Below are 461373 nucleotides of genomic sequence, written 5' to 3'. Positions count from 1 at the left end.
TACTGCGTAAACTACCAATCGGATTCACACCACCTGCACGATATAAAGCATGGAATACGGAAGCAAATGATGAGAGGGTATAAGTTCCGGGCACCATAACTTCACCCATAACGTTTACTTGAATAGAACGTATTTCTCCTAATGTCAATTTAACTTGGGTAGAGGGAACATTTCCAGTTACTCCAGAATATATTCTGGCAAATTCTTGTTTCAAATAATTATTGGCTTCACTTACTGTTTTACCACTCAGATAAACCGGTCCTAAATTATTCACAAGAATACTTCCTTCCGGAGATATTGTTTGTCGGATTGTTGTTTCAGAAGCTCCCCACACATCAATAATCACCTCATCACCAGGTCCCAGACGATAATTCTCGGGAGTAGCAACATTCACATTAGGTTCGAAAGTCAAATTATCGTTAGTAAAAATATTATGACCATAAATTTGCGAAGTCGGATCCCCCGCCCCTTTCTCTTGAGACAAGGAACGATTATCCATCATTTGTAAAGAATCCCCTGCAACATCCGTTTGCCTGGCAGAATACGTTTCCGAAGTTGTACGCAACCCTTTGACTACGCCACTCATTTCACCACGTTGACGAGAACGTTTCTCATCTTGGGTATTGCTCTGCGGACTTCCAGATTTAGAATTTTCATACTTTTTCTGAATTCTTTCAACTTGTTCCCTTGTCACTCCCCGCCGCATTAATTCAGTAGTAATCTGCTTTTGATTTTTACCCATCTGCTGAGCGCTTTTTACATACTGAACAACCTTATCATCTGACATCTGCTGAGCAAAAGCTACTCCTGACAAAGTAAATACCAAAAAGAATAGTGTTATTAATCTACGCATAAAATATTCTGATTAATCTTTTGAGTTCTTGTAATAAATATAAATCGGGCACAAAGGTAATATATTATTTTATAATATACATTTATTCCACTTCTAAGTTTCAGAAAAAGCATTAAAAAGCTGTCATTTTCACGTCTTTTCCTTGGGTAGAAGAAAGTGAGAAAATTGGCACTATTTTTTTCATTAGTCCAATCAAAATAGCCTTTTTTTCGGTATAACTATGTTGCACCAAGGCCAGCACTTCTTCCCGCACATGTTCATAATCATCAACAGATGCCTTTTCACGCTTTATCTTTTCACTGATTACAGAATCCAAAAGCCCATCCCCAGGCCCTCCTACAATGTACACTTCTCCTCCATCCCCCATGACTCCCACTTCCAGGGTGAGCATACAAGCTTCAGACAAGGTCATCAAACAATGCGCATTCATCGGATACATCTCACCCAAACGTACTATGAACATATCAGTTTCCCCTTTGTCGCGTTTCAACCTGCAATAAGATGACTGCACATACATTTCCGCCACACGCTTACTATATTCCATAGCATTCTCCGGATGACGTGCATTAGTTACAGACATCATAACCATACGGGACACTCTATACTTTACCGCCAGGTCCGCAATATTCACTGTTCCCGATATATTCGTTTGAATTGCCTCTGACACAAAATCATCCATCAGTTGTACATGTTTATAAGCAGCAGAATGAAAAACAAGTTGAGGACGTGTTCCTTCAAATATAGCCTCCATACGCGTACGGTTAGCAACATCTGCAACCAATACGCGGACCTCCAGATTCTTCCAATGATCAGACAATTCCAACTGTACATCATACAATGGGGACTCTGCCTGATCTACCAGAATCAACTGATAAGGATTCAGTGTAGCCAACTGGCGGACGATTTCCCTTCCTACAGCTCCCGCTGCTCCCGTAACCATTACTCTACGCCCCTCAATATGGGCCGCAATTTTACGCATGTCAACTTGTACCGGTTCTCCACGAAGCCAATCTTCTATTTGAATGTCCTTTATCAGTCCATCATCCATACAATCGCTTAAGGGAGGAACGGTCATTACATGAATATCATGAGAGAACAGTTTATCCAGCATTCCGGAATTTTCCAAATCCGATACCTTGCTTGGAGAGATAATGATTGTATCCACTTTCTTTTTCTTTAGACGATCAAACAGCTGTTCATCGTTGGGATATACCCTGCATCCCATCGTATGTTTACCTATCATATCAAGTTCGTCCGAAATAAAGCCACGCAGGCGATAATGATTATTACGACTAACTCTCAAGGATTTTGCAACATCGACTCCAGTCCCATGGAATCCATAAATAAAAACATTCACGCAATGACGTGCATCAAAAGCAATAGCTTCATAAAGCATCTTCACAGCAATGCGCATACAAACCATCAGAGAGAAAGTAAACATATATGCCATAAACAGAATGCTGTTCGGCAAAGTTTCTTCAAGCCCCAAAACAGACCAACAGAAATTCCCCAAAAACAGTACAACATAGCTTATCGTAAGGCTCCAAAACACACGATAAATATCTACAAAAGAAGAAAAACGGATGACACCTACATAAGTACGGAAAATATGAAAGAAACAGACATTACACAATACAGCCCAAATGGTCAGCCATACATACAAAGAAATTTCATAAGATACGGACGAAAGCCTATATTGCAAAAAACATGCAGAAAGTATGGAAATCACAACGATAATTACATCTACCGACAACACCACCCATTTGGACGCTATGCGTGAAGAAAGATATTTATAATATGTTCTAAAATTCATAATCAGTATCAGACTTTTTGCTATAGGACCTACGACAAAGATGCTTCTTTTCGTTTTATTATCCAATTTTTAAGGCAATAAAGTTCAGAACATTCAAACAGAAAATTATTCTACTAAAATATTTCTAAAAAAAACAAGGATTCTTTTTGCCTTTTCAAATAAAGATGTACCTTTGCACCCCGTAAACAAAAGTTTATTGCCGCTATAGCTCAGTTGGTAGAGCAACGCATTCGTAACGCGTAGGTCGCCAGTTCAAGTCTGGCTAGCGGCTCAATATTAAAGCACTGATTATTCCAGATAATCAGTGCTTTTTCTTTTCTAAAATAAAAAACGCTCTTCTACGAGTATATTTGCATAAAACACAATGCCCTTTCAAACAGTTTAATCTATAGCCGCATGATTATCTCAAAATAGGTTTAAAACAGCACCATCTGATTACATCCACAGTCTAAAATGATAACTTGAAACATATAGATACACTATTAAAAACATAATACACCTATATTATATATAGTAATTCCCAATATTTGTGGCAACTTTTCAATAACCAAATTTTTCAATCTTAAATGAAGTATTGAGATGACGAAAAAACACAAGCTAAAATCAAAAGGTTACCATAGATTTCTATAATATACTATAAGAAAATGAAAAGAATCAAGTTATTTACAGCAGCTTTGCTGCTGGCGGCTATGTCCGCAGGAAACGATATGTGGGCGCTTTCCACTTCAGGAAAGAAAGACACGCATCCGGTAGAATCACCCAAATTCTTCAGTGGAAACGCCAACCCACTGTCGGATTTCATTTTTGTGGCCGACCCGACATCGATGGAATACAACGGAAGGCTCTATGTGTATGGAACCAATGACACCCAGCAACTGGACAGTGTGGGGAAAGATGGCAAAAACACATACCAATACATCCATTCGCTGGTTATGTTGTCTACCGATGACATGGTAAACTGGACTTATCACGGACTGATTGACGTAAAGGCCCTCTCACCATGGGGTATAGCCTCATGGGCTCCATCCATTGTATCGCGGATAGAATCGGACGGTAAAACCCACTTCTACCTCTACTACTCCAACAGCGGTGCGGGCGTAGGCGTACTAACCTCCACCTCTCCCGTAGGCCCGTGGACCGACCCGCTGGGGCGTATGCTGGTGAGCCAGTTCACCCAAGGATTAGGCCACTGCAAAGCTCCCTTCGACCCGGGTGCCGTGATAGATGACGAAGGTATAGGATGGTTATCATTCGGTGGAGGCGGAAAGGGGGAAGTCGGCACCGACTACATGCCTGGAGATGCCCGCATTGTCCGCTTGGGCAAAGACCTGATTAGTCTGGACAGCGAGATAGTAGAGATAAAAGCTCCCTATCACTTCGAAGCCAATGAGCTGAACTACTGGAACGGCACATGGATTTATACCTACAATACCGACTGGAACAAGCGCACCGAATGGCCCCACGAGGGAGTGGACAAACCCAGCATCTGCTGCATGTCGTACATGACTTCACACACGCCTCTCGACACCGACAGCTGGAAGTATGTGGACAATTATTTCAAGAATCCCGGAGACTATGGTATGGGGTTCAGCAACAATCATACCCATCTGCAAAAATACAAAGGAGACTATTACCTATTTTATCACAACATGTGCTTGCAAGAACACAAAGGCACCAATGGCGGTTTCCGCAGCCTTTGCGTCAACAAGCTGAAGGTAGACGAAAAAAACGTGAAGCTGGAAATGGGAGAAGCCACACTGAAGGGTGTGGACCAGATAAAGCCAGTGAACCCGTTCATTCATCAGCAAGCAGAAACAACAGCCGCTACGCTAGGCATACACTTTGAGCCTACAGCCACACCCGGCAACATGCTTGCAGTGGGCAGTGAACAAAAGAAATCAGTTATATCCGTACGTGGCGTATTCTTCTCCGGCTTTCCCTCTCTATTCCGTGCCACAGCAGCAGGACACGGCACTCTGGAAGTGCACCTTGACCGCCCCGATGGTGAAGTACTGGCTTCCACCTCCTTCAATTCAGACTCTTTACAGACTGTCTCTACAAAGATAAACACAGACAAAGACGGTATTCACAACCTTTATTTCGTATTTAAAGGCAAAGAACTGAAGGTAGATGAATGGATATTTGAGAGATTTTGAAAAGCATAATCTACCGTAGCCCTCAAAAATATTCATTGCAATAATTATTTATATGATAAGCACTACGCATTCGGTCAGCACTACAGATTTTAATGAAAAAAATGCTCCGACTATGTAGTTTCCAATAAAAAATGTATCTTGCGGAGATTTATTAAATACGATATAAACATGAAACCCTATTTAATCCCCTTCTTTGCAACTGTTGCACTGACCGCAACCGCTCAACAAAAAAACGAGATTACCAGCGTCCTCGAAATACTGGATGTAACCAATGGTAACCGGACCGTCGTCAAAGAATTTCCCTACCGGATTGAAGCCCCCAATTGGACGCCCGACGGGCAATGGCTGCTATACAACAGCGAAGGAAAGCTTTACCGCCTTTCCCCCACCTCGCCTGCCGAACCGGAACTGATAAACACCGGATTTGCCCAAAACTGCAACAACGACCACGTCCTCTCGGCCGACGGACAGCAGATAGCCATCAGCCACGGGACGAAAGAGGACTATAAATCGCGCATTTATACACTTCCCATCACGGGCGGCACTCCCCGTTTAATAACGCCTATGGCTCCCAGCTACCTCCACGGTTGGAGTCCCGACGGTAAAGAACTTGCCTATTGCGCCGAACGAAACGGCAACTATGATATTTATACCATCCCCGTGGAAGGAGGTGAAGAAACCCGCCTGACCACTGCCGAGGGTCTGGATGATGGACCGGAATATTCCCCCTGCGGACAATACATCTGGTTCAACTCCGTACGCACCGGACTCATGCAAGTCTGGCGCATGAAGGCAGACGGCTCCGAACAGACCCAGATGACCTTTGACGAAACCCGCAACTCCTGGTTCCCCCACATCTCTCCTGACGGAAAATCCGTTGTATTCATCACCTACTACAAAGGTGACCTGGAACCGGGAGAGCATCTGGCAAACAAGAACGTAGAACTGCGCCTAATGCCCGCAAACGGTGGAGAACCCAAAACTTTGTTAAAGATTTTCGGCGGACAAGGCACCATCAATGTCAACTCATGGGCACCGGACAGCAAACGCATAGCCTTTGTCAGCTATCGAATTAACTGATATGACTTGATGATTTTCACTCCATTTTTTACTAACTTTGCCCGACTAAAGATGCAGTAAAACAAAATGGAAAAGAAAAAGAAGAAAATCATTATCGGAACATTCGTTACACTAATTCTTATTGGAGCAGCTTGTGCAGGAACAGTATACTACTATCTGTTTGCCCCGCAATTCCATCCGCAAAAGACAGTCTATATCTATATAGACCGCGACGACACCGCCGACTCCATATATAATAAGGTGAAACAACAAGGCCATCCCCGAAGCTTCACCGGCTTCCGCTGGATGGCCCAATACAAGAAATATTCCGAAAACATACACACCGGACGCTACGCTATCCGGCCGGGAGAAAACGTATATCACGTATTCAGCCGTCTGTACCGCGGATATCAAGAACCTATGAACCTCACCGTCGGCAGCGTACGCACGCTGGACCGCCTGGCACGCAGCATAAGCAAACAGCTCATGATAGACTCCGCCGAAATAGCCGGACTGATGAACGACTCCGCATTCCAACAAAAACTGGGATACACCAAAGAGACCTTGCCCTGCCTCTTCATCCCCGAAACCTACCAAGTCTATTGGGACATGAGTGTGGAAGAGTTCTTCGAAAGAATGCAGAAAGAGCACCAAAGGTTCTGGAACCAGGAACGCCTAGGAAAAGCCACCGCCATCGGAATGACCCCGACGGAAATCTGCACCCTTGCCTCCATCGTCGAGGAAGAGACAAACAACAATCCTGAAAAACCGATGGTAGCAGGGTTATATATCAACCGCCTGCACGCCGGCATGCCCCTGCAAGCCGACCCTACCATCAAATTTGCCTTGCAGGCCTTCGGCTTGCGGAGAATTACGAATGGCCATCTGGCGATAGAATCCCCCTACAACACCTACCTCAATACCGGATTGCCTCCCGGCCCCATACGCATCCCCTCACCCAGCGGGCTGGATGCCGTGCTGAATTATACGAAACACAACTACCTCTACATGTGTGCCAAAGAGGACTTCTCGGGCACCCATAACTTTGCATCCAATTATGCCGAGCACATGAAAAATGCAAGAAGATATTGGGATGCATTAAACGAAAGAAAGATTTTCAAGTAATCTGCTGATAAAATAAAAGCAAAATCCTATATTTGCGTCAAATATTAATCCATGACTAACACTTAAATATTCAGATATGAGCAAGCAACTCTTACTTGGCGATGAAGCCATTGCACAAGCTGCATTAGATGCCGGACTTTCGGGCGTATATGCCTATCCCGGCACTCCTTCTACGGAAATCACCGAATATATTCAGATGACACCGGTTACTGCTGAAAAGAACATTCATAACCGCTGGTGCTCTAACGAAAAAACTGCGATGGAGGCTGCCCTGGGCATGTCCTTTGCAGGCAAGCGTTCACTAGTGTGCATGAAGCACGTGGGTATGAACGTGGCTGCCGACTGTTTCATCAACTCTGCCATTACCGGCGTAAAAGGTGGTCTGATAGTCATAGCTGCCGACGATCCCAGCATGCATTCCTCGCAGAACGAGCAGGACAGCCGTTTCTATGGCGACTTCTCCCTCATCCCGATGTACGAACCAAGCAACCAGCAGGAAGCATACGACATGGTATACAACGGATTCAGCTTCTCCGAACAGACCGGCGAACCCATCCTGATGCGCATGGTTACGCGCCTGGCACACTCCCGTTCCGGTGTAGAGCGCAAGGAGCAACAACCGCAGAATGAAATTTCCTTCAGCGAAGACCCACGTCAGTTCATCCTCCTGCCGGGTAATGCACGCAAACGTTACAAAGCATTGCTGCAACGCCAGGACGAATTTATCAAAGCTTCTGAAAACTCCGCTTACAACAAATATACCGACGGTCCCAACAAAAAGCTGGGTATCGTGGCATGCGGCATCGGCTACAACTACCTGATGGAAAACTATCCCGAAGGCTGCGAATATCCGGTACTGAAAATCGGACAATACCCGTTGCCCAAGAAACAGCTGATGCAGCTGGTAGAAGCATGTGACGAGATTCTGGTACTGGAAGACGGACAACCGTTCGTAGAAAAACAGCTGAAAGGCTATCTGGGCATCGGCATCAAAGTAAAAGGCCGTTTGGACGGCACTCTTTCACAAGACGGAGAGCTGAACCCGGACAGCGTGGCACATGCCGTAGGCAAAGAGAACAAGGCTGAATTCAGCGTTCCTTCTCTGGTAGAGATGCGCCCGCCCGCTTTGTGCGAGGGTTGCGGCCATCGCGACATGTACACGGTGCTGACCCAAGTATTGAAAGAAGAATATCCCACTTATAAGGTGTTCAGCGACATTGGTTGCTACACGCTGGGAGCCAACGCTCCGTTCAACGCCATTAACTCTTGCGTGGATATGGGCGCCTCCATCACCATGGCGAAGGGTGCTTCGGATGCCGATCTGCATCCTGCCGTAGCCGTTATCGGCGACTCCACCTTCACCCACTCGGGCATGACAGGACTGCTGGATTGCGTCAACGAAAACGCCGACGTCACCATCGTCATCTCCGACAACGAAACCACCGCCATGACCGGAGGACAAGACTCTGCCGGCACCGGACGTTTGGAAGCCATCTGCGCCGGCATCGGTGTAGCTCCCGAACACATCCGCGTCGTAGTTCCTTTGAAGAAGAACTACGAAGAGATGAAGCAAATCATCCGGGAAGAAATCGAATACCACGGCGTATCCGTCATCATCCCCCGCAGAGAATGTATCCAAACATTAGCACGCAAAAAAAGAAACAAGTAAAGCCATGAAAAAAGACATCATACTTTCCGGCGTAGGAGGACAAGGTATCCTCTCCATCGCCACCGTAATCGGCAAAGCAGCCCTCAAGGGCGGACTCTACATGAAGCAGGCAGAAGTACACGGCATGAGCCAGCGAGGCGGTGACGTGCAGTCCAACTTGCGCATCAGCGACCAACCCATCGCCTCGGACCTTATCCCCACAGGAAAATGCGACCTCATCATCTCCTTGGAACCGATGGAGGCGTTGCGCTACCTCCCCTTCCTCAGCCCTGAGGGTTGGCTGGTGACCAATGAAGCTCCCTTCATCAACATTCCCAACTATCCGGCAGAAGAAGACATCAAGGCCGAAATCAACAAGCTGCCGCATAAAATCATGCTGAACGTAAACGAGGTGGCAAAAGAAGTCGGCTCTCCCCGCGTAGCGAACATCGTACTGCTGGGCGCCACCATCCCCTTTCTCGGCATTGACTATGCAAAGGTGCAAGACAGCATCCGCGAAATCTTCCAACGCAAGGGAGACGCCATTGTAGAGTTGAACCTCAAAGCGTTGGCTGCCGGCAAAGAGATTGCTGAAAAACTGATGTAAACTATAATTGACTCTAAATTTCAACATACCATGAATAACAAATACTGGGAAGAAGAGATTGAAACGATGCCCCGTGAGCAGTTGCGCGAACTACAACTGCAACGGTTAAAAAAGACTGTCAGCATTGCCGCCAACTCTCCCTACTATAAAAAAGTATTCCAAGAGCATGGCATCACTGCCGGCAGCATCCGGTCTATAGAAGACATACGTAAGATACCGTTTACCACCAAGGCTGATATGCGCGCCAATTATCCTTTTGGATTAGTAGCAGGCGATATGCGTGAGGACGGAGTACGTATCCATTCTTCCAGTGGCACTACGGGCACGCCGACGGTCATCGTACACTCCCAACACGATTTGGACTCTTGGGCAAACTTAGTGGCACGCTGCCTCTATATGGTAGGCATCCGTAAGACGGATGTTTTCCAAAACAGCTCCGGCTACGGTATGTTCACCGGAGGACTGGGCTTTCAGTATGGAGCCGAACGTCTGGGTGCACTGACTGTTCCTGCCGCTGCCGGCAACAGCAAGCGCCAGATTAAGTTCATCACCGATTTCAAGACTACTGCCCTACATGCCATTCCCAGCTATGCCATCCGTCTGGCCGAAGTATTCCAGGAAGAAGGTATAGACCCTACCAGTACAAGCTTGAAAACGCTTGTTATCGGTGCCGAACCCCACACAGACGAGCAACGTAGAAAGATTGAGCGCATGCTTGGTGTCAAAGCCTACAACAGCTTCGGTATGACTGAAATGAACGGTCCCGGCGTAGCCTTCGAATGTACCGAACAAGACGGCATGCACTTCTGGGAAGATTGCTACCTGGTCGAAATCATTAATCCGGAAACCGGCGACCCCGTACCGGAAGGTGAAATCGGCGAACTGGTACTGACAACCTTAGACAGAGAAATGATGCCGCTTATCCGTTATCGCACGCGCGACCTTACCCGCATTCTGCCTGGCAAGTGCCCTTGCGGACGTACCCACATCCGTATAGACCGCATCAAAGGCCGTAGTGACGACATGTTCATCATCAAGGGAGTCAACATCTTCCCCATGCAGGTGGAAAAGGTGCTGGTACAATTCCCCGAATTGGGCAGTAATTACCTCATCACACTTGAAACGGTTAATAATCAAGATGAAATGATTGTAGAAGTTGAACTCAGCGACCTCTCTACCGATAACTATATCGAGCTGGAGAAGATTCGCAAAGCAATCACCCGTCAGTTGAAAGACGAGATTCTGGTAACCCCGAAATTGCGGTTGGTGAAGAAAGGCTCCCTACCGCAGAGCGAAGGAAAAGCCGTCAGGGTAAAAGACCTGAGGAACAACAAATAAACCGTAAAAACCTCTTTTCAAAACAGACCATCTGTTCACCCGATACAGATGGTCTGTTTTGTATAAACGTATCATCTATCTTCCCTTGATACATCATCTGTTTCAGCATCACGTATCATTTGTTTCACAATCACCCACATCCGCATAAAAAGAAAGAGGAACGGTTATCCAGACAGATTACCGTTCCTCTTTTATAGAAAGCCGCACCGATGATGTGATGAAACTCCGTATGACATGATTTGAGTGCTCCTCCTCTTTGTAATCCACCGACTCAAGAGTTACCCCGAAGGGCGTGGCCCGCCATTGAGAAGCGAAGCTTGTCTCGGTATTTCATAAAAATTGATGAGTTTCCCGATCCAATCAATGCGGCTATTTTTTCTATAACAAAGGTAATGAGTTTCTATGAAAGAAACAAGTAAAATCAGCAAATTGTTTCAAGTCCTTTTAATGTTTTAACCCCTCCCAAGACTATCAGAAAACAAAAAGTGCTGACTACCAAAAGAGTAATCAGCACCTCGTAATTTATCTGCTAACTGTTTTTATGCAGCCTTTGCTTTAGCAACGATAGCCTTGAAAGCTTCCGGATGGTTCATCGCTAAATCAGCCAACACCTTGCGGTTGATTTCGATACCGGCTTTGTGCAAAGCGCCCATCAGCTTAGAGTAAGACATACCTTCCAGACGAGCGGCAGCATTGATACGCTGAATCCACAAAGCGCGGAAGTTTCTCTTCTTGTTCTTACGGTCACGGAACGCATAAGTCAAACCTTTCTCCCAAGTATTCTTGGCAACGGTCCAAACGTTCTTTCTTGCACCAAAGTAACCTCTGGTCAATTTCAAAATTTTCTTTCTTCTTGCTTTAGAAGCAACATGATTTACTGATCTTGGCATAGTTTTACTTGTTTTTGAATGTTAGCGCCGTTACTTCACGCAGCGGACTTAAAGCTAATGCATTCGGTTAATAACTTTAATACTTTTGTACGCTTTTCAATTACTTCATTGCTAAAAGCTCTTTCACCTGGCTTACATCTGTTGTACTTACAAGTGTAGAGTAGCACAAGTTTCTTTTCTGCTTCTTAGTTTTCTTAGTCAGGATGTGACTATGAAAAGCGTGCTTTCTTTTGATTTTACCTGTTCCGGTAAGAGTAAATCTCTTTTTAGAACCGGAGTTAGTCTTCATCTTTGGCATCTTTTTTAACTTTTTAATTATTAAATTATATGGCAACGCACTATACCTATGGCGTTACTCATTCTTTATTCTCCTTCGGTTTCAGCCGACGCGGCCTTTGGCGCATCTTCTGCAGGCTTGGGAGCCACGCTCTTCTTCGATGCCGCCGCTTTCTTCGGAGAGAGCTGGATTGTCATTCTCTTTCCTTCCAGAACCGGCATCTGGTCTACCTTCGCATAATCTTCCAAGTCATTGGCAAAACGGAGCAGCAGCACTTCTCCTTGCTCTTTGAACAAGATAGAACGACCTTTAAAGAATACGTAGGCTTTCACCTTATCGCCATCTTCCAAAAAGCCTTTGGCATGCTTCAACTTGAAATTATAGTCATGGTCATCAGTCTGAGGTCCAAAACGTATTTCCTTCACGTTTACCTTCACCTGCTTTGCCTTTTGCTCTTTCTGACGCTTCTTTAACTGATAAAGAAATTTAGAATAATCAATAATACGACAAACAGGGGGTTGTGCATTTGGAGAAATCTCCACGAGATCCGCTTCATGTTCTTCAGCAAGTCTTAAAGCCTGCGCTATCGGATACACTTTTGGTTCTACTTCATCGCCCACTATGCGGACTTCTTTGGCCCGGATTTGTTCGTTAATCCGATGTTGCCCTTTTAAGCTGTCATTCTTCATTAAATAACGTTTACTTCCAGTTTGTTTCTTATTTACTATTCCCAAATTAATGTTTTATGTTAAGTAAAAGCGATCTTTAGAACATCTAATATATGCTATGCTTCTACAATTGGGCGCAAAGTTACCATTTATTTATCATATTCTGAACTTCTTCGTTCATTTTTTTGGCAAATTCTTCAAATTTCATGGTTCCCTTATCACCTTCTCCCTGCTTGCGGACAGCAACTTCCTTGTTTTCAGCCTCCTTTTCACCTACAACCAGCATGTACGGAATACGCTTCATCTCATTGTCACGAATCTTACGACCAATCTTTTCATTGCGTTCATCCACAATGGCACGGATGTCATATCGCTTCAAGTATTGTTTCACTTCATGCGCATAGTCGTTGAACTTCTCGCTGATAGGCAGAATAGCGACCTGATCAGGAGTCAGCCACAACGGGAATTTACCAGCTGTATGCTCAATAAGCACAGCCACGAAACGTTCCATGGAGCCGAACGGAGCACGGTGAACCATTACGGGACGGTGCTTCTGATTGTCGGCACCGGTATATTCCAGTTGGAAACGTTCCGGCAGGTTGTAGTCCACCTGGATGGTACCCAGCTGCCAACGGCGACCAATGGCATCCTTCACCATGAAATCCAGTTTAGGACCATAGAAAGCAGCTTCTCCATATTCTATTTTTGCCTTCAACCCCTTTTCTTCACAAGCTTCGATAATGGCACGTTCTGCTTTTTCCCAGTTCTCGTCACTACCGATATATTTTTCGCGGTTCACCTTGTCGCGCAAGGAAATCTGTGCCTCGAAGTTCTCGAAGTCCATAGATTCGAACACGATGGAGATAATGTCCATTACACGGAGGAACTCATCCTTCACCTGGTCCGGACGACAGAAGATGTGCGCATCATCCTGCGTAAAGCTACGTACACGTGTCAGCCCGTGCAGCTCACCACTCTGCTCGTAACGGCAAACCGTACCGAACTCTGCCAAACGCAAAGGCAGGTCTTTGTAAGAACGGGGTGAGTTCTTGTAAATCATACAGTGGTGAGGGCAGTTCATCGGTTTCAAGAAGTACTCTTCCCCTTCTTCCGGTGTATGTATGGGCTGAAAGGAGTCCTTACCATATTTTGCATAGTGTCCGGAAGTGATGTAAAGCAATTTGTTGCCGATGGGCGGACACATTACTTCCTGATAATCGTAACGGGCCTGGATGCGACGTAAGAAGTCCTGCAAGCGGATACGCAGTGCAGTACCTTTGGGCAGCCACATCGGGAGTCCCTTACCTACGGTGTCGGAGAACATGAACAAGTCCATCTCCTTACCGATTTTACGGTGATCGCGCTTCTTTGCCTCTTCCAGCAGAACAAGATACTCATCCAGCATCTTCTTCTTAGGGAAAGTGATGCCATAGATACGGGTCATCATCTTACGGTCTTCTTGTCCACGCCAGTAAGCACCGGCAACGGAAGTCAGTTTAATAGCCTTGATAGGAGCTGTGGTCATCAAGTGAGGGCCACGGCACAAGTCGGTAAATGCACCCTGCGTATAAGTTGTGATGTGACCGTCTTCCAATTCGGAAATCAGCTCGCATTTATAAGTTTCTCCACGGTCACCAAACATCTTCAAAGCATCTGCCTTGGCAATGTCTTGTCTGACAACCGCTTCTTTCTTAGCCACCAGTTCAGCCATTTTTTTCTCAATGGCCGGCAGGTCAGCTTCCTTGATAGTCGTTTCACCCGGGTCCACATCATAGTAGAAACCGTTTTCGATAGCAGGACCTATACCGAACTGGATGCCCGGATAGAGTTCCTGCAAAGCTTCGGCCAGCAGGTGGGCACTGGTATGCCAAAAGGCATGCTTACCCTGCTCATCCTCCCATTTATAAAGAACCACTTCAGCGTCTTGCATGATAGGACGCCCCAAATCATAAATTTCTCCGTTCACGCCACAAGCCAGCACGTCTTGTGCCAATCGCGAACTGATGCTTTCTGCAATCTGCAGTCCCGTTACTCCTTCGTTATATTCACGAACAGAGCCGTCTGGAAATGTTATCTTTATCATAGTTTATATGTATATTTCATTTTTCAGAACGCAAAAATAGCTAATTCTTTTTGATATTCTATTTTTTAGCAAAAAAATGTTATTCCCGTGTATCTGTAAACCTCTTTATGATATTATAGGCCGACACAATGCCCAACTCTCCGGCTTTACTCAAATCAGCAATACCTTGTTTGTTATTCCCCAGGAAGATGTGCGTCAACCCACGGTTAAAGTATGCTTCAGCAAAATCGGGGCTCAGCTCAATCGCCTTGTCATAATCCGCCAAGGCGGCACGGTAATCCTTCAGCAACGAAGACACATTGCCACGGTTATAATAGCCATAAACAAAATCAGGAGCCAATTGGATAACGTGGTCCAGGTCATTCTTCACAACTTCATAATCGATGGCCGTCACTTCAGGCTTCTTCATTTCCGTTGTACCCGAAGTGGCGCCTTCACTCATTGTGGCTTCGGCCTTTTTATATTCCAGTTGCTTATAACGCACCAAAGCACGCATAAAGTATGCCGGAAAGAAAGTGTCGTCCAACAAGATACTCTTTGTAAAGTCATCTATGGAACTGGCAAAATCCTGAACCAGATAGAAGTCCAGACCTCTCATGAAACGTTTCTTGGCGTTCTTCTCGTCAGCCACCACATCAGACGTATGAGCGTCTATCAAAGCAAAGTGGAAGCGTACTTGTTCCTCCGTCAGCGGAGCTTCCATATTGGTGATGCGCAGTGGCTTCGGGAACAGTTTCGAATGGTTCAGTTCCTCAATATACTTATGATAATGTACGATACGCTTCACATCGCTCAGTTTCTCATAATAAGTCAAAGCATACATCGGCTCAAGCTTGATGGTCACATTCCGGTCTTGTACACGTCCACGATAATCGCTCTTATAACGCTGGTCAACTTCCGAATCGTCCGCTATTACAATTTTCCGATAATTTTCCATATTCTTGTCGGATTTCTTACGGGTCTTCCCGCCATCTCCATTGGAGTTCCCCGAAGAATTATCCGCAACATCCTTACTGTCGCCACCTTCCTTTTTGTCACCGGAAGAAACACCGTTACGCTTGTCTATCTGCATCTTCATGATTTTGAACTCATCCTGCTCGGCTCCTTTACGGTCGCCAATCTTTTTACGGGCTTCGGCACGCTGATAATAGCCGGCCATAAAGTTAGGATATTCTGCAATCACTTTGGAATAGTCACTGATAGCTCCCCGGTAATCCCCCGTCTGCGCACGTAACAAACCACGATTGAAAGTGGCCATCATATTATCCGGTTCCATCTTCAACACAAAATCAAAATCTTCTATCGCCCGGTTGTCATCGCCTACCTGGGCACGCAGCAGACCGCGGTTGTAGTGCCCGAGAAAATTATTCGGATCAATATCCAAAGCCAAATCATAGTCACTCATGGCGCCTCTCAAATTATTCTGATGGAAACGCGCCAAGGCACGGTTGATATAGTTACCGGCATTCTTTGCACTCAGATGGATAGACTGGTCCAAATCAGCTTCAGCCTCTTTATACTTTCCCTGCTGGAGACGTACAATGGCTCTTGCCCCCCATCCGTCCGGGTCATAACGGTCCATATCAATAGCTTTGTCAAAATCACGCAAAGCTTGTATCGTATCGTTCTGTTTCAGGGAGACTTCCCCGCGCATCAGATAGGCACGCGTATATTTGGGGGCAATTGTCAGAAGCGTACCCAAATCTTCCTTAGCTGCCTCATAATCTTCTTTCTGAATATGGCAAAGAGAAAGATTATGCCAAAGCACCACATTCTCCGGATCGTATTTGATAGCGGTTTTATAATCTTCAATCGCCTCGTCAAACTTGTTCTGACGGATACGTGCCAATCCTCTGATCTGGTAAGCACCTACCACAAAAGGATTTCTTTGAATCGCAGCATCACAATCACTCTCCGCTCCCTGATAGTCATCCAAATTGATTTTTGCCAGTCCACGGAAGAAATAAGGCTCATATAAATAAGGTTTCGCGTTGATTACCTGATTAAAATATTGGATAGAAAGCACGTAATCCTCAAAATACAATGCATTCCGAGCAATGGTCATCACCCGTTCCGTATTGATTTGCGCATACAACAATGTGGGTAACAGCAAAATAGCTGTCAGTATTTTTCTTATCATCTTGTTTTATAAATGCTTGTAAACGAAACAAAAGTAACGTTTTTCGTTTACTTGTCGGGATTAGCGGAACACTTTTTATATTTTTTGAGCCTTTTATACCATATTATATGGTTGACTTATTTCTTTACGGTTTTCACCTTATAAGTGCAGTGTGCCTTGCCCTTCAACATGGCATTCAGTTTTCCTTTAATCATCTGCTTGCGCAACGGAGACAAATGGTCGATGAACATCTTTCCTTCCAGATGGTCGAACTCGTGCTGCATCACGCGTGCCAGGTAGCCTTCGATAATCTCATCGTGCGGTTCCAGATTCTCGTCCAGGTACTGCACACGTATTTTGTTGCCACGCTTCACCGACTCATGAATACCGGGAAGGCTCAAGCACCCCTCGTCCATAGAAACCTCCTCACCGGACACCTCCAAAATATGGGCATTGATATACGCCTTGCGGAAATCTTTATATTCTGGCATATCTTCGGAAAGTACATCCAAATCGATTACCACCACGCGGATGGGAAGCCCAATCTGCGGTGCTGCAAGTCCTACGCCTTCGGCATGGTCCATCGTTTCAAACATATTCTCAATAAGCTCTTTCAAATTCGGATAGTCCGGGGCAATATCCTCTGCTACCTTTCTCAATACGGGCTGACCGTACACATAAATGGGTAAAATCATTTCCTTTACTACAAATTACTAATTACAAATTATTTTCTATACATTATAAAAAGGAGAAACGTTTGTTCTCCAAATAAGTTTGCAGAATAATAGTTGCACTGATTTCATCCACCAGTGCTTTATTTTGGCGGTCTTTCTTTTTCAATCCAGCCTCAAGCATCGTCCGATGAGCCAGAACAGAAGTAAAACGCTCGTCTACATATTCAACCGGCATGTCAGGCAGTTTCTTCTTCAGCGAACGGACAAAAGGTTCGATATTCTTCATGTTTTCCGAAGCCTCATTATTCATCTGCTTAGGAAGGCCTACCAAGATACGCTCTACCGGCTCCTTAGCCACATAATCAAGAAGAAACTGCAACAATTGGTGTGTAGGCACAGTTGTCAGTCCATTCGCAATCATCTGCAATGTATCACTCACGGCTATTCCCGTACGTTTTCGACCGTAGTCTATGGCTATTATTCTACTCATAATGGGCTACAAAATTACGATTAAAATTTGAATTCCGCCGTTAATCTTACATATATAATACAGAAAAAAGGGATGTCTGATAGTATCAAACATCCCTCCGCTGATTTTTTCATTAATTATTTCAAATGAATTTTGTATGTCAGCCCTCCCGTGAAATATTTCATCCTCTGCATTTCGACCTGCACATGCAGATGCTTGAACAGCAGATAAGTGGCTCCCAAAGCAAAGTCCTTGGAGTCGTACTCCGCTATCACCCTCAACTGCGGATGGAAGGAGGGATTGTAGGTGACACCCAGTGCAAAGCCATTCAGTTTGTACTCCTTGCGGTTGTTGTAAAGGTAGGAAAGATGGACACCGATCTCCTCCTTACCCACAACGGGTATATGCTTGGAGGCGGCAATATAGAAACGGCTGTAATAGCCGTTACCTTCCGTGGTGCCTACCTGGCCGCCACCGGAGGAAGTGAACGGGTCGGACGTCCCCAGCACGACAGCCGGCATGTATTTCCAGAACTGCCCCTCCTTCAACACACGTAGACGGGCGGAAAAGTAGCGGTCCTGGTTCGTGAACCCGCTATACCCGTATGGCTTCAATCCCAACGCCTCCGCCTTGAAGAGCGTACACGTGTAGGCCACTTCCAGAAAGGGGAAGATGGTGACGTTCAGGAAATAGTTGTAGGTATGATAGTACCAGGTGGGCGGTGTGAGCTCCTTGTTCAGGAAGTTGCCGCCGACCATGAAAGTCTTGTCGCGCTGCATCTCCGCAGAGGGCGCATGCAACAGCCCGGTTGTACCATACGTCAACTGGGAAAAGGCCGAAAGGGAAAGGCTGCAAAACAGAACGATAAAGAATAGCTTAAACTTCATCATCACATATAAATTCAGTCGCTGATAAAAAATGGGTTGCTTTATAACGTGCATCGGACATAGTACCAAAAAAAGGCGTCTGAGTCCCAGACGCCTTCATTTTTAGAGTCTATTTGTCACTTGGAGTGTATTATTCCAGGATAACTACGCGGTTCAGGAAGTTCTTGCCGAACATGTTTTCAGTACCACCGAATCCTACGAGTTCAAGCTGGTCCTTGTCAACACCCTGAGCAATCAAAGCGTCGTAAACAACCTGGGCACGCTTTTCGGACAGCTTCTGGTTCCAAGAAGCGCTACCGGTAGCCTTGTCTGCATAACCTGCAACTTTGTACTTCTTGTCCGGATTAGCCTTCAGAATCTTGGCAGCCAGTTCGATGTTAACCTTGCCATAGTCGTCCAGACGGGCGCTGCCAATCTTGAAGAAGATGGCACGCGGACCGGCAACTTCAACTTCCTTGGTCACTTCCTTAACTTCAGGTTTAGCGTTGGCCAGTGCATTCTTGCAGTTAGCCAGGTCAGCCTGAGCCTGAGCCAGTTCACTTCTATATCTGTTGATTTCCGCATTGACTGCGTCTTCGTCAATCTTAGAAACCGGAATAAACTTCTTACCGCCGAAGATGTAGCTAACACCTGCGGTCAGCATACCTGTACCTTCAGCCTTGCGATGGCTGCTGATATTACCGAAAATGGACGGAGCGATGGCACCGCGAGCTTCTACGTCAATGGCCCACTTGGTGTTGATATTGAACTTCAAGCCCAAACCGGCAGAAGCGCCGATACGTGCACGCATTTCTGCTTCACCGGCAGGAGCCATAGACTGCGAAGTACCATCAGCACTAATTGTAACATCCACATTTTGAGATTTTGCTACAGAAATTTGAGGTCCCAAGAAACCGTAAACTTCGAAGAAACGGTTAGGATTAGCACCGGCAAACAATGTAGAAAGATTGATCATTGCATCAATGTTACCACCTACATAAGTCTTGTTGTGTTCCCAGTATGCATCATCCAAACACAAATGCTGAGTAATACCGTTTACCTGAGCACGTACCCCCCAAGTCGGAGTAATCAGCTTACCAACTGACACGCTGAAATGCGGAGCAATCTTATTGAAACCGTCATTGTTGATGGCGTGGATACCACCACCTACACTGACAAAAATATTATCGCTCCATTTCGGAGTGTAGTAGTTCGTTTTTTCCTGTGCATTCAGATTTGCTGCACAAGCGCCTGCCAATAGTAAGGAGGCTATCATTAATTTACTTTTCATTTTCTCTTGAGTTTAAAGATTGATAACTACAACTGAAAATCAATTAGTCAGCAATTATAATACCACCACCTGCGTTGCCATCATCACCATGACCATGTCCATGACCATGAGATTGAGGAGCATGATTATGACCCGGAATCGGCTGATCAACTTTAATATCCAAATCTGTTTTTGTATAGTTATTTACTACAGCAATACCAAGAGTGACATCGCCAGCTTTTGTTGTAGCATCAGTCTTCTTAATAATCTTATACTCAGTATTTACAACAGTATAGACAGCCTTTGCTTCTGTTTGAGAATGAGCATAAACTTTAACATTTTCTTTTACAGCAGGTTCTTCTTTATATGTATCCTTGAGAGTTGCAAAGAATTGATTAACAAGCATCTTATCTTCAAAATCCGTTGCATCATTCTTAGTAGACACTACCTTATTCCCCGTTTTTTTAGTGTAACGTATGGTAGTGGTAAGCCAATAATCACTAGGATTGGCAACAGCGTTCTTGCCATCTACAGATTCCTTTTCATCAGTAGTAGATTCTTCAACTTCGATTTTTGTTTCTGCTGTTTCCTTCTGAAGAATGATAGTCGGAGTCAAAGAAGCAAACTGACCAGCTTGCAATTCCGGAACATCAACTTTGACTTCTACACTCATATCCTTATAAGAAGCAGTAACCGTAGCTTTGGTTGCTGCCAAAGTTGGATTACCAGTAAACGTAGCTGACGGACTGATAGTGACCGTAGCAGCAGTAGTTACATCAGTTGTAACGCCATTCTCTACGGCAAGTACAATCGGACTGATAGTAGCTTGCGCATTGATAGGCTCAATATTTACATTGAACTCTTCTTTTTCACAAGAAGTGAAAGTTGTAGCTAAAGCTACTACGGCTAACGCAAATACTGCACTTATGCCGTTTAAGAATTTAATCTTTTTCATCTCAATTAATTAATTAAAAATTTAACAATTCTGACTTAATAAAATATGGGTTAAAACTATTTTCTTCCATTATATTATCACTTGCCTCTGCTTTGTATTGCTTATAATAAGTCCTTTCATTACCCGCATTATATACAACGCCCATATTGGCAGAGGTGTTTACACGCGGTATATACCCTCTTCTCTTATACTTATAAGGAGGCAATGCCACCTGAAACCGGAATCCTCCATTCGCTTTGGCATGCTCTGCTTTCATAGCATAAAAGCCTATCGAACAATAACGAAAATGACGAGCCATTTCAAATCTGACCCCCTTTTCCTTCATTAGATATTGTTCAGCTTTCAGTGTGAACTGAGTATTGAACCGCGGCCAATAAAAGCTCCCCCCCAAAGACCAAGTGGCAACCCATGTAGAAGGATCATAATGCAATTTAAATCCGTCCCAATATCCAGTTCCAGTATATCCTATTCGAGCCAGCAAAGAAAATCTCTCATCATTAAAAGGCCTAAATAAATCTACATCAAATCCATACTGATCCGCATTAAAATACCCGACAGTAGCTTTACCAAACACATTATACGGCAACCTGAAACGTTGTGAAAGAGTCAAATTTCCCGGATGAACCTTACCTTCATATTTTCCATATCCATCATTATAAACCGGTATTTTCAACTGTGCCGTTAATTTCATACCTTTCCATAACGAAACTTCTATCGCAGGACTCAAATCAAACAAGACCTGGTAAATCTGTGTAATCACCAGATTCTTGAAAGCTAATTGAGGATATACCAATACATCAATCTTGAACAAAGAACTATTTTTCAACTTTATTTTTCGTGCATTTTTCCAAGTATCACCCAATTCATAGCTTACATTCCAGTCATCACGTTCTGCTTGGAGCACCGAATCTCCCTTTATGGGATGATAATAAAGAGAAATCTGGGGTACATTATTATCCAGAACTATTATGCGGCATGACTTTTCTTCCGGTACACCTGCTAATAAATGGGCTTTCTATCTAAAACACAGACAATCCTTGGCTTCTCTCTCTTTGTTTGTCTGCTGTTGCATAGGGGATTAATGACGCCTAACGGCCATGAACAACTCTGCTAATGGTCGTCAAGCGATTGCTTTATGGCCGTAAGCAGGGTTGTTCATGACTGTTAGGCGTCACTAACCCCAAGACTTTTCGGATGAAGTACGTAGCCTACATCTATTGTGGATAGGGCGCAAATGTATTGTACAACAACTTAAAGGACATTAGACGGCATTATTCATAGCCATGAGTTAGAAATCATCCGCTTGAATGGCTCACTCTACCGGTACCTTTCATAGTCCCTGCGGAATGATGCGTCCTACCGCCCAACTCGATATCCACCGATTTCGTAGAAGAGCAAGCTCGAAAATGCAGGAAAAACGAACTGATTGATTTATGTAGCTCTTACGTAATATTATGCTAGTAAACAGGTGGTTACTGCAAAACCTCGGCGTTTCAGGCAGGTGGAAGCAAAATTTGCTTCCACCTTTTCGGCTTGCTTCCACCGCAGGGCAAATGCCGATGGATAGGGGAATGCAGAAGGTGGGTGGAAGTGTGGAAGCAAAGTGATGGAAAATAAATTTCCAGAGAAAGTTTCCGCCGCCATAGCAATAGCCACACTCTTGATAGTTTAATTGTTACTGGCTTATTATTATATTTGTTCTTTCAGTAACGCTGTGCCCTATACTGTAAATATTTGATAGTTAATAAGGTAATTATAAAAAAAGACAAGAGTGATAGAACATGAAAGCAATTTGTAGGATTGATTTTTGTTACTGCTTTGTTACTACTAATAATAAACTGTATGTTTTTATTTAAAGAATATGAAAAAGCAATTGAATTTAAAAGAGCCAATAAAGGTGAGAACAAAAAAATTGGTTAATGGATGCCAATCCATATATCTGGATATTTATATGAATGGAAGGCGGCAATACGAATTCTTAAAGTTGTATATTATCCCTGAACATAATCAAGCTGATAAAAAAAGAAATGTCGAGACGCTAAATTTGGCAAATGCGATAAAGGCTCAGAAGATTTTGGAAATATATAATCAAACTTACGGATTTAATCATAACAGATTGTCCAATATGAAGCTGACTGGCTATATGAAATTAATAGCAGAACAAAGTGTGAACAATAGAGTACGGAAAAGTGCCATACATGCCGTTGTATGCCATTTGGAAAGATATACTCCGAATGGAATATTGCTAAGAAAGGTGGACAAGACTTATTTGTTGGGTTTTATAGATTACTTGAAGAAAACAAAACAAGAACATTGTAAGAAGGAAAAGACATTGCATGTTAACACCCAATTCTATTATTTGAAAACGCTGCGCTACTGCTTGAATAGGGCCGTCTCTGAAGATTATATAACTGTTAATCCGATGAATAAGATAAAGAACGAGGACAAACCAAAACGTAATCGAACAGAAAGGGATTATCTTACTATAAAGGAATTGACCAGATTGGTTCATACTCCTTTTTATAATACCTTATTAAGGAAAGCATTTTTATTCAGCTGTTTTTGTGGGTTGAGGCATTGTGATATTATTGCATTGAGATGGGAAGATATACGCTATGATGAAAATGGCAATGCACTATTGAGTATTATTCAGAAGAAGACGAAAGAAGCCATATCGCTTCCACTCTGTTCGGAAGCCATAAAACATCTGCCAGACAGAGGAAATGCACCAGAAACGGAAAAGGTGTTTGCCGGATTGGTCTCACTGGGGAGAAGTAATGTAATTTTACACAAATGGGTTGAACAAGCTGGGATATCAAAGCATGTAACATTTCATACAGCGCGCCACACACATGCAACAATGATGCTGACACTGGGAGTAGATTTATATACGGTCTCCAAACTATTGGGACATACCAATATACAAACAACACAAATTTATGCAAAGCTTGTAGATGAAAGTAAAAAGAAAGCTATTGATTTAATTCCTAATATATCATAGGGGTTGGTTAAATGCGAAGTGCAATTTGTCATTCTCTTTAATTCTTGCAGATATTTCTTCTATTTATCCTTTTTCAGAGAAAAGTGAATTAGCAAAAACATCTGAAAAATGACTATTTGGCACAAAAAACAACATTCTGTATAGTAATTATGCACAGCTATATTAAGGATTTTAAGATAGCTAATATACTTCATATAAACATTCTGAGTATTTGTTGGGGGCTTTTGAAGAAAAAACAACATTATTTCATTTTTTCATATAAAAATCTTTGGTATTATTAAAAATGTGTCTATTTTTGCAGCATATTTTGTGTTATACGAACACAAAAAATGGTTGAAAAAGATGAGGTATAAAAACTCTAACATAAGAAAGTGCCTAAATACTAAAACAATAGCACTGTGTGCAGCGTTCTTTTTATACTGTTTGCTCCCTTTAAAAGGGATTTGCCAAACGGGGGAAAGTACTGTAGATGCTTTAGTGGAAATGGGATTTGAAAATGTTGGATGGACAGAAGATGGCAATGAACGTGTGTATGTTCTGCAGAACTCTGCATATCGTTTGCAAGGCGTAGGCATAGGCAAAGCGGTGGATGTTATTCAAAAGATGGGTTTACCGGAAGAAAAGTCATGCCGGATAATAGTTCTGGACAATAATGTACCTCAGATTTCTCTTTATTATCATCCCATAAAGGGGGATTCGGTGCTCCAAGCAGAACGTGATGACTGGAATGTAAGCTATGAATTGGGTGATACTTGGAAAAATGCACGGAAAATAAAGTTGAAAAATAGTTCTTTGTTCAAGATTGATGTATTGGTGTATCCTCAATTAGCTTTCAAGAATCTGGTGATTACACAGATTTACCAGGTCTTGTTTGATTTGAGTCCTGCGATAGAAGTTTCGTTATGGAAAGGTATGAATTTAACGGCACAGTTGAAAATACCGGTTTATAATGATGGGTATGGAAGGTTTGAAGATAAAGTTCATCCAGGACATATTACAATTTCACAGCGTTTTAGATTACCGTATAATGTGTTTGGTAAAGTGACTGTGGGATGTTTTAGTGCTGACCAATATGGAGTGGACGCCGAATTTTATCGCCCTTTTAAGGATGAACGCTTTTCCTTAATGGCTCGGATTGGGTATACAGGAATGGGATATTGGAGCGGATTTCGCTATGTATATGATCCTTCGACAGCACTTGTAACTTGGTCTTTGGGCGGTAGCTTTTATTGGCCGCAATTTAACACTCAGTTTAATCTGAAAGCAGAACAGTATTTATTGAAGGAGAAAGGTGTTAAATTTGAAATGATTCGCCATTTTCGCTATTGTTCGATTGGTTTCTATGCAATGAAAGCAGAACATGCAAAGATGAATGGAGGCTTCCGATTTCAAGTGGCATTACCTCCTTATAAATATAAAAGGAAAGGATATATACCTCGTGTGAATACCTCTGCTAATATGGGCATTGTTTATAATGCAGGTAATGAAAGGTACTATTATAGACAGTATAAAGCGGAAGTTAGTGACAATATAATGGAAGAAAATAGTTTTAACCCATATTTTATTAAGTCAGAATTGTTAAATTTTTAATTAATTAATTGAGATGAAAAAGATTAAATTCTTAAACGGCATAAGTGCAGTATTTGCGTTAGCCGTAGTAGCTTTAGCTACAACTTTAACTTCTTGTGAGAAGGAAGAGTTCAACGTTAATGTAACTCCTACTAATGCACAAGCTGTTATTAGTCCGATTGTGCTTGCTATAGAGGATGGTGTTACTACAGATGTAACTGGCCAAGCCACTATCGCACCTGCAGAGTTGACATTTACTGGTAATCCTACTCTGGCTCCTAAGAGTGTTGATGTTACAGCTTCTTATAATGGTTTGAGTGCAACTGTTACAGTTAAGGTTCCTGCTTTGCAAGCTGGGCAATTTGCTACTCTGACTCCGACTATCATTCTTCAGGAAGAAGATGCTGAGACTAAGATTGTAGCAGTACCCACTACATCTACAGATGAAAAAACAAAAGAAAAAGTATGGGATAATCCTGAACTTTATTGGTATTCTATCCCTTCATTTACTTATGTAGAAAAGAGCGGTGCCAAAGTTGTAGAAGGTTCAAAAAAGATCAACACAGACGATCTTATTGAACGTGCTGCTATTGAATCTTTCTTCAATACGCTTGAAAATACCTATACGGAACATGTTGCATCAACAAAAGATGGTGAGTATTCTGTTTATGCTAACTCAAGAACAACGGCTTCTATAACTTATACAATTGTAACGACTGAGTATAATGTTGTGAAACAAGCTGTGACTAAGGCTGATGCTGATGCTTTGGGTTCTATTAAGGTTGATGATTATACTACTTCTAAATTGAGTGTCACTGAAAATCAGGATATTCCTGGTCACGGTCATAGCCACGGTCATGGTCATGGTCATGGTGAAGGCAATGCCGGTGGTGGTGTTGGTGAACTTGATTAATAGAGGTTTTAGTTGTTATTTATCTTAAACTCAAGAGAAAATGAAAAGTAAATTAATGATAGCCTCCTTACTATTGGCAGGCGCTTGTGCAGCAAATCTGAATGCACAGGAAAAAACGAACTACTACACTCCGAAATGGAGCGATAATATTTTTGTCAGTGTAGGTGGTGGTATCCACGCCATCAACAATGACGGTTTCAATAAGATTGCTCCGCATTTCAGCGTGTCAGTTGGTAAGCTGATTACTCCGACTTGGGGGGTACGTGCTCAGGTAAACGGTATTACTCAGCATTTGTGTTTGGATGATGCATACTGGGAACACAACAAGACTTATGTAGGTGGTAACATTGATGCAATGATCAATCTTTCTACATTGTTTGCCGGTGCTAATCCTAACCGTTTCTTCGAAGTTTACGGTTTCTTGGGACCTCAAATTTCTGTAGCAAAATCTCAAAATGTGGATGTTACAATTAGTGCTGATGGTACTTCGCAGTCTATGGCTCCTGCCGGTGAAGCAGAAATGCGTGCACGTATCGGCGCTTCTGCCGGTTTGGGCTTGAAGTTCAATATCAACACCAAGTGGGCCATTGACGTAGAAGCTCGCGGTGCCATCGCTCCGTCCATTTTCGGTAATATCAGCAGCCATCGCAAGGCTGAAGGTACAGGTATGCTGACCGCAGGTGTTAGCTACATCTTCGGCGGTAAGAAGTTTATTCCGGTTTCTAAGATTGACGAAGACGCAGTCAATGCGGAAATCAACAGATATAGAAGTGAACTGGCTCAGGCTCAGGCTGACCTGGCTAACTGCAAGAATGCACTGGCCAACGCTAAACCTGAAGTTAAGGAAGTGACCAAGGAAGTTGAAGTTGCCGGTCCGCGTGCCATCTTCTTCAAGATTGGCAGCGCCCGTCTGGACGACTATGGCAAGGTTAACATCGAACTGGCTGCCAAGATTCTGAAGGCTAATCCGGACAAGAAGTACAAAGTTGCAGGTTATGCAGACAAGGCTACCGGTAGCGCTTCTTGGAACCAGAAGCTGTCCGAAAAGCGTGCCCAGGTTGTTTACGACGCTTTGATTGCTCAGGGTGTTGACAAGGACCAGCTTGAACTCGTAGGATTCGGTGGTACTGAAAACATGTTCGGCAAGAACTTCCTGAACCGCGTAGTTATCCTGGAATAATACACTCCAAGTGACAAATAGACTCTAAAAATGAAGGCGTCTGGGACTCAGACGCCTTTTTTTGGTACTATGTCCGATGCACGTTATAAAGCAACCCATTTTTTATCAGCGACTGAATTTATATGTGATGATGAAGTTTAAGCTATTCTTTATCGTTCTGTTTTGCAGCCTTTCCCTTTCGGCCTTTTCCCAGTTGACGTATGGTACAACCGGGCTGTTGCATGCGCCCTCTGCGGAGATGCAGCGCGACAAGACTTTCATGGTCGGCGGCAACTTCCTGAACAAGGAGCTCACACCGCCCACCTGGTACTATCATACCTACAACTATTTCCTGAACGTCACCATCTTCCCCTTTCTGGAAGTGGCCTACACGTGTACGCTCTTCAAGGCGGAGGCGTTGGGATTGAAGCCATACGGGTATAGCGGGTTCACGAACCAGGACCGCTACTTTTCCGCCCGTCTACGTGTGTTGAAGGAGGGGCAGTTCTGGAAATACATGCCGGCTGTCGTGCTGGGGACGTCCGACCCGTTCACTTCCTCCGGTGGCGGCCAGGTAGGCACCACGGAAGGTAACGGCTATTACAGCCGTTTCTATATTGCCGCCTCCAAGCATATACCCGTTGTGGGTAAGGAGGAGATCGGTGTCCATCTTTCCTACCTTTACAACAACCGCAAGGAGTACAAACTGAATGGCTTTGCACTGGGTGTCACCTACAATCCCTCCTTCCATCCGCAGTTGAGGGTGATAGCGGAGTACGACTCCAAGGACTTTGCTTTGGGAGCCACTTATCTGCTGTTCAAGCATCTGCATGTGCAGGTCGAAATGCAGAGGATGAAATATTTCACGGGAGGGCTGACATACAAAATTCATTTGAAATAAGAAGTAAGTCAAAGTCTCGTTGACTCCATAAAAAAAGCAGCTAAAGTATGACATCAACTTTAACTGCTTTTATTCTAATAGACCAATTTTACATTGTCAATCCATAGCGAATTGCCAGGAGAACCTATATAAGCACCACCATGACTAGAGGTGAATTGCAACAGCAAATGAGTGGGCACATCGTCCTTCGTCCCCCAGGCAACCTCCTTAATAGGCACACTCTCTCCTTTACTGTTAACTGCATAGCGTTCTTCAACCTGAAGACGCATCATGTGGGCCTTGTATGCAGGGTCACCGGTGATATCACCGTACATGATGGAATAAGTGGCATTATTATGCCAATCGGTAGTAGTATAATATCGTACGACCATCGTTCCTACACGCTTGGCATAGATATTCCCCTTCTCATCTTCCCAACGCTTTTGCAGAAACAGATTCACTTCCGGGAAGTCCTTTCCCTCAACATCTGTGATACGGCTAAAGCCCGTTGCACGGATACGCTTCTCGCGGTCGGACATCTTTACTTTATAATCAAACTGTATGGCGATAGGTTTCTTTGTAAACGGTATGCCGGAATTCAGCATTTTCTGCGGATTCTTGGTCCCCTTGATAGGTTCGTGCACCTCACCCAGAAACATGGAGCCGGCAGCCAGCACCGTGATATCCACTATTCCAAAAACCTTCACACTCTCCATACGGGTGTCCATACGGGCACAGAAACCATCCCCTCGCTTTTCCGGGAAAACAGAAGTATTGGTTTTCGTGATACCGGCTACCCGGGCCATCACATTGGATGTCGCCCACGGCGAACCTCCCATATTCTTGTATGCCTTGGTCTCGGTGACAGTAGCAGTAGGCCCGATAGCATATACATTCTTCGTGGCACCGCCAATAATACCGGATTCCTTGATTTGGCGGTCAATCCATTGATCCATATTTCCGAAAGGAATCATCTCTACCTCGTGCTGCTGTGCAGAAACTGCTCCGCAACAGAGCATGGCAGACAGCATTCCCAATATACGAACTTTCTTTTGAATCATTTCTCTCATTAATAATTGACAATCATTATAAATCGTACTTCCACTGTTCCAGCGCAAAATTCCAGTTATCCTGAACCAACTGCACTGTACGCTCATCATACTTGTATTTATTCTTCTTATATCCTTTCTTTCCGCCTACATACTTTTCAATATCGGCACGTGCCTCTGCAAAGCCCGGAATGGACAAAGCCTTGTAGATATGTTCAGTCATTCCCATTGCATCCGCTTCGAAGTCTTCAAACTTCACCTCTATCAAGTTTCCTTCAGGAATACATGTCTTGTCCGCTTCGTACTTATGATACAGTTTGGCATAAATGGACAAAATATTCTTTTCAAGCTCCTCATTACTGATATCCTGCAACTTCAACGGCTGAATGGTATTAGTAAAGAAACTACGTGTACTTTCGAAAACAGTATAAGGATTACGCATCAGATAGATAAACTTAGCATTGGGGAACATCTTGACAAGCTCTTTCACACGTCCCGTATGAGGCGGATTCTTACTAAGAAACTGAGTTCCCTTCGTATTCCAAAGAGAGATTTTTATCAATTTGACGAAAGTCTCCTCAAACACTTTCAGTTCTTTCTCTGTAATATCATCAAACAGCAGATATTTATCGGCATACTCTTGCTGATATTCGGGCAGGAACCAGAAATTATAATAGGTGTAGGGCATCATATTTGCCAAAGCAAACTCCTCTTCTTGCGGAAGGTCGACGGCAAGCTCCATATTGTCCGTGGGGCGTTTGTCCGGCATCAGCCAGCTCATGTTCTTCTTAAAGAAAGGCTGCCCCCACATCATGAGATGCGGAAATACAGTCTGGTATGTCGTGTTGTAACCGAAATGCTTGTCGCAGGAGAAAACATTATGCACAAACGTAGTCCCGCTACGCCAATGTCCCAAAATGAATACCGGATCATGCTCCAGGGGCTTATCTGCCAGGAGCTTTTCATAACGTCTGTCCTGCAGAGGAGCCAAAGTGGACAGCAGGCGGCAGACAGCTTTTGTCAGCCGATACTTGCCTTTGTAGGCAGCACCGATGTCACGACCGCCCGTTATATCCTTGAATGTTTTCCAATCTGCGCCTACCAATGTGTTTATAGGAAGCTTGTTGAATTCTAATAGTCCCATTATAGTCTATATATTAATATATTACAGTTTCTCTCCCACTCTATCAAAAAGCTGTTCATTCTTTTTCCACAACCACTGCAATGCCTTGGCGCTCCAACTCCTTCACAGCCTTTTCTATGGCTTCGTAATGTTCGGGAGCTATACCCAGCTTAGGCAAATTCAGTATAGGCAGGTCTTCGGACAAGTGCATCTCCTTATCCTCCACCCTATCGATAATCATACCTACAGCACTGGTATTGTTGGTTATCGGGTCTATCAGGATGAACGAACCGGTAGCCTTATTCTGCCGATAAGGGTCAAAGAAAAGCTCTTTGGCAGTGGTCAGCACCACGCGCGCAATCTGATTGAGCTGCATCGGCAATGTTTCCTTGCTCAACTTTCCGTTGTCAATGGAAAGATGCTCCATCGTATTGACATCCACTTTATACTTGATGCTGTCGATGCGGGTACGGCTTATATTGGTGGTCTGTTTGATGAAGAATGATTTGTTGATATCCATCGGCTCTTCATCCATCCAAACCAGCATCGTTTCAAAATTGCGGTCCATGACGGGCAGGTTATCCGGATGTACCAGCATTTCCCCTCTCGACACATCTATTTCGTCCTCCAAAGTCAAGGTGACGGACTGGGGCGGAAAGGCGTAATCCAACTCTCCATCGTATGTAACTATACTCTTGATATGCGACTTCTTACCGGAAGGCAATGCCATCACTTCATCTCCCTTACGAACAATACCCGAAGCCACCTTGCCGCAAAAACCACGGAAATCAAGATTGGGGCGCAAGACGTATTGAACCGGGAAACGAAAATCCTTCAAATTATGATCGTTGTCAATATGTACCGTCTCCAGGAAGTCAAGAAGTGAAATACCCTCATACCAAGGAGTACGTTCCGATTTCTCCACTACATTGTCCCCGTCCAAAGCTGACAGCGGAATGCAGTTTACGTCAGGAATACCCAATGGAGCTATAAACTTCCGATATTCATCGACTATCTCATTAAAACGTTCTTCGGAGAAATCCACCAGATCCATCTTATTGACAGCAAGCACCACATGCTTGATGCCAAGCAACGACACCAGGAAAGTATGCCGGCGCGTCTGCGTAATGACACCCATACGTGCATCCACCAGAATAATTGCCAGGTTAGCCGTAGAGCCTCCGGTAATCATGTTGCGTGTGTACTGCTCGTGTCCCGGAGTGTCGGCAATGATAAACTTACGGTTGTTGGTCGAGAAGTAGCGGTATGCCACGTCGATGGTGATGCCTTGTTCGCGCTCTGCCTTCAAGCCGTCCAGCAAAAGGGCGTAGTCAATGTGGTCGCCGGCATTTCCCATGCGCTTGCTGTCGCGTTCCAGTGCGTCCAGCTGATCCTCATATAGTTTCTTGCTGTCGAACAACAGACGGCCTATCAATGTGGATTTTCCGTCATCCACAGAACCGGCAGTCAGTAAGCGCAATAAGTCTTTCTGCTCATCCTTATCAAGAAAAGCCTTTATATCAAGTGTAGAATCGTTCATCCTTAATGATTTAATTTTTAATTCTTAATTTTAATTCCTTTAGAAGTATCCCTCGCGCTTCTTCTGCTCCATGCTTGCGTCTTGGTCGAAGTCAATGACACGGGTCGTCCGTTCACTCTTGGTGGTGGTCATCATTTCCTCGACAATCTTCTCGATGGCATCGGCATCGCTTTCCACAGCACCGGTCAACGGCCAGCAACCCAGCGTACGGAAACGCACCATACGCATCTTTATCTGGTCGCGGTACTGTTCAGGCAAGCGGTCGTCATCCGCCATTATCAGATTTCCGTCAATCTCCACACAAGGACGTTCCTTGGCAAAATACAACGGCACAATAGGAATATTTTCCAAACGTATATATTGCCAGATGTCCAGCTCCGTCCAATTACTTAACGGAAATACTCGGATACTCTCTCCTTTATGTACCCGGGCATTATAAATATCCCACAATTCGGGACGCTGGTTTTTGGGGTCCCATTGATGGAACTTGTCACGGAAGGAGAAAATACGCTCTTTGGCGCGTGACTTCTCCTCGTCGCGGCGAGCGCCACCGAATGCCGCATCAAACTTATACTTATCCAATGCGTGGAGCAAAGCCTGCGTTTTCATCAGGTCCGTATGCACCTTGCTGCCATGCGTAAAAGGTCCGACACCTGCATTGAAAGCTTCCATATTGCTTTCCACTATCAGGTTCCAACCATACTTCTTGGCATACTCGTCACGGAACTGTATCATCTCCTTAAACTTCCACTTGGAATCGATGTGCATCAACGGGAACGGCACTTTGCCGGGAGCAAACGCCTTTTCGGCCAAGCGCACCATAACCGAAGAATCCTTGCCGATACTATACAGCATCACCGGATTCTCAAACTCCGCTGCCACTTCACGGATAATATGAATGGACTCTGCTTCGAGTTCCTTCAAATGGCTCAATTTATATTCTTCTTTCATTATATCTTATTTCTTCTGAATTCTTGGTAAAATGAGTTCCAACAATTTATTGACCGATTCTTCCAGGCTGAGAACAGAGGTGTCCAACGTCAGAGCCGGATGAGCCGGTTCCTCAAAAGGAGCGGAAATGCCCGTAAAATTTTTAATTTCTCCCTTACGTGCCTTGGCATAAAGCCCCTTCACGTCACGGCGCTCACACTCTTCAAGCGGGGTGCTGACATAAACTTCCAGAAAATCGTCTTGTCCGATAATATCAGCTGCCATTTCACGAATATCGTTATTAGGACTGATAAAAGCCGCGATTGTTATAACCCCCGTATCAAGAAAGAGTTTGGAAACTTCGGCTATACGCCGGATATTCTCCACACGGTCGGCCTCCGTAAAGCCGAGGTTACTGTTGATGCCACTGCGGATGTTGTCACCATCCAGGATACGGCAAAGCAATCCCCTTTTATGAAGTTCGCGCTCCAAGGCAATGGCTATCGTACTTTTGCCGGAGCCGCTCAAGCCGGTAAACCAAATCATCACGCCGTGCTGCTTCAACAAGTCTTCTTTGTCCTTCCGCATCAGCATTCTGTCGAATATCGGATATATGTGGTTGTTTTCTTCCATATGTTATTATTTCTTCTTTTTTAAAATGGCCAAATTAAAGGAATCAAGAAAATGGATATCAGGAAAGTAATGATATTCAAAGGTAACCCGATGCGTACAAAATCCGTGAACTTATAGTTACCGATACCTTGTACAATCAAATTAGTCTGATACCCTATAGGAGTAGAGAAACTGGCGGAAGCCGCCATACAAATTACAACGAAGAAAGGCATCGGGCTGACTCCCATCTGTGAAGAGATGGAAAGTGCCAATGGAAAAGCGAGTGCCGCAGCCGCATTATTCGTAATCAGTTCCGTAAACAGGTTCGTTATGATAAACATAGCAGCCAGTAACACGTGGGGGCCATAATGATGGCTCATCCCTATAATGAAATGCGCCACAGCGTCTGCCACTCCGGAATTCACCATCGCCTTGCTGATAGCAAAAGCACAAGCAATCGTTATCAGAATATCCCAAGATATATATTTGGTATACTTGCGGGCCGGGAATATCTTTGTCCAGGCCATAATGATAGTAGTAATGGAAACGAAGAAAAACATATCCAGCTTGATTTCCGGGAAAGCTTCCTTGACAGCCGGAAGTTCACCGACCGTTGCCCCCACTATCATCAATATCAGCAAAGCCAAGGCAAACCAGCGCTTTCCCTTTCCGGGCACCGGCTCCGTATCCTTGCCATTGGCCAGCAACACGAACACCGAAGATTCCCCCCAGGTCTTTATAAAAGAGTCATCAGCCATCACCACCAGCGTGTCTCCTTCGCGGAGATATTCATTTTCCAGATTTCCGGCAATGCTCTGACCGCTACGCTTAATCTCCTTCACTTCGGCCCCATAATGCCGCTTGAAGTTAAAATCACCAAGTTTCTTGTTGATACCGGGAAAACGGGCGCCGAGTACAGCCTCCACCCGATGCAAATCTCCATGCTCCTCCGGCTCCTCATCCAGCTTTACCGCATCCGTACGAACATCCGGCAAAAGCCTTGAGGAGAAAGCGAACAGATAAAGGATACCCGCAATCGCGACGAAAATTCCTACTTTGCCCAACTCGAACATAGTGAAACCTTCATATCCGGCTTCCAATATCATGCCATGCACCACCAGATTGGTTGATGTGCCTATTAATGTACAGATACCACCAAGTATTGTAACGTATGAAAGAGGTATAAGAAACTTGGTAGCAGGCAATTTTACCGATTCAGCCCAACGCTTGATAATGGGAGCAAAGATAACAACCACCGGAGTATTGTTTAGAAAAGCTGAAATGAAGGCAATGGTGGGCAACATGCGGAACTGCGCTTTAAAGACTGTAGTCTTACCCTGCGGAAGCAGCTTCTTGATTATTTGCCCCAAAGCACCCGACTGCCTGATGCCTTCACTGACAAGAAACAGCATGGCAACAGTCATCATCCCCTTATTACTGAACCCTTCCAACATCTCCTTAGGAGTAAGGATGCCTGCACACAAGAACAATACTACGACAGAAAAGAGCACCATGCCCGGACGCATTTTATCCAGAACCAAGGCAATCACCATACCCAACAATGCCAATAGTACAAACAATATATCAAATGTCATACAGTCGTTATTTTATTTCAGTATGCTTGGGCTCTACGATAAACCACGGATTCAGCAAATCCTCCTTATTATATTGCAAAGGTTCTTCCTTCCCCACCTGATAAATTTCCATTCCGGCAGCACGTGCAATAGCATGCCCAGCCGCCGTATCCCATTCCATCGTAGGGGCAAAACGAGGATATACATCAGCCTTACCTTCAGCTACCAGACAAATCTTGATGGAACTTCCACTTGATATAAGCTCAACTTCCGCATGGCTGCATTTCATCTTCTCGATATAATCTTCTGTCTCGGGCGTCAGATGCGAACGGGAAGCCACAATGACAAATCGTTCGTGCATACCTGTTTCCGGCAGCCGGACAGCTTTCGCAATCAATTCATCCCAGGACATTCCATTACGCGCAGTAATACCGGATAGCTTATAAGCACCCGAATCATGCACTCCAAAATAGAGCTCCTTTTTTACCGGCACATAAATAACTCCCATTACCGGTACCGAGTGATGCACCAAAGCTATATTCACCGTAAACTCACCGTTCCTCTTGATGAACTCCTTCGTACCGTCCAAAGGGTCTACAATCCATAAGGTTTCCCAATTTCTACGCTCTGAAAAAGGCAAATGTTTACCTTCCTCGCTTAGCAGAGGGAAAGGTGTATCAGCCAAAAAACGGCAGATAGTTTCATGAGCTTTACGGTCGGCAATAGTAAGAGGAGAATTATCCGCTTTTTTTTCTACCTGAAAATCCGATGCCGGATCATCGTAAATGGAAAGAATTTTCTCGCCAGCCTGCAAAGCGGCATCAATCGCATTCAGTATATATCGTCGTTCCATATTATATTCTTCTCAAAGATAAAGCACAAAATTAAAAACTTTTTTAGGTCCAAAAGTTTCCACCTCTTGTTTTATAACTTCTTTTAAACGAAAGAGAGAATATTATAAGCACTTTTCACAATCAGGAAAATCAATCCGGAGCAGAAAAATAGAGTGAAGTATTCACGAAGGAGAAGGAAATAAAGAAACTGTGACAACATGAGTTTATCAGAGCCTTTCCTCAGTTAGTTCATTAGTTCACAGCACTGAACACTTTGTTTCAGCATAGGAAAACAAGTTGTTTCAGTATATAAAAACATTTTGTTTTTATGCAATAGGACGAGATGTTTTGTTAAGAGAAACAAAGTGTTCTCTTTAATGAAACAAACTGTTCCGTTAAAGGAAACACTTTGTTTTGCCAAACCAAACACATGACAGCGCCAGCCTTCACATTCTTTCGGCATATCATGAAAAAGGCAGTAACTTCGCAGTTACTGCCTCATCTTGAAAGGAAACATACATTCCTTTCTGTTATGAATTACCAAAAAGAATTCTATTAATTGATGCTGTACAGCAACCATGCCTTCTGGAAGTCATCATTCGAAGGATGTTTAGCTTTGAAAGAGTCACGCAGATTCTCGGCGGATGCTCTGTCATCGAATGTACCGATAACTACACGATACAGATTTCTTTCTGCATTGTAAACCACCATTGCAGTATAACCTTCATTCACCAATGTCTGCTTCACACCTTCCGCATTAGCTTTCACGCTATAAGCTCCGCAAACTACACTAAAGGTTTTCAAGCTGGTACCACCTGATACCACAGTCACCTTTTCCTGACGCATGTCGGCAGGTGCACTTTCCACTACCTTTACTTCTACCGGAGCGGTAACTACTGGAGCCACCTCTTCAACAGGGGCAGTTGTCTGCGGCTCGGCCAATTCCTGCTGTTTTGCCTTTTCATATGCTTTCTTATAAGCACTTTCACTTGATTTACAAGAAGAGAATGCCAGAGCTATACATACTCCCATTCCCAATACGGCTAATTTTTTCATCTTTTCTATTGTTTTTATTAGTAAAATCGTCTATTCTTATCTTTATCTCAAAATTTCCGAAATACAGATTTCGTACCCTCATATTCCAAACGCAATGAAGAGTAGGATAAATCTTCTACTTTAAAGATACGTTTTCCTTCCGGCCACCCGAAATAAGTATCATAGTTTTTATCGTTAACACTTTCAGGCAACAAAATAATGGAAATTTCAGCACCTTTCAAAGAATAATTTCCAAAAAACGTAGTCGCCCCCCCATCTTTCAACAAACATATGGCAGAAAAACTTCCTTTTTGAAAATTATAAAATACACTGTCCACTTTCTCTGATGTACCGTCGGCATATTGGTACTGACGCAACTGCCACTTACCCGCCAAGTCACCCCCACCATTCATGCAAGCAGTCAAGGTACAAGTCACCAATACAATCCAAAGGTATTTTAAATGCAATTTCATCATTTTTCCATGCCACTATCTAAATATGGAACAAAAGTACACCATAACATGCGATTATACCTCAGCATCCTTAGTTAAATATAATTAAACCACTCCATAAAAAGAGATTTCCCGGAAGACTTGACGTATATTTGCCAAATATAAACAGAGCATGAGGCTCACTTAATTGATTACATGACATTTGAAAATTTGAATTTGATAGAACCTATATTGAAGGCTCTTCAAGAAGAGGGGTATTCCACCCCTACCCCAATCCAGGAAAAATCGATCCCTATATTACTTCAAGGAAAAGACTTATTAGGATGTGCTCAAACCGGAACAGGCAAAACCGCCGCATTTTCCATCCCTATCTTGCAAAAGTTATATAAAACGGATAACCGCAAAAGTATCAAAGCACTCATTCTGACGCCGACCCGCGAGCTGGCCATACAGATAGGAGAATGCTTCAGTGCATATGGTAAGTATACCGGATTGAGACATGCCGTCATCTTCGGCGGTGTAGGACAAAAGCCACAGACAGATGAACTGAAACGTGGAGTACAAATACTGGTTGCAACTCCCGGACGACTGCAAGACCTGGTCAACCAAGGTTTCATTAACCTAAAAGCGCTCGAGTTCTTCGTATTGGACGAAGCAGACCGGATGCTGGACATGGGATTCATACATGATATCCGGCGCATATTAAAGTTATTGCCCGCAAAACGGCAGACACTCTTCTTTTCGGCCACAATGCCTCCGGAAATAGAGACCTTGGCAAACTCCATGCTGACGCACCCCGAGAAAGTGGAAGTCACCCCTGCATCGTCTACGGTTGACACAATCTCCCAATCAGTCTATTTCGTTGAGAAAAAAGAGAAAAAAGACTTACTCATTCATCTGCTGAAGAATCCGGCTATCGAGTCCGTACTTATCTTCACCAGAACTAAATATGGAGCAGACAAACTTGCACGTATCCTCAGCAAGTCCGGAATAAGAGCCGAAGCCATACATGGAAACAAATCGCAGAATGCCCGACAGCGAGCACTGACCGGCTTTAAGAACCATGAACTGCGCGTACTGATAGCAACCGATATTGCAGCACGAGGCATCGACGTGGACCAACTATCACACGTCATCAACTACGAGTTGCCCAACATTCCGGAAACATACGTACACCGTATCGGACGAACCGGACGTGCCGGCCACGACGGTATTGCTCTCTCTTTTTGCGAATCGGAAGAACTGCCTTACCTGAAAGATATCCAAAAATTGATAGGGAAAAGCATCCCAGTAATAAAAGAACACCCTTTTGTCACCGCCGATGGCTTAAAAGCCCAAGAAATCAAGACTGAAGAAATTAAAGCTAAAACCAAGGAAAACAAAATCTATCGCGGGAGCCGTACGAATGGAGACTTTTGGAGAAGAAAAAAGCAAACCTCGCAAAACAACACCCAAAAAGGAGTTGGAAGATAAGGACAATCATAAAAAAACTGATATTCCGAACAAAGTTTCAAAAAAAATTGTTAGTTTTGTCGTACGAACCTCAAAAAAGAAAGGAATATCATTATGAAAGGATTAAATGTTTTAGCAGCTTTCCTGGGTGGCGCCGCAGTAGGTGCAGCCCTCGGTATCTTATTTGCTCCTGAAAAAGGAGAAGACACCCGTAACAAAATCGCAGAAATTCTCCGTAAGAAAGGGATTCGTCTGAACCGAAGCGAAATGGAAGACTTGGTAGATGAAATTGCTGCGGAAATCAAAGGCGAGGTAACGGAATAAGGTAAAAAGCAGAACCACTATGTTTGCAGACGACAAAAGTATAGAAAATATGCAGCAGCTCTTCATTGAATTCAAGAAATACCTGGAGCTGCAAAAAGAATACACCAAACTGGAAGTCACCGAAAAACTGTCCAAACTGCTTTCTACGCTTTTATTGGTGCTATTGGTCGTTATACTCGGCGTAGTGGTTCTGTTTCATCTGTCGTTTACGCTGGTCTATATCTTAGCTCCGCTGGTAGGTGGGCTAATGATGAGTTTTGCACTTATCACGTGCTTCCATATCCTACTCATCGTTCTGCTTGTCCTATTCCGCAAAAAACTCATTATTGACCCGACAGTAAAACTTATCGCAGAATTATTCTTAGACAATTAATTCGAAATATTCATGGATAATACGACCAATACCACTCCCGTCACTTTAGAAAGCATCGCCCAGAAAAAAGCCATGCTGCAACAAGAAATACGACTCCAGAAAGAAATCATGACTGGGCTTACACAAGAAATTTTTGCTCCACTGGAACCAGCTACCAACAAGGCAAATGCCATGATGAGAGCATTCAACACCGGTATGGCTGTTTTTGACGGTATAGTATTGGGGGTAAAGGTAATGAAGAAATTCAGAAAAATATTTGGAAGAAAGAGATAGAATATCGGATAAAAAAAGAGGGGATGACTGTTATGGTCATCCCCTCTTTTTTTATCCGATATAGTCTGAGCACTTTTATACGTACGTCTCAAGCAACTTCACTGCTCCTTCAGGCACAATCGTCACTTCTTGGGTTGCAGCCGGCAGCAGGATTGTTTCGCCCGCCTGTACGGAAACTTCATTCTTCTCATTATCAATAATACGGCAAGAGCCCTCCACACAAATAAAGATAACAAAAGAATCCAGTTCAGAATAGTCACAAGTGATTTCTTCCGTCATGTCATAGATTGAAGTCGTGAAATACGGGCTTGCCACCATTTCTACCGGTTCATTCTGCACCTGATCGTATTCCGTACGAAAATCGTCCTGCACATCTGCAAAATTAATGGCATCAATAGCCTGGCTTGTATGCAGTTCTCTTGATTTACCGTCCTTATCCTTACGATTGTAATCAAAAATACGGTAAGTGATATCCGACGTTTGCTGTATTTCTGCTACAAAAGCTCCCGCACCGATTCCATGTACACGACCTGCAGGCACATAAAACACATCGCCCGGTTTGATGGCACAAGTCTGCAGAACATCCGCAAACGTACCATTATACACTCGTTCCTTATATTCTTTCGGAGTAATCTGCTCTGCAAAACCGGAAATCAGCTTGGCACCCTGGTCAGCAGCAATAACATACCACATTTCATTTTTACCAAAACTGTTATGACGTTTCTTAGCCAACTCGTCACCCGGGTGTACCTGAATCGACAAGTCCAACTTGGCATCAATAAACTTTATCAACAAAGGAAACTTATTTCCGAAACGTGCATAGTTAGCTTCTCCTACCAGGTCTTCCTTATACTTTCTGACCATATCCGGCAGCGTTAATCCTTTGTCAGCACCATTGGCCACTATAGACTCACTACCTTCTACTGCCGACACTTCCCAACTCTCGCCTACATTAGCAAGGGTATCATTCAAATGTTTGAATGGAATAATCTTGTCGCCTCCCCAAAGCGTCTGCTTCAGAATAGGCTCAAATTTTAGAGGATACATTCGTTGTTTTTATTAGAACTTTCTGTTAATGATGTGATTTTTTAGATTTCGGGAGCAAACATACAAAAAATATCAATTTGTATTCCATTTGTTAAACGCTAAACTTTCCTAAAATGTTCTCCACATTTCCTTCCAATTGCTTGGGGGAACAAAAGAATTTCTTTTTATTTGCAAGAAATTTAATTAATACCATGGATATGATAAACACTACTCCAACAGAAAGTAATTTGTCCGGTTTAAGCCCAAAAGACTTTCAAAAGGATATAAATAACAAAAAGACAGATTTGTTTATCCTGAAGAATGCCCAGGGAATGGAAGTTGCAGTTACTAATTACGGTTGTGCAATACTTTCCATCATGGTACCCGACAAAAATGGCAAATATGCCAATGTTGTATTAGGACACGACAGTATTGAACATGTAATCAACAGTCCGGAACCTTTTCTAAACACTACCATCGGACGCTACGGCAACCGGATAGCCAAAGGAAAGTTTACTTTATACGGCGAAGAGCACCAATTGGCAATCAACAACGGTCCCAATTCATTGCACGGTGGTCCGACTGGCTTCCATACCCGTGTATGGGATGCTGTCCAGCCAGAGCAATCAACAGTCATCTTCAACTACACATCCGCTGACGGCGAAGAGGGCTTCCCCGGAAATCTCGAAGTAGAAATGACTTATCGCCTGGAGGATGAGACCAATGCTCTGGTCATCGAATACCGGGCTACTACCGATAAAGCCACCATCGTCAATCTGACCAATCACGGATTCTTCAATCTTGCCGGTATAGCCAATCCCTCTCCTACAGTCTTAAACAATATCGTTACCATCAACGCAGATTTTTATGTACCCATCAATGAAGTATCCATTCCTACCGGAGAGATATTGAAAGTAGAAGGTACTCCAATGGATTTCCGTACTCCCCATACTCTTGGTGAACGAATTGATGAGAAGCATACACAAATTGTGAATGGCGCAGGATATGACCATTGCTATGTACTGAACAAGACTGAAAGTGGAGAGTTGAGCCTTGCAGCCACCTGCATGGAGCCCAACAGCGGACGAACCATGGAAGTATATACCACTGAAAATGGCGTCCAGCTCTACACTGGAAACTGGCTCGGAGGCTTTGAAGGTGCCCATGGAGCCACTTTCCCTGCAAGAAGTGCAGTCTGCTTTGAGGCCCAGTGTTTTCCCGATACACCCAACAAGCCCCATTTTCCGTCGGCAGTATTGCTACCGGGTGATGAGTACCAGCAAGTGACAATCTACAAGTTTGGTGTACAAGAATGAAATAACTAATCCAATTTATAAACTTATTAATTTTACAAAACCATGACACAACAAAAACAGAATGGTAAACTCATCGCAATTATCACGATGATCTTCCTTTTTGGTATGATTTCATTTGTTACCAACCTTGCTGCCCCTATGGGAATCGTACTGAAAAATCAGTTTTCAGTATCCAACGCTTTAGGAATGTTGGGTAACTTTGGTAACTTTATTGCATATGCAGTGATGGGAATACCAAGCGGCATCTTACTACAACGGGTAGGGTATAAAAAAACGGCATTGATAGCAGTAGCTGTAGGCTTTATCGGTGTAGGTATCCAATATTTATCCGGTCATTCAAGCCCTGATATGGCTTTTGCCGTATATTTGATTGGCGCTTTCATCGCCGGTTTCTCCATGTGTTTGCTTAATACAGTGGTCAACCCGATGCTGAACAAGCTCGGCGGTGAAGGTAACAAAGGAAACCAGCTTATCCAAGTGGGCGGCTCTTTCAACTCCGTAATGGCCACCATTACTCCGATGTTCGTAGGTATCCTGATTGCCGGTTCCATTGAAAAAGCTACCATCTCTCAGATATTCCCTGTAATGTACACGGCAATGGCTGTATTTGCCATCGCGTTCTTCGTTCTTCTGATTGTGCCCATACCGGAACCCAATGCTGCAACTTCAACAGAACCTATCGGTAAGTTGATGTCAGGCGCTTTAAAATTCCGCCACTTCATTTTGGGAGCTATAGCAATCTTTGTATATGTAGGTGTTGAAGTTGGTGTACCGGGCACCTTGAATTTGTTCTTAACCGACCCTATTGAAAAGGGAGGAGCCGGCATTTCTTCCACTATTTCCGGTTTTGTTGTAGGTACATATTGGTTCCTCATGCTGATTGGACGTCTGGCCGGTGCTTCATTGGGTGCAAAAATCTCCAGTAAGGCAATGCTTACCTTTACTTCCGCATTAGGTTTACTTTTGGTATTCCTTGCCATCTTCTCATCTACCGGTTCGCTTGTCAATCTGCCAGTACTCCAACAAAGCGCTACGGGAGGTCTCTCTTTCGGATTTGCAGAAGTACCTATCAATGCAATGTATCTGGTACTGGTAGGTCTGTGTACTTCCATCATGTGGGGTGGCATCTTTAATCTGGCCGTAGAAGGATTGGGTAAATATCTGGCAGCCGCTTCCGGTCTGTTCATGGTATTGGTATGCGGCGGCGGTATCTTGCCCGTTATCCAAGGTTTGGTGGCCGACATTGCAGGTTTCATGCCGAGTTACTGGGTTATCATCGCAGCCCTTGGCTATCTGTTGTTCTACGGTTTGGTAGGCTGCAAAAATGTTAATAAGGACATCAAGGTTGATTAACAAGAAAATATAGGTAATTTATTTATTCACCTTATAAAATATAAATATCATGGATATAGAATACGTAAGAAGCCGTTTCATCAAGCACTTTGACGGAACAACGGGAGCTGTTTATGCTTCTCCGGGTCGCATCAACCTTATCGGTGAGCATACAGACTATAACGGTGGTTTTGTATTCCCCGGAGCAATCGACAAAGGAATGATTGCAGAAATAAAACCCAACGGCACAAACACAGTAAAAGCTTATTCCATCGACCTGAAAGATTATGTGGAATTTGGTTTGAATGAAGAAGATGCACCCCGCGCAAGCTGGGCAAGATATATCTTTGGCGTGTGCCGGGAAATGATGAAACGCGGTGTAGATGTAAAAGGCTTCAATACTGCTTTTGCAGGCGATGTGCCCCTAGGTGCAGGAATGTCCTCTTCAGCAGCTTTGGAAAGTACCTATGCCTATGCTTTGAACGACTTGTTCGGTGACAACAAAATAGACAAATTTGAATTGGCAAAAGTGGGACAATCTACAGAACACAACTATTGTGGCGTAAACTGTGGTATTATGGACCAATTTGCTTCCGTATTCGGAAAGAAAGGAAGCCTCATCCGCCTGGATTGCCGTTCACTGGAATATCAGTATTTCCCATTCGACCCGCAAGGCTATCGTCTGGTTCTTGTAGATTCTGTAGTGAAACACGAACTTGCATCTTCAGCATACAACAAACGCCGTCAAAGCTGCGAAGCCGCTGTTGCTGCTGTCCAGAAGAAGCATCCACACGTAGAGTTCCTGCGCGACGTTACCATGGGCATGCTGGAAGAAGCCAAAGCCGACATCAGCGCAGAAGACTATATGCGTGCAGAATATGTCATCGAAGAGATTCAACGCGTACTTGACGTTTGCGATGCCCTGGAAAAAGGCGACTATGAAACTGTAGGCCAAAAGATGTATGAAACACATCAGGGCATGAGTAAGTTGTACGAAGTAAGCTGCGAAGAACTCGATTTTCTGAATGACCTTGCATTCGATTGTGGAGTTACCGGTTCACGTGTCATGGGCGGTGGATTCGGTGGATGTACAATCAATCTGGTAAAGGATGAATTGTACAGCACATTCATCGAAAAAGCAAAAGATGAATTCAAGAAGAAGTTCGGCAGAAGCCCGAAAGTATATGATGTAGTCATCAGCGACGGTGCCCGCAGATTAGAATAACAGACATCAGTATTCAAATAAAAGGCGTTTCCCAGCAATGGGAAGCGCCTTTTTCTTCCCCCCTATTCCACCGTTTTCCACTCTAAAAAAACAAGATCATCCGAGAAGTTTATTCCGGACGTGCCTATCTATACAGCCAGTTGACACAGATATGTTTTTGACACTTATGTTGCATAACATATAAAAGTGTACAGCCTACACTAAAGAAAAGTGTTATTTTTACACCAAAAGAAGATAATCATCTCATTTACATTAAATACAAAACCATGAAAAGACATGTTCTACTTGCAGGAATTGCCGCAATGATGCTAGCTGCGTGCAATCAAAAGACAGAAACAACGCTTACGCTGTCCGGTCTTGATCCAGTAAAATTCCAAACAACGGTCAATGACGCCCAAACACATCTTTATACGCTGAAGAATAAAGCGGGCATGGAAGTATGCATCACAAACTTTGGAGGACGTATTGTATCCATTATGGTGCCCGACAAAAACGGAGCTATGCAAGATGTAGTATTGGGCTTTGACAGCATTGCCGATTACATCAACATTCCAAGTGACTTTGGTGCTTCTATCGGCCGCTACGCCAACCGGATTAATCAAGGGAAAATCGTTCTTGACGGAGATACCATACAGTTAGCACAGAACAATTTCGGACATTGCCTGCACGGTGGTCCCAAAGGATGGCAGTACCAAGTATACAATGCCAATCCCATTGACAGCACAACTCTGGAGCTTACCCGCATTTCACCGGATGGAGACGAGAATTTCCCGGGCAACGTTACGGCAAAAGTACTTTTCAAGTTAACGGATGACAATGCCATTGATATAAAATACAGTGCAACAACAGACCAAAAGACGGTCATCAATATGACTAACCATTCTTACTTCAATTTATCTGGTGATCCTTCAAAGGCAGCAACAGACCACATCTTATACATCAATGCAGACAACTATACTCCGGTAGACAGTACTTTCATGACAACGGGTGACATCATCTCCGTCAAAGAAACACCAATGGACTTTACCACTCCCAAGAGTGTAGCACAAGACATCAACCGGACGGACTTTGAACAAATAAAGAACGGAAACGGATATGACCATAATTGGGTACTGAATACTAAAGGTGACCTATCCCAAGTGGCAGCTAAACTGACATCGCCTATAAGCGGCATCACTCTGGAAGTTTATACCAATGAGCCAGGCATACAAGTATATACCGGGAATTTCCTGGACGGCACCGTAAAAGGTAAAAAAGGCATTACTTACAACCAACGCGCTTCCGTATGCCTCGAGACACAACATTATCCGGATAGCCCCAACAAAGCCCAATGGCCTTCTGTCGTACTGGAACCCGGACAAATTTACAACAGTGAATGTGTCTTCAAATTTTCCGTAGAAAAATAACAGTAACCTTATAAATCATTTATTATCGTGGAAACATTAGATTGGCTAGTCATTGGAATCTTTTTCCTGGCTTTAATTGGAATTATTGTCTGGGTTGTCAAACAGAAACAGAATGACTCAGCAGACTATTTTTTAGGCGGTCGTGATGCCACATGGCTTGCTATCGGTGCATCTATCTTTGCATCCAACATCGGTTCCGAACATTTAATCGGACTAGCCGGTGCCGGTGCTTCCAGCGGTATGGCGATGGCACATTGGGAAATACAAGGTTGGATGATCCTTATCTTAGGCTGGGTATTCGTACCGTTCTATTCGCGAAGCATGGTATTCACGATGCCTGAATTCCTAGAACGCCGCTATAATCCACAATCACGTACAATATTGTCTGTAATATCTTTAATCAGCTATGTACTGACAAAAGTTGCCGTGACGGTTTATGCAGGAGGATTGGTATTCCAACAAGTATTCGGTATAAAAGAACTTTGGGGGATCGACTTCTTTTGGATTGCCGCCATCGGTCTGGTTATACTGACTGCGCTCTACACAATCTTCGGAGGAATGAAGTCGGTACTTTATACCTCCATCCTGCAGACCCCCATCTTGCTGTTAGGTTCACTGATAATCCTGGTACTCGGCTTCAAAGAATTGGGAGGCTGGGATGAGATGATGAGAATCTGCGGTGCAGCCACAGTGAACGATTATGGCAACACAATGACAGAACTTATACGCAGTAATAACGACCCTAACTTCCCTTGGTTGGGTGCACTGATTGGTTCAGCCATTATCGGATTCTGGTATTGGTGTACAGACCAGTTCATCGTGCAACGCGTACTTTCCGGAAAGAATGAAAAGGAAGCACGGCGCGGTACCATCTTCGGAGCTTACCTGAAATTATTGCCCGTATTCTTATTCCTTATCCCAGGCATGATTGCTTTCGCATTACACCAAAAATATCTCGGAACCGGGGGAGAAGGTTTTCTACCTATGCTGGCAAACGGAAATGCCAATGCAGATGCTGCTTTCCCAACTCTAGTAGCAAAATTACTTCCTGCAGGAGTCAAAGGTTTGGTTGTTTGCGGTATTCTTGCAGCATTGATGAGTTCTCTCGCATCTTTGTTCAACTCATCTGCTATGCTTTTCACCATTGACTTCTACAAACGTTTCAAGCCGAACACTTCTGAGAAAAAGCTGGTAGGAATTGGACAGATGGCAACTGTTGCGATTGTGATATTGGGTATACTCTGGATTCCCATTATGCGCAGTGTAGGCGATGTCCTTTACACCTACTTACAAGATGTACAATCTGTATTAGCACCAGGCATTGCCGCAGCCTTCCTCTTGGGGATCTGCTGGAAACGCACCTCTGCACAAGGCGGTATGTGGGGACTGATTGCCGGAATGATTATCGGTTTAACCCGTCTGGGGGCAAAAGTATATTACAGCAATGTAGGAGATGTGTCAAGCAGTACCTTCAAGTATCTGTTCTATGATATGAACTGGCTGTTTTTCTGCGGATGGATGTTCTTGTTCTGCATCGTAGTGGTTATCGCAGTCAGCATGTTTACAGCTGCCCCAAGCGCTGAAAAGATTCAAGGGCTGGTATTCGGAACTTCAACTCCCGAACAAAAAGCAGCTACACGTGCGAGTTGGAATAAATGGGATATCATTCATACCCTTATCATCCTGGGTATTACTGCTGCTTTTTATTGGTATTTCTGGTAAATCGGTATGTTGCCATGATATATATCCATGCAGCATACCCCTTAAACAAAAATTAAGATATGAGTAATTACTATAGTTCAAATCCGAAACTTTATGTAAGTATCGACTGCATTATTTTCGGTTTCAATGAAGGAGAATTGAACCTGCTGTTGCTGAAGCGTAACTTTGAACCGGCAATGGGCGAATGGTCGCTGATGGGTGGATTCGTGCAGGAAGACGAAAGCGTGGATGATGCAGCCAAACGAGTCCTGAATGAACTAACCGGACTGGAAGATGTATATATGGAACAAGTCCAAGCTTTCGGAGCCATAGATCGTGACCCAGGAGAACGCGTAGTCTCCATTGCTTACTATGCGCTCATCAACATCAACGAATACGACAAAGAATCCGTACAGCAACACAATGCTTTCTGGGTAAATATCAATGAACTGCCAGCGCTAATCTTTGATCATCCGCAAATGGTGGAGAAAGCTCGGAAGTTGATGCAACAAAAAGCGTCCACCGAACCAATCGGCTTTAATCTACTACCTAAACTGTTCACGCTGTCACAACTGCAAAGCTTATACGAAGCTATATACGGCGAGAGCATTGACAAACGAAACTTCCGAAAACGCATAGCAGAAATGGACTATATAGAAAAAACTGACAAAATAGACAAAACGGGGTCCAAACGTGGAGCTGCTTTATATCAGTTTAATGAGAAGGCATACCGCAAAGCTCCGAAATTTAAGCTCTGAAAACCTAATATTCAACAACTTGTAATTAGTAATTTAAATAATATGCTGGAAGCACTGAAAGACAAAGTATTCCATGCTAACCTTGAACTGGTGAAGCACGGATTGGTTATCTTCACATGGGGCAATGTATCGGGCATTGACCGCGAATCCGGTCTGGTAGTTATCAAGCCCAGTGGGGTGAGTTACGATGAAATGAAGGCAGAGGATATGGTGGTAGTGAATCTTGACGGCAAGGTCGTGGAAGGACGGTTAAAGCCCTCTTCAGACACGCCGACCCACCTGGTTCTCTATAAAGCATTCCCCGAAATCGGCGGTGTGGTGCACACGCACTCTACTTACGCCACAGCCTGGGCACAAGCCGGATGTGACATACCGAATATCGGGACTACACATGCCGATTACTTCCACGACGCCATACCCTGCACAGCAGACATGACGAAGGAGGAAGTGGAAGGAGCGTATGAACTGGAAACGGGAAATGTCATCGTAAAACGCTTTGAGGGGCTGAACCCGGTACATACTCCCGGAGTATTGGTAAAGAACCACGGTCCTTTCTCGTGGGGAAAAGACGCACACGAGGCGGTACATAATGCCGTAGTGATGGAACAGGTGGCAAAAATGGCAAGTATAGCCTATGCCGTGAACCCCAATCTGACCATGAATCCGCTGCTGATAGAAAAACATTTCAGCCGCAAGCACGGTCCTAACGCTTATTATGGACAGAAATAACTATCATTCTTTAAATATAAACTATAAAAATAAATCGTATGAACGCATTTGAACAATATGAAGTATGGTTCGTAACCGGAGCACAGCTCTTGTACGGAGGTGACGCAGTTATCGCAGTAGACGCACATAGTAATGAAATGGTGAAAGGTCTGAATGATTCCGGGAAACTGCCCGTAAAGGTAGTATATAAAGGTACGGTCAATTCATCCAAAGAAGTAACCGCTACCTTCAAAGCCGCCAACAACGACGATAAGTGTATCGGAGTCATCACCTGGATGCACACCTTCTCTCCTGCCAAAATGTGGATTCACGGTTTGCAGGAACTGAAGAAGCCATTACTACACTTCCATACACAGTTCAACAAGGAAATTCCCTGGGAGACGATGGACATGGATTTTATGAACCTGAACCAATCGGCTCACGGCGACCGCGAGTTCGGACACATCGTGACACGCATGCGAAAGAACCGCAAAGTGGTAGTAGGCCACTGGCAGGACGAAAAAGCCCAAAAACAGATTGCCGCATGGATGCGCGTAGCTGCCGCATGGGCTGATGCGCAGGATATGCTCATCATCCGCTTCGGCGACCAGATGAACAACGTGGCTGTGACAGACGGTGACAAGGTCAGCGCCGAACAAGTATTGGGCTATCATGTGGACTACTATCCCATCAATGATGTGATGACATACTACAATGCTGTCAGCGACGAGGACGTGAAGGCACTCGTAGCAGAATACTTCAAGCTCTACGACCACGCTCCCGAACTGGAAGACGCACGTACGGAAGCCTACACCAAAGTATGGAACTCCGCCAAGGCCGAAATCGCCATTCGCCGCGTGCTGAAAGACACGGGTGCCAAAGGCTTCACCACCAACTTCAACGATTTGGGCGACTTTGACCAAATCCCCGGACTGGCCTCACAGCGACTGATGGCGGAAGGTTACGGCTTCGGTGCCGAAGGCGACTGGAAAACTGCGGCACTATACCGTACCACTTGGGTGATGAGTCAAGGCATGCCGAAGGGGTGCTCCTTCCTCGAAGACTATACGCTGAACTTCGACGGAGAAAAGAGCGCCATCCTGCAGGCACACATGTTGGAAGTCTGTCCACTGATTGCCGAACAGAAGCCGAAACTGGAAGTGCACCGTCTGAGCATCGGTATCGACAGCGAAACAGCCCGCCTGGTATTTACCAGCAAGCAAGGTGAAGGTGTAGCCGCTACCATCGTAGACCTGGGCAATCGCTTCCGCCTCATTGTGAACAAAGTAGAATGCATCAAGAGTAAGCCTCTGCCCAAGTTGCCCGTTGCCAGCGCACTGTGGATTCCAATGCCCAACCTCGAGGTGGGCGCTGCAGCCTGGATTCTGGCCGGAGGTACACATCATACCAGCTTCTCCTACGACCTGACGGTGGAATATTGGGAAGACTTTGCCGAAATGACCGGCATCGAAATGGTGGTCATCGATGAAAATACCACCATCAGCGAGTTCAAAAAAGAACTGCGCATGAATGAAGTCTACTATATGCTGAACAAGGCACTTTGCTGATAATCATTACGGATTACTAATTACGCGTACCACAAACGTAACCAGTAGTTTGCAATCAGTAATCCGTAGTTTATAATCGTACTATAAATCCGTAATTTATCATTAATACCATGAAATTAGATGCAAAATCAACCATTGAGGCAGGTAAGGCCATCCTTGGCATAGAACTCGGTTCCACACGAATCAAGGCGGTTTTGATTGACCAGGAAAACAAACCCATCGCCCAGGGAAGCCATACTTGGGAGAATCAGTTAGTCGACGGACTGTGGACATATAGCGTCGAAGCTGTCTGGTATGGGTTGCAGGATTGCTACGCAGACCTTCGTGCTAATGTAAAGAGCCTTCACGATACAGAGATAGAAACCCTGGCAGCCATCGGTGTCAGTGCTATGATGCACGGCTATATGGCATTCAACGAAAAAGAAGAAATCCTTGTACCCTTTCGTACCTGGAGAAATACCAATACCGGCCAGGCTGCCGCAGCCCTATCCGAACTATTTGCCTACAACATCCCTCTGCGTTGGAGCATTTCCCACCTCTACCAAGCCATCCTGGATAATGAAGAACACGTTCCATCCATCAATTACCTGACCACCCTTGCAGGTTTTGTCCACTGGCAAATAACCGGTCAAAAGGTACTGGGCATAGGAGATGCCTCCGGTATGCTCCCTATCGATCCCATCACCAAAAACTATTCTTCTGAAATGGTGGATAAGTTCGACAGACTTATTGCTCCGAAAGGATACGACTGGAAGCTTCGGGATATTCTGCCGAAGGTATTGTCGGCCGGTGAAAACGCAGGCTTCCTTACTCCCGAAGGAGCCAGTCGCCTCGACGTATCGGGACATCTGAAAGCAGGAATTCCCGTCTGTCCGCCCGAAGGTGACGCTGGAACCGGCATGGTTGCCACCAACGCCGTAAAGCAGCGCACTGGAAACGTATCGGCAGGCACCTCCTCTTTCTCAATGATTGTATTGGAGAAAGAATTGTCCAAGCCCTACGAAATGATTGACATGGTAACCACCCCCGACGGAAGCCTCGTAGCTATGGTGCATTGCAACAACTGCACTTCCGACCTCAATGCCTGGATCAATATTTTCAAAGAATACCAGGAACTGATGGGTATCCCCGTAGATATGGACGAAATCTACGGAAAGCTCTATAACCACGCTCTGATAGGCAATGCAGACTGCGGAGGCCTCATCTCATACAACTACATATCAGGCGAACCTATAACGGGACTGGCAGACGGACGTCCACTGTTTGTACGTTCGGCAAACGACAAGTTCAACCTTGCCAACTTCATGCGCACCCATCTGTATGCTTCAGTGGGAGTTCTCAAAATCGGCAACGACATCCTTTTCAATGAAGAGAAAATCAGAGTAGACAGAATCACCGGTCACGGAGGACTCTTCAAAACCAAAGGAGTAGGCCAGAGAATACTGGCAGCTGCCATCAATTCACCCATTTCCGTTATGGAAACAGCCGGCGAAGGTGGTGCCTGGGGTATTGCCCTCCTCGCTTCCTACCTTGCAAACAACGGAAACGACCAATCCCTTGCCGACTTCCTGGACAAGCATGTATTCACCGGAAATGCCGGTATTGAAATCTCACCGACAGCCGAAGATGTAAGCGGATTCAACACCTACATCGAAAGCTATAAAGCTGGTTTGCCCATCGAAGAAGCAGCAGTAAGATTCAAGAACTAAGTATTTAATAACACTAAAAAACTATGAACACAAAGTTATTTATCAGTAGCATATTTCTCTCCACCTCGTTGTCACTCTTCGCACAGAAAAGTGCCACTATTACTTTACACACAGACCAGAGCGAGCAAATCATTCCCAAAGAAATCTACGGCCAATTTGCAGAGCATTTGGGAACTTGTATCTATGGTGGACTTTGGGTAGGTGAAAACTCCGATATTCCCAACATCAACGGTTATCGCACCGACGTATTCAATGCACTAAAGGAGCTCCGTGTACCCGTCCTTCGCTGGCCAGGAGGCTGCTTTGCCGATGAATACCACTGGATGGACGGTATCGGCCCTAAAGAAAACCGCCCCAAAATGGTGAACAACAACTGGGGAGGCACTATCGAAGACAACAGTTTCGGAACCCATGAGTTCCTCAATCTCTGCGAAATGCTGGGATGTGAACCCTATATCAGTGGAAACGTAGGCAGTGGTACCGTAGAAGAACTTGCCAAATGGGTGGAATACATGACCTCCGAAGGAGACTCCCCCATGGCACGCCTGCGCCGCCAGAACGGTCGCGACAAAGCCTGGAAAGTAAAATACCTCGGCGTGGGTAACGAAAGCTGGGGTTGCGGTGGAAGCATGCGTCCCGAATATTATGCCGACCTCTACCGCCGCTATTCCACCTACTGCCGCAACTATGACGGCAATAGCCTTTTCAAGATAGCCAGCGGTGCCAGCGACTACGACTATAACTGGACCAAAGTGCTGATGGACCGCGTAGGCGGCCGTATGCACGGTCTTTCCTTGCACTACTATACCGTCAGCGGATGGAACGGCAGTAAAGGCGCCGCCACCCGATTCAGTAAAGACGATTATTACTGGACACTGGGCAAATGCCGCGAAATAGAAGATGTCATCAAGAAGCATTGCACCATTATGGATAAATACGACCCTCAAAAGAACGTGGCTCTTATGCTTGACGAATGGGGAACCTGGTGGGACACTGAACCGGGTACCAATCCCGGACATCTGTACCAGCAGAATACATTGCGTGATGCTTTTGTCGCCTCCCTCAGCTTCGACATCTTCCATAAATATACCGACCGTCTGAAAATGGCAAACATTGCCCAAATCGTCAATGTATTGCAATCCATGATTCTGACCAGCGGAAAAAACATGGTACTCACCCCCACTTATTATGTATTCAAAATGTACAATGTACACCAAGATGCCACGTACATCCCTCTTGAGCTGAACTGCGACATGATGGATGTACGCGACAACCGCAGAATACCAATGGTCAGTGCTACCGCCTCCAAAGATCAAAACGGCAAGATACACATTTCCATGTCCAACGTAGATGCAGACAATGCACAGGAAGTGACCATCAATCTGTCTGGAACGAAAGCCAAGAAAGCAGTTGGTGAAATATTGACTTCCACCAATCTGACGGACTACAATTCATTTGAAAATCCCGACAATGTGAAACCCGTTCCGTTCAAAGAGGTAAAAATTAATAAAGATATTCTCAAGATTAAACTTCCGGCCAAATCAATCGTTACTATTGAATTACAGTAAAACTACCGTGCACCGCACAAAATCAGCTAAATACGTTTAGTATCATTTTAGCAGCAAAAAGGCAGTAATACTGATAAAAAAGACACTCTTCGAGTGTTGTGAATTACGCATAAAGAGTTATCTTTGCCCTTGGAAAACCTACAAGGCCCCAATAATCCATTGATAATATTCAAAATTAATTAGATTCAATATGAACGACAACAAACTTATGAACCGTGCGGCGGACAATATCCGTATCCTTGCTGCATCCATGGTTGAGAAAGCCAACTCCGGGCATCCGGGCGGTGCCATGGGTGGTGCTGACTTTGTAAATGTACTCTTCTCAGAGTTCCTGGTATATGACCCTGAAAATCCGGCTTGGGAAGGTCGTGACCGTTTCTTCCTTGACCCGGGACACATGTCACCGATGCTTTACTCTACATTGGCCCTGACCGGCAAGTTCACGCTGGACGAACTGAAAGAGTTCCGCCAATGGGGAAGCCCCACTCCGGGACATCCCGAACGTGACATCATGCGCGGCATCGAAAACACTTCCGGTCCGCTCGGCCAGGGACACACCTTTGCTGTCGGTGCAGCCATTGCAGCCAAGTTCATGAAGGCACGTTTCGAGGAAGTGATGCCACAGACCATCTACGCCTACATCTCGGACGGTGGCATCCAGGAAGAAATCTCCCAAGGCTCAGGCCGTATCGCCGGAGCATTAGGGTTGGATAATCTCATCATGTTCTATGATGCTAACGACATTCAGCTTTCTACCGAAACAAAGGATGTGACCATCGAAGATACCGGCAAGAAATACGAAGCTTGGGGCTGGAAAGTCATTAAAATCAATGGTAACGATCCCGATGCCATCCGCGGTGCACTGAACGAAGCCAAAGCTGAGAAAGAGCGTCCGACGCTGATTATCGGCCATACCGTAATGGGTAAAGGTGCCCGCAAGGCAGACGGCAGCAGCTACGAGGCCGATTGTGCCACACACGGTGCTCCTCTGGGCGGCGACGCTTATGTAAACACCATCAAGAATTTAGGTGGTGACCCGACAAATCCGTTTGTCATCTTCCCCGAAGTGGCCGAACTATATGCCAAGCGTGCAGCTGAGCTGAAGAAAATCATGACTGAAAAATATGCAGCCAAAGCCGCATGGGCAAAAGCCAATCCGGAAAAGGCTGCCAAACTGGAAATGTTCTTCTCCGGCAAGACTCCCGAAGTGAATTGGGCCGCCATCGAACAGAAAGCAGGCGTTGCCACCCGCGCAGCATCCGCCACTGTACTCGGTGCTCTCGCCACTCAAGTAGAAAATATGATTGTTGCTTCTGCCGACCTTTCCAATTCCGACAAGACAGACGGATTCCTCAAGAAAACACATGCCTTCAAGAAAGGTGACTTCAGCGGTGCATTCTTCCAGGCCGGTGTTGCCGAGCTGACTATGGCTTGCTGCTGTATCGGTATGGCACTGCACGGCGGTGTAATCCCCGCTTGCGGAACATTCTTCGTATTCTCAGACTACATGAAACCTGCCATACGTATGGCAGCCCTGATGGAAGTTCCCGTGAAGTTCATCTGGACGCACGATGCTTTCCGTGTAGGTGAAGACGGCCCTACCCACGAACCGGTAGAACAGGAAGCTCAAATCCGCCTGATGGAAAAGCTGAAAAACCACAAGGGACACAATTCCATGTTGGTGCTCCGCCCGGCAGATGCAGAAGAAACAACTGTAGCATGGAAGCTGGCAATGGAAAATACCAAAACCCCAACCGGTTTGATTTTCTCCCGCCAGAACATCGCCAACCTGCCCGAAGGCAACGATTACGAACAAGCTGCCAAAGGCGCTTATATCGTAGCCGGCTCCGATGAAAATCCGAATGTAATCCTCGTTGCTTCAGGCTCGGAAGTTGCCACATTGGTAGCCGGCGCTGAATTGCTGCGCAAGGATGCCATCAAGGTGCGTATCGTGTCCGTCCCTTCCGAAGGCCTGTTCCGTAGCCAAGCTCCGGGATATCAGGAAGGCATTATCCCGTGTGGTGCCAAGGTATTCGGCCTGACAGCCGGTCTGCCCGTCACACTGCAAGGGCTGGTAGGTCCCCGCGGTAAAGTATGGGGATTGGAATCATTCGGATTCTCGGCACCTTATAAAGTGCTGGACGAAAAGCTCGGTTTCACCGCAGAGAACGTTTACAAGCAAGTAAAAGCAATGTTATAATCATTATCCGATGTGCTGATGTGCTGATTGCCCGCGCCCCACAACTGCAGGCATCAGCACATTGGCACATCGGTATATTAACTGACCATCATGAAAACAATAGGAATCTGTTCCGACCATGCAGGCTTCGAATTGAAGGAATATGTCCGCGGCTGGTTGGAAGCCAAAGGCTGGGCTTACAAGGACTTCGGGACCTACTCAACCGAGAGTTGCGACTATCCCGACTTTGCACATCCGTTGGCACTGGCCGTTGAAGCCGGAGAGTGCTATCCGGGAATTGCCATCTGCGGAAGCGGTGAAGGTATCAGTATGACGCTGAACAAGCATCAGGGTATCCGCGCCGCTCTCTGCTGGACGGCAGAAATAGCCCATTTGGCACGCCAGCACAACGATGCCAATGTACTCGTCATGCCAGGGCGATTCATCAGTACCGAAGAAGCCGACATGATTATGAAGGAATTCTTCAGTACACCATTCGAAGGCGGACGCCACCAACGAAGAGTGGACAAGATACCGGTACACTTGTAAAGCAGTAGAACCATATTCTTTATGATATCTGCCCGAAGTTCTGACATTCTGATAGAATCGTGAGAAACTTCGGGCTTTTTATTTGCCCCTTTTTCTTATTTTTCACAATGAAGATGCTCATTATCTTCAAATAAAAACTATCTTTGTGGTTCGATAACCCGGATATTTTTTAGATATGGAACGACTGAATACCATAAAAGAGCTTATCAACCAGGGAAATGTAGAACAAGCCATTCAGCAGCTTGACGAAATACTGCAAACAGACTTTCCCGGCAAAGACGAAGCTTACTACCTGCGGGGAAATGCCTATCGGAAACAAGGCAACTGGCAACAAGCGCTGAACAACTATCAGTATGCCATCGACCTGAACCCCGAAAGCCCGGCACAGCATGCCTATCAAATGGCTATGGACATCCTGAACTTCTACAACAAGGATATGTACAATCAATAAATAAAGAACGTAAATTATGGCAAAAATCAAAGGAGCAATCGTAGTAGACACCGAACGTTGCAAAGGCTGCAACTTGTGTGTGGTAGCATGTCCGCTCAACGTAATAGCCCTCACCAAGGAGGTGAATGTGAAAGGGTATAACTATGCCCACCAGATATTGGAAGATACTTGTAACGGCTGCGCCTCGTGCGCCACAGTATGTCCGGACGGATGTATCTCAGTATATAAAATAAAAGTAGAATAAATCTGTAAATCAGTAGAATATGGCAGAAGAAGTTGTATTAATGAAAGGAAACGAAGCCATCGCCCACGCAGCCATCCGTTGCGGTGCAGACGGATACTTCGGATATCCCATTACTCCGCAATCAGAGGTATTGGAAACTCTTGCCGAACTGAAACCTTGGGAAACGACCGGCATGGTGGTTCTTCAGGCAGAAAGTGAAGTGGCAGCTATCAATATGGTGTACGGCGGTGCCGGAAGTGGTAAAATGGTCATGACCTCCTCCTCCAGCCCCGGTGTCAGCCTGAAGCAGGAAGGTATCTCTTATCTGGCAGGTGCCGAGCTGCCTTGCTTGATTGTAAACGTTATGCGCGGCGGTCCCGGTCTGGGAACCATCCAACCGAGCCAGGCCGACTATTTCCAGACAGTAAAAGGAGGCGGCCACGGTGACTATCGTCTGATTGCCCTTGCTCCGGCTTCCGTACAGGAAATGGCAGATTTCGTAGGACTGGCATTCGAACTTGCCTTCAAATACCGCAACCCGGCAATCATCCTTGCCGACGGTGTCATCGGCCAGATGATGGAAAAAGTGGTGCTCCCGGCACAAAAGCCACGCCGCACCGATGCGGAAGTCATCGAACAATGCCCATGGGCCACTACCGGCAGAACCAACGGCCGCAAGCCCAACATCATCACCTCATTGGAACTGAAACCGGAAGAAATGGAAAAGAACAACATCCGTTTCCAGGCCAAATACAAGCAGATAGAAGAGAATGAGGTTCGCTTCGAGGAAATTCATTGCGATGATGCCGACTACCTGATTGTAGCCTTCGGCTCCATGGCACGCATCGGACAGAAAGCAATGGAGCTGGCGCGCGAAGAAGGAATCAAGGTAGGTATGCTCCGCCCCATCACGTTGTGGCCGTTCCCGACCAAAGCCATTGCCGCGTACGCCGACAAGGTGAAAGGCATGCTCGTTACAGAATTGAATGCCGGACAGATGGTAGAAGATGTCCGCCTTGCCGTGAACGGTAAAGTGAAAGTGGAACATTTCGGACGTCTCGGCGGCATTGTTCCCGATCCGGATGAGATAGTAGATGCATTGAAAGAAAAACTGATTAAGAAATGAATCCTGATAAAATAAGAAACGTACTGAACATTCTCTTCATGGTACTCGCCCTAGCAGCTATCATTATATATTTTGCTGCAAAAGATGACTTCAAGCTGTTCATCTACGTCTGCGGCGCGGCGATATTCGTCAAGCTGATGGAGTTTTTCATACGGTTCACCAACAGATAAGGAGAAGTGATTATGACAAAAGAAGATATTATAAAGCCCGAGAATCTGGTTGCCAAGAAACCGACTCTGATGAACGACAATCCCATGCACTACTGCCCGGGATGCAGCCACGGCGTAGTTCATAAACTCGTAGCCGAGGTTATCGAAGAAATGGGACTGGAAGACAAAGCAATAGGTATCTCCCCCGTGGGATGTGCCGTGTTCATCTATAATTATATAGACATCGACTGGCAGGAAGCCGCCCACGGACGTGCGCCCGCACTTGCCACTGCCATCAAGCGCCTTTGGCCGGACCGCCTGGTGTTCACTTACCAAGGAGACGGCGACTTGGCTTGTATCGGTACTGCCGAAACCATCCACGCCTTGAACCGCGGTGAAAACATCACCATCATCTTCATCAACAATGCCATCTATGGTATGACCGGGGGACAAATGGCTCCCACTACCCTTGTAGGCATGAAGACTGCTACCTGCCCCTACGGACGCGACGTGCATCTGCACGGCTATCCGCTGAAGATGGCCGATATTGCTGCACAACTGGAAGGCACCGCTTATGTGACACGCCAAAGCGTACAGTCTGTTCCTGCCATCCGCAAAGCGAAAAAGGCCATCCGCAAAGCATTCGAGAACTCTATGGCAGGCAAAGGTTCCAACCTTGTGGAAATCGTCTCCACCTGTAACTCCGGCTGGAAGATGTCTCCTGCGAAATCCAATGAATGGATGGTAGAGAACATGTTCCCCTTCTATCCGCTGGGCGACCTGAAAGATAAATAATCATGCTAAAGACAGAAGAACAATGAAAGAAGAAATCATTATAGCAGGCTTCGGTGGACAAGGTGTATTGTCCATGGGAAAGATTTTGGCATATTCCGGATTGATGGAAGGCAAAGAGGTGACTTGGATGCCGGCTTACGGACCGGAACAACGTGGTGGTACAGCCAACGTAACAGTCATCGTGAGTGACGAGAAAATATCCTCACCCATCTTGAGCAAGTACGATGCTGCCATCATCCTGAACCAGCCGTCACTGGAGAAATTCGAAAGCAAGGTAAAACCCGGAGGCGTACTCATCTACGACGGTTACGGCATCATCAACCCGCCGACGCGCAAGGACATCCACGTTTACCGCATCAACGCCATGGATGCCGCCAATGAAATGAACAATGCCAAGGCGTTCAACATGATTGTATTGGGTGGATTATTGAAAATCAAGCCGATGGTTACACTGGACAGTGTACTCAGAGGATTGAAGAAGACACTGCCCGAACGCCACCATCACTTGATACCGATGAACGAAGAAGCTATCAAGAAAGGAATGGAACTTATTCAGGAAATGAAATGAAATGAAAGGCTGTGTAAAGCCACTCCCCCATAAGAGGAGAAACTTTACGCCAGAATAAGAGATAAAGGAAAGCGGATAAGCCCTTGTGATATTGATTTATTGCAAGGGCTTATTTCATTTCAAGCCCCCAAAGCATGGATTCAAGGGCAGAGAACCGGAAGCAGTATAGGGCAAAACAGAAAACAAGACATTTTAAAAGAAGCAAAAAAGGCTGAATTCAGTAAGCAAATAATTTTTTATTGTATCTTTGCGCCTAATTATGAGACGAATTGTACTGACATATATATTTCTGTCCGTTATAGGGATATGGGGGGCTATGGCGCAAAACACCTTAAACCCAATGAACAATCGCGACCGGTTCGGTAACCAGATTGACCCGAATACCCAGCCGGACAATCTGGAAGACAGTACCAATACTGAGATTCAAAGTCTTCCGCCAAAGCTTTACATGTGGAAACTAAGTGAGACACTAGGCAACCGTACCATCATACCTGCCGATACAGCCAGCCTCAACTTCCAGAGCACCAATCTGGTGGAAGGAATGTTCGGCCACTACAATTACTTGGGGAATTTAGGTTCTCCACGCCTCTCACGTCTGTTCTTCGAACGAGAGGAAAGCGAACCCACCATCTTCATGGCTCCCTTTTCGAGTTTTTTCATACGTCCCGACCAGGTGCTTTTCACTAACAGCAACGTGCCTTACACCAATCTTACCTACTACAAGGCCGGCAACAAAGTGAACGGTGAAGAACGCTTCAAGTCCTACTTCTCCGTCAACGTCAACAAACAGCTGGCATTTGGCTTTAACATCGACTATCTGTACGGGCGCGGTTATTACCAGAACCAGTCCACCTCGCACTTCAATGCAGGTCTGTTCGGTAGCTATATCGGTGAAAAATATCAGGTACAAGCAGTCTACAACAATTTCTTCCTGAAAATGAACGAAAACGGCGGTATTGCAGACGACCAATATATCACCCGTCCCGAAAACATGTCTGGAGGAAAGAAAGAGTATGAATCCACCACTATACCGGTCAAATTGGAACGGAGTTCCAACCGCAACAAGGATTTTTATATCTATCTGACACAGCGCTATCGTCTTGGTTTTACGCGGAAAGTACGGAGCACACTGGAAGGCAAACCGACGGAATCCGCACCCCAAGCTTCTTCCTCCCCGTCCTCCGAAGCCAAAATATCCGCTTCGAACAACGACATAGCATTGCCAAACGACAGCATAGCATCAAAATCGGTCGGCACACTTGCAGCCGTCAATGACAGCTTGCCGTCTGTTTCTACCGCAGACAACGACTCACTTTTCGAAGAAGAGTTCGTCCCCGTCACCAGCTTTATCCATACCCTGAAAGTAGAACGGTCGCGGCACCAATTCCGTTCGGGAAGCGAGCCCGAAGGATTCTTCCCGGAAGACTACAAACTTTACAAGAATTACAGTAACGACTCTACCACTGCATTCAGTGTAAAGAACGTGTTCGGAATAGCCTTGCTGGAGGGCTTCAACAAATATGCCAAAGCCGGACTTACGGCTTATATCTCCCACAAGTTTAGCCGGTACGACCTGATGAACACGGACACGCTTACCGACATGCGCCGCATCCGCTACACCGAGCAGGAAATCTTTCTGGGTGGCGAACTCGCCAAGCGCGAAGGCAAACTGCTACACTACAACGTAAACGGTGAAGTGGGCTTGGTAGACAAAGCCATCGGGCAGTTCCGTGTCAACGCCAATCTGGACCTGAACTTCCGTCTATGGAAAGATACGGTGAACTTCTACGCCCGCGGTTATGTGAGCAACACGCTTCCTTCCTTCTATATGCGCCATTATCACTCCAACCACTACAACTGGGACAATGACAACATGGACAAAGAATTCCGCACGCGTGTGGAAGGCGAACTGAACATTTCTCGTTGGGGAACCAATCTCCGTGCCGGTGTAGAGAATATCAAGAACTACACCTACTTCAACCAAAGCGCCCTGCCCGAACAGAACGGAGGCAACATACAAGTGCTGTCTGCCACGCTGAAACAAGACTTCCGCCTCGGTATCTTCCACCTGGACAACGAAGTGACCTGGCAGAAGACGAGCAATGAAACAGTACTTCCATTGCCCCAACTCTCGCTCTACCATAACTTCTACATACTGGCCAAACTCGCCAAGAAGGTGCTGACCGTTCAGTTGGGTGCCGATGTCCGTTACTTCACCAAGTACAACGCACCCGCCTATGCACCCGGCGTCCAGCAATTCCATCTGCAACCTACGGACGACTTGGTGGAAATAGGCGGTTACCCCATCGTAAACGTATATGCCAACCTGCACTTGAAGCGGACGCGTATCTTTGCCATGATGTATCATGTCAACGCAGGTATGGGAAGTGCCAATTCCTTCCTGGTGCCGCACTACCCCATCAATCCGCGCCTGTTCAAGATTGGTGTCTCATGGAACTTCTATGACTAACAGATGGGCGTATGACGAAAAGCAGACTGCTCAAATACGCATTTCTGGGGATTACAGCGGCTCTCATAGCCCACTATCTCATCAAGAAAGAAGAAAAGCCGAAAGGTCATCCGCGCGACTATGCTGAAATAGCTGCCGAAGGCATCATACATGCTTCGACGGAATACAACTCCATCAGCTTCTATGTGGATGATGACACCTTGTCCGGTTTCCACTACGAGCTGATAGAAGCTTTTGCACGCGACCACGGACTGCAGGCTGCCATATCACCGGAAATGAGCTTCAACAAGCGGCTAGAAGGCCTGGCCGATGGGAAATATGACGTGATTGCCTACGGCATCCTTGCCACCAGCGAGCTGAAAGACTCCTTACTGCTTACCACCCCCATCGTATTGAACAAGCAAGTGCTGGTGCAGCGCAAGCTCGAGAATGTTCCCGACTCATCACTGTTCATCAAAAGCCAACTGGACCTGGCGGGCAAGACACTGCACGTAGTGAAAGGCTCCCCTTCCATACTACGCATCCGCAACCTGGGAAATGAGATAGGCGACACCATCTACGTTGAGGAGATAGAGAAGTACGGTCCCGAACAACTGATTGCCTTGGTAGCCCACGGAGACATCGACTATGCCGTATGCGACGAAAGCATTGCCCGTACCGCAGCCGACAGTATTCCTCAAATAGACATCAATACCGCCATCAGCTTCACGCAATTCTATTCCTGGGGGGTAAACAAACAGTCCCCTATCCTGCTGGACAGCCTCAACACATGGCTGGATAGTTTCAAAAAGAGAAAGGAATACAAGAAAATCTACAAACGATACTACGGGAAACGAAACTAAGCTGCACTTTTCCATACACGCAGCATACCCCTACTTTTACAACTACTTATTAATCAACAGCTTATTACTGCAAAATCCTGCATACATTTTGCAGTGCCACTGCAAAGCCGTTGCAGTGGCGCTGCACACCGATATGCAGTACGACTGCAACAGTTATGCAGTGATACTGCAACACGTTTGCAGTCGCACTGCAAAACACATGCAGCAAGAATGCAAACAAGATGCAGTCATCAAATACCCATATCGATATTACGGCATACCCGAAGTAAAGAATTAGAGTCCTTCCACCTCCCTTAGCCACATCTCCGACGAAGCATCGCTCGGCATTCTCCAATCGCCGCGCGGGCTCAGAGAGATACTGCCCACCTTCGGACCATCCGGCAAGCAGGAGCGCTTGAACTGCTGGTTGAAGAAACGACGGCAGAAAGTCTGCAACCATTTTTTGATGGTTTCTTCATCATACATCCCCTTGAATGTGCGTGCTGCCAGGAAAAATATCTTGGAAGGACGGAAACCGCAACGCAGGAAGTAATAAAGGAAGAAGTCGTGAAGCTCATACGGACCCACCAAGTCCTCGGTAATCTGCTGGATATTACCGTTCTCATCTGCCGGAATCAGTTCCGGGCTGATGGGAGTATCCACAATGTCGAGTAAGGTAGCACGTGAAGCATCGTCCATATCATGCTCCGCCACCCATTTCACCAAGTGCTTCACCAGAGTCTTGGGGACGCTGGCATTCACACCGTACATCGACATGTGATCGCCGTTGTAAGTGGCCCATCCTAAAGCAAGTTCCGAAAGGTCGCCCGTACCGACAACCATTCCCCAGGTCTGGTTGGCAATATCCATCAGGATTTGGGTACGCTCCCGTGCCTGCGCGTTCTCGTAAACCACGTCGTGCACATGGATGTCATGGTCTATATCCTTGAAATGCTGTACGCAGGCCTCCTTGATACTGACTTCGCGGACGGTCACACCGAGGGAATTCATCAAGTCAATGGCATTCGTATGAGTGCGGTCGGTCGTCCCGAAGCCCGGCATAGTGATGCCGATGATGCCCTGGCGGGACCATCCCAACTTATCGAAAGTCTTTACGCAAACCAGCAACGCCAGCGTAGAGTCCAGTCCGCCCGAGATGCCGATAACGGCACTCTTCGCCTTGGTATGCACCAGCCGCTGCGCCAGTCCGGACACCTGAATGGAAAATATCTCTTCACAACGCTCGTCCAGCGCCGCCCCCTGTGGGACAAACGGATGCGGTTCAAAAGTACGCGTCAGATTCAAATCCTTGCTGTTGACATACTCCGTAGAGATTCGTACCGGAAGCTCCGAAGCACAATTTGCATGGCAGGCGGCAAAAGTCGTATTCACCCGGCGCTCCATGCGCAAGTGTTCCACGTCAATTTCGCTGACAACCACCTGCCCGTCGAAAGAAAAACGTTCGTTTGCCGCCAGCAGAGTCCCGTTCTCATAAATCAACCCGTTACCGGCAAACACCACATCCGTAGTGGATTCTCCGAAACCGCATGAGCTGAACACATAACCGGCAATGCAACGTGCTGACTGCTGGCTGATGAGCGAGCGCAAATAATTGTGCTTGCCAATGCCTTCATTGTCAGCCGAAAGATTGAACAAGATTTCCGCACCTTGCAGTGCCAGCGTCGAGCTAGGCGGAATGGGCGCCCACAAATCCTCGCATATCTCCACTCCGAAAGTGGTATCCGCTGTTTCGAACAGCAGGTTTCTCCCCATCGGAATAATCTGCCCGCAAAGGCGCACACTGTTTTCCGCCACATCACAAGCGGAAGTAAACCAGCGTTTCTCATAAAATTCCTTATAATTGGGAAGATAAGTCTTCGGAACAATGCCCAGCACTTTCCCCTTCTGAATGACAACCGCCGCATTCAGCAACACACCGTTCAGTGCAACGGGCATGCCCAATATCGAAATAATATCCATCTGGCGCGTATTGTTCAGAATCTGTATCAGCCCCATTTCCGCCTCTTCGAGCAGAAGTTGCTGGACAAAGAGGTCGCCACAGGTATATCCGGTAATGCATAACTCCGGAAAAGCTATGATTTGCACACCTTTCCCGTCGGCTATAATAATCTCTTTTTCAATCTCTGAGGCATTGAACTTACAGTCAGCCACCTTGACACGGGGCACAGCCGCCGCTACTTTTACATATCCGTAATTCATAAGGATGTTATATTATTTATTCGATGCAAAGATACGGCAAAATTCTGATTAAGAGAGATAAGAGAAAAACGTTTTCTCTATATCGGCACGAGAAACTGACTAAAGCCGGGTGCATCCTATCTTCGCTTTTATGACAAAAATACGGCAACCTACCTACAAGAAGAGGAACACATATAAACAATTTTAATGACCGCAACTAAAAATTTTCCGGAAATCTTTTGGAGAATTATAGGAACTTCTTACCTTTGCAAAAGAATTAAAAATGTAATAATTACAAGTTTGAATATCAAGTTGGCATGGATGTAGTAAAACGATTGCAGAATCATAACATTAAGCCTTCAGTGCAGCGCATAGCCATTATGAACTACCTGATGGAGCATCGTACGCATCCCACGGTGGATGAAATATATACGGCATTGTCTCCCTCCATACCGACACTGTCGAAGACAACGGTATACAATACCTTGAAACTACTAAGCGAGCAAGGTGCCGCACTGACTCTGACCATTGACGAGCGCAATACGTGTTATGACGCCGATACCAGTCCGCACGGTCACTTTTTGTGTAAACGTTGTGGAAAGATTTATGACTTGATGTGCAATAATAGCATCAAGAAGGTAGTCGACATGGATATGGACGGACATGATGTGCAGGAAATCCACTACTATTATAAAGGAATCTGTAAACATTGCATAGAAGAAGAACGTTTAAGAACAACAAAGAATAACTAATTCAACTAATTAAAATCTGAGAGAAAATGAAAAAATTTAGATGTACTGTATGCGGTTACGTATACGAAGGAGATGCAGCTCCCGAAAAGTGCCCATTGTGTAAAGCTCCCGCAAGCAAGTTCGTAGAAGTTGAAGAAGCAACAGCTGACGGCCCGTTGGTATTTGCCGACGAACACGTAATCGGCGTAGCCAAAGGTTGCGACGACGAAATGATTAAGGACCTTAACAACCACTTCATGGGCGAATGTACAGAAGTTGGTATGTACTTGGCAATGAGCCGCCAGGCAGACCGTGAAGGTTATCCCGAAGTTGCAGAAGCTTTCAAGCGTTACGCTTGGGAAGAAGCAGAACACGCTGCTAAATTCGCTGAATTGCTGGGCGACTGCGTATGGGACACCAAGACTAACCTCGAAAAGAGAATGAACGCTGAATCTGGCGCTTGCGAAGACAAGAAGCGTATCGCCACTCGCGCTAAGGCTTTGAACCTCGACGCTATCCATGATACCGTTCACGAAATGGCTAAGGACGAGGCTCGTCATGGTAAAGGTTTCGAAGGTCTGTACAACCGCTATTTCAAGAAATAATCCGATACTTTTATAGTAATGTGATGAAAAGGGACTGCTAATTTTAGTAAGTCCCTTTTTTTATTCTAACTTTTTTCACTTTTCAATGTCACGTTTGTAATTCCCATTCGTCTTATCTGTGTAAATGGAACTCAAAGAATTCAAAATAACCGTTCTTCCCCTCCGTGCCAAGCTACTGAACTACGCACGGAAGTTGACCGACGAACCGGAGGATGCAGAAGATGCTGTCCAGGAGGTGCTGCTCAGGCTATGGAATAAAAGGCTTGAATTGGAGCAATACCGGAACATCGAAGCATTTGCCATGACGTTGACGCACAACATCTGTATAGATATGTGGCGCTGCAAACGCAACGACAACCTATCTCTCGACATTGTGCAGGCGGCATCCCCCACCGGAACACCGGAACGGCTGTTGGAAATCAAAGATGAAATCCGCTTGATGCACGAAATCATCCACTCGTTGCCCAATCTTCAACGCACCATCATGCAGATGAAGGACATCGAAGGATACGAAACGGACGAAATCGCCGAAATCACGGGATGCGGACCGGAAGCCATCCGCAGCAATCTGTCAAGAGCCCGGAAGAAAGTGAGAGACGTTTACCTGCGAATCATACAAGAAAGAAAAGAAAGGAGAAAGGAACCATGAAGATAGATGAACTGCTGGATAAATATTTCGAAGGGGAAACTTCCTGCGAAGAAGAACGTGAACTGCGCCGTTTCTTTACAGAAGAGGAAGTGCCGGAGCACCTGCAAATGTACCGCCCCCTATTCGCTTATCTGAACCGGGAAGCAACTTCAATGGCGGAACCGACAGAGGAAAAATCCGTAACAACAGAATCGGCAAAGGAAGTACCCGCACAGCGGAAGCCTTCCCGTCTCTATCGCACATTCTATGCTGTCAGCGGCATTGCCGCCGGATTGCTCCTGCTTTTCGGGGTAGCCAAGATTATATTTCCGCTTTCCGGTGTTCCCGAAAATTATGTCGTCATCGACGGCCAGCGGTATACAGACGAGAAACTGGTGGAAGCCAAAGCACTGGAAGCCCTGCAGAATGCCAGCTTCACGGATGAAGATTTAAGCAACTTACTGTTTCAACACTAATATTACAAGGTTATGAAAACATCTACACTGATTTGCATACGTAGTCTGTGCCTCTTTTTCCTGCTGATTTGCCTGCCAGCCTTTGTACATGCACAAGAGGGACTGCAAATAGCCGACCTGTTCAACAAGTATGGCGAACAAAAGGACGTGACCAGGGTAGAGCTGAACGGAAGCATCCTGAAATCTTACCGCATGACTACCTACAAGAGCCTTGTGTTCAAGAATGTATCCCCCTATCGCCGGGAAATTCAGCAGGCCATTGTACACGACAAGCAAGACAACGCAAAGAAGGCGCAGGAGGTAATGGAAAGCGGTGTGCTGCGCAGTGCCTATTACCAACTGAAAGAGGTGGAACGCAATGGAAAGAAACTGAACCGCTACCTCATTTTCAAGATAGGAAAAGACTCCATGGGCACTTTGATTTACATAGAGGGCCTGCTCAGTGAAAAGGAAATGATGGATATGTTCTACAAATCGGAATAACACTAAAAACAATATACGATATGAAAACCAGAATTATGATTTTGGCCTGCCTGCTTGCTGTGCCGGCCGGCCGCATGGCAGCACAACAACAGACTGACCTTGAACAGAAAGCTACTGTACAGACACAAGGAGACTCCATCATCATCCTGAAAGGAAAAGGAGACATGCGCATCAAGGTGTACGAAGAGCAGCTGGAAGACGGCGAGAAAAAAGAAGTGCAAATTTATGAAGGAGTCTATCTCGAGAAGGTGGATGCAGACAAGCGTACTTTCCTCGATGCCCTGCCATTCATCCCCAAAAAGAGAAGGTACAATGCTTACGAACCGCACTGTTCCGGTCTGTATATTGGCTACAGCCGGCTGGCTAACGACTTCCTCTCCTTCGGAGCAAGTGACAAGATGGGACTCGACTTGTCCAAATCATGGGAATTCGGCTTCAACATCCTCTCCGTATATCACAACTTCAAGAAGAACCCGCATTGGGGAATCAACCTGGGAGTCAGCTGGGGATACCGTTCTTTCAATATCGACGGTAACTATGCTTTACTAAAGGAAAATGGAACCAGTATTTTCACCGCAGGGAATGAAGAGACCAGCTACAGCAAAAGCCGTCTGCGCCATTTCTTCTTCCGCGTACCCTTATTGATGGAATGGCAACAAAGAGTAGGAAGACACAAAGTGTTCTTCAATGCCGGTCCCGAATTTGAGATACGCCACGGCGTGAAGTCATTCTCACACATCAATGGAGGCAAGAAGAAAACCGTAGGAAAAGGTATGTATGCACAGCCCGTCGGCATAAATCTGCTGGCACAAGCCGGTTACGGTAATATCGGCATTTACCTGCGCTATTCCACATACGGATTATTCCAAAAAAACAAGGGACCGGAAGTGTCTCCCTATTCATTTGGCGTGGCATGGTATTTGTAACCCCTCCTCTATAACACAAGACTCCCCGAAATGTATTTGTACATTCCGGGGAGTTCTTTTATACCCTAAGGTATTGACAATGAAAGGTTATCTGCAATGAAAAATTATTCTTCTAAAAACGTATGCCTAGAGTGAGGAGCACTTGGCTACGGGTATTGGTTACTTTGGTTGCTTGTACCAAACTATTCCCATCAAATGTATCAAATGGATAGAACTTCGCATCATAAGTAGTATACTTATAAGCTAAATCAGCATAGAACATAGAACCGCGATAACCTATACCCAATGTATAGTTACTCAACGATTCACTGTTAACAAAGTCAGTATCCGTCTGAATGGAGTTTAGTGGGAGATTCTTAAAAGCGTCATCCTTGAAAATAGAAGACTGATAATTATAACCAGCGCGCAAAGCAAACTGAGGAATCACCTTATACTCGGCTCCCAAACGAATGGTACTAACACCTTTTAACATATCTGTAGTAGAATTCTCATAATCGAAAGAGTCTGCATAACCGGCATCATCTCTGAACTGAATAGAGGAATAATCCTTATATTCATATTCAGCTCCCAACGCTAAATTATTACCCACAGTATATCCTAAACTGAGATTATAAGTCCACGGAGTACGAAGTTGAAATTTGCTCACCATGTCGCCATTAAGAATATCATAAGTATCTTCATCATAATGTCCTATCTCATTGCTCGGAGTACCCACTTCATTCGTCACATTCAAATCATTCCATACATCAGACTCCAAACGTGCATTGGTTTTATAATCCAAGCTATAGAATACCGGTGTGTGTACCGAGAACCCTATACGTAATGGAGAATACTCAAACGGACGTACGATAGCTCCCAACTTCACATCAAATCCCGCTCCATTGATTTTACTCCATGTCTGCAAATTATAGCCTTCACCTCCACCATAATTTTCATCATAGAAACAATATTTGCTATAATCCAATGCATAAGCTCCAACAGTTAATCCAAAATAGATACGGTCGTTAAAGTTAAAAGCAACATTAAAGTCAAACTGATCAATTCCTCCACGTTCCTCAGAATGAAACTTAGCATCTGCTCCGGTATACATACCTACATATTCGCCCGGAGTGCGGTACATCAATTCTCCATCCACATTTTGCACTTGTACACCATCTTTCATATAAGGTACATAGTTAGAATAATTCGGGTTTGAGGCCAACAATTTATCTAAATCTCCTTGCGAAATCAAGTCTGTAATCAAATAGCCATTATATCCCATAGCAGAAAGCCAACCTATATTATTATCCCGATAAGGATTATCAGGCCAATCTTTAATACCACCTGCACCTGATGCCTGATTAGCCATATAAATAGTTTGAGAGAAATCACCAAGATTACCTTCCATCTGCATGTTATTGTAAAAAGATTTTACACGCTGGTAGTTGAATCCAAAGTTCACGTATCGCAAAGGAGTTACATTTCCTACCTTTGTGGAAAACACAAAACCTGCATTATTGAAATCTGCCCGTGTCTTATCCGAACTCATTTTATTACCCATATAGTTACTTTCAGTTCCATATGAAGAAAATCCAAAGGAAACAGCAGCATCATTACTACGATATATACCTATGCCCGCAGGATTGGTTCCCATAGTGGTAATATCTCCTCCCAATGCTCCCATAGCACCTCCCATTCCTACAAAACGAGCAGTCCCATTCAAATCTTTATTTGCAATATTAGCTGCATTATAAATAGTCTGTGCACTGACACTCACAGCTGTAAACATAGCAAGTGCCATCATCATTATATTTTTTTTCATAAATCCACTTTTTAGAATTAATCAGTAAGTTCTTTATCTCCTTCTGGAACTTCCACCACTTGAACGAGAAGATCCTCCACCAGTTGAATAACTTCCACCCGAAGAACGAGAGCCACCTCCAGAAGAAAAGCTGGAAGAGGAACGACTATTACTGCCACTATTATTATAAGAACGACTACTGCGATTATTATTGAAATTACTACGTACAGGAGCAGTACTTGAGCCACGATTATAAGTTGCCGAGCTACGGGTAGTACTTCGCGAAGATGTCCCTACCGAGGAACGACCGCCTGCTGTAGAAGTATTACGTCGCACTCCCTCTACAGTAGAACGACTACTACCATAAGAACTACTACGTGTACTACTTGGGCGAGTATAAGTAGAGCGTCTACTCGTAGCGGCATCCGAACGCGTAGCACTGGAGCGAGTAGCGCTGGAACGTGTAGCAGCAGATGACCTTGTCCCTACTACTCTGCGATTAGTGTCGGTACTTCCACGTCTAACTTGTCCCGTTGCAGCAGCCCCACTGCGACGCACTGTTTGCCCACCATTCACATAAGAAGAACGTCTAGTTGTTGTACTTCCTCCATAGGCAGAGACCCTATTTCCACGAGAACTTCCAAATGAACGTCTATTGGTATATGCATTTCCCCAATGACCACCGCCTCCATGATACCATCCAGGATAATAGTGGTGGTGGTAATGATGATGGTGTCCCCACCAACCACCGCCGTACCAGCCGCCCCAGCTGAAACTCCAACTCGGACCGTACCAGCTGTTCCATCCCCAGCCATAGTAAGGATAGCCGCCCCAACCATAAGAGTTATAGCGCCAGTCCCACCACAAACGATTGGTAAATGTCGGGAAAGCGTATGCATACAGACCATCGGTGTACACGTTCCAATCCCAGGAATTCAAACCATAGACCACATCCCAATACAGTGGGCTGCTGATGCTGATGGCATAACGGGGATTGCGGAAACGGATAATACGGGTAGCATACTCGTAATCATCCTGCGAACCCTCGAACTCACCGTTCACCCATTCGCCGTCCAGGCCGTCATCTTCTTTTTCATTGATGTAAAGGGTATCGTTCTCCATCACGAAATCATTGTCGCGGGAATCGTAACGACGGTTATATTCGTCCACATTGCGGATTTTCCCCTTACGGTCTTTTACTACAACAGTAGTGCTTCCCGGCGATGAATAAATAGTGGTCGGCGCATTCGACTTTACTACAATCTCTTCTACGGGAGCAGCTACTTTCTTCTCCCGCTTCACTTCTTCTTTTTTCTCTTCCTTATTCTTGGAAGGAGTGTAGTACAGGTCGTCATCTATACTTTGTGCCACCAGTGTCCATGGGAGGCACAAGGCAAAAAGCGATAAAAAAACAATCTTTTTCATATTAGTTTGGTTTATGGATTTTACGTTTATCTATTTCTTCACGTCACAAAGATAACGCCGGATTTTATCCCATACAGCAGATTTTCCCCAAAGATTTATAGGGAATTCCCTAAATACCCTATCATTCAATAAATCAAAGGCCCTGCCGGATAAAAAAAGAGCACGTCCGTTTTATTCTACCCCCGGTTTGCATTATCTTTGCAAAAAGATAAACAAATATACGCAGAAACAGGTTTGCTTCTAAGAATCATATTCTGTATTTAACAAACAATCATATTCCGATGAAATATTTAGAATTTACATTCCGCACCGTTCCGTGTACAGAAATAGTCAACGATGTGCTTTCCGGCGTCTTGGGTGAAGCCGGCTTTGAAAGTTTTGTCGAGCAGACCGACGGCATCACCGCTTACATACAGAAAGAACTTTATAGCGAAACCGCCCTCAAAGAGGCACTTGCCGACTTTCCCCTGCCCGACACACAAATAGAATACAGTTATGTGGAAGCCGAAGATAAAGACTGGAACGAAGAATGGGAAAAGAACTTCTTCCAGCCCATCGTCATCGGAGACCGCTGTGTCATCCACAGCACTTTCCACAATGATGTTCCCCAGGCTGAATATGACATCGTCATCAATCCGCAGATGGCATTCGGCACGGGACACCACGAGACCACCAGCCTCATCATCGGCGAACTGCTGGACAGTGACCTGCAAGGCAAATCACTGCTCGATATGGGTTGCGGAACTTCCATCCTTGCCATATTGGCACGCATGCGTGGAGCCTCTCCTTGTACAGCTATCGATATAGATGAATGGTGCGTGCGCAACTCCCTCGAAAATATAGAATTGAATGGAGTGGATAACATTGCCGTATCCCAAGGTGATGCCTCCTCTCTGGAAAGCAAAGGTCCGTTTGATATGGTTATCGCCAACATCAACCGCAATATCCTCCTGGCAGATATGAAGCACTACATAGCCCGCATGAATCCCGGTGCGGAGCTGTTGATGAGCGGTTTCTACATAGATGACATTCCCGTCATCCGCGAAGAAGCCGAACGCAACGGGCTGCACTTTGTCCACCACCGTGAGAAGAACCGATGGGCAGCGGTGAAATTCCAGAAATAATAAAGGTCTATACTAAGAAGCTAAAGGTCAATATCAGGAAGCTAAAGTTGACCTTTAGCGCTCTATACAAGGAGTTTTCAACGTAAGCTCCAAAAGTTCCTCCATTGTACCATTAAAGACGTTCAAATCCACCTCTTCTTCGATACCGGGCACAGTGCCTACATCCGTGTGCTGCCAAAAGTGCCACTTGCCCTCATAGCGCACGGAATCTACATAATAATGAGCTATCCAATAAGGATAAGCATTGAAAATGGAATCGCTGAGATAGCGTTTCTTGAATTTATAGGAAGTATAAAGAATAGGCTTTACGCCGTAATGCGCCTCTACCCTATCCAGCCAAGTCTTGACCGCCGTTTTAAGTTCCTGCGGTGACTGCTTGCCGGTAGTCTCCACATCGAGTACGGGAGGCAGGTCTCCCTTTGCCAGCTGCACGGTACGGATAAAGAAATCGGCTTGCTTGTGGGCATCGGTCTTAGGGATAAAATAATGATAGGCACCACGGATAAAACCGTATTTACGCGCCTGGCCGAAGTTCTGCGTAAACGTATCATCACCATGGTCGCCACCCTCGGTAGCTTTCAGAAAAATAAAATGGATAGGAAATTTGGCTTCTCTATTATGTGTCAGGAGTTCCCAGTCTATCTCTCCCTGATAATGGGATATGTCTATGCCATGCACCTCATAGTTGCAAGGCATACATACACCGTAACCTTTCTGGCCATAACAAGGCTTCCAGCGATAAGCATAAGGACGAATGAAAAACCAGTAAAAGCCGGTAGAAAAAACAAGAATGATACAGACCGCCAAAAGATTGCGCAACCATACGGGCATGGTACGCGGCTGCGTTTTCTTCTTGCTCCGCGGAGAGGAAGAACGACGTGCGGCAGTAGTTTTACGCCGGGTATTTGTGGAGGTCTTGGTTGCCATGAGTAAATGAAAAGAAAGGGCGGAATGAACCGCCCCTCCGTTTTATTGTCAACTTGTTGATGCGTCAACTTATTTAGCCTGCTCCAGCTGCAAAGTTTTCGTAGCCTGGTCGCAAACTTCTGTCGGACCGAAGTACTGGATAGGACCCGGATAAACATAGTCTGTTTCCATAGCCCAACGGTCGCGCTGAGCCGCGAATGCCTTGAACGGAGCACCGTCCAGCTTCACCAGAGCCTTCTGGATAACCGGCTTCATTTCACCGTGGCGACGTTCCATGTTCATCATCATAGTGATGGGCACACCGCCTGCAATCCATTCTTCGGCAGGAGCAGTCGTGTTGCGTACAGAAGACATGTAACCGGTCTTTCCGTTAGCAATCAATGCAGATGCTGCATAACCCAAAGAGTAGCAGTAGTCAGCGTCGAAGTTAGACGGAGCAGCGCAACGTCCTTCGTAACCGAAGAAGTGGTGCTGTGCAGCAAACTTGCCTACGAACTTGCCCTCTTCTTTCCACTGAGCCAGCTTAGTGCCAACCATTTCGGACAGCAACTTTTCTGTTTCAATCAGAGATACCTGTACGTTTCCGTGCGGGTCGCGGTCCAAAGACAACTGGCGAGCCACGCCTTCGGGCAAGCTTGCGTAGATGGCAGCATTCTCCGGAGAGAGTTTACGAATGATATAATCGCGTTGGTGAGATTTCTTAATTTGAGCAAACTCTTCTGCATTGGCAGCAAGGAAGTCGTTCAACTCAGCAATCAGACGCTTCATGGCCGGGATGAATTCAACCAATCCTTCGGGGATAAGAACCGTACCGAAGTTGTTACCCTGAGCTGCACGTTCGGCAACGACCTTGGCAATGTTGGTCACAATATCGTCCAAAGACATATCCTTCGCTTCAACCTCTTCAGAGATGATACACATATTGGGCTGTACCTGCAATGCACATTCCAAAGCAATATGAGAAGCAGAACGTCCCATCAACTTGATAAAGTGCCAGTATTTACGGGCAGAGTTACAGTCACGTTGGATGTTGCCGATTACTTCAGAGTAAGTCTTGCAAGCTGTATCGAAACCGAAAGAAGTTTCAATCATATCATTCTTCAAGTCACCGTCGATGGTCTTGGGACAACCGATTACCTGCACACCATAATTCTTGGCAGCATAGTATTCAGCCAGTACGCAAGCATTGGTGTTGGAGTCATCGCCACCGATGATTACCAGTGCCTTGATGCCGAGTTCCTTCAGGATTTCATAACCTTTCTCAAACTGTTCTTCCTTTTCCAGCTTTGTACGGCCCGAACCTATGATGTCAAAACCACCCGTATTGCGGTATTCATCAATGATGTCAGCAGTCAGTTCCATATAATTATGGTCAACCAAGCCGCCAGGACCCAGAATAAAGCCATACAATTTGCTGTCTTTGTTCAGCTTCTTGATACCGTCGAAAATACCGGAAATCACATTGTGGCCGCCGGGAGCCTGTCCACCGGAAAGGATAACACCCACGTTCATTGCGGGGAAGTCAACCGCCTCATCGGTAGTTTCAAACTTAATCAAAGGCATTCCGTACGTGTTGGGGAACAATTTCTTGATTTCTTCCTGGTCAGCAACAGACTGAGTAGCTGCGCCTTCTGCAGCCTTAACAGTTCCTTTCAGCGCTTTCGGAAGTTTGGGCTGATAGGCAGCCCTTGCAATTTGCAATGCACTTTTAGTCATTTCTCTTAATTATTTAAAGGTGTTAGTAAAGTTCCGTTTAAAAGCGTCGCAAATTTCGCTTTTTTTCGTAAGATATGCAAACGAGAAGCCGAAATAATGTATAAAATGACATTTATCGTTTTTTATCCTAAAATAAAAAGGAGAAGAAAGCAATTAACTGATTTATTGTGTTATCTTTGTCGCAAAGTTTGAGTTACGAGTCGTTATCGCATTGTTCTTCTTTTAATATACATCTATTATTAGGCGGTCTCTTCCATAATTATTCTCCATACTCCAATTTAATAATTACAATTAATTAAAATTTCAAATGAACATTTACATTTCAGGTTTAAATTTCAGCACAACAGACGCTGACTTAAACGATTTATTTTCAGAGTACGGAGAAGTTTCTTCTGCAAGAATCATTACAGACAGAGAAACAAGAAGATCCAGAGGTTTCGGTTTCGTAGAAATGCCGGACGATACAGCAGGCCAAAAAGCCATTGACGAATTGAACGGTGCTGAATTTGACCACAAACAAATCTCGGTAAACGTGGCACGCCCCAGAGAAGAAAGACCTTCCAATGGCGGCAATCGCGACAGAAGAGGCGGTTACAACTCTAGAAGATATTAATATTCTTAACTACTGACAGAAGCAGGAGGTGTTGTAGCAATGCCCCCTGCTTTTTTTATAACTAAAAAAATAAAAATACATGGCCAAATCCATCTCCGCAGACAAGCGTGAAAATGAGAAGAAAAGACTCGCCCGACGGGCTGAAAAACAGAAAAAGAAAGAAGAAAAAAAGCTATCCAACAAAGCGAGCAGCTTTGAAGATATGATTGCCTATGTTGACGAAAACGGCATGATAACCTCTACTCCTCCGGCAGAAAACACTCCTAAAGAAGAAATAAAGCTGGAAGAAATCGTCATATCAACTCCCAAAAAAGACAAGGAAGAACCGGTCATCCGCAGAGGACGTATCGAATTTTTCAATGAATCGAAAGGCTTCGGCTTCATCAAGGACTTATCCGGAGTCGAAAAATACTTTTTTCACATTAATAATGTGCTGACAGATATAACAGAAGGCAATATTGTGACGTTCGACCTTGAACGTGGCCTTAAAGGCATGAATGCCGTAAACGTAGCTCTTGAAGTAGAAAAGGCAAAGAAAAAGAAAGAAGACAAGGAGACTCTAAATACAGAATCCCAGATGAAATAAGCCAATTATAGAAAAAGGGCGTGTATGTACCGAAATATTTGATAGTATATACACGCCCTTACAGTTTTCTTTAATCACACGTCATTCGGTTTGCCAGCCGCCCCCCAATGCCTTATAGACATTTACCATGGCAATAAGTTCGTCGCGGATGGCATTGCTTACCCCTATTTGGGCATCAAAATAACCACGCTGGGCGTCGAGCACATCCATATAATTGATGACGCCGTTGATGTATTGCAACTGTGCCAAATCCACATATCCCTTGGCAGAGCGTTCAAGTTTGGCACGCAGTTGGTAGACCTCCTTTATCTTATTGAAATCCACAATGGCATTCTTCGCTTCCTTAAAAGCATTCAGCACAGTCTTTTCATAACTATGCACTTCGGCTTCAAAAGAAGCCTTCTGCGCTTTCAGTGCAGCACGGTTCTTTCCCCAACCGAAAAGCGGTGCCAAGACCGCCCCATTCAATAAGGAATAGGGGGATTCCAGAAAATTGGACAACACATCACTTTCCAATCCAAATTGTCCGGTCAGGGCCAGACGGGGGAACATATTGGTATAAGCAACTTTCACTTTGGCATGTTCAGCCTTCAACTGCTGCTCTGCCGCACGGACATCGGGGCGACGTTCCAACAAATCCGAAGGCAGACCTACCGGTAAGGACTCCGGCACATCCAATTCCTGCAGAAAATTGACACGCTTGATACGGGTAGGAAATTCCCCCACAAGGAAAGAGATATCATTTTCTTTCAGAGAGATACGGCGCTCCAAATCCGGAACAAGCGTAGCCGTACGGGCTAACTCCACTTGAGCCTGCTGATAAGAGGTCTCCGAGGTCAGCCCGCCTTCAAAACGAATACGGGCCAAGCGCACTCCCTCTTCGCGCGCCTTTTGTGTCTGGCGTACAATCTCCAGTTCCGTATCAAGGGCTACCAGCTCATAATACGCCTGCGCCACTTCCGCAACGATAGTCATGCGCAACGCACGCTGCGCCTCCACACTTTGCAGATATTCGGCCACAGCAGCCACCTTCTTCCATCTCAAGTTTCCCCAAAGGTCCAGTTCCCAAGAGAGCAATGCCTTGGCTTCGTAAGAATTGCCTACATCACGGCTATGACCACCGTAATTCTCCACCTCACGCTCAGCCTCCACTTTTCCGGTGAGCTGCGGCAGAAGGTTGGCAACACTGATACGTTTTTGAGCAGCCATCTCCTTGACACGGGAAGCTGCGATCAGCATGTCTTTGTTATATTCCAGAGCACGATCTATCAAACCACGCAGCGTGCTGTCCGTATAAACCGCCTGCCACTGTTCATCGGCTATGCTCATGCTATCCTGCTGCTGTGCCAGGCTATCTGGCAATGCCATCTCCGGACGCACATAGCTCTTGCCCACCTTGCATGAGGTAAGGGCAAACATACTCAGCAACAAAATAATATATATGTTCTTTCTTTTCATAAATGTTGTCTTTAAAATCAGTCTTTCTTAATCTTATGCTGCACTTTTGCTTTTGTCTTGTATACCAGGACAAAGAAGAACGGTACAAGCACAATACCGAATACAATGGCAAATATCATTCCGAAGAAAACACCCGTACCGATGGCCTGACGGCTTGCCGAGCCAGGTCCGCTTGCCAATACCATAGGAAGCATTCCCAATACAAAAGCGAGGGAAGTCATCAGAATAGGGCGGAAACGGAGTTGGGCAGCATGGATGGCAGACTGTATCAAGTCTCCTCCCTTGTCGACCTGCACCTTGGCAAACTCCACAATCAAAATGGCATTCTTTGCCGCAAGTCCCACCAGCATCACCAAGCCAATCTGAAAATAAATATCATTCTCCAATCCGCATATCACAACGCCCAGATAGGCACCCAAAGCGGCAACCGGCAGTGAAAGCAATACAGCGATAGGCACCGTCCAACTTTCATATTGCGCAGCCAAAAAGAGGAATACGAAAAGGAATACCAGCGTAAGCACAAGGCCCGTCTGTCCTCCCGCTTTCTTTTCCTGATAGGAAAGGCCACTCCACTCCAGACCAATATTGTCTGGCAAGTGGTCACGCGCAATCTGCTCCATAATCTCCATTGCCTGACCGGAACTGTAACCTTGTGCCGCAGAACCGCGGATGACGGCAGTAGTAAACATATTGAAACGCTTGATACTGCCCGGACCGGTGGTATAAGAGGCATTTCCCAAGGAAGTAAGCGGCACCATCGCTCCGTCCTTTGCCTTTACAAAGAACAAGTTGATATTATCCTTATGCTCACGATAAGGAGCCTCAGCCTGAATATACACCTTATATATACGGTTGAACATATTGAAGTCATTCACATATACAGAACCGGTATAAGCCTTCATGGTAGAGAATACATCCGCCAGGGGCACACCCAGCATTTTCACCTTATCACGGTCCACATCAAAATAAAGCTGCGGTATTTCAGACTGCAAGGATGATGAAAGCCCCGTCAGCTCCTTATGTTTCTGGGCATAATACATCAGTGTATCTGCTGCCTGCACCAGGTTGTCAAACGTTGCTTCTCCACGCGCCTCAAGCTGCATTTCGAAACCTCCCGAAGTACCCAATCCCGGAATGACCGGAGGCGTGGAAAGATAAACCCTGCATTCGGGATATTCCTTCAAATCCTTCTCCACATTCTCCATTATCTTATCGATGGAAATTCCCTTACGTTCTTCCCACGGTTTCAGGATAACCGTCAGCTCACTGCGCGCCTGGTTACTACCCACACGGGGACTGCTACCTGTCACGTTCTGCACATAGGCCACATAGGGATTCTTCTCCAAGTATTGCACAGCACGATCCGTCACCACACGGGTTCGCTCCAAAGTAGCACCTTCCGGCAACTCCAACTCTATCTTAAAATAGCCCTGGTCTTCTACCGGCAGGAAGCTGGTAGGCACCAACCGGTGGATAATGAAAATAGCAACCAGTACCAGCCCGAACGCACTCATTAAGCGGCGGGGATTCTTGATGACCCGATTAATGACAGCCACATATTTGTGATTGCCCAAGTTCAGCCATTCATTGATTTTGCGGAAAACTATGTTCTTTTTCTTTCCATTGTCGGGTTTCAATATGAGCGAGCACATGACGGGACTAAGTGTCAGGGCCACTACCGTAGAAAGCAACACAGAAACGGCGATAGTAATGGTAAACTGACGGTATAACTGTCCGGTGATTCCACTCAAGAAACTTACCGGTACAAATACGGCACAGAGCACCAATGATGTAGCAATCAAGGCACTTGCCAATCCATTCATCGCCTTTTTGGTAGCTTCATACGGGCTCAATTTCTCCGTCTCCATAAGATGCTCTACGTTCTCCACCACCACAATGGCATCATCCACCACAATACCGATAGCGAGAATCAATCCAAGCAAAGTCAGTATGTTCAGAGAGAAACCGAAAATAAGCATGAAACCGAAGGTACCAATCAGGGAAATAGGTACCGCAACAATCGGTATCACCGTCGCACGCCAACTTTGCAAGGAAAGAAATACGACCAGTACCACCAGAATCAGCGCTTCGAACAACGTCTTGTATACCTCGTGAATGGATTCGGAAATATAAGTCGTCATGTCGAAGGGAATCTCATAACTCATCCCCTCAGGGAAATTTGCACTGATTTCCTCCATAGCAGCCTTCACGCTTTTTGCAACTTCCATTGCATTGGCCCCGGGAAGCATATAAATACCGAGAACAGCAGCATTCTCACCGTTGATTCCACTCTCCGTACTATATGAAGATGCTTCCAATGAAACACGAGCCACATCGCGCAGACGAATAATGGAACCGTTGGCATTGGCACGGACCACAATATCCTCAAACTGCTTTACCGAACTTAAGCGTCCCTGGGTAGTGATAGGGATAGTAATGTCGAGCCCATTCACCGGCTGTTGTCCCAAAACACCCGCAGCAGACTCACGGTTCTGGTCCTTCAGGGCATTCTGCAAATCCTGCACCGTCAGTCCGAAGTTGGCAAGTTTGTCGGGCAACGCCCATATCTGCATGGCATAGTAGCGACTGCCAATGTTGGAAACACGTCCAACACCGGGGATACGGCGCAACAAGTCGAGTACATTGATAGTAGCAAAGTTACTCAAATAAATTTCGTCGAACTTCGGGTCACTGGAAGTCAGACAGATGGTCATCAACTGGCTGGGAGCCTGCTTTTCCACAGAAATACCGTTTTGAATCACTTCGGCCGGCAAACGGCTCTCCGCCAGTTTCACACGATTCTGTATTTCTACGGCAGCCAAATCCGGATCGGCAGACACGTCGAAAGTGACCGTAGCCGAAAATCCTCCAGAATTGGAACTGTTGGACTCCATATATAGCATACCGGGAGTACCGTTTATCTCCTGCTCGATAGGGGTTGCCACCGCCTGCGAAACAGTCAATGCACTAGCTCCCGGATAGGAAGCACTGATTTTCACTACTGGAGGCGTTATCTGTGGATATTGGTCTACCGGCAGCATGGTCAGGCCAATGATACCGACAATTACAATCACAATCGATATCACCGCCGAGAATACCGGGCGGTCTATAAAGAAACTTACTTTCATAACATCATTACTTTGAAGGGTTGTTGTCCTTTGATTTATTCTCAGTCGGAGTAGTCTGCTTCGTTTCGGAAACAACCTGCTTGTTCAGAGAATCACTCGTCTGTTCTTCCTCCTTTTTAGGAACGGCAACCTGGGCACGTACTTTCATACCCGGAGTCAGCTTGTGGAAACCTTCCGTCACAATTTGTTCTCCGGCAGCCAGACCACGTTCAACCACCCAATTGTTGCCAAATTCAGGTCCCAACTCAATGAAACGCTTTTCAACCGTAGAGTCCCGGCGCATCACAAAAATATATGCACCACCTTTCTCAATGGTAACTGCCTTTTGAGGAACGGCGACAGCACCCTCACGTACATCCAGCAACAGCTTCACCTTTGTAAACTGCCCCGGCAACAACACTCTGTCAGGATTCGGCATTTCTGCACGTACGGAGAATGTTCCCGTCTGCGGGTCCACCTGAGGTTCGGCAAAGTCCACATACCCCTTATAAGGATAAATAGTATTATCCGCCAAAGTAATCGTAATGTTCGGCTGCCAGGAACGCGTCGAGTCCTGACGCCCTATATCGATATTCCGTTCCTTGCTTTTCAGGTAATCCAATGCCGTCATACTGAAGTCTACCAGAACTGTATCGCTTTTCACAATCGTAGCCAGCAAGGACTTGCCTCCCGGTCCGACCAATGTTCCCAAATCCACATTTCTTTCACTGATATGTCCCGATAGCGGAGAACGGACCAATGTATACCCCAATTCCAATTCAGCTTGATCCAAATCGGCCTGGCTCATCGCTACCGAGGCCTCTGCAGTCTCATAAGCAGCCTGGGCATTGTCTAAATCCAGCTGGCTGGCAGCGTTCTGCGCATAAAGGGGGCGGATACGCTCCAAATCACGTTTTGCCTTCAATGCCTGCGCTTCATCCTTCTTTAACTGTGCACGGACTTTGTCAGCCTTTGCCCTATACTGGTCCTGGTTTATTACAAAAAGCACCTGGTTCTTGGTGACATATGTTCCTTCTGCAAAAAGCATATTCTCCAAATACCCTTCCACACGCGCACGTACCTCTACAAACTGCTGGGCACGAATACGTCCCACGTACTCACCATATATCTCTACATCTCCTTTTTCTGCAGATTCTACGATTACGGTAGGAGCTTCCGGTTCAACCTTCTTAGGCCAAGTCAGAATAAAATAACCAGCCAACAATACCGTCATGCAGGCAACCATCATCAGTAGCCTCTTCTTCTTCAGCTTTAATTCTTTTTTCGTAAAAAACTGTTTCATGCTTGTTTGTCTATTAAATTTAACCCTATTTCCTTCTATCAAAGCAAATTCGATGCCAATCCACCACTATCTTATCCGTTACATCTAATAAGCTATATATCAGACAGAAGATAAGATAGTAATTCTTTATTCATGGGGGCATCTTCCATTTTACCTTGTGGAATACATCCACAGTTTGTAGAATTATTCCACAAAAGTAATAAATTAAAAACACATAAAAACCCTTTTTTCCTCTACACTAACAAAGAAAAACATTATCTTTACCGAAAATAACTCAGATTATTCATTTTAAACGTAAAGATTATGGCAAGTAGAAAAGAACTAAAAAAGAATATAAACTATATTGCGGGTGAATTATTCACAGAGTGTCTTGTAAATAGCTTATATGTACCTGGAACAGACAAACAAAAAGCCGATACACTGATGGCTGAAATTCTAAAAATGCAAGATGAATTCATAAGCCGCATCAGCCATACCGAACCAGGAAATGTAAAAGGTTTCTACAAAAAACTTCGTACTGACTTCAATGCAAAAGTAGACGAGATTATTAATGCAATGGGCAAACTGAAATAAGATGAAGAAAGCCTTTTATAGCTTCATTTATTATCGTCTGCTGGGCTGGAAGACAAATGTGACGGTGCCCAACTACGACAAATGTGTAATTTGTGCGGCACCCCATACTTCCAATTGGGACTTATTTATCGGTAAATTGTTTTATGGTGCCATCGGCCGTAAAACCAGCTTCATGATGAAAAAGGAATGGTTCTTTTTTCCTCTTGGAGTGATATTCAAAGCCGTTGGCGGCATTCCGGTGAACCGGGGGCGCAAGTCTTCCTTGGTAGACCAAATGACAGAAAGGTTTGCCGCCAGTAAGCATTTCCATCTGGCCATCACTCCCGAAGGAACCCGTAAAGCCAATCCAAACTGGAAGAAAGGCTTTTATTACATAGCACTGAAAGCACAAGTACCCATTATGCTTATCGGGATTGATTATCCTTCCAAGACCATCTCCTCTACCAAAACTGTCATGCCTACCGGAGACATAGAAAAGGATATGCGCGAGATAAAACTGTACTTCAAGAACTTTAAAGGAAAAAATCCCGAAAATTTTGATTTAGGAAATATCTAATCAGGTATTAAGCATTAATGTCATGCGAATAAGCATTCTGCAAACAGACATTGTCTGGGAAAATAAACAAGAAAATCTCCGTCGTCTCCGCGAGAAGTTAGAAACTCTTCGTGGAACAACGGAGATTGTTGTTTTACCGGAAACATTCTCCACTGGCTTCAGTATGGACACCAGCAGCTTGGCCGAACCTACAACGGGAGAAACCATCACGACTCTGCGCCGATGGTCTGAAGAATACCAACTCGCTCTTACAGGCAGCTATATTGCCTGCGAAACAGCCTCGAAAGGAGGAAATCCCTCCTACTACAACCGTGCATTCTTCCTTACGCCCGAAGGCAATGCCTACTATTACGACAAACGACACCTCTTCCGGATGGGACACGAAACAGAGCATTTCACTTCCGGCTGCCAACGTCCCATTATCCAGTATCGCGGCTGGAACATACTGTTGCTTGTATGTTATGACCTCCGCTTCCCAGTTTGGAGCCGCAATAAGCACAGCGAATACGACCTTCTTATTTATGTTGCCAACTGGCCCGTTTCCCGCCGGAAAGTCTGGGACATTCTGTTGCAAGCACGTGCTTTGGAAAATATCAGTTATGTCTGCGGTGTCAACCGTATCGGCAGAGACGGCAGAGACATTCCACACAGCGGAGGCAGTGTGGTCTACTCTCCGAAGGGGGAAGTGCTTGCCACTGTACCCGACAACGAAGAGACAACTGCCACCGCCTCCCTCAGCCTTTCCTCCCTGCAGGAGTTCAGGTTAAATTTTCCCGCTTGGAAAGATGCGGACGAGTTCGTTATTTCTTCAAATAATAGTTCACAGTAGTCACTACACGTACGCTTTTTATATAAGGAGTATAAGCATCGCGGTCACTGATGGAAAACTGCCCTTGCGAGGCATTGCGGATTTTTCCCAGTTCACTGTCCGAATCCTTAGCAAATTTCTCGGCTGCGGCACGGGCATTTTTGGTAGCTTCTTCTATCATTTTGGGTTTCACTTCATTGAGACCGGTAAATTCATAAGACACGTTATATTTATAATCCCCTCCCGTGATGGCAATGCCCTGCTTCAAGAGTTCTGCTTGCCCGGACATGAGTTTACGTACCCTATCCACATTCTTGGAAGTGACAGTGATGACAGACGTGGCATTATAACGATAAGCCACGTTGCGGTCAACATAACGTTCGGCCTGCATGTCAATCACTTCGGGTGGTGCAATACTTATTTCCTCCTTCTCAATGCCGTTGTTTTCAAGGAAACCCACGATGGCAGCGTTTTTCTTCTCCATATTGGCATAAAGCAGTGCAGGATCATTACCTATGTCTTTGTAGACAAGAGGCCAGACTACTTTGTCGGCAGGTACTTCCATCTCAGCCAACCCTTTCACACTGACTACACGATCCTTATTCACAAAATTGTTGATACCGCCTTTTACCATGATTCCCAACAAAAGCAACCCCACAGCTATGATGGCTGCTTCTACTTTCCAGCTTTTCATACATTAATATTTTAGAGTTTATAAACACACACAAATATAACAAACCCAAACGACAAAAAGTGCAATGAATGGTCTATTTTTATATGATTATCCTCACTTATACCCCAAACGAACGAGACATTATACAAAATGCACCCAATCCGCTTTTTTAGAGTATTTAATGAAAATACCCCAAAGAAAGAGTACATCTTCTCCAAAAAGTACCTATTTTTGTCCTTCGAAACAATGTCAAAGCGACAACATGATTAATTTAATAATTCTAACCCCTAAATCCTATGTTGACCCAACGTAAAATCCATACTCACGGTGGCGATTGGCCATGACTTTATGGAATGTACCGAAGACACTTTCCGTACGGCTGTCAAACCCCATATGAGATATGGGACGAACAGTATTTCTTAATTAATCTTCAGCAATATGCGGATGAACATTGTTTTTCGTATATTTGTTGATTGAAAGAACAGTACAATACTTAATCATTTATTAATAATAAATTTTATGAAAACCAATCTAAGCTCTCAAATCACTCTCAACAGAGTCTCCCCCAGGTACTACAGACCTGAGAATGCATTTGAACGGTCGGTATTGACCCGACTGGAAAAAATCCCTACAGATATTTATGAGTCTGCAGAAGAAGGCGCCAACCAAATTGCCCTTGACATTGCACAGTTAATCCGTGACAAGCAAAAGGCGGGACGTTTCTGTGTCTTGGCACTGGCAGGCGGTAACTCTCCGCGCAATGTATATGCAAACTTGGTACGTATGCACCAGGAAGAGGGATTAAGTTTCCGCAACGTAGTCATATTCAACCTCTACGAATATTATCCATTAGCTCCCAATGCCATCAACAGTAACTTCAACGCATTGAAGGAAATGCTGATAGACCATGTGGACATTGACAAACAGAATGTTTTCACCCCCGACAGCACCATCGCCAAAGACACCATCTTTGAATATTGCCGTCTTTACGAGCAGCGCATTGAAAGTTTCGGTGGCTTAGATATCGCTTTGCTGGGCATTGGTCGTGTAGGTAACATCGGTTTCAACGAACCGGGTTCACGCCAGAACTCTACCACCCGTCTGATATTGCTGGACAGCGATTCCCGCAATGAAGCTTCCAAAATGTTCGGTAGCATTGAAAATACCCCCATCAGCTCCATCACCATGGGAGTAGCCACCATCCTCTCGGCAAAGAAAATATATCTACTGGCATGGGGTGAGGAGAAAGCACAAAAGGTGAAAGAATGCGTTGAAGGTCCGGTAACAGATACTATCCCTGCATCTTATCTACAGACCCACAACAATGCACATGTAGCTATCGACTTGTCTGCCGCCGCCAACTTGACACGTATCCAACGCCCCTGGCTGGTAACTTCCTGCGAATGGAACGACAAGCTCATCCGCAGCGCCATCGTCTGGCTATGCCAACTCACCGGAAAACCCATTCTGAAGCTGACCAACAAGGACTACAATGAAAACGGTTTGAGTGAACTGCTGGCATTGTTCGGCTCAGCCTATAACGTGAACATCAAGATATTCAATGACCTGCAGCATACCATCACCGGATGGCCGGGCGGCAAGCCGAACGCAGACGACACCTATCGCCCTGAACGTGCAAAGCCCTATCCCAAACGCGTGGTCGTATTCTCTCCGCATCCCGATGACGACGTTATCTCTATGGGAGGTACCATCCGTCGTCTGGTAGAACAGAAACATGACGTGCATGTGGCTTACGAAACTTCCGGTAACATTGCCGTAGGCGATGAAGAAGTTATCCGTTTCCTGCACTTCATCAACGGGTTCAACCAAATCTTCAACAACAGTGAGGACCAGGTTATCAACGACAAATATGCCGAAATCCGCAAGTATCTGAAGGAGAAGAAAGACGGTGACATGGATACACGCGACATCCTGACCATCAAGGGGCTGATTCGTCGTGGCGAAGCACGTACCGCATGTACATACAATAACATACCTTTGGATCACTGCCACTTCCTCGACCTGCCGTTCTACGAAACGGGCAAGATACAGAAGAATCCTATCAGCGAAGCAGACGTGGAAATCGTACGCAACTTGTTGCGTGAAGTGAAACCCCATCAGATTTTCGTTGCCGGTGACCTAGCCGACCCGCACGGAACACACCGTGTTTGTACGGATGCCGTATTTGCCGCCATCGACCTGGAAAAAGAAGAAGGTGCCAAATGGTTGAAGGAATGCCGCATCTGGATGTACCGCGGTGCATGGGCAGAATGGGAAATCGAAAATATCGAAATGGCTGTGCCCATCAGCCCGGAGGAACTGCGTGCCAAGCGTAACTCTATCCTGAAGCATCAGTCACAAATGGAAAGTGCACCGTTCCTGGGCAATGACGAACGTCTGTTCTGGCAACGCAGTGAAGACCGCAACCGCGGAACAGCCGCCTTGTACGACAGCCTCGGACTTGCTTCCTATGAAGCGATGGAGGCCTTCGTGGAATACATTCCGCTATAAACGGATGAAATATAAAAAAATAAAAAGAGACTGTCTCCAAATTTTCATTATGGAGACAGCCTCTTTTTTTAATATGTATCGGACAAATCCTATTTATAACTCTCTTCCAATTCTCTGTACCATTTCTGCAAAACAAAGAAAGCTTTTTTCTTCTGTCCTTTATCAGACACCAGCCCTTTGCGATTAAAATCATCTTGTATTTCGGGTACATGACGCCTCGGAGAGCGGAAATCCTTCAGTATCCACGGTGTAGTACCGGCCAGTCCCGGAATACGCTTCAACATATTCACGTGGCGGATATACAAATCTTCCTGATACTCCTCCGTAAACCGTTCTTTCCTGGAACCGTGCCGTCCATACAAAGCACCTCCTCCAAGTTCGCTGATAAAGACCGGTTTCCGGGCATCGAACACCCAGTTCACACGGTCACATTTTTCCGAATCGCCGTCATACCAACCCACATATTCATTAAAGCTGATAATGTCAAGGAGTTCTCCCAACGGGTCATTCACAGTCATAACGCCCGGACGAACTTCTTCCTTCTCCATCGCCGCACCAACCAAGCGGACATTATCCAAACTCCTGACCTTGTTTGCCAGCTTGGTAAGGAATGCCAGGCGCGGTTCACTAAGAGGCGTTTCATTGGCTATAGACCAGATGATAACGTTACATCGATTCTTGTCACGTGCAATCATATCACACAACTGCTGTTCCGCATTCTGATAGGTATCCTTATTCTCCCAATGAATAGTCCAATACACCGGAATCTCCGACCATACCAGAAATCCCATGCGCTCTGCCTCACGCACCATCTCTTCATTGTGGGGATAATGGGCCAGGCGGACAAAATTGCATCCAAGCTCCTTTGCCCAACTCAGTAAAGTACGGGCATGGTCTCTTGAATAGGCACGCCCGCTATAGTAGGGAGTCTCCTCGTGGATACTGATACCTCTGCAGAATATCTCTTCATCGTTCAACAGTATTTTAGTTCCCTCTGTACGGATAGTCCGGAAGCCGATCTCATCAGAGACTTTATCTGTTTCGGAAGACAGATTCACCACATACAGCTTAGGTTTTTCCGGAGTCCACAAGACCGGTTTGGCCTTTACCTGGAACGAAGCATAACCGTTGGAGTCCGTTACAACCTCTTTCTTCACTTTCAGTTCCGGAATATCCAGCACTATCTTTTGCTCTTTGGCAGAACCATCCAGTTGTACCCAGCCTTCAACCGTATCTTTATCATTCTTCTTCAATTGTACGTAATAATCACGTATGTAAGTCGAAGGCGTTTCAATCAAGGTAACCGGCCGGGTGATGCCACCGAAATTCCACCAGTCGGCATTGACCGTAGGCACAGCTTCGGGATGGCGTTTGTTATCGACTTTCACCACGAGGCTATTGGTACCTTCCCTCAAAAGGCCGGTAATTTCAAAATTAAAAGGAGTAAAGCCACCGATATGCCTGCCCAGACGTTTGCCGTTCAGCCATACAATGGCTTCATAATTAACAGCTCCAAAGTTGAGGAAAAGACGTTTGCCCGGTTGCAGGGAGTATTCAAAATGCTTTCGATACCACACAGTGCCTTCATAATAGTACAACTGAGGCCGTTGTGTATTCCAGTCACCGGGAACAAACAGCAGTTTATCCGTTTCAAAATCATACTCTTGAAGTTGGGTCTTATCAGAATAAGTCTTGTCTTGGGCATAACCGCCGTCATAAGGCTTCAAACGATAGTCATAATAACCGTTTTCAAAGGGATCTACAATCGTTTTCCATTGTCCGTCAAGGGACGTTATCTGGCGTGCACCGACATTCATGATTTGGAGAACCTGCTGCCCGAAGGCCAAAACCGGTACCAGAAGCAAAAGGAAGGCAATACTGCTTTTCAAAAGTGTCTTCATAAGGTTTACATATTATATATGTCTGCAAAAATAATAAAAAGAAAATAACCGCAATCGTCAACGAAGCTTTCTTTTATGTACTTTTGCACGCATCACTGTCTGATAAAAGCAGATATTGACAACTTCATTATTTCATCAATATGAAAAAACTTATCCTAACCGGCATATGGCTCTTATATGGAATCCTCCTTCCGGCACAAGAACTAGAGCAGAATGTGGAAGAACGCCTCCAGACATTCTTTAAGGAATACACCACCCATACGACCAACATCGGTACCTGCAAGCTAGACAGTTTCCGCATTGACTTCCGGAAGAAGAAATTACTTGTCTATGCAAACGAGCGCTTTGCCTACCAGCCTCTACGGCCTGAAACCGTCGATGCCATTTACCGCCATCTGGGACAAATCCTACCAGGACCAGTAAACAACTTCGACCTCACCGTCTTTGCTGATGGGAAAAACATTGAAGAGCTTATCCCCAACCTCTACCGGAAAGGGAAGAAAGACAAGGCACGTACGTTCAGTCACTTGGAATACAAAGGTATACCTTGGGTAACCCGTACTTCATGCCCCTACGAAATCACCCGAGGACTGGAAGGAAATCACATTGCCCTTTGGCAAAGCCACGGGAAATATTACATCAATGACAAGAACAAATGGGGATGGCAACGCCCGAGGCTGTTCTGCACCACGGAAGACCAGTTCACCCAGTCGTTCATCCTGCCCTACCTCCTGCCCATGCTGGAGAATGCAGGAGCCAATGTATTCACTCCCCGCGAAAGGGACACACAAAAGCGGGAAGTCATCGTAGACAATGACGGTAGCCTAAGCAGAGATGGAGGACAAGGTTCCCTCTATCTGGACGTGAAAAGCCGGAAAGCACGTTGGGAACAGACCTCCCAACCCGGATTTGCCCAACGGAAACGAATCTATCAGGACAATGAAAACCCTTTCCTCACCGGTACGGCACGCTTTGCCAAAACTGAAAAGAAGAAAGACAAGGCTTTTGCCGAATGGGTGCCCGATATTCCGGAAACGGGAGAATATGCCGTATACGTATCTTATCAGACTCTGCCGGGCAGCGTAAGCGATGCCAAATACCTTGTATTCCACAACGGAGGCGTCACAGAATTCAAGGTGAACCAGCAAATAGGAGGCGGCACATGGGTGTACCTCGGCACATTCACTTTCGACAAAGGCCGGAATGACTATGGCATGGTGGTATTGAGCAACGAAAGCAAGGAGAAAGGCGTGGTCTGTGCCGATGCCGTCCGCTTTGGAGGAGGCATGGGCAACATTGCCCGCGGAGGACAAACCAGTGGCTTGCCCAGATACCTGGAAGGCGCACGCTACTCTGCCCAATGGGCAGGCATGCCTTACTCTGTTTATGGAGGCTACGAGGGGAAGAATGATATGAACGATGACATCAACGCACGTTCCCGTACGGTGAATTATCTTGCCGGGAAATCAGTATTCAACCCGGCAGAAGAAGGCTTGGGCATCCCCTTTGAAATGAGTATGGCCCTGCACAGCGATGCCGGTTTCAGCAAGGAAAATGAGATTATAGGCACTCTAGGCATTTATACCACCAACTTCAACAACGGCAGGCTGAATGCCGGTACAGACCGCCATGCCTCCCGCGACCTCTCGGACGTCCTACTGACGCAGTTGCAGCGTGACATCCGCTCCACCTTCAACGTAGACTGGACACGTCGCAGCCTATGGAACCGCAACTATAGTGAAACGCGCCTGCCCGCCGTTCCTTCCACCATCGTAGAACTGTTGTCTCACCAGAACTTCGCAGATATGCGTCTGGGGCATGACCCCAACTTCAAGTTCACCGTCGGACGTGCACTCTATAAAGCCATTCTGCAATATATATGCAACCAGCACGGGAAAGAGTACATGGTCCAGCCGCTTCCCGTCAGCCACTTTGCCATCCGCTTCGGTAAAAAGAAAAATACTTTAGAGCTCTCCTGGCAAGGCAAGGAAGACCCGTTGGAACCGACTGCCAAACCACGCGAATACATTGTATATACACGTATCGGACGTGGAGGATTTGACAATGGCGTACGTGTCAGTTCTCCGTTCCATACCGTAAAAATAGAACCGGGCATCGTCTATTCCTTCAAAGTAACCGCCGTGAATCGGGGCGGCGAAAGCTTCCCTTCGGAAATCCTTGCTGCCTATAAAGCCAAACGGGAAAAAGGACAGATACTTATCGTCAACGGATTCGACCGTATCAGTGGGCCGGCCGTCATAGACACTCCCGAGACTGTAGGTTTCGACCTATCGCAAGATCCCGGCGTTCCCTATCTCTATGACATCTCCCTCTGCGGTACCCAGCAGAACTTCAACCGGAAGGAAGCGGGAAAACGCCTGGGAGAGAGTAGAGAGGAATACGAAGGTATGAAAATTATCGGAAATACTTTCGATTACCCCTTTATACACGGCAAGGCCATACAAGCCGCCGGTAACTACAGCTTCGTCTCATGCAGCGATGAGGCTGTGGAAAAAGGCATCCTCTCTTTAGAGGACTATCCGATAGTAGACTATATCCTCGGGCTGGAAAAAGAAGACAATTCCAGCAATCCGGCACGCAATACATACTACAAGACATTCTCCTCATCCATGCAGCGCATATTGGCTTCGTATTGCCGGTCGGGAGGCAATCTCCTAGTCAGCGGCGCCTATGTGGGCAGCGACATGGACAATTCGCAGGGTAATAGGGATTTTATCCAGAATATTCTGAAGTACCGGTATGGAAATTCCTTGAAAACAGACGGGGATAAAATCGCTGTCCAAGGGCTGGGGCGTACTTTCACCCTTCCCCGACTGCCGAATGAGCAGGACTATCCGGTCACTTCCCCTGATTGCATCCTGCCCATGTCTCCCGCTTTTCCAGTCATGACCTATGCCACCGGCAACGCATCTGCCGCCGTGGCCTATCAAGGCAGCGATTACCGCACCTTCATCATGGGATTCCCTTTTGAAAGTATCAGGGAAGAAACGTCCAGAAATGCAATTATGGCCTCGATACTTCGCTTTCTCACCACAGATTAGGCAGAGCAACACAGAGAAAAACAGCAATCCCTATAAATAATCTGTAGAAATCTGTGTAATCTGTGGTGAAAAAACTATCTTTGCTTCTATTAATCATTAAACACTAAACATTAAACATCATGTACACCATACAAGCCAACCCCAGCGGAACCCGCAGCTTAGAAGTTTCAGAAGAAAACCTTGCCACCATTGAGAAGTACGGACTCTTCCGCCATCTCATCGACAGCAACGGCATTGTAGACGAAACAGTGCTCGACAAGTTGAAACTGAACATTCGCTCCCTCATCGCCGCACAAGAGGAAGATAGCAAAGACCTACTCGACCTCTGCATCGACGTTATCTATCACAACAACATGAAGGCCTTCGGACTGCAGCAACTCATTAAGCTCTATCTGCAATGGCTTTCCCAACAAGGCACTATAGAAATAGAAGAAGAATAAATGAAAACCATCGATACCTGCGGACAACAGCATTACAGCCCTCTAATCCCTGCCATAAAAGCCATGTGCAAGGCCGGGAAAGGCGAGAAGCTGGAAATCATCATGGACAACGCCACTGCCTTCAATGACATGAAAGAGTATCTTTCCGAGCAGCAGATAGGTTTCCGTGAGATTTACGACGGAGAACGAATGACATTACAGTTTACAATGTATTAATGAAAGAATATCGCCTTACAGACTGGCTTCCCACCACCAAGAAAGAAGTGGAACTGCGTGGTTGGGACGAATTAGATGTAATACTTTTCAGCGGTGATGCCTACGTGGACCATCCGTCTTTTGGAGCCGCCGTCATAGGTCGTATCCTCGAAGCTGAAGGATTACGCGTAGCCATTGTCCCCCAACCTAACTGGCGCGACGACTTACGCGACTTCAAGAAACTGGGACGCCCCCGTCTGTTTTTCGGCATCAGTCCCGGCTGCATGGATTCGATGGTCAATAAATACACTGCCAACAAACGCTTGCGCAGTGATGACGCATATACACCGGACGCACGTCCGGATATGCGCCCCGAATATCCTTCCATTGTATATACCCGGATATTAAAGCAACTATTTCCCGATGTCCCCGTCATACTGGGTGGCATCGAGGCAAGTATGCGCCGTTTGACGCACTACGACTATTGGCAAGACCGTGTACGCCCCAGTATCCTCCTCGACAGCGGTGCCGATTCACTCATCTACGGCATGGGAGAGAAACCGGTGGTGGAACTTGCGAATAGGCTGAAATGCCAACAAATAATGGACACCAAAGGCTTCAAACAGCTCATTGCCGATATTCCGCAAATGGTCTATCTCGACAAGGAGGTAGCTGCAGAAGAAGGAGATATTACCCTCTTTTCCCACGAAGAATGTCTGAAGGATAAAAAGAAAGAAGCTGCCAACTTCCGTCATATCGAGGAGGAAAGCAACAAATATACAGCATCCCGCATGTTACAAAAGGTCGGCAAACAGACAGTGGTAGTCAATCCCCCCTATCCTCCCCTGACGGAGGCAGAGCTCGACCATTCTTTCGACTTGCCTTATACGCGCCTGCCCCACCCCAAGTACAAGGGAAAACGTATTCCGGCATACGACATGATAAAGTTCTCCGTCAACCTGCATCGCGGATGTTTCGGAGGGTGTGCCTTCTGCACCATCTCCGCGCATCAGGGCAAGTTCATCGTAAGCCGTAGCAAGGAAAGCGTTCTGAAAGAGGTGAAAGCTATCATGGAGCTGCCCGACTTTAAGGGTTACTTAAGTGACTTGGGAGGCCCGTCGGCCAATATGTACCGCATGAAGGGACGGGATGAGGCCGTCTGCAGGAAATGTAAGCGTCCGTCGTGCATCTACCCCAAGGTATGCCCCAATCTGAATACAGACCACCGTCCGCTGCTTGACATCTATCATGCCGTAGATGCCCTGCCCGGCATCAAGAAGTCGTTCATCGGCAGCGGTGTACGCTATGACCTGCTGCTGCACCAGAGCAAGGACCCGAACACTAACAAAAGTACGCAGGAATATACCCGCGAGCTCATTGCCCGCCATGTCAGCGGTCGCCTGAAGGTAGCACCGGAGCATACGTCAGACCGCGTGCTCAACATCATGCGCAAGCCTCCGTTCAGCCAGTTCGGTGAGTTCAAGAAGATATTCGACAGAATTAACCGTGAAGAAGGACTGCGCCAACAACTCATCCCTTATTTCATCAGCAGTCATCCCGGATGCAAGGAAGAGGATATGGCGGAGCTTGCCGTCATCACCAAGCGACTGGACTTCCATCTGGAGCAAGTGCAAGACTTTACCCCTACTCCCATGACCGTTGCCACCGAAGCATGGTACACGGGCTTCCATCCTTATACGCTGGAACCGGTATTCAGTGCCAAAACGCAGCGCGAGAAACTGGCTCAACGCCAATTCTTCTTCTGGTACAAACCCGAAGAGCGCAGGAACATCATAAACGAACTGCGGCGGATAGGACGGACGGATTTGATAGACAAGCTATACGGGAAACGATAAAAATACGATATTTCCAAGAAACTCACAGCAACTGCATGAAACGATTCCTCCTCTGTCTATCCCTACTCTCCATCGGAGTGACAGGGATGCTGGCACAAAGCGAATGCCTACCGCAAAATTACAGCATCATCCTTGGTGGCGGTGTTTCCTTGCCCCATGTAGAAGGAAACCGCAACGACTTCTTCAGCAAGAACGGCAACCGGGTGGGATATGACCTCATGACAGAAGGCCGCTACTACATCACGCCCCTATTTGCCATGGGACTTCAATATGACTATCTGCGCATGGCCCGCCTACCGGATAAGGCACATCTGCACTGCATACGCCCCAACATCACATACCGTCCCTTGTGGAGCAACGGTAATCAAGGACTGTTCCTATCATTCGGCATCGGGTATATGAACTATCAAGAACGGACATATAAACGCGGTGAACGGAACGGACACCTTTTCCATAAAGGATATTGTGGAATAACTTTCGCTGCAGGCTATGAGTTCCGCATCAGCTGTAAACTCTCGGGTATGATTCGCTGTGATTTCCTAACAGCAGACTGGTTTGCCAACCCCGATGCACGACTTTACAACACGGACGGCTATGATGACGGAGTAGATCATAGCTGGTTCAAAAACAACATCACTTTCTTCAATTTGGGATTCTCCTTGCAGTTCGGACGTTAGTGGCAGGAGTGGCAACAGTTACTCCTCCACCTGCATTGCCACTACCTCCTGCAACACACAGACAGCTTCTTCCACCGTCCTGACATCCTTCACCAGCATACTCCGTTTGTTGTTCTGCTCGCGCAGGTCGCAACGACGGGTATATTTCATCATGTAGGCAATGACCTTACCGAAAGCCTGGCTCTGATAGTACGGGCTGTCCGGATTGGAGACGAAGAACAGGGACATGCGCCCACCTTTCAGAAAGACTTTCTCCACGCCGAGGCGGGCAGCCAGGCGTCGCAAGGGAACGATGCGCAGCAGTTCTTCCGTTTCGGGAGGAATCGGGCCGAAGCGGTCTTCGAGGCGGGAACGGAAAGCATCCACATCCTTGTCGAGTGTCAATCCGTCCAACTCGCGATAGAGCAACATACGCTCGCTGCTGCCAGTCACGTAATCGGCAGGCAACAGAAGTTCAAGGTCGCTTTCCACCTGGCATTCGTCGACAAACTGTTCTCCACTGATGACGCCTCCGTCTGCTTTCAGTTCTTCGGCATAAAGGTCGGCAAACTCGTCGGTCTTCAGTTCATGCACAGCTTCGGAGAGAATCTTTTGATAAGTCTCGTAGCCCAAGTCAGCAATGAAACCGCTCTGTTCGGCACCGAGCATATTGCCTGCACCACGGATGTCAAGGTCTTGCATGGCAATGTGGATGCCACTGCCCAGGTCGGAGAAGTTTTCGATGGCTTGCAGACGCCGCTTTGCTTCGGGAGTAAGGGAGGACAAAGGTGGTGCCAGCAGGTAACAGAAAGCTTTTTTATTGCTCCGCCCCACACGTCCGCGCATCTGGTGCAAATCACTGAGGCCGAAGTTCTGCGCCTGGTTGATGATAATGGTATTGGCATTGGGTATGTCGATGCCACTTTCGATGATGGTAGTGGCAAGCAGCACATCGTAATCGTAATTGACGAAATCAAAGATTATCTTCTCCAGTTCGGCAGGCTCCATCTGTCCGTGTCCGATACAGACACGGCAATCGGGAATGTGCCGCTCTATCATGGTCTTCAACTCAAACAGATTGGAAATACGGTTATTCACGAAGAATACCTGCCCGTTACGGCTCATCTCGAAATTGACGGCGTCGGCAATGATTTCCTCGTTGAAGGTGTGCACTTCCGTCTGGATGGGATAGCGGTTAGGCGGCGGTGTCTGGATGACGCTCAAGTCGCGCGCACCCATCAGCGAAAACTGCAAGGTACGGGGAATGGGTGTAGCCGTCATGGTCAGCGTATCCACATTCACCTTCAATTGGCGAAGTTTCTCCTTGACGGAGACGCCGAACTTCTGCTCCTCATCAATAATCAACAAACCAAGGTCTTTGAACTTAACGTCTTTTCCCAGGATACGGTGGGTACCGATAAGAATATTCACTTCCCCTTCGGCAAGCCCTTTCACTACAGCCTTTGCCTGAGCAGCGGTGCGGGCACGACTCAGATACTCCACCCGGCAAGGCAAGCCTTTCAATCGCTCCTTGAAGGTCTGGAAATGCTGATAGGCAAGTACGGTAGTGGGCACCAGTACAGCCACTTGCTTATTGTCCGCCACAGCCTTGAAAGCGGCACGAACAGCCACCTCCGTCTTGCCGAAGCCCACGTCACCGCACACCAGGCGGTCCATCGGACGGGCACTCTCCATGTCGGCCTTCACGTCGGAAGTAGCCTTACTTTGGTCGGGGGTATCCTCATAGATGAAGGAGGCTTCCAACTCCCGTTGCAGGAAGCTGTCGGGACTGTATTGGAAACCCTTCTCCTCGCGGCGTTGCGAGTAGAGTTTTATCAAGTCGCGGGCAATATCCTTTATCTTCGTCTTGGTGCGGTCTTTCAGCTTCTCCCAGGCTCCGGTGCCGAGCTTGTTGAGGCGGGGCGCTTCACCCTCCTTTCCCTTGTACTTGGAAACCTTGTGCAGAGAGTGGATGGAGACAAACACCACATCTTCGTTCTGATAGACAATCTTCATCACCTCCTGCGTGGTGTCACCGTTGGGGATACGTACCAGTCCGGCAAAACGCCCCACACCGTGGTCGGTATGCACCACATAGTCGCCGGGGGTGAATTGGTTCAGCTCCTTCAGGCTCAAGGCCACCTTGCCGCTGCGTGCCTTGTCGCTCTTCAAGTTATACTTGTGAAAGCGGTCGAACAGCTGATGATCGGTAAAGATACAGATACGTAAAGTGTCGTCGGCAAAGCCTTCGTGCAGTGTCCGTTCTACGGCGGTAAAGGATATGTTGTCTCCACGGTCCTCAAAGATGGCACGGATGCGGTCGGTCTGTTTCAGGCTGTCGCTGCATATGTAGATGGTGTAGTGACGGGAGAGGTATTCGCGGAAACTCTCCGCCACCATGTCGAAGTTTTTATGGAAGATAGGCTGTACCGTAGTATGGAACGAGACGGTGGCATCCGGTGTTCCGGTGGGCTTGTTGCCAAACTCCATCCGGCGGAAATCGAGGGCGCGCAGGGTGAACTCGCCACCATCAATCAGCTTGCCTTCCAGCGTGATGGCTCCATTCTCCTCCGACTCACGGGCAGCGATGGCCTGTGGGGTGAGCGATTCGTCGTGCACGGTCTGGATGCGTTCGCGTAGCCAGAGGAAATCGCGCATGGCAAGCAAGCTGTCCGACGGAAGGAAATCGAGGAACGACACCATGCCGCCGCTTCCCCTTTTTTCCAGGCTATGGCTCAAGTCGGGAACTATCACGATGCTTTCTTTCCTCTCCTTCGAGAGCTGTGTTTCCACCTCGAAGGTACGGATGCTTTCCACCTCATCGCCGAAGAAGTCTATACGGAAGGGATATTCGGAAGAGAAGGAAAAGACGTCGATAATACTGCCACGAACGGCATACTGCCCCGGCTCGTAAACGTAATCCACATATTCGAAACCGTAGCTGCGCAATACGTCCGTCACAAAGTCCATATCCCCCCTCTCGCCTGCATGCAGTTTCAGTGTATTCTCCCCCAGTTCCTTACGAGAGACCACCTTTTCGGCCAGCGCATCCGGATAGGTCACCACGCAAAGCCCCTCTTCTCCTTTTTGCAGGCGACTCAGCACTTCTGTACGGAGTATTTCGTTTGCCGCATCCTTCTGCCCGTACTTGATGGCGCGGCGAAATGAAGAAGGAAAAAACAATACCTGCTCTGTCCCCAATATCTGCGTCAAATCATGATAGAAATAACCGGCTTCCTCCATATCGCCCAGAATGAAAACGAGCGGACAAGTAGCCCGCTGAACCAATACAGACGAAAACAAAGAAGCGGCAGAGGCATATAAACCTCCGCAATATAGGTGACGGACAGAGTTATCTTTCAGAAGCCTGCACACCCCCTCTACATTGGGATGGGAAGCATAAGATTGTTGCAGTTCAGTTATATTCATTGCTTTGCGCTTTTTCCCCCGGTATTGCCTCTCATAAGGTATCCTACCGAAATAAATTCGGTGCAAAAATACACAAATAATCTTTAGCTTTGACCTGTCGGCAACTATGTTCTCTGAAATAATCTTTCTGCTGTCAGCCTGCACATCCTTCACCTTTTTTCTGTATCGCCCTATTTATCGGGGAAGGCAATGAAACTTCTTTTCCTCCAATTATGAATAACACAGCCTGCACAATCCCTATTCAGGAGTTATGTTACACAAAGTTTATCCCCAGCCTGCGGACATGTATCCCAGGGGTTGGTCTGTCTATCCCAAGGCTTGGGATAGACAGACCAAGACTGAAGAGCACTTTTTCTCCCTATATCTACCCACTTTATCCTTTATACTTCGAAAGTTTTTCTTTAATAGTTTGAATGTTTTCTGTTAATGATTGAAACGGGAATAGCTAAAGATTGAGGCTAAAGTTCAAAGTCAAGCATACGGTTCTTTGATTTAACCTGCATTCCTTATAGTCAGGAGTTAGAAGGAGCTACATTAGTGGCTCAATTTTAATAAAACACCAATGAAAACTTATCATTAAAAATTGAGCGGCCCACCGCATTACAAATCCGACCATAAGGAAAGCAACACCGAAAACGGCAAAGTTTCTGCTATAGCCGAATATCCCTATTAGCAGGCTGGCTACAGACTGGAACATCGTCACCATCAACAATAAGGAAACCGTATCATTCATTTCATGATTCATATCAGATTCACCACCATTCATGCTTTCCATCCTCCTGTGTAAATATACGCACCTCCTGTCCTTTCGTCTTGTTCCTCAACAGAAGCAAGGCATTCCGAGGCACCCTGTCATAGTTCATTGTATACGAACTGTCACCATACTTCTCTCCCAGCGAAACCCAGCCCGCATCAAAATAGAACAATTCATACAGCTCCCCCTTGTTTATCCCATTATCATCATTGTAAGGAGCATATACTATCCTCTTTATTTTCCGGACGCGACCGAATGACAGTCCTACCCAACCACCAGAGGATACAGGCGCATCAAAGTAGGTCAACATATCATGGTCAAACACTTTATATTTGTCACGGCCATTGCCATACCAACTACCATCCGTACCGATTATCTCCCCCTCAACCAAGTTATCCTGCTCGTCATACAATTCCAGCTCTGCCAGAAAGACATTCGAGTCAGGAGCAGACAGGTATCTGAGTGCCGTTGCCTCCACAGGAGTATCAAATACAATCGAAACCGGAGCCAGTGTTTCCGGGAATTCATCTATCGTACATACATCGGTAAATCGCTCGGAGACATCAGCCATTATCTGAAAACGGCCTCCTACCGTCCGACTCCTTGACAATTCATAGACATGCTTCTTGTCGGGATATTTCCGCCTTAAAAAAACAGAAGTAAAGGAGTTGACATCAGGGGCCAATAACCTTGTATCACCGTTCTCCTCCACAATAAAGGGATTCGATGCCGGGTACGTCTTGCCCCGATGGTAATAAGTGGCCAGGTAAGCATTACCCTTTGCGACCTTCTTGAATTCAACTTTTCCATTCTTGATACGGCCCCAGTCTATGGGAATCCATCCCTTATTATTGAACACAGACAAATAAGCATACTCCTTCTTTTCAGGAGGCGAGAACGACAAGTTTACCGTTGCCGCCACCGGAGTGAAATAGAGCTCGGAGACATCTTTCAAATGCTTGTCCTCAAACAGTGGGGGAATCTCCTCCTGCGGCAAAAGGCTTGCCAATGTGCCCTCTTGTTCGCTATACATCCTTCTGTATACCTTTGCCAGCCCGTCACGCTTCCGCATATCCGCAAGGTGTTCACCCAAAGGTACTTTGTCGTAAAAAAGAAACGGAAGCTGATAACCTTTGCCGATCAGTGTACACCAGCTGTGGCCCAAACTCCTTTTTCCCCATTGGGGAGTGAAATCAATGGCAACAGGAATGCCAAGGCTTCTTAACGAATAGACAGTCAACGCCTGTAACTCCTTGCAGTTTCCCAAGCCAATCGTAGAATAAAGCAGTGACGATGGAGAAAGCTCCGGTACAATCGTCGTATAAAAGAAATCCCTTTCCGCATATTTGCGGAGATAATAACTGCAAATGCAGGAATCGGCCATAGCGGTCCTTGCAAACGAGTCAAGAGCGACCTTCATGCTGTTCCTATAGTCTGTCATCCACTCTTCCAGTCTTTCATGCCCTATCCTATGCGGCAGTACATATTCGCAAAAATCCGAAAAATCCAGTTCCTTCGTCCAAGGATAACGCAGCGACTCGAAGCTCATGTCAATGTGTCTTATCAACTGCCCGGCAGTAAGATGTCTCAAATCACATTTTATCACCGAACCGCTTTGAAGTATCTTTCTGTTCAAGCACCGGCTTATACTGTCAACATCCCGCATAAAATCCTCCTGCACGGGAGTCCCGTTTATATTGCTCAGAGAATCTATCACACGCACGTACTCATCCCCATACACATAATCCAAGGAATAGCAGTCCATCATATTCCTTATCAAATAAACCGCCGCCTTATATTTCTGGCGGTCAGGACTGTCCAAAGAGTAGTGCTTCAACACCTTTTCCAGCTCGGACCTGTTCTCTTCAGCAGCCACAAGAGCCCGTTCCAATTTCAAATCAGAAAAGCAGGAGGAACAGGCAAGCAAGACCGCAACAAGCCCTGAAATCACGTTGAAGCCTCCATTCCTAAAATATTTCCGCAATATAAATCCCGCCATCATTTTTAATCTATTTCATCAAGAAACTGTTTCATCCTCCCCCTCACCTTAATGGAAAATGTATTCTCCACTTTTACCCGTTGCGCCAGAATATGCAAAGCCATCTTTCGGGCATTCACAGTATCTTGTTGCAACAGATACAGATTCCACAGTTTATAGTTGGGGCGTATACGTGTAGGAATCATTTCTGCAGCAACTTTATAAGACTCCTCGGCCTGCCCATAGCTTTTCCGTTCCAGATATATATCACCGCGCATACAATATGTTTCGCAAGAAAGCGGCAGCTTTTGTAACAAATCCACCTGCTCCACATTCCTAACCTTCCTGCCAAGCACGTCAATCAACAATGTTGAACTTTCACAGAAAAACAACATTACATGGCCACACACCGCCAATAACCCCATAAGAGGAACAACAGCAATTCCACAAAAAATTCTGTTTACACCCAGAACAGACACAGTTTTGCCACGACACAATCCTGTGAACAATGCAAAGTTCATCATAAGTGGCACCACATTGACCGGATATGAAAACATGGCGAATATCAGCCAAGCAGCCAATACGGCCTTCAATGTCCTTTCATCAGAAAAGACAAACGGTGACACCGCCACCAGCAGGAACAAAACAAGCCCGCACATTCCGGTTTCCACTGCAATATGCAACAGTTCATTATAGGGATAAGTCACGTTGTCGGCTACATTCAGAAAATCGGATTGAGGATGATTTCTGAAATAATCCGCCTGATAGAACATGTATTTCTTTTCAAACGCCCCTACACCGTGTCCCAATAAGGGCTTGTCCATCACCATATCCGATGAGACCCGCCATATCAGCAACCTGGCATTGGCCGACAACGGGCGATAGGCAAACAACAGGATACAAACAAATGCAACAGCCGCCACCGACAGACACACACACCACGCACGTCCACGCCATCCGAAAAATTTCATCTTCCCCCCATAAGCCATCAGCAATCCTGCCGCAACTGCCAGCAAACCGGCGCGTGAATCAGCCCAATAAAATGCAGTTCCCATAACACCTATCGAAGCTACTTTCAAGACAGTTCTCGTACTCCAATGCCGAAAAGAGGAAGCATACAATAAAACGGCAACAACCAATCCCACAGCAAGATACCCGCCCAGCGGTCCCGGATTGTTGAAAGTGCCCGTCACATCAAACAGAGGATGGAGACTCGACAAACAACCCACTTTTTGCAAAAGGGCCACAACCGCTTGTAATGATGCAGATAATATCAACGCTGAAAAAAGCGTTTCTTTATGATTCACCGTTCGCGCCAAAATATAAACCACTGCAAACAGAAACCATCTGAATATTGAAAGCTCCGCAACATCTTCCCTTTGCAGTAGCCATCGCAGGAAGATATAGCTTATAAACAGAGCAACGGCTATGTCACAAGCTGTCAGACGGACTTCTTTTATCTTTCTGCCAGTCTTCAAAAACAATAGCAGTCGGAAGAAAAGCGTCAGCAGGCAAATAATCAAGAGTGGGAACAATGGCATATCATTTTGGAATACGCCCGTCATCACCAAGCTGCACAACGGTGCTGCAATTATTGCCCCACCCAATAAAAGTTCTTTACTAAGATAGAGCTTTTTCATTGCGTTGGAATATACAGATTTTATTTATCATTAGAACTTAGGGACACGCCGTTTTACAGGATATATTTTCACAGAATCATTCATAGACTCATTCCGGTCTATAAAATATATTTTATCATGAGACATTATATATTTATATTTAGACTCGGCATTGGTCTTACCTTCTACCAAATCCCAATCTACAAGATTGGCAGAGTTTAAAAAGTCTTTGGACTTAACCTGAAATGGATTGTCAACGTTGTCCTTCAAATTTTCATATATAAAATCATAAAAATACAATTGTTTACGAGTATCTTTAGCACGTTCAAATATACTAAATATGTGAACAGCATCTCTATCCCAATCTCTAATCTCAAAAACTTGTTTACTCACACCTTTAATATCTAATTTTGTAGAAGTGAAAATCACATAAGCACTTGATTGAGAATATACATATAATATATTATACAGTACAAATAAATGCAAGAAAATTATTTTTTTCATAATCGCTATTGTTACAAATTGTTCTTTATTAAATACTCATTAATTTTTTCTTTCTCTGATTGTGTCAAATTTTCAAATGCATCAGAACTCGTAGCTCCTCCCCCCATTTTCCATACTTATAAAAGTCCTCACTCTGACCGGGGAAAGCACTTTGTAAACGTTCTTCCATCTTGTCCACATGACTGCCTATATATTCATGGTGCCCGTCATTTATCTTCCCCAATCCATCACCTCAGATGAATTATTGATATGAATAATCAACCGTTAGATAAATTATAAGCCATTAACCAGCTTCTGTTACATTAATACTTAGGAACACGCCGTTTTACAGGATATATTTTCACAGAATCATTCGTTGACTCATTCCGGTCTATAAAATATATTTTATCATGAGACATTATATATTTATATTTAGACTCGGCATTGGTCTTACCTTCTACCAAATCCCAATCTACAAGATTGACAGAGTTTAAAAAGTCTTTGGACTTAACCTAAAATGGATTGTCAACGTTGTCCTTATGGTTTTTATATATAAAATCATAAAAATACAATTGTTTACGAGTATCTTTAGCACGTTCAAATATAGTGAATAGATGCCCTGCATCCCTATCCCAATCCTGAACATCAAAAATAAGATTATTAACACCTTTATCATCCGAGTTCGTAGAAGTGAAAATCACATAGACAGCAGATTGGGAATACGTACACAGCACAGTACATAGTGTAAATAGATGTAATAGGATAAGTTTCTTCATAAGCGTTATTTTTTAGCTAACAACATGTCTACTTGGTGGTTACAAACCAACAGACATTGACTTTATCAATGAGAGTTCGTTTATGCCCTCAGCATATTTACAAAGTACCTTATATGGCAGAAATACAATATACTAAAGATAAAAGCCGGCTAAAAGCCATATTATGAATAAGCGACCGTTAGATAAATAAATTATAAGCTATCAACCGGCTTCTACAACATTAATACTTAGGAACCCATCGTTTTACAGGATATATTTTCACAGAATCATTCGTAGACTCATTCCGGTCTATAAAATATATTTTATCATGAGACATTATATATTTAAATTTAGACTCGACATTGGTCTTACCTTCTACCAAATCCCAATCTACAAGATTGACAGAGTTTAAAAAGTCTTTGGACTTAACTTGGAATGGATTATCAACGTTGTCCTTCCGATTATCATACTCAAATCTATAAAAATACAATTTTTTACGAGTATTTTTCGCAAGTTCAAATATAGTGAAAATATGAACTACACCTCCGCCCAAATTATGAATATTAAAAACGGAATGCTCTACACCTTTGGTATCTGATTCTATAGGAGTAAAAATCACATAGACAGCAGATTGAGAATACGCACACAGTACAGTACACAGTGTAAATAAATATAACAAGATAAACTTTTTCATAAGCATTATTATAAATTATTATTTGTCAAATATTCGATAATTTTATCTCTCTCCGATTTCGTCAATTTCAGAAACGCATCAGAACTCGTAGCCCCTCCTCCCCATTTTCCATACTTATAGAAGTCCTCACTCTGACCGGGGAAAGCACTTCGTAAACGTTCTTCCATCTTTCCACATGGCTGCCCATATATTCATGGTGCCCGTCATTTATCTTCCCCCAATCCGTTGGCTCGGACGAATTGTTGATTGCTGACAACAATTCAGGCTCTTTAAGTGCAAATTCATTGCTGCTGCCAGCGGTTCTGGATTTCTCAAGCAATTCGAGATGTGTATATTCATGCGCCATCACGATCATCAGTTGCAATTCCGTAAGCGAACTGTTGAAAGTCAGAGTCAAAGGTACATTCTTATATAATATTTCAGAAATGGTTGCCTTGTCTGAAACGCCCTCAGCCAGATTGCCGTCACCGGTCTTGCCCTCTTTCATTCTCACCACTTTCTTGATATTATCTATCAAACCTGCAAATGTGACATCAAGCTTTTTCTTTATAGCCTGAGCCTTTTGAGATAAGACCGGCTGAACATCTCCTCCATCTGGATCTGGAGGGGTAGGCCGGCAACTACCGTTGCAATTAGGATCACCACAATTAGGACAACGATAATTGTCCGTACCGTCTTCAACCCATATCTGATAACAATACTCCTCCCAACGATACTCAAAATGACATTCTACATGAGTCTCTACAATACCTTCAGCCGTAGGATAACCCGTATGATAACAAATCTCATATTCCACCAAATGAGGGTCACAGCGGGTCACATAACCACGAGGACGGACCGAGCCGCGGTTGTCTCTCAGAGAATCCAGCTCTTCTCTGCTTGGCTCAGGTATAGCAGAAATTTTTCCCACAATCCGCCCATGATGATAAATATCCCCCCACATCATTTCACCTTGCAGACTGTAATGACGGATAGAGCCGGAGAAAGATGCCAGATCATCCAATCGCAACGAGGCCATGTCATTACTTTCCTCCATGACATAAGAATAATTACCGGTTAAATGGATTATGCTGTAAAGATACTCATTTTCATGTTTCTTTTCTATAAACAAGCGAATATCCGTATTGGCAAACTTCTCATCTTCGGGAATTTCCTCATCAAATTGCTTTCTTGCAAAAATCTTGCCTAAAGGCAGATTGAAAGGGACAACAACATAAGCGCCCTCTGCATCGGAAAAACTGACAGCCTCATTCCAAAGAGGCGTAATGACAATGTCATCATCCAAAGAACGCGTGACAGCACCCGCACCAAACGGAACGATGTCCAAAGCGTCCGCTTCACGTTCAAATGCCGTACGGGCTTCCGATACCGTCAGCTTCATCTCTGGAGGACGGAATCCCTCCGAGAAATCATGAGTACACGATGCTATCGCCAACCCCACAAAGAGTACAGAGAGCATCTTCTGTTTCAGTGTTTTCATAGGCATTATTGTTTCAATTAATTAATAAAAATGGCATCTAACGGTCAACCTATTTCCATTTCTTTACTCCTTTCATATTTTCCGGTGTGGCCTCTGTCAAGCTCAGGGCAAATCCACCGCTGCGCGCCAGCTTCACATTCATCTTGCTCTTGTTCGTCACAATACCTTTCCTAATCCGGTAAGCTGTAGCATTCTTTTCAAAATCAGCATCTTCGGCATCGGCATAAAGCGTAGCTACGTATTGCCTGCCCGGTTCCAGAAAGTCAAGAACAAAAGCTGAAGTACGTGCGTGCTCATCGGTAATGCCTCCCACAAACCAGTTCTCCGTACCCTTGGCTTTACGGGCCACGGTGATATAGTCTCCCGGCTCCGCTTCGAGATACTTGCTCTCATCCCAGTCTACCGCCACGTCCTTGATGAACTGGAAAGCGTCCAAATGAGATTCATAATTCTCCGGCAAATCGGCAGCCATCTGCAACGGACTGTAGAGGGTGACGTATAATGCCAGTTGCTTTGCCAGCGTGGAATGAATCTGCCCGTGATTGTCATGATTCATAAAATTCAGGTAAATGTCAAAGATGCCCGGGGTATAATCCATCGGACCACCAATCAGACGGGTGAAAGGAAGCACGGTGGTATGGAAGGGCTTATTGCCGTCGTAAGGCTCAAATTCCGTACCACGGGCCGATTCATTGCCAATCAGGTTGGGATAGGTGCGGCACAAACCGGTAGGACGTACTGCTTCGTGCGCATTCACACAAATCTTATATTCGGCAGCTTTTTGTATGGCATAGAGGTAGTGGTTGTTCATCCATTGTCCGCAGTGATGTTCTCCACGGGGGATTATATCGCCTACATAGCCACTCTTTACAGAGTTATAGCCATTATCCGCCATGAACTGATAGGCCTTGTCCAGATGGCGTTCATAATTGCGTACCGAAGCCGAAGACTCATGATGCATCATCAGCCTGACCCCTCTGCTGTGTGCATAAGCATTCAGCATCTTCACGTCAAAGTCGGGATAGGCCGTCACAAAGTCGAACACGAAGTCACGAGAGCTCCCTCCCCAACTTTCCCATCCTTCGTTCCAGCCTTCCACCAATACTTGGTCGAAACCATGTTCGGCGGCAAAGTCTATATAGCGTCTCACTCTTTCATTAGTGGCGCCATGCCGGCCGTTCGGTTTGATTTTAGTATAGTCGTTTTCTCCAAAACGCATGGCAATCAGTTCATCCGTATAGCTCCATGACTTCTGGCCGGTAATCATCTCCCACCACACGCCTACATACTTCACCGGCTTAATCCATGAGACGTCTTCATATGCACAAGGATCGTTCAGATTCAGGGTAAGCTTGGAGGCCAAAATATCACGGGCATCATCGCTCACCATGACAGTACGCCACGGGGTTTTGCAGGGAGCCTGCATATAGGCCTTATTTCCCAAAACATCCGGCGTCAACCACGATTCAAAAACGAGTTTTTTGTCATCCAGGTTGAGATGCATACAGGAATAGTCCACCAAAGCCGCTTCATGCAGATTGATGTACAGACCATCGTCCGTCCTCATCTGCAAGGAGGTCTGCACACCCGTAGGCGAGAAAACAAACTGGGAGGCATTCACCGTCACCGCCTTATCCATCAAGCCGCGGATTTCGGACAAACGGGACTCAGTATAGTCGTACTCCTGAGTGTCATAGTCACCGGGAATCCAGAAAGCGGTATGGTCCCCTGTCATAGCAAACTGGGTATGCTCCTCTTTGACCGTAAAACAGTGCAGACCTCTTTGCAAAGGGAACTCATAACGGAATCCCAAACCGTCATCATAAAGGCGGAAACGGATGACGATATGACGGTCCTGTTCCTTCTGTTCCAACCTCACAGCCAGCTCGTTGTAATGATTCCGTATTTGTGCCACTTCGCCCCACACGGGTTTCCAGGTTTCATCAAATGTTGAGGTCTTGGCCTCCACAAGTGTAAAACCATCCATCAGGCCCAGATCGTCCTGCAATTCCAACCCCAGCTTCGATGGATTCACCACGGCTTTGTTCTTATAAGACAATCGATACACAGGCTCACCGGAAGAGTTCACCACAAAATCAAGCCGGAGGTTTCCATCCGGTGAGGTAATGCCTTCAGCCATTGCAGCTTTTCCCGCCATAACCAAAAGCAGAAAAAAAATCCATTTCACAGTTACATCATGCATGTTTCTCATATTATTTCAAATCAAATATTATTATTCCAAGTTCCAAAACAACAAATAACAAAACTATCGGGCCATTATAGAAATTGTATCCACTATCCCGCCACTCATATCCCTTATCTCAATATCCAGCCTATCCCTCTTTATGACACCTTTTAAAACTGTATTGGAGGAATTGTCTATTACCGGAAAATGCACTTTGTCCGTGGGCTTGTTATTAAAATATTCATGCAAATGCCCACACAGCATCACGTCAGCTCCAGCCTCGTTCAGTATCGGAACGAACTTGTCCAAGACCTCGGCCTGCCCGTGCCAGATGTCAGTTTCAGGCAAAGGAGGCATATGGGCGATCACTATCCTGAAAGACGCATCCTGGAATTCTCTGGATTTAACGGCTTCTGCAAGCCACTCCGCCTGTTGTGTACGGTAATTGTCATAGTCGGTGATACCATGATATTCAATATCAGAGTCAGGCTTGTCCTCACCGGTATCCAAGAAAATGAAGCAAGCAGGTCCCTGCCGTATCAAAAAATACAGATGGGGTTCCTTCGGAGAGAAAAAACGATGAAAGGAAGTGGCAAATGAGCCACGTGTCTCATGGTTTCCACGGGCATAATACAACGGTTTGCAGGTAGCGAACATATCTATGGAGATGTCCATGAAGCCTTTAAACAACTCCTCCTCATCCAGTAGGTTATTGAGCATGTCACCGTTATAGATGACCATGTCTGTTTTCTTGAAGTCCGCAGCGGCCAGCAATTTAGGTATATAGTCCGTATTGCCATGAATATCATTCAGCATGACAAAAGAGGCCACGGACTTGCTACTGTCATTGGTGGTAAATTTCAATCCTCGGCGGTCATAGATACTCGGAGCCGTAGCATTGCCATATATGACCTCCTCCCCCCTGCGGGAAAGCACCTCCCTGGCATAGACACGGTAACGGTAGCTAGTACCGGGAGCAAGGCCCGTGGCACGTACCGCATGCAATTCCGAAACATTCTTCACGCCATTGACCGTATCAAAAAACTTGATACGCTCAGTACGGTAATAACTCGTACCATCATCCGGAGCAATCTCCACCCAACCTATAGAAGGCTTATCCGAAAGCCAGACTATTGTCACTTCCGTTTCCTTTAGGTTCTGGAGATAAGGGCCGTGCTTGATCTTGATCTGCTCCTGGGCAAAGCCGGAAACAGACATGAGTATACACATTACACTGAAAAGTAGTTTTACCATGACAAATTATTATTTTTTGTTTTTAGGGGAAAGTCTTACCAAGACAACACCGTGCGCAGGGACTTTGAAACTCAGATTGTCGTTGGAGGTGCCAAGATGCCTATTCCCGTCCCAAATATCATAAACATCATACTCCAATTCCCAAAACCGGATATCCGCAAAGTGGAGATGGGATTTGTCTTTCCCAAACTGATACTCGAATGTCCACGGCTGTTCGTCACGATTGAAGAAGCATACAGCGGCTTCCCCGTCAGACAACTGCTTAACCCATATCTCATGCTGTTCTATTTTCATGTAACGACGACCCTGTATGCCCAGCTTGTCCTGATTTATAGCAATCACATCCTTATTCGTCAGAATGGACAGCGTCTCCCTGTCCATAGTCCTCAGGTCATTTCCCGCCAACAGCGGTGCGGCCAGCATACACCACATGGTAAAATGTGAACGGTTCTCCTCAGCAGTCAGCACTCCGTTGCCGACTTGCAGCATGTCCGGGTCATTCCAATGCCCAGGACCAGCATAAGGCCACAAATCCGCATTCTTATCGATGATATCCACAACACTGCATCCGCCCCAATGTACTGTACCTTTAAAGGCATTGATAATATCCCCCGTAGTCCTCCACAAGTGGCCGATACCTTTGGCCCATGTCCACGGCTTGCTGCTCCCCCACTCACAGATAGAGAACACCACCGGACGACCGCTAGCCTTCAAGGCATCACGCATGGTACGGTAAGCTCCCTGAGGACTCTGCCCCTCATCAAAGCACCAGTCATACTTCAAAAAATCCACACCCCATTCCGCATAAGTGCGAGCATCCTGGAACTGATATCCACGGCTCCCCGGACGCCCGGCACAAGTCAGTGAACCAGCGCAGGAATAAATGCCGAACTTCAATCCCTTGGAATGTATATAGTCTGCCAAAGCTTTTATACCGGAAGGGAAACGCACCGAATCAACCACAATATTCCCATCCGCATCACGTCCCACCTGCCAGCAATCATCCACATTCACATAAGTATAACCCGCATCCCGCATCCCGTTTGCCACAATCAGGTCGGCCATCTCGCGTATCTGCCGTTCGTTCACATCACAACTGAAACAGTTCCAGCTGTTCCATCCCATGGGAGGGGTCAGCGCCAATGAGTCAGCTCCATCAGCATGGGCAACAAGAAAACTACACACTACAATCACAAAACACAAAATCCGTCCTTTCATAATACTCGTTTTTTATTATTATACATTTATTATTCATATATTCATAATTATACCAAGACTTATCGGTAGACACTCATGCCCCCAAACAGTGATCGCCCTTAAAAGGACTGATAAAAGTAATCAGGACCAGTGTACTCTCCTTGTATCGTCACCTCAGGAAGCTGATACACCTTCATCCCGTTGACAGTCTTATTGTTCACTTCGTACAAATATCGGCAGCCTTAGCCCTGACCATAGACCTCCATAAAAGCCGGGGGACTGATGGATAAGTGTCCTCCTTCAGCCGGATCTTATAGTGTTGTGCCTTTTTCCAGAAAGGGGTAATTATGAATCCCCTCATATCAGGGAAATCGTGGGTTATGCAGAAATTGCCCTATCTATCTTTAGCGATGGCCACTAATAACTTATGCCCATTCAGGTTGCCATAAGGAATTCCCAGACAACGCCGGATGCAGAAAAGCCCTGCTCTTTGTCGGAGAGCCCAACACTGACATCTGAAAAAGAGAGGCATGCTGACGGACAAAGACAAGGCGTTCCGTCAAAGCTTCTTCACCGCATTGAATGCAGTGAAGTGTACAATCACCTCCGGCATTTCCCTCTTGGAAATGAGACCTCAGTTCCATCGTAGAGATATGACTACGATGTACGACCTGCCCACATACGTGGGGCAACAATACCAACTTCTCTTCCAGCATGCAGACAGAAAGGGACACACATCCTATAGTATATCAAAGAATCATCCTAAGTGACAGACAAGGCAACCCGATCGGATACAGCTAGCAGCAATTTAAAGCGCTTTTCCTGGTCTGAACTGTCAGACGCAACCGTATAGTGAATTGCCATCTGTTGCAGATAATAAAAAGTAGCCAATGCCCTCATGCTCGCTTTGAAAAGTGGCCAGTATATCACCTGCCAAATTTGTTCTTCCGACACAGACTTTATTATTAGAATCCTTGGTACAGACCATATACTCTACGCTTTTCTTGGAGTATGGTTCTCCATCACGACGTAACAAAGTAGCATGAGGTACCTATTTTCCTTCTCCTTCTCATACCTCACCTTCAACATAAGCAAGGATTCCGTATCCTTATAGACAGCAAACTGTCGCGTATAAAAAAGGATTCATCTGCATTGCGCATAAGATTGGTGTAAGCACGAAGCCTATACCGCCCCTTCTGGAATATCTTCCTCCAAGAAAAAAATTACGGAATATACTCTTCTCCTCCATTATCTTCTTACGGAGCAGCACTTTATTTCTGTCACTGATCAATTCCACATACAGAAAACGGCTCCGGACATCCTGTTCCTATGCGTCCGCGCATCAACCAGATACCCCTTCATCCAAATGGTATCACCCACCAGATAAAAAGGCTTGTCCATATGAACATAAACCTTTTCTTGCCTCAATGAATCCATCCCCCCATTATCACCATAAAAAAAGGAGGAGATAGAAAAGCTAAAAGTATAATCAAAATTTTCTTCATAGTATACGAATTAATTAAAGGTTTATGACAAGCCCTACCGTAAAGACGACACATCAATCACCAGCTGGCTGTTATCCGTAATATAAGTGTTAGTGAACTTCGCCTTGTCATTCAAGCGGACCTTAAATTCAGTGGTTGCATTGCCTAATATGGTAACTGACTTATTATCCAACAGGATTTCAAAGTTCAGTGTAGATTTATTCATGACTTTCACCAGCGCCTGGTTATCATGCGTATTCTTCACCTCATATGTCAGACAGGCCTTTACCAAGGCCGTCAGATTCTTCTCAGAACCAATCAGAATATCTCCAAACTTCACAACAGAACGTCCGGCAAACAATGCCTCCTTTACCCCTTCCTCCGAACGCTCCTTGGCAAAAACAACTGTCATAGGACCGCTTTGTATATCCGTACGATACGTCTGCCTATAGACGCCATGTATATCAGTGTTTCCCATATATGTCAAACCGTAATCCTTACAGTAATTAAAAGCCTTTGGGTAGTACTCGAAGCCATTTACCAGTTCAATCCCATGAATTTTCTTCTGCCTGATAAGCTCTTCATGTACCTTATAGATAGTGCTTGTGTCATTGGGCCAGCCCGGATGATTCCACATGATAAAGGCTCCTTGGGCCAGAGCATTGTCTATTGCAGTCAAAGGGTCATCCACATCCAGCGCATTGGCATCGCTCAAGAAAAGGGCATTGATGTGCCCTATCGGTTTGGAGCGGGTGATTTCCGCTCCTTGAATAACTATAACCTTAGAACTTGCCTCAATAGTCTTGGCCCTTCTATAAGATTCGTTGTGGTCGGCTTTGATGTAACTGTTCGGACGATATTCAATATGATCCGTGATAGCTATGACATCCAACCCACGAATCGCCCCTTCCCATACGCGGTTTTCCGGTTTCAAATCCCCGTCGGAAAAAATAGTATGTACATGAAAATCACATTTCAGAGCCTTATAGCCGTCCACATCAGGTATATATATGTACTCTCCGGAATATGGCTGCTGTGCCTCCGGAACTTTCACCACATCCAGTCCCTGCAGTTGCGCAGGGACCTGGAAAGTAAAAGTCAGCAAAAAAGCGATGGATAAATATAATTTCTTCATTCTTCTCCAAATTTGACAGAATTCATTTTATTGGGGTTATTTTTACGAAAGTGACACCATGATAAGGCACTTTAGTCTGGAAACTGCCGTCCACTTCTCCCAAGTCCTTCTGCCTCCATAAATCACGGACCATCGCCTTCCCCTCAATACCTAGCAGGTTCAAATCAAAGTCGAATTCATAGTCACGCATCTGCATGGATTCAGCATCATCTTGATCCCAAAGAATAAAATAAGGATCCACATGGAAGAACCCTACCGCATAAGAACCGTCATACAATTTCTTAGACCAGATCTGTCCGTTCTTGACAAGCATCTTTCTAGCCGGAGCCACCATCGGATCCTGACTGACCGCTATCACTTCATTGTTTGTCAGAAGATTCAGTGTGAAGTCATCCATATTTGCCATATCACAACCGATCAACAAAGGGGCAGAAAGAATGCACCACAAAGAGATGTGGGAATATTGCTCATCAGCTGTCAAGTAAGAATCATGCACCTTGCTTCCCCAGCCTTGCCCCAATTTGCCAACCACCAGCATGTCCGGATCATTGTTTCTACCTGGTGCCGTGGCATCTGTACACACATCCTGGAAGGTCCCAATCGCAGTCACCACATTCCATTCGTCAGTAATATCCCGTGTAGTACGCCACTGATTACCTCCTGCTTCAGCCGCCCAATTCCAGACATTGGGAGCGCCATAACCTACACAAAATACAATATCACGTTTTACCTTATCCAAAGCATTTCGCATAACGATATAAGGTTCCTGAATGGTCTCTTCTTTCGAATCCTTTTCAATATCCAGATAACCGCAATAGTCATACTTCAAGTAATCCACTCCCCAGCGTTCCCAAGTCCTGGCATCAATTTCCTCATGCTGATAACTGCCTACATGACCACCGCATGTGGTAGCACCCGGAGAAGAATAAATACCGAATTTCAGTCCTAATCCGTGGATATAATCGGTCAGAGCCTTGAAATCCGGGAATTTGTCATTAGAAAGGATTTCACCGCCTTTGGTACGTTCCGGTGCTTCCCATCCGTCATCAATGTTTATATATTCCCAACCGTACGCGTGCAATTTCTCACTCATCATGCGGGCAGCATCCCTCACTTTTTGGTCATCCACGGAAAGTCCCCAGCAATTCCAACTGTTCCATCCCATCGAAGGGGTCAAGGCTATCTCACCGCCCACCTTGACCGTCACTTCCTTTTCGGCAGTTCCCTTGCTGTTGGTTGCCTTCAGTAAAACATTATAATCACCTTCCTTCATTGCCTTACCCGTAAAACGGCCTGTCTTCTCGTCCAGTCTGACTCCTTCCGGAAGCCCCTTTGCCTCAAAGATCATCGGACGGTCACCTGTAGCCATTATGGACCACAAGAAAGGACTGCCCGGACGTACACCAAAAACCAGCGGGTTATTGATAACCGGAACCTCAGGAGCCGGCGGAGTCAAAATATACTTTTCTTTAGCGATGGGTTTTGCCCAAGCACGAACAGGCTTCACATCACCGCGAGTTTCTATCTTAACATTCAGCCAGTCCGCATGGTCATACATGATACCATCACCACACTCCTCTACAAGAAGCAAGACTTTATCGACCCCCTTCAGACTCACATTGAATTCTTTAACGGGATCCCCTTTCTTCATGACCCCACTTTTCCAAAGTTCCTTTTGATCACCGACTATTTTAAATTGAAGCTTGCCGGCAAACCTATTGTTATCGTCGGCACCAGCAAGTCCGGAAATAGACACAGCCTCACTCTTCAAGTCATACAGTATACGACTGATAGAATGTGCCCCCAAACCGCGCTCATAAACGATACCATTGACTGTCAATGGTGTAAGCACGACCGAACGGTTTATCTCAACAGTTCCCCAATCCTGCACATAGCATGAGTCTTGGCCAAGTTCATCCAGCCACACCTCTTTGACCGGAGCAGTATTACAAGACTGCAGGGCATATCCTCCTATGGCTAAAACAGCCCACACAGCCATACATCCTTTCAAATTCATATTGTTTATCAGATTTAGTAAATAGTATTACAAAACAAATTATATCAAAATATAAATGAGGACAGCAATATATATTACCTAATTACCGTCCTCACTACAAAATACAGATCAATCCCCTTTTTTGCAAATACGAATATTATCGAAAGCAAAATTGCGGGCTATTTCAGGATCTATTTTCAGAAGCATATTAAAATTAGTGTATGAACCCGGATAATAGTCTGGATAATCCACAGATTGGAATACATTCCACGGTAATGTAATGGTCTCCCACCGATTAAAGTTCTGGACATTGAAATCTGTTGCAATCCAATCACAAGGAGCTGCCGCCCAATAATGATAAATACTGAAACTTATTTTATCCTTGATGAACTGATTGGATGTACGGAACTCACATTTCACCACATAATCCTTGCATGACTCAAGTCCCAGCATATCCTCCGTATATTCAATGCCACCCCTTTCTGCAATATACCACCACCAAGGATCTACATATACAGAATTTTCATCAATTCTCAAAAAATTTCCGCTCAAACGCTGCGGATCCTTCTCATCGGTCACAACATTGGCTACATCGCTTGGCAACAGTTCATCAAAATCCATGATCATGAATTCACGGTCATAATAACGTCCCGGACAGACCGCCTCTACATTGTGCTTCAATCCCTTGACCTTGACACGGATATTCTTGTCCACATCAACCGGCACCTTGGCTGTCAGATAATTATTAGCAGACCGTATAACAGGGGAAACCTTTCCATTGAAATCAACAACCGCATTCAGTGAATCGATTTCATACAAATTGAAAAAATCTCCATAAATCATAATAGTATCGCCCGGTTTGGTATACTCATTGAACATACGCGTCAGTTTCAAATCGGGAGCCAAAGTCTTGAAAGGAAGTTCAAAACAGCCCGTTGAATTATAAATATAGATTTTATTGGTCTTATTAGTCGCCAATTTCACAGGAATTTTCATGAACAGAATGCTATTCTCGGTATATACCTCCTGCATATCAACCTTGACATCATCAATCAAAATAGAATCAATATTATGGGTGTCCAAACCTGTTCCATGGACAGCTATAAAATCACCCAAAGCAGCTTCAACAATCACTTTATCTAAATCTGCAATGGTAGTTATACTGGCCAATTTTATAGGAATAGCCGTTTCATCGTCATCAGAACAAGAAGTCCAAGACATTCCTATAAGAAGGGCACAAACAAAGTACATCTCCTTTAAACTTATTATCTTTTTCATTGTATTCTCCATTAATAATTAAACAATTACCATCCAGGATTATTTTTCTCAATATAAGGATTACCGTTAATTTCATCGGGTGGAAGAGGCATAAGCCAGTGTTTTTCTTCACGTCTCTTCAAATTACCATTCTCATCCATTCCAATGGCGTTCATTACAGGCAGATAAATACCCCAGCGGATCAAATCTGTACGGCGATTGCCCTCCACCGCAAACTCTTTAGCACGCTCTTCGAGGATAAACGAACGGAAAGTTTCCTTATCAAACGGCTTTTTCTTATGACGTTCACTCACCAATGTACTATTATTGCGCCTATTCAACATTTCCATCTTGGAGAATGCATCTTGAGTAGGGCCGTTCAATTCATTATCAGCTTCTGCATAAAGGAGCAACACTTCAGCATAACGCAAAAACGGCCAATTATAGTCTTTACGTGTACCATCAATTGTGCCCGTTACAGCCGTAAATTTAGTGAAACGAGAGCCAAAATATGCGCCATAAGCAGGCTGGTCTGTTTTCTGATAAGGCTCGATGCCTTCATATGGTGCTTCTTCACGATTCACATAGACACTATCTCTTAACGGATAGTAATACCAAGTATAAACTCCAGTTTCTGAATTGTAAGAACCAGGATAACGGTGTAGGATTCCCCAGGTAATGCGTTCATCATCCCAATCATCAAACATTTGTAGCCAATGGTCACGGTAGGTATAATACCCTTTACCCATCGTGCCATCATCATCCCAATACCCATAATAAGATTCACTTAAATAATTTCCAGACAAATTGTCTCCATCAGGATAAGTCTGAAGACAGAACAAGAATTCTGGACCATTCTTATTGGAAAGAGCCCACAAGTCTTTCTGGCTGGCAGCCAATGTACACTCACCTTCTGTTATTACCTCACCCGCCTTTTCTTTCGCCAATCTATAATATTCTTGTGAATCAAACTCCTCATAACCAGGAAGACGAATCTTATCATGCCAAATTTCCTGAGGCATTAGAGCAGACTCTGTACCATCAGGATTAGTCACTTTGCCGGGACCACCTTTGACCATAACCCTGCCACTCTCCATTGAAGCAGAACCAATCGTCGCATACACTAAAGCCAACAGTGATTTAGCAGAGGCACGAAAAACATGCCCTTTCTGATAATTGGCATCCGTACGAGGCATAAGCAAAGTTTCGGCTTCTTTTAGATTTGCAATAATATCTTCATATACCTCCTTAACAGAGGCTCTAGGCTGGTAAGTATCATTTCCCTCATTAATAGACGTTTTAAATATTGGAATAGGACCAAAGCGACGTACCAGCTCAAATTCGGCCCACGCTTTAAGGAACCGAAGTTCACCAAGAGCATTATTCTTCTCCTTTTCAGCCACATTAGTCATCGTACTTATCAAATAGTAATGATAGTTAGCACGATGAATGGCAGTCGAATAATATTCAAAAAGGTTATTAATACTACCATTGTTATAAAAGTTACCAGTTCCGGTTTCTTTAAAAGCCCAACCAGGACCTGTCTGATAATCATTATCATAATTAACCGCAGAGTCATAACTACCCCACTCAAACAACCAAGCCAATGGCTGATAAGCACCATTCACCAGCAGTTCATATTCACCGTCAGCAGCAAGATCCTCACCTGAAATAAATGTATATACTTCTTCATCCAATGAACAAGAAGTCATCAACATGGAACCCAAGCCCAATGTCATTAAAATATTCTTGATTTTCATACTAACATCAATTATTTAAAATCCAATTTGAATACCAAAGTTGAATGTGCGAGCACTCGGATAGGAAGCCATATCCACACCTCTACGTTTAGGGTCACTACCAAAAGAGTTCACATCAGGATCCATCCAACTATAACCAGAGATAGTGAACAAATTTGAGACACTGACTGCCAGATTGATACTTTCCACAAATTTGATAGGATGGCGGAAACGATAACTTAAGCTGACATTCTTACAACGTAGATAAGAACCGTCCTCAATGTAACGGTCAGAGGCCTTCATTGCACGTGTGCTGGTTCTACTGGCTCGTGGCCATTTAGCATTTGCCCTATTCTCTGCGGTCCAACGATTATTGTAAATAAAATAAGGCATATTATCCACACTGGCCATATCAAACTTCTTAAGATTGACATTAAGAATATCATTACCTTGTGTTCCCTGCAAAAAGAAACTGAATGTCCAGTTTTTCCATTCCAATGTATTGGTTATACCATATTGGAAATCGGGATTGGTGTCACCAATTATCTGGCGATCACGGTTGTCAATCACAGGATCCTCATCAAAATTCTTATATTTGACCTCCCCTACCATGCTCTTTACCTTAGAATCCGTTTCATTCCTATAATAAGGATCCGCACGTACCTCAGCCTCATTATCATAAAATCCATCTTCAACATAACCATACAACGTACCAATAGGCTCACCATTACGTACCAAAAACATATTTTCAATCCCCCAAGCAACATCCGAGTATTGATCTGAATCCAAGCCACCTACTTTATTGCGGTTAAAAGATATGTTAGCATCAATGCTCCACAAAAAATTGCGTACTTTGACAGGAATAAAATGTCCGGAAATTTCCAGACCTTTATTCGTCACATTCCCATAATTGGCCTGTATACGACTGAACCCGGAACTCATGGGGATAAGCTTGTCAAGCAACAAATCCTTTGTTTTCTTATAATAAGCGTCGACCGTCAAGTTTACACGACTATTCAAGAAAGCAATATCTAAACCCACATCGAACTGGTTGGTCGTCTCCCACTTCAAAAGAGTTGCAGCCGGACCGCCCCAACGGTCCTCAGCCATACCGCTCTGTAAAGAACCGCCCATGCCATAATCAGAAGTTACAAAGCGAGAACGGGTAGCATATGCACTGACACCTTGCCCTCCTGTCTGACCGGCACTGACACGCAGCTTTAAATTATCAAAAAAATTCAACCTTTTCAGAAAAGCTTCATCAGAAAGACGCCACGCAATGGCACCAGAATAGAAATTATCCCAACGATGTGATTCCGACAGTTTGCTAGATCCGTCACGGCGCATTGAAAATGTAAACAAATAACGGTCCAATAAATTATAATTAGCCCTAAACAAATAGGACATCAACTGAGATTTCCCTCTACTGCTCTCAATCCGGCGATCTTTAATACCGGCTTGAATCACATTGTCTTCATTCATGTCATTAGGGAAATTGGATGCCGCCATCCATTTACTGTGCCACATATATTTTTCATAAGTCATACCAAACATGGCATTAACAGCATGGATTCCAATTTTTTTATCAAAAGTCAATAGAGACTCTGTCGTGATACTTTCATAGGCGTCATCGGATTTCGTCGCATATCCATTAGTAGGAGAGATTCCGGAACCGGTCCAACGATTATTATAGGTATTACGTTCATAGTAACTGTAACCATAACCAAATTTTTGACGATATCTCAGCCAGTCAGTAAACTTCAGTTCACCAAAACTGGAAATAAAAACATTAAGTGTCTCCTGAATGTTCTTTTCCGTGTGTACAGTCAGATAGGGATTGGCTAAACCGGTAGAAAAATCTTCTGAGAAGCCTGAGTCTTTATCCGGATCAAACACAGGACGGGTCGGGTTGAATGAAATGGCAGCAGGAATCACACCATAAGTTTCACTATTAGTACGGGCAAAACGATTATCCGCTGTTGCGAAACTGATATTAGTACCTAACTCTAAAAAATCATTGATTTTACGGTTATTGTTAGCTCTTGCCGTATAACGCCTATAGTAAGAATTCACAATTACACCTTGCTGATCTGTATACCCGCCAGAATACATGTAGCTGCCTTTCTTATCACCACCTGATACGGTAACATTGTAATCCTGGCTAATTGCAGTCTGAAAGATCTGGTCTTGCCAGTTGGTTCCATAGAACATCTTTCCTTTATAATCAAAACCATTGCGGTAATCCCAAGGGCTGGGCTTATATTCCTTACCTACTACCACCATCTCACCTGTGATGGGATCGGGTTCCTTTATTTCAGACCAATATCCCTGCAATGGATATTCCAAAGAACTGTCAGCCTCCGAATAACCGTCATACAACAGCCCGTTCGTGATTCGTTCATTACGATATAAGGCATAGTCACATGCGTCAAGCACATCTATTCTCTTAACGGGATTGGAAATACTGAGATTGGCAGAGAGTTGAACTTTAGTCTTTCCCTCAGAACCTGATTTGGTAGTAATCAAAACAACCCCATTGGCTGCACGGGAACCATAAATGGCAGTAGCCGAAGCGTCCTTCAAAACCTCAATGGAGAGAATGTCCTGCGGACTGATGGTACTCAAGGGGTTATTACTTTGCTTCATGCCAAAGTCTGTAGAACGCCCTTCTCCCATGGAATACGGCATGCCGTCAACCACATACAAAGGTTCCGTACTGGTAGTAAATGAATTCGCACCACGGATCTGGATATTGATACCCGCACCAGGAGCACCGTCTGATTGAGACACATTTACACCTGCCATTTTTCCTTGCAGACCCTGGTTTATGCTCACAGGGTTGGTTTTTAGCAAGTCCTCACTTTTCAAGGATGATACAGCACCTGTAAGGTCACGTTTTTTCACACTGCCATAACCAATGACTACTGTTTCTTCCAGCATCTGGCTGTCCTCCGACAATGTCACGTTGACCGTATTTCTGCCCTTCACTGCGACCTCCTGTGTCCTGTAACCTATATAAGAGAATATCAATGTCGCATTTTTTGAGACACTGATCACATAGCGTCCATCGGCATTCGTGATAGTACCGTTCCTCTTGTCATTCTTGACACGCACGGTAACACCGATAACCGGTTCGCCCAGTTCGTCCAGAACAACTCCTGTTACTTTAGAAGCCTGGAACACCTCTGTGGTTTCGGCCTTCAGCCCGTTCGGCACAACCATCAGGACAACCAACAGTATGCCAACAATACATTTCATTGATGTGTGTAATCTTTTCATAGATTTTCTATTGATTAAATAATTAAATGAAGTTTTTCAATGCATTCAATGTCCGATTCCCATCTGTCAAGGATACGGCTCCATATAAACTAAACTCTAACAGCCCTAAACTACTTTAAAGACGGACAAACACATTAATACGATGGTACGAACTCACGCTTGGGCGGCTTCACTCCCCTATGATCCCCACGTAATAATCCCATTGCAATATCCTCTATCTGATTACTGGATTAATAAATATCTCATCCATATATACATTTTCCAAAGCATCAAAAGCAATCTTCACATAGCGCGCCCTTTCATCCAGATTCTCGAAGAACACCCCGTCAATCCAAGCATCATGCTTGTTGTTAGGAAAATACGGAGCATCCTTTATTGAAGCCAGATTATAAGTCTGGCCATCTTGAGAAGTGTAAACATAAACCTTCAAAGGAGCACCTATCTTTTCCTGATTATAGTTCAAAGTACGTACCAGCACCTTTCGAAGCGAAGTATTCTTTTGCAAATCAATCACTACCTCATGATGACCTTTTTCAAACCTTACCCAACGGCTGTCTCCACTATCCTCTTCGGCTACCCGACCATCTGCCAGTGCCTTCATGTCAGCCTTGCCAATCATTTCGGGGGTAGCAGAATTGCCCAATGCCTCAAGCAAAGCCGCTTCAAACAATTTCCAAAAAATGTCCCCTTCTTTCCATGCCATATAATTGTTGTACAAATCATTAGACCAAACCGGATGCCCCAATTGGTAGGAGGACTTCGGATCTTCAATAATTCCACCGAACATGAACGAAATAATCCTATCAACACCGGCTGCAGAAGCCGCTGCCTGCTGTGACAGCAAACGGGGATAAGCAGCCGGAATCAAAGCAGACTGGCGGTCATTGGTTCCTTCCTCCCAAGTAAAGGTCTCGCAGTTAGCCCACATCTCAATATTCAGACGGTTGTGTATATCGCGCATCCTTTGCCAGTTCTTTTTCAAACGAGGAAGGGTAAACTTGTCACGCACACATCCCACCTCATCTTGATAGGCAATGATATCCACTTTCAACTTTGCCATCTGCTTCTCAAAATCAGGATGGTCGAATTCAGACAAGCCAATCCCGTACGGAGATATCAAGGTCTTCTTTCCGGGAGTCAAGGACTTAGCCTTCTCTGTCAGTGTATTTACTGACTGCACAGCATGCTCTGCAAAAATGGGGCAAATACAATCTTCAACCGGAAGATACCAGCCATAGAAAGCCTTATGATTTTTATAGAGAGACGCAAGTTCTTCCATAATCTGAAGCTGGCGCTCCCTTATTGCCGGATCAAGCAGGTTGTCATCCTGGTCTTTTGCCCAACCCGTACTCATGAATACCTTCATATCATGTCTGGCCGCCTCGTCAAGAATCGCGTCAACGGGGCTTTGCAATTTATCATTATATACCCACGGCATCAACTTTGACGGATAATACGCTTTCCCTTCATTGGCAACCTCCATAAACACCAAATATTCAATCCCCATATTGGCCAATTCACGCACTTTAGCAGTCCATAATTTAGGATCCGTATTATCAAAATGTTGTGGATTAGTATACTTATTCCGTACGTCCTTGTAGGCCAAATTAATCCACGTACCTGTAATAGGCTGTATCACAGAAACCGATTTGACCATTTTTTCTTTTCGAGATTCGTCAGAGCCATTATTTCCTGCCCATACAGAAATTATTGGTAATGCAGCCAACAATCCCAACAGCCCCCACATTTTCATTTGTTTTTTTTGTCTCATAGTATATTATTTAAAAATAAAAAATTTAATTACCACCAGATACAATTATCAACCCCAAGCCTGAAAGGAAAAGTACCAGCATAAACGCAAGCAGCAAATTTATTGGCTTAGATGCGCCCTTGAATTCTTTCCAGATAAAAATCCCCCATAAGGCAGCAACCATAGTGGCACCTTGTCCCAAAGCATAGGAGACAGCCGCACCAGCTTTTCCCGCAGCAATATAACTACAAGCAGTCCCCAATGCCCAGATAGCCCCTCCCAGAATTCCAACCAGATGCGTCTTCATATTTCCACTGAAATAGTCACTATACGCCATCGGTTTGCCGACAAAGGGGTTCTTCATGACTAATGTATTGAAGAAGAAGTTGCTGACAAAAATACCCACTGCAAATACAAACAATGCTGAATAAGGAGTCATCATACCCGCAGTCGGCGCTTCCAGGTTTTCTAAATCCATAGCAGCCGCTACAAAACGATAGAAAAATGCCATCAATATGCCTGCACACACGGCTATGATAATCCCCTTTTTCCTCATTGCCTGGTCTGTTCCTCCTTTAGCAACTTTACCGGAAGCCATACCATTAAAAATAATAGCAAGCACAATCAGAAATACTCCAGAAAACAACACAGTTGCATCGCCTTTAGGGACGCTAAAGTAATTTATAAATACTCCTAATACCAGAGCTAATCCAACGCCTACGGGGAAAGCGACAGACATACCGGCCAATGACATGGAAGAAGACAGCAAGATATTGGATGCATTAAAAATGACACCTCCCAGAAACGCACTCCAGAAGTTTGAAGCATCAACCTGAAGCATATCATTAACAAAAGCTCTACCGGCATCCCCCGCACTCCCCAAAGTAAATCCCCATATCAAAGAGAAAAGAAGAATACCAACAACATAATCCCAATAAAAAAGTTCATATCGCCAGGTTTTCGCTGCCAGCTTTTGGGTATTTCCCCAAGAGCCCCAGCAAAGCATTGTAACCCAACAAAGAGCTACTGCCAATCCATAATTTTCAACTATATACATTACGACTGATTATTTATAGGTTAATTGATTGGGCTGGCCGGAATAAATTACCGCCTCACCTAAATAAACTTGTGCGTCTTTACGAGGATTCAACCATTTTAAAACAACCGTGTGCGCCGCATCAGGCAACTGGTATCTATGAAACAAATCAACCCTCCTATCGTCTATAGAAGTAGATTTTGCAACGGGAAGGTTGGCTGTTTCTACCAAAGAACCATCCACATACATCGCAACACTCGCAATATACGATTCATCAGAACATTTCACATATCCTTTCAAAACAAATCCGTTACCATCAAACATGAACTCTGAAGAATCCTGCAACAAAAAGTTAACAGCCTTCTTCTCTACCGGATAATGGCCTTCAAAAGCTTTCTCATACTTTACAGCAACCGGCTGTTGCGTTTTAATAACAACCTGCTCTCCCTGAATAGAGCCTCCTTCCTGCTCTATCACCTCCAAAGCCAGTTTCAAACTTAACTCATAAAGCTTATTCAGCGAAACTTCCGTATAGGCAAATGGGGTGTCCTCTACTTCATAAAGACTTTCTTTCCATAATTCCGGAATATTACTATATCCAAGCATTGTACCCAATATGCCGGCAGCAGTAGCCGCATTGCAATCAGAATCTTGTCCGCAACGTGCCGAAACATCAATTGTCCGATAAAAATCTTTCTTGCCATAAAGCAGCCCTATGGTCACATAGGCACTATTTATCTTTGCATCAATATCAAACGGAACAAAAACACCATCGGGGCAACCCACTTCCGAAGTCCACTTCTTCTGACATTCAAACCAAGTCTGTTTCCAGTCATCAGGGTATTTCCGATACCAACCAATCACATCTTTTATACAAGCATAAAAATCACTTTGCTCGGGAATTGTATTCAATGCCTCTTCTACCACATACTCCATATCGTCTGAAACAAAAGCCATGGAATACAGAGCTCCTACATACACACCACCATACCAGCCGTCGCCATACGTAAAGATATGGCCGATTTTATCTGAAATTTCAGAAGCGGTATTAGGCATGCCCGGTGACATTAGACCTGCAAAATCGGCTTCTATCTGATAGTCAATATCATCTGCATGAGGATTATTCAACCAGTGTCCGGACATGGGGGGCATAATGCCTTGCTTAATATTATACTTCGCAACTTGGTTGGCATGCCACAAAGGAAATCCAGCATCAGCAAACGAAACGGCAAAAGAATCGGCCGGTGCCTCTAAGCCCAAACGGTCGAACACATTCACAAATACAATATCCACATATATATCATCATACAATCCCGGAAATGTATCATAATAATATTTCACCCTATCTTTGGACCATTTTATGGGAGTATAGTCTTGAATCATAGTACCATTATGCAAGAATTCAACCGGTCCTCCATAAGTACAGCCAATAGTTTTTGCCGCCCAACCACCTTTCACTTTATCAGCCAATTGTTTTTTAGTCATAGAGACTTCATCCTGCACAACTGAAGTGGAAGAACCGCAGCCTGCACATAGTACAACGAAAATCCAAATAATAAAAGTTACATTCTTCATATTTATCAATTTTATAGTTGTCATTCAGCCTTTACTTTAGCGGATTCTTTGCCAATCACATTATAAACAGCCACTTCATAAGCATTATCTATTGTTCCTTCTGCATCAACAAAAGTCCTCGGAAGTTGTCCGTCACGTATTTGCAATTTCATAATCAACTGACCATCACGATAGATACTGTATCCGTCAACCGCTTTCACCTCATCAGGTATCCAACTGACTTCGATTCCCTTAGCCACCTTTCGTACAGCGGCACTCTTCACTCTCTCAGGAATATCCATTATAGGCAAACATCCCGTCCGGCAATATTGAAGATATGCCTGATGATACGCCGGATTGACTACAAACGGGCTATTGTAATGATTGTATGCAAAACAAATCAGGTTGCCGACATAACCATTTACAATCTCCAGCTGTTTTTGAACCCTTTCCAAAGGAGCACTAGTCCAAAAGCGCTGATCGAATGTCTCTACATTTCCCCAAAACTTCAGTCCAGGTTTAGTGTTGACAGCCTTCTTCAAACTAGAGAACCATTCCCACAAATTATCCAAATTCAGTCCACCTGCACCCACACAATCCTGAGGAGCGAATATATCTCCCGGACGGAAGTCGGTTTGCGCAAAGACGTTCGTCCACATCTTGCCATATTCTTCAGCATTTCCACCCACCTTGTAATTCATAAACGGAGACAACATAAGAGGCATTCCCGGAGCAATCTCGGAAAGATGGTTCAAATTCATATTCAATGCCTCTGCTAAAATTGATTGACGTTCAGAAGTCATACAATTCAAGTTGTCCACCTCCCAAACCCAATACCAGCCATGCATGGCATCCGGATACTTTTCTTTATACAAGGCAACAAGCTCATCTGCCACCTTATTACCCACTTCCATTTGTTCCAGCAACCAGTGAGCATCATAATCCACTTTCCACCAGCGTTCATTAAAGTTTAATCCTACAAATACTTTAATGCCATTTTTTTGTGCACTTTGCAAACACTTTTCAAGCGTTCTGCTGCCTTGCTTCTTCTTCGTCAGAGCAGACGGATAATTTGTAGTTGTTTTCCCTTTTTCATTCACCAGCAATGCAGGTGCATAAATCAGGTACTTCATGCCAGCTTCTTTCAGCATATCCATTTCCTGATTCCAACGTTCGTCGTCCCAATTTGTCACCAAAAACTCTTGCACAAAGGAACCACTGAAACGAGGAATATTACTGCCCTTGTTTTTCTGCTCAAATTGATAATGAAAATAGGTCCCTTTCAAATCTCTTATATAAGTATCAAAAACAGATTCATTTTCATGCAAATTAATGACACGTACCCCCCGGCTAAGCGTTTCATTATAGGCGGAAGGATAACCTGTCTTCCGGCCATAGGCCAAAGTTATGTTGCCGTCTAAATCAACCATATAGTCATTATTATGGTCATGACCTACAAACACCCCAATAACATCCCTCTTTTCTATAAATGAGGAGTACAACCCGGTATTCACACTTGGAGCACAAACACCCTCCTGCTTCTCGCCAAACTCCCGGCATGTCCACCTTGCCGTTTCATGCTCAGGCAGAGGAATATGGAAGAAAGCCAAGGAAGGCAATATGCGCTTGTTACGAGCAGTAACCAGACTGCTACTTTTTCTATACCACTCTATCTGGTCATGCTTAATCCAATCATAATAGCCAAAAGAACGATCTTTGGTATTATTGTGAGAATCGAAGAAATAGAGTACCCATTTTTCGGATGCAGCATCAGAAGAACGGACGGTCAACATGCAGTTGCCAGAGCCAGAAAGTCCTTTTTCAGCATCATAAGTCAGGTTATAAGGCCGTGTACACAGATAGTCCAATATCTGGGCATTGTTCATATCCGTTTCTTCATCATGATTGCCAAAGGTCACGACAAAAGGAGTTTGGGTTTCCCAAAATATTTTGGTCAATTTCTCCCATCCTTTCTTAGCATTCCAAGAAACTACTACATCACCTGTAAGAACAACCAAATCCGGATCTTCTATACGAATAACTTCACGAATCAAATGACAAGTGCTGTCATTCTTCAATTTATAAGAATCACTCTCTACCCAATGCAGGTCTGTCAACTGAACAATCTTGAACTTCCCGTCACGAAACTTCAAATCAGAAGCTTGAGAAAAAGCAGAGAGGCAAATAAAACAACAAACTAAATATAATAAAGATTTTTTCATTTTTTACGATCTGTTCTAAATGGAGCCAAAGGCAATCCGTTACTATCAAATAAATCAGGCATAGCATCATTGGAAAAACAATAACGTACTCCTACCGGTTCCTTCACCTTATCGGCAATGACACTTATATCTCCATTCTTTAATATAGAAGCCTTAGCCGGATGCAAATTGCCCTCTTTATCCACGACCTCAAAATGGCGAATGGCCTTATCCCTGCAAGCAAGTTTGCCAATAGCAGTCGTTGTTACAATTACTTTACGACCATCTACTCTAAAGGATTTTAGCATAGGCGAATACGGTTGTATATCCTCTTTATGATAACTATTTTTCAAAGCCATATCAGCCAATCGTTCTCCTACTTGTCTCTTCAGACTCGGATGAATATCTGTCAGGTCGTTTACCAAATCCCCCACCACAACCATGCCGGTATTTCTTAATGTAGCAGCCACATCGGCTTGTTGTTCACGCAAATACGCAGCATTTTTATCTGCATAGCCACTCCAGGGAGCTATCTGGACAAAATAGAAAGGCAGATAATGATGGAAAGCATTACGCCAGCCCCTAATCATAGCATCAAACATTACTCCATAATCCTGATGCCTTTCATTGTTAGCTTCTCCCTGATACCATATAACCCCGGCAATAGTGTAGTTTATAATGGGATGGATCATCGCATTGTAAAGAGAAGAATTAGCAGTCGGTGCCCATCCGGCAGTCAATGCTTTAGTCTTTTCTTCCAGTTTCTCATGGCGCAACGTAAATTCGTCAATCCAAGGCTCGATGGCAGTGCCACCCCAATAAGACCCTATCAACCCGACAGGAAGATTGCCCAACCCTTCATTCAACTTTTTCCCAAAGCAAAAAGCCACTACGCTAAAGTCTTCTGCAGTTTCGGGGGAACAGATTTCCCACTTTCCCTGAATTCTCTCAACCGGATATGCGGAGGATGACTTAGCCACCTTGAAAAAACGAATCTTTTTATTGTCAAACAGTGTACTTCTATCGGTGATGTCATCCACACGCCACTTAAAGCAATACTCCATATTTGACTGACCGGAACAAAGCCAAGTCTCTCCCATCAGAATGTCTTTCACCTCTGCACAAAGTTTACCTTCCCAACCATAAAACTGAATGGTGTACGGTCCTTCAGCCTTGGGGGTGTTTACATAAGTTTCCCAATATTTATATTTATCAGAAGATACATGAACCGTGTCATTGGGAGCCCAGCTGCACACAATCTTCAAATCCCAAACACTGGGGCACCATCCCCAAAGCTTCACTTCGGCATCGCGTTGCATCACCGCATGATCACTTATTATAGATGGAAGGACAAAATCAGCAGGATCTTGTGCCGCCAATTTGGTAAATCCCAACAGAGAAACTAAAAAATATACAATTCTTTTCATATCCTATTCATTTAAAATTTTGCCTGTTATACCAATCCATATATTGATTATATAACCTTACCGTCTCTCCTCTCAAGCCGGCATGAGCCTTAGATCCGGGCTTATTCATGATCCCAAGATACTGGTAAACCAAAATTTTGTCCACGAAAGGTGAAATAGCTTCCATTTGATGGATGATCCTATTGTCAAAGTCTGCCGGAAGCAAACTGCCATGAGTGGTCTGTTCAAAGTAAAACAACTCCATGTCAGCCCATATTCTGGAACGTCCTGCCTTTTGATGCGCTCTCGACAAATTCTCGTAATAACGGGCAGAGTCTTCCAACCTGGTTGAACCGACTCCCACTCCATCCTGATAGGCCACGATTTCCACATTAAGTTGTTCAAGCTGCCTCACAAAATAATCATCACATTTTTCTTTCTTTATATTGTATGGAGCAATTATATTCACACAGTTAGCATTCAATGACTTGGCCACTTGCGCGCACTCATTGACATAAGGTATCACAAAATCGCAAAAATAGGGATCCAACCATGACTCATTAGGAAAATACCACCCATAAAAACTCTGGTGATGCCCATATTTCTTATAGATTTCTTCCATCGATTGATTCCTTTTCTTACCCAGTTCTCTATCTGTCATCATCCGATGAGCATCAAGATCTGGCCCCCAATAATCATTGCTCACGAAGAACTTCACACCAAACTCATCTGCCGCTGAAAGCACTGTTTCAATAGGATCCTCACAACCCATTTCAAACTTGGGAGCCAATTTCGTATCAAAAAAGGCTTTGCCGTGAGCAGCTACATTCATCATCACCAAATATTCCATACCGGTCTCACTGATTTCACGAATCTTTTCCCTCCATTGGGCAGCAGTAAACTGTCTTAAATCTTTGTCCCAATATACTCCTTCTTTGCCTCCCGGATGCTGAAATTCAAACCAAGAGCCGGAAATAGGCTTTATATTCGGATTGGCAGCCGCTTGCTTTAAAATATCCGCTTGAGCTACTCCCGGCAGAGCCAAACCAACTGCTCCCAAACCTAACATTGACAAAAAATGACGTCTATCCACAATATTCCTCTTTTAACAGATTAAACTAAATTATTTATATCCAACTCTTTCCGATAAGGGATAGATGATTGAGCGCCCATTCTTGTAACAGAAATAGAAGAAGCTTTTGATGCAAACAATACAGCTTGCTCCAAACTCATCCCTTCGGAAACACCCACGCAAACAGCTCCATTGAAAGTGTCTCCTGCAGCCGTAGTATCAACCGGAACCACTTTGCAAGCATCTATATAACAAGTTTTTTCTCCTTCTCTTACAAAGCTTCCTTCGCCACCTAAGGTTATTATTATATTTTTCACACCTTTCCGATACAAAACATCGGCCGCCACAGCCACGTCTTTTTTGCTGTTTATCTTGACTCCGGTCAGCATTTCAGCCTCTATCCGATTGGGAGTTATCATATATAGATGTTGGAACAAAGATTCCGGCAAAGAACAAGCAGGAGCAGGATTCAATACAACTTTCACTCCCTTTTCATAAGCCTTCTGTGCAGCATATTCTACAGTTGGAAGGGGAATTTCCAGTTGCATCAATAATACATCTCCAGTCAGCATCTCCTTCTCCATACTGTCAATGTCTCCTTGTCCAAGTGACATATTAGCTCCTGAAGCCACAACAATACAATTTTCCGCATGCTGGTCCACGCTTATCAACGCAACTCCGGATGGGGTCTCCTTATCCAAAGCAATATAGTTTGTTGCTATGCCTTCATTTTGAAAAACACGCAAGGCCTGCTGTCCCAAAATATCATCACCCAATTTCGCTACAAATAACAAGTCACCACCCAACCGCTTCACTGCAACCGCTTGATTTGCTCCTTTACCCCCCTGATTCATAAGAAACTTACCACCAAGGATAGTCTCTCCCGGTACTGGCAAATGAGAGGTATGCACTACCATATCTGTATTCGAACTGCCTACTACTATGATTTTGCTCATACAGATTCTATTTATGAATTTGCTATTTCCTCTAAAACGGTCCAACACTGATACAATCCTCTGGGAACATGGAAACATCCTTTCCATTTTCCACCTTTCAGCGGAAGCAAAACTTCACCTCTTCTATTCAGGTATCCAAACCATTCAGGATATTCGGTATCTTTAAAATGAGTCCATGTATAATCATGCACTTTATTAAACCACTCCAGACATTGCCGGTCGCCCGTCAAATGATACCCTTTCAATAGAGAAATCAGAGTCTCGATATGTACCCACCAAAGCTTCTGATCCCATTCCAATTGCTGAGGAGGACAACCTTTACGATCCATAAAATAATAAATGCCCCCGAACTCTTTATCCCATCCATAATCGAGCATAGTTAAAGTGGTATTTTTCGCCTTTTCTATCAAGTCCAAACGCCCCAAACGTTTCCCTAAATCCATGATAAACCACATGGCTTCAATTGCATGCCCGGGAGTAACCTGCCTTCCCTCGAACGAATCGGAAAGCTGTCCGTCCATTTGTATATTTTCAACAATAAGCCCCCCCAATTCCGGACGATAAAATTCTTCCATAACCTCATGAATACAGACTTCCATGGTCTTTTCCAGATAATCCGCATCCAGCAAATGTTCTATCTCCAAAGCCAAATTGCATAAAATCATCGGCAATGCAAAGTTCTTCAAGTCACGCGTACCTGTATGCAACTTATTCCAGTGCCCTTTAGGATTATCAACCTTCGACAAGATTATATCAAACGTTTTCTTGGCAATCTCCGCATACTCTTCATTGCCTGTAGCCAAGCTTAACTGTCCAAATGCCATCGTAGCAAACGTATATGAAAAAATATTATAAGGATCGACCAATGGATTTCCTTGTCTGTCCAATGAGAAATACCAGTTATAGTTACCATCGTGACCATACTTTTTCAAGAATTCTCCTCCTTGAATGGCGCAATCTAACCACTCTTGACGCTTCTCGACCTTATTATAAAGCATCGAAAACATCCACACCTCGCGTCCCTGCAACCAAATAAATTTATCCGTATCAAATACATTACCTTGACGATCCAAGCATGTAAAATATCCACCATATTCATGATCTTGAGAACATTCAAGCCAAAAAGGAAGAATATGATTCATCAGTTCATCCTTATACTGTGTTGCTAATTTTTTAAAGTCCATAATTTTTTATATTTTAGTTCATAAGGTCAATTTATTTCATACGCGTCCAATACCGTTCTATCTCTTCCAAAGATTTGCCAGTCGTTTCCGGTACAAGTTTCCATACAATGAGCATATAAGGCACACACATTGCAGCAAACAAGAAAAATGTTCCAGCGGGGGTAAGATTCTGGAGCATCCAAGGAGTCAACTGTCCAATCAAGTATGTTCCAATCCAAAGAGAAAATCCAGCTATGGACATAGCCAAACCACGTACTTTGGTAGGATACATTTCTGAAAGAAGCACAAATATCACTGCACAAATAGACACGGCACAACAAAACACATAAGACAAAAAGAAAACAAGCAGGAACAGGCTCGAAATGCCCCATGATTTTCCAGCAATAAAATAGAAGCCTATCAATACCAATGAAAGGATCATACCTGAAACGCCATAATACACCAGCTTCTTACGGCCTACTCTATCAATAATGACAAGAGCCAGCACAGTAGTCAAGGTATTGACCAGCCCCACCAACACTTGATATAACAAGGAATCACCACCCGAAAGGCCAGCCCCTTCAAATATAGAAGGACCGTAATACAAGACCGCATTCACACCCATGAACTGTCCCAGCATGGCAATGGCAACACCGATTATTACAGCCTTCAGAATACCGGGCTGCAACAACAACACCCATTCAGACCTGACCTCTGATACAATCACCGATTTGGTCTCGTTCATCTGGATCATAGCCTCCTCGCCCGAGTTGTAGATTCGTTGCAATATACGGAGGCCGCGTTCTTCCCTGCCCTTCAAGATCAACCAACGGGGACTTTCGGGAATGAAGAAAATAACGGCAAAGAACAAAAGTGCCGGCAATGTCTCCATACCCAACATGCCCCTCCACACCTCAGAAATAAAGAGCTTCTCAAACAGCCCCGTGCCAGAAGCCACATGACTTTCCGAGTACCCAAGCAATTGGAAATTCACCAGATAGGCGCCCAAAAAACCTACCGTGACAGCCAATTGATACAAAGAGACCAAACGGCCTCTGTATTGAGCCACGGAGACTTCCGATATATATAAGGGAGAGATGATAGAGACAACACCAATACCCACACCACCAATAATACGGTACAGAACCAACTCATCAAAATCCGTACAAACAGCACAACCTATAGCTGAAGTGGAAAACAGCACAGCGGAAAGAATCATCGTCAGTTTACGGCCAAACCGATCACTCAACACACCGGCCAAAAGCACACCAGCAATAGATCCTATCAATGCGCAACCGACATACCAGCCTTGCTGCAACGCATCCAAGTGAAAAAGTGCGGTCACCTGGGCAATGGTTCCTGAAATCACAGCAGTATCATAGCCGAAAAGGAAACCTCCCAAGGCTGCAACAAAGGAAAGGAACACCAGATATCCGATATTTACATTTGTCTTCATCATTGTCTATAGCTTAACTTTATATACATTACCAAAACGATCTGTCACACACACTTCTATTAAAGCCTCACGATTCTTAGGAAGAGCACGGAACATGTGTTCTGTCCTTATCGGAGAAATCCAATCATACTCTACACGTTTCTTGTCCGAGCAAATGGCCTTCGCTTCCGGGTCAAAACCTGTGAAATGCTCCATTTCACCCATATATTTCCCGTCCTCATACCATTCCACCTTCCACTCTTCATCCCAATTCCAGACATTCGCAAGAATATACTCAGGATAATCCCTTGAAGCCCCCACCGGATAAGCCCTGAACTGATGTTCGATAGGATACCCCGCACTCTTATAACGCCAAGTCAGCTTGTTTCCGTCAACTTCATATACACCATAACCGCTGGGAGTGCCATCGGTACAGATATCAGCTTTCCAAAAAGTACCACATACAGCCGCAGTATTATGCTCCATCAGACTGTCATTGAATACAACATTACCGTTGTTATGGGTATGGCCAGTAAGCAAATGCGCCTCGTATCCTTTCAAAAGATCATACAAACTTGAAGCATTGCTGGTTTCATCAGGAAGCAGAGCATTAAATTCCAACTCCTTGGTAGAACTGGAGGGGATATGCATGGAAACAAACACCAAATGGTCTTTCGGAACAAAAGCCAAATCCTTCTCAATCCATTGCAAAGTACGCTCATCAATATAACCTATATAGCGATAATTCCTATTGATATAGTAACAGTTATCAAGCACGATATAATGGGCTTTTCCACGATTAAAGGAATAATAGATAGGACCGAAACACTCTTCATAGGTCTTATACGAATGTTCGTAGGAACGGACCCCATATTCCATATCATGATTTCCAATCACACGGTACATGGGGACATCCAACACGTCCGATGTCTGTTTATATGAAGGAAAAAGCGACAAGGCATTGCCTACAATATCACCACAGTCCAACACAAACAAATCATATTCTGAATGTCTGTTTATAAACTCCCTCATATCCTTCAGGTACTCCGCATAAGCCGCAACATCCTCGCCTTTTCCCAGCTGGACATCAGCCTGAACCAAGAAAAGATGTCTATCATCATTCCTTTGATTCTTGACCAAAGAAAAATCATATATAAAGGTCCCTTCTATAATATGCTGATAGAATAAAGGAAGGCTACCGTCCCGTTGAGGCAAATAGCCTGTAGGAGTAGTGACATATACAAAACGGGCGTCACGATGGTAAGGAATGGTATACTTGCCGGAAGCATCGGTCAAGACACAATCGAAACCGTTCGTTACTACCACATTCGCGACCCCATACCCCTGACATTTCACTTGTCCGGTTATAGCAAGTGGATTCTGTGCCATCATATTCAAGTGAACAACAGAAATAAAAAATACAAATAACAGTCTTGTCATGATCTCCATATTACTTTAGATTAAAAAAATCTTTATATCTATTATACAAGTGTCCTGCCTGTAAATATGCTGATTGAGGACTCATAAAATGAGAAAACTCAAAAGTGATGGCCTTGTCATAACCGGCTCGCTTGGCAGCCTCCAACTTCATCCGTAACTTGTCAAACTTGATAGGTAAAAAGTCAATGGGCATGTCACGATCAAAGGTTTCAGCGTTTGTCCAACATTTCATGCCATACTTATCAGCCAGTTTTTTGTTCACCGTAAAGAAAGCATCCAGTTCATCGTAATCGATATGTCCGTCCTGAAAAGCACAGGCATCAACCACATCATGAATGCCATCGAAAATTTCATTCCACTCCCTTTCATGCTCCTGAACAGAAACCGCATCCTCCTTTGTCAACTTATCTGTACCCATCACGGCCTTTTTCCCGTCAATCCACGGAGAAATAAAAGTCGGCAAACCGCCGGAGACATCCTTGCATTGTTTGCCCATCGCATGAAAGGCATCAATGACACCCTTCGTCTTACGGCTTATCTCACCACTGATATACCATCCGCCGAAACTCTTGTACTTCTCACCGTACCTGCTCCACACCTCATCAATCACATACTTGTTATCCTCAACCTCCCACGAAAGGTCACCGGTATCCCAGTACTTGCCCGAATCATATAAACCAAAATAGAACTTCATGTGATATTTCCCCGCCAGACGAAGGAACATGTCCAACAAATCGACAGAAGGCATATAACACCCTTTACCCAGCAAATGCGCCGAAGGATAAGTAATGAATTTGCGATAACCCGACCGGATCATTATGACCGTGTCAATTCCAATACTCTGCATATACCGGAAATCCTGATCCCATTCCCTTTCCCCCCAATTCTGATGGGGAATATCATGGGATATCTCATCCAAGAACGTGCCGGTAATTTTAAGCGCATCGCCCATGGGGACCAGCATGGAAGAGGCAGACTCTTGAGAAAAGAAGTAATCCCCATCACTCTCCCGCCCCAACAATGAAGGGGCCATGAATGCAGACGCACCGAACAAAGCAGTCCTCTTTAAAAAATCCCTGCGTGTTTTCATTATTAATAAAATTAAGATCAACCATTATATATTAAACCTATCGAACAGATTTTTTAAGATAAAAAATCAATTATGTTTTTCATTGTTTAGATATTAATCGTTATTATTCAATTACTACGCTGCAAATATAGATATATTTATTATCTTTGCAAGAGTTAATAAAGTATTTAATTAATATATAACCTACAATTAATATACGTTAACACGCAATTACCAAATAATTTACATAATAACAAATTAAATACATAATATTTCCGAATAACAAACCCGTATATATTAATATAATAAACAAAATAGAGCAAATAACATAAAAATACATACCTATGAAACAGAATTTATTAAAAGAAATGGAAACCGGGAGCAAGAATGCACTCTTAAAAAAAAGGATCATCACACATTATATATATAATGGGAGCTCCACTATTACCGACTTGGCCAAGGAACTCGATCTGAGTGTGCCCACAACCACCAAATTCATCAATGAAATGTGTGAGGACAACTATATAAACGACTATGGGAAACTGGAGACCAGTAGCGGCCGCCATCCAAGCCTATATGGACTCAATCCGGAATCAGGATACTTCATCGGAGTGGACATTAAGAAATTTGCCATAAACATCGGACTGATCAATTTCAAGGGGGATATGGTGGAAATCAGGATGAACATACCATACAAGTTCGAAAATACACAGGAAGCTTTGGAAGAACTGTGTGCACTCATCCGAAACTTCATAAAGGGAACAGAAATCAACGACAAGAAGATAATGAACATCTGCATCAACATCTCCGGAAGGGTAAATCCGGAATCAGGATATAGTTTCAGCATGTTCAACTTTTCAGAGCGTCCTTTGGCGGATGTATTGAATGAAAAAATAGGGTACCCGGTCTGCATAGACAACGACACAAGGGCCATGACCTATGGAGAGCATATGCAAGGATGCGTCAAAGGGGAAAAAGACATCATTTTTGTCAACATAAGCTGGGGACTCGGAATCGGCATCATCATAGACGGGAAGGTATACACGGGAAAATCTGGATTTTCCGGAGAATTCGGGCACGTCAATGTTTTCGACAATGAAATACTGTGCCACTGCGGCAAAAAAGGATGCCTAGAAACGGAAGCCTCAGGATCGGCACTGCACCGCATCCTGTTGGAAAGAATCGGTAGCGGAGAAAGTTCCATACTATCAAAACGGACTGCAGAAAATCCGCCCACCTTGGATGAAATCATCACCGCAGTCAATAAAGAGGACTTGCTATGCATTGAGATAGTGGAAGAAATAGGCCAAAAACTGGGAAGGCAAATAGCTGGATTAATAAGCATATTCAATCCGGAACTAGTAATAATCGGGGGTACATTATCATCAACAGGAGACTATATAGTGCAGCCAATCAAAACGGCAATAAGGAAATACTCATTGAATCTGGTCAACAAAGACGCCACGGTGACTGTTTCCAAGCTAAAAGACAAGGCTGGAGTAGTTGGGGCCTGCATGCTGGCACGGAGCAGAATGTTCGAAATTTAAGACGGCCATTGCCAGCATAATGGGATTGACAAAGAGCATACCAAGAACACAACTATCATATGCAAAAATATTGAAAAAGCAAGTCAGTAGTTGGTTACTGATAAAAGCACAAAGTGACGAAGCGGACTAATTCATAGCCCTCTGAGAATATACTGGAATAAAACTTTTCACTTTCGAACAAATGTATTACATTTGTTCCCAGTTATAACCCCCATTACCTATAAGTATGCAAATATCAGACAGCATTGTCATCATCCCCACCTACAACGAACGGGAGAATATAGAAAATATCATCCGTGCCGTTTTTGCTCTGGAACATGGTTTTCACATCCTTGTCATTGAAGACGGTTCGCCCGACGGAACGGCAGATCTCGTCAGAACCTTACAGAAAGAGTTCCCCAAACGCCTCTTCATGGTGGAGCGCAAAGGAAAGCTGGGATTGGGAACAGCCTATATAGCCGGCTTTAAGTGGGCATTGCAACGAGACTATGAGTATGTATTCGAAATGGATGCCGACTTCAGCCACAATCCCCAAGACCTGCCCCGTCTCTACCGGGCCTGCTCCGAAGAGGGTGCCGATGTAGCCATCGGTTCACGTTATGTGAGTGGTGTGAACGTAGTGAACTGGCCCATGGGACGTGTACTGATGTCTTATTTTGCCTCCAAATATGTACGCTTCATCACGGGGCTGCCCATCCACGATACTACAGCCGGATTTGTATGTTACCGCCGCCGGGTATTGGAGACTATCAATCTGGACGGTATCCGCTTCAAAGGATACGCCTTCCAGATAGAAATGAAATTCACCGCCTACAAATGCGGCTTCAAGGTAAAGGAAGTGCCTGTCATCTTCATCAATCGCGAACTGGGCACTTCCAAAATGAACAGCAGTATTTTTGGTGAAGCCGTATTCGGAGTGATTCGGTTGAAATGGAACAGTTGGTTTCATAAATATCCTACTGTAGATAAGGAGATGAAGTGATGGGTGATAGAGTGATAGGGGTTTACTATAAATATTAGGAAGATATGAAAAGAACATTGATACATAACGCTACGATTGTCAACGAAGGACAATCCGTGAAAGGTTCCGTAGTGATAGAAGACGGGCGCATTGCAGAGGTACTGACCAACTGGAAACCTCTCTCTGCCCCTTGTGATGAAACCATAGATGCCACCGGATGCTATCTGTTGCCGGGCATCATCGATGACCATGTACATTTTCGCGATCCCGGGCTAACCCACAAAGCGGACATCCTCACCGAAAGCCGTGCGGCTGCCGCAGGTGGTGTGACCTCCATCATGGATATGCCCAATACAAATCCAGTGACCACTACACTGGATGCTTTGAACGCCAAGCTCGATTTACTGAACGAAAAGTGTATCGTAAACCATTCCTGCTACTTCGGTGCAACAAACAACAACTACAGCGAATTCGGCAAGCTGGACAAGCACCGTGTCTGCGGTATCAAGCTATTCATGGGTTCCAGTACCGGAAACATGCTGGTAGACAAGATGAACAGCCTGCTAAATATTTTCAATGGTACAGACATGCTGATTGCCGCCCACTGCGAAGACCAGGAAACCATCAAGAACAATATTGCCAAGTATAAGGAAATGTTTGCCGGAGAGAATGATATTCCCATAGGCAAGCATCCCTACATCCGCTCTTCGGCAGCATGCTATGCATCCTCTGAACTGGCAGTACGGCTGGCAAGAATTGCCGGAGCACGGTTGCATATCCTGCATGTGTCCACAGCTAAGGAACTGCAATTATTCAATGACTATTCACTTTCCGAGAAGCATATCACCGCCGAAGCATGCGTTGCCCATCTCCTCTTCACGCTCAGTGACTATCGCACGTTGGGTACACGTATCAAGTGTAATCCTGCCATTAAGAAGCAAGCCGACCGCGATGCCCTGCGTGCAGCCGTCAACTCCGGCCTGATAGACGTAATAGCCACCGACCATGCCCCCCATCTGCTCGCCGAGAAAGAAGGGGGTGCTTTGAAAGCCATGTCCGGCATGCCGATGATACAGTTTTCGCTTGTCAGCATGCTGCAACTGGTAGATGAGGGAATATTCACTCTCGAGACCATCGTTGAAAAAATGTGCCATGCTCCCGCACAAATCTACCACATCAACGAGCGCGGCTATATCCGTGAAGGTTACCGGGCAGACCTTGTGCTGGTACGCCCCGATACCCCGTGGGAAGTGACAGCCGACAAAGTTTTGAGCAAATGCGGCTGGAGCCCATTGGAAGGACATACCTTCAACTGGAAAGTGGAAAGGACTTTTGCCAACGGACATCCCGTTTATACTGACGGTATGGTGGACGACGCTTATCGTGGCGAGGAACTGAGATTTGGGGAGTGAAGGCTAGGAATTAAGGATTAGGGATTAAATGGGATGAAAAGGACAATACTGGCACCGGGGCATGAATTGCTTTCGTATCGGATTCATGAAGTAACCCCTTACATCAACTGGATTTATTTCTTCCATGCCTGGGGCTTCCAGCCTCGCTTTGCGGCTATTGCCAACATCCATGGCTGCGATTCCTGCCGTGCACTTTGGCTGACGACCTTTCCCGAGGAGGAACGTACCAAAGCTTCCGAAGCCATGCAGCTCTTCAAGGAAGCCAATAGAATGCTCGACCGACTGGACGAAACAATCTCCATCCATTGCATCTTCAGGCTTTGCCAGGCAAATGCAGATGGAGATAACCTCTTGATAGAAGGAACAACCTTCCCTCTGCTCCGACAGCAGACACCACAACCCGATGGCGGTCCATTTCTCTGTCTGAGTGATTTTGTACGTCCCCTCTCTTCGGACACACCCGACATCGTAGGGCTTTTCGCCTCTACCATCAGTGAAGAGGCCGAAGAGACTTACAAGAACGACCCTTACAAACATCTCCTTGTACAAACCTTGAACGACCGCCTCGCCGAAGCCGCCACAGAAAAGATGCACGAATATGTCCGCAAGGAGGCTTGGGGCTATGCCCCCGACGAATCCTTGTCCATTCCGGATTTGCTGGTCGAGAAGTACCAAGGCATCCGCCCCGCTGTGGGATACCCCTCCCTACCCGACCAATCCGTGAATTTCTTGCTGGACGAACTGCTCGGCATGAAACAGATAGGCATCACGCTGACTGAACATGGAGCCATGCACCCTCACTCCTCCGTCTGCGGCATGATGCTGGCACATCCCGCATCCCGATACTTTGCAGTGGGCAAGATTGGAGAGGACCAGCTGGAAGACTACGCCCGCCGCCGGGGAATGCCAATAGGGAATATGCGGAAGTTTCTGGCAGGAAATATAGAAAGCGTATCATAATGCTGATAATTCGGTACATTAAAAAAGGAGTTACACAGACGACACAGATTAAACAGATTTTCACTGATAATTTTGTTCATCATGAATTTCTCATCTGTGGTCATCTGTTTAATCTGTGTCACCTATGTGCCATAAAAAATAATCCTTTTGAACTGTGATTTATCGCCCCTTTCCGCGACTAACAGTGCAAAGCAACTCGAAAGAAGCAAAAAGATGGAAAATGCAGAACAAGAGTTTGTATCCGTGGTACGAGAGTATGAGCGCGTGATATATAAGGTGTGCTATCTGTACACCACGCCCAACGCTACCCTCAACGACTTATATCAGGAAGTGGTACTCAACTTATGGAAAGCATTTCCCAAGTTCCGGCGGGAGTGCAAGATTTCAACATGGATTTACCGCATCGCACTGAACACGTGCATCAGCTTTATCCGCAAAGAAAAGAACATCCCCGAAATCGTTACCCTCAACCAAGAAGCCGACCGGACTGAAGAAACCGACGAGACACAAGCCATGCTACGGCAACTCTACCGGATGATAAACCGGCTGGGACAATTGGAAAAATCCATCATCCTGCTCTATCTGGAAGAGAAAAGCTACGAAGAAATTGCCGAAATCACCGGGCTGACTTTGACAAACGTTGCCACCAAGCTCAGCCGCATCAAAGACAAATTGAAAAGAATGAATAAGGAGGAATAGATATATGGAACTGGATGAACTGAAGAAATCATGGAACGCACTGAATGAACAGTTGCAGAAAGAACCGATTGCTGATGAACAGCAGATTACAGAACTGATTGCCGGCTACAAGGCAAATACCCGCAAAAGTCTGGGACGCCTCGTAGTCATACAACGCTTCTCTATCGGAATAGGAACGATATGTCTGGCTACCCTTCTTCTTATATGGCTGCTACTGCCCACCTTCGGTTTCAACGAACAACTACAAGAAAAGATTGTTCCCTTTTTAGGGTTCATTGCCATCAGCATTCTCGCAGGCATGTGGTGGGACTGGAAAACATACCGTTGGAATAAGAATACACATATTGAAGAAATGAGTGTTGCCGAAGTCAGCCGCCGTATGACCACTTTCCGCCAATGGACCAAATATGAGGTGATGGGCATCTCCATCTGGATTATCCTTTTCAATATCCTCAATTATTGGGTGATGGAATATCATCTGATGTCCGTTGGCGTGCAAGCCATACTGATTACCCTCTTTGTAGTATTTGATGCGTTGATTATCTATATTCTCTACAAAAAAGTGATTTATAAACATCTGGACAATATTAAAAAGAACATTGAAGAATTGAAAGATATATGCACCGAGTAACTCTTGTTTTCATCCTTTTCCTTCTCATCCCCGACCTTTACATTTACTTGGTTTATGTAGTAAGAAAAACCAGAAAGACATTTCTACGCAGCCTCTATTGGCTTCCCACCTTATTGCTGGCGGCAGGCTATGTTTACTTCATGTTCCTTACGGGCGACAATGCGATGTCAAACCATACGCAGGCTATAGGCAGACTGGCAATTACCATCATGCTGTTTGTCTTTCCAAAAACCATATTCATGCTTTGCTCTCTGGTGGGAGTACTGGCGCACTTCATCATCCGTCGTTGTCCCCGCAGCCCGTTCACCGCTATAGGACTGGTTTTAGCTGTCGTCAGCTTCTTCAATATCCTCTACGGAACTTTTGCAGGCATCACCCGTTTCGATACGAAAGAAGTAGAATATCGTTCTGCCAATATTCCGGAAGGTTTCGACGGCTACCGCATCGTGCAGATATCGGACATACACATCGGCAGTTGGCAGGGCAATCCGGAACCCATCAAACAATTGGTCGATTCAGTCAACGGACAGAAGCCGGACCTGATTGTCTTCACCGGTGACCTCGTGAACCAGCAGAGCCATGAACTGGATGGTTTCCAAGAAATACTCTCCCAACTGTACGCACCGGACGGAGTATACTCCATCCTCGGTAACCATGACTATGGCTCATACTATCACTGGCAAAGCCCGAAAGCAGAAATCGCCAATCTGGACTATTTAATCCGGCAGCAGAAAGCAATGGGATGGAAACTGCTGAACAATGAGCATGACATCCTTTATCACAAAGGTGACAGCATAGCCCTCATCGGTGTGGAAAACGATGGCGAGCCTCCTTTCTCCCAATTTGCAGACTTACCGCAAGCCATGCAGGGTACGGAAGGGATGTTCCAAATATTGCTCAGCCATAACCCTACCCACTGGAGGCGCGAGGTACTGCCCCAATCGGATATTTCACTGATGCTTGCAGGACATACCCACGCCATGCAAGGCATCTTGTTCGGACACTCCCTTGCCGAACTTATCTATCCGGAATGGAGAGGAATGTACTACGAAGGCAAAAGGGCTTTGTACGTAAATATTGGCATCGGCTATGTGGGACTGCCGTTCCGGTTCGGGGCATGGCCGGAAATTACAGTACTAAAATTAGTAAGAGAGAAAGAGTGACGAAATAAGAAAAAGGTATATCTTTGTAGCAATAAAAAATCCGACACCTATGAAGATACTTTATATCACTTATCAGGTTTGCTTTGCGTTGCCTATTTTATTGGTACTGACTATCCTTACAGCATTGGTCACCATTATCGGTTCGCTGATAGGGGGGGCGCATACCTGGGGGTACTATCCCGGTAAAATCTGGTCACAGCTCATCTGCTATATACTGCTTATTCCGGTGGAGGTGCATGGAAGGGAGAAAATACACAAACGTACTTCTTACGTGTTTGTGCCCAATCACCAAGGCGCCTTCGACATATTCCTGATATACGGATTCCTGGGACGGAACTTCAAATGGATGATGAAGAAGAGCCTGCGCAAAATCCCGTTTGTCGGTAAGGCATGCGAAAGCGCAGGACATATCTTCGTCGACCGTTCCAGTCCCAAGAAGGTGCTTGCCACCATGCGGCAGGCAGAATCATCTTTGAAAGACGGCGTATCACTGGTAGTATTTCCCGAAGGAGCACGTACCTTCACGGGACACATGGGCTACTTCAAGAGAGGTGCTTTCCAGCTGGCGGATGAACTGCAACTGGAAGTAGTACCCGTCACGATAGACGGCTCGTTCGAGATTCTTCCACGCACCGGAAAGTGGATACACCGCCACCGGATGATACTGACCATCCATGAACCTATTCCTCCCAAAGGGAAAGGGGCAGAAAACATCAAAGCAAGTATGAACGAGGCTTATGCGGCAGTGGAGAGTGCATTGCCGGAAAAGTATAAAGGGATGGTGAAGAACGAAGACCAAGACAGATAAAAACATAATGATAAACGGGAATGCCTGAATATCTTATCAAGATATTCAGGCATTCCCGTTTATCATTATCAACTCATTCCTATTTATTTCTGTCCTCCTACAGAAGCATTTTGCTTCATGCGCTTCTGCTCTTCAATCAGCTGCATGTTCTCCTTCGCCTTTGTAAGGAAATCTTTCACCAAAGTATTCTCTTTAAAAGACAAGGGAGCAGTTCTCATGATGTCCTCAATCTGCGGAGTCATCACCGGATAGGGCAGTGTGCTGCACATCATCATGAATACACTGGGACCCAGCACGTTCTCAAAGTTATCTACAATGAACTGACGGACGTAGTCGTTCATCTCCTTCACAAGTGTTTCGCCTTCCTTTGCCAACTGTCCATGCACATCATCCAGATTGGCACCGTCCAGCACCATACGCGCCTCTTTGCGTTCCAGCTCCTCTATCTTTACCTCTAGGGAATTGCGTTTGTCTATAAACTCGTACAACTTGTCATTCAAAGAGGTTCCTTTGGCAATCAACTGGGTATTGGAGATGGAAACTACGATTTTACCATCTTCCAGCACCAAAGGCATAATACCCTCTTGATCCATATAAAGAGTCACCATCATCACGGAATCGGTCCGGCCTTTCATCTTGAAATGCCCATGGATAACCTCTGCCGAGTCAACATTCACCCATTGCCCGTTCCGAAGCGTCTTGAGAAACAACATCTTTCCGTCAAGGCTGGTTACCGAAGAACTGCCCTCTATCTTATACTTGCGGTTGCAAGAAGTAAAGAGCACAAGCAGGAGCAAAAAGGGTAAAATGCGGTTCACACTCATTCTAATCATGCAAGAAACGATTTTTGAATTACACCCAGCAAAGGTATTAATATTCCTTATAAACCGGATAGAAAGAAAGGATTTTTCATTCGGTTTACGTATTTTTGCACAATTATAAATGATAAAAATAGAGAAAATATACATGTCAACCTATGCACCTTTTGCCAAACCGCTCTATGTAATGCTGAAACCGGTAGGTGCGGTATGCAATCTGGCATGCGATTATTGCTATTATCTGGAGAAATCCAAACTATATAGAGACAACCCCAAGCATGTAATGAGTGATGAACTTCTGGAAAAGTTTATCGAGGAGTACATCAACTCACAGACCATGCCCCAGGTTCTGTTCACCTGGCATGGCGGAGAGACACTGATGCGTCCGCTGTCTTTCTACAAACGGGCCATGGAGCTGCAAAGGAAATATGCCAACGGACGCACCATCGACAACTGCATACAGACCAACGGCACGTTGCTCACCGATGAATGGTGCCGGTTTTTCAAAGAAAACAACTGGTTGGTGGGCGTCTCCATAGACGGACCGCAAGAGTTCCATGACGAATACCGGAAGAACAAGCAGGGCAAGCCCTCTTTTGTCAAGGTGATGCAGGGCATCAACCTGCTGAAAAAGCACGGTGTGGAATGGAACGGAATGGCAGTGGTCAATGACTACAACGCCGACTATCCGCTGGACTTCTATAATTTTTTCAAGGAGATAGGATGCCATTACATCCAGTTTGCCCCCATCGTGGAGCGCATTGCCCCTCATGGGGACGGACGCCATCTTGCCTCCCTGGCAGACAAAGAAAAGAGCACGCAGCTGGCAGACTTCTCCGTCACGCCGGAACAATGGGGAGACTTCCTATGCGCCTTGTTCGACGAATGGGTAAAGCAGGACGTGGGGACTTACTACATACAGCTGTTCGACTCTACCCTTGCCAACTGGATAGGCGAACAGCCGGGTGTATGTTCCATGGCAAAGACGTGCGGCCATGCAGGTGTTATGGAGTTCAACGGAGACGTATATACCTGCGACCATTTTGTTTTCCCCGAATATAAACTGGGCAACATCCATCAGAATACACTGGTGGAGATGATGTACGGCGAACGGCAACAAGCCTTCGGACTGATGAAGCAACAATCGCTCCCCACCCAATGCAGGGAGTGTGAATGGCTGTTTGCCTGCAACGGCGAATGCCCAAAGAACCGTTTTGTATGTACAGCCGACGGGGAGCCGGGACTGAATTACCTTTGTGCAGGATATCATAAGTTCTTCAGTCACGCAGCCCCATACATGGACTTTATGAAGAACGAACTGATGAACCAGCGTCCGCCTGCAAACATTATGGAAGCAATAAGAAACAATGCCATCAAGCCATAAGCCCACAAGCGATAACAATGAAATTCAAAGACATTACTTAATAATTGATTATATGAAGATTACATTTAAGAAAGGTTTGCTTGCGGCCATTGCCGCACTGACAATCTGCTCTGCGCGTGCAGACGAAGGAATGTGGTTACTGCAACTGATGAAACAGCAGAACTCCATCGACATGATGAAGAAACAAGGACTGAAGCTGGAGGCTGACGACCTCTACAATCCCAACGGCGTATCACTGAAAGATGCCGTAGGTATCTTTGGCGGCGGCTGTACCGGCGAAATCATCTCTCCGGAAGGACTGATTCTGACCAATCACCATTGCGGATACGGTGCCATACAGCAGCACAGCAGCGTGGAACACGATTATCTGACAGATGGTTTCTGGGCCATGAACCGTAGTGAAGAACTGCCCACCCCGGGATTGAAATTCCGTTTCGTGCACCGCATTGTAGACATCACCGACCTTGTCAACGCTAAAATAAAGGCAGGCGAAGTGACGGAAATCGATGCACTGACTTCCCCGTTCCTCAGCAAACTGGCAAAGGAAGAACTGGAAAAGAGCGATTTGAAGGGTAAACCGGGCATTGAAGTGCGCGCACTCCCCTTCTATGCAGGAAACAAATTCTATATGTTCTATTATAAGGTATACAGCGACGTGCGTATGGTTGCCGCTCCTCCCTCCTCGGTAGGTAAGTTTGGCGGTGAAACCGACAACTGGATGTGGCCGCGCCACACGGGCGACTTCTCCATGTTCCGCATCTATGCCGATGCCAACGGAGAGCCTGCAGAATACAGTGAAAGCAATGTACCCCTGAAAACGCCGAAGTTCTTGCCCATCTCCATCAAAGGCCTGAACGAGGGTGACTACGCCATGATTATGGGCTTTCCCGGCAGCACAGAACGTTACCTCACCCAGAGCGAAGTGAAGCAACGCATGAACGCCGTGAACCAGGCAATGATTGACATGCGCGGCGTACGCCTCGAAGTGCTGCGCAAGTATATGGATGCCAGTGACAAGACCCGCATCCAGTATGCCAGCAAGTTTGCCGGAAGCAGTAACTACTGGAAAAACTCCATTGGTATGAACAAGGCAATCATCGACAATGACGTGTTGAGCGCCAAAGCCGAAATCGAGAAAAAGTATGCCGCCTTTGCCCAAGGAAAACCCGAATACGAGGGTGTGGTAGAGAAAATTGATGCCATCATCGAGAAAAGCACCCCCACGCTGCGCCAGCTCTACTATACCAACGAAGCATTGCGCGGTGCTATCGAATTCGGCAGTACCTACCTTATTATGGATAACATAAAGAAAGCGCTCGAAGAGAAGAACGACTCATTGCTGCAAGCTTCGAAGAAGCAGTTGGAAAATGCCTACGATGGCATCCACAATAAAGACTACGACCACGAAGTGGACCGCGCCGTAGCCAAAGCCATCCTGCCCGCCCTTGCCAAGGCACTGAACGCCAACGAGCTGCCCTCCTTCTACCAAACCATCAACGGAGAGTTCAAGGGCGACTACGACGCATACGTAGACAACATTTACGACAACTCCATCCTCTCCAACCGCAAGAACCTGGATAAATTCCTGGCAAAGCCCACCGTGAAAGCCATTGAGAAAGACCCTGCTACGGCTTACTCGCGCTCCAAGAACGAAAAGCTGCAGGAACTCGGAAAGCAATACATGGAACTGGAAAGCGGAATGGAACTGCTCCACAAGGCCTACATCCGTGGCTTGGGTGAAATGAAACAGCCCGTCCCCTCCTATCCGGATGCCAACTTCACCATGCGTCTGACCTATGGTAATGTAAAATCATACAGCCCGCGCGATGCTGTACACTACGACTACTATACCACTACCGACGGTATCCTTGAAAAAGAGAATCCCGAAGACCGTGAATTCGTAGTACCCGCCAAGCTGAAAGAACTGATTCAGAAGAAAGACTTCGGACGCTACGCCATGGCAGACGGCACCATGCCGGTTTGCTTCCTCACGACGAACGACATCACCGGCGGCAACTCCGGCAGCCCCGTCATCAATGGCGAAGGACAGCTCATCGGTACTGCTTTCGACGGCAACTGGGAGTCTCTGAGCGGTGACATCAACTTCAACAATGACCTGCAGCGTTGCATTGCACTGGACATCCGCTACGTGCTCTTCATCCTCGACAAGCTGGGCAACTGCGGACATTTGATAAACGAAATGCACATCGTAGAATAAATAAAAGCCTCTGAGAGATTACCTCCCATACTGAATGGCATTCACTATACGACTGAATGCCATTCAGTCGCATACTTAACCCTATTCAGTCGTATACTGAATAGCCCCCCTCTCAGATGCTCTTCTAACGCACATCACCATGAAAAGAATCCTATTATCATTATTCATTACATCTTCTGTCCTTGCCGCACACGCCGACGAAGGTATGTGGATGCTCACCGACCTACAAAAGCAGAACGAAGTAGCCATGACGGAACTCGGCCTGCTCATCCCCGCCAACCAAATCTACAATCCCGACGGCATTGCCCTGAAGGATGCCGTGGTACATTTTGGCGGCGGCTGTACCGGCGAAGTCATCTCTGCCGAAGGCCTGGTACTGACCAACCACCACTGCGGCTATAGCGCCATACAGCAACATAGCTCGGTGGAACATGACTACCTGACCGACGGTTTCTGGGCCATGTCCCGCGAAGAGGAGCTTCCCTGCAAGGGACTCACCGTCACCTACGTCGACCGGATACTGGACGTGACAGACTACGTAAACGAACAACTGAAAACCGACGACGACCCGAACGGCACCAATTATCTGTCTCCCAAATACCTGAAAACAGTAGCCGACCGCTTCGCCAAGTCCGAAGGCATCACCCTGACACCCGGCCGCAAACTGGAACTGAAAGCCTTCTACGGTGGCAACAGATACTATCTATTCGTAAAAACCACTTATAGCGACATCCGCATGGTAGGCGCTCCCCCCTCCTCCATCGGCAAGTTCGGTGCAGACACCGACAACTGGATGTGGCCCCGCCACACGGGAGATTTCTCCATCTTCCGCATCTATGCCGACAAAGACGGGAAACCCGCCGCTTACAGCAAAGACAACGTCCCCCTGAAAGTGAAGAAACACCTCACCATCAGCCTCGACGGCTATCGCGAGGGCGACTTTACCTTCGTCATGGGCTTCCCCGGACGCAACTGGCGCTACATGATTTCCGACGAAGTAGAGGAACGCATGCAAACCACCAACTTCATGCGCCACCACGTGCGTGACGTACGCCAGAAAGCTCTGATGAAGCAGATGCTGCAAGACGATGCCGTACGCATCCACTATGCCAGCAAGTATGCATCTTCTGCCAACTACTGGAAAAATGCCATCGGTATGAACGAAGGCCTCGTCCGTCTGAAAGTATTGGACACCAAACGTGCACAGCAAGAGGCACTCCTGGCACGCGGACGCTCGCTGAACGACAATAGCTATCAGCAGGCATTCGACCAGATACGCGCCATCGTAAAGCAACGCCGTCCAGCCCTCTACCACCAGCAAGCCATTCAGGAAGCACTGGTGACGGGACTCGATTTCATGCGTATCCCCAGTACCGCAAGACTGGTGTCTGCCTTGAAGAACAAGGACAAGAAACAGATTGCAGCAGCTAAAGACAGCCTTCAGAAGGCAGCCGACCGCTACTTCGCCTCTGTCCCCTTCCCCGAAGTGGAACGTATCGTTGGCAAGGAAATGCTAAAAACCTACATGAAGTATATCCCTGCCGAACAACGCATCGGTATTTTCCAAATCATAGACAAGCGTTTCAAGGGCAACAGCGACGCTTTCATCGACGCCTGCTTCGAACATTCCATCTTCGGCAACAAGGAGAACTTTGCCAAGTTCATCCGCAAGCCCAGCCTCTACAAGATTAATACAGACTGGATGGTCTTGCTGAAATATTCCATCACGGACGGCCTGCTTCAGACCTCCATTGCCATGATGGATGCCAATAAAAACTACAATGCCGCCCACAAGGTATGGGTAAAGGGCATGATGGACATGAAACTTGCCAATGGTCAGCCCATCTATCCGGATGCCAACTCCACCTTGCGCCTGACCTACGGTCAAGTACTCCCCTACGCTCCGGCAGACGGTGTGAAATATGATTACTACACCACTCTGAAAGGAGCCATGGAGAAGGAAGACCCCGACAATTGGGAGTTTGTAGTCCCCGCCAAACTGAAACAGCTGTACCAGGCAAAGGATTTCGGACGTTATGCCATGCCGAACGGCGAAATGCCCATCTGCTTCATTGTCAACACAGACAATACCGGTGGAAACTCCGGCAGCCCCGTGTTCAATGCCAAAGGAGAACTGATAGGTACCGGCTTTGACCGCAATTACGAAGGTCTGACTGGCGACATTGCCTTCCGTCCGTCCTCCCAACGAGCAGCATGTGTAGACATCCGCTACACCTTGTTCATCATCGACAAATACGCGGGAGCTTCGCATCTCATTGAAGAGATGACGATTAAATAATGATTTAGCGAACAAATCCTCCTCCTATTTTGTTATCATTACAAATAAATAAAAACAGAAAGGAAAAAATTATGGAAAAGTTTGAAGAATTGATACAATCAGAAAAGCCCATTTTAGTTGATTTCTTTGCAACCTGGTGTGGCCCGTGCAAGGCCATGCATCCGGTACTGGAAGAACTCAAAAACGAAATAGGAGATGCTGCCCGTATCGCCAAAATAGATGTAGACCAGCACGAAGAACTTGCTGCCCGCTACCGTATACAAGCAGTACCGACATTTATCGTATTTAAGAAAGGCGAAGCCGTATGGCGCCACTCGGGTGTCATCAGCGGTAAGGATTTGAAAGCCGTTATAGAACAAAACTCTTAACAAGAAGAAATGAAGAAGATTATAACAATAGTTGTCCTTGTGTTTTCCAGCATGCTGGCCTACGCTCAAACAAGCGGAGAGGTTGTCGTCATGAACAAAGCCATGTTTATCAAGAATGTGTTCGACTATGAGAAATCCCAGGACTGGAAATACAAGGGAAGCAAGCCTGCCATCATAGACTTATATGCCGACTGGTGCGGACCTTGCCGCATGGTGGCTCCCATTATGAAGGAACTGGCCAAAGAGTATGCCGATAAAATCGTTGTCTACAAAGTCAATGTGGATAAAGAAAAAGAATTGGCAGCGTTGTTCAATGCAACAAGCATCCCCCTTTTTGTATTCATCCCTATGAATGGAGAGCCTCAGCTCTTCCGCGGAGCAGCCGATAAGGCTACCTACAAAAAGGCGATTGATGACTTTTTACTGAAAACAGAATAGTTCATAATAGAAAGAAAAACTCCTGACTACCTTTACAAAAAGGCAAGTCAGGAGTTTTTGTATCCTATTCACTCAAAACACGATAGGCATCTCTTTCCATTCTCCTCCGTGTAGTTCCATCACCGATTCATATCCAGCTTTCCTCAAGGCACGCAAAGCTTCGGGACGTCCGTTGCTTATCCGTTCCGGATAGTGTGAATCACTGTTTACCTGCACACGTACACCCAAATCATGCAGGTAGGAGAAATACCGCTCATTGGGATAGAAAGTGCCCAAGTCATGATAGGCTTTGGTATTGACCTCTACCTGATAGCCGCGACGGGCAATATCTGCGAAATACGCCCTAACCAGCTCATCATACCAAGGCTCGTCCAGCAATCCCGGGCGATAGCATGCTGCATTGTAGTGCATCTTATCGGCATGGCCCACAATATCGAAACCTCCCAGCTCGAGCATCCTCGTCAACCGGCCGTAATAGAGACGGACCACATGCTCCAAATCACCGCAAAAATGTCCGTCTACAATGGTCTTAAAGGTATCCGCAGATACATCTACATCCACCACTTCCCCTTTGTCATTGTAGAGAAGATGTACAGAACCGATACGGTAGTCCAACGGCAACTCCCTGAAACGGGCGATGGACGGATTGCTCGCTTCATTCAGATAATCAATCTCCAGACCGATATACAGTTCGATACGTCCGGCATACTTCTCCTTCAGACGGTGGAATTCAGACAGATAATCGTCCATCCTGTCCCACTCCATAGTCCATGCCGTAGAAAAAGGCAATGGAGCATGCGATGAAAAGCCATAAGATGTAAAACCTTCACTCAATGCAAAACGCACAAAGTCCTCCATGCCGGCACGTCCGTCACAAAAAAGGCTATGGCTATGATAGTTCGTCAGATTTCCCACTTTCCTAATTCTATAATTTCAATTCTTAATTTTTAATTCCGGACTTCAGTTCGATTCTATCTCGCTCAACTCCAGCCAGCGCAATGTCTTTTCGTCAATCAAGTCCGACAGTTCCGGCAAACGCTTCGACTTCTCCGTCAGTTCGTCCACAGACAAGGTGCCGCTGCACAGAGCTTCTTCAATCACTTTCTTTTCAGTTTCCAGATCGGCTATCTCCTGTTCCAATTGCTCAAACTCGCGCTTTTCCTTGAAAGACATACGACGCTTATCGTTCAGACGCACCTTCGCCGTCTTATCCTCCTGAGCCTTGGTAACTTCCTTCTCTTTCTCCTTCTCCTGATGAGCTTTCGCATCTTTCCAGTCGCGGTATTGTGTATAGTTGCCAGGGAAGTCCCGGATGTCTCCTTGTCCGTTGAACACCAACAGATGGTCTACCACTTTATCCATGAAATAGCGGTCGTGGCTCACCACCATCACACACCCTTTGAAGTTCTGCAAATACTCCTCCAGCACATTCAGTGTCACAATATCAAGGTCATTGGTCGGCTCATCCAGCACCAGAAAGTTGGGATTGCGCATCAGGACCGTACACAGATAGAGGCGGCGGCGTTCTCCCCCACTCAACTTGTAGACATAGCTGTGCTGTGTCTCGGGAGTAAATAGGAAATGTTGCAAGAATTGCGATGCCGTCAGCTTCTTGCCGTTACCCAGTTCTATGACTTCGGCAATGTCCTGCACTACATCAATCACTTTCATCTGTTCGTCAAACTGCAAGCCGTCCTGCGAGTAGTAACCGAAACGGACTGTCTCGCCAATATCCAGCGTGCCGCTGTCTGCCTGCTCCAACCCCATCAGTATCTTGATGAAGGTCGACTTGCCCGTACCATTGTTCCCAACGATACCCATTTTTTCGTAACGGGAGAAGATGTAGGAGAAATCATCCAGAATCTTCAAGTCACCAAAGGATTTGTACAGATGGTCTGCTTCGAATATCTTGCTGCCTATGTAAGAAGCCTTGACATCCAGTTTGACGTTGTCGTTGTTGAAACGCTGCTTAGCCACCTTCTCCAACTCGTAAAAGGCATCCTCCCGATAACGCGCCTTGTGTCCGCGGGCTTGCGGCATGCGGCGCATCCATTCCAACTCTGTGCGGTAGAGGTTGTTGGCACGCTCTATCTCCACAGTCTTTGCCTCGATACGCTCTTGGCGCTTCTCCAGATAATAGCTGTAATTGCCTTTATACTGATAAATCTGCCGGTTGTCTATCTCTACGATTTCGGAACATACACGGTCGAGGAAATAACGGTCATGCGTCACCATCAGCAAGCTGAGGTTGTTCCGGCGGAGATATTCCTCCAACCACTCCGTCATATCGAGGTCGAGGTGGTTGGTAGGCTCGTCCAATATCAACAAATCGGGTTCAGTGATAAGAGTATTGGCAAGTGCCACACGCTTCAACTGCCCACCGGACAGGTATTTTACGTGCTGACTGAAATCACGTATCTTGAGTTGGGATAGAATCTGCTTTGCCTTCTGTTCGTACTCCCAAGCCTTTTCATGGTCCATACGCACCAGAATTTCGTCCAAACCGGGATGCCCCTCCGTCTCCATGCAACGTTCATACTCCTTGATTAACTCGACAGTACTGTTGCCATGATGAAAGCACGCTTCGAGCACGGTCAGCTCTTCTGGGTACTGCGGGTCTTGTTCCAGATAACCCACACGCAAGTCACGACGGAAGGAAATGGTGCCACTGTCATACCCTTCCTTGCCAGAAAGGATATTGAGCAACGTTGTCTTGCCACTGCCGTTCTTGGCTATCAGTCCGACACGCTGTCCCTCGGACAAGCCCAAAGAGATATTTTCGAATAGTACCAAGTCACCGAACGACTTGGTCAGGTTTTCCACCTGAAGAATTGAATTTACTGCTGCCAATGCTTTAATAGTTGATAAATGAAAATTGAAAGTTGAAACTCACAGTACCAAGATGACCGGACCTTAGAACAAGGAGCTGTATACCTCCGGCAGATTCACTTTACCTCCTGCCTTTACTTTGCTCCAAACCAGCTTCATGGGGTCTATCCATTCACCGGTAGACGTATTCAGCAATATGGGCGCTTCCCGGTTTCCATCCACCAAGGTACGCCATTCCATACCATCCACTTCATTGGCGAAAATAACACAAAGCACAATGCCAAAAGCCAGCCACGCATCTTTCTTTTTAGGGCTGATGTTGCTTTCTTCCATCATCTGCTGCATCTTGGCAATGTCTTCCTCCGCTCCTTGAAAATTCTTCTTCAGTAACTCCTTTACAGTAGTATCCACCCACTCGTATGCTTCGTTAATCTGATAGATTTCCGAAAGCCGCACCGGAATTATCTCCGCCGGATACTTCATCCCATCCTTACGCGTTTCCAGCGAAGCGATAATCTTCTCCGCTTCTGCAACCGACTCTCCCTTCTTCACCGTAAACGAACATTCAAAGGCAACTTCATCCGCACCCGTTATCCATAAATGAGAAGTATAGTACGCACCTTCTTCCTCGAACATCTCCTTACTATATGCACATTCCATCCGGCCTATCCTGACCGGAGTGGCAGCGGAGTTTTCCCGCAACTCTTGCTTCACGGAGTCCTTGCCATATGTAGCATTCCCTTTGAAAGCCGAAATGCGAAAATTACCGGTCCACTCATTGGGATTATAGAAAAGGAAAGAACCTTCCCCATCTTCGAATTCATTCCAGTCTGCCGGGTAAGTCATGGAAAACCATGCTCCCGGAGAGATAAATTTCTTGCTTTGTTCCATATATAGACTAATCTTTGCAAAGACAGTTCATACCATCTTAGCTATTTTTCGCAAAGATAGTGTAAACCGAATGCAAAATAAAATGAACTTGTTCATTTTTTATGCTGAGGTGCAGCCTATCTTCGCTTTTAGAGCAAAAGTAACATTACCGCCGTTGATATGCAAACAAACGAAACAAAAAACAGCCGATTCTCACGAACCGGCTGTTCCAATCATCATCTATGAATGAAGACCATTAGAGCCTTCAATATCTTTATTCAATTAAACTAAAGTCAAAATGAAATCCATTAAATTTCTAATTCGGATGCAAAGATAATCAATGGAATACATACAATCCTAAGATTTTAAGAATATTAAATTAACATTCTATAAATAGATGGCTGAATAGGTTTGCCATCCCGATAATGCCAACCGTAATTGAACTTTCTTTTTATTCCTGATTTGAATCCCACCACACAGGCAATGTACAAATAAGATTATTATTATACCATCCTTCACCAAGCTCAGCAGCTCCTGGAACTTGGGCACCAATGGCTGCTAGATTAGTGGTATTATATGTCAGCTCATAAGAAGCTTGCTTCCAACGACGAGGCGACTTATCTTCCGGGCAGTAAGTAAATCCTGCTGGAGTATTCCTATAATAATACGATTTATCCCAATTCATGAATATATTCGTATCATAATCACAACGACGCATATCATTCCAATTCTCATTAGAATATGGCATTGCCAACATCTTCTGAGTCAAAATTTTACCGAGAGTAATATCTGAAGAATTTCCTAGTGCATTATTCAAGAAATTATCAATATCAGTTTGTTCAATATGAGTAAACGAGGGGCAAGACTCCAATTTTCCATCCTCTGAAGTCCACACGCCAATCTGATCATTAACAAAATCAATACTTGCTTTAACACCTTCTTTATAGGCAATAAATGCTCCCGATTTATCGCCTTGACGGAAAAGCGTCTCTGCTTTGATAAAACAAGCTTCGGAATACGATGCCATAAGGGATGGACTTGTTGGACGGGCATAAAACACTCCGCTCAGCGCAGAAGTGTCATAAGATTTATTACGACGATAAAGGATATCTACACCGCCTGCGTATCCCGTACCACCACAAGTTGTCCACACATAAATAGTATCTCCTTTACGAGTTGGGCTATCACAATACCAACTCTGGGTAGTTACATCAAATGACAAAGCATATGGACCTGATTGACTTAAAATATCAGTTTGCATATCAACCCCCATAGAACGACGCCACAAACCGTCCTCTGACCATTTTATATCAATAGGGGTTGCAGGACCTTTCATAGAACGAGTCCAAGGGATAAACTTATCAGCACGTGGATCTTCTATTCCCTTTCCATCAAAGTTAGTCAAATTATCATAATAGCATTTAGTTATATAAATATTACTATTCATACCAATACAAGAATAGAGAGCAGAATAATCTATCGGCTCATTCCAGCCCAATACATCATGAGAAGGTGTATTAGTATCCGTATGTTTTATAACAGTATTATCAGCATTACTTTGTTGAGCTTTAGCTAAACAATTCAGAATTTCCGGAGCATCATATTTGCCATCTTTATAATTTCCAGCCTCTTTCTTGACTAAATGATTCAGCCAGCGTGCTTTAAGAAGATAACACATTTTCAGCCATTTATCTGCATCACCACCATTCCAAGAATCGCCTTCTACCAAATCCACTGGTGTAACATTATTTATTGCCTCTTGTTGTCTAGAAAACAACTCAATAGCTTCATCAATATCAGTTATACAACCAAGGAATATTGTTTTACCATTATCATAAACAGGAGAAGGATTTTCTCCAAATGCATCATTATAAGGGATTTCTCCAAATAAATCAGTAAGCATCATAAAACCATAAGCACGAAAAAATTTGGCTGCACCTGCATAGTGATAAGCACCAGCCTCCATTGCCTGATTATATAAATCATTACAATTCACACCTACCTGAGTAAAAAACCACTGTTGCGCATTAGCAGCACGAGTTGAAGAATCAAGTTGCCATTTAGCCGCCCCTCCTTCGCGTGCATTGTTACGATAGAAATGACCACAATAAAAACTAGTATTCGAGGCTACAATATGGTAAATATGTTCCATATAAAATTGCATCCAAGGTAAACGCTGATGGAACTCAGCATCAGTAGATATAGGAGTATTTGGATTGGTGTTGACATCCAACCAGTCATCACATGCGGAGAGCGCGACACAAGCTGCAACTCCGAGAATTATTTTCTTGTATAGTTTCATATTATTCAATTTTCATACAGTTAAACAATATTTAGAAAGTCAGATTAACACCAAAAGCAAAACTTGCTGTCGCAGGAACTCCACAATAATCAATACCTACTGAGGATGAGCCTACTGCACCCGATCCAGCTGCTGCAACTTCCGGATCACCGTTATAATTAGTGAAAAGAAGAAGATTATTAGCCGTTGCCGTAATTGAGGCACGTTTTATAACTTTTGTTTTGGCAAGTAACGTTTTTGGCAAATTATATGAGAGTGAAATAGTACGAAGACGAAGTGCATTCACCTTTGTCATGAAGTTTGCTGTTTCATTAGGATAAATATCCTGATAATAATTAGCTATAATTGTTTTACCGCTGGTTTCTTTACCATTATAAGTATATGTTTTATTAGCTTCGAAAGTATTCGTTACAAATTCACCATTTGTATTTACACCTGAAACCTCTATTTTTTCCCGGTTGGCAGAGAACTCACTCACACCCGCAAGCGTCATAGCATATTCCGTTCCATTATAAACATGCCCACCTACACGAAAATCCCACAACATATTCAATGACACCCCTTTATAAGTAATAGTATTATTCCATCCACCAGAGAATGTAGGTTCACGATTACCTATTTCAAGATTGGCATTAGTTCCTTTAGTCGGAAGCCCATTCTTGTCTAATACAACTCGACCTTGGTCATCACGTTTCCATTCACTACCGGAAATTGCCATAAAATTACCATTAGGGAAAGAAGCCGCTTTAGCATTACCAACTTGTACATCAGTCACATAAAGAATTTCTACACCTTCAAGCAGATTTTTCACTGTACCACGATTACCACTGACATTAATAGTTGATTCCCATGTCCAATCCTTAGTTTGAATAGGTGTACCGCCAATACTTAACTCCATGCCTTTATTATAAACGTCACCTGCATTAACAGAACGGAGAATATAACCAGTTGCATTTGACAGACGAGGTGACATAATCTGATTATACGAATTATTGGTATAGTAGGCGTAATCCAACTTCAGACGATTATTAAAAAAGCGCAATTCAATACCCAATTCAGTAGATTCCGTAATCTCGGGTTTTAATGCAGCATTACCAGCAGTCCAATAATTACTTACCCCAGTAAGGCCACCAAGGAATGACTGACTGGGCCACAATGCTGTTTCCAACGAATACGGACTCGTATCTTTGCCTACACGCGCCCAGCTCGCACGTACTTTGCCGAATGATAACCAATCTATTTTAGGAAGAAATTCTGTAAACACAATACTGCCACTTACCGAAGGATAAAAATAAGAACGATTCTCAATTGGCAATGTAGAAGACCAATCGTTACGTCCTGATACTGTCAAAAACACTGTATTCTTCCAATCAGCACGGAATTCACCAAATGTACCAATAAGGCGTTTTTGAGAACGTGAACTTGAAAAATCACGGTTATCATTCGTTGCATTGTCAAATGCGTAAAAATCAGGAATTTCAAAGTTCCAAGCCATTCTATAGTTAGTCCAAGTCCGAGTATCGTCAGTAGATGTACCAAGCATCAAGTTAAAGTTAAAGTCTCCAAACTGTTTATTGAAATTCATCATTAAATTCGTAGAAAGATATTTATACCGATAAGAATTTTCGCTATACATACCTTTTTGCCATGCCAATTTATATACTCCACCAGCAGCAAGAGTCTTTGAATCATCTGTAGTGTAAGAGTCAATGCCCATACGATAACTAATCCACCACCAATCTGCAATATCAGCCTTGATACTAAAATTACCCGTGAAACGCTCAGTATTATCTTTCAACTTATTCTTATTAAGAATCCAGTATGGATTATCGCGTTCATCAACAACATCAAGACGATCTCCAAACATACGATAGCGAGTACCGTCTTCATTCAAGTAGTGTTTCATATCATCAGTAGGAGACCAACGGTATACCCCCGTCATGGTACCAGAACCACTTGAACCATATAACCCAGCAGAGGTCAATGTTTTATCAGTGTTTGCTTGAGAATATGCTACATTTGCACCGAATGTGAGCATTCTCCACTTTTGTTCACCATTAAAACGGAACGTTGCTTTCTCATAACCAGTATTAGGAATTATACCATCTTGATTATAATAAGAGCCTGAAAGATAAAAATTACTATTTTTAGAACCACCAGCCACGCTTATATTGGTATCCCATGCACCACCTTGTTGAAAAAAGTCATCTATATTATCATAGGTTGCTGCCTCATTGTCAATAGGTGCTCCCCATGAATTATAACTAAAATCATTATAAGTCGTTCCAGTATATTTTCCATCGGTGTACTGATCTTCAGCAAACCCTCTTCCATATTTCCGTTGTGTTTTAGGAAGAGAAGTAGCCCATTGCGTGATATACTTAGTGGAGAAATTCACCTCAACGGCTCCCTCCTTTCCTTTTTTGGTTGTAATAATTACAACACCTGCAGCAGCACGTGAACCGTAAAGAGCAGCAGCAGCCGGACCTTTAAGAACTGACATGTTTTCAATATCCTCAGGGTTTATATCCATTACACGATTAGAATTGGTAGAAGCTGTCGATAAACTACCATCAAAAGCAGAGTTACCAACTACTGTAGTAGAGTTATCATAGATTACACCATCAACAACAAATACTGGTTGATTGTCACGTTCAAGCGAAGTCCCACCACGAAGAATGATTTGAGAACCGGCACCGGCAGCACCACCTCCTTGCGTAATATTAACACCAGCAATTTTACCAGCCAAAGAGTTAATCGGATTCACACTTTTATTTTTCATAAGCTCTTCCGCATCTACATCATCAATGGCATATCCCAAAGATTTCCGGTCTTTCTTAATACCCATAGCTGTCACTACCACTTCATCCAATGTTTGCGAATCATCTTGCAAAGTCACTGAATACGAAGAAGCATTTGTCACTTTAAGCATAGCAGTTTTATATCCAATAAAGGATATCTCCAATGTGCTACCCGCCGGCGCTTCTACAGAGAATTTTCCGTCAACGTCCGTCACCGCACCGGTACCAGAACCTTTTACCAGCACGCTGGCACCGATGATTGGTTCGCCCGCTGCATCTAAAACTTTACCTGTGATTTTCTTGGCTTGCTGAGTACTTTGGGAACTAAGTACACTTTCAACAGCTGCGTTGGCTGCAAAAGGCATAGCTGTCCCAAACAATGCAAGCAACACTAATGATAAGCAATAATTTCTTTTCATAAGCTCTATTATTTGGATTTATTTGCAAACATATGAATTAATTTAGGAATTCTACTATCAATCAAATTAAAAATTATTAAATTAATATTAAAACGCTTGCATTTATAGTTTTGCAAAGTTTTAAGTATTTATTTGATATTTATTAATTGTATTAACTTTAAATCATATTGATGCTATATTTACAAATAATACAACTTAACAATATTAAAATAAAGAATATAGTGTACGAATTAATAATATATACTAATATTATAAGATATTTGATTTACACATTAAAGTATATGTGTAATTATTTTCACTAAAAAAAACTTGATTATGTGGAAATACCAACATGAACAAAGATTTCAAAAGCAAAAAAAGTAAAATGATTCATAAGTTCATCAAAAAATAGTGTTAGACTATTAATAGCAGCAAGTTTTACTTGTAAGTTATATTAACATTTTTCTTTTTAGCATAATGCTAATATATATAAATTGTAAATAGCGAAAGTTGCTGTTGGTCAGTATTCATTTGAAAGAGTAGCTTGAAACAATGTTTTGGAAAATAGCCATTCGACATAAGCTTTATTATGTGCAAGTTATATGTAAAAAGGTTGTGTACATATTTATCATTCTTATTTTCAACAATTTATAATTAGCAAGAAAGGTAATTTACTAGTGAGAGATAGTAATATTAAGTATAAAACTTAGTTCCCAAAGTACTCAGCAAGCCAAGAAAATCACAGGTAAAGTTTTAGATGCAGCGGGCGAACCAATCATCGGTGCCAGTGTGCTGGTAAAAGGTACCAGTACTGTGACAGACATAATCCAAAAGTTCCCCGGTGCATCAAAAACGAGCGAGCACTATTGGTGGCGTCGCATGGCCCATCGTTAGCATGAGGTAAATTTCAACGCTAAGAATCTGGAAGCTTCAAATCCCAAGGCAATGTTTGATGACATATGGCCTCTGTACCGGTATGGTGGGACATCGAAGAAGAAGAAGAACTTAAGGCACATCGAAGACTCTTAACGGTCTTCATTCATAGACGATGATTGGAACAGCCGGTTCGTGAGAATCAGCTGTTTGTATTCTACTCTACGCCTCATTTCCCTATCGGTTGTATTCTCCTCCTCACCTCTTTGGATATTTCCAGAAACATATAGTTCAGTTTACCGGAATGAATACCTTCTTTATTTTGGGTATACTTCTTATTGGCATACTCCTTGGACTTATCAAAGGTAATGCGCGACATCTGGTTCTGCGACTTTCCCACCATTGTCGAATCCAACTGTTCGTCCGGAAAGAAATCATCCAAATTCACATCACCAATCATGGTCGTTTCAAGGAAATTCATGTCTTTATGACTAGAATCTGTGTAGTATCCTACAAACATATGTCCTGGAGTGCGTACCAATATAGGTTCTATATTTATGGCACGGAGTAAAGAAGCAAAAAGGACACTCCCATCCACACAGTTGATTTGCGAGGACTCCAAAGCATCATCGAACGTGCGCACACGCTGTGAAAAAACCACGTTGCTGGAAAGGCTCGTATTGGACACCGAACTATAACGGAACTTGCGCTTTTGCAACACATTCCACAAGGCATAAACCTGCTTGTCCACCACTTCGGCACCTCCCTGATAACCCAAAAACCGGTTGACGATACGCGTATCCAGCGCTTCACGCAACAGCTTGTCAATCATAGGATTCTCCTCATTCACATAAGCTGCAAAAAAGATGCCGGTATCATGGAACTTTGTACCATTCGTGACATACCCCAACAGACATTCATTAATGCTGCGAACGGAAAAAGTACGCACCCTCTGCCCCAAATCCTTGCCGTTCATCTCTACCATAACGGCCACACTGATGGGTTCCGCTTGGTTGTTATTCTTCAGAGCCTCGTAATTCCATATGATATCAGGATAGATAATATACTCCGTACGCGGTTTTGCCAGCACAAACTCCGACACGGAACGGGAAAAGAACGGAGTCTCTGCAACCTCTACCCGCACCCGGCTATAAGCATTCCTCGAACGGACACGGACAGCGATGCAGGACTTCGGATTACCTACATACATGGAGTCTACCGGCACTATGACCTGAGCATCGGTAGTAGCCACCGAAAGGATACTGGAAGGGAATATATTACCGCCCAGTTCATCCGTAATCTCAAATCCCGAGCGGAAAGGAGCCGTATTCAGCCAGACAGAGCCGATTATCACTAAAAGTAGAGTTCCCATAATAACCGACAAATGTCTCTTAGAGAAACTCCTGATATACATAAGTTCTTTCATACAATTCAGTATTTACGAAGCAAAGATAATATTTTAATGTGACGGGGCTTTTAGATAAACGGGAATTTAATGTAACCCAAATGTAACACTTGTTTCATCATTCCGTAACAAATTAGCCTCACTTTTGTACCCAGAAAGCAGAAATGGCCTGCATCTCGGCACAACTTTTCATGTAAACATGAAAATTCTGCATTCGGTTTGCACTATTTTTGCCGATAAAAAGAAATAAAGTTTAACTTTGTGACAAGAAAATTGTTTTATTCCTGTCATACATAAACAACAAAGCAATGAACAATTACCGGATTTTAGTAGTGGACGATGAAGAAGACTTATGTGAAATTCTGAAGTTCAACCTCGAAAACGAAGGCTACGAAGTGGACACGGCGAACTCTGCCGAAGAAGCTCTGAGAATGGACATTGGCAGCTACAACCTACTACTGCTGGACGTGATGATGGGAGAAATTTCCGGCTTCAAAATGGCAAGTATGCTGAAGAAGGACAAGAAGACGGCCCAGATACCCATCATCTTCATTACCGCCAAAGATACGGAAAATGACACCGTGACTGGCTTCAACCTGGGAGCGGACGACTATATATCCAAACCCTTCTCGCTGCGCGAAGTAGCGGCACGTGTCAAAGCCGTACTGAGACGCACCCAGCAAGGAGAGACAGAGCATGCACCGGAACAGATTGTCTACAAGACGCTGGTGCTGAACGTCATCAAGAAGAAAGTCTGCATTGACGGTGAAGAGGCACCGCTCACCAAAAAAGAGTTTGAAATCTTATTGCTGCTTTTGCAGAATAAAGGACGCGTATTCTCGCGCGAGGATATACTGAACCGCATCTGGAGTGATGAAGTATATGTGCTGGACCGTACCATCGACGTAAACATCACACGCCTACGCAAGAAAATCGGAGTTTATGGCAAATGCATCGTAACACGCTTGGGATATGGATATTGTTTCGAAGCCGAATAACGACAGACACTTTCTGTCCTTCAGCCGGAAGCTTTTCCTTTCGGTCATTTCACTGTTCCTCATATTCGCCGCATGCTTCATCGCCTACCAGTATCAGCGGGAAAAGGAATATAAAGTGGAGCTACTGGACACGCAGCTGCAAGACTATAATGACAGACTACACCAGGAACTTCGTTATCTCCCCGACAGCCTATGGACTTCCATGCTGGACAGCTATATCTCCAAGCATGTAAACAAGGAACTGCGCGTCACCGTGGTAGACCTTCAAGGTAACGTATTGTTCGACAGTTCCCAGAACGGCAGCCATGAACTGGACAACCACATCAAGCGCCCCGAAGTGCAGAAGGCACTGAAAGCCGGCAAAGGCTACGACCTGCGGCGCATCTCCGAAACCACCGGCAGAACCTATTTCTATTCTGCCACCGTCTACAAAGACTGCATCATCCGCTCAGCTCTCCCCTACAACGTCAACCTGATGAACAATCTGGCTGCCGACCCACATTACATCTGGTTCACGGTCATTGTATCACTGCTGCTGATATTCATCTTTTATAAATTCACCTCCAAACTTGGCAGTGCCATCAACCACCTGCGTGAGTTTGCCAAAAGAGCCGACAAGAACGAACCCATAGACATGGACATACAAACCGCCTTCCCGCACAATGAACTTGGAGAGATTTCGCAGCACATCATACAAATATATAAGCGCCTGCGCGAAACCAAAGAGGCGCTTTACATTGAGCGCGAAAAACTCATCACCCATTTGCAGACCTCCCGCGAAGGACTGGGCGTATTCAACAGAGACAAAAAGGAGATACTGGTAAACAATCTGTTCACCCAATACGGCAATCTGATTTCAGACTCCAACCTGCAGACTACCGAAGAAATATTCTCCATCTGCGAATTCCAGAAGATAACAGATTTCATCAACAAGGCACAGAAACGCCCTTCCTATAACGAAGAACGAAGAATGTCCGTTCACATCAACAAGAACGGACGCATCTTCATCGTGGAGTGCATCATCTTCCAAGACCTCAGCTTTGAGATTTCCATCAACGACATCACCCAGGAAGAGGAGCAGATACAGCTAAAACGGCAATTGACCCAAAACATCGCCCATGAGCTGAAAACCCCCGTAAGCAGCATACAAGGCTATCTGGAAACCATCGTGAACAACGAGAACATCGCGCCCGAAAAGATGCAAATCTTCATGGAACGCTGCTACGCGCAAAGCAACCGCCTGAGCCGCCTGCTGCGCGACATATCCGTACTGACCCGCATGGACGAAGCCGCCAACATGATCGATATGGAAAAGGTGGACATCAGCATGCTGGTTTCAAACATCGTCAACGAAGTGTCCCTGGAACTGGAACAGAAGCAAATCACCGTTGTCAATTCCCTAAAATCGAAGATACAGTTGCGGGGCAACTACTCTCTACTCTACTCCATCTTCCGCAATCTCATGGACAACGCCATCGCTTATGCCGGCACCAACATACACATCAACATCAGTTGTTTCCGCGAAGACGAGAATTACTACTATTTCAGTTTTGCCGATACCGGCATCGGCGTTTCTCCCGAACATCTGAACCGTTTGTTCGAACGCTTCTACCGTGTAGACAAAGGACGCTCGCGCAAGTTGGGCGGCACCGGCTTGGGGCTCGCCATAGTGAAGAATGCAGTCCTTATTCACGGAGGCACCATCTCTGCCAAAAACAACCAAGGCGGAGGGCTGGAGTTTGTATTCACACTGGCAAAAGAGAGATAACAGCCCGTTTTACCACACCAAACAAAATGCTTTGCATACCTCTGGAGAAGGTTCTTGTGGCAAGTGTGGCTTGTATTGGTATCTTTTCACCTTACCGACATGACGGATTGCTTAAATCGCCTTAAGTCACTATCAATCAGAGAGTAATTTTGCCAACCTATTGCCATGCTTTTGGCAAACTTTTGCCATGCCTATGGCAAAGTTTTGCCAACGCGGTGACAAAGTCTTGCCAAGAGGATGGCAAAACCTTGCCAATTTGTCGGCAAAAAGAAAGAGAGCGGGGAAGAAAATTTATCACTCATAGAATTGTTTTCTCAAAAAGAATCCGTATCTTTGTCATGCATTGGTTCGCTCCCCCTCTTCTGGGAAAGCGATTAAAAGGGAATCAGGTGTAAATCCTGGACAGTCCCGCTGCTGTAAGTTTCGTGCAACGTTGCAGACAATTACTCTATGCCACTGGAATATTCTTCCGGGAAGGCGCCTGCAACAGAAACAAGTCAGAAGACCTGCCATGCATACTTTATCATTGCTTTCGAGGAAAAAGCGTTGAGTCTAATGAGCCGGACAAACCGTCCATCATTTCATTCATCAAACCTAATTCAGAGAAAGTAAAGAAGGTAATAAACTCTGCCAAGTTTATTTGATGATGTCCGGCCGAAGTGATTTCGTCCGGACATTTACATTACAAAAAGTCATATTTAAATTGATTATTACATAGATTTTACCTAAATTCGGCACATTAAACCGAAATAATCGGTTTATCCGTTAACCTATTGTCAAATTATTAAAGATACAGAGTCTATGGAATTACCATTTGCCGAAGCATGGAAAATAAAAATGGTGGAACCTATCCGTAAAAGTACCCGCCAGGAACGCGAACAATGGCTGAAAGAAGCCCACTACAACGTATTCCAACTCAAATCGGAACAAGTTTATATCGACCTCATCACCGACTCGGGCACCGGCGCCATGAGCGACCGCCAATGGGCAGGCATGATGCTGGGCGACGAAAGCTATGCCGGAGCCACCTCATTCTTCAGACTGAAGGAAGTCATCACCCGCCTCACCGGATTTGGATACATTATCCCCACCCACCAGGGACGCGCTGCCGAAAATGTACTCTTCTCCTACCTGGTGCACGAGGGCGACATTGTGCCGGGAAACTCCCATTTCGACACCACCAAAGGACATATCGAGGGACGCCGGGCACTGGCTCTGGACTGCACCATAGACGAAGCCAAACAGACACAGCTGGAAATTCCCTTCAAAGGCAATGTAGACCCTAAAAAACTGGAAAAAGCATTACAGGAACATAGCGAACGGATACCGTTCGTCATCGTCACCATAACCAACAACACCGCAGGCGGCCAGCCGGTTTCCATGCAGAACCTGCGCGAAGTCCGCGCCATTGCCGACAAGTACGGCAAGCCCGTTCTCTTTGACTCGGCACGCTTTGCGGAAAATGCCTACTTCATCAAAATGAGAGAAGAAGGTTACCGCAACAAGAGCATAAAGGAAATTACCCGCGAGATGTTTGACCTTGCCGACGGCATGACGATGAGTGCCAAAAAAGACGGTATTGTCAACATGGGCGGATTCATAGCCACCCGCCGGAAAGACTGGTATGAAGGTGCCAAAGGCTTCTGCGTGCAATTCGAAGGCTACCTCACTTACGGCGGCATGAACGGACGTGACATGAACGCCCTTGCCATCGGCCTGGATGAAAATACTGAATTTGACAATCTGGAAACCCGCATTCACCAGGTGGGCTATCTAGCCATGAAACTGGATGAGTACGGGATACCTTACCAACGTCCCGCAGGCGGCCATGCCATATTTGTGGATGCCCCCAAAGTGCTGACACACGTGCCCAAAGAAGAGTTTCCGGCACAGACACTGACCGCCGAACTCTATCTAGAAGCAGGCATACGCGGTTGTGAAATCGGCTATCTGCTGGCAGACCGCGACCCGGTGACCCGCGAAAACCGCTTCAACGGCTTGGATTTGCTCCGGCTTGCCATCCCTCGCCGCGTGTACACCGACAACCACATGGATGTGGTAGCAGCCGCTTTAAAAAATGTATATGACAAGCGGGAAAGTATTACCCGCGGAGTTCGCATCACTTGGGAAGCTCCGTTGATGAGACATTTTACGGTACAACTGGAAAGGCTGTAAGAAATTTACAGACTCAATGTCAAGACAAAATCCGGAAACAAATAATAATGAATAGTGAACCGGCGTTTCTCCACCGTACGATACTCTTCGGCGGAGAATACGCCGCTTTCATTTACAGCAAAAGGCAGAATGCGCATGTGCCCACGAAAATCAACCTCGGAAGCATTCAGGCATTTAAACATGGTCTCCTTGGCCGACCAGTGCAGCAACAGTGACCAAGTGTCGGTTCCGCGAAACACGGATGGCTGTTCATCTTCGCGCATGAATTTATGCGCCACCTTCCTTACCCGTTCACCATACTGCTCAATGTCAATGCCCACTTCCCGACCCGGCAATCCCAAAACAACAGCCACATAACCTTTCGTATGCGAAATACTGAGAGAGGCGGAAGCATCTGCCAAATAAGGTTTCCCACTGGGATGATAGGCAATCTCTTTCTCTTCTCCCGACAGCGTGTAAAGCAATACACGGACAGCCAGCCACTCCAGACGGCGGTGTGCTGCGGTGAAACGCCGCATACCTTCCCGGTATACTTCCTGATGAGGAAGCATGGCCAGCAATTCCTCCGGAGATTCCTCCGTTTTCCAAATTCCCCATCGGCAGGGAAGAGCGGTATGTTGTAAGAAGAGGGGCATGAGGCAAGGATTAAGGATTAGGGATTAGAGGAGTTGAGGCATTTACTGTAAACTTCACTTTCAGGATACGGCGGTTGTCCATCTCCAGCACCTCAAACTCATAACGGCCGTAGGTCACCTTTTCATGGAGAGCAGGAAATTCCCCCTTCAGCTCCAGCAGAAGTCCGGCAAGCGTATCGGCATCCCCTGCCACCTCATCGAACGTTTCCTCGTCTATCTTCGTTATTTTATAGAAATCGGTCAGCTGGGTCTTGGCTTCAAATACCCAAGTGTGGTCATTCAGTACGGCATATGTACGTTCTTCATCATCGTATTCGTCATGAATTTCGCCCACAATCTCCTCAATAATGTCCTCCATGGTGACAATGCCCGACGTACCGCCGAACTCATCGACCACAATGGCTATATGAATCTTGTTTGCCTGAAAATCGCGCAGCAAATCATCAATCATCTTGGTTTCGGGCACAAAATAGGCGGGCCGGATAAGCGACTGCCAGCGGAAATTATCCCCTTTGTTCAGATGGGGAAGCAAATCCTTGATATAAAGCACCCCCTTGATATTGTCACGGTTATCCGCATAGATGGGAATACGGGAGTAGACATTCTCTACAATGCACTTCACCACATCCTTGAAAGGGGTACGAATATCCAGATCCACCACATCGAGGCGGGAAGTCATAACCTCCTTGGCTGTCTCTCCACCAAAGCGGATGATACCTTCCAGAATATTGTTCTCCTCCGAAAGTTCCGCCTTATCGGTCAATTCTAGTGCATGTGAAAGTTCATCGACCGATATATTATGGTTCTTGCGGACCACATGCTTGTTCAGGAAAGAAGTGGAACGTACCAGCATAGATGCCATCGGATAGAATACGGAACGGCAAAACGTGATGCCGGGAGCAGCAAAACGGCAGAAAACCAGCGTTTTCTGAGCCGAATATATCTTAGGCATGATTTCACCGAAAAGCAACAGCAAAAACGTAAGGACTACTGTCAGAATGAGGAACTCTGCAATGGGAGAATGAAATTGGAACACATTCATAAAAAAGAAGTTACAGAGCATGATTATGGTTACATTCACGAAGTTGTTTGTAATCAGAATCGTCGCCAACAAACGTTCACTGTTATCCAGCAAATTACTGATTTTCTCATCCGAAGGATGCTTTCTCTCCGCTATTACATTTAAGTCTGACGGAGAAAGAGAAAAAAAGGCTATTTCGGAAGCTGATGCAAAGCCGGAAACGAGCAAAAGCAAACCTGCCAACACAATGGCTACAATGGCCGAAATAGAAGGAGTCTGTACGGATATACCGTTAAAAACATCTGCCAACTGGCATAAATAAGCGTCTGGGTCCAAAGATTTTGGTTTTAGTTAAACAATCAGAACGGTAGATCGTCCGTCGGGTTATCTTGTGCAGGGGCAGCCTGCGGTTGTACCGGTTGTTGCGGCTGGGCTGTCGCTCCGGCTTGCGGCGCAAACGGCGCATTGCCCGATGCCGATGCACTTTTAGGTGTCAACATTTCCATTGTATCTGCAAAAACTTCAGTCACATAGCGCTTAGCTCCTGTCTGGTCATCATACGAGCGAGTGCGAATTTTACCTTCAATGTAAAGTTTATCTCCTTTATGCACATATTTTTCGGCAGTTTCTGCCAGTCCACGCCAAAGCACAATATTATGCCACTCAGTGCGGTCGGGAACCTGGGTTCCATTCTGCAAAGTGTATCCTCTTTCTGTAGTAGCCAAAGAAAAAGTAGCTACCGCCACCCCACTGTCAAGGTATCTCACTTCCGGGTCTCTGCCCACATTTCCTAACAATATCACCTTGTTTACTGACATAAGCTTCTATTTTATTAATTTGCTGCCAAAATTAACGAGAATATCCACACCATGCAAGAATACAGACAACTTTTATATATATTTCTCCAAGAAAGCATGTATCAGCCGAGGCACCGCATAACGGTCCAAATCTTCGACCGCAACCTGCTGGTAACCTGAAAAAGAACCCGAATTATCGGGTAGAGTGACCTCATAGAAATTGGTATAAATCACTCTGTGGGACAATACATGCTTCACTCCCCGAAGTAGTGTACGGACCATCCGCACCTCTCCCTCTGCAAACAGTGCATGAAACTGCGGACATGCCAGGAACTCCTCTTCGGATAAATCTTTTTCCGTTTCGATTAGAGGCAATTCAAAGAGATTTTTCCAGATATCGTTCTCCGTCCTCTTATGTATCAAAGTATGCGCACCCATACGTACATATATATAATTAAAATAGCGGTTGGTAGTCTTTGTTCTGTGCTGCTTCACGGGCAGTTGCTGCACTTTGCCTTCCAACAAGGCTCTGCAGCTACCAGACAAAGGACAGAACAGACAGTTGGGCGACTGCGGCATACACTGCACGGCTCCGAAGTCCATAATCGCTTGGTTATAATCTGCCGGTCGGGATTTATCGAGCATCTCTCTCGCCAAAGCAGTAAAAGTTTTTTTCCCTTCGGTAGAATCAATGGGAATATCAATGCCGAAATAACGGGAAAGCACCCGATATACATTCCCGTCTACTACCGCATAAGGCATGTCATAGGCAAAAGAACAGATGGCCGCTGCCGTATAATCCCCTACCCCCTTCAAAGCACGCACCTCTGCATAGTTTTTTGGAAATGTACCCTTCATGCTTTTGGCTGCGGCATGCAGGTTGCGGGCACGAGAATAGTACCCCAGGCCCTGCCAATATTTCATCACTTCGTCCTCGGACGCAGCAGCCAGCGACGCCACATCCGGGAAGCGTTTTATGAAACGCAAAAAGTACTCATAACCCTGCGCCACTCTTGTCTGTTGTAAGATGATTTCAGAAATCCATATCAGATAAGGGTCCGTGGTATTTCGCCACGGAAGGTCGCGTTTGTTCTCCGCATACCAATCCAACAATGTTCCGCTAAAAATATTCATGCTGCAAAAATACTTCATTTTCAGCCTAACAAAGCTTAATGCCAAGACTTTTTTAGAAAATTGTCCGAAATATATTTTTTAGAGCCACGGAAAAGCTATATATTTGCAGTCCAAAAAATTAGGAAAACTATAGTAATAATATTTTTTTTAAAGAAAAATGACTAAAGCTGATATTGTAAACGAAATTACAAAGAACACCGGAATTGATAAGACAACCGTACTTACAACCGTTGAAGCATTCATGGACGCAGTAAAGGCATCTTTATCCAAAGATGAAAATGTTTACCTCCGCGGGTTTGGTAGTTTTGTAGTGAAGAAAAGAGCTCAGAAAACTGCACGCAACATCTCCAAGAACACTACAATAATCATTCCGGAACATAACATTCCGGCATTTAAGCCTGCAAAAACGTTCACCCTCTCAGTGAAGAAATAATAAACAATAGTATTAACCCATAAAAATTTTGAAGCTATGCCAAGCGGAAAGAAGAAAAAAAGACATAAAATGTCTACGCACAAGCGTAAAAAAAGACTAAGAAAGAACAGACATAAAAGCAAAAAGTAATTTTTAGTCTGAAGGACAAAATAAAGAACAAACTTGTGAAGCAAAATGTCTCGCGGGTTTGTTCTTTGTTTAAGTAGTAAATAGAATCATTTAAAAGCCAATTATTGTGACAAGCGAACTCGTTGTAGACGTACAGCCCAAAGAGGTATCCATTGCACTGCTTGAAGACAAGCAGCTGGTGGAACTTCAGAGCGAAGGAAGAAACATCTCCTTCTCGGTGGGCAACATGTATTTGGGACGCGTCAAAAAATTGATGCCCGGCCTGAATGCCTGCTTCGTGGACGTGGGTTACGAGAAAGACGCTTTTCTTCATTATCTGGACCTAGGTCCTCAATTTAACTCGTTAGAGAAGTACGTAAAGCAAACTTTAAGCGACAAGAAGAAGCTGAATCCCATTACCAAAGCAACCATACTTCCCGACCTTGAAAAGGACGGAACGGTTTCCAACACACTCAAGGTGGGACAAGAAGTAGTGGTGCAAATTGTCAAGGAACCTATCTCTACCAAAGGGCCGCGACTGACTTCCGAACTTTCCTTTGCCGGAAGATACCTCGTGCTGATTCCCTTCAATGACAAGGTTTCCGTATCACAAAAAATTAAATCGAGCGAAGAGCGCGCACGCCTCAAGCAACTGCTGATGAGTATCAAGCCGAAAAACTTCGGCGTCATCGTCCGCACCGTAGCCGAAGGAAAACGTGTTGCCGAACTCGACGGAGAGCTTAAAGTATTACTGAAACATTGGGAAGATGCCATTACAAAAGTACAGAAGGCCACCAAATTTCCGACACTGATTTACGAAGAAACCAGCCGTGCCGTAGGACTGTTGCGCGACTTGTTCAATCCTTCCTTCGAAAACATCCACGTGAACAACGAGGCTGTGTACCACGAAATCAAGGATTACGTAACCCTCATCGCCCCTGAACGGGCAGGAATCGTGAAGCTGTACAAAGGTCAACTCCCCATTTACGACAATTTTGGTATCACCAAACAAATCAAGTCGTCATTCGGCAAGACCATTTCATACAAAAGTGGTGCCTACCTGATTATTGAGCATACTGAGGCGCTTCACGTAGTAGACGTGAACAGCGGTAACCGCACCAAGAATGCCAACGGGCAGGAGGCCAACGCACTGGAAGTGAATCTGGGTGCAGCCGACGAACTGGCACGCCAGCTCAGACTAAGGGATATGGGTGGTATCATCGTGGTGGACTTCATCGACATGAATGAAGCCGAAAACCGACAGAAGCTTTACGAACGTATGTGTGCCAACATGCAGAAAGACAGAGCACGTCACAACATCCTGCCGCTCAGTAAATTCGGACTGATGCAGATTACACGCCAGCGTGTACGCCCGGCTATGGATGTAAATACGACGGAAACCTGCCCCACCTGCTTCGGTAAAGGCACCATCAAATCGTCCATCCTCTTTACGGACACCTTAGAGAGTAAGATTGACTACCTGGTCAACAAATTGAAGATAAAGAAATTCTCGTTACACATCCACCCGTACATCGCAGCCTACGTCAATCAGGGACTCGTCTCCCTGAAACGGAAGTGGCAGATGAAGTACGGATTCGGTATCAAGATTATTCCAAACCAGAAATTAGCATTCCTGGAATATGTATTCTACGACCTGCAAGGGGAAGAGATAGACATGAAGGAAGAAATCGAAATCAAATAAAAAAGACGGCGAAGGGTATTTATCTTCGCCGTCTTTTTTATCTCTTGCTTTGGGGGAGCTCTCCCCAAACATGCCTTCCGCTATAAAGCCAAACGATAGATTTCCCTGCAATCAGTCATGGTCAGCTTCACGTAGTTGCCAAGCAGTTCGCCTTTATTGCGCTGCAGACTGACGAGCATACGGTCTATATCGGGATGCTCGATGCCCAACTCCTTAAAGCTAACCGGCAAGCCCATGTAACGGAAAAAGTGTTTCAGGCGGGCGGTACCAGCCAAAGCCATCTCTTCCAAATCTTCGGACTTGGGTATATCAAAAACGCGGTGGGCAAACTGGGCTATCTTTGCCGGATTATGTTCTGCCATAAAAGCCATCCAGGCAGGGAAGATTACAGCTAAGCCGGCACCGTGGGCTACATTATAGATAGCACTGATTTCATGTTCCAGTGCATGGGATGCCCAGTCTTCCTCACGCCCTACCCCACAAGTTCCGTTATGCGCCACAGTGCCACACCACATAATGTTGGCACGCGCGGCATAGTTGTCCGGTTGCTGTTTCACCCGGTAAGCTTCTTTAATGATAGCTGTCAAGGTGCCTTCGCAAAGCCGGTCGCTGATTTCCACATCCGGTGTATTTGTGAAATAACGCTCCATGATGTGAGCCATCATGTCGGCAATACCACAAGCCGTCTGATAAGCTGGGAGAGTGTAGGTCAGTTCAGGATTCATGATGGAAAATACGGGACGCAAATGCTCGGGGGCACAGAGCCCCAGTTTTTGGAGTGTCTCTGTCTTGGTAATTACCGTATTGCCCGAACCTTCGCTTCCGGCAGCCGGGATAGTCAGCACCACGGCTACTTTCAACGCTTTCTCCACCTTGGCACGACCGATAAAGAAATCCCAAAAGTCACCATCATAGAGGGCTCCGGCAGCAATGGCCTTTGCCGTATCTATGACCGAACCACCTCCCACAGGAAGCATCATATCCACCTGCTCACGACAGCAAAGCTGAATACCTTCGTATACCTTCCCGTCAATGGGATTGGGCTGGACACCTCCCATTTCGCAATAAGCCACACCGGCTTCCTGCAAGGATTGCTTCACTCTATCCAGCAGACCACTCCGTACAACAGAACCGCCTCCATATACTATCATCACTTTTTGTGCACCATACTTACGCGCCAATGCACCGACTTGCACTTCAGTATTCTTGCCAAAGACAAACTCTGTAGGACTATAAAAAACAAAATTATTCATTGTATACCTTATTTAATGTATCGACTGTATCTTTCAAAGAAGCGTCCGAACGCTCCCCACTTCATCAGTCCTTTCTCAAAAACAAAAATACCCAGCAATGCACAAGAGATGCCCAGCATCACATCAATCAGATAATGGTGTCCCGAATAGACAGCCGTCCACCAGATACCGACCATAATCACCGCAAACAACGCTATCAACCACTTTTTGCTGCGGTCCATAACCGCGTAAGCCAAAGCCACCACCATATAGGCGGCATGGAGCGAGGGCACTGCTGCAAATACATTGGCATTCCTTCCGTAAATGGAGTTGAAGATGGAACATCCCAGCAATTCGTCAAAGCGCCCTAAGCCTGCCACATTGCCCGGAGTGTCGAGTATCGGCTCGAAACCATAATTCATGGCATACCAGGGCGGAGCAGCGGGATGGATATAATAGCCGGCAAAACCGATGAGATTAACCAGCAGGAACACCATCGCAAAACGAAGATATACCCTACGGTCACCCTTCAGATAGAGCCACAACCCGAATGCAATGGGAACCGGTACCCAACAGAGATAGAATATCCCGGCAAAGAAATCGGCAACAGGACAATGGTTCAAAGCAAAATACTCACAAGGGATAAGGACAGCACCGTCTACAGACAAGCCAAAAAGGGATTTTTCTGCCTCATAAAGTCCTTTTACATCAATGGGATTCACCTGGTAATTGGGATATACGCGCATCCAGTCATACGAAATGCCGAATATGAAAAACGGCAACAGCGCCACTGCCAACTTACGGGTTGTCTGTCCGGCAAAGAACAATACCAAAAATACACCCGCCATCAGGAAATGTTCCGGACGAAGCCCGATACAGACCGCTGTCAGAATCAGGAAAAACGCTGTGATGACAATCACCAGCACCGCCTCTCTCACAGAGGGAAACAAACTATTTTTCATTCCTTGTCTTTCAGTAGTTTATAGCAATGCGCCAAGCGAGCAAATGCCGTCAAATTCGCCAATATTGCAATCACTGCCATAGGCACAATTAGTATCAGCATCGGGTCGAACAAGGTACAATCACCAAAGATACCGCAGAACATGGCACCGAGGGCAGTCAGCACAACGCGTTCGGGGCGCTGCATGAAACCGACTTTACACTCCAGCCCCAAACCTTCGGCACGGGCACGCACGTAACTCACCATCAGCGAACCTATCAGCGCAATGAATGTAATGATGGAGCCCCACAAATAGCCTTGCAGCATCAAGTAATAGAAGATGCCGAACAATGTCACGAGCTCGCTGTAACGGTCGAGTACGGAGTCGTAGAGCGCACCGAAAGTAGAACTCATTTTACCCACGCGTGCCACACGTCCGTCCATCATGTCAAACAACCCGGCAAAGAGCACAATACCGCCTCCCCAGCCCACATAGACCAGTTCACCACTCTTGTACACCCCGGCATACACAAACAAGGCAGCCGCCACGATATTCAGCACCAGCCCCGTAGTCGTAATAAAGTTAGGCGTAATGCCAATTCTAATCATACCATGCACCACAGGGTTGATAATCTTGTATATCACCTGCTGCAACCAATCTCTATAATTCATATTCGTCTTTTTTGTTCTCTAAATAATGTTTCAGAAAGCCTTTTATATTGTGATTACGATAAACGAAAAAACGTTGCAGATGGTAGTTCCAAAAAAAAGCTACCAGCACTGCTACAATTATCTTTGACAGAATAAATACATTGTCTATATAATATCCCAACAATCCATTGACCCATGTCATGCCGGTAAGCCATTCGGTCAGTGCAAAAGTACCCCAAGTATTCAGTATAATGCTGCCTCCCCAGACAAAGAGGTACTTGACGGCAACATGCGTTTTCTTGCAGTCTTCGGCATGGAACACCCATCCGTAATTAATGGCACAGTTTACAATGCCTCCTACTACGGAACCCGTGAATGTGGCATAAAGATAAAAAACAGCAAAAGCCTTCACCAGAAGGATAGTCACCAGAAAATCGACAAAGCTTGCGAATTGCGCAGAAATCTGGGCCTTGAAGAAGATCCAGACAGAATGGCGCCACGACACACCTTTGCCATTTGATTTCAACTGATTATCCATCTTGCCACAATCAAAATTATAAATCCGTAGACTCCGGACAGAATATCGTCCATCATTACCCCGATTCCACCCGGCAGACTTTCCATACGGCGGATGCCCAAGGGCTTGAATATATCAAACAAACGGAACAAAACAAATGCTCCCAATGTATACCATACATGTCCGGCGGGCGCCGCAAGCAAGGCAATCCACACGCCGACCATTTCATCGACCACCACGCGCGAAGGGTCTTCGCCCCAAGATGCCTCCAGGCGGTTGGCAGCCCAGATACCGGCAAGCGTAAATACCAAAATCAATGCTACTGTCAGCCACAAAAGGCAGACACTTGAAACCAGATAAGACAACCCGAACCAGATAAGCGTAGCCAGCAAAGCTCCCGCAGTGCCGGGTGCAAAAGGAGAAAAGCCCGAGCCAAAGCCCGTACCGATAATAACTGGGAGGAGGGAGGGTTTCTTCATCAAAAAAGTAATGAGGTGATAAATGCGATAAAAACGGTAAAATGATAAATGCAATAAAGTAATAAAAGTGATAAAGTGGTAAAGTGCTATCACTCTATCACCTTACCACCTTATTTTTATCACCTTATCACTGTTTTTTTAGTCCAGATAACTCGGTGCTGTCTCACCCACCATATTGCGGAGAGTCTCTTTCACCATGCGCCATTGCTGGAACAAATCGTGTACCGGCTCATGCTCGAAATCGTGCATCGGGCTCTTGCAGAAGAAGGACAGCCACGTCTGAATGCCGCACATGCCTGCACGCAATGCCAAATCACTGAAAATAACCAAGTCGAGCGCGATGGGAGCAGCAAGAATGGAGTCACGGCACAAGAAGTTGACCTTGATTTCCATCGGATAGCCCATCCAGCCGAAAATATCGATGTTGTCCCATGCTTCCTTGTTATCCTTACGGGGAGGATAGTAGTTGATGCGTACCTTATGATAAACATCACCGTACAAGTCAGGATATTTCTCCGGCTCGAAGATATTGTCGATAACAGACAGCTTGCTGACCTCTTTTGTCTTGAAGTTCTCCGGTTGGTCGAGTACCTCGCCGTCACGGTTACCCAGAATATTCGTAGAGAACCAGCCACTTACACCCAACATACGGGTCTTGAACATCGGAGCAAGCACCGTCTTCATCAAAGTCTGGCCACTCTTGAAGTCCTTACCGGAAATGGGCACATTCATTTTCTTGGAGAATTCCCACATAGCCGGAGTATCCACACACAGATTAGGAGCACCCATAATAAACGGAGCGCCTTCTGCAATGGCAGCGTATGCATAGCACATACTCGGAGAGATTACTTCAGTATTGTTTTCCTTCATTGCCTGTTCCAAAGCAGCGAGAGATTCGTGCTCCTTGGACAGCGGAATATATATTTCGGTACTTGCAGCCCACAGCACAACAATACGCTCGCAGTTATTGGCTGCCTTGAAGTTACGGATATCCTCGCGCAACTGCTCTGTCATTTCCCAGCGGGTAGCTGCCTTCTTAATGTGCGTACCGTTCAAACGTTTTGCGAAATTGTGGTCGAATGCAGCAGGCATCGGCTTGATGGCTTGCAGTTCATCTTTTACCAGATTCAAGTCCTTCTCTTTCAAAACCTCAGCATACATAGCAGCTTCGTAGGCGTTGTCCGGGAAAATATCCCAACCTCCGAAAACGATATCATTCAAATCAGCCAAAGGCACTATGTCTTTGATAAGTTTTTCTTTGCCATCCTGCATGCGCATAGCAGCCATTTGTGTGATTGAGCCTATAGCTTTTGCCAAGCCCTTGCGAGCAGCTAATGTACCGGTAATCATGGTGGTTGCAACCGCACCACCTACTCCGACTACCAGCACGCCCAGGCGTCCGGTTGCCGGCTTAATGTTTTCTTTCATTGCCATTGTATTATTTAGAGTTTAAAAAATTGCTCAAATTTAGGGTATTTTACTCAATTGGGATTAGTCATTTTATCCGATTTAATGTCCTATTAGTAAGATTTAAGTTAAAATGTCATGTGCAGACTGATTCTGAGCCCGGATTTGTCTATATCCGGTAAATTTCGGTAAGTCAGACGCCATACATAATCGACACGCAACACCTTGAAAATATTTTCAATGCCTACGCCTGCCTCTACGTAGGGCGTATGCCCCATGGTGGTACTCCCGGCAGGAAAACGGAACAAATCCTGCTGAAAAGCCGGATTATTCTTATCGCTCAAATTCCCATACAAACCGCGGCAGGAAAGAACTTCACGCCATTTCAACTTTTTCAACAAAGGAATACGGTTGAAGAGCCAGCCGTTCAAGTAATAGGTCACATCCCAGGAAGCGTATTCATCATTCATGAATTCCATGGCATTCATCAATGAATAAGACTCAGGTTGTATGGTATAGGACAAGTTCGCATTGGGAATGATAAGCAGAGGAAAAGGAACCTTATTCCAGACTTTTCCGGCTTTCAGGATAACATCCGTATAACCGAATGCCGAGAACCAGAAACGCTTTTGAAAACCCGCTTCCGTATAGTGATAGGTATAGTCTCCTCCCAGTACCCCTTTGGCAGCCATGGTATGCGTAAGCGAAAAGACCGGAGCATCCAGCGAAACAGGGAAGCGGTTCCATTGGGTCTGGAAGAATTTTTCGTTGGGAGCATAGCGCAGCTTCAATTCCAGCTCACTGGTCGAAATACTTTTTACATACGTATTACGGTCATCCTGCTTGATGAAAGGAATCAGACGGGATGATTCATCTTTACGCAGGCGCGCCGTCATCTGTACGGAAAAGCCGGAATGGAACTCATTGGTATAGGTCAGCTCCGCTTTCCGCTGATAACCGATACGGTCATCCTTCTGACGTTTCAAGGCAAGAAAAACATTATCCTGACTGGTATAAAGATAGTGTTGTCCATATTGATTGACATCTGACAAGTAACGGAGCTTCAACGAATGTATAGGAAATTCATTGGCATATTCCTTCTTCTTATGAAAAGAATATTCCAGTTCAGCAAGTCCTTTTACACGATGGTCGCGAAAACCGTATGCCATATACCCCCTGCCGAACAGATGCGGATTGAGCCATGCCGTCGTCATACCGCCGGCACGCAAGCGCACTCCTTCCAGTGTATTTCCGCTGATGGTGGTATTCATCATACCGATATAGAACAAAGGTTCTTTTTCCTTCGGAGCGGGAATATACCCCGTGAACAGCACCTTCAGCACTTTCTCCGTCCAGAAATAAACGGGATAGCTGCGCAACTGGGCCATCATCTTGTCCACCGAAGTCTCTTTCTTGCTGACCTCCACCTGGCGGTTGGCATCCCAATATGCTTCCGAATAGCCGGAAGCCGATGCCTCTTCAATCATCTTTTCCGGTTTTCGGAAAGCCTGCAGAGCCTTGTCATCCGGTTCATACTGATAGTTTCTGTAATACACATCCCGCTTGGCATAAATACCGTCACTATTGTCCACCAACTTGAATTCCGTAGTGATACTCTCATTGAGCAACTGCCTCGTACCGTCCTCCGCGCGGTCAAAATTCTGTTCAATCTTCATGTAGTCCACAAAGTTCAGATTGATTTTCTGAGGAAAGTTCATGACGGCACGCCTTACAAAATAGGTGCTGTCCAGCATGACGTACAAATGTCCCGTAAAACCGAACGACTCGGAGTTGAAAGGAACAAATGTCAAGTCAACACAAGGCTTTCCGGCAACGGTAAGCGTATCCATCAGATAATATTTGTAGAAAGACGGCCCAAGGGAGGAAAGCGGGCTGACAAACTTATTGGTGAACAAGGTAATGTTGTTCTCATAAAGGTCTACATCGGTCATGGTGACACTGATAGCCTGCTCCATACCCTGCTGGGAAAGCATTTCGTCCACTCCTGCCTGCCTGCGGGCGGTGACCCACTGTTTCCGGCTATGCGGAGACTTGCGGTAATAATCTGTGGCAAGCAACTCACGGTTGGAAATGGCCAGTACCGGCCTGCCGGTAACGGCAGAGGTATCGACATAATCCGTCAGAAACTTGAACTTACGGTAAAGCCACTTCTGTTGCTTCAAGCTGTCGAAGTTATTGATGGCAAAAGTCATCTTTTCATAGCGGTCACGTTTCCAGAAGTCGCGTTCGTCGGGCGAATAGTCATCCCGATGCTCTATCATCTTGCGTACAAACTCCACTGCGGGATTATCCTTTTTCTTATACCGTTCACGCTTCGGCTTCACCACCACTTCATCCAGTGCATAAGTGGCTGGCGAAAGGACTATATTGAACTTAGACGACTTTGCGGGATGAATCAACCGGACATATTCATTATATCCCACGGCCGAAATGACCAGCGTGGCCTCCGGGCGATAGGTCTTGAAGGAAAAACGGCCGTTATTGTCCGTCATCCCTCCCTCCGTAGTTCCTTTCAGATAAACTGACGTATAAGGCAATGGCTCCTTCGTCAACGAATCGGTGACAACGCCTTGCACCATATATTGTGCCCTCAATGGAAGAGTAACCAGCTGGATAAGCAGAAATACCCTAAAAAACAACTTCATACCTTGTTTTACCTAATTTGGATGACAAAGGTACGGAAGAAAACTTTTTCTTAAAGTTCGGTTTTACGGAATAAATGTTCTAAAAAACTCCTTTTGTATAAAACACTTCCCGTTAAAAGCCGTTGTATAGCGAAACGACGCTCCAGAAAGCATCGGAACAACCAATATATAACCTAAACAACTTGATTATGGAATGGATTTTCAACCAGCTCAGGGAACGCCCCGAACTTGCCATTTTCCTCACTATATTCCTGGGATTCTGGCTGGGGAAACTGCGTATCGGTAAGTTTACGCTGGGCACAGTGACCAGTGTACTGCTTGTAGGCGTACTGGTAGGGCAACTGAATATAGCCGTACCGGGTCCGATAAAGTCGGTATTTTTTCTGCTTTTCCTTTTTGCCGTGGGCTATAAAGTGGGTCCCCAGTTCTTCCGCGGACTGAAAAAGGACGGATTGCCCCAAGTGGGCTTTGCCGTACTGATGTGTATATCCGTACTGTTAGTGACCTGGCTGCTGGCCCTGATGATGGGCTACAATGCCGGTGAAGCTGCCGGACTGCTGGCCGGTTCGCAAACCATCTCCGCCGTCATCGGAGTGGCAGAAGACACCATGGCCAATATGGGACTGGACGAGGCCCAACGACAAAGTTACGTCAACATCATTCCCGTATCCTACGCCGTCACCTACATTTTCGGTACTGCAGGCTCGGCATGGGTCCTATCATCCATCGGTCCCAAGATGCTGGGCGGGCTGGAAAAGGTGAAAGCCGCCTGCAAGGAACTGGAGGCGAAGATGGGCAGCTCTCTGGCTGACGAACCGGGATTCATGCCGGCGGCACGCCCCGTCACTTTCCGTGCCTACCGGGTCGAAAACGAATGGTTCAAGAATGGAAAGCGGGTGATTGACCTGGAAGTCTACTTCCGGCAGCACGACAAACGTCTATTTGTGGAACGCCTCCGCAAATCCGGAATTGTGGTGGAAGTCAGCATGAACCTACGGATAGAGCCGGGAGACGAAGTAGTGCTAAGCGGACGCCGTGAATATATCATAGGCGAAGAAAGCTGGATAGGGCCGGAAGTACAAGATGCCCAGCTCCTGGATTTTCCTGCGGAAAAGTTACCGGTTACAATCACACGCAAGACGGTTGCCGGCAAGACGGTTGCAGCTATCCGAAGGGAAAAGTTCATGCACGGTGTCAGTATCCGGAGCATCAAGCGCGCCGGAATATCCATTCCCGTGCTGGCACAAACGGTAGTAGATGCCGGCGACGTCATCGAAGTGGTAGGTACCAGGCAGGAAGTGGAAGCAGCAGCCAAACGTCTGGGGTATATAGACCGTCCTACCAACCAGACGGATATGATATTCGTAGGCCTGGGTATCCTTATCGGAGGTTTGTTCGGAGCACTTTCCGTCCATATCGGCGGCATCCCCATCAGCTTGAGCACAAGCGGCGGCGCATTGATTGCGGGCTTGTTCTTCGGCTGGCTCCGCAGTAAGCACCCCACCTTCGGGCGCATTCCCGAACCTTCACAATGGGTGTTGAACAATGTCGGTCTGAACATGTTCATCGCGGTAGTGGGCATTTCGGCAGGTCCCAGTTTCGTGCAGGGCTTCCACGACGTAGGTATCAGCCTGTTTCTGGTGGGAGCAGCAGCCACCACCCTGCCGCTGATTATCGGCTTGCTGCTGGCAAGGTATGTTTTCAAGTTCCATCCGGCACTGGCTTTGGGCGTCTGCGCAGGGGCACGTACCACTACGGCCGCTTTAGGTGCGGTGCAGGATGCCGTTGAGAGCGAAACGCCTGCTCTGGGATACACCGTGACCTATGCCGTGGGCAATACCTTATTAATAATATGGGGTGTAGTCATCGTTTTGCTACTATAAGACGATTTTGTGTCAATGCTTACTAATCCGAAGCATTCAAAGAATTATTGCCGGAAATGCAAGCGACTATATACCCATTCACTAATAGCTATTCGTCCGACAGCTGTCGGACGATAATTCAACAGTTGTCGGACGATGATTCAACAACTGTCGGACGAAAAGGAAACATATATCGGACGATTAATTTCAAGCAAGGAAAGAAATAGTCCGCCACATGAACAGAGATTATTCACCGAATGACTGAAAACAATAAATAACGAACCTAAACTTGAGCTTATGGATACAAAACTTTTAGAAAAGAAAATGGAATCTATCAGTCCTTTCGAACTGAAGAACCGCCTGATAGACATGGCAGACGAAAGTCTGAAGAAAACCGCCCGTACCATGCTGAACGCAGGGCGCGGCAACCCCAACTGGATTGCAACCGCTCCACGCGAGACCTTTTTCCTATTGGGAAGCTTCGGCCTGGAAGAGTGCCGTCGCATCATGGATTTGCCCGAGGGCATTGCAGGCATCCCCGAAAAAAAAGGCATTGCCTCCCGCTTCGAAGCCTTCCTGAAAAAGAACAATAACGCACCGGGTGCCAAATTGCTGGAACAAACCTACAACTACCTGCTGATGCAGCATGCCGCCGACCCCGACAGCCTTGTACACGAATGGACCGAAAGCATTGTAGGCGACCAGTATCCCGTGCCCGACCGCATCCTTCATTTTACAGAAATCCTTGTGCAAGACTACCTTTCGCAAGAGATGTGCGACAACCGTCCTCCCCGGGGTGCCTATGACCTGTTTGCCACCGAAGGTGGAACAGCCGCCATGTGCTATATCTTCGACTCCCTGCAGGAAAACTTCCTGCTGAACAAAGGGGACGGCATCGTCCTCATGGTTCCTGCCTTTACCCCCTATATTGAAATTCCACAACTCAGCCGCTACCAGTTTCGAGTGACCAAAATACATGCCAACCGCATGAATAGCGAAGGGATGCACCTCTGGCAGTACAGCGACGAAGACATAGACCGCTTGAAAAGCCCTAAAATCAAGGCCCTCTTTGTCACCAATCCCAGTAATCCGCCCAGCTACACACTCAGTCCGGATACAATGGCGCGCATCGTGAGCATCGTCAGAAATGACAACCCTAATCTGATGATTATTACAGACGACGTATACGGTACATTCAGTCCGCACTTCCGTTCGTTCATGGCAGAAATTCCCTACAATACGCTTTGCGTCTATTCATTCTCCAAATACTTCGGTGCCACCGGATGGCGCAATGCGGTCATTGCCCTGCACGAATTCAATCTGTTCGACAAGCTGATAGCCAAACTGCCGAAAGAGAAACGGGAGATTCTGCACCGCCGCTACTCCACCCTCACTCTGGAACCTGAAAAACTGAAGTTTATCGACCGTATGGTTGCCGACAGTCGCCAGGTGGCACTGAACCATACCGCCGGACTGTCATTGCCACAACAGATGCAGATGGGCCTTTTCGCCGCCTTTGCCCTGCTGGACAAGGAAAACAAATACAAGCAAAAGATGCAGGAGATTATCCGCCGCCGATTGCATGCCCTTTGGGAAAATACCGGTTTCACGCTGACGGAAGACCCGTTGCGCGTAGGTTATTATACAGAAATCGACATGCTGGTTTGGGCAAAGAAGTTCTATGGGGACGACTTTGTAGAATATCTGAAACGTACCTACAGCCCGCTGAACGTAGTTTTCCGCCTTGCCAAGGAAACCTCTCTGGTGTTGCTGAACGGCGGTGGTTTTGACGGCCCCGAATGGAGCGTGCGCGCCTCACTCGCCAATCTGGACGAGAAAGACTATGCGACCATCGGCCAAGGCATTAAAAGGATATTGGACGAATACGCAAAAGAATTCTTTAAAAGCAGAAATTGAAAGGTGAAAGGTAAAACTTTCAAATTTCAATTAAATAGTATACGGAAGCGGGTCAATCCATCGTTGTAGGTACGTAGGGAGAACGTGCAACCATGACGGCTCAAAACTTCCCGGATAAACACCAGGCCAATTCCCTGCCCGTTCGGCTTGGTGGAAAAGAAGGGACTGAAGAGTTTAGCTTCGGTCTCTTTACTTATCCCCGGACCATTGTCAACGACTTCCACAGAAGCGGGGGCAGTGGTCCTTACTATTATCTCACCTTGCTGTCCGTTTTCTCCGGCATCCCCCTCTATACTTTCGGCAGCATTCTTGATGATATTCACAAGCACCTGCTCAAAAAGAGAAGCATCCATACGCACCATTCCCACCTCCGGGTCGCATTCCAGACGTAGCCCTATATTGCGGTCATTGCACATTCCTTCCATGAAACGCTTGCACATGGACACCAACTCATTCAGTTGGACGGGCACCAGGGTAGGTTCAGGTATCTTTACCACATCTGCAAAACGGGTAATGAAACGGCTCATCGAGAAACAACGCTCCGTACAGACGCGCATCACGTCGCAGATGTCCTCCATATCATCTTCTGTAGAAAGTGCCTGCTCCACTGTATCAAGTGTGGAAGTGATGCCCGCAGTGGTATTGTTCACTTCATGAGCTATCATGCGGATTACCTTTTCATAGGCACGCTTCTCGGCACGCATCACTTCTTCCGTCATACGCTCTATCAAGAAAAAAGGATGTTTGAACCCTCTGTCAATAAAAGAAGAATGGGTGCATTTATAAATATTCGCATCATTGAGACGGACCACTGCCGTCTCGTCTTTGGGAATGGACGAAAGTTCGGCAGCCAACGGGGAGTCCATCTGGTCCAGCCGCTTTGCCATCGCCTCCTCCATACGGACACCGAGCATCTTTACCGCCATCGGATTCAATTGCGACACTTCATCGTCCATTGTCAGGATAATAACCCCCATTGGAGATGCCTGAATCAACAAATCCAAGAAGTGATTCTGCTCGCGCATGCGCAACCGTTCATTCTTGAGCTGCTCCATCATTCGGTTAAAGATATTCACAATGCGGTCTGCCTCGTACTGCCCTACCCGACTGAGACGGCTACTGAAATCCTGCTCGCGCAGCAACTCCATACCGCTGCCGATGGTATTCATCGGCTTCACTATCTTATTATAGAATACTATCAGATAGATAAGGATAAACCCGATGAGCCCCTCCAACACGTATAGGTACAAAGACGGCTTTCCACTCAGCAGATATACCAGCGTTCCACCCAGACCGAGCAGAAAAAGGACAAGTATGAAGAAAAAGAATTTTATGCGCACGGGAATTGAATATTATATTTTTCCAAACGTCTGTAAAGCGCAGCGCGGCTGATGCCTAATGACACTGCCACCTGACTGAGATTCCCTTTATGCTGTTCCAACGCCTGCAAAATAGTCTGCCGCTCTATTTCATCCAAAGTCATACCTGCAAAAGAAGTACCTTCGGCAGCTTTGGCCGGTTCGTCGTGACGCAGATATTGGGCATCGAAATCCGCGGCATCCAGCACCGGCTTGCCGCTGACCAGAATGGTACGCTCCACCAGATTCTTCAACTCACGAATGTTGCCCGGATAAGGCAGGCGGGAAAGGAAATTCAGAGCGTCGGCCGAGAAATCCGTACGCGGCAAGCCGTTCACCTCTGCCTGACGGTCGGCAAAGTGACGTGCCAGCAAAGGAATATCTTCACGGCGCTCCCGCAAGGAGGGCAGTTTTACGGTAATCAGGTTGATACGGTAAAAAAGGTCTTCACGGAAAGTACGTTCGGACACCATCTTGCGGAGGTCTGCATTAGTGGCGGACACAACGCGCACATCGACTTTGCGGGGACGGCTATCGCCCAGCACTTCGAATGTCTGGTCTTGAAGCACGCGCAGCAGTTTCACCTGGCAGGAAGGGTCAAGGTCACCAATCTCGTCGAGGAAGATAGTACCTTTATTTGCCATTTCAAAACGCCCTATACGGTCGGCGCTGGCATCGGTAAACGCCCCTTTCTTATGGCCGAACATCTCACTCTCGAACAAGCTCTGCGAGATGCCGCCGAGATTCACCTTGACAAAAGGCTGCTTCACACGTTGGCTGTTGACATGGATGGCTTCGGCAATCAGCTCCTTGCCCGTTCCGCTTTCGCCCGTAATCAGCACCGAAGCATTGGTACGGGCTATGCGGGCCACTGTGTTCAATACTTCCATCAGCCCTTTGGACTTACCTATAATATGGCTGCGATTCAATGCGGTAGTCTGTTCTTCCGGCACCTCTTTCGGGGCGGCCGTAAGCTCAAGGGCCGTCTCGATGCGCTGCAAAAGAGCAGCATTGTTCCAAGGCTTGGTTATGAAATCGAATGCGCCGGCCTGCATACCCTGCACGGCAAGCTGGATACTTCCCCATGCCGTCATCAAAATAACGGGCACATCGGGACGGAACACCTTTACCTGCTTCAATAAGGTAAGTCCCTCTTCTCCGGTAGTGGAAAGAGTGAAGTTCATATCCATCAAAATCAAGGCGGGAGCTTCGGCCCTAACTATATCCATAGCTTCGCGAGGGCCCGGAGCCGTTTTCACCTCATATCCGGCACGCTTCAGCATAAAGCTGAGGGAAGAGCGCACAGCACTATCGTCGTCTATTATCAGTATCATAAAAATTGTAGTTTGTTTCCCGCAAAAATAAGTAAAAAAGCAGAGTTATGAATGATAAGTTATAAGTTATTTACCTATAATATCGCATATACGGTACTTTTACCGGCAAATAACTCATAACTTATCACTTGCAACCCGTCGACTTATCCTCTTACCACCTCTTCAAAATCAGCTTCCAATTCCGTATCGCGTTCAAAATCCCAAAGGGTCAAGCTGCGGAGCTGATAGAAGTAATACCAATAGTAGTACAGCTCTGAAATATGCTTTTGACGGGCTTCGTCTTTAGAGTTCTGTGCATCGTTCAGGTCCAGGGTGCTGATTTTACCTATCATAAAGGTCTCTACACTGGTCTTGTAACGCTTCTCAGCAATGACATCCGCCTCTTCGGCTATGTCCAGCTGTTGCGCCTGGTTGTTGAAGTTAGCCACCAGCAAAAAGATGTCCTGATTAAAGTCCATCTGTTCCTGGCGGATTTTGGATAAAACCACTTCACGGTTGCTCTTTGCCACCCTTACCTTGCCGCGGCGTTTGCCCCAGTCAAGGATAGGAATCTTGACGCCCACCTGCACAATCTGATTATCAAGCAAGTCCCGGTAGGCTGAAGAGAATTCATGGTTTTGCCCCGTATAGCCCACACTGGCAAAGAGATCGATGCTACGCAGGTTTCCGCGTGCCGTTGCCACTTCATAATCAGCTTCGAGCTGGCGGCGGCGGATGTTCTGTGCAAAGGAGTTGCGTTCCAGTGCCTTGTTCAGCACGCGGTCATAGTCCATCTTTATATCAGGAACAGTGGCGGGCAACACCGGGTTCAGGCTTTCCTGCTCGGACACCCCGAGGAAAGAACGGAGCTGGAACATTTTTGCATTCAGGTTGCTCTCTGCCTCAGTCACGTCGGCCTTGCCCTGCAATGAATTCAGTTTAAGCTGCAGCAAATCATTCTCGGATATCTGTCCCATCTTACGTTTGGCTATGGCCACTTCATAAAGGCGGTCGGCATTCGTCTTGTTCTGCATGGCGGTAGCGAGCGATTCTTTGGCCAGCAGCAACTCAAAGAAATAAGTGATGGTTTTCATCGTCACCTCTTCCGTAGCTGAAATGAACTCGGCCTTTGCCTCGGCATAGCGTACGGGCTCTATACGGCGGTTCCACTTCAAGGTATTCACTCCGAAGACCGGTTGCGTCAACTCCAGACTCACGGGGACTGACATGAACTGCTTCGCTCCTCCGGAACCCAGCTGTTTGAGATAATCCAGCGAAGAAGTCAGTGACAGCTTACCCCCCGTAAACCAAATGTTCTGGTCTACCGAAAGCTGGCCGGACAGCCCCAGTGTATTGTTGCGGACAAAGCTATAGGAGCCGTCGGAATTCTGGTAGGTACTGTAGGACTTGTTATAGTTGGGTAGTGTACCGGTGAAATTCACTTCCGGCAACAAGTCCGCACGGAATGTACGGTATTCCCAATACGCGGTTTTCAATTCATTCAATGCCACAGCAGCATCCACAGACTGCGTACGGGCCAGTACAATGGCCTCCGACAGCGTAATATTGCGTTCATGTCCCAAAGTATCATTCTGCGCCATGGTTGCCAACGGCATCAAAAAACAAACTGCAAGTAAAATATTCTTTTTCATGTTCAATCTTTAAAATTGTCGCAAACAGAAAAGCAAAGAGTGTGCCAAGTGGCCGGGAAGGTTCCATAGAGGGGTAAGTGTTCATTTTCGGACAGTGGGGATGTCCGTTAGCGGACGATATCAGGAAAACAACCGGTCTCTATCTAAAGTCTGAAAAAATCCTTCTAAAGTTCAATTATCCATGAATTAATTGATGAAAAATTTCTTTATTAAGGAAGAATTCTCTTTCTTTGTGCTGCTTTATACCTTTATTAAAAAGGATACAATACTAACATTAATTTATATAGTTATGAAGATTTCACACATTGAGCATCTGGGCATTGCCGTTAAGAGCATTGAAGAAGCCCTTCCGTACTACGAAAACGTTTTAGGTTTGAAATGCTACAACATCGAAACCGTGGAAGATCAGAAAGTTAGAACCGCTTTCCTGAAAGTGGGCGATGTAAAGATCGAATTGTTGGAACCTACTTCTCCCGAAAGCACAATTGCCAAATTCATTGAGAAGAACAACGGCAACGGCGGCATGCATCATCTGGCATTTGCCGTTGAAGACGGAGTGGCCGGTGCGCTTGCAGAAGTCGAAGAAAAAGGTATCCGCCTTATAGACAAAGCTCCCCGCAAAGGTGCAGAAGGTCTGAACATTGCATTCCTGCATCCGAAGTCAACTCTCGGTGTCCTGACCGAGCTTTGCGAGAAACCGGAATAAGCAAGACTGTAAAATCATCAAATCATAAATTGTATAAACATTTAAAGAATATAAATTCATGAGTAATCAACTTGAAAAGATTAAAGAGCTTATAGACCGCCGCGCTGCAGCACGTCTCGGTGGTGGTGAAAAAGCGATTGCAAAGCAACACGAGAAGGGTAAATATACAGCTCGTGAGCGTATAGCCATGCTTCTCGACGAAGGCAGTTTCGAAGAAATGGACATGTTCGTAGAACATAGATGTACGAACTTCGGCATGGAAAAGAAACACTACCCCGGTGACGGTGTGGTAACCGGTTGCGGTACAATCGAGGGCCGTCTGGTTTATGTCTTCGCACAGGACTTCACAGTTTCTGCCGGTTCACTGTCCGAAACCATGTCTCTGAAAATCTGTAAGATTATGGACCAAGCCATGAAAATGGGTGCTCCGTGTATCGGTATCAACGACTCGGGCGGTGCACGTATTCAGGAAGGTATCAATGCCTTGGCTGGCTACGCTGAAATCTTCCAACGTAACATACTTGCTTCGGGTGTCATTCCGCAGATTTCCGGTATTTTCGGTCCTTGTGCCGGTGGCGCCGTTTACTCTCCTGCCTTGACAGACTTTACTTTGATGATGGAAGGTACATCCTACATGTTCCTTACCGGTCCGAAGGTAGTAAAGACTGTAACCGGAGAAGACGTAAGCCAGGAAAACCTGGGTGGCGCGAGCGTTCACTCCACCAAATCTGGTGTTACTCATTTTACTGCACAGACAGAAGAAGAAGGTTTGGCTCTTATCCGCAAACTGTTGAGCTACATTCCCCAGAACAACCTGGAAGAAGCTCCCTATGTAGACTGTACAGACCCTATCGACCGTCTGGAAGATTCCCTGAACGACATCATTCCTGATAACCCGAACAAGCCGTACGATATGTACGAGGTAATTGGCGCTATCATAGATAATGGTGAGTTCCTCGAAATCCAAAAAGATTATTCAAAGAATATCATTATCGGTTTCGCACGTTTCAACGGACAGTCCGTAGGTATCGTTGCCAACCAGCCGAAGTATCTGGCAGGTGTGCTCGACAGCAACGCATCCCGCAAGGGCGCACGCTTCGTCCGTTTCTGCGACGCCTTCAATATTCCTATCGTATCATTGGTAGACGTACCGGGATTCCTTCCGGGAACCGGCCAGGAGTACAACGGCGTCATCCTGCACGGTGCCAAACTGCTGTATGCATACGGTGAAGCTACTGTACCCAAGGTTACCATTACACTGCGTAAATCCTACGGTGGTTCGCACATCGTGATGAGCTGTAAGCAGCTGCGTGGCGACATGAATTATGCTTGGCCTACTGCTGAAATCGCTGTAATGGGTGGTGCAGGTGCTGTAGAAGTATTATATGCCCGCGAAGCCAAAGAGCAGGAAAATCCGGCTCAATTCCTGGCTGAAAAAGAGGCTGAATACACCAAGTTGTTTGCCAATCCTTATAATGCAGCTAAATATGGTTACATCGATGATGTTATCGAACCGCGTAACACACGTTTCCGCATCATCCGTGCCCTGCAACAGTTGCAAACCAAGAAATTGACTAACCCGGCTAAGAAGCATGGTAATATTCCCTTGTAATCAAGCTTTTCACACTAAAACAAGAACGATTATGAATAAAACAAAAATCGGAATATTCCTTTCATTGATGCTGGTGTTGGGCTTTTGCTCTTCTTGCAAAGAACAGAAATCGAACAACAAACTGTTACTGAATGAAGTGCTGGTCAACAACGAGAGCAACTATCAGGATGACTACGGTGTGCACAGCGCATGGATTGAAATATTCAACAGATCATACGGCAGCGCCGACCTTGCAGGTTGCTATCTGAAATTCAGCAGCCAGCCGGGTGATACTGCCAGTTATTTCATTCCCAAAGGTGACGTTCTGACACTCATAAAACCACGTCAGCATGCACTTTTCTGGGCTGATGGAGAGCCAAGACGCGGTACATTTCATACAAACTTCAAACTGGATGCCACAAATGCCAACTGGATTGGGTTGTATGATTCTGGCAAGAAATTGCTTGATCAAGTCATAGTGCCTGCCGGTACTTTAAAAGCCAACCAATCCTATGCCCGTGTCAGTGATGCAGCCGACCAATGGGAAGTAAAGGGTGGAAGCGAAGATAAATATGTCACTCCGAGTACCAACAACAAGACTATCGACAGCAATGCCAAAATGGAAAAATTCGAAGAGCATGACAGCGTAGGTATCGGTATGGCTATTTCTGCCATGAGCGTTGTATTCTGCGGGCTGATATTACTCTACATCTCCTTCAAGATTATAGGTAAAATATCAGTTAACCTCAGCAAACGCAATGCCATGAAAGCTAAAGGTATTACTGATAAACAAGAAGCAAAAGAGAAACAACTGGGGCAGGCTCCGGGAGAAGTTTTTGCTGCCATTTCAATGGCCATGCACGAATTCCAAAGCGATGTACACGATGTGGAAGACACGATACTTACCATTACCCGTGTAAAACGCAGTTACTCACCGTGGAGTTCAAAGATTTATACGTTGCGTGAGACTCCTCACAAAAAGTAAGTCACCCATAATAAAATAAAACGATGAAAGAATATAAATATAAAATTAACGGTAACGTATATAAAGTTGCCATTGGAGATATTGAAGACAACATCGCTCACGTAGAAGTGAACGGTACTCCCTACAAAGTTGAAATGGAAAAAGCACCGAAGGTAGTCGTTAAACCGGTAGCACGTCCGGCAGCCACATCCGCTCCTGCTGCTCCTGCTACTCCGGTAGTAAAACCGGCCGCTGCTTCTACCGGCAAGTCAGGTGTAAAATCTCCGCTTCCCGGTGTAATCCTCGATATCAAAGTAAATGTCGGCGATACAGTAAAGAAGGGACAAGTTATCATCATTCTGGAAGCCATGAAGATGGAAAACAATATCAATGCTGATAAAGACGGTAAGATTACAGCCATCAATGTAAACAAAGGGGACTCTGTTCTCGAAGGTACTGACCTCGTAATTATTGAATAATATGGGAGAATTTATCACATTTTTAGGAAACAACCTTGCCGACTTCTGGACTTATACAGGTTTTGCCAATGCAACGGTAGGACATGTGGTAATGCTTCTGGTAGGTTTGTTTTTCATATACTTGGCTGTAGCCAAGGAATTTGAGCCGATGCTATTAATTCCTATCGGTTTCGGTATGCTGATTGGTAATATACCTTTCAATATGGAAGCCGGATTGAAAGTCGGTATCTATGAAGAAGGTTCCGTACTTAATATTCTATACCAGGGAGTAACCTCCGGTTGGTACCCGCCACTCATATTCCTGGGTATCGGTGCCATGACGGATTTCTCCGCTTTGATATCGAACCCCAAATTAATGTTGGTTGGTGCAGCAGCCCAATTCGGTATATTCGGTGCTTATATGATTGCCCTTGCCATAGGATTTGACCCAATGCAGGCTGGTGCAATCGGTATCATTGGTGGTGCCGATGGTCCGACTGCCATCTTCCTCTCTTCCAAACTGGCTCCTAACTTAATGGGTGCCATTGCGGTATCAGCCTATTCATATATGGCATTAGTACCGGTGATACAGCCGCCTATTATGCGTTGGCTGACCAGTAAAAATGAACGTCTTATCCGTATGAAACCTCCCCGTGTGGTTTCACATACGGAAAAAGTAATGTTCCCGATTATCGGTTTGTTACTGACCACATTCCTTGTACCATCCGGTCTGCCTTTGCTGGGTATGCTGTTCTTCGGTAATTTACTGAAAGAAAGTGGAGTTACACGTCGTCTGGCAAACACAGCCAGTGGTCCGCTGATTGATACCATTACTATTCTGCTTGGTTTGACAGTAGGTGCTTCTACGCAAGCATCCGAGTTCTTAACCCTTGATTCAATCAAGATATTCGGTCTGGGCGCCTTATCATTTGTCATTGCCACAGCATCCGGTGTCATCTTCGTGAAGATTTTCAACCTCTTCCTGAAGAAAGGCAACAAGATTAATCCGTTGATCGGTAATGCCGGTGTATCTGCCGTACCCGACTCTGCACGTATCTCCCAAGTAGTAGGTCTGGAATACGATCCTACCAACTATCTGCTGATGCATGCCATGGGCCCGAACGTTGCCGGTGTAATCGGTTCCGCTGTAGCAGCAGGTATCCTGCTGGGATTCTTAATGTAATACATTTATTCATTCCGTTATCCGGATTGAATTCCGAACTATTTTAAAGCCCCTCCATCATTTTTGGAGGGGCTTTTTCGTTAATCTATCTAAAACAGATTACGATTATTTCGTAAATACATTCTTTTTAGTAACTTGCAGTCAGTTTAACCTCATATAAATGATATACTGTATGCGAAAGCTTTTTATCTCCTTATGTTTCAGTGCATGCTGTTCACTTCTGGCGGCACAGACCACAAACCCCATTCAAGAGGCGATGGCCAACTACGATTATGAAACAGCCTTGATGCTGATCGATCAAGAAACCCCGACCGTCCCCCTACTCTACCAAAAAGGGAAAGCGCTGAAAGGGCTGGGCAATAACCTTGAAGCTCTGAGCGTATTTCAGGAAGTCGTAACTCAGGATTCTCTCAATCCCCGGGCATACATTGAAGCTGCCGAATGCTGCAAATCACTAGCCAAATATAGCGAGGCGCTGGATTACTACCAGAATGCGCTCCACATAAACCCGGACAATAAATACGCACGCATCCAGTATATCAGTCTGCTGATGAACATGAAGAGATACCGTGAGTCTCTAAAGGAAAGCAACCTGCTGGCAGAAAGGGACAGTTCCGCCTATGTACTACACCTTAGAGCCGAAAGTATGGGGCAAGTCTATGACAACACAGAAATCATGCATGTGATAGATGCCTACCTGGACATACAGAAAAGGTATCCCAATGATTACCTGTCTGCTGCCAAACTCGGCAACATCTATGTAGCAGGCCATCAGTATGAAAACGCCATAAACATAACGGAGAAATACCGTTCCATAGACTCCACCAACGTCCTTGTGAACCGCATCAATGCCCAAGCCTATTGCCTGAACAAAGATTACCCCAAAGCAATAGAGAGATATGAACAACTGTTGCAGGAAAAGGACAGCTCCTTCCAAACCTGCTTCTACGCCGGAATCAGCTACTATGCCCTCGAAGACTTCTACCCTGCACACGACCTGCTGGAAAGAGCTCTCAAAGATGACAATACCAACATCAACGTTCTCTATTATCTGGGACGCGCCTGCTCCAAGACATCATGGAAAGAGGATGGAGTGACTTATCTGGAAACTGCCGTAAGCCTCGCCATGCCCAGCGACAGTGTCATGTCCCGCCTATATGTGGGGCTTGCGGACTGCTACAAGATGGCATTTCAATACACCGACCAGGCAAATACCCTTCTGACGCAATACGAAAAATACGACCGACAGAAACACAAACTGCTCTACGACGCAGCCTTTGTCTATTATTACTATCTGAAAGATGTGTCCAAAGCAGAGAGATACCTAACGGCCTACCTGAAAACCCGTCCGAAAAACAGCAAGGACAAAGTGCAGGAAGTAGATGCAGACGGAGTTCCCATCATCGGAGAAGACAACCGATACAATGCCGCCGAAAACTGGCTGAAGGACATCAGAGAAAAGCGCAAGAAAGAGGACTTCTTCAAGGGAAAGATCGATACCGCCAGTGTAACCCCCATCAAATAGCCCCAATGAAAACGTTTGCATAATATAATAAGGTACAGTAACGGAGAAAGATTAACTTTCTCCGTTATTTGTTTTAAATTAGCGCAAAAATTAACCGTAAAGTTACTATCATGAAAAAAGTATTCTTAATCTTGGGAACACTCTTACTCTCCCTCAGTACGTATGCAGCTATGAATGTGAACAAAATCGACCCTCCGTTTTGGTACACCGGCATGCAGAACCCGGAACTCCAGCTGATGGTCTATGGCGAAGGCATCGGCAACGCGGCAGTATCCGTCAATTATCCCGGCGTCTCATTGAGCAGCACCGTCAAGCTGGAAAGCAACAACTACCTCCTGGTCTATCTGAAACTGGACAAGGATGTAAAACCCGGCAAATTCAACCTCACCTTCACTGAAGGAAAAAAGAAACTCGTAAAGGAATATGAACTGAAGGCACGCAACAAGAAAGGTTGCGAACATAAAGGTTTCGACGCCTCCGACGCACTGTACCTGCTGATGCCCGACCGTTTTGCCAACGGGAACCCGGACAATGACCAGATTGCAGGCATGGCCGAATACAAGGTAGACCGTAACGATCCCAACGCCCGCCACGGCGGTGACCTTGCCGGTATTGAACAGCACCTCGACTACTTCTCCGACCTCGGCGTCACAGCCCTCTGGTTTACTCCGGTACTGGAAAACAACATGACCGGCGGTTCCTATCACGGCTATGCCACCACAGACTACTACAAGGTAGACCCGCGCTTCGGTACCAACGAAGAATACAAGCAACTGATTGAAAAAGCCCATGCACGCGACATCAAAATCGTAATGGACATGATTTTCAACCACTGCGGTGTAGAGCATGTATGGATTAAGGACATGCCCTCCAAAGACTGGTTCAACAACCCCGACCACGAAAACAACTTCGTGCAGACTTCCTTCAAACTGACCCCGCACGTAGACCCTTATACTTCCCAGTACGATGCCGACCAGATGAACGACGGCTGGTTCGTACCTTCCATGCCCGACCTCAACCAGAAGAACCCTCACGTTTACCGCTACCTGGTACAGAACAGTTTCTGGTGGATTGAATTCGCCAACATCGACGGCATCCGCATGGACACTTACCCGTATGCCGACTATGATGCCATGAGCAACTGGATGAAAGAGCTCAACGAAGAATATCCCAACTACAACACCGTGGGCGAGACCTGGGTTACCGAACCCGCCTACACCGCCTGGTGGCAGAAGGATTCCAAGCTATCAGCCCCCAAGAACAGTAACCTCAAGACCGTTATGGACTTCAGCTTCTTTGACAAGATAAACACCGCCAAGAATGAACAGACCGAAACTTGGTTCAAGGGACTGGACCGCATATACAATAACTTCGTATACGACTTCCTCTACCCCAACCCCGCTTCCGTACTGGCATTCATCGAAAACCACGACACCGACCGCTTCCTGGGCGAGGGCAACAACCTTCCGATGCTGAAGCAAGCCTCTACCCTGCTGCTTACCACCCGCCGCATTCCGCAACTCTACTACGGAACGGAAGTCATGATGAATGGCGTGAAGAGCAAGAGCGACGGCTATGTCCGCAAGGACTTCCCCGGCGGATGGACCGGTGACGCAACAAACGCACTGACCCCAGCCGGACGTACCAAGATACAGAACGAGTGCTACGACTTCTACAAGACCATCCTGAACTGGCGTAAAGGAAACGATGTGATTGCCAAAGGCAGCATGGTGCAGTTCATGGTACAGAATGGTGTTTATGCCTACGCACGCCAGTACGAAGGCAAGACGATATTCGTGATGCTGAACGGTACAGATGCAGAAACCACCGTTCCTTTGAAATTCTACAAGGAAATCCTAAAAGACAGCAAGCAGGGAAAAGATATTCTTAGCGGCAAGGCCATCACCTTCGGTGAAGAGCTGAAGATGGGCCCCAGAGAATCATTAGTGATAGAATTATAACGCGCACTCCACACAGAGAGCTCATTCTTGCAAATATCCCTTGCAGATAGCTAGCAGACACCTCGCCTGCCAGCTATCTGCAAGGGATTTTTAGTATGGAATAGGTGTCACGGGGATATGCCTTTCACCGGCCTCAAATATAGCTAATCTGTTAGTTCATAACGGTGAACACTTTGTTCCAGTATAGAGAAACAAAGTGTTCAGATATGTAGAAACAAAGTGTTCTTACGTATTGGAACGAAGTGTTTTTGCATATTGGAACGAAGTGTTCTCTTTATTGAAACAAACTGTTCAGTTAAGGGAAACAGACTGTTTTGTTAAAGGAAACAGACTGTTGTACACGTTGAAACATCCGCTTCTGAAATAACCGGCGAACTTAACCATCCCACAACACCGGCCTATATATAACAAATCAGCCCTTGCAACATCAATATTGCAAGGGCTGACACTATATTCGGATTATCTTTCGATTAGTCCAGTTGAGCCAATTTGTTCTCTGAACCAAGCACGTTGATGATTTTATGCTTGTACAGTTTTTCCATATTATCACGAGCCGGGCCCAGATACTTACGCGGGTCGAATTCTGCCGGTTTTTCAGCAAATGTCTTGCGGATAGCAGCTGTCATAGCCAGACGTGAGTCAGAGTCGATGTTGATTTTGCAAACAGCAGACTTGGCAGCCTTACGCAACTGTTCTTCGGGAATACCGATAGCAGCTTCCAATTTGCCACCATACTTGTTGATAGTATCAACTTCTTCCTGAGGAACTGAAGAAGAACCGTGAAGAACGATGGGGAATCCCGGGAGTTTCTCCATTACAGCATCCAGAACGGCAAATTCCAGAGGAGGAGGAACCAGACGACCGGTAGCAGGGTCAACGTGGCATTGTTCGGGTTTGAACTTGTATGCACCGTGAGAAGTACCGATTGAGATAGCCAGTGAATCGCAACCTGTACGGGTAGCGAAGTCAATAACTTCTTCAGGATTAGTATATGTATGGTGTTCTGCAGAAACTTCATCTTCTACACCGGCCAATACACCGAGTTCGCCTTCTACAGTTACGTCGAACTGATGAGCATAATCAACTACCTTCTTAGTCAGTGCAACGTTTTCTTCGTACGGAAGGTGTGAACCGTCAATCATTACTGAAGAGAAACCGGAGTCGATACAGCTCTTGCAAGTTTCGAATGTATCTCCATGGTCGAGGTGAAGAACAATTTCAGGATGTTTGCAACCCAATTCCTTAGCGTACTCAACAGCACCCTGAGCCATGTAACGCAACAGCGTAGCGTTGGCATACTGACGGGCACCCTTAGATACCTGAAGAATAACCGGAGACTTTGTTTCAACTGCAGCCTTGATGATAGCCTGCATCTGTTCCATATTGTTGAAGTTGAATGCCGGAATAGCATATCCACCTTTGATAGCCTTAGCAAACATCTCTCTTGTGTTTACCAGTCCTAAATCTTTGTAATTAACCATTTTGTTTAAATTTTATTGTTAGTGAATTAAAATTCTACGCAAAAGTAATCATTATCCTTTAAAGTAAAGAACTTGAGAGGAATAAAATATCCGGCTCATCCTACCAAATCCATTCTATTTTAAAGCTATTGGCTTCATTTAACAGATTATTGTAATCTCTATATTACAAACTCTTTGCATTTATCTCTGCCAGCCATACTTTTGCCATCTATACTTCTATCAACAAAAAAGCCGGAGAACATGTTTGCTCTCCGGCATCTGTTTACACATTATTATGTAATACTAATTTTTCAGATAGATGATGGTCGGCAAATGGTCACTGTAACCGTTCAGCCAAGTCCTGCCTCCATGCGTACGCAAGGGGGAACCTTTGTATTTGCCATCCTGCTGAATCAGATAATCGCGGATGAAAACTTCATTGTGATCATAGCGCAACCCTTTCTTAGCCTTCAGCAACGGTTTCGAAATGACAATCTGGTCAAACAAGTTCCACTTGCCCCGATAGAGCAATGTCCCCACTCCCTTGTCTTCCAGTGTCTCCCACCAGGGATTGTAGAATTCGCCTTTCTTCACCTGCTTCGGATATTTGCGTGCACCCAGCACCTCCATGCTTTCATCCATCGGGTCGTCATTCATATCCCCCATCACGATGAGCTTCAGCTTCTTGTCGCTACGCATCAGAGAGTCCTTCAAGGCCTTTACTTGCCTGGCTGCATGCACACGCACCGGTGACTTCGCCCCACGGGAGGGCCAGTGGTTCACTATCACGCAGACACGCTCTCCCGCCAGTTGTCCGTCCACAATCAGGAAGCCGCGCGTCAAGTGCACCGTATCCCCCTCAAAAGGAGTAGAAAGCACCAACTTCGAGTGGGTAACGCTGAACTGCTTCGGGTCGTACAGCAAGGCACAGTCTATACCCCGTCTGTCCGGTCCTTCATAATGCACGAACTCATAATTGGAAATGGCCGGCTGCTTCACGAGGTCTTCCAGCACCCGGCTGTTCTCTGCCTCTGCCACACCGATGAATGCCGGACCTTCCGGCACTAAATCACGCGAAAGGGACCCCAACACTTTGGAAAGGTTCTGCAGCTTGGACTCATACTTCTTTGCCGTCCACTGGTAACTGCCGTCAGGCAGGAACTCATAGTCATTCTTACCTGCATCATGAATCGTATCAAATAAGTTCTCAAGATTGTAGAACGCAACACTATACAGTTTCCGTTCCGCATTTTGTGCCCCCAGCGTTGCCACGCACAGCCAGAAAGAGCATAAGACAAGTAGTTTCCTCATAAATTCACAAGATTAAGTCCTGCAAAAATCAGAAATAAAATGCGATAAACCTACTAAATAAAAATAAATCTGAATTTATTTTGTAGAGTCTCCAACTTGCACTATCTTTGCGCTCTGAAAAGAAGACCATTACACTATTTATTACCAAAATAGTAACAGAATATAAATTTTTAAAAGAAAATATCAAAATGAAAAAAGGTATTCATCCTGAAAATTACCGTCCGGTAGTATTTAAAGATATGTCAAATGGTGATGTATTCTTGTCTCGTTCCACTTGCAACACGAAAGAGACTATCGAATTCGAAGGTGAAACTTATCCGCTGGTAAAGCTGGAAATCTCCAGCACCTCTCACCCGTTCTACACAGGTAAGTCTAAGCTGGTTGACACCGCCGGTCGTGTTGATAAGTTCATGAGCCGCTACGGTAACCGTAAGAAATAATCAGTTTCAAGCAAACTGAAAAAAGGGAATCTTTCACTGAAAGGTTCCCTTTTTTGTTTCCGCCTCCCGCTGAGCGATAAATAGGGAATCTCCTATCACAGAATAGGGGAAAAAACAAGAAAGGGGAAAAACACTTTCCTATTTTTGTATCATCGAAACCGAAAACATACCATAATCATGAAACGACTCGCCACCCTATTCATCCTGACAATCCTTGCCACAACGGCAGGATTTGCCAAATCCAAGCACAAGGACTTAAGCGGAAATATCGCCATCAAAGGAGAATTGACAAAAGAGTACCAGCAATCTCCCGCCGGTACCCCGGTCATTATCCGCCGGGTTGTCAAAATGAACAATCCCGGTGAAAACAGCGACAACATTTACTATGCCGTCGAAGTGAACGGCATACAAGAGACCATTCCTTCGGATGAGATGGGTATCATTGCCATATCCGCTCCGGAAACGGACCGGGAATTCTGGCAGCAAATATACCTGAAGAATCATCTTTACGAATATTTCAACGACCGCGGCTACAAGCACAAACTGCGCCAGGAAATCGACGAAGAATGCCTGGACTATCTTGATAAACTGAACGAGATAGCCTATCAGGACGACTACATAACCTCGTACGTGCAAGGAATATTCTCCAAACTGAATGCCACCACCATTGACAGCAATCGTGGAGAAAACCTGAACATACGTATCATCCAGTCGCCCGAACCAGATGCCTTCATGCTTCCCAACGGCTCCATGGTTATCAGTACGGGCCTCCTCTGCACTCTTGATTCCGAAGACGAACTGGCTGCCGTCATCGCATGTGAGCTGGGGCATTTCGTCCTCGACCACCAGGTAAACAACATTTACCGTGCCGAGCGGCGTGCCAAGCGTGCGGCTTTTTGGGCAGATGTCTTTGCCACTACCGCCAGCGCAGCCCTCGATGTGGCCTACTGGGACGATAATGAAGATGCTTATGCCGTCAGTCTGGTGGCAGATATCGGAGCCATCGCTTCCCTTTTGAGCATTCCGGCAACGGACCGGTTGGGAATGAAATACAAAACTTCCCAGGAAATCTCTTCAGACCGCCTTGCGCGCCAACTTCTGGCATTCAAGGGCTATAATCCCGACGGAATCGCATCGGCTCTCAGTAAAATTATAGGGTATTACAACCTGCACCAACGCAGCAAGGACATTCCTCGCTACGGCAGCATCGGCGACCTGCAAAAGCGTATAGAAAAGGCCGGTGAATCCCATAGCCTGAGTGCCCGCCCCTACCTACGGACCACCAGCGATGTCGTTTCTTTCAACGCAAGTATGAACTACGCCAACAAGCGCTATAAGGAAGCCGCCCGGCTGATACGCAAGAACATTGACAACAGACTAGCCACGGACAATGACTACATCATCCTGGTAAAAGCGGAAATGGCACTGTCTAATACGGAAGAAGTGAACAACCGCTGCCTCGCCATGCTTGATAAAGCCCAGGAGATGGCAGGAACAAGCCCCAATCTGGACATATATAAACAAAAAATACTATTATTGATGCGCATGAACAAACAAGCCCAAGCCGCCGATATACTGAAAGAATATATCACCTTGCTTTCGGACTACGAAGGCCAAGGCATAGAAGGAACCGAAAAGGAATGGACTAATAAAGAGATAGGTTGGGCAAACCAAATGCTGGATAGGATAAGCAGAATATAGAGAAAGGAATAACTAAGAATAAAGAATGAAGAATTTGTCATGCGGCATCATCGCGCAGCCAAATTCTTCATTCTCAACTATTTATTCAAATTACTGTTTGCGGAACGGCGGCTTCACAACCACAGCTTTCAGCTTACGTCCCCGCATGTCAATGCAGATTTCCGTACCGACTTTGCTGTACTCGGGTTTGATATACCCCATTCCGATACCAATCTTACGGGTAGGCGACATAGTTCCGGAGGTAACCACACCGATGGCAATACCGTCTGTACTATACAGCTCGTAACCATGACGGGGGATACCGCGGTCTATCATTTCAAATCCCACCAACTTACGGGTAGTGCCTTCCGCTTTCTGTTTTTCCAGCATCGGGCGATTGGTGAAGTTCTTTCCCTCCACAAACTTGGTAATCCACCCTAAACCCGCTTCAATGGGCGAGGTGGTGTCATCCAAATCATTGCCATACAAACAGAATCCCATTTCCAGACGAAGCGTATCGCGCGCACCCAGACCAACTGGCTTAATGCCGAACTCCGCGCCTGCCTCGAACACGGCATCCCAAATCTTCATGGCAGCTTCCGGATAGAAGTAAAGCTCAAAACCACCCGCGCCGGTATATCCGGTATTGGAGATAATGACATCCTTTTCTCCGGCAAACTCACCGTGGGTAAAAGTATAGTAAGGAAGGTCGGAAAGATTGATGGAAGTCAGTTTCTGCAAAGCCTGAATAGCCTTCGGTCCTTGCACAGCAAGCTGTGCCATGTGCTCGGAAGCATTTTCCAATTCTGCGCCTTCCGTGTTATGAGACACACACCAGTTCCAGTCTTTCTCAATGTTCGACGCATTCACGACAAGCAGGTATTTCTCCGGCTCATAATGATAGACCAGAAGGTCGTCTACAATGCCTCCGTTGTCATTGGGGAAGCAGGTATACTGTACTTTCCCTGGTGTGAGGGCAGCTACGTTATTGGAAGTCACTTTCTGCAGAAAGTCCAAAGCATGGGGACCTTTCACCCAGAATTCTCCCATGTGTGAGACGTCGAATACACCGACACCCTGACATACTGTAAGATGCTCGTCAATGATGCCGGAATACTCGATAGGCATATTATATCCCGCAAACTCGTGCATCTTGGCACCCAGCGAGATGTGTTTTTCGGTAAACGGAGTGGTTTTCATGGAACTATTAGAGTTATGAGTTATGAATTATTTATTTGCTGGCTACGAGCTCGGCAATCTTGACGATGACGTTCATGGCTTTCTCCATGTTCTGGATAGGCACGAACTCATAGCGGCCGTGGAAGTTCAAGCCACCGGCAAAGATATTGGGACAAGGCAGGCCCTTGAAAGAGAGCTGGGCACCGTCCGTACCTCCGCGAATGGCTTTTACACGAGGCTCTACACCTACTGCCTTCATGGCGGCAAAAGCGGTGTCGATGATATGCATCACCGGTTCAATCTGTTCACGCATATTGTAGTATTGGTCGCGAAGTTCCAGAGTAGCGGTACCCGGACCGTATTCTTCATTGATTTTTGCCACAAGACGTTCCATCTCCTTCTTGCGCTCTTCAAAGCGGGCGCGGTCGTGGTCACGGATAATGTAAGAGACTGTTGTCTGCTCCACCTCACCGGTAATGCCTATCAGATGATAGAAACCTTCGTAACCTTCGGTATGCTCCGGGGCCTCGTCAGCCGGAAGCATGGACATGAAACGGTTGGCAACGCGGATAGAGTTAATCATCTTATTCTTGGCATAGCCCGGATGCACATTCCGTCCCTTGAAACTTATCTTGGCAAAGGCCGCATTGAAGTTCTCGAATTCAAGTTCACCCACTTCTCCGCCATCCATGGTATAGGCCCATTCGCAACCGAACTGCGCTACATTGAACTTATGGGCACCCAAACCGATTTCCTCATCCGGATTAAAGCCGATACGGATTTTACCGTGCTTGATTTCGGGGTGCTCCTTCAGATATACCACCGCCGATACAATTTCGGCAATACCGGCTTTATCATCGGCACCAAGCAAGGTCTTGCCGTCGGTCACAATCAAATCTTCCCCTTGATGGTCGAGCAGTTCGGGGAACCGGGCAGGAGAAAGAACCACATTCTCTTCGGCGCAAAGAACGATGTCCTTACCGTCATAATTCTGCACGATACGCGGAGAAACGTTCTTGCCACTCATATCGGGGCTTGTATCCATGTGGGCAATAAAGCCGATGACGGGCAACGGCTTGTCTGTATTGGCAGGAAGAGTGGCGAACAGATAACCATTTTCGTCCAACGTGATTTCTTCCAGACCCAAAGTTTCCAATTCTTCTTTCAGATACCGGGCAAACACCATTTGTCCCGGAGTACTCGGAGTATCCCCAGTCTCTTCACTGGACTGAGTATCGAAGCTTACGTACTTTAAAAAACGTTCTACTAAAGTCATGATGAATAATGATTAGTGATTAATGGTTAGTGATTAATGGTCAGTGATTAGTAATTGGCGAAAAGCATTATCCGAATGGCATTAATCATTAATCACTAATCATTAATCACTATTTTGTGCTGTAAAGATAAAAAAAGGGGCGTGAACTGCCAAGCAATTCACGCCCCTTTTTTATTCCTTAAGGACAAATTGTCAATCAAAAATGGCTGCTACCATCGAAACAGTGCGTACATATCTTACATTTAGGCAATCCGATAGCCTCAACCAGAGTTTCCAACGTATTGAACTTCAAGGATGAAAGTCCGAAACGCTCACGGATAACGTCCACCATCTTTTCATATTCGGGTGAACCGGTAGTGGCATACTTATCGAGATTCTTATTCTCATCACCCTCCAGCTCCTTGATGACACGACGGGTAATCAGCTCCATGTCGCTTTTGGAAGCCGTGAATCCTACAAACGGGCAGCTATATATCAATGGAGGACAAGCAATCCGGATATGCACCTCCTTGGCACCATACTCATACAGCACCTTCACATTGTCGTGCAACTGGGTACCCCGGACAATAGAATCATCACAGAACAGCAAGCGCTTGCCCTCGAGCATGGCACGATTGGGAATCAGCTTCATCTTTGCCACCAGCGAACGCAATTCTTGCTTGCTGGGAGTAAAACTACGAGGCCAAGTCGGAGTATATTTGGAAATGGCACGATGATAAGGAACTCCTTTACCTTCGGCATACCCAAGCGCCATACCTACACCCGAATCAGGAATGCCGCAGGCACAATCCACCTCTGACTTATCTGTCTGTGCCATCTTGAAACCGGAGGCAAAACGCACTTCCTCCACATTCTTACCTTCGTAGCAGGAAGTGGGGAAACCGTAATATACCCATAGGAAGGAACAAATCTGCATTCCCTCATCAGGCTTGCGCATCTGTTCCACCCCATCGGCACGCAGGCGAACAATTTCTCCGGGTCCCAAATAACGGTCTATCTCATAACCGAGATTCGGGAAGCTGCTCGACTCGCTTGTCGCTGCATACGCCCCATCCTTTTTTCCGATAACAATCGGAGTACGTCCCCACCGGTCACGAGCAGCGATGATACCATCCTCTGTAAGAAGCAGCATGGAGCAGGAACCTTTGATATGCTTATACACATTTTCAATTCCTTCGACAAATGTCTTTCCTTGTATAATGAGGAGGGCGATAAGTTCCGTCTGATTGGTCTTGCCCGAACTAAGTTCGGCGAAGTGCATGTTCTGAGCCAACAGTTCTGCTTCCAGTTCTTGCAGATTCACGATTTTGGCTACCGTTACAAGGGCAAAGCGGCCAAGGTGGGAGTTGAGGATAAGGGGTTGAGGGTCTGTGTCGCTGATGATTCCTATTCCGGAATTTCCCTTGAACTTGTCCAATTCATCTTCAAACTTCGTGCGGAAATAGGTGCTTTCCAGATTGTGGATGGAACGGGTAAACTGCGCCGTTTCTGCATCGTATGTAGCCAACCCACCACGTTTTGTCCCTAAATGTGAATTATAATCCGTGCCGTAAAACAAATCCGCCACACAACTTGTTGCCTTGGCGACTGTTCCGAAAAAACCTCCCATAAGTTCTGTTTTATTATTGGTTTCTAAAATTAATGGATGCAAAGGTATGAAGAATTTGCGAAATTCAGGCAGATTTGAAATGAATAAAACTTGCCCCATATAGAAGTTTATATTATTGGAAACATATACTTTTGTGATTGAAACCAAACAACTGTATAATGGGAGAAACCGCAAATATTATAATAGCCGATACTATTCAAGGTCTGGGGACGGACGCATACAGTGGCTATCTTGCACATGCCCTCTGTCTGTCAGGAATCTGCCGGTTGAAGTACAATGGAGAGGAGCGCGAGTTACGTGCCGGCGATCTGATGATTGTCCGCAAAGGAAAACTGGTAGAGAAAATTCAACCTTCAGAAGATTTTCGTGTAAAGGTCATCTATATCGCATCGGGCTTTGTGGTGCTGAGTACACCGCAGAACAACTACGGCATGAAAGGGCAACTTTCCCTATTTCTCAATCCTATCATGTCCCTGACTACCGAACAGCAAGAGCTATGTCTCCGGGATTTTGAACAAGTGGAATACAGACTCCGGAATACAGACCATCATTTCCATCGCGATATGCTTATCGCCTCCACACAGATGTTGATACTCGACTTCTTCGATTTCCACTCCCATCTATATGGCGAGAACAATATCTCTGTACAAAATGCTTCCATCATGAACCGTTTCCTCAACATGCTGGAAAACGGAACTTTCCGCGAGCATCGTGAAGTGACCTATTATGCCGACTGCCTATGTGTCACTTCCAAATATCTTTCGGAAGTTTCCAAGAAAGTAAGCGGTTATACAGCAAACTACTGGATAAACCGCTATACCACACTCGACATCTCGCGTTTGCTGCGCGACAAATCACTAACGTTCGTCCGTATTTCCGATATGTTCGGTTTTTCCTCTCCTGCTTATTTTAGCCGTTACGTACAACAACATCTGGGTGTAAATCCGACAGAATACAGAAGTTAATGATTATAGTTTTGATTGTTTGCCCGTTTCAGATCTATTAGCGAAATATGCTCATTACGATAGCGGGCATTGGGGTTCTTCTCCGTTCCGTCAGGAAAAGAGCCATCTTCCTGCTTTATGAACTGAATAGCCTTCTGCGGACAATTCTGTATGCAAGCAAAACAGAACTCGCAGTCACCGGACGTCTTCACTCCTCTCGACGTCAACTCATAGTTGCCGCGCGGACAAACGTAGGTACAAATGCCACAGTCAATACAAACATCGGTCACGGTAAAGAACTTCTCACTTTTCATCAGGAAGCCCACCTCGGGGTCGAGTCCACTCCGCTGCATAAAACCTTGGTGCTGTTGCCGTTCCTCCTCCGTCACCGGTTCGTGCCAATGCTGCCGACTGTTGATATCTGCCGTTATCTTCTGCAAGTTCTCGGGGATGTGCTTGTCTATCTTGAGTTGCTCGTTCATGTCGAAGTTGGGTAGCCAGTTATCCACCATGATGATAGTGTTGATATAGTCAAACGCATTGTCGGCTTTACGGGATATACGGTCCCAAATCTCTACCGCATCGCACTTCCTTGCACCATAGGTGAGGACAGCAAACTTGTATTCTGCCTTCAGTTTTGCTTTCTGAATGAACTGCCGTACCATATAGGGAGGCATATGACCGTAGATGGGATAAACGATGCCGATTTCATCTGCCTCAAATTCATACTTCCCCCGTTTCACCATCTGAGGGATACTCAACAATTCTGCGTTCTCTCCAGCTAATTGACGGGCGATGTAAAGACTGTTACCCGTTCCGGTAAAATAAAAGATGATACGCTTACTCCTCTTTGTTTCGCAGGATGCCAACGAGAGTAGGCCGGAAGATGTGATAGCACCGCTCATCACGGCAAATCCCATACGCTTTAAAGCCTCCCGACGACTGATTTTCTTATCCGTATTCATATCTCTGATTTTTAATGATTATGCAATCTGTTATCTGAGTGCAAAAATAAAGGTTTCCCCAAAGAACGGACTTACCAAAAACTCGGGTCTTGATGCTATTTTTACGGTATAAGAATGAGCTTACCCTAACACAAAAAAAAGCCCCGCAAAGATTGGACTTCTGCGGGGCCTCACTAATGCCTAATAAAAACTCTTTCTACCCTAAATTATCTCCACTTCTTCACAGCTTTCTTGTCAGCCGGAGTTGCTTCAATCAAGCTCAATGCAAAACCACCGCTACGCGCTTCCTTCACGGACATTTTGGTCTTGCTGGTTACGATACCCTTCTTTATCTGATAAGAAGTAGGATTCTCCTTGTAATCAGCATCTTTACCGTCGGCATAGAGAGTGGCTACGTATTGCTTGCCCGGTTCAAGGAAGTCGAGCATAAAGTTGGCTGTACGTGCATTCTCGTCTGTAATACCTCCAACAAACCAGTTGCCGGTTCCTTTTGCCTTACGGGCCACGGTAATGTAATCACCCGGTTCTGCTTCAATGTACTTGCTGTCGTCCCAGTCTACTGCCACATCCTTGATGAATTGGAAAGCATCCATGTGCTTTTCGTAGTTCTCAACCAAGTCGGCAGCCATCTGCAACGGGCTGTATAAAGTTACATACAGAGCGAGTTGCTTGGCAAGTGTAGTCTGCACTTGTCCGTGGGGCAAATCGCCCATAAAGTCAAGTTTGGTATCGAAGATACCCGGTGTATAATCCATCGGACCACCAATCAAGCGGTTGAATGGAAGCAATGTGGTATGGAACGGTTTGCTGCCGCCGAATGCCTCATATTCAGTTCCTCGTGCAGATTCGTTGCCAATCAAGTTAGGATAAGTACGGCACAAACCGGTAGGGCGTACAGCTTCGTGCGCATTTACACAAATTTTGTAGTCGGCTGCCTTCTTCACGGCATAGAGGTAGTGGTTGTTCAGCCATTGTCCATAATGATGTTCACCACGGGGAATCATATTACCTACATATCCGCTCTTCACGGCATTGTAGCCATTATCCACCATAAACTGATAGGCCTTGTCCATGTGACGTTCGTAGTTGCGCACCGAACCGGATGTCTCATGATGCATCATCAACTTCACGCCTTTGCTCTTGGCATATTCATTCAGCATCTTCACGTCGAAATCGGGATAAGGAGTTACGAAGTCGAATACATAATCCTTGGATTTGCCAAACCAGTCTTCCCAGCCTTCATTCCAGCCTTCTACCAATACTTGGTCCAGACCGTGCTCGGCTGCGAAGTCGATGTACTTTTTTACATTTTCGTTAGTGGCACCGTGACGGCCATTGGGCTTCATTTTGGAGTAGTCCACTTCACCCAGTTTGATGGAGGGAAGGTCGTCTGTATATGCCCAGGTGCTCTTACCTGCAATCATTTCCCACCATACACCTACGTATTTCACGGGCTTAATCCAGGAAACGTCCTCGTAAGCACAAGGTTCGTTCAAGTTCAGCGTGATTTTAGAGGCAAGGATGTCACGAGCATCGTCGCTTACGATAACCGTACGCCACGGTGACGTGCAGGGAGCTTGCAGATAACCTTTATCGCCTACTGCATCGGGAGTAAGCCAAGATTCAAAAACAAAATTCTTATCATCCAGGTTCAAGTGCATGCAAGAGTAATCCACCAAAGCAGCTTCGTGCAAGTTGATGTACAAGCCATCAGCAGTCTTCATCTGCAAAGAAGTCTGAACACCGGTGGGCGAAAACGGGGTTTGTGAAGAGTTAGGCGTAATGGCCCCTTTCATCAACCCGCGAATTTCAGAAAGTTTGGATTCTGCGTAATCATATTCCTGCGTATCGTAGTCGCCCGGAATCCAGAAGGCTGTGTGGTCGCCAGTCATGGCAAACTGAGTACGCTCCTCCTTAATCACGAAATAGTTCAGATTCTTCTGCAAAGGGAATTCATAGCGGAAGCCCATACCATCGTCGAACAAACGGAAGCGGATAATGATGTTCCTATCCTGCGCCTTTTGGTTGAGCGTCACAGCCAGCTCATTGTAGTGGTTACGGATTTGCTTTACTTCACCCCATACCGGTTCCCAAGTCTCGTCGAAAGTGGAAGTCTTTGCATCCGCCAGCGTAAAGCCATTCATCAGACCGGGGTCGTTCTTCAGTTCGAGTCCTAATTTAGAAGGGTTAATCACCGGCTTTCCTTTATAAGAAAGTTCGTAAACAGGTTCGCCTTGCGCATTTACCGAAAAATTCAATTGAAGTTGTCCGTTGGGAGAGGTAATACTCTCTGCCATTGCTACGCCGCTCACCAACAAAACAAGCAGGAAGCAGGCTAATTTTGTACAGATTACTTTCATGTTTCTCATGCTATATTTATAAAATTATGTTCCAGATGCAAATATAAGCAGGAAAGAAATACGCTCTGACGCAATTAAATTAAAATTATGATGATTTATCGGCAAACGTTTGCATGAAAGCCTGTTTCCCTTGAACAAAAACATTAGCCGTAAGCGCTACAACCGAAATAACACCATTGAACTCCTGAATTTTCCGGGTTGCCTCCAGCCCACCCATATTTCAAGATGCAAGATATAGAACGCGAACAACAAATTTCGGTGCCATAGATACAAAAGACAGACTTTAGCATATAGCCTGGCATACAAAAAGTGATTACCTTTGCAATCAAAAATCATACCTATACATCCTATGGACAAAATACTGATAGCTATATTCCTTGGCGGCGGTACCGGCAGCGTACTGCGCTACTGCGTACAGATGATGCTCCACGAGCGCATCGTCCCCTACTCTTTCCCATGGGCTACGTTCACAGTCAATATCCTCGGAAGTTTCCTCATCGGGCTATTTTATACCTTATCCGCCCGTTTCAACCTTTCTACCGAAATACGGCTGTTGCTGACTACAGGTCTGTGCGGAGGATTCACCACCTTCTCCACTTTCAGCAATGACGGACTGATTCTGATAAAGCAAGGATTCTACGGAATGTTTGCCTTATATACCTTGTTAAGCATCACATTAGGAGTCCTTGCTGCTTTCGCCGGCGGTACCTTCGGACGCTGTATATAACTCCAAACACCCCCTATGAAACCCAGTAAACCTTTTGTCATGCCTCCCGTACGCATCATTCCTCCTACCTTAGAGGGACAAAAGCCCCCTAAGAGGTATCGACCTAAGCGACTCTCACATAAGAGGTATACGCCTTAATCTACTTGACATACGGGGAACCATCGCCAATACTTCCCAAACCATGGACCTGACTGCACTTCTCAGCATTACAATAAAGGATTAAAAACGAAAAACAATTCCCTATTTTCAATTGTTAGTAAGATAGTTTATAATTAAAATTGACTGAATATGAAAATAGAGAAGATTATCGGACGTGAAATCCTCGATTCAAGAGGTAACCCAACTGTAGAAGTAGACGTAACCTTGGAATCCGGCTTCATAGGCCGTGCATCTGTCCCGTCAGGAGCATCCACGGGAGAACACGAAGCATTGGAACTGCGTGACGGTGACAAAAAACGTTACGGAGGCAAAGGTGTCCTGAAAGCCGTGAACAATATCAATAATATCATTGCTCCCAAGCTCATCGGTATGTCCGCCCTCGACCAGATGGGTATCGACCATGCCATGCTTGCACTGGACGGAACCAAAACGAAAGCCAATCTGGGTGCCAATGCCATCCTCGGCGTATCTCTTGCCGTGGCCAAGGCTGCCGCCGCTTACCTCGACATCCCACTCTACCGATATATCGGTGGTACAAATACCTATGTGATGCCCGTACCGATGATGAACATCATCAACGGCGGTTCGCACAGTGACGCTCCCATTGCTTTCCAGGAATTCATGATACGCCCCGTAGGTGCCACTTCCTTCCGCGAAGGTCTGCGTATGGGTGCCGAAGTGTTCCATGCACTGAAGAAAGTCCTGAAAGACCGTGGCCTCAGCACAGCAGTAGGCGATGAAGGAGGTTTTGCTCCTAATCTGGAGGGTACAGAAGATGCCTTGAACTCCATCATTGCCGCCATCAAGGCTGCCGGATACGAACCGGGCAAAGATGTAATGATTGCCATGGACTGCGCTTCTTCCGAGTTCTACCATGACGGCATCTACGATTATACTAAATTCGAAGGCGAAAAAGGAAAGAAGCGTACAGCCGACGAACAGATTGACTATCTGGAAGAGTTAATCAACAAGTATCCCATCGACTCTATCGAAGACGGCATGAGCGAAAACGACTGGGACGGCTGGAAAAAACTGACCGACCGTATCGGTAACCGTTGCCAGTTGGTAGGAGACGATTTGTTCGTCACCAATGTGGACTTCCTTGCAATGGGTATCGAAAAAGGTTGCGCCAACTCCATATTGATTAAAGTAAACCAGATAGGTTCGTTGACCGAAACACTGAACGCCATCGAAATGGCACACCGCCACGGATATACTACCGTAACTTCCCATCGTTCCGGTGAAACGGAAGATTCAACTATCGCAGACATAGCCGTAGCTACCAACAGTGGACAAATCAAGACCGGTTCACTGAGCCGTTCAGACCGTATGGCAAAATACAACCAACTTCTTCGTATCGAAGAAGAGCTGGGAAGCAATGCGGTGTATGGATATAAGAAAGTGATAGGTGATGAGTGATTTGCCGGTGTCTTTCTTTACCGGAAGACAGAGCTTATAAAGAAAAAAGCATTTATTAAATGTAAGAAGGGGCGAACCGTCACAGTCCGCCCCTTCTCTTTTTAACCTTAAATCAACAATCAATCTACTACCTTAAAGAAAACTGCTTCTCCACTTTGGCTATCCGGTGCCACCCAAAGAGCAAAGTCTCCGACTTCCACCGTCTTCACCATATCTATATTCCAGAAAGCAAGTTCACTTATCGGAAGTTCAAACGATACATTTTTCTTCTCGCCCGGCTTCAATGTGATGCGAGCAAAGCGTTTCAGCTCCCTCACCGGACGGGTCACCGAAGCGAACTTGTCCTGCACGTAAAGCTGGGCTACCTCAGTACCTTCATACTTTCCGGTATTCTCAAGGTCGAAAGTCACAGTCAGCACATCTTCCTTCTTCAGATTGGCTGACGAGAGTTTCACATTATCATATTTGAACGTCGTATACGACAGACCGTAGCCAAAAGGATACAGCGGATCGAAACCAGCATCCATATAGAAAGAGGTACATCCCAACGAAGTCTGCCCCGCTTCCAACGGAATGTCATTCAGCAAAACCTCATTCCGCGTAGCCGGACGTCCGGAACTGTTATGAGCATAATAAACTGGTATTTGTCCTACCATCTTCGGGAACGTCACCGGAGTCTTGCCACTTGGCACAGCCTTGCCCCACAACAAGTCGGCCAATGCCGGTCCTCCCATAGTTCCGGGATGGAACGAATAAAGTACAGCAGACGAGAGTTCGACTTCCTTTCCTATGGTCAACGGACGCCCTGCCATTACGACAGTAACCACCGGTTTTCCTGTTTTCGCCAAAGCGGCAATCAGTTCGCTTTGCGCACCTTGCAGGTTCAAGTTGGCCAGACAATGCGCCTCTCCTGAAAGAATAGCCTCTTCGCCTACAAACGCCAAAATAACATCAGCACGTGCAGCGGCAGCAGCGGCTTTGGCAACACCTGCCATATTCTTGTCACGGCTATAAGTCAGACCGGGCTCGTATATCACCTGCACTTTGTCCCCCACCAGTTCCTTGATAGCCTTCAACGGTGTCACGGTTTTTGTCTTGTCACCATCAAATATCCAGGTACCCAATTGGTCATAAGGTGCATTTGCCATCGGACCTACCACAGCAACCGTCTTTACCGAAGATTGCAGAGGCAATGTCTCCTTTTCGTTCTTCAGCAAGATGGCCGATTCCACAGCAGCTTTCTTGGCAGCCTCCAGATGAGAAGGAGCATAAAGTTCCTCTATACGTTTCTCATCTACATAAGGGTTATCAAACAATCCTAAACGGTACTTGACGCGCAGAATATTCCGCACTGCATCATCTATAGCAGATTCCTTGACTTTTCCTTCTTTTATCAACTCCGGCAGTTCCTTGACAAACGTATAGCTGACCATCTCCATATCCACACCGGCATTCACCGCCTTCATTGCTGCCTCTTTAAAATCGGCAGCAAAGCCATGTGCCATCATTTCGGCTACCGAAGCCCAGTCTGACACTACTATTCCATCAAATCCCCATTCACCACGAAGCACATCTTTCAAAATAAAAGTGTTTCCGGTAGACGGTGCTCCATCATTGTCATTGAACGAAGTCATGAAAGTAGCTGCTCCTGCCTTGGCTACAGCTTCAAAAGGAGGAAGGTATACATCCCTCAAACGACGCTCCGGAATGAAAGTGGAATTATAATCACGCCCGCCCTCGGCAGCACCATAACCTACAAAATGTTTAGGACATGCGGCTATGGAAGTCGGACTGTTCAGCGAATCTCCCTGGAAACCTTCGACCATAGCAACACCCATCACTGAAGTCAAATAAGTATCTTCGCCACATCCTTCGGCCATACGCCCCCAACGGGGATCGCGAGCCACATCTATCATCGGTGCAAATGTCCAGCGGATACCCACGGCAGAAGCCTCCACAGCCGCTACCCGTGCACCATCCTTAGCCACCTGCGGGTTGAAAGATGCCGCTTGTCCCAAGGGAATAGGAAATATGGTCTTGAAACCATGGATCACATCACGCGCCATCAGCAAGGGGATGCCCAAGCGGGACTCCTCCATTGCCACACGCTGCAAGGCATTGACACGCACCGGATCTACTTCATTCAGGATAGACCCGACTTCACCTTTCTTTATCAATCCGCTCATATCCTCTATGTTACCATAAGAAGAAATCTGGTTCATCTGCCCAATTTTTTCTTCCAATGTCATACGGGACAACAGCGCTTCTATTTTCTGCTCGATGACTGCGTCATTTTTTGTATCCTGCACTTGAGTACAAGATATAAAAGGAAGCAGCAATAAACAAGCAGAGAGCATTTTCATTGTTTTCATCTTTAATCTATTACTTGAAATGGAACATTTGCTGTAGAGACAAAACCCGTATTATCAAGTATATATACGTACAAACGATATTCCCCGGGAACTTTAATCATAGTCTCATACACATTCTTGTCTGACACGGCCACGTCACCCATTCTTTCCGGACGTGGTTCATAAGAACCTCCAAAACCCAAGACTGTAGCCTCTTTCAGTACTTCCCACACATAAGTCAAAGAATCATTCTCCTTATCTGTGACGGAAACCTCCGCTTTAAATAAAGTACCTGCTTTGATACGGACATTATCAATGGCACTTTTACCATTGATAGTCATGCCCCGAACTATCGGAGCCGTTTCATCCAATTCCTTGCCGGTCCACACTCTTTGCATAGCCTCCACCATAGGAGTCTTTTCTCCTTTCAGAGGCAACATATCCACCGTGTCTTCTACAAACATACTGAACCAAGTAGGCGTACGTTCTTCTTTTTGTCCCCACAAGAATACAAAAGAGCCCAAGCAACGGGTATTGGCAGAAATATATTGCGTATAACGCTCTTCGTATACCTGCCGTTTTTCTTCACTGGTTTGCTCTATGGGTGCCTTCCACTCGGTTGACGCTGTTTCCCACCAACCGGTCGGTCCCCACTCGGTAATCATAAATGCACCCTTGTAGTCCGACCGGTCAACAACAGCCTGCACCTCTCCCATCGGACCATATACATTGATGCCCACATAATCGAGAGACGGAGCATACTTTGCCACAGAGTCCAATGCCGACGGATTGTAGGAAATCACTGTCGAAACCAGATGACGCTTGTCTATCGACTTAATCAGCTGTGCCAGTTCTTCCACAAAATTCCATGCGGCAGCTATATTGGCATTTCCCAACTCAATTTCATTGCCAATACCCCAAGCCAGCAAACTCGTATCATTCTTGAACGTTTCTGCCAACAAGCGGACTTCTTCGCGCATCTTGTTCTTATATTCATCATCGTAATAGCGTATGGAGTCTTTGGTCATGCCTATTCCCTGCATTACGTACATGTTGTGCTCTGAAGCCAATGCCAGGTTTTTCTTTATCTCCTCCACATTACCTCCCCAGGTTCTGAAGGCATTGGCACCACTCTGGGCGGCAATGTCTAACCGATATGTGCCGCCTACGCCTTTAATATAGGTTTCTCTTCCGTCAATGGAAAGTTTATAACCGTCTGCCGCTTTCTCTATTACAATGCCGTCTAAAGAAGAAGAAGAACAGGCAGACAACAAAACTAAACAGATAAAAATAAATATTTTTTCTTTTTTCATTATCAATTGTTCTAAAGCATAAGGTATGCTATGTTATAAATAAAAAAAGCATTTAACCTTCATTTTCAAACTTCATAAAAAAACAGTTCTACTTCTTCTGAAATACACGTACATAATCCACCTTCATCGTTACAGGAAGAGCAGACTCATCCACACCGTTCATTCCACCCCAATCACCGCCCCAAGCCAGATTCAGAATGGGATAGAAAGCATAATGGAAAGGCCATTGATTATGACCAGCTCCCAATTGTTGCTTGGTAACAGCCAACTGTACCTTGCCATCCACGTATGTAGTGATGGCATCTTCTGTCCACTCTAAAGCATAGAGATGAAATTCTCCTTCTGCCTGTTCTATAGTCATGGCATGTGTTTTCTGCGTACCTATAGTATGATTATAATCTTGCGTATGGATAGACGAAGAGACTTCGTTGGGCACGACTCCCACTTCCTCCATAATGTCTATTTCACCACACATGGGCCATGGATTAGTATTCCAGTCATTATCAACTGGCATCATCCAAAAAGCCGGCCACGTCCCCTTGCCTTCAGGCAACATGATACGTGCTTCAAAGTAACCGTATTTCCAACCAGTATTCACTTTAGCATACACACGACCAGAGTAAATTTTACCATCGGAGCCTTTGAAACAATTTATATTCAACTTACCGTCCACAAGTTCTGTCACACGCTTTCCGTCAGCGGAACCATTAACGTAATTCTGAAGTTCATTGTTTACCCACCCTGCTCCTTGAACTTCGTGTGTCCAGTCATTGCCGAGAGATATACCCTCATTAAATTCATCATGCCAAACCAACCGATACCCCTCAGGAATATTGATATCCAGATCTTCAGCCGATTCTTGAATAACTGTTACCGTTACTTTCTCTGCACCAGCCACAACCTCAACTGTACCCGTACGGGAAATCTTTGCATCATTAGCTAAAGTGGTCACAACAATCTCCTCACCGTTTTTTTCTGCGCTAATCCAACTATCATTGGATTTCACATTCCATTCGCCAGAAGCAATAACAGATAAGACAAAATTTTCTCCTACAGAATTAGAATACAACTCAGTCTGTGACACTGATAAAGGAGCCGCTTGCGTAAGAGGAATAGATACACGAGTAGCACCAGATTTAACCACCACTGTACCAGTACGAGAAGTAGTACCCGTATGAGCACTGACTATAACTGTCGCTGTGCCTTGGCTAGAAGAAGAACCTATTACATTTACTTTGACCCATGAACTGCAATCATCAGAGGCAAAAGCTGTCCACTCTTTACCGGAACAAACCACATTCACCACATATTGGCTAGCTTGTGCAACAGCCTCTATCTTTTCAGGAGAACATTTAATGGTAACATCCTCGGATTGCGGTTCCTTGTCATCGTTACTGCCACAAGCAATCAACGAAAACAAAAGAATAGATAATAGACAATAGTATTTCATATATATTTCTTTATAACATAAGTAGAGAAAAAGGGAAAGGATGAAATTCCAGCAATTGCCAAGATAACACACATCCTTCCCCCCTTTTATAATTCACTGTTTTTTAGTAGACCAATATCCTATCCAATACTAGTCTTCAATCTCTATGTTTTTGAAAAATAATATCTTTAATCACCACATCTGTAGCAGCAGGATTTCCTCCGAAGTCAAGAACTAACTTAGCTTGAGTGATGTCAACACCTTTCTGTTTGATAGCCTTTATCACTATATCTTCTCCCGCAAGAAGGTCCTTACGCTCCAATACAACATAAGCATCATCATCATCTGTCTGCGTCAATTTCACTGTTACTCCTGCAATATCATTTGTTGCATTCATTACCATCCGGAAGTCATATTCTTCAGTAGCAGTAGTAGTAAGTCCTTCCGTTGTCAGAACAACTTGATTTTGCCATTGCTCCCCTGTTGCTTCCGAGAAACTAATAGAATATTCAGTTCCTTCAATCTTCAATTCAGGATCAGCAATTTGGCTCCAACCCGGAGCATAATAATAGGTAGTTGTAAAGGTAGTACCATACCACAGGTTATCTTCACTATCCACAGCACTCCACGTAGGTTCCGGAACAGTTTCTTCCTCTGGAACAATAGTTCCATCATCATTGGTATGATCCTTCAATACAATACTTTCCACCATAATTTCCGTATTTTCGGCATTCCCACCAAAATCAAATACAAACTTCAAATTGGCTATATCAAGTCCTGCCATATCACTTTTCCAGAAGCAGACCGGTTCATTGGCAGTCAAAGCAATAGTCTCAGCAAAATAAAAGATATTGTCATCACTACTATCAACCAATTTTACCATTACATGAGGATGCTCTGTAGTAGAAGTCAGAATCGCAGAAAAATCATAATTTTTATCAGCCGAAGTAGCAATGTCCGTACCAACAAGCATCTGTGCCTGCCATGTGTCTGTTGTTGCTGAAGGCAGGGTTATCACATAACCACCTTCAACAACCGAGAAAGCAGGATCTGCTATCTGACTCCATCCCGGAGCATAGTAGAATGTAGGAGTAGCTACTGTTGCTGTTTTCCAAAGATTAAAATCAGAATCATAAACAAACCCTCCAAACCCATTCATCTTAGTTTTATCGACATGAAATGTCTTCTGGATACTCCCATCACTGATACCATTAGCATTTGCAATTTTCACCTCTATGCTATAATCACCAGCTTTCCTATAATACTTCGACATGGAAAAAGAAGTGGAATAGCTTTTTCCATCAATAATCCAGATTGGCATCACACCTCCCGCCTGTGCATCAAAAGAGAAATAGGCATAGTTGGTTTCTTGATCAACTTCTATGTGAACAGCACTCTCATAATCAGCTGCCATAGGAATTCCGTCCTGATTGGGAGCGTCAAATTTCTCAGGAGAACAAGCTGTAACCCCCAATGCAACTGCTACCGTCAGTATTGCTCCACTGATATAGCTAAATATATTTTTCATAATCTTACGCTTTTTGATGATTAGTAATTATTTTGAGTCAAAGTGCCTTGTGCAGCATCAATTTCGCTCTGCGGAATGGGTAAATACTTTTTATTTGCAGTCCAAGTATTTGTACGATAGCCATATTCATCGGGGACAAGTACAGTAGCTGCTTTATCGGTACGTATCAAGTCCCAATAGCGCTTTCCTTCACCCACAAATTCCAAATGACGTTCTTCAATGATGTTATCAATGGTAGGTTCTATTTCAGTCACCAGCCCTGCACGCTTACGCACACGATTCAGATACTCCTTAGCATCTCCTGTACCAGCACCACGAACTATCAACTCGGCCGCATTGAGTAATGTTTCTGAGAAACGGTAGATGCGGAGATTATTGTTGTAATTCAAATCTGCATCAGCAATCTGGTCTTTATTATCTCCCGTATGGGCTACATACTTTTCAAGGAAGAAACCTGTGTCTTGATAACGAGGATTATAAGAGCCTACCGCAGCGGCATTCCAGCAAGTAGCATCCCTACGAGTATCATTGTTAGAATAACGATCGTAAGTTTCCTTGCGAACTGGACCAAAGCCCCAACCATTATCATGTCCATCCGTTCCATCAGCCCAGGCACTAGGGCTGATAAGACGAGGAAGTACTGTACCACCAGCAGTCAACGGAGAACTCCATGAACGAGCTGCATTGTCATCTTTATAGTTTACTTCAAAGATTGATTCACTACTCCATTCTCCAGTCTCTTTAAAGATAGAAGTATAATCATCAACCAAAGCATAATCTCCGCTTCCGATGATATCCTGCATATATTGTAAAGCTTTTGCATAGCGTGTATTATCATTTTGATACATCACGATTTCAGCATAAAGCATATAAACCATTGCTTGTGTAACTCGGCCATAATCTGATGATTCGGCTCTCATAGGCAATACATCAAGTGCTATAACCCCTTCCAAATCTGTAATTATTCTCTCATAAACCTGATCAGCAGTCAATTGTTCTGCTAAATAGGGAGCCTCCAGATTAGCATCAAAATAAGGGATATTGCCCCAGAACTTCCATAACCAATTATAATAGAATACCCGAAGTGCTATGACTTGCGCTTCATAATAAGCACGATTCTCAGCTGTAACATTATCACCTGCCCAGCCCAGATAAGTTATCACATCATTACAACGCTTCACACCTGAGTAGGCTACTGTCCAAAGACCAGTCATCGTATTAGTCGGCAATGCTTCATAGTTCATCATCAGATGCCAATACTGGTTATCATTCTTGTCGGCTCCTCCAACCCAAAGGTCATCGGCCATAATATCACTCATCAGATTGACAGGATTATAGGAACTCATTGCCCAATCCGGCCAATGCAATGGGTCATAAGCAGCTACAACTGCTTCTTGAATATGCTCATCTGTAGTAAAATAAGTATCAACTGTCTCTTGTGTAGGTGAATCTACCTCAAGAAAGGATTCTGAGCATCCGCCTAACATAAATGTAGAAACCAGAAGTCCTGCTACGATGTATTTATATCTTTTCATATTTTCCTAATTTAAAATAGTAAGTAAAATTAAAATGCCACATTGACGCCTACCGTCCAGGTCTTGGCTTGCGGATATACACCACGGTCAATACCTAAAGAAGTACTACCGGAGGATATTTCCGGATCAAAGCCATGATATTTGGTAAAGGTCAACAGATTCTCAGCTGCAACATATACACGCAAAGAGGAAATGAACACCTTTCTTGTCAGAGCCTCAGGAAGTGTATATCCCAATTGAATATTCTTCAGTCGCAAGTAACTGCCATCATAAACATAAAGATCAGACGATTGCCAATTCACATTGTCACCTAATACAAAACGGGGATATGTATTGGAAGTGCCTTCACCAGTCCAACGTCCCAACATCCAAGTGGGAAGATTACTAGTTGTAATATCTACACGGCGGGTAGCATCGAACACGTCATTACCTATTGTTCCCTGCCACATCATACTTAAATCAAAGTTCTTCCAGGCCACATTTAAATTTAAACCATAAGTCCAATCCGGCATACCTTTACCAATATCTGTACGGTCATTATCATCAATTACACCGTTACCATCCAAATCAACGAAACGAACGTCACCCGGAACTGCATTAGGTTGAATCATATTCCCATTCTTGTCTGTATAAGCTTTTATTTCTGCTTCGTTTTGAAAAACACCCGCTGTTTTATATCCATAAAAATAAGGGAAAGGCATACCATTTTGAGCACGTGTGATAGTACCGATACCCTGGAAAGAGTCAAGATTTGCCCAACCTGAGTCATTTCCATATTCTATCAATTCATTCTTCAAGTAAGACAGGTTACCAGCAACACGGAAGTTCCAATCACGTACACGGAATTTATAAGCTGCTTCTAACTCAACACCACTATTTTCCATCTTTCCTACGTTACCAATCGGTTTAGATTCTCCCACATAAGAAGGAATATTCATCTCCATCAACATACCATTGGTAGTCTTCTTGTAATAATCAGCAGTAAACGTCAAAGCATTATTAAAGAAACCAAAGTCGATACCCAAATCAAGTTGTTCAGATTCTTCCCATTTCAAATCCGGATTAGCAAGGCCACTTGCTTTCACGCCATTCACCATATTCTCACCAGAACCAAAAAGATAATTATTGTTGGCAGACGTCAACACCGTATATTTAAAGTTACCAATCTTCTCATTACCGTTTTTACCCCAAGAAAAACGTACTTTCGTTGAAGTCAACCATTCAGGACGTTTTTCCATAAACTTTTCATTAGTCAAGTTCCAGCCTAAAGAAAAAGAAGGGAACACTGCATAGTGATTATTGGCTCCAAAACGAGAGGAACCGTCACGACGAACTGTTACCTGCAACATATAGCGTTCGTCGTAATTATAGCTGGCACGAGTAAAAAGAGAAGCCAAAGTAGCATCTGCGTTCGGACCACCATAGATGTTCATATCACCATTTTCCTGCAAACCGTTACTGGCATCAATATAAGGACGATCATAATTTATGATACCGTTACGATAACCACCCAAATAAGTACTTGAACTTTTCTTGGCAGACTGTCCCAACAATATAGAGAACGAATGACGATCAATGGTCTTATCATACATCAACACATTTTCAAGCTGCCATACAGTACCATCTTCTTTTTTAGAAGTTGCTCTACTTTCTGTAGCCTTATTATTTGCAGTCAGATAATAAAGTTTTGTATAGCCATCAGTTCCCCAAAAAGCAAGGTCCACACCATAAGAAGTCTTAAACTTTAAATTATCCCAAAGATTAAGCTCTGCCGAGAAATTAGCTACAAATTTATGGCTCCAACCCTTATCGCCCGGCAAAGAAAGACTCGCAAGAGGATTCACCATCTCGTTATAATCGGCACCTGCTAAAGTGTATAGTTTTCCATTATTGGGATCATACATGGGAGTAAACCCTTCAAAATTCTTGTAATAATCCAACTGATCTTCAGCGGCTTGTCCTTCTGCATACACTGTAAGAATAGGTGACAAAGCCAATGCACTACCCAAAGGAGAGCCAAAAGATGAGTTAGTTTCAATACCTGTACTTTTGATACGTGCATAAGACAAGTTAGAAGTAATCTTCAAGCTATTCAACCAGTTACGATTTTTTGTTTCATCAAAAATCGTATATGCCGTATTACTACGTAAAGTCAAACGTTCATAATTGGAACGTCCGTAATTACCTCCTACAATACCATCTTGTGTATAATAACCTAAAGAAAACAGATAGTTCACTTTTTCAGAAGCACCACTCACACTTACCTGGTGATTCATCACCGGTGCATCATAATTAAAGGTTTCTTTTTGCCAATTGGTACCTACTCCATAAGAGTACGGATCACTGTATTTAGGAGCCATACCTGCATTTATAGCACCTTCATTCATCATTACAGCATATTCTGATGCATTCAATACATCACGCTCTTTCCAAGGGCGTTGCCATCCGTAAGAGAAATCATAAGTAACCTTTGCTTTACCTTCTTTACCTGTTTTTGTAGTTACCAAAATAACGCCATTAGCGGCACGTGCACCATAAACAGCACCTGAAGCGGCATCCTTCAATACTTCAATAGAAGCAATGTCATTGGGATTCAGATAATCAAGCCCACCTTCGATTGGCATACCATCCACAATATAAAGCGGATCAGCTGCACCGTCACCAGTAGTCGTACCAATACCACGTATACGGATTTGTGCAGCAGCACCAGGCTGACCAGAAGCAGAAGTTACCGTCACACCGGCTGCAAGTCCTTTCAAAGCATTGTCCATACGAACAGGAGCTGTAGTAGACAAATCATCTGCAGATACTTTAGCAATAGCAGCCGTTACTACACTTTTCTTCTGAACGCCATAACCAACAACCACAACTTCGTCCAATGTCTCTGTATCTTCTTGAAGAACAATCTTCAGACTATGTTTCCCTTCTACTGCTACTTCTTGCGATTTAAAACCAATATAAGTAATAGAAAGTGTTGCGTCGGCAGGAACCGACAATGTAAAATTACCGTCCAAATCAGTAATTCCACCATTGGTAGTACCTTTAACTACCACATTTACTCCAGGCAACGGTTCATTATCCGAACCGCTTACCACTGTACCTTTTACCTGTATATTTTGGGCATATACAGAAGCCAAGGTAAAGCTTAACAGAAATAAAACTGATAATAACTTTTTCATAAGTTTTACTAAATTAAGATTAACGTTTCTCGGTTTTGTCCTCAATCGAACAGTGCAAACATAGAGTAAAAGGCAATAAAACAAACAAGAAACAATCATTCTTAAATACGTCAAATACAAAATTCAAATACGTTATCAATACGTCATTAACAAATAACTTATTAATAATCAATAGTTAATATATACTTTCAAGTATTACGTCACAACATGTTATAGAACACAAAAGGGAGGAATTTAACATTCCTCCCTTCCATGCACTTCCTTCTTTTAAAGGAAGTTAATATCTAAAGGCTACAGTTTATTGCTTAAATAATCCGTCAAACTATCCTCTCTCTCTAAAGCGAACTTCTTACGAAGACGATAACGGATTGTTTCAACTCCACGAACCGAAATGTTCAACAGAGGAGCTATTTCTTTCGTGGAAAGATTCATCTTTAGATAAGCGCACATCATGCGTTCGTTGTGGGAAAGTTCCGGATGCTTGGCATGAAGACGTTTCATAAAATTGTTATGTATCAAATCGAACTGGTCTTCAATACGCTTCAAGACCTCATCACTCTGTATATTACCGTCTATTTTATTATTAATAAGTATGAGTTGCTGTTTTCCTTCCCGAGCCCCCTCACCCTTCAGCAAGGCGGATACTTTAAGTATCTCCGACTTGATTTCAGTCAGCATTTCATTCTTACGGACAAAGTTTATCATCAGATTGGCCATTTCCTGGCTCTTATGTTGCAAATCGTATTCCAATTTTTCTTTCTCCAGCTGCATAATCTGCTTTTCCTGACGAGCTTTCTCCTCTTCGTACTCCCTTTCCATATCGTGCAACTCCTTGTCCTTCTCGACCACCGCCTGCTGTTTCTTCCGCTTCACACGGACATCATCCCAGCGATAGACATACCATAAGGCAAGCAAAGCCAAGATGATATAACAAACGTATGCAACAGCACTGCGATACCACGGTGGAAGTATACGGAAGGCGATTGTATCCGATGATGTCGTACCGTCAGGAAAGACCGCTTTAACTTCAAACGTATATTCCCCTTCCGACAAGCTGCTATACTCCTTGGTGCGTACCGTTGTGAAATCGGACCAGCCTCCCTTATTCAAACGATATTGAAAATGGATATCATCCCCTACCGAAAAAAAAGAAAGGGCATAGTCAAAACGAACGGAATTCATGGAATAAGCTATCACCGGAACCGGCTTCTCTCCTAAAAAGTTTGCGGTATATACCAATGAATCCTTGGGATAAGACAGATACATGTTCCTTATATATAAGGAGTGGCTACGATCTTGACGCTCTCTTACGGCCGGGATGCTGAATAAAGCGAAACCTCCTTCATTAGGAACCACCATCAGCGAATCTGAAAGAGGAATAATCGTTTCAAAACCGGGTACCAGTTCAATCAGCGATTGCTGGATGGGATTAATGCTTGTATTCGCCCCCCGCTTATAGGTACCCAGATTGGCAATACAGATTTCGTGAGAGCTCAAACTAATCAACTTATCGTGATACTCCAAGATACGCGAATAGGCCGCGGTGCCATTCAAAAGGTTGTTCATATCCGGACAAGGCTCCATGACATCTTTATGAGGATTATGCTTATAGATTCCCCGGGGAGTGGCAAAATACACCCGGTCTTCTATCTTCGCTATATACATATCACGTCCTACCGGAAAACCATCCTTCGCGCTATATTCCTTTATACGAACAGCTTTTGTCAAATCATTATCCAAATCCACACGGGTAACATGATCTGTATTGTACACCCAAATCACCTTATCGCTTTCCTGCTCAAAAAGACGGCAAGAATCGTTCATACCCTCAATCTTGCCAACCACCTGCCATTCTCCATTCTTTTTCCCAACCAAATAAATACCGTTATATACCCCGACATACATAAGGTCCGTACGTCCTGCCACAAGTTGGCAACACCAGGCGCCGGCAATATCCGTCACGCGTTTTACGGAAGTGCCATTGATAAGGAAAATACCACGGTCGTGCAGACAGAAGAGTTCATCACCTATACGGCAAAGGTTCCAGACCTGTCCGCTGGATTGGGGCATCGGACGGATATCCGGCAAATCACCGTTCATCTGTACCGGATAAGAGGTGTAATACAAACCCCGATTGGTACCTAAATAAAGATAGCCGCCTTCTACAGCCGCCGTATATCCCGTGCCGTAGGAATAGGGATAGGAATAGAGATTCGTAAAAGGAGAACTCAGACAGACGTAGTCAATGCCGCTATCCAGACCGGCCCAGAGGTTTCCGGTCGTATCGAAGGAGACAGAAAGCACCGTATTGTTACGCAAGCCGTTGTTCTCATTGAAATATTTTAGTTGCATGGTGCTGCAATCCACCAGTACCAATCCTTTATGAATGGTTCCCAAGGCAATCTTATCATCCTTTTTGGCCACGCAAAAGACTTCATTCTCACGCATAAACTCTTCGGCACCGGTGATAAACGGTTCCATCGTACGCCCGTCACAATAGTAAAGTCCGTTGTATGCAGTCACCACCAGAACACCTTTCTTATAAGGTATAATGCCACGAATACGTTTGGAAGCTAACGCATCGGCACCCTGAAGAGGGAAAAAAGTGTTTCCAACCAAAAGCCATACACCTCTGTCCGTACCGATGTAAAGAATACCATTGACCATATTGGAACAGTCTATCTTGGCATTCATTTCAATGGCGGTATATTTTCCGTTCAGGTACTTCACCACACACCCGTCCCCTTGGAAATACAAAATATTGTCAGTCTCATGGATGCCCCACACGTTTCCAAGAAAACGAACGGAACTCTCCAAAGTATCGGACATGCAATGATAGGCCAAAGAACCGTCCGCATCCGGTTCATAATAGCCGAACTCATTGATGCCCCCCACATAAATTCTTTTTTGGGTAGCAGAAGCCAGAACGGAACGCACATCGGAAGCATTGTTCAATGGAAATACATTCCAGACATTGCCATCAAATTGCACCATACCGTTCTTGTTGGCGAAATATACCCACTTGTCATCATAGGGTGCTATCTGCCAAGTCTGGGTCCCCTTGCCATAAACACTTTTATCAAAATTGACGATAAAGCTATTCCAGCCGGCAATTGCTTCGACCAAAGGGAGAAAAAGAAAAAGGCAGAAAAAAAAGTAGAATGACAATATGTGTTTGTTCATGTGTATAATGACTATATAGTTAGTTGCACAAAAATAATGCTTATTTTCAAGGTAGCGCACAATAGCCTATCAGTTTTTTCGTCCCCGATTATTATTTTCTTCTCGAATGGCAATCTTTTGCATTACTATACTTTAGATTCCGGTATACTAAGAAGTATTCGTCCGACAGCTGTCGGACGATAATTCAACAACTGTCGGACGATAAGGTTACACATGTCGGACGAATACTTTTTAGTAAAAGGAATATTTGTCCATCGTAATGCCGGAAAGAATCCGTACCTCCCCTCCAAAGTGTCTGTATAAGGAGCCGTGAAGAGGGATAGAATAGAGAATCTAAAAAAATAAATAAAAAAATCGCCGCAAGCTATTGCAGATTTCAAAATAATGCCTACCTTTGCAACCGCAAAACGAAAACGGGTAAGTCCTATACGGCCAGCTCCCTTCGAATCCTCCAGGGCTTGATCGCAGCAAAGGTAGTTGGTTGTAGCGGCGCGATATAGCAAGCTTACCCACCCGCCTCTTTAGCTCAGTTGGCCAGAGCACGTGATTTGTAATCTCGGGGTCGTTGGTTCGAATCCGACAAGAGGCTCAAAAGAAAAGCAGATGATACGAAAGTGTTACCTGCTTTTTTCTTTTTGCCCCGCAAAGAATCCTCTAATTTATTTAAAATCTACACATCGGCTTGCCCTTGAATCCAACTATATTTGTACCTTTGCACATTATTTCTAAGAAAGATGGCAGAAAATAGAGGTTACATGCAACGATACGCAATGCTGTTCGGTACCTATATGGGAGGTTTCTGGATATTGAAGTTCATACTCTTTCCTGTGGGGCTGTCGGTTCCTTTTTTACTTTTCCTTTTCATGGGACTCACGCTATGCGTACCTTTTATGGGATATTATTATGCACGGATGTATCGTAATCAGGTATGCGGAGGCGGCATCAGCTTCCTGCATGCATGGATATTCACCGTTTTCATGTATATGTTTGCCGCGCTGCTTGCCGCCGTGGCACACTACATCTACTTCAGGTTCATAGACCACGGATATGTGATAAACACGTGCGAAACGATGGTAGACACGCTTGCCCAAAGCAACATGCCGGGAATGGATTCGTACATCGCCACCTATCAGGAAGCTTTGGAGACAGCCCGACTACTCAGCCCTATCGACATTACGCTACAGATGATATCGTCCAATGTATTTTGGGGTTCGATACTGGCTTTCCCCACCGCCTTGTTCGTGATGAGACGCAAGAAAGACGACGCTCCGGCAGAGTGACGGAACAGCAAAAAGAATTGTTATTTCAATTGTAAAATAGAAAAATCATACATCAATGGATATTTCAGTTGTCGTACCACTATATAATGAAGAAGAATCACTCCCCGAATTGTTCGCATGGATTGAGCGGGTGATGAATGCCAACGGCTTTTCATACGAAGTGATTTTCGTTAACGACGGAAGTACCGACCGTTCGTGGCAGGTTATCGAGCAATTGCAGACACAAGCTCCGGACAAGGTACGGGGCATTAAGTTCCGCCGCAACTACGGGAAGTCGCCGGCATTGTTCTGTGGTTTCGAACAAGCACAAGGCGACGTCGTGATAACCATGGACGCCGACCTGCAGGACAGTCCCGACGAAATACCCGAACTCTACCGCATGATTACCCAGGAGGGCTACGACCTCGTATCGGGCTGGAAGCAGAAACGTTACGACCCGTTGTCGAAGACCCTCCCCACCAAATTGTTCAATGCCACCGCCCGCAAAGTATCGGGCATCAAAAACCTGCACGACTTTAATTGCGGACTGAAGGCATATCGCAAAGAGGTAGTCAAGAATATAGAGGTATACGGCGAAATGCACCGCTACATCCCCTACCTGGCCAAGAACGCCGGCTTCAAGAAAATCGGCGAGAAAGTGGTGCACCACCAGGCACGCAAATACGGAAAGACCAAGTTCGGGCTGAACCGATTTGTAAACGGGTATCTGGACTTGCTTTCCCTTTGGTTCCTTTCCCGGTTCGGCATCAAGCCCATGCATTTTTTCGGATTGCTGGGTTCATTGATGTTCATCTTCGGCTTCATAGCCGTAGTCATAGTGGGTGTCAGCAAGTTGTACTACATGCACCATGGCATGCCCTACCGTCTTGTAACGGACTCTCCCTACTTCTACCTCTCGTTGACCTCCATGATTATCGGCACACAACTATTCGTGGCAGGATTCCTCGGAGAGCTGATTTCACGTAATGCCCCGGAACGAAACAAATATCAAATAGAGAAAACCATTTAACGATGAAAAAATTAGTCAGACTTGTCATACTCGGAGCTATCCTTTGTCCGATAGTAAGCATAGCTATCTCCTGCTCGGAAGAGGCCGACTGTTCCATGACAGCACGCTCCATGGTGAATTGCATTCTTTATAGAGTAGACCCCGAAACCCAATACGTGGAGAACGACACGCTCGACTCGCTCACCGTGACAGCATACGGCACCGACTCCATCATCATCAACAACCAGAAGAAGGTACACGACATCTCCCTGCCACTGCGCTATACGGAGGATTCCACCAAGCTGATATTCAAGTACAGCCGGACCAAGAGTGACACGATGGTGATACGCCACACCAACACCCCCTATTTCCTATCAATGGATTGCGGCTATCAGATGAAGCAGGCCATCACAGACGTAACGTGCACCCGCATCTCTCTGGACTCGATATACATCAAAGACAATGAAGCAGGCATCTATGGAAAGGAAAATCTTAAGTTATTCTATTAGTCTGGCACTCTGCCTGCTGATGTTCCTCCCCCTACGGGCGCAGAACGGGAATCCTACCGCTCCCCCCCAGGGAGCACCTCCCAAGAAGGAGAAGAAGGACGCGAAAGAAGAAGTGCACTATCCGTTATACAACGGCACGTCCGTCGGCTTGGACTTGTGGGGAATCGGAAGCTCCGTATTTGGAGGAGATTTCCTGAGTTCCGAAGTGGCCGTGGACGTAAACCTCAAGAACCGCTTCTTCCCTATTGCCGAACTGGGATATGGCTCCACGGACACCTGGAGTGACAAAGGCATACACTACAAAAGCAATGCCCCCTACTTCCGCATAGGAATGGACTATAACACGCTATACAAGAAGCAGCACGGACACATGCTACTCGTAGGCTTGCGTTACGGTGTTAGTAGCTTCAAGTATGATGTAGACGCCTTGGGACTGGACGACCCGATATATGGTGGCATCGTAGGCAATCCGAATCTGGACGACGAGATATGGGGAGGCAGCCTGCCCTATAACCATAAAGGAATGAAAGGCTCCATGCAATGGGCGGAATTTTGTGTCGGTATCCGGGCGCACGTCTGGAAGGCATTGTACATGGGCTGGTCACTACGCTTCAAGTTCAAATTGTCCGCCTCGGCCGATGAATACGGTGACCCGTGGTATGTGCCCGGTTTCGGGAAATATGGCTCCAACACGATGGGAGTAACCTATACGATAACTTATAAACTACCTCTTTAAGCAACTTATGACAGAGTTAGAGATTTGGCTACTGGCCGTAGGACTTGCGATGGATTGTTTCGCCGTTTCTATAGCCAGCGGAATTATATTGAAACGCGTCCGGCTGCGCCCTATGCTGGTGATGGCCGTCAGCTTCGGCTTTTTCCAGGCTTTGATGCCTTTGCTGGGATGGATAGGTGCCAGTTTTTTCAGCCACCTGATAGAAAGTATCGACCATTGGATTGCATTCGGTATCCTTGCCTTCCTGGGCGGACGTATGATAATGGAATCCTTCAAGGACGAAGGTTGCAAGCACGAGTATGACCCTACCAGCCTGAAGGTGGTGCTCGCTCTGGCCGTGGCAACCAGCATCGATGCATTGGCGGTAGGTGTTTCGTTTGCATTCCTCGGTATCAAGCAATTCTCGGCTATTCTTTCCCCCATCGGGATTATCGGTTTTGTATCATTCGCCTTGTCGATGGTCGGCCTGATGTTCGGCATCCGTTTCGGATGTGGCATAGCCCGCAGACTGCGCGCCGAACTTTGGGGAGGGATTATCCTCATTATCATCGGTACCAAGATATTGATAGAGCATCTCTTCTTTTAATTAAAAAGTAAAAAATCAGATAGGATATGGAAAAGAAAGTACAACGGAATTTTTTATGGATTGCCCTACTGGTACTGGGCACCATCTGGATACTTGCCCGCCACAACCAAGTCACTCCTTATCAAACGGATAACGGACTGATATTCGGTACGGTATATAAAGTGACTTATCAATGTGACCAGAATCTGAAGGCGGAGATAGAAGCGGAACTCAAACGTTTCGACGGTTCCTTGTCCCCTTTCAATGATACGGCGACCATTACGCGCATCAACCGCAACGAGGACATTGTGCCCGACACATTCTTTACCAACGTCTTCCGACGTAGCATGGAAATCTCCCGGGAGACCGATGGTGCCTTCGATATCACCGTTGCCCCTCTTGCCAATGCCTGGGGATTTGGGTTCAAGAAGGGTAACTTCCCCGACTCTGCCATGATAGACAGCCTGCTGGAGATGACAGGATACGAAAAAGTAAAATTGTCCGATGAAGGGAAAGTGGTGAAAACAGACCCGCGTATAATGCTCTCGTGCAGCGCTGTGGCAAAAGGATATGCAGTAGATGTCATAGCCCAACTTCTGAAGAAGAAGGGTATCCGCAACTTTATGGTCGATATAGGCGGAGAAGTGGTTGTTCACGGGCAAAACCCTCAAAATGGACCTTGGCGCATCGGTTTGAACAAGCCGATAGACGACTCACTGGCAGTGAACCAGGAACTGCAAGCAGTGCTGCAAGTCACGGATTTAGGCATGGCTACATCGGGCAATTATCGCAACTACTACTATAAAGACGGAAAGAAATATGCGCATACCATCGACCCGCGTACCGGCTATCCGGTACAGCACAGCATCTTGTCAGCCACCGTCATCGCCAAAGATTGCATGAGTGCAGACGCCTATGCCACGGCATTCATGGTGATGGGGCTGGAAGAAGCAGAACGCGTGGCGGATGCACATCCGGATATCGACGCCTGCTTCATTTATACGGATGAAGAAGGAAAGCTTCAAACGTTCTTAACAAAAGGGATGGAGAAGTATATGAAATAATGCGCAAATGCGATTAACCCATCATTTATAAAATACAAAATATACCGCCAGTACCAGACATACAAAAGCGGCAAAATGATTCCAATGCAGCGTTTCTCCCTTGAAAAGAACTGTTGTGAACACCGTAAAGATTATCAAAGTGATTACTTCCTGAATCACTTTGAGTTGCATCAATGAGAACGGGCCTCCATTGCCCAAAAAGCCTATCCGATTGGCCGGAACCTGGCAAGAATACTCTGCCAAAGCTATTACCCAGGAAAACAGCACCACGGCATACAACGGCCAGTTGGAGATGACTTTTGTCTCTTGTAGCTTCAGATGCCCATACCAGGCAAACGTCATGAAAATATTAGATACAATCAATAGCAAAATGGTATAAAATGCTTTCATATATTTTTTAATAATTAATGGTTAATGTTTTATGATTGCAGGCAGCAATTCCTCCTGCACATTCGTCATACTCCCCCATAGACTATAACGTGCCTCAGGATTCATTTCCTCCAATTGTTTCAGAATGCCTTTCATTGTACTACGGCTGGATTGTGACTCATACGGACAATTCTTCACCTGCTTACGATACCCTCTCACTTGTGCCAACTCCATCAAATCCGCCTCATGAACCAGACACATCGGACGGATAATCGTCATATCAAACTTCTTCATCACCAATCGGGGAGGCATGGAGCTGAACGCTCCCTGATAGGTGATATTCATCAGCAAAGTTTCCAGAATATCATCCATGTGATGGCCTAACGCAATTTTATTACATCCCTGCTCCTTGGCTACGGTAAACAATGCCTTCCGCCTATTCCAAGAGCAAAGAAAACAAGGAGACTTGCGGGTATCTGTCGTGGCATCAAACTCCGTTTCAAAGAGAACAAAAGGCACTCCCCACGACTCTACATACTCCCTCAGATAGTCTACATCGCTCTGATAAGGTATATTCTTCATCACTACATGTACGGCGACAATGGAAAAACGGGGTTTATAGATACGGGCACGCCGTGCCAACAACTCCACCAGCGCCAAAGAGTCCTTGCCTCCCGAAAGCCCGATAAGAATCTTATCGCCGTCCTCTATCAGTCCATATTCCACCACACCTTTGCTAAACCGCTTGTCTATGCGGCGCAACATCTTTTCTTCTTCAGCAAATTGTGCCATTGATACGAGTTATGAGTTATAAGTTATAGCTCTTCCGGCTGCAAAAATAAGGCAAAAGAACGATTTAAAGAAGAATTAACAAAATAGAATTACGGAAACCAGCTTTATTCACGATAAATTTGTATTTTTGACCTTCTGAACAAATCAGCATGTATCAATATGAATAAAACATGTATCAATATGAATAAAAAATATATCCTTTTCTTTCTATTCAGCCTTTTAAGCATAACAATTTCTGCACAAAGCCTGGCAGAAGCCAAAGCCTTGTACGAGAAGGGAGAATACGAAGAGGCCAAGCCCGCCTTCAAAAAGTTCGTCAAGACACAACCTGGCAATGGAAATTACAACCTATGGTACGGTGTATGTTGCTTGGAAACCGGCGACCCCGCAGAAGCCTTGAAACACCTGGAAAACGCCGTCAAAAGACGTGTCCCCAGCGGGCAACTCTATTTGGCCCGGGCATACAATGATTTATATCGGTTCGAAGATGCCATCGAAACTTATGAGACCTACATTTCCGACCTGAGAAAGAGAAAACGCTCCACCGAAGAGGCCGAACAATTATTGGAAAAAAGCAAATCCAACTTGCGCATGCTGAAAGGTGTGGAAGAGGTTTGCTTCATCGACAGCTTTGTGGTAGACAAGGAAAATTTCCTGGATGCATACAAAATCAGCCCCGAATCGGGCAAGCTGTTCATGTACGACGCCTATTTCAAAGATTCCGGTAAGGAAGGCGGAACGGTATACGAAACGGAGCTGGGCAACAAGCTATATTATAGCGAAATGCAACCGGACAGCACCCTCAGTATCCTTTCGCGCAACAAGTTGCTGGACAAATGGAGCGATGGCAGCTTGTTGCCCGGAAGCATCAACGAGGCCATGAATGCAGACTATCCCTATGTACTTACGGACGGTATCACTATCTACTATGCTTCGGATGGCCCTGGCTCGATGGGAGGATATGATATTTTCGTCACCCGTTACAATACGAATACCGACTCCTATCTGATGCCGGAAAATGTGGGCATGCCGTTCAATTCGCCCTACAACGACTATATGTACGTCATCGACGAATTCAACGACTTGGGATGGTTTGCCTCCGACCGCTACCAGCCGGAAGGCAAAGTGTGCATCTATGTATTCATTCCCAACTCATCCAAGCAAGTGTACAACTACGAAGGGATGGACCCGGACAAGATGATATCATTGGCGCAACTTCACTCTATCAAGGACACATGGACGGACACCGATGCGGTAAAGGGTGCCCGAGAAAGGCTTCGGACCGCTGCCAACGCAAAGCCGCAGACCACCAAGAAGCATGATTTCCAATTCATCATTGACGACCACTCCACCTACTACCAGCTGGACGATTTCCGCTCCCCGCAGGCCAAAGCCTCGTATGGCAAATACAATCAGCTGGAGCAGAGCTACAAACAACTGCAGGAGAAACTGGAAGATATGCGTTCGGAATACTCCCGAGCCAACAAGCAGGAAAAGGACAAGATGTCCGCCGCCATCCTCGACCTGGAGCAACGTGTACGGCAATTGTCCACTGAGATGGAGCAAACTGCCATTCAAGTGCGCAACCAGGAAAAGCAAGCCACCAAATAAAGACAACTATGGATATACTCATTATCGCCTCATTGATTATAGGAGCAATAATCTTGTTCTTAGTGGAATTATTCGTAATTCCGGGCATCAGTATTGCCGGTTTTCTGGCAGGAGGTTGCATCATCTTTGCCAACTACTATGCCTTTGCCTATATGGGCACCACGGCAGGTGTCATTACGCTTATCATATCTGCCCTGGCTTGTATCGGCTCGTTGGTATGGTTCATGCGCTCCAAGACACTCGACAAAATTGCATTGAAAAAAAACATCACCTCCAAGGTAGACCGTAGTGCAGAGGAAAAAGTCAAGGTAGGCGATGTAGGCATCACCACTACCCGCCTGGCCCTCATCGGCTATGCCGAAATCAACGGAGACATCGTGGAAGTAAAGTCATCAGACGGCTTCCTAAACGAAAAGACTCCGATTATCGTAGACCGTATTGCGGACGGAGTCCTCTTAGTGGAGCGGCTCAAGCAGTGAAATTTCTGAAATCAACCTATTTATAACTAACAATTAATATTTAATCTCATGGATCCAAGCACAATGTATTTAACCGCCTTCCTCATTATAGGAGGCATTATCTTCCTGGTACTTTTCTTCCATTATGTACCGTTCTTCTTGTGGCTGTCCGCCAAAGTATCGGGAGTAAATATCTCGCTGGTACAACTTTTCCTGATGCGCATCCGTAATGTTCCTCCTTATATCATTGTGCCCGGCATGATTGAAGCTCACAAAGCAGGATTGCAAAACATCACACGTGACGAACTGGAAGCGCACTACCTTGCCGGAGGCCACGTAGAACGGGTGGTACACGCATTGGTATCTGCCTCTAAAGCCAATATCGAGTTGCCGTTCCAGATGGCAACCGCCATCGACCTTGCCGGTCGTGACGTATTCGAAGCCGTACAGATGTCCGTTAACCCCAAAGTAATCGACACCCCTCCTGTGACAGCTGTTGCCAAAGACGGTATCCAGCTGATTGCCAAAGCCCGTGTAACGGTGCGCGCCAATATCCGCCAATTGGTGGGAGGTGCCGGAGAAGACACGATTCTGGCCCGTGTAGGCGAAGGCATTGTCTCCTCCATCGGTTCGTCAGAGAACCATAAGTCTGTATTAGAGAATCCGGATTCTATCTCCAAACTGGTATTACGCAAGGGGTTGGATGCCGGAACGGCATTCGAAATTCTGTCCATTGACATTGCTGATATTGACATAGGTAAGAATATCGGTGCTGCCCTGCAGATAGACCAAGCCAATGCCGACAAGAACATTGCTCAAGCCAAGGCAGAGGAACGCCGCGCCATGGCCGTAGCCACAGAGCAGGAAATGAAGGCAAAGGCCCAGGAAGCCCGTGCCAAAGTTATCGAGGCAGAAGCGGAAGTACCCAAAGCCATGGCCGAAGCATTCCGCAACGGCAATCTGGGTATCATGGACTATTACCGGATGAAGAATATAGAAGCTGACACTTCCATGCGCGAAAACATTGCCAAACCGACGACGGGCAATACCAGCCAGCCGTTGAGCAAATAACTCGAAAAGTAACTGACAGAAACGCCGAAACCGGTGAACAAGAATCGGCTCCCGGCGTTTCTATTTATAAACAAAAGATTAAAAACTCTATCAAATGAAAAAATATTTCGCCTCTTCCGAACTGATCATCAATGAAGACGGTTCTGTATTTCATCTTCACGTAAAGCCCGAATGGCTGGCAGACAAAGTCATCTTGGTAGGCGACCCCGGACGGGTGGCACTGGTTGCCTCCCATTTCGAGAACAAGGAATGTGAAGTGGAAAGCCGCGAGTTCAAGACTATCACCGGTACTTACCGAGGGAAACGTATTACGGTGGTTTCCACCGGTATCGGATGTGACAACATCGATATCGTGATGAATGAACTGGATGCCCTGGCAAACATCGACTTCGAGACGCGCGAAGAAAAGCCCTGCCTACGTAGCCTTGAGCTGGTACGTATCGGCACCTGCGGAGGCTTGCAACCCTACACTCCGGTGGGTACATTCGTATGTTCTGAAAAATCCATTGGTTTCGACGGTCTGCTCAACTTCTATGCAGGACGCAACTCCGTGTGCGACCTGCCCATGGAACGTGCCTTCCTCAACCATATGGGATGGTCCGGCAACATGTGTGCCCCTGCCCCCTACGTCATTGATGCAAGTGCTGAACTGATAGACCGCATCGCACAAGACGACATGGTACGTGGCGTAACGATTGCCGCCGGGGGCTTCTTCGGACCTCAAGGACGCGAGTTACGCGTGCCGCTTGCCGACCCGCATCAGAATGAAAAGATTGAAAAATTTGAATACAACAGCTACCGCATCACCAACTTCGAGATGGAAAGTTCTGCCCTGGCAGGCTTGAGCCGTCTGATGGGGCACAAGGCCATGACAGTATGCATGGTCATTGCCAACCGCCTGATAAAAGAAGCGAACACGGGATACAAGAATACGATAGATACTCTTATCAAAACAGTACTCGACCGTATCTAAGTTCACCCTCTCTTTCAGCCAGTCCAGGGAGTAAGGTTTAGTAAAGACTTCATCACATCCTGCTTGACGTGCCCGTTGCTGGTCTGTATAGCAGCAATGTTCTGCTATGACCACAATGGGCACAGAGACGGATTAGGCTTTATAAGCATCTATCCATTATCGATTTGTACAAAGTTACAATAAAAGCCCATAAGTTGAATCGTCATCTCTCTTTTTTGTAAAGAAACCATTATCTTTGCTGAATAAAAATAAGCCGGATAAAATGAACCAAGATACCATTTGTGCCATAGCCACCGCCCAAGGGGGAGCCATAGGATGCATCCGTGTCTCCGGACCGGATGCCATAGAGATAACATCCCGCATATTTACCCCTGCCCGGAAGGGGAAGAAGCTGAAGGATGCCAAGCCATATACACTTACCTTCGGTCATATCCATGAAGAAGAAAACATCATAGACGAAGTACTTGTCAGCTTATTCCGTGCCCCCCACTCGTATACAGGCGAGGATAGCACAGAAATCATGTGCCACGGTTCGAGCTATATTCTTCAGAAGGTGTTGCAACTGCTCATCGGCAATGGTTGCCGCCTGGCCGCTCCCGGTGAGTACACGCAACGAGCCTTCTTGGGTGGCAAAATGGACCTAAGCCAAGCCGAAGCCGTGGCCGACCTCATCGCCTCCACCTCTGCCGCCACTCACCGCCTCGCCATGAGCCAGATGCGCGGCGGGTTCAGTAAAGAGCTGACCTCACTACGCAACCAATTGTTGCACTTCACATCACTTATAGAACTGGAACTGGACTTCAGCGACCATGAAGAACTGGAATTTGCCGACCGCTCCGAGCTATGTCTCCTGGCAGACGGCATAGAGCAGGTAATTTCCCGTCTAGTGCAATCCTTCAGTGTAGGCAATGCCATCAAGAACGGTGTGCCCGTAGCCATCATCGGCGAAACGAATGCTGGTAAATCCACCCTGCTGAATGCACTACTAAACGAGGAACGAGCCATTGTAAGCGACATACACGGGACAACCCGAGATGTGATAGAAGACACAGTCAATCTTGGCGGGATAACTTTCCGGTTTATTGATACGGCAGGCATACGCGAAACGAGCGACACCATCGAGAGCCTAGGAATTGAGCGAACCTTCCAGAAATTGGAGCAGGCGGAAATCGTGCTCTGGGTAGTTGATGCCACGAATGCCGTCTCACGGATACCACAACTAACTGCCCAGATACTTCCCCGTTGCGAAGGGAAACGGCTCATTCTCGTATTCAACAAGGCCGATCTGGTGCAGGATGCCTCAACCATCCTCACCCCCAGTTTCACCCTGGCCGCTACTAATGTGCAATGCATCTCCATCTCTGCCAAAGGGCGTACCAACCTCGACAAGCTTCAGCAAATGCTAATCTCTGCCGCTAACCTGCCCACGGTTACCCAAAACGATGTCATTGTCACGAATATACGCCACTACGAGGCTTTGACCCATGCCTTGGAAGCCATCCACCGGGTCCAACAAGGGATAGCAGAAAATCTATCCGGAGATTTTGTTTCACAAGATATCCGCGAATGTATTTTCCATCTAAGCGATATTGCGGGGGAAGTTACGAACGACATGGTACTTGGGAATATTTTTGAACATTTTTGCATCGGTAAATAAGCTACATAATACACTAACAATCGACCACTTACACCTTTTAAAATCAAAACCATCCAGGAGTATAAATAGGTATAAATCGACTAATTAACGCCAAACAACAATAATATACAATCTTATTTTGTTACTTAGAAATATTTGAGCAACAAAACAAATGTAATCGCATTGTAAAAAAGTAAACTAATTATCATATTTTGTTATATTTGTACATAAATAATTCTGAAAACCATGAACAATCTGTTATACTATCCATACATAAATCTGCCTAACACTGATTGGGCTATACGAGCTCTGCTTTACTATGACAATATTAGTTCTATAGTACCGACTCAATATTTCTATGAACCAGAACAATATGAGCCTTTTATGCGGGAGGTAATTCAAAATGAACTAATCCACCCAATTAATCCTATGGATGTTCTTGAACATCCTTGGGAAGTTTCAAAAATGTTTATGGAATATTTAACTCAGAACCGAGATATCATACAAAGACGAAGATTTTCACATAACAAATTCGGGACTAGCCATATTCATCCTGAGAAATTTTCATTGAAAAAAAATGGTAATAAATTACACGTAGATAAGTTTGATTTTGAGATTTTTCATGAGCTCACTCAAATGGGATTGGCAGAAAGGATAGATAACAATTGGTATAATGTAGAAAAGAAAACTGCCAATGAACTTATGACTTTTTTGACCTCAGTAATTGCCAATAAAATTGATTTCCAGCCAACTACAGACAAAATTGACTATAGCTTCGCTACAACATACATACGAAACCAAGATATTGAATTACGAACAAGACAATATAAGAGAGATTTGATACTCAAGAATCTGATACCATATCCTAAACAAATAGATTTGATCAATCTTAGAAAATTTAAAGATAAGTACCGTGATTTATTAAAAGCATTCAGTAACAAAGTAGAACTATTAGTTCTAAATCCAACAATTACTCCGGAATCACCATTATTCAAAATAACTCTTGAGGATATGAAAATGGCTAAAGAAGAACTATCCGCAAGGATGAATGAAAGCCATATAGGTGATATCATTTTTGGAACAATATGTGGAACTATTTCCGCAGGAATAGGATTACTAGCCAGTCCTGTTTTAGGTATCCCCGGCTTCCTAAATGCTATCCATTCAGCATGTAAAATTGAAAAACCTGAAAATATAATAGATCAAACGGGGTTAAAATATCTGGCTTTAGTTGATAAAAGATTGAGAAGGCAATGAATATCTTCAGAAACAAAATATCATCTATGCAATTTAGAGAAGTTTTGTTGCTTGTTTGTTGCTTAAAAGAGTGTATTTTATGTAATAACTATCTATCATACAACAATATGACTATTTAATTTTCAAATTTTGCATCAGCAAGTAAAGCTAATCATATATACCCAGTTATCCCCAAAGCGAAAACGATGAGAGATTTTCCTTTATAGCTAGCTTAGGATGTTCAGTTTTCCTATCTCCCATTTCAAAACAAAGGCTGTCCATTATCTAATATGTGACAGCCTTTCTATGAAAGTTTTTTTCAAGTAAATATCATACTTTTTTCATAAACTCCTTCGGTGTTTTTCCAAAATACTCCTTATACTGAAGTTTTTCAGATTTCGCATACCCACCATTTCAGCAACCACGGTCACAGAAAATTTTCCGCTTTCCAAAAGTTCCCGTGCCTTCTCCATCCTGATTCTCGAAATCAAATATTTGGGTGCTTCTCCCATCAACAACTTCCACTTATTATAAAAGGTTATCCGGCTCATGCACATCCTGGAGGCAATATCATCTACTGTCAAATCCTCTTTATCCATATTCTCCATAATGTAAAGCTTCACTTCATTCAAAAATCACCAAATCCGGATACTCTTCACATATTACCTCCAATGCTTCCTGACCGTCATCAAAGCTCCTCACTACAAAACATTCCGATAAACGTTTCTCAAGATAATCCCTGAATCCCTTGTCATTATCCGCAAGTATCACTAAAGGTCTAATCCATATTTTTTTCTTCGAGAAACCATGGAAAACCATTTCCGACTCATTCACCTGAAAAGTGTCCGGAATATTTAAGAATGTATACACCCCCCGAAACCGCACACGAACATCTTATGGGAAATCGAAACAGAGCCTCCTTTTCCAAAGTCAGTATTTTCCCGTCACACATATTCATCAACTTGTCAAAAAACACACCGCCCATGCCATACTACTTGCCATGCAGAGGTCGCAGAATAGGAAGCCGCGACGAGTACCATCTGCAACATTTCAAAAATCGCTTGTTGCCTGTGTCCTTAATCTTGATTGCCCAGTAATCCCCCTTCAACAAAACCTGCATCGAGAGGTGCGTTTCCGGCAGAGAACACTCGATGGCACTCAATACAAACCGGTCAACCGGAGATATCTTTCCCGGATCAAACCAAGCGCTTGCATAGTCAAAATCCGGAACCAAATCCAGCTTCATCTGCAACCCGGCCACATGAGACTGTAAAAAAGACACTTTCTTCCTCATAAATGCGCCGATTTCATGTTCTGCAACTACCAGGCTACTAGAATTGCCAAATAGTCGTTTCAACTCCATTAACGCTATCAAGTGCTGCTCCAACCCGCCTATATGATGAAGTGCAACAGCCAGTTCCTTCTTTATGTCTTCCGGACAGTCTCCTTCGTAACTGCCCCTAACGGTGTCTTAATCAAAGAAATGGGATTACGTATGTTTTGAAAGGTATCAATGAAATACTGATTTCCCTCTTTCAGTAAATCTCTTTCTTCACTGATACAGAGCAAATGGAACAAAAGCCAACATAATATACAGATTCCACTAGCCACTATTGGCAGAACAGACCAGGGAACCTTATGATATACGCCGATGGACAGCAGGAAAATGAATAATGACACTACTATTATTATTATCGATAAATGTTTCATACTATTATAAATTTAAGTAATAATGATTCCTACTAATATATACCCGAGTTTTCAGTCAATAGCAGGATAATCCCAAGTATGTCATCAGGAGGCGGTCTAATGGAGGAACGGCAGGTTCCTTGAATCATCAAATTCACCTTACCAACCCTCGTTTGCTAGCAGAGCCTACATTCCGTCCACCTGCATTTCATACCCAGCAACTCTCTAAACCATTCATTTTCCATACCCAACGTATTTTTAAGTACCAATACAATATTCTGCTTATCCAAGATAGCCCCAATCAATTATTTTCAAACAAAATAATAGTATAACAAACGGAAAGATTAAAAAGATGATACCACTTCACACATATTCTTATCATACTCACATATCTTGCCCATGAAACAGAAAGACATTATCTTTGCAGCATGAAACGAGACTTGAAAGAAAACGGAGGATTACCGGCACATATACTCTGGACACTTGCCATCGTAGCTGGCGTGTCCGTAGCCAACTTATATTACAACCAACCCCTGCTTAATATCATGCGGCATGAATTGAGAGTTTCTGAATTCAAAACGAACCTCATTGCCATGGTTACACAAATCGGATATGCGCTGGGATTATTGTTCATCGTTCCATTAGGAGACCTCTATAGACGCAAGAATATCATCCTGACGAATTTCTTCCTACTCATACTTTCCCTTCTAGCCATTGCCCTGGCACCGAACATCTACATCATCTGGGCAGCATCACTCATCACCGGCATCTGCTCCATGATACCCCAAATATTTGTACCGATTGCCTCGCAATTCTCACGCCCCGAAAACAAGGGACGGAATGTAGGTGTCGTCATCTCAGGATTACTGACTGGAATACTTGCATCACGTGTTGTCAGCGGATTTGTGGGTGAAGTGCTTGGCTGGCGTGAAATGTACTTCATCGCCGCCGGAATGATGTTACTATGCGCCATCGTTGTATTAAAGGTACTACCAGACATACAACCGACTTTCCAAGGCAAATATTCCGGGCTGATGAAGTCTCTTTTCTCATTAGTAAGAGAATACCCCTCTCTACGAATCTACTCGATACGTGCGGGACTGGCCTTTGGCTCATTCCTTGCCATGTGGTCCTGCCTTGCATTCAAAATGGGAGAAGCCCCGTTCCATGCATCCAGCGACGTCATCGGCATACTAGGGCTCTGCGGTATTGCCGGAGCCTTAACCGCATCTTTTGTAGGAAAATATGTAAAAAAGATAGGCATACGCAATTTCAACTTTATCGGTTGCGGAATGATTCTGCTTGCATGGGGCTCGCTCTTTTTCTGCGGAAACAACTATGCAGGTATCATTACCGGTGTCATTCTTATAGACATAGGCATGCAATGTATCCAACTCAGCAACCAGACCAGTATTTTCGACATCTGCCCATCTGCCTCCAATCGGGTAAATACGATTTTCATGACCACTTACTTTATCGGCGGCTCTTTGGGTACCTTCCTTGCAGGAAGTAGTTGGCAGACTTGGGGATGGAGTGGCGTGGTCGGCACCGGCGTTATTTTGACAATAATATCGTTGTCCATCACCCTTTACAGCAAGAAATAACAAGGATACTATCATTTTTCCAAGCAAACGCAAAGATTTGATAATTTTTATTTGTCATACAGAGGATAAGAAAGATATTAAACAGAATTGTTATACCTTTGCCGCATCAAACTATAAACGGCAGATTGATAATAGATTTGTCAACCAAGCATAGTCAAAAACAACCCAATGAATTCAGCAAAGAAAATACCCTCTCCACTCGTTTCTCTATTTCCCATCGCTTTTCTCATAGGAATGCTGTTCGCCACCATCCATACTTTCGGAAGTGACGCCTTGAGTGGAGGAAGCCAGATTTCCCTGCTTGCCACCACTGGCATGTGTGTCTTTATCGGCATGGCTTTCTACCGCATCCCTTGGAAAGATTATGAACTTGCCATCACCAACAACATTTCAGGTGTTGCCACAGCTATCATTATTCTATTGATTATCGGTGCTTTGAGCGGCACATGGATGATAAGTGGGGTGGTACCTACCCTTATATATTATGGTATGCAAATTATCCATCCGAATTTCTTCCTTGCTTCTACCTGCATTATTTGTGCATTGGTATCAGTAATGACGGGAAGTTCATGGACCACTATCGCCACCATCGGTATCGCCCTTTTGGGCATAGGTAAGGCACAAGGTTTTGAAGAGGGATGGATAGCCGGTGCCATCATTTCAGGAGCTTATTTCGGAGACAAAATTTCACCGTTATCGGATACCACAGTCCTTGCCTCATCCGTAACGGACACACCGCTATTCAGCCATATCCGCTATATGATGATTACCACCGTCCCCTCTCTCCTCATCACCCTTGTCATCTTTACAGTAATGGGACTCACACACGAAACGAACAATACACAACAGATCGCGGAATTTACGGCAGCATTGGACGCCAAATTCAACATTACTCCCTGGTTACTGGCTGTTCCCGTGATTACGGGAATACTGATTGCCCGGAGAGTGCCTTCCGTCATCACACTCTTTCTCTCCACTCTGCTGGCAGGGATATTCGCCTTCATCTTCCAACCGGGACTACTGAATGAGATAGCGGAAGGTGGGAATATGTTCAAAGGGATAATGATGACATTCTATGGCAGTACCAGTCTACAAACTGACAGTGACATGTTGACAGAACTGATTGCCACACGAGGTATGGCAGGAATGATGAATACCATCTGGCTCATCATCTGCGCCATGTGTTTTGGCGGAGCCATGACGGCAAGCGGCATGCTGGGAAGCATCACTTCCCTATTCGTCCGCTTCATGAAGAACACAGCCAGCATAGTAGCATCCACCGTATGTTCCGGATTGTTCCTGAACCTTGCCACGGCAGACCAGTACATCAGCATTATCCTCACCGGAAACATGTTCAGCAACGTTTACGCAAAGAAAGGCTACGAAAGCCGGCTACTTAGCCGTACCACAGAAGATGCCGTTACCGTCACCTCCCCGCTTATCCCATGGAACACCTGCGGCATGACGCAAGCCACCATTTTGAGTGTACCCACACTGACCTACCTTCCCTATTGCTTCTTCAACCTTATCAGTCCGGTAATGAGTATCTTTATTGCTGCTATCGGATATAAAATAATTAAAAAACCGGTGAACAATCCTGGATAGGCATTGTTCTTGCAATAAACTTATAACGAACAATTTATTTAAACCTAAACAAAAAAAAATTCGATTATGAAAAAGTTTATTGCATTAGCAGCAGTAGTATTGGTAAGCATGGCAACAACGACCATGTATGCACAAGAGAGTAGAGCTGAAAAGCGCGCAGACCGTAAAGCCCAGAGAGACGCAGAACGTGCACGCCTGAAAGCTGAAGAACAAGCACAGGATGCCATTTCATATGATGACGCAATGGCGGCCTTGAAAGCTCACCAGTTCGTAATGGAGGCAGACCAGGTGATGTTCCGCAACGGACAGACCGCATTTGTAAACTCCAACACCAACTTCGTATTGGTAAACCAAGGACGCGGCACCGTGCAGGTAGCCTTCAACACCGCATACCCGGGTCCTAACGGCATTGGCGGTGTAACAGTGGACGGAACTGTATCAGACATCCAGATGACTACCGACAAACGGGGCAACGTGAATTGCAACTTCAGCATCCAGGGTATCGGCATTTCCGCCCAGATATTCCTTACGCTGACCAATGGCGGGAACAACGCAACTGTAACCATCAGCCCGAACTTCAACTCCAACACCATGACTTTGAGCGGGAACCTGGTTCCGCTGGAACAATCCAACATATTCAAGGGACGTTCCTGGTAAAACCCTTATATAAATATATATATATTCCCACTCCGCCGCAAATCACACTAAAAAGTGTACATTTGTAGCGGAGTTTTTTATATACCAAATGTCATGAGAGAATTTATCATTGCAGACAATCAAGATATCACCAAAGCAGGCATGATGTTCCTATTGGGCAGACAGAAAGACACCTCCCTGCTGCTGGAAGCCGACAACAAGGCAGAACTGATACAGCAACTACGCCTGCATCCCACCGCCGTTGTCATTCTGGACTATACCCTTTTTGATTTTTCGGGAGCCGAAGAGCTAATGGTACTTCACGAACGCTTCAAGGAAGCCGATTGGTTACTCTTTTCCGACGAATTGAGCCTACCGTTCCTGCGCCAGGTATTGTTCAGCAGCATGGCATTCGGCGTAGTGCTGAAGGATAATTCCAAAGAAGAGATACTGACCGCACTACAATGCGCTTCACGCAAAGAACGATTCATCTGTAATCACGTCAGCAACCTGCTACTTGCGGGCAACGGTTCCTCCTCCCCCACCCATCCTGCCATCAAAGACGATTTACTGACTACTGCCGAACGGAGCATCCTGAAAGAGATAGCCCTGGGGAAAACAACCAAAGAAATAGCCGCCGAAAGAAACCTCAGCTTCCATACGGTAAACAGCCACAGAAAGAATATCTTCCGGAAACTGGGTGTAAACAATGCGCACGAGGCTACCAAATATGCCATGAAGGCAGGCATCGTGGACTTGGTGGAATATTATATATAAATCTCCCCACTCCCGATACACAACCGGGCGGCGGCATCATACACCACTCCGAACTGGCCCGGAGCAATGCCTTGCAGCTTCTCTTCCGATATTATGCAGTAGCCCCCCGCCTTCTTTTGCAGCCTGCCTTTGACGAACTCCGGCGTATGGCGTATCTTGAAAGTCACCTCCACCCCTCTCTCTGCTTCCTTCCAGGGGTTATCCGTGATGAAATGGAAATCGTGCATATGAAATTCATTGCCGTATTGCAACGCCGTATGGTATCCTCGTGATACATAAATCACATTCCCTTCAATATCCTTGCGAACAACAAACCACGGTCCTCCACTCAATCCCAATCCTTTGCGCTGGCCGATGGTATGAAACCAATAGCCCCGATGCCTGCCCAACTTCCTGCCCGTTTCCAACTCCACAATATCCCCTTCCCTTTCGCCAAGAAAACGACGTACAAAATCATTATAATCAATCTTCCCCAAAAAGCATATACCCTGACTGTCACGACGTTTGGCACTGGGCAATCCGGCACGCAGGGCTATGTCACGAACCTCATGCTTCATCAGCCCGCCCAATGGAAACATCAGTTTGGAAATTTGCAGATAATCTATTTGTGCCAGAAAGTCGGTCTGGTCTTTCACGGAATCGGCGGCGGTACCGAGCCATGTCCTTCCATCCTTCAACACCGTAGTGGCATAGTGCCCAGTTGCCGTAAAATCAAACCCCTTTCCCACACGTTGCTCAAAGCATCCGAACTTTATCAGCTTGTTGCACATCACATCCGGATTGGGAGTCAAGCCACGTTTTATTTTATCAATGGCATAAGCCACCACCCGGTCCCAATACTCCCGGTGCAGGTCCACTACTTCCAATGACAATCCATAGCGACGGGCAATGGCAGAAGCCATCTCCATATCCTCTTCCGCAGAGCAGTCCATATAATCGGCATCATCCCTCCCTATCTTGATGTAAAAAAGAGAAGGACGATAACCTTGTTCACAAAGGAGATGCACGACAACGGAACTATCCACACCTCCCGACAGTAATACGGCAATATTCATTTAATGTTATCCTTTTAAATTCTGTCAAACGCCTGAGACAAGTCCTCCAGCAAATCATCGATATGTTCTGTCCCGATGGAGAGACGGACCGTACCTGGTTTGATGCCTTGTTCCTCCAATTCCCGTGCACTTAATTGGGAGTGGGTAGTGGTGGCAGGATGAATAACCAGAGATTTCACATCAGCCACATTGGCAAGTAACGAAAATATCTGCAAACTGTCAATAAACGTCTGCGCTTCCTTCACACCGCCCCGCACCTCAAACGTAAAAATAGAACCACCTCCGTTCGGGAAATATTTCCCGTAAAGTGCATGGTCAGGATGCTCGGGCAGAGACGGGTGATTCACGGCAGCCACTTTGGGATGCTTCTGCAGAAATTCAACCACTTTCAAGGCATTCTCCACATGACGTTCCACACGAAGTGACAACGTCTCAAGCCCTTGCAACAGAATAAAAGCATTGAAAGGACTGATTGCAGCACCGGTATCACGCAACAATACGGCACGGATACGGATGGCATAGGCAGCAGGACTGGCAGCGTCGACAAAACGTACTCCATGATAACTCGGGTCCGGTTCCGTCAGTTGGGGAAACTTCCCCGAAGCCACCCAGTCGAACTTGCCGCTATCTACAATAATCCCCCCCAAGGACGTACCATGCCCTCCGATAAACTTCGTTGCCGAATGGACTACAATGTCTGCCCCATGCTCTATAGGACGAATCAGGTAAGGAGTACCGAAGGTATTATCTATAATCAGAGGAATCCGATGACGGTGTGCTATTTCAGCAACGGCATCGATGTCAATGATGTTGCAATTCGGATTGCCCAGCGTTTCAATGAATACCGCCTTGGTATTCTCCTGAATCGCTTTCTCGAAATTGTCAGGATGGTCCGGGTCTACAAAAGTAGTGGTAACCCCATAGGCAGGCAATGTGTGGGCCAGCAGATTATACGTTCCGCCGTAGATGGTCTTAGCCGCCACGATATGGTCTCCTGCACGGGTGATATTTTCAAAGGCATAAGTGATGGCTGCCGCACCCGAGGCTACGGCCAATCCGGCAACACCGCCTTCCAGAGCAGCCACACGTTTCTCAAACACATCCTGTGTGGAATTCGTCAACCGCCCGTAAATATTCCCCGGGTCCTGCAGGCCAAAGCGGGCTGCCGCATGGGCCGAATTATGGAATACATACGAAGTTGTCTGATAGATAGGTACGGCGCGGGCATCAGTGGCCGGGTCAGGTTGTTCTTGTCCAACGTGAAGTTGTAGAGTCTCAAAGTGCAATTTCTTTGTTTCCATTGTCGTTCGTATTTTAGGTAAATAAATCGTTTTTCATTCGGATGTTGCAAAGATAGAGCGATAAGCCGGGGCAGACAATGACACAGGTTAGGGAATTTTATACCACAATTGTGGTAGATAAGCAAGCTATTTTCTATCTTTAGATAAGATAAGCTGCATTTCGGCAAAACTTTTTCATGCAAGCATGAAAGTTCTGCACTCAATTTGCACTATCTTTGCCCCCATGAAAGCAAAAAATATACTGATACTCATATTGGGAACCCTGATTCTTCCCATTTATCTGACTTCCTGCGGAGTGGACCGCTGGAAAGAGTATGCCGGACAGACCCAGACAGACCGCTGGATTGACGACACCATGCGTGTGTGGTACTATTGGGTAGACGCTATCCCCCATACCAACGACCTGAACTATTTCCAAGCCCCTTTCACTTTCTTTGCCTCGCTCAAATCCGAAGAGGACAAATTCTCCACCATCGACAGTCTGGTCAGCGTCACCACTACCCGCAGCATCCCCTATACGGATTACAGCTACGGATTCCAGTTCACTACCAATCAGATAGAAGTAGAAGGAGAAGATAATGCCATTGTTGCACAGATTCTTTACGTTGCCGACGGAAGCCCGGCCTCAGAAATCGGGCTGAAACGGGGTGACTGGATTATGAAGATGGACGGGAACTTTATTACCGAACAGAATTATAAGAAACTGTATGGAAGTAGTGCCATGGAGCTGACAGTAGGTTATTACGACGTGGAGAAAAATGCCATTGTTGCTTACGACAAACCCAGGCAGATAGCATCGGCGCGTCCCGTCAACGACAACCCGGTGCACTATAAGAATGTATATACATCAGGCAGCAAGAAAATAGGTTATCTGGTCTACAACCACTTCAGTTCCGGCCCCACGGACAACAGCAATGAATATGACAACGACCTGCGCAGCGCATTCCAATATTTCGCATCACAGCAAGTCAACGAATTCATCCTTGACTTACGCTACAACAACGGCGGATTACTGAGTTGCGCAGAATTGCTGTGTACCATGCTTGCACCTTCCTCCGCCTTGGGACAAGAGTTGGGGTACCTGGAATTCAACAACCGCTTCAATCCGCAGATAGTACCGTTCACCCTGAACTCCGGACTCATCGGAAACGGAGCAAACCTAAACCTGAATACTCTCTACGTACTTACCAGCAGCCAGACTGCCTCCGCCTCCGAAATGGTGATTAACTGCCTCGACCCGTATATGGATGTTGTCATCATCGGCGGTACTACCGTAGGCAAGAATGTAGGTTCCAGGAATTTCTCCAGCCCCGAACTGATGATAACGATGAATCCCATCGTCTGCAAGATATACAATTCGGAAGGGAAATCTGATTATGAATCCGGATTCCAACCGGCCTACTCGGGATATGTAGTGAATGAGATGAGCGACATGTCACGTTTCCTGCCCTTTGGAGATACCAACGAAGCCTTATTGAGCACTGCACTCGGCGCCATCGACGGAAGCATACAACCGCCCGCACAAGAAGATACCCGTTCTTTAAGAGTGACCACTCTCGCAAACTCCATTGAACGTCGGGCAAGCCATGCCGTACGTATCAAATAAAAAGACAAATAGGATGAAACTAAACAGAAGAGTTACAATCATCACCCGATTTTCGGGAATCATGCTCAGCCTGCTGTTGCTCGGCGGACTGGCAGCTTGCAGCGATGATAACAATGGCAGTGATACGCCAGAACCGGAGCCGTCAACCTACCCCACCACTCCTTTCTCCAAAATCGAACTCAAAGAAGTGATAGAGAGCGATGCGCAACCGGTTACTGCCACCCACACCTACCTTTACAACAGTGCAGGCAGGCTGACCGGCTACACCGGCAAACAGAGCTTTACGGCAGGAGACGAACTCTTCGAGATAGAGAATACCACTACCGTCGAATACAAGGACCATCAAGCCGTGATAACCGACGAAGCAGGTACAGTATCAACCTACACGCTGAATGACAAAGGTTATGCCACCACTTGTACCAGTCAGGATATGGCAGGAAATACCCGTACTTACACCTTCTCCTACCTCATCAACACCGAAGACAAATACTATCTGGAAAACATCACAGAAAGGCTGGACAACGGAAAAGAATACTCATCCATTACAATAGACTACAACAACTTCCGGGCATTACGCATACAGCAAAAGGTAGATGCTTTTGAGCACAACAGTACGGCTACCACACCCTCAGGCGATGAAATTGCAAATATCTCCGAAATACCAAGCCTATTCATTACGGACATGTATCCGCTTTCCATGCATGCGGTTGCCATATACGGGAAGATATTGGGAGAACCTGCAAACTACCTGATTACCCAACTCATCCCGGACAGCAACGGAGAAAGTGAAGAGACCACCACCTATACTTATACGTTGGATAACCGGGGTATCGTCACTTCCTGCCATGCAGTCGTCAGGCATATAAGGAACGGCTACGAGCAGGACTACACACGCGCCGTGAACTATACCATCGAATAACAAGTTACTTACTTCTTAAAGAACTTGTCGAAGAAAAGGACGTGATAGTCTATGGAGTTGTTCCAATACGTTCCGGTATGTCCACCGGGACGGGTGATAAAGTCATGGTCTATCTTCCTTGCCAGCAGCCGGTTGTGCAGGTCCTTGTTCACTTCAAGAAAGAAATCGGCCTCACCGCAGTCGATGATTAGCGCCAAGTCTCCATTTACAATCTTATCCAACTGGTTGACCACCGTATGTGCATCCCAAGATGCCTTGTTGGCAGCAAACTCTCCCAACTGCTTGCTCATTTCCCAATTCTGGGGGAACGGCCGTATATCCACTCCTCCACTCATACTGCCCGCCGCACCGAACACATCCTTATGGCGGATAGCACTCCACAAAGCACCGTGACCGCCCATACTCAATCCACTGATGGCACGCGCCTTTCTATCGGGAATGGTAGCATAGTTCCCGTCTGTATACTTCACCAATTCCGAGGTGACAAAAGTCTCATAACGGTAGGCAGGATTCTCCGGACTGTCCCAATACCAACTGTTCTTGCCGTCCGGACATACAAATATGATTCCTTTCTCATCCGCCATCTGCGGCAATTCCGGCTTCAGCTGCATCCAGCTCCGCGCATTGCCGCCATAACCGTGCAACAGATAAACCACCGGACAAGCCTGCTTGCCGATAGCCTTATCAGGCAATACATACACAACTTTTACATCCTTATTCATGGCTACACTTCTCACCAGCACCGTGTCTACACGTGCCGCCTGCAACATCACGGCAGACAGACACCACAAAAGCCCCAAGGCAGTAATTCTTTTTTTCATCTATTTATTGTTTATTTTTTCTAACGGATGGCAATATTAACAATAAATACTGAAAAATCATTATCTTTGCCTCACAAACTATTCAAAATCCACTATGGAATTTATTATCATTCTACTTTTACTTATCCTGAACGGTATTTTTGCCATGTATGAAATCGCCTTAGTCTCCTCAAGTAAAGCACGCCTTGAAACTCTTGTCGGAAAAGGGAACAAAAGAGCCAAAGGAGTATTGAAACAACTGGAAGAACCCGAAAAGTTCCTCTCCACCATCCAAATCGGTATTACTCTTATCGGTATCGTATCCGGTGCCTATGGCGGTGCCACCATCGCTGATGACGTAGAACCGCTGTTCGCCATCATTCCGGGAGCAGCCGCCTATGCCAAGACTCTTGCCATGATTACCGTAGTAGCCATCATCACCTATCTGTCACTCATCATAGGTGAACTGGTACCCAAATCCATCGCCTTGAATAACCCAGAACGATGGGCCACCATGCTCAGCCCTTTCATGATTGTGCTGACCAAGATCTCCTATCCGTTTGTATGCCTGCTGAGCGCTTCCACCAAACTGATGAACAAACTCATCGGACTGAACAGCGGCGAGGAACGCCAAATGACACAAGACGAACTGAAGATGATCCTCCACCAAAGCTCGGAACAAGGCGTCATCGACAAAGACGAGACAGAAATGTTGCGTGACGTGTTCCGCTTCTCGGACAAAAGAGCGAATGACCTGATGACCTATCGCCGCGACATCGTTGTGCTCCACCCCACAGACACACCGGAAGAGGTGCTGCGTATCATCCATGAAGAACACTTCAGCAAATATCTTCTGGTGGAACGGGGGAAAGATGAGATTATCGGCGTGGTTTCCGTAAAGGACATCATCTTGATGATGGGCGGCGACCCCCCCTTCAACTTACGCAATATTGCCCGCCCTGCCCTATTTATTCCGGAAAGTTTGTATGCAAAGAAAGTTTTAGAGCTGTTTAAGAAGAACAAAAACAAGTTCGGAGTTGTTGTAGACGAGTATGGAAATACAGAAGGGATTATCACCCTGCACGATTTGACGGAAAGTATCTTCGGAGACATCCTCGAAGAGAATGAAACGGAAGAAGAGGAAATCGTTGTCCGTCAAGACGGTTCCATGCTGGTGGAGGCTTCCATGAATCTGGATGACTTTATGGAGGCAATGGACATTATGAACTATGATGACCTGAAAGAAGAAGACTTCACCACCTTGAGCGGTCTTGCCATGTTCTTGATAGGACGGGTGCCGAAAGCCGGAGACTTGTTCAGCTACAAAAACCTGGACTTCGAAGTAGTGGATATGGACCGCGGACGAGTGGACAAACTGCTTGTCATCAAGAAAGAAGAAGATGAATAACGAACGCTATTGCGTCTTTATAATTAATTTAAACCATTAAAGCAATGAAAAAAGTAATGATGATTGCAGCCTTTGCCGCTGCATTGGTATCCTGCCAATCAAAAGGAACCCAGAACAATGATGCTGTTGCCGTGGACGAAGGGGTAATGGCTGTTGCCGGCAATGACTCGTCTGCCGTAGCCGTATACGAGGGAATTCTTCCTGCTGCCGACGGTCCGGGCATCCAGTATGTATTGAGCGTGGACAGCGTAGGTCCTGATGGAGAAAGCGGTTATACGTTGGTAACAACTTATTTGGATGCCGAAGGCCCCGGAAAGAACAAAAGCTTTACTTCCAAAGGAAAGAAAGAAGTTATCCAGAAAGACGTCAATAACAAGAAGAAAACAGCCATTAAACTGACTCCAGACGACGGCGACACTCCGGTGTACTTCGTAGTAGTGAACGACACTACCTTGCGCCTTGTCAACGACAGCCTGCAAGAGGCGGTGAGTGACTTGAATTATGACATCATCCAGGTGAAATAGTCCATCCTTGCTTATAAGAAAGAACGGTATAGCCGGAATTACTGGATTCAGTGGTTCCGGCTACTGTTTTTTCAATGAAGAGGCATTTCAAACAAGAGAACAGAAGGCTATATCAAAAAGTTAGTGTTATCTTTGTAGCTTCATCAAAGTATATATAAACATGAAACATTCTTCCGAAAAACCTTTAGCACCTGCCAACTACTCACGCTGTTTCAACAACCAATGCCCGAAAGCCGACAACTGCCTGCATCGCTTAGCTGCCCTTCGCGATACCCCCGAGTACCCGTCCATCCGCATCATCAATCCACTGTGCATTCCAGAGGATAGCAGTCAATGCGCCTATTTCCAATCGACACAAAAGATACATGTTGCATGGGGAATCAGCCACTTGCTCGATGAAGTTCCCTACAAGAATCTCCAACCTCTGAAAAGCCAGTTGATAGCCCATTTCGGCCGCGGAAAATACTACCGCTTCTACCGGGAAGAATCTTACCTTTCCCCCGAAGACCAGAACTATATCCGCAGAACTTTCCACCAATACAACATTCCGGGAGAACCGGCTTTCGGCTCTTACAGCGAGGAATACAAATGGTAGAAAGGTAATCTTCAGCCCCCTTTTCATGTCATTTTATCACTAAAAATATAGATAACACTTTAGTTCACAACGGTGAACACTTTGTTACAACAGTAAGAAACAAAGTGTTCACATACTATGAAACAAACTGTTCGCACTCAATAAAACAAACTGTTTTCTTTAACGGAACAAACTGTTTCCTACTAATGAAACAAACTGTTCTCCATATTGAAACAAACCGTTCTCCTTAGGGAAACAGACGGATTCCCTTTTGAAGCCCTACAAGGGGAATAATTATCGCCTGCGAAAATATAGGAGGAAATACAGCGACATAGTGCGATACCTATTCTCTGCAAAACGGGTGAACGTGTTCGGGAGGATATTGCAGCAACACGGGATGAGGTAAAGGAAAGAGAGGGGGAGATGGTATATTGTGTAGTAAAAGTAGAGAGGTAGAAAAGACGGAAAGGATTACAGTTGAAATAAATTCTTTTTCTTAACTTTGTGAAATAGAAACATCGAATATGACGATGAAGAAAATAAAAATATGAAAACAGCACTATCTATAAATCAACCGTTCAAGGATTGGGTAAACCACCTAAAACAAGACATTCGTAGTGCACAGATTAAAGCGGCTGTACGCGTGAACAGCGAACTGCTTCACCTTTACTGGCAACTGGGGGCAGAAATTATAGAACGGCAGAAAGAAATGACTTGGGGAAGCGGATTTCTCGAAGAGTTGAGTCGTGAGCTGATGGCAGAATTTCCTGATATGAAAGGGTTCTCATATAGAAACATACGCAGTATAAAGCAGTGGTATCTATTTTATAATGAGCCATATACAATTTGGCAACAAGTTGTTTCCAAATTAGGTGAAGAGAAATTTTTCTCCATTCCTTGGGGGCATCATCTCTATATCATCTCCCAATGCAAGGAAGTGGATAAGGCTCTATTCTATCTGAATGAAACTGTAGAAAACGGCTGGAGTCGTGCCGTTTTGCTCAACTTTCTTGATACCAATCTCTATGAGCGGCAAGGCAAAGCGGTAAACAATTTCAGTCGTCTGCTACCAAAACCGCAAAGTGACCTAGCTCTACAGACACTCAAAGACCCCTATAACTTCGATTTCCTGACCATTACCAAAGATTTTCAAGAATTAGAGTTAGAAAAGGTTTTGACACAAAATATCACTCGTTTTCTGCTTGAATTGGGTAAAGGATTTGCATTCGTAGGACGTCAAATGCCTTTGGAAGTAGGCGATGAAACAATCTATCCCGACTTGCTTTTCTACCACTTGGAACTGCGTTGTTATTGCGTAATCGAGCTAAAAGTGCAGAAGTTCAAACCTGAATTTATAGGTCAACTCGGTACTTATATCAGTGCCGTAAACCATCTAAAATGTAAACCTGGCGATAACCCCACCATCGGCTTGCTTATCTGCAAGACAAAAAACCAAGTAATGGCGCAATATGCACTGGAATCAACAAATCAGCCTATCGGCATATCAGAGTATGAGCTGTCTAAGCTGATTCCCGAAGATATTAAAAGTCAACTGCCTTCGATTGAGGAAATAGAGGAACAAGTAAAGAGAATTCAAGGAAAAAAGAAGGAAGAGAGATGAAGGTTATCTTGTATCAATATAGTGAACTTATTCGGAGAAAAGATAAGTCTATTGGTGAAGCATGTGAATATACCACATGACTCAATAGAGTAAAAAAAAATCAAAAACAACTGAATATGTTAGACAACAATAAAATACAGTACATTGGAAAGATTGAGAACTCTAATAATGTAGTTATTATCAATGGAAATCTAACAATTGATGGGCAAATCTCTAAAGACCTCCAGACCTCTTGCCTCGAAATCCTACGGACAGACTTTGATAAATACACTACCACAGCCATAGAACAAGCTAAACAAGAAATTGAAGAGTGTATAAAAAGTATTCTTGAAAAGCTAGCAAAAGAACAACAAAAACACCTGACTGAAAGGTTCCAGTCTTTATCTATGCAAGCCTTTTTACATGATACCCTAATTGAATATATTTCCACAGAAGATAAAAGAGCAAAAGAGTTTATTATAGACGTTTTAATTGACAGACTAAATTTTCAAAACATATCAACAGAAAAAGCCATATTAAACGAAGCGATAAAACTTATACCTAACCTAAATGCATCAACATCTGCTTTGATTACCTTCATGATGCTTAGACAGCAGATGGTCAATCCTTCTATTTCATTTATGCTGGAACTGTTTTTCAAACAACTCTCCCCCATTGTTGACATAGCTTACAATATTAAGACCATTGATATCGAGTATATAATTCAAAGAAATGCTACCATGAATATTTCTGGTTTTTATCCGATAGATACTTTTGAGAATCATTTACTGAAACAATATGATTTATTCTTCAGGCAAAAAATAGACAGACGTTTTTTAGAGGACTTCAAATCAATTCATCCCGAAATTATGAATGCAGTAAACGATATGGGAAGTTGTATGTTTTGTACGTCTCACGAAGAAGACACACTTTCTTTTACAGAGGTAAACAGTGATCTTTTCTATAAAAAATTAAAAGTTAGAGAACAAGAATATCTTATTCCTTTGATTGAAGAGTTTAAAAAGGAAATGCCACCGTTTACAGCCACAGAAGTCAGAAACTATTTTTGTAATTTAAATAAGAACTGGGAGCAAGTATTCAATCTACTAAATAGTTCTACATTAACAAGATTAAGTTTAAGTATCTTAGGATTATATATTGGAACAAAAATCATAGGGAAACTCACTCATTCATCACCGTTATCCATATCTAACTTTAATAAATACATACAAATATGAGCAATCCAGTAGAATTCATACAAAATAATAAAGAGTGGTTAGTTCCCATCATTATAGCCATTTTGACAGCTCTAATTACAGAAATATGTAACTTATTTCGTAAAAGTGGGAAAAGCCACAAACAAAAAGTAGGAAAAATCAGTAAAAGCCATCATATAACTCTCATTAATGGAGAGGTGAATCACCACATTGAAAAAAATAATATGACAAAAGGAAAGAAAACATAATGCTACCCCTATAGCCTTTTCAATACTTTCTCTACCTTTGTAACATTAAACCAAATAAAGTCAAAATGACATGAAGAAACAGATTGCTATACTGACCACCTCCCTGCTCATATTGAATGGATGCGGTTACGTACCCGCCATCGGACAATACCTAAAACAGAACGGACTGGCAGTAGTCATCGGGTACGAAGTGACACACGCCGTAGTTAAACAATAAAACCGGAAACATATATGGCCGATAATTATCTTGAAAATCAGTACGAGCAATACCAGGCACGCAAAGCAGCTTGGGAGAAAGCGAAAAAATCCGGCAAGGTACAAACGCTACATAAGCCGACACTTCCCCTCAAAAAAGGCGGAAAGAAAGTTTTCGTTACCGGAGGTGCCGGGGGTATTGGCAAAGCCATTGTAGAAGCCTTCTGCAAGCTTAATTACCAAGTAGCCTTTTGTGACAAGAATGAAATGAAAGGGCAGCAAACCGCCCAAGCCACCGGAGCACAATTCTATCCCGTCGACCTAAACAGCAAAGAAGCATTGGAACTGTGCTTGCAAAATATTTTCAAGGAATGGGGGGATATTGACATCATTATAAACAATGCCGGCATTAGTGAATTCTCTCCCATCACAGAAACGAGTGTGGAGACGTTCGATAAAATATTGTCTGTGAATTTACGTCCGGTGTTCATTACTTCACATGCGTTGGCAGTACACCGCAAAAGTCAAAACAGCACGAATACCTACGGAAGAATCATTAATCTCTGTTCTACCCGCTATCTGATGAGTGAACCGGGCAGTGAAGGATATGCAGCTTCCAAAGGAGGTATCTATTCATTGACGCATGCGTTGGCTTTATCGCTTGCAGAGTGGCACATCACGGTCAACTCCATCTCTCCGGGCTGGATTCAGACACACGATTATGAACAATTACGAGCAGAAGACCATTCGCAACACCCCTCCGGACGGGTTGGCAAACCGGAAGATATTGCCCGTATGTGCGTATTCCTATGCCAAGACGAAAACGACTTCATCAATGGCGAAAACATAACCATTGACGGAGGCATGACCAAAAAGATGATTTACTGGGAATAGCCCTTTTATAAAACAATCTGCCCAACATAATAATTATAGGATATGAACATGAAAAAGTCTTTTATAGGAATCCTGGCAGCAACCATCATCCTCAGCGGATGCGGCACAAGCCAGATGGCTGCAGGCGACCCTAACGCAGTGCTTGCAGGAGCTGCCATCGGAAGCAATGTAGGCGGTGCCATCGGCGGGCTGATAGGTGACAGTAACGGAGGCTGGCGAGGAGGATACCGGGGTTCTGCCATCGGCACCATCATAGGGACCATTGCGGGAGCTGCCATTGCCAATGCAGCCACAGCCCCCCAAAAGCAGGAGGAGTACAGCTACCGGATAGAAAGGACACAGCCCTATCCCCCGCAATCCGGAAGACAGCCGCAAGCATCGGCCATCGACCACTTGAGGATACGGAATATACGTTTCATTGACAACAGCCGCGACCACGTCATCAATTCGGGCGAAAACTGTAAAGTGATTTTTGAAATCATGAATGAAGGAAACAAAACAGCCTACAATGTAGTGCCGGTGGTGGCGGAAACCACGGGCATGAAGCGCATTTACATATCACCGTCGGTCATGATAGAGCAAATAACTCCGCACAACGGTGTGAAATACACCGCCAACATCAGTGCCGGAGAACGGATAAAGACGGGTAACGTCACCATACGCATAGCCATAGCCGACGAGTATGGGGACGAATATGACTGGCAGGAGTTTTCGTTGCCCACACAACGGTAGAACAATGTCTTAACAGTAGTTTTTAAAAAGAAATGGAACAACAGCAATCTTCTTTCAAAGAAAAAGAACGCATAGAATTACGGGAACCCCGACGCTTCAAAGTCACCATCTACAATGATGACTTCACCACCATGGAGTTTGTGGTAAAGGTACTCACCACCGTCTTTTACAAATCATCGGCAGAAGCGGAAACACTGATGCTGCAGGTGCACAAGAGCAACTCCGCGGTAGTGGGCATCTACTCATACGACATCGCCCACTCCAAAGTACAGAAAGCCACCCGCATGGCACGCAATGAAGGTTTCCCCCTCCGGCTCACCGTCACCCCGGAGGAAGAAGAATAAGAAAGAAACAATATGGATATAAAAAATACGATATTCGTAAACCAAGCATTCGCTTCCGCACAAAGAAAAGCCGAGTCTTACCGGCACGAGTTCATCATGCCCGAACATCTGCTGAGCGCCATTCTGGAACAGGAACCCTTTATCAACACCCTGCAAGATACCTTCTACAATTATGTGGAGCTCAGCATCTCACTGGAAAACTATCTGACGGAAGAAGTGGAAACTATCCCCGACAATGTGGAATACGAGTTGGGACTTTCCGTCCAGCTCAGTTCACTCCTGCAACATGCCTATATGGTGACAGAGTATTCCAGCGCCGAAGAGCTGGGTGTTCCCCATCTGATACAAGGCTTGCTGCAACTGGAAGATTCCTGGGCATGCCATTTCCTAAAGGAAGCAGTCGGCGGCGACCTGTCCGAATTCCTCAGTCTGCTCATTACCCACTACGAAGAAGCGGAGCTGGCAGAAGAAGCAGGCGATACGCCATCTCCCGATGAACAAGAGAAAACAGAAGCGTGGCGTAACTACGTGACCTGCCTCAACGACCATCTGGCAGGCCACAACCCGCTTATCGGCAGGGAGATGGAGTTGGAGCGAACCATACAAGTGCTCTGCCGCAAAGAAAAGAACAACCCGTTGCATGTGGGCGAACCCGGTGTAGGCAAAACAGCCCTTGCCTATGGGCTTGCCGCCCGTATCGAAGCGGGCAACGTCCCCGAACGGCTTGCCGGCTTCCGCATTTATGAGCTGGACTTGGGCAGTCTACTGGCAGGCACACAATATCGCGGCGATTTCGAGAAGCGGCTGAAAAGTATCATGGAAGGTATCGGACGTGAAGGACACGCCATCATCTACATTGACGAGATACACAACCTGATAGGCGCTGGACGCACGGGTGAAGGCTCCATGGATGCCTCCAACATGCTGAAACCCTATCTGGAAACCGGGGCAATACGTTTCATCGGTTCCACCACCTACGACGAGTACAACCGCTACTTCGCACGCAGCAAGGGACTGGTACGCCGCTTCCAGCAGATAGACATACTGGAACCGAGCATTGAAGAAGCCATACATATCGTAGAAGGCCTGAAAGAGAAATACGAAACCTACCACGGCGTCACCTACGAGCCCGACGTCATCCCCTACGCCGTAAAGGCAAGCGCCCGCTACATCAGCGACCGTTTCCTGCCCGACAAAGCCATCGACCTGGTGGACGAAGCAGGAGCTTACCGGGAAATACATCCCACAGACTCCGGAGAACAGACCGTGGACAAGGCACTGATAACCGACATACTGGCACGTACCTGCAAGGTCAATGCCCTCGCCATGAAAGAGGACGACACCGTCGCCTTGGAAAGCCTGCACGAACGCATCAGTTCCCACATCTACGGGCAGGAAGAAGCCGTCCGTCAGGTGGTGGAAGCTGTGCAAATGTCCAAAGCCGGGCTACTGGACGAAAACAAACCGATGGCAAGCCTGCTCTTTGTAGGTCCCACCGGAGTAGGAAAGACCGAGGTTGCCAAAGTGCTCGCCGCCGAGCTGGGCATCGCCCTGCAACGTTTCGACATGAGCGAATATACCGAAAAGCATACCGTAGCCAAACTGATTGGCTCGCCTGCCGGCTATGTGGGTTACGAGGACGGCGGCCTGCTGACCGACGCCATACGCAAGACTCCAAACTGCGTGTTGCTGCTCGACGAAATAGAAAAAGCGTATCCCGACGTATTCAACATCCTGCTGCAAGTAATGGACTATGCCGTACTGACCGACAACAAAGGGCGGAAAGCCGACTGCCGACACGTGGTCCTCATCATGACCTCCAATGCCGGAGCACAATATGCCCGCCAAGCGTCCATCGGCTTCAACAGTCAGGTCACCGCCGGAGAAGCCATGCTGAAACAAGTCAAAAAAACCTTTAAGCCCGAATTCATCAACCGCCTCTCTGCCACGGTGGTCTTCCACGACATGGACCGCCCGATGGCATCACTTATCCTTGACAAGAAACTCGGAGAACTGGGCAGCAAACTGTCCTCCCGTCAGGTGGAAATGGTATTGAGCCAGGAAGCACACGAATGGCTGCTCCAACGGGGTTTTATCCCCGAATACGGCGCCCGGGAGATGGACCGCGTGATAGCCGCCCACTTGAAACCCTTGCTGATGCGCGAAATTCTGTTCGGTACATTGAAGGCAGGAGGAAAAGTCCGCGTGCAAGTGGAAAATGGAGCATTGAAACTACAACCCGCAACCGAATAACGATATGGTCTTTCAACTGACGGATAAACTTGCTTTCCCCGACCCTCACTACGGCGACCCCGACGGGTTGCTCGCTGTGGGCGGTGACCTATCCATTGACCGCCTCATCCTGGCGTACTCCAACGGCATCTTCCCCTGGTACGCATTTCGGGAAGAACTGATACAATGGTGGTGCCCGATGGACCGTTTCGTCATCTTTCCGGACGAAATCCATATCTCCCACTCCATGCGTACGCTCATCAACAAGGGAAAGTACGAAATCACCTTCAACGAGGCTTTCGAAGACGTCATACAAACCTGCGGAGAATTGCGGATGGAACAGGAAGGAGCCTGGCTCGGAAAGAAGATGATGGAAGCCTACACGCACCTTCACGAGCAAGGTCTCGCTGCCAGCGTAGAAGTATGGGAAGGAGAACAACTGGTCGGCGGACTGTACGGGGTGACCTTAGGACGTTGTTTCTTTGGAGAGAGCATGTTCTCACTCGTCCCCAGCGCCTCGAAGCTGGCCCTCATCCATCTTGCCCAATTCTTCAGGGAACATGGAGGCGTCATGATAGATTGCCAGTTCGAAACTCCTCACCTCAAGACAATGGGAGGCAGGCACATCAGTTACGACGAATATATGACATACATCGAACAAGACTACCGCTTCTAAAAATAATAACGAAAGAAAGATTTGCAGTACAAACGGCCGTTATAAGAGAAAAGTAGTATCTTTGCAACATCATGTTGCACCGTTTTACTACTCCCATAACCGACATTCCGCTTCCGGAAAGGTTCACCTATCCTTTCTGCTATACTCCACACCCGTTATGTATATTGGCAGCCAAAGAAGTACAAAGCTATCTTACCCGGCAAACTGCATGGAAGGACGAATTGCGCCAAGGCAAAATGTTCGGGGTGCTGATTGTACAGACCGAGCATGGAGAAACCGGATATTTAGCCGCATTCTCAGGCATATTGGCCGGAAAGAACCTACACTCCTTTTTTGTTCCTCCCGTATATGACTTGCTACAGCCACAAGGCTTTTTCAAGATAGAAGAAGAAAACATATCTTCCATCAACCGCAACATCCGGCAACTGGAAAATGACAAAGCATATGCTGCCTTATCAGCAGAGCTTGCCCGAACCATCCGGTCGGCAGAAGACATACTGGCAACAGCCAAAGCACAGTTGAAAGAAGCCAAAACAGCCAGAGAACAGCGCAGAAAAGAAAAAGAACTCAATGCGCAGGAAGAAGCCGAACTGATACGGGAAAGCCAGTTCCAAAAGGCGGAATATAAACGTCTGGAACGTTCATGGAAAGCAAGGATTACCACACTACAAACGCAGACAGAAGACTGGGAAAGACGGATTTCAGCATTGAAGTCTGAACGTAAAACCCGCTCTGCAGCATTGCAGCAAAAGCTATTCGAACAGTTCGGGATGCTGAACTACCGGGGAGAAGTCAAGAATCTCTGTGAGATATTCGGGCAGACCGTGCACAAGACACCTCCTGCCGGTGCGGGTGAATGCGCAGCCCCCAAACTGCTGCAACAAGCTTATCTGCACGGATGGAAACCTATTGCCATGGCCGAGTTCTGGTGGGGTGATTCCCCCAAGACAGAGATACGCCATCACGGCCACTATTATCCGGCTTGCAAAGGAAAGTGCGAACCTATACTGCAACACATGCTGCAAGGTCTACAAGTAGAGGAAAACCCCATGTTGAAAAGAATGCAGGTACCCTCCCAAAATTTGGAGATTGTTTATGAGGACCCATGGCTTTCGGTCATCAACAAACCGGCAGGAATGCTGTCTGTTCCCGGCAAGGAAGATGCAGTCTCCGTCTATAGCCTGATGCGCAGGCAATATCCCGAAGCTGACGGTCCCCTGACGGTACATCGTCTCGACATGGGCACTTCCGGTTTAATGCTCATTGCCAAGAGCAAGCGCGTACACCAGAACCTTCAAGCCCAATTCAAGAACCGCCTGGTCAGGAAACGTTATGTCGCACTGCTCGAAGGTATCGTCCCAGAGGACAAAGGTACGGTCGACCTCCCGCTTTGCCTGAATCCACTTGACCGCCCACGGCAAATGGTACACACCGAACACGGGAAGCCCGCCATCACCGATTATCAAGTTCTGGAACGTCTGGACGGAAAGCGGACCCGTATCGCTTTCTATCCGCGCACGGGAAGAACCCATCAGCTACGTATACATGCAGCACACCCGCTTGGCTTGCACTGCCCCATCATCGGTGATGAACTTTACGGGAAGAAAGCAGAACGGCTTTATCTGCATGCCGAGTATTTGGAATTTACCCATCCTATCACGGGAGAAACCCTAAAGATTACCAAAGAAGCCGAATTCTGACCGTCTGCTGATTTATAATCAGCAAAGTAATACAATAAATGATGATCCTATAAACCATAATAATCAGACTCATGAGAATACATCATATCACCATCTGGACCTTCCGACTGGAAGAGATGAAAGAGTTCTACACCTGTTACTTCAACGGGAGCAGCAATGAAAAGTACATCAACCCCCAAAAAGGATTCGAATCTTATTTCCTTCACTTCGATGAAGGAACGGATTTGGAACTGATGAGCCGTACAGACATACAGAATACCCCTATTGAGGAAAACAGACTGGGACTGACCCACTTTGCCTTTGCCTTCGACAGCCAGAAAGCTGTCCTCCGACAGACAGAACGGCTACGCACAGCGGGATATACCATCGCAGGAGAGCCCCGTACCTCCGGCGACGGATATTTTGAAAGTGTCGTCCTCGACCCGGACGGCAACCGTATAGAATGTGTATTCAGGGCATAGTCTCTCAATCAGAGGAGACAAAGCTTCTCAACAGTTTTATCTCCTCTGCCCAAAGCGATTCATCGGGCGTCTCCAAAATAATAGGTATACCGTCAAAACGCACATCTTGCATAAAGCGCCGGAAGAAATCCATACCTATCAGCCCCTTGCCGATGCTGTCGTGACGGTCTACTCTGGAGCCGAGTGCTTTCTTGGAGTCATTCAGGTGTATACCGCGCAGATAGCCGAAACCTACCGCTGTGTCAAACTCCTCAAACACCTTGTCATACTCATTCACTATATCATAGCCTGCTGTATACGTGTGGCAGGTATCAAGGCAAACTCCAACGCGAGACTTGTCATCCACCCGGTCAATGATATGTCCCAGCTGCCAGAACTCGTTTTCCACATTGCTACCCTGCCCGGCTGTGTTCTCTATGACAGCCACCACATCGTGCGTCTTGCCCAATATAAGATTAATGGATTCAGCGACCTTGTCCAGACACTCTTCCACGGAAATCTTATTCAGATGGCTGCCCGGATGAAAATTCAGTAACTTCAGCCCTAATTGTTCGCAGCGCTGCATCTCATCCAGAAAAGCGGCACGGCTTTTCTGTAACCCTTCTTCTTCGGGATGCCCTAAATTTATCAGATAACTGTCGTGAGGCAGGATATAGCGGGAATCGAAGCCAAGCTTCCCGCAATTTTCCTTAAACACCCTGATACTCTCCTCCGTCAGCGGCCTTGCCACCCACTGACGCTGGTTCTTGGTAAACAAGGCAAAAGCATTTGCCCCTATCTCACTGGCATTGACGGGAGCCGCTTCCACTCCCCCACTGGCCGATACATGTGCACCTATAAATTTCATAATCTTATTGTATTTGCTCTTTCATGAATTCCCACTGGCATTTTTTCATGTCCACACACCCATTCTTTCTGAACGTCACGCCCTCTGCCTCCAGCAAAGCCCGCTGTTCCGCCCAGCACGGTGCCAGCCTGCCCTGGCTGTTCACTACCCGATGGCAGGGCAAACACATGCCGTCGGGCACATCGTGCATAGCATGTCCCACCACGCGCGAACATTGAGGTCTTCCGACAAGATAGGCTATCTGTCCGTACGTCACCACCCGCCCCGGAGGGATTGCGGCCACTACATTATAAACCTCCTGCTGAAAAGTGTCTTTGTCCATAAAAGTCTGGTTTGGGAAGGCAAAGATATGATAAATTCAGCAGGTATGCGAACAGACGTTACAAGAAAGTGGCTGCGCCGAGCGGATTGTATGTATAGGTGACATTACGGGCACGGATGATTTCGCCCGTCGGGGTAAACAATATCTGATATTTCGTCTGGAGATTTGCCATCCCTACCTCTACCGCCACGATGGACTGCCATTTGGGAAACTGTACCCAAGTGACATTCTGCACCATCCCTCCGGAATATTCACTGGCGGCAAAAGCATTGTAAACGGCAGGGGGCACTTCGTCCATTGTCTCCCAGTCCGTCTGTTGCATTACCCATTGCGCCTGCCCGTCAAACCAGACTTTCGTATCAAAACCGTTCATCAGGAAATCTGCCACATAATAAGATTCATCATGCGACCAGGCAACATCATCTGCCGTAGGATACATTTTCTTCAGTGCAGCTTGTACATCAGCAGGTGCCCAATCGGCAGAAGCCGAGACTGATACCATCAGCATCAAAACCAGAAAAGAGAATTTCAACTTACTCATAACTTCATCAGATTATCATATTATGAGAAGAACGGCGTATGGCAGATTTTGTTCACCGGCAACTCTCAACCATTCAACAGTTAAAAAGAGATATCCATTGTAATTCAATAGAAAATGACTAACTTCACACCAGAAATTCAGAAATATGATAAGAATACATCCCATATCCGGCAACAAAAAGCAATATCTTGACCTGCTGCTGCTTGCCGACGAACAAGAGTCCATGATTGACCGTTATCTGGAACGGGGAGAGATGTTCATCCTATCCGATAATGATACAGTCAAAGCGTCTTGTGTAATCACCTGCGAGGATAAAGGAATCTACGAAATAAAGAGCATAGCTGTCTATCCGGAATACCAGCGCCAGGGATATGGAAGACAACTGATAGCATTCGTTCTTGAACATTATAAAGACCGGTGCCATACTATGCTTGTCGGCACTGGAGACAGTCCGCTAACCATCCCCTTCTATGAAAGCTGCGGATTTGCATACTCACACCGGGTACCCGATTTCTTTATCGATAATTACGACCACCCCATATTTGAAGGAGGCAAGCAACTGAAAGACATGATTTATCTGAAAAGGACGCTTCAACCAAAATAATATCCTATATTTGCATATCACTTAACTCCACACATTATGGAAGCTAAACTTTGCCAAAGCTGCGGAATGCCCTTGTCATCTGCAGAAGTACTCGGAACCAATGCCGACGGTAGCCTCAACGAGGAATATTGCACCTATTGCTACCAGCACGGCAATTTTGCACAAGACTGCACTATGGACGAAATGATAGAACACTGTGCACAGTTCACCGACGAATTCAACAAGAATTCCGGAATGAATTTCACTAAAGAGGAAGCCATTGCCGGTATGAAAGAATTCTTCCCGACCTTGAAACGCTGGCAGTCCAAACAATAAACATGCCGTCCCGTATCGAGCAGGAAAAACGGACAGTAGAACGGATGGTCCGCCTCTACTGCCGGAAAAAGGAAGGTAACAAGCAATTGTGTCCCCAATGCGAGGAACTGCTGGGGTATGCCCGCACTCGTCTTTCACGCTGTCCTTTCGGTGAGAATAAATCCACCTGCAGGCAATGCAGCATTCACTGCTACAAGCCCAAAATGAAAGAACGGATGCGTGAAGTCATGCGGTATGCCGGACCACGGATGCTGTTATATCATCCCGTAGCGGCACTCTGCCATTTGTGGCAGGAGTATGTCCATCAGTATCTCACCAAACGCTTCGGAGTCCCGCGCCAGGAACAGCACAAACAATAAACCGTATCCAGGTCGTATCCTTCCAATGAAGAGGTGCTGTCTTTAGGCACAATCTCGCCTTTGTCAGAGATATAGACCGGCAGGCGCTCACCTTGTCCATTCATCACAAAAAATGCCCCCACTTTGCATTGAGGGCATACCATCTTACGCATAATCAATTGAAATAATACAAAAATATAGCTACCCCTTCCAGTGCCTTCTTCTTTTCACCTTGTATCTCGATGGCAAACTTTATTTCCGCCTTTGCCACGCCGCGCAGATTCGACAGAGATTGTAAATGGGCAACCAGCCGGATGCTCTGTCCGGACAATACCGCCTGACCGAACTTCATCTTGTCCATACCATAATTAATCATCATCTTCAGGTTGTTCACTTCAATAATCTGATTCCACAGATATGGCAACATGGACAAGGTGAGATACCCATGTGCAATGGTGCTCTTAAAAGGACTTTCCACTTTGGCACGTTCCGTATCGACATGTATCCATTGATGGTCCAATGTCGCATCAGCAAACAGATTGATACGCTCCTGAGGAAGCTCTACATATTCCGAAACACCGATTTGCTGGCCTACCAGCTTTTCAAAATCCTCGTACGAGTTGATAATCACTTTTTCCATTACTCTCTATTTTATTGATAAATTATAAATTCACGCGCTTTATCCACATATCAGCCATTCGTTTATGCCCTGCAGGAGTGGGGTGGATACCGTCCCAAATCCAATAGGTGTCTTGAGAAGCCGGAGCAGTGCCGAGAATTTCATCGAACATCGCATTATAAGGAAGAAATACCGTCTGATAGTCTTTCGCTATCCTCTCTACGATGGCGGCACAGCGACGTACCAGACTGTCACGTTCTGCAAAATCCCCACTCTTGCGCATATTGCCGACATTGGCAACAAAAGGAGCGCCCAGCACTATCTTCAATTCCGGATTGACCTGCAAAGAACGGTCAAGCAAGGAACGGTAACATTTCTCCCATCCTTCAAAATCAAAAGGCTCTTTTTTGTCACCCTGCAGATAGTAATGTACATCGTTTGTCCCCACCAAGACGGAAAGCACATCCGGTTTCATTCCAATGACATCCTCTTCCCAGCGTTTCTCCAAATCCCTGAGAGTGTTTCCACTGATGCCACGATTAAAAAAAGCATATTCCTTTTCCGGGAAATCTCCTTGATAATGACTTGCACACAAATACATATAGCCGCTACCATAAATATGGTTCATATCCCAAAGACTTCGCTCCGCAGTCGGTTTGGGCATCCCACAGGCATTCCCCCAGTTACCGTCCGTGATAGAATCTCCGATAAACAAGACACGCGGGCCGCTTGCATGGAGTAAGAGTGATATGCAGAAAAAAACTATTACAAAGAGTCCAATACGCTTCATGGCATTTTCTTGTTAAGATGTAAAAATTGCAACAAATATACGTCTTATTCCGGCAAGTACAAAAACTCGGGTACCTTTTTCCCATTTCCCCAAAACACATATAACCCTTATTTTTATTTCCGTTCATCACATATTAATTTGGAAATAATGTATCTTTGTCAATATCTTAATTGTTGTGACAGAACAAAAACACCACTATTAAAGATTCCGGTATGAATTCTAAATTTGATTATGACTTACTGTCAGCAATGATGACCAATGCCAATATGGGATGGTGGGAAGCTGATTTAAAGACCGAAAGTTACATTTGCTCCGGATATATCTCCCGGTTGCTGGGACTGGATGAGAATGGAACCATCAGCTTTAAAGATTTCAACAAACGTATTCTGAAAGAGGAACAACGGCATACTACCACACATTCCTTCAACAATATCCGGCAGGCACAAGAGACTGTATATCTGCTCAACACAGTAGAGGGTCCAACGTGGATAAGAAGCAAGGTATGCCTACAGAGAACCGACGAAAACGATAATGTCAAAATCTACGGCATTGCCGAAACACAAGACGGTCCCGACATGTCATCGGCATCCCAAGCCTTACAAGAGCGTAACCGTCTCCTCCATAATATTTATAAATATCTTCCGGTAGGAATTGAGCTCTATAACCGAGAGGGAATATTGATAGATATGAATGACAAAGAGCAGGAAATGTTCCATCTCAAACAGAAAGAAGATCTACTTGGAATCAATATTTTCGAGAATCCGATTTTCCCGGAAGAGATGAAAAGTAAGTTAAGAAAACATGAAAATGCAGACTTCACTTTCCGGTATGACTTCTCTAAAATAGGCAATTACTACAAGACACAGAAGAAGACGGGCACCATAGACCTTGTAACCAAAGTCACAAGCCTTTACGACGATAATCACAACCTGACCAACTATCTGCTAATCAACGCAGACAAAACGGAAACGACCGTCGCTTACAACAAAATACAAGAGTTCGAGAGCCACTTTGAGCTTATAGGTGACTATGCCAAAGTGGGATATGCCAATTATGACCTTCTTAATGAGCAAGGCTATGCCCAACGCAGCTGGTACAAGAACTTGGGTGAGAAAACAGAAACACCGTTGTCCGAAATCATCGGAACCTACAATCATCTCCACCCAGACGACCGTACTATCATGCTTGACTTCCTACAGAACGTAAAGAGAGGACTGGCACACAAGCTCAGCCGGGAAGTACGTGTTCTTAAAGAAGACGGTTCTTTCATGTGGACCCACGTCAACATCATTGTAGAACGCTACATGCCTGAACAGAACATCATAGAGATTATCTGCATCAATTACGACATCACCCAATTAAAGCAGACGGAGGCAATGCTGATACAAGCCAAGGAAAAGGCCGAAGAGGCAGACCGGCTGAAATCCGCTTTCCTTGCCAATATGAGCCATGAAATCCGCACGCCGCTAAATGCGATTATCGGTTTCTCCAGCCTGCTGCACTACGTGGAAAACGAGCAGGAAAAGGAACAGTACATCTCCTTGATAAACCACAACAACCAACTGTTGCTCAAACTAATCAACGACGTTCTGGACCTTTCCAAGATAGAGGCCGGACATATAGAGCTCCATTCCGAATGGTTCAATCCGGCAGAACTCATCGAGGAAAGTATTACCGAGTACGAACGGAACGTTCCGGCAAAAGTGAAACTCTTTGCCAGGCATCCGACAGCCCCCGGCCAGATAGAGCACGACCCTATGCGCATCAAACAGATACTGAACAACTTCATATCGAATGCACTAAAAAACACCGTGCAGGGACATATCGAAGTGTACTACGAAACGGACACAGACGGCATAAGAATCAGTGTTTCCGATACTGGATGCGGTATTCCCCCCGACAAACTGGGAATGATATTCGAACGGTTCGAAAAGGTGGACTCCTTTGCCCAAGGTGCCGGATTAGGACTCTCCATCTGCAAATCCATCGTTGAGAAAATGAACGGAGTGATTACCGTAAATTCGACAATGAGAGTGGGAAGCACATTCACCGTGGAACTGCCCTGCCGGACAAGGCCATTCCTAACAACAAACAAAAAACAATGATTTATGACCACACAGAAAGAATTTACCCTGACCCCTCGCCGACGTGGCTTTCACCTGGTGACAGAGGAGATTATACGCAACCTTCCGCCGCTTCCGCCTGCCGGAATCCTGCATCTGTTCATCAAGCATACAAGCGCAGGCCTCACCATCAACGAGAATGCAGACCCTGACGTACAGACAGATATGGAAGCCATCTTCAACCGCCTCGTAAAAGAACGAGAACCTTATTACCAACATACATGCGAAGGCGATGACGATATGCCCGCCCATGCCAAGGCAACCCTCAGCGGAACCAGCCTCACCATCCCCATCACCAATGGGCGTCTGAACATGGGTATCTGGCAAGGCATCTATCTCTGCGAGTTCCGCAATCGGGGCGGAGGAAGAAGAATTGTAGCAACCGTCATCGGATAATCCCCTATCATCATGCAGAAAGCCATCATCATCGGTGCCACTTCAGGCATCGGACAAGAAGTAGCCAGGATACTTGTACAGCAAGGCTGGCATATAGGCATTGCCGGCAGAAGGAAAGAGGCATTGCATGCTCTGCAAGCCACCGCACCCGACCGGATAGTCACGGAACAACTGGACGTTACGGAAGAGACCGCGCCCCTACACCTCCATAACCTGATAGAAAAGCTGGGAGGCATGGACTTGTTTTTCCTCAGTTCCGGCGTGGGACATCAAAACCGGGACTTACAACCGGACATCGAACTGAACACGGCACGTACCAATGTAGAGGGATTTACCCGCATGGTGACTGCCGCCTTCAACTATTTCAAGACAAGAGGCTCCGGGCATATTGCCGTCATCAGCTCCATTGCAGGTACCAAAGGACTGGGCGTTGCACCGGCCTACTCTGCCACCAAACGCTTCCAGAATACCTATATCGAAGCGCTGGCACAACTTGCCCGGATGCAGCATCTTGATATACACTTCACCGACATCCGTCCGGGATTTGTTGCCACCGATTTACTGAAAAGCGGAAAATACCCGATGCTGATGAAAGCAGACCGTGTAGCACAGCACATAATCAAGGCTTTAAGAGAAAAGAGACGGGTAGTTGTCATTGACGGACGCTACCGGGTAGTGGTGTTTTTTTGGCGTATGATTCCACGATGGCTATGGGAAAGGTTGCCTATAACGAATTGATTTCGTATCTTCACGTCTCCAAACAGAAATAGGCATACAGACATGAAGAAAAACTCAAAATATATCGTGCTTACCGTTGCCATTGCACTGTGCGCTGGTTCCAGCCTCCCCTTCCTCGCAGGCAGCAGTACGCTGAATCCCGAACGCGATTCCGTGAAATCCGAAGTTCCCTACTGCATAACCTCCCCCAGCGTACCGGACAAGATCACTTTTGCCGGACAAGCTATTGACCTGCTTCGCTACGACCACCGCGAACGTATGGACCGCGAACTGATGTCCTTCACCTACATGCACTCCACCACCATGCTCATGGTGAAGCGTGCCAACCGCTACTTCCCCGTCATAGAGCCTATACTAAAAGCCAACGGCCTTCCCGATGACTTCAAGTACCTCGCTGTGATAGAAAGCAACCTGAACCCGCTTGCCAAATCGCCTGCGGGTGCCGCCGGCCTATGGCAGTTCATGCCTGCCACCGGACGCGAATTCGGACTGGAGGTGAACAGCAACATCGACGAACGATACCATATCGAGAAAGAGACCAAAGCAGCCTGCAAGTACCTAAAAGATGCCTATCAGAAATACGGGAACTGGCTGTGCGTAGCCGCTGCCTACAATGCCGGGCAAGGACGCATCTCCACACAGCTACAGAAGCAAATGGTAGACCAGGCTGTCGACTTATGGCTGGTAGAAGAAACTTCACGCTACATGTTTCGCCTGCTGGCAGCCAAAGCCGTCATCAGCAATCCGCAACAGTACGGTTTTCTGTTGAAACGGGAACATCTTTATCCGCCCATCCCCTACACGGAAGTGACCGTCACAACGGGCATTGCCAACCTGGCACAGTTCGCCAAAGGGAAAGGCATCACCTATGCCCAACTGAAAGATGCCAACCCCTGGCTGCGAGACACCTCGCTGATGAATAAAAGCGGACGTACTTATACACTGAAGATACCTACGCAGGACGGAATGCATTACGACCCCAAGAAAACAGTACCCCACGACAAGCACTGGGTTATCAACTAAAAGGATGAAGGATGAGGAATGAAGAATTACCATTCGGTACCACAGCGCGGCTAATTTCTTCATTCTTCATTCCTTATTCTTCATTAAACTTGTTTCTCCGTCAGATATTTCCAATAGCGCACGGGCATGTCCTGCTTGTGCTTCCGGGGATTGAGGCGTTCCTTGATGCAGATTGCCTTAAAATAGGTTTTCCAGAGAGATTGGAAAAGCCGTTCGTCTTTGTCCATCAGACTTTCGTCGAGCATGCCGGTGACAAGATGCCCTTCGCGGCTGTCCTCACCAAAAGTCACTTGGCGCACCTCCTTCAAGTCGTAATAGTATCCATAGGCGCGTTTGATGTCATAAATCAGCCAACGCTGGTCGGAAAAACGGTCCTTGAAATGCTCCGTCACCAGGGGAAGGGCATTCTTCTCGGGCTCGACAGCCGCAAAGAAAGTACCGTCTGCAGCTTTCTGGAAACGGACAAACTGAAGCAGGCGTATACGCTCCCAATCCACCCGCTTCCACATACGGGAGAACTCCAGCACATCAAGGTCGGCAAAATTTGTTTCAATGGAACGAGGAGCATCTATTGCCTTGCGAATATAGCGGAAAAGGAGCATGGGAGTTTCCGGCTCCTCGGCCAGCCAGCACTGGGCCAGACAAGCAAGTGCCGTAGACGACAGCTTCTTCTGCAATCCCCGCCAGACACGACCAGCCTTCTCCTCATCGGTCACCACGGTAAACAGCCCGTCGTAGAACAAAGGAAGCGGCTCTCCTTCCTGAAGCAGCGCATCGGGAAAGGTACGGCGGGAATAGGCTTCGAACACGGAAGTCAGCAATCCCTCAAACGTATGGTCATACAGAAAAATATTCATTCCTCAAAATTAAGTACCAACTGTCTCTCATCCACCTTCTTACGGTCAGGCTTGGGCAGCAGCAGACTGCGTACCCCCTGTGGGGTCAGTTCGTTGACCGTGTGCATAGGCAACTCACAGCAGGTAATGAAATACTGTGCCTTCTTCATCACCACCCCTATCTTCTTCAATTGGTAGAAACCTATCTTGGAGAAACGCCGGGAAGCCACTATCAGCCGTGCAGACTTCACGCCGATGCCCGGCACGCGGAGCAACATCTCATAATCCGCCTTGTTCACATCAATCGGAAACTGCTCGGGATGGCGCAAAGCCCAGGACAGCTTGGGGTCAACCTCCAAATCAAGGTCAGGATAGGCATCATCCACTATTTCCTCCACCTTGAACTGATAGAAGCGCATCAGCCAGTCAGCTTGGTAAAGGCGGTTTTCGCGCACCAAAGGGGGCTGTTTCAATGCCGGCAGGCGCTTATCGTAGGTATTGACGGAAATATAGCCCGAATAGTAGACACGCCGCATCGTAGGCCCCTTGTAGAGAGCTGACGAAAGATACAGAATATCCTTGTCCGTCTCGGCGGTAGCGCCTACTATCATCTGTGTGCTTTGTCCGGCAGGAGCGAAACGGGGAGCGTGGCGGTGTTTCTTGCGTTCTTCCGAACTTTCCAGCACCCCTTGCTGGATGTAGCGCATCGGCGCATATACACTCTTATGGTCTTTCTCCGGCGCAAGCAGTTTCAGATTCTCCTCTTTCGGTATTTCTACATTGACGCTGAGACGGTCGGCATAAAGCCCCGCCTCGTTCACCAGTTCGCGGCTGGCGCCGGGAATGCTTTTCAGATGGATATATCCGTTGAAACGATGGATAGTACGGAGGTCCTTGGCGACACGCACCAGACGCTCCATCGTGTAATCGGGATTGCGCACCACCCCACTGCTCAGGAAAAGCCCTTCGATGTAGTTGCGGCGATAAAACTCCATGGTGAGGTTCACAAGCTCGGTCACCGACAGCGTGGCACGCGGCAGGTCGTTGCTGCGGCGGTTGATGCAGTAGGCGCAGTCGTAGATGCAATAATTGGTAAGCATCACTTTGAGCAGGGAAATGCAACGGCCGTCCTCGGCAAAGCTGTGACAGATACCCCAACCACCCACAGTGTTCCCTAGCATACCCGCCTTGCCGGAGCGCACCGTACCACTGGAGGAACAAGAGACGTCATACTTTGCCGACTCTGCCAGTATCTTCAATTTATTGAGAACGTTTTCATCCATAATACCTGCGTCAAAAGTAGCAATAATACTTTTCAAAAACAAAAAAGACCGCCAGCAGTGGCAGTCTTTCGCAGCATCAAATATGCTTTTTTTCTTACTTCTTAGAAGCTTCCAAAGATGCTTTGCGGAATTCCTTCATAGCTTTTTCGATTTCCAAAGAAGCCTTACGAGCGCGAGTTCCTGCTGCCTTGTTACCGTTTTCCAACTGAGCATTTGCATCTTTTGAGAAGTCTGCATACAATGCAGCTACTTTTTCAACTAATTCTTTCATAATCCTTTTCAAATTACTTCGTTAATAATGTCTGGCAAAAATACATTCTTTCTTGAAATAAATGCAGAAAAACGATATTTTTTTTGAAATATTCGGTAAAATCGCCGCAAAAAGGGGCTCTTACGCGTTTTTTATCTACTTTTGCAAGCATGAAAACGCTTACTGACACCGAATATATACACGCTCTCATAGCCGAAGGAGAGCACCAACAGCAGGATTTCAAGTTCGAAATATCCGACGCCCGCAAGATAGCCAAAACCCTTTCAGCCTTTGCCAATACAGACGGTGGAAAACTGCTCATCGGAGTGAAAGATAACGGGAAAATTGCCGGTGTCCGTTCGGACGAAGAACAATATATGATAGAAGCGGCTGCCGGACTTTATTGCAGCCCCGAAGTGAGCTACACCATGCAGACCTATCTGGTGGAAGGCCGCAGTGTGCTGGTGGTACAAATCGAGGAAAGTGACCGGAAGCCGGTATATGCCAAGGACGAAACAGGAAAATACTTGGCTTATCTCCGCATCAAGGATGAAAACATCCTGGCTACTCCCGTCCATCTGCGCGTCTGGCAGCAAAGCGGAAGTCCGAAAGGAGAACTGATAGAATATACCGAACGGGAACAACTGTTGCTCAATCTGCTGGAAGAAAACGACCGCCTTTCACTGAACCGTTACTGCCGTCTGGCGCATCTTTCCCGACGCGCCGCCGAACATCTGCTGGCAAAGTTTGTTCGTTACGACATAGTGGAACCGGTGTTTGAAGGACACAAATTTCACTTCAGGCTGAAATAGGCAAGGAGATTCCGTCAGGTTTTCCAGATTTGTCCATGGTACAAATTGCAGCATGCGAGTTCATACTACGTTGTTATCATCAACTTGCAAGGTATCTATCTCAGTTAACGACAGAGGTAGCCTTGAATAACGACAGAGGATAGCACTTTTTTTATGTGAGTTTTTTACTAAATTGGGATGCACCGTATGGTTTACGTTGAGAACCCGCTTTGTACAGTTCCGGATGATAAAGGAAATGGTACGTCTGCTGGGTGACTCAGACGGGAAAGGCGATGCCAAGGAAAAGTATATCTTATTGCCATCAGCCTGCTCGGAAAATACGCTTTCAGGCTGCTTGAAGACTACCGCACAAAGAAAAGCGCCGGTATCAAAGACCCCGTTTTCACCAAGAACCGCCTGAAAGAGGTAGAAAAAGACATAGAGTGCTGGTGATAACCAACTTATTTCGTACTTTTGCAGCCGGAACCGCCGGATGACCCGCGGTCTTGTAATTTGTAATCAGTAATTCGTAATTTGATATGAGTTTATTTGCCAAACTATTCAACAAGAATACCGGAGAAGTATCTTCGAAGAATGTGGAAGACTTCGTGTCACTGACACGCGTCTACTTCCAGTCTGTAATAGCCGCCAACCTGGGCATCACCAATATCCGCTTTGTGCCGGATGTAGCCAACTTCAAGCGTCTGTTCAAAATCCCCACGCAGGGAGGCCGCCTGGGACAAGCGGAAAAGGCCGCTTCGCGCAAGATGCTGATGCAGGACTACGGCATCAGTGAAAACTTCTTCAAGGAAATTGATACTTCCGTCAAGAAGCACTGCCGTACGCAGAACGACGTACAAGGTTATCTCTTTATGTATCAAGGCTTCTCCAATGACTTGATGATGCTGATGGGAAACCTGATGCAGTGGAAATTCCGCATGCCTTCCATCTTCAAGGGAGCACTGCGCAGCATGACCGAAAAAACCGTACACGACGTCTGTACAAAAACCGTATGGAAAAAGGACGATGTACACAAAACGGCAGCGGCAGTACGCCAGTACAAAGAGCGTCTGGGATATTCGGAACAATGGATGACCGAGTACGTTTACAACGTAGTGATGCTGGCCAAAAAGGAACCGAAACAGAAAGCCAACGAAGAGAAATAAAAGAAAAAGAATTCTAAAGAACTTTAGAAACAAGAAGGCGGGAAAGAAATTTCCCGCTTTTTTTTGTTATTTTTAGCAAATGAAATCATTTTCCCCTCACGGAACACAAGGACGCACCCCGCGTCAACCATCATAAATATTAACTTCAAAAAAACAACCGCTTATGAAACAAAAGAAAATGCTTGCACTCACTCTCTCACAACTGGAACAACTTTATCGGCACGAACTCCCTGAATTGGTCAGCATCGCCGTTCAAAGCGACGATACGGAAGCCTTCAAGGCCAACCTGACGGAGTACATTGCCGGACATCCGGAAGTGGACAGCGAGGCCGGTAAGCAAATTCGACTCTTGATTGAATTTGACGGGCAGGAAGTACACGAGCTCTCCATCGGAGAACAGCTGCCCATATCAACTTTATCAATGCTGCATTCCTTCCTCACGGGACAATGGGAAGAGGAAACGGAAACGGACCTGTTCATCGACTTGTTCCAGCAGTTCAAACGCCTCCACCAACCAGCCCCCACCCTGCCCTCCGCACAGAAAATCAAAACCCTGACCGAACGCTGGCCCAGCGGACTGGATGAAGACGTGCAGCATATCCGTGCAAAGAACAAGGAACGCATCCTGCATGCACTGGTGCAGAAGATTGAGCACCGCAAGACCCCGGCTTCCCGCTTCCATTTCGAAGAGGGACTCAGCTACGAGGAGAAGTTCAACCTCGTCAGCGAATGGTGGAATGACTTCCGTTTCCATCTTGCCATGGCCGTCAAAAGCCCTACGGAGCTAAACCGTCTTCTCGGCAACTCCCTTTCTGCCGAAACCATGTACCTGCTCTCAAAAGCCCGTAAGAAGGGAATGCCTTTCTTCGCCACCCCCTATTATCTGTCACTGCTGAACTGCACCGGCAGCGGATACGACGACGAGGCCCTGCGCAGCTATATACTCTATTCACCCCAACTGGTGGAAACCTACGGACAGATACGTGCCTGGGAACGGGAGGATATCGTAGAACCAGGTAAACCCAATGCCGCCGGCTGGCTGCTGCCCGACGGGCATAACATCCACCGCCGTTATCCGGAAGTGGCCATCCTCATCCCCGACACCATGGGACGCGCCTGCGGAGGACTCTGCGCATCTTGTCAGCGTATGTACGACTTTCAAAGCAAACGGCTCAATTTTGAGTTTGACACCCTGCGTCCCAAGGAAACATGGGAAAAGAAGCTGCGTCGGCTGATGGCCTATTTTGAGGAAGACACGCAACTGCGGGACATTCTCATCACCGGCGGTGACGCACTGATGAGCCAAAACAAGACGCTGGGCAATATTCTGGATGCCGTCTACCGCATGGCAGTCCGCAAGCGGAAAGCCAATCAGGAACGGCCCGAAGGAGAAAAGTATGCAGAGCTGCAACGCGTACGCCTCGGCTCACGCCTCCCCGCCTACCTGCCCATGCGCATCAATGACGGGCTGGTGGAGATTCTAAGGGAATTCAAGGAAAAGGCGTCTACCATCGGCATCCGCCAGTTCATTATCCAGACACATTTCCAAACCCCGCTCGAAGTCACTCCGGAAGCTGCCGAAGGAATACGCAAACTGCTGGCGGCAGGCTGGCTCATTGACAACCAACTGGTATACAACGTAGCTGCATCCCGCCGGGGGCATACCACCCGCCTGCGCCAAGTGCTCAATCAGTTGGGAGTGGTTTGCTACTACACCTTCTCCGTGAAAGGTTTTGAAGAAAACAATGCCGTGTTTACTCCCAACAGCCGTTCCGTACAAGAGCAACGGGAAGAAAAGCGCTTCGGGAAGCTGACCAAGGAAGATGCCCATAATCTGTCCGTACTGCTTGGAACCGTCCATGACCCGGCAGCCTGCATCCGGCGTTTCCTGAAAACGCACCACCTGCCTTTCCTCGCCACCGACCGCAATGTACTCAATCTGCCCGCCATCGGCAAGAGCATGACCTTCAACATGGTAGGCATCACCCCCGAAGGCAAGCGCATCCTACGGTTCGACCATGACGGCACCCGGCGCCACAGCCCTATAATAGACCAGCTGGGACAAATATATATCGTAGAAAACAAGTCCATAGCCTCCTACCTCCGTCAGCTGCAAGCCATGGGAGAAGACGCCGAAGAATATGCCACCATCTGGAACTATACGGAAGGCAAGACGGAATCCCGGTTCAGCCTCTACGAATATCCTGATTTCCCCTTCCAAATCACCGACAGAATGAGCAATCAGGACATTGCAGGATAGCATATCCAAGATATATTCCGTACTTTTGCAGGCAGAACAATGAAATTGGAAAGTATGGAAATAGAACAACACCCTTTAGAACCCTTCCTTCCCGGCAACGCCCGTCTGCTGATGCTGGGAAGCTTTCCTCCGCAGAAAAAGCGGTGGTCCATGGAGTTTTACTACCCCAACTGGAACAATGACATGTGGAGGATTACCGGGTTCCTTTTCTTCAATGACAAGGATTATTTTGTAGACAAAACGAAGAAGGCTTTCTGCAAAGAACGTCTCATCAGTTTCCTGCAGGAAAAGGGTATTGCTTTGTTCGACACAGCCTCTGCCATACGGCGCCTGCAAGACAATGCCTCGGATAAGTTTCTGGAAGTGGTGCAACCCACGGACGTCCCTGCCCTGCTACACCGGATACCGCAATGCAAGGCTATCGTCACTACCGGCGAGAAGGCTACGGACACACTGTGCACGCAGTTCTCCATCGACAAGCCCAAAGTAGGCGACTTCACGGAGTTTCTTTTCGAAAACCATCCGATGCGCCTCTACCGGATGCCTTCTTCCTCGAGAGCCTACCCGCTGGCTCTGGAAAAAAAAGCAGCAGCGTATCGCATTATGTATCAGGACTTACAGATGTTGTAAGCAACTTTCTTTAGAAAATAAGTACGTCCGTTACTTGCATATTTGAAAGTTTGCATTACCTTTGCAGCCGCAAACACGGGAGTAGCTCAGTTGGTAGAGCACCGGTCTCCAAAACCGGGTGTCGGGAGTTCGAGCCTCTCCTCCCGTGCATGAACGAATAATGGCTGTAAGTATTGCTTACAGCCATTATTCGTTTTATAAATGCCTACCGGATATCTATCAGCTTATGTGTCTGCAAACTAAGCCTCCACTTAGGATGCTTCATCACGCAATCCACCGTTTCGGCCGTATTGCTGCAAGAGCAAGGCTGAAGAAAGAAATGCCCGGCGGGCAGCTGCTCATAAACAGTAATATCCTGCCCTTCATACACTACCTTCACTTCATTCATACGCGTAATTTCCAGCTTTGCCCCCTGCTTGGGAGAACAGGTCACCCAATCTATATTATCCGGCAGCGGACGGGTACCGTTTGTTTCAATGCAGACATACTTTCCCGCCTGGTGCAGACAATCCACAAATTCACGGTCAATCCAAAGGGAGGGTTCTCCACCGGTCAATATCACGGTAGCGGCAGGGTATTTACTGACTTCTGTTACGATATCTTCATCGGACATCAGTATGCCGTCCTCATGCTGCGTATCACAGAAGGAGCACTTCAGGTTGCAACCGGAAAAACGGATAAAGACAGCCGCGGTACCCGTATGGTATCCTTCTCCCTGCAAACTGTAGAATATCTCATTAATCTTCCTCATAGACGGCAATGTTTGATTCCGACTCCTGCACCTCTACCTTGAAGCAAGTGGGTATCTGGTCGCATATCCAACGGGCTATGTTCTCGGCTGTGGGATTGAAGGACAGCACTTCATTAAGATTATGGTGGTCCAGCTGTTCCTTTACCACCTGCTTGATGTGACTGAAGTCTACCACCATTCCGTCCGCATTCAGCTCTTTGGAACGGCAATAGACAGTGATAATCCAGTTGTGACCGTGCAGATTCTCACACTTGCTGCGATAAGAAAGTTTCAGGCTATGGGCAGCCGACACTTCCATGCGTTTGATGACTGTGTACATATTGTTAATACGCTAATTAATATAATAAGTTGCCGCATCTAATGTCACCTCGATGCGACGGCAAAATTACAAAAAACTTAAGATTTATCCATTTACTTCCCTAACTTATTCGTACACACAAAGAGAATTGGCAACCTTACGCTCTGCACTGCCACTCGGGGTATTGGCTATTCCTTTATCCGGCAACGCCCCACTCCACAGCGTAGAAGAACCACCGCCGTCCAGATTCAACGCATCCTCCCCGCCCAATATACGAATCATATGGGCAAGCTCGGGTATATTGATACCTTCCGCTTTTCCCTTCCGACGTCCGTCAACGACAATAAGCAGGATTTTTCCTTCTCTTGTCAGCGCCACAGCACTGCGGGGATGCTTGGTATCTACAAAATTCCGGTTAGTCCCGGACAAGTCGCACACTTGCCCGTCCTTCAGCATCAAAGGACCGGAAGCCAGCACAGTGCCTTTTTTCAAAGTACATGCCTTTTCATCCTGCTTGCTCCAGGGAATCAGTTCCAGCCTGCCTTTCTTTATGAGTACAGCTCCATTGGACACTGTTGCCAGAACCCCGGTAGAGGTAGTATCTATCACCACCCCGTCCTTACGCAGATAGCAGACGGAATTCCCGACTTTCATGTCAAAATAGGAACCATTGATGGCCGCCACCGCACCTGCATGCCGGGCGGCTACACTGGTCTCCTCTTTGGGATTGTGGACGAGCACATCGAAACGGTAGCGCTTCGGGGATATTTCAAAAATAGACACTTCCTGAGGAACTCCATACAAAGAACTGAATACTGCCTTTTTATAAAGCATCCCTTTCTGCAGGGGCTCAGTCTGCCAGTCGGCAGAAACGATGGCAAGAGAGTCGGCAGCAGTCTGCGCCATTGCTGCAAACATGCCGCAACAGAGAAACACTGCCAGGAATATTTTCTTTTTCATAAGATGAGATTGGTTTAAATTAATTCATAGCTGCAGATTTGAATCGGCATGTCGAGATTATGCAATACCTTTTCAAGCTGTATACCTTCACGGTTGTCGTACTCGTATCCGAAAGTAGCACGGATACCTTGCAGAATGAACTGCGTGGCACGGTCCAGGGCAATGGGCAAGCTGTCGCCTTGCAACAGTGCTCCGGTGATGACACTGGTAAACGTATCCCCCGTTCCGGGATAATGGGCCGGCAGGTAAGGACACGTAACCTTCCAGTAGCGGTTACCGTTCCGGTTATAGGCATACACGGACGTCTTATGCTTATCATCCCGTACGGGCACACTGGTAATAATCACCACTTCGGGACCACAATCGGAAAGCCGACGAAGGTATGACTTCAATTCCTCATCCGTATTCATCTCCTTATAAGGAATACCCAGCAGATAGAACAGCTCCGTCAAATTGGGAGTAACAACATCGGCCTTGGTGATGAGATGTTTCATTTCATCAATCATGGACTCGTGGAAGTTCGCATAAAGCCGTCCGTTATCGCCCAACACCGGGTCTACCACAACCAGACCGTCCGGGCGGCGGAAGTCATCAATAAAGTCAGAAACAATATGTATCTGCCGCGGAGAACCCAGATAGCCGGTATAAAAGGCATCAAACTGTACTTCCAGCTTCTTCCACTCGGAAATAATCTTCGGCATTTCATCCGTCAGGTCCAGAAAAGAGAACTCCGGATACTGGGTATGGCTCGACAATACGGCTGTAGGCAACGGACACACCTGGAAACCCATAGACGAAAGAATGGGAATGACCACCGTCAGAGACACCCGTCCGACTCCCGACAAGTCGTGGACGGCAACAACCTTCTTTACTTTATTCGCATACATATTATCTATATTATTATTTTTCCTACATTTGCCGCATGAAAACCGTCTGCATCATTTTGGGAACAGTTTCTTTGGCACTCGGCATCATCGGCATCTTCCTGCCGTTGCTGCCCACCACGCCTTTCCTGCTGCTCACGGCAGCACTCTACTTCAGAGGCTCACCCAGACTGTACCAATGGCTGCTGAACCACAAATGCCTCGGTCCCTATATCCGCAGCTTCCGCGAGAACAAAGCCATCCCTCTACGTGCTAAAATCATCTCTCTACTGCTGATGTGGGGAACAATGGTTTACTGCATCTTCTTCCTGATTCCACTAACAGAAATAAAGATAGTATTGTTCCTTGTCGCTGTGGGGGTGACTTGGCATATACTGTCATTCAAGACGTTGAAATGATGTGCTAAACTCCTCCTAACTTCTCGAAGAATTCTCCCAACCCCTTCCGAGCATCGGCAAGCTTGTCTTCCCAATGTTTCACGGAGTTCTGTCCGATAATATCCGTCACGTACTTCACCGAAATGAAAGGAACATTCTTGGCACGGCATACCAAAGCCTGGGCATAGGCTTCCATATCCACAACATCACCGGACACATCCGAGAGTTCTGTCAAGAAAGTATCCCCCGTATTGCATACACCACCGGCTGGCCAGTGTAAACAATAACCTTTTTGGGACAACAAATCCATTGAATCAATCTCATACTCCATACCAAGCTCCACCAGCTTCTGCATATCACGGTCCACAAAATGACGGCATACGAAAATATCTCCTACCCGATGACGGATAGTCCCTGCCGTACCTACATTGACCACCAAGTCCGGTTGCGCATGGCTTATCGCTTCAGAAAGATAAAAAGCCGATTTCACCTTTCCCACACCGGTACGGAGATAGCCTATCTGCACCTCTTCCTCCCTTATCAGTCCGGGAAATTTCAATTCAGTAAATTCGCCTTGTACGGCATAAGTGACTAAAATTCTCATATCATTCTATCTTTTTAGAGTCTGTTTAAATTTTGTCCGGCATGAGGGTGGCAAAACGGTTGATGACACACCCTCCTCCTTCTCATGAAAAAGGCAAAGATAGAAACCTTTTTCAGAAGATTTCCATCTTTGCCCCATAAATGTAAAGTCACCCACACTCACAACCTCCCTGCCAGATAAGATTTCAATGACTCTACATATTCCTCAAATGCGTCTACTCCTTGCGGAGTGATCTTACAAATCGTACAAGGCATCTTTCCTTTAAAAGTCTTTGTCACCTCCACATATCCCGCCTTGCTGAGTTTGTCTATCTGCACGCTCAGGTTTCCTGCCGTAGCTTTGGTCTGCTGGCGGATATAGACAAAGTCCGCCTCCTCGACACTAATAAGCAACGACATCACCGCAAGCCGCAGTTCGCTATGGAGCAAAGGGTTCAGTTCTTTAAACATATATCATCCTCTTCTTTTATTGTTTGTGACGCTTCGCCACACTGTTCATGTAATGTCCGGGAATCACCATCATAAAGACGAACGCCAATGCAAAAAACAGTATCTGGTCTATGCCGGGCATATAGAAACATCCCAACGAGAGCAAGGCTCCCAGCACTCCCCCTATCGTAACCACTTTCGTGTTCACAATCAGTCCCGTCAGGGCAGTTCCCATCCCCATCATCAGCAAAATGACAAACAGAATAGGAATCTTCCATACAAATATGGCGGTACACGATACCAAGAAAGCACCCAGTCCAAATACCGTCCACACATAATCCACAACACGGTCTATGTAGGTCTTCAACATTTTCCGAGCCTTCCGCTGACTCCACAACGTAGCAGGAAAGGCTATGACTGGAAGCAGGAACCATAGGAATTGCCAATTGTTATTGCCCGTTTCCTTCAATAGAAACCAAACCAGCAACGAGATAATTACCGTTACATATCCCCACAGCAAAAAAGGTGTCCCTGAATTTTCCGCCATTCTGTCCTTCGTGTTCTGTATCATCCGAGTGATGAGTTCTAAACTCTCTTTCTCATTCAATTTTCTTTCTTCCATTTTCCTGCCGCCTTATTTGTTGCTTCCTTTTAATACCCGCTTAAGTGCTATCTCCACCTGCTTCGTGTCGGCGCTCACCTCCACATCCGCTATCGCGCAATACTCAGATGGAATTCCGTCTTCCCTATCCAACTGATAATTGTTGTTTTCATCATGATAGACATAAAGCTTATATTTACCCACTGTCACATCTTTCAGTTCCAGTACCGCCTCCGTGCCCTTGGCATCTACCATACCATACTGCCCCTTGTCAGTGGCAATCATTATCTTTCCCACAGCAGAAGGTATGTTCATCACCTTCACTTTCAGAACATCTTGCGCAGACACCCCCAATGCAAATACACAAAGAAGAGCTGCCGCCATACTTCTACAAACAATCGTTTTCATAATCATTCTCCTTAAGTTATACATACCAAAATCACATTTCGGGTTCGAACTCCGATACAAAGATAGAAGGTTTATTTTATAAACCAAATTATTATATAAATTATTTTATTTATTTCTTAGCATCTCCTCCTTCCTTTACTACATACTATTCCAACCGCACCTAAAGAGTAGTGCCTAAAACAGCAAAAAGTAATTTCGGCCTTACTAAACAGTAATCGTCCAACAACCGTTCAATTATCGCCCAACATCTGTTTAATTATCGTCCGACAGTTGTTGGACGATAATTAAACAAGCGTCGGACGATTACTATTTAGTAACGGAGATACTAAGCTTTCGAAAAGCAAGAAATAAAATCCTTCTAAAAAGCAAATTGTTCCATACCTATCCACATCTCTTGAAAAGCCAGCCTCCACCACCCTTTTTCAATCCCTCAAAACCAGTACTTCATAGGCCACTTCGGTTATTTCGGCACTTCTACAGCATATTTTCCCCGAAAAGTTTTTGTAATCTCCAAGTAAATTGTATTTTTGTGTACAATTTTGGTGTAGTGATGACAGACGAAGAAAAGAAGCTATTAAGTACCTTTGAAGCCAGACTGCGGCATTTAATCTATCTGCACGATGAATTAAAACGCGAAAATGCTGAGCTAAAGCAACTTCTTGAAGCCAAAGAGGAGGAATACGGGAAGGTACAAGCTGAATACCGGGAACTGGAACTTAACTACACGAACCTAAAAACAGCTACGACAATCAGCCTTAACGGCAGCGACGTGAAAGAGACGAAACTGCGATTGTCCAAATTAGTGCGTGAAGTCGATAAATGCATCGCTTTGTTGAATGAATAAAGAGAAGAGGATGTATGAACGATAAGATAAAGATAAACCTGCAGATGGCAGGAGCCTCCTACCCTCTCACAATCAACCGTGAGGACGAGGAAATGGTAAGAGAAGCCGCCAAGCAGGTAGATATCAGGCTCAATGCGTATCGGGAGCATTATCTGAATGTGTCTCTAGAGAGAATTATAGCCATGGTGGCTTATCAGTTCGCTTTAGAAAACCTTCAGTTGAAGGACCGTAATGATACTGAACCCTATACCAGCAAAATAAAGGAACTGACAGAGGTATTGGAGACCTATTTCAAGGAACAATAAGCTGCAATCCCTCCGTCGGGTCGGTAAAAGAGAGAAATTCGCGCACTGTACAAAAGTTTGCCCTTCATCAAAGCAAGCTTTTATGCAGTGCTTTTTTATTTATATACTAAAAACAAATTAATAAAATGACAGTAGTTACAATAGTATTATCCATTGCCTGCTTCATTGTCGGAGGGTTTGCCTCGTACTTGTTCTTCAAGCACGGGCTGAAAAACAAATACGACGGTATCCTGAGAGATGCGGAAGCGGAAGCGGAAGTGATTAAGAAGAATAAGTTGCTGGAAGTAAAGGAAAAATTCCTGAACAAGAAGGCAGACTTGGAAAAAGAAGTGGCCCAACGTAACCAAAAGATACAGCAGGCAGAAAACAAGCTGAAACAACGTGAATTGGTACTGAACCAGCGCCAGGAAGAAATCCAGCGCAAGAAGATGGAAGCAGAAGCCGTGAAAGAAAATCTGGAAGCCCAACTGTCCATCGTAGACAAGAAGAAAGAAGAACTGGAGCACATGCAGCGCCAGGAAATAGAAAAGCTGGAAGCCATTTCCGGACTTTCTGCCGAAGAAGCCAAAGAGCGCATGGTGGAATCCCTGAAGGAAGAAGCCAAAACGCAAGCCCAGTCCTACATCAACGACATCATGGACGACGCCAAGCTGACGGCAAGCAAAGAGGCCAAGCGCATCGTGATACAGAGCATCCAACGTGTGGCTACGGAAACAGCCATTGAAAACTCAGTAACCGTATTCCACATCGAATCAGATGAAATCAAGGGACGTATCATCGGTCGCGAAGGCCGCAACATCCGCGCCCTGGAAGCTGCCACCGGTGTGGAAATTGTGGTAGACGATACTCCGGAAGCTATCGTATTGTCAGCTTTCGACCCGGTTCGCCGTGAGATTGCACGTCTGGCATTGCACCAGTTGGTAACAGACGGACGTATCCACCCGGCACGTATCGAAGAGGTAGTTGCCAAAGTACGCAAGCAGGTAGAAGAGGAAATCATCGAAACCGGTAAACGTACTACTATCGACCTGGGCATCCACGGCCTGCATCCGGAACTTATCCGCATTATCGGTAAGATGAAATACCGTTCTTCATACGGCCAGAACCTTTTGCAGCATGCACGCGAGACAGCCAATCTTTGCGCTGTGATGGCATCAGAACTGGGACTCAACCCGAAGAAAGCAAAACGTGCCGGACTGCTGCATGATATAGGTAAGGTGCCTGATGAGGAACCGGAATTGCCGCATGCACTCTATGGTATGAAACTGGCGGAAAAGTTCAAGGAAAAGCCAGACATCTGCAACGCCATCGGTGCCCACCACGACGAAGTGGAAATGACCAGCCTGCTGGCCCCCATCGTACAAGTATGCGATGCCATTTCAGGAGCACGCCCGGGAGCACGCCGCGAAATTGTAGAAGCATACATCAAGCGCTTGAATGACCTTGAGCAACTGGCAATGTCCTATCCGGGAGTGACAAAGACATATGCCATCCAGGCAGGCCGTGAGCTGCGTGTCATTGTCGGTGCAGACAAGATTGACGACAAGCAGACGGAGAACCTTTCCGGTGAAATCGCCAAGAAGATTCAGGACGAAATGACTTATCCGGGTCAGGTGAAGATTACCGTTATCCGTGAGACACGTGCAGTGAGCTACGCAAAGTAACATCAGAAAAGAAAATAAATGCAGAAAAGGGTGAATTCGTATTCACCCTTTTCTTATTTTTGCACCACAACCATGACTTTACAAAATGAAAGATTATCAGTTTGAAGTTTGCGCCAACTCCGTAGAGAGTTGTATTGCCGCACAAGCCGGCGGAGCAGACCGGGTGGAACTGTGCGTAGGCATCCCCGAGGGGGGGACAACCCCCTCATACGGTGATATCCTCATCGCACGGGAAGCATTGCAACAGACCAAATTGCATATCATTGTCCGTCCCCGCGGAGGAGATTTTCTTTATTCCTCCACCGAACAGCGCATCATGCTGAAAGACATAGAGAATGCCCGCCGTCTAGGCGCTGACGGAGTCGTGTTCGGTTGCTTGACGGCAGAGGGAGATGTAGACATTCCATTGATGGAGCAGCTTATGGAAGCCTCACAAGGGATGTCCGTCACCTTCCACCGTGCTTTCGATGTATGCAGAAATCCACGAAAAGCGATAGAAGATATTATCGAATTAGGATGCAACCGCATCCTAACTTCCGGACAGCAACCTACAGCAGAGCGAGGCATTCCCCTTCTGAAAGAACTCCAACAACAAGCATCAGACCGAATCATCCTATTGGCAGGCTGTGGGGTGAATGAAACCAACATAGCCCACATTGCCCGAGAAACCGGTATCCGCGAGTTTCATTTCTCCGCCAGGGAAAATATCGAAAGTTCCATGCTCTATCATAATTCCGCCGTCTCTATGGGAGGAACGGTGCATATTGATGAATACACACACACCATCACTACTGCGGAGCGGGTAAAGCGTACAATCGGAGCATTAAAAGCCTCTCCCCTAGCCCCTCCCCCGTAGAGAGGGGTCGGGAGAGAGGCCTATAAAAAAAGGATGTACTTTTCAGCACATCCTTTTTTATATCATAGGATAAATATTATTTCTTCACCGGAGAAGAGTATCTTGCATTCAGACCATCCAGAATCTCACGGGTGATGTTGTAGACACTGTCTGCATAGAGCAGGTTGTCAAAACCCGTATTGCTGATAATCATGCTGTAACCTTTTGTCTTATTGTACTCCTTCAGGAAAGCATTGATAGAATCACGCAGTTGCAGGCTGTTCTTTTCATTCTCACTCATCAGCTCAGACTGCAGCTTGTTGCTCAGGTTCTGCAAATCCTGCTCCAACTTTGCAATGCGGTTGTATTCCTGCTGTGCTCTCTCCTGAGAAAGATAAGCGTTGTTCTGATACTTTGTCTGGAATTCCTGCTTCTGCTTCTCCAGTTCGCTGGCTTTCTGGTTCAATGTCAGACGGACATTCTCGCCCTTCTTCACCATAGCCTCATTCAAGTCTATGCAATAGTTGTATTTTGCCAAAAGCGTATCTATTTCAACATAAGCAATTTTCATTTCCGATAATCCGCCGGCTTGTGCAGGAGCGTTTGTTGTCTGTTTATCAGTATTGCCGGCACATTGAGCAAATAAAACGATCAGTGCGAGAGCTGCCAGACCGTTCATGAGGTAGTTTAATCTCTTCATAATTGATAAATATTGTTTTTTAAAATTAGTTCATACTATCGTTTAAGGCTTTTTCCAGTTCATCAATGGAAAAACGGGATTTGCGTTGTGCTTCTCTGTCCTGCGACTGCACGCAACCGATACCTCTATCGCGCATTGCCTTATTGCCACTGACATGCCCGTTAGGGAATCTCCCGCCTTTCACAAAAAAGACCTTCACACCCAATAAAACAATGCAAATAGCAACTATTAACAGAGTTATCAATATTGTATCAAGCATTTCCATTAATTTTGTTACATGAAAATAGTGTTTTTACTATTTTTGTGGGTGCAAATATAGGGCTTTGGTTGGACTAACTCGCCTTTTTTACTCTAAAAAAAGAGAAAGGGGAATAAAATAGTCAATCAATTTAACCATATTTAGCAATAAGTGGTTAATTTAATGGAGAATTGATATTTGACAATTGATAATGAAGGCTGCATAAACACATGTAAGGCAGCCGCTAATTCAGATAATTATGGAAAAAAAAGACTTGAAACCGGCTGGTGTATTTCACTATTTTGAGGAAATCTGCCAAGTGCCGCGCCCTTCGAAGAAGGAAGAGAAAATCATTGCTTACTTAAAAGCATTCGGAGAAAAACATAAGTTGGAAACGAAGGTGGACGAAGCCGGAAACGTTCTGATAAAGAAACCCGCTACTCCGGGTATGGAAAACCGCAAGACTGTCGTACTTCAATCGCACATCGACATGGTATGTGAAAAGAACAACGACGTGAAGCACGACTTCCTGACCGACCCTATCGAAACCGAAATTGACGGTGAATGGCTGAAAGCCAAAGGTACAACCTTGGGAGCCGACAACGGCATCGGTGTAGCCACCGAACTGGCTATCCTTGCCGACGACAGCATCGAGCACGGTCCTATCGAATGCCTCTTCACCGTGGACGAGGAGACCGGACTGACCGGTGCCTTCGCCCTGAAAGAAGGCTTCATGAACGGAGACATTCTGTTGAACCTCGATTCCGAGGATGAAGGCGAGCTCTTCATCGGCTGTGCAGGAGGTATAGATTCCGTTGCCGAATTCACCTACCGGGAAGTGGACGTACCGACAGGGTATTTCTGCTGCAAAGTGCAGGTAAAGGGGCTGAAAGGTGGACACTCCGGCGGCGACATACACCTGGGGCGCGGCAATGCCAACAAACTGTTGAACCGCTTCCTGAGCCAGGCATCCCAGAAGTACGACATGTACCTTTGCGAAATAGACGGTGGTAACCTGCGCAACGCCATTGCCCGCGAAGCACACGCGGTAATTGCCATACCCGATGCCGACAAGCATGCCCTGCGCACAGACTTGAATGTCTTTGCCGCCGAAGTGGAGGCAGAATATGCCGTCGTTGACCCAGACCTCCAATTCGTACTCGAATCGGAAGCAGCCCGTCCCAAAGCCATTGACAAAGATACCGCCAAGCGCTTGCTGCAAACCATCTATGCCGCACCTCACGGTGTGTATGCCATGAGCCAAGACATTCCGGGGCTGGTGGAAACCTCCACCAATCTGGCCTCCGTAAAGATGAAACCCGGCCATATCATCCGCATCGAGACCAGCCAGCGCAGCTCTACCGCCTCCTCCAAACAAGACATTGCCAATATGGTGCGTACTGTATTCGAAATGGGTGGAGCAGCCGTATCGTTCGGCGACGGATATCCGGGCTGGAAGCCCAACCCGCATTCAGAAATCCTGGAAGTGGCTGTTGAGTCCTACAAACGTTTGTTCGGTGTAGATGCCAAGGTAAAAGCTATCCATGCAGGTTTGGAATGCGGACTGTTCCTTGACAAATACCCGGCACTGGACATGATTTCCTTCGGACCTACCCTGCAGGGTGTGCACTCTCCCGACGAACGGATGCTGATTCCTACCGTACAGAAGTTCTGGGACCATCTGCTGGATATACTGAAGCACATTCCGGTGAAATAAATATCCCGCGTTCCTTAAAGGGGAACGGGAATCGTTTGTATGAACGTTATCCATAAGATAGGAGTTATACTCTTCCTTCTCTGCCCGTACATCAGTCTGTACGGGCAAGAAGGAAGAGATACCCTCACGTTTCGGATAGTAAGCTACAATGTAGAAAACCTATTCGACTCCCGACATGACACACTAAAGAATGACTACGAGTTCCTGCCGGATGCCACCCGGCATTGGAATTACTCTAAATACAGAAAGAAACTGGATAATATAGCCCGCGTCATCATCGCCACCGGAGGATGGACGCCGCCCGCCCTTGTTGCCTTGTGTGAGGTGGAGAATGACAGTGTGATGCGCGACCTTACCCGCTACTCTGCCTTGCGCGAAGCAGACTACCGGTATGTGATGACACAATCTCCCGACGAACGCGGCATCGACGTAGCGCTGTTGTATCAACGTAATCTTTTCAAACTGCTTTCCTATCAGAGCCTCCCCGTAGACAAGCCCCGGAAGAATAGCCGTCCCACACGGGACATTCTTCACGTCAGCGGATTGTTGCTGAACCGGGATACGCTTGATGTACTGGTAGCTCACTTCCCATCCCGTTCGGGAGGGGCAAGAGAGTCTGAACCTTACCGGCTACTGGCTGCCCGAAAGGTGAAGCATGCCATAGACAGCCTATACACGATACGCCGACATCCGCAAATTGTCCTTTTAGGGGATTTCAACGATTATCCGGAGAATAAATCGGTAAAGGATGTGTTGGAGGCAGCAGCACCGTCAACATTGCAAGACTCTCTACGTCCACAAAAACTTTACCATCTACTAGCAGGAAAAGCCAAAACACGCAAGCACTTCGGCAGCTACAAGTATCAAGGAGAATGGGGATTACTAGACCACATCATCGTATCAGGTACGTTGCTGCAAGAACACGCACCGCTATATACAGAGAAAGCGAAGACAGACGTATTCTGCCTGCCCTTCCTACTGACAAGAGACAAGAAATACGGAGGGCAGCAACCCTTCCGCACCTACTACGGGATGAAGTATCAAGGAGGATACAGCGACCACTTGCCTGTATATGCGGAGTTCCGGTTGATATATTAGTCGGAATACTGATACAGTTTCAAGTCAAACTTCTGTACCATCACTAGCAAGTGGTCGAAGATGTCGGACTGAATGCGCTCGTACTCTTTCCATACCTTGTTGCGAGAGAAGAAATATACCTGAATGGGTACCCCATACGTCGTGGGTTCCTTCAGGCTGATAATCAAGTCCATCTCCTGGTTCACCACCGGCAAGCTACACAAATAACGTTCGATGTAGATACGATAGAGCTGTGCATTGGTTGGCACCTCTCCTTCTGCTGGCTGATAGTCGGCCATCAAGGGGACTTCCTTGCGGATATTATCCAGCATTTCCGGAGTGCAGAACTTCAGGGTAGTCATATCCAGAAAGATATTCTTGTTTACCCGTCGCCCGCCACTTTCCTGCATGCCGCGCCAGTTCTGGAAGGAGTTGTTCACCAGGGTATACGGCGGTACGGTCGAGATGGTTTCGTCCCAGTTGCGTATCTTGACCGTGTTCAGCGTAATCTCCTCTACAACTCCATTGGCAACGCCACCCGGCAGCGCTATCCAGTCCCCTATCCGCAACATGTCGTTGGCAGAGAGCTGCACGCCGGCCACAAACCCCAGAATGCTGTCCTTAAATACCAGCATCAGTACAGCCGCAGATGCGCCCAGACCGGCAAACAAGGTCATAGGAGACTTGCCTATCAGCACTGAAACCACTATGATACCTCCGATAAAAAACAGTAGCACTTGCAATACCTGCACAAAGCCTTTCAGCGGACGGTTCTTCTGCTTGTCCTTCATGTTATAAACATCGAGCATCACCAGCAACAAGCCATTGATAGTAAGCAGCACCGCCACAATGATATAGACAGCACACACCTTTTGTGAGAACTCAAGCATCTCCTTTCCACGCACAAAGGCCATGGGCAGCAGGTAGTAAATGAGGATTCCGGGCAGAATATGTATCAAATGGTGTATCACCCTGCGTTTCATCAGCAACGTATTCCATTGATGGGGAGAGCGCCGGGTATAATGCTTCATACCGCCAACGAAGATTGCCTGGCACAAATAGTCCAGCCCTATCGAAAGCCCCACCATCAGCAGTGCAATAATCGTCTCGTCAAACATATCGGCAAACTTCGGGTCTATCCCCCAACCTATCAGGACTTTATTCATCCATCCTCCTAAACTCATCATAAGCTCTCTTTTTTTGAAGTGTCTTGTTTGTATAACAATCCAAAGATAAAGATGTTTTCAGAGAACGGCAAGCATATACCCTTTTTTCATCAACGACTCAATCCTCACGCTCGGGTCGTTTTTTAGCGACCGCCGCAGATAGGACATCTGTACATTCAAGGCAAGGGAGTTGGCATACGAGGCAGTGCCCCACACAGCATCCAGCAACGTATCGCGACTGACAGTCTTATTCACATTCAGCGCAAGCAAGCGAAGGATATCGGCTTGACGGGAAGTAATCAGCACCTTACTATTTCCCGTACGAATCTCGTTCGTACTGTAATTGAATACGGAATGGCCGAAAGCATACATCTCATCCTCCGCCACGCCGGACAACTGCGAAGTGAAACGCTCGCGGATACGCGCTGTCAGCTCTTCCGGATAGAAAGGTTTGGCAAGATAATCGTTCGCCTTCAGTTGGAATCCTTGCAGGCGGTCGGCCTTATCGCTACGGTCGGAAAGGAAAAAGATCAGGACGTGTTTATCCGTCTCGCGGATGCGTTCAGCCACTTCAAAGCCATTGTAACCGGGCATATTGATATCGAGCAATACCAAATCAGGCTTTATGAGCGGAAATTGTTCCAGAGCAATTTTCCCGTTTCCGGCATAAGTCACTTCATAGCCTTCCTTCTCAAGAAAGCGCTTCAGCAGCATTGAATATTTCAAATCATCATCGGCAAAAAGTATTTTCAAGGCTTTCATATCATTGGTTATTTTAGAGTAGGGATTATGCGGGTTAGCACGGACTTATTGGGGAATATTAATTTCAATCATTGTTCCCTTGCCTGCCTGACTATTTAAAGAAATGCTCCCATGATGCGCCTCTACCAGCAACTTTACATAGCTCAACCCCAGACCAATGCCGGGCAATGAACGGTCTGGAAGATTACTGCCCCGATAGAACTTATCGAATACACGGTTCTGTTCGGAAACCGGAATGCCGATGCCATCATCAGACACCCGTATCGTCAATTGGTGATCCTGCAAAAGGCAATCTACAACAATATGCACAGACTTGCCCGAATACTTTACGGCGTTCTCTATCAAATTACTGATAATATTAGAAACATGCACCGGGTCTGCCGTTACCAGAGTCTCCGAACTGAAATGGGTTTCAATAGCAACATCCTTACCCTCAGGAACATGGTAAAGCCGGACAAGCTTTTCCAAACTCGTCTTTATATCAAATGTACGGACGGAAAGCTGCGTGTGTTCATCATCGGCACGCGTCATATCACGTAGTTTTGAAAGATAGGCCGACAAGTTATCCAGCTCGGACATGGAATCGTGAATCACTTCATCCATCGCTTTCTCATCTGTTCGCATAGACTTGTCATTGAGAAAGGCTATACACATTTTCAGAGCCTGGACGGGACGTTTCAGTTCATGTATCATAGTGTTTACAAAGCTTTTTCGCAGTTCGTCTATCCGCCGTTGCTTCAAGATGGTTTTTATCTGAAACAGCAGACAAAGCCCCAGCAGAAATATCAGGCATGTACTGCCCACTAACTGCCAACCCATACGCACAAGTACCACATGAGGTGAAACCTTCACGGAAACAAGCACAAACTGGCGCTTCAGGGGATTATAAGGATACATTACTTCTATATATGGATTGAACAATGTACCTTGCCGTTTCAGTTCCGCATTCCACTGGTAAATGGAATCTTCGGAAACCACCAGATGCGTAGTAAACGTTTGTTTGTCCAAACGTATGGCAAGCAAGGAATCAAATTGCTGCAACGCAAAAGGCACATCCAACTCCAAACGATAAAGATTAATAATAGAGTTCAAATTAGGAGCATCTTTATCGGACATATTGATTTTGAATGAATCCTTCGCAATGAGCCGCTCTTCCGGCAAAAGGGTGTCTAACGCCAATGCCCATTCCCTACGCTTTGCCTCTCTCTCTTTATCATCTGTACTGGCAGAGTCCTGCTGCTCTATTTTGAGAGTTTCTATATTCTTTTGGCCCAAGCTCTTCAAGTCCCGCCCTTTCAGAACACCCAAAATTAATTCGTCGATAGTGGTCCGCTTTTCCAAATCAATGGATTTGCTAAGCTGATAGAAGAACATATTGGTATTGCTAAGCACCTTTTTGGGTTGGGGAGTACGGATAGAGTCATACTGTTGGGCGGTCTGCAAGATGCAATCATAAATACCATTGATTTGTTCATCATTCATATACTGATACTGATTACGCAACCAGTAGACCTGTCCGCAGGTAATAAGCAGTATCGATGCGATGGAGAATATCCAAACGATCTTAATCCGTTGTTCCATAATTGTTCTTTTTTAGTCTCACTTAGAAAGACTTTCATTTAGTACCGGCAAAGGTAGAAGTTAGCTTGCAAATATAGGTACGTGCGAGGCAGATATTATGCATTGAGTAATATTTCAGTAATAACTTTCAGCCTCTTCTGAAGCAAAATCCGCATAGTTTTGCAGTACAATAATCGCTGGAAGCAATATGTAAAACCTCTAAAAATGTAAAAACTATGAGTGCAAGAATTATTTTCCTCAATCTGTGTCTCGCTATATTGTTCGCATCACAAGCGAAGGCACAAATCATCGTTTCTGATGGAACGAAAATACAGAATGATACCATCGGTGAAGCACAAATCCTTGTGCAATATGAAACGCGCTGTATCAGTAATACGGAAAAGCCGGAAAATGTTACGGAAGAAACCATGATGCTGGAAGTCGGTAAAAATCTCTCTAAGTTCTACAGTTACACCAAGTATGTTTGCGACTCTGTACTGGCAGTAGACTTCGCCAATAAAGCCTCGCAGGAAACGATTAATGAACATCTGAAACAATACGGAACAAGCAAACTGAGCGAACGAACCTTCAGAGGTTATCCTGCCGGAAAAGTAACGACCCTCGATGAAGTGGCAGGCATGACGCGCCTGCGTTGCGAAGAAACGGATGAACGTCCGCAGTGGAAGATACTGGCAGAAAACGATAGTGTCCTCTCCTACCTTTGCAGCAAAGCCGAATGTCAATTAAAAGGCCGTACATGGACAGCATGGTTTACTGCAGAAATACCCGTCAGCGAAGGTCCGTGGAAGCTTTGCGGACTGCCCGGACTGATACTGAAAGCCGAAGACAGTGAAGGGCATTATTCATTCACTGCCACAGGTGTAGAGCAATGCCACACATATCGGCCGATACTTTTCGACGGAAAGAAGCACGAACCGATGAACCGCAAAGCATACAACAAAGTGCACGAACGTTATTATGCCGATCCGGTAGGATTTATCACCGGAAGCATGCCGAACGTCACCGTCAAGGTTAGTGATGAACACGGCAATGCAACCAAGAACCCGAAAAACATTCCTTATAATCCACTGGAACGATAATATTTCTCCACACCCGTAAGCATTCGTGAAATCTATCGCATACTGAATGCATTTCAGTCGTATACTGAACCCTATTCAGTCGTATAGTGAATGCCATTCAGTCGTATACTTAAATATCCTCTTTTTACGCATTGATAATCAACAAATTACGAAATCACCATAATCGTATAAAAAATTCAACAAACTTCAATTGCCAAACAATCAATTATTGCAGTGTATGAATAAAAAAACTATCATTCTATTTTTCCTGTTTCTCTTTCGTTTCTTGTCGCCTACCTACGCACAGACGTTGAGCGGCAAGATAACAGATGCAGAAACCGATCAACCGCTGGAAGCTGTAATGATTAGTGTATTACGCGGAAACACAACGATAGACTATGCATTGACCGATGCCAAAGGACAATTTTCTTTGCCGTGGAAGCATAGCGGAATGCTGCAACTCAATATTTCTTTGTTAGGCTATAAGAGAGAAATGCGGAATATCAATGCGGCAGGAATCCTGAATCTCAGCCTACAACCGGAAGCCATCGTATTAAAAGAAGTACAAATACGTCCCGGACGTATCAATACCCGAAAAGATACGGTGAGATATGACTTGGCACAGTTTGCTTCATCTAAAGATGTGCACATAAAGGATGTATTGAAGAAACTTCCGGGCGTGGATGTAGATGAAAACGGACAGGTTAAGTATAAAGGGAAAGCCATCGACCACTACTTTGTGGAAGGAATGGACGTGACAGGCGGACGTTATAACCAAATCAACAACAACCTGAGTGCCAAAGCCGTAAAGAGTGCGGAAATCATGGAGAACTATCAGTCAGTAAAGGCCTTGAAAGGAAAAATCAATTCCGATGAGGTGGCATTGAACCTGAAACTGGATCCGAAAGCACGCGATCAATGGATAGCAAACGGTACTCTGGGAACCGGATGGAGTGACAACAACAAAATCCTGTGGGAAGGCAGACTGAATGCCCTTCAACTGGGTAAAGGAAAACAGAGTGTCTATAATTACAAGACAAATAACAATGGCAAGGACCTCAGCAACGAGCAAACCAAACTGACCGGAAATGGCCAGCAACAAGTTCCGCTTTCCGGTTTTCTCTCCCAGCCGGGCATCAGCGCACCATTAGACAAGAATCGCTTATTATTCAATGAAACCCACACCCTGAACGGCAACCGTATGTACAAATGGAATGATGACCGCAGCTTACGCCTGCAAGCCGGATATACTCATGAGCTAATCCGACAGCAACGGGGAAATACCCAAATCTATTATCAACCGACAGATACCATACAAATAGACGAAACCTACCATTATCGTCTGAGAAGTGACATCGCTAATCTGGAACTGCGTTATGAAGATAACAGCAGCCGGAATTATATATCCAACCGCTTCACCGTAGACGGAGAAATAAATCGCGGATGTTCGGAGGAACTGGGACAAACTCTGCAAACGTCACAGCTAAGTGCCGGAAACTACTTCAATCTTATCCGAAACCGGGAAAGCGGAACCTGGGAATTTCGTTCGACGACACAGTATGCTTACCAGCCTGCATCCTTACTACTCGAAGAAGGAAAAAGTAAATTCAACCAGCACAACTTCTACACAGATAACAGTGCCGCATATCTACGAAAGTATGATGGATTTACCCAACAATATAAGGCAGGAATACAAGGAGAACGGGCTACCCTGAAATATACTCCGACAAGACAGCCCAATGATTTCAATGCTTCGCATCTGTCATTGTATATTACCCCCTACTTCCAGCTGGAACGTGGAAAATGGCTGGCTACACTTTCGCTTCCTCTGAAAGCAGATCGGTATTTCTCACAACAGCGTTCGTTCCTGTTCTTCAATCCGTCCATGTATTTGCGCTATAAACTGGATTATCATTGGACGTTCTCCCTTTATGGCAGTCTGAAACGCTCGGCGGAAGACTTCTCCGACTTGTATCCGGGACTCTACCAAACTGATTACCGCACCTGGCGAGACGGCAACGGACTTTTCCCTACCAGCCTCACGCAAACCTACAATCTCTACGGAGAGTACAAAAACACTGTACAGGAATTTTTCATCACTGCCGCACTAACCTACAGCCGCAGCAACCGGAATACTCTTTTCGAACAGAGTGTTTCCGAAAATGCCATTGTCTACACTCGTCGTGAACTACCGAACCATAACGATAGCTGGAATCTCAGCAGTACTTTCTCCAAAGGTATATACGACTGGAATTTGAAAACCTCACTCACCCTACTACTCAGTCGCAGCAATGGCGAACAGCTTACCCGCCTGGCTGACAGCGAGGGTAACCGGCAAAGTCTTCTGCAGACCTATCGTTATGATTATCTGAAAGCAGAGCCTAAAATAATCTGGTCGCCCGCAGATGTTTTTGAAGCGGAATATCATGCCACATTAGGCTATGGCGGCAGTAAGATAGGAAGTGATACCCGTCTCACCCCGTTACTGGACTTCGTACAACGGCTACATCTCACATTCAGTATCGGGCAGGTAGACCTACGGCTATCCGGCGAGCATTACCGGAATGACTTAGGAGGGGACGCACATCTCAACACCGTGTTCGCAGATGCATCCCTTATCTATAAAAGAAAAAAATGGAGATTGGAAGCAAGCCTCAACAACCTGTTCAACAAAAAAGAGTATGCTTACACAACATATTCCACCACGCAAAGCTACACTTCACGACTAAATATACGTCCGAGGGAAGCAATGGTGACGATAAATCATCAGTTCTGAGCCTGCAATATCATCACCGTGGAATATATCAATATCCCAACTATCGTCAATCCGCCCACCAATATGGGAGCATAAATATGGGGGACTTTCTTCATGGTCTTATACCCGCTGACTTTCAGGAAAAGGCGATATACAATGTATGCGGCAATCAATCCAACCAATGTTCCCGCGATGAGATCGCCCGGATAATGCACTCCCAAGTAGACACGTGAATAGCAGGTCAGCAACGCCCATCCCATCATAAACACAGTGAGCCATCGTTTACGGAAAAGAAACCAGACAAAGAATGCCAGGCCAAAAGTATTGGCAGCATGACAGGAGGGGAATCCATAACGCCCTCCTCGATGTCCGTTTACGATATGCACCATGTCGGATATGGGATTTTCCAGATTGGCGGGACGAAGGCGTTCCACATACGGGCGTATCAATGTTGCCCCCGTCTGGTCGGCAATGGTAATTACGAGTGCCAGACCGACCATGCAGAACAAAGTCACTTTCCAATGGAAGTTGCGCAGCATCACATACCAAATGGCAGCATACATCGGCACCCAGACCCACTTACCGCTGTAGGCACTCATAAAGTAATCGAAAAAGGTGTTGTGCATCCCATTGATGAAAAGGAATATGTTTGTGTCTATATCTATCGCCCCTTGCAAGACATCCATAAGTGCTGTCATACTTTATACTCTTATACTTTATACTCTTATACTTTAATTATCTTCCTTTATCTTTTTGCTATATCGTCATACAATTTCTGCAGATAGGCTTTGCCCAACGGCAAGTTCTTTCCCTTTGCCGTGCCCTCATCCACTACCACAGCACCTGCCTGGCAATTGAATATCACCTGGTTGTCCGCTGTCACCATACCGAAAGCATCGGGTACGGTAAAGAACGCGAAATGAGGGGAAGCGGGATTAAGCATATCTTTACTGAAGACAAACTCTTCATGGGGCAGCGCCAATTGGGCCAGCAACGTGGCTGCAATGTCATGTTGCGAGCCATAGACGTCAATGCGCCTCGGCTCTCGGATGGCACCGCCCACCATCAACAGAGGTATCCGGTAGCGTTCTACCGACAAATTGTCGATATGTTCGGGATAAGCTCCCAAGTGGTCTGGAACAAACACAATCACCGTATTCTTCCACTGGGGGAGCTCACGGAACTGTCTTACAAAATCACCTGCACAACTATCCGTATAGGCAAAGGCGTTCAGCCGGTCATTCTCCAGACGACGGAAAGGTACTTCAAAAGGCTCGTGGCTGCTGGAGGTCTGCAAGACACGGAAATGAGGAGTTTTCTCTTCTGCAGTTCCTTCGGCAGCTTCGGTTTTCAAGTCTTCCAGCAGACGGTTGAATACGAGATGGTCGTGCGCCCCCCACTTACTTAAACGTTCCGTTACGGGAAAGTCCTGGTCGGAAACAATATCTTCAAAGCCCGATGACATCAGGTAGGAACGCATATTGGTAAAGTCGGCATCACCGCCATAATAATACTTGGTACCATAACCCGCCTTCCGCAAGCTGCCTGCAATGGCAGGAATGGACTGTGTTTTACGGGGATACTTCATAATACTCGTAGTGGGCTGGGCAGGATAGCCACTCAAGATAGCCACCAGTCCACGGTCCGTACGAAAACTGTTGGCGTAGAAGTTCGTAAAGAGCACCCCTTCCTTACTCAAGCTATCCAGATGGATGGCAATATTCGGCTCACCTCCCAAAGCTGTCATCAACCTGGAGGAAAAACTCTCAAGAATCACAAAGAGTACATCGGGACGCTGAGTATTGAATAAAGTATGCAGCGAATCGGCAGATTGCCGCACAGAATCCGTCTCTTCCGTTTGACCACCGGCAACTGCGGGTTCAAGCATGTCTTTAAAAAGCCGGTCGGCCTCCGCAGCTTCCATAAAACGGTATTGCTTGCTAAAGTCCTTCTGCTTGGCAAGAGATTCCATCAGACTGAATGCAGGGTTGATAGCTGCATGGTTCAGACGCTGCTCGGCACTGAAATAGACTTTCCCCACATTCATGGTAGATACTGTAAAGCCTCCACGGATAGGAATAAACAGCAGCCCCGTCATCAGCAACAATATACCTGACACCTTCAGGCGACGATAAGGCAGTTTCATCTGCAGCAACAGTTTCTTCTGCAACAAGATGCTGTAGAAAACAACATACAGCACGACAGCATAAACAGCCATTGCAACAATTCCCCCCAGCACCATCCAGATACTGACGCTGGCCACTGCTTCTTTAGGAGAAGAAAAGAAATAGAACAACGGTGTGGCATCCAAACGAAATCCCCAATACTCGTATAATCCTAAATCTACAGTAAAAATAATGGATAGAAGAACAGAAATGAAGAGGAAATAGCCGCACCAGATGCGATGAAGGGATTTAGAAAGTGTCCATACAGAGGTTATGAAAAGAAAACCGGGAATAGCTGTCAGATAACCAGCCAGAGATAGGTCTAAAGGTAACCCATGCCAAATGACACTGAACCAGTCCGCACACGAGGCATCCGGGTACAGCGATTCGTAAAACAGCATAAATAGTGGTTTCTGCAACACAAAAATGCAGACAAACAAGCAGTATGTCTTAATAAATCCTATGAGCCTATCTTTCATCGGTGCCTTATTGTATATCTAAATATAAGGCGCAAAAATAAATCTTTTTATTCTATTTCTCACCAATATTAGTCAATAATTACATTGAAAGATAGGCTTATAGGATATTTTAAGTTTATCCGTTCACGCGTTTGTAATCTTCAAGGAACTTCCTCAGACCGGAATCGGTCAGCGGATGATTAAGTAAACCCTTAATGGCCGAAAGCGGACAAGTAGCCACATCAGCACCCACCTCTATACACTGCATGATATGTGCCGTATGACGGATAGAGGCGGCAAGTACCTGGGTGGTATATCCATAATAACGGTACATCTCTACAATCTTCGCAACCAATGCAATGCCATCCTCACAGATATCATCGAGACGCCCCACAAACGGAGAAACATACGTTGCACCTGCCTTGGCTGCAAGCAATGCCTGACCGACAGAAAATACCAGAGTACAATTTGTACGGATACCTTTGCCCGAGAAGTATTTAACGGCCTTGATACCTTCTGCAATGCAAGGCACCTTCACTACGATATGCGGATTCAAGGCTGCCAATTCTTCACCCTCTTTAATCATGCCTTCATAGTTGGTAGCTATCACCTCGGCACTCACATCGCCTTGCACAATATTACAGATGTCCACATAGTGCTTACGCTGGTTCTCCACTCCTTTGATACCTTCTTTTGCCATAAGCGAAGGATTAGTGGTAACTCCGTCGAGTACGCCCAAGTCATAGGCCTCCCGAATCTGTTCCAAATTTGCCGTATCAATAAAAAACTTCATGATATAAATGTTTAGATGGTTGATATTACAAATATAACGATTTACACCATAAATGGTTCCCGCCAGTCCTTTATTATCTTTGCTTGACGTAATTATTATCCGGTCAGCGGTTTCGCTTCAAGAATAAACGGTTAGTAATTGTTTGCGGCAATTCATTCTCATAGTGGGTTACCATAATCATCGTTTTATCCCAACGATGGCAGAATGCCTCTATAATCTTCTTAACCCGACGGCGGTTGTATGTATCGAGTCCATGAAGCGGTTCATCCAATATCAGCAGTTCCGGGTCCTTGACAAAAGCACGTGCCAATAATGCCAGACGCTGTTCCCCGCTGGAGAGTTGCAGAAAAGGATTGTCTTTCAAGGCGGCAATACCGAAAATCTCCATCCACCACTCACATACCGACATCTGTTCGGCATGAGGACGTTTATACAATCCGATGCTGTCGTGCAGACCGGAAGCGACAATCTCTATGGCAGGCAGATTCTTCAGATAAGCACGATGCATTTCCGGACTGACATAACCGATGTGTTTCTTGATTTCCCAAATACTCTCCCCCGTTCCGCGCTTCCGTCCGAAAAGACTGATATCGCAGGCGTATGACTGCGGATTATCCGCACAAACCAAACTAAGCAAGGTAGACTTGCCGGCACCGTTCTCGCCACTCAGCGCCCACTTCTCACCACGCATCACTGTCCAATCCAGCTCCTTCAGAATGGTACGGTCATCGTAACGGATGCTAACCCCGTTCAATTTCACCACTTCGTCCGAAGTGAAATTCGCATGTTCGTAGGGCAAATCGAGAATACGCCGCTGCAATTCCTCCAACGCTCCGGCCTCTTCCTGAATACGCATCTGATTGTCCGCACAGAATGCCTGCACATACTCCTCACGTTCCATCTTTTCGCCCACCTTCATCTCCTCTACCGGCACAACGTGTGTAACAAATGAAGGTATGTCATCCAACATGGAAAGCACAAGGACAATCTGCAACTCGCCCAGCCGGGTAAGCCGCTCCAGCAAATTAAAAAGCAGTTCACGGGTAGGCGCATCCAGCCCTATGAAAGGATTGTCCATGATAAGAATTCGGGGAGCAGTCAGTAAAGCTTTAGTCAACTGAAACTTGCGCAGCTCCCCACTGCTGAGAAGAATGATTTTCTTGTCAAGCATCGGCTCTATGCTGAAAAGTTCAAATAGCTGCCGCCTCAAGGCATCGTCTTTTACCTCTCCCAGCACTTCGCGTACTAGCGGAGCATCCTCCTGGTCGTGGGCATTCCAACGCTGTTGATAGTAATAATTGGCATCGGCAGAACCGTAAGTATCACGGAAGGCAATGTATTTGATATTGTCATAGGCAGTTTTCGTGAGGGAGGGAGAGAAATCATAGGTAAGCTCACCATCACGCAAAGGATACTTTCCCATCAGCATATCCACCAGGAGGCTCTTTCCGGCTCCGTTCGGTCCTACAATGGCAATGTGTTCTCCTGCCAGAAAATCAAGGGTGACAGGCTCTGTCAAACGAACAAGCGGGTTGCGTACTACGCCCCCCGCTATGTGTATTGTATGTTGCTGCATCATCCAATCATCATTTATACATAATCAGTGCCGATTGGGCCGGAACAACAACTTCGGGGCCGTACAGTGTGCCCAAACCTTGTTCATTGATAAAGCCATCCTTGCAGACCACTGTATATTTACCTTCGGGTACGGTAAGTTTGGCAGGCTCCTTACGGGCATTCAAGACTACTATAATATCTCCCCATGCATCACCGTTGGCATTTTCTTTCAGACGGTAAACCACCACATTGCTGCCGTCAACCGGTAGAAATTCCAAATGCTTACGCACCAAATCCGCATCACCCATACGGAAAGCCGGATGCTTTTTACGAAGCTGTATCAAACCTTTATAATAAGCAAATACATCTGTATGCTCCGCCTTTCGTCTCCAATCAACCGCATTGATGGAATCGGGACTCTCAAAACTATTGTGTACTCCCTTCTTGTCACGCATCACTTCCTCACCGGCATAAATAAACGGTACACCTTGGGAAGTGAATACGGCTGTTTGCGCCAGTTTGTCAAGCTTTGCCAATTCTACGGGAGTAATACCCGGGATACTTGCTTTCAGCCTATCCACCAAGCACATATCATCATGGCAGGAAACATAGCTGATCATCTGTGTAGGTTGTTCCGCCCACGGAGCCTTACTATAATTCACAGAGTCATTATTTACTTGCGGATGCCTGATGGCTCCTACAATACCAAACTTTATGCTCTCCTCTCCTCCCGGCAATCCGGCAAGGAAAGCACCTTGATGATTGTCATTGAACGGACCGCGCAAAGCATCACGCATTTCGTCAGAGAAAGCAGCAACACCCGGCATCTTATAAGTATTGGCTTTCATTGCCAGAGAATCTTCCGCCATCTGTGGAGCCGATGCCGCCCATCCTTCACCATATATAAATATGGTCGGATCTACAGACGTTGCCGCCTTACGGATTTCGTTCATTGTCTCGATGTCATGGATACCCATCAAGTCAAAACGGAATCCGTCAATGTGATATTCATTAATCCAATGTAATACAGACTCTATCATGTATTTACGCATCATCGGACGGTTGCTGGCAGTTTCATTGCCACAAGCCGAACCGTCTGCATACGTTCCGTCCGGTCGCTGACGGTAAAAGTATCCCGGCACTGTACGTTCAAAATTACTGTCGGATGTATTGAAAGTATGGTTATACACCACATCCAGAACAACACGGATACCTGCTTTGTGCAAAGCCTGCACCATCTGCTTGAATTCCCGGATACGAACATCCGGTTTGTAGGGGTCGGTAGAATAAGAGCCGTCAGGCACATTGTAGTTCTGCGGATCATATCCCCAATTATACTTGTTCTCGTCCAGCCTTGTCTCATCAACGGAGGCATAGTCATAAGACGGAAGGAGATGTACATGTGTCACTCCCAATTCTTTCAGATGGTCAATGCCGGTTGCCAGCTTGTCGGGACTTACCGTTCCTTGTTCTGTCAATGCCAGGAACTTTCCTTTATGCTCAATACCCGACGACGGATCAATGGACATATCACGATGGTGCATTTCATAAAGAATCACATCGGCAGGAGAGGCCAATGCCGGACGTTTATCATCTGCCCATCCTTCGGGGTCCGTGGATTTCATGTCGATGATGGCGGCACGCTTTCCATTCACCCCTACAGCTTTGGCATTGATACCCGGAGTGTCCCCCAACCACTTATCATTGATTTTCACATTGAATGTGTAGAATTTACCTATCAAGTCCTTTTCAACTTTAGTTTTCCAAGTTCCTTCTTCAGAGGATTCCATTGAAATAGTTTCATAGGCATGCCCTCCGTCTCCTGCTTCGAACAACATCAGGCGAACTTCATCCGCCGTAGGTGCCCACAATGTGAATTGCGTGGCAGCAGGTGTATATTCCATCTCTGTCAGACTACCCGAACGGACAGGGTAAAGTTCGTACGAAGCATACTCCGTCTTCGCGGGAGTGCAGCTTACAACCGTCGTTGCGGCCACTCCAATGATAGCAAGTTCATTCAATTTCATGATATTATTTTTAGATTCTACATTTCAATTCTTATCACTTCTTCACCTTATCCGGATTTTTGGCAATAAAGTCTTTCCAGCCATGATAGCCTTTCTCCACCGTGGGACGCCCCATCTGCAGAAAGTGACAATAGGCAGCAGCAAGCCCGTCCGTTGCATCCATAAAAGTAGGCATATCCTCTTTAGGAAAATGCAGCATACGCTGCAACATGTCCGCCACCTGTTCCTTGGATGCCTGTCCGTTTCCGGTGATGGCCATCTTTATTTTTAAAGGAGCATATTCCGTAATGGGAATATCCCTGCTCAAAGCAGCTGCCATTGCTACGCCTTGCGCACGCCCCAACTTCAACATGGACTGTACATTCTTTCCGAAGAAAGGGGCCTCAATAGCGAGCTCGTCAGGCAAATAACTCTCTATGATACTCAGTACCCGTTCATGAATATGACGTAACTTCAGATAGTGGTCTCCAAATTTGCGGAGGTCGATAATTCCCATGGCTATCATTTCCGGCTTGACACCTGCCACACGCAATACTCCATACCCCATAATGGTGGTACCAGGGTCTATACCCAATATTATTTTCTCTTTGACCGGTTGTATCACACTATTACCTCCATCAATGTAGGAAAGCCAATCACTTTATCTTTAAAGATATTCAGTAATTCCTCGTTCAGTTTCACTCCTTGCTCTTGATGCCAACGATGCAGTTTGGCAGAGTTTTCCACCTCAAACTGAACAGAATAGCAGATGCTTCCTTCTTCAATATGACTCAAGATACGGGCTATACGTGGAGCATACAATGTTCCGTTCTTTTCTACCTCGGGAAGATAGTGTTCCTGCATCCATATCAGGAAGTTTTTGTCTTCTCCTTCCTCTACATGATAAGTGGTATTATATATCAGCATAACTTATTTTTTCAAATTCTTTCGCAAACATAGCAATTATTTCAGAATAATGCATTATATTTGCACCATCAAAAACGAAAGCAAGCCTGCAAACGTTGGCAACGGGGCGTTAGCTCATCTGGCTAGAGCGCGACACTGGCAGTGTCGAGGTGATGAGTTCGAGTCTCATACGCTCCACGAGTAAGACATACAGCAATAGTTGTGTGTCTTATTTTATGCCTATATGCCTAGAACACCCTATTATGGCACATTCTGAAACATCAAATAATGATTCTATTAAGAAAGCTGAAACAATGATTTCAAACAATGAAATCAAACAATGTTTTGTCCAAAAGATACCCCCCTACCATAACCTAGTAAAACCTAAAGAGACAAAATCAATAATGTTTTACTTCATAGTAAAAATCAAAAACGAACAAGTGCGTACATCTACAAGATGTAAGGTACCCCAATCAATGGGAGAAGAATAAAGCCAAAGTAAGTAAACTGCTTCCTAAACTAGAATCAAATAATAATATGATCCTTAATAACCAAATCAAAATATCATTGATGTAAGTTTTATCTGTGCCATAACAACAGATTTGCTACATTAGCGAATTTTTATTCTTGTCGGGACGGGTGGTCCCGACAAGAGCGCTGGCCGTTCCCCGACCGATGAATTTAAAAGCGTAAAACAATCCGCGATATATTTTGATTGTTCACAGCTTATTGAATAAGAGTTTTCTTGTTTCTATGTTTTATGAATTTAAAAATGAATTGTACTTTCTGCTTTTTTATTGGGATATACACGAATAGTTCTCAAAGGGGTGCAACCATCTATGGCTGTGAACTGGTATGCCCCGTTTCGTACTTTCATTACATCCAGCTGAGCCCTCTCTCCTAGAATTTCTTTACTGTATCGTGTACAGGCTGACTTTTTACGTCGTTTCACAACAGTCTTGACTTGATGCTTTTTTAACACATACCACACCGTCATGGCTGAGAGCTTTATTCTCTTCCTAAGCAGATAGTTGGCAATCCGTTGCGCTCCCCCATCTTCTCGTCTCACGCAGATTAAGGATAGTGGTTTCAATTTCAGGTGTTATCTTCACATTGGCAAGTCTTGATGGACGTTTAGACTTATCGGACAAATCCGACTTGCCTTGTTCTTTCTCACGATTTATCCAAGGGTATAACGTGAAACAGGAATCCCTCGCCGAAGGGCAGTCTTTGTCATAGAACCCGTTTAACCATATAGCTCAAGCCATTTTTGGCGCATCCGTATTTTCCGTATATCTTCTTTCATGCTACGAAGATACGGATTAAGATTTGCCTACGAAAAGAAAAAGTGTAGCGTATCTATTGATACTTTACAAATTAATCATGCTAAAAAGTATGCTTTTAAAAAATGAGTATGCCGATGATGGAATGTTTCATCGGCATACTTAAACCCACAATCTTTTACCAAATATGCAATTTGACAATCTCTGGCATTTTCGAATAGATTCTTTGAAGGAAAACTATCCGATTATTCCTACAGATCAGTATCTCACATCGCGCACACAGAACACACCGGCTCTGCCGTATTTTTTCCGTTCTTCCTTGTCTTCCTCCACCATGCCTCTCTCATCTGAATAGTAGCGCATCATATGCATTTCTACCCGGCGAATTTTCAGCAACTCCCCTTCCGAATCGGTCTTCCAATAGTTCAGTATGTAACCGGTAGGCGTATATTCGTGTCTACCGGGATAATAGCGGCTGTAAGAATACGCCGTACGGCAATGGAACACGGCGCAAAGCCGGTGCTTAAAGTTATGATTCCTTTTATCACTTAAATCGCATGTCAGACTGAGTGGGTTGTACCAGCCGTAAGCATCACCTACGGCATCCTCGTCTCCCGGCTTCACCATGGGCGAGAAAGGCAGGTTGTCCTCATCCTGGAAGAAGTTGAATGCCAGCTGAATCAATGTCAGTTCGCGTTCATTGGGCAAGCGCCACGCTCCGGCGGGGGTCACTCCGTCTCCTGCTTCGTGATAGTCTTGGGCTATGGTAAACTTATCTCGTTTGGCATTGTCTATCTCAATAAGTTTCAATGTCGTACCTGTCCATGTTACCTTACTGGGAGTATCTTTATCAAATCTCAGGTGACTCGGGTCAGTGCACTCAAATTCCGCAATCGTATCCATCAGCATGGGTTCTTGTGCCAGCTGGAATTTCTTGTACAGACGGTTCTGCGTATCGCGTTCGTTATGGGGCTGAAGCTCCCGGTAACTGAACGAGCGCATGGCTTCGTCCGCCAAAAAGACTTCCAGCGTACGGCTTGCTTCATCGTATTTGTAATAAGGAGACGAAACTTCCCTGTCCATCCTGCCACTCACGACTCCGCTTCCCAAGCTCCTCACACTAATCATGTGTCTCAGATACGTATGACTTATGTATCCTCCCAGTTCCGACCATATTGTGGAATAAGAACCGTGTGTACTGGCCGTATATCCCTGTACGGGATTGTCGGTTATCTCTTTCCCTTCCGCTCCTATATATATATCGAAAGACGCTTTCCACAAGGCGGCTTCTTTTGCCATGGCAGGCTCTCCCAGCCACATACCCACCAATTGCCCTATGGCAGGTACATACCAGCGCAGTTCTTCCTCGTCCAGATAGCCGTTGCCGTTCAAATCACGGTTACGTATCAGCATGATAACCGGATCGTCGGCCTGTCCGCTAATCGGTCGGGATTCCTTCAGACTTCCATCTTTCCTCAGTATAAAACCGGATAGGAAAGGTGATGTTTTAAGCCCCCATTCCATACCATGTATATTACAATTTCCAACCTGACCATCCAGCTTTTGCCAAGTATTCTTTCTGCCGTCCCAAACTTCCCTCTGGTCCGATTCTGGCTCATACAGGATGGCCGTCTGCTCTTCCACCGACTCCAAGCCGAATTTATTGAGAGTCTCATCGTTCATATCATAGAAGCAGGCAATGGAACGTTGTTTCAGCGTATAAACCGACTGCGACACCGCGCTCTTACCATCTTGGCTGAACTTGAGGTCCGTAGCAAGCGAGAAGATACGGTCCTTGCAGTTGATAAAATCTTTCAGATGCACCGATGCCGTAATACGCGGGTCGGGATGTTTCTCATAAAAGTTCTCATCCACAAAGCAGGTGTAGTACGCCGAATCCTCCTTGCTTGCATAAAACTCATCGAGCGCATCGAACACACTTTTCACCTTGTCAGGATGATAGTATTCCAGGAGATAGGGGCTTTCTTTATCCGGTTTTGTTCCATTATAGAAATAGTTATCCGGTGTCTTCTCTCTCGCAAACTCCAGCCACGCCAGATAGCCTTGTGCCACATCTTTGGTAATACCGAAACTGCTCACGGATACACATTTGCCTTCCGCACCTCCGTCGGGGGTACCTTTAGGATAATACATCACCCCCATGACCCCGAAAGGTGTGTCGGTATACAGATAGACACCATTCTCAATGTCTTTCCGCATGAATTTCATCTCCACCTGGTCAAAATGGGCATCGATATGTGCGAAAGCCTCATGCTTGAACACCACTCCTTCCGCTCCCGGAGTCTTTTCGTTCTCATCTTCCACTTCCACCACTATATCATCCACTCCGTTGATGGTTACATTATACGTATAGTGATGGTCGCGCTCCACGCTGAAGTGATTGAGGTCTTTCCCGAAATTACCCAAATGGATATAATAACGGACATCGGCAGCAACCGTCTTGTCTGCATTTTCAAACCATCCGGTCAGTTCAATATAAGTAGAAGCTTTCGGAGCAAACTCAAACTTGTAGTGCCCTTTGTGATTATCGGCATTATCAGCATGAAAATCATCGGGAGCGGTCTCTTCCGTATTTTTATTGTCGGCAGTCTTCACCACCTTATCCCGCTGCCTGTATTCGGTAATCTCCACGCCGGATCTTACCTTGCGTATGTTCTCCGGCAGGTATATAGTAAAAGTGAGAGAATCCAGTAAACCGAAATTCACCGGCTTGGCATCTTCCACCAGGATACGGTCCCGCTCTTCTTCCGTCCACGCCTGTGCGGTGGGCGACACATAATGAGGTATATGGCGAACCGTGTAATCTCGCGCCGTAAACTTCACTCCTTTACCTTCCCTGATATTCATTGTAATCTTGCTCATCAGGCGTTTCAGCACAAACGAATTGTCTTCATCGTGTTTACCGTCCGGCAACAGTATATGAGTTTTTCCCTCTTCATCCGTATAACTGATTTGTCCCTGTTCGTTCACATGACATAATCCTGTATTGTTGTTCACCATACCCGTAAGCGGCAGATAACCGTCTACGCTGTGTATATTTCCGTTCCACTTCGGGGTTGCTTTTTCAAAAAACTCCGCCTGAGTGCCCAGCGCATCCCCACCCGATACTCCCGGAAAGAAATTAAGGAACGAACTTTGCGCATTGCCCAACAGATAGATGTATACATCACCCACCGGAACATAGAACTTGATTTCACCGCATGTAGGGTCGTCATTATCGGCGATCCATCCGCCGGTAGCACCTTCCAGCGGCTTATTGGACGGATTGGAGAACAGATGATAGGCCAACAACTCATTTTCTTCCGGATTGTCGCTCTTCGCTTCATATACAAAAGCCATCACGCCCGAAAGCTGGGAGTCATAATCAATCTCTCCACCTGCCGCACGGGTTGTAATCGTGGTAGTGATGCCACGTCCCACACCGAACGGAAGCCTCACCTCCACCCGCTTGTCACGGTCTACTCCCTGCAAGTAGTTTCCTTCGATGAACTCATCGGTGCAAGATGCAAGCGACAGGAGCGCCAACAGTCCCGCCACTAGAATATGATTCACTGTTTTTTTCATCATGCTGTATATTTTTGTCTGTTATTCGTCTGCCTAATTAAATTCCACATCTCCGCCTCCGGTTTCCCACGGAACAATCATCCAATGTGCTGTCATAGCCACGTGTCCGTGCATGGAAATAACGGAAAACAGCCGCAGGTTCATGTTGGCTTCCACTTCGGGCAAAGCTACATATTGCATATCAGCCTCATGTCCTTCCGTACCGTCACTTCCCACTTTATGTTCATGCGACAGTATTTTCAGATAATATCCCCTTGAACTCTCAGCTGACGGATTCTCAGGATAACGGTCTGCAATTTCATTGGAGTTGGCAAACAGATAAATCGGTTTGGCTGGCATCCACTGAAAGTTTTTCGTGTCTGTATTCCCGGCATGTGCCAAAGCCTTAATCTCGTTGATATGGGTCTTCTCCTGCAAGTTCTTTTCATACTCCTCATATTCCGGTGTCCCTTCTTGCGGAGCGATTTCCGGTTCCTCCGGCCATCCCGCACTCAGAATTACCTTGCCGTTCTTCTGATTCTTCGAGTCGGAATTTTCACCGGCTCCCTCCAGAAAATTGAAATCTCCCGTATATTCGTACTTCTCTTTCGGAAACAGATACCCGTATTCCGGCATATTGTAGAGATACAACCCGCGCCCCATATAGAGCTGCCCCTCTCCGGCGTCTGCCACATCCGCCTTGGCAAAGTAAAGCTGTAGCTTCGCTATGCTGCGTTTCAGTTCCAGGTTTATCTCCTGATTATCGTGCGTAACTGTTCCACGATACTTACAGGTCATTGGCACAATGGCAGAGCGGTATTTTTTTCCCGTTTCATCCTTGTCTGTTGCCGTTCCGCCCGACACATATTCCGCTTCCGGCAGCCGGCTGAAAGTCAAAGACTCCAGTCTGTCCGGCACTACTTCCAAGCCTTCGACCGGATGTACTCCCCCGACAGTCTCACCGGGCAGTACAAAAATGTCTCCCTTGTTTTCGCAAAGCAGTTCTCCGGCCTCCTGCTCGTTGGCCACTGCATAAAACCAGACTTCTCCTTTCGGCAATTTCCATTTAAAAGTATGAGCCGGCACATCCTCCCCGCCATAATAATACCCCACCGGGCTGCCATTCTGGAAAGCATACACCCTGAGCGTCTTCACCTGCGAGTCGAAATCATCCGTTTCTGCCGCCCTTGTATCGATTGAAAATTTCACCGTCACCGGTTCTCCCTTTCCGGGAAACATCCCTTCCTGCCCGTCCGGTGCACAAGCCGTCATTATCCCCGCCGTTGCGGAAAACATACATATATATGAGTATTTCAGGATTTTCATATCTTCTCCTTCCTGTTTATGAGATTACCAATCTGCCGAAATATCCTTGCTGTCCCAATCGCCCACGTTCACTTTGACAGTAATGTCGGCATCGGCAGCAGGCAGCGTTATTTTATAATGGTAAGTGTTCGACTTTATCCATTCCGTTGTCAGGGCCGCATCCAGGTATACCATCGCTTCTTTTGCCTCCGACAGCGGTTTGCCGGCATAGGCATACTTAAAGGTTACCGCCACATCCTCCGTCACCGGCTGCGGCAACAGCAATACGCCATCCAGCACGGTAGCGCTGCTTCCGGCTTCTATCCGCACGCTCCCGCTGCGTACGAAAAGAGTTTTCTCTTCCGTACATTTCACCCGGTTTTGCCATGTCGAGTTTTCCGGCGTCCACAGCAAGTCACCTTTATAGTCCACACCGAAAAGTCTGATGTCCGACACTTCCGCCTGCTTCTCTCCGGTACGGACAGTTAATTTCACCTGTGCCAGTTCATGTTTGAATGCCAGAAGCACAGGCGCCATCGTTCCGCCACCCTCATAAGTCACGTCTGTCTCTGTTGCCGTCATCAAATCCACGGCATCCTTCCCCATTCCGGAAGAATCAAAACCCGTAACCCTGAGTTCGCCCTTGTCGTTGCAGGAAACTTCGGTAGCGACACCAATCTCTTTCATTTCTTCCGGATGCACCGCATAAAAGTCATAAGGCCTGCCTACAGCCCAGAAACGTTTCTCGCCATAGTTTCCCGACGGAGTAACCGAAGCGGCATCGAAAAACAGTTTCGGCCCGTCGCTTTCCCGTACCCATCCCCACAGTGTGAAATTATCCATGCCCTCCTTGTCACTTTCCACCACGGCGCGGGTGGCAACTTGTGTGCCAAAGGCAATCGGCACCTGTTGTTCCGGATTGTTTTCTCCCGTCATGCTATCGGAACAGCCGGCAGCGACCAGCATGGCCGTAACAAGAAGAAAATCCTTTTTAAAATTAAGTCGCATAGGCATTTATTTTTTATTTGAATAAGTAGTGACCGGGAGGGGAACATTCAACCCCGCCCGGTCTGTTATATTTCCGCAACCCGACGGATGGAAAAGACAGGTTTGCGGTGGTTCAGTTTATTTTCCGGGGTTTGAATCAGGAACGCTTACATCGAGGTCCTGAGGATATTCAACAAAGTTATCCACAGTTACGTCGAATGTGATAGGAACCAAAACAGGTTCAGGATCCGGATTTTCGGGATCAGGGTTAAAGCCGCCGCCCTCACCAAAGATAAGGGTATAAACATAGCGTTTGCCCTGCTTCCAGACTTGTTCGTTTTTTCCGCTTATGTCCTTAGGTTCTCCTACCAGGGAGACGCCCACCCATGCGGTTTCCTCTTGTGAGTCCTTGTCTGGCCACAATTGTACATCAGATGCCGTATCTACCAGCTTGCATTTAACAAGCACACGTGCTGTCCCCGTGATTTTGTACTCCGGATTTTCATCTGTTCCACCGGTCTTCGTAATCCAGGGATTCAATGTCTGCGGCAAAAGGAGCAGTCCCTTATAGCCATTGCCTGTTTTAACAGTCAAGTCCCACACAGATGCATCTTTGGAACCTGTAAAGCCTGGTTCCATAATCGGAGTAATCTCAGCGGCATAGCTGTTCTGCTTTGCGTTCTCTTTGTTATATGCGATATCCCATGTTCCCCATGACTTGTCAGTTTCCGTATCCTTTTCAGTTCCCTGCCATTGGGTAGTAGTGCTCAAAGTCGGCCAGGAGAATGTACCCTGTTTCTCTATTCCCTCCACTTTCACTGCGTCTACGAACACTGTCAGGTTGGAACTGGTGTTCTTGATTCTGAATACAATCTGTGACAGGGCATGGCGGAAGTTGACCGTAACCGGTTGTTTGCCCTCATGTTCGGCTTTCTTTTCAGCCAGGTTCAAGGCATAAAGCAGGTCCTCATCGCCGGGTACCTCATAGCCGGTAATTTTCTTGTCGCCATTTACTGTAATGTCAACATTACCATTCTTCGTATCCGTCGGACTATACGAATAGAAGTCCACATCTGTTTCCGGCCAGAATTTGGTATCGCCATACGACCATACGTTCCCTTGTCTCCGGACATCGTGATTCATGTATTCTGCTTCTTGGGTAAAGGCAAATACATGGAATTTGTCTATGCTGTTGGTTGTGGTGGCTTCGCTTCCCGTACGGATTGCCTTTCCTGCTATCGCACTCAAACTGATGCCTTCACCCTGGTTCATTTCTATTGTTTCATCATTGGTACATGCCGTTACCAATGCCATGGCCAATAGTGCCATTAGAATTGATTTCGTCTGCATAACATTAAAAGATATAAAAAACTACATAATGATATCGTTTTCGACTTCCACCCAATCATCAACCTCCACATCAAATCCCCCCTCGTCCGGAAGCGGTTCCGGAAAGTCCGCATTATCAATGATGATGTGCACATGCTTCCTGTCCGGTGCTTTATGTACTTGGTCAGTCACATCAAAGGTTGTATAGAATTTCTCCTTATTGGAATACCATACATAAAACATCATTTTGTGCGGACGGGCATTCTCTTCATGATGACCGAACGTATAAAACTTACCGGTCATTTTCGAACTCTCGGGGTGGAGTTCTGTTTCGAAGGGGACTGTGACACACTCCCTGTCCAGTTCCTCGTTGGCAAACAGCATGGAGGGAGCCATGCTCGACAATGACCCGCAAGCCTGCGTCATATACTCCATGTTCTTGACATTACGGACCTCATAGGTGTAGGTACATATCAGTTCGGCAGGATAAAGCTTGATGACATGCTCGCTACTTTCTATCCATTCGACCTTGTCTTTGTCTGTAAAGGGAACACATTCATAACTTAGCCCTGATTCGGTGATTTCCACATTTCGGGCGTTACTTCCCCACATCATGTCAGGGCAGATGACGACACGCTCGTCTTCCGAACCTTTGGCCGGAGGCGCATAATGGGCACCGTTACCGTAAATACTCTCAAAAACGTTACCGTTCCGCGTATATCCCTCATGGGTGTCAAATCCTTCCATTCCTCTGAACAGTAAAGACTCCGTGTCATTATTGTAACAGAGTATCCGGTACCTTCCTACTTTAATCTCTACCGGTCCTCCGTCTTTCCCTGCAAAATCGAACCGAACCGGATATCCGCCTTCTTCAGGATAGAAATACACGCACATTCCCTCAGGATTGGCCTGCGGAGCGTTCTTCCAATCAAAATCCACTCTGACCGTAGCCACATGCGGATGATGGAAACAGAGTTCCTTGTGCTCGCATGAGAAAAGAATCATGGTCAGCAGTGTGTAAACAGTCATTCGTATTCCGGTTTTCATCGTCTGCCTCCTTTCCCTTTGTTGAAGTTTCCCCTGCCAATCAGCCATACCAGCGATATTTCCGCCTTAGTAGGGCCGAACCAGTGCCGCTCCTTGGTAGCCTGCCATACGTAGCAGTTGTCTATGGGGGTATATTCATAATAGGTCCCCCCCCAATACCCGACAGCGATAGTGAAGTCAATATTCAGTCTGTATGCCACCGGCAACGAGTAGCCGTATTCCACACCTGTGGAATAGTTCATTTTGTCCCAGAGTGTTCCTCCGGGTTTTCCACCCATATAGCCTTTTCCCCCTGTTTCAAAATCATAAGTAAAAATCTGCCCGTAGAGTCCCACATGATGTCCCGTAAGAGGCTTTTCCTTGGCGGCCTTACCGAACCATTTCCGAATGGCTATGTCACCGCCATAAGTTCTCCAGTACCAGTGCCGCCGGTCTGTTTTCCACCAGGCATACATCCAGTTAGCACTCATACTCCAGTCTTTGCCAAGATAAAATTCCACACCGATATTCGGTACGAGCAATGCGTCGTACAGCATATTTGTCTTTACGGCAAGATACAGCTTACGTGGCTGCGTAGGTATGTATGGGACAAGGGGGAGAGGTTCTGTCGGTTTTGGTTCGGGTATAGGAAGCTTGAAGGGAGGCATTGGCATGGGGGCAATAGGATTCCATACTTTCTCATACCATAGATATAACCGGGAGGCGCGCAACTCCGGAAAATATTTTTTATACATATACCGATAAGGTGCCCCACCATGCAGTTGCTGTATCCGTCGCAGATGGTCACCTTTTGTAAGATTGTCATTTGCCGCATCCTCTGCCAATTCATGCAATAAATGTAGCGTTTCTTTCCGGTAGGGTAGTTCCCAGTCATCACTCACCAAACGGATTAGACCGTTCCAGTCTCTCCCGAGGAACACGTTCGTTTTCAAGGAGTCGGGTAGTTCTCCATAACGTGAAAGATAGTCAAACAGCACATTGGCTCGCTTTACAGATAAACGTCTGTTTAGGAGAATGCTGCCTTCCGGTGATGCTCCACCCACTACCTGGATACGTTTCAGTTGGTAAACAGAGTCCGCATAGCTTGTCCGCAGACTGTCTGCTATCCGGTCCAACGCTTCTCTGTTGTTTCTATGGGATGGTTCCAATACAGAATATCCTTGTCTGAAATAGATTTTTACCGAATCCTGTATCTCTTGTGCCTGGATATGGCCTACATAAAATATCAGGAATACAAGTAAGATTTTATTCGCTTTCATATTGATTCCATATTTGTGTACACATTACCAATACACCTCTAGGAGAAAAGCATCACTGTTTATTTTGTGGAGGGCATATACTTTGAAGTGCTTATGACATTTTACCAAAACACCTTCGCTTTTTACAAGCTGTTTTCTCATGACTTAGGCATATTTACTCCACCAATTCTCCATGGTAAATAGACCTCTCTTCATAAGATATGTATCTTTTTGAATGGCTTTGATATTCTTTTGTCATATTCGTTAATGATTATTATATAAATCACTTTATTCATATAGACATCAAAATGAGACTATTTGCCGTGTCTACAATAGATGCATCTAAAGAGGCAAGATAAATTCGGGTGGTTTGCTCCGAATCATGTCCCAATGCTTCACTGATAACAGATAAAGAGACATTTTTACTTTGAGCAATACTGGCCCATGCATGGCGGGCAACATAAGTAGTAAGTGGAATACCCAAACCCATCTGTTTGCCAATGTGTTTCAAATTTCTGTTGATACGGTGCGCTTCATTTTGGTATTGATGCCATTCGTCCATACCATTATTTCGAATAATCGGTAGTAGGTAGGGAATATCAGAGGTGTCGTATTTATCAATGAGTTCCTGCATGGGTTTTTCCCATTTGATAAACAATTGCTGACCGGTTTTATGTCTCCGGTAAGTAAGGATCCCATTTTGCAGGTCTTTCTTTTTCAAGAATGCCATATCCACAAAGGACATTCCACGTGTATAAAAGCTGAATAAAAAGATATCCCTGGCAAAGACCAGTGATTTTTTCGTCAAATTTAAGTCTCGTATTTCCCTAACCACATCTAAGGATACAGCACGTTTCCTTGTTTTATCAATGCCAGTATATACATGCTTAAAAGGATTTTGTTGGGCAACAAAACCTTGTTCTACCGCACGATTATAGATAGCTCTGAGATTACGCATATAATAGGAACTGGTGTTCGGACAAATGCCATTCCCTTTGAGCCAGCTTTCATAAGCTATCATCTGATTGGAGTCCAGTGCATCCAACGAGACATCACCACGGTTATTCAAGTAACGTTCAAAGCTATTCAAGGCACTCTGATAGGTACCCGCTGTACGTACCTTGCCTATTTTCCTCAATTCAACCAGCAGTTCTTTTCCGTATAAAAGGAAAGTGTAATTTCCTTCAGGAACAGTGTAAAGCTCTATGATGCGTTCCACAGTGAAAGGAGCATCTTCCTGAACCAAACGGTTGATGCATTTCTCTATTTTAACAAGGTCTTTATCAATTTGCTTTTTTAACGCAATAAGATAGTTTTTTCGATCTTCTCCACTTCCTGCCGAGACATCGATTTCACCGGAAGCAGAAATCCACTCACTTGAAAACAGTTTGTAACCGGTACGGATATGTCGTACCTTACGATGATGGATTATTTGATAATGAAGCGTTCCCTCTTTGAGGATAATGGATGAAGGGCTGAATTTTACTTTTACACTAGTCATAAACAATCAATTATTAGTTTAATACAGAATTATAAAAACAAGAAGCAATTCAAAATACTTCAAACTGTTATGTATACTTCCTGCTAAACTATTCTTGACTGATAAAAGATGCTTTATCTAAAAAAACGTCGCTTTAATGGCGTAATTATAAAGTGTATATTCGTGCAAATCAAAAGCTTTCTGTGCTCAAAGATAACGAAAAAACAAGCTTCAAAACATTTTTCCAAAAGATTCTTCATATAAAAATTGCAAGGACAAAGATCAATGGCAATTAAGAATTTGGATTGCATATTCGTGCCGGTTGAAAGAATAGACCGATAATCTGAATATCCTTCGGTGACTATCACTAGACTGTACGTTTAGTGCCAAGTTCGATATCGGGAGCAAAATCAACTGAAGGTAAAGATACCGTCTTGTCTTTTGTTGAGGAAACCAATTTACCGCTTAACAGAGAAATGACAAACTGCACTGTAACCAATATCAATAAAGATAATTTATTAAACATGACTGTCCGCTAAAACTTTTTGCTAATACAAAAATAGAACTGGTATCTCTTTTGAGATATCAGCCCTTTAGTTACGTTTGAGTTGCCACACAAAAAGGAGGGGGAGCAAAGCACATTCTGCCATTCATGCAAATGGATCCTTGATGCTGATAACTATTGCCTCGTACGCATCTATATCTATCTACATACACGTTTTTTTCAACATGCAACGCGTGTTACCCGGGTTCACTGTTCCTTTTATCCTTTCTGTATAGCTACTGCTAGGATTGTGCAGTTAGCTGATGCCTAACATGCTATTCATTTCTACTTCCTACATCGATTACTTACAATGTTTCAGTATGGATATAAACCAGGTGATGTTTCAAGGAAACATTATGACCAGACTATTTTTCCTTGCAGGCACCCTCGTAAATTCCCGGAATGCAGCAATATATACCATATATTGGGGGAGTTATTCCTCTCCTATCTTGTGTACCATTGCTCTAGAAGACCAAAATTGGATGAGCTGAATATGGGCAGTGTATTTCGTTTTACTCTCTGTAGCCTTGTAAATTGTAGGAATTAACTGAGGACTCACTACATTGACTGCACCTTTCGTTCTCTCTGCATGGCTGACAATGGGAATACAAAACCTCTATCTCTTTTTCAAATTAGGCAGAAAGCAAGCCACCAACCCCAACAAAGGCATAAAGGCACATACATTATAAACAGCCTCTATACCATACTTATCTGCCATACCTCCCAATATAGCCGAAGCGATACCGGCAATTCCAAAAGCGAAACCAAAGAACAACCCGGAAATCAAACCCAACTTATTAGGCAGCAATTCCTGTGCATACAGCAATATGGCAGGAAAAGCGGAAGAAAGCATCAGACCGACACAGAAACTCAGCACTACCGTCCATGCAAGCCCTACATGAGGCATCATCATACTGAATGGAGCCGTTCCAAGAATGGAAGCCCAGATAACATACTTACGCCCAGCTCTATCACCTACAGGGCCTCCCACCAATGTTCCGATGGCAGTGGCTACCAGGAAGACAAACAAAAAGAGCTGTGAGTCCTGAACAGTGACACCAAATTTATGGATCAGATAGAATGTATAGTAACTCGTCAGACTTGCCATATAGATATATTTGGAGAAGATAAGTATCAGCAGAATACTTATGGCAAACACCGTCATCCTTGAAGAAAGGGGACGTTCTATCTTTCCTGCCACGAGCATCGGGCTTTTCTTGATGTGGTTCAAGTAGGAACGGAACCAACGGCATATAGGAATCATCACCACGATGGCAATCAAGGCAAAAGCCGTGAAAAAAGCAATATGTCGCCTCCCATAAGGAGCTACCAGTAAAGCCACCAGCAATGGTCCAAGCGAGCCTCCCAAATTCCCACCCACTTGAAACAGAGACTGCGCCAGTCCGCGTTTTCCGCCAGAAGCCAGAAAGGCAATGCGCGACGCCTCTGGATGGAGTACAGATGAACCGATACCCACAATGAATACCGAAGCCAGCAGCCAATACAGATTAGTTGCAAAAGCCAGATTCATAATGCCGACCAAAGTAAAGCACATACCTATTGGCAATGACCAGGCAATGGGGCGCTTATCAAAGAACAATCCCATTAGAGGCTGAAACACGGACGCCGACATCTGATACACCAACGTAATCAGACCAATCTGGGCAAAACTCAAGGATAAATCCTCCTTGAACAAAGGGTATATCGCCGAAATGACCGATTGCAGCATATCGTTCAAGCAATGCGAAATACTCAATGCTATAAGAATTGGAAAAGCAATTCTACGGATAGGAGGTCTCTGATTCTGTATCATCTTATATTGTCTATTACAAAAACGGTGCAAAGGTACGTAAAAAACATATATCCAATCCACATTAAGACAAAACTCCCCGATTCCCTGCGCTGTTCAGCCGAGAATCGGGGAGTTTAATCTTTACCGGTCATCTTTATCAGTTCAGCAATCCCGGATTGGCTTCTATGGCTTCTTTCGGAATGGACAATGTATAACGGGCATCATCTTCTTCGAGTACATAACGCGTACCACCAAGCACTTTCTCCAAACGTGGACGAGTGGAACGACGAAGGTCAAACCAACGATGTCCTTCAAAAGCAAGTTCACGGGCACGCTCATCCAATATTTCCTGTACCAACGCTTCCTTATCCATAGCGTTGACAGCAATAGATTTTGCTTCGTAAGCCTCCGGTGCATAACGTTTCCGCATCAATTCCAGCAGGCGGGTACGTGCCTGAGGCAGTTGTCCTAGTTGAGCAGCAGCCTCAGCAGCCGTCAGATATATTTCACCTACACGGAAAGTACACAAATAGTTGTTACTTCCCGCCTTCTTGTTCTTCCTGAAACCTTTTTCATCCGCTTCAGCAAAATATTTATCCAGCCGAAGGTCGTTCTCAGCATAAAGGGAGAGAAAAACCGGAGTAGCCAGAGCAGCCCCATTGACTGTACTACTCAAAGGTGTCTCCAACGGAGTGATATTCTCTACGGAATTATAATTGTTAGGAAGAGTTGCAGCGTCATCATTCAAATCTACCAATACAGACTTCACGGCAAGCACTGCTTCAGCAGCATTCCAAGCTGCTTGCCACTCACCCTTGTAAAGGGATACACGCGACTGAAACGCCTCTACCGAAGCTGTATTGAAACGATATGAATATCTCTGCTCCCATTCTGCCTCCGTAACCAGTTTGCGCGCCTCATCAATATCTTCTTGGATGGAAACATAAACTTCTTTCACTGTATTGCGTTTCAGGACTTTCTCCAAATCAGTATCCAGTTTCAGCGGCACCGATTTGGTATCCAAAGCTCCCTCCTTAGTATAGGGCTGCCCATAAAGATTTACCAATAAGAAATGTACATAAGCACGGAGCATATACGCTTCTCCTACAAGCTGATTTATCTCTTCTTCAGTACCTTCTTTGATATCACTCTTGCTCTCTATAACATGATTGGCAATAAAAAGCACATTATAATACTTGGCCCATTCAAACGATGAGGTATAGGCATTGGGGGCAAGATCGTTCCAGCGCTCTATATCCATATAATAATTTTGATCATATTCATCATCCCGAACCTGCATCTCGTCGGAACGGAAACAAGCCATTCCCCGGTCACTGAATTTACTCACGTCCTTATAAGAACGGGCAAGCAACGCCCTATACTCAGCCAAAGAATTGGGAATGACACTACCGGTAGGCTGTATATCCAGATAGTTGTCGCATGCCGCAAGCAGAAGCATGCAGGCCATTATCATCAGACTTATTGTTTTCTTCATTTTCTTTCTGCTTTTGAAGTTAGAAATTCAAGTTCAAACTGAATGTAACCGACTTGGGTACGGGAGTTGCATAAGGATTGTACATCGACTCCGGATCCATGTAGTTATTATATCCCGAACCAAACACGAAGAGATTGCGTCCTTCAACAGATACCGTTGCCGAGTTCATTCCCAAACGCTTTGTCAGGAGTTCAGGGATACGGTAACCCAGACGCAGATTCTGCAAACGTACGTAGTTCAGCTTCTTCACCCAGATATCCAAATCTCTCCAGATGGTTTTAGAATCATACCAAGAGTACTCTTCCGGGTTGGAAGCACTCAGCATAAATGCCGGAAGCTCCGCATTCGGGTTTTCCGGAGTCCAGCGGTTCAGCACATCAGCATTATAGTTCTTGCCATAATCCGGATTGATGATGTCATAAGAGGGCTGCGTACGTACGTACCCACCAAACGTCAAAGAGAAATTGACATTCAACTCCCAGTTTTTATAGCTGAAGGTATTAATCAAACCTCCCGTATAAGGAGCATCGCTACTCCCGATATACGAATAGAAGGTCCTCTCTTCGGCTGCAGTTACATCGGAAGAGGCAATACCTATCCCCCACTCATCTTTCAGGCGGTAGAGTTCCTTCAAGGTCACTTTCTCTCCCTCCGGATTATAGAACATCATGTTACCTGTTTCCTTATCTACACCCGCAGTCTTCAGTGCAAAAATTGCTCCTACTGGATAGCCTTCACGCCCCGGAGTGGTCTGCTGTTCGGGAATATTTTCTTGCAGCACCTTATTACCGTTATAAGCAAAATTGAAATTTGTATACCAAGAGAAATTCTTCGTCGTTATGTTACGGGTAGACAAGCTGATTTCCACACCTTTGTTCTCCATACTTGCCCAGTTGACGTTCATAGAAGTAAAACCCGTCTCCAAAGGAAGCATGCGCAAAGCTATTAAATCGGTACCCTTACGGTAATAATAGTCCACACTCAGATTGATAGCCTGGTTCAATACAGAAAAATCAAAGCCTGCATTGACTGATTGCGTCTTTTCCCAACGCAACTTCTTATTGGGAGCGGAATTAATAACAATCATATCTTCCGACACACCGGGCAGAATACTTTCCGATCGGTAAGTACCCAGCAGGAACGGAGAGGTATTCTTATCAATATTTCCCTGCAGACCGTAGGATGCACGGAACACCAGGTTGTCCACCCACTTGGCCTGCTGCATAAACGGTTCTTGTGACAGACGCCACAATGCACTGACAGAATAAAGAGGAAGATAACGGTACTTCTTATCCACACCGAAAAGGTCGGAACCGTCAAAACGGATACTTCCTCCCACCGTGTAGCGGTTCAACAAAGAGTAAGAGGCCGTAGAGTAGAAAGATACATAAGCATTCTCCTTATACGTTGTCTGATGGAGCGGGAAAGACGTGGCGTAACTTTCGTTGGGGAAAATCACCGGTTTGGTCGTCAACGTCTTGCGGTCGAAGCCATACCCTGCCGAGAACAAGGTTTCATACCAAGTCTTGCGTAGTTCGGTACCCGCCATCACTTCCAACTCGTGAATATCATTGAAACTGTCACGATATTCTCCCATCGCCTTCCAGGTAATTTGTGAATTGGAATTCTCGTATGACTTCTGCATCCCCCCTTCGGGTAGAAAATGCTTCGTTTCCCCATCCTGAGAGTATTCGCTCAACTTGTAATAATAACGCATGGCATAACTTTCCCAGTCTGCTATCTCTTTTCTGGAAGTCTTTTCCAACTGATAACCGAACTGGGAAGTCAGCTTCCATTTGTCATTAAAACGAAGTTCCGCATCAAATATGGACGAAAAAGAATTCACTACGCTTTCATTGGACGTGTTCCGACGTTCCTCAAAGATATTAAACCCTAAATCCTTATCGGTATTATTCTGAATATCATAATCGTAATTATAGTTTCCATTTTCATCGTAAAGCTCGAAATACGGATTAGCCTTGCGCGAATAGAACACGGGATTGGACATGCCATATGCATCTGTCAGATAATTGGTATTTTTACGACGATTGGCAAACATGGAGGCACCCACCTTTAATATATTGTTTACTTTGTAAGACGTCTTTCCTACCAGGTTAAAACGGTCCATACTCACACCGTCCACATTTCCATCTTCTTTGTAATAGCCGAAAGAGGTATAATAAGTAACTCTTTCCGTACCGCCGGAAAGACTCAGATTATATTCCTGGCTGAAAGCATCACGGAAAAGAACATCTCCCCAGTCTGTATTTATATTCTTCAAACGGTTGATAGCAGCTTGCGTCTCACTGCTCAGAGCATCCCATCCTCCATTCTGAAAGGCAGACAACTCATTGTAATTGGAAAGAATATTATATACACCTCCTTTATGATTGTCCGGAGAATAGTTGTTACGGATCATATCCATTTCCAATCCTACTTTCTCCGCTGAGTTCAGCAAGTTCAACCGGTCAAGGCTCAATGTAGGAGTATAGGTAAATCGGGATGAGAAACTGATAACCGGTTTACCGACCTTCCCTTTCTTTGTCGTAATCACAATGACGCCATTGGCTGCACGCGCACCATAGATGGCTGTGGCTGCCGCATCCTTCAGAATGGTGATATTCTCAATATCCGCCGGATTCAAGCCCGCAATGGAAGATTGTTTCATGTTGGTGATGTCATTCAGTTCATCCGGTTCAGGAACATCCGTCCCCTCCAAAGGAATGCCGTCCAGCACCCATAAAGGGTCTTGTGTACCATTCAACGAAGCGGTACCGCGAATGCGTATCTTTGCCGGAGCACCCGGAGCACCTGAAGTCGGGCTGACAGAAAGTCCGGCAATTTGTCCGGCAAGTGCCTGATCAATACTTTTTACTGCACCAATAGTCTCATCCGATATATCCAATTTGGACACCGCTGCCGTCAGCTTGCGACGCTCCACCGTCTGATAACCCGTCACAACAACGGCATCGAGCATTTGGGAAGATACATGAAGTGTTATTTCATAAAATTCCTTCCCCGGAACAAGCTTTACTTCCAATACGTCATACCCCACGTAGCTACAAAAGAAACGGGTTATCCCGGCAGGTATAGCTATAGAGAACTGACCATCCACATCAGTAATAACCCCCATTGTAGTCTGAGCACTTCCCGCCTTTTTCAAGTCTTCCGGAGTCACATAGATGGAAGCACCGATAAGCGGTAGGTTATCCTCTGAAGATATTACTACGCCCTGGACTTTTTTCTCTGCAGCAAAAGCAGATGACAAAACTCCCACAAGGCATAGCAAAACGATTAATACACGTTTTTCCATGCGTTACATATAAAATTAAATTAATACTCAAATTAGGGATTAAGGATTAGCGGTTAGTTACTAACGACTTATCCCTAACCCTTAATCGCTAATCCCTAATTCTTCATTCCTAATGCTGTATTGATACGCAAAATCAAATCCTTATAATGATATCTAGTGGCTATATCCGATGTACCCAAACGGCTCTGAAGCAGTTCCTTGATGCGGAGCAACTCACCACGCTTCACTGAAATGACATCAGATACGCGGTTTATCTGCGAACCGTAGAAGTTCAGTTCGCGGTGGGCCCCCATACGGTCGGCATCCAAAGTCTTACCAACATGCTCGTCACAACTGCAAAGGGCAGTCTGGTGGTCCAGCAAGAAGTGGTTGTCCATCAGTTTTTTGTTTATTTTCACTCCTTCGCTTTCGGCAGCTGCCGTAATCAGCGCATCTACGAAATTCTTCTGCAAGGCACGTGTCATGACGTCCGGCAAAGCACCGCGTTCCGTAGTGGCAAAGATGTTGCGATGCAGGCCATCCATCAGCTCTACCACCGTGAAAGCCTTTTTGCCGTTCACCGATTCGTTCTCCAACATACGCATCAGGCGGTTGTTGCCCAGCAAATCCCAAAGGATATAGGATTGGGCATTCTTCAACACCTGTGTCGGTGCATTCTCCACTACGCCCAGCGGAGTGTTGCGCAGCAAGTAGGTGTACTCTCCCACTTCCGTGTCGAACAGCCATTTGGGATAGGTCAGCACTTCGTCCAGCAGGAACTTCAAGGCTGCTTGCTGCTTTTCTTTTTCTACGAAGGTATAGGTTTTCTGTCCGTCGCCCACAACGGTGTTTTCTATATAGATACCACCGATGTTTGCCAATACATGATAGAGGTAATTGTTCCATTGGTTGATAACCGCATAGTATAGGCGGGAAGCTTCTTCATAAGTCTGTCCTTTCTCGCCAGTGGTAGTCCATTGGATGATTTGAGGAACAATACGCTTCAAGTTCTCAATACCCAGCAGAGATGAGCGGACAGCATCATCGCCCAAATCTTCATTCTGTGCACGCGGGTCTACGGCATCACGCACATCCTGCGCCTCACTATATTTATATAAACGGTCTGCATGACGGCTCAGGAAGTCGGCAAGCAAATCCTTCTCCGCCTCTGGGGTTTCTTTACCATACCAACGATAGCCGTATTCTATGGCAAACATATCATACGGACCGATATGGGGAGAAAGCGCCGTAACACCGTCACCCGGCTGTGCCACATAGTTGAAACGTGCATAGTCCATGATAGAGGAAGAAGTGGTATTCATACAATCCGTAAATGTTTTGGAACGCAGGGAATCTGTCGGAAAAGTCCAGGAAGCAATCATATTGTGACGCAAACCCAACGAGTGCCCCACCTCATGGCATGCCACAAAACGCATGGCATCACCCATCAGTTCATCCGGCAGCTTTACTCCTCTTGCTTCAGGACGTACGACACCGGTTTGCACTGTAATCCATTCCTGGAGCATACCCAGCACATTATGCCACCACATGATGTCCGCTTCCAATATCTCGCCAGAACGTGGGTCAAGGATAGAAGGTCCCATGGCATTGGCTTTGGTGGAGGCCGCATAGGTCAGCACAGAGTAGTTCACGTCATCCTTATCCACATTCATACTGTCCGTTAACTCCCTTGCGACGATGGCATTCTTGAATCCGGCACGTTCAAAAGCAGCCTGCCAATCCTCAATTCCCTGCTTGATATATTTCCGCCAACGACGGGGAGTGGAGTTCTCGATATAGAACACGATTGGTTTGACCGGTTCCACCAATTCACCACGAAGATAACGCTCCCGGTCTTCCGGTTTCGGTTCCAGACGCCAGCGGGTGATGAAGGGTTTCTTGTCTACACGCTGCTGACCGTCACTGTAATTCAATAACGGATTGGTAAAGTAACCTACACGCGGACTATCCAGACGTCCCATCATCGGTTTCTCCGGCAACAGCAACAGAGAGGAACTGACTTCGACCGTAACAAACACAGTCGTTGTTCCCTCAGTCACCTTAGTTGTCAACTCGGAAGTAGCTACCACATTGTTCTCAAAAGCTTTGATAGATAAAATGCGGGAGAGATTTTTGATGGCCGAAGTTCCCAGGTTGATATTTGTAAAGACATTATTGATGCTCGTCTCCGTACCATCATAAATATCGTTGACCTTGACCACTATCATGGTAGAGTCATTATTGAATGCTTCTATCTTGAAACCGGCTATCAGCGGAGAAATATAATTATCCAGTACGGACTGCCGTATGGCATCCTCATCCGGCGCCAATGGAAGAGGACGGCTCTGACGTACCAACAGCTTGTTGGCAGCCTTGTCCAATTCAAAACGCACCATCTGATTTTCGTAATTCGTACCACGGTTCACACCCGCCTCATTCAGTTCGGAAGGAACACGCTGTAATTTATTTACTACCAGCATATCACGTCCCAGCAGCCTTGCCGGCACTTCAAAGTAATAATCGCTCTTCTTCTGGTAAACATTGAACATTCCCTTGCAGGCAATAGCACCTGAACCCGTCAATTTCTCGTAGTCGCTCTTGGATTGAACGCTGTCCTTGGCTTCACTCTTCTTTTTCTTACGGAACCATCCCATAGCTTCGGAAGAAGCAAAATCAGATGTACCGGCATGCAACAATACGGCAGGCTCACACATGAGTACTCCCGCAACTGCCACGACTGGCAGGATTGTCTTCAATTTCATCAATTCAAACTCTAACTTTAATGCAACAATTACTCCGTTAACTCTCTCTCTTTGACGTATGTTAATAAATACCAACCGCCAGTTTGTTCTACCTCCATAGAACGGTAAACGGGGCGCAAAGATACAAAAAGTATATTTTAAAAGTCACTAAACAACGCTCATTTATGTTTTTTCCATAAACAATATGAAGACTTTTATATATTATTATTTTTTCTCCAATCCTTTATCATTGCTTCTTCACATGAAATTTTGTACCACTGACACCAAATAATCTTCCCCAATTGGCGGCAAAACAATGATAATATTGTATCTTTGCACCGTTTTTAACTTAGAAAATAAATAAGATAACAACGATATGATAGCTAAAATCAATCAGCTTCTGCAGGAAGTAGAGGCACTGAAAGCCGCTAACCCCGAGGAATTAGAGGCACTCCGCATCAAATACCTCAGCAAAAAAGGAGCCATCAATGACTTGATGGCAGATTTCCGCAATGTAGCCGCCGAACAGAAAAAAGAAGTGGGTATGCGCTTGAACGAACTGAAAAACAAAGCACAAGAAAAGATTGCCGCCTTGAAGGAACAGTTCGAAAGCCAGGATACTGGTTGTGACGATATTGACTTGACTCGTTCAGCCTACCCGATAGAATTAGGAACCCGCCATCCGCTTTCCATCGTGAGAAACGAAATCATCGATATATTTGCCCGTATGGGATTCAATATCGCCGATGGACCGGAAATGGAAGACGACTGGCACGTATTCTCCTCCATGAATTTTGCCGAAGACCATCCGGCACGCGACATGCAGGATACATTCTTCATCGAAAATGATACAGAAAACGTATCGCACAGCATCATTCTTCGCACACACACATCCAGCGTGCAAAGCCGTGTTATGGAGACCACGCAGCCTCCTATCCGCGTACTTTGTCCGGGACGTGTATACCGTAATGAGGCCATCAGCTACCGTGCACACGCATTCTTCCACCAGGTAGAAGCCTTATACGTAGATCGCAATGTGTCTTTCACTGACTTGAAACAGGCCTTATTGCTCTTTGCTCAAGAGATGTTCGGCAGTGACACCAAGATTCGTCTACGTCCTTCCTACTTCCCTTTCACCGAACCGAGTGCCGAAATGGACATCAGCTGTAATATCTGCGGCGGTAAGGGCTGTCCTTTCTGCAAGCATACGGGTTGGGTAGAAATTCTGGGATGCGGTATGGTAGATCCGAATGTATTGGAGCTGAACGGAATAGACAGCAAAGTGTATAGCGGATATGCCCTGGGTATGGGTATAGAACGCATCACCAACTTGAAATACCAGGTGAAAGACCTTCGTATGTTCTCTGAAAATGACACACGCTTTCTGAAAGAATTCGAGAGCGCTTACTAAATATAGTGAATAACGGCTAGTGATTAGTGATTAATAAGTTGCGCATTTTCAGCATATCATTAATCACTCATCACTAACCACTCATCGCTAACCACTATTTTTCGCTATGGCAAAAGACAAACTTGTAACTTCCGGCTATTGCCTTATCCTGGCTGCCAATTTCCTTTTGTATTTTGCCTTTTATCTGATACTACCGGTTCTTCCATTCTACCTGACTGAGGTATTCCATACCGGAAATGCAGCAGTGGGTGTCATCTTGTCATGCTACACCATTGCCTCGCTCTGCATACGCCCGTTCTCGGGATACCTGCTCGACACGCTAGCCCGCAAGCCTCTTTATCTGGTGGCATACTTCATCTTTATCACCATTTTCGCAGGTTACATGTTAGCGGGAGTCCTATCTTTATTCATCATGTTGCGGGTTGTCCACGGCCTTGCATTTGGAATGGTGACCGTAGCGGGAAATACAATTGTGATTGACATTACCCCTTCGTCCCGTCGCGGCGAAGCCGTAGGATATTATGGACTGATGAACAATACAGCCATGAGCTTCGGCCCGATGATTGGTCTTTTCATGCATGACATATATTCCTTTGAAACGATTTTTGCCTGCTCGCTCATATCAGGAACTATCGGTTTTGTTGCCGCATGCCTCGTCAAGACCCCACCCAAACAACCTGTCAAACGAGAACCTATCTCATTGGACCGCTTTGTGCTGCTGAAAGGTATCCCGGCAGGAATCGCACTGCTACTGCTCTCCATACCATATGGCATGACAAGCACTTATGTAGCCATGTATGCCAAAGAAATAGGAATTACCTTGAATTCCGGATTGTTTTTTACTTTTATGGCCGTCGGCATGGCAGTGTCCCGTATGTTCTCCGGCAAACAAGTGGATAAAGGACGTATCACCCAAGTCATAACTTTAGGACTATATCTGGTATGTAGCTGTTTCTTCATATTATCCGCTTGCGGACTACTGATGAAGACCGTCCCGGAACTGACAAACATATTGTTTTTTATGGTTGCCCTCCTATTGGGAGTAGGCTTCGGGACGATGTTCCCCGCCTTCAATACGCTGTTCGTAAACCTGGCCCCCAACAACCAGCGCGGAACAGCCACCTCTACCTACCTGACTTCATGGGATGTAGGCATTGGTATAGGTCTGACAGCAGGAGGTTATATCGCACAGATTACCTCATTCGATATGGCATATTTTTTCGGAGCCTGCCTCACGGTTATCTCCATCTTCTATTTCAATCTGAAAGTATCTCCTCACTATCATAAAAACAAATTAAGATGAGAAAGAAAGAGCGTTATGAAAAAATCCTTGCTTGGTTTAGGGAGAACGTTCCCGTAGCCGAAACAGAGTTGCATTATGACAATCCGTTCGAGCTGTTGATAGCAGTTATTCTCTCTGCACAATGTACGGACAAACGCGTCAATATGATTACCCCCGCCCTTTACCGGGACTTCCCTACTCCCGAAGCACTCGCCGCTGCTACTCCCGACGTGGTATACGAATATATCCGCAGCGTCTCCTATCCCAACAACAAAGCCAAACATCTTGTAGGCATGGCACAGATGTTGGTGAAAGAATTCAACAGTGAGGTACCCGATACCCTTGAAGAACTGGTAAAACTGCCCGGCGTAGGCCGCAAAACAGCCAATGTCATCCAATCCGTTGTTTTCAATAAAGCGGCTATGGCGGTAGACACACACGTGTTCCGCGTCAGCCATCGCCTGGGCCTGGTATCAGATAAATGTACAACTCCGTTCAGTGTCGAAAAAGAATTGGTAAAACATATACCGGAAGCAGATATCCCCATAGCTCACCACTGGCTTATCCTGCACGGTCGCTATGTATGCCAGGCACGTACTCCACAATGTGATACCTGCGGTTTGCAATTAATGTGCAAATATTACTGCCAGAAATATAAAGTTAGCAAAGAGAACGGCAAAGACAAAGAATAAACAACGGTTTCATAGCAAAAAAAAGAAATAAATGCTAACTTTGCGCTCACTAAAAAGAATTTAATAACACTTTTAAATAAAATAGAGTATTATGACAATTGATCAATTTAACTTTGCCGGAAAAAAGGCATTCGTTCGTGTGGACTTCAACGTACCCTTGGACGAAAACTTCAACATTACAGATGATACCCGTATGCGTGCCGCTCTTCCTACACTGAAGAAGATTTTGGCCGATGGCGGCAGTGTAATTATCGGTTCTCACCTCGGTCGTCCGAAAGGCCCGGCTGACAAGTTCTCTTTGAAGCACATTCTGAAGCATCTCGAAGAGTTGTTGGGTGTTGAGGTGCAATTTGCTAACGACTGCATGGGCGAAGAAGCTGCCGTAAAGGCTGCCGCTCTGCAACCGGGTGAAGTGTTGTTGCTCGAGAACCTCCGTTTCTACGCTGAAGAGGAAGGCAAACCCCGCGGTTTGGCTGAAGATGCTACAGACGAAGAAAAGAAGGCTGCCAAAGCTGCTGTTAAGGAAAGCCAGAAAGAATTCACCAAGAAATTGGCTTCTTATGCAGATTGCTATGTAAACGACGCTTTCGGTACCGCTCACCGTGCACACGCTTCTACTGCATTGATCGCTAAATATTTCGACAAGGACAACAAGATGTTCGGTTACCTGATGGAAAAAGAAGTAAAGGCTGTTGATAAAGTTTTGAACGATATCCAACGTCCGTTTACCGCCATCATGGGTGGTTCCAAGGTTTCTTCTAAGATTGAGATCATTGAAAACCTGCTGAACAAGGTAGACAACCTGATTATTGCCGGCGGTATGACTTATACTTTCACTAAAGCTATGGGCGGCAAAATCGGTATTTCTATCTGCGAAGATGACAAACTGGATTTGGCTCTTGACCTGATGAAGAAAGCAAAAGAAAAAGGCGTAAACCTTGTTTTAGCTGTTGATGCCAAGATTGCAGATTCTTTCTCCAACGATGCCAACACCAAGTTCTGCCCGGTTGACGAAATTCCTGACGGTTGGGAAGGTCTTGATATCGGTCCTGAGACTGAAAAGATCTTTGCAGATGTCATCAAGAACTCCAAGACTATCCTTTGGAACGGTCCGACGGGTGTATTCGAATTCGAGAACTTCACTCACGGTTCACGTGCTGTAGGCGAAGCTATCGTAGAAGCTACCAAGAACGGTGCTTTCTCACTCGTAGGTGGCGGTGACTCTGTAGCTTGTGTCAACAAGTTCGGCTTGGCAAGCGGCGTGTCTTACGTATCTACCGGTGGTGGTGCATTGCTTGAGGCAATCGAAGGAAAGATTCTTCCGGGTATCGCTGCTATCAACGAATAAAAACAAGTAAAATAACATCCAAAGGCAGCTCTTTGAAAAAAGGGTTGCCTTTTTTATACTATCCTTATCCCTAATAATGAGACGAATTCTACTATCCTGCATCCTTTTATCAGCCACATGCATCCTGAAAGCACAAAATGCTTGTCTGAATGATGTAGTCAACACTTTAAAAGACCGCATTTCCCTCTCCGGCTATGCCCAAGTGGGATATACATACGATGATGCGGGCGAAGGTACCAGCAATACTTTTGATATAAAGAGAGTTATCTTTATGGCACGCGGTAAAATCACCGATAAATGGTCGGCTTACTTCATGTACAGCTTTGCCAATACCGGGAAAATCTTGGAAGCCTACACGGAATACCGTTTTCTCCCTCAACTCACAGCACGTATCGGACAGTTCAAAACCATGTATACCATTGAGAACCCAATGTCTCCCTGCTTTGTCGAATTAATAAACTGTTATTCTCAAGCTGTCAATTACCTGGCCGGTATCAATGGCAGTGATCCCTTGTATGGCTCTGCAAGCGGTCGTGATATGGGATTACTAATTTATGGAGACTTGTTTAACTCTTTGATGACTTATAACCTTGCCATCATGAACGGACAAGGCATCAACCTAAAAGACAAAAACAATCAAAAAGACATTGTAGGCAGCCTTATGGTACATCCATTGAAATGGTTGTCCGTCGGCGGTTCTTTTGTTAAAGGAAAAGGATGCGCCGTAGCCGTTTCTTCCATTAATCCGGATATAGCCATAGGAGAGAATTACGCCCGAAACCGCTGGTCGGCAGGTGCTACCATCAAAACAAAATCCGTAGATGTACGTACAGAATACTTGGCTGGAAAAGACGGACACGTTAAAAGTGATGGTTACTATGCAACCGTATCTGCCCATGTGCTTCCCAAATTTGACGTAATAGCCTCTTATGACTATTTCAACAAAAATAAAACTATTTCCGATAAACAGACCAATTATGTAGCAGGTGTACAGTATTGGTTCTATCCCAAATGCCGTCTGCAAGCCCAATACACATACTGTAACCGCCATAAAGGAGAGAATTCAAACCTGCTTCAAGCCCAGTTGCAAGTTCGTTTCTAAAAATGAAAAATGAGAAATTCCGAACTTTTTGGCATTCTTTTTGTAGTTTTGTAGAATACATACCTCAAAAGATACTGATTTATGAACGAACAAGCCATACAAGAGCAATATCAGCATATTGTCGCTCTACTCAAGCAGCAACGGCTGAAGGAAGCGCAATCCCAACTGGAAGCCTTTCTTTGGAACAGCGGTGACTGGCCACTCCGTAACCGTTTGGAACAAGCACAAACATCCTATCAGTATATGCTGCAATACATGCGCCAAGGAATCGACGATCCTGAACGTCAGAAACTATATCGTCAAATTCTGACCGAAACTTGGGAAGTCGCTGACCAGGCACGTCTGTCTCTCCTTGACGGAGTTTCCACGCACTATTACCATTCCCTGCGCAATAACCGGGAACGCCTCCCCAAAGAATACAATATTGCCGCACTACAGAAGGTATTGGAATCTTTCCCTGATGACTTGGCCGTTTGTCAGCTGATGCCGGACAACCAAGGTCTGGACGCCCTACTTCAACGGCACGAACAAACCGCCCAGGTCCTTTTTCTTTCCACATGGAGCAACAGCGACTGGTCTACAGAAGACGAACAGCAAGCTAAAGGATTACTGGAATCAGAAATGCTTCCCGTCAATGATTTGTGCCTGTTCACCAGTGCCGTCATGCTCAGTCTGATGGAGTGCTTTGATACCCGTAAATTCTCATGGTTGCTGGACGCCGTAACGCATGCAAATACGCAAGTAAACCAACGGGCTTTGGTAGGTATCGCTTTCGCACTTCTTTTTCATCCCACCCGTCTGTCGCTTTATCCCGAATTGACAGCCCGCCTTTCCCTGCTCAATGAAGACAGCAGTTTCGGCAAGCAACTGAACCGTATTTATATCGAGCTGCTCCGTAGCCAGGAAACGGAAAAGATAGACAAGAAGATGCGTGAAGAAATCATTCCGGAAATGATGAGGAATGTGAACATCATGCGCAACATGAAATTCGGTTTTGAAGAGAACCCTGAGGAAAACGATCTTAATCCAGATTGGGAGAAAGCTTTTGAAAGTTCCGGACTGGGAGACAAGATACGAGAGATGAACGAATTACAGCTGGAAGGCGCTGACGTCTATATGAGTACGTTTGCACAACTCAAGACTTATCCGTTCTTTAAGGAACCGTACAACTGGTTCTATCCGTTCGACATGCATCACTCCAGCATCATCAAGGAATTCGGATTCAAGCCTACCGGAGACAATGCCATCCTCTCCCTTATCCTCCAATCCGGTTTCTTCTGCAATAGTGACAAATATTCCCTTTGCTTTACAATGGCACATATACCACAGTCACAGCGTACGATGATGCTCAGCCAGATGACTTCTCAGGATCTGGATGCACTCATGGACGAAAGCAAATCCTCCGCTTTGCGGCAGTATGCCGAACGACCGGATGTCATCAGCAACCAGTATGTCCACGACTTATACCGTTTCTTCAAATTAAGCCAGCGCAGACACGAGTTCCGTGACATCTTCAAGGAAGAGATTGCCCTGCACCGTATCCCGGCACTCAAAGAGATTCTGTGCAAACCCGAGCTGCTGATTACCATCGCCGACTTCCACTTCCGCAAAGAACACCCGGCAGAAGCATTGGAGCTTTATAAGGAATTGATAGCCTTGAACCATGCAAATGCAGACATTTTCCAAAAGGCTGGCTATTGCCTGCAAAAGGAAAAGAGGTATAAGGAAGCGATAGACGCCTACCTGAAAGCCGATGTACTAAAGCCCGACCATGTCTGGACAATCCGCCATCTCGCTACGTGCTACCGGCAGATAAGGGACTTTGCCTCTGCACTGGAATACTATAAGAAAGTGGAGGCAATCCAGCCGGAAAGCCATAATGTCCTTTTCTACGCCGGAAGCTGCCTTGCCGAACTGGAAAGATATGAAGAGGCTCTGCAATATTTCTTCAAGCTTGATTTCATCGAAAGCAATTGTATCAAAGCATGGCGTGCTATAGGCTGGTGTTCGTTTGTCAACGGCAAGTATGAGCAAGCAATGAAGTATTACGAAAAGATACTCACCTCCAAACCACTCGCGGCAGACTATCTCAATGCCGGACATGTTGCTTGGAGAACGGGCAAAATAGAAAAAGCTGCAGAACTTTACAGTAAAGCAGCTTTGGAATATGGCGGGCAGGAGATTTTTAGAGAAATGTTCGGTAAAGACAAAGAAACACTTGTCAGACAAGGAATCAGTGAAAAAGATATCCCTCTAATGATGGATCTGGTTTAGATCTCCAACAACTCCCTGTACAGTCTCTGTACGGGGAGCCCCATTATATTATAGTAACTCCCGGATATGTTTTCCACCCCAATGAATCCAATCCACTCTTGTACACCATAAGCTCCGGCTTTATCCATGGGTTGGTATTTGTCCACATAATAGGCAATTTCCTCTTCGCTAAGTTTAGCAAAACGCACTTCTGTTGCCGCTGCAAAACTGCGTTGCCACTCAGTAGTAGTGATGCACACACCGGTAAACACTTCATGGGTACGTCCGGACATGTCGCGCAACATCTGCATGGCTTCTTCCCTATTCTTGGGCTTTCCGAGAACTTGTCCATCCAGCCAGACAATGGTATCTGCCGTAATCATCAATTCGTCCGGATGCATCATATCACGGTAGGCATCCGCCTTTTCCCTGGATATGTAGAGAGGAATATCCGCTCCCCGCAATGTCTCGGGATAAGATTCATCCACATCGGGCAAAGTTCTTACTTCATATTCCACTCCCAAACCAGCCAGCAATTCTTTCCTTCGCGGAGAATTGGAGGCGAGAATCACCTTATATTTTTTCAGATTATCTAACATCATGTCATTTACGATTTGACGATTTACAATTTAACGATTGAAACAACTACCAACCGAAAGCTTTTTCATCTGCCATCCAAAGCCCTTGCACTTTCAATACCTGTTCCACAATGTCGCGACCACAGCCATAACCGCCTTCTGCATACGAAATATAGCGAGCCACAGCCTTTACCTCAGGCACAGCATCCTTAGGACAACACGGCAAACCACACTCACGCATCACCTCCAAGTCGGGAATATCATCACCTACATACAATATTTCCTCGTCCTTCAAGCCATGACGGTCACGGAAGTCATGGTAATCATGGATTTTAACAGAAGAACCCATATAGATATTTCCATCCTCAAAACCTAAAGAAGTAAAACGCTTGCGGACCGCTTCTGTACGTCCACCCGTAATTATACCCAGCAACACCCCTTGCTTAGCAGCTAAATGCAGGGAATAACCATCCTTTATGTTGACCGTACGCAGAGGTTCACCCTCTGAACTCATAGGGATAACATTGGCACTCAGCACACCGTCCACATCAAAAACAAGGGCTTTTATCTTTTTCAAATCATAGTTTATGGTACTCATTGCACTTTTTTCTTGTTCATTATAATATACCTATATACAGCAAAACATTCGTTCAAAAGAGGCAAGCATCGGCGTCCGGTTATCTTATTGCCAACCGATGTATATTCTCGCTAATCTCCCGATATAGTTCCAGCATTTGCGGCTCATCGGCAAGCATCCGCAGATGCTCGTCAATGACATTCTCATCATAGCGCACAGCCGGTCCTGTCTGTGCGGCAAGCGGTTCCAGCTCATGCACCTTACGGGCCGTCTCGTCTATCAAGGGGAGCATTGCCTCGAACGGCAACCCGTACTTTTTCAGCAGTTCAGCAGCCAACACATACATGTGATTGGTAAAATTGCACGTAAACACAGCCGCCAGATGCAAACTTTTGCGCTGCTCAGAACTTGCTTCATACACTTTTTCCGATAGGGCTGAGGCAATATCCTTCAGAAGCCGCACATCCTCTTCCGAGTTGCCTTCCACAAAAAACGGTATCTGTCCAAAATCCACTTCACGCTGCTTACTGAAAGTCTGCATCGGATAAAGCACTCCATGACGCGCAACATGCCCCTGCCAAATATTCATAGGAATACTGCCGGCTGTATGCACCCATAAAGCATTCTCCTTTCCAGAAACAATCTGGGGTAATAATTCCACAAAAGCCGCGTCCTTCAGCGAAACGATATAAAGCTGCGCCTCCTTCGTAACCGCCTGCAGATCCGTGGTATATACCGCCTCCACCGTCTGTGCCAATTCCTGCGCTGATTCTTTTGTACGACTGTAGACCTGCACAATACGAAACCCTTTCCAATAAAGAGCCTTTGCCAGATTAGTAGCCAGATTTCCGGCACCGATAAAGGCAATAGACGTATCTTCTATACTTCTTCCCGCCATACACTTATCTTGTTGCCAACCAATACAGAATAGCCCCTAATACCAGCAATGCCAGTGGCAACAGATAAGCCGACATCGTACCGAGCAAAGCCGTTATCAATCCGAAGTTCAATATCAGCCATAAGCCTATCAATACCAATCCCACCGACTTGTCATGCTTGAACAGCAAAAAAATCACTGCGGTATACAGCAGAAAATTATCCTTATTCATCACCCACGGCAAGCCGATTGCAGAGAAATGCACCAATTTGTCTACCAAATAAAGAATACCGAATACAATCAGTGTGATGGCAGTGGCCTTATACGTATCACGGTTATTGTTTGCTTTTGCTGCACTCACTGTTACTTTCCTCCGTATTTATTGATATGTATCTTTTCCCACTGCAGATTGTCTTCATTGAAAGGCTTACGCTCCATCCCCTTATGACCGATAGCAATAACACTGAGCACCTGCAGCTGCAAAGGAATATCCAGCACCTCGTGCACATACTCGCCTGAAGGCATACCGGAAGCCGTAAAACGTTCTCGCACCTGCACCCAGCAGCTTCCCAGTCCCATATCTTCGGCCTGAAGTTGCAGGTAAATGGAGGCAATGGAGGCATCCTCTATCCACACATCGCTTGCCAACGGGTCGGCAACAACCACTACTGCCAATGCCGCATCGGCAATAAACTGCGATGCCTGCTCCTTGCAATAGGACAATTCCTTCAATTTATCCTTCTCGTCTACCACTATAAACTGCCATGCATTGCTACGCTTCGACGTGGGTGCCATCAAAGCAGCTTTCATCAAAGTAACGACTTGTTCTTGTGTCAATTCTTCTTCTGTAAACTTCCGCATGCTGCGGCGGGCTTTTATCAATTCACTGAAACTTTCCATAACATATTCGTGTTTAGCGAAGGCAAATTTAGATAAAATATCCGGGAATGGCGAATAAAAGCCCTTACAATCTTCTCCCCGCTTCCTTTTGTATCAGACAAGCAGATAGGCGGTATCCGGAGCAACCGAAAATTCCTCTAAATAGATTATCCAGTCGGTCACATCCTCTACCGTAAACCACGCTTCATCACCCTCGTGCATGTGGCTGACGTCGTAAGGTTCTTGTATAAGCTGTCCCTTGAAGCGTTCTCCATCAAACTCCAACAGCTTAAACCAAATATGTTCGCGGTCGTCAGCCTGCTCGGCACTGTCTGTCTTCAAGCCAATTTTAAGCAAGATAGAGCTTTCGTCCTTCTTTGCCATGTATTTCACAAGACCGAAACGCTCGCGAGCCAACGCACTCATGCGATTGGTCTCACGGGTACTAATAAAGAATAGTGGATTCTCACCCCACATGCTATCGTATTCGGACACCTTCCGCAGTCTGCCCTTTTTCTCGTCGTCCTCACTCGTATAGATGAACACGGGTGCCGTGCGGCCGTTGTGTCCTTCCTCACGGTCGTCCGCACTGCCAAGAGCGAGGCTTCGGTACTCATCCAGCGCCTTTGTCCACGAAACGTAGGTGGCCACTATCGGCAAACGGTCATTCAACATTCCGATATATACGCCAGCACCTGGTTCGGGAGTCCTATCGTCTTTATCGAGCAGATGACTGGCAAGGGTGGAAATCAAGTAATAATGGTTGTTGTAATTCTCCTTGTCTGATTTCAGAATCTCAAGTTCATACAAACCGCAACGGTTCAATCCGTGCGTATGCAACCACACCTCGCCTCCTTCATCAGTCACAGCATGTACCGTAAACAAAACACTCGTTCCGGGAACTACCGCCGAGTCGGCAGCTAGAGTGGCCCACCGAGCACAAACCAGTTTCTCGGCACTTTCGTCCACAATGGCAAGCAGGTCGGGCACCATAGCTACAGCAATCTTCAGTTGCAGATGGTAGGACTTCTGCCCGTCAACGCCGAACTTCATGAACACCGTAAGTGCCCTATCGGCTCTGCCAATAGCATATAGTTCTTCGTCAGTGAAATAATAATCCCGACGATTAAACATATCAGGCATTGAAAAATCACCTTCATAGAAGCCTATTTCATACACTTCGCCATCATATCCTACTTCCATATATCCCGGTTCGTCTTCATCAGGCAAACGTTTTTTCAACAATTCCACTCCAGAGATAGCAGCCACGCGCTCAAAAAGCCGTACCGACAAATCCATTCCACCCTCCTTAGGCACTGCCATCATATAAGAGGACTCTTCCCAGTAGCACAGCGGCTGTTCTTCGAGAACCGTTTTCTTTTTCTTAAAAATCATATCCATTCTTTTTATGTAAGACTTCAGCTATAGTGACAAATTTAATAAAAAAGCCTACCCATGCCAACCGAAATTTCAGTTTTTTTGTTAAGTTTGCAAGCAATGCCCCTCAAACTCACTACATATTACCGTGGGAGCAAGGTTCCTGACCTACCGGGGACCAACACCTTCCATTCCACGGAGTTGTTCCGAATCTACGAGGAAACTCCGGGGTATACCCCCATACTCATTGTGGCATCTGAAGATGACAAGCCCGTTGCGAAACTGCTTGCCGCCATACGTAAAAGTATCCGCATGTTTCCCCCCGGCATCATCAAAAGATGTGAGGTGTACGGTATGGGAGAATATTTCGACAACGAGGCAGACAAAGAGGCTATCTTCAGTGACATGTTGCAAAGGCTTACCAATGAAGCATTGCGCGATTCTTTTCTCATCGAGTTCCGCAACCTGGAAAATGCCATGTTCGGATACAAATCTTTCCGGGCCAACCAATACATCGCCATCAATTGGCTACGGGTGCGCAACTCACTGCACAGCGTCGAAAAGGTGGAAGAGCGTTTCAGCCCGTCACGTATCCGGCAAATAAAGAAAGGCCTCAAAAACGGTGCCCAAGTGCGGGAAGCACGTACCAAAGAGGAGATTCTCTGTTTTGCCCAGATGTTGCGCCACGTATATTCTTCCAAGATACGGCGCCACTTCCCCAGCATCAAGTTCTTTCAGCATCTCGAAAACCAATTGACAAAAGGGCAACAAAGCAAAATCTTCATCGTCACTTATAAAGAGAAGATTATCGGTGGCAGTGCATGCATTTATTCAGATGATAGCGCCTACCTGTGGTTCTCCGGTGGCATGCGCAAGACTTATGCCCTGCAATATCCGGGTATTCTTGCTGTATGGAAAGCACTGGATGATGCCAAACAACGCGGATACCGCCACTTAGAGTTCATGGATGTGGGACTTCCCTTCCGTAAACATGGCTACCGTGAGTTCGTTCTCCGCTTTGGAGGAAAACAAAGCAGCACCCGACGCTGGTTCCGTTTCCGTTGGAACTGGCTGAATCGGGTGCTGATAAAGATGTATGAATAAAAACGGCTTTATTGGGATATTTTAAATACGACAGTGCTATATGCGCCCATTTTTACCATAATGTCATCACCGTCCTTCTTCTGCTGAATATCCCCATTTACTCCGACGGCTTTCTCTATCTTATCCGTCAGTGTAATTTCAGTGGCAGAGACACCAAAGTTATGTATTACCAACATTTTCTCTGTATCCTTCGTCATATACCAAGCAGCAATAGTCTTACCGGCAGTGGTATTATTTTCATTGTAAATGCCATGTTTTGACATCTTTCCTTCAGCCAATGAAGGATAAGTATTACGTAGTTTGGCAAACCGAATATAAACATTCAACAGAGAACTTTCATCATTCTGCTGTTCCACCACAGACTTTATGCTGGAAGCTACCCCCTTGTCTATCTTATCCGTATAGGCAGTCACCGTATTATCTCCCCACAACATCGGACCGCGCACATACTCGTCACCATTGTCCTTCATTCCATAGAGTCCCAGTTCTTCACCATAATAGATATAAGGTTCGCCCGGACCGGTCAGTAAGACAGCTGCCGCCAATTTCTCCTTATCAATGGATTTACCCAGTTTGGAAGCAGTACGATCTTCATCATGGTTCGAAAGTTTGGTAGCTTCTATGTAATCTGTCCGGTTAGCAGCATAAAGCTGTTGATAGCTCATGATATCTTTTACAAAGTAACAACCCGTACTGTTATTAATGGCCCACTCCAAACGATACCAAAAGTCAAACTCAAACAGTGCGGGAAGCCCTTGATAATAAGGGGCTACTTCACTAGCACCCGAAAGAACTTCACCCACGATGTAAAGGTCTTCCGTCTTACCCTTCTGTTTATAATAAGCATTCAGTTCATCATAGAAAGTTCTCAAGAAAGTCGGATTTTCTGAACCTCCAGCATTATGATAGATATGTTTCACTGCATCAAGACGGAATCCATCTACTCCACGGTCTATCCATCCCTTAGCTGCTGCGACCACAGCCTTGAATGCCGGAGAACTTTTCAAATCAGACAATTTACCGTAATTAAGGTCGGCAAAGGAGGCTGTATAGAAATGAGAGTGATAATACCATAGGTTCATAGACTCAAACATAATATCTTCTGCATCCTCACCTTGCTTTAAAGCAAAAGGTTCGCCATATTTCAGACGAGTACTGGTAGAGGCAGCACCATATTTATGGTTGCCCCAATCTGTATTGCTGGTACGAATCAAGAATCCCCAAGGTGAAGAGAAGTCCACTGTCAATTCATAAATACCATTTCCCTTATCATAAAATTTCTTACAAACAGCAGGGTCACCATAATAAAGATACTTGGCACCAGTAGTTGTCTGGTCTGTATTATCCGTATCCGCCTTTTCTGCAACGCTCACCGTCACCGTAGGTTTTGAAGCATTCGACCAATCGAGTACAAATTTATAACATCCGCTTACGACATCTGTTGAAGCTGTCGTAGAATACCATTCTCCCGAATTATATCCGTTTCCCCCTTCACTGGAAATCATATCAATTTTTCCCGCCTTGATGTCAGCTTCCGGGTCTTGAGAGAATATGTAGTAATTGCGATATTCACTGTCAGTAGAAGATTTTGCAGCCAAAAACCACGGATGCTCCACACTCGTATGGTTCAAGACATAATCCAGATAAATTTTAATGCCCCGATTATGAGCCTCGGCAACCAATCGGTCAAAATCACTTTCCGTGCCGAACTTCTGATTCACCCTCGTATAATCTGTCACATCATAGCCATGATACGAAGGAGATGGATGAATAGGAGAAAGCCAAATAGCCTTCACACCCAAAGCATCTATATAATCCAGTTTAGAAATTAAGCCATTAATATCGCCATAACCGTCACCATCGCCATCGGAAAAGGAGTAGACCAGTAACTGATAAGAGATGTCCGCACGTTTCTCCCCATCCCAATCTGTAGGAGTTGCAGTTATCACAGTCCATTCTGACGGCGTTGGCTCCGGCTCCGGTTCCGGCGTTGGTGTAGTACCATTATCATCACTGCAAGCTACCAAGCAGAATGATAACACACAAAATAAAAAAAAAGAAAGAAGCTTTATTGTCTTCATATCATTAGATTTTCAAATTATTATGATTCAAAGATAAGGAAGATAAAATAGCTGATAGACAGACTATAATGAAAAAGTGGAGTTAAAGGACGAAAACGTTTGCATAGTTCCCAAACACATCTATTGAACATCTGTATACCGTCTTCTGATATCCACGAAATCTTTTATCATCTCCCAATATTGTTCCCTGGTTTGGGGACGAGGATGCCAATCCGGATCCGGATTATTGCTGACAGCCTCATTCCAATTAGTATCATCCATAAACTTATAGTCTATACTACAAGAGGACAATCCACTAATCGGCTTAAGGAATATATATCCGTCAAATAAGTCTGCCAACGTAAAATCATTATATCCCATTGAGTAATAGCTATCATCATCCAACTTACCTAAAGGTGTACCTTTTAAATCAAACCCTATAGGTTTATTGTCCATCCTCCCCATTATGGCCTCCAATCTACCTAAAGCAGGAGAAAGTAATGCCGGCTGACGGTTTAAACGGTTCGGGAAAGGTTGATGCAAAGCTATTGCAACTACTTTCGATCCATATTTAGAGTACAACAAATTTCCAAGAAAATTCTGTTCGTAACGTACATAACCCGGAGACGTATAATCATAGTAGGGAAAATGATAAAAAGTAAAAGCATGGGGAGTTCCGGTCAATACTAATATCTTCTGTCCTGACGCCAGAACTTCCCGTTCCAGCAATCCACACCGAAAGTCTTCTGTATTTCCCAATGGAAATACCTCATGCATATTTTCCGGAGTTCTAACTCCGGAGAATTTCTGCCAGTTATAATGATAACTGATATTCAATATCCGGAATTTCCTTGCATCTTTGGGCAGTGAACGGTTCCATTTCCATGCAGCCCTATAAATTTCCATATATTCAGTAATCGCCCATCGGGTATTATAATTGAACATCAGTTCGCGAGCCACTTGCTCATCATACTTCGGAGCATTGATTAGAGAATCCAACCGTCGCTGATCTTCGTATGCCCCAAACTCCATACCCAGTACAATATTATTCTCGTATAACTTAGGTATCAAATTACAAACAAAGTCCAGATTTTCTTTCACCCCATGGTCTTCTGCTAATAACACAATATCTGCCTTCCGGAATTTGGCTACCAGATAGTCATCAGGCGACATCGCCTCATCATGCAAATAGGCGAGGGCAACCTCCTGAATTTTATCCTGCGCACTCAATGGCAACAAAAGAAACAACAGGCAAAACAAAATACAATTAAAAACTTTACGAATCATACTTATAAATCAAAAACAATACATTCCTTTCATCATCATCTCTCAGTTCCTATCAAAAATTTCACCGGATATTCCAAACGCTTCATCCAATCCGTTTCTATATGCGCAGCTCCCGGAAAGACCTTGGATATCCACATAGGCTTGGTCCATCCTTTTTCTTTCATCAGCTTATCCAATTTGTCTTGATAAGGAGGATAAAAAGCATCCAATGTCGCGTCTCCCCTATCCATATAAATCAGTCTGCTATTAGCTTTCGGCAAATGATCGGCAAGATAACTTTCAAAAGCAGAAAACCACAAATCAGTCTGCTCCTTAGTAGGCTGTGTACTACTGATAATCATGGTGAGATGGGTAGACAAGCAAGCTGCTCCACCAAAAATCTCAGGATATTCACATATTGCATACAGAGAAATCAACCCACCCATACTGGAACCCATTACAAACGTATGCTCTACTCCCTTATTAGTTGAATACTCCTTATCAATAAAGGGTTTGACTTCCTCTACTAAAAAACGGAGATAATTGTCCGCATTAAAGTGAATGTTTTCAGGTATGTTTCCATTAGGCAGATATTTCAAAGCTTTTTGTGGGAAATAATCTTCATACCTGCTTTGAGCGATATTAGCAATACCAACCACAATACATGGCCTTATCTTTTTCTCTTCCAACAGTTCTCCCAAAACCTCATCCACTCCCCATTCTACTTTATTCCAAGTGGAAGCAGCATCAAAAAGCATTTGTCCGTCATGCATATAAATGACATCGTATCTGTTTTCTGGAGAATAATCTGAAGGAAGCCAAACAAAAACATCACGAGGAGCTACAATGGCCGATTTGAACAGAGGATACTCCACGAGTTTTCCAGATGAAACAGTTTGTTGTGCAACACTCCATTGACACAATAAAAAACTGAATAAAACAAATAAAGTTCTTATTTTCATGACCTACGATATATAATCTATTTTTTTATATCTCTATATAAGTAACCAATATAATCACGATAGAATTTTTCAACATCTTTCCAAAAATAAAATGGAGCTATTTCACTCTTTATTGGAATGGTTGTTTCTTTTTCATTCAACATAAACTTGACAATTATTTTATCCGTACCTCTTTTTCGATAAAAAATAATTTGTACATTAGCAGCCATAGGAACAATTTTATAATCACTCCATACTCTATAGAAGTTTTCAGAATTGGTTTCTTCTCCATAACACCCTTCCAAATGAAGAAGACCGGTCAATGGCATAACATTTCCATCATGTCCAAATCTCAATGTAGCAGCCATTTCATCATTTTGTATGGCTTCATTTGCAGAATCCAATATATTTTCAAGTAAAGGAATAAAAGTTCTTTGTACAATCTCCTTTCCCCAAGGACAAGTTCCATTACAAACATAATGCTTATAATTATTTACCTGCCAGATATCAAACAACTCTTCTTTTTCAAAAATATCATAAAAGGACAAGTCTAATTCCGTATTCTGAATATCTGATGCAATCCAATATAATCCCATCATCAACTGCTCCTGATTGACATGCTGTTGCACATAATTTTGGTTTGAAAACAAAAGTCTCATCAATCTTTCCGGATGAATATGCTCTCTACAAAACTCATGATAATCTTTCCTCCAATCAGACTCATCCGAAGTAAACTCACGAGCATTCTCATTCCAATAATTCAAATAGCGCATATAGCGTTCACCTGAACCATAAGTAAATTGTAACTCAGGATTCAACCCCTTAAGGGTCTCACAAAAAGTAGCCATACTCAATGCGCAACGAATTACAACAGTGGAGCAAGCACTTATTTTCCGTTTACCTTTAAATACATCCGGAAAATTATAAAACATACGTTCAGAAATACTACGATGCTGTCGATATCCCAAAGGAGTAAGCTGCCCTCCCAACCCCTCTGCATCTCTCCAAACCACTTCAAGCCTACTACGAACACTCTTCCCTTTATCTGTCAGAAAACCTACAGCATCTGCTTTATCCAATATTTCCATTACTGTTTGGTATTCAGAATCAGAAATAAGATAGCGAGATCCATGCCGCCCATAATGAGAAATATAAAAAGGGGTATATCCTTCAGGAGGAAGAGTATATTGTTCACTTATTTCAGGATAGGCATAATATACACTGGCGCTTTTATTGGGATCAGCACTTATTTCTTCAAAGGCTGTCTGGGCTTTACTTGTTACAACCGACAATATCAATCCACAGACAAGGACAAATCTCATTTTCATGCAAATTCATTTTAATAAAATACACCCATAAACACAGAATCGGCTGTCTAATCACTCCATTACGACGTTCATCTTGCTCTATCTTGAATAATAACATATTCGACAAAATGACATTCCTAATTGTAGTGTTCAGACAGCCGATTCAATTCATATCTCTCAGTATAAATTCTTTATTTTACAACCGTAATTGTATTAGGATTAGTTGACATATCTACTGTTATAGTATAGTTACCATCTTCAGCCACCTTCATGTTATTTCCATCTTGATTGACTGGTATTTTAGTACCAGGAGTAAGGGCCACCTCACAACCACGGTTCATATCCCAGGCAGCATTAAAACGAATTTTAAACTCATCGGTAGTTGTAAGAGTCACATCCGACAACGTCCATACATTCTTTTCTGCATCATATACAAAGACTGCATCATCTTTCCAATCATTGAAAGAACCAATCAAGCCAACCTTATCAATGCGCTGCATTTCAAAAGTACCGGTAGTCATATCCACTTGGATATAATAATAGCCCGCCGGAGTATTAATATTACCAGAGCCACCATATACTCCCTTCCCATAACCAGCCTCATTCAATTCGATCGTACCAGCAAAGTCTTGTCCCCAATCTGTAACCGGAGAGAACTTCCACTCATTGCTTGTCATATTGACGCCACCTTCAAATTTACCTTCACCATTACCCCCTAAATATAACGTAAAGGGTACATTCCAGTTTTGAGCTCCAGGAAGATACAGTTTTTCCGGGAATGAGGTACTTAATATTTTCGCTGTATAAGGATGGCTATTCACGTCAAGTACAACCTTATATTCACCGGTTTCCTTTTCAAATACCATATTATCGCCGCCATCACGGAAGTCACCATTCTTATCAATGGCAAATCCCCAATTGTCATTCGCACGGAACTTATATTCTCCATCTTGAGTCAATGTTGTAACAACAGAATAAGTATTTGCGGTTGCATCATATTCCATCGGCAGTTCAGCATTCCATCCATTAGGTGTGGCAGCACCTATCATTCCCATAGAATTAATTTTAACAATCTGAAGAGTACCAAATTTGATATCCGCACTGATACGATATAAACCAGCAGGGATTGTTATAACTCCACTACCAATAGTACCTGATGTTACAACATTTCCCTTATCATCAGTAGTAGTCTCAACATCATCACTACCATATTCTGTTTGTGTATCTTGGTCAATAAACTTAAACGAGACACCACTTTCCAAATTAACAAAACAGTCAAACAGTCCCTTAGTTACTGTACTATGAGGGAGCTTCTTATCTGTTCCACTTATTAACAGATATGCTGGATAAGTAGCCTTATAAGTAGTAATACTAATGCTCAAGGGAGCTGAAGGAATACCTTCCGGATAAGTTTCGGAATAAGCTTTTACTATAAATTCCACATCAGCGGCTTGTGCTTCAGGCGCACCTGAAGCTACCACCAATTCATTCCATTCATCCACCGTTTTAGAACAAGCTGTTTCGGTTAACCCTGTTGCAACTTCAGTCAATTCACCGCCATTATAGGTGATATAAACATTATAAGTGATTGCCTCGCCATACTCTAAACGCGCAGCTTCCCACGTCAGTAACTGCAATTCTTCCGCAGGAGCTGTGATGTCAAGAATTACATCAGCCGCATTTGCTGTAAGCACCGCAGAAACAGCATCACCATACGAGTAAACAGTCATCAATTGTGCTGCTGATTTATATCCACCATTCTCATCTGTAGCCTCTACATAGAAAGACAAATCAAAAGATGCATTTTCCGGAATGCCTTGAACACCTCCTAACAATGTCTTGAATTCATTCTTTGTCAAGGTCAAAGACAATCCTTTAGTAGAAGAACCTACTTGTACTGGAGTTGCATCACCATACTGCGCATAAAGTGTGTAGCTGGTTTCGCCTTTCATAAAACGAGCAGCCGACCATGCCCATGTAATAGATTCTGACATTGTGTTCTTGGTCATCAGAATAGTACCATTATTCACAAGTTCAGGAGCTGCCGGTTCCTTGGAAAAAGTATCCTCAATATCTTCCTGACATCCCGTAGCAGCTATCATAATGATAGCTGCCATGAACATATATTTTAAATATTTTATCATATCTCTTTATTTTTGAAGATTAAAACTTTATTATTGCTTCACAAGTTCCAGTACATAAGGAGTACGGTTACCGTGGAACACAACTATATAAGTACCAGTTTCCGGTACACTGATATTATCTTTTCCTGCTTCTAGTTCATATCCACCGGCAACAGCAGTACTCATTGTGCCAGTTGCCCCCCAATTTGTGGTCCAAGCACCATCAACACGCACTTTTATGGATTTACCAGCTTCCAATGCAATAGGCTCAGTCTTCCAACTGCTACTTAAATAGTCATAAGTAAAGATTGCATCAGGATTACCCTCACCCCAATTATTGAAATCACCTGTCAGACCTAATTTATTGCCAATAGCTTTCTTATCAATCGTCATCACAGTCTTATTTACAGTTATCTCAAAAATATTACCTTCAGAAAGTGGTAACGACAAGTTAGCATCAGCCTGTTCCGGACAATTCCAAGAAGGTTTCAAATCATTATATCCCCAATTGTCTCCACTCCAAGCCTGCTGCGCTACAACCTTAAAGAAAGAGCGTGTGGCATCATCTCCTGCCGCAGTCTTCGAGAAGTCTGCCATACAGACATAAGTATTGGAACCACCAGTTGTTTCCCAGAAAATCGGAGCGTTGTTAATATCCCAACTTCCACTAAACTCACCACATAAATAGAGGGAAGTCAATGGTGCAGAATAAGTCGTTACACTAAAATTATTGGAAACAGCAGAAGCAATAGGCTCATAATTATCTGTTCCGTACATTTTAGCTGTTACATAAGCAGACACAGTGGCTGTTTCATTAGCAGCAACCCCCAAACTATTTATAACAACTCCATTTAAGTCTCCCTTAGATATTGCATAGGAAGTTGTAGAAGAAGTTCCCAATAAAGCAGAGTTCTCACCGGAAGTCAAGTATACAGAATAAAGAATCTGGACCGGAAGCCCGAAATCCGCTGCTGTCCAAGTAAAAATCACATTCTCATTCGCTGAATTATCAGCATTTACAATTACATCACTGCACTGCCCGATCACAGGAGCAACAAAGCTCTCAGGAGTACTGATTTGAGGTGTATCCACATCCGTTTCACACGAAGTGAATAGAGCTGTCGCAACTGCTGCAAACAGCATTATATTTTTAAATAGTCTCATATTGCTAAAGTTTTATCATTACAGTTTCTTATTGATGTATTAATAACCAGGATTCTGAACCAAATTAGGATTCTCGGTCAAATCGGTACTCAAAATCGGATAAATTGTACGATATGATGGTAAAGCAGTTCTTCCGTCAGGTACACCACCCTTATAAGGCCAAGGGAATGACATGGAAGTAAAATACCCATAACGGATCAAGTCTGTACGACGATGTCCTTCCAACATCAGTTCGCGAGCGCGCTCTTTCAAGATAAAATCCAAATCAATGGACGAAGGCATAGAAACTCCCGCACGATCACGTAAAGCCTTAACATATCCCAATGCTTTAGAATCTGTTGTTATTCCGCCATCCAGACGAGCTTGTGCCTCTGCATAAATCAGATACATTTCAGCCAGACGAATCATCGGGAAATCAATGGAAGAGAACTTCTCATAGCTATCACTTGAGTAAATGTTTCCTTGAGAGTCACGACTTGAAAATTTCCAGCATCTCCATCCTGTTTCTGCTTTTGACTTATCAAATGCCTCTACACAACCTACGTTAGAGAAGAATGCACGTTTATCACTGGCAGCTCTATCATATCCTATACCAGAACCACCCCACTCAACGCCAGATAATTCAAAATATTCAACAAATTCATTCGGGACATGATACCCGTTCCATCTTTCACGAGCGATATGGCTTCCTTCCGGATATCCCAGTTCTTTTGCAATAGCTTCACTATTGGCATCATCCAAACTACCGGAAACCAAATGTGTTGTCCCCCCCCAACTCTGAGTTCTATCACGATCGTAACCAATTGCAAAAATCATCTCTTTTTGAGCATTAGCGTTTTCACTGTTATCCTGCATAAAGAGTTCTTCATAATTATTACATAGTTGGTATCCCATACCAATAGTAGCCTCAGCCGCCGAACGAGCATCTGCCCAACGAGCTGTGCCTGTATATACTTCAGCATTTAGATACATACGCGCCAACAAAGCCTGGGCTGTACCTTTCGTTACACGTGGATAACCAACAGTACCAACAGCCGGCATATCACTACCGGAAACCAAATCCAATAATTCACTTTCAATCCATTGGAACAAGGCTGTGCGTCCTATCTGCGAAGGCAGTTCTCCACCAATATTTTCTTCAAGGGCAAAAGGAGGATTACCATACAAGTCCATCAGCATATAATAGGCATACGCACGCAAAAAACGCGCTTCTGCACGAAGACCGGCAACTCCTTCTACAGAAGAACCTTTACTTTGAAGCAAGAATTCATTGGCACGGGTCACAGTCACCATGCAGCGTGTATACACCGCTATCGTAGCAGCATTAGGAGTAGAAGTCCATGAGTTATTCTGTGTATCAGTAATATAACTATCCCCCCATGTACACTTCAGAACATCACAAGACATCTCATTTAATACAACATACTGGCGTATCAATTCGCTCTGACCGGCATCTTCTACCGCTATGTCAGAACTACCCGGATCATTCTGGCTAACCAAAGAGTAAGAACCATAGATATATGCTAATCCTTTTTCAAAATCCTCCAATGTTTGATAAGCCTGCCCAGCAGTCTTATCCGTTTCATTTAACGGCAATGTATCCAAATCTCCGATACAAGCATTCAACGTCAACATAGACGCTACAATTGCCAAGCTATATATAATCTTTTTCATAATCATGTACATTCTCTAGTTTAGAAATTAATATTCAGACGCACGGTGTAGAGACGAGGACGTGGAATCAAATTGTTATCTACACCATCTGCTGCTGTAAGCTCAGGATCAAGCCCACTATATTTAGTGATGGTAAATACATTTTGTACAGAAGCTCCTACACGGATTTTTCCATTCCAATGAGCAAACTTATCAAAAGTATAACCTACATTAATATCATCCAGACGGAAGAAAGAAGCATTCTCCAGGAACATATCTGAAACTTGCTGGTACTCAGTCAAGGCTTCAGTCCATCCAGTCTTCAAGCAATAAGTAGACAAGTTATTGATATATCCTTTACTATGGTCGTCCGAGTATGAAGTCGAATTATTCTTAGCAACCTTATTCAGCGCATACCCCCCTAAAGATCCGTGAGCATTAAAACCAAAGTCCCATTTTTTATAAGTGAACTGAGAACCGATACCGAAGAAGAATTTCGGCAAAATACTCTTACCAGTCACATAACGGTCATCTTCTGTAATCTGTCCATCACCGTTACGGTCCACTAACGTATTTTCAATGGCTTTTCCATTTTCATCATAAGCCTGCTGGAACAGATAATAAGTATAAGGAGTATACCCCACACGATACAGAGAAGTATAACCACCAATACTACTCATACCTGCACCAACCTGAACCCCCAGATAGTCATCATCGCCTGTATTCGTCAGTTTTGTAATCTCTGTCTTCTGCCAAGTTCCGTTCACATTAATAGTCCAGCGCATATCCTTCTTTTCAATAGGAATGAAGTTCAAGTTAAACTCTAATCCCATATTCTTCATATCACCAACATTGGAAATAACTTTATTAGAGAAGTTAGAGCCCATCGGAGTATTGATATCATTCAGCAAATCATATGTTTTACGCAAATAAGCATCAATATTACCATTAATACGGCCACCAAAAATTCCAAAGTCTAAACCAACATTATAAGTTTCAGTAGTCTCCCACTTAATATTGGGATTATATGCATTTGGTGCCAATGTGTAAATGTATCCATTGCCCCAAGGTATTTGAGTAGTCAGAGCGGAAGATTCGGTATATTTTGCTTGATAAGCATAGCAACGGTCCATACCTATATCTTGCTGCCCAGTTTTACCCCACCCCAAACGAAGTTTCATACTTGAGAAGAAATTATTGTCTTTTAGGAAACCTTCTTCTGCCACATTCCATGCAAAAGCCGCAGAAGGGAAAAGTCCCCAACGATTATCTTTGGAAAAGCGTGAAGACGCATCATCGCGCAATGAGAAAGTGAACAAATATTTGGAATTAATAGAATAATTAATACGCCCAAAGAAGGAAAGCAAGTAATACTCCCGTCTATCAGTCGGCTTTTGCAGATAAACTTTAGAACGGTCATTATTATAATACTCAGTTTGATTATACTTCACATAATTATGCTGCCAAGAATAACCTGCCATTACATCCAAGTGGTGAATACCAAACTCCTTATTATAATTACCGTAAAATTCCAAAAGTGTATTGGAGTTCTGATTGGCATACTCTTTATAATAGTCGGCTGCACCAGCTCTTTTGGAAAGAATTGAGCCTAATTCATTGTAAGTGGTACCAGTTGTACGTGAAAAGTCATATCCCAGATTCAAGTTCAAACGAAGATCCTCAAAACCATGAATTTTATAATCCAACTGCATATTTCCCATAGAACGCCATGTATCATTCACATTGTAAGGATCATATATCTGCGACAAAGGATTAATACTTGCCATTGTATTAGCAGAACCATCAGATGCATACCAATTGAAATAGCTGCCATCTTCCATTTTAGGAGCAACAGTCGGGGTAAAACTAATAGCGTCACCAATAGCTCCTGAATTAGGATAATTGGCACGATTATATATGCCTTTTGCATTAAGATTTACAGACAAATGATCCTGGAAGAACTTCGGAGTCAAGCTTATGGACATGTTGGCACGTTGGTTATCACCAACTTTCAATGTGGCTTCATCATAAGTATATCCCAAGCTTACACGGTATGGAAGTTTCTCCTTCACACTACCATAAAGGCTGACATTCTGATCGGTAGAAAAAGCTGTACGATAAATCAAGTCCTGCCAATCTGTATTAGCGGTTCCCATCATGGATTGTATATTAGCCAAACGGTCAGTGCCTGCATAAACTTCATTTACATAATTACGGTACTGGTCTCCAGTCATCACATCCAATGTAGAAGTGTTTTGTTTCAAACTATAACTCGAATTATAGCTGATCTTCATTTTATCGCCACTACCTTTTTTAGTAGTAATAATAATTACACCATTGGAAGCACGTGAACCATAAATTGCCGTAGCTGATGCATCTTTCAAGACGGTGTAAGATTCAATATCATTGGGATTTACCGATGCCAATGGATTCGCCATACCTGCACCACCTTCCGGAGTAATAGGAACACCATCAATAACAATCAGCGGGTCATTGCTAGCATACAAAGAAGCTGCACCACGAATGCGGATTGTAGCACCTCCCGTAGGGTCACCAGACGCGGGAGTCACTAACAACCCCGGAACCTTACCTTGCAACATTTGGTCAGGAGAAGTAATCGCACCACGATTAATTTCTTCTGCTTTAATGGCAGTTACAGAACCTGTTAAGTCATTCTTTTTAACAGAACCATAACCAATAACTACAACTTCACTTAATAATTCTGCATCATCCTGCAGTGTTACCATAATAGTAGGAGAGTCAACCACCACATCCTGAGTTTTATAACCAATAAAAGATACAGTCAATGTAGTGCCTTTAGGAACAGTCAACGTAAAATTACCATCTAAATCAGTAATTGTACCATTCGTAGTATCACCTTTTTCTACGACATTTGCACCAATCACTTCCAATCCCGTGGCATCTTTCACATGCCCTTTCACGGTAATGTTCTGTGCATAAGCGCCAATTGATAAGAACAACCCCAACATTAGGGTAAGAATCGTTTGACAGATTCTAAGATTAACTTGCTTCATGCATTTAATAAATTAAAGTTAACAATATTAATTACCTATATATATTATTCGAAAAATAATTTTCGTACTTTTGTTTTCTAACGTCTTTCAAGTACCTAAAGCATGACGCAACAAAAATATGCTTTATTAATTTAGTAAAGTATAAAGAAAGAGCAAAATGTGAGAAACGAACAGTGCAAACGATTGCATGCGGTTGCACAAGATAGGGAAATCACTTGATATATCATAATACAGCGTTTCTTTCCACTACACATGTAGCATTCTTGCACATAACATATATGATTATTCTACTGAACTACAGATATTTTCACCGCCTAACGACCGTTAGGCGATTTGTTGATGGCCGTTGGCAGATCGCTTTACGGCCGTCAACAAATCGCTTTACGACCGTTAAGCACTACACAACATCAAGACAAAACAAAAGAAACACAAAGCTTTTACTGAAGAAATGCCAGGCATGTATAAACCAAGCAACATACTTTCAGGATATGAATAACGTGTCTGCACAATATTAATATGCCATTAACACGATATTAACAAAATGGCCGACATGATATTAACTTATTACATTACAACAAGTTAACATCATGTCGGCCCTAAAAACAGAGGTGGAAGCAAAATTTGCTTCCACCTTTTTCTGTTGCTTCCACCGCACCTCAAACACCGATGAACAAAGGGTTACAGAGCAGGTGTGGTAGAGTGGAAGCAAATAGTGCTATTTATTTCTCTGAAGTATAAAGTACCAGCTTTCCGGACTTCAATCCTTTAGCCCTTGCCTCAAACACAATCTCACCGGCTTGCTCGCCACTCTGCACAATAGCCGTCAGCTGACCGCTGAAAGCCGGCATCTTGGGCAGATGGAACAAATCGAGGCTGGTAGCATCTCCATTGGCAGCAGCGCGATATTTTCCGGCACCCTTCACCGAGAAGCTTACCATGCGGCTGTCTGCCGGACAAAGATTACCGTCCTTATCCACGACACGGACTGTGATATATGCCAGGTCCTTACCATCGGCAGACAAGCGGGTGCGGTCGGCAACCAGCTCCAGGTGATGGGGCTTGCCAGCGGTACGAATCATCTTTTCTTCTGCAGGCTTACCGGAAGCATCATAAGCCACCACTTTCACTTCGCCCGGTTCATAAGGAACATCCATCCACATCAAGCGATAGCGACGCTGCAAAGCAAGGGAGTCCTGACCTTCCAAAGCACGGCTTTCATCAGCAGTAAGTTTCCGTTGTTTGCCATAACTCTTTCCGTTGACGAACAGTTCGGCACTGGGATAGCTGGTGTAAACAAAAACCGGAGTATTCTCCCCTTCCCTGCCCGGCCACGTCCAGTGCGGAAGGACATGCAAGGTATTTGCCTGCTTGTTCCATAGGCTGCGGTACAGATAGAAACGGTCTTTGGGGAGGCTTGCCAAGTCTATGATACCGAAAACGGAGCTGTGGCTGGGCCAGGAATCCGTACTATAAGGAGAAGGCTCACCCAAATAATCAAAGCCCGTCCAGACGAACTGTCCGATTGTCCAGTCATAATCATCAGCCAAAGCAAAATCCTCATCGGGAAGATTCGACCAGGAACAACACTCCACATCATAACCGGAACACTGATGGTCATCATACATCACACTAGCTCCCTTCTGTACGGGAAATTTATAGACACCACGAGAACTTACAGTGGAAGCCGTCTCCGAACCAAGCACAATATTCTGTGGAAGAGTCTCATAAGACTCCACATAACGGTGAGCCCGATAATTAAGACCGGGTACATCAATCATTGCCGCAAACCCGTTGGCAAGCACGCAAGTCACCTGGTCCATACCGCAAGTAACGGGGCGTGTAGGGTCTTCGCGATGGCAAATATCCTGCAGGAAAGAAGCCACTTTGTAGCCCTCGGGACTACATTGGGTAGGAACCTCATTTCCTATACTCCACATTACCACACAAGGATTGTTCCGATACTGATGCAGCATATTTACCATATCCTTTTCTGCCCATTCGTTGAAATAGCGGTGATAACCATTCTCACATTTGGCAATATCCCATTCATCGAAAGGTTCCAACATCATCATAAAGCCCATCTCGTCACAGAGTTCCACCAATTCGGGTGCAGGCATATTGTGGGAGGTACGGACTGCATCACATCCCATATCCTTCAATAATGTCAACTGACGGCGAAGAGCAGCCACATTGACAGCCGCACCCAACGGGCCCAAATCGTGGTGATTGCATACCCCCTGGAATTTACGGTGCTTACCATTCAGGAAGAATCCCTTATCAGCTATAATCTCAATGCTGCGGATACCAAAACGCGTGGTATATTCGTCAGTCTGTTTGCCATCTACATAAATCTTAGATACTGCCTTATATAAATAAGGTGTCTCAGGAGACCACAGAGACGGAGCATTTATCAGAAAATTCTGCTCAAATGGCTGTCCGTGATTAATTTTCCGGCTATTATCCTTACGGGCTACTATCTTACCGTCCGGCGCAATAATATCAGTAGAAATACGAACATCCGCATCACCGGCATTCCGTATTGTAGTACGCAGACGCACGGAAGCGTATTCAGCAGAAACATGCGGTGTGGTGAGCTGTGTACCCCAAACCGGAACATGGACACGTTCCGTAGTAACCAGGCGGACATTGCGATACAATCCCGCCCCCGGATACCAACGGGAGGACTGGGGTCTGTTTTCCAGACGGACAGCCAGCACATTGTTTTTACCGTCGGCATTCAGCAAACCGGTAACATCGCAATGAAAAGAGTTATATCCGAAAGGCCAGAAACAAGCTTCTTTCCCATTGACATAGACCCGAGCCTCACTCATAGCACCATCGAAAACCAGAGTGACCTGTTTGTCTGCAGAAGCATCAAAAGCCGTACGATACCAACCGACACCCACATAAGGCAACCCTCCGGTACGCCCGGTCTTTACGGAAGCTTGTTTTTCAAGGTCTTGCGTAACCGCTACCTCCTGCAAATCGTTGTTGCGGTCGAACGGACCAAAGATGGCCCAATCATGAGGAATGGTCACTGTTTCCCACTTACTGTCGTCGAAATTTGTTTGTGTTGCTTCGGGAACATCTCCCTTGGTGAACTTCCAGTTCTTTTCCAACAATGCTTCTGTACGCTGCGCCATTGCCGCCAAGGCAAAAAAGGCGCAGCAGGAAAAGATAAGTATTGTCTTTCTCATTCTTCTTTAAAAGATTTTGTTAATATAATTATTTAAAAGCATCCATTATCACAGTGGGGCGGCCGTCTTCAGTGAATGCCCCCAGCCGATATTGGTTCGGCCTGCATTCCGGTTCCCAGTAGAACACGCCCTTGCAGCGTCCACCGGTATTCTCCTTGCACTCTTTCAGGATACGTGCCAGTTGGCGTTTCCCTTCTGCCAGCACGGAAGCACTTGCCAGATTCCCTTTGTCGTCAGCACACTCCATGCCGGTTTCCACCACCATCACGTCACAGTTGTATTTCCGGGCTACACTATTAATATTGGCAATACACTCGGTGATAGTTCTATCAGCTGTATATTCCTTGTGCTCGAGCATCGTCCAGTAAGGATAGAGCGACATGCCTATCATATCCCACTTACCGCCATTGGCTTTCAGTTCATTAAAGAACCAGGTATACAATTCGTTGTCATATCCATTGTCCAGATGGACGATGACAATGGCATCGTCGAAGACGGACTTTACCGCATCGTATCCTACATTGATAAAAGCAGCCAGGTTGGCAAAGTTCTCACGGTATTTCACTTTCTCGGAAGTGCTGTTGGAACCCTTTACATCACATTCCCTCACATCATAGGACGCACCACTCAATGCAGCATCTTCATCCCAAAGCATCCCCGGACGGATTTCATTACCTACCTGAACCCACTTGGGAGTAACTCCTGCCGCTTTCAGCGCATTAAGTACATCGGCAGTATGGTCGGCGATGGCTTTCTTCAAGTCGACCAAGTTCAGTCCTTTCCATGCAGCAGGCTTATGCTGCTGTCCAGGGTCGGCCCACCAGTCACTGTAATGGAAGTCTACCATTACGTCCATGCCCAGCTCTGCGGCACGCTTGGCTTTCGTCACCAAATCGGCCGTATTGCACCAGTTATCGTGTTCTTTGGGATTGACCCATACTCTGAGTCGAACCGCATTCAGGCCCAAATCCTTCATCAGCTGGAAACAATCGGTCTCCACACCGGAGGTATTGTAAAATTTCATACCCTTATGTTCCATCTCCGTCACCCAACTGATGTCGGCACCTTTAGCAAAGTCCGTAACCAGAGGTTCCTCCTTATCGGGAAGTCCACCGGCGTTGGGATCTGTCTCATTATTGCTGCTGCATGCAAATACGGCAAAGGCAATACAAAAAAAGAAAGTCAAGAACTTCATGTGTTTCATGGCGTTATCATCATTAATTGCATACTGCAAATATAAGCATTTAGGGAATATAGAACTATATATCACCTCTATTTGTCAAAATACGGGTGTCTGCAATCGTTTGCACAAACTTACAACCCGATAAACCTCAACGAATAAGCCCAATTTACCATATTACGTTATTTTTGCAATCGGATTAGGGAAGTTTACCTTATCTTTGTCCTCAAAACTATACCATGAATAAACCGCAGATTACCATCAAGGATATTGCCCGGGCGCTGAATGTCTCCCCTTCTACCGTGTCAAGAGCGCTGAAAGACAATCCGGACATCAGCAAGGAAACTCGTGATCTTGTCCATGCCTATGCGCGCGAACATAGCTATAAGCCCAATGTACTGGCTGTAAACCTCCGCGCAAGCCGCAGCAATACCATCGGCGTCATTGTTCCCCAACTGGTACACCACTTCTTTTCCTGCGTATTGAGTGGAATTGAGAAAGCAGCGGCGGATGCCGGATATAATATCATAGTGGCGCAGAGCAGCGAATCGTACGAGCAGGAAGTGAAGATTGTGCATTCTTTCCTTGCCGCCCGTGTCTGCGGAGTCATCGCTTCACTTGCCAAGGATACTTCCAAATACGACCATTATCAGGAGCTGCTGAACAACGACATTCCCATCGTCTTTTACGACCGTATATGTACGGGGTTGAAAACCGAGCGAGTGGTGGTGGACGACTATGCCGGCTCCTTTGCGGCCGTGGAATACATGATACAGACCGGATGCAAGCGTATTCTTTTCTATAGTGCGGCTCCCCACCTGGAGATTACCAAGAATCGCCGGAACGGCTACCTGGATGCCATGAAGAAGTATAAAATTCCAGTGGACGACAGCATGATTCTGTTGTGCGACACCCGTGAACGCGCCATCTCCATCACTCCCGACCTATTGGAAAGCGAAAACCGCCCTGACGGTTTCTTCGCCATCAACGACGAGACAGCTTCAGGCATACTGTATGCCTGCAAACTGGTCGGCATAAAAGTTCCCGATGAAGTATCCATCTGCGGATTCACCGACGGAGCCATTGCCCAAAGCACCGACCCGAAGCTGACTACTGTGGAGCAACATGGCGAGGAAGTAGGTAAAAGCGCTTTCAGCATTCTAATCGGAAAGCTGGAGGGAGAAGAGAAAAGCAACAACAAGATAGTACGTACCAATCTGGTGATAAGAGGAACAACGAAATAATAAAACATATTGAACCATCATGAAAGTAAAACCCGATTTAAGTTTCTGGAAGCTGTGGAACATCAGCTTTGGTTTTTTCGGCGTGCAGATTGCATATGCTTTGCAGAGTGCAAACATCAGCCGTATCTTTTCCACTTTGGGTGCAGACCCGCATAATTTGAGTTATTTCTGGATCCTGCCGCCGTTGGCAGGTATCATTGTACAACCCATTGTGGGAGCCGCCAGTGACAAGACCTGGACACGCTTCGGACGGCGCATTCCTTATCTGTTTATAGGTTCGTTGGTGGCCGTACTCGTCATGTGCCTGCTACCCAATGCCGGAAGCTTCGGCATGGCAGTAAGTACAGCCATGATTTTCGGTCTGGTATCGCTGATGTTCCTTGATACCTCCATCAATATGGCCATGCAGCCCTTCAAAATGATGGTGGGCGACATGGTGAATGAGAAACAAAAAGGACTCGCCTACTCCATCCAGAGTTTTCTATGCAATGCAGGTAGCCTGGTGGGTTATCTCTTCCCGTTCATCTTTGCATGGATTGGCATCAGCAATACAGCTCCCCAAGGAGTAATCCCCGCCTCGGTTATTTACTCATTCTACATCGGAGCGGCCATCCTTATCTTCTGCGTCATCTACACTTCGATCAAAGTAAAAGAGATGCCGCCTGCCGAATATGCAGAGTATCACGGCATCACCGAAGAAGAGGAACATGAAAAGACCAACATGCTAAAGCTGCTTATCAACGCTCCGAAAGCATTCTGGACTATCGGACTGGTACAGTTCTTCTGCTGGTTTGCCTTTATGTTCATGTGGACTTATACCAACGGCAGCATCGCTGCCAATGCTTTCGACGCTCCTACAGTAGAGCACCTGGTAGATGGTGTGACCAAAATAGTACTCGACACCAAGAGCCTGCAATATCAGAATGCCGCCGACTGGGTAGGCGTACTGTTTGCCGTGCAAGCCATCGGCTCTGTGCTTTGGGCCATCTGCATACCGATGTTCAAGGACCGCCGCTGCGTCTACTCACTCAGCCTTGTTCTGGGAGGTATAGGTTTCATTTCCACCTACTTCATACACGACCCTTATATGCTCTTCATTTCCTTCTTGCTGATAGGGTGCGCATGGGCTGCCATGCTGGCACTGCCGTTCACCATCCTAACCAACGCACTGAGCGGAGGACACATGGGTACTTATCTGGGACTTTTCAACGGAACTATCTGTATCCCGCAGATTATAGCGGCAGCCTTGGGCGGCATCATCCTTGCCTTGTTTACTCCCAAAGGAGGACTGCCTCCTGAAATCAATATGCTTGTGTTAGCAGGAGTCATGCTGATAATCGGTGCTTTCTGTGTATATTTAATCAAAGAGACCAAAGGAGAGAAAGCAAACTAAGAATCACCCCCGAAGTACTCTGAGACGGAAATATTGACCGACACCGGGCAACATTCCACCTGACACCGGGGAAAGCATCGTTCGGTACCAAGGAACGATACTTTCCCGGTGTCTTTTTGATGTCTTTCCTTGCCTTTCTTTATTTTTGTCCTTACTTTTCTTCTTTATTTCCGCATATTGCTTAACTTTACGGCGATAACTACAGAAAACACGTCGTCATGAAGAAATACCTCAAGACCGATGAATGGAATATCATCGAAGACCAATTCCACCCCGACCGTCAACGGATGTCGGAAAGTATATTCAGTCTCGGAAACGGACGTTTCGGGCAACGGGGGTATTTTGAGGAGCCTTACAGCAGTGACAGTTACCGTGGTTCATTTGTGGCCGGCATCACTTTCCTGGACAAAACCCGCGTAGGATGGTGGAAGAACGGATTTCCCCCATATTACACCCGCATACCCAAGGCTGCCGACTGGAGCCGTATCAACCTGCGCCTCATCGATGAGGAACTCGATTTGGCAGGCTGGGATGTCGACAGCTTCAACCGCCGCCTCGACATGAAAGAGGGTATCTCCTACCGGGACATGGAGGTGACCTCTCCCCGGGGAAACCAGCTCCGCATCCATATAGAGCACATCACGGATATGGCAAGACCCAACCTCTGTCTCATCAAGTACAGTGTGTCCTCCATCAACTATACCGGTAGAATCTCACTCGTGCCCATCCTTGACGGGAATATCGTGGACGATGCCGACCTGCCGAACCTGAAAATATGGAACATCCTGCGTTCCGGTTCTACCAGCGACTGTGCCTACCTCTGGACACAGACCCGCCGGGAAGATGCACAAGTGTGCTACGCCATGACTTACCAATTCTTCAAAAACAACAAGGAAACCACTGCCAATCCCATACGGATAGAAAAGGAAAAGCAGACCGGTTTCAGCGTAGGTGCCGACGTAAAACCCGGAGACAACGTGACACTCATCAAATACACCGCCATCGCTTCTTCTCTTTACCACGAACGGAGTGAATTGGTGGAGCACTCCATGACCGAGGCACGCGAAGCCAAGAACATAGGCTGGAATACGCTGGTAGAAGAGCATCGAAGGGCCTGGCAGGAAATCTGGGACGAAACGGATGTCGTCATCGAAGGGGACCCGGAAGCACAGCAAGGTATCCGGTACAACATATTCCAGCTGTATCAGACTTACCGGGGAGATGACCCGCGCCTGAACATCGGCCCCAAAGGATTCACCGGAGAAAAATATGGCGGCAATACCTATTGGAACACGGAATTGTGTTGTGTACCGTTTTTTCTGCTCTCCACTCCCAAAGAGATTGCAAAGAACTTGCTGGCATACCGGCACAACCAGCTTCCCAAGGCCATAGAAAACGCCCGCAAACTGGGTTTCAAGGACGGTGCAGCGTTGTTTCCGCAGGTAACCAACAACGGAGAGGAATGCCACAGCGAATGGGAAATAACCTTCGAGGAAATCCATCGCAACAATATCATTGTTTATGCCATCGTTCAGCATGCAGTACTGACGGGTAATATGGACTATATCGCCCAATATGGCCTGGAAGTTATGATTGCCGTCAGCCGCTTCTGGAGCCAACGGGTATCCTTCTCCCAACCCAAACAGAAATATGTCATACTGGGAGTTACCGGCCCGGATGAATACGAAAACAATGTGGACAACAACTGGTACACCAACTATTCCTGCATACAATGCCTCAAGATGACCCTCCGTTTTCTGGAAATGATAGCACAGCAATATCCGGACGAATATGCCCGCATACGCCGCATCACCAATCTCGACCAAGTAAAGGAAAGCGCCCGGTGGAGAGACATCATCGAACACATGTATCTGCCGGAAGACAAGGAACGGGGAATTTTTATCCAGAATGACGGCTATATGGATAAAGTACTGGAAAGTACAGATAACATTCCTGCCGAAGAACGCCCCATCAACCAACATTGGTCATGGGATCGCATTCTGCGCTCTTGCTACATCAAGCAAAGCGACGTGTTGCTCGGACTTTACCTTTATTATTTCTATTTCGACACGGAAACCGTCCGCCGCAATTTCGAGTTCTATGAGCCGATGACCGTACACGAATCCTCCCTTTCTCCCCACATCCATTCCATCCTGGCTGCACGCATCGGCAAAGTGGAAAAAGCTTACCAGCTTTTCCTGCATGCCACGCGGCTTGACCTGGACGACTACAACAACGAAGCGGACCAAGGTCTGCACATAACCAGTATGCCCGGCAGCTGGCTGGCCATTGTACGCGGATTTGCAGGTATGCAGGTGCTGAAGGAGACATTGTGTTTCTCCCCCGTCATACCGCAAAAATGGGACAGCTATTCATTCAAGGTGAATTATCTGAAAAACACACTTCACATACGGGTAGGAAAAGAAATCGAAATCTCGCTTACAGCAGGCAGCAAAGTGGACATACAAGTCTACGGACACCCATATACGCTGGAACGGGGGACGGAATTAAAAATTAATGTGCTCATGTAATTAACCATATTGGCACATTAAATCATCATTTATCCTATAACCGGGAGAACATTTGGTTGTTTTCCCGGTTTTATGTTTTTATATATACCTGAACGAATAACTATATACTTGTTTACCAATGAAAAAAATGTTTCTTTTCGCCCTGGTCACGACGTTGCTCATCACGTCGTGCGGGCAAAAACAAAAGGGTAGCAATACCCTTATCCGACCGGTGAAGACTGCACAAGTCAGTTCACAGTCGGTTATCCACAAAGACTTCTCCGGAATGGTGGAAGCCGTGGAATATGTGAGACTTGCCTTCCGCGTCAGCGGACAAATCATCAACCTCCCGGTTGTAGAGGGACAGCGGGTAAAGAAGGGGCAACTGATTGCCGCCATCGACCCACGCGACATCTCCCTGCAATATGCAGCCGACAAAGCTGCCTACGAAACAGCTGCCGCACAAGTGGAACGTAACAAACGGCTACTTAGCCGCCAGGCTATCTCCGTGCAGGAATACGAAATCAGCGTAGCCAACTATCAGAAAGCAAAATCCGCCTACGAGTTGTCCGGCAACAATATACGGGATACGCGGCTGACAGCCCCTTTCGACGGTTCCATCGAAAAACGGCTGGTAGAGAACTATCAGCGTGTCAATGCGGGAGAAGGGGTTGTACTACTGGTAAATACACAGAAACTACGAGTCAAGTTCACCGTACCGGATGATTATCTCTATCTGCTCCGTGCCAAGGACGTAAAGTTCAAGGTGGTGTTCGATAGCTACCCCGCAGAGGCTTTCGATGCCAGACTGGAAGAGTATCTTGACATCTCCACAGCAGGGACGGGTATTCCGGTGACAATAACAATTGACGACCCGCACTTTGACCGTGCACGTTATGACGTAAAACCGGGATTCACATGCAAAATAAAGCTGGCATCGGATGTCACTCCCTTCCTGGAAGAAAAGCTGATGAATGTACCGTTAAGTGCCGTATTCGGTAACAGTGAAAACCAGAAAACGTATGTATGGGTGGTGGAAGGTAATAAAGTCAGCCGTCGCGAAGTGAGCGTTTATTCTCCAACGGGAGAGGCAAACCTGCTTATCTCTAAAGGGCTGGAACCGGGAGAAACCGTTGTGACGGCCGGAGTATACCAGCTGACAGAAGGAGAAAAGGTAAAAATTGATAATTGATAATTAAACAACATGAATCTAGCCAAATATTCATTAGACAACACGAAGATAGTCTACTTCTTTCTGGCTGTGCTGCTTATCGGCGGCATACTGTCATTCGGCAGGTTGGGAAAGAAGGAAGACGCACCTTTCGTCATCAAGTCGGCAGTCATCATGACACGCTACCCGGGAGCGGAGCCGGCAGAAGTGGAACGGCTCGTCACCGAACCCATCTCCCGAGAAATACAGTCGATGAGCGGCGTCTACAAGATAAAGTCAGAGTCTATGTACGGACTCTCCAAGATAACCTTCGAACTGCAACCGTCACTCTCTGCCGCATCCATTCCGCAGAAGTGGGACGAACTGCGGCGCAAAGTGCTCAACATACAGCCCCAACTGCCCGCAGGCTCTTCTGTGCCGACCGTCTCGGATGATTTTGGAGACGTTTTCGGCATCTATTACGGCCTGGTGGGTGACGACGGTTTCTCTTATGAAGAAATGAGAAACTGGGCGGAACGAATCAAGACACAAGTCATCACGGCAGACGGTGTGATGAAGGTAGCCCTTTTCGGTACACAGACAGAGGTCATCCATATATTCATCTCCGTAAACAAGCTGGCAGGAATGGGTATCGCCCCCAAGCAGCTGGCCAGCCTGCTGCAATCGCAGAACCAGATTATCAATACGGGTGAAATCAGTGCTGGAGAACAACAGTTACGCATCGTGGCCAACGGTACCTACACGACTGTCGATGATATCCGCAACCAGGTTATCACTACCTCCGGCGGACAAGTCAAGCTAGGCGACATCGCCATCATTGAAAAGGGATACATGGAACCTCCCGGCAATATCATGCACGTCAACGGAAAGCGCGCCATCGGTATCGGCATCTCCACAGACCCTACAAAGGATGTGGTAAAAACCGGTGAACTGGTAGACCGGAGGCTTGCCGAACTCATGCCCCTCATCCCCGTGGGGCTGGAACTGGAAAGTCTGTATCCCGAAAACGTGATTGCCCAAGAAGCCAACAACGGGTTCATCATCAATCTGATAGAATCCATCCTGATTGTGATTGTAATCATCATGCTGGTGATGGGCATGCGTGCAGGAGTACTGATTGGCTCTTCCCTTATATTCTCTATCGGAGGCACACTGCTCATTATGTCGTTTCTTGGCGTAGGTCTGAACCGGACCTCCCTCGCCGGATTTATCATAGCCATGGGAATGCTGGTGGACAATGCCATCGTGGTGACAGATAATGCCCAGATTGCCATTGCCCGCGGCATCGACCGCCGGAAAGCGCTGATAGACGGTGCCACCAGTCCCCAATGGGGATTACTGGGAGCAACGTTCATTGCCATCTGTTCGTTCCTGCCACTGTATCTGGCTCCCTCTTCCGTAGCCGAAATCGTGAAACCGCTATTCGTAGTGCTGGCCATTTCCCTGGGATTAAGTTGGGTGCTGGCGTTGACACAAACCACTACATTCGGCAACTTCATACTGAAAGCAAAGGCAAAAGATGGTGGTAAAGACCCATACGACAAGCCTTTCTACCATAAATTCGCCTCCATCCTCGGCACACTGATACGCAAGAAGGCGTTGACCCTTGGCAGCATTACAGCACTGTTCATCCTCTCCCTTTTCGTCATGGGACTGATGCCCCAGAACTTCTTCCCTTCTCTGGACAAACCCTACTTTCGGGCAGATGTATTCTATCCGGACGGGTACAGCATCCGCGAAGTAGAAACCGAAATGAAAAAGGTGGAAGCCCATCTGATGCAGCAGCCGGAAGTGAAACGGGTATCCGTCACATTCGGCAGCACACCGTTGCGTTACTATCTGGCCTCCACTTCCGTCGGCCCCAAACCTAACTTCGCCAATATCCTGGTGGAAGTAACGGACAGCAAATATACCAAGGAACAGGAAAAGAACCTTGATGCCTACATGAAGGCCAACTATCCCAATGCCATCACCCGTACCATGTTGTTCAAGCTCTCCCCTGCCGTAGATGCCGCCATTGAAATCGGGTTCATCGGCAATAACACGGATACGCTGGTCATGCTGACCAACAAGATTCTGGACATCATGCACCGTAACGACGAACTTATCAACGTGCGCAACTCCTGGGGCAATAAGATACCGGTATGGCATCCCATTTACAGTCAGGAACGTGCACAACCGTTGGGTATCTCCCGTCAAAGCATGGCACAGAGTATCCAGATCGGTACGAACGGCATGACACTTGGAGAATACAGGGAAGGAGACCAAGTACTCCCCATTCTGTTGAAGGATAAAACCATCGACTCTTTCCGTATTAACGACTTGCGTACACTCCCCGTATTCGGCACTGCACGCGAAACAACCACTCTGGAACAAGTCGTCAGCCGGTTCGACTTCCAGTACAAGTTCTCCAATGTGAAAGACTACAACCGGCAGATGGTGATGATGGCGCAGGCCGACCCACGCCGCGGTGTGAATGCCATTGCCGCCTTCAACCGTATATGGAAGCAAGTGCAGAAGGAGATTGAAGTGCCCGAAGGTTACACCATGAAATACTTCGGAGAGCAGGAAAGCCAGGCAGAAAGCAATGCCGCACTGGCAGCTAACCTGCCGCTGACATTCTTCCTTATGTTCGTCACCTTGCTGTTTCTGTTCCGCAGCTACCGGAAACCGATTGTTATCCTGCTGATGCTGCCGCTTATCTTTATAGGTATTGTACTGGGACTGGTGGTATTGGGAAAATCATTCGACTTTTTCTCCATCCTCGGCTTGCTGGGGCTGATTGGAATGAATATCAAGAATGCCATCGTGCTGGTGGACCAGATTGATACGGAAACCGCTGCCGGGAAAGCACCGCGTGAAGCCGTTATCAGTGCAACGACCACCCGTATTGTCCCGGTGGCTATGGCATCGGGTACCACTATCCTGGGAATGTTGCCGTTATTGTTCGACGCCATGTTCGGCGGCATGGCGGCAACCATTATGGGTGGTTTGCTGGTAGCCTCGGCATTGACATTATTCGTGCTGCCGGTGGCTTATTGCGCCATTCATAAAATCAAGTGAGAGAACATTCAACAATTTACAGTTTACCAATTGAATGATGAAAACAAAGATACTTATTCTATCATTACTGTGCTCCGGACTGAATGCCGGGGCACAACAAGCATATCTGAGCCGCGAAGAATACCGCGACAAGGTAGAAGCATACAGCCAGATTCTGAAACAACAGCATCTGAAAACATTCGCCAGTACCGAGGCACGCAAGATTGCCTCCACCGGTTTCCTGCCCCAGATTGACATCATCGCCGAGGGTACCGCCAATCTCAATCATCTGGACCAATGGAACAGTCCGAAAGGAGACTACCGCCCTTATACCTATCAGGCACTTGCCACCTTGACGCAGCCGCTTTATACCGGAGGTTCCCTAATAGCCCAAAAGAAAGTGGCGCAAACCGAAGAGGCACTGGAGCAACTAACCACAGAACTGACCCTCGACCAGATACACTATCAAAGTGACGCCGTCTATTGGAATGCCTCTGCCGCCCGTGCCGGTCTGAAAGCCGCGGCTACCTTTCAGGATATTGTACAACAGCAGTACGACATCATCCAAGACCGCTTCGATGACGGCGCCATCAGCCGCACAGACTTGCTGATGATTTCCACCCGGCGTAAGGAGGCCGAATTACAGTACATCAAGGCACGCCAAAACCATACCCTTGCCCTGCAAAAACTGAATATCCTTATGGGCTCGGAACCGGACGCTCCCATAGACAGCATAGCCGAAATAGATATACCGACTGCCCCCATCATCCCTTTGGGCCTGGATGATGTGCTGCCCCGCCGGGCAGAATATGCCAGTACCTCCGTGAACATCGCCCGCAGTGAAGCGCAACGGCATGCCGCCCTCAGCCGCTACAATCCACAAGCCAGCATGTTTCTCGCTACCGGTTGGGATACGGGAATCGCCTATATGGGGCAGAATGTACCTCATACTCCCGTCGCAGGGGTCAACGTCAGCATCCCCATCTTCCGTTGGGGAGCCCGCTTCAAGACAAACCGCCAACAGAAAGCCTATATCGGCATACAGAAGCTGCAACAAAGCTATGTAACGGACAATATTCTGGAAGAGCTCTCCGCAGCCACCACAAAGCTAACGGAAACTGAACAGCAAGTCAAGACGGCCCGGGAGAATATGACACTTGCCGAAGAGAATCTAGACCTTGTCACCTTCTCTTATAATGAAGGAAAAGCCAGCATGGTAGATGTACTGTCCGCACAACTCTCATGGACACAAGCACACACCAACCTGATTGATGCGTATCTCGCGGAAAAGATGGCGGTAGCTGAATATTGGAAAGTGGTCAGCGAATGAAATGCCCCTCAACGAAAAAGATAAAGAAACTCCGGCATGGCTTTGTAAAGCCATGCCGGAGTTTCTTTATCTTTCCCCTACTGACCAGGTTTATCCCAAGAATGAAATCAATACACCAGCCGCAACAGCCGACCCGATTACACCGGAGATATTACTGGACATACAGTAATTCAGCACATGGTTTTTCGGGTCATATTTCGTTGCAATCTCATTGCAGACGCGGCTTGCCATGGGCACGGCACTCAGGCCGGTAGCACCAATCAGTGGATTGATCTTCTTCTTGCTGAATAGGTTGAACAGCTTCACAAAGAAAATACCTCCCGTAATGGACAATGCAAATGCCAGGAAACCGCCAATCACAATACCGATGGTTGTCCAATTCAGGAATGCCTCACTAGTCATCGTGGCGCCAACGCTCAATCCTAAAAAGATGGTAGCTGCATTCATGATACTATTAGCAGCAGCGTCGAACAAGCGGCTTGTATCAGAACCGATTTCCTTAATCAAATTACCGAACATCAACATACCAATCAAAGGTACTGCCGTAGGCACAAATAAAGCAACAATCGTAGTCACTGCAATCGGGAAGATAATCTTCAATACACGCAGATTCTTAATCTCGATTTTCGAAGGATACAGCTTCTCCTGCTCCTTCATGTTAATCATCAATTCCTTCTTGGTACAGAACAACTTCACCACCATCGGAATGATGACCGGTACCAGCGCCATATAAGAATAAGCAGCAATGGCAATCGGTCCCAACAGATGGGGAGCCAGCTTGATGGTAGTAAAGATAGCCGTAGGGCCATCGGCACCACCGATAATGCCCAACGCACCCGCTTCCTGCGGAGTGAACCCTATCATCACAGCACAAAGCAGTACGGTGAAAATACCTAACTGCGCAGCCGCACCGAATATGGAGAGACGCAAGTTACGGAGCATCGGACCGAAGTCCGTCAGCGCACCCACCCCCATAAAGATGACAGGTGGCAGGAATCCGGTCTTAATCAGCATATAATAGATGAAGTTCATCAGTCCAAGGTCGTGCGCTATTTCGTGCAACGGCATCTCCCAGATATTCTTCATCACCCCGCCTACCATGACCATTCCGTTTTCATCCGCCTGAATCACACCCATCTCGCCGCCAGGAAAGTTGGCGATGAGTACACCGAAAGCGATGGGTACCAGCAACAATGGTTCATAGTGCTTCTTGATGCCCAAATAAAGCAGGATAAAAGCGATGGCATACATCACGAGGAACGACGGATCAGCAATGATATTGCTGAAGGCCGTCATATCATAGAGTTTTGCAAATATATCTTCCATTATCCTATCTTCATTAATACATCATCTTCAGAAACAGAGTCACCCGGATTGACACAGATGGCAACAACCGTTCCATCAAAGTCTGCACGGATGGCATTGTATGTCTTCATAGCTTCGATATAGCAGAGAAGATCGCCACTCTTCACCTTGTCACCCACTTTCAACGGGGTTTCTTGTGCATTCTTCGTCAAGAAGAACTTGCCTTCGAGCGGAGCCGGAATATCCTGACCTTCGCCTACGGGAGGAGCAGTCACCTTCTCGGTAGCCGAAGCGGGCAGGTCAATGTCACCATAAGCCACCGTTACGCGGTAGGCCTGACCGTCCACCTGCACGGTGAGCGTCTTGGGTTTGGCATCGTCCAGCGGAGATTTGTCACGTTCAGCACGGCGTTTCTCCACATCCTCCAGGAAGTCCTGCTTGGCCTTGCCACTCTTGTAAGCCTCGTATTGAGCCGGGTGCATGGCGTATTCGAAAAGCTCTTCGTCGTCCTCGCCCAATTCCCATTTGTTTTCCTTCATCAGCTTGCGGTACTTGTCCAAAGCATCGGGATAGTTGTCTTGCGGATTGCCGGTGAAGAATTTACGTCCTTCGCGCTCTGCTTTCTCAATAAGCTCAGGAGCCAATTCACCCGGCAACTTACCGGCTTTGCCCAGCAGCATATCCCAAATATCATCGGCAATCATGCCCCAACGTTCCTTGCCCTTCTCCATAGCAATGACGTTCATCATGGAGAGATTCTTGACATACTGGCTAAACGGAGTCACCAATGGCGGATAACCTACACGCGGCCAGACGTATGCCACTTCGTTGAACAACTTGATGAGCAATTCATCCTGCTTCATGAAGGGCAGGTTGCGTTTTGCCTTATATTTGTTAATGGATTCCAAATTGGACTCCAGGTCTGCCATCAAACTGCCCATCATGCCGCCCGGAAGTCCAGGACCAATCAGCAGGGAGTTCATCAAACGGTTACGCGGGCTGATGTACAAGCCAAGGAAATCATCCATAAATTCCTGGATGAGGGCACGTACCTTCATATATGCCTCCATGTTGATTTCGGGCACCTGGAAGCCTGCATCTTTCAGCATAGCCTGCACGCTGAGCAGGTCTGCATGTCCTGTACCCCATGAAAGCGGTTCCATACCTACATCAATATAGTCGCAACCTGCCTCGCACACTTCAAGAATGCTTGCCATATTGAAGCCGGGCCCCGCATGACTATGGTACTGGATAGGAATATCGGGATGTGCCGCCTTGATATTGGCCACAATCTTACCCAGGGAAACCGGACGTCCGATGCCTGCCATATCCTTGATGCAAATTTCATCGGCACCAGCCTTGATAAGCTTCAAAGCCATGTTCGTGTAGTATTCTACGGTATGGATAGGTGAATGGGTGATGCAGAGCGAACATTGGGAAATCATTCCGGCATCGTGTGCATAACCAATGGAAGGAATGATATTGCGAGTATCGTTCAGACCGCAAAAAGTACGCGTGATGTCCGTACCTTGCGCTTTCTTCACCTTATAGAACAGCTTGCGTACATCGGCGGGCACGGGACTCATGCGGAGGCCATTCAAGGCACGGTCCAACATGTGAGTCTGGATACCGGCTTCGTGGAACGGCTTCGTCCATTCGCGCACGGCTTTATTCGGATTCTCCCCAAACAGCAGATTTACTTGTTCAAAACCTCCGCCATTGGTTTCCACGCGCGCAAAACAACCCATCTCAATGATAGCGGGAGCTACTTTCACCAGCTGGTCAACACGGGGTACATATTTTCCGGCACTCTGCCACATGTCCCTGAATACCAAGCTGAACTTAATTTCCTTTTTCATACTAAATTATTCGGTGTGTTTTTATATAAGATTATTATTTCAGATTTTTTCTACCTTAGCAACTTTACCCTTACCTTGTGTCACTACTGTTACGGCTGCACTGATAGCTGCCAGAATATTACCGGGGACAGGTGCAGGACCATTTGCTGCAGCTTTGGCCGGTACCACTTCTTCGGGTGCATATTTGTTCACAAGTGCAATGAGACATTTTCCTAAGTAGATAACAATCAGCAGGATAGCAAAGACTGTTGCCATACCTACCACCATTAGCAGAAGTGCTATGTTCAAGTTTTCCATATTATAAATTATTAGTTATTCCGTAGGATTTAAAAAAAATCGTTCGAAATTAGCGATTATCCGTTAAAGAAAGGTGGTAAAAAATAATAAAAGATGCTAAAACGTCACTTCCCGCACTACCGGAGAGGTGGTACGGGAAGTGTATAATACCCCATTTATGTCAAGAAAAGAGGCAATTGGCGGGATGGGAAAAATCAGCCCAGCGGGTTCTCTCCCTGATCGCCGTCGTTGCCGCCCTGGTTGCTGCCACCTTGATTGCCACTGTCAGAAGAAGGAAGCTTGCCCCACTCTTCCCAAACAATCTTCGTATTCACCATGCTGCGGGTAATCACCTGACGGCCACTATTACGCTCCACTTCGGGCAAAAAACGGACACGTACTCCGTTAATCAGCGAAGCGCTTACCTCCGCAGCCGTCGACACTCCTCTTTTAGTAGAGGTGGCAGTATAGTAGAAGGTGCCGACACCGTTTATCTTCACAGTACGTCCCTGCCCCATGAAATTGCTCAATACACGCCCCAAGTTCTCCATCACCGCATACGTGTCACCACGGGTCACGGTAGAAAGAACAGACAGCTCGTCTGCCACTTCACGGGTAGTAACCGCCTTGCCCCAGGTTACTGATTGAGGATACCACAAATCGTTTACTTTTTTCTGAACTCTTTTAAAAAATGCCATAATCGTAATGTTTTAAATGATTAATTAATAATGTATATCCGGTTTCTCTTGTCTCACCCGAGAAGCAGAAGTTTTCATCGTGAGGCCTCAACGATTCAGCCGTCTGCTTTTCTCAAATTCGATGTTGCAAAGTTAGGGCGGGAAACAAGGGAAAACAAGAAAATGGCATCTACAACCAATTTTCATAAATCACTCAAATACAAACAATTACAAAAATAACATCTCTACAAGAAGAAGGGGGAAATAAAGCTGAAATAAGAAGAATAAGGTGATAATCTCTACAAGCTATACACGCAAACTTCTGATAATGAAGGCACCTATATCTTCCGGTCTCTACAAGATAGTTACTATAAGCTATTCTTTGCAATATGACATCATTTAGAGTTTATGCCAGTGAAAAGAAAGAATGCACACATAGAGAGAATGTGCCTCTCTACGTGTTTGGCTGATTTTACTTTGTTACTGCATTATACAAATCCTGGTAGGTTTTCACCACACTATACGCCACATCGCCAGTGCTGATAGCTGCAAAGTGGCGACGGGCGCACTCTATCTTGGCATCCTCGGCACGGCGAAGTTGTGATACTTCGATGTCGTTGCCTTTGGTTTCTGCCACGAAATAGACGTGCTTCACGGAATCTTCTCGAAAAGCTACAGCCCAGTCGGGATTATATTTGCCCATCGGAGTGTTGATGTAGAATCCACCGGGCAGTTTGCTATATACCACCACATCATCCTCAGCTTCCAGCGACTCGGCAAAACTCTTTTCGATACCTTCACTATCTACCACTACAAGATCGTAAAGCGACTTGGTACTTTCGATAGCATTCTTGCCAAGTGTACCACGCAGCGTAGCTTCCTCAAAGATGCCAGTACCAAAAGTTCCAGCACATTTCTCATACTGGATGTGTTGGATGAGCGAGATAGCCTTACAATCGTTGATGATGCGACCGGCTTTGATGATGAACTCTTCTGGATTCAGCTTGAACTGATGGAAAGTCGCATGATTAACGCCTTTCAGCATTTCTACAATGGTGCGGCGAGTTAGACCGGTGGATTGCACGAGTTCACCTACCAAGTCGTAAGTTACTTCTGCTCCAATAACTTCCGTTACCCGAATGGTTTTCACTGTAGCGGCACTCATGGCTGCTCCGGCTTCCAATTCTTCGCGGTCACGGATGCTTTCCATACCGCCACTCTCCACTACAATACGGATTTCTGTCACATTCAGGTGCTTGTCGAGTGCATCAATGGCACTCTTGATGAGTTTTGACGTTTCAAAACTCACGTTATAGTAAGTACGTGTATTGATGCGCCGCCACAACTCTTGCCACTCTTTTTTGTTGAAGTTGTCTTTCACTAAGTGAGCCTCCGTTTTATTACGTCCATTGGCTGGTTTGAAGGCATCGGGATTGAACACTTTATCCAACTGTTTGATGATAAACGAATGTAGATTTTCCACCTCACCAAACTGGAGCGAATCGGCTTTCTTTTCGTCAAAGTACTTTTGCGTGAGCTTGCCCTTCTTGATGTAACCTTGGACTATCAGTTCTTCGTGGATTTCCACGGCCTGTTCGGTCGTAATCTTTATGCTGTGTCCATCTTGTGTCTGTGCCAGTTGGTCGGCAAACAGTGTGGCTGTCACCACTACCGGACGGCTGGCACAGGCTTCTGCCATATCGGTTTGCAGCTTCTTGGCAAAGTCGTCATAGCTCTCGCTGGCAATAACGGTCAGGATATTGGTGTCGAACACATGGTCACCCAATACGTCGGCATCTTGACGTTCGCCCTTATCGTTGACGCATAGGCGCATACCACGACCCACCTCCTGACGTTTCTTGATTTCGTTGGAGGTGTCTTTCAACGTACAAATCTGGAACACATTAGGATTGTCCCAACCTTCCTTCAAGGCCGAGTGAGAGAAGATGAAGCGAATGGGGCAACTTTGGCTAAGTAAGCGCTCCTTATCCTTCATGATAAGGTCGAAACCACGTTCTTCGTTTTCGCCTTCCTTATTCTTCGATTCCACGTTCTTCCCTTTTTTATCGATAGAGAAGTAACCATCGTGAATGTTTTCGGGCGCATTCTTCGGATTGGAAAGGAAGCGAGTGTAGGCGGTATCCTTAAAGGTAGACATAAGCTCTTGCAAGGCACGTTGGTATTCCTCTTCAAACATCCGTGCAAATTTGCCCTTCTCTGCCGTGTCCTTACCGTAGATGCGGTAACTATCCACATGATCGATAAAGAAGAGCGAAAGCACCTTGATGCCGCGAGCAAAAAGTTGGCGTTCACGTTCCAAATGAGTCTTGATGGTTTCACGTATCTGGTGGCGACGGAGAATATCCTCATTCACGCTGCCCACCACCTCACCGGGATGAAGCGTCAGTCCGTTGAGGAAATGCACGGTATTGGTCAATCCGTCTATACATTCCACTTTAAAGTTATTGGCATACTCCTGCAAACCGCCACTTTGCTCTTTGAGATCGAATCCTTCGCCGACCAAACGAATGGTCTGGCGTGTGCCATTGGCAGTCTTGACATCGAAGCCCAATCGAGCTTGTGGATTGCCTTTGCTAATGACGATCTCATCCAGATAGACATAGCTATTGGTAGCTGTAGAACCCACTTGATGCACACTGCGTACCTCTATTTTCTTCACCAGCTTCTTGTTGTAAGCGTCGATGGCATCGAGGCGATATACTTGGTTGAATATTTCACGGTGCGTGGCACTATAAAGTAAGGTAAAGAGCGGGTTAAACAGTTTGATACCTTTTCGTGTAGCATTACTTTTATCCGTTCCCAACACGCTTTGCGGCTCGTCAATAATTAGGATGGGATTCGTTTTTGCCAAGATGTCAATAGGCTTTCGCGAACCGAACTCATCACGGCGTGAGAAGATGATACGGGCTGCGGAATCACCTGCGCGACCTTCCTTGTTTTTATCCTCGTTAAGCGAAGCATTGAAAGCCTGCGTATTGATAATCATTGCATGAATGCCGTTATCCGAAGCAAAGGCATCAATCTTAGCGAGCTGCTTCGAGTTGTAGATGAAGTATTGCATACGCTTACCATATTCTCCAGCAAAGTGCTCTGCCATACTCTCAAAACTCTTGAACACGCCTTCGCGGATGGCAATACTAGGCACTACAATCACAAATTTCGACCAGCCATAGCGGGCGTTCAGCTCATACATGGTCTTGATGTAGGTATAGGTCTTACCCGTACCTGTTTCCATCTCGATGGTAAAGGTACGTCCGTCTCCCTCCAGATGCTCCACGGGATTCAATCCTTCTGCCATCTGTATGCCACGCACATTCTCGCAAATACTTTCATTGTCAAGTACAAGGGGAAGATTGCCGAAGCCGTCGAAGTTGAGCGCACCAAACTCGTTCAAGAAGGTGCGGCTGCCATCGTGTTTGGGTTGCCCCTGAAACACATCGCTCACGCATTTGGCGGCCTCCGCTTGAAAGCGTTGATGTTTATATCTTATTTTCACTTTTTGCCTCCTTTCTTACTTTTGTCACTAATCGCCTTGATAGCGTTCAAATAGTCTTGCTCCACATCGCTGAGTGTGCGTTGTTTATATTTACGATACTCAGTAGTGGCATGTTCCATCGCTTCTTGATGGGATACTAGGCCTCCATCCAGTAGGAGTTGTTCTCCAGTTGAGGTGAGTATGCGATCCAGATAGTTTGCCCAATCGTTCATGGTCATGGGTTGCTCTTTCTCGGCTTGGCTTTCTGCGAAATCAAGTAAAGCGATAATCATGTCAAGATTATAGAAGGTTGTCATGTATGACTTACCATCTGTGGCAGTTGTTCGGAATTTCCGAACAACTGAGTCCTCTTGTAGTTCGCCTTCTTCGAAAATGTGCTTAATATGCTCACTTACATTCGATTTACTCGTCTGATACAACTCGCACATCTGCGCTTGAGTAAGCCATAAAGTATCTTCCTCAAGTTTCACATCTATCTTTGTCAGACCGTCATTGTCTGTATAGATTGGTATTTTGTTGTTCTCTTCCATGGACACGTCAAATTACTCTGATATTATTAAACGCATCATTATCCGACCAATCCAAGGATTGCTTGAACTGCTCATAAATATTGATTTTCTGAGCATCTTCCTTGAAGCAGGCATCACGGAAAAGTACACGCAAGGGACTCTTGTCGGCCATCGCAGTTACTACCTTATCGGTAATGCCCTCGGAGAAGCAAGCCACAAGATCGCCTTCGTTGACAGTGTAGATGGTACAACCGTCCATGGTTTCTGCCTGCAAGGGCAAGTCCAAGCGAACACCCCATGCCAACATCGAACCATAGAGTAGGTCGAGGTCAGTACGATCGCGCTTGATATTATAGGCAAAGAGGTCAAGCTGGTCTTGCTTGTATTCCTTGGGTGAAAGTGATACTTTCTCGTAGTTGCTTTCGTCAAGGCGGTAGACACGGAAACCGGTGTCGAGGTTTTGGGTAGTAAGCGGGGAATCTGCTTTTATTTTTGCACCGGAACGACGGATGCGTTCTTTGGCTATCTCAGGGATAGTGGCGTAGCCTGCCTTACGTGCTTCGCTATCTTCTGGCGTTTCTTCGGGAAGCTGAACGCAGATATATCTTCTGTTACCTCCGTCTTCGGCGTTGAGTTGCATTACAGCATGAGCAGTGGTGGCAGAGCCTGAGAAGAAATCGAGGATAAGTGCATCTTTATCAAAATGAGTCATCATCTTGAGCATCCTTATCAAGAGATTTATACTTTTGGGATTGTCGAATGCTTTGCAGCCCATTAATTTCTGAAGATATGAAGTTGCGGAAGAAGTTAAGAAATCTGTATCCCACCAAGTCGTAACTTTTTTTCTTGATTGTCGAGCCTGATCTTCGTAATACTTCTTCTGGAGATTGTTCTCTGTGACAATAAGCAGTCCATTATCATACAGTTTCTGCATGGTCTCTTTTGAATATCTCCAATATCCTTCAACGCCCATAAATTCGTAAAAAGGATTACCTTTCTTTGCTCCACCAGGACCATCTACAGGTGCCAATTTATATTTTCCCTTATCGTCTTCTCGATCAAATCCGTCTAATACAGGGTCTTCTCCTATATTCTTTTGTTGAGCAAACACCTCATTTATTTCTTTGGCATAAAACGCAATGTGATTGTGATTCTCAGATATTATTCTATCATTAGAAACAGAGGCTCTATGCTTATGGCAAATATCAGCAATGAAATTATGCTCGCCAAAGACTTCATCACATATTTTGATGAGATTTGCATTCTCATCATCACCTATCGAAATAAAGATAACTCCATCCTCCGTGAGCAGAGAACGAGCCACCAGCAGACGACTATAAATCATACTACACCAATCCGAATGAAACTTACCATTCGTATCGGTATTCTTCCTGAAGCGATAGCCCAACTCGTCCACATTGCCGGCTTTGAAATCCTCTTCGGCAGCAGTGAGAGCAAAGTCGTCGTGATACACAAAGTCATTGCCAGTATTATAGGGTGGGTCGATATAAATCATCTTCACCTTACCCACATATGAGCGTTGCAAGAGTTTGAGCACTTCCAGGTTATCACCTTCGATATAGATATTCTTCGTATTGTCCCAATCCACGGAATCTTCCACCACCGGGCGTAATGTCTTATCGGTTGGTTTGGCAGCCTCCGCACGAGCGGCATTCTTACCTACCCATGTAAACTGATACATCTCGCCATCGCCGTCTGTGACATGGTCGCCAAGCAACCGGCGAAGCACCTCGAAGTTTACCTTTCGGGAGATTTCACCAGTCTTGTCATCACGTACTTCGGTAAATGCCGAAGGTGCTATCTGATAGAGCGCATCAAGATTGAGTTGCGTTCCGTCTGCAGAGTTCAAATCCAAATGTTTTAATATGTCAGTCATATATCTTGTTTCTTAATTGTTTTCTAATGTTTTAAGTTTCTCTTTCTTTGATTTGTCCTTGATGAAAGTAGGAGATGTGAAAATGAAACGCAATTGTTCCACTTGCTCCAATTCTTCTTTCAATGCTTCGTAGGCATAGATGGAGAATAAAGCCGCAGCAATAGACACAAAAGTACCTTTGGATAACCGTCCTTTGATGTCATCCACTACACGCTCGTTTATATTGTTTATTAATTTGGAATGTTCCATCCTCGTTTTATTAGACCTTAGTTCCGCGGCACTTTACAAAACAATTATTTAAAGTACTGAGTAATAAAATATTGCCCAGTACTTTGCCATGTCAGAAGATTCACTTAAATTAGTGTTGCAAAAAAGCACAAGAAATCTTCAACAAGCATGACAAAAATAAGCATAAAATCCGGTAAACTCACTTCTTTTGGAGGGATATTTTTAATTATGGAGCAATTTGATTCTATGCTCTCATCCGTAATCAATTCAACACAGCAGTCCGATAGAGAGCGAACTATTGAAATAACAAGGAATAACAATATTTTTTAAGTCACCAATCAGTTTCTTATTTCATTTTGTAACAACATTTCAAATCCCAAAAACATCCGTTTCAAGCCATCAAACCGTCACAGTCCATCCCCTCCCAGAACACCTTCTGAAGTGGGGGTAATTCAGTATACGACTAAATAGGATTCAATATACGACTGAATGGCATTCAGTATAAGACTGAATAGGGTTCAGTATAAGACCGAGGTTATATTAGTAGCAAAACAGAATTGAGAACAGAGGAAATCACCGACTTTTTGTCCTAATAAATCAACACGAATTGGCTATATTCCTAAAATAATCATATAAAAATATCGGCATTACTTCCGAGGTTATTCTCTATGGTTTCTTCCATAGGAAACTGTTGCTTGTCTATGCAAAAAGAACCATTCTTCCGTTCAAAAACCCAATTATCGTCCACCCGAAGCGAGTCGGACACTAATATACCACCGGCATTTTTAGAATAGACATAGACAACTATCCCGTTCTCAAACCTAAATGTATATTCGAACCCGACTACTCCCTCTTTCTTTCCGGCATAAATAAAATTCACATAATAATCTATCTTCTTCCATTGGGGCGACAAATGGTTCTCAATATCGAATAAGGCCAAACTGAAGTTTGTTTTACCCGATTCGTTCGGTCCATATACAATACCATTTTTTATGATACCGTCTTTGATAGCGTTTTTATGAACTCATAATTAGCCGGACTTGACAAATCCCACTTGAAGATACGGAAAAGGATTTCCGTAAAGAAATTACGGGCCCAATTTATCTTAATGCCACCTAATAGTTTCATACCCTTGTCACTGTTGTCTTGCAATCCGAAATTTCAGACATGGCACACTACTGTATCCAGCGTCTCTCCATCAGCAAACAGTCCACCATCTGCCTGCATCATCCGTTTCTTCAGGCGAAACTTCTGCTGGGACACGGAAGCGGGAGACACGGCAATGAGCGTGGCAATCTGTGCATTGCTGAAGTGCAGGCGGATAAGCATGCAAAGCTGGCTGTCGGCGGGCGTAAGCTGGGGAAAGCGCAGGACAAGGCGTTTGGAAGCGCCCTTGTATACTCTGTCAGTAAGCTTCTGCAAGTAGTCCCACTGGCTGTCCGCAAGGAATTTGGGCTGGATGCGCAACTGCTTCACCACTTCGTCTGCGTCTATCATGGCAGAAGCAAGCGCCTGCACCTGCCCGTCGAGCATCCGGACACGCTCGCCCTCTTTCCTCAACAGTTCCAGTTCGCGGGGCACGGGGTTGTCTTCATACTCCTTGAGACGGGCGCGGAGCAACTCGTTTTCCTTATCCAGACGGCTGCCATGCTCCATGAGGTTTGTCAGCGAGCTATGCACTTCTTCGCGCTCTTCGTCGGTCAGCGACATCTCCTTCAGGCACTCTTCCAGTTCCTCGCGCTCGCGTTCGTTGTTGCGCAGGCGCTGTTCGTTCTCACTCAGGGTGATAAGGTAGTTGCGGTGACGGCGTTCCTTCTTGAACCGGACAAGGCTGAACAGCATAGCACCGGAGATGCTGAACATGATTACAGAAAACACTCCCCAGAAGAAACGTTCGTAACCACTGACCGGCTTCAGCCGCACATGCCTGCCATCGGAAAGCTCCTTTATCTGATTGTATTCACGGTGCAAGCCGGAAATCAGACGGACGGCCCGGGCACTGTCGACAGCACCGCATTGCACCAGCGAGTCGGCATGGACAAGGGACTGTTCGTAGTTCATCAAGGTTCTATCGGCAGGTTTCGAGCAGGCTGTCAGCCCTAAAAGGAGGGTCAGCAGGAGAAAAAGGGAGGCATGTTTCATCTTGAAATTTTGTGTTTATAATAAGTAAGGTGTAAAATCGGTAAGGAACGAGCTTACTTCAACAGTTTTCATAATCAATGCATATTAATCGTTGCAGAAACAAAGGTAACACTTTCTTCCCACAATAAATAAAGAGGTACAAAGTTTTTCATTACTTTGTACCTCTTCTTTTTCTTCGACTCGCATCATTCATGGTCGCGAGTCAGCAAAAATCATATAGCTTAGAACTCGCTCGTAAAGTGGAACTTGATATGCTTGAAGTCCATCTGCGCCATCTGCAACACATATCCGCTATCGGCCAGGAACACATCCCTGCCCTCGCGGTCTTTGGCCATGTACTGGTATTTGCGCTTCTTGAAGGCTTCCAGCTCCGCCGCATCATCGCTCTCAATCCAGCAGGCCTTATACAGACTGAGCGGCTCCCAACGGCACTTCGCACTGTATTCGTTCTCCAGACGATACTGGATGACCTCGAACTGCAACTGCCCCACCGTACCGATAATCTTACGCCCGTTGAACTGGTTGACGAACAACTGCGCCACACCTTCGTCCATCAACTGGTCGATACCCTTGGCAAGCTGTTTCTGCTTCATCGGGTCGGCATTCTCAATGTACTTGAACATCTCCGGCGAGAAGCTCGGAAGTCCCTTGAAGTGGAGCGCCTCGCCTTCGGTCAGCGTATCGCCAATCTTGAACGTACCGTTGTCCGGCAGGCCGATAATATCTCCCGCCCAAGCCTCGTCGACAGTCGTCTTGCGCTGCGCCATGAACTGCGTGGGCGACGAGAAGCGCATCGTCTTGCCATGACGTACATGCAAGTACGGGGCATTGCGTACAAACTTCCCGGAGCAGATTTTGCAGAAAGCGATACATGAACGGTGATTCGGGTCGATATTGGCGGTTATCTTGAAGATGAATCCGGTAAATTTAGGTTCTTCCGGCTCCACCTCACGCTCTTCCGCCTTCACGGGACGGGGACTGGGAGCAATCTCCACAAAGCAGTCCAGCAGTTCCTGCACACCGAAATTATTCAGTGCCGAGCCGAAGAACACGGGAGCAAGCTCACCCTTCAAGTATTCCTCCTTATCGAATTCGGGGTAAACGCCGTCTATCAGTTCCAGTTCGCCGCGCAGCTTGTCGGCCAGCTGGGCGCCAATCCGGTTGTCCAGCTCCTCGGTATGGATGTCCACTTCCACCTTCTCCGTCACCACCTGCTTGCTGGGCTGGTAGAGGTTGAGGTTATGCTCGTAGATATTGTAGACACCCTTGAAACGGACACCGCTCTCGATAGGCCACGTCAAGGGACGCACGTGGATGTGCAGTTCCTCCTCCAGCTCGTCCAACAGGTCGAACGGGTCTTTGGCTTCACGGTCCATCTTGTTGATGAAGATAATCACCGGCGTATTACGCATACGGCAGACCTCCATCAGCTTGCGTGTCTGCGTTTCCACACCTTTCGCACCGTCCACCACGATGATAACACTGTCCACAGCCGTCAGCGTGCGGTAGGTATCTTCAGCAAAGTCCTGGTGACCCGGAGTATCAAGGATGTTGACCTTGTAGTCATGGTAGTCGAACTCCATTACAGAAGTGGTAACGGAAATACCACGCTGTTTTTCAATATCCATCCAGTCCGACGTTGCCGTCTTCTTTATCTTATTGCTCTTTACGGCACCCGCCACCTGGATTTGTCCACCAAAAAGCAACAGCTTCTCGGTCAATGATGTCTTACCGGCATCCGGATGCGCAATAATCGCAAACGTTCTCCGTCTCTCTATTTCGTTGTTATTGGCCATATATCAATTAGTCAGTAATAATCACTCTTCCAAATTCTTCATGCAGACGGCAAGGCTCGCCTCCCAATGGGGTATATCGATGCCGAATGTCTTCTTTATCTTTGTCTTGTCCAGTACGGAATAATGCGGACGCGGCGCCTTGGCAGGGAATTCGTCCGTATGTAGTGGGTTTACTTTGCAGGTCTTTATGCCGGCCAGGCGATGGATAGCCAACGTGAAATCATACCACGAGCACACACCCTCGTTGCTAAAATGATAGATACCGGGAACAATCCCCCGGTTGACAGCCGCAAAAATGGCACGTGCCAAATCATTGGCATATGTCGGCGTACCTATCTGGTCGAAGACAACCCCCAGCGTCTCTCGCTCACGCCCCAGACGAAGCATCGTCTTCACAAAATTATTCCCGTAAATGGAATAGAGCCATGCTGTACGGATAATCATGGCACGGCTGCAATGCTTCATCACCGCCTGCTCACCTGCCAGTTTAGTAGAGCCATATACCGAATTGGGGCAAGTGGCCGCCTCTTCCGTATAAGGAGTGTGTCCGGTTCCGTCGAAAACATAATCGGTGGACACTTGTATCAAGGCAGCACCGCAAGCTTCGGCAGCGGCAGCCAGATAGCCAGGAGCGACATGGTTCAGCTTGTCGCAAAGTTCCTGATTGTCCTCCGCCTTGTCCACCGCCGTATAAGCAGCGCAATTCACAATCACATCTATCCGGTTACCCTTCACAAACCTGTGCACAGCTTGTTCGTCGCAAATGTCCAATTCCTGCACATCAGTGAAAAAATAAGCATGTTGTCCGTTTTCTTTCGACAACACTCGCATTTCATTGCCAAGTTGACCGTTGGCACCGGTTATCAGAATATTCATTTAATAAAGTTACACTTATATATAGAATGTTACGATGAACAATATTTTCCTTCATAATTATCAATCATCCACTATCAATTATCCATCAACTCCAGTTCTCCCCGCTTCTCCTTGTCATAATAGTTGGCAAGCAACGAGATGAAACCACTGATGGCCTCCATAGCCTTTGCCGTGCCCTGACTGATTTCCTTCTTCTGCAAGCGTAACAGCAGCACTCCATAAAGCGCCTCGAAACAAGTGTCTACCTCAGACTCCTCTTTCCGGCCGTTCTTCTGACGCAGTTCCACGATAAAAGGCAGTGCCTTGAAATAAGCCGCATTATAGAACGGATATTTCGTAGAAGCCAGCAATTCGCCATGCAGCTCCGTCAGATTCAGAATGACATTACGGTTGATTTGCAGATGCCCTTTTTCCGTTACGCCTTCCGCACGCATCATATCTGCCAGGTTTCCATACCATTCTTCCAGCGCAGGCCGTTCCTCCTCCGGATAGCGCAAGATGATGTTCTGGCGTATCCGGTCTATGTCACAGCCGTTGGCACGGAGCAAGTCCTCCACCTGCCACATATATATAAGGTATTCGGCTATATTCTTCTCTTTCAGTTGTTGCGCAATCTTCACGATAAAATGTATGATTTATAACCTTAGATTTATGACTTCATTATCAATTTATCCACTATCGATTATCCATTAATACAGCGATTCACCCATCAGCGTAAACACCAGTCCCATCACAGACACCACAATGACAATGCTCCCGATAATACGGTTCAGTATCCAGATACCTCGCAGGTTGAATTGTGTACGGACCTTATTGACAAAAAAGGTTATGCCAAACCACCAAGCCAAAGCACCCAATGCGATGGCCAGGTATCCGGTGACAGCCTCAAACACCAGCACGCCCTCACTTACAAAAGCGAAGCGGGCGAAAAGGCCTACAAAAAGGAAAATAATCAGTGGATTGGAAAGTGTGACGGCAAACGCCGTTATGAAGTTATGGAAATAGGAACCCTTATTGGTGGATACCGGCCGGATGGACTGTACCGGATTGCTGCGGAACGTATAAATGCCAAATGCCAACAGAAGAATGCTTCCGAAAAGCTGCAGGTAAAAGATGTTCTTGTTGACATAATCAAAAACGAAACTCATCCCGTAGCCCGTCAGCAAGGCATATGCAATATCGCTCAGCGAAGCTCCTATCCCCGTTACGAAACCATACCACCGTCCTTTATTCAAAGTACGCTGAATACACAATACTCCTACAGGACCCAATGGCGCGGACACAATGACGCCAATAATGAACCCCTTCCACAATATGTCAAATATGGTCTCTATCTGAATCATGGCTGCAAATATCGGACTTTTTTATGAGACGAACGAATAGTGTTAACGTTTTTTCGACGGAAAAGGATTTTAAGAAGTAAAGATTATCCATTTTACATATTATTCCGTATATTTACCTCCGAACTTAACAATACCCCCTAATGAAACGAATAAAAAAAACTCTAGCACTCGTTTCCATGACCGTCTTACTACTGACGGCATGCGAAGCTCCCAAGGAACTCGGTGTGATTCCATATCCGCAGTATGCCCAAACTACGTCAAAAACAGTCGAACTGCCATCTACGGTAACCTTCTCGACCAATCTGGCGAAATCCGACATGAATGACCTGCTGGCCTATCTGCCGGACTTTGCCATCCCCATGAAGCTTGTCGACAAGAATCCTTTTGTAACGATAGAAATAACGGACGAGACGGACAATCCAATCGCCGCCGAAGGCTACAACCTGACAGTCAGCAAACAAGGTGTAAATATTCAGGCCTCCTCCGCAGCAGGTGCCTTCTATGGACTGCAAACCCTGGCACAACTTGCCCGTAACGGGAAGGAACTGCCAGTCACGACCATCAAGGACGAACCCAGATTCCCCTACCGTGGGCTGCACCTGGATGTTTCAAGGCACTTCTTTAACACGGACTATGTCAAGAAACAAATAGACCTGGTAGCCACCTACAAAATTAACCGCCTGCATTGGCATCTGACCGACGGTGCCGGATGGCGGCTGGAGATTCCGGGCTATCCCCGCCTGACAGAATTCGCAGCCTGGAGAAAAGCCGCCAATCTGCAGGATTGGGGGAAATATAACCACCGCTTCTGCGAAAAGGATGAAGAAGGAGCCTATGGAGGCTACTATACAGAAGCAGATGTACGCGAAGTTTTAGAATACGCCCGCTTGAGGCATGTTACTGTCATCCCCGAAATAGAAATGCCGGGACACTCAGGAGAAGTACTGGCAGCCTATCCACAGCTGTCCTGTACCGGCGAGCCTTATACATCCGGTGAAGTCTGTATCGGCAACGAAGAGACCTTCAAGTTCTTCGAAGATGTGCTGGATGAAGTGATACGGCTGTTCCCTTCCCGTTATATCCATATTGGAGGCGATGAAGCCAGCAGACGCCACTGGAAAGCATGTCCCAAATGCCAGAAGCGCATGAAGGAAGAAGGGCTCAAAGATGAAAGTGAGCTGCAAAGCTATATGATAGCCCGCATAGAGAAGTACCTCAACGACAAAGGGCGTGAAATCATCGGCTGGGATGAGATACTGGACGGAGGCCTGGCCCCCAACGCAACCGTCATGTCGTGGCGGGGTACGGAAGGTGGCATTGCCGCCGCCCGCATGGGGCATTACGCCATCATGACACCGGAGAGCCACTGTTATCTGGACCACTACCAGGATGACCCCGAGACACAGCCGCTGGCGTTCGGCGCCTGCGTCCCCATCGGACAGACCTACTCCTACGACCCGGCTCCCGACTCATTGGAAAGTGATATCTGCAAATACATATTAGGCGTGCAAGGCAATGTATGGGCCGAATATCTACCCACTTACGAACATGCCGAATATATGATATACCCGCGCATCATCGCTCTGGCAGAAGTAGGATGGACTCCCATGAAGAACAAGCATTCAGAAAGTTTCAAGAGACGTATCAACAACGAAATACGCCATATCAAAGCAATAGGCTACAACCCGTTCACCTTGTCGGAACTAGTGCAGACCAGCCAGACCGTTGACTATGCCAAGAAAAGAATCATGCTGTCCCTCACCTCCGAAAAACATCCGATTGACATCCGCTACACAACGGACGGTTCCGAACCGACTGCGTCTTCCAAGTTATACAAGAAACCGTTTGCCGTAAAAGACTCCATATTGCTGACCGCACGTCTTTTCGATGGAGAAAAGCCTATCGGAAAAAGCCTTCACCTGCGCACCGACTATCACAAAGGCATAGGCAAAAAGATAACCTATGCACCGGGCGGCGGATACTATCAGCATAAAGAAGTATACAAAGGCGGCGGTGACACCGGTCTCCTCGACGGACTTCGCGGCGGTAAAAGCTACATGGACGGGCGTTGGCAGGGATTCTGCCCCAATGATTTGGATGCCACCATCGACTTGGGCGAAGTGACCGCTATACAGCGGGTCATGGCCAACTTCATGCAAATCCGTACCCCGCAGGTTTTTCTTCCAGCCAAAGTAGAAGTGTGGGCATCAGTGGACGGCAAAGAATTCTCCCTGCTGGGCAGTGATACTTGCAGCGAGGAGGATGCCGGAAAAGACGTGATTTTCAGAAATTTCGGATGGACCGGCACCCCTACTGAAGCACGGTATGTACGCTTCCACGCCATACAAGGGAAGAAACAATTCTTATTTACGGATGAAATCGTCATACAATAATATACATCCGGCTTTATAAAACAGAATAAAAAACGCATACAAGTAAAATTGCATGCGTTTTTTGTTTTCCTTTTTTTCTCCTCCCCACCGATTTTGCGTATCTTTGTCCCCAAGAAGAAAAGATGAAGATATTCAAAGAAGTAACTTCAATCGTAAAATCGTAAATCGTAAAATCGTAAATATAACTATGATTCTTTTTTTCAGAACACCATCCAAGAGTGTGATTGCCGTAGAATGTAATCATGAACTCCCCCAGGCAGACAGCGACAAACTCTGCTGGCTTTTTGGAGAAGCCACCCCCGAAAGTGAAGACAACCTGAAAGGACATTTCGTCGGCCCGCGCCGCGAGATGATTACTCCGTGGAGTACAAACGCCGTAGAAATCACCCAGAACATGGGACTGGACGGCATTATCCGCATCGAGGAGTATTTCCCCGTAAAAGATGAGAATGCAGACCATGACCCGATGCTGCAACGTATGTACAAGGGGCTGGACCAGAATGTATTTACAACCAACCGGCAACCGGAACCGATTGTACACATCGAAGACCTGGAGGAATACAATGAGAAAGAAGGGCTGGCACTTTCCAAAGAGGAAATGGACTACCTCAAGAAGGTAGAAAAAGATCTTGGACGCCCTCTGACGGACTCCGAAGTATTCGGTTTTGCGCAAATCAACTCCGAGCACTGCCGTCACAAAATCTTCGGCGGGACATTCATCATCGATGGAGTAGAACAAGAATCTTCACTCTTCCAAATGATAAAGAAGACCACACAAGAGAATCCCAACAAGATTATCTCTGCCTACAAAGACAATGTGGCCTTTGCCGAAGGTCCGGTTATCGAACAGTTTGCTCCGGCAGACCACTCCAAGCCCGACTATTTCCAAGTAAAAGACATCAAGAGTGTCATCTCCCTGAAAGCGGAAACACATAACTTTCCCACTACCGTAGAACCGTTCAACGGTGCATCTACCGGTACGGGCGGTGAAATCCGCGACCGTATGGGCGGCGGTAAGGGCTCTTGGCCGATTGCCGGAACAGCCGTCTATATGACCTCCTACCCCCGTACGGAAGAAGGACGTCCTTGGGAAGAGATTCTGCCGGTACGCAAATGGCTGTATCAGACTCCCGAACAAATACTGATCAAGGCCTCCAATGGTGCCAGTGATTTCGGAAACAAATTCGGTCAACCGCTAATCTGCGGTTCCGTGCTCACTTTCGAACATAAGGAAAATGATGAAGTCTATGGTTACGACAAAGTGATTATGCTTGCTGGAGGCGTAGGCTACGGTACCCAACGCGACTGTTTGAAAGGTACACCGGAAGCCGGAAACAAAGTGGTTGTTATCGGTGGAGACAATTACCGCATCGGTCTGGGCGGCGGCTCCGTATCTTCCGTAGATACCGGACGCTACAGCAGTGGCATCGAGCTGAATGCCGTGCAACGCGCCAACGCCGAAATGCAAAAACGTGCCTACAACGTGGTACGCGCACTTTGTGAGGAAGAGACCAATCCGGTTGTCTCCATCCACGACCACGGCTCTGCCGGACATGTTAACTGTCTGTCTGAATTGGTAGAGGAATGCGGCGGCCTGATTGACATGAGCAAGTTACCCATCGGTGACACCACGCTGTCTGCCAAGGAAATCATAGCCAACGAAAGCCAGGAACGCATGGGCTTGCTGATTCAGGAAGAGGCCATCGAACATGTACGCAAGGTAGCCGAACGCGAACGCGCTCCGATGTACGTAGTAGGTGAAACCACCGGTGACCATCGCTTTGCCTTCCAGCAAGCTGACGGTGTACGTCCGTTCGACCTCGCCGTAGAACAGATGTTCGGCTCTTCCCCCAAGACTTATATGGTGGACAAGACCGTGGAACGTCATTACAAAATGCCCCAATACGAACTTTCCCAACTACATGAATACCTCACCAATGTGCTCCAACTGGAAGCTGTGGCTTGTAAAGACTGGTTGACAAACAAGGTAGACCGTTCTGTAACAGGCAAGATTGCTCGCCAGCAGTGCCAGGGTGAATTGCAGTTGCCTCTGAGCGATTGTGGTGTGGTAGCTTTGGACTATCGCGGCGAAAAGGGTATCGCAACCTCTCTGGGCCATGCTCCCCAGGCGGCACTTGCCGACCCGGCAGCCGGCTCCGTTCTTTCCGTCAGCGAAGCCTTGACCAACTTGGTTTGGGCACCGCTTGCCGAAGGTCTGGACAGCGTTTCCCTTTCTGCCAACTGGATGTGGCCTTGCCGTTCGCAAGAAGGTGAAGATGCCCGTCTGTACACGGCAGTAAAGGCATTGAGCGACTTCTGCTGTTCCCTGCAAATCAATGTACCGACTGGTAAAGACTCTCTTTCCATGACACAGAAATACCCCGACGGCAGCAAAGTCATTTCTCCGGGCACGGTAATTGTTTCTGCCGGTGGAGAAGTTTCCGATGTCAAGAAGGTCGTTTCTCCAGTGCTGGTCAACAATGAAAAAACTACCATTTATCATATAGACTTCAGTTTCGACAACCTGAAACTCGGTGGTTCCGCCTTCGCCCAAACCCTGGGCAAAGTGGGTGACGAAGTTCCCAGCGTGCAGGATGCCGAATACTTCCGCGATGCTTTCCTTGCCGTGCAGGAGCTGGTCAACAAGGGACTGATTCTTGCCGGACATGATATTTCTGCCGGTGGCCTTATCACTACACTGCTTGAAATGTGCTTTGCCAATGTGGAGGGCGGTATGGAAATCAACCTGGATAAAATCAAGGAGCAAGACCTTATCAAGATTCTGTTTGCAGAGAATCCGGGTATCGTTATTCAGGTGAGTGACAAGCATAAGGAAACAGTAAAGCAAATCCTGGAAGATGCAGGCGTAGGTTATGTGAAACTCGGTAAACCGACAGACGAACGCCATATTCTTGTATCAAAAGGCGATGCTACTTATCAGTTCGGCATCGACTATATGCGTGATGTATGGTACTCCACTTCTTATCTCCTTGATCGTAAACAGTCCATGAACGGCTGTGCCAAGAAGCGTTTCGAGAACTACAAGATGCAACCGGTGGAATTCGCCTTCATGCCGGACTTCAAAGGCAAGTTCTCACAATACGGCATTACCCCGGACCGCCGCACACCTTCCGGTATACGCGCTGCCATCATCCGTGAAAAAGGGACTAACGGCGAACGCGAAATGGCCTACTCGCTCTATTTGGCAGGCTTCGATGTGAAAGATGTTACAATGACCGACCTTATCAGCGGCCGCGAGACGCTGGAAGATGTAAACATGATTGTTTACTGCGGTGGTTTCTCCAATTCCGACGTGCTTGGTTCTGCTAAGGGTTGGGCCGGTGCCTTCCTTTTCAATCCGAAAGCCAAAGAAGCGCTCGATAAGTACTATGCACGCAAGGATACGCTTTCGCTAGGCGTCTGCAACGGTTGCCAGCTTATGATGGAACTCAACCTTATCAATCCCGAGCTTGAAAAGAAAGGCAAGATGTTGCACAACGATTCCCACAAATTCGAATCCAGATACCTCGGTGTTACCGTTCCCACTAACCGCAGTGTAATGCTCGGGTCTTTGAGCGGCAGTAAACTGGGTATCTGGGTGGCCCACGGCGAAGGCAAATTCTCTTTGCCGTACGATGAGGACAAATACAACGTTGTGCTGAAATACTCATACGACGAATATCCTGCCAACCCCAACGGTTCGGATTATTCCATAGCCGGATTGGCAAGTGCCGACGGACGCCATCTGGCCATGATGCCCCACTTGGAACGTGCTATCTTCCCCTGGCAAAATGGTTGCTACCCCGCAGACCGCGTAAACAGCGACCAAATCACTCCTTGGATAGAAGCGTTTGTCAATGCACGCAAGTGGGTGGAAGCCAATAAAAAATAAACAGAACTTCCTTCTTAATAGAAATGTGACAAGCGCGGGTTGACAAATAAATCCGCGCTTGTTCATTTTTTCCATTCTTTGCCTTCCTTTTGCTTTTCTCGAACAAAAGCACTACTTTTGTGTTTATTTTCAACTCTCCCTCAGTACAACATTCAAAAACCGTTCGACAATTATGAAAAAGTACTTCTTTTTCTACATACTACTATTATTGCCAATTATAGGCATTGCGCAAACATACAAGTACATCGATGTGGAAGACGGTTTGAGCAACAGACGGGTATATGCCATTCAAAAGGGCCCCAAAGGTTACATGTGGTTTCTCACCCACGACGGCATCGACCGATATAGCGGAAAAGATTTCAAGTCTTACAAACTGATGGACGGAGATGAAGAAGTAAATTCCATGATGAATCTGAACTGGCTCTATGTGGATCCTAAAGGAACCATATGGGAAATAGGCAAAAAAGGACGTGTGTTCCGCTACGACACAAGACACGACCGTTTTGTCTTAGTATACAAGCTACCCGAAAATGAAGTAAAAGGACGTCCTACTCCCATCAGCTATGGTTTTGTGGATGCCAACAGCGTAATATGGCTTTGCAATGAAGATGCCCTATATCTGTACGACAGTAATACTCAAAAAGTGACCTTCATTCAAAATGAAATAAAAGAACGAATCACGGACATCGTACAGATTGACTCAACTCATTTCTTTATCGGAACCGACATCGGCATACATTATGCCGAATTGGAAAACAATGTACTCACCTTGAGTCCCTGCGACCAATTGGATACCTTAAAGGTACAAATCAACGAATTATACTATCACAAACCGTCCCGTAAGGTTTTTATCGGTACTTTTCAACGAGGAATATTTGTCTATGACTTGAACAAACATAAAGTCATGCATATACCGTCCGGCCTGATGGATGTCAGCATCAACTGCATCCGTTCCTACACTGACAATGAAATTCTCATTGCAACAGACGGAGCCGGCATCTACAAAATGAACGCTGCTACTTATGAGTCCGTACCATACATTGTTGCCGACTACAACCGGCACAACTCTATGAACGGGAATACCATCAACGACATCTACATTGACAGCGAACAACGCATCTGGATAGCCAATTATCCCATCGGTATCACCGTACGCGACAACCGATATGCCGATTACCAATGGATAAAACACTCTATCGGTAATAAACAGTCACTCATCAATGACCAAGTAAATGCCATCATCGAAGATCATGACGGAGATTTATGGTTTGCCACCAACAACGGCATCAGCCTTTATAATAGTAAAACAAACCAATGGCATTCTTTTCTCAGTACCTTCGATCCTGCAAGCCACAGTAAAAACCACACCTTTATCTCACTATGCGAGGTTGAGCCTGGTATCATCTGGGCCGGAGGTTACAGTTCAGGCATCTATCAGATAAACAAGAAGCAACAGTCCGTAGATTTCTTCACTCCATCCTTATTCAGCAACCTCAATATCCGGCCGGACAAGTATATCCGTTCTATCATGAAAGACTCTTCAGGAAACATCTGGTCCGGAGGGTATTATAACTTGAAGGAAATAGACTATTCCAGCAAAAGCATACGGCATTTCCCCGGTCTGAACGGCATTACCGCCATTATAGAAAAAGACTCCACACATATGTGGATAGGCACTGCAACCGGCCTATACTTATTAGAAAAAGCAACCGGCAAGTACACCTATATCCGAATGCCAGTAGAATCATACTATATCTACTCTCTATGCCAGACCTCTGACGGAATGTTGTACATCGGTACCAACAATGCCGGTTTACTGGTATATGATACGGCCAAAAATACATTCAGACACTATCATAGAGACAACTGTGCCTTGATTTCCAATAATATCTATACACTATTGTCTGATGGAAAAGGAAATATCTTTCTGAGTACAGAACACGGTCTGTCCACCTTCTATCCTGCCGAAGAGACATTCCATAACTGGACCAAAGAACAAGGACTGAAGTCAGATCATTTCAATGCAGCTTCAGGCACCTTAAGAGGAAACGGCAATTTCATTTTCGGCAGTACGGACGGAGCCATAGAGTTCGATAAGGACATGGTCCTGCCACGTGACTATAAATTCAAAATGGTATTCAGCGACCTGCGGGTTTTCTATCAGACCGTTTATCCCAAAGATGAAGGTTCCCCACTTATTCAGGATATAGACGAGACAGAAACCTTGCGTTTGAAGTACAACCAGAACATCTTCTCATTGCAAGTTTCCGATATAAACTATGACTACCCTTCCCTGATTCTGTACTCTTGGAAGCTGGAAGGATTCTATGAGGGCTGGAGCCGCCCGGGACAGGAAAATGTCATTCGTTTTACCAATCTGAGTCCGGGTAACTATACCCTCCGCGTACGTGCCATCTCCAACGAAGACCGCCGTATTGTCCTGGAGGAACGTAGTATGAACATCATTATCGAACAACCCATCTGGCTCAGTTTTTGGGCATTAATACTCTATGCAGTGATTATCATATCCATTGCAAGCATCGCCCTGCGAATCATAGCCTTGAGAAAACAGCGGAAAGAATCCGACGAGAAAATACGCTTTTTCGTCAACACGGCACATGATATACGTACTCCACTGACGCTCATCAAAGCACCCTTGGAAGAAATCACCGAACGCGAACAACTGACTTCCAGCGGACAGAGCAACATCAACACAGCTCTGCGAAACGTAAATGCCTTGTTGCGCCTGACCACCAATCTTATTAATTTCGAACGAGCAGACACCTATTCCGGAAGTCTATACGTATCCGAATACGAACTGAGCACATATATGGAGGAGACAATCGATGCATTCCGTCCATACGCAAACATAAAACACATCAACCTGACCTACGAAAGCAGTTTCCGTTATCTGAACGTATGGTTGGACAAGGACAAGATGGATTCCATTTTGAAGAATATCATATCCAACGCATTGAAATATACACCGGACGGCGGCAATGTACATGTCTTTACTTCCGAGACGGAAGATACCTGGAGTATTGAGGTGAAAGATACCGGTATCGGAATTCCGGCCTCGGAACAAAAAAAGCTGTTCAAGATGCATTTCCGCGGCAGCAATGCTATCAATTCCAAAGTTACCGGCAGCGGCATCGGACTACTCTTGGTTGGGAAACTTGTACGCTTACATAAAGGAAAGCTCAACTTCAGCAGTATGGAAGGAAAAGGCTCTTGCATCAAAATCACGTTCCCCAAAGGGAACAAGCATTTCCGCAAGGCAATCCAACGCCCTCAACCCCAAAACGAACGGATTGTTTATTCGGCTTCCGGAGTGCCCATCAATGCCTCCGCCACACCGTCCCCTGCTTCCAGCGGCATCTACGACAAGACGCAGCAACAGTCGCAAAACAACAGTAGCCACCAGAAAATTCTTATTGTAGAGGACAATGACGAATTAAGGGAATATCTGCGCAGAACATTGTCTGAACAGTACAACATACAAGTATGCTCCAATGGAAAAGAGGCACTGATCATTGTCAAGGAGTATATGCCTAACCTAGTCATTTCAGACATCATGATGCCGGAAATGAGAGGAGACGAGTTGTGCCATATCCTGAAGAACGACATCGAGACATCACATATCCCCATCATCCTGCTCACAGCACTGAATACCGACAAGAATATCATCGAGGGACTGCAAAGCGGAGCAGATGAATATATTGTGAAACCCTTCAATATCGGTATATTGCGGGCAAACATTGCCAACTTACTGACTAACCGGACACTGTTGCGCCACAAATATGCCAGCCTGGACCTGAACGACGAGAAAAACAATACGGATTGCATCAACTGCTCCAACGACTTGGACTGGAAATTCATTGCAACCGTCAAAAAGAGTGTCGAAGACAATATGGACAACCCAAGCTTCAACGTCGACGTGCTCTGCAACCTGCTGAATATGAGTAGAACCAGCTTCTACAACAAGATAAAGGCACTGACCGACCAAGCTCCGGCTGACTACATCCGGCTGATTCGACTGAAACATGCCGCCCAACTTCTGAAAGAACAAAAGCATACCATCACCGAGATTTCAGAGCTGACCGGTTTCAGTGATGCGAAATATTTCCGTGAAGTATTCAAGAAACATTTCGATATGAGCCCAAGCCAATATGCCAAGAGAGGGAAAGAAGGGAAAGATGATAAAGAAATAAAGTAAATTACAACATTTTGAATATGAATATATATCTTGAAGCATTCTCCATATTCTTTAAGATAGGAGCCTTTACCATCGGCGGCGGTTATGCCATGGTACCACTGATAGAAAACGAAATCGTAACCAAACGAAACTGGATAGCCAAAGAAGATTTCATTGACCTGCTTGCTATATCACAGTCCGCTCCGGGCATTCTTGCCGTCAATATATCCATTTTTATAGGGTACCGGCTACGGGGAATACGAGGGAGCATAATCACTGCATTGGGAACCATACTTCCTTCGTTTCTCATCATCCTCGCCATAGCGTTGTTCTTTCACAACTTCAAGAACAACACCATTGTGGAACGTATATTCAAAGGCATCCGCCCGGCAGTGGTTGCATTGATTGCCGCCCCTACATTCAGCATGGCCAAATCGGCCCGGATAAACCGATACAATATATGGATACCGGTGGTTTCAGCACTGCTCATCTGGCTGCTGGACTTCTCCCCCATCTGGATTATCATTGCAGCAGGTGCAGGGGGATATGCCTTCGGACGTCGGAAACATCGAAGAATTAAAAATGAAAGAATTAAAAAATGAAAGGTGCAATAACACTAATCATTAATCACTAACCATTAATCACTAACCATGATTTTCTTACAGCTATTCTATACATTCTTTAAAATCGGCCTTTTCGGCTTTGGCGGCGGATATGCCATGCTGTCTATGATACAAGGCGAAGTAGTCACCCGTTATGGCTGGCTTTCCCCTCAAGAGTTTACTGATATCGTGGCAATCAGCCAAATGACACCCGGTCCGATAGGTATCAATTCGGCAACCTATGTAGGTTTTACTGTCACCGGTAGTGTATGGGGATCTATTACCGCCACTTTTGCCGTAGTGCTCCCCTCTTTCCTACTGATGCTGACCATCAGCAAATTCTTTCTGAAATACCAGAAACATCCTTCCGTGGAAGCGGTATTCAGCGGGCTCCGCCCGGCAGTGGTCGGTCTGCTGGCCTCAGCCGCGCTGGTATTGATGAATTCGGAAAACTTCAGTTCTCCCAAAGAAGACACATATTCCTTCGTCATCAGCTGCCTCATTTTCCTCGTGGCATTTGTAGGCACCAAAAAATATAAACTGAACCCGATAGGAATGATTGTAGCCTGTGGAATAGCAGGGTTGATACTTTATTAAGGAGGGAAATTAAGGATTAGGGATTAGGGATTAGGGATTAAGGATTAGACGTTAATCCCTAATCCTTAATTTTCTTTTTAAAGTTTAATCTTCTTTCCAACGGATTTCGATTCATTATGCAGACGGTCCAAGGCTGTCACCACATAGCGGTACTTTGTCTTTCCGTCTTCATAAGGAAGTTTATAGAAATTATCACGCGTGATGGCTACAATATGGGAAGGATCGTCTATATTCACTTTCTCTTTGGCATCAAAACGATAAACTACATACTGGACAGCACGATTCATCTCCTCTTTATACTTGGGTGCTGTCCAAAAAAGAATATATCCGTCTTCCGTCCATATCGGTTTCATCTTACGCACCTTTCCTGGAGCTTCGTTATCCATAAAATCGAAAACGGGAGGCAATGCCGGATATTTATGATATTCGGCAATCAAAGCATCGCGATACTTGCCCGCATTCTCAATCACTGCACTGGCGGGCCACTGGCAACTGCCACCGATGGTTTGATAAGCTCGCTGCAAGGCCATCTTGCGGGGAAGCTGATTTATTGAGGGGTTCTTGGGGTCAGCATTCTGCACTGTATTCATTACGGACTGACCGATAAACAAGGGACGGTTTTCCGTATTCCTAGCCCACCACTTCACCAGTGTCTCATAGTCGGCAACCGGATGTCCTATATGCCAATAAATCTGCGGAATATTATAGTCTATCCAACCTTCACGGGCCCATAGCAGTACATCTGCATAAAGGTCATCGTAGTTTTGCAGGCCTTTGGTCTTACTGCCAAGCGGGTCACTGCTTTCGTTCCGGTAAATACCAAACGGAGAAATCCCGAACTTCACCCACGGCTTGATTTCACGGATAGTTTCATGCAGTTTTTTAATCAGCACATTCACGTTGCTCCGGCGCCAGTCTCCTTTATTGCTGAATCCTCCACCAAAACGTGCAAAACTTGCATCGTCGGGGAAATCCTTTCCCTTAATGGGATAAGGATAAAAGTAATCGTCCATATGGATAGCATCCACATCATAACGGGAAACAATGTCGCTCACCACCATGCAGATGTGTCGGCGGCTCTCAGGCAGTGCCGGGTCAAAATACAACTGGTCGCCATAAGTGACAAACCATTCCGGATGGATATTGTACACATGATTGGGAGCCAACTCACTCTTCAAGGTCGTCTTCGTGCGATACGGATTAATCCATGCATGAAACTCCATGCCACGTTTATGGCATTCATCAATCATAAACTGCATAGGGTCCCAATAAGGTTCGGGCGCTTTACCCTGCACTCCGGTAAGGAAACGACTCCACGGTTCCAGTCTGGAAGCATACAGAGCATCCGCTTCGGGACGTACCTGGAAAATTATGGCGTTGATTCCTGCCTTCTGCAAGGAATTCAACTGCCCGATCAGATTCTGCTTTAGCTTTTCGGTCGGCATTCCACGGAACTGTCCGTTTACTGACTGTATCCATGCTGCACGAAATTCACGTTTAGGATAGGCAGACCCGGTCTGCACTTGCGCAAATGCCCCTCCTGCCACCATCAGTGACAAAAGACATAGGCATAAAATGGATTTTATTCTCATATTCCGGTCAATAGCTTTTATTAAAAAAGCGAAATTAATTCTTTTGTCCTAAGTATACCGGTAAAAAGCGGAAAGTATAACAAATCTTAACCAAGGGTATCTTTCCTCCCCAATAAATCCACTTTTGCCTTGCCTGATTGTTACAATTCGGATAGCAAACATTATCTTTGCATTCTGTAAACCACCGAACCAACCTACAGATATGGCAGAAAATACATCGATTATCATAAAAGGGGCCCGTGTCAATAACCTCAAGAACATTGACGTAGAGATTCCCCGTAACAAACTCGTAGTCATCACCGGACTGTCCGGTTCCGGAAAATCCTCACTTGCTTTCGATACATTATATGCCGAAGGGCAACGCCGCTACGTGGAGAGCTTGAGCAGTTATGCCCGCCAGTTTCTGGGACGTATGAGCAAGCCTGAATGCGATTTCATCAAAGGGATTCCACCTGCCATTGCCATTGAGCAGAAAGTAAGCAGCCGCAATCCGCGGTCCACCGTTGGCACCTCCACCGAAATATACGAATATCTGCGGTTGCTCTACGCACGCGTAGGGAAAACCTTCAGCCCGGTCAGCGGACTGGAAGTGAAGAAGCACTCGGCGGAAGACATCGTGAAGTGCATGCTGGAATATCCGGAAGGAACCAGATATACCGTACTCGCCCCGATATTGCTGCGCGAAGACCGCACGCTGCAACAACAACTGGAGATAGACATGAAGCAAGGTTTCACCCGTCTGGAAGTGAATGGTGAAATGATGCGCATCGACGAATACAAGCCGAAAGCCGGAGACACAGTTTTTCTGTTGATTGACCGTATGACAGCCTCTTCAGAAAAGGATTCCGTCAGCCGCCTCACCGACTCGGCCGAAACAGCCATGTACGAAGGAGACGGTGCCTGCCTACTGCGTTTCTACCAGCCTGACGGGAGTACCTGCCTCTATCGTTTCAGCACCAAGTTCGAAGCAGACGGCATCACCTTCGAAGAACCGAACGACCAGATGTTCTCCTTCAACTCTCCCATCGGCGCATGCCCCGTATGCGAGGGATTCGGGAAAGTCATCGGCATCGACGAGCATCTCGTGATACCCGACCGCTCCTTGTCCGTCTATGACGGCGCTGTAGTATGCTGGCGGGGCGAAAAGATGGGCGAATGGAGGGATATGGTGATACACGGAGCCGAGAAAGCCGACTTCCCCATCTTCACTCCCTATTATGAACTGACCGACGAGCAACGCCGGATGCTGTGGGAAGGGACACCCTACTTTGAGGGCATCAACGCCTTCTTCAAGATGGTGCAGGAAAACCAGTACAAGATACAATACCGTGTGATGCTGGCACGCTACCGCGGAAAGACGCTCTGCCCCAAATGTCACGGCACCCGCCTGAAACCCGAAGCAAACTACGTACGCGTGGGAGGACGCAACATCTCCGAACTGGTAGATTTGCCCATCACTGAGTTGAAGCTCTTCTTCGACAACCTGCAGCTAGACCCACATGACGCCGACATAGCCCGCCGCATCCTGACAGAAATCAACAGCCGCATCCAGTTCCTATTGGATGTCGGTTTGGGATACCTCACGCTGAACCGCCTCAGCAACTCGCTCTCCGGCGGTGAAAGCCAGCGAATCAACCTAGCCACCTCGCTGGGAAGTAGTCTGGTGGGCAGCCTGTATATTCTTGACGAACCGAGTATCGGCCTGCATAGCCGCGATACGGACAAACTGATACACGTGCTCCGCCAGCTGCAACAGTTGGGCAATACGGTAGTGGTAGTGGAACACGATGAAGAGATTATCCGTGCTGCCGACTATATCATCGACATCGGTCCCCGGGCAGGCCGCTTGGGAGGAGAGGTGGTCTATCAGGGAGACATGAAAGACCTTCAGAAAAACAGTGACAGTTATACCGTGCGCTATCTGCTGGGGGAAGAGACAATCCCACTGCCGGAACACCGTCGCCCGTGGAACAACTATATAGAAATAAAGGGGGCCCGCGAAAACAACCTGAAAGGTGTGGAGGCACGCTTCCCGCTGAATGTAATGACCGTGGTGACCGGTGTCAGCGGTTCGGGCAAGAGTACGCTGGTGCGCGACATCTTCTACCGCGCCCTGAAACGCGAGCTGGACGAATGCAGCGAACGCCCGGGCGAGTTCACCTCCATCGGAGGAGATTTGCAGAACCTGCGCAATGTAGAGTTTGTAGACCAGAATCCTATCGGGAAGTCATCGCGAAGCAATCCCGTGACCTACATCAAGGCCTACGACGAAATCCGTAAACTATGGGCAGACCAGCCACTTGCCAAGCAGATGGGATACAGTACCGGATACTTCAGCTTCAACAGCGAAGGTGGCCGTTGCGAGGAGTGCAAGGGTGAAGGCACCATCACTGTGGAGATGCAATTCATGGCAGACCTTGTACTGGAATGCGAATCCTGCCACGGCAAACGCTTCAAGGCGGACACGCTGGAAGTGAAGTTCCACAACATGAATATCTACGACGTACTGGAGATGACCGTAAACCAAGCCATCGAATTCTTTACGCAACACGGACAGAAAAAGATTGTGAAGAAGCTGCAACCCTTGCAGGATGTAGGTTTGGGATATATCAAACTGGGGCAAGCCTCCTCCACCCTCTCCGGTGGAGAGAACCAGCGCGTGAAACTCGCCTTCTACCTCAGCCAGGAGAAAGCGGACCCGACCATGTTCATCTTCGATGAACCGACTACCGGACTACACTTCCATGACATCAAGAAACTGCTCGAAGCCTTCGATGCCCTGATACGCCGCGGGCACAGCATTGTCATCATCGAACATAATCTGGATGTGGTGAAATGTGCGGACCATGTGATAGACCTGGGACCCGAAGGAGGGGACAAAGGAGGAAACATCGTAGCTACCGGTACACCGGAGGAAGTGGCGAAGTGTGCGGCAAGCTATACGGGGCAGTTCTTGCAAGAGAAATTACACCCCTCTCTTCCTTAAATAGAACACAGAGGCACGGAGACACAGAGATATTAAATTCAAGGAAAAAGAATAAAACTCCATGCCTCCGTGTCTTTGTGCTTAATCTTACCGGGTGCCACTACTCCAATTTAAAAGTAACCGGAAAAGTAAATTCCACCTTCACGGCTTTACCTTGCTGCATCCCCGGCTTCCATTGTGGCATCAATCCTACAATCCGTAATGCTTCCTCATCCAAGGCAGGATACCTGCTGCGCATAATAACGGGGTCCACCACACGACCATTCTCGTCAATCACCACGCTGACAATAACTCTCCCCTGAATGCCATTCTTATGGGCTTCTTCCGGATAACGGACATTCTTTTGAATAAAATCCATCAAGGCTTTCATGCCTCCCGGAAACTCGGGCATCACTTCCACTACTTTATAGACCGGTTCTTCCATTGGCTCTTCCGTTATCAATTGTGGGCTCCCGCCCTTCCCTGCATCCGAGACATAAGGAGGAAGAGATGTCTTTTCCGCCGTTCTCCATTCTTCCTCATTGTCCGTCAGTCTAAACTCAGCCATCATCAAGACAGGTTTCCTCCTGATGGTTATCTCATAAAAGTAACGGTAGCGTCCCGGCTTGTTGGGATGCACATCCGGATAAAGGGAGGCTTTCATAACCCTTTCCTCCCCATCCCGCAGCACATAGGCGATGTCCCAAAAGGCAGCGTTTATCTGCAATTCCCGCCAGGTACCTTTTTCGTCTTCGAACGTCAGGTAGTAATGCTCGCCGCAGGTCAAATCTCCGCCGCTGTGATTGCTGAGGATGAATGTCGCCTGAGTCGCTTTCGTTGAAAAGACCGGATATTCGGGACGGATATGGATGCCACGAATATGATTCCTGCCTACTCTCTCGTTGATGACGGGGACTTCTACACCATGAAAACAGAAAACGGGGGAGTCCATTATTTTCTCCCGGAACTCTTTCCGCCGCTCGGGAGTATTCACCATCAAATCTATATCGATGCAATGCAACCCCACCCCATATCCGGTCACATTCCTCTGAATGTGTATATATGGTGTATTATTCAATCTTTTTCCTAGTTCTTCGTGAATGGCAAGCAATTGCCTTTGCAAGCAGTCACCATCATCCGCAATCCCTATCTTGAGGCTATCGCTCACTATTTTTTCTCCCATCCATTGGCCTATCCTTACTGTACCTACGGAATCTTCAAGCGTTTCCACACGTTCCGTTTTATTCATTCGGCAAGATGACAAGCAGCAAAGCAATAGGAGAAAACAAACTCTGTTCATGGCATTTTGTATTTCAAGTTCATAGCATCAGATACAAATATACTCATTCCTGCAATCACAATCAAAAAGAAAACTCCTAATTTCGTAAGACTATAGAAGGAATACATGCAATAGCGGCATGAGAAAAGGAAAGATAACGGCTAAATCGGCACTGTATCGCCACTGCAAAGTCACTGCATTCCTTTTGCAGTGATACTGCAACACCTTTGCAGTGGCATTGCAAAAAGTTGGCAGGACTTTGCAGTAAGAAAGAGCTGATAACTAAGATAATAGCATCAATGAAAGACGTATGCAGTACAATCGGAATGGGAACGAAAATGGGCGTGATAGATACTTGTAAGAATATTTATCTATCACACCCATCTATCACGCGACAAGCCATTTGTAGTCAGGCGAATCCCCCCCCTCGCGTGATAGCATGACAGATGTTTTGCAAAAACAAACTCTGTGGAGGAGTAGCAAAATGAGATTAGAAATAGAATCCGAAACCTACCTTCAGGCCGAATTTAGAACGGTCGTCGTTAATATTCCAATAAGCGGCAGGTTCGATGGTCACCGTACGCGTCAGGAAAAAAGCATAACCGGCTTCCAGACCGAAAGAGAACTTGGTATCATCCAAATCATGTCCCCAGTCCCAACGGTCTACATTGACATCGGCACCCAGATACACGCCAATCTTGTCGAAATAATAACGTCCGCCTACACCCAACGTATAGACATCGAGGTCAGACCCTCCGGAATTCCAAGCAGCTCCGGCATGCACCAGCAAAGCCACATTGTCGAGCAGGAAAGCACCTCCTTTGGCTTCAAGCCCGAAACTTGTCTTGTCGGTTCCCGTGTCATGAGAGAATTCCAAACCGGTGATGGACGGATTCAAAATCCACTTACCTTTTTCAAACTGTGCCTGAGCTGCCACTGTGACAACAAGCAAGCAAACGAATAATGCCAGTTTTTTCATCTTGTTCTGTTTTTTGAGTGAATAATCAATGTTGTTTATTGTCTTCTTCGAATCGTTTGCGTTGCAGCGCCTCCTTCTTGCGAAGTACCAGCCACAACACAAATACAATGAGATACGAGGCAGCTACAGTGACATACTTCTCAGTATCGCTGATTTCCGTATTGCGGGGAAGGAAATAAGCGGCAGTAGCAGAAACGTAAATAAGCAGGGCCAACGTAAGCCCGGTAGATTTCTTTATTTTTTTCATTACCAAAGTTTTTTAGTCGTCTTGAAATACCAGATATTAAACCAGAAGCCGGCCAATACAGCAGCCAAAAGAGCTATCGGCAGCGCATACTGCGGCTGAAGTCCGAGTCCTTCGGGAGCAATGCAAATATAAGTGGTGCATACAGCCGTCATGAACAATGCGGGAAAATAGGTGATATAAAAATAATGCCCTTTTTTCTCACGCACCAGATAAACGGTAATTGCCCACAAGGTGAAAACAGACAAAGTCTGGTTGGCCCAAGCAAAATAGCGCCAAATCATATCAAAGCCATCCTTGTCGCGCAGGCTGTAAAGCAACAACCCGATGGCCACCAGGAACATCGGTATGCAGATATATAAACGACTACGCATGGATTTTTGTTCCATTCCCAAGAAATCAGCCACGATAAGACGTGCCGAACGGAAAGCCGTATCACCACTGGTAATAGGGGCGGCAATGACACCCAGAATAGCCAATACTCCACCTACGGCGCCCAGCCAGTCTTTTGTAATGGCATCTACAATAATGGAGGCATTCGTCTCTTCCATGCCATTCTGATGGAAAAAGTAAGTGGCGGCGGCAGCCCAAATCAAAGCTACAATGCCTTCGGTTATCATGGCTCCGTAGAAGACGGGACGTCCGTGGCGTTCACTTGTCATGCAGCGTGCCATGAGAGGGCTTTGAGTAGCATGAAAGCCACTGATTGCACCACAAGCTATACTGACAAACATAATAGGGAAGATAGGCAACAAAGCCGCATTGGGATGTGTATTCTGCAAGCCGTTCCATATTTCAGGCAACTCGGGATGGTTGACATAGAGCATCACCAAAATACCGACAGCCATAAACAGCAAGGCTATGGCAAACAACGGATATATCTTGCCGATAATCTTATCTACTGGCAACAAGGTAGCCAGAATATAATAAGCAAATACTACAATAATCCAGAAAGTGGTATCCAAGCTGTCGGGGGTCAGCTTGGCAAGCAGTCCGGCAGGGCCTGCCACAAAGACAGCTCCCACCAATATCATCAGGACAACGGTGAAGCCACGCATCACCTGCTTAGTGGTCAACCCCAAATAACGTCCGATGATTTCCGGCAGGCTTTCCCCGTCATGCCGCAAGGAGAGCATACCGGCAAGATAGTCGTGCACTGCACCGGCAAAGATACTGCCAAGTACAATCCACAGATAGGATGCCGTGCCGAACTTGGCTCCCATGATGGCGCCGAAGATAGGTCCCAGTCCGGCTATATTAAGAAACTGTATCATGAAAATCTTCCAAGTAGGCAGTGGAATGTAATCCACACCATCGGCTCTTGTAAGGGCAGGTGTTTTGCGGTCATCGGGACCGAAGACGCGTTCTATAAAGCGTCCATAGATAAAATAGCCGGCTATCAACGCCAGCAGGCAAAGCGTAAATGTAATCATGGCGTGTTAATATCTTTAATCTATGCAAATGTAACAGTTTCCAAGTAAACAGCACAAAATAATCGGGTGTTTTGCTTATCTTCGCCGAGAAAAATGATAGAAATAAAGAAGAAAAGAGAAAAATGAAACGAATTATTTCCATTTTACTATATATAGCCATCTTGCTGCCGCTTGCCGCACAACCGCCCAAACATGAAGTACGTGCCGCCTGGATAACCGCCGTCTATGGGCTGGACTGGCCGCAGACACGCGCCACTTCGCCCGAAAGCATCCGCAAGCAGCAGGCCGAACTGATTGAAATATTGGACAGACTGAAAGCCGCCAACTTCAACACCGTACTGTTCCAGACCCGTACACGGGGAGATGTCCTCTACAAATCGGCCATCGAGCCCTACAACTCCATACTGACCGGAAAGGTAGGCGGCGACCCCGGCTACGACCCGCTGGCTTTTGCCATAGCCGAATGCCACAAGCGCGGCATGGAGTGCCATGCCTGGATGGTGACCATTCCTCTGGGCAACCGCAAGCATGTGGCCGCCCTCGGTAAAGAGTCCGTCACCAAAAAGAAACGCGCCATCTGCGTACCCTACAAACGCGAATACTTCTTGAATCCCGGACATCCGCAAACCAAAGAGTACCTGATGAGCCTTGTCCGCGAAGTGGTGGAACGCTACGATGTAGACGGGGTACACTTCGACTACCTGCGCTATCCGGAAAACGCCCCCCGTTTTCCCGACAGCTACGACTACCGCAAATACAGCAAAGGACGCAGCCTTGCCCAATGGCGCAGAGACAACCTGACGGAAATAGTGCGCTATATATATAAAGGTGTAAAAGCCATGAAACCCTGGGTAAAAGTCAGCACCTGCCCGGTAGGAAAATACAAAGACACTTCCCGCTACCCTTCCCGTGGCTGGAATGCCTTCCACACCGTCTATCAGGACGTGCAGGGTTGGCTGGGCGAGGGCATCCAGGACCAGATTTATCCGATGCTCTATTTCCGTGGCAATCATTTCTATCCCTTTGCCCTTGACTGGCAGGAACAAAGTAACGGACGCCAAATCATTCCCGGTCTGGGCATCTACTTCCTCGACCCCAGCGAAGGGAACTGGACGCTGGACGAGATTGAACGGCAGATGCACTTTATCCGCGCCCACGGTCTGGCGGGCGAGGCACACTACCGCGTGAAGTATCTGATGGACAATACGCAAGGGCTTTATGATGCGCTGGAAGAAGACTTCTATACCGCCCCGGCCCTGCAGCCCGCCATGCCGTGGATAGACAATGTAGCTCCTACACCTCCCGCCGGACTCACGGTGGAAACACCGGAAAACGGCTATTGGAAACTAAGCTGGCAACCCGCCACGGATAATGACAAGCGGAATGTTCCGATGTATGTAATCTACGGTTCGGACACCTATCCCGTAGATACCTCCAATCCGGAGAATATCCTGGCACAACGAGTACAAGGCACGGAATATACCTATGCCCCCATCCGCCCGTGGACTGCCCGAAAATATTTTGCCGTGACAGCCATAGACCGTTGCGGAAACGAAAGCAAAGCTATTCAGCAGCAGTGACACAGACAAAAGCCCGGTAACGGCTCTTCGGAGTGACAGGAACCAGAGGCAGATAGCCGGAAACAACCCTGCCGTCCTTCACCACCAGCGGATAACTTTGCGCATCCTGCTCATGCCGCTCCATCAAAGCTTCATGGGTCGGAAAGCAATCGATGGAGAAATGTCCCTCCCCACCGGGGACAATGAAATGATCACTAAGCACATGGGAAACGATTCCCATATTCATCCGTAGATTTATTTCGACATGGGGGTTGATGGCATACGGATGCCCTTCCTTCTGACGGCAGACCATCATGTCCACACCCAAAAAACCCGTATAAGATGTAGCATAACCCGTTTCCAATGCCTTCTGCATCATATTGCGTATGCGCACAAATGCTTCAAAGGGCACATATTGCTGAATCCATTCCTCCACTTGCCCATCTGAAGTAAGGATATTACCACGATAAGCCCCCTTGTCATCCGTAACAAAACGGGAATAGCCGACAAAAAGAAGCTTTCCCCGGCCATCCGAATAAAATTCCATGGCAAAATCTTCCACCTTATCAAATATAGGCTCCATCACAAAACCTCCATTTTCTTTCAGCGCCCTACTACACCAATCGGAAACATTTTTCGTAAAGCCATGACGGCACCAACACAATCCCTTCCCACTTCCCGACCAAAGTGATTTAAACACACATCCCTCTTTGTAACGACCAATAATATCCAGAGAGATAGCCGTAGTTCCACCATCAGCCTCCACCAAGCAACAACCGTCACCACAAGTATAATCTATTTTATTGGAATAGAAAAGTGCACGAAAAGCCAAAGCGTTACTACGGGCAGCCTTCATACGATATTTATCCAAAGCATCCGGCGTAGGAAGATTCCTTTCCAGAACACCGCCTTTCAACATCCGTTTACGGATAGCGGGATTCCATCCCCAAGGCATTACCCGCACATCAGCATAATCGGGCAGCTCCGGCTCTGTCACCAAATGTACATCCAGCCGGAACAACTGTTGCATCTGTTTCAGATAATCTGCATTATAGGCGGAAGGGGCCAGTACCCCACTACCCGGCCGGGCATACCAAATCGGTAACAAAGCCAGGTCTTCAGCCATACGGCGGATGGTAGCGGGCGCCATATAATTTTCTTCATTATTTCCCAATGCCATATCTGCATCAGGATTGAACACATAAAGTTTCATCTTTCAAATGTTAACCAATTACTCACGTTTTGTATGAGAGTGCAAAGTTATATAATATTTTGCCATCTCTACTTTGCAAATCTATAAAAAAGCCGTATATTTGTCGCCCGATAAACCGAATTTAAAGCATGGAAGCATTTTACCGTACACACGCTTATCTCGTAGAGCATACCAATGCCCCCGTACGCCGCGACCTAATGGACGAAATAGACTGGAATGACCGTCTTATCGGTATCAAAGGCACAAGAGGCGTAGGTAAGACTACTTTCTTGCTGCAATATGCCAAAGAGAAATTCGGCACAGACCGCTCCTGCCTCTTCATCAACATGAACAACTTCTACTTCTCCGGACATGGCATCGTGGAGTTCGCCGCCGAATTCCAGCGCCGCGGAGGAAAAGTGCTGTTGATAGACCAAGTATTCAAATACCCGGAGTGGAGCAAGGAGCTGCGCATATGCTACGACCGTTTCCCCAACTTGAAAATCGTATTCACCGGTTCCTCCGTAATGCGCCTGAAAGAAGAGAATCTGGAGTTGCGCGACATTGTGAAAAGCTACAACCTGCGCGGCTTCTCCTTTCGCGAATACCTGAACTTGCAGACGGGCATGAAGTTCCATGCCTATCCGCTGGAAGAAATTCTGAGCAACCACGAACAGATAGCCAAAGGCATCCTCTCCAAAGTACGTCCATTGGACTACATGCAAGACTATATGCACCACGGCTTCTACCCATTCTTCCTTGAAAAGCGTAACTTTTCGGAGAATCTGCTCAAGACGATGAACATGATGGTGGAAGTAGACATCCTGCTTATCAAACAAATTGAGCTGAAATACCTTTCGAAGATAAAGAAATTACTATATTTGTTGGCCGTGGACGGGCCGAAAGCGCCGAATGTCAGCCAACTGGCAAACGACATACAGACCTCCCGCGCCACAGTAATGAATTACATCAAGTATCTGGCAGACGCACGGCTCATCAATATGGTCTATCCTAAGGGAGAAGAATTCCCCAAGAAGCCGTCGAAGATAATGATGCACAATTCAAATCTGATGTATTCCATCTATCCCGTCAAGGTGGAAGAACAAGACGTATTGGACACTTTCTTTGCCAACACAATGTGGAAGGACCACAAAGTGAACAAGGGCGACAAGAACATCTCATTCATGGTAGATGAGGTGATGCCTTTCAAGATTTGTCCGGAAGGAACAAAGATAAAGAATAATCCGGGAGTTACTTATGTACTGCATAAGGCGGAAATAGGCCGAGGCAACCAAATACCTCTCTGGTTATTCGGTTTCTTGTATTAAGAGAGAGATTTTTTCACTTAAATAAATAATTCAATTTAGTTATGACTAAACAGAAGAAATTCATTACTTGTGATGGTAACCAGGCTGCTGCACATATCTCGTATATGTTCTCCGAAGTAGCTGCCATCTACCCCATCACCCCCTCTTCTACGATGGCTGAATACGTAGACGAATGGGCTGCCGCAGGTCGCAAGAACATCTTCGGCGAAACAGTATTGGTACAGGAAATGCAGTCAGAAGGCGGTGCTGCAGGTGCCGTTCACGGCTCTCTGCAAGCCGGTGCGCTGACTACCACTTACACAGCTTCACAAGGTCTGTTGCTGATGATCCCTAACATGTACAAGATTGCCGGTGAATTCCTGCCTTGTGTATTCCACGTATCAGCACGTACATTGGCAAGCCATGCACTGTGTATCTTCGGTGACCACCAGGACGTAATGTCTACCCGTCAGACCGGTTTTGCCATGTTGGCCGAAGGCTCTGTACAGGAAGTTATGGACTTGGCCGGTGTAGCTCACTTGGCTACTATCAAGAGCCGTGTTCCGTTTGTCAACTTCTTCGACGGTTTCCGTACTTCTCACGAAATCCAGAAGATTGAAATGCTGGAGAACGAAGACCTCGCTCCGCTTATCGACCAGGAAGCTTTGGCTGAATTCCGCGCACGTGCATTGAACCCGATGAACCCGGTTGCCCGTGGTATGGCCGAAAATCCTGACCACTTCTTCCAACACCGTGAATCTTGCAACAACTACTATGAAGCAGTTCCGGCTATCGTTGAGGAATACATGAACGAGATTTCCAAAATCACAGGCCGCAAGTACGGTTTGTTCGATTACTATGGTGCAGAAGATGCAGAACGCGTTATCATCGCCATGGGTTCTGTAACAGAAGCTGCCCGCGAAGCTATCGACCACCTCGTTGCCAATGGCGAAAAGGTAGGTTTGGTTGCCGTCCACTTGTATCGTCCGTTCTCTGCCAAGCACTTCCTTGCCGCCGTTCCCAAGACAGCCAAGAAGATTGCCGTACTGGACCGTACGAAAGAACCGGGTGCTAACGGCGAACCGTTGTACCTCGACGTAAAAGACTGCTTCTACGGTGCAGAGAATGCTCCGGTTATCGTAGGCGGCCGTTACGGTTTGGGATCCAAGGACACTACTCCCGCGCAAATCCTCGCCGTTTACAAGAACCTGGCTATGCCGATGCCGAAGAACCACTTCACTATCGGTATCGTAGACGACGTTACCTTCACTTCTCTGCCCCAGGAAGAAGAAATCGCATTGGGCGGCGAAGGCATGTTCGAAGCCAAATTCTACGGTTTGGGCGCTGACGGTACAGTAGGTGCCAACAAGAACTCTGTGAAGATTATCGGTGACAATACCGACAAGCACTGCCAGGCCTATTTCTCTTACGACTCCAAGAAATCAGGCGGTTTCACCTGCTCACACTTGCGTTTCGGTGATACTCCTATCCGCTCTACATACCTGGTAAACACGCCTAACTTCGTGGCTTGCCACGTTCAGGCTTACCTGCACATGTACGACGTAACCCGCGGCTTGCGTAAGAACGGCTCTTTCTTGCTGAACACCATCTGGGAAGGCGAAGAGCTGGCCAAGAACCTGCCTAACAAGGTGAAGAAGTACTTTGCACAGAACAATATCACTGTTTACTATATCAATGCTACTCAGATTGCACAAGAAATCGGTTTGGGCAACCGTACCAACACCATCCTGCAATCCGCATTCTTCCGTATCACCGGCGTTATTCCGGTTGACCTGGCTGTAGAACAGATGAAGAAGTTCATCGTTAAGTCTTACGGCAAGAAGGGTGAAGACGTTGTCAACAAGAACTACGCAGCAGTTGACCGTGGCGGCGAATACAAGCAACTGACCGTTGACCCGGCTTGGGCCAATTTGGCAGACGACGCCAAGGCTGAAAACAACGATCCTGCATTCATCAACGAAGTGGTTCGTCCTATCAACGCACAAGACGGTGACTTATTGCCGGTATCTGCATTCAAGGGTATTGAAGACGGTACTTGGGAACAAGGTACTGCCAAATATGAGAAACGTGGTGTAGCTGCATTCGTTCCCGAATGGAACGCTGAAAACTGTATCCAGTGTAACAAGTGTGCATACGTTTGTCCTCACGCTTCCATCCGCCCGTTCGTACTCGATGCTGAAGAGCAGAAGGGTGCCAACTTCACTCAACTGAAGGCTGTAGGTAAAGCATTCGACGGTATGACATTCCGTATTCAAGTAGACGTTCTCGACTGTCTGGGTTGCGGCAACTGTGCCGATGTTTGTCCGGGCAACCCGAAGAAGGGTGGCAAGGCTCTGACTATGAAACACCTCGAAAGCCAATTGCCGGAAGCTGCTAACTGGACCTACTGTGCTGAAAACGTAAAAAGCAAACAACACTTGGTTGACATCAAGGCCAACGTGAAGAACTCCCAGTTCGCTACTCCGTTGTTCGAGTTCTCAGGCGCTTGCTCCGGTTGTGGTGAAACTCCGTACGTTAAACTGATTTCCCAGTTGTTCGGTGACCGCGAAATGGTAGCCAACGCAACAGGATGTTCTTCCATCTACTCCGGTTCAGTACCTTCTACTCCTTATACTAAGAACGAAAAGGGTCACGGTCCTGCTTGGGCAAACTCATTGTTCGAGGACTTCTGCGAATTCGGTTTGGGTATGGAGCTTGCCAACGAAAAGATGCGCGCTCGTATCGTGAAGGCTATGGAAGATGCCATCGCAGCAGAAGGAACTCCGGCTGAATACAAAGAAGTATTCCAGGCTTGGATTGAAAACATGTACGATGCAGACAAGACCAAGGAACTGGCCGAAAAGATCATCCCGATGGTAGAAGCAGCCAAAGACAAATGCGACAGCTGCAAGACTATCGCCGGTCTGTCTCAATACCTGGTTAAACGCAGCCAGTGGATTATCGGTGGTGACGGTGCCTCTTACGACATCGGTTACGGTGGTCTCGACCATGTAATTGCAAGCGGTAAGGACGTCAACATCCTCGTACTGGATACTGAGGTTTACTCCAATACAGGTGGTCAGTCTTCCAAGGCTACTCCGGTAGGCGCCATCGCCAAGTTTGCCGCTGCCGGTAAACGCGTACGTAAGAAAGACCTCGGTCTGATGGCTACTACTTACGGTTATGTATATGTTGCTCAAATCGCTATGGGTGCCGACCAGGCTCAAACCTTGAAGGCTATCCGCGAGGCAGAAGCATATCCCGGCCCGTCACTCATCATCGCTTACGCTCCGTGTATCAATCACGGTCTGAAGGCAGGCATGGGCAAGAGCCAGGCAGAAGAGGAAAAGGCCGTTAAGTGCGGTTACTGGCACTTGTGGCGTTACAACCCGGCTTTGGAAGCCGAAGGCAAGAATCCGTTCACGCTGGATAGCAAGGAACCGGATTGGAGCGGATTCCAAGACTTCCTGAAGGGTGAAGTTCGTTACGCATCCGTAATGAAGCAATATCCGCAGGAAGCCGAAGAGCTGTTCAAGGCCGCCGAAGAAAACGCTAAATGGCGCTACAACAGCTACAAGCGTCTTTCCAAAGAAAACTGGGGCGCTGAAGTTACAGAGTAATTCCTTAATTACTAAATAGAAAATAGAGGCTGTTCCCGAACCGGATGCAGCCTCTATTTGTTTTAAATAAAAACATTAAATATCAAAAAGTTATGATCGGATTTATTATTTGGGTTATTGGGGTGGTCCTTGCAGTCAAGGCTGTACTCGAAATCATGAGATGGCCGGTAGACGGAGTAAAGAAGCTCTTGGTCGCAATCATCATCCTGCTCACAAGCTGGATTGGAATCTGTGTTTACTACTTCTGGGGAAGAGAAAACCTGCCCCAAATACTGAAATAAGTTCCGGTATCATCAAACAGAAGTAAACAAACGTGTATTAAGAACAAGGGGATAGGCAATAGTTATCCCCTTCTTTTCAGAAACTCGGTAGGACTCTCCCCAAACTGTTCCTTATAGCATTTTGTGAAATAGGAAGGTGACGAAAAGCCCACTTCATAAGCAATCTCCGCTACTGTCATATCAGAGGAGGCAAGCAGTGAGGCAGCCTTTTTCAACCTCATCTGGCGCAGCAGCTCATTCGGCGAATAGTTGGTCAGCGATTTCAGCTTACGGTAAAGCTGCACACGGCTCATACCCATATTCCGTCCCAAATCCTCCACATTGAGTTCCGCATCTTTCATCCTCTCCTCGACAAGCGATTTGAAGCGGGAGACGAAACCCTTATCCAAATCACTGATGGTTTCCTTCTCAATAGTCTGGTTATCTCCGAAGAACTGCCTCAACTGACGGCGGTTTGCAATGAGATTGCGGACACGAGACAAGAGCAACTGCGAATTGAATGGTTTGGAAATATAAGAATCGGCACCGCCATCATAGCCCTGGATACGCTGTTCGTCCAGCGAGCAGGCCGTCAGCAGAATCACCGGGATATGGCATGTCTGCAACTCGCTCTTCAAACGGCGGCAACATTCCACACCATCCATACCGGGCATCATTACATCCGAGATAATCACATCCGGCACATACCTCATGGCCAGCCTGATACCCTCTGCCCCGTCCGCCGCATCCAATACACGGAATTCGTTCGACAACAGTGACTTCACATAGCTGCGGATATCCGCATTATCGTCAATTACCAGCACAGTAGGACAATCAGCCTCAACCACCTCTTCGCCTGCCTTCACTTCCGTATCTATCAGGGTAGACGACACGTCCTTCTCTTCAGCAGGCAACGTCACTATAGTGGGATGGTACTGCGAAACATCCTGCTGCGGGAAAGTGACAGTGAAAGTAGTGCCTTTCTCGTCACTGCGTGCCGCAATGTTACCACCATGCATCTCTACAAAGGCACGTACCAGCGCCAGTCCGATACCGGTACCGGCCTGATGCCCGTCCACTTGATAGAAGCGCTCGAAGATAGCTTCCACATCGGTCGAAGAAATGTAACTGCCGGAATTGAAGACGGACAGACTGTAGTTCTGTTCCGACTTTAACAACCGTACGGTGATTTTCCCGTTCTCCGGCGTATACTTCACGGCATTGGAGAAGAGATTGAAGTAAATGCGCTCCATCTTCTCTGCATCCGCCATCATCCGGAAGTCCATATCGGAAGATGCCTCAAAGCTGAAAGCAATATGTTTCTTCAGCAACGCCATGCGGAAAGAGTCGTTCCAGCCCCGGAAACTGTCGAGCAAATCAAAAGGTTCGAGATGGAGCTCCATGCGCCCGTTCTCCACCTTTCGGAAATCAAGTATCTGGTTGACCAGGCGAAGCAGGATATGCACATTCTTTTTCATCAGCTCGAGGAGCTGGCGCGGCTGTCCGTCGAGGGTGCGGTTGGCAAGAAGCTGCTCTATGGGATCGGCTATCAATGTCAGCGGAGTACGGAAATCATGCGAAATATTCGTGAAGAACACCAGCTTGGCATGCGTAGCCTCCTCCAGTTCATGGGAAAGCTGTTCCAACTGCGACTTCTGTACTTCCAACAGTTCCTTCTGCTGTATCAACTGGGTTTTCTGTTCCTCCAATTTCTTTTTCTGCATGGACAGCTCACGGTTCAACCGATTCTTGACACGCAAGGAGAGGTAGACAGCCACCAACAAGCCGACCAGCAACAATAGGGCGGACAGACTGCCGTACAAGACAACCTGCTGCGTGGCATAACTGGCTAAATACTGGTTTATCTTTCCGTTCAGGGTTTCTATCTTTCCATCCAGGGTGCCGATGTGGGCGGTCTGCATCTTCATGATGAGAGCATTGTCGCGGTCGACGACGGAAGTGCCCAGGATAGTTTCACGGGGAAAATCACGCTTGTTCAGGATATCCATGGCAATCTGCATCACGCGGTCGCCACCGGTAGGATATATAAACGTGGCATCCAGTTCGCCGGCAAGCACTTTCTCCACTCCGTAGTCTTTGCCGGGCAGGGCGTCTATGCCGATGAACCGCATTTCCTTCTCCCGCCCCTTGCGGGCAGCGGCAGCATAGGCTCCGGCCGCCATACGGTCATTCTGCGCATACACCAGGTCGATATGCGGAAAGCGGCTCAGCAGGGTATCCATTTTCTCTCCGGCCTTGAGTTGCAACCAGGCACCGTCTACAGCGGCCAGCAACCGGATACCGGGATAAGCGGATATAGCCTTCACAAATCCCTGATGACGGTCTACGGCAGGTGTGGAGCCCACCAAACCGGAGATTTCCACCACATCTCCCTGCCCGTGCAGCACATTGGCCACATACTCTCCCACAGCTTTCCCTATCTCGTAGTTGTCTGCACCGACGTAAGCTGTATATTTGTCCGAAAGGATTTTACGGTCCACTACAATCACCGGAATGCCCCGGTTGTATGCCTCCTCCACAACCGGAGTTATCGGAGTGGCTTCATTCGGGGCCACAATCAGCAGGTCCACCCCTTCGGCTATCAGTTCACGAATGTCTTTTGCCTGACGGTCATTATCGTCGACGGCAGTACGGATGTCCACCTCCACATCCTCGTAGAAATGGGCTTCACGGAGTATTTCACTGTTCATCTGGCGCCGCCATTCATCCTCGCTACATTGGGAAACGCCGATACGGAAACGTGCCTCGCGCCGGGAGCAGGCAACCGCCACTCCCCAAAGCACGAGCAAAAAGAATAAAATCCGAAGGTTATGCTGTCTCATCTTCACTTTCCTCTGATTTAAGATTGCAGATGAGCAAAGATAGCGAAAAATGTGAAAAGAATAAGAAAAATCTATGCCAGCCTTTCTTTCAAGGCGTCCGGCAATTCCGGCATGGCACCGCTCTGGGTACATACATAGGCAGAGACTTCCACCGCCAGTTTATGGGCATCGGGCACCTGCTTCCCGCTGAGAATGGCAGCGGTGAAGGCTGCCGTGAACGAGTCACCGGCTCCAACGGTGTCCGCCACCGGTACCTTGGGTGTCTCCTGGAAGGAAACCACTCCCGGAGTGAACACATAGCTGCCATTCGTTCCACAAGTCAAGATAAGCATCTTCAGATTATACTTGGCCAGCAGAATCCAGCATTTGTCCTGCAAGTCGATGCCCGGGTAGCCGAAAATACGGCTGATGGTCACCAGTTCCTCATCGTTTATCTTGAGGATGTTGCAGCGGCGCATGGATTCGCAGAGTATCTCTTTGGTATAGAAACCCTGGCGGAGATTGATGTCGAATATCTTCAGTTGTCCCTCCGCATCGGGCATCGTGTCGAGAAAGCGGTTGATGGTGATGCGGCTTGTTTCGCTGCGTTGCGCCAAAGAGCCGAAACATACGGCACGCGTGTTCAGTGCCAGACGCTTCAGTTCGTCGGTAAAGGGGATGTTGTCCCAGGCCACGCCTTCCTTTATCTCATAGCACGGCACGCCCACGGCATCGAGCGTCACCTGCACCGTTCCCGTGGGGTAAGGCACGCGCTCTATCTGGGTGCGCAGCCCCTTCCGGGCGAACACATCCAGAATCTCGTCCCCATCCGCATCGGCACCTACGGCACTGACCACACGGCTGTCGAAACCAAACTGCGATGCATGGTAAGCAAAGTTTGCCGGAGCACCGCCTATCTTCTTTCCTTCGGGGAGGCAGTCCCACAAAGCCTCGCCCATACCTACTATTATCTTATTCATAATATTATATTGTTTAATGAATGATATATTTTATTCACGGCAAACTCAATGTCCTACCCGCTGCAAACCTAATAAAAAAGTTCCTAACTATAGAATGAAAAGTTGCCAATTATCTATTAAAAAGTTTCTAAGAACTAAGGATTATCTCTATCCCAAGGCTTGGGATAGACATCCGCAACCTTGGGACAGATATCCGCAGCCTTGGGATATGTATCCGCAGCCTGCGAACAAAGATTACCGCTTCATACGCAGCATATAGAAGAACAAGTACACTACCCCTACCGTCATCACAGCCACGGCACCGCTTTGTCCTACAGCATCACTTGCCAAGCCCATTGCTATCGGAAATACCGTACCGCCGAAGAGCCCCATAATCATCAAGCCGGAAACCTCGTTCTTCTTTTGTGGCATAGCAAGCAACGCTTGGGAGAAGATAACCGGAAAGATGTTCGAATTGCCGAAACCGATAAGGGCAATGCAAATGTATATCATTGTCTTTTCATGGAAAACGAACAACCCTACCATCGCCGCCAACATACATAACACGCTGATGCCGAAGAAGGTTCGGGGAGTCATCTTCTGAAGAATGAAGGCTCCGAGAAAGCAACCCGCCGTGCGGAAGATGAAGTAAAGGCTGGTGGCAAAGCCGGCATCGGCCAGCGTCATGCCCAGACGCTCCATCAGGATTTTGGGCGCTGTGGTATTCGTACCTACATCAATGCCCACATGGCACATGATGCCCAGGAAGCAGAGAAAGATAAACGGCTTGCCCAGCAGGGCGAGGCACTCCCCGAAGGTGGAAGGGCGTCCCTCTTCCTTTTCCTCGCGGATGGAAGTACCGCTCAGCCAAAGAATGGCAATCACCGCAATGACCATATAGACCGGGAACAGTACCCTCCAGCCCATGCCCAGAGACGGAATGGCCTGCGTAGCTCCCCACATGGCAATGTATGGAGCCAGAAACGAAGCAATGGCTTTTACAAACTGTCCGAAGGTGAGCGAACTTGCCAGCCGCTCGCCGCTTACGATGTTGGAAAGCAGCGGGTTGAGCGACGTTTGCATCAGCGCATTACCGATGCCCAGCAATGAGAACGAAAGCAGCATTAGCACGTAGCCGTCTCCGAAAACCGGGAGAAGTAAAGAGGCAAACGTGATGACCAGACTGAGAAGCACCGTCTTCTTGCGTCCGATGCGGTTCATCAGCATACCCGTAGGTACGGAGAAGATGAGGAACCAGAAGAACACCAGAGACGGGAATATGTTAGCTTGCGAGTCGGTCAGGTTCAAGTCGGCCTTCACGTAGTTGGAGGCGATGCCCACCAAATCCACAAAGCCCATGGCGAAGAAGCAAAGCATGACCGGAAAGAGCTTTGCCAAAGAAGAATTCTTAGTATTTTTCATGCTGAAGATTATTATCTGTTATTTTAATCCGAGTTTGTACACAGTAAACGAGGTGACATTGCAGCTTCCACCTTTAGCATAGAAACTGATACGGTTGTAAGGTTCCGACGGGAATACAAGATTTGTCATGGCAAAACGTCCGTCGTTGCCAAACGCTTCAATGCTCGACTTGTCTACGAACAAGCGGAGTTTCATTTCATTGCCACCCTCGACAGGAGCCACGGTCACTGCAGGGAAGTCCTTGCTGAACGACACCTCACCACTCTTGGTACGGTCTATGGTGAACGTCTTTTCCGCCAGGTTATAGTACATCTCCACCTCCTCGCCTTTCGAGTTAAAGAGCTGGAATCCTATCACATCCGCATCCTTATTCTTGATGGTCATTTCGATTTCATACGTTCCGGAATTGTCATTCAGCAGTTTGTCCAGATTATACGTGCGGTCTACCTTGAAAGCACGCTTCTTGCTGCCTTTATCCCTCAGTTTCAGCAATTCGGGAGACGGGGTTACCTTTACATAGGTTTCACCCTCCGAGGTATAGAGCGAAAGGTCACGCGGCACGGAGTTGGCACTACGATATTGACGGGTGGGCACATCATTGGCATATTGCCAGTTGCTCATCCATGCCAATGCAATGGCACGTCCTGCAGGGGCATTGCTCCAAGTGACAGTTGCATAATGGTCTTTTCCCCAGTCCATCCATTTCGTCACTGCGGGAGACTCGTTCACGAATTTCTTACCGTCAAATGTCCCTACGAAATATTGTGTGGCAGAGCCACCGAACGGTCCGCCCGGATTGAGGTTACAGACGAGTACCCACTTCTTCAGTTCCGTACCTTCAACCGGCAGTTCAAGCAGGTCGGGACACTCCCAGACTCCGCCGTGAGCACCTTGTCCTTCACCGAATTTGCTCTCCAGCGTCCAGTTCTTCAGGTCGGCAGAAGAGTATATCTCCATTTCCTGCCCTACGGCAAGAACCATAATCCATTTCTTGGTATCTTCGTGCCAGATGACTTTAGGGTCACGGAAGTCGCGCTGCGTGGAAGTCAGGATGGGATTTCGCGCATACTTCTTGAAGTTTTTTCCGTTGTCAAGGCTATAGGCCATGCTCTGTACTTGGCGGTCGCTTGCCGATGTGTAGAAAGCAATGACGGCACCGGCACCAAACCCGGCCGTATTATCCTTGTCGACAACACAAGAACCACTGAATATTGTTCCCAGCGCATCGGGCGAAATGGCATCTCCGTGATGCTCCCAAGTGACGAGGTCCGTACTGGTGGCATGTCCCCAATGCATGTTCCCCCACATGGAGCCGTAGGGATTATGCTGGTAGAACAAATGGTAAACCCCGTCTTTGTAGAACATTCCGTTAGGATCATTCATCCAACCGTAAGCCGGGCTGAAATGATACACCGGACGGAACTTCTCCCGGTTCGAAACATCGAATTCATCCGACAGTTTCATTTCTTCCCAGCATAAGGCCGAATCCGAAATAAGCTGGAAGTTGAAAGAGAGATGTTTATTATCGAAGCCAGTCAAATCGACCGGAACAAAATAGTCAACCTTATTGACTGCCAATCGCACGTTCATACTGCGTACAACATCATTGTCTGCTATCATATACAATTTTGCCTCCGGAGAAGCCTCTTCCACCGGCAGCAGCAAAAACTTCTTCTGCTCGTCAATTTGGACGATACTCTGTCCGTCACCCAGATGTTTAATCACGAAAGGAGGATTTATGGCCTGGCATGTGAAGACAGCCACGGTAGTTCCTAATATAAATACGGTAAGCGTCCTTCTGATTGTCCGCCAAAAGTCTTTTAAATGAATCATGTTTCTGTTGGTATTAAATTAATTATGTTTTTCTACCATGCAAAGATACGCCACCAAGCAGCAGGAGACTATCTTTTTTGTTTCAAAGCATACTACAAATGTTACATTCAGTCTAAAATAACACAAATTAAATTCCTCATCTCCATATTGATTTAAGCATCCAGGCATCCAACTCCATTTTCGTCCCCTTCTTCTGCGCAAAAAGTTCGATACCGGTTTGAGCCTCGCCCGGATAGGTTAATAATGTGAATACATCCTTCCCGTCATTGGCAAAGATTTCAATACTCGATTTGTCTACAAATATATGCAAATGTATCTTATTATCTACCGGTTCCACCCTGGCATATGCCATACGGCTGAATTTAGGAATCTGCACATCGGAGCAATGGGTACGGTCAATCACCAGATTATGTGAATCCGTATCATAGCTGACCACCACTTTGCGCCCTTCACCCACACACAAATTCAAGCCAAAGGTGTTGGATACGTCAGTAGAAAACGAAGCATCGAGTTCGTAGACATTCTTATCGGGAACAAAGCCGGGTAACCTCTGTGTCCCCACCGATAAAGCACGTTTCACCGATGCAGGCTTATGGCGAAGTGTTTGCAACTGTTCCACCGGCTTCTGCACCAGCCTCACGCCTTCCTTGTATGTCTTCAGTTCCAGGTTGCGGGGAATGGACCAAAAGCCCTTCCCATACTTCGATGGAGCTACCGGTGCATAGTCCCAGGTTGCAACCCAGCCCATCGAAATTTTGGAATCCAACGTTCCGTCAAAATCCTGAAATGTACGGGATGCATAAAAGTCCAGCCCTTTGTCCACATATAGAGGCTCTGCAGGATGGTTATCCATCAGCTTAAAAGAAGTGCCGTCGAAGTCTCCTATAAAGTATTGTTCTTGCGCCCAGTTTACAGATACGACCATCACCCACTTTTTCTTGTCAGAATCCCCGTCAACCGACAACTGGAATAAATCCGGGCACTCCCAAGACTTTTCACTGTCACCGGCAGGGCCGAAATCACTGGTCCAAGTCCAGTTTTTCAAATCAGGAGAGGTATAAAACTTGATTTTCTTCTCCAGGGCCTTGGCTACAACCATCACCCATTTTTGAGTCGGCTCGTGCCAGAAGACGGTAGGGTCCCTAAATTCCGTACTCCAAAGGTCCAGAACCGGGTTACCTTCGTAATAATGAAATGTCTTTCCGTCATGACTGAAAGAGATGCCCTGCGCTTGTTTCTTGGAGTCCTTCTCAAAAACGGTGTAAGCCGCCACATAAGCACCTTTGCCGAAACCGGCAGTGTTGTTCTTGTCTACGACTGCAGAACCGGTGAAGTAACTGATATTGTCATCTGCTCCGGTCATGGCATAAGGGGTTATCTGTTGGTAATGTACCAAATCTGTAGATTCGACTTTGCCCCACCAGTACATATGATATTTACCCTGATAGTACATGAATCCCGAGGGGTCACCAATCCATCCCTTCTCCGGACTGAAATGATACTGAGGACGATAAGGCTCTTTGTATAAACTGTCTGAATTCATTTGTGCACCGGCAGACAATGTTCCTGCCACTAAAAGTGCACCCAATATAGTCGGTATCTTCATTTTCTGTATTTTCATTAAAAGTTCATCTTTACCCTTGCATCTTTCAGTCTCCAAACTTCGGCAGCAACTTCCGTTGTATTTCCGTCAGAGAATAGTTCCAATAGCGTACTGTTTTCTTTCAGAGGAAAGATTCTTGTGGTGAATGCATCCTCATCATTAATAAATCCTTCCACCACAGAACCGTCTATAAACAGACGAATCTCCACCGGCTTGGTTGTATCCAACCGATACCGATCCCTGCGGAGCTTCAAAGGAATGTGTGCACGCAAGGAAGAATGCGTCTGGTCCACAATAAGTTCCTCCTTTTCCACATCATAATACATCAGGCTATATTCGCTATTATCCGGATTCTTACACAATGTAAATCCAAACCGTTTTGCGTCACCGGGATAAAAAGTCGCCTTGACTTCAAGCTGATGTTCCCTTCTGCTCACAATGCGCGGTTTCGCAGCAGTCAATGCCTGCCTGGAATAAACCGTGGATTGTTCACGCAATTGTTTCATTACGGGATGGGGTGTTTGGCATAGTTTTCCATCTTTCAGCTGCCATCTTCTGGGCATACTATAGAGATGCGCCCATCCTTGTTCATAAGTGGCCTCCCCTCCTATTTCATCGGGTATAATGGCAATGGCAGCAACATCCCCTTCCGAAGTCTCCACAACAGAAGGGGACAGCAAGCGGTTGATGACCTCCAGATTTTGAGGAACCGGATTGTCCGGTATAAACTTTTCATTCTTGAAATCTCCTATCCAATACTGGCAACGCGCAGGTATGCCTTTATGAGGAACCCTATTCACCAAAAGAACATACTTGCCGCCCATCTTCTTAAAGACCGGCATTTCCCAGAAAATACCGGAGTCATCCACTTCCGGATTGCCCTCAAACAGCAAATGTACAAAATCCCATCTCTTCAAGTCCGCCGATTTATAAAGCAGCAAAGCCCCGTGGGGTGTATCGGTCTGCTCAATGCCGAAACCGATAATCATATACCAGACATCACCCTCTTTCCAGACATACTGGTCACGCATGTCCGTACGGGTATATCCGGCAGGCTTCTCGGCAATAACCGGATTACCCGCATATTTCTCCCATTCTATCAACGCAGTATCTTTTGGAAAAGCAATACCCACTCCCATCTTGTCTCCACCGGCTGTGTATATCAGCTGGGGGATACCGTCATCATTGATAACAGCATGCCCGGACCATATTCCATTCTTGTCATAAGCAGCATCAGGAGTCAAAGCCGGCTTTTCCTCCGTCCAATGAAGCATATCGGGACTGCTGAAATGTCCCCAATTTATCTGTCCCAGGAAGATTGCAGAAGCATTCTTCTGATTGAATATATGATATTTACCTTTATAAAGAAGTAAACCATGCGTCTCATTCGTCCAGTTGGCAGCCGGTAACAGATGATAGCGGGGACGGTTGAAGTCCTTCGCAAAACGGGTTTCCGGAATAGCCAAAACCGGAGTCTTCTTCAATCCTAAGGCAATCTCGTCTCTCCATGCAGACGAATCATCGGAAAAGGGAGTGAGGCTTATCCCGTCAATCAACCCGTTTATAGCCGTAACATCGTACATCCAAACCTTCTTTTCCCTGAAATCCTTACCTACCCGAAGCATCATTTCACCATCTTGCAAGTTCCGGGGCCATACCTCTACACTCATCCTCTGCCCATTCAGGCAAACCGATTCATTATTCAAATCAAGGACTACATGCAGCCACTTGAAACGGTCGACTTTTGTCTTTAATGAACAGTAAGAGTATGAGCCATTCTGCCCCATTCCCAACAGCAGCTCACCATAACGGTCTACACATACCGCTACAGATGTTCCTGCCATGTCTCTGATTCCCATAAAGGCAGCAGTATCCGTCGGATAAGATTCCAGAGCAAACCATCCGGACAACGACGAAACATCTCCTTCCGTGGTTGTATCCATCCAAGTGGAATACCCGTCTGTACGAAGGGCTTTACCTTCGACTCCGGTAACAAATTCCGGTATTTCCTTTATAGTGTACAAATTCAACAATGACTTGCCGTCACTGGAGAGTAAGGGGTCCTGCCCATCAAACGACCATGTTTTTTGAGCAAAAGCTGCATTCAAAGAAAGCAATAGACAGCCCAATATAGAATAGGCAAAGTGTTTCATAATAAAAGATTGTTTAAAGGAAGAGGGGGAAACGTTTGTTTCCCCTCCCTTCCGTTTTTATTTCAAAATATAATTAGTTGAACGGAGCATAACCGGGATTCTGTACATACTTGCCTCCAGAAAATCCGTATTGATTGTTCGGAACCGGATAATACTCATCCTTTCCACCCGTAAAGTGCGCATTGGCATAATAAATGCGATTGTCTGACTCCGCAGCGATGTACTTGTTCATGGTTGTTTCCACTATGCCCCAACGGACCAGGTCGAAGAAACGTTCACCTTCCAAAGCCTTCTCCAGACGTGTTTCCCAACGGAGGGCCTGACGGGCATAATCCTGATTCCAGACATCAGCAGGATAAGGATTGACAAGGTAGTTGGCCGCATAGTTGGAATGGTCGTTGAAATCCTTTACATAGGCGCTGTTCCGGGCACGATTGCGTATCTGATTAATCAAATCACGGGCAGTTTCGAGTCCATTGCCTTCATTGAGTTCAATAAGAGCCTCAGCTTTCCAAAGAAGAATATCCGCGTAACGTATAATCTGCCAGTTCAACTGTGAAGCCCCCCAAGGCCAGCCATTAAACATATCACTACTTTCCGGAGAAACCCAGAAGCGCTTCGCGCAATTATAGCCATAAGTTTCCTTATCACGCACCCATCCTTCACATGGTTTGTCCGGGTAAGTTTTCCAAGTTATAGTAGGACGGCCCACAACAAAATCGAGACGCGGGTCTACATTGGGAGTCGTGTTTTGTAAAGTATAAACCCCATTGTTCAATACCGCCCAACTATAATCAGACTTTGACTGATAATTAAAATCGGGCAGACCGTTTGCATCTGTCTGATAAGCATTAATCAGGTCTTGGCTGGGCAGGAAGAAACCGTCACCTCCGTAAGGGCTGCCTCCACCCGGAGAATTCAACAGATTGCTCCAATTGATGCGGCCGGCACTTTCGGTACCGTCATTCATGGAATATTGAATGGCAAAAACAGACTCTTTACCGTTTTCATTAGCTACTAAATCCAATCCCTGGAAATCGTCAAGCAAACCGTAACGGTTGCTGGCAGTCACTTGGTCGCAAAGCGAAACGACTTCCCTCAGCAGCTCTTTATTGATGGAAGTTACGGCATGCGTAGTCTCATCTTGCTGATACGCTTGGTACAGCTTGATTTTAGCCGCATAGGCCAGTGCTATATATTTATGAATACGCCCTACCTCCGACTGTGATGCAGGAAGCAGTTCGGCGGCATCAAGCATCTCCTTGGCCAGCATACTCAGAATCTCGTCACGGGTAAACTCATTGTTCGGAATATCCGGATATTGGGAAATCTCAACGTTCTCATCAAAATAAGGTATCTTGTTGAAAAGGCGGCTCAATTCAAAGTAATAATGGGCACGAAGCACTTTCATCTCCGCAATACGGGATACACGTCCGTTCACCTGCTCATCTGTTGCAGCATTCAGAACGCGCAATGCAGAGTTACAACGCTGTACACTGCAATATAGATGGTACCACTTGCTGTCCAGAAATCCATTGGTTGCATCCATATCAAATGTCTCCATACGGTGCACTTCATTAAGGTCACCAACACCACCACCGCCTTTATAGGCATTATCCGAACGTACCTCACCATAGGTCCAATTGGAAGTAGGATGACACCATACACTCCAGCTCTGTCCTTCGGGACCACCCAAAGCTGCATACGCGGCATTCACCAAAAGGTCGGCACCTTCTGTAGAAGTCATAATATCTTCATTCAAGCTACCCTGGGGCTTCAAATCCAGGAAACGGTCTTCATTACAGCTTGCAGTCATCAGCGCTACTACGCCAAGCATATATAAATGTTTCAATTTCATGATAGTATAGTTTTAAAGTTTAGAAACCAAATGATAATCCCAAAGAGAACGTACGGGGCAACGGATAAGGATAACCCAGACCTTCAGGGTCGGCACCTGTATAACCGGTAATCGTAAACAAATTCTGAGCCTGGAAATAAATGCGCGCATGACGCATCTTCATCTTATCGAGAACTGCTTTAGGAAGCGTGTAACCCAATGTCAGACTTTTCAGCTTGATATACGAACCATTTTCAATATAGAACTCAGATACTTCGTGCTCATTGTTGCTGTTAAGAGTGGTCAAAGCAGGTACACTGCTATTGTAAACACCCGTCTTTTCAAAGTTCTCGTAAGCATGCATGGCATCGAGCAGGCGGGTAGAGTGATTACCGGTCCAGCATTGGAATAAATCCGTATAATATTTGGAGTTGTTATAGGCATCACGAATCATACCGTTGAAGAACATGCTGAGGTCAAAGCCTTTCCAAGATGCCCCAAGATTCAGACCTGCAATCACTTTCGGATTGTCAGAACCCAACCATACACGGTCGTTCGTATCAATCGTACCGTTATCGTCAGCATCCACGTATTTGATACGTCCTACTCCGGGAGCGCCAAACTGTACATTATATTTGGATTTATACTCATCCACCTCCTGCTGGGTACGGAACACTCCATCTGTCTTGAAGCCCATCCATGAACCGAACGGTTGGCCAACCAAAGTCTTGTCAACCCCATTACCGCCACCATAAGTATAGTAAATTTCTTCCGTCAGCTCTGTCACTTCATTTTTGTAATATGAAAGGTTGAATGCTACATTATACTGGAAATCTTTTACCTTATCATTCCAGGTCAGTGCCATCTCGAAACCTTTATTGTTCATCGTACCACCATTATACCAGCAGTAACCACCCTCGCCAATGACAGCAATATACGGTTTCTCCACAAGCATATCACTTGTCTTCTTATCAAAATAATCGAGAGAAGCGCTCAGGCGTCCGTTCAAGAAAGCGGCGTCCACACCGATATTGAGTTGTCTTGTACTCTCCCACTTCAAATCAGGATTGGTAGACCTCACTTTGTAGCCACCGGGGGCCAAAGTCGTTCCATCACCGTTCATGTTGTAGCTTGCATCCTTCAGACTAATCAAGTATTTAGTATAGGGGGCCTCATTATCAATAATATCGTTACCATTGATACCCCATGAAGCACGTAGTTTCAAATCTGCCAACCAATTCTTGGTCGCTTCCATAAACTTCTCACTTGAAATGCGCCAGCCTGCCGACACTGAAGGGAAGTAATCCACATTATTACCCTTTGCCAAGCGGGAAGAAGCATCACGGCGCACCGTAACAGAGGCCAAATACCGTCCTTCATAATCATAGTTCACTTTACCAAAGTAAGACACCATGCCATAATTGGAAGCACCGGCACCTACATTCTTACCGGCAGTCACACCGTCGAGATAAATATAATCTTCATCTTCTACAGCCAGTCCCGTACCATAACCGAACATGGATTCCGAATGGTTCTTCTTGGCTTCTGTACCAAGAAGTGCAGTCAGATTGTTCTTTCCAAAAGCTTTGCTATAAGTCACGGTATTGGTCCATACCCAATCCAGTCTTTTGTTGGATGATTGAGTCAGCTTATTGACCTCATCACGTGCCCATGCCGGCTCAAAAGTTTTGTTGGTTTCATCATAATAATTCATACCGAAATTGGTTTTCAGCACCAGGTTCTTAATCGGTTCAATTTCAAGGAATGCATTACCAAAGATACGCCAGTAATCATGTTTGTTCTGTTTTTCATTCTCCAACAAACGTGCCATATTGGGGGCATCACCCAAAACATCATTGATGGCATCGTTATAATTGCCATTCTCATCATAAACCGTCTTGGCAGGATGCTGTTTGATGGCATTCTCATCTACACCGGCCGGACTGAGGGTTTGTGTCCAACGATTGATGGCAACGTTCTCGCCGATGCGCAAGCGATTGTCAAGATAATGATAGTTAGAACTGATGCGGGTATTGATACGCTGGAAATTCGTATTCTCTACCAGACCGTCATGGTCGAGATAGTTCAACGCTAACGAGAAGGCACCATTGTCAGAGCCCTTTGAAAGTGTCGCACTATAATTCTGCATCAAGGCAGTGCGATAAACCACATCGCGCCAATCCGTATCAACGGCATGTACTTTAGCTCCATTCAGGCCGATATAGTCTTGAAGTTGGGGAGTTGCACCATTACCATATATTTCGCTGCTTGGCGTAGCTCCATTATTGGCATACTTATAAGCCGACCAATAAACCTGGCCCCACTCATCTGCATTCAACATATCAAAGCCACATTGATAGGTCTGCAAAGTCAACGACATATCAAAATCCACACGGGTCTCCCCTTTCTTGGCACGTTTGGTAGTAATGATAATCACACCATTGGCAGCCTGTGCACCATAAATAGAAGCGGAAGCGGCATCCTTCAATACCTGAATGGATTCTACATCATTGGAAGAAAGGATAGACGAGATGTTCTCACGGGTCATCACACCGTCAATGACATAAAGCGGGGAATTGGCATCATTTCGGAAAGATGACTTACCACGGACCAATGTAGAAGTATTTCCACCGCCCGGTGTGCCGTCAGTCGTAATGTTCATACCGGCAACACGTCCCTGCAAGCTCGACAACACATTTCCCGTAGGAATATCTGCTACATCCTTCATCTTGACCACAGCTACCGAACCAGTCAAACTGGCCTTCTTCTCGGACATATAGCCGGTCACTACTACTTCATCAATCAACTGGGAATCTTCCGTCAACTCAATGCGTAAAATGGGCTGTGCCTTTACTGTAACGGTTTTATATCCTATATAGGATACAGACAATGTGGCACCGGAAGCTACAGACAGAGTGAAATTTCCGTCAATATCCGTAATTGTTCCATTACTGTTGGAACCTACTTCCATGACAGAAGCACCGATAATGGATTCACCACTCGATTTTTCAACGACAGTACCTTTTACCTGGACTTGCTGGGCAAAGGAAGAGATGCCCGCAAAGAGAAGCACAATTAGTGTGCAAAGCCTGAGACTAATGCTTTTCAACATATCTATCAATTTAAAGTTAATAATAAACCAATTCTGCAATTGAGTTTTGTGTCAGCAAAATTAAGCGAAACCAGAATTTGCACCTATAACAAATGTTACGAAAGGTGGTATTTTTGATACATCCCCTTTCTAAAGGTATTCTACGCGTGTTTTTTGCTAAATAAACTTTAGCTTTAGCAGCAAATTAATAGAAAAGAATGAAAACAATATGGGAGCAGATGCTAATTGTACCAGCTCTCATAGTATACTCTCTCAGAATCAAAAACGAAAAACAAACTGTTCCGCACACCGGTATCCTTCTTCATAAAGCTCCGTCAGCTTCTTGATGTCACGCTCGATGCGGTCTACCACTACCGGCTTCTGTGGACGGATAACAATAATTTCCCCGGCGGCTTCCATCCGTTCCACCTGCTCCAACTGTTGATTATAGACAATGCTGCGGCGATTGATAGCTTCACGCAATAGCGGATATTTCTTATATATAAAAGGTGGAACCTTCGTTCCCTGAATTTCCTTACGGTATCCATGATTGCGCGTCAATACTACCACATTATTGGTAAATCCATCCTGACGGGCACGCATCAAAGGGATACTGTCCACAATACCTCCATCCAGCATCGGGGTGTTGTCCACATAGGTAACGGGACAGACAAACGGCAGACTGCTCGAAGCACGCACAATATCAATGACGCGCTCTTTACTCCGCTTCTCCTCAAAATAGTTCGCTTCGCCCGTCTCGCAATTGGTAGTTACCATCACATAGCGTTCGGGGCAATGAAAGTATGCCTCGTAGTCGTAGGGAAGTATGTGTTCCGGAAACTCCTGGAACAACAAGTCGAAATCCATGATATTCCGCTTCTTCAACAGATACTTCAATCCGATGTAATTGTATTTTTCCAACAAGTCGATATTGCTGTACTTGGCACGCCCGCGCTGACCGGACATATAGGAAAGTCCGTTGCAGGCTCCGGCACTGACGCCGATGGTATAGGGAAAGCGAATGCCACGATCCATAAAGTTGTCGAGCACACCGCAAGTGAAGACGCCGCGCATACCGCCACCCTCCAAAACAAGACCGCTACGGTCATCAATATGTATTATTTTCTCCATAAGTGTCGGAATTAACGCTTCAAAGATAGCTTTTGTTTACGATATTCTACCTATATTTGCAGTTGCAACAATAAATCTATAACATTTTAATTATGATGAAGAAATCAATACTGATGGCTGCATTGGGTTTATTAAGTTTAAACACAATAGCACAAGACACTCTGAAAGAGGAAGGTTTCATCTTTACGACCGTAAAAGAAAATCCGATCACTTCTGTTAAGAACCAGAACCGCGCCGGTACATGCTGGTGCTATTCCGGATTGGCATTCATCGAATCCGAACTGCTCCGCATGGGCAAAGGCGAATACGACTTTTCTGAAATGTTTATCGTACACAACACCTATCTGGACCGTGCCGACAAGGCAGTGCGTACACATGGTGACGTTTCGTTCTCACAAGGCGGTTCGTTCTACGATGTAATTTATGGTATGAAAACTTTCGGTCTGGTGCCCGAAGAGGAAATGCGTCCGGGCGTTATGTATGGCGACACGCTGAGCAACCACACCGAATTGACAGCCGTATCTGATGCCGTAGTGGCAGCCATTGCCAAGGGAAAACACCGCAGCCTGCAAACAGACCAAGACAAGAACCCGCTCTGGAAGAAAGCCATTACCGCTATCCACGATATTTATCTGGGCGAACGTCCCGAGAAGTTCACCTACAAAGGCAAGGAATATACTCCGAAGTCTTTCTATGAATCTACCGGACTGAATGCAGATGACTATATCTCACTGACTTCCTATACCCACCATCCCTTCTACCAGCCGTTCGTCCTAGAAATACAAGACAACTGGCGTTGGGCTTCTTCCTACAACTTGCCTATCGACGAGTTGATGGAAGTGTTTGACAACGCTATCAATAAGGGTTACACCATTGCATGGGGTAGTGACGTAAGCGAACAAGGCTTCACACGCGACGGTATAGCCGTAATGCCCGATGCAGAAAAGGTGCAAGAACTGAGCGGTTCTGACATGGCACACTGGCTGAAAATGAAACCCGAAGAAAAGAAACTGAACAGCAAGCCTCAACCGCAGAAGTGGTGCACACAAGAAGAGCGCCAGCTGGCATACGACAACTGGGAAACTACTGACGACCACGGTATGCTGATTTACGGTATAGCCAAAGACCAGGAAGGCAACGAATACTATATGGTAAAGAACTCTTGGGGTGAAGCCGGAAAGTACAAAGGTTTGTGGTATGCTTCCAAAGCTTTCGTGCGCTATAAAACAATGAACATCATTGTGCACAAGGATGCACTGCCTAAGGATATTGCCAAGAAACTGGGTATTAAATAAATAAAAGAAGGAGATGCATCAAACTGCATCTCCTTTTTCAATTCTTAACAAATCCTACAGATATCTTCCACAATCTGCGGAACCGTCAACCGGTTCTTCTTCAACTGTTCCTCCACATCGTAACGGTCGATAAACTCTTTCTTCACACCATAGTTCAGTACCTTCATATCCGACGGACCGTAGTAACGGGCAATCTTCTCGCCAAAGCCACCGTCCAGCACTCCGTCCTCAAGAGTAATGACCAGTGTATGGTCGAGCTTCAGGTCATCGAGCAAAGCCTCGTCCACACCCGTGATGTAGCGGGGATTGACAAGCGTGGCATCCATTCCTTTCTCTTCCTTCAACCGGGCAGCCACAGCTTCGCCCAACTGATAGAAAGAGCCCAGTCCCAATATGGCGACCTTCTCTCCACGATGGGACACCTCATAACGGTTCAGCGTCTTGCCGTAATCCTTCTCTGGTTCTACATTCCTGCGAACAACCCCATTGGCCGGCACGCGAATGGCAACCGGATGTTCCGTCTGACGGATGCCCCACTCCAGCATTGCCATATACTCCTCACGGCAAGTAGGTGCCAGATAAACCATATTCGGAATATTGCCGATAACCGGAATATCGAAAAGACAAAGATGGGTAACGTCATTCATACTCGACAAGCTTCCCCAGAAGACAAGAATCAGTGCAGGATTATTGTTGATGCAAAGATCCTGGGACAACTGGTCGTAGGCGCGCTGGATAAAGGTGCTGTAAACCCCGAATACCGGTTTTCCACCTCCGGCAGCAATGGCAGAAGCCATGGCAACAGCCTGCTCTTCGGCAATGCCCACATCAATGAACTGCCGCCCTGCCTCTTTGCGGCGCTCCGGTGTAAAGCCAAATACCGTAGGTGTACCTGCGGTGATACCCACCACAGTCGGGTCTTTCTTCATCTCCTGCAACAGATAACCGGCGGTAAGGTCGGCATAGTCTTCACCCTTCCCAGGCTCACCGGTCAGATTGCCGGTCTCAAGGTCGAACGGAACACTGTAATGGAAACGTTCTTTCTGCTCTTCCGCCAATTTGTATCCCTTACCTTTCAAGGTATTGATATGTACCACAACCGGATGCTTCTTGTCCTTCACTTCACGGAAAGCCTCTATCAATTGCTCCACGTCATTGCCATCCTTCACATAGAGATAATCATATCCCATTGCCTTAAAATAGTTGCAGGGAGCCTGACCCTCCGTTTCGCGCAACTGTTGCAGATTGCGGTATAGCCCGCCATGATTCTCGGCAATGGACATCTGGTTGTCGTTGACAATGACGATGAAGTTCGTGCCCAGTTCGGCACCTACATTCAATCCTTCGAAGGCTTCGCCACCACTTAGCGAGCCATCGCCGATGACGGCAATCACATTACCCGTCTCCCCCTTCAAGTCACGCGCCTTGGCAAGCCCGCTTGCCAGACTGACGGAGGTAGAGGTATGCCCGATGACGAAGAAGTCGTGCTCGCTTTCCGACGGTTCGGAATATCCGGAGACTTCGTCATACTCGTCCGCATTCATAAACGCTGCCCGGCGGCCTGTCAATATCTTATGGGTATAACTTTGATGGGACACGTCATAAACTATCTTGTCCGTTGGTGAATCGAACACGTAATGCAGGGCTATGGTGGCTTCTACCATTCCCAGGTTGGGACCTACGTGTCCTCCGTGGGAGCTCAACTTGTTTAACAACACCTGGCGGATTTCTCCACCCAATCCGTTCATTTCGCTGACTGATAACTTTTTCACGTCAGCAGGGGAATTTACTTTTTCAATATACATATTCTATAATAGCATTTAAGTAGCGATACTTGTTTATCCGATGCCGCCCGTCGTGCAGGCCTCATCCGGACGCTGCAAAAGTACAGAGGAAACGGGAACGGAAAGGTAGATAAATTACCGGTTTTATTACCTTTTTTACAGATATAGAGCCTACTGATATTTGCGCAAAATCCCTCAACTTGTGCATTTTTCACCCCATTTTCTTGTCAAACCCAACTCTTTCCGTAAATTTGCAGGCTGATAATGAGTTAACCGGCCAATTTCAGTAGCAGGATTCTACTACTCCTATTCCCGGCACTGACATACAAAGAAATACTAATACTAATAATTAATAGCATGAGTTTGAAAATTGTTGTATTGGCAAAACAAGTTCCCGACACACGCAACGTTGGGAAAGATGCCATGAAAGCCGACGGAACCATCAACCGCGCGGCACTCCCTGCCATCTTCAACCCCGAGGATCTGAACGCTCTTGAACAGGCTCTCCGACTGAAAGATGAACATCCGGGCTCCACCGTTACCATCCTGACCATGGGACCGGGACGTGCAGCCGAAGTTATTCGTGAAGGACTTTACCGTGGTGCCGACAACGGCTATCTGCTGACTGACCGCGCTTTTGCAGGTGCCGATACACTTGCCACTTCGTATGCCCTTGCCACAGCCATCAAGAAGATAGGCGACTATGACGTCATCATCGGCGGACGCCAGGCCATCGACGGTGATACCGCCCAAGTAGGTCCGCAAGTTGCCGAAAAACTGGGACTGACGCAAGTGACCTACGCAGAAGAGATTCTGAACGTGGACAAAGCTGCCAAGAAGATTACCGTGAAACGTCATATCGACGGTGGTGTGGAAACCGTTGAGGCTCCCCTGCCCATCGTCATCACCGTAAACGGAAGTGCCGCCCCCTGCCGCCCACGCAATGCCAAACTGGTGCAGAAGTACAAACGCGCCCTCGGTGCCCAGGAAAAAGCTGCCATCACCAAGGAAGGCGCTGAGCTTGCCTACGCCGACCTCTACGAGAAATATCCCTATCTGAACATCACGGAATGGAGCGTTGCCGACGTGAACGGCGACCTTGCACAATGCGGTCTGAGCGGCTCTCCTACCAAGGTGAAGACCATTCAGAACATCTCATTCCAAGCCAAAGAAAGCAAAACGCTGACGGGCAGCGACAAGGATGTGGAAGATTTGATTGTTGAACTGTTAGCCAACCATACGATAGGATAAGATTATGAATAATGTATTTGTATATTTAGAGATAGAAGGCACAACAGTTGCCGACGTCAGTCTCGAACTCTTGACCAAAGGTCGTAAATTAGCCAATCAGTTGGGCTGCCAACTGGAGGCAGTTGCTGCCGGAAGCAATCTGGCAGGCATTGAAAAGCAAGTATTACCCTACGGAGTAGACAAACTCCACGTATTCGACGCTCCGGGCTTGTTCCCCTATACTTCCCTTCCCCACTCCTCTGTCCTCATCAACTTGTTCAAAGAAGAAAAGCCGCAAATCTGTCTGATGGGCGCCACCGTTATCGGTCGCGACCTCGGTCCGCGCGTTTCTTCCGCTTTGACCAGCGGACTGACCGCCGACTGTACCTCACTGGAAATCGGCAACCACGAAGACAAGAAGGAAGGTAAGACCTACGAGAACCTACTGTATCAAATCCGTCCCGCATTCGGCGGTAACATCGTTGCCACGATTGTGAATCCCGAACACCGCCCGCAGATGGCAACCGTTCGCGAAGGTGTGATGAAGAAAGAGATACTGGACGCTGACTATAAGGGCGAAGTCATCAACCACGACGTTGCCAAGTACGTGCCCGAGACGGACTATGTGGTAAAAGTCATCGACCGCCACGTAGAAAAGGCAAAACATAACCTGAAAGGCGCTCCCATCGTGATTGCCGGAGGCTACGGCATGGGAAGCAAGGAAGGTTTTGACATGTTGTTCGAGCTTGCCAAAGAACTCCATGCTGAGGTAGGCGCCAGCCGTGCTGCCGTCGATGCCGGTTATGCCGACCATGACCGCCAGATTGGCCAGACCGGTGTCACTGTCCGCCCCAAACTGTATATTGCTTGCGGCATCAGCGGACAAATCCAGCACATTGCCGGTATGCAGGAAAGTGGTATTATCATCTCCATCAACAATGACGAGAACGCTCCCATCAATACGATTGCCGACTACGTCATCAACGGTACGGTGGAAGAGGTTATCCCGAAGATGATAAAATATTATAAATCACACAGTAAATAACAATAAAGGTAATCATGAAAGGGCTGATTCTTATATTTGTTCTTCTTTCAGGTATATCTTCCGCTATCGCTCAAGAGAAACTCTGGTTGGACAAGAATTACCAATGGACGGACGACTCCATCCAAGCAGTCAGGTATGCTCTTGTTTCCAAGATAAACAAAAAGTGCATCAAGGTGGAAGAGTATGCTTTGGAAGGACAAAAGAAGGATGTCTGGCATTTCTCCGAATACAAAAGCAATCCCCGCAAAAGGATAAGGGAAGGCTTGCATACATCATTCTATGCAAACGGCAAGGACAGCCTGACAGAAGTATATAGAGACAATCGCTTGGAGGGGCAAACCATGGTGTATTATCCCGACGGTGCCATACATCTGGCCCGGAGCTACAGTGATGGGAAACTTGACGGAACACTCCTGCAATACTATCCCGATGGAAAACTTCGTAGAAAGGAACACTATTCAGAGAATCAGTGCACCGATGGAAAGATGTTCGACAAGCACGGAACTGAAATGGCACATCAGCCGTATTTCGTATTTCCATCCTTCCCCGGAGGAATAGAGAACCTCATGAAACTGGTGGCCAATGTTACCAAATATCCGGAAGACGCCTGGAAGCAAAAGGCAGAAGGAAGGGTAATCCTGCAGTTTGTTGTAGACGAAGAAGGCAAGATGACCTATCCAAAAATCCTCCAGTCCGTGCGCTATGACATCGATAAAGAAGCCATACGTGCTTTCAAGGCCATTGCCGACGTCTACCGTTGGTCGCCCGGCTATCAGGACGGAGAGGCCAAGCGAGTGAAATTCACAATGCCCCTATACTTCAGAATACCTAAATAACCAAGAAATTATGGCAAATTTTTATACCGAAGTTCCCGAATTGAAGTATCATCTGAACAACTCGATGATGGAACGTATCTGCGAACTGAAAGAACGCGGTTACCAAGACAAAGACAAGTATGACTATGCTCCGCAGGACTATGCGGACGCTATGGACTCTTTTGACAAGGTACTTGAAATCACCGGAGAGATTACCGGAGAGATTATTGCTCCCAATGCCGAAGGCGTGGACGAAGAAGGTCCCCACTGTGCCAACGGCCGCGTGGAATATGCCAGCGGCACTAAGCAGAACCTCGACGCCATGGTAAAAGCTGGCTTGAACGGTATGACCATGCCGCGCCGTTTCGGTGGCTTGAACTTCCCGATTACTCCGTACACCATGTGTGCGGAAATCGTTGCCGCCGCCGATGCCGGTTTCGGTAACATCTGGTCACTGCAAGACTGCATCGAAACGCTCTACGAATTCGGTAACGAAGACCAGCACAGCCGTTTTATACCACGTGTCTGTGCCGGAGAAACCATGTCTATGGACCTGACAGAACCGGATGCCGGTTCCGACTTACAGAGCGTAATGCTGAAAGCGACCTATGACGAGGCCAACAACTGCTGGCGCCTGAACGGTGTGAAGCGTTTCATCACTAACGGTGATGCCAATCTCCACCTCGTACTGGCACGTTCAGAAGAAGGAACGAAAGACGGACGTGGCTTGTCCATGTTCATCTACGACAAGAATGAAGGCGGTGTAGACGTGCGCCGCATCGAGAACAAGCTGGGTATCCACGGCTCTCCCACCTGCGAACTGGTTTACAAGAATGCAAAGGCAGAGCTCTGCGGCGACCGCAAGCTTGGTTTGATTAAATACGTTATGGCTTTGATGAACGGTGCCCGTCTGGGTATTGCCGCACAGTCAGTAGGTCTTTCACAAGCTGCCTACAACGAAGGTCTGGCTTATGCCAAAGACCGCAAGCAGTTCGGCAAGGCCATCATCGAATTCCCTGCTGTATATGACATGCTGGCTATTATGAAAGCTAAGTTGGATGCAGGACGTTCCTTGCTGTACCAGACTTCCCGCTACGTGGACATCTACAAAGCGCTGGACGACATCGCCCGCGAACGTAAACTGACTCCGGAAGAACGCCAGGAACAAAAGAAGTATGCCAAACTTGCCGACGCCTTCACTCCGCTGGCCAAAGGTATGAACTCTGAATATGCCAATCAGAATGCTTACGACAGTATTCAGATTCACGGCGGTTCGGGCTTCATGCTGGAGTATGCTTGCCAACGTATCTATCGTGATGCACGTATTACTTCTATCTACGAAGGTACTACTCAGTTGCAGACCGTAGCTGCTATCCGCTATGTAACAAACGGCTCATACTCTGCCACCTTGCGCGACTACGAGCAAGTGCCGTGCAGCGAAGAAATGCAACCGTTGATGGACCGCATCAAAGAGATGACCAACAAGTTCGAAGCCTGCACCAATGCGGTGAAAGAGGCACAGAATCAGGAATTGCTGGACTTCGTGGCACGTCGCCTCTATGAGATGGCTGCGGTATGTATCATGTCGCATCTCATCATCCAGGATGCGACAAAGGCTCCCGAACTGTTCGGCAAATCGGCTCTGGTGTATGTGAACTATGCAGAAGCCGAAGTGGAAAAACACTTTAACTTCATCCGTAAGTTCAAAGCAGAAGAGCTGGAAAGCTACCGCAAATAAACGCATTGCTTGACAAGACAAATATAGCGGGCACCGGAGTAGCTAAACTCTCCGATGCCCGCTTGTTTTTTCTGAAAAATTTCCTGCTTGCTCCTTCTTAAAGGGACAAAAGCTCTCAAAGAGACGAAAGGAAAATTAATACTCTCCGTGCAGCCTCAGCCTGCCGCGCAGCGAGTGTATCTCCCGCTGCATCTCTTCCATCCTTGCCAGCAGATGATGGATGGCATCAATCCCTTCCATATTGATAGAAAGGTCGTAGTACATACGGCTGTACCGTTCCACATCCGGCAACTCGGAGAAAGGAAGATAACGTTCTCCACCTTCCTGCTCCACATCTATCAGCCCACTTTCGCACAACATATCAATAAAAGTGGGCTCTATATGACACTTGTCACAATATTCGCTGATGACAATCCATTCGTTCTGCATACTCCGTTCTCCTTTCATTAGTTCATACCCTTAATTTTACGGAACATCTCTTTCTGCTGTTCCGTCAGATTCGTCGGCAACTTCACGGAATAAGTCACGATGAGATCGCCAAACTGTCCCTCCTTCTTATATATGGGGAAGCCCTTGCCCTTCAGACGTACCTTAGTCCCGTTCTGAGTTTCGGGTTTCACCTTCAGCTTCACCTGACCATCCAAAGTATCCACCAACTGGTCGCCACCCAGCAGGGCTGTATAAAGGTCGACGGTCACATCCACATACAAATCATCTCCCAAACGCTTGAATACCGAGTCGTCCGGAATCACAAACGTGATGTACAAGTCACCAGCAGGACCTCCGTTGATACCCTCGCCACCATAGCCTTTCAGTTTGATGACCTGTCCGTTGGCCACACCGGCCGGAATGGTAATACGCACTTGCTTACCATTCACCGTCAATATCTGTTTATGGGTCTTCGCAGCCTCACGAAGCGATAGGTTCAAATCCGCATGATAATCCTGCCCGCGGAAACCGGCATTGGCACCGCCTCCGCCGCGCGTACGATGACCGAACATCTGTTCGAAGAAGTCTGAGAAACCACCGGCATTACTGCCCGAAAATTCCTGACCGTCGGAAGAATACCAATACGTACCGCCTCCGTCCGTACCAAATCCCGCACCGGAACCTCCAAAACCGGCACCGCCAAATCCCCCGAAGCCCCCAGCTTGCTGCTGTGCCCGCTTCTGCGCCTCAAACTCGTCGGCATGTTTCCAGTGTTCACCATATTCATCATATTTCTTTCTCTTTTCAGGATCACTCAGCACCTCATTCGCCTCGTTGATAGCCTGAAACTTATCCTTGGCCGTAGCATCGTTCGGATTCAAGTCAGGATGGTACTTGCGCGCCAACTTGCGGAACGCTTTCTTGATGTCATCCTGAGATGCCTTTTTGTCCACTCCAAGGACCTGATAGTAATCAATATAAGCCATAGTCTATTAGTTTTATTGTCTAAATACCATAAAACAAATAACACGCCAATTTGTTTTACGCATTACTAAAATAGGTAAACGAAAATTAAAAAGCATCATCAAGCATAATAATTACGTGATAAACAAACATTTAGTTTCAACCAAACACTTATTTCACGTCTATAAAACACCAAAATAGTGTAAACGACACCTAATATCGTCTAATTATTCATCCTAAATCTTCCTAAAATTGACAGAAAATACTTTATTTGTAATAAGGAAAATTTGTTTTATATATAATCCCCAACCTTAGATTAAAAACCCCCATTATGAAAAGTAATTATTGGCTCCTAACGGTAATATTCGCTCTCGTAGCCCTGCCGGGCAAAGCAGGCGAATGGATCAGAATCAACCAACTCGGCTATTTGCCGCAATCCGTCAAAGTCGCTGTATTCATGAGCGAGGAAGGAACAAACGTAGGAAATTATTCATTGATTGACGCTTTCACCGGAAAGGTGGTGCGTACCTTCAACACAGCCAAAGCCACCGGCAAGATGGGAGGCATGAAAAGTACCTACCGGTTGAACTTCAGTGATTTCACAGAACCGGGCACGTATTATCTGAAAGCAGGCAAAGCGGTCTCCCCCCGTTTCCCCATCAATGCACAAGTCTACAACGGTACCGCAGACTACCTGCTGCACTACATGCGGCAGCAACGCTGCGGCTATAATCCGTTCCTGAAAGACAGCTGCCACGTGCACGACGGCTACATCGTCTATCATCCCACCAAAACCGGACAACATATAGACGTCCGCGGAGGCTGGCACGATGCTACGGACTATCTGCAATACACCACCACCTCCGCCAATGCCATCTACCAGATGATGTTTGCCTATCAGGAAAATCCGGAATCATTCGGTGACGCCTATGATGCAGCCGGACATCCGGGAGCCAACGGCATTCCCGACATCGTGGACGAAATCAAGTGGGGACTGGACTGGCTGAACCGGATGAATCCTGCTCCGGGCGAGCTGTACAACCAGATAGCCGACGACCGTGACCATGCCGGAATGCGCCTACCTAACAAAGACCTGGTGGATTACGGCTACGGACCGGGTAAAGGACGCCCCGTTTACTTTTGCAGTGGCGAACCGCAAGTACGTGGAGAGTTCAAGAATGCAACGACCGGAGTGGCAAGCACTGCCGGCAAGTTTGCCTCCTGCTTCGCTTTAGGCGCCAAGATACTGAAAGACTACTATCCTAAATTTGCAGCAGAAATCGAAGCCAAGGCCGATGCCGCCTATCAGGAAGGCGTAAAGAAACCGGGAGCATGCCAGACTGCCTCTGTCTTGTCTCCCTACATTTACGAAGAGGACAACTGGGTGGACGATATGGAACTGGGAGCCATGGAACTGTACAAAGCCACCGGCGACAACAAATACCTGGCCCAAGCCCTTGAATACGGACGTCGCGAACCGGTGACTCCTTGGATGGGCGCCGACAGTGCACGCCACTACCAATGGTATCCGTTCATGAACATGGGGCACTACCATCTTGCCAAAGTGGACAACAGCCGCATCAGCAAGGAATTCATCCGCAACATGCGTACGGGCATTGAACGCACGTACGAGAAAGCGGTAGAAAGCCCCTTCCTGCACGGTATACCCTACATCTGGTGTTCCAACAATCTGACTACCGCCATGCTAACCCAATGCCGGCTGTACCGTGAAACCACCGGCGATGACACATACGCCGAAATGGAAGCCTCCCTGCGCGACTGGCTGTTCGGCTGTAACCCTTGGGGAACCAGCATGATTGTGGAACTTCCCCTTTACGGAGACTATCCCTCGCAACCCCACTCCTCACTGCTGAATGCAGGCGTGGGCAATACTACCGGCGGACTGGTGGACGGTCCTGTCTATCGTACCATCTTCGAAAGCCTGCGCGGTGTCAATATGACGGGAATTCCCGGAACTCCCGGACAAGACTACGAACGCTTCCAGCCAGACCTGATGGTATATCACGACGCCATCCACGACTATTCCACCAATGAGCCTACCATGGACGGAACCGCCTGCCTCACGTACTACCTCTCTGCCATGCAGAAGGATGGAATGAAGCAAGCCGGTATCCCAAATGACAAGAATGTATATGTGGACGGAGGCATTATCCGCACCGATCCCTCAAAAAAGCAAATCACCCTCGTATTCACTGCCGCCGACAAAGCAGACGGTGCCGATGCCATCATCAGCACCTTGAAGAAGCATGGCATCAAAGGTGGCTTCTTCTTTACCGGAGAGTTCTATGAACTCTATCCCGATGTAGTGAAACGCCTGCTCGACGAAGGGCATTTTGTAGGCAGCCACAGTTACGGACATCTGTTGTACATGCCTTGGGAAGACCGTGATTCTCTGCTGGTCACCCGCGAAGAGTTTGAGAACGATATGATGAGAAGCTACGAGACCCTCCGTAAGGCAAGTATCGAATACAAAGACGCTCCCGTCTATATTCCTCCTTACGAATACTATAACAAGGAAATATCCGCCTGGGCAAAGAATATGGGTATTCAAGTCATCAACTATACCCCTGGTACCATGAGCAATGCCGACTACACCACTCCGGACATGGGACAGAAGTACCGGAGCAGCAAATTCATCTACGACAAGATTATGGAGGTGGAAAAGAAAGAAGGTCTGAACGGACACCTAATGCTGATACACTTCGGAACGGACGACCGCCGCACAGACAAGTTCTATAATGGCTATCTGGACAAGATGATTAAGACGCTGAAACGAAAAGGCTATACTTTTGTACCGGTCCGCGAGGCTATCGGTATATAAGCATACTCTAACAAGGATTTATTGAAAAGGTTAGTTAAAAAAGTTATCGTGCAAAGGTATTTAAGGTAAATATTCAATCGGTTTGTTTTCAGTAAACCTTCCCCTACCCCCAAGAGGGGAAAGTTTCGAAGTAAGCTCCCAGCCTGTGAAGGTTAGGAGCTTTTATATATTTCAGAGAAGCCTTTTTACCGATTGCAGCAATTGCTCGATATCTTCTTCCGTAGTATCAAAAGAGGTTACAAAACGGATTTCGTGGATGGCCTCATCCCAGAAGTAGAAGAAATACTCCTTCAACAGCTCGTCAATCACCGGACGGGGCATCGTAAGGAAAAGCTGGTTACTTTCCACCTTCTGCGTAAAATGCACACCTGGCAACTCCTTCAATCCGTCGTAAAGAATCTTTGCCATACGATTGGCATGCGCGGCATTTTTCAGCCAAAGGCTGTCCGTCAGGTAAGCAGTGAACTGGCAGGACAGATAGCGGAGCTTGGATGCGAGCTGTGCCGACTGCTTGCGCACAAAATAAGCTTCCTTCTTTAAGGCTGGGTTAAAGACAACCACGCTTTCTCCCAACATCAGTCCATTTTTCGTACCACCGAAACTGAGGATATCTATCCCGCAATCCACTGTCAGTTCCCTAAAGCCAAGATTCAAGGCTGCACAAGCATTTGCCAGACGGGCTCCGTCCATATGGACATACATGCCATGCCGATGGGCCAAATCCGTCAAAGCCCGCAATTCGTCTGGCTTATAGACAGTGCCCAGCTCCGAACATTGCGAAATATAGATGGCTCCGGGCTGCGAATGATGCTGTTCGCCGAAATGGCACAAATAAGGACGGACTAAATCGGGCGTCAGCTTGCCGTCAGGGGTAGCTATAGGACGAATCTGACAACCTGTCATGCGGGCAGGCGCACCGCATTCATCGACATAGATATGTGCAGTCTCTGCACAAATAATGGAATTATAAGGGCGGGTACACAGCTGCAAAGCCACCGCATTACTGCCCGTACCGTTGAATACGAACAACGGTTCGCAATCCGGCGTAAACGCTTCCCTTATTTTACGGACAGCCTCCTCTGTCCAAGGATCATCCCCATAACCAATAGCATGGTCACGGTTGGCCCGGTTCAGCGCCTCCATTACCAGCGGATGTACGCCTGAATTATTGTCTGAAGCAAAACTTCTCATAGTCATTCTGTTTTTGTTCATTGAAAAGAATGTGCAAAGGAAAGAATATTCTGCAACATGAAAAAACAAAGGAGCACAGATTTCATCCCCCCGGCAGAAAATGCTTCCGCACTATGAAATCTGTGCCCCTCAATCAATCCATTCACTCGGTTCCCTTTATCCGATATAAACATTTACCCCTAGTGAAACATAAAGTTCATCTTCTTCCTGATGAATTTCAATCTTGTCCTCACGGGCAAGCCACCCCAATGCGGCTCCCAATTCCTTGTCCTTCAGTCTGGACTTCCTCTTTAAAGAATCGTAGCTCCATCTGGTATAATCGCTAAGCAACTGCCAAACTTTCCCAGCATTTAGTCCAATTTCGCTTTTGTTCATTTTTCTCTTTAATTAAAAAGGTTAATAGCTCTTGTTGATTAGGTTATCTTTACAAAGGGTAAAGATATGATTTTTTATTTAACTAACAACAAAAACGAACAAAAGATATAAAAATGAACCGTTTTTGCAACACTTTTGTAATATTACACTCTTTTTATTGATAATCAAGAAGGAAAATGAAACAAAAAACCGCAGTATCTATCAAAAAGACACTGCGGTTCTTCTATTTGATTAAGCAATCAGGGGAAAAGTCTTACATCATTCCACCCATGCCGCCCATTCCGGGAGCACCCATCGGCATTTCGGGCTTATCCTCTTTCTTCTCTACGATTACACATTCTGTAGTCAAGAACATGCCTGCAATAGAAGCGGCATTCTCAAGAGCCACACGAGTAACCTTGGCAGGATCTACCACACCAGCTGCATGCAGGTTTTCATAAACATCTGTACGGGCATTGTAACCAAAGTCTGCCTTGCCTTCACGCACTTTCTGTACAACAACAGCACCTTCTTTACCAGCGTTGGCAACAATCTGGCGCAACGGTTCTTCAATAGCACGTTTGATGATGTCAATACCGGTTGTTTCATCTACATTGTCACCCTTAAAGCCTTCCAGAGCATCCAATGCACGGATATAGGCTACACCACCACCAGGAACAATACCTTCTTCGATAGCGGCACGGGTAGCACGAAGCGCATCGTCTACACGGTCTTTCTTTTCCTTCATTTCAACCTCAGAAGCAGCACCTACATAAAGAACAGCTACACCGCCAGACAACTTGGCCAGACGTTCCTGCAGTTTTTCCTTGTCATAATCAGATTTCGTAGATACAATCTGAGCCTTGATTTGCTCGCAACGTTCCTTGATGTTTTCTTTATCACCGGCACCGTTTACAATAGTTGTATTATCCTTGGAAACAGTTACCTTGTCGGCAGTACCCAACATTTCGATAGTAGCTTGTTCCAGCTTCAGACCTTTTTCCTCGCTGATGACAACACCACCGGTCAGCACTGCAATATCTTCCAACATTTCCTTGCGACGGTCACCGAAGCCCGGAGCCTTCACTGCACAAATCTTCAACTGAGAACGCAGACGGTTTACAACCAAAGTTGTCAGCGCTTCGCTATCCACATCTTCTGCAATAACCAGCAAAGGACGACCGGTCTGTACTGCCGGTTCAAGAATAGGCAGGAAGTCTTTCAAGTTGGAAATCTTTTTATCATAAATCAGGATGTACGGTTTCTCCATTTCGCACTCCATCTTCTCCGTGTTGGTAACGAAGTAAGCAGAGAGGTAGCCACGGTCGAACTGCATACCTTCAACCACACCGATAGTAGTATCAGTACCCTTGGCCTCTTCGATAGTGATGACACCGTCTTTGGAAACTTTGCGCATAGCGTCTGCAATCAGCTTACCGATAACGGGGTCATTGTTGGCAGAAACAGAAGCAACTTGTTCAATCTTGTCATAATTGTCACCCACTTTCTCTGCCTGTCCTTTGATAGAATCAACCACTTTGGCAACAGCCTTGTCGATACCGCGTTTGATATCCATCGGGCTGGCACCGGCAGTCACGTTCTTCAAGCCTTCGGCGACGATGGCCTGAGCCAAAACAGTAGCGGTTGTAGTACCATCACCTGCATCATCACCGGTCTTGGAAGCAACTTCCTTTACCAGCTGTGCGCCGGTATTCTGATATGCGTCTGCCAACTCAACTTCTTTAGCTACCGTTACACCATCTTTCGTGATGTGGGGAGCACCGAATTTCTTTTCGATGATAACGTTACGACCTTTAGGGCCGAGGGTTACTTTCACTGCATTTGCCAGTGTGTCGATACCTTTCTTCAATTGGTCGCGGGCATCGATATTGAATAATATTTCTTTTGCCATAATTTTATTTACTATTTAACGGTTTACTAATTAAAAATTATCCCAAAACAGCGAGCACATCGCTTTGACGCATGATGAGGTACTTGGTTCCTTCAACTTCCAGTTCAGTACCAGCATACTTGCCATACAACACTGTGTCACCAACCTTCAACACCATTTCTTCGTCTTTTGTTCCGTTGCCTACTGCAATAACTTCACCTTTCAAAGGTTTCTCTTTCGCTGTATCAGGAATAATGATACCGCCAATTGTCTTTTCTTCTGCAGGTGCAGGGAGTATCAGCACTCTGTCTGCTAATGGTTTAATGTTCATAGTCTTTTTGTTTTATATGTTATACATTTATTATAATAGTAATTTCGCTTTAAACAAGCAATAAACAACTTACGAAAACCGTGCCAAACCGACAAGCTGTTTGTTTGGCAGACAAAGACTGACAAAATGACAAAGTATAAACAAGATTTGCTATCTTTGCAGCCTCCAAAATGATTTGACTTATGAATGCAATATGGATAGTCCTCCCCATTCTTACCTTATTGATGTTTGAACTGGGACTGACATTACAAACCGAAGACTTTAAACTGTTCCGCAAACGCCCCCGCCCCATCATTGCCGGACTGGCAGGTCAAATTATCCTACTGCCGACGCTGGCATTTGCTTTAGGACATGTCTTCCAGCTCGAACCTTTGTTTTTTATCGGCATCATGCTCATAGCCTGCTCGCCAGGTGGCAGTTCATCCAACATCTTCTCCATGATAGCTAAAGGAGACGTAGCATTGTCCGTGTCACTGACGGCATGCAGCAGTATTATCACATTATTCACCATCCCCATGATTATGGAATCCGCCACACACTATGTAGATAACAATCTGAACATAGACGTCCATCTCCCTATAGGCAGCCTCATCATACAGAACCTGGCCCTGATGCTCCTTCCCATTGTAGCCGGTATACTCACAAAGCGTTACCGTCCGCAAATGGCAGAAAGGATTCATAAGACATTGTCGAAGATAGCTTTTCCCGCACTTATCCTGCTGGCGACTATCTTCTTCATACAGCACCATTCCACCATCACCGACCAATTCGGCAAACTAGGAATCTGCATCTCCGTTCTTATCCTGCTGGCTATAGGAGGCGGCGTACTGCTATCGAAGTCCATGTACCTCAACCGAAAAGAACAACGTACACTCATTATAGAAATCGGTATGCAAAATGCCGCACAGGCAATTGCCGTTGCCAGTAGCCCGTTTGTATTCAACAATGACATTATTGCAATACCTGCCATTATCTACGCACTGGTAATGAATGTTATTCTGCTGATTTATGTGGGAGTGGTAAAGCGACAAAGATAATCTCCCAACCGGTATCTTCCCTTCTTCTGTGTCGCTTTTCCATACTGTATCACTTTCCGGGGGCAAAAATGCAAACAAGCCATACAATGAATGCAGTGCTTTCCCCACACCGGACGCCCATCCACCAACCGGATATTACCTACCGGACAAGATTTACTGCATATTCCGCAAGAGATACAGCCTTCATCTACATGAAATCCCTTGCTACCAATGATGAAACGTACAAACAAAGGATTCACTACATACGTTTTCAGCCAGGCAGCACCGCCTTCATGCACGTTCCAAGCCTTCTTCCGTGCAATGACATCCTCCACAATTGAAGTAATGGCAAGCCGTGCATTCTCTATCTTCTTACGACAAAGCGCCTCATCGTCCAAGTCGAACATCGGTACGTAGGTATTAGGCATTGCAACAGACCAAGCAGCATCCAACGGAAAATGCTCCGCCAGACGGTTCATTCCCTTTCCCACATCGTCCCCGCATGTACACACGGCATAACGATAACGGCAGTCCGGCAACCGGAGCTGCGACAAAAAATCAATCAAGACACGGGGGGCATACCATGAGTGCACCGGAAAAACAATACCCACTCTGTCAGCTTTTGACAGCTCTGCGGGTATCAGGCCTTGCTTAAGGCAATCAACAATGCTGACGGCAGTATCATGCGTAGCCTCTGCAAGCAATTCTGCAATCCAGTGTGAGTTTCCGGTTGCGGTAAAATAAAGTATCATCGGCAGTATGTTTTGCCGACAAAGGTAGTGATTTGACTTGAATTCCTTCTATTCCAGCAGCTCTTCTATGGAATAATTTTCCCAGAACGCTTTTGTAGAATGCACTAATGAACTGCCCATATAGAGCAGGAACAATACCGCTATGACAATCATCAGGAAACTGACGAGGGCATTGTGTTTTTCTTGCTTAAGCTCAACAGAAACCATAAGAACCTCCTTTTTTGTCAGTACAAAGATAAATGCAGGATGTTTCATTTCTCCTACGCCACTATTACAAATACTTATATTCGTGCCATAAATATACAAAAAAAGGAGCAACTTTATGCTCCTTTTTAAATGTATTTCAGTTTTTATTATTTCAGTTCGCTAACCAACTCTTGGGGAGTGACCATTTTCTGCTCACCGGTCTCCATGTTTTTCAATGTCACCTTACCCTCATTCATCTCATTCTCCCCTACCAAAGCCACAAACGGAATGGCTTTAGAGTTCGCATACCCCATCTGCTTCTTCATCTTGCTTGCATCGGGAAAAATCTCGGCACGAATACCTGCCGCACGAACCCCGGCAAGTACATTCATGGAGAATGCAGCTTCTTTCTCACCAAAGTTGATAAACAACAGCTGAGTACCATTCACTGCTTCTTTCGGATAAAGGTCGAGCTGATTCAGCACATCAAAGATGCGGTCTGCACCGAACGAGATGCCTACACCACTGACACCGGACATGCCGAATACACCCGTCAAATTGTCGTAACGTCCTCCACCGGTGATACTGCCGATTTGCACATCAAGCGCCTTTACTTCGAAGATGGCGCCGGTATAGTAATTCAAGCCACGAGCCAATGTCAAGTCCAACTCGATTTCATTCTTTAAGCCGAGATTCTTCAAAGTGGAAAGGATAAATTCACTTTCCTCCACACCTTTCAGTCCAGTCTCGCTGGCAGCAAGGACCTCCTTCAGAGTTGCGAGTTTCTCTTCATTACTTCCGCTCAACAAAATGATAGGTTGCAGTTTAGCGATAGCCTCGTCACTGATGCCTTTCTCTTTCAACTCGGCATTGACATTATCTAGACCTATCTTATCCAACTTATCGATGGCCACAGTAATATCCACAATCTTGTCAGACTCACCGATGATTTCGGCAATGCCACTCAATATCTTGCGGTTGTTAATCTTGATACAAACACGGATGCCGAAGCGGGTAAATACCGTATCTACAATCTGCATCAGTTCCACTTCGCTCAGCAAGGAATCGCTGCCTACCACGTCGGCATCGCATTGATAGAATTCACGATAACGCCCTTTCTGCGGACGGTCGGCACGCCACACGGGTTGTATCTGATAACGTTTGAAAGGGAAAGTTATTTCATCGCGGTGCATCACCACGTAACGGGCAAAAGGTACTGTGAGGTCATAGCGCAAACCTTTCTCGCAGAACTTACTGGCAAGCTTCACTGCATTACGGCTCAACAGTTCTTCGTCCGTAAGTCCGGAGAAATAATCACCAGAATTCTGTATTTTGAACAAGAGCTTGTCACCTTCCTCACCATACTTCCCCATCAAGGTAGAAAGCATTTCCATTGAGGGCGTTTCTATCTGCTGGAAGCCATAGAGGTGATACACTTCACGAATCGTATTGAATATATAGTTACGCTTCGCCATTTCTACGGGCGAGAAGTCACGGGTTCCTTTCGGAATACTTGGTTTTGCAGCCATAATCAGTTCAATCATTTTAAAAATCGGACGACAAAGTTACAGTATTTTATTGATTGAGAAAAGAGAATGTTTATCTTTATGCCATTACTGCAGTATAAAAGTGACAAAAACAAGCTTTGAACTTACACCTTTACAGAAAAGGTTGAATAATACACAACAGATGAGCTGTTTGATATAAACAGACTATCCATCTAAAGCAAACAGACCATCTGTCCGTATGGAACAGATGGTCTGTTTTTATGTCTGCATCATATACTTAATCTCTGCGTCCCAAGAATATCATGATATAATAAATCAAGGTAGCAAGCGAACCGAGAGCAGCCACTACATACGTATAGGCAGCCGAACGCAGTGCATCTTCCGCTTGTGCATGATTATATGAATTTGTAATGCCGGAATTGCTAAGCCATACCAGCGCACGCTTACTTGCATTAATTTCCACCGGCAAGGTGATGAAGCTGAACAAAGTAGTCAACGCAAACAGTATAATACCCGCCAGTAACAGTTGCGGGAAGGAGTTCAGCATCAAAATACCTGCCAGCAGCAGCCACGTCATCCACTGTGAGGCGAAAGAGACTACCGGCACCAGTTTGCTGCGCATTGTCAACGGAGCGTATGCACACGCATGCTGCACAGCGTGGCCACATTCGTGGGCTGCAACGGCAGCAGCCATGATGCTGTTACTGCTATAAACACTCTCACTCAGGTTTACTGTCTTATTGGCAGGATTATAATGGTCGGTCAGATGTCCAGGAGTATGCGTCACAGTCACATCGTAGATGCCATTATCGTGCAGCATCTTCAAGGCCACGTCTGCTCCCGTCATTCCGTTGCCGGTAGGGATTTTAGAGTACTTCTTGAATTTGTTCTGAAGATTCATCTGTACCAGCCAGCTGACGACGGCAATACCGATAAAAATAATCCATTGCATTCCTATCATTCCTGTTCCCATAATTTTCTTTCTTTAAATTGTGAATAAATCAGTCGTTTCTTATTGTATAACAAATAGTCTGCCAAAAATAAAAGGAAACGGTGAGCAATGCCAGCGTTTCCTTTATCTTTTAGGAAGAATTAAAGATTTCTGATTTATAATTTATTTTTCAATCTCCACCTCTATCACTTTATCGATATCCGTCGGAACCTCCGGCAAGTAAAGCATCACCCCTCCTTCACACTTACGGAACTTCACTGGAAGACGGTCGGCATACCCCACTGCCTTCCTCACTTTCTTGCCTTCCAACGGCAGGAAGAGAGCCTTATCCTGCAATTCGAGAATATGCACGTATAATTTATTTTCTCTTTGTGTAGTGACTCCCCAAGGATGCGGAGCAATGCAGCCGCCACGGGTTCCGTAGATGGTTTCACCGTATACCTTCATCCATTCCCCTACTTCTGCCAGACGCTCCAATGCAACAGCAGGCAGCTCACCGTCCGGCTGAGGACCGATATTCATCAGCAGATTGGCATCTTTACCCGCAGCCTTCACCAGGTAATGTATCAGCGTTTTGGTGGATTTATAATCCTGGTCCGTAATCTTATATCCCCACATTCCATTCATCGTCTCGCAGGTTTCAAGGGGCAAGGCGCTGATATCCTGCCCGGAAAGGCCGGCACGGTTCTCTCCCGGCAGATCGCGCTCGAATATCTGGATGTCCTCGCCGACAAACGGTGCTTGATGATGGTTGTTCCCAACCAGGCAAGCCGGTTGCAGGCGGTGTATCATGGCATATTGCCCGGGCAGTTGCCAATCGAAATCCGGATTCTGGTCCTGGTCCCACCAGCCATCAAACCAGATGGCACCTATTTTTCCATAATTAGTGAGCAACTCGGTCAGCTGGTTGTTCATGAATTTATAGTAGCTGTTCCAGTCGCCCTTCGGATTCGGCCGTCCCGTTCCACGTCCGGTGCGTCCCCACGGAGCATCTTCGCGATACCAGTCAATGTGCGAATAGTAGAGATGCAGACGGATACCTTGCTTGTGGCACTCGTCTGCCAATTCTTTCAGAATATCCCGCTTAAAAGGGGTGGCATCCACAATATTGTAATCGGAAAAGCGTGTGTGGAACATGGAAAAGCCATCGTGATGCCGGGACGTGAAGCAGATATACTTTGCCCCGGACGCTTTGATGGCTGACACCCATCTGGCGGCATCGAACTTGGCAGGATAGAAGCCTCCCGCCAGTTTGGCATACTCCTTATAATTAAGGTTCTTGTTCGTCATGGTCCATTCTCCAGTAGCCAGCATGCTGTATATCCCCCAATGCAGGAAGATACCGAATCGGTTGTCACGAAACTCCTGACGGGATTTCAGATTTTCCTCCGTCGGCTGATAAGTCTGCGACTGTGCGGAGGGCACAAGGAGCAACAGCAGTAAAAAAGACAAAAGACGTGTTTTCATGGCAATAAATAAAAAAGGCACGGATTATCCGGACACCCACGGTTCTTCAGATGAAGCCGCGAAATCCGTGTAATCCGTGCCTAAGGTTATCTGTTTGTTTTATTATTCCTCTGTATATCGTTCGATGGTCTGCTCACGGTCCGGTCCCAAGGAAACAATCTTGATGGGCACACCAAGCTGTTCTTCCAGGAATGACAAATATGCATTGAATTCTTCCGGGAACTCATCTTCACTCTGCATCTTGGTCATATCCGTCTGCCAACCGGGTAGCTCTACATAAACCGGTTCAATAGTCTCGTTGATATCGAACGGGAAGTAATCAATCTCTTCCCCATCCATCTTGTAAGCTACACAAGCCTTAATGGTTTCAAAAGAATCGAGCACATCGCTCTTCATCATAATCAGTTTGGTAACCCCGTCTACCATAATGGCGTATTTCAATGCCACCAAGTCAATCCAACCACAACGGCGCTTACGTCCAGTCACAGACCCGAACTCATGCCCCAGCGTGCAAATCTGGTCACCGGTCTTGTCGAATAATTCCGTCGGGAACGGACCGGCACCTACGCGCGTACAATAGGCCTTGAAAATACCATATACCTCACCAATCTTGTTGGGAGCAATACCCAGACCGGTACAAGCACCCGCACAGACCGTATTGGAAGAAGTGACAAACGGATAAGAACCGAAATCAATGTCTAGCATTGTCCCCTGCGCGCCTTCGCACAATACAGACTTGCCGACAGCCAACAGATTGTTCATCTCGTGTTCACTGTCCACCAACTGGAATTGTTTCAAGTATTCGATACCTTCGAACCATGCCTTCTCCATTTCTGCAAGTTCATACTCATAGTTCAGGCTCTTCAATATCTGTTCATGACGGGCCTTGGCCGCTGCATACTTCTTGTCAAAGTCATGCAGAATGTCGCCTACGCGCACACCGTTACGGCTGATTTTATCCGTATAAGTCGGTCCGATGCCTTTTCCGGTCGTTCCTACCTTTGCATCGCCTTTGGCTGCTTCGTATGCAGCATCCAGT

The 461373-nt window shown here is 46.0% G+C and carries 366 protein-coding genes, 4 tRNA genes, 4 pseudogenes and 1 riboswitch (2 of these 375 only partly in view); of the genes and pseudogenes, 174 read left to right on the top strand and 200 right to left on the bottom strand.

Going from position 1 to position 461373, the window contains the following annotated elements:
* Window positions 1-853, bottom strand: partial view of an SLBB domain-containing protein gene (locus tag JXR92_RS10385; protein WP_138346213.1) — the start only. Its footprint begins 1616 nt before the window's first position; only the first 853 of its 2469 coding nucleotides appear in the window; it begins with the start codon at window positions 851-853; the stop codon falls past the left edge of the window.
* Window positions 854-965: 112 nt separating this feature from the next.
* Window positions 966-2666, bottom strand: a complete 1701-nt coding sequence (locus tag JXR92_RS10380) for an SDR family NAD(P)-dependent oxidoreductase (RefSeq protein WP_119961676.1) — start codon at window positions 2664-2666, stop codon at window positions 966-968.
* Window positions 2667-2864: 198 nt separating this feature from the next.
* Here JXR92_RS10380 and JXR92_RS10375 point away from each other — a divergent pair.
* The 7 genes from JXR92_RS10375 (at window position 2865) to JXR92_RS10345 (ending at window position 10599) form a co-directional block, all read left to right on the top strand.
* Window positions 2865-2937, top strand: a tRNA-Thr gene (locus JXR92_RS10375).
* Between the two features lie 373 nt (window positions 2938-3310).
* The gene (locus JXR92_RS10370) at window positions 3311-4822 is read left to right on the top strand and encodes a glycoside hydrolase family 43 protein (RefSeq protein WP_117601467.1); all 1512 of its coding nucleotides are present in this window, start codon (window positions 3311-3313) and stop codon (window positions 4820-4822) included.
* 168 nt (window positions 4823-4990) lie between these two features.
* Window positions 4991-5902, top strand: a complete 912-nt coding sequence (locus JXR92_RS10365; protein ID WP_138346212.1) for a TolB family protein — start codon at window positions 4991-4993, stop codon at window positions 5900-5902.
* A 66-nt stretch (window positions 5903-5968) separates the two neighbouring features.
* Window positions 5969-7006, top strand: coding sequence for an endolytic transglycosylase MltG (mltG, locus tag JXR92_RS10360; RefSeq protein WP_138346211.1), 1038 nt, complete (start codon window positions 5969-5971; stop codon window positions 7004-7006).
* Window positions 7007-7082: 76 nt separating this feature from the next.
* Window positions 7083-8675, top strand: coding sequence for a thiamine pyrophosphate-dependent enzyme (locus JXR92_RS10355; protein ID WP_138346210.1), 1593 nt, complete (start codon window positions 7083-7085; stop codon window positions 8673-8675).
* A 4-nt stretch (window positions 8676-8679) separates the two neighbouring features.
* Window positions 8680-9261, top strand: a complete 582-nt coding sequence (locus tag JXR92_RS10350) for an indolepyruvate oxidoreductase subunit beta (RefSeq protein WP_117601463.1) — start codon at window positions 8680-8682, stop codon at window positions 9259-9261.
* 30 nt (window positions 9262-9291) lie between these two features.
* A complete protein-coding gene (locus tag JXR92_RS10345) occupies window positions 9292-10599 on the top strand; it encodes a phenylacetate--CoA ligase family protein (protein ID WP_138346209.1) in 1308 nt (435 codons plus the stop codon).
* 539 nt (window positions 10600-11138) lie between these two features.
* Here JXR92_RS10345 and rplT read toward each other — a convergent pair.
* From rplT to JXR92_RS10290, 11 genes and pseudogenes are all read right to left on the bottom strand, one after another.
* Window positions 11139-11489: a 50S ribosomal protein L20 gene (gene rplT, locus JXR92_RS10340; RefSeq protein ID WP_004289896.1), complete on the bottom strand. Its 351-nt coding sequence runs from the start codon at window positions 11487-11489 to the stop codon at window positions 11139-11141.
* A gap of 100 nt (window positions 11490-11589) precedes the next feature.
* A complete protein-coding gene (gene rpmI, locus JXR92_RS10335) occupies window positions 11590-11787 on the bottom strand; it encodes a 50S ribosomal protein L35 (protein WP_005827880.1) in 198 nt (65 codons plus the stop codon).
* Between the two features lie 65 nt (window positions 11788-11852).
* Complete coding sequence (infC, locus tag JXR92_RS10330; protein ID WP_117601461.1) at window positions 11853-12455, bottom strand: translation initiation factor IF-3; 603 nt, start codon at window positions 12453-12455, stop codon at window positions 11853-11855.
* Between the two features lie 121 nt (window positions 12456-12576).
* Window positions 12577-14517, bottom strand: coding sequence for a threonine--tRNA ligase (gene thrS, locus JXR92_RS10325; RefSeq protein WP_005836068.1), 1941 nt, complete (start codon window positions 14515-14517; stop codon window positions 12577-12579).
* Between the two features lie 79 nt (window positions 14518-14596).
* Window positions 14597-16657: a tetratricopeptide repeat protein gene (locus tag JXR92_RS10320; protein ID WP_117601460.1), complete on the bottom strand. Its 2061-nt coding sequence runs from the start codon at window positions 16655-16657 to the stop codon at window positions 14597-14599.
* Between the two features lie 116 nt (window positions 16658-16773).
* Window positions 16774-17331, bottom strand: coding sequence for a peptide deformylase (def, locus tag JXR92_RS10315; RefSeq protein ID WP_022402114.1), 558 nt, complete (start codon window positions 17329-17331; stop codon window positions 16774-16776).
* A gap of 43 nt (window positions 17332-17374) precedes the next feature.
* Window positions 17375-17800: a Holliday junction resolvase RuvX gene (ruvX, locus tag JXR92_RS10310; RefSeq protein WP_005827870.1), complete on the bottom strand. Its 426-nt coding sequence runs from the start codon at window positions 17798-17800 to the stop codon at window positions 17375-17377.
* Between the two features lie 116 nt (window positions 17801-17916).
* The gene (locus JXR92_RS10305) at window positions 17917-18669 is read right to left on the bottom strand and encodes a YjbH domain-containing protein (RefSeq protein WP_034523133.1); all 753 of its coding nucleotides are present in this window, start codon (window positions 18667-18669) and stop codon (window positions 17917-17919) included.
* A 127-nt stretch (window positions 18670-18796) separates the two neighbouring features.
* Window positions 18797-19936, bottom strand: a complete 1140-nt coding sequence (locus JXR92_RS10300) for an OmpA family protein (protein WP_005827866.1) — start codon at window positions 19934-19936, stop codon at window positions 18797-18799.
* A 43-nt stretch (window positions 19937-19979) separates the two neighbouring features.
* Window positions 19980-20870, bottom strand: a complete 891-nt coding sequence (locus tag JXR92_RS10295; RefSeq protein WP_206897532.1) for a DUF3869 domain-containing protein — start codon at window positions 20868-20870, stop codon at window positions 19980-19982.
* Between the two features lie 13 nt (window positions 20871-20883).
* Window positions 20884-21867 (bottom strand): annotated as a pseudogene (locus tag JXR92_RS10290) (hypothetical protein); the annotation flags it as partial.
* Window positions 21868-22731: 864 nt separating this feature from the next.
* Between JXR92_RS10290 and JXR92_RS10285 the strand changes: the two are divergent.
* The 5 genes from JXR92_RS10285 to JXR92_RS10265 all read left to right on the top strand — a co-directional run bounded on the left by JXR92_RS10285 (window position 22732) and on the right by JXR92_RS10265 (window position 28413).
* A complete protein-coding gene (locus JXR92_RS10285; RefSeq protein WP_005827858.1) occupies window positions 22732-23871 on the top strand; it encodes a site-specific integrase in 1140 nt (379 codons plus the stop codon).
* A 342-nt stretch (window positions 23872-24213) separates the two neighbouring features.
* Window positions 24214-25461, top strand: a complete 1248-nt coding sequence (locus tag JXR92_RS10280; protein WP_206897533.1) for a hypothetical protein — start codon at window positions 24214-24216, stop codon at window positions 25459-25461.
* A gap of 13 nt (window positions 25462-25474) precedes the next feature.
* The gene (locus JXR92_RS10275) at window positions 25475-26353 is read left to right on the top strand and encodes a DUF3869 domain-containing protein (protein WP_174646123.1); all 879 of its coding nucleotides are present in this window, start codon (window positions 25475-25477) and stop codon (window positions 26351-26353) included.
* 40 nt (window positions 26354-26393) lie between these two features.
* Window positions 26394-27533 carry an OmpA family protein gene (locus tag JXR92_RS10270; RefSeq protein ID WP_005827866.1) on the top strand — a complete coding sequence of 380 codons (1140 nt, stop codon included), beginning with the start codon at window positions 26394-26396 and terminating at the stop codon, window positions 27531-27533.
* Between the two features lie 127 nt (window positions 27534-27660).
* A complete protein-coding gene (locus JXR92_RS10265; RefSeq protein WP_034523133.1) occupies window positions 27661-28413 on the top strand; it encodes a YjbH domain-containing protein in 753 nt (250 codons plus the stop codon).
* Between the two features lie 74 nt (window positions 28414-28487).
* On the opposite strand, the gene JXR92_RS10260 is transcribed toward JXR92_RS10265, so the two are convergent.
* From JXR92_RS10260 to JXR92_RS10220, 9 genes are all read right to left on the bottom strand, one after another.
* The gene (locus tag JXR92_RS10260) at window positions 28488-29453 is read right to left on the bottom strand and encodes a PCMD domain-containing protein (RefSeq protein ID WP_034525516.1); all 966 of its coding nucleotides are present in this window, start codon (window positions 29451-29453) and stop codon (window positions 28488-28490) included.
* A 25-nt stretch (window positions 29454-29478) separates the two neighbouring features.
* On the bottom strand, window positions 29479-30585 hold the full coding sequence (locus JXR92_RS10255; RefSeq protein ID WP_057256401.1) for a sulfotransferase family protein: 1107 nt from the start codon (window positions 30583-30585) through the stop codon (window positions 29479-29481).
* 55 nt (window positions 30586-30640) lie between these two features.
* On the bottom strand, window positions 30641-32104 hold the full coding sequence (cysN, locus tag JXR92_RS10250; protein WP_117965428.1) for a sulfate adenylyltransferase subunit CysN: 1464 nt from the start codon (window positions 32102-32104) through the stop codon (window positions 30641-30643).
* Between the two features lie 39 nt (window positions 32105-32143).
* On the bottom strand, window positions 32144-33055 hold the full coding sequence (gene cysD, locus JXR92_RS10245) for a sulfate adenylyltransferase subunit CysD (RefSeq protein ID WP_206897499.1): 912 nt from the start codon (window positions 33053-33055) through the stop codon (window positions 32144-32146).
* A 6-nt stretch (window positions 33056-33061) separates the two neighbouring features.
* Window positions 33062-33667, bottom strand: coding sequence for an adenylyl-sulfate kinase (gene cysC, locus JXR92_RS10240; RefSeq protein ID WP_117600911.1), 606 nt, complete (start codon window positions 33665-33667; stop codon window positions 33062-33064).
* A 20-nt stretch (window positions 33668-33687) separates the two neighbouring features.
* A complete protein-coding gene (locus tag JXR92_RS10235; RefSeq protein ID WP_138345715.1) occupies window positions 33688-35241 on the bottom strand; it encodes an SLC13 family permease in 1554 nt (517 codons plus the stop codon).
* 7 nt (window positions 35242-35248) lie between these two features.
* Entirely contained in the window at window positions 35249-36073 is an 825-nt protein-coding gene (gene cysQ, locus JXR92_RS10230; RefSeq protein ID WP_117600913.1) for a 3'(2'),5'-bisphosphate nucleotidase CysQ, read from the bottom strand.
* 535 nt (window positions 36074-36608) lie between these two features.
* Window positions 36609-37109: an SPOR domain-containing protein gene (locus JXR92_RS10225; protein ID WP_117600914.1), complete on the bottom strand. Its 501-nt coding sequence runs from the start codon at window positions 37107-37109 to the stop codon at window positions 36609-36611.
* 47 nt (window positions 37110-37156) lie between these two features.
* Window positions 37157-37561, bottom strand: a complete 405-nt coding sequence (locus tag JXR92_RS10220) for a lipocalin-like domain-containing protein (RefSeq protein ID WP_171030443.1) — start codon at window positions 37559-37561, stop codon at window positions 37157-37159.
* A gap of 174 nt (window positions 37562-37735) precedes the next feature.
* On the opposite strand from JXR92_RS10220, the gene JXR92_RS10215 reads away from it, so the two are divergent.
* From JXR92_RS10215 to JXR92_RS10200, 4 genes are all read left to right on the top strand, one after another.
* Window positions 37736-39013 carry a DEAD/DEAH box helicase gene (locus tag JXR92_RS10215; protein WP_117600916.1) on the top strand — a complete coding sequence of 426 codons (1278 nt, stop codon included), beginning with the start codon at window positions 37736-37738 and terminating at the stop codon, window positions 39011-39013.
* A gap of 93 nt (window positions 39014-39106) precedes the next feature.
* Window positions 39107-39316: a YtxH domain-containing protein gene (locus JXR92_RS10210; RefSeq protein ID WP_005826568.1), complete on the top strand. Its 210-nt coding sequence runs from the start codon at window positions 39107-39109 to the stop codon at window positions 39314-39316.
* A 19-nt stretch (window positions 39317-39335) separates the two neighbouring features.
* Window positions 39336-39689 carry a phage holin family protein gene (locus tag JXR92_RS10205; RefSeq protein WP_005826569.1) on the top strand — a complete coding sequence of 118 codons (354 nt, stop codon included), beginning with the start codon at window positions 39336-39338 and terminating at the stop codon, window positions 39687-39689.
* Between the two features lie 12 nt (window positions 39690-39701).
* A complete protein-coding gene (locus JXR92_RS10200; RefSeq protein ID WP_138345718.1) occupies window positions 39702-39962 on the top strand; it encodes a hypothetical protein in 261 nt (86 codons plus the stop codon).
* A 75-nt stretch (window positions 39963-40037) separates the two neighbouring features.
* On the opposite strand, the gene JXR92_RS10195 is transcribed toward JXR92_RS10200, so the two are convergent.
* Window positions 40038-41009 carry a type I phosphomannose isomerase catalytic subunit gene (locus JXR92_RS10195; RefSeq protein WP_117600917.1) on the bottom strand — a complete coding sequence of 324 codons (972 nt, stop codon included), beginning with the start codon at window positions 41007-41009 and terminating at the stop codon, window positions 40038-40040.
* Window positions 41010-41206: 197 nt separating this feature from the next.
* On the opposite strand from JXR92_RS10195, the gene JXR92_RS10190 reads away from it, so the two are divergent.
* The 20 genes from JXR92_RS10190 to JXR92_RS10095 all read left to right on the top strand — a co-directional run bounded on the left by JXR92_RS10190 (window position 41207) and on the right by JXR92_RS10095 (window position 63631).
* Window positions 41207-42304 (top strand): aldose epimerase family protein, encoded by a 1098-nt coding sequence (locus tag JXR92_RS10190; protein WP_117965515.1) that lies wholly within the window; start codon window positions 41207-41209, stop codon window positions 42302-42304.
* 42 nt (window positions 42305-42346) lie between these two features.
* Complete coding sequence (locus tag JXR92_RS10185; RefSeq protein WP_005826573.1) at window positions 42347-43657, top strand: sugar MFS transporter; 1311 nt, start codon at window positions 42347-42349, stop codon at window positions 43655-43657.
* A gap of 49 nt (window positions 43658-43706) precedes the next feature.
* The gene (galK, locus tag JXR92_RS10180; protein ID WP_117600918.1) at window positions 43707-44861 is read left to right on the top strand and encodes a galactokinase; all 1155 of its coding nucleotides are present in this window, start codon (window positions 43707-43709) and stop codon (window positions 44859-44861) included.
* A 266-nt stretch (window positions 44862-45127) separates the two neighbouring features.
* The gene (locus tag JXR92_RS10175) at window positions 45128-46267 is read left to right on the top strand and encodes an aldose epimerase family protein (RefSeq protein WP_119961964.1); all 1140 of its coding nucleotides are present in this window, start codon (window positions 45128-45130) and stop codon (window positions 46265-46267) included.
* Window positions 46268-46294: 27 nt separating this feature from the next.
* Window positions 46295-47989, top strand: coding sequence for a sodium:solute symporter (locus JXR92_RS10170; RefSeq protein ID WP_119961965.1), 1695 nt, complete (start codon window positions 46295-46297; stop codon window positions 47987-47989).
* 59 nt (window positions 47990-48048) lie between these two features.
* Complete coding sequence (locus tag JXR92_RS10165; RefSeq protein WP_117600921.1) at window positions 48049-48726, top strand: NUDIX hydrolase; 678 nt, start codon at window positions 48049-48051, stop codon at window positions 48724-48726.
* Between the two features lie 42 nt (window positions 48727-48768).
* Window positions 48769-49455 (top strand): L-ribulose-5-phosphate 4-epimerase, encoded by a 687-nt coding sequence (locus tag JXR92_RS10160; protein WP_005826585.1) that lies wholly within the window; start codon window positions 48769-48771, stop codon window positions 49453-49455.
* Window positions 49456-49493: 38 nt separating this feature from the next.
* Window positions 49494-51002 (top strand): L-arabinose isomerase, encoded by a 1509-nt coding sequence (gene araA, locus JXR92_RS10155; protein WP_138345720.1) that lies wholly within the window; start codon window positions 49494-49496, stop codon window positions 51000-51002.
* A gap of 110 nt (window positions 51003-51112) precedes the next feature.
* The gene (locus JXR92_RS10150) at window positions 51113-52711 is read left to right on the top strand and encodes a xylulokinase (RefSeq protein WP_119961967.1); all 1599 of its coding nucleotides are present in this window, start codon (window positions 51113-51115) and stop codon (window positions 52709-52711) included.
* Between the two features lie 23 nt (window positions 52712-52734).
* Window positions 52735-54279 carry an alpha-N-arabinofuranosidase gene (locus JXR92_RS10145; RefSeq protein WP_117965446.1) on the top strand — a complete coding sequence of 515 codons (1545 nt, stop codon included), beginning with the start codon at window positions 52735-52737 and terminating at the stop codon, window positions 54277-54279.
* Between the two features lie 190 nt (window positions 54280-54469).
* Complete coding sequence (locus JXR92_RS10140) at window positions 54470-56479, top strand: transketolase family protein (RefSeq protein WP_117965448.1); 2010 nt, start codon at window positions 54470-54472, stop codon at window positions 56477-56479.
* Window positions 56480-56569: 90 nt separating this feature from the next.
* Window positions 56570-57007 (top strand): ribose 5-phosphate isomerase B, encoded by a 438-nt coding sequence (gene rpiB, locus JXR92_RS10135; RefSeq protein ID WP_117600925.1) that lies wholly within the window; start codon window positions 56570-56572, stop codon window positions 57005-57007.
* A 175-nt stretch (window positions 57008-57182) separates the two neighbouring features.
* A complete protein-coding gene (locus JXR92_RS10130) occupies window positions 57183-57458 on the top strand; it encodes a tetratricopeptide repeat protein (RefSeq protein ID WP_005826598.1) in 276 nt (91 codons plus the stop codon).
* 16 nt (window positions 57459-57474) lie between these two features.
* Window positions 57475-57702 (top strand): 4Fe-4S dicluster domain-containing protein, encoded by a 228-nt coding sequence (locus tag JXR92_RS10125; protein ID WP_005826600.1) that lies wholly within the window; start codon window positions 57475-57477, stop codon window positions 57700-57702.
* A 19-nt stretch (window positions 57703-57721) separates the two neighbouring features.
* Window positions 57722-58807 carry a 3-methyl-2-oxobutanoate dehydrogenase subunit VorB gene (locus JXR92_RS10120; protein ID WP_117600926.1) on the top strand — a complete coding sequence of 362 codons (1086 nt, stop codon included), beginning with the start codon at window positions 57722-57724 and terminating at the stop codon, window positions 58805-58807.
* Window positions 58804-58977, top strand: a complete 174-nt coding sequence (locus JXR92_RS10115; protein WP_005826603.1) for a hypothetical protein — start codon at window positions 58804-58806, stop codon at window positions 58975-58977. Before JXR92_RS10120 ends, JXR92_RS10115 begins: the two co-directional genes overlap by 4 nt.
* A 12-nt stretch (window positions 58978-58989) precedes the next feature.
* On the top strand, window positions 58990-59751 hold the full coding sequence (locus JXR92_RS10110) for a thiamine pyrophosphate-dependent enzyme (RefSeq protein ID WP_117600927.1): 762 nt from the start codon (window positions 58990-58992) through the stop codon (window positions 59749-59751).
* 22 nt (window positions 59752-59773) lie between these two features.
* Window positions 59774-60319, top strand: a complete 546-nt coding sequence (locus JXR92_RS10105; RefSeq protein ID WP_005826606.1) for a 2-oxoacid:acceptor oxidoreductase family protein — start codon at window positions 59774-59776, stop codon at window positions 60317-60319.
* 259 nt (window positions 60320-60578) lie between these two features.
* Entirely contained in the window at window positions 60579-62789 is a 2211-nt protein-coding gene (locus tag JXR92_RS10100; RefSeq protein WP_138345722.1) for a putative porin, read from the top strand.
* A gap of 11 nt (window positions 62790-62800) precedes the next feature.
* Window positions 62801-63631, top strand: a complete 831-nt coding sequence (locus tag JXR92_RS10095; protein WP_138345724.1) for a transporter substrate-binding domain-containing protein — start codon at window positions 62801-62803, stop codon at window positions 63629-63631.
* Between the two features lie 273 nt (window positions 63632-63904).
* Here the strand turns inward: JXR92_RS10095 and JXR92_RS10090 are convergent, their stop codons facing one another.
* Window positions 63905-65830, bottom strand: a complete 1926-nt coding sequence (locus JXR92_RS10090) for an NAD(+) synthase (protein ID WP_117600929.1) — start codon at window positions 65828-65830, stop codon at window positions 63905-63907.
* A 296-nt stretch (window positions 65831-66126) separates the two neighbouring features.
* On the opposite strand from JXR92_RS10090, the gene JXR92_RS10085 reads away from it, so the two are divergent.
* From JXR92_RS10085 to JXR92_RS10060, 6 genes are all read left to right on the top strand, one after another.
* The gene (locus tag JXR92_RS10085; RefSeq protein ID WP_117600930.1) at window positions 66127-66561 is read left to right on the top strand and encodes a Fur family transcriptional regulator; all 435 of its coding nucleotides are present in this window, start codon (window positions 66127-66129) and stop codon (window positions 66559-66561) included.
* Window positions 66562-66587: 26 nt separating this feature from the next.
* Window positions 66588-67145: an NADH peroxidase gene (locus tag JXR92_RS10080; RefSeq protein ID WP_005836026.1), complete on the top strand. Its 558-nt coding sequence runs from the start codon at window positions 66588-66590 to the stop codon at window positions 67143-67145.
* A gap of 124 nt (window positions 67146-67269) precedes the next feature.
* On the top strand, window positions 67270-67794 hold the full coding sequence (locus tag JXR92_RS10075; RefSeq protein ID WP_117600931.1) for an RNA polymerase sigma factor: 525 nt from the start codon (window positions 67270-67272) through the stop codon (window positions 67792-67794).
* Window positions 67791-68249 carry a hypothetical protein gene (locus JXR92_RS10070; protein WP_117600932.1) on the top strand — a complete coding sequence of 153 codons (459 nt, stop codon included), beginning with the start codon at window positions 67791-67793 and terminating at the stop codon, window positions 68247-68249. Before JXR92_RS10075 ends, JXR92_RS10070 begins: the two co-directional genes overlap by 4 nt.
* A 12-nt stretch (window positions 68250-68261) precedes the next feature.
* Window positions 68262-68732, top strand: coding sequence for a DUF6108 family protein (locus tag JXR92_RS10065; RefSeq protein ID WP_117600933.1), 471 nt, complete (start codon window positions 68262-68264; stop codon window positions 68730-68732).
* Between the two features lie 20 nt (window positions 68733-68752).
* The gene (locus JXR92_RS10060; RefSeq protein ID WP_117600934.1) at window positions 68753-69658 is read left to right on the top strand and encodes a hypothetical protein; all 906 of its coding nucleotides are present in this window, start codon (window positions 68753-68755) and stop codon (window positions 69656-69658) included.
* Window positions 69659-69770: 112 nt separating this feature from the next.
* On the opposite strand, the gene JXR92_RS10055 is transcribed toward JXR92_RS10060, so the two are convergent.
* On the bottom strand, window positions 69771-71459 hold the full coding sequence (locus JXR92_RS10055; protein ID WP_117600935.1) for an OmpP1/FadL family transporter: 1689 nt from the start codon (window positions 71457-71459) through the stop codon (window positions 69771-69773).
* 33 nt (window positions 71460-71492) lie between these two features.
* The gene (locus tag JXR92_RS10050; RefSeq protein ID WP_117600936.1) at window positions 71493-72863 is read right to left on the bottom strand and encodes a hypothetical protein; all 1371 of its coding nucleotides are present in this window, start codon (window positions 72861-72863) and stop codon (window positions 71493-71495) included.
* 281 nt (window positions 72864-73144) lie between these two features.
* On the opposite strand from JXR92_RS10050, the gene prmA reads away from it, so the two are divergent.
* A complete protein-coding gene (prmA, locus tag JXR92_RS10045; protein WP_117600937.1) occupies window positions 73145-73987 on the top strand; it encodes a 50S ribosomal protein L11 methyltransferase in 843 nt (280 codons plus the stop codon).
* A gap of 54 nt (window positions 73988-74041) precedes the next feature.
* On the opposite strand, the gene JXR92_RS10040 is transcribed toward prmA, so the two are convergent.
* Both JXR92_RS10040 and JXR92_RS10035 read right to left on the bottom strand, forming a co-directional pair.
* Window positions 74042-74914, bottom strand: a complete 873-nt coding sequence (locus JXR92_RS10040; protein ID WP_171030441.1) for a glycoside hydrolase family 25 protein — start codon at window positions 74912-74914, stop codon at window positions 74042-74044.
* Window positions 74915-74983: 69 nt separating this feature from the next.
* A complete protein-coding gene (locus tag JXR92_RS10035; RefSeq protein ID WP_117600938.1) occupies window positions 74984-76630 on the bottom strand; it encodes a diphosphate--fructose-6-phosphate 1-phosphotransferase in 1647 nt (548 codons plus the stop codon).
* Window positions 76631-76937: 307 nt separating this feature from the next.
* On the opposite strand from JXR92_RS10035, the gene JXR92_RS10030 reads away from it, so the two are divergent.
* Both JXR92_RS10030 and JXR92_RS10025 read left to right on the top strand, forming a co-directional pair.
* Window positions 76938-77243: an RNA recognition motif domain-containing protein gene (locus tag JXR92_RS10030; RefSeq protein WP_117600939.1), complete on the top strand. Its 306-nt coding sequence runs from the start codon at window positions 76938-76940 to the stop codon at window positions 77241-77243.
* Window positions 77244-77322: 79 nt separating this feature from the next.
* Window positions 77323-77829 (top strand): cold-shock protein, encoded by a 507-nt coding sequence (locus JXR92_RS10025; protein WP_119961975.1) that lies wholly within the window; start codon window positions 77323-77325, stop codon window positions 77827-77829.
* Between the two features lie 81 nt (window positions 77830-77910).
* Here the strand turns inward: JXR92_RS10025 and JXR92_RS10020 are convergent, their stop codons facing one another.
* From JXR92_RS10020 to JXR92_RS10010, 3 genes are read right to left on the bottom strand one after another with little or no spacing between them, the layout of a single operon-like run.
* Entirely contained in the window at window positions 77911-79287 is a 1377-nt protein-coding gene (locus JXR92_RS10020) for an efflux transporter outer membrane subunit (RefSeq protein ID WP_117600941.1), read from the bottom strand.
* A gap of 17 nt (window positions 79288-79304) precedes the next feature.
* Window positions 79305-82415, bottom strand: a complete 3111-nt coding sequence (locus tag JXR92_RS10015; RefSeq protein ID WP_117965466.1) for an efflux RND transporter permease subunit — start codon at window positions 82413-82415, stop codon at window positions 79305-79307.
* 7 nt (window positions 82416-82422) lie between these two features.
* Window positions 82423-83697, bottom strand: a complete 1275-nt coding sequence (locus tag JXR92_RS10010; protein ID WP_117600943.1) for an efflux RND transporter periplasmic adaptor subunit — start codon at window positions 83695-83697, stop codon at window positions 82423-82425.
* Window positions 83698-84000: 303 nt separating this feature from the next.
* Between JXR92_RS10010 and JXR92_RS10005 the strand changes: the two genes are divergently transcribed.
* From JXR92_RS10005 to JXR92_RS09995, 3 genes are read left to right on the top strand one after another with little or no spacing between them, the layout of a single operon-like run.
* Entirely contained in the window at window positions 84001-84270 is a 270-nt protein-coding gene (locus tag JXR92_RS10005; protein ID WP_117600944.1) for a hypothetical protein, read from the top strand.
* A gap of 1 nt (window position 84271) precedes the next feature.
* The gene (locus JXR92_RS10000) at window positions 84272-84826 is read left to right on the top strand and encodes a 1-acyl-sn-glycerol-3-phosphate acyltransferase (protein ID WP_117600945.1); all 555 of its coding nucleotides are present in this window, start codon (window positions 84272-84274) and stop codon (window positions 84824-84826) included.
* 22 nt (window positions 84827-84848) lie between these two features.
* Window positions 84849-85655 carry an amidohydrolase gene (locus JXR92_RS09995; RefSeq protein WP_131226009.1) on the top strand — a complete coding sequence of 269 codons (807 nt, stop codon included), beginning with the start codon at window positions 84849-84851 and terminating at the stop codon, window positions 85653-85655.
* Here JXR92_RS09995 and JXR92_RS09990 read toward each other — a convergent pair.
* Window positions 85627-86328, bottom strand: coding sequence for an SIMPL domain-containing protein (locus tag JXR92_RS09990; protein ID WP_117600947.1), 702 nt, complete (start codon window positions 86326-86328; stop codon window positions 85627-85629). The two genes, JXR92_RS09995 and JXR92_RS09990, sit on opposite strands and share 29 nt — an antisense overlap.
* Before the next feature lie 498 nt (window positions 86329-86826).
* On the opposite strand from JXR92_RS09990, the gene JXR92_RS09985 reads away from it, so the two are divergent.
* Window positions 86827-88818 carry a glucosamine-6-phosphate deaminase gene (locus JXR92_RS09985; RefSeq protein ID WP_117600948.1) on the top strand — a complete coding sequence of 664 codons (1992 nt, stop codon included), beginning with the start codon at window positions 86827-86829 and terminating at the stop codon, window positions 88816-88818.
* A gap of 89 nt (window positions 88819-88907) precedes the next feature.
* Here JXR92_RS09985 and JXR92_RS09980 read toward each other — a convergent pair whose 3' ends face one another.
* Window positions 88908-90719: a glycoside hydrolase family 2 protein gene (locus tag JXR92_RS09980; protein WP_138345726.1), complete on the bottom strand. Its 1812-nt coding sequence runs from the start codon at window positions 90717-90719 to the stop codon at window positions 88908-88910.
* 140 nt (window positions 90720-90859) lie between these two features.
* Here JXR92_RS09980 and JXR92_RS09975 point away from each other — a divergent pair, with 140 nt between their 5' ends.
* The 5 genes from JXR92_RS09975 to JXR92_RS09955 all read left to right on the top strand — a co-directional run bounded on the left by JXR92_RS09975 (window position 90860) and on the right by JXR92_RS09955 (window position 96949).
* The gene (locus tag JXR92_RS09975; protein WP_138345728.1) at window positions 90860-93781 is read left to right on the top strand and encodes a golvesin C-terminal-like domain-containing protein; all 2922 of its coding nucleotides are present in this window, start codon (window positions 90860-90862) and stop codon (window positions 93779-93781) included.
* A gap of 119 nt (window positions 93782-93900) precedes the next feature.
* Entirely contained in the window at window positions 93901-94221 is a 321-nt protein-coding gene (locus tag JXR92_RS09970; protein ID WP_117600951.1) for a hypothetical protein, read from the top strand.
* Window positions 94222-94437 (top strand): sulfurtransferase TusA family protein, encoded by a 216-nt coding sequence (locus JXR92_RS09965; RefSeq protein ID WP_117600952.1) that lies wholly within the window; start codon window positions 94222-94224, stop codon window positions 94435-94437.
* Entirely contained in the window at window positions 94437-96272 is a 1836-nt protein-coding gene (locus tag JXR92_RS09960) for a YgiQ family radical SAM protein (protein ID WP_138345731.1), read from the top strand. Before JXR92_RS09965 ends, JXR92_RS09960 begins: the two co-directional genes overlap by 1 nt.
* A 35-nt stretch (window positions 96273-96307) precedes the next feature.
* A complete protein-coding gene (locus JXR92_RS09955; RefSeq protein ID WP_117600954.1) occupies window positions 96308-96949 on the top strand; it encodes a hypothetical protein in 642 nt (213 codons plus the stop codon).
* An 18-nt stretch (window positions 96950-96967) separates the two neighbouring features.
* Here JXR92_RS09955 and mfd read toward each other — a convergent pair whose 3' ends face one another.
* From mfd to JXR92_RS09905, 10 genes are all read right to left on the bottom strand, one after another.
* On the bottom strand, window positions 96968-100357 hold the full coding sequence (gene mfd / locus JXR92_RS09950) for a transcription-repair coupling factor (RefSeq protein WP_117600980.1): 3390 nt from the start codon (window positions 100355-100357) through the stop codon (window positions 96968-96970).
* A 752-nt stretch (window positions 100358-101109) separates the two neighbouring features.
* A complete protein-coding gene (locus JXR92_RS09945; RefSeq protein ID WP_119961980.1) occupies window positions 101110-103113 on the bottom strand; it encodes a hypothetical protein in 2004 nt (667 codons plus the stop codon).
* A gap of 2 nt (window positions 103114-103115) precedes the next feature.
* Entirely contained in the window at window positions 103116-104729 is a 1614-nt protein-coding gene (locus JXR92_RS09940; protein WP_131226002.1) for an O-antigen ligase family protein, read from the bottom strand.
* A gap of 30 nt (window positions 104730-104759) precedes the next feature.
* The gene (locus JXR92_RS09935; RefSeq protein ID WP_117600958.1) at window positions 104760-105212 is read right to left on the bottom strand and encodes a hypothetical protein; all 453 of its coding nucleotides are present in this window, start codon (window positions 105210-105212) and stop codon (window positions 104760-104762) included.
* A 491-nt stretch (window positions 105213-105703) separates the two neighbouring features.
* On the bottom strand, window positions 105704-105967 hold the full coding sequence (locus JXR92_RS09930; protein ID WP_138345733.1) for a hypothetical protein: 264 nt from the start codon (window positions 105965-105967) through the stop codon (window positions 105704-105706).
* Between the two features lie 220 nt (window positions 105968-106187).
* A complete protein-coding gene (locus tag JXR92_RS09925; RefSeq protein ID WP_129644048.1) occupies window positions 106188-106640 on the bottom strand; it encodes a hypothetical protein in 453 nt (150 codons plus the stop codon).
* A gap of 67 nt (window positions 106641-106707) precedes the next feature.
* Window positions 106708-108120: a hypothetical protein gene (locus JXR92_RS09920; RefSeq protein WP_119961983.1), complete on the bottom strand. Its 1413-nt coding sequence runs from the start codon at window positions 108118-108120 to the stop codon at window positions 106708-106710.
* Between the two features lie 49 nt (window positions 108121-108169).
* Window positions 108170-110332, bottom strand: a complete 2163-nt coding sequence (locus JXR92_RS09915; protein ID WP_117600963.1) for a glycoside hydrolase family 97 protein — start codon at window positions 110330-110332, stop codon at window positions 108170-108172.
* A gap of 54 nt (window positions 110333-110386) precedes the next feature.
* The gene (locus tag JXR92_RS09910) at window positions 110387-111559 is read right to left on the bottom strand and encodes a purple acid phosphatase family protein (protein WP_117600964.1); all 1173 of its coding nucleotides are present in this window, start codon (window positions 111557-111559) and stop codon (window positions 110387-110389) included.
* Between the two features lie 9 nt (window positions 111560-111568).
* Window positions 111569-112777 carry a glycoside hydrolase family 27 protein gene (locus JXR92_RS09905; RefSeq protein ID WP_117600965.1) on the bottom strand — a complete coding sequence of 403 codons (1209 nt, stop codon included), beginning with the start codon at window positions 112775-112777 and terminating at the stop codon, window positions 111569-111571.
* A 509-nt stretch (window positions 112778-113286) separates the two neighbouring features.
* Between JXR92_RS09905 and JXR92_RS09900 the strand changes: the two genes are divergently transcribed.
* Window positions 113287-113526 (top strand): hypothetical protein, encoded by a 240-nt coding sequence (locus tag JXR92_RS09900; protein WP_119961984.1) that lies wholly within the window; start codon window positions 113287-113289, stop codon window positions 113524-113526.
* A gap of 769 nt (window positions 113527-114295) precedes the next feature.
* Here the strand turns inward: JXR92_RS09900 and JXR92_RS09895 are convergent.
* The 16 genes from JXR92_RS09895 to JXR92_RS09820 all read right to left on the bottom strand — a co-directional run bounded on the left by JXR92_RS09895 (window position 114296) and on the right by JXR92_RS09820 (window position 138749).
* Complete coding sequence (locus JXR92_RS09895) at window positions 114296-115375, bottom strand: CehA/McbA family metallohydrolase (RefSeq protein ID WP_117600966.1); 1080 nt, start codon at window positions 115373-115375, stop codon at window positions 114296-114298.
* Between the two features lie 22 nt (window positions 115376-115397).
* Window positions 115398-117392, bottom strand: coding sequence for an NPCBM/NEW2 domain-containing protein (locus tag JXR92_RS09890; protein ID WP_138345735.1), 1995 nt, complete (start codon window positions 117390-117392; stop codon window positions 115398-115400).
* A gap of 108 nt (window positions 117393-117500) precedes the next feature.
* Entirely contained in the window at window positions 117501-118649 is a 1149-nt protein-coding gene (locus JXR92_RS09885) for a glycan-binding surface protein (protein ID WP_117600981.1), read from the bottom strand.
* A gap of 26 nt (window positions 118650-118675) precedes the next feature.
* Complete coding sequence (locus tag JXR92_RS09880; protein ID WP_117600968.1) at window positions 118676-120388, bottom strand: RagB/SusD family nutrient uptake outer membrane protein; 1713 nt, start codon at window positions 120386-120388, stop codon at window positions 118676-118678.
* A gap of 15 nt (window positions 120389-120403) precedes the next feature.
* Window positions 120404-123646, bottom strand: coding sequence for a SusC/RagA family TonB-linked outer membrane protein (locus tag JXR92_RS09875; protein ID WP_117600969.1), 3243 nt, complete (start codon window positions 123644-123646; stop codon window positions 120404-120406).
* A 214-nt stretch (window positions 123647-123860) separates the two neighbouring features.
* A complete protein-coding gene (locus JXR92_RS09870; RefSeq protein WP_165491394.1) occupies window positions 123861-125417 on the bottom strand; it encodes a DUF4434 domain-containing protein in 1557 nt (518 codons plus the stop codon).
* A 25-nt stretch (window positions 125418-125442) separates the two neighbouring features.
* A complete protein-coding gene (locus tag JXR92_RS09865) occupies window positions 125443-126453 on the bottom strand; it encodes a GRP family sugar transporter (RefSeq protein ID WP_117600970.1) in 1011 nt (336 codons plus the stop codon).
* Window positions 126454-126462: 9 nt separating this feature from the next.
* Complete coding sequence (locus JXR92_RS09860; protein WP_117600983.1) at window positions 126463-128007, bottom strand: ADP-ribosylglycohydrolase family protein; 1545 nt, start codon at window positions 128005-128007, stop codon at window positions 126463-126465.
* 20 nt (window positions 128008-128027) lie between these two features.
* Window positions 128028-130208, bottom strand: a complete 2181-nt coding sequence (locus JXR92_RS09855) for a DUF4434 domain-containing protein (protein WP_138345737.1) — start codon at window positions 130206-130208, stop codon at window positions 128028-128030.
* The gene (locus tag JXR92_RS09850; RefSeq protein WP_119961987.1) at window positions 130205-131614 is read right to left on the bottom strand and encodes a sialate O-acetylesterase; all 1410 of its coding nucleotides are present in this window, start codon (window positions 131612-131614) and stop codon (window positions 130205-130207) included. The genes JXR92_RS09855 and JXR92_RS09850 overlap by 4 nt, the downstream gene beginning before the upstream one ends.
* Window positions 131615-131621: 7 nt before the next feature.
* A complete protein-coding gene (locus JXR92_RS09845) occupies window positions 131622-132686 on the bottom strand; it encodes a DUF4434 domain-containing protein (protein WP_117600973.1) in 1065 nt (354 codons plus the stop codon).
* A gap of 20 nt (window positions 132687-132706) precedes the next feature.
* Window positions 132707-133621, bottom strand: coding sequence for a ribokinase (gene rbsK, locus JXR92_RS09840; RefSeq protein ID WP_117600974.1), 915 nt, complete (start codon window positions 133619-133621; stop codon window positions 132707-132709).
* An 11-nt stretch (window positions 133622-133632) separates the two neighbouring features.
* Window positions 133633-134805: a n-acyl-d-glucosamine 2-epimerase gene (locus JXR92_RS09835; protein WP_117600975.1), complete on the bottom strand. Its 1173-nt coding sequence runs from the start codon at window positions 134803-134805 to the stop codon at window positions 133633-133635.
* Window positions 134806-134836: 31 nt separating this feature from the next.
* Window positions 134837-136240 carry a sugar porter family MFS transporter gene (locus JXR92_RS09830; protein WP_117600984.1) on the bottom strand — a complete coding sequence of 468 codons (1404 nt, stop codon included), beginning with the start codon at window positions 136238-136240 and terminating at the stop codon, window positions 134837-134839.
* Window positions 136241-136246: 6 nt separating this feature from the next.
* Window positions 136247-137668: a calcineurin-like phosphoesterase C-terminal domain-containing protein gene (locus tag JXR92_RS09825; protein ID WP_138345739.1), complete on the bottom strand. Its 1422-nt coding sequence runs from the start codon at window positions 137666-137668 to the stop codon at window positions 136247-136249.
* 1 nt (window position 137669) lies between these two features.
* On the bottom strand, window positions 137670-138749 hold the full coding sequence (locus JXR92_RS09820; protein ID WP_131225988.1) for a DUF4434 domain-containing protein: 1080 nt from the start codon (window positions 138747-138749) through the stop codon (window positions 137670-137672).
* A 323-nt stretch (window positions 138750-139072) separates the two neighbouring features.
* Between JXR92_RS09820 and JXR92_RS09815 the strand changes: the two genes are divergently transcribed.
* The 8 genes from JXR92_RS09815 (at window position 139073) to JXR92_RS09780 (ending at window position 146909) form a co-directional block, all read left to right on the top strand.
* The gene (locus JXR92_RS09815) at window positions 139073-140275 is read left to right on the top strand and encodes an ROK family transcriptional regulator (RefSeq protein WP_117866658.1); all 1203 of its coding nucleotides are present in this window, start codon (window positions 139073-139075) and stop codon (window positions 140273-140275) included.
* A 226-nt stretch (window positions 140276-140501) separates the two neighbouring features.
* Window positions 140502-141257, top strand: a complete 756-nt coding sequence (locus tag JXR92_RS09810) for a polyprenol monophosphomannose synthase (RefSeq protein WP_138345741.1) — start codon at window positions 140502-140504, stop codon at window positions 141255-141257.
* 44 nt (window positions 141258-141301) lie between these two features.
* Window positions 141302-142648: a dihydroorotase gene (locus tag JXR92_RS09805; protein ID WP_117887544.1), complete on the top strand. Its 1347-nt coding sequence runs from the start codon at window positions 141302-141304 to the stop codon at window positions 142646-142648.
* Between the two features lie 33 nt (window positions 142649-142681).
* Window positions 142682-143608 carry a vitamin B12 dependent-methionine synthase activation domain-containing protein gene (locus JXR92_RS09800; RefSeq protein WP_117887543.1) on the top strand — a complete coding sequence of 309 codons (927 nt, stop codon included), beginning with the start codon at window positions 142682-142684 and terminating at the stop codon, window positions 143606-143608.
* Window positions 143609-143821: 213 nt separating this feature from the next.
* Complete coding sequence (locus JXR92_RS09795) at window positions 143822-144307, top strand: RNA polymerase sigma factor (protein ID WP_057088092.1); 486 nt, start codon at window positions 143822-143824, stop codon at window positions 144305-144307.
* A 4-nt stretch (window positions 144308-144311) separates the two neighbouring features.
* Window positions 144312-144938 carry a hypothetical protein gene (locus JXR92_RS09790; RefSeq protein ID WP_005836003.1) on the top strand — a complete coding sequence of 209 codons (627 nt, stop codon included), beginning with the start codon at window positions 144312-144314 and terminating at the stop codon, window positions 144936-144938.
* Window positions 144926-146101 (top strand): metallophosphoesterase, encoded by a 1176-nt coding sequence (locus JXR92_RS09785; protein WP_117600752.1) that lies wholly within the window; start codon window positions 144926-144928, stop codon window positions 146099-146101. The genes JXR92_RS09790 and JXR92_RS09785 overlap by 13 nt, the downstream gene beginning before the upstream one ends.
* Before the next feature lie 49 nt (window positions 146102-146150).
* A complete protein-coding gene (locus tag JXR92_RS09780) occupies window positions 146151-146909 on the top strand; it encodes a lysophospholipid acyltransferase family protein (RefSeq protein WP_009036804.1) in 759 nt (252 codons plus the stop codon).
* Window positions 146910-146992: 83 nt separating this feature from the next.
* Here the strand turns inward: JXR92_RS09780 and JXR92_RS09775 are convergent, their stop codons facing one another.
* The gene (locus JXR92_RS09775) at window positions 146993-147742 is read right to left on the bottom strand and encodes a DUF4369 domain-containing protein (protein ID WP_117600751.1); all 750 of its coding nucleotides are present in this window, start codon (window positions 147740-147742) and stop codon (window positions 146993-146995) included.
* Window positions 147743-147875: 133 nt separating this feature from the next.
* Here JXR92_RS09775 and JXR92_RS09770 point away from each other — a divergent pair, with 133 nt between their 5' ends.
* From JXR92_RS09770 to JXR92_RS09750, 5 genes are all read left to right on the top strand, one after another.
* Window positions 147876-149111 carry an anaerobic sulfatase-maturation protein gene (locus tag JXR92_RS09770; RefSeq protein WP_117965517.1) on the top strand — a complete coding sequence of 412 codons (1236 nt, stop codon included), beginning with the start codon at window positions 147876-147878 and terminating at the stop codon, window positions 149109-149111.
* A gap of 52 nt (window positions 149112-149163) precedes the next feature.
* A complete protein-coding gene (locus JXR92_RS09765) occupies window positions 149164-151329 on the top strand; it encodes a S46 family peptidase (RefSeq protein ID WP_138345743.1) in 2166 nt (721 codons plus the stop codon).
* Between the two features lie 139 nt (window positions 151330-151468).
* The gene (locus JXR92_RS09760; protein WP_117965474.1) at window positions 151469-153628 is read left to right on the top strand and encodes a S46 family peptidase; all 2160 of its coding nucleotides are present in this window, start codon (window positions 151469-151471) and stop codon (window positions 153626-153628) included.
* A gap of 71 nt (window positions 153629-153699) precedes the next feature.
* The gene (gene trxA, locus JXR92_RS09755) at window positions 153700-153996 is read left to right on the top strand and encodes a thioredoxin (protein ID WP_131225980.1); all 297 of its coding nucleotides are present in this window, start codon (window positions 153700-153702) and stop codon (window positions 153994-153996) included.
* 9 nt (window positions 153997-154005) lie between these two features.
* A complete protein-coding gene (locus tag JXR92_RS09750) occupies window positions 154006-154434 on the top strand; it encodes a thioredoxin family protein (RefSeq protein WP_117965476.1) in 429 nt (142 codons plus the stop codon).
* A 72-nt stretch (window positions 154435-154506) separates the two neighbouring features.
* Here JXR92_RS09750 and JXR92_RS09745 read toward each other — a convergent pair whose 3' ends face one another.
* The 6 genes from JXR92_RS09745 to JXR92_RS09720 form a co-directional block, all read right to left on the bottom strand.
* Entirely contained in the window at window positions 154507-155349 is an 843-nt protein-coding gene (locus tag JXR92_RS09745) for a histidinol-phosphatase (protein WP_117600748.1), read from the bottom strand.
* Window positions 155350-155394: 45 nt separating this feature from the next.
* On the bottom strand, window positions 155395-157284 hold the full coding sequence (locus JXR92_RS09740) for an ABC-F family ATP-binding cassette domain-containing protein (protein ID WP_117600747.1): 1890 nt from the start codon (window positions 157282-157284) through the stop codon (window positions 155395-155397).
* A gap of 63 nt (window positions 157285-157347) precedes the next feature.
* The gene (locus JXR92_RS09735) at window positions 157348-158154 is read right to left on the bottom strand and encodes a DUF3805 domain-containing protein (RefSeq protein WP_138345745.1); all 807 of its coding nucleotides are present in this window, start codon (window positions 158152-158154) and stop codon (window positions 157348-157350) included.
* Between the two features lie 430 nt (window positions 158155-158584).
* Window positions 158585-160435, bottom strand: a complete 1851-nt coding sequence (locus tag JXR92_RS09730) for a SusD/RagB family nutrient-binding outer membrane lipoprotein (protein WP_119962029.1) — start codon at window positions 160433-160435, stop codon at window positions 158585-158587.
* A 31-nt stretch (window positions 160436-160466) separates the two neighbouring features.
* The gene (locus tag JXR92_RS09725; RefSeq protein ID WP_119962030.1) at window positions 160467-163655 is read right to left on the bottom strand and encodes a SusC/RagA family TonB-linked outer membrane protein; all 3189 of its coding nucleotides are present in this window, start codon (window positions 163653-163655) and stop codon (window positions 160467-160469) included.
* Window positions 163656-164736: 1081 nt separating this feature from the next.
* Window positions 164737-165933 (bottom strand): hypothetical protein, encoded by a 1197-nt coding sequence (locus tag JXR92_RS09720; protein WP_131225972.1) that lies wholly within the window; start codon window positions 165931-165933, stop codon window positions 164737-164739.
* 287 nt (window positions 165934-166220) lie between these two features.
* Here JXR92_RS09720 and JXR92_RS09715 point away from each other — a divergent pair, with 287 nt between their 5' ends.
* The 3 genes from JXR92_RS09715 to JXR92_RS09705 all read left to right on the top strand — a co-directional run bounded on the left by JXR92_RS09715 (window position 166221) and on the right by JXR92_RS09705 (window position 170853).
* Entirely contained in the window at window positions 166221-166910 is a 690-nt protein-coding gene (locus tag JXR92_RS09715) for a response regulator transcription factor (protein WP_005826729.1), read from the top strand.
* Window positions 166885-168678, top strand: a complete 1794-nt coding sequence (locus JXR92_RS09710; RefSeq protein WP_117965482.1) for a sensor histidine kinase — start codon at window positions 166885-166887, stop codon at window positions 168676-168678. The genes JXR92_RS09715 and JXR92_RS09710 overlap by 26 nt, the downstream gene beginning before the upstream one ends.
* 326 nt (window positions 168679-169004) lie before the next feature.
* Window positions 169005-169206: riboswitch (cobalamin riboswitch) on the top strand.
* 273 nt (window positions 169207-169479) lie between these two features.
* The gene (locus JXR92_RS09705) at window positions 169480-170853 is read left to right on the top strand and encodes a tryptophanase (protein WP_117962595.1); all 1374 of its coding nucleotides are present in this window, start codon (window positions 169480-169482) and stop codon (window positions 170851-170853) included.
* 5 nt (window positions 170854-170858) lie between these two features.
* Here JXR92_RS09705 and JXR92_RS09700 read toward each other — a convergent pair whose 3' ends face one another.
* From JXR92_RS09700 to mutY, 4 genes are all read right to left on the bottom strand, one after another.
* Complete coding sequence (locus JXR92_RS09700) at window positions 170859-171488, bottom strand: 4'-phosphopantetheinyl transferase family protein (RefSeq protein ID WP_117962593.1); 630 nt, start codon at window positions 171486-171488, stop codon at window positions 170859-170861.
* A 10-nt stretch (window positions 171489-171498) separates the two neighbouring features.
* On the bottom strand, window positions 171499-172845 hold the full coding sequence (gene gldE / locus JXR92_RS09695; RefSeq protein WP_117962591.1) for a gliding motility-associated protein GldE: 1347 nt from the start codon (window positions 172843-172845) through the stop codon (window positions 171499-171501).
* A 23-nt stretch (window positions 172846-172868) separates the two neighbouring features.
* Window positions 172869-173327 (bottom strand): single-stranded DNA-binding protein, encoded by a 459-nt coding sequence (locus JXR92_RS09690; RefSeq protein WP_117965486.1) that lies wholly within the window; start codon window positions 173325-173327, stop codon window positions 172869-172871.
* Between the two features lie 72 nt (window positions 173328-173399).
* Window positions 173400-174440, bottom strand: a complete 1041-nt coding sequence (mutY, locus tag JXR92_RS09685) for an A/G-specific adenine glycosylase (RefSeq protein ID WP_117867022.1) — start codon at window positions 174438-174440, stop codon at window positions 173400-173402.
* Window positions 174441-174597: 157 nt separating this feature from the next.
* On the opposite strand from mutY, the gene JXR92_RS09680 reads away from it, so the two are divergent.
* Together JXR92_RS09680 and JXR92_RS09675 are read left to right on the top strand one after the other, a co-directional pair.
* Complete coding sequence (locus JXR92_RS09680; RefSeq protein WP_005826750.1) at window positions 174598-174873, top strand: HU family DNA-binding protein; 276 nt, start codon at window positions 174598-174600, stop codon at window positions 174871-174873.
* 235 nt (window positions 174874-175108) lie between these two features.
* On the top strand, window positions 175109-176683 hold the full coding sequence (locus JXR92_RS09675; RefSeq protein ID WP_005826752.1) for an Rne/Rng family ribonuclease: 1575 nt from the start codon (window positions 175109-175111) through the stop codon (window positions 176681-176683).
* Window positions 176684-176763: 80 nt separating this feature from the next.
* On the opposite strand, the gene JXR92_RS09670 is transcribed toward JXR92_RS09675, so the two are convergent.
* The 7 genes from JXR92_RS09670 to JXR92_RS09640 form a co-directional block, all read right to left on the bottom strand.
* Window positions 176764-177936: an iron-containing alcohol dehydrogenase gene (locus JXR92_RS09670; protein ID WP_009036796.1), complete on the bottom strand. Its 1173-nt coding sequence runs from the start codon at window positions 177934-177936 to the stop codon at window positions 176764-176766.
* Window positions 177937-177944: 8 nt separating this feature from the next.
* Window positions 177945-178877: a phosphoinositol dihydroceramide synthase gene (locus JXR92_RS09665; RefSeq protein WP_138344843.1), complete on the bottom strand. Its 933-nt coding sequence runs from the start codon at window positions 178875-178877 to the stop codon at window positions 177945-177947.
* Window positions 178874-179527, bottom strand: a complete 654-nt coding sequence (locus JXR92_RS09660) for a CDP-alcohol phosphatidyltransferase family protein (RefSeq protein WP_138344841.1) — start codon at window positions 179525-179527, stop codon at window positions 178874-178876. Before JXR92_RS09660 ends, JXR92_RS09665 begins: the two co-directional genes overlap by 4 nt.
* Window positions 179517-180044, bottom strand: coding sequence for a GtrA family protein (locus JXR92_RS09655; protein ID WP_005826761.1), 528 nt, complete (start codon window positions 180042-180044; stop codon window positions 179517-179519). Before JXR92_RS09655 ends, JXR92_RS09660 begins: the two co-directional genes overlap by 11 nt.
* Window positions 180029-180502 (bottom strand): phosphatidylglycerophosphatase A family protein, encoded by a 474-nt coding sequence (locus tag JXR92_RS09650; protein WP_138344839.1) that lies wholly within the window; start codon window positions 180500-180502, stop codon window positions 180029-180031. The genes JXR92_RS09655 and JXR92_RS09650 overlap by 16 nt, the downstream gene beginning before the upstream one ends.
* A gap of 138 nt (window positions 180503-180640) precedes the next feature.
* Window positions 180641-181930 carry an inositol-3-phosphate synthase gene (locus JXR92_RS09645; RefSeq protein WP_117965522.1) on the bottom strand — a complete coding sequence of 430 codons (1290 nt, stop codon included), beginning with the start codon at window positions 181928-181930 and terminating at the stop codon, window positions 180641-180643.
* A gap of 107 nt (window positions 181931-182037) precedes the next feature.
* Window positions 182038-184575, bottom strand: a complete 2538-nt coding sequence (locus tag JXR92_RS09640; RefSeq protein ID WP_119962033.1) for a DUF5686 and carboxypeptidase-like regulatory domain-containing protein — start codon at window positions 184573-184575, stop codon at window positions 182038-182040.
* Between the two features lie 188 nt (window positions 184576-184763).
* Between JXR92_RS09640 and aspT the strand changes: the two genes are divergently transcribed.
* Together aspT and aspD are read left to right on the top strand one after the other, a co-directional pair.
* Entirely contained in the window at window positions 184764-186458 is a 1695-nt protein-coding gene (aspT, locus tag JXR92_RS09635) for an aspartate-alanine antiporter (RefSeq protein ID WP_119962034.1), read from the top strand.
* Window positions 186459-186734: 276 nt separating this feature from the next.
* Window positions 186735-188354 carry an aspartate 4-decarboxylase gene (aspD, locus tag JXR92_RS09630; RefSeq protein ID WP_138344837.1) on the top strand — a complete coding sequence of 540 codons (1620 nt, stop codon included), beginning with the start codon at window positions 186735-186737 and terminating at the stop codon, window positions 188352-188354.
* 26 nt (window positions 188355-188380) lie between these two features.
* Here the strand turns inward: aspD and JXR92_RS09625 are convergent, their stop codons facing one another.
* The 3 genes from JXR92_RS09625 to JXR92_RS09615 form a co-directional block, all read right to left on the bottom strand.
* Entirely contained in the window at window positions 188381-189694 is a 1314-nt protein-coding gene (locus JXR92_RS09625) for a sensor histidine kinase (RefSeq protein ID WP_138344835.1), read from the bottom strand.
* Complete coding sequence (locus tag JXR92_RS09620; protein ID WP_138344833.1) at window positions 189685-191046, bottom strand: sigma-54-dependent transcriptional regulator; 1362 nt, start codon at window positions 191044-191046, stop codon at window positions 189685-189687. Before JXR92_RS09620 ends, JXR92_RS09625 begins: the two co-directional genes overlap by 10 nt.
* A gap of 143 nt (window positions 191047-191189) precedes the next feature.
* Window positions 191190-192677 carry a TolC family protein gene (locus JXR92_RS09615; protein ID WP_138344831.1) on the bottom strand — a complete coding sequence of 496 codons (1488 nt, stop codon included), beginning with the start codon at window positions 192675-192677 and terminating at the stop codon, window positions 191190-191192.
* 289 nt (window positions 192678-192966) lie between these two features.
* On the opposite strand from JXR92_RS09615, the gene mce reads away from it, so the two are divergent.
* The 7 genes from mce to JXR92_RS09580 all read left to right on the top strand — a co-directional run bounded on the left by mce (window position 192967) and on the right by JXR92_RS09580 (window position 201065).
* Complete coding sequence (mce, locus tag JXR92_RS09610) at window positions 192967-193383, top strand: methylmalonyl-CoA epimerase (protein WP_009036790.1); 417 nt, start codon at window positions 192967-192969, stop codon at window positions 193381-193383.
* Between the two features lie 58 nt (window positions 193384-193441).
* Window positions 193442-194995, top strand: coding sequence for an acyl-CoA carboxylase subunit beta (locus JXR92_RS09605; RefSeq protein ID WP_117965501.1), 1554 nt, complete (start codon window positions 193442-193444; stop codon window positions 194993-194995).
* Window positions 194996-195026: 31 nt separating this feature from the next.
* Window positions 195027-195959: an OadG family transporter subunit gene (locus tag JXR92_RS09600; protein ID WP_008663742.1), complete on the top strand. Its 933-nt coding sequence runs from the start codon at window positions 195027-195029 to the stop codon at window positions 195957-195959.
* A gap of 23 nt (window positions 195960-195982) precedes the next feature.
* Window positions 195983-196417, top strand: coding sequence for a biotin/lipoyl-containing protein (locus JXR92_RS09595; protein WP_005826788.1), 435 nt, complete (start codon window positions 195983-195985; stop codon window positions 196415-196417).
* A gap of 1 nt (window position 196418) precedes the next feature.
* Window positions 196419-197579 (top strand): sodium ion-translocating decarboxylase subunit beta, encoded by a 1161-nt coding sequence (locus JXR92_RS09590; RefSeq protein ID WP_005826789.1) that lies wholly within the window; start codon window positions 196419-196421, stop codon window positions 197577-197579.
* Window positions 197580-197751: 172 nt separating this feature from the next.
* Window positions 197752-199104 carry a tetratricopeptide repeat protein gene (locus tag JXR92_RS09585; protein ID WP_138344829.1) on the top strand — a complete coding sequence of 451 codons (1353 nt, stop codon included), beginning with the start codon at window positions 197752-197754 and terminating at the stop codon, window positions 199102-199104.
* A gap of 110 nt (window positions 199105-199214) precedes the next feature.
* Entirely contained in the window at window positions 199215-201065 is a 1851-nt protein-coding gene (locus JXR92_RS09580) for a glycoside hydrolase family 13 protein (protein ID WP_138344827.1), read from the top strand.
* A gap of 470 nt (window positions 201066-201535) precedes the next feature.
* Here the strand turns inward: JXR92_RS09580 and JXR92_RS09575 are convergent, their stop codons facing one another.
* The gene (locus JXR92_RS09575) at window positions 201536-202546 is read right to left on the bottom strand and encodes a class II fructose-bisphosphate aldolase (RefSeq protein ID WP_005826798.1); all 1011 of its coding nucleotides are present in this window, start codon (window positions 202544-202546) and stop codon (window positions 201536-201538) included.
* Between the two features lie 282 nt (window positions 202547-202828).
* The gene (locus tag JXR92_RS09570; protein ID WP_005835947.1) at window positions 202829-203836 is read right to left on the bottom strand and encodes an endonuclease/exonuclease/phosphatase family protein; all 1008 of its coding nucleotides are present in this window, start codon (window positions 203834-203836) and stop codon (window positions 202829-202831) included.
* Window positions 203837-204024: 188 nt separating this feature from the next.
* On the opposite strand from JXR92_RS09570, the gene JXR92_RS09565 reads away from it, so the two are divergent.
* Together JXR92_RS09565 and JXR92_RS09560 are read left to right on the top strand one after the other, a co-directional pair.
* Window positions 204025-204276, top strand: coding sequence for a type B 50S ribosomal protein L31 (locus JXR92_RS09565; RefSeq protein ID WP_005835945.1), 252 nt, complete (start codon window positions 204025-204027; stop codon window positions 204274-204276).
* Window positions 204277-204453: 177 nt separating this feature from the next.
* Window positions 204454-205977, top strand: coding sequence for a M48 family metallopeptidase (locus JXR92_RS09560; RefSeq protein ID WP_138344824.1), 1524 nt, complete (start codon window positions 204454-204456; stop codon window positions 205975-205977).
* A gap of 90 nt (window positions 205978-206067) precedes the next feature.
* On the opposite strand, the gene gcvT is transcribed toward JXR92_RS09560, so the two are convergent.
* The 3 genes from gcvT to JXR92_RS09545 form a co-directional block, all read right to left on the bottom strand.
* Window positions 206068-207156, bottom strand: a complete 1089-nt coding sequence (gcvT, locus tag JXR92_RS09555; protein ID WP_138344822.1) for a glycine cleavage system aminomethyltransferase GcvT — start codon at window positions 207154-207156, stop codon at window positions 206068-206070.
* A 31-nt stretch (window positions 207157-207187) separates the two neighbouring features.
* The gene (pepT, locus tag JXR92_RS09550) at window positions 207188-208411 is read right to left on the bottom strand and encodes a peptidase T (protein ID WP_138344820.1); all 1224 of its coding nucleotides are present in this window, start codon (window positions 208409-208411) and stop codon (window positions 207188-207190) included.
* Between the two features lie 196 nt (window positions 208412-208607).
* Entirely contained in the window at window positions 208608-210020 is a 1413-nt protein-coding gene (locus tag JXR92_RS09545) for an amidophosphoribosyltransferase (RefSeq protein ID WP_138344818.1), read from the bottom strand.
* Between the two features lie 158 nt (window positions 210021-210178).
* Here JXR92_RS09545 and JXR92_RS09540 point away from each other — a divergent pair, with 158 nt between their 5' ends.
* Complete coding sequence (locus tag JXR92_RS09540) at window positions 210179-210985, top strand: helix-turn-helix domain-containing protein (protein WP_138344816.1); 807 nt, start codon at window positions 210179-210181, stop codon at window positions 210983-210985.
* On the opposite strand, the gene JXR92_RS09535 is transcribed toward JXR92_RS09540, so the two are convergent.
* Entirely contained in the window at window positions 210982-211929 is a 948-nt protein-coding gene (locus JXR92_RS09535) for an EFR1 family ferrodoxin (protein ID WP_138344814.1), read from the bottom strand. The two genes, JXR92_RS09540 and JXR92_RS09535, sit on opposite strands and share 4 nt — an antisense overlap.
* Before the next feature lie 206 nt (window positions 211930-212135).
* Entirely contained in the window at window positions 212136-214298 is a 2163-nt protein-coding gene (locus JXR92_RS09530) for a glycoside hydrolase family 97 protein (protein WP_138344812.1), read from the bottom strand.
* Window positions 214299-214638: 340 nt separating this feature from the next.
* Between JXR92_RS09530 and crcB the strand changes: the two genes are divergently transcribed.
* Window positions 214639-215016 (top strand): fluoride efflux transporter CrcB, encoded by a 378-nt coding sequence (crcB, locus tag JXR92_RS09525; RefSeq protein ID WP_117600732.1) that lies wholly within the window; start codon window positions 214639-214641, stop codon window positions 215014-215016.
* Between the two features lie 288 nt (window positions 215017-215304).
* Window positions 215305-216594 (top strand): phosphopyruvate hydratase, encoded by a 1290-nt coding sequence (gene eno, locus JXR92_RS09520; protein ID WP_117600731.1) that lies wholly within the window; start codon window positions 215305-215307, stop codon window positions 216592-216594.
* A 119-nt stretch (window positions 216595-216713) separates the two neighbouring features.
* Here the strand turns inward: eno and bglX are convergent, their stop codons facing one another.
* From bglX to JXR92_RS09485, 7 genes are all read right to left on the bottom strand, one after another.
* Window positions 216714-218966 carry a beta-glucosidase BglX gene (gene bglX / locus JXR92_RS09515; RefSeq protein ID WP_138344810.1) on the bottom strand — a complete coding sequence of 751 codons (2253 nt, stop codon included), beginning with the start codon at window positions 218964-218966 and terminating at the stop codon, window positions 216714-216716.
* A 2-nt stretch (window positions 218967-218968) separates the two neighbouring features.
* Entirely contained in the window at window positions 218969-220258 is a 1290-nt protein-coding gene (locus JXR92_RS09510) for a glycoside hydrolase 5 family protein (protein ID WP_117965511.1), read from the bottom strand.
* A gap of 88 nt (window positions 220259-220346) precedes the next feature.
* Complete coding sequence (locus JXR92_RS09505) at window positions 220347-221708, bottom strand: family 16 glycosylhydrolase (protein ID WP_117600728.1); 1362 nt, start codon at window positions 221706-221708, stop codon at window positions 220347-220349.
* Between the two features lie 136 nt (window positions 221709-221844).
* Entirely contained in the window at window positions 221845-223215 is a 1371-nt protein-coding gene (locus JXR92_RS09500) for a hypothetical protein (protein ID WP_138344808.1), read from the bottom strand.
* Between the two features lie 20 nt (window positions 223216-223235).
* Window positions 223236-224750 carry a RagB/SusD family nutrient uptake outer membrane protein gene (locus tag JXR92_RS09495; RefSeq protein WP_138344806.1) on the bottom strand — a complete coding sequence of 505 codons (1515 nt, stop codon included), beginning with the start codon at window positions 224748-224750 and terminating at the stop codon, window positions 223236-223238.
* Window positions 224751-224779: 29 nt separating this feature from the next.
* Entirely contained in the window at window positions 224780-227929 is a 3150-nt protein-coding gene (locus JXR92_RS09490) for a SusC/RagA family TonB-linked outer membrane protein (RefSeq protein WP_138344804.1), read from the bottom strand.
* Between the two features lie 291 nt (window positions 227930-228220).
* Complete coding sequence (locus JXR92_RS09485) at window positions 228221-231112, bottom strand: triple tyrosine motif-containing protein (RefSeq protein ID WP_138344802.1); 2892 nt, start codon at window positions 231110-231112, stop codon at window positions 228221-228223.
* Window positions 231113-231627: 515 nt separating this feature from the next.
* Here JXR92_RS09485 and JXR92_RS09480 point away from each other — a divergent pair.
* The 7 genes from JXR92_RS09480 to JXR92_RS09450 all read left to right on the top strand — a co-directional run bounded on the left by JXR92_RS09480 (window position 231628) and on the right by JXR92_RS09450 (window position 236254).
* Window positions 231628-231701: transfer RNA gene (locus JXR92_RS09480), tRNA-Thr, on the top strand.
* A gap of 145 nt (window positions 231702-231846) precedes the next feature.
* Window positions 231847-232392 (top strand): DUF4199 domain-containing protein, encoded by a 546-nt coding sequence (locus tag JXR92_RS09475; protein WP_025831900.1) that lies wholly within the window; start codon window positions 231847-231849, stop codon window positions 232390-232392.
* A 55-nt stretch (window positions 232393-232447) separates the two neighbouring features.
* On the top strand, window positions 232448-233401 hold the full coding sequence (locus tag JXR92_RS09470; RefSeq protein WP_138344800.1) for a glycosyltransferase family 2 protein: 954 nt from the start codon (window positions 232448-232450) through the stop codon (window positions 233399-233401).
* A 2-nt stretch (window positions 233402-233403) separates the two neighbouring features.
* A complete protein-coding gene (locus JXR92_RS09465) occupies window positions 233404-233889 on the top strand; it encodes a DUF6452 family protein (RefSeq protein WP_057088046.1) in 486 nt (161 codons plus the stop codon).
* A complete protein-coding gene (locus JXR92_RS09460) occupies window positions 233858-234625 on the top strand; it encodes a DUF6048 family protein (protein ID WP_117600723.1) in 768 nt (255 codons plus the stop codon). The genes JXR92_RS09465 and JXR92_RS09460 overlap by 32 nt, the downstream gene beginning before the upstream one ends.
* 7 nt (window positions 234626-234632) lie before the next feature.
* A complete protein-coding gene (locus JXR92_RS09455; protein WP_138344798.1) occupies window positions 234633-235211 on the top strand; it encodes a manganese efflux pump MntP in 579 nt (192 codons plus the stop codon).
* A 26-nt stretch (window positions 235212-235237) separates the two neighbouring features.
* Complete coding sequence (locus JXR92_RS09450; protein ID WP_035449423.1) at window positions 235238-236254, top strand: FAD:protein FMN transferase; 1017 nt, start codon at window positions 235238-235240, stop codon at window positions 236252-236254.
* 21 nt (window positions 236255-236275) lie between these two features.
* Here JXR92_RS09450 and JXR92_RS09445 read toward each other — a convergent pair whose 3' ends face one another.
* Complete coding sequence (locus JXR92_RS09445; protein ID WP_005826856.1) at window positions 236276-236644, bottom strand: DMT family protein; 369 nt, start codon at window positions 236642-236644, stop codon at window positions 236276-236278.
* Window positions 236645-236665: 21 nt separating this feature from the next.
* Entirely contained in the window at window positions 236666-237415 is a 750-nt protein-coding gene (locus JXR92_RS09440; RefSeq protein ID WP_117600720.1) for a PP-loop family protein, read from the bottom strand.
* 180 nt (window positions 237416-237595) lie between these two features.
* Between JXR92_RS09440 and JXR92_RS09435 the strand changes: the two genes are divergently transcribed.
* The 6 genes from JXR92_RS09435 to JXR92_RS09410 all read left to right on the top strand — a co-directional run bounded on the left by JXR92_RS09435 (window position 237596) and on the right by JXR92_RS09410 (window position 244421).
* Window positions 237596-239026 carry a tetratricopeptide repeat protein gene (locus JXR92_RS09435; protein WP_138344796.1) on the top strand — a complete coding sequence of 477 codons (1431 nt, stop codon included), beginning with the start codon at window positions 237596-237598 and terminating at the stop codon, window positions 239024-239026.
* A gap of 8 nt (window positions 239027-239034) precedes the next feature.
* A complete protein-coding gene (locus tag JXR92_RS09430; RefSeq protein WP_117600719.1) occupies window positions 239035-239505 on the top strand; it encodes an NfeD family protein in 471 nt (156 codons plus the stop codon).
* Window positions 239506-239553: 48 nt separating this feature from the next.
* Complete coding sequence (gene floA, locus JXR92_RS09425) at window positions 239554-240555, top strand: flotillin-like protein FloA (protein ID WP_005826863.1); 1002 nt, start codon at window positions 239554-239556, stop codon at window positions 240553-240555.
* Window positions 240556-240649: 94 nt separating this feature from the next.
* Window positions 240650-241528 (top strand): nucleoside phosphorylase, encoded by an 879-nt coding sequence (locus JXR92_RS09420; RefSeq protein ID WP_117600718.1) that lies wholly within the window; start codon window positions 240650-240652, stop codon window positions 241526-241528.
* A gap of 262 nt (window positions 241529-241790) precedes the next feature.
* Entirely contained in the window at window positions 241791-243185 is a 1395-nt protein-coding gene (gene mnmE, locus JXR92_RS09415) for a tRNA uridine-5-carboxymethylaminomethyl(34) synthesis GTPase MnmE (protein ID WP_117967084.1), read from the top strand.
* A gap of 225 nt (window positions 243186-243410) precedes the next feature.
* Window positions 243411-244421 carry a kinase gene (locus tag JXR92_RS09410; RefSeq protein WP_117966796.1) on the top strand — a complete coding sequence of 337 codons (1011 nt, stop codon included), beginning with the start codon at window positions 243411-243413 and terminating at the stop codon, window positions 244419-244421.
* Window positions 244422-244741: 320 nt separating this feature from the next.
* On the opposite strand, the gene JXR92_RS09405 is transcribed toward JXR92_RS09410, so the two are convergent.
* Together JXR92_RS09405 and JXR92_RS09400 are read right to left on the bottom strand one after the other, a co-directional pair.
* Window positions 244742-245008, bottom strand: coding sequence for a helix-turn-helix domain-containing protein (locus JXR92_RS09405; RefSeq protein ID WP_226791137.1), 267 nt, complete (start codon window positions 245006-245008; stop codon window positions 244742-244744).
* A gap of 383 nt (window positions 245009-245391) precedes the next feature.
* Entirely contained in the window at window positions 245392-245694 is a 303-nt protein-coding gene (locus JXR92_RS09400; protein WP_226791135.1) for a hypothetical protein, read from the bottom strand.
* 823 nt (window positions 245695-246517) lie between these two features.
* On the opposite strand from JXR92_RS09400, the gene JXR92_RS09395 reads away from it, so the two are divergent.
* The 4 genes from JXR92_RS09395 to JXR92_RS09380 all read left to right on the top strand — a co-directional run bounded on the left by JXR92_RS09395 (window position 246518) and on the right by JXR92_RS09380 (window position 250711).
* Window positions 246518-247693, top strand: a complete 1176-nt coding sequence (locus tag JXR92_RS09395) for an MFS transporter (protein ID WP_117600704.1) — start codon at window positions 246518-246520, stop codon at window positions 247691-247693.
* A 168-nt stretch (window positions 247694-247861) separates the two neighbouring features.
* Window positions 247862-249298 carry a Na+/H+ antiporter NhaC gene (gene nhaC, locus JXR92_RS09390; RefSeq protein WP_117600703.1) on the top strand — a complete coding sequence of 479 codons (1437 nt, stop codon included), beginning with the start codon at window positions 247862-247864 and terminating at the stop codon, window positions 249296-249298.
* Between the two features lie 66 nt (window positions 249299-249364).
* The gene (locus JXR92_RS09385) at window positions 249365-249955 is read left to right on the top strand and encodes a DUF4251 domain-containing protein (RefSeq protein ID WP_117600702.1); all 591 of its coding nucleotides are present in this window, start codon (window positions 249365-249367) and stop codon (window positions 249953-249955) included.
* Between the two features lie 93 nt (window positions 249956-250048).
* Window positions 250049-250711, top strand: coding sequence for a response regulator transcription factor (locus tag JXR92_RS09380; RefSeq protein WP_117600701.1), 663 nt, complete (start codon window positions 250049-250051; stop codon window positions 250709-250711).
* On the opposite strand, the gene mnmA is transcribed toward JXR92_RS09380, so the two are convergent.
* A complete protein-coding gene (mnmA, locus tag JXR92_RS09375) occupies window positions 250702-251766 on the bottom strand; it encodes a tRNA 2-thiouridine(34) synthase MnmA (protein WP_117600700.1) in 1065 nt (354 codons plus the stop codon). The genes JXR92_RS09380 and mnmA overlap by 10 nt on opposite strands.
* 14 nt (window positions 251767-251780) lie before the next feature.
* Entirely contained in the window at window positions 251781-253067 is a 1287-nt protein-coding gene (locus JXR92_RS09370) for an O-acetylhomoserine aminocarboxypropyltransferase/cysteine synthase family protein (RefSeq protein ID WP_117600699.1), read from the bottom strand.
* Window positions 253068-253251: 184 nt separating this feature from the next.
* Between JXR92_RS09370 and JXR92_RS09365 the strand changes: the two genes are divergently transcribed.
* Together JXR92_RS09365 and JXR92_RS09360 are read left to right on the top strand one after the other, a co-directional pair.
* Complete coding sequence (locus tag JXR92_RS09365) at window positions 253252-254673, top strand: S41 family peptidase (protein ID WP_138344794.1); 1422 nt, start codon at window positions 253252-253254, stop codon at window positions 254671-254673.
* 13 nt (window positions 254674-254686) lie between these two features.
* Window positions 254687-255592 carry a DUF4595 domain-containing protein gene (locus JXR92_RS09360; RefSeq protein WP_117600759.1) on the top strand — a complete coding sequence of 302 codons (906 nt, stop codon included), beginning with the start codon at window positions 254687-254689 and terminating at the stop codon, window positions 255590-255592.
* Between the two features lie 8 nt (window positions 255593-255600).
* On the opposite strand, the gene JXR92_RS09355 is transcribed toward JXR92_RS09360, so the two are convergent.
* Window positions 255601-256413: an alpha/beta hydrolase gene (locus tag JXR92_RS09355; RefSeq protein WP_117600697.1), complete on the bottom strand. Its 813-nt coding sequence runs from the start codon at window positions 256411-256413 to the stop codon at window positions 255601-255603.
* 94 nt (window positions 256414-256507) lie between these two features.
* On the opposite strand from JXR92_RS09355, the gene JXR92_RS09350 reads away from it, so the two are divergent.
* The 14 genes from JXR92_RS09350 to JXR92_RS09285 all read left to right on the top strand — a co-directional run bounded on the left by JXR92_RS09350 (window position 256508) and on the right by JXR92_RS09285 (window position 269197).
* Entirely contained in the window at window positions 256508-257800 is a 1293-nt protein-coding gene (locus JXR92_RS09350; protein ID WP_138344792.1) for a hemolysin family protein, read from the top strand.
* A gap of 44 nt (window positions 257801-257844) precedes the next feature.
* Entirely contained in the window at window positions 257845-258324 is a 480-nt protein-coding gene (locus JXR92_RS09345; RefSeq protein WP_117600695.1) for a copper resistance protein NlpE N-terminal domain-containing protein, read from the top strand.
* A gap of 160 nt (window positions 258325-258484) precedes the next feature.
* On the top strand, window positions 258485-258919 hold the full coding sequence (locus JXR92_RS09340; RefSeq protein ID WP_005835895.1) for a DUF6078 family protein: 435 nt from the start codon (window positions 258485-258487) through the stop codon (window positions 258917-258919).
* A 526-nt stretch (window positions 258920-259445) separates the two neighbouring features.
* A complete protein-coding gene (locus tag JXR92_RS09335) occupies window positions 259446-260519 on the top strand; it encodes a PDDEXK nuclease domain-containing protein (protein WP_057089161.1) in 1074 nt (357 codons plus the stop codon).
* Between the two features lie 116 nt (window positions 260520-260635).
* Window positions 260636-261736 carry an LPO_1073/Vpar_1526 family protein gene (locus JXR92_RS09330; RefSeq protein ID WP_005826488.1) on the top strand — a complete coding sequence of 367 codons (1101 nt, stop codon included), beginning with the start codon at window positions 260636-260638 and terminating at the stop codon, window positions 261734-261736.
* Window positions 261733-261963, top strand: a complete 231-nt coding sequence (locus JXR92_RS09325; protein WP_005826487.1) for a hypothetical protein — start codon at window positions 261733-261735, stop codon at window positions 261961-261963. The genes JXR92_RS09330 and JXR92_RS09325 overlap by 4 nt, the downstream gene beginning before the upstream one ends.
* Before the next feature lie 70 nt (window positions 261964-262033).
* Window positions 262034-262180, top strand: a complete 147-nt coding sequence (locus tag JXR92_RS09320) for a hypothetical protein (protein WP_005826486.1) — start codon at window positions 262034-262036, stop codon at window positions 262178-262180.
* Window positions 262181-262194: 14 nt separating this feature from the next.
* Window positions 262195-263052, top strand: coding sequence for an SDR family NAD(P)-dependent oxidoreductase (locus JXR92_RS09315; RefSeq protein ID WP_005835885.1), 858 nt, complete (start codon window positions 262195-262197; stop codon window positions 263050-263052).
* 42 nt (window positions 263053-263094) lie between these two features.
* Window positions 263095-263784 (top strand): glycine zipper 2TM domain-containing protein, encoded by a 690-nt coding sequence (locus tag JXR92_RS09310; protein WP_120130300.1) that lies wholly within the window; start codon window positions 263095-263097, stop codon window positions 263782-263784.
* Window positions 263785-263816: 32 nt separating this feature from the next.
* Entirely contained in the window at window positions 263817-264128 is a 312-nt protein-coding gene (locus JXR92_RS09305; RefSeq protein ID WP_005826483.1) for an ATP-dependent Clp protease adaptor ClpS, read from the top strand.
* 12 nt (window positions 264129-264140) lie between these two features.
* Window positions 264141-266381 (top strand): AAA family ATPase, encoded by a 2241-nt coding sequence (locus tag JXR92_RS09300; protein WP_117600692.1) that lies wholly within the window; start codon window positions 264141-264143, stop codon window positions 266379-266381.
* A gap of 4 nt (window positions 266382-266385) precedes the next feature.
* Window positions 266386-267036, top strand: coding sequence for a leucyl/phenylalanyl-tRNA--protein transferase (aat, locus tag JXR92_RS09295; RefSeq protein WP_117600691.1), 651 nt, complete (start codon window positions 266386-266388; stop codon window positions 267034-267036).
* Between the two features lie 71 nt (window positions 267037-267107).
* Complete coding sequence (locus JXR92_RS09290; RefSeq protein ID WP_165491393.1) at window positions 267108-268736, top strand: RluA family pseudouridine synthase; 1629 nt, start codon at window positions 267108-267110, stop codon at window positions 268734-268736.
* A 71-nt stretch (window positions 268737-268807) separates the two neighbouring features.
* Window positions 268808-269197, top strand: coding sequence for a VOC family protein (locus tag JXR92_RS09285; RefSeq protein ID WP_138344790.1), 390 nt, complete (start codon window positions 268808-268810; stop codon window positions 269195-269197).
* 4 nt (window positions 269198-269201) lie between these two features.
* On the opposite strand, the gene nfo is transcribed toward JXR92_RS09285, so the two are convergent.
* Genes nfo through JXR92_RS09270 form a run of 3 tightly spaced genes read right to left on the bottom strand, consistent with a single transcriptional unit; the run spans window position 269202 to window position 270907 of the window.
* A complete protein-coding gene (gene nfo, locus JXR92_RS09280; protein WP_138344788.1) occupies window positions 269202-270044 on the bottom strand; it encodes a deoxyribonuclease IV in 843 nt (280 codons plus the stop codon).
* Window positions 270045-270048: 4 nt separating this feature from the next.
* Entirely contained in the window at window positions 270049-270366 is a 318-nt protein-coding gene (locus JXR92_RS09275) for an MGMT family protein (protein ID WP_117600689.1), read from the bottom strand.
* Window positions 270367-270424: 58 nt separating this feature from the next.
* Window positions 270425-270907, bottom strand: a complete 483-nt coding sequence (locus tag JXR92_RS09270) for a PepSY-like domain-containing protein (RefSeq protein WP_005835865.1) — start codon at window positions 270905-270907, stop codon at window positions 270425-270427.
* 145 nt (window positions 270908-271052) lie between these two features.
* Here JXR92_RS09270 and JXR92_RS09265 point away from each other — a divergent pair, with 145 nt between their 5' ends.
* From JXR92_RS09265 to JXR92_RS09255, 3 genes are read left to right on the top strand one after another with little or no spacing between them, the layout of a single operon-like run.
* Window positions 271053-271511, top strand: coding sequence for a GNAT family N-acetyltransferase (locus tag JXR92_RS09265; RefSeq protein ID WP_005835863.1), 459 nt, complete (start codon window positions 271053-271055; stop codon window positions 271509-271511).
* A gap of 36 nt (window positions 271512-271547) precedes the next feature.
* Complete coding sequence (locus tag JXR92_RS09260; protein ID WP_117600687.1) at window positions 271548-271826, top strand: zinc ribbon domain-containing protein; 279 nt, start codon at window positions 271548-271550, stop codon at window positions 271824-271826.
* Window positions 271827-271828: 2 nt separating this feature from the next.
* Complete coding sequence (locus JXR92_RS09255; RefSeq protein ID WP_117600686.1) at window positions 271829-272185, top strand: nitrous oxide-stimulated promoter family protein; 357 nt, start codon at window positions 271829-271831, stop codon at window positions 272183-272185.
* On the opposite strand, the gene JXR92_RS09250 is transcribed toward JXR92_RS09255, so the two are convergent.
* From JXR92_RS09250 to JXR92_RS09240, 3 genes are read right to left on the bottom strand one after another with little or no spacing between them, the layout of a single operon-like run.
* Window positions 272131-272337, bottom strand: a complete 207-nt coding sequence (locus tag JXR92_RS09250; RefSeq protein ID WP_009036627.1) for a hypothetical protein — start codon at window positions 272335-272337, stop codon at window positions 272131-272133. The genes JXR92_RS09255 and JXR92_RS09250 overlap by 55 nt on opposite strands.
* Window positions 272338-272339: 2 nt before the next feature.
* Window positions 272340-272804 carry a MaoC family dehydratase gene (locus JXR92_RS09245; RefSeq protein ID WP_005826461.1) on the bottom strand — a complete coding sequence of 155 codons (465 nt, stop codon included), beginning with the start codon at window positions 272802-272804 and terminating at the stop codon, window positions 272340-272342.
* Between the two features lie 22 nt (window positions 272805-272826).
* Window positions 272827-273573 (bottom strand): SGNH/GDSL hydrolase family protein, encoded by a 747-nt coding sequence (locus tag JXR92_RS09240; protein WP_117600685.1) that lies wholly within the window; start codon window positions 273571-273573, stop codon window positions 272827-272829.
* A 212-nt stretch (window positions 273574-273785) separates the two neighbouring features.
* On the opposite strand from JXR92_RS09240, the gene JXR92_RS09235 reads away from it, so the two are divergent.
* Genes JXR92_RS09235 through JXR92_RS09220 form a run of 4 tightly spaced genes read left to right on the top strand, consistent with a single transcriptional unit; the run spans window position 273786 to window position 277853 of the window.
* Window positions 273786-275678, top strand: coding sequence for a PAS domain-containing sensor histidine kinase (locus JXR92_RS09235; RefSeq protein WP_138344786.1), 1893 nt, complete (start codon window positions 273786-273788; stop codon window positions 275676-275678).
* 3 nt (window positions 275679-275681) lie between these two features.
* Window positions 275682-276092 (top strand): secondary thiamine-phosphate synthase enzyme YjbQ, encoded by a 411-nt coding sequence (locus JXR92_RS09230; RefSeq protein WP_117966183.1) that lies wholly within the window; start codon window positions 275682-275684, stop codon window positions 276090-276092.
* A gap of 12 nt (window positions 276093-276104) precedes the next feature.
* A complete protein-coding gene (locus JXR92_RS09225; protein WP_117966186.1) occupies window positions 276105-276830 on the top strand; it encodes an SDR family NAD(P)-dependent oxidoreductase in 726 nt (241 codons plus the stop codon).
* A gap of 42 nt (window positions 276831-276872) precedes the next feature.
* A complete protein-coding gene (locus tag JXR92_RS09220) occupies window positions 276873-277853 on the top strand; it encodes a lytic transglycosylase domain-containing protein (protein WP_138344784.1) in 981 nt (326 codons plus the stop codon).
* Window positions 277854-277936: 83 nt separating this feature from the next.
* Here JXR92_RS09220 and JXR92_RS09215 read toward each other — a convergent pair whose 3' ends face one another.
* The 3 genes from JXR92_RS09215 to JXR92_RS09205 form a co-directional block, all read right to left on the bottom strand.
* Window positions 277937-278710: a TIGR03915 family putative DNA repair protein gene (locus JXR92_RS09215; protein WP_117966192.1), complete on the bottom strand. Its 774-nt coding sequence runs from the start codon at window positions 278708-278710 to the stop codon at window positions 277937-277939.
* Window positions 278707-279972 (bottom strand): putative DNA modification/repair radical SAM protein, encoded by a 1266-nt coding sequence (locus tag JXR92_RS09210; RefSeq protein WP_138344782.1) that lies wholly within the window; start codon window positions 279970-279972, stop codon window positions 278707-278709. Before JXR92_RS09210 ends, JXR92_RS09215 begins: the two co-directional genes overlap by 4 nt.
* A gap of 94 nt (window positions 279973-280066) precedes the next feature.
* Entirely contained in the window at window positions 280067-280243 is a 177-nt protein-coding gene (locus tag JXR92_RS09205; protein WP_005826447.1) for a histone H1, read from the bottom strand.
* Window positions 280244-280392: 149 nt separating this feature from the next.
* On the opposite strand from JXR92_RS09205, the gene JXR92_RS09200 reads away from it, so the two are divergent.
* From JXR92_RS09200 to JXR92_RS09175, 6 genes and pseudogenes are all read left to right on the top strand, one after another.
* A complete protein-coding gene (locus JXR92_RS09200) occupies window positions 280393-281034 on the top strand; it encodes an AlbA family DNA-binding domain-containing protein (RefSeq protein WP_117966195.1) in 642 nt (213 codons plus the stop codon).
* Window positions 281035-281325: 291 nt separating this feature from the next.
* Window positions 281326-281466, top strand: a pseudogene (locus JXR92_RS09195) (sodium:alanine symporter); the annotation flags it as partial.
* A gap of 86 nt (window positions 281467-281552) precedes the next feature.
* On the top strand, window positions 281553-282179 hold the full coding sequence (locus JXR92_RS09190) for a hypothetical protein (protein ID WP_005826441.1): 627 nt from the start codon (window positions 281553-281555) through the stop codon (window positions 282177-282179).
* 163 nt (window positions 282180-282342) lie between these two features.
* On the top strand, window positions 282343-284439 hold the full coding sequence (locus tag JXR92_RS09185; RefSeq protein ID WP_119961601.1) for a KamA family radical SAM protein: 2097 nt from the start codon (window positions 282343-282345) through the stop codon (window positions 284437-284439).
* A 54-nt stretch (window positions 284440-284493) separates the two neighbouring features.
* Complete coding sequence (locus JXR92_RS09180) at window positions 284494-285069, top strand: uracil-DNA glycosylase family protein (protein WP_016273281.1); 576 nt, start codon at window positions 284494-284496, stop codon at window positions 285067-285069.
* A gap of 75 nt (window positions 285070-285144) precedes the next feature.
* Window positions 285145-285217, top strand: a tRNA-Trp gene (locus tag JXR92_RS09175).
* Window positions 285218-285274: 57 nt separating this feature from the next.
* On the opposite strand, the gene JXR92_RS09170 is transcribed toward JXR92_RS09175, so the two are convergent.
* From JXR92_RS09170 to JXR92_RS09155, 4 genes are all read right to left on the bottom strand, one after another.
* The gene (locus JXR92_RS09170) at window positions 285275-285820 is read right to left on the bottom strand and encodes a 7-carboxy-7-deazaguanine synthase QueE (RefSeq protein WP_138344780.1); all 546 of its coding nucleotides are present in this window, start codon (window positions 285818-285820) and stop codon (window positions 285275-285277) included.
* Window positions 285807-286139, bottom strand: coding sequence for a 6-carboxytetrahydropterin synthase QueD (queD, locus tag JXR92_RS09165; protein ID WP_005826426.1), 333 nt, complete (start codon window positions 286137-286139; stop codon window positions 285807-285809). Before queD ends, JXR92_RS09170 begins: the two co-directional genes overlap by 14 nt.
* Before the next feature lie 105 nt (window positions 286140-286244).
* On the bottom strand, window positions 286245-287078 hold the full coding sequence (locus JXR92_RS09160; RefSeq protein WP_131225957.1) for a phosphodiester glycosidase family protein: 834 nt from the start codon (window positions 287076-287078) through the stop codon (window positions 286245-286247).
* Window positions 287079-287092: 14 nt separating this feature from the next.
* Window positions 287093-287965: a pyridoxamine kinase gene (locus JXR92_RS09155; RefSeq protein WP_022401645.1), complete on the bottom strand. Its 873-nt coding sequence runs from the start codon at window positions 287963-287965 to the stop codon at window positions 287093-287095.
* Between the two features lie 35 nt (window positions 287966-288000).
* Here JXR92_RS09155 and JXR92_RS09150 point away from each other — a divergent pair, with 35 nt between their 5' ends.
* Window positions 288001-288360, top strand: a complete 360-nt coding sequence (locus JXR92_RS09150) for a YbaN family protein (RefSeq protein ID WP_044468343.1) — start codon at window positions 288001-288003, stop codon at window positions 288358-288360.
* 4 nt (window positions 288361-288364) lie between these two features.
* Here the strand turns inward: JXR92_RS09150 and JXR92_RS09145 are convergent, their stop codons facing one another.
* The 4 genes from JXR92_RS09145 to JXR92_RS09130 form a co-directional block, all read right to left on the bottom strand.
* Window positions 288365-288943 carry a 5'-methylthioadenosine/S-adenosylhomocysteine nucleosidase family protein gene (locus JXR92_RS09145; protein ID WP_117974522.1) on the bottom strand — a complete coding sequence of 193 codons (579 nt, stop codon included), beginning with the start codon at window positions 288941-288943 and terminating at the stop codon, window positions 288365-288367.
* Window positions 288944-289101: 158 nt separating this feature from the next.
* Window positions 289102-289392, bottom strand: coding sequence for a winged helix-turn-helix domain-containing protein (locus tag JXR92_RS09140; protein ID WP_005826416.1), 291 nt, complete (start codon window positions 289390-289392; stop codon window positions 289102-289104).
* Window positions 289393-289408: 16 nt separating this feature from the next.
* Window positions 289409-289993, bottom strand: coding sequence for a hypothetical protein (locus tag JXR92_RS09135; protein ID WP_005826414.1), 585 nt, complete (start codon window positions 289991-289993; stop codon window positions 289409-289411).
* 12 nt (window positions 289994-290005) lie between these two features.
* On the bottom strand, window positions 290006-290380 hold the full coding sequence (locus tag JXR92_RS09130) for a DUF2141 domain-containing protein (protein ID WP_034525507.1): 375 nt from the start codon (window positions 290378-290380) through the stop codon (window positions 290006-290008).
* A gap of 529 nt (window positions 290381-290909) precedes the next feature.
* On the opposite strand from JXR92_RS09130, the gene JXR92_RS09125 reads away from it, so the two are divergent.
* The 4 genes from JXR92_RS09125 (at window position 290910) to JXR92_RS09110 (ending at window position 294049) form a co-directional block, all read left to right on the top strand.
* Entirely contained in the window at window positions 290910-291224 is a 315-nt protein-coding gene (locus tag JXR92_RS09125; RefSeq protein WP_005835817.1) for a hypothetical protein, read from the top strand.
* A 14-nt stretch (window positions 291225-291238) separates the two neighbouring features.
* The gene (locus JXR92_RS09120; RefSeq protein WP_117600675.1) at window positions 291239-291529 is read left to right on the top strand and encodes a cell division protein ZapA; all 291 of its coding nucleotides are present in this window, start codon (window positions 291239-291241) and stop codon (window positions 291527-291529) included.
* Between the two features lie 125 nt (window positions 291530-291654).
* Window positions 291655-293193, top strand: coding sequence for a ribonuclease Y (gene rny / locus JXR92_RS09115; RefSeq protein ID WP_005835816.1), 1539 nt, complete (start codon window positions 291655-291657; stop codon window positions 293191-293193).
* Window positions 293194-293278: 85 nt separating this feature from the next.
* Window positions 293279-294049: a copper homeostasis protein CutC gene (locus JXR92_RS09110; RefSeq protein WP_138344778.1), complete on the top strand. Its 771-nt coding sequence runs from the start codon at window positions 293279-293281 to the stop codon at window positions 294047-294049.
* Window positions 294050-294125: 76 nt separating this feature from the next.
* Here JXR92_RS09110 and JXR92_RS09105 read toward each other — a convergent pair whose 3' ends face one another.
* Together JXR92_RS09105 and JXR92_RS09100 are read right to left on the bottom strand one after the other, a co-directional pair.
* On the bottom strand, window positions 294126-294728 hold the full coding sequence (locus JXR92_RS09105) for an OmpH/Skp family outer membrane protein (RefSeq protein WP_009036606.1): 603 nt from the start codon (window positions 294726-294728) through the stop codon (window positions 294126-294128).
* Between the two features lie 25 nt (window positions 294729-294753).
* Window positions 294754-294987: a hypothetical protein gene (locus JXR92_RS09100; protein ID WP_005835814.1), complete on the bottom strand. Its 234-nt coding sequence runs from the start codon at window positions 294985-294987 to the stop codon at window positions 294754-294756.
* A gap of 238 nt (window positions 294988-295225) precedes the next feature.
* Here JXR92_RS09100 and JXR92_RS09095 point away from each other — a divergent pair, with 238 nt between their 5' ends.
* Complete coding sequence (locus tag JXR92_RS09095) at window positions 295226-296683, top strand: aminoacyl-histidine dipeptidase (protein WP_138344776.1); 1458 nt, start codon at window positions 295226-295228, stop codon at window positions 296681-296683.
* A gap of 39 nt (window positions 296684-296722) precedes the next feature.
* On the top strand, window positions 296723-297781 hold the full coding sequence (locus JXR92_RS09090) for an endonuclease/exonuclease/phosphatase family protein (RefSeq protein WP_206897498.1): 1059 nt from the start codon (window positions 296723-296725) through the stop codon (window positions 297779-297781).
* On the opposite strand, the gene JXR92_RS09085 is transcribed toward JXR92_RS09090, so the two are convergent.
* The 3 genes from JXR92_RS09085 to JXR92_RS09075 are packed head-to-tail and all read right to left on the bottom strand — an operon-like array spanning window position 297778 to window position 301269.
* Window positions 297778-298947 carry a mechanosensitive ion channel family protein gene (locus JXR92_RS09085; RefSeq protein WP_138344774.1) on the bottom strand — a complete coding sequence of 390 codons (1170 nt, stop codon included), beginning with the start codon at window positions 298945-298947 and terminating at the stop codon, window positions 297778-297780. The two genes, JXR92_RS09090 and JXR92_RS09085, sit on opposite strands and share 4 nt — an antisense overlap.
* A gap of 57 nt (window positions 298948-299004) precedes the next feature.
* Window positions 299005-299688 (bottom strand): response regulator transcription factor, encoded by a 684-nt coding sequence (locus tag JXR92_RS09080; RefSeq protein ID WP_117600672.1) that lies wholly within the window; start codon window positions 299686-299688, stop codon window positions 299005-299007.
* 45 nt (window positions 299689-299733) lie between these two features.
* Window positions 299734-301269 (bottom strand): sensor histidine kinase, encoded by a 1536-nt coding sequence (locus tag JXR92_RS09075; protein WP_138344772.1) that lies wholly within the window; start codon window positions 301267-301269, stop codon window positions 299734-299736.
* 215 nt (window positions 301270-301484) lie between these two features.
* On the opposite strand from JXR92_RS09075, the gene JXR92_RS09070 reads away from it, so the two are divergent.
* Both JXR92_RS09070 and JXR92_RS09065 read left to right on the top strand, forming a co-directional pair.
* Window positions 301485-302348, top strand: a complete 864-nt coding sequence (locus tag JXR92_RS09070; protein ID WP_138344771.1) for a GLPGLI family protein — start codon at window positions 301485-301487, stop codon at window positions 302346-302348.
* 217 nt (window positions 302349-302565) lie between these two features.
* Window positions 302566-305103, top strand: a complete 2538-nt coding sequence (locus tag JXR92_RS09065; protein ID WP_138344769.1) for a carboxypeptidase-like regulatory domain-containing protein — start codon at window positions 302566-302568, stop codon at window positions 305101-305103.
* Here JXR92_RS09065 and JXR92_RS09060 read toward each other — a convergent pair.
* The 7 genes from JXR92_RS09060 to JXR92_RS09030 all read right to left on the bottom strand — a co-directional run bounded on the left by JXR92_RS09060 (window position 305094) and on the right by JXR92_RS09030 (window position 312988).
* Window positions 305094-305780, bottom strand: coding sequence for a phosphatase PAP2 family protein (locus JXR92_RS09060; RefSeq protein WP_022401654.1), 687 nt, complete (start codon window positions 305778-305780; stop codon window positions 305094-305096). The two genes, JXR92_RS09065 and JXR92_RS09060, sit on opposite strands and share 10 nt — an antisense overlap.
* 47 nt (window positions 305781-305827) lie before the next feature.
* Window positions 305828-307726, bottom strand: coding sequence for an LTA synthase family protein (locus tag JXR92_RS09055; RefSeq protein ID WP_138344766.1), 1899 nt, complete (start codon window positions 307724-307726; stop codon window positions 305828-305830).
* 115 nt (window positions 307727-307841) lie between these two features.
* A complete protein-coding gene (gene fsa, locus JXR92_RS09050; RefSeq protein WP_138344764.1) occupies window positions 307842-308498 on the bottom strand; it encodes a fructose-6-phosphate aldolase in 657 nt (218 codons plus the stop codon).
* Between the two features lie 103 nt (window positions 308499-308601).
* Window positions 308602-310074: an ATP-binding cassette domain-containing protein gene (locus JXR92_RS09045; RefSeq protein WP_138344867.1), complete on the bottom strand. Its 1473-nt coding sequence runs from the start codon at window positions 310072-310074 to the stop codon at window positions 308602-308604.
* 10 nt (window positions 310075-310084) lie between these two features.
* The gene (gene pulA / locus JXR92_RS09040) at window positions 310085-312082 is read right to left on the bottom strand and encodes a type I pullulanase (RefSeq protein WP_138344762.1); all 1998 of its coding nucleotides are present in this window, start codon (window positions 312080-312082) and stop codon (window positions 310085-310087) included.
* Window positions 312083-312116: 34 nt separating this feature from the next.
* Entirely contained in the window at window positions 312117-312686 is a 570-nt protein-coding gene (gene ruvC / locus JXR92_RS09035; protein ID WP_005826381.1) for a crossover junction endodeoxyribonuclease RuvC, read from the bottom strand.
* Window positions 312683-312988, bottom strand: coding sequence for a DUF4286 family protein (locus JXR92_RS09030; protein WP_005826379.1), 306 nt, complete (start codon window positions 312986-312988; stop codon window positions 312683-312685). The genes ruvC and JXR92_RS09030 overlap by 4 nt, the downstream gene beginning before the upstream one ends.
* Before the next feature lie 103 nt (window positions 312989-313091).
* Between JXR92_RS09030 and JXR92_RS09025 the strand changes: the two genes are divergently transcribed.
* Window positions 313092-313165: transfer RNA gene (locus JXR92_RS09025), tRNA-Ala, on the top strand.
* A 65-nt stretch (window positions 313166-313230) separates the two neighbouring features.
* Window positions 313231-313458 (top strand): hypothetical protein, encoded by a 228-nt coding sequence (locus JXR92_RS09020; RefSeq protein ID WP_117601196.1) that lies wholly within the window; start codon window positions 313231-313233, stop codon window positions 313456-313458.
* Window positions 313459-313736: 278 nt separating this feature from the next.
* On the opposite strand, the pseudogene JXR92_RS17620 reads toward JXR92_RS09020, so the two are convergent.
* The 12 genes and pseudogenes from JXR92_RS17620 to JXR92_RS08965 form a co-directional block, all read right to left on the bottom strand.
* A pseudogene (locus JXR92_RS17620) lies at window positions 313737-314273 on the bottom strand (helix-turn-helix domain-containing protein); the annotation flags it as partial.
* 235 nt (window positions 314274-314508) lie between these two features.
* Window positions 314509-317838, bottom strand: coding sequence for a DUF4906 domain-containing protein (locus JXR92_RS09015; protein WP_226791131.1), 3330 nt, complete (start codon window positions 317836-317838; stop codon window positions 314509-314511).
* Between the two features lie 30 nt (window positions 317839-317868).
* Window positions 317869-319140 carry a FimB/Mfa2 family fimbrial subunit gene (locus JXR92_RS09010; protein WP_117966218.1) on the bottom strand — a complete coding sequence of 424 codons (1272 nt, stop codon included), beginning with the start codon at window positions 319138-319140 and terminating at the stop codon, window positions 317869-317871.
* A gap of 24 nt (window positions 319141-319164) precedes the next feature.
* On the bottom strand, window positions 319165-320127 hold the full coding sequence (locus JXR92_RS09005; RefSeq protein WP_138344760.1) for a fimbrillin family protein: 963 nt from the start codon (window positions 320125-320127) through the stop codon (window positions 319165-319167).
* 117 nt (window positions 320128-320244) lie between these two features.
* Window positions 320245-321456, bottom strand: a complete 1212-nt coding sequence (locus tag JXR92_RS09000; protein WP_117966221.1) for a fimbrillin family protein — start codon at window positions 321454-321456, stop codon at window positions 320245-320247.
* Between the two features lie 21 nt (window positions 321457-321477).
* Entirely contained in the window at window positions 321478-322464 is a 987-nt protein-coding gene (locus JXR92_RS08995; protein WP_226791129.1) for a DUF5119 domain-containing protein, read from the bottom strand.
* Between the two features lie 14 nt (window positions 322465-322478).
* On the bottom strand, window positions 322479-323741 hold the full coding sequence (locus JXR92_RS08990; RefSeq protein WP_138344758.1) for a DUF3575 domain-containing protein: 1263 nt from the start codon (window positions 323739-323741) through the stop codon (window positions 322479-322481).
* A gap of 271 nt (window positions 323742-324012) precedes the next feature.
* Window positions 324013-325221 (bottom strand): site-specific integrase, encoded by a 1209-nt coding sequence (locus JXR92_RS08985; protein ID WP_117966224.1) that lies wholly within the window; start codon window positions 325219-325221, stop codon window positions 324013-324015.
* 1139 nt (window positions 325222-326360) lie between these two features.
* The gene (locus JXR92_RS08980; protein ID WP_117601188.1) at window positions 326361-327557 is read right to left on the bottom strand and encodes an MFS transporter; all 1197 of its coding nucleotides are present in this window, start codon (window positions 327555-327557) and stop codon (window positions 326361-326363) included.
* A gap of 136 nt (window positions 327558-327693) precedes the next feature.
* A complete protein-coding gene (locus JXR92_RS08975) occupies window positions 327694-329031 on the bottom strand; it encodes a RagB/SusD family nutrient uptake outer membrane protein (protein ID WP_138344756.1) in 1338 nt (445 codons plus the stop codon).
* A 19-nt stretch (window positions 329032-329050) separates the two neighbouring features.
* Complete coding sequence (locus tag JXR92_RS08970; RefSeq protein ID WP_206897497.1) at window positions 329051-332344, bottom strand: SusC/RagA family TonB-linked outer membrane protein; 3294 nt, start codon at window positions 332342-332344, stop codon at window positions 329051-329053.
* Window positions 332345-332439: 95 nt separating this feature from the next.
* A complete protein-coding gene (locus JXR92_RS08965) occupies window positions 332440-335085 on the bottom strand; it encodes a zinc-dependent metalloprotease (RefSeq protein WP_117601199.1) in 2646 nt (881 codons plus the stop codon).
* Between the two features lie 355 nt (window positions 335086-335440).
* Between JXR92_RS08965 and pheS the strand changes: the two genes are divergently transcribed.
* From pheS to JXR92_RS08935, 6 genes are all read left to right on the top strand, one after another.
* Window positions 335441-336475, top strand: a complete 1035-nt coding sequence (gene pheS, locus JXR92_RS08960; RefSeq protein WP_117966232.1) for a phenylalanine--tRNA ligase subunit alpha — start codon at window positions 335441-335443, stop codon at window positions 336473-336475.
* Between the two features lie 106 nt (window positions 336476-336581).
* Window positions 336582-337778: an MFS transporter gene (locus tag JXR92_RS08955; RefSeq protein ID WP_005826370.1), complete on the top strand. Its 1197-nt coding sequence runs from the start codon at window positions 336582-336584 to the stop codon at window positions 337776-337778.
* Window positions 337775-338449, top strand: a complete 675-nt coding sequence (gene nth, locus JXR92_RS08950; protein WP_022401662.1) for an endonuclease III — start codon at window positions 337775-337777, stop codon at window positions 338447-338449. Before JXR92_RS08955 ends, nth begins: the two co-directional genes overlap by 4 nt.
* An 88-nt stretch (window positions 338450-338537) precedes the next feature.
* The gene (locus tag JXR92_RS08945; protein WP_117601185.1) at window positions 338538-339797 is read left to right on the top strand and encodes a phosphoglycerate kinase; all 1260 of its coding nucleotides are present in this window, start codon (window positions 338538-338540) and stop codon (window positions 339795-339797) included.
* A 76-nt stretch (window positions 339798-339873) separates the two neighbouring features.
* The gene (locus JXR92_RS08940; protein WP_022401664.1) at window positions 339874-340899 is read left to right on the top strand and encodes a porin; all 1026 of its coding nucleotides are present in this window, start codon (window positions 339874-339876) and stop codon (window positions 340897-340899) included.
* 81 nt (window positions 340900-340980) lie between these two features.
* Window positions 340981-343173 carry a tetratricopeptide repeat protein gene (locus JXR92_RS08935; RefSeq protein ID WP_138344754.1) on the top strand — a complete coding sequence of 731 codons (2193 nt, stop codon included), beginning with the start codon at window positions 340981-340983 and terminating at the stop codon, window positions 343171-343173.
* Here JXR92_RS08935 and JXR92_RS08930 read toward each other — a convergent pair.
* The 6 genes from JXR92_RS08930 to JXR92_RS08905 all read right to left on the bottom strand — a co-directional run bounded on the left by JXR92_RS08930 (window position 343170) and on the right by JXR92_RS08905 (window position 347458).
* Window positions 343170-343751: a Maf-like protein gene (locus JXR92_RS08930; RefSeq protein WP_005835770.1), complete on the bottom strand. Its 582-nt coding sequence runs from the start codon at window positions 343749-343751 to the stop codon at window positions 343170-343172. The genes JXR92_RS08935 and JXR92_RS08930 overlap by 4 nt on opposite strands.
* Before the next feature lie 46 nt (window positions 343752-343797).
* Entirely contained in the window at window positions 343798-344328 is a 531-nt protein-coding gene (locus JXR92_RS08925) for a KdsC family phosphatase (RefSeq protein WP_005826358.1), read from the bottom strand.
* Window positions 344329-344407: 79 nt separating this feature from the next.
* Entirely contained in the window at window positions 344408-345205 is a 798-nt protein-coding gene (locus tag JXR92_RS08920; protein ID WP_119961615.1) for a Rossmann-like and DUF2520 domain-containing protein, read from the bottom strand.
* A gap of 4 nt (window positions 345206-345209) precedes the next feature.
* Window positions 345210-345545 carry a hypothetical protein gene (locus JXR92_RS08915; protein ID WP_022401668.1) on the bottom strand — a complete coding sequence of 112 codons (336 nt, stop codon included), beginning with the start codon at window positions 345543-345545 and terminating at the stop codon, window positions 345210-345212.
* A 2-nt stretch (window positions 345546-345547) separates the two neighbouring features.
* Window positions 345548-346084 carry a nitroreductase family protein gene (locus JXR92_RS08910; RefSeq protein WP_005826354.1) on the bottom strand — a complete coding sequence of 179 codons (537 nt, stop codon included), beginning with the start codon at window positions 346082-346084 and terminating at the stop codon, window positions 345548-345550.
* Between the two features lie 93 nt (window positions 346085-346177).
* The gene (locus JXR92_RS08905) at window positions 346178-347458 is read right to left on the bottom strand and encodes a DUF4026 domain-containing protein (RefSeq protein ID WP_165853592.1); all 1281 of its coding nucleotides are present in this window, start codon (window positions 347456-347458) and stop codon (window positions 346178-346180) included.
* A 102-nt stretch (window positions 347459-347560) separates the two neighbouring features.
* Here JXR92_RS08905 and JXR92_RS08900 point away from each other — a divergent pair, with 102 nt between their 5' ends.
* A complete protein-coding gene (locus JXR92_RS08900) occupies window positions 347561-348544 on the top strand; it encodes a GNAT family N-acetyltransferase (RefSeq protein ID WP_117966283.1) in 984 nt (327 codons plus the stop codon).
* Between the two features lie 8 nt (window positions 348545-348552).
* On the opposite strand, the gene JXR92_RS08895 is transcribed toward JXR92_RS08900, so the two are convergent.
* The 10 genes from JXR92_RS08895 to JXR92_RS08850 form a co-directional block, all read right to left on the bottom strand.
* Window positions 348553-350625 (bottom strand): alpha-amylase family glycosyl hydrolase, encoded by a 2073-nt coding sequence (locus JXR92_RS08895; RefSeq protein ID WP_117601180.1) that lies wholly within the window; start codon window positions 350623-350625, stop codon window positions 348553-348555.
* Between the two features lie 120 nt (window positions 350626-350745).
* A complete protein-coding gene (locus tag JXR92_RS08890; RefSeq protein ID WP_165853593.1) occupies window positions 350746-351891 on the bottom strand; it encodes a ChaN family lipoprotein in 1146 nt (381 codons plus the stop codon).
* Window positions 351892-351926: 35 nt separating this feature from the next.
* The gene (locus JXR92_RS08885; protein ID WP_117601179.1) at window positions 351927-352832 is read right to left on the bottom strand and encodes an alpha/beta hydrolase; all 906 of its coding nucleotides are present in this window, start codon (window positions 352830-352832) and stop codon (window positions 351927-351929) included.
* Between the two features lie 17 nt (window positions 352833-352849).
* A complete protein-coding gene (locus tag JXR92_RS08880; RefSeq protein ID WP_138344752.1) occupies window positions 352850-354139 on the bottom strand; it encodes a histidine-type phosphatase in 1290 nt (429 codons plus the stop codon).
* A gap of 170 nt (window positions 354140-354309) precedes the next feature.
* Window positions 354310-356262 (bottom strand): SusF/SusE family carbohydrate-binding protein, encoded by a 1953-nt coding sequence (locus JXR92_RS08875; RefSeq protein ID WP_206897496.1) that lies wholly within the window; start codon window positions 356260-356262, stop codon window positions 354310-354312.
* A 30-nt stretch (window positions 356263-356292) separates the two neighbouring features.
* Complete coding sequence (locus JXR92_RS08870; RefSeq protein WP_117601176.1) at window positions 356293-357405, bottom strand: SusE domain-containing protein; 1113 nt, start codon at window positions 357403-357405, stop codon at window positions 356293-356295.
* A 39-nt stretch (window positions 357406-357444) separates the two neighbouring features.
* Window positions 357445-359079 carry a RagB/SusD family nutrient uptake outer membrane protein gene (locus JXR92_RS08865; RefSeq protein ID WP_171030408.1) on the bottom strand — a complete coding sequence of 545 codons (1635 nt, stop codon included), beginning with the start codon at window positions 359077-359079 and terminating at the stop codon, window positions 357445-357447.
* Window positions 359080-359099: 20 nt separating this feature from the next.
* On the bottom strand, window positions 359100-362093 hold the full coding sequence (locus tag JXR92_RS08860) for a SusC/RagA family TonB-linked outer membrane protein (RefSeq protein WP_206897495.1): 2994 nt from the start codon (window positions 362091-362093) through the stop codon (window positions 359100-359102).
* Window positions 362094-362812: 719 nt separating this feature from the next.
* Window positions 362813-365290, bottom strand: a complete 2478-nt coding sequence (locus JXR92_RS08855; RefSeq protein WP_138344746.1) for a glycoside hydrolase family 2 TIM barrel-domain containing protein — start codon at window positions 365288-365290, stop codon at window positions 362813-362815.
* Between the two features lie 28 nt (window positions 365291-365318).
* Window positions 365319-366494: a glycoside hydrolase family 53 protein gene (locus JXR92_RS08850; protein ID WP_138344744.1), complete on the bottom strand. Its 1176-nt coding sequence runs from the start codon at window positions 366492-366494 to the stop codon at window positions 365319-365321.
* 215 nt (window positions 366495-366709) lie between these two features.
* Here JXR92_RS08850 and JXR92_RS08845 point away from each other — a divergent pair, with 215 nt between their 5' ends.
* The 6 genes from JXR92_RS08845 (at window position 366710) to JXR92_RS08820 (ending at window position 377160) form a co-directional block, all read left to right on the top strand.
* Window positions 366710-367714: a LacI family DNA-binding transcriptional regulator gene (locus JXR92_RS08845; RefSeq protein ID WP_117601172.1), complete on the top strand. Its 1005-nt coding sequence runs from the start codon at window positions 366710-366712 to the stop codon at window positions 367712-367714.
* Window positions 367715-367733: 19 nt separating this feature from the next.
* Window positions 367734-369107 carry an MFS transporter gene (locus tag JXR92_RS08840; RefSeq protein WP_117966256.1) on the top strand — a complete coding sequence of 458 codons (1374 nt, stop codon included), beginning with the start codon at window positions 367734-367736 and terminating at the stop codon, window positions 369105-369107.
* Between the two features lie 218 nt (window positions 369108-369325).
* Window positions 369326-371638, top strand: a complete 2313-nt coding sequence (locus JXR92_RS08835; RefSeq protein WP_117601170.1) for a family 65 glycosyl hydrolase domain-containing protein — start codon at window positions 369326-369328, stop codon at window positions 371636-371638.
* 118 nt (window positions 371639-371756) lie between these two features.
* Window positions 371757-372809 carry an efflux RND transporter periplasmic adaptor subunit gene (locus tag JXR92_RS08830; RefSeq protein WP_138344742.1) on the top strand — a complete coding sequence of 351 codons (1053 nt, stop codon included), beginning with the start codon at window positions 371757-371759 and terminating at the stop codon, window positions 372807-372809.
* 12 nt (window positions 372810-372821) lie between these two features.
* On the top strand, window positions 372822-375851 hold the full coding sequence (locus JXR92_RS08825) for an efflux RND transporter permease subunit (protein WP_117601168.1): 3030 nt from the start codon (window positions 372822-372824) through the stop codon (window positions 375849-375851).
* A 34-nt stretch (window positions 375852-375885) separates the two neighbouring features.
* Window positions 375886-377160, top strand: coding sequence for a TolC family protein (locus JXR92_RS08820; RefSeq protein WP_138344740.1), 1275 nt, complete (start codon window positions 375886-375888; stop codon window positions 377158-377160).
* A 90-nt stretch (window positions 377161-377250) separates the two neighbouring features.
* Here the strand turns inward: JXR92_RS08820 and JXR92_RS08815 are convergent, their stop codons facing one another.
* The 14 genes and pseudogenes from JXR92_RS08815 to JXR92_RS08750 all read right to left on the bottom strand — a co-directional run bounded on the left by JXR92_RS08815 (window position 377251) and on the right by JXR92_RS08750 (window position 393585).
* A complete protein-coding gene (locus JXR92_RS08815; protein WP_117601166.1) occupies window positions 377251-378486 on the bottom strand; it encodes a sodium ion-translocating decarboxylase subunit beta in 1236 nt (411 codons plus the stop codon).
* On the bottom strand, window positions 378486-380324 hold the full coding sequence (locus JXR92_RS08810; protein WP_117601165.1) for a biotin/lipoyl-containing protein: 1839 nt from the start codon (window positions 380322-380324) through the stop codon (window positions 378486-378488). Before JXR92_RS08810 ends, JXR92_RS08815 begins: the two co-directional genes overlap by 1 nt.
* Window positions 380325-380363: 39 nt before the next feature.
* Complete coding sequence (locus tag JXR92_RS08805; RefSeq protein WP_035449540.1) at window positions 380364-380621, bottom strand: OadG family protein; 258 nt, start codon at window positions 380619-380621, stop codon at window positions 380364-380366.
* A 194-nt stretch (window positions 380622-380815) separates the two neighbouring features.
* A complete protein-coding gene (locus JXR92_RS08800; protein WP_035449543.1) occupies window positions 380816-381298 on the bottom strand; it encodes an HU family DNA-binding protein in 483 nt (160 codons plus the stop codon).
* 451 nt (window positions 381299-381749) lie between these two features.
* Complete coding sequence (locus JXR92_RS08795) at window positions 381750-384794, bottom strand: type III restriction-modification system endonuclease (RefSeq protein ID WP_138344738.1); 3045 nt, start codon at window positions 384792-384794, stop codon at window positions 381750-381752.
* On the bottom strand, window positions 384791-385324 hold the full coding sequence (gene rhuM / locus JXR92_RS08790) for a RhuM family protein (RefSeq protein ID WP_138344864.1): 534 nt from the start codon (window positions 385322-385324) through the stop codon (window positions 384791-384793). Before rhuM ends, JXR92_RS08795 begins: the two co-directional genes overlap by 4 nt.
* Before the next feature lie 7 nt (window positions 385325-385331).
* A complete protein-coding gene (locus JXR92_RS08785; protein ID WP_138344736.1) occupies window positions 385332-387200 on the bottom strand; it encodes a site-specific DNA-methyltransferase in 1869 nt (622 codons plus the stop codon).
* A 36-nt stretch (window positions 387201-387236) separates the two neighbouring features.
* Window positions 387237-387449: pseudogene (locus JXR92_RS08780) on the bottom strand (phospholipase D-like domain-containing protein); the annotation flags it as partial.
* Between the two features lie 607 nt (window positions 387450-388056).
* Window positions 388057-388368, bottom strand: coding sequence for a hypothetical protein (locus tag JXR92_RS08775; protein WP_057252873.1), 312 nt, complete (start codon window positions 388366-388368; stop codon window positions 388057-388059).
* 221 nt (window positions 388369-388589) lie between these two features.
* Window positions 388590-389570, bottom strand: a complete 981-nt coding sequence (locus tag JXR92_RS08770; RefSeq protein ID WP_138344734.1) for a helix-turn-helix transcriptional regulator — start codon at window positions 389568-389570, stop codon at window positions 388590-388592.
* Window positions 389571-389791: 221 nt separating this feature from the next.
* Window positions 389792-391366, bottom strand: coding sequence for a peptide chain release factor 3 (locus tag JXR92_RS08765; RefSeq protein WP_117963501.1), 1575 nt, complete (start codon window positions 391364-391366; stop codon window positions 389792-389794).
* Between the two features lie 21 nt (window positions 391367-391387).
* Window positions 391388-392242, bottom strand: a complete 855-nt coding sequence (rfbD, locus tag JXR92_RS08760) for a dTDP-4-dehydrorhamnose reductase (RefSeq protein WP_138344732.1) — start codon at window positions 392240-392242, stop codon at window positions 391388-391390.
* A 74-nt stretch (window positions 392243-392316) separates the two neighbouring features.
* Window positions 392317-392862 (bottom strand): DUF4924 family protein, encoded by a 546-nt coding sequence (locus JXR92_RS08755; protein ID WP_035449558.1) that lies wholly within the window; start codon window positions 392860-392862, stop codon window positions 392317-392319.
* Between the two features lie 69 nt (window positions 392863-392931).
* Window positions 392932-393585: a LysE family translocator gene (locus JXR92_RS08750; RefSeq protein WP_035449560.1), complete on the bottom strand. Its 654-nt coding sequence runs from the start codon at window positions 393583-393585 to the stop codon at window positions 392932-392934.
* A gap of 140 nt (window positions 393586-393725) precedes the next feature.
* Here JXR92_RS08750 and JXR92_RS08745 point away from each other — a divergent pair, with 140 nt between their 5' ends.
* The 5 genes from JXR92_RS08745 to JXR92_RS08725 all read left to right on the top strand — a co-directional run bounded on the left by JXR92_RS08745 (window position 393726) and on the right by JXR92_RS08725 (window position 405264).
* Window positions 393726-395978 carry a glycoside hydrolase family 20 protein gene (locus tag JXR92_RS08745; RefSeq protein WP_138344730.1) on the top strand — a complete coding sequence of 751 codons (2253 nt, stop codon included), beginning with the start codon at window positions 393726-393728 and terminating at the stop codon, window positions 395976-395978.
* 187 nt (window positions 395979-396165) lie between these two features.
* Window positions 396166-399870, top strand: coding sequence for a phosphoribosylformylglycinamidine synthase (gene purL / locus JXR92_RS08740; protein ID WP_035449569.1), 3705 nt, complete (start codon window positions 396166-396168; stop codon window positions 399868-399870).
* A 172-nt stretch (window positions 399871-400042) separates the two neighbouring features.
* Window positions 400043-404086, top strand: a complete 4044-nt coding sequence (locus JXR92_RS08735) for a hybrid sensor histidine kinase/response regulator transcription factor (RefSeq protein WP_119961624.1) — start codon at window positions 400043-400045, stop codon at window positions 404084-404086.
* 17 nt (window positions 404087-404103) lie between these two features.
* Window positions 404104-404667 (top strand): chromate transporter, encoded by a 564-nt coding sequence (locus JXR92_RS08730; RefSeq protein WP_117601453.1) that lies wholly within the window; start codon window positions 404104-404106, stop codon window positions 404665-404667.
* A 48-nt stretch (window positions 404668-404715) separates the two neighbouring features.
* Complete coding sequence (locus JXR92_RS08725) at window positions 404716-405264, top strand: chromate transporter (protein WP_117601452.1); 549 nt, start codon at window positions 404716-404718, stop codon at window positions 405262-405264.
* Window positions 405265-405341: 77 nt separating this feature from the next.
* Here JXR92_RS08725 and JXR92_RS08720 read toward each other — a convergent pair whose 3' ends face one another.
* Complete coding sequence (locus tag JXR92_RS08720; RefSeq protein WP_117965100.1) at window positions 405342-406856, bottom strand: glycoside hydrolase family 10-like protein; 1515 nt, start codon at window positions 406854-406856, stop codon at window positions 405342-405344.
* 202 nt (window positions 406857-407058) lie between these two features.
* On the opposite strand from JXR92_RS08720, the gene uvrA reads away from it, so the two are divergent.
* Window positions 407059-409842, top strand: a complete 2784-nt coding sequence (gene uvrA, locus JXR92_RS08715) for an excinuclease ABC subunit UvrA (protein ID WP_119961626.1) — start codon at window positions 407059-407061, stop codon at window positions 409840-409842.
* 100 nt (window positions 409843-409942) lie between these two features.
* Here the strand turns inward: uvrA and JXR92_RS08710 are convergent, their stop codons facing one another.
* From JXR92_RS08710 to JXR92_RS08695, 4 genes are all read right to left on the bottom strand, one after another.
* Window positions 409943-411121 (bottom strand): energy transducer TonB, encoded by a 1179-nt coding sequence (locus JXR92_RS08710; RefSeq protein WP_119961627.1) that lies wholly within the window; start codon window positions 411119-411121, stop codon window positions 409943-409945.
* A 469-nt stretch (window positions 411122-411590) separates the two neighbouring features.
* Window positions 411591-412079 (bottom strand): outer membrane beta-barrel protein, encoded by a 489-nt coding sequence (locus tag JXR92_RS08705; RefSeq protein WP_117601448.1) that lies wholly within the window; start codon window positions 412077-412079, stop codon window positions 411591-411593.
* Between the two features lie 25 nt (window positions 412080-412104).
* Window positions 412105-412326 (bottom strand): hypothetical protein, encoded by a 222-nt coding sequence (locus JXR92_RS08700; RefSeq protein WP_005826297.1) that lies wholly within the window; start codon window positions 412324-412326, stop codon window positions 412105-412107.
* Entirely contained in the window at window positions 412326-413756 is a 1431-nt protein-coding gene (locus JXR92_RS08695) for a carbon starvation CstA family protein (protein ID WP_117601447.1), read from the bottom strand. The genes JXR92_RS08700 and JXR92_RS08695 overlap by 1 nt, the downstream gene beginning before the upstream one ends.
* Before the next feature lie 122 nt (window positions 413757-413878).
* On the opposite strand from JXR92_RS08695, the gene JXR92_RS08690 reads away from it, so the two are divergent.
* Window positions 413879-415336, top strand: a complete 1458-nt coding sequence (locus tag JXR92_RS08690) for a glycoside hydrolase family 10-like protein (protein ID WP_226791125.1) — start codon at window positions 413879-413881, stop codon at window positions 415334-415336.
* Here the strand turns inward: JXR92_RS08690 and JXR92_RS08685 are convergent.
* Window positions 415320-416528: a hypothetical protein gene (locus JXR92_RS08685; RefSeq protein WP_117965110.1), complete on the bottom strand. Its 1209-nt coding sequence runs from the start codon at window positions 416526-416528 to the stop codon at window positions 415320-415322. The two genes, JXR92_RS08690 and JXR92_RS08685, sit on opposite strands and share 17 nt — an antisense overlap.
* Before the next feature lie 128 nt (window positions 416529-416656).
* Here JXR92_RS08685 and JXR92_RS08680 point away from each other — a divergent pair, with 128 nt between their 5' ends.
* The 3 genes from JXR92_RS08680 (at window position 416657) to JXR92_RS08670 (ending at window position 421715) form a co-directional block, all read left to right on the top strand.
* On the top strand, window positions 416657-417835 hold the full coding sequence (locus JXR92_RS08680; protein ID WP_117965112.1) for an ATP-binding protein: 1179 nt from the start codon (window positions 416657-416659) through the stop codon (window positions 417833-417835).
* 41 nt (window positions 417836-417876) lie between these two features.
* Window positions 417877-421434, top strand: coding sequence for a pyruvate:ferredoxin (flavodoxin) oxidoreductase (nifJ, locus tag JXR92_RS08675; RefSeq protein ID WP_117601443.1), 3558 nt, complete (start codon window positions 417877-417879; stop codon window positions 421432-421434).
* A gap of 92 nt (window positions 421435-421526) precedes the next feature.
* Window positions 421527-421715: a hypothetical protein gene (locus JXR92_RS08670; protein ID WP_117601458.1), complete on the top strand. Its 189-nt coding sequence runs from the start codon at window positions 421527-421529 to the stop codon at window positions 421713-421715.
* Between the two features lie 62 nt (window positions 421716-421777).
* Here JXR92_RS08670 and JXR92_RS08665 read toward each other — a convergent pair whose 3' ends face one another.
* The 9 genes from JXR92_RS08665 to JXR92_RS08625 form a co-directional block, all read right to left on the bottom strand.
* Window positions 421778-424537, bottom strand: a complete 2760-nt coding sequence (locus JXR92_RS08665; protein ID WP_138344728.1) for a hybrid sensor histidine kinase/response regulator transcription factor — start codon at window positions 424535-424537, stop codon at window positions 421778-421780.
* A 71-nt stretch (window positions 424538-424608) separates the two neighbouring features.
* Entirely contained in the window at window positions 424609-425496 is an 888-nt protein-coding gene (locus tag JXR92_RS08660) for a carbohydrate kinase family protein (RefSeq protein WP_005835617.1), read from the bottom strand.
* A 234-nt stretch (window positions 425497-425730) separates the two neighbouring features.
* On the bottom strand, window positions 425731-426897 hold the full coding sequence (locus JXR92_RS08655) for an MFS transporter (RefSeq protein WP_131225922.1): 1167 nt from the start codon (window positions 426895-426897) through the stop codon (window positions 425731-425733).
* A gap of 18 nt (window positions 426898-426915) precedes the next feature.
* Entirely contained in the window at window positions 426916-428730 is a 1815-nt protein-coding gene (locus JXR92_RS08650) for a glycoside hydrolase family 32 protein (protein WP_061411199.1), read from the bottom strand.
* 136 nt (window positions 428731-428866) lie between these two features.
* Window positions 428867-430351, bottom strand: coding sequence for a glycoside hydrolase family 32 protein (locus JXR92_RS08645; protein WP_131225920.1), 1485 nt, complete (start codon window positions 430349-430351; stop codon window positions 428867-428869).
* Entirely contained in the window at window positions 430351-432486 is a 2136-nt protein-coding gene (locus JXR92_RS08640) for a glycoside hydrolase family 32 protein (RefSeq protein ID WP_061411203.1), read from the bottom strand. The genes JXR92_RS08645 and JXR92_RS08640 overlap by 1 nt, the downstream gene beginning before the upstream one ends.
* A gap of 73 nt (window positions 432487-432559) precedes the next feature.
* Entirely contained in the window at window positions 432560-434344 is a 1785-nt protein-coding gene (locus JXR92_RS08635) for a RagB/SusD family nutrient uptake outer membrane protein (RefSeq protein ID WP_138344726.1), read from the bottom strand.
* A 19-nt stretch (window positions 434345-434363) separates the two neighbouring features.
* Window positions 434364-437435: a SusC/RagA family TonB-linked outer membrane protein gene (locus JXR92_RS08630; protein WP_138344724.1), complete on the bottom strand. Its 3072-nt coding sequence runs from the start codon at window positions 437433-437435 to the stop codon at window positions 434364-434366.
* A 258-nt stretch (window positions 437436-437693) separates the two neighbouring features.
* Window positions 437694-438545, bottom strand: a complete 852-nt coding sequence (locus JXR92_RS08625; RefSeq protein ID WP_061411208.1) for a patatin-like phospholipase family protein — start codon at window positions 438543-438545, stop codon at window positions 437694-437696.
* A gap of 95 nt (window positions 438546-438640) precedes the next feature.
* Here JXR92_RS08625 and JXR92_RS08620 point away from each other — a divergent pair, with 95 nt between their 5' ends.
* Window positions 438641-439840, top strand: a complete 1200-nt coding sequence (locus JXR92_RS08620) for a C1 family peptidase (RefSeq protein WP_061411214.1) — start codon at window positions 438641-438643, stop codon at window positions 439838-439840.
* A gap of 44 nt (window positions 439841-439884) precedes the next feature.
* Here the strand turns inward: JXR92_RS08620 and JXR92_RS08615 are convergent, their stop codons facing one another.
* Window positions 439885-441645: a 1-deoxy-D-xylulose-5-phosphate synthase gene (locus tag JXR92_RS08615; RefSeq protein ID WP_119993020.1), complete on the bottom strand. Its 1761-nt coding sequence runs from the start codon at window positions 441643-441645 to the stop codon at window positions 439885-439887.
* A 336-nt stretch (window positions 441646-441981) separates the two neighbouring features.
* Here JXR92_RS08615 and JXR92_RS08610 point away from each other — a divergent pair, with 336 nt between their 5' ends.
* The 4 genes from JXR92_RS08610 to JXR92_RS08595 are packed head-to-tail and all read left to right on the top strand — an operon-like array spanning window position 441982 to window position 446452.
* A complete protein-coding gene (locus tag JXR92_RS08610; RefSeq protein WP_117601570.1) occupies window positions 441982-442875 on the top strand; it encodes an electron transfer flavoprotein subunit beta/FixA family protein in 894 nt (297 codons plus the stop codon).
* A gap of 4 nt (window positions 442876-442879) precedes the next feature.
* Window positions 442880-443899, top strand: coding sequence for an electron transfer flavoprotein subunit alpha/FixB family protein (locus JXR92_RS08605; protein ID WP_117601571.1), 1020 nt, complete (start codon window positions 442880-442882; stop codon window positions 443897-443899).
* A gap of 14 nt (window positions 443900-443913) precedes the next feature.
* Window positions 443914-444735 (top strand): energy transducer TonB, encoded by an 822-nt coding sequence (locus tag JXR92_RS08600; protein ID WP_117601572.1) that lies wholly within the window; start codon window positions 443914-443916, stop codon window positions 444733-444735.
* Window positions 444736-444745: 10 nt separating this feature from the next.
* Window positions 444746-446452: an acyl-CoA dehydrogenase family protein gene (locus JXR92_RS08595; RefSeq protein ID WP_005826256.1), complete on the top strand. Its 1707-nt coding sequence runs from the start codon at window positions 444746-444748 to the stop codon at window positions 446450-446452.
* Window positions 446453-446587: 135 nt separating this feature from the next.
* Here the strand turns inward: JXR92_RS08595 and JXR92_RS08590 are convergent, their stop codons facing one another.
* Together JXR92_RS08590 and JXR92_RS08585 are read right to left on the bottom strand one after the other, a co-directional pair.
* On the bottom strand, window positions 446588-446881 hold the full coding sequence (locus JXR92_RS08590; RefSeq protein WP_009036538.1) for a chaperone modulator CbpM: 294 nt from the start codon (window positions 446879-446881) through the stop codon (window positions 446588-446590).
* A gap of 17 nt (window positions 446882-446898) precedes the next feature.
* Window positions 446899-447867, bottom strand: a complete 969-nt coding sequence (locus JXR92_RS08585; RefSeq protein ID WP_138344722.1) for a DnaJ C-terminal domain-containing protein — start codon at window positions 447865-447867, stop codon at window positions 446899-446901.
* A 308-nt stretch (window positions 447868-448175) separates the two neighbouring features.
* Here JXR92_RS08585 and JXR92_RS08580 point away from each other — a divergent pair, with 308 nt between their 5' ends.
* The gene (locus tag JXR92_RS08580) at window positions 448176-450686 is read left to right on the top strand and encodes a glycoside hydrolase family 9 protein (protein ID WP_117601575.1); all 2511 of its coding nucleotides are present in this window, start codon (window positions 448176-448178) and stop codon (window positions 450684-450686) included.
* Window positions 450687-450857: 171 nt separating this feature from the next.
* Here JXR92_RS08580 and JXR92_RS08575 read toward each other — a convergent pair whose 3' ends face one another.
* The 4 genes from JXR92_RS08575 to JXR92_RS08560 all read right to left on the bottom strand — a co-directional run bounded on the left by JXR92_RS08575 (window position 450858) and on the right by JXR92_RS08560 (window position 454453).
* Complete coding sequence (locus JXR92_RS08575; RefSeq protein ID WP_138344720.1) at window positions 450858-451877, bottom strand: threonine aldolase family protein; 1020 nt, start codon at window positions 451875-451877, stop codon at window positions 450858-450860.
* Window positions 451878-452033: 156 nt separating this feature from the next.
* Window positions 452034-452252, bottom strand: a complete 219-nt coding sequence (locus tag JXR92_RS08570) for a winged helix-turn-helix domain-containing protein (protein WP_117601577.1) — start codon at window positions 452250-452252, stop codon at window positions 452034-452036.
* A gap of 253 nt (window positions 452253-452505) precedes the next feature.
* The gene (gene groL, locus JXR92_RS08565; protein WP_016273163.1) at window positions 452506-454143 is read right to left on the bottom strand and encodes a chaperonin GroEL; all 1638 of its coding nucleotides are present in this window, start codon (window positions 454141-454143) and stop codon (window positions 452506-452508) included.
* A gap of 37 nt (window positions 454144-454180) precedes the next feature.
* A complete protein-coding gene (locus JXR92_RS08560; protein ID WP_004290132.1) occupies window positions 454181-454453 on the bottom strand; it encodes a co-chaperone GroES in 273 nt (90 codons plus the stop codon).
* 182 nt (window positions 454454-454635) lie between these two features.
* On the opposite strand from JXR92_RS08560, the gene JXR92_RS08555 reads away from it, so the two are divergent.
* Window positions 454636-455490 carry a bile acid:sodium symporter family protein gene (locus tag JXR92_RS08555; RefSeq protein ID WP_131225918.1) on the top strand — a complete coding sequence of 285 codons (855 nt, stop codon included), beginning with the start codon at window positions 454636-454638 and terminating at the stop codon, window positions 455488-455490.
* Here JXR92_RS08555 and JXR92_RS08550 read toward each other — a convergent pair.
* From JXR92_RS08550 to JXR92_RS08525, 6 genes are all read right to left on the bottom strand, one after another.
* Window positions 455460-456221: an EFR1 family ferrodoxin gene (locus JXR92_RS08550; protein ID WP_117601579.1), complete on the bottom strand. Its 762-nt coding sequence runs from the start codon at window positions 456219-456221 to the stop codon at window positions 455460-455462. The two genes, JXR92_RS08555 and JXR92_RS08550, sit on opposite strands and share 31 nt — an antisense overlap.
* Before the next feature lie 48 nt (window positions 456222-456269).
* Window positions 456270-456428, bottom strand: coding sequence for a hypothetical protein (locus JXR92_RS08545; RefSeq protein WP_165491391.1), 159 nt, complete (start codon window positions 456426-456428; stop codon window positions 456270-456272).
* A gap of 146 nt (window positions 456429-456574) precedes the next feature.
* Window positions 456575-457936 carry a histidine--tRNA ligase gene (gene hisS, locus JXR92_RS08540; protein WP_117601592.1) on the bottom strand — a complete coding sequence of 454 codons (1362 nt, stop codon included), beginning with the start codon at window positions 457934-457936 and terminating at the stop codon, window positions 456575-456577.
* Window positions 457937-458192: 256 nt separating this feature from the next.
* Window positions 458193-458888, bottom strand: coding sequence for a zinc metallopeptidase (locus JXR92_RS08535; protein WP_117965136.1), 696 nt, complete (start codon window positions 458886-458888; stop codon window positions 458193-458195).
* A gap of 141 nt (window positions 458889-459029) precedes the next feature.
* Window positions 459030-460334 (bottom strand): alpha-L-fucosidase, encoded by a 1305-nt coding sequence (locus tag JXR92_RS08530; RefSeq protein ID WP_117974543.1) that lies wholly within the window; start codon window positions 460332-460334, stop codon window positions 459030-459032.
* Window positions 460335-460436: 102 nt separating this feature from the next.
* Window positions 460437-461373 carry the 3' portion of an adenylosuccinate synthase gene (locus JXR92_RS08525; protein ID WP_117601582.1) on the bottom strand. 335 nt of this gene lie beyond the right edge of the window, so the window shows 937 of its 1272 coding nt (coding positions 336-1272); its start codon lies beyond the right edge, outside the window — the gene reads right to left on this strand; the stop codon is at window positions 460437-460439.

The organism is Bacteroides parvus (genome assembly GCF_017309675.2).
In the GTDB taxonomy this organism is placed as follows: domain Bacteria; phylum Bacteroidota; class Bacteroidia; order Bacteroidales; family Bacteroidaceae; genus Bacteroides; species Bacteroides uniformis.
Note: the sequence above shows the minus strand (reverse complement) of the source record. Positions and strands in the feature narration are given on the sequence as shown.

Bases quoted from the DNA above. Each gene is read 5' to 3' on its own strand.
- JXR92_RS09980 (WP_138345726.1), bottom strand. From the start codon at position 90,719: ATGAAGACACTTTTGAAAAGCAGTATTGCCTTCCTTTTGCTTCTGGTA.
- JXR92_RS09110 (WP_138344778.1), top strand. From the start codon at position 293,279: ATGAAAGATTATCAGTTTGAAGTTTGCGCCAACTCCGTAGAGAGTTGT.
- JXR92_RS09800 (WP_117887543.1), top strand. From the start codon at position 142,682: ATGAAAAGGACAATACTGGCACCGGGGCATGAATTGCTTTCGTATCGG.
- JXR92_RS10010 (WP_117600943.1), bottom strand. From the start codon at position 83,697: ATGAAACAGTTTTTTACGAAAAAAGAATTAAAGCTGAAGAAGAAGAGG.
- JXR92_RS09120 (WP_117600675.1), top strand. From the start codon at position 291,239: ATGAACGATAAGATAAAGATAAACCTGCAGATGGCAGGAGCCTCCTAC.
- JXR92_RS09220 (WP_138344784.1), top strand. From the start codon at position 276,873: ATGAAGAAAAACTCAAAATATATCGTGCTTACCGTTGCCATTGCACTG.
- JXR92_RS09805 (WP_117887544.1), top strand. From the start codon at position 141,302: ATGAAAAGAACATTGATACATAACGCTACGATTGTCAACGAAGGACAA.
- JXR92_RS09945 (WP_119961980.1), bottom strand. From the start codon at position 103,113: ATGATGGCGGGATTTATATTGCGGAAATATTTTAGGAATGGAGGCTTC.
- JXR92_RS10120 (WP_117600926.1), top strand. From the start codon at position 57,722: ATGGCAGAAGAAGTTGTATTAATGAAAGGAAACGAAGCCATCGCCCAC.
- araA (WP_138345720.1), top strand. From the start codon at position 49,494: ATGAACGCATTTGAACAATATGAAGTATGGTTCGTAACCGGAGCACAG.
- JXR92_RS09915 (WP_117600963.1), bottom strand. From the start codon at position 110,332: ATGAGAAACATGCATGATGTAACTGTGAAATGGATTTTTTTTCTGCTT.
- JXR92_RS10015 (WP_117965466.1), bottom strand. From the start codon at position 82,415: ATGAAAGTAAGTTTCTTTATAGACCGCCCGGTATTCTCGGCGGTGATA.
- JXR92_RS09045 (WP_138344867.1), bottom strand. From the start codon at position 310,074: ATGCAGCAACATACAATACACATAGCGGGGGGCGTAGTACGCAACCCG.
- JXR92_RS08735 (WP_119961624.1), top strand. From the start codon at position 400,043: ATGAAAAAGTACTTCTTTTTCTACATACTACTATTATTGCCAATTATA.
- JXR92_RS09715 (WP_005826729.1), top strand. From the start codon at position 166,221: ATGAACAATTACCGGATTTTAGTAGTGGACGATGAAGAAGACTTATGT.
- JXR92_RS08610 (WP_117601570.1), top strand. From the start codon at position 441,982: ATGAGTTTGAAAATTGTTGTATTGGCAAAACAAGTTCCCGACACACGC.
- JXR92_RS08660 (WP_005835617.1), bottom strand. From the start codon at position 425,496: ATGAATAAGATAATAGTAGGTATGGGCGAGGCTTTGTGGGACTGCCTC.
- JXR92_RS10065 (WP_117600933.1), top strand. From the start codon at position 68,262: ATGAAAACATCTACACTGATTTGCATACGTAGTCTGTGCCTCTTTTTC.
- JXR92_RS08880 (WP_138344752.1), bottom strand. From the start codon at position 354,139: ATGAAAATGAGATTTGTCCTTGTCTGTGGATTGATATTGTCGGTTGTA.
- JXR92_RS09005 (WP_138344760.1), bottom strand. From the start codon at position 320,127: ATGCGACTTAATTTTAAAAAGGATTTTCTTCTTGTTACGGCCATGCTG.
- JXR92_RS09015 (WP_226791131.1), bottom strand. From the start codon at position 317,838: ATGATGAAAAAAACAGTGAATCATATTCTAGTGGCGGGACTGTTGGCG.
- JXR92_RS08995 (WP_226791129.1), bottom strand. From the start codon at position 322,464: ATGACTGTTTACACACTGCTGACCATGATTCTTTTCTCATGCGAGCAC.
- JXR92_RS08785 (WP_138344736.1), bottom strand. From the start codon at position 387,200: ATGACTGACATATTAAAACATTTGGATTTGAACTCTGCAGACGGAACG.
- JXR92_RS09380 (WP_117600701.1), top strand. From the start codon at position 250,049: ATGAGAGAATTTATCATTGCAGACAATCAAGATATCACCAAAGCAGGC.
- JXR92_RS10085 (WP_117600930.1), top strand. From the start codon at position 66,127: ATGGATGTAGTAAAACGATTGCAGAATCATAACATTAAGCCTTCAGTG.
- JXR92_RS09985 (WP_117600948.1), top strand. From the start codon at position 86,827: ATGAAAACCAATCTAAGCTCTCAAATCACTCTCAACAGAGTCTCCCCC.
- JXR92_RS10070 (WP_117600932.1), top strand. From the start codon at position 67,791: ATGAAGATAGATGAACTGCTGGATAAATATTTCGAAGGGGAAACTTCC.
- JXR92_RS09960 (WP_138345731.1), top strand. From the start codon at position 94,437: ATGAAAGAATATCGCCTTACAGACTGGCTTCCCACCACCAAGAAAGAA.
- cysD (WP_206897499.1), bottom strand. From the start codon at position 33,055: ATGAAAGAAGAATATAAATTGAGCCATTTGAAGGAACTCGAAGCAGAG.
- JXR92_RS09495 (WP_138344806.1), bottom strand. From the start codon at position 224,750: ATGAAAAGATATAAATACATCGTAGCAGGACTTCTGGTTTCTACATTT.
- JXR92_RS10150 (WP_119961967.1), top strand. From the start codon at position 51,113: ATGAAATTAGATGCAAAATCAACCATTGAGGCAGGTAAGGCCATCCTT.
- JXR92_RS08920 (WP_119961615.1), bottom strand. From the start codon at position 345,205: ATGGCGGGAAGAAGTATAGAAGATACGTCTATTGCCTTTATCGGTGCC.
- fsa (WP_138344764.1), bottom strand. From the start codon at position 308,498: ATGAAGTTTTTTATTGATACGGCAAATTTGGAACAGATTCGGGAGGCC.
- JXR92_RS09350 (WP_138344792.1), top strand. From the start codon at position 256,508: ATGGAATTTATTATCATTCTACTTTTACTTATCCTGAACGGTATTTTT.
- rpiB (WP_117600925.1), top strand. From the start codon at position 56,570: ATGAAAACAATAGGAATCTGTTCCGACCATGCAGGCTTCGAATTGAAG.
- JXR92_RS09700 (WP_117962593.1), bottom strand. From the start codon at position 171,488: ATGCCCCTCTTCTTACAACATACCGCTCTTCCCTGCCGATGGGGAATT.
- JXR92_RS08870 (WP_117601176.1), bottom strand. From the start codon at position 357,405: ATGAGACTATTTAAAAATATAATGCTGTTTGCAGCAGTTGCGACAGCT.
- JXR92_RS09395 (WP_117600704.1), top strand. From the start codon at position 246,518: ATGAAACGAGACTTGAAAGAAAACGGAGGATTACCGGCACATATACTC.
- JXR92_RS10295 (WP_206897532.1), bottom strand. From the start codon at position 20,870: ATGAAAAAGATTAAATTCTTAAACGGCATAAGTGCAGTATTTGCGTTA.
- JXR92_RS08840 (WP_117966256.1), top strand. From the start codon at position 367,734: ATGAAAGTAAAACCCGATTTAAGTTTCTGGAAGCTGTGGAACATCAGC.
- JXR92_RS09340 (WP_005835895.1), top strand. From the start codon at position 258,485: ATGAAACATTCTTCCGAAAAACCTTTAGCACCTGCCAACTACTCACGC.
- JXR92_RS09180 (WP_016273281.1), top strand. From the start codon at position 284,494: ATGGAAATAGAACAACACCCTTTAGAACCCTTCCTTCCCGGCAACGCC.
- JXR92_RS09795 (WP_057088092.1), top strand. From the start codon at position 143,822: ATGGAAAATGCAGAACAAGAGTTTGTATCCGTGGTACGAGAGTATGAG.
- JXR92_RS09460 (WP_117600723.1), top strand. From the start codon at position 233,858: ATGGAAAGGAAAATCTTAAGTTATTCTATTAGTCTGGCACTCTGCCTG.
- JXR92_RS08710 (WP_119961627.1), bottom strand. From the start codon at position 411,121: ATGAACAGAGTTTGTTTTCTCCTATTGCTTTGCTGCTTGTCATCTTGC.
- JXR92_RS09855 (WP_138345737.1), bottom strand. From the start codon at position 130,208: ATGAAAAAATCTTTATTATATTTAGTTTGTTGTTTTATTTGCCTCTCT.
- JXR92_RS09600 (WP_008663742.1), top strand. From the start codon at position 195,027: ATGAATAAAACAAAAATCGGAATATTCCTTTCATTGATGCTGGTGTTG.
- JXR92_RS09490 (WP_138344804.1), bottom strand. From the start codon at position 227,929: ATGAAAAAGTTATTATCAGTTTTATTTCTGTTAAGCTTTACCTTGGCT.
- JXR92_RS10200 (WP_138345718.1), top strand. From the start codon at position 39,702: ATGGATAATACGACCAATACCACTCCCGTCACTTTAGAAAGCATCGCC.
- JXR92_RS09145 (WP_117974522.1), bottom strand. From the start codon at position 288,943: ATGAGAATTTTAGTCACTTATGCCGTACAAGGCGAATTTACTGAATTG.
- JXR92_RS10300 (WP_005827866.1), bottom strand. From the start codon at position 19,936: ATGAAAAGTAAATTAATGATAGCCTCCTTACTATTGGCAGGCGCTTGT.
- JXR92_RS10080 (WP_005836026.1), top strand. From the start codon at position 66,588: ATGAAAAAATTTAGATGTACTGTATGCGGTTACGTATACGAAGGAGAT.
- JXR92_RS09560 (WP_138344824.1), top strand. From the start codon at position 204,454: ATGAAACGACTCGCCACCCTATTCATCCTGACAATCCTTGCCACAACG.
- JXR92_RS09885 (WP_117600981.1), bottom strand. From the start codon at position 118,649: ATGAAAAAGATAATAAGTTTAAAGGAGATGTACTTTGTTTGTGCCCTT.
- JXR92_RS10280 (WP_206897533.1), top strand. From the start codon at position 24,214: ATGAGGTATAAAAACTCTAACATAAGAAAGTGCCTAAATACTAAAACA.
- JXR92_RS08930 (WP_005835770.1), bottom strand. From the start codon at position 343,751: ATGTTAGATAATCTGAAAAAATATAAGGTGATTCTCGCCTCCAATTCT.
- JXR92_RS09770 (WP_117965517.1), top strand. From the start codon at position 147,876: ATGTCAACCTATGCACCTTTTGCCAAACCGCTCTATGTAATGCTGAAA.
- JXR92_RS08820 (WP_138344740.1), top strand. From the start codon at position 375,886: ATGATGAAAACAAAGATACTTATTCTATCATTACTGTGCTCCGGACTG.
- JXR92_RS08865 (WP_171030408.1), bottom strand. From the start codon at position 359,079: ATGAAAAAGATTATATATAGCTTGGCAATTGTAGCGTCTATGTTGACG.
- mnmA (WP_117600700.1), bottom strand. From the start codon at position 251,766: ATGAATATTGCCGTATTACTGTCGGGAGGTGTGGATAGTTCCGTTGTC.
- JXR92_RS09750 (WP_117965476.1), top strand. From the start codon at position 154,006: ATGAAGAAGATTATAACAATAGTTGTCCTTGTGTTTTCCAGCATGCTG.
- JXR92_RS08875 (WP_206897496.1), bottom strand. From the start codon at position 356,262: ATGATAAAATATTTAAAATATATGTTCATGGCAGCTATCATTATGATA.
- JXR92_RS09825 (WP_138345739.1), bottom strand. From the start codon at position 137,668: ATGGAGATCATGACAAGACTGTTATTTGTATTTTTTATTTCTGTTGTT.
- rbsK (WP_117600974.1), bottom strand. From the start codon at position 133,621: ATGAGCAAAATCATAGTAGTAGGCAGTTCGAATACAGATATGGTAGTG.
- JXR92_RS10125 (WP_005826600.1), top strand. From the start codon at position 57,475: ATGGCAAAAATCAAAGGAGCAATCGTAGTAGACACCGAACGTTGCAAA.
- JXR92_RS08925 (WP_005826358.1), bottom strand. From the start codon at position 344,328: ATGAGTACCATAAACTATGATTTGAAAAAGATAAAAGCCCTTGTTTTT.
- JXR92_RS09310 (WP_120130300.1), top strand. From the start codon at position 263,095: ATGAACATGAAAAAGTCTTTTATAGGAATCCTGGCAGCAACCATCATC.
- JXR92_RS09735 (WP_138345745.1), bottom strand. From the start codon at position 158,154: ATGGAACAAAGCAAGAAATTTATCTCTCCGGGAGCATGGTTTTCCATG.
- JXR92_RS09585 (WP_138344829.1), top strand. From the start codon at position 197,752: ATGCGAAAGCTTTTTATCTCCTTATGTTTCAGTGCATGCTGTTCACTT.
- JXR92_RS08980 (WP_117601188.1), bottom strand. From the start codon at position 327,557: ATGATACAGAATCAGAGACCTCCTATCCGTAGAATTGCTTTTCCAATT.
- JXR92_RS09160 (WP_131225957.1), bottom strand. From the start codon at position 287,078: ATGAAAAAGAAAATATTCCTGGCAGTGTTTCTCTGTTGCGGCATGTTT.
- JXR92_RS09720 (WP_131225972.1), bottom strand. From the start codon at position 165,933: ATGAAAGAACTTATGTATATCAGGAGTTTCTCTAAGAGACATTTGTCG.
- rplT (WP_004289896.1), bottom strand. From the start codon at position 11,489: ATGCCAAGATCAGTAAATCATGTTGCTTCTAAAGCAAGAAGAAAGAAA.
- JXR92_RS10160 (WP_005826585.1), top strand. From the start codon at position 48,769: ATGCTGGAAGCACTGAAAGACAAAGTATTCCATGCTAACCTTGAACTG.
- pepT (WP_138344820.1), bottom strand. From the start codon at position 208,411: ATGACTTTAGTAGAACGTTTTTTAAAGTACGTAAGCTTCGATACTCAG.
- JXR92_RS09875 (WP_117600969.1), bottom strand. From the start codon at position 123,646: ATGAAAAGATTACACACATCAATGAAATGTATTGTTGGCATACTGTTG.
- mce (WP_009036790.1), top strand. From the start codon at position 192,967: ATGAAGATTTCACACATTGAGCATCTGGGCATTGCCGTTAAGAGCATT.
- JXR92_RS09370 (WP_117600699.1), bottom strand. From the start codon at position 253,067: ATGGAAACAAAGAAATTGCACTTTGAGACTCTACAACTTCACGTTGGA.
- JXR92_RS08830 (WP_138344742.1), top strand. From the start codon at position 371,757: ATGAAAAAAATGTTTCTTTTCGCCCTGGTCACGACGTTGCTCATCACG.
- JXR92_RS09070 (WP_138344771.1), top strand. From the start codon at position 301,485: ATGAGTGCAAGAATTATTTTCCTCAATCTGTGTCTCGCTATATTGTTC.
- JXR92_RS09920 (WP_119961983.1), bottom strand. From the start codon at position 108,120: ATGAAAACACTGAAACAGAAGATGCTCTCTGTACTCTTTGTGGGGTTG.
- rfbD (WP_138344732.1), bottom strand. From the start codon at position 392,242: ATGAATATTCTGATAACCGGTGCCAACGGTCAACTTGGCAATGAAATG.
- JXR92_RS09300 (WP_117600692.1), top strand. From the start codon at position 264,141: ATGGATATAAAAAATACGATATTCGTAAACCAAGCATTCGCTTCCGCA.
- JXR92_RS10190 (WP_117965515.1), top strand. From the start codon at position 41,207: ATGATAAACACTACTCCAACAGAAAGTAATTTGTCCGGTTTAAGCCCA.
- mltG (WP_138346211.1), top strand. From the start codon at position 5,969: ATGGAAAAGAAAAAGAAGAAAATCATTATCGGAACATTCGTTACACTA.
- JXR92_RS09065 (WP_138344769.1), top strand. From the start codon at position 302,566: ATGAATAAAAAAACTATCATTCTATTTTTCCTGTTTCTCTTTCGTTTC.
- JXR92_RS09605 (WP_117965501.1), top strand. From the start codon at position 193,442: ATGAGTAATCAACTTGAAAAGATTAAAGAGCTTATAGACCGCCGCGCT.
- JXR92_RS08535 (WP_117965136.1), bottom strand. From the start codon at position 458,888: ATGGGAACAGGAATGATAGGAATGCAATGGATTATTTTTATCGGTATT.
- JXR92_RS09275 (WP_117600689.1), bottom strand. From the start codon at position 270,366: ATGGACAAAGACACTTTTCAGCAGGAGGTTTATAATGTAGTGGCCGCA.
- JXR92_RS10195 (WP_117600917.1), bottom strand. From the start codon at position 41,009: ATGTATCCTCTAAAATTTGAGCCTATTCTGAAGCAGACGCTTTGGGGA.
- JXR92_RS09475 (WP_025831900.1), top strand. From the start codon at position 231,847: ATGGCAGAAAATAGAGGTTACATGCAACGATACGCAATGCTGTTCGGT.
- JXR92_RS09970 (WP_117600951.1), top strand. From the start codon at position 93,901: ATGTACACCATACAAGCCAACCCCAGCGGAACCCGCAGCTTAGAAGTT.
- JXR92_RS09690 (WP_117965486.1), bottom strand. From the start codon at position 173,327: ATGTCAGTAAACAAGGTGATATTGTTAGGAAATGTGGGCAGAGACCCG.
- JXR92_RS09155 (WP_022401645.1), bottom strand. From the start codon at position 287,965: ATGTATGCGAATAAAGTAAAGAAGGTTGTTGCCGTCCACGACTTGTCG.
- JXR92_RS08815 (WP_117601166.1), bottom strand. From the start codon at position 378,486: ATGGAAGATATATTTGCAAAACTCTATGATATGACGGCCTTCAGCAAT.
- JXR92_RS08615 (WP_119993020.1), bottom strand. From the start codon at position 441,645: ATGTATATTGAAAAAGTAAATTCCCCTGCTGACGTGAAAAAGTTATCA.
- JXR92_RS08700 (WP_005826297.1), bottom strand. From the start codon at position 412,326: ATGAAAAAAATAAAGAAATCTACCGGGCTTACGTTGGCCCTGCTTATT.
- JXR92_RS10185 (WP_005826573.1), top strand. From the start codon at position 42,347: ATGACACAACAAAAACAGAATGGTAAACTCATCGCAATTATCACGATG.
- JXR92_RS08720 (WP_117965100.1), bottom strand. From the start codon at position 406,856: ATGAGAATAAAATCCATTTTATGCCTATGTCTTTTGTCACTGATGGTG.
- cysN (WP_117965428.1), bottom strand. From the start codon at position 32,104: ATGAACGATTCTACACTTGATATAAAGGCTTTTCTTGATAAGGATGAG.
- JXR92_RS08655 (WP_131225922.1), bottom strand. From the start codon at position 426,897: ATGAAAAATACTAAGAATTCTTCTTTGGCAAAGCTCTTTCCGGTCATG.
- JXR92_RS09730 (WP_119962029.1), bottom strand. From the start codon at position 160,435: ATGAAACTATACAAGAAAATAATTCTCGGAGTTGCAGCTTGTGTCGCG.
- JXR92_RS10355 (WP_138346210.1), top strand. From the start codon at position 7,083: ATGAGCAAGCAACTCTTACTTGGCGATGAAGCCATTGCACAAGCTGCA.
- JXR92_RS09185 (WP_119961601.1), top strand. From the start codon at position 282,343: ATGAAACAAAAGAAAATGCTTGCACTCACTCTCTCACAACTGGAACAA.
- JXR92_RS09450 (WP_035449423.1), top strand. From the start codon at position 235,238: ATGGAAAAGAAAGTACAACGGAATTTTTTATGGATTGCCCTACTGGTA.
- JXR92_RS09170 (WP_138344780.1), bottom strand. From the start codon at position 285,820: ATGAGGAAGATTAATGAGATATTCTACAGTTTGCAGGGAGAAGGATAC.
- JXR92_RS08695 (WP_117601447.1), bottom strand. From the start codon at position 413,756: ATGATTACATTTACGCTTTGCCTGCTGGCGTTGATAGCCGGCTATTTT.
- JXR92_RS09645 (WP_117965522.1), bottom strand. From the start codon at position 181,930: ATGAAAGAAAACATTAAGCCGGCAACCGGACGCCTGGGCGTGCTGGTA.
- JXR92_RS09505 (WP_117600728.1), bottom strand. From the start codon at position 221,708: ATGAAATACTATTGTCTATTATCTATTCTTTTGTTTTCGTTGATTGCT.
- JXR92_RS09530 (WP_138344812.1), bottom strand. From the start codon at position 214,298: ATGAGAAACATGAAAGTAATCTGTACAAAATTAGCCTGCTTCCTGCTT.
- JXR92_RS08605 (WP_117601571.1), top strand. From the start codon at position 442,880: ATGAATAATGTATTTGTATATTTAGAGATAGAAGGCACAACAGTTGCC.
- ruvX (WP_005827870.1), bottom strand. From the start codon at position 17,800: ATGAGTAGAATAATAGCCATAGACTACGGTCGAAAACGTACGGGAATA.
- pheS (WP_117966232.1), top strand. From the start codon at position 335,441: ATGATAGCTAAAATCAATCAGCTTCTGCAGGAAGTAGAGGCACTGAAA.
- JXR92_RS08555 (WP_131225918.1), top strand. From the start codon at position 454,636: ATGAATGCAATATGGATAGTCCTCCCCATTCTTACCTTATTGATGTTT.
- bglX (WP_138344810.1), bottom strand. From the start codon at position 218,966: ATGAAAACAATGAAAATGCTCTCTGCTTGTTTATTGCTGCTTCCTTTT.
- JXR92_RS08630 (WP_138344724.1), bottom strand. From the start codon at position 437,435: ATGTTGAAAAGCATTAGTCTCAGGCTTTGCACACTAATTGTGCTTCTC.
- JXR92_RS08970 (WP_206897497.1), bottom strand. From the start codon at position 332,344: ATGGAAAAACGTGTATTAATCGTTTTGCTATGCCTTGTGGGAGTTTTG.
- JXR92_RS09930 (WP_138345733.1), bottom strand. From the start codon at position 105,967: ATGAAGAAACTTATCCTATTACATCTATTTACACTATGTACTGTGCTG.
- JXR92_RS08580 (WP_117601575.1), top strand. From the start codon at position 448,176: ATGAAAAGTAATTATTGGCTCCTAACGGTAATATTCGCTCTCGTAGCC.
- JXR92_RS10035 (WP_117600938.1), bottom strand. From the start codon at position 76,630: ATGACTAAAAGTGCATTGCAAATTGCAAGGGCTGCCTATCAGCCCAAA.
- JXR92_RS10145 (WP_117965446.1), top strand. From the start codon at position 52,735: ATGAACACAAAGTTATTTATCAGTAGCATATTTCTCTCCACCTCGTTG.
- mutY (WP_117867022.1), bottom strand. From the start codon at position 174,440: ATGAATATTTTTAGCGGAACATTGTTGGATTGGTATGCGGAGAACAAA.
- JXR92_RS10030 (WP_117600939.1), top strand. From the start codon at position 76,938: ATGAACATTTACATTTCAGGTTTAAATTTCAGCACAACAGACGCTGAC.
- JXR92_RS08590 (WP_009036538.1), bottom strand. From the start codon at position 446,881: ATGCAGAACGAATGGATTGTCATCAGCGAATATTGTGACAAGTGTCAT.
- JXR92_RS09650 (WP_138344839.1), bottom strand. From the start codon at position 180,502: ATGAAGAAACCCTCCCTCCTCCCAGTTATTATCGGTACGGGCTTTGGC.
- JXR92_RS10260 (WP_034525516.1), bottom strand. From the start codon at position 29,453: ATGATTCAAAAGAAAGTTCGTATATTGGGAATGCTGTCTGCCATGCTC.
- JXR92_RS08890 (WP_165853593.1), bottom strand. From the start codon at position 351,891: ATGATTCGTAAAGTTTTTAATTGTATTTTGTTTTGCCTGTTGTTTCTT.
- JXR92_RS08905 (WP_165853592.1), bottom strand. From the start codon at position 347,458: ATGATTTTTAAGAAAAAGAAAACGGTTCTCGAAGAACAGCCGCTGTGC.
- JXR92_RS10075 (WP_117600931.1), top strand. From the start codon at position 67,270: ATGGAACTCAAAGAATTCAAAATAACCGTTCTTCCCCTCCGTGCCAAG.
- JXR92_RS09905 (WP_117600965.1), bottom strand. From the start codon at position 112,777: ATGAAAGGACGGATTTTGTGTTTTGTGATTGTAGTGTGTAGTTTTCTT.
- JXR92_RS09230 (WP_117966183.1), top strand. From the start codon at position 275,682: ATGACCACACAGAAAGAATTTACCCTGACCCCTCGCCGACGTGGCTTT.
- JXR92_RS08765 (WP_117963501.1), bottom strand. From the start codon at position 391,366: ATGGCCAATAACAACGAAATAGAGAGACGGAGAACGTTTGCGATTATT.
- JXR92_RS09135 (WP_005826414.1), bottom strand. From the start codon at position 289,993: ATGGAAGAAAGAAAATTGAATGAGAAAGAGAGTTTAGAACTCATCACT.
- JXR92_RS09010 (WP_117966218.1), bottom strand. From the start codon at position 319,140: ATGAAAATCCTGAAATACTCATATATATGTATGTTTTCCGCAACGGCG.
- JXR92_RS09080 (WP_117600672.1), bottom strand. From the start codon at position 299,688: ATGAAAGCCTTGAAAATACTTTTTGCCGATGATGATTTGAAATATTCA.
- JXR92_RS09860 (WP_117600983.1), bottom strand. From the start codon at position 128,007: ATGAAGAATGTAACTTTTATTATTTGGATTTTCGTTGTACTATGTGCA.
- cysQ (WP_117600913.1), bottom strand. From the start codon at position 36,073: ATGGAACGACGATATATACTGAATGCGATTGATGCCGCTTTGCAGGCT.
- JXR92_RS09850 (WP_119961987.1), bottom strand. From the start codon at position 131,614: ATGAAAAGAATTGTATATTTTTTAGTTTCTCTGTTGGGATTTACCAAA.
- JXR92_RS09000 (WP_117966221.1), bottom strand. From the start codon at position 321,456: ATGCAGACGAAATCAATTCTAATGGCACTATTGGCCATGGCATTGGTA.
- nifJ (WP_117601443.1), top strand. From the start codon at position 417,877: ATGACTAAACAGAAGAAATTCATTACTTGTGATGGTAACCAGGCTGCT.
- JXR92_RS09705 (WP_117962595.1), top strand. From the start codon at position 169,480: ATGGAATTACCATTTGCCGAAGCATGGAAAATAAAAATGGTGGAACCT.
- nth (WP_022401662.1), top strand. From the start codon at position 337,775: ATGAGAAAGAAAGAGCGTTATGAAAAAATCCTTGCTTGGTTTAGGGAG.
- JXR92_RS08725 (WP_117601452.1), top strand. From the start codon at position 404,716: ATGATTTTCTTACAGCTATTCTATACATTCTTTAAAATCGGCCTTTTC.
- JXR92_RS09615 (WP_138344831.1), bottom strand. From the start codon at position 192,677: ATGAAAAAGAATATTTTACTTGCAGTTTGTTTTTTGATGCCGTTGGCA.
- JXR92_RS09240 (WP_117600685.1), bottom strand. From the start codon at position 273,573: ATGAAGCGTATTGGACTCTTTGTAATAGTTTTTTTCTGCATATCACTC.
- JXR92_RS08670 (WP_117601458.1), top strand. From the start codon at position 421,527: ATGATCGGATTTATTATTTGGGTTATTGGGGTGGTCCTTGCAGTCAAG.
- nhaC (WP_117600703.1), top strand. From the start codon at position 247,862: ATGAATTCAGCAAAGAAAATACCCTCTCCACTCGTTTCTCTATTTCCC.
- JXR92_RS09260 (WP_117600687.1), top strand. From the start codon at position 271,548: ATGGAAGCTAAACTTTGCCAAAGCTGCGGAATGCCCTTGTCATCTGCA.
- infC (WP_117601461.1), bottom strand. From the start codon at position 12,455: ATGAAGAATGACAGCTTAAAAGGGCAACATCGGATTAACGAACAAATC.
- JXR92_RS09780 (WP_009036804.1), top strand. From the start codon at position 146,151: ATGAAGATACTTTATATCACTTATCAGGTTTGCTTTGCGTTGCCTATT.
- JXR92_RS09225 (WP_117966186.1), top strand. From the start codon at position 276,105: ATGCAGAAAGCCATCATCATCGGTGCCACTTCAGGCATCGGACAAGAA.
- JXR92_RS10380 (WP_119961676.1), bottom strand. From the start codon at position 2,666: ATGAATTTTAGAACATATTATAAATATCTTTCTTCACGCATAGCGTCC.
- JXR92_RS09250 (WP_009036627.1), bottom strand. From the start codon at position 272,337: ATGCGTAAGATGGTATGCCCTCAATGCAAAGTGGGGGCATTTTTTGTG.
- JXR92_RS09620 (WP_138344833.1), bottom strand. From the start codon at position 191,046: ATGATACTGATAATAGACGACGATAGTGCTGTGCGCTCTTCCCTCAGC.
- JXR92_RS09640 (WP_119962033.1), bottom strand. From the start codon at position 184,575: ATGAAGTTGTTTTTTAGGGTATTTCTGCTTATCCAGCTGGTTACTCTT.
- JXR92_RS09665 (WP_138344843.1), bottom strand. From the start codon at position 178,877: ATGAAAAATAGTTTGTTTCCCTCTGTGAGAGAGGCGGTGCTGGTGATT.
- JXR92_RS09090 (WP_206897498.1), top strand. From the start codon at position 296,723: ATGAACGTTATCCATAAGATAGGAGTTATACTCTTCCTTCTCTGCCCG.
- aspT (WP_119962034.1), top strand. From the start codon at position 184,764: ATGGAATGGATTTTCAACCAGCTCAGGGAACGCCCCGAACTTGCCATT.
- JXR92_RS08690 (WP_226791125.1), top strand. From the start codon at position 413,879: ATGAAACGAATTATTTCCATTTTACTATATATAGCCATCTTGCTGCCG.
- JXR92_RS08625 (WP_061411208.1), bottom strand. From the start codon at position 438,545: ATGGAGAAAATAATACATATTGATGACCGTAGCGGTCTTGTTTTGGAG.
- JXR92_RS09870 (WP_165491394.1), bottom strand. From the start codon at position 125,417: ATGAGACAAAAAAAACAAATGAAAATGTGGGGGCTGTTGGGATTGTTG.
- JXR92_RS08860 (WP_206897495.1), bottom strand. From the start codon at position 362,093: ATGAAGCAAGTTAATCTTAGAATCTGTCAAACGATTCTTACCCTAATG.
- JXR92_RS09465 (WP_057088046.1), top strand. From the start codon at position 233,404: ATGAAAAAATTAGTCAGACTTGTCATACTCGGAGCTATCCTTTGTCCG.
- JXR92_RS09830 (WP_117600984.1), bottom strand. From the start codon at position 136,240: ATGAAGACAAATGTAAATATCGGATATCTGGTGTTCCTTTCCTTTGTT.
- JXR92_RS10370 (WP_117601467.1), top strand. From the start codon at position 3,311: ATGAAAAGAATCAAGTTATTTACAGCAGCTTTGCTGCTGGCGGCTATG.
- JXR92_RS09270 (WP_005835865.1), bottom strand. From the start codon at position 270,907: ATGAGTAAGTTGAAATTCTCTTTTCTGGTTTTGATGCTGATGGTATCA.
- JXR92_RS09535 (WP_138344814.1), bottom strand. From the start codon at position 211,929: ATGAATACGGATAAGAAAATCAGTCGTCGGGAGGCTTTAAAGCGTATG.
- JXR92_RS09565 (WP_005835945.1), top strand. From the start codon at position 204,025: ATGAAAAAAGGTATTCATCCTGAAAATTACCGTCCGGTAGTATTTAAA.
- JXR92_RS09055 (WP_138344766.1), bottom strand. From the start codon at position 307,726: ATGAAAGATAGGCTCATAGGATTTATTAAGACATACTGCTTGTTTGTC.
- JXR92_RS08635 (WP_138344726.1), bottom strand. From the start codon at position 434,344: ATGAAATTGAAACATTTATATATGCTTGGCGTAGTAGCGCTGATGACT.
- JXR92_RS08955 (WP_005826370.1), top strand. From the start codon at position 336,582: ATGGCAAAAGACAAACTTGTAACTTCCGGCTATTGCCTTATCCTGGCT.
- JXR92_RS09545 (WP_138344818.1), bottom strand. From the start codon at position 210,020: ATGGGAGGTTTTTTCGGAACAGTCGCCAAGGCAACAAGTTGTGTGGCG.
- rhuM (WP_138344864.1), bottom strand. From the start codon at position 385,324: ATGGAAGAGAACAACAAAATACCAATCTATACAGACAATGACGGTCTG.
- JXR92_RS08530 (WP_117974543.1), bottom strand. From the start codon at position 460,334: ATGAAAACACGTCTTTTGTCTTTTTTACTGCTGTTGCTCCTTGTGCCC.
- JXR92_RS10265 (WP_034523133.1), top strand. From the start codon at position 27,661: ATGATGAAGTTTAAGCTATTCTTTATCGTTCTGTTTTGCAGCCTTTCC.
- JXR92_RS10285 (WP_005827858.1), top strand. From the start codon at position 22,732: ATGAAAAAGCAATTGAATTTAAAAGAGCCAATAAAGGTGAGAACAAAA.
- JXR92_RS09315 (WP_005835885.1), top strand. From the start codon at position 262,195: ATGGCCGATAATTATCTTGAAAATCAGTACGAGCAATACCAGGCACGC.
- JXR92_RS09575 (WP_005826798.1), bottom strand. From the start codon at position 202,546: ATGGTTAATTACAAAGATTTAGGACTGGTAAACACAAGAGAGATGTTT.
- JXR92_RS08990 (WP_138344758.1), bottom strand. From the start codon at position 323,741: ATGAAAGCGAATAAAATCTTACTTGTATTCCTGATATTTTATGTAGGC.
- JXR92_RS10090 (WP_117600929.1), bottom strand. From the start codon at position 65,830: ATGAATTACGGATATGTAAAAGTAGCGGCGGCTGTGCCCCGTGTCAAG.
- JXR92_RS09130 (WP_034525507.1), bottom strand. From the start codon at position 290,380: ATGAAAACGATTGTTTGTAGAAGTATGGCGGCAGCTCTTCTTTGTGTA.
- JXR92_RS09095 (WP_138344776.1), top strand. From the start codon at position 295,226: ATGGAAAAAAAAGACTTGAAACCGGCTGGTGTATTTCACTATTTTGAG.
- JXR92_RS08965 (WP_117601199.1), bottom strand. From the start codon at position 335,085: ATGAAATTGAAGACAATCCTGCCAGTCGTGGCAGTTGCGGGAGTACTC.
- gcvT (WP_138344822.1), bottom strand. From the start codon at position 207,156: ATGAAAACCACTCCGTTTACCGAAAAACACATCTCGCTGGGTGCCAAG.
- JXR92_RS10055 (WP_117600935.1), bottom strand. From the start codon at position 71,459: ATGAAAAAAAATATAATGATGATGGCACTTGCTATGTTTACAGCTGTG.
- JXR92_RS09400 (WP_226791135.1), bottom strand. From the start codon at position 245,694: ATGAGGAAGAAAGTGTCTTTTTTACAGTCTCATGTGGCCGGGTTGCAG.
- JXR92_RS09320 (WP_005826486.1), top strand. From the start codon at position 262,034: ATGAAGAAACAGATTGCTATACTGACCACCTCCCTGCTCATATTGAAT.
- JXR92_RS09510 (WP_117965511.1), bottom strand. From the start codon at position 220,258: ATGAAAAAAGAAAAAATATTTATTTTTATCTGTTTAGTTTTGTTGTCT.
- JXR92_RS09430 (WP_117600719.1), top strand. From the start codon at position 239,035: ATGGATATACTCATTATCGCCTCATTGATTATAGGAGCAATAATCTTG.
- hisS (WP_117601592.1), bottom strand. From the start codon at position 457,936: ATGGCTGCAAAACCAAGTATTCCGAAAGGAACCCGTGACTTCTCGCCC.
- JXR92_RS09820 (WP_131225988.1), bottom strand. From the start codon at position 138,749: ATGAAAACACGCAGGGATTTTTTAAAGAGGACTGCTTTGTTCGGTGCG.
- JXR92_RS09790 (WP_005836003.1), top strand. From the start codon at position 144,312: ATGGAACTGGATGAACTGAAGAAATCATGGAACGCACTGAATGAACAG.
- aat (WP_117600691.1), top strand. From the start codon at position 266,386: ATGGTCTTTCAACTGACGGATAAACTTGCTTTCCCCGACCCTCACTAC.
- JXR92_RS10000 (WP_117600945.1), top strand. From the start codon at position 84,272: ATGAAGAAAGCCTTTTATAGCTTCATTTATTATCGTCTGCTGGGCTGG.
- JXR92_RS10140 (WP_117965448.1), top strand. From the start codon at position 54,470: ATGAACGACAACAAACTTATGAACCGTGCGGCGGACAATATCCGTATC.
- JXR92_RS09500 (WP_138344808.1), bottom strand. From the start codon at position 223,215: ATGAAAAATATATTTAGCTATATCAGTGGAGCAATACTGACGGTAGCA.
- JXR92_RS08850 (WP_138344744.1), bottom strand. From the start codon at position 366,494: ATGAAACACATGAAGTTCTTGACTTTCTTTTTTTGTATTGCCTTTGCC.
- JXR92_RS09580 (WP_138344827.1), top strand. From the start codon at position 199,215: ATGAAAAAAGTATTCTTAATCTTGGGAACACTCTTACTCTCCCTCAGT.
- JXR92_RS10110 (WP_117600927.1), top strand. From the start codon at position 58,990: ATGACAAAAGAAGATATTATAAAGCCCGAGAATCTGGTTGCCAAGAAA.
- JXR92_RS10165 (WP_117600921.1), top strand. From the start codon at position 48,049: ATGAGTAATTACTATAGTTCAAATCCGAAACTTTATGTAAGTATCGAC.
- JXR92_RS09815 (WP_117866658.1), top strand. From the start codon at position 139,073: ATGAAACAGAATTTATTAAAAGAAATGGAAACCGGGAGCAAGAATGCA.
- JXR92_RS10100 (WP_138345722.1), top strand. From the start codon at position 60,579: ATGAGACGAATTGTACTGACATATATATTTCTGTCCGTTATAGGGATA.
- JXR92_RS09420 (WP_117600718.1), top strand. From the start codon at position 240,650: ATGAAAAAATATTTCGCCTCTTCCGAACTGATCATCAATGAAGACGGT.
- JXR92_RS09140 (WP_005826416.1), bottom strand. From the start codon at position 289,392: ATGTTTAAAGAACTGAACCCTTTGCTCCATAGCGAACTGCGGCTTGCG.
- JXR92_RS10275 (WP_174646123.1), top strand. From the start codon at position 25,475: ATGAAAAAGATTAAATTCTTAAACGGCATAAGTGCAGTATTTGCGTTA.
- JXR92_RS09290 (WP_165491393.1), top strand. From the start codon at position 267,108: ATGTTGCACCGTTTTACTACTCCCATAACCGACATTCCGCTTCCGGAA.
- JXR92_RS09680 (WP_005826750.1), top strand. From the start codon at position 174,598: ATGACTAAAGCTGATATTGTAAACGAAATTACAAAGAACACCGGAATT.
- JXR92_RS10005 (WP_117600944.1), top strand. From the start codon at position 84,001: ATGGCAAGTAGAAAAGAACTAAAAAAGAATATAAACTATATTGCGGGT.
- JXR92_RS09105 (WP_009036606.1), bottom strand. From the start codon at position 294,728: ATGAAGAGATTAAACTACCTCATGAACGGTCTGGCAGCTCTCGCACTG.
- JXR92_RS09385 (WP_117600702.1), top strand. From the start codon at position 249,365: ATGAAAAAGTTTATTGCATTAGCAGCAGTAGTATTGGTAAGCATGGCA.
- JXR92_RS09570 (WP_005835947.1), bottom strand. From the start codon at position 203,836: ATGAGGAAACTACTTGTCTTATGCTCTTTCTGGCTGTGCGTGGCAACG.
- JXR92_RS10305 (WP_034523133.1), bottom strand. From the start codon at position 18,669: ATGATGAAGTTTAAGCTATTCTTTATCGTTCTGTTTTGCAGCCTTTCC.
- JXR92_RS08825 (WP_117601168.1), top strand. From the start codon at position 372,822: ATGAATCTAGCCAAATATTCATTAGACAACACGAAGATAGTCTACTTC.
- thrS (WP_005836068.1), bottom strand. From the start codon at position 14,517: ATGATAAAGATAACATTTCCAGACGGCTCTGTTCGTGAATATAACGAA.
- prmA (WP_117600937.1), top strand. From the start codon at position 73,145: ATGAAATATTTAGAATTTACATTCCGCACCGTTCCGTGTACAGAAATA.
- JXR92_RS09235 (WP_138344786.1), top strand. From the start codon at position 273,786: ATGAATTCTAAATTTGATTATGACTTACTGTCAGCAATGATGACCAAT.
- JXR92_RS08800 (WP_035449543.1), bottom strand. From the start codon at position 381,298: ATGGCATTTTTTAAAAGAGTTCAGAAAAAAGTAAACGATTTGTGGTAT.
- JXR92_RS09455 (WP_138344798.1), top strand. From the start codon at position 234,633: ATGACAGAGTTAGAGATTTGGCTACTGGCCGTAGGACTTGCGATGGAT.
- JXR92_RS08750 (WP_035449560.1), bottom strand. From the start codon at position 393,585: ATGATTCAGATAGAGACCATATTTGACATATTGTGGAAGGGGTTCATT.
- JXR92_RS08640 (WP_061411203.1), bottom strand. From the start codon at position 432,486: ATGAAACACTTTGCCTATTCTATATTGGGCTGTCTATTGCTTTCTTTG.
- JXR92_RS08835 (WP_117601170.1), top strand. From the start codon at position 369,326: ATGAAGAAATACCTCAAGACCGATGAATGGAATATCATCGAAGACCAA.
- JXR92_RS08550 (WP_117601579.1), bottom strand. From the start codon at position 456,221: ATGATACTTTATTTTACCGCAACCGGAAACTCACACTGGATTGCAGAA.
- JXR92_RS09215 (WP_117966192.1), bottom strand. From the start codon at position 278,710: ATGAATATTTTTCTGTATGACCATACGTTTGAGGGATTGCTGACTTCC.
- JXR92_RS09710 (WP_117965482.1), top strand. From the start codon at position 166,885: ATGGATATTGTTTCGAAGCCGAATAACGACAGACACTTTCTGTCCTTC.
- JXR92_RS09075 (WP_138344772.1), bottom strand. From the start codon at position 301,269: ATGGAACAACGGATTAAGATCGTTTGGATATTCTCCATCGCATCGATA.
- JXR92_RS10225 (WP_117600914.1), bottom strand. From the start codon at position 37,109: ATGAAAAAATTAGCCGTATTGGGAATGGGAGTATGTATAGCTCTGGCA.
- JXR92_RS08705 (WP_117601448.1), bottom strand. From the start codon at position 412,079: ATGAAAAAACTGGCATTATTCGTTTGCTTGCTTGTTGTCACAGTGGCA.
- JXR92_RS08600 (WP_117601572.1), top strand. From the start codon at position 443,914: ATGAAAGGGCTGATTCTTATATTTGTTCTTCTTTCAGGTATATCTTCC.
- JXR92_RS09285 (WP_138344790.1), top strand. From the start codon at position 268,808: ATGAGAATACATCATATCACCATCTGGACCTTCCGACTGGAAGAGATG.
- rpmI (WP_005827880.1), bottom strand. From the start codon at position 11,787: ATGCCAAAGATGAAGACTAACTCCGGTTCTAAAAAGAGATTTACTCTT.
- JXR92_RS08730 (WP_117601453.1), top strand. From the start codon at position 404,104: ATGAATATATATCTTGAAGCATTCTCCATATTCTTTAAGATAGGAGCC.
- JXR92_RS10350 (WP_117601463.1), top strand. From the start codon at position 8,680: ATGAAAAAAGACATCATACTTTCCGGCGTAGGAGGACAAGGTATCCTC.
- JXR92_RS08895 (WP_117601180.1), bottom strand. From the start codon at position 350,625: ATGAAGACAATAAAGCTTCTTTCTTTTTTTTTATTTTGTGTGTTATCA.
- mnmE (WP_117967084.1), top strand. From the start codon at position 241,791: ATGAACCAAGATACCATTTGTGCCATAGCCACCGCCCAAGGGGGAGCC.
- purL (WP_035449569.1), top strand. From the start codon at position 396,166: ATGATTCTTTTTTTCAGAACACCATCCAAGAGTGTGATTGCCGTAGAA.
- JXR92_RS09975 (WP_138345728.1), top strand. From the start codon at position 90,860: ATGAAAAAACTTATCCTAACCGGCATATGGCTCTTATATGGAATCCTC.
- JXR92_RS08745 (WP_138344730.1), top strand. From the start codon at position 393,726: ATGAAACGAATAAAAAAAACTCTAGCACTCGTTTCCATGACCGTCTTA.
- JXR92_RS10320 (WP_117601460.1), bottom strand. From the start codon at position 16,657: ATGATAAGAAAAATACTGACAGCTATTTTGCTGTTACCCACATTGTTG.
- JXR92_RS09360 (WP_117600759.1), top strand. From the start codon at position 254,687: ATGAAACTAAACAGAAGAGTTACAATCATCACCCGATTTTCGGGAATC.
- JXR92_RS10255 (WP_057256401.1), bottom strand. From the start codon at position 30,585: ATGGGACTATTAGAATTCAACAAGCTTCCTATAAACACATTGGTAGGC.
- pulA (WP_138344762.1), bottom strand. From the start codon at position 312,082: ATGAAATTGAATGAACTTGCTATCATTGGAGTGGCCGCAACGACGGTT.
- JXR92_RS08570 (WP_117601577.1), bottom strand. From the start codon at position 452,252: ATGAACAAAAGCGAAATTGGACTAAATGCTGGGAAAGTTTGGCAGTTG.
- JXR92_RS09725 (WP_119962030.1), bottom strand. From the start codon at position 163,655: ATGAAAAGAAATTATTGCTTATCATTAGTGTTGCTTGCATTGTTTGGG.
- JXR92_RS08595 (WP_005826256.1), top strand. From the start codon at position 444,746: ATGGCAAATTTTTATACCGAAGTTCCCGAATTGAAGTATCATCTGAAC.
- JXR92_RS09540 (WP_138344816.1), top strand. From the start codon at position 210,179: ATGGGAGAAACCGCAAATATTATAATAGCCGATACTATTCAAGGTCTG.
- JXR92_RS08665 (WP_138344728.1), bottom strand. From the start codon at position 424,537: ATGAGACAGCATAACCTTCGGATTTTATTCTTTTTGCTCGTGCTTTGG.
- uvrA (WP_119961626.1), top strand. From the start codon at position 407,059: ATGGCAGAAAATACATCGATTATCATAAAAGGGGCCCGTGTCAATAAC.
- JXR92_RS09955 (WP_117600954.1), top strand. From the start codon at position 96,308: ATGAAACGATTCCTCCTCTGTCTATCCCTACTCTCCATCGGAGTGACA.
- JXR92_RS08645 (WP_131225920.1), bottom strand. From the start codon at position 430,351: ATGAAAATACAGAAAATGAAGATACCGACTATATTGGGTGCACTTTTA.
- JXR92_RS10215 (WP_117600916.1), top strand. From the start codon at position 37,736: ATGACATTTGAAAATTTGAATTTGATAGAACCTATATTGAAGGCTCTT.
- JXR92_RS08575 (WP_138344720.1), bottom strand. From the start codon at position 451,877: ATGAGAAGTTTTGCTTCAGACAATAATTCAGGCGTACATCCGCTGGTA.
- JXR92_RS09670 (WP_009036796.1), bottom strand. From the start codon at position 177,936: ATGAATAATTTTGTTTTTTATAGTCCTACAGAGTTTGTCTTTGGCAAG.
- JXR92_RS10040 (WP_171030441.1), bottom strand. From the start codon at position 74,914: ATGGCAACCAAGACCTCCACAAATACCCGGCGTAAAACTACTGCCGCA.
- JXR92_RS08935 (WP_138344754.1), top strand. From the start codon at position 340,981: ATGAACGAACAAGCCATACAAGAGCAATATCAGCATATTGTCGCTCTA.
- JXR92_RS09150 (WP_044468343.1), top strand. From the start codon at position 288,001: ATGAAAACCGTCTGCATCATTTTGGGAACAGTTTCTTTGGCACTCGGC.
- JXR92_RS08650 (WP_061411199.1), bottom strand. From the start codon at position 428,730: ATGATTCATTTAAAAGACTTTTGGCGGACAATCAGAAGGACGCTTACC.
- JXR92_RS10175 (WP_119961964.1), top strand. From the start codon at position 45,128: ATGAAAAGACATGTTCTACTTGCAGGAATTGCCGCAATGATGCTAGCT.
- JXR92_RS09255 (WP_117600686.1), top strand. From the start codon at position 271,829: ATGCCGTCCCGTATCGAGCAGGAAAAACGGACAGTAGAACGGATGGTC.
- JXR92_RS09785 (WP_117600752.1), top strand. From the start codon at position 144,926: ATGCACCGAGTAACTCTTGTTTTCATCCTTTTCCTTCTCATCCCCGAC.
- JXR92_RS09100 (WP_005835814.1), bottom strand. From the start codon at position 294,987: ATGCTTGATACAATATTGATAACTCTGTTAATAGTTGCTATTTGCATT.
- JXR92_RS09865 (WP_117600970.1), bottom strand. From the start codon at position 126,453: ATGTATATAGTTGAAAATTATGGATTGGCAGTAGCTCTTTGTTGGGTT.
- JXR92_RS08620 (WP_061411214.1), top strand. From the start codon at position 438,641: ATGAAGAAATCAATACTGATGGCTGCATTGGGTTTATTAAGTTTAAAC.
- JXR92_RS09895 (WP_117600966.1), bottom strand. From the start codon at position 115,375: ATGAAGAAATTATATTTATCCATCGCTTTTTTGCTGACTTTTACTTTC.
- JXR92_RS09810 (WP_138345741.1), top strand. From the start codon at position 140,502: ATGCAAATATCAGACAGCATTGTCATCATCCCCACCTACAACGAACGG.
- JXR92_RS10345 (WP_138346209.1), top strand. From the start codon at position 9,292: ATGAATAACAAATACTGGGAAGAAGAGATTGAAACGATGCCCCGTGAG.
- JXR92_RS09880 (WP_117600968.1), bottom strand. From the start codon at position 120,388: ATGAAAATCAAGAATATTTTAATGACATTGGGCTTGGGTTCCATGTTG.
- JXR92_RS09485 (WP_138344802.1), bottom strand. From the start codon at position 231,112: ATGAACAAACACATATTGTCATTCTACTTTTTTTTCTGCCTTTTTCTT.
- JXR92_RS10210 (WP_005826568.1), top strand. From the start codon at position 39,107: ATGAAAGGATTAAATGTTTTAGCAGCTTTCCTGGGTGGCGCCGCAGTA.
- groL (WP_016273163.1), bottom strand. From the start codon at position 454,143: ATGGCAAAAGAAATATTATTCAATATCGATGCCCGCGACCAATTGAAG.
- trxA (WP_131225980.1), top strand. From the start codon at position 153,700: ATGGAAAAGTTTGAAGAATTGATACAATCAGAAAAGCCCATTTTAGTT.
- JXR92_RS08585 (WP_138344722.1), bottom strand. From the start codon at position 447,867: ATGGCTTATATTGATTACTATCAGGTCCTTGGAGTGGACAAAAAGGCA.
- eno (WP_117600731.1), top strand. From the start codon at position 215,305: ATGAAAATAGAGAAGATTATCGGACGTGAAATCCTCGATTCAAGAGGT.
- JXR92_RS10365 (WP_138346212.1), top strand. From the start codon at position 4,991: ATGAAACCCTATTTAATCCCCTTCTTTGCAACTGTTGCACTGACCGCA.
- JXR92_RS08845 (WP_117601172.1), top strand. From the start codon at position 366,710: ATGAATAAACCGCAGATTACCATCAAGGATATTGCCCGGGCGCTGAAT.
- JXR92_RS09470 (WP_138344800.1), top strand. From the start codon at position 232,448: ATGGATATTTCAGTTGTCGTACCACTATATAATGAAGAAGAATCACTC.
- JXR92_RS09200 (WP_117966195.1), top strand. From the start codon at position 280,393: ATGAAAACGCTTACTGACACCGAATATATACACGCTCTCATAGCCGAA.
- JXR92_RS10095 (WP_138345724.1), top strand. From the start codon at position 62,801: ATGACGAAAAGCAGACTGCTCAAATACGCATTTCTGGGGATTACAGCG.
- JXR92_RS09345 (WP_117600695.1), top strand. From the start codon at position 257,845: ATGAAAAAAGTAATGATGATTGCAGCCTTTGCCGCTGCATTGGTATCC.
- nfo (WP_138344788.1), bottom strand. From the start codon at position 270,044: ATGAAATTTATAGGTGCACATGTATCGGCCAGTGGGGGAGTGGAAGCG.
- JXR92_RS08810 (WP_117601165.1), bottom strand. From the start codon at position 380,324: ATGAAAAAGGAAATTAAGTTCAGCTTGGTATTCAGGGACATGTGGCAG.
- JXR92_RS09890 (WP_138345735.1), bottom strand. From the start codon at position 117,392: ATGAATTTGAAAGGATGTATGGCTGTGTGGGCTGTTTTAGCCATAGGA.
- JXR92_RS09900 (WP_119961984.1), top strand. From the start codon at position 113,287: ATGCTGACGGACAAAGACAAGGCGTTCCGTCAAAGCTTCTTCACCGCA.
- JXR92_RS09995 (WP_131226009.1), top strand. From the start codon at position 84,849: ATGCGAATAAGCATTCTGCAAACAGACATTGTCTGGGAAAATAAACAA.
- JXR92_RS09835 (WP_117600975.1), bottom strand. From the start codon at position 134,805: ATGGACTTTAAAAAATTAGCAACACAGTATAAGGATGAACTGATGAAT.
- JXR92_RS09765 (WP_138345743.1), top strand. From the start codon at position 149,164: ATGAAGATTACATTTAAGAAAGGTTTGCTTGCGGCCATTGCCGCACTG.
- JXR92_RS09910 (WP_117600964.1), bottom strand. From the start codon at position 111,559: ATGGTAAAACTACTTTTCAGTGTAATGTGTATACTCATGTCTGTTTCC.
- JXR92_RS09020 (WP_117601196.1), top strand. From the start codon at position 313,231: ATGGCACATTCTGAAACATCAAATAATGATTCTATTAAGAAAGCTGAA.
- JXR92_RS09265 (WP_005835863.1), top strand. From the start codon at position 271,053: ATGATAAGAATACATCCCATATCCGGCAACAAAAAGCAATATCTTGAC.
- JXR92_RS09990 (WP_117600947.1), bottom strand. From the start codon at position 86,328: ATGAAAAGCTGGAAAGTAGAAGCAGCCATCATAGCTGTGGGGTTGCTT.
- JXR92_RS08685 (WP_117965110.1), bottom strand. From the start codon at position 416,528: ATGAAACTTTATGTGTTCAATCCTGATGCAGATATGGCATTGGGAAAT.
- JXR92_RS09660 (WP_138344841.1), bottom strand. From the start codon at position 179,527: ATGAATTATAGAGATTGGTTGCAGCAGGTGATATACAAGATTATCAAC.
- JXR92_RS09305 (WP_005826483.1), top strand. From the start codon at position 263,817: ATGGAACAACAGCAATCTTCTTTCAAAGAAAAAGAACGCATAGAATTA.
- JXR92_RS10270 (WP_005827866.1), top strand. From the start codon at position 26,394: ATGAAAAGTAAATTAATGATAGCCTCCTTACTATTGGCAGGCGCTTGT.
- JXR92_RS10020 (WP_117600941.1), bottom strand. From the start codon at position 79,287: ATGAAAAGAAAGAACATATATATTATTTTGTTGCTGAGTATGTTTGCC.
- JXR92_RS09405 (WP_226791137.1), bottom strand. From the start codon at position 245,008: ATGGAGAATATGGATAAAGAGGATTTGACAGTAGATGATATTGCCTCC.
- floA (WP_005826863.1), top strand. From the start codon at position 239,554: ATGGATCCAAGCACAATGTATTTAACCGCCTTCCTCATTATAGGAGGC.
- JXR92_RS08680 (WP_117965112.1), top strand. From the start codon at position 416,657: ATGGAAGCATTTTACCGTACACACGCTTATCTCGTAGAGCATACCAAT.
- JXR92_RS09085 (WP_138344774.1), bottom strand. From the start codon at position 298,947: ATGATGAGTTTAGGAGGATGGATGAATAAAGTCCTGATAGGTTGGGGG.
- JXR92_RS09060 (WP_022401654.1), bottom strand. From the start codon at position 305,780: ATGACAGCACTTATGGATGTCTTGCAAGGGGCGATAGATATAGACACA.
- queD (WP_005826426.1), bottom strand. From the start codon at position 286,139: ATGTACACAGTCATCAAACGCATGGAAGTGTCGGCTGCCCATAGCCTG.
- JXR92_RS09445 (WP_005826856.1), bottom strand. From the start codon at position 236,644: ATGAAAGCATTTTATACCATTTTGCTATTGATTGTATCTAATATTTTC.
- JXR92_RS09190 (WP_005826441.1), top strand. From the start codon at position 281,553: ATGAGTTTATTTGCCAAACTATTCAACAAGAATACCGGAGAAGTATCT.
- JXR92_RS09210 (WP_138344782.1), bottom strand. From the start codon at position 279,972: ATGGATGAAAACGTTCTCAATAAATTGAAGATACTGGCAGAGTCGGCA.
- JXR92_RS09595 (WP_005826788.1), top strand. From the start codon at position 195,983: ATGAAAGAATATAAATATAAAATTAACGGTAACGTATATAAAGTTGCC.
- JXR92_RS08985 (WP_117966224.1), bottom strand. From the start codon at position 325,221: ATGACTAGTGTAAAAGTAAAATTCAGCCCTTCATCCATTATCCTCAAA.
- JXR92_RS09410 (WP_117966796.1), top strand. From the start codon at position 243,411: ATGAACAATCTGTTATACTATCCATACATAAATCTGCCTAACACTGAT.
- JXR92_RS09440 (WP_117600720.1), bottom strand. From the start codon at position 237,415: ATGGCACAATTTGCTGAAGAAGAAAAGATGTTGCGCCGCATAGACAAG.
- JXR92_RS09355 (WP_117600697.1), bottom strand. From the start codon at position 256,413: ATGAAAAAAAGAATTACTGCCTTGGGGCTTTTGTGGTGTCTGTCTGCC.
- JXR92_RS10060 (WP_117600934.1), top strand. From the start codon at position 68,753: ATGAAAACCAGAATTATGATTTTGGCCTGCCTGCTTGCTGTGCCGGCC.
- JXR92_RS08560 (WP_004290132.1), bottom strand. From the start codon at position 454,453: ATGAACATTAAACCATTAGCAGACAGAGTGCTGATACTCCCTGCACCT.
- JXR92_RS10105 (WP_005826606.1), top strand. From the start codon at position 59,774: ATGAAAGAAGAAATCATTATAGCAGGCTTCGGTGGACAAGGTGTATTG.
- JXR92_RS10220 (WP_171030443.1), bottom strand. From the start codon at position 37,561: ATGAAATTGCATTTAAAATACCTTTGGATTGTATTGGTGACTTGTACC.
- JXR92_RS10025 (WP_119961975.1), top strand. From the start codon at position 77,323: ATGGCCAAATCCATCTCCGCAGACAAGCGTGAAAATGAGAAGAAAAGA.
- def (WP_022402114.1), bottom strand. From the start codon at position 17,331: ATGATTTTACCCATTTATGTGTACGGTCAGCCCGTATTGAGAAAGGTA.
- JXR92_RS08940 (WP_022401664.1), top strand. From the start codon at position 339,874: ATGAGACGAATTCTACTATCCTGCATCCTTTTATCAGCCACATGCATC.
- JXR92_RS08805 (WP_035449540.1), bottom strand. From the start codon at position 380,621: ATGGAAAACTTGAACATAGCACTTCTGCTAATGGTGGTAGGTATGGCA.
- JXR92_RS09655 (WP_005826761.1), bottom strand. From the start codon at position 180,044: ATGGATAATCAGTTGAAATCAAATGGCAAAGGTGTGTCGTGGCGCCAT.
- JXR92_RS08885 (WP_117601179.1), bottom strand. From the start codon at position 352,832: ATGAAAATAAGAACTTTATTTGTTTTATTCAGTTTTTTATTGTGTCAA.
- JXR92_RS10115 (WP_005826603.1), top strand. From the start codon at position 58,804: ATGAATCCTGATAAAATAAGAAACGTACTGAACATTCTCTTCATGGTA.
- JXR92_RS09935 (WP_117600958.1), bottom strand. From the start codon at position 105,212: ATGAAAAAAATAATTTTCTTGCATTTATTTGTACTGTATAATATATTA.
- JXR92_RS09925 (WP_129644048.1), bottom strand. From the start codon at position 106,640: ATGAAAAAGTTTATCTTGTTATATTTATTTACACTGTGTACTGTACTG.
- JXR92_RS09330 (WP_005826488.1), top strand. From the start codon at position 260,636: ATGTTAGACAACAATAAAATACAGTACATTGGAAAGATTGAGAACTCT.
- JXR92_RS08975 (WP_138344756.1), bottom strand. From the start codon at position 329,031: ATGAAGAAAACAATAAGTCTGATGATAATGGCCTGCATGCTTCTGCTT.
- JXR92_RS08770 (WP_138344734.1), bottom strand. From the start codon at position 389,570: ATGAAACATGCCTCCCTTTTTCTCCTGCTGACCCTCCTTTTAGGGCTG.
- JXR92_RS09940 (WP_131226002.1), bottom strand. From the start codon at position 104,729: ATGAAAAAGCTCTATCTTAGTAAAGAACTTTTATTGGGTGGGGCAATA.
- JXR92_RS09590 (WP_005826789.1), top strand. From the start codon at position 196,419: ATGGGAGAATTTATCACATTTTTAGGAAACAACCTTGCCGACTTCTGG.
- galK (WP_117600918.1), top strand. From the start codon at position 43,707: ATGGATATAGAATACGTAAGAAGCCGTTTCATCAAGCACTTTGACGGA.
- JXR92_RS10050 (WP_117600936.1), bottom strand. From the start codon at position 72,863: ATGAAAAAGATTGTTTTTTTATCGCTTTTTGCCTTGTGCCTCCCATGG.
- JXR92_RS08910 (WP_005826354.1), bottom strand. From the start codon at position 346,084: ATGGAAAGTTTCAGTGAATTGATAAAAGCCCGCCGCAGCATGCGGAAG.
- JXR92_RS10205 (WP_005826569.1), top strand. From the start codon at position 39,336: ATGTTTGCAGACGACAAAAGTATAGAAAATATGCAGCAGCTCTTCATT.
- mfd (WP_117600980.1), bottom strand. From the start codon at position 100,357: ATGAATATAACTGAACTGCAACAATCTTATGCTTCCCATCCCAATGTA.
- JXR92_RS09245 (WP_005826461.1), bottom strand. From the start codon at position 272,804: ATGGAAAAAGTGATTATCAACTCGTACGAGGATTTTGAAAAGCTGGTA.
- JXR92_RS08855 (WP_138344746.1), bottom strand. From the start codon at position 365,290: ATGAGAAAGACAATACTTATCTTTTCCTGCTGCGCCTTTTTTGCCTTG.
- JXR92_RS09335 (WP_057089161.1), top strand. From the start codon at position 259,446: ATGAAAACAGCACTATCTATAAATCAACCGTTCAAGGATTGGGTAAAC.
- JXR92_RS09435 (WP_138344796.1), top strand. From the start codon at position 237,596: ATGAATAAAAAATATATCCTTTTCTTTCTATTCAGCCTTTTAAGCATA.
- JXR92_RS09030 (WP_005826379.1), bottom strand. From the start codon at position 312,988: ATGCTGATATATAATACCACTTATCATGTAGAGGAAGGAGAAGACAAA.
- JXR92_RS08545 (WP_165491391.1), bottom strand. From the start codon at position 456,428: ATGGTTTCTGTTGAGCTTAAGCAAGAAAAACACAATGCCCTCGTCAGT.
- JXR92_RS09205 (WP_005826447.1), bottom strand. From the start codon at position 280,243: ATGAAAGAATTAGTTGAAAAAGTAGCTGCATTGTATGCAGACTTCTCA.
- JXR92_RS08900 (WP_117966283.1), top strand. From the start codon at position 347,561: ATGCCCCTCAAACTCACTACATATTACCGTGGGAGCAAGGTTCCTGAC.
- JXR92_RS10130 (WP_005826598.1), top strand. From the start codon at position 57,183: ATGGAACGACTGAATACCATAAAAGAGCTTATCAACCAGGGAAATGTA.
- crcB (WP_117600732.1), top strand. From the start codon at position 214,639: ATGGACAAAATACTGATAGCTATATTCCTTGGCGGCGGTACCGGCAGC.
- aspD (WP_138344837.1), top strand. From the start codon at position 186,735: ATGGATACAAAACTTTTAGAAAAGAAAATGGAATCTATCAGTCCTTTC.
- rny (WP_005835816.1), top strand. From the start codon at position 291,655: ATGACAGTAGTTACAATAGTATTATCCATTGCCTGCTTCATTGTCGGA.
- JXR92_RS09965 (WP_117600952.1), top strand. From the start codon at position 94,222: ATGAAAACCATCGATACCTGCGGACAACAGCATTACAGCCCTCTAATC.
- cysC (WP_117600911.1), bottom strand. From the start codon at position 33,667: ATGGAAGAAAACAACCACATATATCCGATATTCGACAGAATGCTGATG.
- JXR92_RS10235 (WP_138345715.1), bottom strand. From the start codon at position 35,241: ATGACATTTGATATATTGTTTGTACTATTGGCATTGTTGGGTATGGTG.
- JXR92_RS09760 (WP_117965474.1), top strand. From the start codon at position 151,469: ATGAAAAGAATCCTATTATCATTATTCATTACATCTTCTGTCCTTGCC.
- JXR92_RS09365 (WP_138344794.1), top strand. From the start codon at position 253,252: ATGAAAGTTCTGCACTCAATTTGCACTATCTTTGCCCCCATGAAAGCA.
- JXR92_RS09775 (WP_117600751.1), bottom strand. From the start codon at position 147,742: ATGATTAGAATGAGTGTGAACCGCATTTTACCCTTTTTGCTCCTGCTT.
- JXR92_RS09325 (WP_005826487.1), top strand. From the start codon at position 261,733: ATGAGCAATCCAGTAGAATTCATACAAAATAATAAAGAGTGGTTAGTT.